Below are 451,558 nucleotides of genomic sequence, written 5' to 3' on the forward strand. Positions count from 1 at the left end.
ACCTTTTGGTTGCCCGCAAGGATCGTCGCGCCCTGATCGGCCGTTTCACGGTTGGCCACGGTCACGAATTGCTCGATCCGACCCGTCTTGGGATTGCGCACCGAAAAGAACTTCTGATGCTCCTTCATCGAGGATTGGAGCACCTCGGGCGGCAGGTCCAGAAACTCCGCCCCAATCTCGCCCATCAGTGGCACGGGCCATTCCACCAGCCCCGCGACCTCTTGCAACAACCCCTTGTCCGCGACCACGTCAAGGCCACGAGCAAAGGCCAGGTTCGTGGCCTCCTGCCAGATGTGGCCGGCGCGTTCCTCGGGATTTAGTACCACATGAGCACGCTTGAGCTTCGCCGCGTAATCCTCGAAAGACGTGACTGAAAAGCGCCCCTGCGCCATGAACCTGTGCCCCTCGGTGGTGTCACCCGTCTTGATGCCGTCAACGTCCAGCGGCACGACCTGCGCCTCGCCGGCGTCGTCGGTGAGGATGCACAGGATCGAATGCAAGGGCCGCACCCAGCGCAGGCTGCCCGCGCCCCAGCGCATCGACTTGGGCCAAGGGAAATTGCGGATCGTGTCGTCCAGCACTTCGGCCACGATCTCGGACGCCGGGCGGCCCGGCTTGGTGATGGTCGCGAAGTAGACCTGCCCCTTCTTCTCGTCGCGCACCTCAAGGTCCTCACGCGCCACGCCAGCACCGCGTAGGAAACCTTCAATGGCTTTCTCTGGCGCATCCACGCGCGGCCCCTTGCGCTCTTCGTGCAATGTCGGGCTCTCCGAGAGCAGTCCTTCCAGCGCCAATGTCAGCCGCCGCGGCGTGGCAAAGGCCGCGGCCCCTGCATAGGTCAGGCCCGCCTCGACCAGCCCGTCGGTCATCCGCTTTTTCAAGTCCTCGCAAGCCCGTGCCTGCATCCTGGCCGGGATTTCCTCGGAGAAAAGTTCGATCAGAAGGTCGGGCATGATGTCACCGGAACGTCTTGGGTCAACGTCCCGGTGCTTAACGGGCCTGCCGCGGCGCGGCAAGCCGATAGAGTGCGATTAGCTGGCGGTAACGCTGCGCGCCTCGGTCTTGGCTCTTGCCTTGGCGGCTTGCGCCATGCTCCGTATGTCGCTGCTGTGGCCGACACCCGGCACGATCCGGTACCGCGCCTCCACGAAATTCTCGATGCCGAAACCGATGATCCCCAGTGCGATCACACCCAGCAGAACCCGACCACCGGTCAACCCACGGATGTATTCGAGGGCACCGCCCACGCCCATCGCAGAGGACGGATCGGAATTCATCGCCGCAAAGCCGAGGAAAACGCCCACGATGGCCAGAACGATGCCGTAGCTGACGAAGCCCCAGCGCAACAGCGGTTCAAGCTTTTGCGTCTTCTCGTTGTTCTGAATGTACCGTTTGTACTTCTTTTTCCAGCCCTTGATCACGTAATGGACGCCCGCGCCCAGGATGCCCAGCGCGGCGACCCCTGCAATCCACTTGCCACCGGGCATCTGCAGGATCTTTGCGGTCCAGTCCGATGCGCCACCGCCGCCCGAGCTGCCGCCGACGCCCAGCGCCAGCGAGGCCATCGCCACACCGAGACCAACGTGGATCAACCCGGTCAAGACCAGCGCAAGCCGCTGGAACATGCCCTTTTCCTCGTCGCCACGATTTTCCAGATCGAAATAGGCCGCAATAAAGCGCCAGATGCCATAACAGACAAACCCGAAGGCTACGAGCCAAAGCAAGATCTGGCCGAACGGCGCATCGCGCAAGGTTTGTAGCGCACCCTTGGTGCCCTCGGTGTTGCCGCCCCAAAAGGCAGCCGACATCGTCAAGCCGCCAAGAATGAGATAGACCAGCCCGCGAGCGGAATAACCCGCCCGCATCATCGGAATGACCCAGTCGGGTGCTCTCTGATCGGCCATAACGCGTCCTCCGCTGCTGTTGGGCGTTGCTAGGACAGCGTGCGAGGCCGGTCTAAAGTTCCTTAATTATCTGGATTATCTTCACGCGGCGGGCATTCCTCGCCTACAACGGTGCCATCGTAAGCCTTGTCACCGCATTCGTTCAGCTCGTGCCAGACATAGCCGCGCCCGTCCTCGGTGACGACCACGATCCGGTCGATCCCGTAACCGATATTCTTCTCACCAAGAAAAGCCAGCGCGGTGCCCGTTTCAAGTTCATCGGCAATGACTTCCGCATTGAAACAGTCGAACCATCCCGGCGCGGTCAGCGGCTCGGCGCCCTCATACATCTCATAGGTCTCGGTCAGCATTGCCTGGCTCATCTCGGTGGTGAAACAGGCACGATAGCGGATCGGGCTGCTGCTGGCGTCGATCGCTTCGAAATTGTCATACAGAACCGGCTCGGGCTCCCCGGTGGCCAAGTTCACCATGCGCACGTCATCGGTGCCCGTCGCCTCGACCGGCTCGTAGAAGTGGTAGACCTGCAGGTAATACATGGCCGCCCCGGCCAAGAGTGCAATCATGACAATCCCGATCCCGATGACCTTACCCATCAGCCGCCCTCCGCGCCCGTACTCACGCGGCAAAGCCGCCATCGGCGGTCAGCACGTACGCATCGGCGCATTTCTTGGCCAACGCCCGGACACGCCCGATATAGGCCTGCCGCTCGGTCACGCTGATCGCGCCGCGCGCATCCAGCAGGTTGAAGATATGACTGGCCTTGATGCACTGATCATAGGCGGGCAGCGCCATGACGATCCGACGACCGGTCTTGGGGTCCAGCTCGGGCTCGTTCAGGATGCGGTCGCACTCGGCTTCTGCCTCGACGAAATGACGCAACAGCACGTCGGTGTCCGCCACGTCGAAGTTCCACCGCGCGAATTGCGCCTCGGCCTCCAAGAACACGTCACCATAGCTTAGCGCGATGGGCGCGTCGGGGTCGTTGAAGGGCATGTCCATCACATGGTCGACGCCCAGAACGTACATCGCCAGCCGCTCAAGCCCGTAGGTCAGCTCGCCCGAGACTGGGTGACAATCATGCCCGCCCACCTGCTGGAAATAGGTGAACTGGCTGACTTCCATCCCGTCGCACCAGACTTCCCAGCCAAGGCCCCACGCGCCCAGCGTCGGGCTTTCCCAGTCATCCTCGACAAAGCGGATATCGTGCATCTCCATGTCGATGCCGATGGCTTCAAGACTGCCGAGGTACAGCGCCTGCAGGTCCGGCGGGCTGGGTTTGATCAGCACCTGGTACTGGTAATAATGCTGCAACCTGTTGGGGCTTTCGCCGTAGCGCCCGTCGGTGGGCCGGCGTGACGGCTGAACATAGGCGGCGGCCCAGGCGCGCGATCCCAGCGAGCGCAGTGTCGTGGCCGGGTGGAAGGTCCCCGCCCCCACTTCCATGTCATAGGGCTGCATCACGGCACAGCCCTTCACGGCCCAATAGGCCTGCAAACGCAGGATGATTTCCTGGAATGACCGCGGTTTGCCAATGCTGTCGCTCATGGAATGTCCTCCGGGTCGCCCCTCGTGGTCTTCGGCTCTTCCCTACGGCGCTCTCACCCAAGGGTCAATTGCCCTGAAAAGCCATATTTTGGATGCATGCACCCAAAGATTTGCTTAAAAGCGGGGAAGAGCAGAAACAACACCGAATTCGGCAAGGGACGTACATGTCGCGCATCTTTCTTACCCTCGCATTTCTGGCCGTCACCCTTGTGGCGCCGATCGCCGCCAAGGCGCAGGTTTTCATCCAGATCGAGGCGCAACCCAGCCTCTCGCGCGCCGAGGACAGTGCGCGCCGGTACGCGGGTCAGATGCAGGATGTGAACGGCTTTGCCCTGGGCGGTGGATGGTACGGTATCGCGCTTGGGCCCTACTCCGAAGAAGATGCCAACACGATCCTGCGCAACCTTCGATCGTCCCGCCTGATCCCACGCGACAGCTACATTGCCGAAGCGGCCGAGTTCGGTCGCCAGTTCTGGCCAGTGGGGGCCAGCGTTCTGAACCGCCCGACACAGGATGTCACCGAAGGCACCGGCACAAACAGCGCGACAGAGGGGACCGAGCAGCAAACCACAATCGTCGAGCCCAAGCCAGAGCCGGAGCCGTCCGACGAAACGGTGCGCGAGGCCCGCGCCAGTGAGGCGCTTTTGACCCGCGAAGAACGCGCGGCCTTGCAGGAAGCCCTGAAATGGGCGGGCTTTTACGGCGGCGCGATCGACGCCGCGTTCGGTCGCGGCACGCGCGGCTCGATGGCCCGCTGGCAGGAGGCGAACAACTTTGAGGCCACCGGCGTTCTGACCACCCGCCAGCGCGCGGAACTCTTCCGGCAGTATAACGAAGTCCTCGAAGGCCTGGACCTGCGTGTCGTTCGCGACACCGGCGCAGGCATCTCGATGAAACTACCGACCGGGGTGGTGGAATTTTCGAGATACGAACCGCCCTTCGCCCATTATGACGCCACCGGCGACATCGACGCGAAAGTCCTGCTGATCAGTCAGGCCGGGGACCGCGCCACCCTCGCAGGGCTTTACGATATCATGCAGACGTTGGAAATCGTGCCGCAAGACGGGCCGCGCAATCTCGAAGGCGACTCCTTCACCCTGATCGGCGAGAGCGCCTATACCATTTCACACACTCAAGCCTGGCTGCGTGACGGGCATATCAAGGGCTTCACCGTAGTTTGGCCCGCGGGCGACGAAGAGCGCCGCACCCGGATGCTTGGCGAAATGCAGGAGAGCTTTTCGCGCCTCGATACCGTGCTCGATCCGACGGCCGGCAGCAACGACGTGCAAAGTATCGACCTTGTCGCGGGGCTGGAAATCCGCAAGCCCAAGATCTCGCGCTCGGGGTTTTACGTCGATCGTTCCGGAACGGTCGTCACCACGACCGAAGTGGTCGCATCCTGCGGGCGCATTACCCTTGACGAAACCATCGAAGCCGAAGTTCAGACAGCGAATGACGAAACCGGTATCGCGGTCCTGCGCCCAAGCACGCCATTGGCTCCATTGGGCGTCGCGGCCTTCCAGCAGAACGCTCCCCGCCTGCAATCGGACGTGGCCGTCGCTGGCTACTCCTACGGCGGCGTTCTCGGCGCGCCGTCTGTCACCTTCGGACAGCTGGCCGATGTGCGGGGCCTGAACGGCGAACAAGAAATGAAACGCCTTGCGCTGAACGCGCTGGATGGGGACGCCGGCGGGCCGGTCGTGGACGCGGGCGGCGCCGTTGTCGGGATGCTTCTGCCTGCCCGCGACAACAGCCGGCAATTGCCCGAGGGCGTCAGCTTTGCCGCCAATGCCGAGACGATCCGCCAAGTGCTGGAACAGGCCGGCATCACACCGTCCGCCACCAACGGTAACGGCCAGATGCCGCCCGAAAGCCTCACGGAGCGCGCGTCGGGCATGACCGTTCTCGTCAGCTGCTGGGAATAACCGAGCCAATACCGCTAAAATCGAACGGGAACTCCGCCGTCAGGCCACATTCCGGACAAAGCCATTCCATTTCATGCCTCGATACCGCCTCTCGGGTGTTGCGGGGCGCCGGCCTATTGGATCGGCCTTGTATCTGGAGTGGACCGACATGTTCAAATCAACCGTTCTCGGCGCAATCGCGCTCAGCTTTATTTCGGCGTCGACAGCGCAGGCCGATCTTTCGGCGGACGTGGCCGCATCATTGCACCTTGCAAGCGATGCAAGTGCTGCTCCTGCCCTGAACCACCAGGGCCAATGGTGGACACATCCCAAGGGCTGCGAATACTCCCGCGCGGGCCGTGGAGGAGAGACGGTCTGGTACCTCATCATCAATACCGCCCGGCCCGGCTGCCCCAAATACATCGTCAGCTACAGCCCCTACAATGACGTCTATTGAGTAACGCAGGCAGGGTGCGTCGAGCATTTGCAAATGATGCAAGTCAGCAGCGGCGCGTCGCTTTCATCGTTCCCGAAATACGCGTGCCCTGCCCTCAGCCACCAATACCGGCTTTGACGTGAATGAGCGTCGGTCGGTCCGCATCGAATGCCGCGCGCACCGCCGCGCCCATGTCGTCAAGGCTGCCGGGCTGAACAGCATGGGCGCCATAGGCTTTCGCCAGAGCACAGAAGTCCGGATTTCGCGCGACCACCGCATTGGGCGCGATCTGAGACCGGATCATCGCATCCTCGATCTCTTTGAGCTTGCCATTGTCCCACAGGATGATCGGCAACGGCAAGCCATGCTCGACGGCCGTTCCCAGCTCCTGCACGGTATACTGAAAGCCGCTGTCTCCGCAGATCGCGAGCGTCGGTTTTCCCTCCCGCGCGATGGCCCCGCCGATCGCGGCGGGCATCCCGTATCCCAGCGTGCCGTATCCGAACGGGTGATGCCAATGCCCGGGGCGATCCATCGGCCAGACTTCCTTGGCGGCATAGGCAAATTGCGTCATGTCCGAATAGATCATCGTCTCTGCCGGACAGGCAGCGCGCAGCGCGTCGACCACCGGCATGATGCCGGGGCGTTCGGCCTCCACCTCGACCCGCCAGCGCGACTTTGTGGCCGCAACGTCCGCCGCATCCCACTTCGGCTTGGCTTGGTCAGGCAAGCTCTCTGCCAGCGCCCTCAGGAACGCGTCCGCGTCGGACAGAATGCACAACTCGGCCTGTGGATGCTCCAGCTCCACCGGGTCGATGTCCACCCGGATCATCCGCCCTTCATGGCCCAACTCTTCGCGCCAAAGGTCGATCTCGGACAACTCGGACCCCACGACAAGCACCAGGTCGGCCCGTGCCAATATCTCTGCGCTGTCCGGCCGCGCCAGATACGCCCCGAAATCAAGCGGCAGGTCGGCCCCGACGACACCACGTCCGGCATAGGTCGTCATCGTGGCCGCGCCACTGCGCTCGACCACCGCCCGTGCTGCCGCGCCTGCCCCAACGCAGCCCCCACCGAACAGGATCATCGGGCTTTTCGCCATTTGCAGGGCCTCGGCCACCGCCGCTACATCGTCGGCTCGCGCCACGGGTCTCTTGGCGCGCGTCTGGGCAGAGGCCGGCGCCGGATCGGCCAGGCTGCCGCCAAGAGCGATCGGCACTTGCAGGTGCTTGGTGCGGGGCCGCGCAGTGGCGAACTCGTTGAACGCCCGCTCGACCAGGGCGTATGTGGCCTCGGCCGACTTCGTCTCATGGCTCCAGTCGCAGATGCAGCGCGCCGCGCCTTCCTGGTCGATCATCTGGTGCAACTGCCCGCGCCGCGCCGCCGTCTCGTCAAGGCAGCTTGAGATCACCAACAGCGGCACGCTGTCCGAATAGGCCTGTCCCATCGGCGTCATCACATTGGTTAGGCCCGGGCCGGTAATGACGTAGGCAACCCCCGGCTTGCCCGACGCGCGGGCGTAACCGTCGGCCATGAACCCTGCGCCCTGTTCATGCCGGGCCAGCACGTGGCGGATGCCTGCTTCCTCAATGCCGCGATACATCTCGACATTATGCACCCCCGGGATACCGAAGATCACGTCGACCCCGCGGGCCTTCAGCATGTGCGAGATTTGTGCGCCAAGTGGTCGCTGAGTCATCAGGCCCTCCAGAAAGAAAGTGTGAAAATTGCAAAGACGGCCAGAAGCTCCAGCCGTCCAACGAGCATCGCCGCGATTAGGATCCACTTCGCGGTGTCGTTGAGCGGCTGGTAATTGCCCGCCGGTCCGATGATTTCCCCCAGCCCCGGACCGATATTGGCCAGCGCCGAGGCTGCGCCGGACACCGACGTGGTGAAATCCAGACCGGTCATGCCAAGCGCCACGGACACTAGGCCCATCGTCACCACGAAGAAAACGAAGAACGACATGACCGAGCTCAGGACATCTTCCGAAATTGCGCGCCCGTCATAGCGGGGCGTGAACACGCCGTGCGGCGAATAGATCCGCTGAAGTTGCGAGCGCACCGATGCGAACAGCAGCTGATAGCGGAAGATTTTGATCGAGCAACTGGTCGACCCGGCGCAGCCACCAATGAGGCCAACGAAGAAGAAAACCGAAACAAGAAACGGACCCCAACCCATGTAATCCACACTGGAATACCCGGTGCCGCTTATGATCGAGGTGATGTTGAACGCCGCCTCCCGTAAAGCCTGCTCGGGATTGTGCGGGAAGATCGTCATCAAGACAGCTGCCGTGCCGAAAACAAGGATACCGATAGTCACCAGGAATGCCCGGATCTGACTGTCCTTCAAAAGAACGTTGCTGCCCGCCAAGAGCTGCACGTAGCGCACGAAGGGCAGCGCCGCGAGGATCATGAACACCGTCGCGACCCATTCCGCCGACCCTTGGAACGTGCCGAAAGACGCGTCATACGAGGAAAAGCCGCCCGTCGACACCGTGGTCAGCGCGTGCATGGTGGCATCGAACGTGTTCATGCCGGTCATCATGTAGCATGTGATGCACGCCAGCGTCAGACCGAGATAGATCACCGAGATACGAGAGGCGATCTCGGTGGCGCGCGGAAGGATCTTGCCCATGGTGTCGAACGCTTCGGATCGGAAGATCTGCATACCGCCCACGCGCAATTCGGGCAAAAAAACCATCGCCACAACAATGATACCGATACCGCCAAGCCATTGCAGGATACCTCTCCACAAATTCAGGCCCTTTGGCAAAGTATCCAGACCCGACAACACGGTAGAGCCGGTCGTGGTCAGGCCGGACATCGCTTCAAAGAAGGCGTCGACAAGGGTCGAATTGGTCGCCCCCAGAATGAACGGCATCGCGCCAAAGATAGGCAGGATGACCCAAACGCCGGTGGTCAGAAGGAAGGTCTGTTGAATTGTCAGCCCTTCGCGGACCCCGTTGCGGCAGGACAAGGCGACCAGACCGCCGAAGAGAACCGTGAGGATCGCGCTTTCCGCGAAGACCTGCCAATGCTCGCGGCCTTCAGCGATATCCACCATCATGGGCAGAACCATCGCCAGGCCCAGCGCCATGACCGTCAGGCCAATCACATATCCAACCGGGCGAAAATCCACCATGGATCGAAGCCTTGGCCTCGGTTTTGGCCTATGTCAAGCCGCTCCGCGAGGGCCCTGTAAGCAAGGGCGCTCGCGGGGCTGGAAAGGTCGTCAGGCGTAGAACAGGTCTTGGAAGACGTGGCGCACGATATCTTCGCGCTTGATGCCCATCTCGGCCAGTTCTTCGTCGCTTTTCGCAGTCAGTTCCTCGATCAGACCGCGGCGCGACATGATGCGCGCGTGCTGGTCAAAACGCTCCACAATACCGTGGAACACGCGAGTGAAAAAGCCGCCGTGATCAAGATTGGTTGTGCTAGTCGCCATTTGGAAACCTCAAGAATGTTGCTTCGGTTTCCTCCCTGATACCAAGGTAGGCCAGACTATCGGTCAGCACCACTGCCATACTCGAAACCCCGGCTTGCACGCACTGCAACCCGGGGTTTTCAAATGGTTACTTACCGCTTTCGCCGCCAGCGGTGCTACGGTCCGGCATGGCGGGCGGAGCCGAAGGCTGACGCGGACGCTTGGCGTTGCTGTCCTTTTCCGTGGTCGCCTCGGGCGTCGGAAAGGTCGTGACGTTGCTTGCCTCGGGTTGTGCCTTTGTTTGGCTTGGTGACTGCGAGGCCGGTGCCGCCGCGGGCTTGGAAGCTATGGGGTTCGCCTTCGCCGTGGCCGGTTCGCCCGCTGATTTCGCAGCCGGCTTCGACACAGACTTGGTGGCGGGTTTGGAAGCCGCCTTGGTCGCGGGTGCGGATGCCGTCTTGGTCGCCGATTTCGCCGCGGGCGTGGGTGCGGCTTTCGTCGCGGATTTTGCCGGTTTTTCTGCGGCAGGTTTGGCAGTCGATTTCGCTTCCGATTTCAAAGTCGGCTTGGCTTCAGGCTTCGGTGCGGGCTTTGCCACCGGTTTCGATGCAGTCGTCGCGGCCGGTTTGGCTTTTGTTTTTGGCGCGGGCCTAGCCGCCGGTTTCGATGCGGTTTTCCGGACCGCTGATTTTGCCTTGGTTTTCGCAGTCGGCTTCACCGTGGCGGCAGGCTTGGCGCCCGCCGATGTCAGACCTGGCAGACCAAAGGCCGCACCCATGAACTGAAGCTGTGACTCGTAGGCGGCGCGACCGACCACCTGCATCAGTCTCAATTGCTTTTCCACCATCATCCCGCTCAGTTGCAGGCCCGTCACAGACGCTCTCAGCGGCGCTGAATAAATATCCATTGCTCCATCCCGTGTTGACTCGCCCTTCCGGGCAGAATTGCATCGCTATTATATCATCTTTGCAGCCGCAGAAAAGGACATGCCGCGCCGCAGCTAGCTCTGCGACCGCTTCCGGCGGGCTTTTGCCAAAGGTTTCAGCACGAATCGCGCAGGATCGGCGCCGCGCGGGTCATCCGACGTGAAACAGCGTCGTGAACAGCTTTGGATCGAGGCTTTCGGACGCGAACGTCTCGCCTTGGGTCGTGATGCTAACCGCGTCGTGGCTGTGCAGGCTTTCTTGGTGGCTGGCAATCACGCGGAAATCGCCGATCCGTGCATCGTTCAGCAACTGTTCAGAGAAAAGCCGCGCCGCATCCTCCACGAAAATCGGGTTGGCCGCGTTCAGCTCGGCAAAGGCCTGCTCGTCCTCGCGCTTAACCATCACCTGCGTCTCGGTCGCCACAGCGGTGCGGGCCAGTTCGATCAGGTCCTCGAACCACAGGCACTCCTCGCCCACCACCTCGACGGAGATCCGCGCCACTGACCGCTGGGAATGCGGCGTGGCCAATTGGCCTCGCGCCTGCCGCGCGTGCTCGCTCAGCTCCAGAGAGCAGGGACAGGTGGATGAGTAGACATAATCCAGGTGCATAAACTTGCGACGCACACCGTCATGCTCCACCAACTCCATCGCGATGTCGTAATATTGGTAACCTTCCAGCCCCGATCGCAGCGACGTGATCTTCATTGGGAAGGAAAACCGCATCTGGATGCGCGCATCGATGCTGTCCAAGTCCGAAATGTAATCGTCGAGCGCCGTCTCGATCACCTCGAAACTGAAAGTCCGCTCGGCATGCTTGTAAAAGCTGCGCATGATGCGGGACATGTTGATGCCCTTCTTCTCGGCCTCCAAGCTGACCGAGCCGGTCACCGAGGTTTCAAGCGTCAGGTCGCCGTTGTCTCGGGTATGGAACCGAATCGGCAGCCGGAAGTTCGAAATTCCGACATGCTGCAACTGTTGGCGCGCACCCTTGATCAACGAGGACGGGCCGTTCTGCAAATCGGGCATGCTTGCCTTGTAGGCGGCGTCGGGCTTGAAATCTTCCGGGTAGTCACGGCGCAAGGTCGGATAGTTCGACACCTCGCCCTGCGGCAGAAGCCGGGCAATCGCCGGGTCGAGGTCGGCAACCTCCTCCGGCGTGGCCGTTCCCGCCCACGCGCGCAGTACGTCCAGCGCGGCCTTCGCCTCGGTGCGGTCCTTGACCTTCTTCATGTCAGAAGGGTGCACATTCATCGTCAGATCCTCGCTCGCTTCGCGCCGCATCAAACTTATGCTGAAACACGGTAAATTACCACTCGGACATAAGATACGTCAGAAGCGCTGCCTTGGATCACTGTTGCGTCACCGCCTCCAGCGCTTGCATCACGTCGGCAATCAGGTCCTCGGCATCCTCGATGCCGACGCTCAGCCGGATCAGGCCCGGCGTTATGCCCAGCGCGTCCTTCTGCGCATCTGACAGCCGCTGGTGCGTCGTCGTCGCCGGATGGGTGGCGATAGATTTCGCGTCCCCAAGGTTGTTCGAGATCACGACGATCTCGAGTGCGTTCAGAAAACGGAAGGCCGCCGCCTGTCCGCCCTTGATGTCCAGCGCAATGACCGTGCCGCCCTTGCCCATCTGGCGCTTGACCAGCTCATGCTGCGCGTGGCTGGCGTGCCCGGGATAGAGTACGCGCTCAAGCCCCGCATGCCCCTGCAGCGCCTCGGCGATGGCCAGTGCGTTGTCGGCCTGCGCTCGAACGCGCAGGTCGATCGTCTCCAACCCTTTCAGCATCACCCACGCAGTAAACGGCGACATCGACCCGCCGGTATGCTTCATGTAAGGCTCGATCGTCTTGCGGATATACTCCTGCGTCCCGAGGATCACACCGCCCAGCGCACGGCCCTGCCCATCGATATGCTTGGTCGCGGAGTACACCACCACGTCGGCACCCTGTTCCAGTGCTCTCGAAAAAACTGGCGTGGCAAAGACGTTGTCGGCCACCACCTTGGCTCCGACGGCGTGGGCGATCTCGGCCACCGCCGCCACGTCCACCACTTCCAGCGTCGGGTTGGCGATGGTCTCGAAGAACACCACCTTGGTGTCCTCACGCACGGCAGCCCGCCACGCGTCAAGATCCGGACCATCGACGAACGTCACTTCGACACCATAGCGCGTCAGGATCTCTTCCAGCACATAGAGGCACGAGCCAAAGAGCGCCCGCGCCGACACCACGTGATTGCCCGCCTTCAGCATCGAAATCAGCGCGCCGCTAACCGCGGCCATGCCGCTCGCAGTGGCGAAGGCGGCCTCCGCGCCTTCCAGCGCCGCGATACGGTCCTCGAACATCGCCACAGTCGGGTTGCCGTAGCGGGCATAGATGAACTCGTCATCACCGGCCTGCAAGAACCGCGCCTCGGCGGCCTCCGCACTGTCATAGACGAAGCCCTGCGTCAGAAATATCGCCTCGCTCACCTCGCCATACTGGCTGCGCCGCGTACCGCCATGCACCAGCTTGGTGCGTCTGTTCCACTCGTTTTTCATCATCGACCTCCGGGCGACCCGCCCAAAAATAAAGTCCCCAAGCCGGTCAAGCGAAAGGGGACTTTCATCCTGACCTCTTTAGCGGAGATGTTTAACGTGGCCCGCAATCCGGTAACAAATCGCCACATTTGATGATGTACGCCCACCGACGACGCGCGTCAACAGCTAGCTCTGACGCTACGGTGTGACCTATGGGCACCGTCACGGTGCTGTAACCCGAACTTCAAGCAAGCGTCATATGGCTGGAGTACTGCCTGCCTACAAGATGTAGTTTAAAGGGTCGAAGATGCCGCTCTTGCAGATCGACGCCACGCCACTTGGTCCTCGCCTTCACGATGCGGCGCAGCCGCTTCTGTCGACCCTGCGCCGCGCGCTTGTCCGCCCCGGTCCAGTCATCATCATGACCCACGGGTTCAAATTCGAACCAGGCCATCCCAATGCCTGTCCGCACACCCATATCCTGTCGCTCGCCCCCAAAAGCGGCACTTGGAAAGCCAAAAGCTGGCCACGCGGTCTGGGATTCGGCGCAGGCAACCGTGACGAAGGACTCGCAATCGGGTTCGGCTGGTCCGCCCGCGGCTCCATCTGGGACGCCTACAAGCAGGCCGAACAGGCTGGCTTTTGCCTTGCCGACCTTGTGTCGATGATACGCCGGGTGGCCCCGGACCGCCCCGTGCATTTGATGGCGCATTCGATGGGCGCACGCGTGGCACTTGGCGCGCTGCCGCGTCTTCGGGCCGGCGCGATTGGCCGTGTACTGCTGCTAAACGGTGCCGAATTCGGCACCGCCGCCCGCGCGGCTATCGAGAGCGATGCAGGCCGCGCCGCCGAAATCATCAGCGTCACCACGCGCGAGAACGACCTGTTCGATTTCCTTATGGAACGCCTGATCTCGGCCCCTGAACACGGCGACCGCAGCCTCGCGCAGGCGCTGCCGCAACGGCAGAACACCCTGACGGTGCAGCTTGATCACCCCGATACCCTGCCCTCGTTGGAACGCACCGGGTTCCGCGTGGCGCCGGGGCGAGCGCGATTCTACTGTCATTGGTCGACCTATCTGCGCGAGGGTCTGTTCGATTTCTACCGCGCCCTGCTACGCGAACCTCAGCACGTCACGTTGTCGCGGCTTCGTGCACAGCTGCCGGACATGCCAGATCCGCGCTGGTCGCGCGTCTTGCCTTGGCCCAAACCCGGGATGGCAACTCTCCCGTTTTTCTCCCGCCAGCCTCAGGCAAGGCTGTCTTCGGGCGGCATCACAAGCAGCACGATGAACCAATAAGCCGCGTGCACGAGAAACGCCGCGATCATCATCGCCGACATCCACACCACCAGTGACCCAGTCGCGATCAAGGCTTCGTTCACACAGAGGAAGACCAATGCGAACCAGGCATTGATCCGCAAGAGCGACACCGGTCGCCCCTCCGTCACGCTGTGCGTAATCCGCGCCATGACCTCCCGCTCGCGTCGGACGCCCATCAGCATCACCAGAAGCACGAAAACGCAAGCACCGGATAACAGTCGCTGGCTGAACAGCGGATCATTGATGCCCAGTTGCAGCGCCGACAAACCGGTGACAATCACCACAGGCCAGACCATCCTGGCGCGGTTCCCGTCATTCAGGTGAATGGCGGCATTTGGCAGGCTGCGCCAAACCGCATGAGCTTGCGCCAGCACCAGAACCAGAACGAAAACCCGGTCCTCCGGCATCCCCGTCGCGTTAAGCCCGATCCAGAGGATCAGCATGATCACGAGGGGAAGAAGCGTCTCTGCCCGCATCGGCGGAATTGAGGCGAACGCGTCACGGACGCGGGAAATCATGGCACATGTCATGTTCCTTGCGTGACGCATCATTGGGGCGAAAGTTTGACCCGCGAAGCGGATCTCCTGCAGCACGGGCTCAAAGGCAACAAAAACGGTCAGGGCTTTCCGCTGTCGTCCGTCCCATGCTCGGCGATCAGCTTGCCCTGCATCATGAAAAACACGAACATCGCCGCCATCAGCCCGAAGGTTTTGAAATAGACCCAGGTTTCCTCGCTTTGCGTACGCCAGACCAGTTCATTGAGCACGGCCATGGAGAAGAAGAAGATCGTGATTCGCTTGGTCAGGATCATCCAGCCCTCATCCGTCAGCGGCATCAGGCCGTCCATAACGTATTGCAAGTAGGACCGCCCGCGCAGAAGCCCGACGCCGAGAACCGTGCCGAAGAACAGGTAGATGATCGTCGGCTTCATCTGGAAAAATTTCGGATCGTTCAGCCACACGGTCAGCCCGCCGAACACGACCACCAGCACTGCCGTCAGGATCTGCATTTTCGACAGGTGTCCCGTCAGCTTCCACATTAGCGCGGTACAGATTAGCAGCACGGGGATGAAGACCGCCGTGATGATGATGAACCCTTCGTATTCCGTACCGCCGATGCTGAACGTGCGGTCCTTCAGCAGCAGGTAAGCCACGAAGAAGCCAAGCACCGGGCCGAATTCCAGCACCGCCTTCAGTTTGCCATTCGCGTTCTTGTCGTCCATCGTCTCGCCTCTTCGCTTCAGCCGCCACTCTCAACTATGACCGCGCCGGCTGCAATCAATGCCATCAGCGCGATCCGCCGCGGCCCCACCGTTTCTTTCAGGATCAGCCACCCGATCAGGGCGGCAAACACCGTCGATGTTTCGCGCAGCACCGCCGCCTCGCCCACCTTGTCCAGCCGTGTGGCCATCATGACCGACCCGAATGAAAAGAAGGCGATGAACCCGCCTGCAAAGCCGCGCACCAGCAGCGGACCGGGCTCCGGCGCATCCTTCATACCGCGCCATCGGCGGTAGGCGATCACCGGAAAGATCAGCCCGTCGATCATGAAGAACCACGCAAGAAATGTGAACGGATCCGCGGTGGCGCGGATACCGTAGGCGTCGTATGTCGTGTACAGCGCCACGAAGAGCCCGGTCAGCACCGCCAACGCCAGCGCGGCGGGCATGGTCTCTCGATCCAGCTTGATCGTGCGCAGGTTATAGATTGCAAGGCCATATATCCCGGCCAGCAAAACGGCGACCCCCGTCCACTGCACGAGGTTGAATGTCTCACCGAACAGCAGATAGGCCCCGATCACGGTGAAGAGCGGCCCCGTGCCGCGCACCACCGGATAGACCACCGTGTAGGCCCCGCGCATATAGGCCATCGCCTGCAATATCTTGTAAAGCGTGTGGATCAGCCACGCGGTGGCGAAGATCACCCACATATGCGGCTCGGGCCACGGCACCACGAACAGCGCAAAGGGCGCCGCCATCAGCGCATAGGCCCCGTCAATCGCGCCCCGCGTCAGCCACGGATCGTGCCGCCCTTTTTGCAACGCCCCGAACAGGGCGTGCAAAAGCGCGGCCAGCAAGGCCAGCCCCAAGGCAAGCTGGTGACCGGCCTCGGTCCCCTCCAAGGAAACGATCCATTCGCTCATGTGCCGGTGTCACACCCCCGGCACGATCCGGTCAGTATGTCAGCCCGCATGTGTGCCGCGTATAGGATAATCGTTCTCAAGAACGTACTTGATCCGCGACGGCAGCTTCTCCAACTCCGGGCGCAGAAACGGCGCGTTCGAGATATCCACCATGTGCAAGTTGCCCTCCGGGTTGACCAGGAACAGGCCGGGTTCCGCGAAGGGCCGGTCGGTTTCCTCGGGCGAGCGTGGGTCTGAAACGTACAGCCCCAGCGCCTGCATCTGCGCCACGTCCATCCCGTACCCCAGCGGCACTGAAAGGGAAAGGTCCGCCCGCAATTTCCGCGCCTTGGCTTCGGTATCGGCGGACACGGCCACCACTTCGATTCCCATATCCGCGAATTCTTCGAGCTTCGGCTCAAGATCCTGTAGATACTGGCGGCAGATCGGGCAGTGGATGCCGCGATAGACGAAGATCAACTGCCACGGGTTTTCCTCGGGCTTGCCAAGACGGATCGATCCGCCGTCGAGGCGGTCGATCTCGGTCACGGGAAACGCGGCAGCGGATTGCAGGGCGTTGGGCATGGGAAAGCTCCTTTCTCGGGGGTGGATGCCGCCGTCAGCGGTACAGGCATCCGGAATACCTAATGACGAAAACCGGAAACCCAACCCCAGGTTCTCGCGACAGACAGCCAAACTCGCCAAACAATCCGCAACGCGACGGAACCCATACAGCATGACGCCGTTGATCCCTCATGCAACCCATGCTCGCCGCCTTCATGGATCAGATCGTGAACGAGGTGCAGGGCACGTTTTCAGTAGTGCCTGCCTCGGTCGCCTTCGCGCGTCTTAGCGTTGCCGTGGTTCTGGGCGCGTTCATCGGCTTCGAACGTGAAATGCAGGACAAGCCCGCCGGACTGCGCACGCACATTCTCGTGGCCGTTGCCGCGTGCCTTTTCGTCATCATCGGCCGCGAACTGGCCGCGCTCGATTTCGGCGGCGGCAACAACGAGCAGCGCAACGATCCCATCCGCATGATCGAGGCAGTGACCGCCGGGGTCGCATTCCTCGCCGCCGGACTGATTTTTACCGCGGGCGACAAGGTGCGCAACGTCACCACAGGTGCTTCGCTCTGGCTGGCGGGCGCCGTGGGCCTCGGCTGCGGTGCCGGGCAGATCCCGCTCGCGGCAATGGCCGCCGCAATTGTCGTTATCGTGCTATTCGTACTGCGCCAGATCGAAAAACTGATTGGCACGCATTGAAGCCGCGCGGCATGGGGTTGCCTCAAACGGGATAGATGAAATTGTTCACGTGCCCGTCGACGGTCTTTTCTTTGTCCAGTCGATCCAGCAGGAAAAAGATGCGATGCCGCTGCGGGTCCTGCGGCGCCAGCTTGGGCCGCTCTTTCGATGTCACGCCGGTGATCGTCTCATGCCCGTTCAGATAGTCTATGACCGGCGCGGGGTCGCCGGTGACTTCGACAAACAGCTTGAACTGCGTTCCCAGCCGTTTGTGCAACCGCAGCTTTACGCTGATCGGTGCCGACTTTGACGGCAGCGCCTCGGCAAGTTGAATCACTGTGTTACGCAGACGTCCGTGATGCCGTTCCTGGTCGCTCGCAAGCGAACTCAGATAGGTGTCGTTCCCATAGCGGATCAGCAAAAGGTTCAGGCTGGTGATGTTCTGCGGCACACCGCTGTGCGGTTCCAGAATGAACTCGAATTCCCGCGTGCGAAGGGACAGCTGAAAATAGGCCGCCTGGACCAAGCGGTTGACCACGGTCCAGACCGCACTCGCCACCGCGATGAAAAGTGTCGTGTCGAAGGCCAGCTCCAGCGTGCTGAACCGCGCCAGGATCTCTTCGATCATGGCTGTGCGCCCTGCTCCAGCCCTGTCAGCGCCGCGGCGAAATCCTCGGGGTCGAACGGCGCAAGATCGTCGATCTGCTCGCCCACGCCGATGGCGTGAATGGGCAGCCCGAACATGTCCGCTAGCGCCACCAGCACGCCGCCCTTCGCGGTGCCGTCCAGCTTTGTCATCACAAGACCCGAGACATCGGCCAACTGCTGGAACGTCTTGACCTGGCTCAACGCGTTCTGCCCCGTCGTGGCGTCCAGCACCAGCAGCGTGTTGTGCGGCGCATCCGGATCCTTCTTTCGAATGACGCGCACGATCTTGGCCAGCTCCTCCATCAGGTCGGCGCGGTTCTGCAATCGCCCCGCCGTGTCGATCATCAACAGGTCCGCGCCGTCCTTTTCGGCGCGGTCCATGGCGTCGAAGGCAAGGCTCGCGGGGTCACTGCCCTCGGGCGCGGTCAGTACCGGCACGCCCGCACGGTCGCCCCAGACCTGCAACTGCTCCACCGCCGCGGCGCGAAACGTGTCGCCTGCTGCGATCACCACCGACTTGCCGCCTGCCTTGAACTGGCTCGCCAGCTTGCCGATGGTCGTGGTCTTGCCCGACCCGTTGACGCCAACCACCAGCACCACCTGCGGGCGTTTGGGGTAAAGCGGCATAGGCTTGGCCACAGCCTCCATGATCCGGGTGATCTCTCGCGCCAGTAGCTCCTTGATCTCCTGGCTCGACAATTTCCGACCCATGCGCCCCTCGGCCATGTTGGCCGTGACGCGCAGGGCGGTATCCACGCCCATGTCGGCGGTGATCAGCAGTTCCTCCAGCTGTTCCAACATGTCGTCATCGAGCACGCGGCGCACGATCGTTTTCGCCTCGCCACGCCCCAAAAGTCGGCCCAGAAGGCCCGACCGCGCTTGCGGGGCGGCCTCGCTCTTCGGTGTATCGCGCGGGATCTCGATCGGCGTCGGCATGGGTTGCGGATCAGGGGATCGCACCGGGTCTTCCAACGGCGGAGTCTGCGGCACTTCCTGCGGTGCAGCGGGCGGTTGCTCGGACGGAGGCGCCGGAATTTCCTGCGGCGACGGCTCCGGTCGCGGCTCCGGCGGCGGTGTCGGACGCGGCTGGGGCTCCGGCTCTGGTTCAGGTTCCGGCTCTGGTTCGGGTTCAGGTTCCGGTTCGGGCTCCGGTGTCGGCTCGGGCTGAGGCTCCGGCCTGGGGCTCGGCTCAGGCTCCTCTACGGGTTCCGGCTCGGGCTCTGGTTTCGGTTCTGGCCTTGGGTCGGGTGCCGGTGTGGGTTCAGGCTCTGCTGTCGACTCCGGAGACGCCTCTTGCGCCGGATCGGGCTCAGCCGCCTCGGTCACCTCCTCGGCTTCGCCCCCGTCCTCGACAATCGCGTCCAATCCCTCCTCCAGCTTCGAGGAAGACTTGAACAACCGATCTTTCAGCTTGCGGAAAAACGCCATGATCCACCCTTGCTTTCTGATCTCTCCAGTTAAACCCCCGCGTTCGGGATGAAAACCCACCATTGACAAGCGCGGACGACCGGCAACCATGCCCACATGCTTCTCCGCCTCGCCCTTCTCTTGGTGATGCTCATGCCCGGCCCTGCGCTGGCGACGCCACCCGATACGATCTGCTCCACCGACAAATGGGGGCCACAGGTCTGCATCCGCAAGGCCCATTTCGTCTACGACACCTGCACCGCACTTCAGACCTTCGCCAAGCGCCACGGGCTAGACCCGCATTTCTTCGCTCGTCTCATCTGGCAGGAAAGCCGCTTCGACCCCAATGCGCTCAGCCACGCCAATGCCCGCGGCATTGCCCAGTTCATACCCTCCACGGCCAAGTTGCGCGGCCTTTCCGACCCTTACAACCCGGCGGAGGCGCTCGATCATTCCGCACAGTACCTGGCTAAAATGGCCCGTCGTTACGGCAATCTCGGACTAGCCGCCATCGGCTATAACGGCGGCGAACGCCGCGCTGAAGGGCTGATCGCCGGAACTGGCGGGCTGGCACAGGAAACCATCGACTACGTCCGTATCATTACCGGCGTCCCCTACCCCAACTGGACCGAAAAGCCCGTCCCGGCACCAGACCTGCGCCTGTCAAAAGACCTCCCGTTCGACAAGGCTTGCTTCGATCTTGCCCGCAACCGCCGCATGACCGCGCTCAAATCCTATCTGCCCAAGGTCAAGCCATGGGGCATTCAGATGGCTTTTGGTGTCACCAAGAAAGCGTCACTTGCAAAATTCAAGGCGCAGACCCGCGCGTGCACCGGCCTAATCGGCAAAGAGGAACCCGACCTTCTGTTTCAAAAAAGCCGTGCCAGCCCCAAGGGCGGGTACTTCATGGCGCGGCTCGGGCGCGAAAGCCGCGACGCCGCCTGGCGCGACTGCGCGAAATTCAAGAAGGCCGGCTGCATCTGTGCGGTCTATCCAAATGACTGACTGCGCATGACAAGAACGCGGATCAAGTCCGGGACGGCCCGAAATAAACCAATGAAAGAACACGAGCCAACGCCCTCACCCTGATGCATGGCGCTCGCTCCCTCACCACGCTGGCGCGCGATTATCTCGCCCAAACCAAGTCGAAGATTGAGTGAATCGTAATCGTCCCCATGTTAAGAGTTCCCTTGAAGTTGCATCCGACAGGCCCATGAAAGATTTACGCCTTTTCACCATCGCGACATGCCTGTCTGTCCTGCTGATCGGGCTAAGTGCGGCGTGGGGCGGTGCCTGGGCGTGGATCGCCCTTGGCTATCTTACCGTGCTCACCTTCCTGCTGGACCGCCTTATCGCGGCAGAGGCGGCCAATACCGACCCCGACGCCGAGTTCCCCGCAGCAGACAACCTTCTGACGGTATTGGGCGTGTCGCATTTCGCGCTTTATGGCGCGGCGCTATGGGCCATCGCCGGTCCCTCCGGCCTTGGCGGCCTGGAGCGGTTTCTCACCGGCTTCGCGACCGGGCTTTTCTTCGGTCAGGTGTCGCATCCCGTCGCACATGAACTGATCCACCGCCCGAAACGCGCGAAACGCGTTCTGGGCCGCCTGATCTACACGTCCCTGCTGGTCGGCCATCACGCAAGCGCTCATCTACGCGTGCACCATGTCCACGTGGGCAGCGATGCGGACCCCAACAGTGCAAGACCCGGTGAAGGATTCTACCGCTACGCCCTGCGGGCCAGCGCCGGATCGTTTCGCGCCGGTCTCGCGGCCGAGAACCGCTTGCGCGCGGGCCGCAAACCGGTGTGGACCCACCCATACGCGCTCTATCTCGGCGGGGCGGCGGCGCTGAGCATCGCAGCGCTCGTTTTCGGCGGCCCCGATGCGCTTTTGGCGGTGCTGGCGCTGTCGCTCTACGCGCAGATGCAGATTCTGCTGTCGGACTATGTGCAGCATTACGGCCTGCGCCGCGCCGCCCTGCCCGACGGCCGATTGGAGCCGGTGGGACCGCAGCACTCCTGGAACGCGCCGCACTGGTTCTCTTCAGCGCTCATGCTCAATGCGCCGCGCCATTCCGACCATCATGTCACCCCGGCGCGCGGTTACCCGGCGCTGCAACTTGATCCCGAAACCATGCCGATGTTGCCGATGCCCTTGCCATTCATGGCTACGGTCGCGCTATTTCCAACGCTCTGGCGCCGGATGATGGACCGACGTTGTGCCATGTGGCGCGATCGTGCCGAGCGGCGCGCATCTGGGGCAATGGCCGGCGAATAACGCGGTGGCACCACCGGCACACATCTGTCAGGATCGAACCATGCGCCTGTTGCTTGTCCTTTCCTTGCTTTTCACCCCCTGCGCCGCCGCCGCGCAAGACCACATGACGGCGGCGGAGTTCGACGCTTACACGCGCGGGAAAACCTTCTATTACGGTGCACAAGGCGCCCCATACGGCGGCGAGGAATATCTCGAGAACCGTCGCGTGCGCTGGTCTTTCCTCGACGGCCGCTGTCAGGAAGGCGAGTGGTACGAGGACGATGGCCTGATCTGTTTCGTCTATGAAAACAACCCCGAGCCGCAATGCTGGAGTTTCCAGCGCTCGGGTGGCGGCCTTGTGGCGCAATTCCAGAACGACCCTGCCCAAACCCAGCTTTACGAGATGGAACAGACGGGCGAGCCACTGCATTGCCTCGGCCCCGAAGTCGGCGTCTGAGTCGGTGTCAAAACAGGCTGCCCTGTTCGGGCGGCGGTTTCTTAGGCTTCGGGTTCGGTCTCGCCTTCGATGTCTGCTCCACCGTTTGCGGTGCTTCGGCACTTGAACTTCCCCCGACGGCGAGCATGCCATCGCTGAACTCGATCTCCAGCGTTGCCGCTGCCTGTGCCGCGGCTTTCGTCGTCACCACCTCCGCATCGCCCCGAACCACGGCATAGCCGCGGCTCAGCGTCGCCTTGTAGCCCAGCGTCTCGCGCAGACGCTCCTGCGCGGCCAGCCGGTCGCGCCAATCCCGCACCTGCTGCCGGCTGACATCGGAGAGCCGCTTGGCGACGCGTTCGAAGTCCGCCCGTCTCTGGCTGATATCGCGCTGTAAGGTCCGCGTATTCATCCGCGCGGCAAGCGAAACGAACCCTTCACGGCGGTTTCGCACCCTTTCCCGCAGCATCCCGGGCCGCAACGCACCTGCCTTCTGCGACAGCGCGACCTGCCGCACCTGGATCGACGCCCGCAGAGCACCGGGCAGCTTGTCCCCCATCCCGTCCAGCCTCTGGCGCGGCCCGTCCAGCAAGGCCTCGCCCCGGGGCAAGGCCCGGCTCAGGTCGCGCAGTCTTTGCCGCCGCGCCGTCACTTGTCCCTGCAGGGCTTGCAACAACCTCCCTTCCTGACCATCAAGCCAGGCCAGCAGGTCCAGCCGCACCGGAACCGCCAGTTCCGCGGCCGCCGTGGGCGTCGGCGCCCGCTTGTCCGAGGCAAAGTCGATCAACGTGGTGTCCGTCTCATGCCCCACGGCCGAAATCAGAGGAATCTCCGATGCCGCGGCAGCCCGCACGACCGATTCCTCGTTGAACCCCCACAAATCCTCGATACTGCCGCCGCCACGCGCGACGATCAGAAGATCCGGACGCGGCAAGACCCCTCCGGGCGTCAGCGCGTTGAAACCCTGGATGGCATTCGTCACTTCCTGCGCACAATTTTCGCCCTGAACAGCCACGGGCCAGATCAGCACCTTGCGGGGGAATCTGTCGCGCAGACGATGCAGAATATCGCGGATAACGGCGCCGGAGGGTGAGGTCACAACCCCGATCACCTCCGGCAGGTAGGGCAATTGCTTCTTGCGCTCGGGCGCAAACAACCCCTCGCCCGCCAACGCCTTGCGCCGCGCCTCCAGCATCGCCATGAGCGCGCCAATGCCGGCGGGCTTGAGGTCCTCGATGACGATCTGGTACCGCGATTGCCCCGGGAACGTTGTCAGCCGACCGGTTGCGACAACCTCCATGCCCTCTTCGGGTTGCACAGCCAGACGTCCGGCCACGCCTTTCCAGATCACTCCGGCCAGAACCGAGCGATCGTCTTTCAGGTCCATGTAGACATGACCAGAGCGAGGCCGGCTCACGCGGCCAACCTCGCCCTTGACGCGCACGTGGGAGAACTCTCCCTCGATCATGCGCTTGATCACCCCCGACAGATCGGAGACCGAAAATTCGGGAGCATTTTCGCCCGGGGCGCGATAATCGATGAGGTCGGACATGACCCTATCTTTGACGCATCCCGCCCCGGTTGGAAAGGTCAGGCAGCACGGCTTTCGTGACGGCCTTCGCAAATTTCCTCGATTACCTTGCCGCAGAAATTCGGCAGATCATCCGGATTGCGGCTGGTGACCACGCCTTGGTCCACCACCACCGGGCTGTCTTCCCATCTTGCACCGGCATTTTCCATGTCAGTGCGAATCGAATGGTAAGACGTAAGGTGCAGCCCCTTGGCGATACCCGCCTCGGCCAGCAGCCACGGCGCGTGACAGATAGCGGCGATGGGTTTCTTGGCCTCGAAGATCGACTTGATGAATTTCACGGCTTTCTGGTCGGTGCGCAGGATGTCCGGGTTGATCTGGCCGCCGGGAAGAACCAACGCATCGTAATCGCCTGGGCTGACAACGTCGATGGTCTTGTCAACATCGACCGACCGGCCCCAGTCGTTCTCATCCCAGCCGCGGATCTGGCCAGCCTTCAGAGATACGATGTGGACCTCGGCACCTTCGCTCAGCAACGCATCGCGCGGCTTTTCAAGTTCCGATTGTTCGTAGCCGTCGGTGGCCAGTATCGCGACTTTTCGGTTCGACAGTTTGGTCATTTCATTACTCCTGCATTACTCGATTACGTTACATTTCTCCAACGCCACGCCCCCGGATCCGTTCCCGCGACAGGCGGTCACGCTTACCCGCTCAGGCCTCCGTCTCGTCGCTCTTGATAAAGCAATCGGGGCAGCACAATGCGCAGGCATTCAGCGGATCGTAGCTTTGTGCGGCCTTTTCCATCGCCTGTGCGCAGCCATCATACGTGCCCAGCGTCTCCATCTCTATGTCCGGCAGCACTTGGCACGTGTCCGCATGGACGAAATGCATCCCCTCGGACTCGGGCATCTTGGTCACCAGATACGTCTGATCAATCATGTTGGTTTCCCTTTCTGTCACCGTTTTCCGAATGCGGCGCGTATCCGTCGTGGTCCTTGCCACCCCGAAGCCGACCGATTAGAGAGCCGACAAAACCGGAGTTTTGTAACAAATGAATATCCTCATTCTCGGCGGCGGCGGGCGCGAACATGCTCTGGCCTGGGCGGTGATGCAGAACCCCAAATGCGACAAGCTGATCGTGGCGCCGGGCAATGCCGGGATTGCGCAGATCGCCGAATGCGCGTCGCTCGACATCGAGAACGGCGCCGCGGTGGTGAATTTCTGCGAGGCCAACGCCATTGACTTCATCATCATCGGCCCCGAAGCGCCGCTGGCCGCCGGCGTCGGCGACAGGCTGCGAGACGCGGGCTTTCTCGTCTTTGGCCCATCGAAAGCGGCGGCCCAGCTCGAGGCCTCCAAAAGCTTCACCAAGGACATCTGCGACGCCGCGAACGCACCCACCGCCGCCTACGGCCACTTCACCGATGCCGATGCTGCCAAGGATTACGTGACCCGCCAAGGCGCGCCCATCGTCGTCAAGGCCGATGGCCTGGCCGCCGGCAAGGGCGTGATCATCGCCCAGACCGTGGACGAGGCGCACGCCGCCATAGACGACATGTTCGGCGGCAGCTTCGGCAGCGCCGGCGCCGAGGTGGTGATCGAGGAGTTCATGGACGGCGAAGAGGCGTCGTTTTTCGTGCTCTGCGATGGCCAGACGGCCCTTCCCATGGGCACCGCCCAGGACCACAAGCGCGTGGGCGAAGGCGACACCGGCCCCAACACCGGCGGCATGGGCGCCTATTCCCCCGCCCCCGTCCTGACCGATGAGGTGGCGGAAAAGGCGCTGGACCAGATCATCCGCCCCACCCTACGCGTCATGGCCGAGCGCGAGATGCCCTACCAGGGCGTGCTCTATGCAGGGCTGATGATCAAGGATGGCCAGCCGCGACTGGTGGAATACAACGTGCGTTTCGGCGACCCCGAATGCCAGGTCCTGATGCTGCGCTTGGGCGCCCAGGCGCTGGACCTGATGCAGGCCGCCGCCGAGGAGCGACTGCACCAGATCGAGGCCAGTTGGGCCGACGATCATGCCCTGACGGTGGTGATGGCCGCAAAGGGCTACCCCGGCACCTACGAGAAAGGCAGCATTATTAACGGGTTGGACGACTGTCCTGAGGACAGCTTTCACATGGTGTTCCACGCGGGCACCGGCGAAAAGGACGGAAAGATCACCGCCACGGGCGGCCGGGTGCTGAACGTCACGGCTCGCGGCGATACTCTGCGCGAGGCGGCGGACCGCGCCTATGGCATGATTGATCGACTCGACTGGCCCGACGGGCTCTGTCGGCGCGATATCGGGTGGCGGGCGCTGGATTGAGTTTCGGACCGCGCTGCGCGCGATCCGACAGATGCGGGGGCCAGCCCCCGTACGCAGGTTCAAGCGGGGGCCAGCCCCCGCAGCCCCGGGATATTTATGGCCAGAGGAAAATGCGGGTCAGATCTGTTTCTCGGGCATTTGCACGACAAGGCCGTCCAGCGCATCGCTGACCTTCAACTGACATGTCAGGCGCGAGCGCTCGGGATCGGGCTCGAACGCGAAGTCCAGCATGTCCTCTTCCATGTCGTCTTTCGCCGGTAGCTTCTCGACCCAGGCCGGATCCACATAGACATGGCAGGTCGAACAGGCGCATGCGCCGCCGCAATCGGCCTCGATGCCGGGGATGTTGTTGTCGCGCGCGCCTTCCATCACGGTCAGGCCGTTGGCGACCTCAACCTCGTGCTTGGTGCCGTTATGTTCGATGTAGGTGATCTTCGCCATGTATTCGGGCTCCCGTCGCTTCGTCTTTCAAGGGTTCCTAGACGTGCCACGTAGCCGATGCCAGTCCCATTTGCGACATCACGCGGAAAAGAGTTGCGCAAAATTCGCGATGTTCTAGCTATGTTCTTATGAAGGTTTTCTCCGAGAGCACGGCCCATGACTGGCCACGCCCGCCTTCCGCGCTGGTGGCCGCGCGCATAGGCGACCCGCCGGACGGGGCGCGCGTCACCGTCGCGGGCCTCGTCATCCTGCGCCAGCGCCCCGGCACGGCCAAGGGCGTGATCTTCATCACGCTCGAGGACGAGACCGGCGTGGTCAACATCGTGGTCTGGCGCGCTCTTTACGAGAAATACCGCCGCGCTGTCATCGCCGGGCGGCTCCTGCGCGTCACCGGCCGTATCCAGCGGCAATCAGGCGTCGTGCACGTCATCGCCGAGGATGTCGAAGATATCTCGCACTTGCTGGATCGCCTGTTGGAGGACGCGGGCGACAGCACACTTCCCCAAGCGGATCAAACCGCGTAAGATGCTGCAAAACACGCCGAAAAAGGCACGAGCAGATGATCCGACCGACCGTGATAGCCCCCTGCGCCCTTCTGGCGCTAGCCGCCTGTGGAGACATGTCCGGCGCGGATACCAAGGCGGTGCAACGGCTGGACACCCCCCCACCCGGTGCGGCCCCCGGCACCTGCTGGGCACAAGATACCTCGCCCGCCGTGGTGGAAACCGTAACCGAGCAGATCCTCGTCAGCCCCGCCGAGGTGGCCGATGACGGCACCGTCACGCGTCCCGCCAGCTACCGGACCGAGACCGCGCAGAAGATCGTACAGGAACGGCGCGTCACACGATTCCAAGTCCCCTGCCGCGCTGAACTGACGCCGGAATTCAACACCTCGGTGCAGCGCGCGCTCAAGGCCCGCGGGCTCTATCGCGGGCCGATCAACGGTCAGCTGGATCGGGGCACCCGCGCCGCCATCCGTCGCTTTCAAAAGCCGCAGGGATTTGATTCCGATATCCTGTCCATTGCCGGGGCGCGTCAGCTTGGATTGATTGCGGTCGCCCGCGACACGCCGGACACCCCGGGATAATCGGCTTTCGTTAACCAACAGTTTACCAAATTTAACCAATCTGAACGCGTGAGGTGCAATGCGGCTCAAGCGCGTTATCATTCCCCTTTTTCTTATCGCCAGTGTCGCGCCGGCCCTGGCCGGTCCCTGGATGCGGGTCGAGGGGGAAACCTTCTTGAGCTATTCCATCGAGACCGACCTCGAGAACGGCATCTCAGATGGCAGCGGGTTCTACGGCTCGCTTTATGCCGAACACGGTCTGACGAAGCGCCTGACCGTCGGCCTGGATGCGGGCGGTCACGAAGACGACATATCCAAAGCCATTGCGTTCTTGCGCTGGCCCGTCGGTGCCGCGGACCGCAAACTGCGCGTCAGTGCCGAGTTCGGCCTCGGCATGACGCGCGAAGACTTCGCATTGCGCCCGGGCATCAGCGTCGGCCGCGGGCTGGAACTGGGGGATATACCCGGATGGGTCAGCGTCGACAGCCGGGCGGTAATCATTGGCAGTTTCGATGGCGTGCTGGAGACCGACATCACCTTCGGCCTAAGCCCCAGCCCCGAGGCCAAGATCATCCTGCAACTACAAACGGGCATCCCGACGCAAAGCGATCCCTACGCCAAGCTGGCGCCATCTTATGTGCGCCGCATTGCACCCGGCCGTCATATCGAGGTCGGCTTGGTTGCCGGCGTGGCAGAGGCAGATGATTTCAAACTGAAACTCGGCCTCTGGCACCAGTTCTAAGGCGTTGCGCGACACCTCCCGTGCATCAGATCAGATCGTCGATCCTGATGCGCATCGTGACCGTCCCGCGGACCGCCTTTTCCCAGCGCAAGTTGACCCTGTCCTTGTTCGGGCCTTCCTTTCCGTCATAGTAAGGCACCCCGAAATAGGCCGTCCCATCGGCTTCGCGGATCGCTCCCTCGGCCACGATCGACTCGACCGTCTGCGCCCAGGCCTCGAACGGCAGCTTGGGATGGGGCGACACGACCCAGGTCTTCTGAGCGCTGGCTTCGGTGTGTTGCACGACCAACGGATTTTCCACCTGGATATTGACGTTGAAATAGGCGTTGTCCTCGAAGCGGATGTTACGGAACCGCTCGAAGTTCATGGTCGCAAAGCTGGTGTCGATACCCTCGAAGCGGTCGATCGGCCCGTCGATCAGGCGCACCGTGTTGCCCGTCACCGTCAGCCCGGTGATGAAATGCCCCGGCCCATAGGGTTTTACGGACAGGAAGTTGAAAGAGGGCGCAGTGCTCTGGCTGAGGAAAACGTTGCTGGTTATGGACAAAGCGCTGAACGAAAATTCGCTCGAGAAATCAGGCGCCTCGTCGTACTCGTTCGTCCACTCGATCGACCCGTCACAGATGTAATTACCCGTGATAGAGCCGCGATTGTTGGTTCGCGTCAGCACGAAGATCGCGCTGCGCGGGCCCGGATCGGCGCTGTCGCCTTGGAAACAATGGTTGCCTATGATGATGCTGGACGACCCCGCCAAAATCGCGAAATGCTTGAAGAAATTGCACCGGCAATTGCGGATCTTGATGTCGTTGCCGTTGCAGTTGACCCCGATCGTCGTCCGGTTCGGCACCAGAAGCGGACTTTCCCGCGACAAGAACTGGCACCGATCGATCATCATGCCCTGGTCACCCTCGCCGTGGCTGGTGATGCCCCGGTCAAGCGGCTGAGTGAAGAAACAGTCGCGGAAATGAATGGCCGAGCCCGCGGGCGGCAGCAGCACGGCACTGCAATCGCCGCCGCACTGGAACTCGACATTCGACACCGCGAATTTCGAGATCTGCGAGAAGCCACTGAAATCCCACATGTACTTGAACCGTTTGAACGTGTAGTTCTGCGTGCCTTCCGCATCGTAGAGCGGCTGGCTCAAGGTCACGGTCTGGGCGCCGATGTTTTTGGAACGAACATAGACCTCCCGGCCCACCCCGTTGCCCGTGACCAGCGATCCGACCTGAATATTGGCCACGTTCGCCACGTTGGTCAGGCGTTTGTTGTCGTTGGCGTTGTAGGTTGCCTGAGAGGTGATGGTGTCGGTGTCCCAGTTCGGTCCCGGAAAGACCGAGAACTGCGCGTTCTTGATCACGTGCCGCGTCTTGTAGACCGTCCGGTTTGGCACCGCCGCCTGCATATCCACCGGCGCGCGCAGGGCCACCTTGCGGCCTTTTATGTCCAGCTCGACATGACCCGGGTTGTTCAGCAGCGCCTGGTAGGCCTTTTTGAACGCCATCTCTGTATCGCCACCGAAGGCGTCCACGTACTTGGAAAAGTCGAAATCGTTAACCAGCTCGAAAATCTTGTCGACGGGCATGGTGACCTCGCCCTCGAACTCGACCTTGCTTTGTACGGTCAGGCTGTCGCCGAGAAAATAGGTCCCGGCAGGCACCAGAACAGTCCGTCCGCTCGCCGCCGCATCAGCGGCCTCGAAGGCGGGCAGGTCATTGGTGCTGCCATCGCCTTTCGCGCCGTAATCCCGTACGTCCACCAGCCCGACCAAATCGCGCAGGAAGATACTGGTCACATCCTCGATCCGGATGTCGTCGATCCGCACCACGCCACCGTTGGGGCCCGTCAGGTCGATGCCGAAATGACCGTACAGGGGCTCTGTGCCCCAGACCATGTCAACTCCACCGCGGTCGCCGCTACCGACAATAGCCGTGACCTCGACCACCTCACCATAATTCGTCAGCGCCACGCTCGGGCCGGTCTCGACCAGACCGTTGACATGGGCGCCGCCCGCACCGCCGGCCCAGGCCGCAATGCGTACGTTGGGCAAGTTCCCGGCAATTGCCTTCACCCGCGCGGTGATCTGCAGGTAGCAGCCCGGCAGGATCGGCGTCTCGCCCATGTACCGCAGTTTCTGAACGCTTTGGGTTTTCTGTAACTCCAGCGCCCCGCCGAAATCCTGATCGGCGGGCACGAAGGCGGCGTTGGCCGCCCCATCATATGTGTCGGACCCGGGCGTGCCGTTCCCGCTCGACCAGACATCCAGCCCGTTCGCATAGGCCGGCGGCATAAAGGTGATGCCATCGGTAATTGCCTTGTTCATGAATTTCCCTTTCCGCGCCAGGGGCATCGGTCCCCTGCCGTCACGTGATTGCCAGCCATGGGCGCGAACCGGTGCGCACCCGGGATTCGGGAAATATCAACGGGGTGTTAAAGGTACCTCAGGACACCGTGACGGTGCCCGAGCTTTGCCGGCTATGCCAATAGCGATATGAACAGCGCGTAGGGTGGCTGAAAACCCACCGTCTTGGCTTCCTTTAGGGTCGAATAGCGCCTACGCCATCCCGCCCTGCACCAACCGGTCCGCCAACCGCGCATAGGCCTCCGACACCGCACCGTCCTCCAGCGCCACGGGCCGCCCGGCATCGCCGCCCAGCCGTGTGTCGAGGTCGATCGGCAACGCTCCCAACAGCGGCAGTTCCAACCTCTCGGCCTCCTGCGCCACGCCGCCATGGCCGAAAATCGCCGCCTCGTATCCGCATTGCGGGCAATGGAACATCGACATGTTCTCGATCAGCCCCAGCACCGGCGTCTTCAGCGTGTTGAACATGTCAATCGCCTTGCGCGCATCCAAAAGCGCCACATCCTGCGGCGTCGAGACAACCAGCGCGCCCGTGGGTGCCGCCCGCTGGCACAGGGTCAGTTGCACGTCCCCCGTCCCCGGCGGCAGGTCGACCAGCAGCACGTCCAACTCGCCCCAGTCCACCTGGCTTATCATCTGCTGCAAAGCCCCCATCAGCATCGGCCCCCGCCAGACAACGGCGCGGTCCTCTTCGATCATCAGGCCGATGGACATCATCTTGACGCCATGTGCCTCCAGCGGCGTCAGGATCTTGCCGTCCGGGCTGCTCGCCCGCCCGGTCACGCCCATCATCCGCGGCAGGCTCGGCCCGTGGATGTCACCGTCTAGCAAGCCCGCGCGCCGTCCCGCCTGGGCCAATGCCACCGCCAGGTTCGACGCCACGGTCGACTTGCCCACGCCGCCCTTCCCGGACGCCACCGCCAGGATCGACTTCACCCCGCCCGGCCGGATCGACGCGTTTCCGCCCTCCGGATGCCGCCCCACCTTCAACGACGGGGCCGGGGTCTCGGGTGCCTGCGCGGTCAGCGCCACCTGCGCCGAGGTCACTCCCTCGACCGACAGCGCCGCGCGCTCGGTGGCGGCTCTCAGGGGCTCCATGTGACGTGCCATCTCGGCACTGGGCGCCTCCAACACGAATCGCACTTCGCTGCCTTCGAGTCGCATCGCACGCACCATGTCGCGTGAAATCACGGTACCACCGTCCGGTAATTCCAGCCGTTCCAGTTCCTGGCGCACTTTGTCGAGTATTTCCGTCATGCCCTGTCTCCATGCATCTGTGGCGTCGAAAGTGGCATTTCTGAAAGCGGGTACAACCCCCGTTTCAACGCCGCACAAAAAACCGGCAAATCGATGATATCACACGCAAAATATAAACTATTCTTCTATGCGTTTCCTGCATAGCTGCGTTGCAGCAAAACCCATTGTGCACGCGCAGCATATCGCTATCTTTAACTCAACAGCGAACGAAACGGCCACCGCGCCAAACGCTCGCTAAAACAATCAGGTGCTTCTCCTCCCGTTTGGCACCTGTTCGGGATACCGCCTCTCCTCCCTTGTGCGGTCCCGGCAAGACCTGGGCTCAGAACGGGTCCAACTGTAACGAACGGTCCCTTCCTCCTCCCTGGGACCCGACGTAAAGAACGGCGGCGCCTCTCCTCCTCCCTGGCGTCGCCGTTTTTTCTTTTCCGTGACACCATTCATTCATCTTCCAGACACCCGAACCGGATGTGTCCCGCCGCATGTGACGAGGGGGCCAAGTTCCATGGGCTCAGTGCACAAGCCGGGACGCCCGCCCGCGCCGGCCGCGTGCCATCGGGACAGCGTACCGCGCCTCTTCCAGGAAATCGACGAAGGCACGCGCCGCTGCACTTCCCGGGTTCTGCATCACTGGCTCGGCCAGCGCCTCACGCACCGCGTGCGCGGTGACGGTCCCCGGATAGGCGAAGACCCATTCCAGAAACCCAAGCCGTGCCACGGCCTTAGCCTCTGCGCCGGTGGCGCCGCTGCGCTCCAGTCCATCCATGATCGGTGTCAGGTTCATATCTTCTGCTCTTCCTCTGGCCACACCCCGGGCCGGACTGGGGCGAAGGAAGGCCGCGCGAGAACCGCTTTTCGGTCCACCGCCCGCACCGCCCCCCGCGATTCGACGTTCACCCCAAGGGCTGGTTTCCGGGCTTGGCGGGGGTGCGGATACGCGCGCCTTCCCGGGGCATGACGCCCCAGTGGCCATCTGCGGTATCCCCCATCCTTACCGTTGCGGGGGCAGCGCCGGACTTGCACCGGCTTCCCAATTCTCCACGACTTTCGTGGCACCTTCGGGACCTTCATCTTGCCGCCAACCGGCCTCTGACGCAACCCGCGATTGCGACCATGAACCGCCTGCCGCCGACACCTGCATCCGGCCAGCACCTCGACCCGCTCGGGGTGCCTGTGAAACTGCGCCGCCGGTCTATGGGCGAGCTTTGACAAAAAAGTGAACCGATCCACGTCTGATGCGTAAAACAGAGTGTTTTCACGAGTTATTAGACACCCGGCCCTTGTACCAACTGCCCCGGGAATGAAACGACGGAGAATTTATAATGCAAAGACGCTTCCTTCTCACCGGCGCTCCGGCGCTGCTTCTGACCACCGGCCTGCTTGCAGGCTGTGCGCAGGACCAGGGCACGCCCGATATCGTCGACATCGCGTCGAACGATGGGCGCTTCACCACGCTGGTCGCCGCCCTGCAAGCCGCCGACCTCGTTGATACACTCAAGGGCCCCGGCCCCTTCACCGTTTTCGCGCCCTCCGACGCCGCCTTCGCGGCCCTGCCCGCCGGCACGGTCGACACGCTGCTCCTGCCCGAGAACAAGGACCAGCTGGCCTCGATCCTGACCTATCACGTCGTACCGGGGGCCATCACTTCGGATCAGGTGATCGGCGAGCGCCTCAGCGTCGGCACGGTGCAAGGCAGCAATGTGACCGTCGACGGCCGCACGCGCAAATACGGCGCCGCCGTGCGGGTCAACGATGCAAACGTGACGCAGGCCGATATCATTGCGTCCAACGGCGTGATCCACGTGATCGATAAGGTGCTGATGCCTTAAGGTACAGCGTTACCGCGGTATTAAGGTACAGCGTTACCGCGGTATCAAGGTAGAGTATGTCGCTAAATCGCGCATTGCTAAACCGCAGCAAAGCAAAAAACGGCGCCCCCTAGGGGACGCCGCATCAATCGGCCAAGCACGTGGCTTCACTCCGCCGCCAGCTGCTCCATCACTTCATCGCTGGCCTCGAAATTCGTCGTGACGTTCTGCACGTCATCGTCATCCTCCAGCGCGTCGATCAACCTCATCAGCTTCTGCATCGCTTCCAAATCCAACTCAGTCGTGGTCGTGGGTCGCCAGACCAGCTTGGTCTCGTCACTCTCGCCCAGCTCCGCCTCCAGCACGGTGCTGACGTCGTTCAGGTCGGTATCCGCACACCAGATCACGTGCCCGTCCTCGCCCGATTCCACATCCTCGGCGCCGGCCTCGATCGCGGCCATCATCACCGTGTCGGCGTCGCCCACATCCGCCGGGTAGGTGACCTGCCCCTTGCGTTCGAACATGAACCCGACAGACCCCGTCTCGCCCAGATTCCCGCCGTGCTTGGTAAAGGTCGAGCGGACCGTGCTGGCTGTACGGTTGCGGTTGTCGGTCATCGCCTCGACAATCACCGCCACGCCGTTGGGGCCATAGCCCTCATAGCGGATTTCCTCGTAATCCTCACCATCACCCGCGACCGATTTCTTGATCGCCCGATCGATATTGTCGTTCGGCATCGACTGCGACTTGGCCTGTTTGACGGCCAAACGCAGGCGCGGGTTCTTGTCTGGATCCGGGTCGCCCATCTTGGCGGCGATGGTGATCTCCTTGGACAGCTTCGAGAACAGCTTGGCCCGCTGGGCATCCTGACGGCCCTTGCGGTGCTGAATATTGGCCCATTTCGAGTGGCCGGCCATGACGTGCCTCCAATGACATGCGAGAAGTTCTCGCTTCTATAAATCACCCGTAGGCCCCTGTGCAATCCCGGCAATCGCATGTTGCGCGTGGGCACGTTGCGTTTACGCTGGCCCCAGCAAAAAGGAGAGGCCAATGCCCGGTATCGTCGACATCACGCCCTTCGTCTTCACGCGCGACCTCGCGGCCTCTTGCGAGTTCTTCGAAAGTCTCGGCTTTGCGCCCGGCCTCGTGCAGCCAGATCTGGGCTACGCCTACTGCACCGGGCACGGCCACGCTCTGCGCGTGCTGCAAGTAAGCCCCGAGGCCGAGATCGGCGAACAGATGATCTATCTGGACGTGGACGATATCGACGCATTCTACGACGAACTGCGGCCGGTCCTCGACGACATGCCCGAGGCCCGGGTCCGCCCGCCCTTCAATCAGGACTACGGCCAGCGCGAATTTCACGTCAAGGATCCCGACAATTGCCTGCTGCTCTTCGGCTCCCGCATCATGCGCGCGACGGACATTCCCGGGCAACGCCGAAACTGATGACCCAGGACCAGATCATCCTCTTCGCGCTCTTCGGGGGCGTTTTCGCCCTGCTGCTCTGGGGCCGCTACCGCTACGATATCGTCGCGTTCGGCGCGCTGATGCTGGGCGTGGTGCTGGGTGTCGTGCCCACCGATCAGGCCTTTGCCGGCTTCGGTCACCCGGCAACCATCATCGTGGCCCTCGTGCTCGTTGTCTCCGCCGGTCTGGTGCGCTCCGGTGCGGTTTTCCTCATCACCCGCACGCTGGTCGACAGCTCACGCAGCCTCGGGGCGCATATCACCATCATGGGCGGCATCGGCGGCGTTCTCTCGGCCTTCATGAACAACGTCGCGGCACTGGCCCTGCTTATGCCCGTCGATGTCCAAACCGCCCGCAAGGCCAAGCGCTCTCCGGGCCTCAGCCTCATGCCGCTTTCCTTCGCCACCATTCTCGGCGGCATGGTCACACTGATCGGAACGCCCCCCAACATCATCATCGCTGGCATCCGCGAGGACGCCTTGGGGCAACCTTACTCCATGTTCGACTTTGCCCCCGTCGGCGCCGTCACAGCGCTTGCCGGTCTTGTCTTCGTCGCCCTCATCGGCTGGCGCCTCATCCCGGCCCGCGAAGACAGCGGCCTTCACGCTGCCGAACTGGCCGATTACCTGGCCGAGCTGACCATCCCCGAGGACAGCGCCCATATCGGCAAGCGCCTCGCAGAGTTGCAGGAGGATGCCGACAGCAACGACGTCGCCCTTCTCGGCGTGATGCGCGACGGCAAGCGCCGCTATGGCCGAGCCCGCAACACCATCCTGCAAGCCGGCGACGCGCTGGTGATCGAGGCCACGCCCGACGCGCTGGATGAGTTTCGATCCGCGCTGTCTCTCGCCTTCTCTGACTCCAAGCGCGAGGACAAGGTCCGCGCCGCCGGCGACGGGCTCGACATGATCGAGGTCGTGGTCCCCCGCGACGCTCGCATCGCCGGCCGCACGGCCCAGTCCGTGGGTCTCAACTGGCGCCAGCGCTCCGTGCTGATGGGTATCTCCCGCCGTGGCCGCCAGATCCGCGAACAGGTTCGCAAGACCACGATCCAGCCGGGTGATATCCTGCTCCTGCTGGTCCCGCACGAAACCGGCTCGGACGTGACCGAGTGGCTGGGCTGCCTGCCGCTGGCCGAACGCGGGCTGAAAGTGACCCAGGACCGCAAGACATGGGCCGCCATCGGCATCTTTGGCGCCGCCGTCGCCGCGGCCAGTTTCGGCCTGCTCTATCTTCCTATCGCGCTCGGGCTGGTGGTCATGGCCTACGTGCTGACCCGCATCGTCCCGCCGTCGGAGCTCTACACCCATATCGAATGGCCCGTGGTGGTCCTGCTTGGCTCGATGATCCCCCTCGGCGCCGCGTTCGAAGAGGCCGGCGGCACCGCGCTGCTCGCGGGCGGCCTCGTCGACCTGACGGCAGGCTTTCCCGCCTGGGCGATCCTGACTGTGCTGATGGTCGTCACGATGACGCTCTCGGACGTGCTCAACAACACCGCCACCACCATCGTCGCGGCCCCCGTTGGCATTCAGATGGCAAACACGCTCGACGTCTCGCCCGACCCGTTCCTGATGGCCGTCGCGGTGGCCGCGTCCTCCGCCTATCTCACGCCCATCGGCCACAAGAACAACACGCTGATCCTCGGCCCCGGCGGCTATGCCTTCGGGGATTACTGGCGCATGGGCCTGCCCTTGGAGATCATCGTGGTCGCCGTTTCCGTGCCGGCCATCCTGGTTTTCTGGCCGCTTTAGACGCCCGGCTTCAGCGGCAATGCCGCGCGATCTCGCGCTCGCGCAGGCCGGTCTCGACCAGCAGGCACTTGTCCCGCGCCGCATAGTAATAGCCCCGCGCGTACCACATCACCGCGTCAGGCTCGCTACCTTCCGACACCAGCCACGCGCCGCGCAGGTATTTCACCGCGTATTTCAGGTTGGTCTCCGGGTTTAGCAGGTCACTCGCCTGCCCCTGAAATCCCATGCCGCGCGCCGTGGCGGGCAGGATCTGCATCATCCCCCAGTAGGGGCCATTGCGCGCCTTGGGGCGGTAATCACTCTCGCGCTGCACCACCCGGTGCACCAGCGACCGCGGCACTTCGTAAGTGTCGGCATACTGGTTGATCAGCGCCCGGATCTGCGGCGTCTCGTTGGGATAAAGCGGCGGGTTGTGCGCCGCCGGCGGCTCCGGCGCCTCTTTCGCGCTGCATCCCGCAATCGCGCACACCAACGTAAAGGTCATCAAACGCCGCATCAGAAAATCCCCCGGTTTTTCGGTCTTTTTTCCCAAGCCCCGGTCTCTGGCAAGCTTCCAGATATCTGACGCGCGAGAATCCGCCATTTATATTTGCGCCGCCCACTTGCAAACCACGCGGCCCATCCCATTTCACCGCCATCCGGGTGCGAGGCTCCGCCCGGCGGCTGCAAGGCGCGGGGTCGCGCCAAGAGTGCTTTCCTCCCCCTGGATCAACCCCATGCGCATCATCACCGCTGCAATCGCTGCCGCCATCGCGGCCCTTCCCGCCTTCGCCGACGACACCGAGGGCCACGTGCTCGCCTTCGACCGCATCGACGGCATCATCGTTCTCACCGACAAGACAGTCTGGGAAGTGCCCACCGAGATCAGCCTGCCCGAGGACTTAGGTCGCGGCGACCGCGTTCTTTTCGAATATGACACCGCAGGCGAAGACGGCATGACAAAGCTTAACGCCGTCACGCGCCTGGCCACCGCGCTGCCCGAAGGCACCGACGGCGGCAGCTAGGCCCGGCATTCCGGGGGCCAGACACAAGGCCTGCCCCCGGACCGTATCCTGCGGCGATTGACACCACCGTCCGGAATGATATCTGCCACGAGACTTTCCCGGACAAGAGCCCGATATAATGAATAAAATGCCAGCCTCGGTGTTCCCTGCACCAGCCAGCACCGCCGTCGCCCTCTGCCTTGCCGCGCTCGTCTCGGCGTGCGGCAGTTCCGGCAGCATCCCGTTGAAGAACCCCAACTACTTCTCGGGCCGCGTCGACAAGGACACGGGCGTCATGACTGGCCAATACAACCCCGCAGGCTATTCGACGTCGCAGGTGAAAACCGTCATTGCGCGCATCTGCGAGGGCAAGCGCCTTGCCACGTACAGCGAGGCCGCGCAGGACACGCTCCGAGCCTTCACGCTCACCTGCCGGGGCGGCTTTGATCGCAAATGGGGCTTCGTCAGTTTCGAGCGCACTGCACGCGGCACGGTGATGATCGAATCCACCGGCGGCGGTCGTAAAGGCGAGGTCGTCTTTACTCAAGCCGAAGTCCCGCTGTCCGGTCGCGGCGCAGCCCCTGCCCCGGTCCCGGCTGCCACGCCTACGGCAGAGGCGCCCGCCAAGGGCCAAACGTCTGCGGCACGACCCTCAGACACGTCACCGGCGCCGAAATGCCGCGACTCGATCACCGTCTACTGCAAAGACCCCTCGTCAGGCCGCATCATTCCCGGCGCAACTCCCGGACCGACCTGACCCAAGCGGTCACCGGCCACGGCCTCCTCACGCCCACCCCACGGCGGCCCGATAGAGATGCCAGGTCGCATGGCCCAGCACCGGCAGCACGACGATCAGCCCGAGGAATAGCGGCACCGTCCCGATCAGCATCAGGACAGCCACGATGCCCCCCCACCGGGCCACCGTAACGGGATTCTTCTGCATCACCCGCAAAGAGGTCGCCACCGCCACGGCCAGCCCGACCCGGCGGTCGATCAGCATCGGAAAGGTCGTCAGGCTGACCGCGAGAACCATCACCGCAAAGACCGCGCCAACCGTCATGCCTACAACGATCATCGTCCAGCCCGGCCCGGTCGTCAGAACATCCATCGCGAAACGCGACACGCTCTGCGGCGGCTCCGGCCCCAGCGTCCAGTCATAGATCTTCATGGCGGCCAGCATCCAGACGATAAACACCGCCAGCAGATACAGCGCCATCACCAGCACCGGCCCGATATTCTCGGCCCGGATCACCGACAGCGCGGCACTCCAGCCCACGTCATCGCGCTTTTCCGCCTGTCGGCTCATCTCGTAAAGGCCGATCGCCACGATCGGCCCCAACAGCAGGAAGCCCGCCGCCAGCGGGAACAGCATCGGCAGCATCGCTTGGTGAAAGGCGAAGAACGACAGGCACAGCCCGATCGCCGGATAGATCATCACCAGGAACATCACATCACTGCGAAAGCGCGAGAAATCGGCATAGCCCTTGCGCAAAGCGTCGCTCAGATCCCGGCTGGAAAGCGACCTCGCCTCGGGCGTGGCTTCCGTCCCACCGCTCAGCGCGACGGTGGCATCGCCCACCGACCGGCTCGCGCCGGACACGCCCTGAAAGAACCAAGACAGCGGGTTTCCGATTGTTTTGACCATGAGACACTCCCTCCCTCCGTTCGGCCGGGCATTCCCGGTCGGATTGGGTTTGGGCGGGTCTTCGTCATTTGGCGGAGCACCCGCCTATCTAGTCACCCTACCACAACCAAGGCGTGCAGGTGATCACGATTTGGAGACAGCGCCCGTCAGGCGCGGCGCCCCCGTTGTTTCACTGTTCCCAAAATACTCGATATCCGACGCCCGCCTTAAAGCGGCCAGATGAACGGGATCAGCGCACTAGCCAACAACCCCACGCTCAGGTTCAGCGGCACGCCCACCTTCAGGAAGTCGGTAAACTTGTAGCCTCCGGGCCCATAGACCAGCGTGTTGGTCTGATATCCGATGGGCGTGGCGAAACTGGCCGAGGCCGCGACCATTACCGCCACCACAAGCGCCCGCGCGTCGATTCCCATCGCATCCGCCAGCCCGATGGCAATGGGCGTCACCACCACCGCCACCGCGTTGTTGCTCACCAGTTCCGTCAAAACCGACGTCAGAAGGTAGATCGCCCAGACGATCAGGAACGGCGGCAGCCCGGACAGCCCTGGCGCCACCGCATTTACGATCAGCTGCACCGCCCCCGACGCATCCAGCGCCGCGCCGATGGCCAGCATCGAAAAGATCAGTGCCAACAGCCGCCCTTCCACAAAAGAAAACGCCTCCTCCGCGTCGATGCAGCGCGACAACAGCACCACCGCCAGCGCGATCACCGTCAGCGCCAGGATCGGGGCCACGCCCAATGCGGCCAGGATCACGATTCCCGCCAGCGCCGCCAGCGCCACCGGCGCGTGCCCGCGCCGGAACGCCTTGGCCGATGGATGGCTGACGTCGACCAGATCCATTTCGCCCGCCAGCCGCTTGATGTCCTCCGGCGCACCTTCCAGCAGCAGCGTGTCGCCCACCCGCACGATCAGGTCATCCAGCTGCCGCCCGATATTCTGGTTACGCCGGTGCACCGCCAGCGGATAGACCCCGAACCGACGCCTTAGCCGCAGCGATCCCAGGCTGCGCGCCACCATCTTGCACCCCGGCGTGATCAACACCTCCACCGTTGTCGTCTCCACCTGTGACACCTGGTCGACGCGCTTCAGCTCCTTGTTGCGCTGCAGGCTCAAGAGCTCGGTCATCTGCGTGCGCAGAACCACCCTGTCGCCCACCTGCAACTCCACCCCCTGCAGATTGCGCCGCAAAGAGATATCGCCCCGCACCACGTCCACCAGCCGCACGCCTTCGCGCTTGAACAGCTGCACGCCGGTCACTTCCCGACCTATAAGGTTGCTGTCCGGCGGGATTACCGCCTCGGTAAAGAACTTCATCTTCGAGCGGTCCGACAGCATGTCCGCCATGCTCTCGCGCTCCGGCAACAGGCGCGGCGCGATGAAATAAAGGTACACCGCTCCCCACGCCACAAGGCACAGCGCCAGCGGCGTCACCTCGAAAATTCCGAACGGCTCCATCCCCTGAGACCGCGCCACCCCGTCGACCAGCAGGTTCGTCGAAGTCCCGATCAGCGTCAGCGTCCCGCCCAGAATGGCGGCATAGCTCAGTGGGATCAGCATTTTCGAGGCTGTCACCCCCAGCGTCCGCGCCAGTTGCACAAAGATCGGGATCATCACCACAACCACGGGCGTGTTGTTCATGAAAGCCGAACCGAACACGACAAAGGCCATCAACATCCCGATCGCCAGCTTGGGGTTCACCTTGGCCTGCCGGTCCGCCACCGTCGTAAACGCATCCAGAGCGCCCGTGCGCACCAGCGCCCCCATCACCACGAACATCCCGGCGATGGTCCAGGGCGCGGGGTTCGACAGCACCTCGAGACCCGCGTCATAAGGCAGTACCCCCAGCGCCAGCAGCACCGCGGCCCCGCTCAGCGCCACCACCTCTGTGGGATAGGTCTCGCGAATAAACAGCACGAACATCACCGCGACCACGCCCAAGGCGACCAGCGGCTGGGCACCCTGCGAAAGCTCAATGAATTGCATCAGTTCTGCCCGTCCCGGTCCGATGTCATGCCAGTTTCGGCATTCTCATCTATCACGCGCCCCGGCACAAGAACCCGTGCGGCCCGGGGTTGCACCAGGAACATCCCCAGCATCATCACCCCCAGCGCCAGCCAGACCCAGATCGAATAGCTCTCCCCCAACAGCGTCATCGACCACAGCACACCCGCCGCCGTCACCATGTACGACGTCTGCGCCGAAAAGACCGACCCGGCATGGCCCACCATCCACACGTAGGAGGCATAGACCAACGCGTGCAGCGCCGCCGCCGCCACCAGCGCCAGCTCCGGCACGCCCACACCCTCCAGCGGGTTGATCCACTGCCCGGTGCCCACCGCGACGGGCAGCGCCACGACCGCCCCGATCATTGATGCGCCGATTATCACCTGCATCGGGTCCAGGCCCTGCGTGCCCCATTTCGCCACCAAGTTGCCTTCGGTCGCGTACAGCGCCGGCGCGCACAGCGCCACCAGAACGAACAGCGCCGAGGTTCCCGTGGGCAGGCTCGCCTCCGGCCCCACCAACAGGACGATACCCCCCAGCCCCAGGATCACGCCCCAAAGCCGCTGCCACTCGAAGCGCTCGTTGCCCATAACCACCGCGATCGGCAGCGAGAACATGGCGACCGAGGCAATCACGATCGACATCACCCCGCCCGAAAGCTGGGCCGCCGCGGTGTAAAAGAAGATATCCGGCAACACCGCCCCGCACAGCGCCACCATCAGGAACAATCGCAGGTAGGGTCGCGCGAAGACGACCTTACGCCCCCGCAACAGCGTGACCGCGCCCAGGCATAAAACCACGATGATCAACTGCCAGAAGATCAAGCCGAACGGCTGGTGCCCCGTACTCACCGCGATCTTGCTCAGCGGAATCGACAGGCCCCACCCCAGCCCCATGGCAACCAGAGCGGTATAAAGCCCAAGGATTCGCCTCATGGACCGCTGGCCGCCAGCCGCCCGCCGTCGCGGACCATCTCCACCTTCGTTGCCTTGCCCGTAGCGTCATCGGTCTCGACATACAGCCCGCACAGCGTCACCTCGCCCATGGCCGGCGTGAACCGCTCCTTGCCCATCCCGGTCACGAAGCGCCGCATCGGCTCGGTCTTGTCCATGCCGATCACGCTCAGGTAATCGCCGCACATGCCCGCATCCGACTGGAACGCCGTGCCGCCCGGCAGGATCTGCGCATCGGCGGTGGGCACATGGGTGTGGCTGCCCACGACGATGCTCGCACGCCCGTCGCAGTAATGTCCCATGCCCATCTTCTCGCTGGTCGCCTCGCAGTGGATGTCGATCAGGCTCGCCTGCACCGCGCCCCCCGGCACATGCGCCCGCATCACCGTGTCCACGGCGCTGAACGGGTCGTCGAAGGCCCTCTTCATGAAGACTTGCCCCAGCACCTGCGCCACCAGCACCTTGCGCCCCCGCGCATCGGAAAAAACAGCCGCACCACGCCCCGGCGCGCCCTTGGCGAAATTCAGGGGCCGGACGATCCGCGGCTCGCCCTCGATATATTGCAGCATGTCCTTCTGGTCGAACGCGTGATCGCCCAGTGTCAGGCAATCCGCCCCTGCCTCCAAGAGCGCCTTGGCATGTGCGCCGCTCAGCCCCATGCCGCCCGTAGCGTTCTCGCCGTTGACCACGACGAAATCCAGTCTCCACGCCTCGCGCAGGCCCGGCAAACGCTCCGCGACGGCCTGCCGCCCGGCCCGGCCCATCACGTCTCCAAGGTACAAAATCCTCATGGCGAAACTGGTAGAGACACCGCTTGCAAAGGGCAAGGGCCAGCGATGCCCACCCGCCGTCTCGGGCTTGACCCGGGACCTCTTACCTCCTCGCGCAGCCCTGCCTCAGTCAGCAACCTCGTAGCGCGCCTCAAAGACAATCGGAAACGCCACCGACCGCGCCACGAAACAGACGTCGTGAATGCGTCCATGGATCTTATCCGCCGCCTCCATGTCCGTCCCCTCAGGCACCGTGATCACCGGACGCAGCACGGCTCGCGTGAACCGTCCCTTGCCCGAGGGCTCCACTTCCGCCTCTCCCAGCGGATCGTCAACGTATCCCTGCACCGCGATCCCCGCGTCGCTGGCGAAATGCAGGTACCACAGCATGTGGCACGCACTCACCGTCGCCAGCAGCAGGTCCTCGGGATTGTGCCGGGCCGGGTCGCCGCCCAGCATTGGATCGTTCGAGCAGGACACCACCGACTTGCCCGGCGTCTCGATGTTCCAGGTCCGGTCATAGCCCTTGTAAGTCCGCGTGCCATCGCCCCGGTTGCCGGTCCAGACCACCTTGGCGGTGTAGTCGTGGGTGTCCATGTTACCTTCTCCAAAGTTCTGGTCGAATTGATTCAATACCAACTACGCAGCACGCGCGGAATCAAGGCCGCAGGCCGCCGCGCGATCGCCCGATGACCGAAAGGCGATTGCCTGCAATCGCCGAAAGGGGGGCCGCCCCCCGGACTGGCGATTGGCTGACGCAAGCACTCCGATCAGAAGTCATGCGGACACGGCAACCATAAAGTGCCCTGAACACCCCTCGGATCGCCACCCCGCGGTCTGGCAATCCCGCGGCTCAACACTGCAGGCCGGCGGCCCCCCTCAAAACCCGATCACTTCTTTCTCCGTCACCACCATGTCCAGCGGCTGGTCTGTGGGCTCCAGCGGCAGCCCCTCGGCCTCCTGCGCCGCGAACGCAAACCCGATGGCCAGCGTCGCGCGCTTGCCCCTCAACAGCTCCAGCGTCCGGTCGTAAAAGCCTCCTCCATAGCCCAGCCGGCCGCCATTCCGGTCGAACGCCACCAAAGGCACGATCAGGATCTCCGGCTCGAAGAAGTCATCCACCTCCGGCACCCGCGCCCCGAATGGCCCGTCGCGCATCGCCCCATTCGGCTCCCAGCGCGAGAACTTCAAAGGCAAGCCTTCACCTTCAATTACCGGCACGCCAACCGTCCCATGCGCAGCCGCCTCGGCCATGGCCGGCAGCGGGTCGATCTCGGTGCGGATGGGCATATACCCCGCCAGAGGCACGCCGCGATATCCGGCCAGCACGCCGGACAAAAGGCCCGCCCCCGCGCCCTCTGCCGCGTCAAACGCCGCCTTGCGCCGCGCGAACGCCGCCTTGCGCGCCGTCGCCTTCACCTCCGCCAGATCGCTCACAGCAGCACCACCGCGGCCAGGCCCAGAAAGGCGAAAAAGCCCACCACGTCCGTCACCGTGGTCACGAACGCCCCCGAGGCCAGCGCCGGGTCCACGCCAACGCGGTCAAGCACCACAGGAATGACCGTGCCCGCCAGCCCGGCCATCACCAGGTTGATAACCATCGCCGCACCGATGACGTAGCCAAGTTCTGGCCCGCCGAACCACAACACGCCCACGATCCCCATTACCACGGCAAAGATCAGGCCATTGACCAGCCCCACCAGCACCTCGCGCCGGATGAACCGCCACACGTTCGAGCCTGTAAGGTCCTTCGTCGCAATCGCCCGCACCGCAACGGTCAGGCTCTGCGTTCCGGCATTGCCACCCATCGACGCCACGATCGGCATCAAGACCGCCAGCGCCACGATCTGCGCAATCGCCGCCTCGAACTGCGCGATCACAAGGGACGCCATGATCGCCGTCACAAGGTTCACCGCCAGCCACGGAAACCGCCGCTTGGTGGTGCTGATCACCCGGTCGCTCAACGAACCTTCCTCGCTCACACCGGCAAGGCGCAGGATGTCCTCCTCGTGTTCCTCGTCCAGCACCGCCATGGCGTCGTCGATGGTGATCACCCCCACCAGCCGCTCGTCCTCGTCCACCACCGGGGCGGAAATCAGGTGATACTGGTTGAACGCATAGGCCACGTCGCCCTCGTACTGCTCGGCGGGAATGACATGAAACGTGTCCTCAACCAATGAGCTCAGCATCACCTCCCGGCGCGACGCCATCAGCTTGCCCAAGGTCACGTTGCCCACAGGCTTCAGCCGCGGGTCCACCAGCACGATATGATAGAACTGGTCCGGCAGATCATCCTGGTCGCGCAGGTAATCGATCGCCTCGCCCACATTCCAGTGCTCGGGCGCCATCACCACCTCGCGCTGCATCAGGCGCCCGGCGGAATATTCAGGGTAACTCAGCGACTGCTGCACCAGCGTCCGGTCGCTGTCCTCCAGAACCCCCAGGATCTCGGCGGCCCGGCTTTCTTCCATGTCCTCGACCAGGTCGACCACATCGTCCGACTCAAGGTCGCGCACCGCGTTGGTCAGAACCTCCGGCGACAGGATCGAGATCACCTCCTCGCGGATCGTCTCGTCCAGTTCCGTCAGAACGTCGCCGTCAAACTCGTGCCCGTAAAGCTCGATCAGCCGGCGGCGATCGAAGGAATTGATCTGCTCCAGAAGGTCGGCGATGTCGGCAGGGTGGAACGGTTCCAGCTCCTGCCACAGCATGGACTGGTCCCCGATATCCACGGCATACATGATCCGGCCCACGGATTTCTGATCCAGCACATAGGCGCTGTCCTCGCGCTCAGGCTCCCGCTCGGGTTCGGGCACCTGCGCGGGTTCGCGCTCTTCGGTCACGTTGTCCTGCTGGTTTTCGGTCATCGCGCGCTCCCCGGGTCTGCGGCACCATGTAGGACAAAGCCGCAGGAAATCACAACGCAATATGCGGGATTTACGCTTGTCTTCTGCGCACCTATCCTGCGCCCGACCGGCACCACGGAGCCTACCCCGCATGACCACCCAGCGCATCCTGACCGGACAAGTCCTGTGCTTCACCCGTTCACCGTTCGAGGGCGACCCCGCCGGCGCCGCCCGCCTCGACGAGGCCGTCCTGATCGAGAACCGCCACATCGTCCGCACCGGCCCGCTGGCTGACCTGCGCGCCGCCGCCCCGGACGCGGAAATCGAGCGCTACGACGATCACCTCATTTCACCCGGCTTCATCGACGCTCACGCGCATTTTCCTCAGACTGCCATCATAGCCAGCTGGGGCAAACGCCTGCGCGACTGGCTGGAAACCTACACCTTCCCCGAGGAAATGCGCCTTTCCGATCCCGCCTATGCACGCCAGATCGCAATCCGTTATCTCGATCTCACGCTCGCCAACGGCACGACCACCGTCGCCAGCTTCTGCACCTCCCACCCCCACAGTGTCGATGCATTTTTCGAAGCCGCCCGAACCCGCAGCCTTCGCGCTGTGGCGGGCAAGACCTGCATGGACCGCAACGCGCCCGCCGCCCTGCTGGACACCGCGAAATCGGCTTATGACGACAGCGCCGCGCTTATCGCCCGATGGCACGGCACCGACCGGCTGACCTACGCTATCACCCCGCGCTTTTCGCCCACCTCCTCGCCCGATCAACTCTCCGCCCTCGGGACACTCTGGGCCCAACACCCCACCTGCCTCATGCAAACGCATCTTTCCGAGCAGGTCGAGGAAATCGACTGGGTCAAATCCCTCTTCCCCTCCGCCCGCGATTATCTCGACACTTACGAGATACACGGCCTCCTAGGCCCCCGCGGCCTCTACGGCCACGCCATCCACCTCACGCCCCGCGAACGCGCCCGTCTGGCCGAGGTCGGCGCGGCGCTCATTCACTGCCCCACATCAAACACCTTTATCGGCTCCGGCCTTTTCGACATGGCCGCGCGCCTCGATGACGGCCACCGCATCGGCCTTGCCACCGACACCGGCGGCGGCTCGTCCTTCTCGATGCTGCGCACTATGGCGGCGGCCTATGAGATCGGCCAGCTTTCCGGCACCGCCCTGCACCCTGCCCAGCTCTGGTGGCTGGCGACAGCAGGCAGCGCCGACGCCCTGCACATGTCCGACCGCATCGGCACCATCGCCCCGGGGATGGAGGCTGACCTCATCGCCATCGACCTCGCCTCGACGCCGGCAATTGCCCAGCGCGCGAACACGGCGAACGACATCTGGCAAGCTCTCTTCCCCACGATCATGATGGGCGACGACCGCGCCATCGCACAGGTCTGGATCATAGGAGAGCCGCAATCCTAGGGTGGGGTTCAACCCCACCATTCTGACGCCGGCCCGTAAATGAAAGTGCCTGGCGCTGAACTACCCCGGATTCGGCGCTCCGCGCTGTCGCATAAAGGGAAATGGTGCGGGTGAAGGGACTTGAACCCCCACGCCTTGCGGCGCCAGAACCTAAATCTGGTGCGTCTACCAATTCCGCCACACCCGCATCGACGGGCGTCTTAGCAAAGCGCGTGTCGGGATGCGAGGGAAATTTCTGTTGCAACATTCAAACTAAATCTACTCCGGCATTCAACAAAAAGCGCGACATTCGCGGAGTGTTAACGTATGCTCATTAGAAATACGAGGCAGAAAACAGAGCGAGATAGCCCATGGAACCGAAAACGGTCGGGGGCACAGGCGGGACCAACCCGCCACGGGCCAGAGTGCAGGCCAGCGGCTTTGCCGCCGGCGCAGTTATCATGACATTGGATGGCGAGAAAGCGGTGGAAGATCTCCGCCCCGGTGACCGCGTGATCACGCGCGACACCGGCATGGCCGTCCTGAAGGACATCTCGGTTCAAACCCTGCGCACCCGGACGATCCGCGTTCAGGCCGGATCGCTCGGTCACACCCGCCCCGTGCGCGACGTACTGCTTCCCGAAGGCCAATCCCTGCTGATCCGCGATTGGCGGGCCGAGGCGATGTTCGGCACCAAGCGCGCCGTGGTACAGGTCTCGCAACTGGTCGACGGCGAATTCATCACCGACGAGGGCAAGACGGACCTGACGCTCCACACGCTCGATTTCGACACGCCCCACATCGTCTATGTCGACGGGCTCGAAGCGGCCAGCACCGCCGATATCGAAGCACTGTCAAAAGCTGCGTGACCCTGTCCCGGGCTTGACCCGGGACCTCACATGCCCAAAGCGCGCAACACCTTCGGCACCTCTTCCGGCAGATCCTCGGCGATCAGGCCGGGGCCAAAACTGCGCGCGCATTCGACATGCAGCCATGCCGCGACCTCTGCCGCCTGCATAGGCTCATGCCCCCGCGCCAGCAGCCCCGTAATGAACCCGGCCAGCACGTCCCCTGCCCCAGCCGTCGCCAGCCACGGGGTGGCGCGTTCATATTGTGCGGAGTTAATGCTGCACCGACCATCCGGCGCCGCAATCACCGTATCCGCCCCCTTGAACAGCACGATACAGCCCGCCCGCTGCGCCGCCTCGCGAGTCGCGTCAACCTTGGAAAAGGCTGGGCCTTCGGAGGCCGGCGCGTTCAGCTTCTCGGCGATATCCGGGAACAGCCGCGCGAACTCCCCGCCATGCGGGGTCAACACGCAGCTTTCATGCAACATCCCGAACAGCGCCCCCGGATCGCCCTCATACGCCGTCAGCGCATCCGCATCCAGCACCAATGACCGCATGGGGTGGGTTTGCACCCCACCTTCCCCAAGCGCCACCGGCACCAGTGCCCTCGCCCGCTCGACACCCAGCCCCGGACCCAGGCAAACCGCATTAATCCGCTGGTCCTCCAGAACGCCGGCCAGCCCGTCGCACCCTTCGACCCGGCGCAGCATGATCGACGTCACCTGACACGCCACCTCCTGCTGCGCTGAGGGCGGAACACCCAGCGTCACCAGCCCCGCCCCGATCCTCAGCGCCCCCCGCGCCGCCAATCGCGCCGCGCCTGTTCGCCCCGCACCACCAGACAAAACAAGGGCATGCCCATGGTCATATTTGTGGTCCGCCGTCCATTTCGTTTGAAAAAACGCCGGGCGTTCCAGCAACCGCACGATGCCTTGGCTATTCTGACAATCCAGCCCGATGCCTTTGACCACCACCTTGCCGCAGCCGGCAGGACCGTCGGCCAGCAAATGCCCCAGCTTCAGTGCATGAAAACTGATCGTCAGATGTGCACGGATATCCTCGTGATACGGCCCCTGCCCATCCACGCGCAGATAGCGCCCGCTATCGGCGCAGAGCCCGCTGGGAATATCCACTGCCACAACCCGGGCATCGGGATAGTTGCCGCCCCCGAGCGGTCGACCGTCCACGCGCCATCCCGACATCTGCGTGGCCCATCCGAAGGCGTTAAACGCGTCCACCGGGCGCGTTAACCCCGTCCCGAACAAAGCGTCCACAATCAGCGTTTCGGGTCCCCACGATACCGGATCGAGCCAGAACGCGCCGTCGCCCTCGTCGACATAAGGCCGCACTGTGCCCATCGTGGACCACCGCTCGTAATTCACCTTCGCATCCGGCGGCAGCTTAGTGAGGTCGCCGTAGAGGAACACCTCCACCTCCCAGCCCCACTCTTTCAGCAACCGCGCCACGACAAACCCGTCGCCGCCATTGTTCCCCGGCCCGCATAGCACGACCGCCCGGCTCGGCGCTTTCGCCAGCTCCGGCCATTCCTCGAATACCGCCTCGACGACGCCCCGCCCTGCGCGCTCCATCAGCTCCAAGCCGGTCACGTCGCCCGAGTTGATCGCGGCTTCTTCGATGGCCCGCATCTGGGCGGCGGTCAGCAGTTCAGTCATCATGGACCTCTCAACGATTCAATTTCGCACATTATCGCGCCAGGTTGCCTAAATTTTACGCACATCAAAGCATCAACCGGACGCGTAGCGCTTACAGAACCCTATCCGATTGTGCCGCCTCAACAGAAGTGATCTGCAAATTCCGCAAGTCAGTCGGAGGAGTCGACCCATGAAAAAAATCGAGGCGATCATCAAGCCCTTCAAGCTCGATGAAGTCAAGGAAGCGCTTCAGGAGGTGGGTGTTCAGGGCCTCTCGGTGATCGAAGTCAAAGGCTTCGGCCGCCAGAAAGGCCACACCGAACTCTACCGCGGTGCCGAGTATGTCGTCGATTTCCTGCCAAAGGTGAAAATCGACGTCGTGCTGGACGACGATCAGGTCGACGCCGCCATCGAGGCCATCGTCGATGCCGCCAAGACCGACAAGATCGGCGACGGCAAGATCTTCGTCAGCCCCGTCGAACAAGCCATCCGCATCCGCACCGGCGAATCCGGTCCGGACGCGCTTTGAACCAAACCTAAGAACCAACGAAGGGATCAATGGACATGAGCGCAAAAGATCTGCTCAAGACGATCAAGGACGAGGAAGTCGAGTATGTCGACATCCGTTTCACCGACCCGCGCGGCAAGCTGCAGCACGTCACGGTCATCGCCGACGAGGTTGACGAGGATTTCCTCGATGAAGGCTTCATGTTCGACGGCTCGTCGATCGCCGGCTGGAAATCGATCGAAGCCTCGGACATGAAACTGATGCCCGACACCGCCAGCGGTTACATCGACCCCTTCTATGCCGAGAAAACCATCTGCGTGCATTGCTCGATCGTCGAACCCGACACCGGCGAAGCCTACGAGCGTGACCCGCGCGGCACCGCCGAAAAGGCCGAGGCCTATCTGAAGTCCAGCGGCATCGGCGACAGCGCCTTCATGGGCCCCGAAGCGGAATTCTTCCTCTTCGACGACGTGCGCTTCTCCAACTCGATCAACAAGGTCTCCTACGAGGTCGACGCGATCGACGCCTCGTGGAACACCGACACCGAGTACGAGATGGGCAACATGGGCCACCGTCCGGGCGTGAAGGGCGGCTATTTTCCGGTCAACCCCACCGACGAGTCGCAGGACATCCGTTCGGAAATGCTCTCGACCATGAAACGTCTGGGCATGAAGGTCGACAAGCACCACCACGAGGTGGCGTCATGCCAGCACGAGCTGGGCCTGATCTTCGACAGCCTGACCAAGCAGGCCGATGAGCTTCAAAAGTACAAGTACGTCATCCACAACGTCGCCGCCGCCTACGGCAAGTCGGCCACGTTCATGCCCAAGCCCATCGCGGGCGACAACGGCACGGGCATGCACGTCAACATGTCGATCTGGAAAGACGGCAAGCCGCTTTTCGCCGGTGACAAGTATGCCGACCTTTCGGACGAGGCTCTGTGGTACATCGGCGGCATCCTGAAGCACGCAAAGTCGCTGAATGCCTTCACCAACCCGTCGACCAACAGCTACAAGCGTCTGATCCCTGGCTTCGAAGCTCCCGTTCTGCGCGCCTACTCGGCCCGCAACCGCTCGGGCTGCGTTCGTATTCCGTGGACCGAGTCGCCGAAAGCCAAGCGCGTCGAGGCCCGCTTCCCCGATCCGTCGGCAAACCCCTACCTGTGCTTTGCCGCGCTCCTGATGGCCGGCCTCGACGGCATCAAGAACAAGATCGACCCGGGCGAGGCGATGGACAAGAACCTCTACGACCTGCCCGCCGAAGAGCTGGAAGGCATCCCGACCGTCTGCGGCAGCCTGCGCGAAGCCATGCAGGAGCTTCAGGCCGATCACGAGTACCTTCTGGCCGGTGACGTGTTCACCAAGGACCAGATCGAGGGCTATATCGAGCTCAAGATGGAAGAGATCGAAACCTACGAACACACGCCGCACCCGGTGGAGTTCGGCCTGTACTACAGCTGCTGATCCAGTAGTAGATCTGCAATTACGCGGGCGCCTTTTCCGGAAGGCGCCCGTTTTTTATGTCCTGCCCGCCGAAAACTGCGCGTGACGGCTGCCAAAGATAGGCGGATCGCCGCTCAGGCGCGGAAACCGCCGCATTGCGTCCATATTTGAAACATACAGATTCCAATAATTCTTGGGATGTTCCAACCACGAGCGGAAACAATCAGGACCTGAAAAATGTCTCATAACGACAAACGCGTCATGGCGGGGCTTGTTTTCGTCGAAGAGCAACACATCGACCTTTTGGATGCTCTGAAGCTCAGCGTCGAGGCCCTGAAGGGGCTCTGCGAGAACGTTCGGTCGCTCGGCGTTCTGTCCGACAGCGACGCCGGGGTCGAGACCGAGCACTACCGGGTTTGCCTGACACTCAGCGACAACGTCGTGTTGCCGGATCTTGAGCTGTCGATGAACACCCTGCTGCGGATCGACATCTCTCGCCGCGACCAGGCGGCACCCGAAACCGGCCAGGCGATCGATGCCGTTTTGGCCCGTGTGGCGATCGACCTCAGCGATCACCTGCGTCCGACCCACCTGCAATGGATCGAGCAAAACGCGCTCCTTTCAGCCGAAGACGTTCGTGAGGCCTGCGAGCCTGCAGCCGATGGAGCAGCCGGGTCCGACAGGCTTGCGGACCAGACCCAACGCGCCCGCGCCGCGCTGACCGGGATAGATGACCTGCACACCAAGCTGGACGAGCGACTGAAATGCACGCCCCCGCCGGTGATGCCGATCCTGCCCTCGAAGGCTTTCATCGGCGAATCCGAAGGCATTATCGACGACACGCCCGATATGGTCGTGCCCGCCATCGAAAACATTGCCGAGGACTCCGATCGCCTGCGCCTGTCGGCCTGGCTTTTGTCCTTCGCGGTGGCCTGCATCGCACTGCCGGTCGGTATCGCGCTGGTAATCATCAATCTGGTCAAGGGCGAAAACCTCCGCCTCGCCGGGCAGGCCGCGGCGCTGTCGGGACTTTTCGTGTCGCTTCAGGCGAACGGAGCCACCGCCGCCGCGGCGCAGGTTTTCCAGAGCGTTCTGAACTGAACGGGCCGCTTTCGACTCCGAAAGAACGGGCAGCGGGTCACACGTCCAAGGAACACACGCGACCGATAGACCGTTGTTTGCCCGGACGGGTCATCTCTTGACGCCCGTCCCGATGCACCGAATGTCATGGAGAATTGACTTTGTTCCCTTGTCCGGCTCGGCTAACATCGTGATTGTCTGACCTGGAGCTGCCCAATGCCTTTGAAATTCAAATCTCGTTTTCTTGCGCTTGCCGTCGCTGGCGTCACCACTTTGACTGCCGGAACAGCGGCCATGGCCCAATGTGGCAATAACGCCAACGGATTCGAACAATGGAAGGCAGTCTTCGCCCAGCAGGCCCAGGCTGCCGGTGTCGGTCAGCGTGGCCTTCAGGCGCTGGCCCAGACCCGCTACGCCTCCAGCACCATCGCCGCCGACCGCAACCAGAAAAGTTTTCGCTACTCGCTCGACAAGTTCATGCAGGTGCGCGGCGCCAACACGATCATCGCGCAAGGCCGCAAGCGCAAGGCGCAGAACGCCCGGTTCTACAACTGGATCGAACAGAATTACGGCGTGCCCGCCGGGGTCATCATCGCCATCCACGGCATGGAAACCGGCTTTGGCGGCTTCATGGGCAACAGCTCGGTCGTCTCGGCCATCGTGACCCTGACCTATGACTGCCGCCGTTCGGATTTCTTCCGTCCGCACGCCATCGGCGCGCTGAAACTGGTGGATCGCGGCTCGATCACAATCAACACGCGTGGCGCCAAGCATGGCGAGCTGGGCCATACCCAGTTCCTGCCGGGCAACGCACTGAGCTACGGCGTCGACGGCAACGGCGACGGCCGCGTGGATTTCTATAACCAGGCCGATGCGCTTGTGTCGACGGCGAATTTCCTGCGTCGCAAGGGCTGGCAGCCGGGCGCCGGTTACCAGCAGGGCCAGCCCAACTTCCGCGTCATCAAGCAATGGAACGCAGCCACCGTTTATCAACAGGCCATTGCCATCATGGCCGCCAAGATCGACGGCTGACGGCGCGGGGCTTGACGCAGGGTGTCCGGCTGCCTATCTGCCGGGCCTACGGGGCGTCAGGCCCCCGCCGCCCGCAAGCCGTTTGGCCATGGTGAAGCCCTGACAGTGACATTGCATCGACCCGGGGCACAGGCCGGGCAGCAACGCGGGCCCTGCCGTTCTATCTGCCCCCTTATAGGATCACTGCAATGACACAGACCACACTTCCCTCGCGCGACGTGCTGAAAGGCCACGCGCGCAATCTTCGCCAGACCCTCAGCCACGCCGGAACGCCCATCAGCCACTCCACCGCGCTTGAACATGTGGCCCATCAATGGGGCTATCGTGACTGGAACACCCTGTCCGACGCCATCGCGGCGCCGACACCCCGCGTCTGGTCGCTGGGTCAGCGGGTGTCGGGGCACTACCTGGGCCATGCGTTCACCGGCACCATCCGCTCGGCCCGCCGTCACGGACCGAACCACGTGGAACTGGGCATTGACTTCGACACGCCCGTTGACGTCGTTGCCTCGACCCGCTTCAGCGCACTGCGCAAGCGGGTGTCCTGCACGGTCGGCGCCACCGGGCGCACCGTCGAGAAAACCTCCGACGGACAGCCGCACGTTGCCCTCGACCTGACCTGACAACCCTGGCGTGCCGCGCGTGCAAAAAACGCGGCACGCCCCTTTAATTCAAGGCGCATGGTCCGCTATCCGGGATCGCCTTCTTGAACTTGCCACAATCTTTTCCAACGCCTGTCTCAGTTGCAGCTTAGGTCCGGAATCTCCTCGACCCCTCGAAGGCAGACCATGTACGACGACCGGCAGACCTCCATCGCGACTTTCGGCTATCGCCGCGCGCCAATGGCGCAGGCTGGCGATATCGTGCACGCGATCGACGAGATGCTGCAAAACTCGGACGCCCAGCCGCGCCGAATTCACTGGGTCAGCGACTCCATCGCGATGATAGACCGGATCGGCGTGCGCATCGCTGTCGCTCTTTTGCCTCCCAGCCGCGAGGATCGCTACACGCATCTCGTGCTTGCCATCGGGCGCAGTCCCGAGGATCCGCCCGGCGACGACCTACTGGATGTCTCTTTCGCACATCTCGCCGACCGGCTGATCTATCGCATCAAGGACGACATGCCCTACGACACGATCATGCGTGGCGAAACGCCCGAAATGGTTGACCAAGACCTGATCCTGTCGCTCTACGATCTTTTGCGCCAATCGCCCCCCGCAACCGACCCTTCGGCCCCGGCCAATCTCGACGCACAGCCCGCCGCACGCCAGCGCCGCGCCGCCCCGGCCTTACCGGCCGAAGAGCAGTTCGACGTGATCCTCGCCGACGAGGTACCCGATACTGTCACAGCCGTGCCAAGTTGGCTCGAAAAACGCGCCGTGCCCACGAAACCGCTGCGCCTGACAGTGCACACGATGGCGCTGTCGATCATGTTGTACACGGCGCCGCTCGGTGCGTTTCTCTTCACGTATTCAATGCTGCGCGACATCACGGGCGAAAATTGATCGCCGGTAGCCGATCGTTGCAAAAGTGAAACGGGCGACACCCTTCGGTGCCGCCCTGCCTGTATGAAGCCCGTTTTTTGCCCGGCTTTTCTGTCTCTGCGCCTGGGTCAGGGATCGCACCCGCCCGGCTTTTTGTTTTTGCTATTGTCTCTTATGGCGAAACAATTTGACCGAATTAAGGCATGCTGTTCACTTCTCCCCCACCGCGGGGACATAACGACTGATCATTTGGTAAGCCTTCCGCGGCCCCGACACCGCCCAGGTCGCGCGCCACTCCGGCCAGCCGCCAAAATCGTACTGCACGTGGTACGTGTCCGGATCGCACCAGTGCCGCGCCTCGGCGCTGCCGGTGATGCTGTGAAAGAACCGTCCATCCTCGAACATCACATCGATCCCACCGCTGTTCCCGGCCCGCCAGAGATATCCCCGTTCGGCCCGCATCGGCGCCTCGCCGGCCATGGTCAGCACACCCGCCTCGCGATAGATCAGTCCGTCCTGCCCGGGCACAAACCGGGCCTCGCCCTCAAACCGCGCGGGCGCCGCGTTCGCGTGCACCACGTCGCGCTCCAGCCGCCACACCCCTTCGAAGTCTGCCAGTTCCGGTACCAATCGCCACGCCCGTCTTGCCGCCACCCGTTCCTCCGTCTAAACCGCGCCCGACAGCCATTCAATCCAAAGGTCCGTTCGCATGATCCCTCGCTATTCCCGCCCCGACATGGTCGCCATCTGGGAACCCGCCACCAAGTTCCGCATCTGGTACGAGATCGAGGCCCATGCCTGTGACGCGATGGCCGACCTTGGCGTGATCCCGCGCGAGAATGCCGAGGCCGTCTGGAAGGCCAAGGATGTCGAATTCGACGTCGCCCGCATCGATGAGATCGAGGCCGTGACCAAGCATGACGTCATCGCCTTCCTCACCCACCTCGCCGAGCATGTGGGCTCCGAGGAAGCGCGTTTCGTCCACCAGGGCATGACTTCTTCGGACGTCCTGGATACCTGCCTGAACGTCCAGCTCGTCCGCGCCGCCGATCTGTTGATCGCCGATATGGAAGACCTGCTCGCCGCCCTCAAACGCCGCGCCTTCGAACACAAGATGACCCTGCGCGTCGGCCGCTCCCACGGCATCCACGCCGAACCCACTACCATGGGCCTCACCTTCGCACGCTTTTTCGCCGAGATGGACCGCAACCTCACGCGCCTGCGCACCGCCCGCGCCGAGGTCGCCACCGGCGCCATCTCCGGCGCGGTCGGCACCTTCGCCAATATCGACCCGCGGGTCGAAGAACATGTTTGCAAGCAAATGGGCCTCGAACCCGAGCCCATCAGCACGCAAGTCATCCCCCGCGACCGCCACGCCGCCTTCTTCGCCGCGCTTGGCGTCATTGCGTCGTCCATCGAAAATATCGCGATCGAAATCCGCCACATGCAGCGCACCGAGGTGCTGGAAGGCGCCGAATTCTTCTCGATGGGTCAGAAAGGCTCCTCGGCCATGCCGCACAAGAAGAACCCGGTCCTGACCGAGAACCTCACCGGCCTTGCCCGCCTTGTCCGTATGGCCGTGATCCCGGCCATGGAAAACGTGGCCCTCTGGCACGAGCGCGACATCTCGCACAGTTCCGTGGAACGCATGATCGGCCCCGACTCCACCGTGACGCTCGATTTCGCCATCGCCCGTCTGACCGGCGTGGTCGACAAGATGATCATCTTCCCGGAAAACATGCTGGAAAACATGAACAAGTTCCCTGGGTTGGTCATGTCCCAACGCGTCCTCCTGGCCTTGACGCAAGCGGGCGTCAGCCGCGAGGATGCCTACGCCATGGTCCAGCGAAACGCGCTCAAGGTCTGGGAACAGCGTACTGATTTCAAAGAGGAATTGCTGGCCGACGCCGATGTGGTCGCTGCCCTGGGCACAGACCAGATCGAAGAGAAATTCGACATGGACTACCACACCAAGCATGTCGACACGATCTTCACCCGCGTCTTCGGCGAAAGCTGAATTTCCGGGCAGATCGGACGCTAGGCCGCGCAAGTTCTGGCCGAAACACTGGTCTGAGGCCGATTCCGTGTTACCATCGGGGTCTTAGTGCAAAGGAGTTCAATCCATGAAGTCCAGGACCAAGACCATTCTGACATCCCTCGCCCTCGTTCTGGGCACCACCGTTTCGGCCGCCGCGATGTGCCCCGGCAAATCGCATCAGGCCGCGTCCTGCGCCGAAGGCATGGTGTGGGACAAAAATACCGGCACCTGCGTCGAACAGACCATGAGCTGACCGGCGGGCCATATCCCAAGTCGAGACGGCGCACCCGGAACCGGGCGGCGCCGTTTTCAAAGCGTTTCACCTTTAACCTGAGCTATCAGCGAAAGGTGAAACGCGTGCAACGATTGGCTGTTGTGCTGACCTTCGCGGGTAAGCTGTGAGTCAGGTTCATCGCGAAACGCTTTAATTTTACCTTTAGCGGTTTCTTCACCACTCCCGCCCTAGTTTGCCGGAACGTCATCCGGGGACTGGAATGAGCAGCAGCAATTTTGGGCAACTGGCGCTTTCGGGGCCGTCCGCCAACGCGGCGGCCCAGCTGACTCGCCGGCAGAAGGCAGCAATTATCGTGCGTTTTCTCATCAACGAAGGCGCCGATGTGCCGTTGCAGGACCTGCCCGACGAATTGCAGCGCCGCCTGACCCAGCAAATGGGCACGATGCGCTATGTCGACCGCGCGACCTTGGCCGATGTCGTCGCCGAATTCGCCTCCGAGGTCGAGGCGATGGGCCTGACCTTCCCGCGCGGCGTGGCCGGCGCGCTCACGGCGCTCGACGGGCGCATCAGCCCGCAAACCGCCTCGCGCCTGCGCAAGGAGGCCGGCGTGCGCCAGTTCGGCGAGCCGTGGGAACAGGTGCGCACCGCCCAAACCGATGACTTGCTCGAAATCCTGCAATCCGAAGGTACCGAGGTTGCCGCGGTGCTACTGTCCAAGCTCGACGTGGCCCGCGCCGCCGAACTCTTGGGCAAGATGCCAGGCGACGCCGCGCGCCGCATCGCCATCGCCATGTCCCAGACCGGCGCTGTCACCCCCGATGCGGTCGACAGAATCGGCCTGTCGCTGGCCGCACAACTGCACAGCGTACCCGAAACCGCCTTTCCCGAAGGGCCCGTCGAACGGGTGGGCGCCATTCTCAACTTCTCCCCGGCCGCCACCCGCGACGACGTGCTCATGGGCCTCGACGAAAGCGACCAAAGCTTTGCCGCCAAGGTCCGCAAGGCGATCTTCACTTTCGTCAACATCTCCGAGCGTCTCAACCCCATCGACGTGCCCAAGATTACCCGCGACGTCGAACAGGCCGCGCTGGTGCAGGCGCTGGCCCACGCCCAGACCAGCGAAGACGCCAAGGCATCCGCCGAATTCATCCTGGAAAACATGTCGAAACGCATGTCCGACGCCCTGCGAGAAGAAATCGAGGCCTTGGGCAAGGTCAAGCCCAAGGATGGCGAGGCTGCCATGACCGACGTGGTCAATGTCATCCGCACGCTGGAGGCCAGCGGCGAATTGCAACTGATCGTGCCCGACGACGATGAAGAGGAAACCGCCTGAGCCTCAATCCACCGGGAAGATAAAGCACTTGTCGCGCCGGATGGTCAGCCACATCGGCGTGCCGTTCTTGGGCAGGAACACCGCCGGAACCGTCACCTTGAAGCGCGGCCCGCCGAATTCCATCTGAAACTCGACAAGGCTTTCGCCCCCCATGAACCGTGCCCGCCGCACTTCACCGCGCACAGCCGTGCCGTCGCTGATCGTCGGCGCCGGGCCCTTGCCCGCGCGGTCGAAATCCAGCTTCACGTGCTGCGGGCGCACCACGATCTCCACCGCCTGCCCGTCCGGCACGCCCGGCGCCAGGAACTGGCCGAAAGGCGTCTGCGCCAGCGCGCCATGCACCTCGCCCCGCACCACATTCACGTCGCTGAAGAACGACACCGCCGCGCGGTCGGCGGGCGCGTTGTAGATGTTATACGGCGCGCCCTGCTGCACGATCCGCCCGTCGCGCATCAGCGCGATCGTATCGGCCATGCGCATCGCTTCCTCGGGCTCGTGCGTCACCAGCAACACGGCGGTGTCCTGCTCGCGCAGGATCTCCAGCGTCTCGTCTCGGATACCGTCGCGCAGCCGGTTGTCGAGCCCCGAAAACGGCTCGTCCATCAGCATAATCGAGGGCCGGGGCGCCAAGGCGCGGGCCAGCGCCACCCGCTGCTGTTCGCCCCCCGAAAGCTCGTGCGGGAAATTCCGCGCATAGCCTTCCAGTCCCACGCGCTCCAGCAATTCGGCCACGCGCGCCGCCTTCTCATCGGCCGTTCCACCCAGCCCGAAGGCCACGTTCTCGCCAACGCGCAGATGCGGGAACAGAGCGAAATCCTGGAACATCAATCCGATATGCCGCCGCTCGGGCGGCACGCGAAACACCGTATCGCAGACCAGCTTGCCATCGACCCAGATTTCGCCCGAATCCTGCATCTCGACGCCCGCGATCATCCGCAGCGTCGTCGACTTGCCACAGCCCGACGGCCCCAGAAGACACGTCACCTGCCCGGGCAGCACCGACAGCGACACGTCATCCACTACCGTGCGCCCGTCGTAACGGCGCACGAGATTGCGTGTCTCAAGGCGCGGAATGGTGTCCTGCAAATCTGCCTCTTCGCTTTTCCGATCAAATATGTCGGGCTTGCCGTCGCAGATAGCAATCCCGCCCGCCCCGCGCAAGATGCCGCCGCTCGCGTGGCAAACACGCAAATGTGCGCCGAGGTCAGGATTTTCCGACTATCGCGATGCGACGGTTGTGCCTATCTGAAGCGTACAAACGAGCAGCAAGACCAAAAATACGACGGAACCTACCGATGCGAAAATTCCTGATCTCCCTACAGGTCGGCCTGATCGCCCTTCTGGCCATCACCGGCGCCATCGCCAGCCCCGACTCGCGCACCGCCTGTCCCCTGGGGGACACCGTGAAAATCGAGGACTGCGAGAAGTAAAAGGCCTCAGCCGCCCCGCGCTTTCTCGATCGCGGGGCGGATCTGCCCCTCCATCACGCGCTCGGTGATCGGCCCCGGAAAGCGCAGCACGACCCGTCCATCGCCGTCGATGACATAAGTCTCCGGCACGCCATACAGTCCCCAATCCAGCGCCATGCGCCCGTTCGGATCGGCCCCGATGGCCGTATAAGGATCGCCCAGTTCCTCCAGGAACCCCAGCGCATTGCCCGGCTGGTCCTTGTAATTCACGCCGTAGATGGTGACGCCCTCCTCGGCCAGCGCCTCCAGATGCGGATGCTCCACCCGGCACGGCGCGCACCAGCTGGCCCAGTAATTCACCAGTTTCACGCCGCCACTACGCAACTCCGCGTCGGTGAACGGCGTCTTGCCCTCCAGCTCGGTCAGCGCGACGGCGGGCGCCGGCTTGCCTTCGATGGCCGAGGGCAGCGCATCGGGGTCCTCGCGCTGCATCCCGATATAGAACACAGCGGCCAGCGCCGCGAATATCACCGGCGGCAACACCATCAGGAACGAGGATTTAGACATCCGATTTCCGCTTTCTTTCAACATCTTTCAGTGCGTTCTTCACGCGCACCGATCGCCGCCAGCTGAGCACGACCAGCGCGATCAGCAGCACCAGCGACACCGCGTAGGACGACAGTACCGCCTCGGCATATTTTCCAAGCTCCGGCATCACGCCTCCATCCGGTCACGGGCCAAGAGCGCCCGCATGCGCCGCGCCCGGATCTCGGTTTGCGTGCGTAAGAAGACCAGCGCGATGAACAAAAACACGAACCCCGCAATCGACACCAACAGCGGGAAATAGAACACGTCCGCCACGTTCTCTTCCTTGTCGAGGCTCAGCGACGCCCCCTGGTGCAGCCCCTGGTTCCAGAACAGCACCGCGTATCGGCTCAGCAGGGCAAAGACCGACCCAACGATACACAGGATCGCGGTCAGGTCCGCCGCCGTGTCGTCGTTCTCGATGGCTTCCCACAGCGCGATATAGCCGAGGTAGAACAGGAAAAGGATCAGGAACGACGTCAGCCGCGGGTCCCACGCCCACCACGTCCCCCACATCGGCTGACCCCAGATCGCCCCGGTCGCCAGTGCGATCACCGTCATCACCACGCCCACCGGTGCCGCCGCACGGGCCGCCAGCGCGCTCACATGGTGCCGCCGGACGACCCAGATCAGCGAGGCCACCAGCATCATGATCCATGCGTTGATCGCCATCAGCGCGCTCGGCACGTGCAGATAGATGATCTTGACGGTCGAGCCCTGACGGAAGTCGTCCGGCGTGAAGAAAAAGCCCCAGATCAACCCGGTCGCAAGGCACAGCACGGCCAGCACCGACACCCACGGCAAAACCTTGTCCGTCGTGTCGATGAACTTCTTCGGGTTGGCGTATTCCCAGAGTGATGCCACGCGCGCAAATCCTTTCGTTAACGCAGGTTGACCCTCAATACCGCAGCCGATGCGAAAGGCAAAAGCGCGATGGTGCCGCAGGTGATCCCCGCCAGCATCAGCATCGGCGTCGTGTAGTCCTGCCCATCCACGCCCCGGCGCGCCATCTCGGCGCCAAAGATCAATGTGGGCACGTATAGCGGCAGAACAAGCAGGCTCAACAAGAGCCCGCCTCGCCGCAACCCCACGGTCAGCGCCGCGCCGAACGCACCGATCATGCTCAACGCCGGCGTACCCAGAAGCAGGGACAGCACCAATGGCCCGTAGCCCTGCGCCGGCAGGTTCAACAGCACCCCCAGCACGGGGGCGGCCAGCACCAGCGGCAGTCCCGTCGTGATCCAGTGCGCCAGCCCCTTGATGGCCGCCACCGCCTCCATCGGCAGCGGGGCCGTGGCCAGCAGATCAAGGCTGCCGTCTTCCCAGTCCAGCGCAAAGATCCGGTCGAGCGAGACAAGACAGGCCAGCAGCGCCCCGATCCACAGGATCCCCGCCGCGATCCGCGACAAGAGTTCCGATTGCGGCCCCACGCCGAACGGCACCAGCACCACGACGATCAGGAAGAAGGCGAGGCCCAGCCCGAACCCGCCCCCGGCCCGCACGGCCAGCCGTATGTCTCTCAGCAGCAACGCGGTCACAGGAATGCCTCGTCGAAATCGTCCAGCTCCTGCCGCACCGCGCGAAAGGGCGCCACGTCCAGCACCGTCGCCTCGTCAAGGCCAAGGTCGATATGCGTGGCCAGCACAGCGATGCCACCTTCGGCCAGATGCGCCCGCACCACGGCGGCGAACATGCCCACCGCACGCGCATCCAGCGACACCGTGGGCTCGTCCAGAATCCAGATCGCGCGGCCCGTCACCAACAGTCGCGCTAGCCCCAGCCGTCGCTTCTGCCCGGCAGACAGAAACCCTGCGGGCCGATGCGCCAAACCCTCGAGTTCATAAGCTGCCAAGGCGTGAGAAATCTCTTTTCGGCCAAAGACCTGCGCCCAAAAGCTCAGGTTCTCGACCACGCTCAGCGCGGGCTTGATCCCGTCCGCATGCCCGGCATAAACCACGCTGTCGGCGGGATACTCGACCGCGCCGTCTACCGGAGGCTGCAACCCCGCCAGCGTGCGCAAGAGGGTCGTCTTGCCCGCCCCGTTCGGCCCGCGCAGCACCAGCGCCTCGCCCGCCGCCACGGCGAAACTCACAGCGTCCAGCACCCGCACGCCGCCGCGTGCCACGCAAAGGTCCCGGACCGTCAGGCGCATCGTCGGCCCACCGCTCTCAGACCGGCAACAGGGCCGCAGCCACGCGCCGCCCCTCCGAGATCAACACGTTGTAGGTCCGCGCCGCCGCGGGCGAATTCATCGCCTCCACTCCGATGCCCGCCTCCTCCAGCGCGGTGCGGAAATCGCCCGGCACATGCGCCGTCTCGGCGCCGGTGCCGATGAACAGCACGTCAACCTTGTCCACCAGCTCCATCAGAGACGCGCTGTCCTCGTACCCGCCCCAGGCTTTCACCCCATCCGGACCCACGCAGACCGCGCCCTCGATCGCCTCTCCGCCCACACGGAAAAAGCCGGGGCCGTAGCCGTCGATCGGCTTCACATCGGAAAATGTTACCTCGTTCAGGCGCATCGCCTCCTCCTCAGTCCCACAACGGCAAGCCCGAGATGACCGCCAGCGCGATCACCCCGTAGGCGGCCCAGCGATACAGCCGCTCGCGCGTGGGGTCAAACAGGGCCTGCCCGATCAAGGTGGTCATCAGGTAGGGCACCGACATCACCACGGCCAGCATGGCTAGCTCCGCCGTCACCGCCCCCTGCCACAGCAGGTTGGCGATCAGCACCACGTCTAGGGCGGCCAGAAACAGGATCGTGTTGCCCCGCACCGACTGCACCGCCGCCTGCCCCGACAGGTAGAACAGGATCACCACCGGGCCCGTCAGGCCGGTCAGCCCGCCAACGATCCCCGCCGCCGCCCCGATGGCCAAAAGCCCCGGCCGGGTGATGGCCCGCGTGTAACGCCACCCGGCGATCAGCGCCGCCAGCATCCCCGCTGCAACGCCGGTGATGATCCAGCGCACCGTGTCGTTGTTCAGAAGGTCCAGCAGCATCAGGCCCAGCGGCACGGTGACCAAAGCCGCCAGCACCAGGACACCGACCTCTTTCGGGTCCCCCTGCCGCCACGCCCCGCGCAAAATCGCCACGTTGCTGGCGATGCCGGTCAGCATGATCACAACGATCACTTCCTTGGGCGACAGAAAAATATTGGCGACCGGCACCACGATCAGCGCCGTGCCGAACCCGGTGAACCCACGCACCAGCCCCGCGACCCCGATCGCGAAGCACAGCCAGACCAGCCCCGGGGTGGCCAGCACCCCGCTCAGGATATCAGGCATCTACATTCGCGAACTGCGTTCCGGCATTCGCGTCCGGCTTCGACCAGTCGCGCTTGACCCCCAGCCACAGCAGCACCGTGCTGGCCACGAAGACCGAGCTGTAAGTGCCCACGATCACGCCCCAAATCATCGCGAAGACGAACCCGCGAATGACGTCGCCACCCAGAACGAACAGCGCCAGCAGCGCGAGCAGGGTGGTGACAGAGGTCATGACCGTCCGGCTCAGCGTCTCGTTGATCGAGATGTTCAGCACTTCCTTCAGCGGCTTCTTCTTGTACTTCCGCAGGTTCTCGCGCACCCGGTCAAAGACCACCACCGTGTCGTTCAGCGAATAGCCGACGATGGTCAGAAGCGCCGCGATGATCGCAAGGTCGAACTGGATCTGCACTTCCGAGAATATGCCGATGGTCAGCACCACGTCATGCACCAATGCTATGACCGCGCCCAGCGCGAACTGCCACTCGAACCTCAGCCAGATATAGACAAGCACCGCGCCGATGGCCAAGAGCACCGCGATCACGGCGGTCTGGATCAACTCGCCCGACACTTTCGGCCCCACGCTTTCCACCGAGGTAAAGGTCAGGTCCGGCACCACCTCCTGCAACGCGGCCTCCACCTGTGCGATGGTGTCCGCCGACACGCTTTCCTGCCCCTCCTGCGCCTGGATCCGGATCATGGTCACGTTCTGCTCGGGGCCGAATGTCGGGTCAAAGACCTCGGTGATACTGACGTCGCCCAGTTCCAGCGGCGTGATGGCGTCGCGGTACTGCCCCACGTCCACCGTCTGCGCACTTTCCGTCCGGATCGTCGTGCCACCCCGGAAATCGATGCCGTAATTCAGCCCCTGCAACAGGAACGAGCCCAGCGCGATCACGATCAGAAAGCCAGACAAGCCCAGCGACAGCTTCCACCGTTTGAAGAAATCCCAGCTGGTCTCCTTGGGCACAAGCCGCAGCGTCCGGCCCTCCAGCACCCGCTTGGGCCGTTTGCGCTCGAACCACATCACCGCGATCAGGCGGGTGACGAAAATCGCCGTGAAGACCGAGGTGATGATCCCCAGCCCCAGCGTGATAGCAAAGCCGCGCACCGGGCCGGACCCCATGGCGTAAAGGATCAGCGCCGTGATGAAGGTGGTGATGTTGGCGTCGGTAATCGCGCTCAGCGCCTTTTCATACCCCAGCTCAATCGCCCGCGCAGCACCCTTGGCCGTCTTCATTTCTTCGCGGATCCGCTCGAAGACCAGTACGTTGGCGTCCACAGCCATCCCGATGGTCAGCACGATCCCCGCGATCCCCGGCAATGTCAGCGTCGCCCCGATCATGCTTAGCAGGCCAAAGATCAGCCCCACGTTGATGATCAGCGCAATATTGGCGAAGAGGCCGAAAATGCCATAGCTCGCCCACATGAAGGCCAGCACCAGTACGAAGGCCACGATACAGGCGATTTGCCCCGCCGCGATGCTGTCCGCACCCAGTTCCGGCCCGATGGTGCGTTCTTCGAGGAATTCAAGCTCGGCAGGCAAGGCACCCGCCCGCAGCAAGACGGCAAGGTTCGTGCTGTCCTCGACGCTGAACTGCCCGGTGATGATGCCGGTGCCGCCGGGAATATGCGCCTGGATCACCGGCGCGCTGATCACCTCGTTGTCGAGCACGATGGCAAAGGGGTTGCCCACGTTCTCGGCCGTGTAATCCCCGAACTGCCGCGCCCCCGTCGGGTTGAACCGGAACGACACGGCAGGCTGCCCGTTCTGGTCGAAATCGGGCTGCGCATCGACCAGCTGTTCACCGGTCACCACCGGCGCGCGTTCCAGGATGTAGAACACACCCTGTTCGTCCACAGATGGCAGGATCTCGTTGCCGCCACCGGGGTTTTCATTCCCGTCCGCGGTGCGGCTTACCACGGGCTGAAAGGTCAGCTGCGCCGTGGTGCCGATGATGTCCTTCAGCTCCGCGGCACTGCCCACACCCGGCACCTGGATCAGAATGCGGTCGGCCCCCTGCCGCTGAATCGTGGGCTCTCGCGTGCCCATTTCGTTGATCCGGCGTTCGATGATCTCCCGCGCGGTGCGCACGGTCTGCTCGTCACTGGCTTGCCGTTCGGCCTCGCTCAGCGTGACCACGACAGCCTCGCCCTCGACACTCACCGCGATATCGTTCTGTCCTGCGCCCGCGACACTGGACACAGGCCGCGCCAACCCGCGCACGAGGCTCGCGGCGTATTCGGCCTCCGAAGGGTTTTCGACAAGCCGCACGCGCAGTTCCGGCGCGTCGGTATCCTGCAAACGGATCGGGCCGACCCGGTCGCGCTCTTCCCGAAGCAAGTCGCGAATCTCCGGCCACATCGCCTCGATCCGCGCATCATAGACGTCCTCGACCTGCACTTCGGCCAGCAGGTGCGCCCCGCCCCGCAGATCGAGCCCAAGGTTCACCAGGCCGGAGGGCAGCCAATCGGGCCACATCTCGGCCTGCTCCTGCAACCCCTCGGCCTCTCCGCCCATTTCCAGCGCCATGGTGGCGTCGTTATGGGTCTCGACACGGGTGTAGAACCCGTTGGGCATCGCCAACAGCAGGCCCAAGGCCACACAGCCCCAAATCACCACGCGTTTCCAAAGGTCGATCTGAAGCATTCGAAGTGCCTTTTATGTCTGTATTGTAACTATCGGCCGGGTAGAATGCCCCGGATCAGGAGGCCGGCTCGGTCTTCGACAGAACCTGCGCCACGGTGTTGCGCACGACGCGCACTTTCACACCCTCGGCGATCTCCACCTCGATCTCTTCGCCTTCCTTGACGCGGGTCACCTTGCCCACGATGCCGCCCTGCGTGACGATCTGGTCGCCCTTGCGCAGCGCCGCCACCATCGCCTGGTGCTCTTTTAGCTTCTTCTGCTGCGGGCGAATGAGCAGGAACCACATGATCGCGAAGATCAGGATGAGCGGGATGAACTGGCCAATGGCTTCCATGCGAATCTATTTCCTTTTCGGGCTTTGCAGGCCCCCCGGCCCGCGTTTGCGCGAACCTAAGTCCGGCTTTGGCGTTTTGCAAGGCGCGAACCGGCCCGCCTGCGGCAATGTCGCAGGGGCGCCGCAACGGCTTGTTTCAGGGGGAAATCAAACATGTCATGAAATACTTGGGCTAAAGCAATTTCCTCTTTAGGTTGCCAAAGCAGGGGTATTGAAGGCCGAGAGACATGAACCAAGAAACCGTTACGGTCACGCTGCCTATTTCGGCACATGGGCTGGGCGTTATGCTATCGGTAATCGGCATATTGGTTTTGTCCGTACTCATCTTTTTAGCGATCCGGCACGATAAACCCTCCGATTGGCTTCCCAAATTGCAGGAGCGAATGGGGTTGGGTGCGCTACCGGAAGTTCTGGTTTTGCTCCTCAGCATTGTCTGGACGGCTCTGTTTTTGTCGCTCGTCTTTGGCATTTTCTGGGTAGTCTACGGCATATTCGACCGCGCCAGCGCCGTGACGGCGGAAGAAGGCCGTGAACTTCGCTGGTACTTGCTAACACTGACTGCCATTACGGCATCGCTGGGTGCCGTTATTTCTCTCCCTTTCACGCTGATCCGTGTCGGCCTCAACCGGCGACAGACGGAGACAGCAGAACAGGGGTTAATCACCGACAGAATTAACACTGCGGTCGAAGGCTTAGGCGCGGAAAAGCAAACTAGTGTGCATAGAAAGGATAGCAGAGGAAACCTACTATTCCATGAGAAAGAGGGTAGCGAATCTAAAGCTGAAGATAAACTAGACTACAAAAGGCCAGTCATAGTTCAACTGACAGAACCAAATCTGGAGGTTCGTGTCGGCGCGATCTATGCTCTCGAACGCATTTCTCGTGACAGCGAACTAGACCACATCCAAATAATGGAGATCTTGTGCGCGTATATTAAGCAAAACGCGGGTCACGGAGAAAAGGCACTGCCCGAAGACTTTTCAAATCCAAGAATCTGGAGGGATTGGGCTGAAGAGGAGAGAGATTTTCCACGGCTCGATATAGACGCGGCGCTTAACACAATTGAACGACGCAGCGAAAAACATAAGATGATAGAACTAGAAAAAGGCTTTCGACTTAATCTTGAGCGCGTACCTATGCGCAAAATGATCCTTCCTCTTCGAAACTTCGCTAGAATGGGTTTCAGACGTGCCGAATTTCAAGGGGCAAACCTTTTCGAGGCAAATTTGAGTGGAACTGATCTACGGCTCGCTAAGTTGCAGGGTGCGTTATTGTCGGGAGCGAATTTAGAAAGCGCACACTTGTTAAGAGCTGAGATGCAAGGAGCCTCATTATTCAGAGCTAAGTTTGAAGGGGCTTTCCTAGAAGGCGCGAGTATGCAAGGCGCCGACCTTGGAAGTGCACAGATGAAGGGCTTACATCTGAAAGATGTTAACCTTCAAAGTGCTGATTTATACCTCACCAATTTGGAGCAGACAAAGATCGAGAAAGCGATCTTCGACGAGTTTACAGAGCTTTTAGGAGCAAAATTAGAGGGTGCCGCGCTTAAATCTACAGACTTGTCCAAACCGCAATATGTGTACGACCATTTAGAAATGGTATTCGGTGATGCCAGTGTGAAACTTCCAGGAGGCATCAATCCAGAACACGAGAAGTGGCCAAAGCATTGGTCACAGGAAAAACTTGACGACCGTGAATTCGATCAGGAATGGCAAAAATGGCGTCACAAACGAATGCAAGTAATGGGGACTCCACCCTAGGACACGCGATCTAAGATCAAACTGTCCTCAGGTATTGTTCTATTGCATAAGCCTTGCATCAAGCGACTCAAAACTCAACCTGACCCAAGGACCAAGACGATGCACGACATCCGCGCCATCCGCGAAAACCCCGCCCAGTTCGACGCCGCCATGGCCCGTCGCGGGGTGTCGAACGCGTCGTCCGAGATCCTCGCGCTGGACGAGGACCGCCGCGCCAAGATCCAGGCCGCCGAGACCGCGCAGGCCGACCAGAACAAGGCCTCCAAGGAGGTCGGCGCCGCCAAGGCCAAGGGCGACGAGGCCGAGTTCGAGCGCCTCCGCGCACTCGTGTCCGAGAAAAAGGCCGAGGTCGCCGCCATGCAATCCGAGGCCAAGGCGCTCGACCAGAAGCTGACCGACCTTCTGATGACCCTGCCCAACCTCGCGCTCGACGATGTGCCCGAGGGCGAGGACGAGGATGACAATGTCGAGCTGAAACGCTGGGGCACCCCCCGCGATTTCGATTTCACCGCGGTCGAGCATTACGATCTCGCAGGGGTCAAGCCCGGCATGGATTTCGAACTGGCCGCGAAACTCTCCGGCTCCCGCTTTGTCGTGCTGTCGGGTGGCGTCGCCCGCATCCACCGCGCGCTGGCGCAGTTCATGATCGACACCCATGTCGAGGAAAACGGCCTGTCCGAGACCTGGACCCCCGTTCTCGTCCGCCCCGAGATGATGTACGGGACCGGGCAACTGCCCAAGTTCGGCGAGGACAGCTACGAGACCACCAATGGCTGGTGGCTGGTGCCCACCGCCGAGGTGACGCTGACCAACATCGTCAACGGCCTCGTGGTGGACGAGGATTACCTGCCCCGACGCTACGTCGCGCACACCCAATGCTTCCGCTCCGAGGCGGGCAGCGCGGGCAAGGACACCGCCGGCATGCTCCGCCAGCACCAGTTCGAAAAGGTCGAGATGGTCTCTGTCACCCATCCCGACAAATCTCTCGAAGAGCACGACCGCATGACCGGCTGCGCCGAAGGCATCCTCGAACGCCTCGGCCTGCCCTACCGCACCATCGTCCTTTGCACCGGCGACATGGGCTTCGGCGCGCGCAAGACGCACGATATCGAGGTCTGGCTGCCCGGTCAGAACACCTATCGCGAGATCAGCTCAGTCTCCGTCTGCGGCGATTTCCAGGCCCGGCGCATGAATGGCCGGTTCAAGCCCGCCGATGGCGGCAAGCCGCAATTCGTCCATACGCTCAACGGCTCCGGCCTCGCCGTGGGCCGCTGCCTCATCGCGGTGCTGGAAAACGGCCAGCAGGCGGACGGCTCGGTCGATCTGCCCGAGGCGCTGCACCCCTACCTACGCGGCAAGACCCGGCTTCTGGCAGACGGTACGCTGGGATAAGAAGCTTTCCGCCCTGGCCGGTGCCCCATGCCGCGCGATTGCCAGACCGCGGGATGGCGAACCGACCACAATTGAGGGCACTTTATCTCCGAGTTCCCGCGTAACCTACGATCGACGCGCCAACGTTCCCAAATCGCCAGACCGCCCCCCGGGCTGGCGATTGCGCGGCGGCGCGGCAAGCCGCGCCTCGATTCCGCGCGATACGATACAATAACGCCGTCCCGGGCCTGACCCGGGACCTCTTCGGTTGCACCGCTCCCTGCATTGACCAATCCTTAATCACCGCGCGGCATCCTTACCGCCATGAAACAATTTTTGTATATACGCCGTATTGACGCAAAATATACACGCGTCATAAATTCGTTACATGATAAGTGAAAAGCACACCCTGGCGGCGGCGGCTTTTCTGATAACGAGCACGCTGGCCGCCCCTTTGAGCGCCCTAAGCCTCGCTGAGCAGGCACAGGCCTTCGCCACCTGCGCCGGGCGCTATTCCGCCGTGGCCACCCGCCAAAGCGCGACCCACAACCCCGACAGCGACGCCACCCGCGCGCTGCAGACCAGCTTCGAATCCCTGTTGGAAGCCACCCTGCCCCATGCCGCCGAGGCCGGCATCGACCCGCGCCGCGCCCGCAGTTGGCAGGCCTCGGGCTGGTCCGAAATGGCCCACCTGATGCGCCTGCAACAGCGCAGCACCGACACCACCCATGCCGACCGCGCCACCCGCGACATGCACCGCCGCCTCTCCACCTGCCGCCAACTGATCCTCTGACGCCACAAATTCCACGCCGCGCCCACTGGTCATTCCACGCCGGTCAGCCTAGGTTGCATCCCTGAAACCGCAGCGTGACAGGGCCCCGCAGCATGGCGCAATCCGACAACCCCGCCGATCCGTTCAAAAAGGCGCTGGCCGAAGCCACCAAGGTGCTGGCCGACGACCCGGAGCTGAACGTCTCCTACTCGGTCGATCCCGCCGGGGTGTCGGGCGATTCCATGCGCCTGCCCCAGATCAGCCGCCGCATGACCAAGGACGAGGTGCTGCAGGCCCGCGGCACCGCCGATGCGCTGGCCCTGCGCCACAAGTATCACGACGCGGGCACGCACAATCGCTACTGCCCGCCCGGCGACATGGCCCGCGACCTTTACGAGGCAATGGAAACCGCCCGGTGCGAGGCGATGGGCGCGCGCCACATGCCCGGCACCGCCGGCAATATCGACGCCAAGATCGGCGCCGAGGCCCGCCGCCGCGGCTATGACCAGATCACCGACCCCGCCGAGGCGCCGCTGGCCAATGCCGCGGGCTACCTCATCCGCCATCTCGCAACCGGGCGCGAGCTACCCGACGGCGCGCGCAATGTCATGGACCTCTGGAAAGGCTTCATCGAGGAACAGGCCGGCGGCACGCTCGAAGACCTTCAGGCCAAGCTCTCCGACCAGTCCGAATTCGCCCGCTTCGCCCGCCAGATCATCGACGACCTGGGCTATGGCGACCAGCTGGGCGACGACCCCGACGCCCTCGACGACGACGAGCAGGAGCAGGAGGCCGAACAGGATCAGGAGGAAGAGGAACAGCCCGACAGCACCGGCGAGGATGACAGCGACGAGGCCGAGGCCGACGCCGATCCCGAGCAAAGCCAGGATCAGCAGCAGGACGAAGCCCAGGCCCAGGTCAGCATGGACGACATGGCCGACCAGGAACAGGGCGACGAGACCGAGATGCCCGAGGGCGAGGCCCCGCTCGATCCCCCCGCGCCGCAACCCATCTCGGACGCCGACCCGAACTACGCGGTCTACAATTCAAGCTTCGACGAGGAAATCCACGCCGAAGATCTGGCGGAACCTATCGAGCTCGAACGCCTCCGCGCCTTCCTCGACCAGCAGCTCGAACCGCTCAAGGGCGCTGTCAGCCGCCTCGCCAACAAGCTGCAACGCCGCCTGCAGGCGCAGCAGAACCGAAGCTGGGAATTCGACCGCGAGGAAGGCATCCTCGACGCCGGCCGCCTCGCCCGCGTCGTGGCCAACCCCACCACGCCGCTCAGCTTCAAGGTCGAAAAGGACACTGAGTTCCGCGACACCGTCGTCACACTGCTGCTGGACAACTCAGGCTCCATGCGCGGTCGTCCCATCTCTATCGCCGCGATCTGCGCCGACGTCCTTGCCCGCACGCTGGAACGCTGCAACGTCAAGGTCGAGATCCTCGGCTTCACCACCCGCGCATGGAAAGGCGGCCAAAGCCGTGAGACCTGGCTCAACGAAGGCCGCCCGCAACTGCCCGGGCGCCTGAACGACCTGCGCCACATCGTCTACAAGTCCGCCGACGCGCCCATGCGCCGCACCCGCGCCAACCTGGGTCTGATGATGAAAGAGGGCCTCCTGAAGGAAAACATCGATGGCGAGGCGCTGGAATGGGCGCATCGCCGCCTTGCGGGCCGGCGCGAGGCCCGCAAGATCCTGATGGTCATCTCCGACGGCGCGCCTGTGGACGATTCCACCCTTTCGGTGAACCCGGCCAACTATCTCGAAAAGCACCTGCGCGACGTGATCGCCATGGTCGAGCGCCGCAAACAAGTGGAACTTCTGGCCATCGGCATCGGCCACGACGTGACACGCTATTACAACCGCGCCGTCACCATCACCGACGCCGACCAACTGGCCGGGGTCATGACCGAACAGCTGGCCGCGCTTTTCGACAGCGACCCGCGCGCCCGCGCCCGCGTGATGGGAATGAAGCGCGCCAGCTAAGCCCCGGAATTTGCGAAAATTCCGGGACAGAAAATGCGCATTTTCTATCCCATTTTCCGCGCGGAAAATGGTCCGCTCTCACTGCCGCACTTGCACTTCGCCCCGCGCGGCCCTAGCACTTTGCCCATGACAGATTTGCCCGACACCGTCTTCCAGTCCTTTTCCGAATCCTCCTCTCCCGAACAAGGCCCGCCACGCCTGAAACTCCTGCGCGCGGAACTGGAGCGTGACGGCCTCGACGGCTTCATGGTCCCCCGCGCCGACGCGCACCAGGGCGAGTACGTCGCCCCCGGCGACGAGCGTCTGGCGTGGCTCACCGGCTTCACCGGCTCGGCGGGCTTCTGCATCGTGCTTCAGGACATCGCAGGTGTGTTCGTCGATGGCCGCTACCGCGGCCAGGTCCGCGCCCAGGTCGATACCGAACATTTCACCCCCGTCGACTGGCCCGCTACGCGCCCCGCCGCGTGGCTCAAGACACACCTGCCTTCGGGCGGCACCGTGGCTTATGACCCGTGGCTCTACACACCCGAGCAGATCACGGCAATCGAGGATGGTCTCAAGGGCACACAGATCACGCTGAAACCAACCGACAACCTCGTCGACCGCACCTGGCCGGACCGGTCAGCGCCGCCCACGGGCGCGGTGCGCGTCTACCCCGACGAGCTTGCCGGCAAATCCCACGCCGACAAGCGCCAAGAGCTCGCCGCCACCCTGCGCGAGGAGGGCCACCGCGCCGCGATCCTCACCCTGCCTGATTCCATCGCATGGCTGCTGAACATCCGGGGGCATGACATCCCCCGCAACCCGATCCCGCACGCCTTCGCCATCCTGCACGACGATGCGACGCTCGACCTCTACATCGACCCCGCCAAGCTGGATGACGCCGTGCGCACCCATCTGGGCGAGGACGTCACTCTCTCCCTACCGCAGGAATTCAACCCGGCCATCAGCGCCCTCTCCGGCCCGGTCCGGCTCGACCGCGGCTCTGTGCCCCTCCGCATCGTGTCCCTGCTCGAAGACGCCGGCACCGACATCGCTTATGCCGGCGATCCCTGCATCCTGCCCAAGGCCTGCAAAACCGACGCCGAGATCGCCGCCACCACCGAGGCCCACCTGCGCGACGCGGCCGCCATGTGCGCCTTCCTTGCGTGGTTCGACGCCCAAGCCCCCGACACGATCACCGAGATCGACGTGGTCAAGAAACTAGAGGCGTGCCGCCGCGACACCGGCGCCCTGCTCGATATTTCCTTCGACACCATCGCCGGGTCCGGCCCGCATGGCGCGCTGCCGCATTACCGCGTCTCGGACGCGACCAACCGCACGCTTCAGGACGGCGAATTGCTCGTCCTCGACAGCGGCGGACAGTATCAGGACGGCACCACCGACATCACACGCACACTGCTCGTGGGCACGCCAGGCGACACCGAGCGCGCCGCCTTCACCCGCGTCCTGCAAGGCATGATCGCGATGAGCCGCGCCCGCTGGCCCAAGGGTCTTGCGGGGCGCGACCTCGACGCCATCGCGCGCATGCCCCTCTGGCGCGCCGGGCAGGATTACGACCATGGCACCGGCCACGGGGTCGGCGTGCATCTGTGCGTCCACGAAGGCCCTCAGCGTCTGTCGCGCGCCTCGACCGAGCCTTTGCAACCCGGCATGATCCTGTCGAACGAGCCGGGATACTACCGCGAGGGCGCCTTCGGTATCCGTATCGAGAACCTCGTCGTGGTCACACCCGCCCCGGCCCTGCCGGACGGTGACGACCGAAAGATGCTGCACTTCACCACGCTAAACTACGTGCCCATCGACCGCCGCCTGATCGACGCGACCGCGCTCACCGGCGACGAACGCGACTGGCTGAACGACTACCACGCCACCTGCCGCGACCGGATCGGCCCGCGGCTCGACGATGCCACACGTGACTGGCTGGACACGGCGACCGCGCCGCTTTGACACGATCCTGTCACACGGATGGCTCACAGAAGGGCGTGTCAACGGGTTGACACCGGGCAGCGTCCCGGTGCCTATGACATTGCACGAGGGAAGGACAAGAAAAATGGCAAAGATCACGATCCACAAGGCGGACGGCACATGGACGGTCCGCGCAGGCGGCGCGGTACTGGTCGAAAGCAGGAACGCGCTGGTTCTGGCCGAGGAAGGCCTGAACGACGTGATCTATTTCCCGCGCGAAGACATCGCCATGGCGTTCCTCGACGAAAGCGACCACCGCACAACCTGCCCGCACAAAGGCGAGGCCGGCTATTTCTCGATCGTCACCAAGAGCAAGACGCTGGAAAATGCCGCCTGGAGCTATGAAGACCCCAAGTCCGACGTGGCACGTATCAAGGACCACCTTGCCTTCTATTCCTCTGACGACGTCACCGTTGAAAAGGTCTGACGCGCCAGATTATTCGTATGGATAATCTTTCCTGAATTTCTTCGTACGAAGAAATTCAGGCCCGCGCCGCCGCACGACGCAGATTGCGCCGGCGCGGAAACGGCACCAGCTTGCCGCTCTCTTCATCCCACAGCTTCAGCCGGAAACTGGCCAGCGCCTCGGGCCAGCGGATCTCGTCATGCACCCGCAAGTCGTCGGGCAGATTCTTCTGCGCCCGGCGCAGGTTATAGGACGGGATCTGCGGGTTGTAGTGATGCAGATCGTGATAGGCGATGTTACCCGTCCCGATATCCCACCAATGTCCCAAATCCAGGCTCGACGAGCCTTCCAGCGTCGCCTTTCGGAAATCCAGATCTGGCTTGCGGTCCCAGTAGGTGTCCTCGAAATTGTGCTGCAAATAGACCAGGAACACGCCGATAACCCCCGCCAGCACCGCGCTTGCGCCCAGCACCACCAGCCCCGGAACGCCCAAGAGCGCCCAGACCGTGGCGACATAGGCCACGACGGCGATGTTATGCGCCACCACGCCCCATGGCCCGACCTTCATCGTGTTCGCCGGCCAGCGATAGGCAATGAAATAGGCATAGATCCCGCCCAGGCTCAGCATCACGACCGGGTTGCGATAGATCCGGTACCACGTCCGCGTCGCCCATCCTGCGGCGTTCCACTCCTGCAAGGTCATGGTATACACCTCGGTGGTCTCGCGATGCTCCAGGTTGCCCAGATAAGCATGGTGCTGGTTGTGATTGAACTGCATAACCCGGTAGGGCGTCAGCGAAAACACCGACAGGATATGCCCCGCCACGTGGTTCCACCGCCGCGTGGCAAACAGCGAATAATGCCCGCAATCATGCTGCAAGACGTAAAGCCGCACCGATGCGAAGGCGAGCACGACCACAGATGGCAGCACCGCCCACCACGCGGGCCAGGCCCAGGCCCCCAGCCCAAGTGCCGCGAAGTAAACCGCGAACGTGGCGCCAAGGCTCAGGGCGCCCATCGTGTCGGACTTGCCTGTATAATCTTTCAAATACTCGCGAATGGTCATGGTCCAGCGCCCCCACAGGCCGAAAATATCTTGAACGAACGCACGCAATACTACCATTGACGCCTCTAATTTGGAACTATTTCAGTCGTTTGCAAGAACAACATGACAGCCGCCGCGTCGTGTTCCCGAAACCGCCGAAAGGGTAACCCCCATGCACAAGGTCAAGGCCGTCTTCGCGCTCGTCGCCGCCATCCTCTTCGCGCTGTCCCCGATCTACAGCAGCGGCTTCAACGGGTTCAGCGCCGGGCAATTCCCGATCCCGCAGGACAATCCCCCGGTGCAGCCGGCGGGCTATGCCTTCTCGATCTGGGGGCTGATCTATATCTGGCTTCTGGCCGGGGCGCTGTTCGGATTGCTCAACCGCTACGACGATCCCGCTTGGGACGCGATGCGCTGGCCTTATATCACCAGCCTCGTCATCGGGGCCGCGTGGATACCGGTGGCCAATCTCAATCCCGCCTGGGCGACCGTCCTCATCTGGATCATGTGGGCCAGCGCCGCTCTGGCTTTCCTGCGCATGGGGCAACGCGACCGGATCTGGCTGCGCACGCCCATCGCGCTTTATACCGGATGGCTGACGGCAGCCTCCTGCGTGGCGCTCGGCCTGCTGCTGGCGGGCTACGGATATGTCTCGGAACAGATCGCGGCCATCGCCATGATCTTGCTGGCACTCATTTTGTCCGCGGCAGTGCTCACCTTGCGGCCCAACACACCGGAATACGCCGCCGCGGTCGTCTGGGCACTGGTGGGCATCGCCTTCGCCAATGCCGATCCCGTCAACTGGCCGGTGCTGGCCCTTTGCGGCGCGGGGGTCGTGGCCCTCGCGATCCTCGCCCTCCGCGACCGGCCCGACCGCCTCAGCTAGAGCCGCGCCCCTTGATGTGCTTGCGCAGCTTCGACGGCCCGGCCTTCTTCTTGGCCTTGTACGGGTTCTTGTCCGATTGCGATCGCAATGTCAGGCGGATGGGCGTGCCGGGCATGTCAAAACCGTCCCGCAACCCGTTGACAAGATAGCGTGAATAACTCGCCGGCATCTTGTCGGGATGGCTGCACATCACCACGAAACCCGGCGGCCGCGTCTTGGCCTGTGTCATGTAGCGCAGCTTGATCCGTCGCCCGCCCGGCGCGGGGGGCGGATGCGCCTCCAGCACCCCTGTCAGCCAGCGATTGAGCCGCGCCGTGCTGACCCGCCGGTTCCAGACGTCATAGGCCTTTTCGACCGCGGCGTGCAGCCGGTCCAGCCCCTTGCCAGTCTTGGCCGAAACCGTCACCAGAGGCGCGCCGCGCAACTGCGGCAACAGCCGCTCGAACGCCTCGCGCAGGTCGCGCAGCTTGCCCTGCTTGTCGTCCTCGATGTCCCACTTGTTCACCGCGACCACCACCGCACGCCCCTCGCGCTCGGCCAGGTCCGCGATGCGCAGGTCCTGCTGCTCGAACGGAATCGCCGCATCCAGCAGCACCACCACGACCTCGGCGAACTTCACCGCGCGCAGCCCGTCGCTCACCGACAGTTTTTCCAGTTTTTCCTGCACCTTGGCCTTCTTGCGCATTCCCGCCGTGTCGAAAATCCGCACGGGCAGCCCGTCCCAGTCCATCTTGACCGAAATGGCATCCCGCGTGATCCCCGCCTCGGGCCCGGTCAACAGCCGGTCCTCGCCCAGGATCTTGTTGATCAGCGTGGACTTGCCCGCGTTCGGGCGCCCCACCACCGCCACTTGCAAGGGTCGCGCCTTGGTGGGCTTGCGCACGCCCTCGGGGTCGGCCTCGCCATCCTCGTCCACGGCCACGTCCACCTCGGGCGCCTCCGCCTCGGCCCGCTCGGCATAGCCGTCGGCCAGCGGCAACAGCGCCGTGTAAAGGTCATGCATCCCCTCACCATGTTCGGCCGACAGCCGGATGGGCTCGCCGAGCCCCAGCGAATAGGCCTCCAACACCCCGGCATCGGCAGCACTGCCCTCGGACTTGTTGGCGGCGACAAAGACGTGATCCGCCCGCTTGCGCAGGATCTCGGCGAACATCTCGTCCAGCGCCGTCACCCCAGCCCGCGCGTCGATCAGAAAGAGGCACACATCGGCCATGTCCACCGCCCGCTCGGTCAGCTTGCGCATCCGACCTTCAAGGCTGTCGTCCGTGGCATCCTCCAGCCCGGCGGTGTCGATCACCGTGAACCGCAGGTCGGCCAGCCGCGCATCCCCTTCCCGCAGGTCGCGCGTCACACCGGGCTGGTCGTCGACCAGCGCCAGTCGCTTGCCCACAAGCCGGTTGAACAGCGTGGATTTGCCCACATTGGGGCGGCCGACGATGGCCAGTGTGAAACTCATCTTTTCAGGCTCCGGATCGGATGAACCGCGCGGACCCTGCGCATCAGGACCCCCGGGAAAGCGCCCTGTTACACCATGTCCGTCTTAACGGAAAGCCATCAACTGGCCCTTGGACGACACGACATAAAGCGTGCCACCGGCCACCACCGGGTTGGTCGTCGCCCCGCCCGGCATCTGCACCTGTCCCAGCGCCGCGCCATTCGTGGGGTCATAGAACCGCATCAACCCGTCGCTCGACGCTATGATCAGGCGGCCCCCGGCGATGATCGGTCCATGGTGGGCAAAGATCCGCGCCTGTTTCTTCGGCTTCGACTTGGTGAAGAACGGCAGCTTCACGTCCCACAGGCGGCGCCCGTCGGACTTGGCCAGCCGCAACAGCTCGTTGCGGTCCGACACCATGAAGATGGAATCACCCGCCGGCCACACGCGGGTCAGCGGCCCATCGGCGGCGGTCCACAGACGCTCGCCATTGCCAAGGTTCAGCGCCACGGTCCGCCCGGTATGGTTGCCGGCGAAAATCGTGTTGCCATCGATCACCGGCTCGCCGGTCGTGTCCGCGATCTGGCCGCTGGAATAGCCCTGCCGCTTGCCTGCGATCTGGGTGGTCCAGCGCCGCAAACCGCCTTTCAGGAACGCGCCCTGCACCTCGCCCGAGCCAAAGCCGAAGACCACGTACTTGTCCGAAATCCCGGGCGACGGCGCACCCAGCACGTTCTGGATGTCGGGCCGCGCCTCCAGTTGCCACGCGATGCGCCCGTCGCTGCGGTCCAGCGCCCAGGCCAACTCGTCGCCCGCCACCACATAGACCAGATCCCCTGCGACGGTGGGGCTGCCAGATCCGGTGGCGCGCAGGTTTTGCTGCCACTGCACCTGGCCCGTGGCCGCGTCCAGCGCTGTCAGCAGGCCGAAGCCTGACGACACGAACAGCTGTCCGTTGTCATAGGCCAGACCACCGCCACTGCCGTCGATCGCGCCGTCGTTCTCGGGCACCAGGTCGCGGGTCCAGATCACCTGTCCCGCCGTACTGACCGCCGTTACCTGGGCGCGGGAATCCAGCGTAAAGACACGGCCGCCCCCCACCACCGGGTCGGCGGTGATGCGCGACTTGCGCCCGTCGCCCTGCCCGATATTGGCGGTCCAGGCCAGTTGCGGCGTGCCGCGCAGCGCCGGATGCGCGACCCGCGTCCGCGCGTTGGCGATGCTTTGGGTCCAGCTGGCGTTGCTGCGCGCCGCCGGCAGAGCAAGCGGCGGCACACTGCCCGACACCGTCTGCGGTGCCAGATCCGGTGCGCCCGGCTCGGTCTGCAGGATCTCGCTGATCTCCTGCCGTTCGCCGGTCAGGATGTTTTCCTTCTTGGTACAGGCCGCAACAAGGCACAGCGCACTCAGGCCAATCACTCCCGCTAACGTCTTCACCGCTGTCGCCCCCGTACTGTCTTCAGGCGTCGCCCCTCAGGGCTGCCACAAAACTTAATTGCCGTCGGCCGCGCCGTCCGGCTCTTCTTCTTTGTCACCGTCAAGCGCAACAATCAACTGCTCGGCGCGCCGACGCAAGCCCGCTGTGGCTTCCGCGCTTTCGTAAATGCCGCGCAACCGCTCCAGCGCGGCATCCCGGTCGCCCGTTTCCAGATCGACCAGCGCCAGCTGCTCCTCGGCCAGCAGGCGCACGATTCCGCTGCTCGCGGCCATCCCCTCCAGCCGGCTGCGCTTGTCCTCGGCGCTCAGGCCGGACTCCGGTAGCGCCACCGCCTTTAGGGTCGCGATCTGGCGGTAAACCAGCGGGACCTCGGCAGAATCGGCCAGGCTCAACAGCTGTTCGGCCGTCTCGGGGGCCATTTCCGCACCGCCCTCACCGGCCGCCAACAGGCCGACAATCGCCCGCGCGCCGCCGGTCTCCGTCTGGATCGCGTCAAGCGCCGCAGTGCGGGCCGCACGCTCTTCTTCGCCCAGCGCGGCGATGATCGCATCGCCCAGCGCCTGCGCCTCGGCGCGCTCCTGCGCCTTGCGCCACTCGTTATAGGCCGCGCCCCCCACCAGCAGCAGCACCGCCAGGATGCCGATCCAGCCATAGCGCTTGAAATTGCGGTACAGACGGTCGCGGCGGACCTCCTCGGTCACCTCGTCGATGAAACTGTCAGACTGGCTCACTGCGCACTGCCCTTCCTTGAAAACGCGTCCCTCTTACCGCGTCGTCCCGGCCCTGCCAAGGGGCGCGCAGATACATCCCCGTCACATCCTTCGACCAAGTGGTACCCGACGCATCACGGCGGCTTGAACATTCCGAGCAGAAGAACTAATCTGAACTGGATAGTTCAGCGTATAACGCCACAAAGACGCATGGCCTCGCGGGTCACGTCCCTGTAAACTAAATTAGACGACTCCAGAAAGCTATTCCATGCGACTGTTCCCCATCCTTGCAGCCATCCTCGTCAGCGCGGCAATCTATGCGCTCGTGATGGAGCGTGACCGCATTTCTGCATTGCTCGCCCCGGTCGAGGACTCCGAGCTGGCTCCGGCGGTCGCGCAAGAGACCGAAGAGGCCGACCCACTGGCCGAAACCGAGGAAGAACGCGACGGCACCGTGGGCGTCGTCGCCCTGAAATCCACCGCCCGCACCATCGACAGCGCTGTTACTGTCAGGGGCCAGACCGAGGCCGACCGCCAGGTCGAGCTGCGCGCCGAAACCGCCGGCCAGATCGTCTCGGACCCCATTCGCAAGGGCGCCTTCGTCGAACAGGGCGAAACCCTCTGCCAGCTTGATCCCGGCACGCGCGAGGCCAACCTGGCCGAGGCGCTGGCCCGCCTGGCCGAGGCCAAGTCCCGCATCCCCGAGGCCGAGGCCGCCGTGCCAGAGGCCGAGGCCCGCATACAGGAAAGCCGCGCCCGCCTGGTCGAGGCCCGCGCCGTGCTGAACGAGGCCGAGATCAACGCCAACGCCGCCGACAAGCTTTCCACCGACGGCTTCGCCTCGCAAACCCGCGTCGCGCAAACCCGCGCCGCCGTCGAAGGCGCCAAGGCCCAGATCACCAGCGCCGAGGCCGCGCTCAAGGCCGCCCAATCGGGCGAGGAAACCGCCGCCGCGGGCATCGAGGCCGCGCGCTCCGGCGTGCAAAGCGCCGAAGCCGCCGTGGCGTCGGCCCGCAAGGAGATCGACCGGCTGACCATCAAGGCGCCCTTCTCGGGCCTCTTGGAGAGCGACACCGCCGAGCTTGGCAGCTTCCTTCAGGCCGGCTCGCTCTGCGCCACCGTGATCCAGCTCGATCCGATCATGCTGGTGGGCTACATCCCCGAAACCGAAATCGCCAAGGTCAGCCTCGGCGCGCCCGCCACCGCCCGGCTGGCCTCGGGCGGCACGGTCGAAGGCGAGGTCACTTTCATCTCCCGCGCCGCCGATCCCACCACCCGCACCTTCCGCGTCGACATCCGCGTCCCGAACGAGGATCTCTCCCTGCGCGACGGCCAGACCGCGGAGATCGAGATCGACTCCGAAGGGCTGCAGGCGCATCTGCTGCCACAATCCGCCCTCACGCTCGACGATGACGGCGCGCTCGGGGTCCGCATCGTGACCCCCGACAAGACGGCTCAATTCGTCCCCGTGACCCTGCTGCGCGACAGTCCCACCGGCGTCTTCGTCACCGGCCTCGACGACACCGCGAACGTCATCATCATCGGCCAGGAATTCGTGGCCGACGGCGTGCCTGTCAAACCCACCTACCGGGAGACGATCCAATGACGGGCATCGTCGACTGGGCCTCGCAACGCGCCCGGATGGTGATCGCCTTCATCATCCTGTCGATCGTCGCCGGCACCACCGCCTACATCTCCCTGCCCAAGGAAGGCGAGCCGGATATCGAGATCCCGGCGCTCTTCGTGTCGGTCAACTTCCCCGGCATCTCGGCCGAGGACTCCGAAAAACTGCTGGTCAAGGTCATGGAAACCGAGCTTTCGGACCTCGATGGCCTGAAGGAAATGACCGGCACTGCAGCGGAAAACTATGCCGGCGTGGCGCTGGAATTCGAATTCGGCTGGGACAAGACCCAGATCATGGCCGACGTCCGCGACGCCATGAACGCCGCCGAGGCCGACTTCCCCGAAGGCGCCGAGCAGTACACGATCAACGAGATCAACTTCTCCGAATTCCCCATCATCATCGTGTCGCTTTCCGGCCCCGTGCCCGAACGCACGCTGGCCCGCATCGCCAAGGACCTTCAGGACCGGCTCGAAGGGCTGGAACCGGTGCTCGAGGCCGGCATCGCCGGCAACCGCGACGAGATGGTCGAGGTCGTGATCGACCCGCTGCGGCTCGAGGCCTACAACGTCACCGCGAACGAGCTGCTGACCGTCGTCCAGAACAATAACCAATTGATCGCGGCGGGCGAGGTCGACAGCGCCCAGGGCGCCTTCTCGGTCAAGATCCCCTCCTCCTTCGACGATACCGGCGACATCTACGACCTGCCGGTCAAGACCAATGGCGACCGTGTCGTCACGCTGGGCGATCTGGCGCGCATCAACCTCACCTTCGAGGACCGCATCGGCACCGCCCGCTACAACGGCGAGACGGCGATCGCCCTGCAGGTGGTCAAGCGCAAGGGATTCAACATCATCGACACCACCGCGCTGGTCCGCGAGGTCGTGGCCGAAGCCGAGAACAACTGGCCGTCCGAACTTCAGGTCGCGGTGCAGGTCGACACCTCGAACGACCAGTCACGCATCATCGCCTCGATGGTCTCGCAACTCGAAGGCTCTGTGCTGACCGCCATCGCGCTGGTGATGATCGTCACGCTGGCCGCGCTTGGCATCCGCCCCGCCCTTCTGGTGGGCTTTGCCATCCCCACCTCGTTCCTGCTGTGCTTCGCCCTTCTGGCCGTGATGGGCGTGCCGGTCTCGAACATCGTCATGTTCGGCCTGATCCTCGCCGTGGGGATGCTGGTGGACGGCGCCATCGTGGTGGTCGAATACGCCGATAAGCAGATCGCCGAGGGCGAAGGCCCGATGCACGCCTACGTGGCTGCCGCCAAGCGCATGTTCTGGCCGGTGGTCAGCTCCACCGCCACCACGCTCTGCGCCTTCCTGCCGATGCTCTTCTGGCCCGGCGTGCCGGGGCAATTCATGATGATGCTGCCCGTCACACTCATCTTCGTGCTGTCGGCCTCGCTGCTGGTCGCGCTGGTCTACCTGCCCGTCATGGGAGGCGTCACGGGCCGCATCGAGCGCTGGTTCACCCAGCGAATCGAATCCATCGCCACCACCCGCTGGTACCTCCATATCGCGCTCGCCGTCCTCGCCGTTGGCGGGCTGATGCTGGCCGGTCAAGCCATCGGCCCGCTGGCCCAACAGGCCGGCGCGCAATTCGCCGGCATGGACGGCGGCGATATCCTCGGCTCGGTCATCCCGTCGCTGCTCACCGCCTTCGGGCTGGGTCTGGGCATGGTCATCGCGGGCGGCGTGGCGCTCGCCGGCGCGCTGACCGCGCTGCTCTGCGTGCTGGCGCTCTTCCGCCGCCTGTCGCTCCTGTGGGAAAGCCTCGACACCTGGCAGGCCCGCAAGCTGCCCTTCCCCGTCGCACGCGGCCTGATCTTCGCGGCTGCGGCCATCGGCGTCGCATGGGGCATGGGGCTGGACTGGGCCGCCGCCATCGTCCTCGCGCTCATCGTCTTCGCCGCCATCGCGATCCGGCAATACACCCGCCTCCACCGCGCCCAGCGGATCGACGCGGGCTACCGCCGCTCGCCCTTCGGCTGGATCATCAACTCCATCGCCGCCAACCCGATCATGCCGCTGGTGGCCTTCTGCGCCATCTTCGTCTTCGTCGGCTCGGTGCTGATGTATTACGTCAACAACAACAACGGCACCGAATTCTTCGTGGAATCCGAACCCGAGAATGCCGTTGTCTACGTCCGCGCCCGCGGCAACCTGTCGATTGACCAGAAGGACGCGCTGGTCCGCGAGGCCGAACAGGTCGTGCTGGAGCATCCCAACGTCCTGTCGGCCTTCTCCTTTGCCGGCGATGGCGGGCTCAACAACAATACCGGCGGTGCGCAGCCCCCGCTCGACACGATCGGGCAGGTCCAGTTCGAACTGGTCAAGTGGGAGGACCGCCCGACCACCTATGAGACGTGGTTCACCATCCCCTTCCTCGACTACGACGTGCAGCGCCGGGTGAACGACCCCACCGCCGATGGCGAACGCACCATCGACCAGCTGACCGCCGATCTGCAACAGATCCCCGGCATCAAGGTCGAGATCCTGTCGCTCGAACAGGGCCCCGCCTCGGCCAAGCCCGTGCACTTGCGCCTCAAGGGCGACAACTGGGAGGAACTTCAGGCCTTCACCGCCCGCGCCCGCGAAAAGTTCGAGGAAACCCGCGGCCTGGAACTCATCGAGGACACGCTCCCCCTGCCCGGCATCGACTGGCAGATCGACGTCGACGTGGAAAAGGCCGGCCGCTTCGGCGCGGACGTGGCCACCGTGGGCGCGATGGTCCAGCTGGTGACGCGCGGCATCCTGCTCGACACCATGCGCGTGCCCTCCTCGGACGAGGAAATCGACATCCGCGTCCGCCTGCCCGCCGAGGACCGCGTACTCTCCACCCTCGACACGCTCAAGGTCCGCACCAATGACGGCCTCGTGCCGCTGTCGAACTTCATCACCCGCCAGCCGGTGCCCAAGCTGGCCCAGATCGACCGCGTCGACCAGACCCGCTATTTCGACGTGAAAGCGGGCGTCGTGGACGGCCTGACCGTGACCAAGACCGGCGAAAACGGCGAGCAAACGCAAGTCCCCCTCACCGCCAACGAGCGCATCGAGACCCTCACCGAATGGCTCGAGTCGACCGAGGTGCCCCGCAGCATCTCCTACGAATGGACCGGCGACGCCGAGGACCAGGAGGAATCCGGCGCCTTCCTGCAACAGGCCTTCATGGGTGCTCTGGGGCTGATGTTCATCATCCTGCTGGCGCAATTCAACTCGGTCTACAACGCCGTTCTTGTGCTGCTGGCGGTGATCCTGTCCACCACCGGCGTCCTGATCGGCATGCTGGTGATGAACCAGCCGTTCTCCATCATCATGACCGGCACCGGCATCGTCGCGCTGGCCGGAATCGTCGTGAACAACAATATCGTGCTGATCGACACCTACCAGGAATATTCCCGCTACATGCCCCGGATCGAGGCGATCACCCGCACCGCCGAGGCGCGCATCCGCCCCGTCCTGCTGACTACGATTACCACCATGGCAGGCCTTGCGCCCATGATGTTCGGCCTCAGCCTCGATTTCTTCGGCGGCGGCTACACGTTCAACAGCCCCACCGCGCTGTGGTGGAAACAGCTGGCCACCGCGGTCGTCTTCGGTCTCGGCATCGCCACCGTGCTCACGCTCGTCTTCACGCCCTCCATGCTGGCGCTGCGCATCTGGGCCACGACCTATGTCCTCTGGGCGGCGCAGCTTCTGGCCAAGCTGTCCTTCGGCCGCACCAGCCGCGCTGCCCGCGACTGGGCCCTGTCGCGCCAGGCCGGCCGCGTCCGCGCGCCCGAGATCATCTGGACCGAAACCATCCCCGACGACGCCTACGAGGACGACACGGCCCAGCCCGAACTGGCCCTCGACGAGGTCAAAGGCGTGCTGGCCACCCGCAAGGCGTCGCAGGACGGCTCGGAAGACGACGACACCCCGCCCAAGAACAAATCCCTCCGCGCCGCCGAGTAAGCCCGCCTAGAGTGACCAAAAAAAAAACCACGCGGTTTGTGGCCTTGGTGCGTGGCGCTCACACCTCGCCGTCCGGTGCCAGGTTCAGCGACACGACCCATTGTCCGTTCCCGGTCTTGCCGTCAAAGACCACATTCGTTCCAACCAGCAAGGTCGGCCAAAGCTCGGGAAAATCGGCCTCCCGCGCCCGGAACAGGGGGTTTCCGGCCTTTGCGCACCAGATATGCGCAATACGTCCATCATCTGAAAAATACAGGATCGTCCCGCGGTACATGTCGCCTCTTGATTTGCGCGTCGTCAGCGTCGGCCGTTCGCACCAAAACCAGAAGAAACTTGTAAACGGGGCCAAGAAGCCTCGCCTTAACGCAGTCCCCCAACCGCTTGAAGAGCAAATTAGCCGCGTGCCGCAACGCATCAACAAGACAACGTGAAGACTTTGATAAAAATGGTAATTTTCTGCGGAAGCGCACGCACGTCCCAATGTTCTGCGACCACGGACCGGACATACCCTCTACGCGGGGTGCGTGAAGGGCATAGTTATGAAAAAGGCAGATCTTCGCCTTTAACCAGAAATCACCGGGAAAAAGCTGGGGACGAACGACGAGCTGCCGTCATTGCGGGCAAAGCGCCCCAAGAATACACCGCCCCGTCACCGCATCCCAAACCTCCGACTGTTGCGGGTTTCCCGCCGGCAACGGAACCCCCTCGCCCAACAGGAACGTTGTGCGAAACGAGCCGCTCATTCCGGCCGGGAACCGCGCGATGGGCTCGGCGATCAGAATGCGCCGATCCTTCGTGCCCCGCAACGCGCCTGCCTCGATCAGTTGCAGGATACCCGCGCCATGCGGCAGCACGTCATAGCTGCGCGCTTGCCCAAGCGTCACGACATCACCTTCCGCGAATGCCACGACACCGCCCGGATAAAGCCGGTTCAGCTCGCCACGCACCCTTGCCCGAAGCGCTGTCGTCGGATCATCCGGCCCGCCCCTGATCTCTTCCGGGCCCGTCTCGGTCATGCGGTAATAGATGCCGGACTGTGCATAGATCCCATCCTCGGGCGGGTCCGGGATCGGCGAAAGATGATGATCGCCCGACGGCACCGCCACCCGGCCCATGTCATAGAACGAAACGACCCTCTCCACGTCCCGGCCCAGCCGCCTTTCCAGCAGTTTCTGCGCCCCCAATTGCGCCGCGTTGTCCGCAGCCTTGAGGTAGTCCGGCAGGCACCCCTTCGTCGTCACCAGATGCACGCGCTGCTTGTTCAGGCCCACGACACCCGCACGGCTTTGATGGACATTGCCCACGAAGGCCTCCACCCGGTCCACAGCCCCCGTGACCTCCCAGATCACCGGGGTCCAGGCGGTGGCGACCACGTAGACCGGCCCCTCGCCTGCCTCGATCTCCAACTCCGCCGAGGTGGTGACACGGTCAAATCCCGAAAGCGCGATGTTCGAGACGGCGTCGCCCGCGTATCCAGAGACGAACACCACCTCCGCCGCCTCGGACGGCGTCGGCATGTTGCATGCCCCCATTGCTTTTCCGGCCCCGGCCTGCGGCAACCGCGCCGCCCGGGCCAGCGCCGGGCTCTGCGCCAACAGCCTTACCGCCACGCCGATCTCATCGGGGGTCACAGAGCCGTCACCATCCATGTCGAACAACAGGATGTCGCGCAGCGCCGTATCATGCGGGCGATAAGACTCCATCTTCTCGGACACCGCCGAGACGATCTCCGCGGTGCTCAACGTTCCATCCCCGTCGGCGTCCAGCGTGACGCGGGCGCTCACCACCGTCTGCCGTGCAGTCGCGTTGCCGTGCGCCTCGATCCGCGCGATCTCCGCCGCATCGATCTGCAGGTCGCCATCCAGGTCCAGCTCAAGAAAATCGCCCAGGATTCGCGCCCGCGCGCGGGCGCGGTTCAGCCCCTCGGTCGTGCCCAGCGCCGCCGCTGTCAACCGTCCATCGGCGGCAACCTGGAATACCTGTCGAATGGCGTGTTCGGCAAATTCCCTTGGGTCGTGCGCCAGCTGCCGCACCGTGCGACGCGACAGCTCGCCGATCACGTCGATCGGATCGACCCCATCCTGCGCAAGGACAGGCGTCGCGACCAGCGACGCGGCAAGGGTCAAAAAGACAGGAAAACGCATGAGGCACCCCACAGGTTTGGCATCCGCCAGATTCTCCGGCACAACTTTGGCATGAGTATGGCCACCGACCACCCTATGGCCACCGACCACCCTGTCCCGGGTTTGGCCAGCCCAGCGACGTGCCTCAGGCCGCCCGCTCCCGTTCGCTGGCCTGCCGCGCCCACAAGCCGGCATAGCGCCCTTCCCGCGCCAACAAATCGGCATGGGTGCCTTCCTCGACGATCCGGCCATCCTCCAGCACCACGATCCGGTCTGCATCGGCCACCGTCGACAAACGATGCGCGATGGTGATCACCGTGCGCCCCTCGCCCGCCCGGCGCAGCGCATCCTGGATCTCACGCTCGGTCTCGGTGTCCAGCGCGCTCGTCGCCTCGTCCAGCAGCAGGATCGGCGGGTCCTTCAACAGCGTACGCGCGATGCCCACTCGTTGCTTCTCGCCGCCCGACAGCTTCAGCCCGCGCTCGCCCACCTGCGTCTCGTAGCCCTTGGGCAAGCTCTCGATGAACTCGTGAATCTGCGCCGCCTTCGCCGCCGCCTCGATCTCGTCCTGCGTGGCCGCGTCACGCCCATAGCCGATGTTATAGCCAATCGTGTCGTTGAACAGCACCGTGTCCTGCGGCACCACGCCGATGGCCGCATGCAGGCTTTCCTGTGTCACGTCGCGCACGTCCTGCCCATCGATCTCCAGCGCCCCGCCACTGACGTCGTAGAACCGGAACAGCAGTCGCCCGATGGTGGACTTGCCCGACCCGGACGGACCGACCAGCGCCACGGTCTCACCGGCCGCCACCGTCAGCGAAATGCCGTGCAGGATCGGCCGCTCGGGGTCATAGCCGAAGGACACGTCCCGAAACCGCACCGAGCCACCTTCGACTTTCAGACTTTTCGCGCCCGGGTCGTCGGTCACATCCGGCGTTTGCTCCAACAAATCGAACATTTCTGCCATATCGACCAGGCTTTGCCGGATTTCGCGATACACCGTCCCCAGAAAGTTCAGCGGCATGGTGATCTGGATCATGTAGGCGTTGACCATCACGAAATCGCCCACCGTCAAGTCGCCGCTCTGAACGCCCAGCGCGGCCATCACCATCACCGCCACCAGCCCGCCCGTGATCAGGAAGCTTTGCCCGACATTCAGAAAGGCCAGTGAGTAGGACGTCTTCAACGCCGCGCTCTCGTAGCCTTCCATCGCCCGGTCATACCGTGCCGCCTCGCGCCCCTCGGCGCCGAAATACTTCACCGTCTCGAAATTCAGCAGGCTGTCGATCGCCTTCTGGTTGGCGTCGGTGTCCTGTTCGTTCATCCGCCGGCGCAGCTTCACCCGCCATTCCGTCACTTTGAACGTGAATACCGTGTAGGCCGCGATCACCCCCACCACCACGACGAGGTACGAAAAATCGAACAGTGTCCACAGCACTACGCCGATCATCAGAAGTTCCAGAATCAGCGGCCCGATCGAGAACAGCAGGAACCTCAGCAGGAATTCGACGCTTTTCACGCCCCGCTCGATGATCCGGCTCAGCCCCCCGGTTTTGCGCGTCATGTGAAAGCGCATGGACATCTGGTGGATATGCTGGAAGGTCTCAAGCGCCAGCCGCCGCAGACCCCGCTGCGCCACCGGCGCAAAGATCGCATCGCGCAGCTGTTGGAAGCCCACGTTCATCAGCCGCGCCATGCCATAAGCCACGGTCAGCCCGATTGCGCCTGCGCCCAGCATCCAGGCCGCCTCCTGGCCCTCTCCGGCCAGCGAATCCACAGCCGCCTTGTAGAAAAACGGCGTGCCCACCGCCACGACCTTGGCCAGCACCAGCGCAATCAGCGCCAGCACGACCTTGCGCTTGGCCCAGGTCTGCCCCGCCGGCCACAGGTACGGCACGACGCGCCGGATCACCTGCAGGCCGTTATCCGGCATTTCCGTCGCTGTCGTGGGTCTGCGCCGCATCCGGCCTCCTTCGCTTCTCCGCTCACATAGGCCAAGCCCGCCCCCAAGGCCAGACGCGCCACCGCACAGTTATGTCGCAGATGCTGCATTCGCGCCGGAACCAAACCCGCCCCGCGTGTGTTGACCTCACAAGAGCAGGCAACGCGCCTGAATAACAGGAGAAAGACCATGCGTTTCATCGCAGCACTCACCGCCCTATTCGCCCTCGCCGCATGCGAGACGACCGAAGGGTTCGGGCGCGACCTGTCCAACCTCGGAGATGATATCGAGGAAGAGGCCGAAGAAAACGATTGAGCCCTCTTTCAAGCGGCGTCGTGATCCCCCGATCCAACCTTGATCACGGCGGTTGCAAAGGAAAGCTACAAGGCCCCGGCGCATCCCGCGTCGGGGTTTTTCTTTGCCCGGGCTATTCCGCCGCCTCTTGGTCGGGAATGGAGAACACCTGGCCGGGGTAAATGAGGTCGGGGTCGCGGATCCGGTCGCGATTGGCCTCGAAGATCCGCACATACTCGATCCCCTCACCGTAATTGCGCCGCGAGATCCCCCATAACGTATAGCCCGGCTGCACCGTCACCGCCTGCACCAGCTTGCCCGCCTGCGTGGCGTCGGCAAGCAAAGCCTCGTCCTCGCGCTTGAAGGGCGTCTCGACCCGGCTGGTGACATTGCCCTCCGCATCCACCTCGTCGATCCGCAGGGTATAGACGCCGGTGTCCACCTCCGGCAGATCCGTGCCCCAGCTGCCATCCGCCGCGATCCGCGAGGTCGTGACCGGCGTGTTGTCCAGATAGACGCGCACGAACCCGTCGCTGGCGCCCCGGCCCGACAATTCCACCTTGCCGCTATCCGAATAGCTGATCGCGTCCAGCGCCACGATAGACATCACCTCTGGGCTGGCGTCTCCCGGCGCGGGCTGGATCACCCGCACGCCGTCCGCGTCGGACATCAGCACCGCCGCCCCCGGGGCGGGATCGCGACTGTCGGTGGCGTCGGTACCCGCGCCAACAGGGCTGTCGGCGGTCTGCACGCCGGCGGCGGTGTCGTCGCCCTGCCCGGTTTCGTCCCGCCCGGTCCCGGCCTCGCCCGCCGTCGCGGTGATTGCAGTGTCATCGCCTTCCGTCCCGGTGGCCTCCGCCAGCTCCGCTCCGGTCTGGCCCGTCGTTGCCTTTTCGTCGGCTTGGGTCCCGGTGGCGGACGCGTTCCCTGCCTCAGCCGCACTCTCCGCGGCCGTCTTGGACTTCACCTCATCGGTGCTATCCCCGCCCTCGCTCTGCGGCGCCGCCTGCGGCATCTCACCGTCACCCGCGGGTGCCGCCGGATCCGACAGCATCGCCGTCTCGAGTTCGGGCGCCGTCTCCTCCGCCACGGTTTCCGACACTGTCGCTGCCGGCTGCACGGTCTCATCCGGCTCCGTGACCTGCGTCGTCGCCGTATCGACCGGGTCGGTGGCCCGCACCTCTTCGTCAAGGCTCGCGTCTTCCGCACCATCCGGCTTCGGCGCTTCCAGCGCCGCGACCGCGTCGCCCGGCGTGGCCTCGGGCGTATCCGCGTCCGCCGCGTCCGGCTGCCTTGCCGCCCGCAGCGGCGCGATGATGATTTGCCCTTCGCTTTCAACGTCTTCGCCGGTCTCGGGCGACCGCATGCTCAGCGACAAAACGCGCGGCTCCTCACTCGGATCGACCGTCACGAATTCCACGAACTCGCCATTGCCCTCCGGCACGAAACTGCGCAGCACGTCGCGGTCCAGCCGGATCGCGGTCTCCCAGCCCGGCTCGGCCCGCCCGGCCACCAGCATCCGGCCATCCGGGTCCAGCCGGAAGGTGTTGACCGTCGGCGGCCCCGGCATGTCGGGCGTGGGCTGCGTCTCGGTCGTGTCGGCAGACCCTTCGCTTTGGGCCTCGTCAGACGTCTCGGCGTCCGCTGCCTCGATCTCGGCCTCGGTCACAGTGGTTTCGCCGCTCTGCGCGTCGGGCTGCGTCTCCGGTGCGCTCAGGCCCGCGGGCTGCGTCGCATCCTCCTCCGGGCCAAACACCCCGGCGGCGATAAGCCCCCCCACGACGACCGCCGCTCCGACCGCCCCGGCGATCCAGACCCCTTGCCCCCCTGCCATGCCAGACAGCTTGCTCATCTACATTTCCCCCAACCGCGCGACAGCTCTGCGGTTGCGAGAGTTTAGCAACACGGGCTAGAACGGTCAAAACAAGCCCCGTCAGCCTTTGGTGATTTCATGTCCAAGCGTTCCGTCTGTGTCTTTTGTGGCTCACGCAAGGGACGCAGCCCGGCCTACGAGGCCGCCGCCACGGACCTCGGCACCGCGCTTGCGGACCACGACATGCGGCTGGTCTACGGCGCGGGCGACGTGGGCCTGATGGGCGCCGTGGCGCGCGCGGCCCAGGCGGCGGGGGGCGAAACCTTCGGCGTCATCCCCGACCACCTGGTGAAATGGGAAGTCGGCAAGACCGACCTCACTCGCTACATCGTCACCGAGACCATGCACGAGCGCAAGAAAGTCATGTTCATGAACTGCGACGCGGTGGTGGTCCTGCCGGGCGGCGCAGGGTCATTGGACGAGTATTTCGAGGTGCTCACCTGGCGCCAGATCGGCCTGCATGAAAAGCATGTTTTCCTATTGAATACCGAAGGCTACTGGACAAAGCTCATCCAGCTGATCGACCATGTCATCACCGAGGGTTTCGCCAACGCCTCCCTGCGCGACTACACAACAGTCGTCGACACGGTTCAGGATCTGATGGAGGGCCTTGGTGCCACGGGCCGGTAACGCCAGCGCGCCACGCTGTAAAGCGCCAGCGCGGCCCAGATCATGGCAAAGGCGATCATGTGCCAGCCCGTGAAGGGCTCTGCGAAAATCACGACCGCCACGGCGAATTGCAGGCTGGGATTGAGGTAGGACAGCACGCCCACGCTCGCAAGGTCGATGCGCCGCGCGCCATAGCTGAACAGGATCAGAGGCGTCGCCGTCATCGGCCCCGCCAGCATCAGCGTCAAAGCCAGCTGCCAGGACCCGCCCATCACCGCGCCGCCCTGCGCCGCCGACCACGTCAGCCATGCCAGCGCAGGCACCACCAGCAACAGCGACTCTGCCGTGACCGACACGACCGGCCCCATGTCCAACCGCTTTTTCACCGCGCCATAGGCCCCGAAGCTCAGCGCGATGCCCAACGAGATCCACGGCGCCACGCCAAGGCCCACGGTCAGCACGATCACCGCCAGCGCCGCCAGCAGCACCGCCAGCGTCTCGCCCCGACCCAGCCGTTCGCCGAAGAACAAAAGCCCGAACAGCACCACGACCAGCGGGAAGATGTAATAGCCCAGTGACGCCTCCAGCGCCTGATCCGACTTGATGGCCCAGACGAACAGCATCCAGTTGAACCCGATCAAGAGCGACGCCGCCGCCAGAACCCGCAACGTGCGCCCCGCACCCAAGGCACGGAACGGCACCGCCACCCGGCCCTGCACTCCCAGGATCAGCAGGAAGAACACCGCGCCCCAGATCGTGCGATGCGCCAGTACGTCCAGCACCGGCAACCCGGCCAGCAGCTTGTAGAACAAGCCCGAAAGCCCCCAGATCATGCAGGCCAGGATGATGGCGGCGACGCCCTTGGCGGTTTCGGTCATGTAGGGTGGCTCCGACGAGAAAACCCCCGGCCAAACGGCCGGGGGCTGAAATCAGATTTCTTAATCCGTCGCCAGCAATCACATGCGGCTTGCGACGTTTTCCCAGTTCACCAGGTTGTCCAGGAAGTTCGCCAGGTAATCCGGACGCTTGTTGCGGAAGTCGATGTAATAGGAATGCTCCCACACGTCACAGCCCAGCAGCGCCGTCTGGTTGAAGCAGACCGGGTTCACGCCGTTCTCGGTCTTGGTGACCTTCAGGCTGCCATCGGTGTCCTTGACCAGCCATGCCCAGCCCGAGCCGAACTGCCCGCCACCGGCGGCCTTGAACTCGTCCTTGAACTTGTCGACCGAGCCGAAACTGTCGTTGATCGCCTTTTCCAGCTCACCCGGCATCTTGCTGTCATTCGGGGTCATCATTTCCCAGAACTGGTTGTGGTTCCACAGCTGGCTGATGTTGTTGAAGATGCCCGACTGTGCCACGGCGTTGGGATCATAGGTGCCCTTGATGATTTCTTCCATGGACTTGCCGTCCCACTCGGTCCCCTCGATCGCCTTGTTGCCGTTGTTGACATAGGCGTTGTGGTGGATGTCGTGGTGGTATTCCAGCGTCTCCTTCGACATGCCTTTGCTGGCCAGCGCGTCGTGTGCGTAGGGAAGATCGGGAAGTTCAAAAGCCATTTCGGGCCCCCTTTTCTTTGAGGTGATATTTCGCGACTACATGGTAGCGTTAAGGGATCAACGTCAAGGCTGTTGTTTTGTTCCTGCTACGCACGGTCCTGTGCGCCGGTGCAGAAGCAAGCCAAGGCGCGCGATCGCCAGACCGCGGGATGGCGACCCAACGGTGCTTGAGTGCACTTTATCCAACTAACTGCCGCAAAACATCAACTCGAGGTGCCAGCTTCGCCTGATCGCCAGCCCGTCCAGGCGGTCTGGCGATCGCGCGGCGGGCCTGAAGGCCCTTGATTCCGCGCGAACAAAGCATCGGTCCCGGGCCTGACCCGGGACCTTGTAGGGTGGATGACAACCCACCTTGGCTGGATGACAGCTACGCGAACCGTCGCCCGGTACGCGAACCCCTACGCGAAAAGCCCGGTCTCGCAGCCCGGTTCCGCCGCATCCTTCAACAGGTTGAACGCATATTCCGCCACCGAGCGGAAACAGACCACCCGGATCGTCTCGGCATCGACCATCCAGAATGCCGCCGCGATCTGCGCCATGCGCGTCCGCCGGATCATCTCCGGCTCGAACGAGCCGGGTGCCATGTCCACCGGGCACAGCTTGGCGATGATCTCGCGCGCCGCCGCGCCTTTCAGCTGGAACACCGCCCGCGCGTCCGACACGTTCACGGCAAGGAAGTGCTCACCTGACAACGCCTTTTCCACCGCCGCCAGCGCATCCCCGACGCCCTCATAGGGCACCATCAGCAGCAATTCGTCCGGCGACATCCACGCCGCGCCTTTGTCCCCGGCGACCGCGATCTCGCGCTGTCCGGGCAGGTCCACGCCGCAGGCGTCCTTCACGGCTTTCTTCATCTTGGCCGAGGACAGATCCCCGCGCAGCGTGATCATCCCCACCAGGCCCATCTCGCGAACCTCGACGTAGCCTTGATAAACTGCGCCTTGCAAAGCACTGACAGCATTAGACATTCTGCTTCTCCCCTTCAGGGTCGTAAAAGATCGCGCTGACGATCCGGGTGGGCACCGTGGTGCCGTCCACCTTGGCGAATTCGATCACCTCGTCCATCCGCTCGGTCCCGTGTTTCACCAGCCCCATGGCGATGCCGCGGTCCAGCGTCGGCGAATAATAGGTCGAGGTCACCCGCCCCTGCACGTTACGCTGCCCGTTGGCATTGTCGCCCTCGGCCACGCAATAGGCCCCATCGGGCAGGACCGATCCGTCCACCGTCTGCAAGCCCACCAGCTGCCACCGCTCGGGGTCGGCCATATGGCTGCGCTGTTGCGCGCGCTTGCCGATATAGTCGTCCTTCTTTTTCGAGATCGCCCACTGCATGCCAAGGTCCTGCGGAATGACCGTGCCATCCGTCTCGTCCCCGATCATGATGAACCCCTTCTCGGCCCGCATCACGTGCAGCGCCTCCGTGCCATATGGCATCACGCCGAACTCTTTCCCGGCCTCCAGCAACTGGTCCCAGAACGCCCGGCCCTGGCTGGCCGGCACGGCAATCTCGTAGCTGAGCTCGCCCGAGAACGAGATCCGGAAGACCCGTGCCTTCACATCGCCAAAGTCGATGTCCTGCCACGCCATGAACGGCAGCGCCTCGGCGCTCAGATCCGCGTCCGTCAGCTTTTCCAACGCCTTACGGGACTTGGGCCCGACCACACCGATCTGCGCATACTGCTCGGTCACGTTGGCGACATAGACTTTCCAGTCCCACCACTCGGTCTGCAACCACTCTTCCATATGTGCATGGATGCTGTCGGCACCGCCCGTGGTGGTGTGGCACAGGAACGTGTCCTCATCCAGCCGCGCCACCACGCCGTCATCCATCAAAAACCCGTTCTCGCTGCACATCAGTCCATAGCGGCAGCGCCCCGGCTTCAGCGTGCTCATCATGTTTGTATAGAGTATGTCGAGGAACTTCCCCGCATCCGGCCCCTTCACGATGAGCTTGCCCAGTGTCGATGCATCCAGCAGTCCAAGGCTCCCGCGCGTCTGGTTGATCTCCCGCTTCACCGCGGCACTGATTTCCTCACCCGGGTTCTGGCGGAAGGTATAGGGACGGCGCCAATGGCCCACCGGCTCCCAATAGGCGCCGTTCGCCTCGTGCCAGTCATGCATCGGCGTCTTGCGCAGCGGCTGGAAGATCTCGCCGCGCGCCTCGCCCGCGATCGACGCCATGGAAATCGGCGTGTAGGGCGGGCGGAACGTGGTCGTCCCGGTCTGCGGAATCGGCTGGTTCAGCGCGTCCGACAGGATAGCCAGACCGTTGATATTGCTCAGCTTACCTTGGTCCGTCGCCATGCCCAACGTGGTATAGCGCTTGGCGTGCTCGACGCTTTCATAGCCCTCGCGCGCCGCCAGCTGCACATCGCTCACCTTCACGTCGTTCTGGTAATCCAGCCACGACTTCATCCGCAGCTTGATGTTCGCACCCTGCGGCATCATCCAGATCGGCTGAATCAGGTTGGCCTTCAGCTCCGCCGCGGCGGGCTTCTCGGCTTTCTTCGGCGTCTTGCCCACGGCCTTGGCCGCCGCGCGACCGGCTTCCTCGGCATCTGCCAGAACCGCGCCCAACTCCAACTCACCATTGGCAGTGCCGGCGGTCGATACAAAGGCCTCGCCCGCCGCCCCCGTGGGGGCCTTCTCGGGGTCGGGCCGGAACATCGCCTGCTGTTCGTCCCAGATCAGCTTACCCCCGCAATGCGACCACAAATGCACCACCGGCGACCAGCCGCCGGACATGGCAACCGCGTCGCACGCGATCTCTTCCAAGACCGAGCCTTCGCCGGCTTGTGCACAGATACCCACACCGGTCACGCGCTTGCCGCCCTTGATCTTCGCGATGCCCTTGCCGGTCTCGACACGGATGCCAGCCGCCTTGGCTTTCTCGGCCAGCACACCCGCGCCCGCCGCCCGCGCGTCGATGATCGCGGGCACGTCAAGACCGGCGGCCTTCAGCGCTAGCGCGGTCAGGTAGGCGTCGTCGTTGTTGGTCACGACAACCGTACGGTCGCCGACGGAAACCCCATAATTCACGACGTAATCGCGCACGGCCGAGGCCAGCATCACGCCCGGAATATCGTTCCCGGCAAAGCTCAGCGGACGTTCGATCGCGCCTGTCGCGGTCACGATCTGGCCCGCGCGAATGCGCCACAACCGGTGCCGCGGCCCTTGCGCGCCGGGCTTGTGATCGTTCACCCGCTCGTATCCCAGCAGATAGCCGTGGTCGTAAACGCCCGCGCCCATCATGCGCAGCCGCATCTCGACATTGGGCATATCGCTCAGCTCGGCGACAAGTTCATCCACGAACTTATCCACAGGCCCGTCATTGACGGTCGCATCGTAAAGCGGACCATCCACAGGCGTCCGTCCGCCCCAGGCGGCGGTCTGCTCCATCAGCAACACCTTGGCACCCGCAGCCCCCGCCGCGCGTGCCGCCATCAGCCCCGCGACACCGCCGCCGATCACCACCACGTCATAGAACGCGTAAAGATGCTCGTACTTGTCGCCATCCTTGTCCTTGGGCGCCTTGCCCAGACCAGCCGACTGACGGATGAACGGCTCGTAGACGTGCTTCCACAGGGGGCGCGGATGGATGAACATCTTGTAGTAGAACCCTGCCGGCAGGAACCGCGAAAGCTTGGCGCTCACCGCGCCCACGTCGAATTCAAGGCTCGGCCAGTGGTTCTGGCTCGTCGCTTCCAGCCCGTCGAAAAGCTCGGTCGTCGTGACCCGTTGGTTCGGCTCGAACGTCTCGCCCCGGCCCATGTTGACCAGGCCGTTGGGCTCTTCGCCGCCCGACGCCACGATGCCGCGCGGACGGTGATACTTGAACGACCGGCCCACCAGCATCTGGTCATTGGCCAGCAGCGCCGACGCCAGCGTGTCGCCCTCAAAGCCCTTCAACCGCTTGCCGTTGAAGGTGAATTCCATCGCGTGCGCCTTGTTAACAAGACGCCCGCCGGTTGCCAGACGCGTGCTCATGAAAACTCTCTCCAGCTCCAGCCCGGCACCTTCGCCGAGATCTTGTCCTTGATGTCCTTCGGCGGCTCGGTGGTCTGCGCCGGGTAGGTCCCGTAAACCTCCAGCGTCACCGTGTTGCGTGCGGCGTGGAACCACTTGCCGCAGCCGTTGGTGTGGCGCCAGCGCTCAAGGTGCACGCCCTTGGGGTTCTCACGCTTGAAGAGGTAGGCGTGAAAATCGTCATCGCTCGAGTCCGGCCCGAACCGCTTCAGATGCGCTTCGCCGCCCCCCGCGAACTCGGTTTCCTCGCCCTTCACCCCGCAATAGGGACATTCCAGGATCAGCATGCCATCCACCTTTCCATGTTGCGTGCCTCACGCACGACTTTAACTGCGCGTGCCTTGCGCACGACAAAGGCGGGCGCCGATTGGCACCCGCCCATTGAATTGCGATCACCCCCGCCGAAGCGAAGCGTGTTATTCTGCGACAGCAGCCGTGCTTGCCACGCCGTCGGCCGGGTCATCCGGCACGACGAAACCTTGCGGCACGTCGGACAGGTCCGGCGCGGTGCCATTGCCGAGCGAGCCGGCAAAGACCAGGGCCCCCAGTGCAACGACGACGACGAGTACCCAGAAGAGACCCGCGCTGCCCGCGTCGTGAACGGGCATCCCGTAACCGCGCCGCTGCTGCCATCGTTCGTAATCAGACATCTCTCGAACTCCTCATGGTGGGAGTTCGACCTTGCGCCCGTCCGGCCCCGCGCGGAAGGACCGGCAAAACCCCGCGCAGGGTTTGGGCCGGTTCCCGCAACTTCTGCGCGAACGCGTGGGCCGGTTTCCGCTTGGCCTGACATATGTGCCGCACCGTTGCGCATCTTAGTGCGCCACACCCGCGGCAACGCTCTCGTCGATAAAGCGGCCTTCGTAGAATCGGTCCAGACCGAACTCGTCGGTCAGCGGCGAATACCCCTTCGCCATCAGCTCGGCAAAGCCCCAGCCCGAGCCGGGAATGGCCTTGAACCCGCCCGTGCCCCAGCCGCAGTTGATGAACACGTTATCCACCGGCGTCTTCGACAGGATGGGCGAGCGGTCCCCGGTCATGTCCACGATCCCGCCCCATTGCCGCAGCATCTTCAGCCGCGAAATCATCGGGAAGGTCTCGATCAGCGCCCGCACGGTTTCCTCGATATGATGGAAGCTGCCCCGCTGGGTATAGTTGTTGTACCCATCAGCGCCGCCGCCGATCACCATCTCGCCCTTGTCCGACTGGCTCATGTAGCCATGCACCGTGTTGGCCATCACCACCACGTCCATGCATGGCTTGATCGGCTCGCTCACCAGCGCCTGCAACGCCACGCTCTCGATCGGCAGGCGGAACCCGGCCATGTCGGCCAGATGCCCCGAATGCCCCGCCACCACGATGCCCAGCTTGTCACAGGCGATGTCACCCTTGTTGGTGCTCACCCCCGTGACCTTGCCGCCCTCGGTGCGGATGCCGGTCACTTCGCATTTCTGGATCACATCCATACCCATGGCCGAACACGCCCGCGCATAACCCCACGCCACCGCGTCGTGCCGCGCCGTGCCGCCGCGCGCCTGCCACAGCCCGCCCAGCACCGGGTAGCGCGGGCCCTCCAGGTTGATGATCGGGCACAGCTCTTTCACGCGGCTGGGGCTGATGAACTCGGTCTTCACGCCCTGCAGCGCGTTGGCATGCGCCGTCCGCTCATAGCCCCGCACCTCGTGCTGGGTCTGCGCCAGCATGATCACGCCGCGCGGACTGAACATGATGTTATAGTTCAGATCCTGGCTCAGCGTCTCATAGAGGCTGCGCGATTTCTCGTACATCGCGGCCGACGCATCCTGCAGATAGTTCGACCGGATGATCGTCGTGTTCCGCCCGGTGTTGCCGCCGCCCAGCCAGCCCTTTTCAAGGATCGCCACGTTCTTGATGCCGTGGTTCTTGCCCAGGTAATAGGCCGTCGCCAACCCATGCCCGCCCGCGCCGATGATGATCGCGTCGTATTTCTTCTTGGGTTCCGGCGAGGCCCAGGCCCGCTCCCATCCCATGTGATATTTCAGCGCTTCTTTCGCGACGGCAAAGGCGGAATAACGTTTCATCAGGCGGGTCTCGCTCATGGCATGGATAGGGTCCGGCCCAGGGGATTCGCCCCCGCGCCGTGTCATTGCCCCCCATATGTAACAATGTGGCGTTAACACCGACACCTCATGCGGCACGAATGGCCTGATTTGCGACATGCCGCCACCCATCCGCCCCTGCGACACCAAGGCCGACCACTTGCCTCTTTCGGTTTGCCCGCCCAATCGTTAAATCACCCCACGAAGACAGGGAGATCACATGACATTCTGGGTGCTCGCCATCGCCTTGGGCCTCGCCTGCGCCGCCATCCTCGGGCTGGTGCTGCTCCGTGGCCGCGTCGGCGACGCGCCGCCCGCCGCCTATGACCTGCAGGTCTATCGCGACCAGTTGAAAGAGGTCGACCGCGACCTCGCCCGCGGTGTCATCACCCCCGAGGATGCCGAGCGGACCCGCTCGGAAGTCTCCCGCCGCATCCTCGCCGCCGACGCCCAGCTTCAGGCCACCGGGCAGGCCGGCGCCCAGCCTGCACTTCCGGGCAAGGCCTTCGCCACCCTCGCCCTCGCCGCGCTCGTCGCCGGTGCCGTACTACTCTATGCGCAGATGGGCACACCCGGATACAACGACGTCCCCCGCACCGCGCGGCTGGCCGCCTCGGAAGAGGCCCGCGCCAACCGCCTCTCCCAGACCGAGGCCGAAGCACGCTTCAAAGCCTCCCAGCCCGTCACCCCCGACATGGGCGAGGTCGATCCGCAATATCTCGAACTGATGGACCGCCTGCGCGAGGCCGTCGAAAACCGGCCCGACGAAATCCAGGGCTACATCCTTCTGGCCCGGAACGAGGCGGCGCTCGGCAACCTCGCCGCCGCCGCCGAGGCCAAGGCGCGCGTGATCGAACTCAAAGGCGACGCCGCCACCGCCGCCGACTACGCGGAACTCTCGGACATGATGGTCTCCGCCGCCGGCGGCTACGTCTCGGCCGAGGCCGCCGAAGCCATCCGCGCCGCGCTCGCCCGCAACCCGAAAGAGCCGCGCGCGCGCTATTACATGGGCCTCTACATGATCCAGGTCGACCGCCCCGACATCGCCTTCCGCACCTGGGACGGCCTCCTGCGCGAAAGCACGCCGGATGCGCCCTGGACCGCCCTCATCCGCCCCCGGATCGAGGAACTGGCCTGGCGTGCCGGCATCAACCGCTACGAGCCGCCCGCCGAAGGCGCCGCCCCCGGCCCGTCGCAGGGCGACATCGACGCCGCCGGCGACATGAGCGCCGAGGACCGCGCCGCCATGATCCGCGGCATGGTCGACCGCCTCGCAACCCGCATCGACGAAACCGGCGGCACGCCGGACGAATGGGTGCGCCTCTCGAACGCCTACGCCGTGCTGGGCGACTTCGACGCGGTGCGCGACCTCATCGCCCGCGCGCAGGACCGGTTCGACGACCCCACGGTGATCGACACCATCACCAACGCCGCCAAGCAGGCCGGCTTCTCGGAATGATCGTCGAGGATTTCGCCGCCTTCGCTGCCGCCCTGCCCGGCTTTCGCGCGCTTTTGGGCCTCGATCTCGGCACCAAGACCATCGGCGTCGCCTCCTCCGACGCGCTTCTGTCGTCCGCCAACCCGGTCGAGACAATCAAGCGCACCAAGTTCACCGCCGATGCCGACCGCCTGCTGGCCATCGCCGCAGACCGCAATGCCGCCGGTCTGATCCTCGGCCTGCCCCGCAACATGGACGGCTCCGAGGGCCCGCGCTGCCAATCGACCCGCGCCTTCGCCCGCAACCTCGCCGCGCGCACCGATCTGCCCATCGGCTTCTGGGACGAGCGCCTCTCCACCGTTGCGGCAGAAAGAGCACTGATCGAGGCCGATTTGACCCGAAAGCGTCGCGCAGAGGTGATCGACGCCGTGGCCGCCGCGTATATCCTGCAAGGAGCGCTGGACCGAATCCGCCACCTGAAAGCCGAGACATGAACGACAACCCCGTCTGGACCCGCAACGAGATCGAAAGCCCCTGCGTGCGCATCTGCGTCGTCCACCCCGAGGCGCGGATCTGCACGGGCTGCTATCGCACCATCGACGAGATCGGCCGCTGGTCCAAGATGACGCCCGACGAACGCCGCGAGGTGATGTCCGACCTGCCCGACCGCGCCGCCACCCTGACCAAGCGCCGCGGGGGACGCGCGGCCCGGCTGAAGCGCGGCTGAAACCGCCCACACAGACGGTCTCCCTCAGCGCACCGAAGAATTGCAATTTTTCGGCCCGGAGTTTTGCAAAATTCCGCGCCGCGCTCCGGCGTCACACCCAAAGCAACCGGTAAGGATACCGCAGCAACGATTGCGCCCCGGCAAACGCACCGAACGCTCTGTTCATTTCACCCTTCGGCCCATGCCACCGCCGCGATACCACTGACATACCGACGCCATACCGACATGCTTTTCGCAGTTTTCCCTGTGTTAACCTTCGAGTCGCCCAGTTCTCAGGGCGCGGTCAGCCACTGATCCCCCAAGGTCGGCCACTCCGGCCGGAAATAGACGATCATCCGCCCCTCGTCCGGGGCCTCCGCGCCATCCTCCCACGGCGCCACGCCATGCACCGCCAGCCGGTGCACCGCATAGGCCTCTCCCGGTTTCGCCGGCAGCAGAACCCTCTCGCAGGTGTCGAAAACCTCGCGACGCGCCGCCTTGTAGATATCCGTCAGGTCGACCCTGTCCCACGCCTCCGGCGGGACGCCTTGCAATGCCTCGGCAAACGCCGTGCGCATAATTTTATGACTGCCTTCCCAGACACTTAGCGGACTGGCCCCGGGACCGCACTCCGTCAACGGAAGCCCCAGGATATAGGCGTGCCGCTCCTTCAGAAACCGCCGCCTGTCCGGCCCTTCCAACAGCAACCCATCCACATGCGCCGCATCCCGCCGCAGCCTGTAGCCAAAGGCCGCTTCCCCCTCGCCGTCCTTGGGTCTGGGGTATCCGGGATACATCACCGATACCTGTCCCCGGTGTAGCGGCAGGCGGCCATATAGCTCCGATACAGCCTCCCATGCTTGCCCTGTCAGCGGGCCGGCCTCGCCCACTGTCCCATCGGGCGCGTTCGGTAGCGTATCGACACCCACAAACCACGTCCCTTCACAGTACATCCAGCGCTGCTCTCCGGGTGCCTTAACCCTTTCTTTCGCAACGCAAAACGCCGCCTCAGCCCAGGCTGCCACGGACGGATCAAACGCGAACCGCGCCCATCCTTTCCCAAGGAAATCCTTCACGCCGCAATCCCCGTCACCTGCGACAGTGCCTCCTCCACCAACGCCGTTCCGGCCCCCGGTTTGGTGGCGTTTTCCGACAGCATCCGACGCCATGCCCGCGCCCCCGGCTGACCCGCGAAAAGCCCCAGCATATGCCGCGTCACCTGATGCAGCTTACCCCCTGAAATCAAATGGTTTTCGACGTAGGGAAGCATGGCCTTCACCGCGTCTTCTCCCGTCCGGTCTGGCCCGGGCTCGCCGAACACACGCCGGTCCGCCGCGCCCAGGATATCGACCGGCCGGTGATACGCCGCTCGTCCCAGCATCACGCCATCGAACCCGGCCTCCAAGTGGGCCACCGCCGCATCCAGCGTCTCGACCCCGCCGTTCAGCGAGATATGCAAGTCTGGAAATTGCTCTTTCATTCGCGCCACCAGCGCGTAGTCCAAGGGCGGAATATCCCTGTTTTCCTTAGGGCTAAGCCCTTGTAACCACGCCTTGCGCGCATGAATGGTGAACCGCCGCACACCCGCCGCTCTGACCCGTTCCAGAAAACCGGGAAGCACGGTTTCGCTCACCTGATCGTCCACGCCGATCCGGCATTTTACCGTGACCTCCGTGTCCACCGCGCCGATCATCGCGGCGCAGCACTCGGCCACCAGGTCAGGCTGCTTCATCAGCACCGCACCGAAAGTCCCCGACTGCACCCGGTCGCTGGGACAGCCCACGTTCAGATTAATCTCATCATATCCCGCCTCGGCCCCCAACCGCGCCGCCTCGGCCAATTCGCCAGGCGCCGATCCGCCCAATTGCAAAGCCACGGGATGTTCCTCGGGCGCATGGTCCAAAAGATGCAACGCCCCACCGCGCACCAATGCCGGCGCGGTCACCATCTCGGTATAGAGCAAGGCGTTCCGCGACAATTGCCGATGCAGGAACCGGCAATGACGGTCGGTCCAATCCATCATGGGTGCCACGCTTAGCCGCGAAGAGACGCAAGCATCTGATTTTGCTTCACTAATCATCTTTAACCCATCAGCCTCTCAGCTTCGAAATCACTCCATTCCGCCGGGTTATGCCCTATTCTGCCAGGTTTCGCGAGCCGTGTTGCTACGGCGTAGCAACTCACAATGCCATCCGTCCAAGCGGGCGAGAGGCCCTCCAGTGCCGTCAGGTGTCCCGATTTCCGAGGTTTTGACCTCGGATCAACCTTCTGTCTGCAATCGACCAAGGAAGTCCAACCATGACCGCAAACATCATCCAGTTTCCAGGCAAGCAAGTGGCCGCACCGCTCCCAGCTCCTCTTAATGAAAAAGTGCGTGATGACAGCGCACCGACAAAGGTCCCGGCGAGGAGAGGCTCGAAGGCGCGATCAGATGGTCGCCGCATCAACCACTCTAAATATCGCAGTGTCGAACCAAACATTCAAAAAATTCCTGGCGAGGATGGCGGATGCTCCTATCGCGTCCAGATTCGCAAGACCGTTCAGGGAGAAAGCGTCAGCTTCACCAAGACCTTCTCCAAGCTTGCCATGGCGAGGAAATGGAAGAAACGGAAGCTCGCCGAAATCGAGCTCAATGGCGTTCAAGCGGTTTCGAAAAAAGGCGATACGGTAGCCCACGCGATCACGGCTCGCCTCGCAAAGCACAAGCATTTGGGCTCTTCTGCGAGGCAGCAACTCAACTGGCTGAAGAAAAGCGACTTCGGAAAGAAGAAGTTGACCGAGCTGTCGTTGGAAAGCCTAACCGACCTCGCAGACGACATGCTGGCAGAAGATCGGCAACCTCAAACGGTAGCCGGGTACCTTTCAATTCTCGTGAACACGCTCTACTGGGCGTCCAGGCGCAATTTCATCGTTCCTGTTGCCGCCCTAAAAGAGGCGATGGAACATATGTGGGAAGACGAGATACTCGCTCGCTCAGAGGAGCGGAATCGTCGGCCCACCATGGACGAGTTAGATAAAATTCTTGGGGCTGCGTGCGGGAACAAGCGACAGAAAATCCCTCTCGCAAAAATTATCGTCTTCGCGATCTTCAGTTGCCGGCGTCTCGGAGAAATATGCCGCCTCCGGTGGGAAGACCTGCGTATCGAGCAGAAGAAAATCCTTGTCCGAGACATGAAGCATCCGAGGAAGAAGAAAGGCAATGATGTATGGTGCAATCTGACCGACGAAGCGCTTGCCGTCATCCTGTCGATGCCCCGCGAAGGAGACTTCATATTCCCGTTTAACGCGCGGTCCGTCGGAGCAGCATGGCGTCGTCATCGCGTCCGGCTCAATATCCGAGATCTCCGGTTCCACGACCTTCGGCATGAAGGCATCACCAGGCTCTTCGAAATGGGAATGCCCGCAGCCTTCGTCGCCAAGCATTCAGGACACAAGAACGGTGGATGCCTCTATCGCTACGAACATGTCGAAAAAGAAGGCGACAAATTCGCTGGATGGCAATGGAGCCATTGGGCAACCAGAGGGAGTGCAAACATAGTATTCCGATGATGCCGGAAACTTCTGCTTCCTCGGCTGGACAGAATGAACCCACTTCCTGAGCACCCTGAAAACGGAGGCTCAGATGGATACCTTGGAATTGCTCCTGAAACACTTCAATTTCCTGCCTTTCATTTCTCTTCAAGAGGCAGGAACCCTTTGGGGGCACACGGAGAAGACTATGAAGGAGAAAATCGACGCCGGAGATATACCCCTTCCCTACTTCACTCCCGACGGCAAACAAAAGTCGGTCAAACTTGTACGCTTAAAGACGGTTGCCAGAATACTGGACCAAAGAGCGACCGAAGCAGAGCGAGAGTTCGAGAAGCTTTGGACCTGAGTGTTGGAAGGGCGGACGGACGAAGCCGCTATCGCGGCAATGGCGCTTTTGGCTGGCGCTATGAGCCGCCCCTCACGGCGCGAATTTTGCGATCTCGCTGACCTGACTGACGATTGAGGTTTCTCAATCTGATGACAGGAGGATCTCATGAAGGAGGAGAAGACCACACCGCTGCGCGAGCGGATGATCGAGGACATGCGCATTCGTGGAATGTCACCGAAGACCCAGCAAGGCCATATCAGGGCGGTCCGGTACTTTGCAGAGTTCATCGGGCGCTCACCGGACACCGCGACGCCGGACGAGCTTCGCGCGTATCAGCTCCATATGACAGATACTGGCGTCTCGACTGGGGTGTTCAACGCGAGGATCGTATCGCTGCGGTTCTTCTTCGGCATGACCTGCGGGCGTGAAGAGATGAAGCGGTACATGCAGTTCCGGCGCAAGGCGAAGAAGCTGCCGGTTGTCTTGAGCGTCGAGGAGGTTGGCGACCTATTGGCGGCGGTTCCGGGGCCGGGGCTGAAGTATCGCGCGGCCTTGGGGATCAGCTATGGCGCTGGCTTGCGCGCATCCGAGGTCTGCAATCTCAAGGTCTCGGATATCGACAGCGACCGGATGCTGATCCATGTCGACGAGGGCAAGAATGACAAGGATCGCAAAGCGATGCTGTCTCCCGCCCTACTTGACTTGCTCCGCGATTACTGGCGGGAAGCTCGGCCAGAGGGATGGCTGTTTCCGGGCAAGCCAAAGATCATGGCTCTGTCGCCGCGCCAACTGAACCGTGCGTTCACGTCCGCCAAGCACATGGCTGGGATCAACAAGCCGGCGACGCTGCATACCTTACGGCATAGCTTTGCTACGCATCTGCTCGAGGCGGGAACGGATGTCCGGGTGATCCAGGTGCTTTTGGGACATTCCAAGCTCAGCACGACGGCGCGCTACACGCATGTCGCGACCAAGACCATTCGCGGCACGGTCAGCCCCTACGAGATGCTGGAAAAGCTCCAGGATCATACCGTCAGGCGGGGACTTGAGTAGCGGCCCCGGCGGTTGCCGCGCCCGCGGTTAGAGATCGCTGATATCTTCCGGAGCTATGGTCCCGCATATAGAAGGGCTAATGCAGGTCACATCAGTCTCGGCCAACTCAAGGTGATGTCGGCGATTGAAGCCTGCCGAACAGAAGCTCTCGGCGGGCATGTGGCAGGTTGCGCAAAATGCGGCCACCATCACATCGCGTATAACAGCTGCAAGAACCGGCATTGTCCCAAGTGCCAGGGCCCCGCCGCGCGGGACTGGATGGAAGCGCGCGCTGAAGATTTGCTGCCGGTCGAGTACTTCCACGTCGTCTTCACGTTGCCCGCAGAGATCGCCCGCATCGCGTACTGGAACCCAAAGGCGGTCTACAGCCTGTTGTTCCGCGCGTCGGCAGAAACGGTGATGACAATTGCCTCTGATCCCGAGCGCCTTGGGGCGAAGGTCGGCATGACCAGCGTTCTTCACACCTGGGGCTCTGCACTGACGCACCATCCGCACATCCACATGATTGTCCCAGGCGGTGGCTTGTCACCGGACGGTGCCAGATGGGTGGCCTGCACGCCAGGGTTCTTCCTGCATGTGCGCGTTTTGGCGCGCCTGTTCCTGGATGGCATTCTCGAGTTGCACCGCGCTGGCCAACTCACTTTCTTCTTTGGCGATCTCGCCTACCTGGCGCAAGCGGATGCCTTCGCGAAGTGGCTTGCCCCGCTCCGCAAAACCGACTGGGTGGTCTATGCCAAACCTCCGTTCGGCGGGCCTGAGGCTGTGCTGGCCTACCTGAGCCGTTACACCCACCGGGTCGCGATCTCGAACCATCGACTGGTCAGTGCGGATGCCGATACCGTCGCGTTCCGCTGGAAGGACTATCGTATCAAACGTGGTGACCGTCAAAAGGTCATGCGTTTGGCAACGCCCGAGTTCATCCGCCGCTTCCTGATGCATGTTCTCCCGGACGGGTTCCATCGCATCCGGCACTACGGCCTGTTGGCCAGTGCGGCGCGCAAAACAAACATCACCAAAATCCGAGCCATACTGGGCGTCCAACTCGCCGAACAAACCTCTGAACCTGAGCCAGATCCCGATATCATCCCTCTTACTTTGCGCGAGCCATGCCCCTGCTGCGGCGGCGACATGCGCATCATCGAGATCTTCCGGCACGGTCAGATACCACAGTCACGCGCGCCACCACGGGAGCAAGCCGCATGATCAACTGCGTTAACACTCACTTCGATACGCTCCGACCGTCTTCGGCTGATCGGTCCAAATCGCTTGCAGTCATCATCCAAATTGATGGTCTTAATTGCATCGTCAGCGCTCGATCTATGGAATGCTCACGATCCAGGTGCCGAAAAATGACTGCGGCAAGCGCTTCAAACACAGTCGACCGCCCACTCGTGGCTAAGTCAGCCTCATCCGCCAGCACTCTTTCCCCATAAACCACAACCAGCCCCCGCGGCTTCCTCCTTCCGAGGTTTGTCAACGCGGGCCGCACGCCTCGCGGAAAGGAAATGTTGCGCCCCGGCCCGCATCGAAAAACCTTCAGGGAATCGGAAGTTCGCTGTGGATACCAGATAGACAAGTTTAACCGCCGAAAGCTGACATTCACAAAGGAACTTCGCTCCAAATGATTTGTGAGCGTAAAACTTTGCGCCGTTTGTTGTCGCCCCAATAAGTTTGGGATGCGATTTTGACGTTTTTCGTTTCCTGTGGGCACACTTCACTGCACCGTCGTCGCGATAGCAATTGAAGGTGTCACGCTGTAAGCATGAACATATGCGCGATATCAACCTCAAAGCGACCGAATATTTCGAAGCTGTTGCCCGCCTTGGGACCGTCACCAAGGCGGCGCAGGAGCTCGGCGTGTCGCCCTCGGCTGTGAGCCAGCAGATCGGCGCGCTCGAAGCGCAGTTCGGCGTGAAGCTTTTCCGACGTGAGAAGCGGCGTCTGATCCTGACCCTTGATGGCGACCGTCTCTTCCAAACGACCACGCAGGCTTTCGGCGCGCTACGTAACGCACGCAGCGCCATCGGTCGGCAACGCGACATGCGCAGCCTCACGATCCGGGTCAGCCCCAGTTTCGGGGTGCGCTGGCTTGGGCCGCGCATCGCCGATTTCGCCAATCGAAACACGGATTGGAACATCCGGATCGACGCCACCCCCGATTTCACCGCCTTCGAGACCGAGGCGGTGGACCTTGACTTGCGCTATGGCATCGGAAGCTGGGCGGGATTGACCGTCGAGCCGGTGATGAACGATCTCGCGCTGCCGATGTGCAGCCCCGACTATCTCGATCGGCTGAGCGGGACCGGTCACGAATTGCCCACGCGCTTGCGCGAGGCGCGACTGATCGACAGCGTCAAAACGCTTTATCGCTGGGATTTCTGGCTGGCGGCTATGCGCACCGAAGTGCCGGACGTGGTCTATCCCTTCCGCTTCGATCGCTCGTCCATGTCGATCGAGATGGCCAAGCAGGGCGGCGGGGTGGCACTGGATAGCGCCGTCCTCTGCGCGGGCGAGCTGGAGCGTGGCGAGCTCGTGCCCTTCGCGGCGTCCTGCCCGGTGATCGACTTTCCGGCCTACTGGGTGGTCTGCCCGCCCCGACATCTCAATCGTCGGATCGTCAACCGCTTCGCCCATTGGCTGACCGACGAGGCCCGCGCCCATGAGGTGCGCACACGCCGGATCCTCGAAGGCCTCGGATGCACCTTCCAGGTGGCGGAGCTGTCGGAAATGGCCGAGGTTCACCCCACGGCGCTCTGAGTGCGCTTTAATATATGGTCAGTGCGGGAATAAAGGAGATCGCCATCAGCACCGCCAACGCCACGAGGTAGAAGGGCACCAGCGCCTTTACCACCTCGCCGATCCCGACCCGGGCAATGGCTGACGATATGAAAAGCGTCGTGCCCACGGGCGGCGTATAAAGCCCGATCGAGAGGTTGACGACCATCATCAGCCCCAGCTGCACTGGGTCGAGCCCGATTGCCTGCCCGATGGTGACAAAGAGTGGCCCGAGGAGCAGCACCGCCGCCGGAAGATCGAGAAAAGCTCCGACGACAAGCATCACGAGGTTGAGCGCCAGGATTACCATCCACGGCTCGCGGATTGTCTCTGCCACCCAAACAGCAAGGTCCTGCGGCACGCGCTCGGCGGTCAGCACCCACTGGATGGTTGACGAGGCCATGATTATGATCATCACAGCGCCGGTCATCATCGCTGTGTTGGTCAGCGCATCCCATATGCCCTTCCAGCTCAGGTCGCGATAGACCAGACCGCTGACGGCAAAGGCATAGCCCACAGCCATGACGCTCACCTCGGTCGGCGTGGCCACGCCGAAGCGCAGCGTGCCGATGACGAATACCGGCATTAAAAGCGCGGGTATCGCGGCGAAGATCTGGCTCTTGAACGCCTTGAACCCACCTTCGAGCGGCGAACGCGGCAGGTCCTTGCGTTTTGCCACCAGCCACACGGTCAGGAACATGCCGATGCCAAGCATAAGACCCGGCAGAATTCCCGCGATGAAGAGATCTACAATCGAGGTGTTCGAGACGAGCCCGTAAAGGATAAGCGGGATCGACGGCGGAATAAGGACCGAAACCGTCGAGGAAGCCGAGTTGACCGCCGCCGCGAAGCCGCCCGGAAAGCCCTGCTGCTTTTGCACCGGGATGAGCGCATTACCCAGCGCCGAGGCATCCGCCACGGCAGACCCCGACACGCCGCCGAACATGACAGAGCCGATGATCGAAACCTGGCCCAGTCCGCCTTTGAAATGCCCGACAAGAAGCCGCGCGATATTGACCAGGTAGACACCGAACCGGCCCGACATCATCAGGTTGCCCGCAAGGATGAAGAACGGAATCGCCAGCATCGGAAAGCTCTGCGTCGGCGTATAGAGCCGCTGTGCGATCACCGCCATCGGCTTGCCATCAAGCCAGAGAGCCGCGGCCACACCGCCCAGCATCGCATGCGCCACAGGCACCGAGATGGCGAGGCAGATCATGAAGACCCAGATCATCGTTGCGGACATGACATGCGCTCCTCAGCTCAGGCTCTTGTTGGCCGGGTCGTCCTGCCTTGGCGCGCCTTCGATCAACAGCTGAGCGGCGTGCAACACGCCGATTACGCTCATCGCGCCGAATGCATAGACCAGGCTGGAGTAGCCCCAGATCTGCTTGATGCCCAAGGTGGACAATCGCTGGAACTGCGAGGCTTTGAGAATGGGTTGGCTGGACCACAGGACACTGACCGAAATGACGACGACCAGCACGTTGACCAGCAAAAGCAGCGCCAGTCGACTCCGCTGGTTCAGCATGTTGGGCAGTAGCGCGATCGCGATATTGCGCCCTTGCGCGGCGGCGATCACGATGCCGCCCGCTACCAGCCACGGTAGCAGGACGGCGTGGATTTCATAGGCCCAGGGGATGCCCGATCCGAAAGCATAGCGCAGCACGACATTCGTGAAGAGCGCGAAGAACATCACGGCCAGCGTGGCAACCGCGATGATCTTGCCGCTCCATTCGAAGGCCGAGACCACACCCAGCACGGCGCGCGGGAAAGGGCGTGCACGCCCTTTCCCGACTTCGTGCGAAGGCTTCTTGGAGCCCCCCGTGCTCATTACTGACCCGCTGCTTCTTTCAGAGCCGCGACGAGTTCAGGGAAGTCGGCAGCGTACTTGTCGTAGACAGATGCCGTCGCTTCGATGTAGGCATCGCGGTTCGCGTCGGCGAATGTCGCGCCTTCCTCTTCCATTTTGGGCTTGAGGGTCTGGTCGCCCTCTTGCGACATTTCCCGCTGCAGTTCGCCCGCCTCGGCAGTGGCCTCGATCGCGCAGGTTTGGGTCTCTTCATCAAGGCCTGACCACCAGGCAAGGCCGGCGACGACCGGGGTCGACTCGTATTTGTGGCCGGTCATGGTCACGTAGGGGGTGATCTCGTGCAGCTTGGCCGAGTAGATGTTTGTCAGCGGGTTTTCCTGCCCGTCAAACACGCCCGACTGAAGTGCCGTCGGCAGTTCCGACCATGCCAGCGGCGCGGGTGCGGCGCCGAGCGCCTCGAAGATGTCGACGGTCATCTGGTCCGGAGGCGTGCGGATTTTCATGCCGGCAAGGTCCGAAGGCTCCGACACGTTCTTGGAAACATGGGTGATGTTGCGAATGCCATTGTCCCAGAAGCCAAGGATCTTGAGGCCCGAGTCCTGTGCGCGGGCGTCCAGCATTTCGCCCACTTCGCCATCAAGCACCTTCCAAGCTGCGGGCAGATCCTCGAAGAGGAACGGCAGGCCCAGAAGACCGATTTCCGGCACGATCTGGCTCATGGCACCTTGGCTGTTGGCCGAGATCTGTATGACGCCAGCCGTGGCCGAGGTCAGCATCTCAACGTCATTGCCCATCATCGCCGAGGGTGCCACGTTGACCGAATGGTTGCCGCCGGTGCATTCGGCGAACACTTCGGCCCATTTCTCGGCGGCGACGTAACGCGGATTACCCGGGTTCGCGCCGTGGGCGAAGATCACTTCTTCCGCCTGCGCGGTTGTGGCGATAGCTGTGGTTGCGGCCAGAATGGCCAGGAGCTTGGTCTTCATGGTGATTCCTCCCTTTTCGAAGACTGCAGAAAGTGCCCCCGCTCCTCAACGGGGAGTGGTGGATCAGTGAATGAGCGATCCCCCATTCACATCGACTTCGGTACCGGTGCAGTAGGCCGACAGCTCGGACGCCAGGAACAGCGCGCAGCCCGCCACGTCCGACGCCTCGCCGGCGCGGCCCATGGGGATGCCGTCGAGCACCATCTGGCGCATCTCGGGCGTCAGCTTGCCAGCGGTGATGTCGGTTGCGATGAAGCCCGGGCAGATCGCGTTCGCGCGCACGTTGTCGGGCGCCAGTTCGCGTGCCATCGCCTTGGTCAGACCCAGAACGCCCGCCTTGGCCGCCGAGTAGTGCGGGCCGCCAAAGATGCCGCCACCACGCTGAGCGGAGACGGAAGACATATTGACGATCGAGCCCGCTTTCTGTGCCCGCATGGTCGGGATGACGGCCTGGCTCATGTAGAGCGTGCCGCGCAGGTTCACGTCCGTCACGGCGTCGTAGTTGTCCGGGCCGATCTCCATCAGCTTGAGCGGCTGGGTGATCCCGGCGTTGTTCACAAGGATGTCGATCCGCCCGAAGGCTTCCAGCGTGGCCTGCGCCACGGCTTTGCAGGCCTCAGGATCGACCACGTTTCCGGCAACACCGATATGGCCCTTACCCGGCACGTCGCTCGCCGCGGCCTTGGCCTGCGCCTCGTCCAGGTCCATCACCACAACCGTTGCGCCATGCTCGGCAAAGAGCTGCGCCGTGGCCTTGCCCAGGCCGCGCGGGCTCGCCGCGCCGGTGATGATCGCAATTTTTCCGTCCAAAAGGCCCATAGCCCCTGTCTCCTCCGAAGTGTTGTCTTTTGCCCGCCGCGGCGGGGCGACCGGTTAAAGCCAGCCCTTGATCTGGTTGGCCACGGCCTCCACCGACAGCCCGTACATGTCGTGCAGCGTCGGCAGCGCACCGGCCTCCAGAAACTCATCCGGCAGGCCGATCATGCGGAAGCTCGGCGTCACGCCAGCGGTCAGCAGAGTGCGCGCCACGGCTTCGCCCAGACCGCCATTGACCGTGTGGTTCTCGGCACTGACCACCAGGCGCCCTCCACGCGCGGCCTCGGCCACGATGGTGTCGACATCGAGCGGCTTGATCGTCGGCACGTGCAGCACGCCCACATCGACATTGTCGGCGGCCAGCTTCTCGGCCGCATCCAGCGCGCGCATGGTCATGATGCCCGTGGATACAACCAGCACGTCGCGACCCTCGCGGATCATCTGCGCCTTTCCCAGTTCGAACTTGTAGTCCGGCTTGTGCCGGGTCAGCACCGACGGCACCTTGCCGCGCAAGAGGCGCGCATAGACCGGCCCGTCATGCGCTACCATCGCGGGCACCATCCCGGCCACGTCGTCGGCATCGCAGGGGTCGATCAGCACCATGTTGGGCAGGCCCCGGAAAATCGCCAGGTCCTCGGTCGCCTGATGGCTCGGGCCATAGCCCGTGGTCAGTCCCGGAAGCGCGCAGGCGATCTTGACCGGCAGGTTTTCCTCGGCAATCGCCATCGCGATAAAGTCATAGGCCCGGCGCGAGGCGAAGACGGCATAGGTGGTGGCGAAGGGAATGAACCCCTCGCGCGCCAGACCGGCAGCAGCGGAAAAGAGCACCTGCTCGGCCATGCCCATCTGGTAGAACCGCTCGGGCATCGCGTTGGCAAAGATGTGTAGGTCGGTGTATTTCGACAGATCCGCCGAAAGACCGACGATGCGCTCGTCGCGCTTGGCCAGATCGACCAGCGCATGACCGAAGGGCGCAGGCGTGGTGTCGTAGCCTTCGGCTGCCAACGACGCGATCATCGCGGTGGTCGCGACCTTTGTGTCCGGGACCTTGCGGGGCTCGTATTTGCGGGCCATGGAGGCGAGCGTCATTGCGGCTTTCCTTCTTCCAGAACGGTGAGCGCTTTGGACCATTCATCGGCCTCGACCCGAACGAAGTGGTTGCTTTCGCGGGCTTCCAGGAAATTGACGCCCTTGCACATGGTGGTGTTGCAGATGATGACGCGCGGCTTGGGCTGCTTGAGTTCGCGCGCGGTGTCGAACGCCGCGACCAGCGCATCGAGGTCGTTGCCGTCCACCTCCTGCGCGTGCCAGCCGAACGCCTCCCACTTGGGGGCCTCGTCGCCCACGGCCAGCGCGTCGCGGGTGTGCCCATCGGCCTGTTGGTTGTTGAAGTCGACGATGCAGATGAGGTTGTCGAGCCCCCATTGCGTAGCCGACATCACCGCTTCCCAGGTCGATCCCTCGCCCAGTTCGCCATCCGACATCAGGTTATAGACGAAGGCCGGGTTCTTCTTGCGCTTGAGACCCAGCGCCATGCCCACGGCGATGCCCAGCCCGTGGCCGAGCGAGCCGCCCGTAATCTCCATCCCCGGCGTGTAGGACGCCATGCCTGACATCGGCATGCGCGAATCGTCCATACCATAGGTCTCCAGCTCGTTCTCGGGCAGGACCCCGGCCTCCATCAACGCGGCATAGAGCGCAATGGCGTAGTGGCCAATCGACAGCAGGAAACGGTCGCGGCCTTCCCATTCGGGGTCTTCGGGACGGTATTCAAGCGCGTGAAAATACGAGGTCGCCAGCACGTCGGCGATGCCTAGAGCCTGGCCGATATAGCCCTGACCCTGCACTTCTCCCATCAGGAGCGACTTGCGGCGGATGTTCCAGGCCCGCAACTCCAACGACATGTTGGAAAGCGCAGTGGCGCGTGGTTGTGCAGTCATGATGTCCTCCCGGTCTGCTGACCCTCGGCAGGACCCTAACAGCGCGGAACCGCCATGGATTGTACGAAAATTGCAATACCTTGTTAGCAAAACTTAACAACATCCCGTCGCGACCTGCGTTAGGACAGCAAAGACTCCGCACGCGCGCCTTTTCGCGCCCTTGGCGGTATCGCAACGGGAGGACACCCAGTGTCGCAGATGATTTTCGCCGACCGCCAGTCGCGGCTGGGCACCGAATCGGCCTTTACCGTCTTGGCCCGCGCCGGAGCCTTGGCTGCCGAGGGCCGCGATATCATCAACCTCGGCATCGGCCAGCCGGATTTCCAGACGCCGCCCCACGTGGTCGAGGCCGGGATCAAGGCACTGCGCGACGGGCATCATGGCTACACCCCCGCCAACGGCATCCCGGTCCTGCGCGAGGCCGTCGCCGCCGACCTGCACCGCCGCCATGGGGTCGAGGTAAATCCGGACAACGTCGTCATCGTGCCCGGCGGCAAGCCCACCATGTTCTTCGCCGTGATGATGTTCGGGCAGCCGGGAACAGAGATTCTCTATCCCGATCCCGGCTTTCCGATCTACGAAAGCGTGATCCGCTACTCGGGTGCCACGGCGGTGCCGCTGCCCCTGTCCGAGGATACCGGCTTTGCCTTTTCCGCCGAGTCGTTGCTGGCCAAGATCACCCCGCGCACGCAGCTTATCATCATCAACAGCCCCGCGAATCCGACCGGCGGCGTGACGCCGCGCGCCGAGATCGACGCGCTGGTGGCCGGTCTCGCCGATCATCCACACGTTGCCGTTCTTTCGGACGAGATCTACAGCCAGATGCTCTATGAAGGGCGCGAGCATGTCTCGCTCCTTCAATATCCCGAAATCCGTGACCGCCTGATCGTGCTTGACGGCTGGTCCAAGACCTATGCGATGACTGGCTGGCGGCTGGGCTACGCGGTCTGGCCCGATAGGGCGGTCGAGGGCGCAACACGACTGGCGATCAACGATCATTCATGCGTCAACGCGTCGGCGCAATATGCCGGGCTCGCAGCGCTCACCGGCTCGCAGGACGCGGTGCAGGAGATGATGACGCGCTTCGACCAACGCCGCCGGGTGATCGTCAAGGCCTTGAATGACCTGCCGGGCGTGCGCTGCGCCGATCCCGCCGGGGCCTTTTATGCCTTTCCCAATATCACCGGCACCGGCCTTACATCCCGCGCCGCACAAGACCGTATCCTGACCGAGGCGGGCGTCGCCACAATCGCTGGCACCGCCTTCGGCCAGCATGGCGAGGGATTCCTGCGCCTCTCCTACGCCAATTCCACCGACAACATCCTCGACGCGATCCACCGGATCCGCGCGATCCTCTGACCGGGACCAGATCCATGACCGATATCCAATCCATGGCGAACGCCATACGTTTTCTCGCCCTCGACTCGATCCTGAACGCGGGCGAAGGCCATCAGGGCGTGCCCCTCGGCATGGCCGAAATCGCCGCCACGCTCTACGCTCGCCACCTAAAGGTCGACCCCGCCAACCCGCTCTGGCCAGACCGCGACCGCGTGGTGCTGTCGAACGGCCACGGATCAATGCTGCTCTATACGCTGCTGCACCTCGCGGGATACGCGCATGTCACCACTGACGCGCTCAAGACCTTCCGCCGCCTTGGCTCGGTCTGCGCCGGCCATCCCGAGATCGAGCAGGAGGCCGGGATCGAGATCACTACCGGTCTACTGGGCCAGGGCATCGCCAGCGCCGTGGGCATGGCCGTTGCTGAGGCACGGCTGGCCGCCCGCTTCGGGCCGGAGGTCGTGGATCACCGCACTTGGGCCTTTGTCGGCGATGGCTGCTTTCAGGAGGGCATGGGCCAGGAAGCGATCTCGCTCGCCGGGCATTTGCAACTGGGCAAGCTCACCTTCCTATGGGACGATAACCACATCACTGATGACGGCGACACCGAGCTGTCGATCAGCGAGGATGTTCCGGCTCGCTTCCGCGCCGCAAGCTGGCATGTCGAAGAGGTGAACGGGCATGATATCGAAGCGATCTCGAGCGCGATGGACGCGGCCAAGGCCGATCCGCGCCCGTCCATGATCGCTTGCCGCACGATCATCGCCCGGGGCATCCCGCGCCTTCAGGGTCAGCGCGGCGGGCATAGCGCGCCGCTTCTGCCGTCCGACGCCACCGAGGCTCGCGAAACGCTCGGCTGGGATCATCCGCCCTTCCACGTCCCCGAGACTGTCCGCGCGGATTGGGACGCCGCCATGGCGCGCGGCGCCGAGGCCCTCAGCGCGTGGCAGACCCGCCTGATGGCCCACCCAGAGCAGGCCGAGTTCGACCGCTGGATCACCGGGACGCTGCCCGCGGACTGGTCTGACGTGGTGCAAAAGATAACCTCGGCACAAGCGGCGGACAGCACCGCCCGCCCCACGATCACCTCCTCGGGCGACACCTGCGACGCGCTGGCCGCACCGGTGCCGGAAACCATGGTGCTTTGCGCCGACCTGGAGGCGCCGACCAACCATAAACGGCACCGCCACGCCTTCACCGCTCGAGACAGATCAGGCTCTTACGTCCATTGCGGCGTGCGCGAGCATCTGATGGGAGCGATGTGCAACGGGATCGCCGCACACGGCGGGTTGCGCGCCGTCAACGTCACCTACCTTGCCTTCGCCGATTACGAGCGTCCGGCGATGCGCATGGCCGCGGTCATGGGCTTGCCGGCGCTATTCGTTTTCAGCCACGACAGCATCGGCGTGGGCAGCAACGGGCCGACGCACCAGCCGGTGGAGATCCTCGCCAGCTTCCGCGCCATGCCCAACATGCGCGTCTTCCGCCCGGCCGATGCGGTGGAAACCGCCGAAGCGTGGGATATCGCCCTGCGCACGACCGATGGTCCCAGCCTCTTTGCACTCTCCAAGCAACCAGCCGAACAGGGCCACCGTATGCCCGGCGAAAACCTCAGCGCACGCGGCGCCTACGTGTTGCAGGAGGCTGACGGCCCTCGCGACGTCACGCTTCTGGCCACCGGCACCGAGGTGGGCCTCGCGCTGCAAGCCCGCGCCGCACTGGCCGAGCAGGGAGTCGCCGCCGCCGTGGTCTCCATGCCCTGCTGGGAACTCTTCGAGGCGCAGGCACGGGACTATCGCGATGCCGTACTGGGCGATGGGCCTCGGATTGGCGTCGAGGCCGCGATGCTCTTCGGCTGGCAACGATGGCTGCGGCCCACGGATTCCTTCGTCGGCATGACGGGGTTCGGTGCGTCTGATAAGGCCGACACGCTCTATGCGCATTTCGCCATCACGGCCGAGCGCATCTCTGCGGAGGCAATGTCCCTCGTTGGGAAATCATAATCTGGATCAAAAATGAAATGGCCGATCTGATCGATTCATACAAGTTCGGATCCGTAGTTGGCGGAGTCCGAGCCAATTTTGGCTACATAGACACACGTGTTCTCGGCGGGATATTGCGCTGTCGTGTCTGACGTCAGCATCGAGCCTAAAATGACCGCGGCGTGCTCAGCCGAGATCGCTCTTGCAGCGGGGCGCGCCTGGTCGGGGGCGCAATCGAAAATTCTGCTTCCATTGGCCATGTCACGGATTTGAGCCGCTCCCTTGACCATTTATCCCTCTGGCAAAGGAGAACGCAGACGCCTGCGGGCCGCCACGGTTCGAGCGCCGTTGATTGGCGACAGCGCAGCCGCATCATTTATGAAATCCGCTCATGTGTGACGTGCACCAGAAGCTTATTCCATTCCGCCCCGGGGAACACGATGTCCTGTCTCGTAACGGAGCGAATTTCCGTTCCCTTCTGTCGAGGAGATTCTGCATGAGACATGCACCGACCGCCGCGCCGCTTGACGGCCTCGCACTTCTTTCCGCAACCGCCACGACGCAGGGCGTTGCCGCCAACTCGACTGACTGAGAAACGGCGGCCCTTCCGTCCGACAACCTAACGGACGGTCCGGTCTGGATTGAGCGAGCGGGCCGACACTATGAAGAAAGGAAACCCAACATGATCCTACAAAGCACCTACACCCTGCCCAACGGCGTCGAGATCCCAAAGCTGGGCCTTGGCACCTGGTTCATCGACGACGACAAGGCTGCCGATGCGGTGAACGCCGCCGTCGAGATCGGCTACCGCCACATCGACACCGCCCAGGCCTATGGCAACGAACGCGGCGTGGGCGACGGCATCCGCAACGCCTCCGTGCCTCGCGAGGAACTCTTCGTGGTGACCAAGCTGGATGCCGGCATCAAGGACTTTGAGACTGCCAAGTCCTCGGTCGACAGCTCGCTGAAGACGATGGGGCTCGATTATATCGACATGATGATCATCCACAGCCCCCAGCCATGGGAAGATTTCGGCGGGTCCGACCGCTATTTCGAAGGCAACCTTGCGGCGTGGAAGGCGCTGGAAGAGGCGTATGAGGCGGGCAAGCTGTGCGCCATCGGCGTGTCGAACTTCCAGAAAGAGGACCTCGACAACCTGCTCGACAACGCCACGGTGAAACCGATGCTGAACCAGATCCTCGCGCATGTCAGCAACACGCCCTTCGACCTGATCGACCACACCCGTTCCAAAGGGCTCGTGGTAGAGGCCTACTCGCCTGTCGGCCACGGCCAGATTCTCGACAACGCCGAGATCGGCGAAATGGCCGGCAAGTACCGTGTCACCGTCCCGCAGCTCTGCATCCGTTACCTGCTGCAACTTGGCCTGCTGCCGCTGCCGAAAACGGCGAACCCCGATCACATGCGGAACAACGCCGATCTGGACTTCGCGATTTCGGACGCCGACATGGAAACCCTGAAGAACGCGAAGCCCATCGAGGATTACGGCGACGCGAGCATCTTCCCGGTCTACGGCCGCAAAATGTAAACGGAATACCCCCTGCTGCGACACGCGGCAGGGGGCGAGGATCAAGGCCGCAAGGGCCTGATGGATGCAAGGGGCGGACACCGGGTCCGCCCTTTGAATTTAGACCGTGGGCAACTGGTCGATGAACTTGTCCAGCGTGACCGGATAGTCGCGGACGCGGACGCCCGTGGCGTTGTAGACGGCATTGGCCACGGCGGCAGCGACGCCGCAGATACCAAGTTCGCCCACGCCCTTGGCCTTCAGCGGCGTCGAGATCGCGTCGAGCGTGTCGAGGAAGATGACCTCCTGATCGGGGATGTCCGCGTGGACCGCGACCTCGTACCCGGCGAGGTCGTGATTGGCGAAGAACCCGCGCCCGGTGTCCAGCGCCATCTCTTCGGACAGCGCCGCGCCGACACCCATGGTCATGCCGCCGATGACCTGGCTGCGGGCGGTGATGGGGTTCAGGATCCGCCCCGCATCCGCGACTGCCAGCATTCGGCGCATTCGGATCTCGCCGGTGCCGACATGCACGCCCACCTCGACGAAATGGGCACCGAACGTGGCAAGGACATAGTCCTGCTTGAACGCGCCCCATTCCATCGTGTCCGTCGCCTCAAGCTCGCCCTCGAGATCGGCCAGCGCCATGTCGGTGTCGCCGTCCGTCACGCGGCCCTCGCGGAACTCGGGGGTGTCCAGCCCCAGCCGCTCGGCGATCTGCTGGCGCAGCCCGATGCAAGCCGCATAGACACCGGCTGTCGAACTTGCCGCCCCGAACTGACCGCCGGAGCCGGAGGAAACCGGATAGGCGCTGTTGGCCAGCCGAACCTCGACCGCGTCGAGCGGCAGGCCAAGGCACTCTGCCGCGGTCTGCGCCAGGATGGTGTAGGAGCCGGTGCCGATGTCGGTCATGTCGGTCTCGATCACCAACTGTCCGCCGGACAACCGCACCGTCGCGCCCGAGGCCAGCGTGGGCGCGCCGCGATAAGCGCCGGCCATGCCGTACCCGATCAGCCACTGACCCTCGCGACGGCCGCCCGGCATCTCGTTGCGCTCCGACCAGCCAAAGGCCTCCGCCCCCCGCTCCAGGCACGCGACGAAATTACGATCCGAGAATGCCTGTTCCGACTTCGACGGGTTCACCTGCGTGTCGTTGACGATGCGCAGTTGCACCGGGTCCATGCCCAGCGACTCGGCCAGCTCGTCCATGGCGATTTCCAGCGCCATCAACCCCGAGGCTTCGCCGGGGGCCCGCATGTCCGAGGCTTCGGGCAGCGGCATCTCGACGATATGGTGCTGCACGCGCAGGGCCGGTGACGCATAGAAGAAAGGCGTCTGCGCCGTGGCATTCTCGCCCCGTCCCCCCGGCAGAGAATGCGAAGCCGCCTCGTGCCAGATCCCCTGAAGCCGCCCGTCGGCATTGGCGGCAAGCCGGATCCGCTGGACGGTCGCGGAGCGGTGCGTGGAATTGTTCATCATCATCGGTCGGGGCATCGCCAGCCGCACCGGCGCTCCTACCGCGCGCGACCCGAGGGCCGCGAGCACGGCGTCCGCCCGGAGCCAGAGTTTGCCGCCAAAGCCGCCGCCCACATAGGGGCTTTCCACCCGGATGCTGTCCGGCTCGATTCCGAAATTGGTCGCCAGCGCCTGCCGGTTCCACTCGATCATCTGGTTCGAGGTCCAGACGGTCATCTCCTCGCCATCCGACCAGTCGACGATGGAGGCGAAAGGCTCCATCATCTGGTGGCTCTCGGACGGGGTATGATACATCTGGTCGACAACTGCGGCAGCGTCGCGGAACGCGGCATCCACGTCGCCCACCATCGTGCCCGGCTCGCCCGTGCCTTCCAGCCGCTCGAAGGCCGCGTCCAGGTCGTAATCAGCCGGATCGCCCTCCTCGTAATCGACCTCGATCAGCGCGGCCGCGGCGCGCGCCTGCTCGAAACTCTCTGCCACGACCACGGCGATCGCCTGGTGGTAATGTTCGATGATATCGCCGCCGAAAAGACGCGCAACGTTGTAATTCCAGATACCCAGCGGCTCGATCTCGAGCGTCGTCACGACACCCCGGACACCGGGCGCGTTCCGCGCGGCTTCAGCGTCTATGGCGGTGATGCGCCCGTGCGAGATGCCGGCGACGACCGGATACCCATAGAGCTGGCCCGGCACCACGTCATGCCGTTCATGGGCGTAAGGGGCGGTGCCGGTCACCTTTAGCGGGCCGTCGATGCGGTGCGCGGGCCGGCCGACGATGCGGGCATTGTCGAACAGGTTCTGTCCTGCGGGTTCGGTGAACTGCATGGGGTTACTCCTCTGCCAGCATGGCGGCGAGCGTCCGCTCTGCCAGGGTGATCTTGAAGGCGTTCTCTTCGGTCGGGCGCGCACCTTCCAGCAGGCTGGCCATCACCGCGCGAGCACCGTTCGGCAGTTCAGCATCGGCCGCGTTTGACCGCCAGGGTTTCGGCGCGACCCCGCCCAGCGCGACGCGGCCCGTGCCGTCCGGCTGACGGATTAGCGCCACGGACACCAGCGCAAAGGCATAAGAGGCCCGGTCACGCGCCTTGTGATAGGCCTGCGTTCCGCCGATCGGCGCCGGAAGGGTGACATGGGTGATCAGCTCACCCGGCATAAGCGCCGTTTCGACCTCGGGCGTGTCGCCCGGCAGCAGGTGGAGATCCTCCAGCGCGATACGGCGCGTCATGCCCGTGGGGGTCACCGTTTCGACCGTGGCATCCAACACGCGCATCGCGACGGCCATGTCGGAAGGATGGGTTGCGATGCAAGCGTCCGATGTGCCGATGATTCCCAGCTGACGTGAAAACGCGCCCTCGGTCAGCGCACCGCACCCCGATCCGGGCGCGCGCTTGTTGCAGGGCGTCGCCGTGTCATAGAAATACGGGCAGCGCGTGCGTTGCAGCAGGTTCCCGCCGGTTGTCGCCTTGTTGCGCAACTGGCCCGACGCGCCAGCGGCCAGCGCCCGCGTCAGGACCGGATAGTCGCGCCGGATCCGCATGTCGGCCAGCAGATCGGTGTTCGACACCAGCGTGCCGATGCGCAACCCGCCGTCCTCGGTCTCCGTGATCTCGTCCAGTCCAAGACCGTTCACGTCGATCAGGTGGGCCGGCGTCTCGATCTCCAGCTTCATCAGGTCCAGCAGGTTCGTCCCGCCCGCGATGAACTTCGCGCCGTCTGCTTCGGCTGCGCGGGCGGCGGCTGCGACATCAGCCGGCTTTTCGTAGGAAAACGCTCTCATGTCTGCTCCTCCGCGGCTTGGGTGATGGCGGCGAGGATGTTGGCATAGGCCCCGCAGCGGCAGATATTGCCGGACATCCGCTCGCGGATCTCACTGTCGGTCATGGCGATCTCGGCCGTCAGGTCGGCGGTGACGTGGCTGGGAATGCCTGCGCGGATCTCCTCGATCACCTTGCGGGCGGACGAAATTTGGCCCGGTGTGCAATATCCACACTGAAAGCAGTCGTGTTCGACAAAGGCGGCTTGCATCGGCTCCATCTGATCGGGCGTGCCGAGCCCCTCGATCGTTTCCACCTCGTCACCGTCATGCATGACGGCAAGGCTCAGGCACGAATTTATCCGCGCGCCGTTGACGGTGCATGTGCACGCCCCGCACTGGCCGTGATCACACCCCTTCTTGGTGCCGGTCAGGTGCAGATGCTCACGCAGGGCATCAAGCAGCGTGACGCGGTTATCGACGGTCATCTCCTGCGGCGTGCCGTTGACCGTGACGGTGATGTCGGTCGTCTCGGGGCCTGCCGGCGCGGTTTCGTTGTCCGTCTGTGCGCCGACGCTCCCGCCGACACCGGCTCCAAGTGCGGCGGCAGCCGTGCCAACCAGCAGCGTTCTGCGCCGGAGTTCGAATTCGATGGGGGGCGGGCTCATATGAGTTTCCTTCCTGACCTGTCTTTCAATCGTATCGATGTTCACGTAGCACCACCGCCGAAGCTGCACAGGCTACGGCAGGCGATAGCACCGATGAACCGGGCTCATGAGTTGACCGACACGGAGCCGCGGGTTCGCCGCCCGGTTTCGTGGCAGGGCGGCGTCGGGCTTCATGCTCGGCGGAATATGACGCCGGATCAGCCGTTGTAATCGGCGTCCGCAACCTTCTCCAGCCACGTGACCGGCGTCCCGCCGATGCTTTCCTGGATGGCGATGTGGCTCATCGCCGTGTCTGCATCGGCTCCGTGCCAGTGCTTTTCGCCGGCGGGAAACCAGACCACGTCGCCCTGGCTGATTTCTTCGACCGGTCCGCCGTCGCGCTGAACGCGCCCGCGGCCGAACGTGACGATCAGCGTCTGGCCTGCGGGGTGTGTGTGCCAGGCGGTTCGGGCGCCGGGCTCGAAGGTGACATGCGCGCCGCTGGTGCGGCCGGGTTCCTCGGCCTGGAACAGCGGGTCGATGCGAACGGTGCCGGTGAAATAGTCTTCCGGTCCCGGATTGGACGGCGAGCTGCCGGAGCGGGTGATCTTCATGTCTTTTCCTTTCACTGCGCAGCGCGCAGTTTTTCGAAACGGTAGGTCAGGGCCGGACCGCCGGGCTGGCCATAGGCCAGTTCGGCGGTGACCATGGCAAAGGGCTCGACGAAGCGAGCGGTGCGCAAACCACCGGCCTCCAGCGGCTCGAAGCCCGCATCGCGGATCAGGCCGCGTGCGACCTCCTTTGCGCCCTCGTCGTCGCCATAGGTAAGAACCTGCGGCCGCAGCGGATTGTTCCTGCGGTCAAAGACCGGTCCGAAGGCCTCCGAGGGCACGGTGTTGAAGCACGACACCCACCGGGCGCGCGGCCGCAACGCCGCCAGTTCCTCGGCCCCCGAGGTGGTGGTTCCGACGACAAGGTCGGTATTGCTGTCATCGAGCGGCACGCAGCAATTCAGCACGACCGCGCCGTCCAGGTTTCCTGCCTTGTCCAGTGCATCACCGATGCGCGACCAGTGCACGGCAAGCAGAACCGCATCGGCCCCGGACACGGCCTCTGCCACGCTGCCATGCGCAGCGCCTGCGTCCCGCGCCAGCCGGTCAAGCTTTTGCGCGCTGCGCGAATACGAGAACGTGACCCCATGCCCGCTGGCGGCCCAGAGCCGCCCAAGCTGCGATCCCATCAGCCCGCTTCCGATGATGCCGATCTTCATTCCGTTCTCCTGTTGATGAACCGGCGGGGGCAGTCCCCGCCGGCAAAGGCTCAGTCAGAGCGGTTCGCGAACACGTCCTTGGCCACCGGCATCGCCGAGAAAACGCGCGGCCAGCCGGTGTAGAAAGCCAAATGCGACAGCATCGCGCCCGCTTCCTCCTGCGTCAGGCCGTTGTCCATGGCGCGGTTCAGGTGAAAGGTCATTTGCTCGGGCTGACCGGCGGCGATCAGCGCGGCAACTGTAACGAGGCTGCGGTCCCGCGGCTCCAGCGCCGGGCGCAGCCACAGGTCGAGGAAAAGCAGCTGCTCGGTGTTGTCCACGACGCCTTGGCTGACTTCGCCATACGTGCCCTGAACGTGCTCCTGACGGGACGCTTCGGCCTCTTCGTTCAGCGGCAGAAGCTCCGGATCGACGTCCGGCAGGTCCTCGGCGCTCACGCCGCGCTCCTCGTAGACCGGAGCGGCGGCCTCGGCGGCAGCGGTGGCGTTGCCCCAGCCGGAATAGAACGCAAGATGCGTGATCGTCTCGGAAATCTCGGCGGGCGTCACACCGGCATCAAGCGCGAGGGCGACGTAATCGCCCAGGTCTTCCGTTTCGTGCCGGGTCATCATGGCGGCGAGGGTGATCAGGGAACGGTCGCGCACGGACAGGTCTTCGGACTGCCACACGGAGCCGAAGAGGGAGTCCTGGGAATAGGCCTCCAGCGCGGGGGCCACGCTGCCGACCGCGTCTGGAAGTGTTTCAGCCGGTGTCTGCGCCGAGGCGGATGCGGCGAGAAGGGACATGGCGGAAGCGGCAAAATGCGTCTTCATGGGGAAAACCTTTCGGATCATGTTGTAACTGCCCCATGATCTGGTCGCTTCGGCACAAAGGTTAATGCCGCCCGTCCCCAAGCCACTCATGAGCTTGGCTCATGAGCTCTCACGCGCGCTCACGCAACGCGTCCAAAACGACCTGGAACGCCGAGGATGGGCGCTGTCGGCTGGGATAATACAGATGGAAACCAGGGAAATACGGCGAATACTCGCCTAGGCAGATGCGCAAATCGCCCGCATCGAGCTTCTTTTGCGCCAGGCGTTCCGGCACCAGCGCAAGACCATGACCGTCCGTGGCCGCACGCAGGACAGGGTTGATCATGTTGAAAACAGCCTGCCCCTGCACCTTCACCCGGATCTCGTTTCCGTCAGCATCCTCGAACTCCCACGCGTAGAGCGCGCCATGCGTCGACAGGCGCAGGTTGATGCAGCGGTGGCTTGTCAGGTCCTGCGGCGTCTCGGGCACACCCGCGGACTCGAAATAGTCAGGGGCGCCGACGCAGATCATCCGCTCGTCCGGCCCGATCCGCATCGCGATCATGCCTTCGCTCACCTGCTCGCCGTACCGCACACCGGCATCACATTGCGACTCCGCAAGATCCGAATAGCCGTAATCCACCACGAACTCGACCTTGACCGCCGGATGCGCCTTGAGCACCGGGGAAAGCTTCGGCCACAGTAGGGACTCGATCGCGTATTCCACCGCGACGATCCGCACCGTACCGGTCGGCTGGTCCTGCGCATCGTTCAGCGCCTGAAGCCGCGATTCGATCTTCTCGAAGCAGGGATTCAGCGTGGCCAGCAGATCCTCGCCCTCGATCGTCGGTGCAACCGAACGGGTCGTGCGCGTCAGCAGGCGCAGGCCAAGCCGCTTTTCCAGCCCCTTGATCGTGTGGCTGAGCGCGGATTGCGATACGTTCAGACGCGCCGCGGCCCTGGTAAAGCTGCGTTCCTCCGCAACGGCGGCCAGCGCGATGAGGTCGTTGATGTTTTCTCGTAGCATGGCGGAAGCGTTGATCTCTCTGTCGATGATCATGGCAGGTTCACCTCCGGATATATGTGCTTGGCTCATAAAGTCCATGCATTATGCGCTTGCGAGTTACGGAAGGAGCCGGATGAGCCGGTCGCGCGAGGCGCCGTCGCCGCGCGGGGAGCGGTTGGTGGTGATTGCAAGAATACCGTCTTGCGTTACAACGAGGTCGCGTATCCGTTCGCCGGTGTGGAAGGCTTCGCGCACCTCCCCGTCCTCGGTCACGGCAAGCACACCCTGCGCCCGAAGTCCTGCCAGCAACAGGTTCTCACCGTCCCAGGCCAGGCCCGACGGCGCCCAGGTTGTGCCCCCGGAATGCGCCAGCGGCGCATGCATCCCGTCGCGCGTCTCGTCGCCTTGGATCAGCGGCCAGCCATAGTTCCCGCCCGCCTCGACGCGGTTCACCTCGTCATGGCCGGACTGCCCGTGCTCGGCGACGAACAGCACGCCGTCGTCGTTCCAGGCAAGGCCCTGCGGATTGCGGTGCCCCAGCGAATAGACGGGCGAGCCCGGAAACGGGTTGTCGGCAGGCACGTCGCCTTCCGGCGTGACCCTCAGGACCTTGCCTGCCAAGCTCTGCATGTCCTGCGGCCGCTCCCGGTTCTCGGTCCATCCGGTGGTGACATAAAGCATGCCGTCCGGGCCAAAGGCCACGCGGCCGCCGTTGTACAGCGGGTGACCGGGGATGTCGTCGACAAGAACCCGCGTCTCGCGCCAAGCATTGCCGTCGCGAACGACCTCGATAACCCGGTTCCTGCGCTTCTCGGGCGTTCCATGGTGCTGGTACAGGATCACACGCCCGCTTTCAGTGAAATCCGGCCTCAGCGCGAGACCAAGCAGCCCACCGCCACGGTCGTCGAGGATCGGCACGCTGGTGATCACCGGCAGGCGCAGCAACTCGCCGTTTTCCAGCACCGACAGGGTGCCGGCCTTTTCCGTGATATAGAGACGCTCCTCACTGGCCTCGATGTCCCAGGGATAGTTCAGGTCGGGCAGAACCGTTTCGATCGTCTGGCCATGCGCGGGCAGCGCCAGAATCGCTGCGGTCAGAAGGTGCAGAACGCGTTTCATGTCGGCGAAAGCTCCATAGCGTCAGAAAAGGCGGCCCGCACAAGGCGGACCGCCGAAAGGTCACTGTGCATATTCCTCATCGGTGACATGCTCGCCCCAGGTCACGGCCGAGCCGTCCTCGTTTCCCTGGATGGCGTAGTGCGTCACCGAGGTGGTGTCGGTCGCACCGTGCCAGTGCTCGGTTTCCGGCGGACACCAGACGACATCACCGGCCTGGATGACCTCCTTGTCCTGCCCGCGTTCCTGCACCCAGCCGGTGCCGTGGGTGACCACCAGCATCTGCCCCACCGGATGCGTGTGCCAGGCCGAGCGGGCCCCGGGCAGGAACGTCACCTCGCCCGCGCTGACGCCGTTCATCTCGGGCGGAAAAACGGGCGCGACATAGGCGGTGCCGGTAAAGGTTTCTTCGCTCCCGATCTGCCCGCCGCGATCTTGCGTGTGGGTTATGGTCTGAGATTGCGCAAAAGCGGCCGGGGCGGCCAGCCCAAGCGCGAGGGTCGTTCCGATCAGGTGTTTCATGACGGGTTGTCTCCTTTCGTCGAATTGCGGCCTTGCGGCGGGGCTCGTCCCGCGCCGCTCACAATCAAGGTAGAGTGCATAGCAGGCGGGATAATGCGGCGCGGGCGGCATCCAACCATGAGGCGCATTCATGAACGGGGCCGTTTGTGTGGGGATCGTGGCCCGCCGGGCTCGCTACCGCACCCGTTTCGATGGGGCCGGTACCCGGGCCGTCGCGGACCTGAAGGGCCGAACGCCGTCATACTCATGGCCCTGGCTCATGAGTGTAAGCGACATCTTCCCCCTATTCTTTGCCACCGGAGCGGTTAGAGTGCTGGCAAGGCAAGGACGGAAACCCAGTATGGCCGGCAGACCCTATATCCAACTGGCACTGACCGCTGCGGCTCTTTTCTTTGCACCGGCCAAAGCTGGACATGCTGATGATTTCAATAGCAGGAATGCCATGACCCGGATAAACGTTATTGTCGGAGACGAGGTGATGCCCGCGACGCTGGACGACACCCCTGCCGCGCAGGACTTCGCATCGATGCTGCCGCTCGACCTGACGCTCAGAGATTACCACGGCATCGAAAAGGTCGCCGACCTCGACCGAAAGCTCGACGACACGGACGCGCCGCGCGCCTATGCACCTGAACCGGGTGACATCACGCAGTATCGGCCATGGGGCAACCTCGCGATCTTCTACAAGCCGTTCCAGTCTTCGGCCGGGCTGCTGCGGCTGGGTGAGTTTGACGGTTCGCTCGAGCCGTTGATGCGGGAGGGGAATTTTTCCGTACGCATCGAACTCGCCGACTGATACCTGTCCTCGCACTGATCCTGAGAGGGCTACCCATGTTCCGCGTGCGGAGCCGCTGGCTATCCGTTGTAAAAGAGAAAACCAGCACAATGGCCGATATGTAAGCTTTCCGGATGTCCCGCCGCGGGAACATGGACGTGAACAAGATCCTGTTCGCACCAAGGCGCAGCCGGGACCTGGCTTTTCGGAGTGATCTGGCACTACGCTCTGGGCGGTCACCGAACGGCGGTGGGTGGAGAACTGCTGATCGCACGCCGGCAGGCCGCGGTATGCGCCTCGGCCAGCCTACTCATACTGGCCGCAGGTTGCCTGTGGCACATCTCCTTCGTCTTCCGCATTACGGCGAGAGTATCCCTAAGATTTGTTGCCGGAATGGGCTTCGGCCTGATCTTCGTGGTCCTTGGATACTTGTTGTGCGCATGGCGCAGACCCGCACTGCCAACATTCGCCATTCGAAGATGCTGCAAGGTGGACGAATGGCCGGTCTGGTGAATCTGCGGCGCGGCGCTGACGACCACGGCTGATGGCAGCTCTGGGCCGTGAGTAAGGCTTGGAAAAACAGCGTACAGTGGCAGCTCCTATTGGTGCCTGTTGTCAGAAGAGAAAATCTGCCGCGCTTTCGCGCGGCAGGTCTTGCTCTCATATCCTTTTTCGGACTTCTCTCTCTGCGCATAACCGATCGAGTGCGGCGTATCGTGTCAGGCTGGGCCGTCATCAACTTCAACAAGAAGAAACGCAGCTGGTGCTGGAAGGCCCCGACGATTGCCGAGCTTCGAGAGACCGGCGTGGCCTATGGGCGGGAGCGGCTCCACAGGCCTATGCGCTGATGCGCGGTCAGCCAACTCTCGGTCTTCGATCGCACCCTTTTGTTTCGAAAAGGCCTCCACCAAGGCGGTCGACCCGCTGTGACTTGCGCCGACGCGAAGCAGCCCCCCGCCCCTCAGCGACCCATCGCCCGTCGCGCCTCGTCGGCCTTTTTGTCCAAAAAACCGGCGAGATCCGTAAGCATGATGATCCGCCGCGCCTTCTGAGAGGCGTCTTCAAGACGGATGACAGGCAGGTCAATCTCCTGGTTCTCCACCTTCTTGAGGAACTTGCCCTCAGTTAGGTTGAAGTGGTTGACGGCGACGGTTTTCACGTCAAGGTCTGGCTTACCGTTGTAGGCGACCATAAGCATCATGAAAGTGTTCATTTTGGACTTTTCCTCCATTAGCGGCGCTGATCGACCGCAAGAGGAAGAGGGGGTCGTTCTGATTTGCCCGGAAATTTCCGCTGAACAATCTCACGCAGTTGTGTGCCGGTTCAGCGTGAGATCCTCCGTTGAATGGCGCTGGCGCCTTGTGTCGGGGGTCGTAGCGCGCCCTATCGTTCTCGCGGCAAGGAGTGCCCGCAGGGGACCGAACTGCTGGACAGAGTTCACTTGCCTGCTACAATCTTCAGACTTGGATGATGAGGTCCGGCCGCAGTGCTACATTGGTGCTACAGAGCAAATACGCCGACAGAAATTCCTATATAAATAAGGGGCTTTTTTGAAATGGCGTCCAGTCCATCATGGGCGCACAAGATAAGCGCGCGGCCTGTGTGGCTGCGTTCAAGCGCATTTAAACATCTCCTCGGGGCCGCCGACATCTGGAACGTACCCGCAGCTTACACAATACGCATAAGAAGGATGATCTGCCACCCTGCCCCGCGCAAAGACAGGCGAACTGCGACGAATGAGCGGGGTCTGAAGGTAGCAACGGCAGGGGTTTAGGTGTTTGATGCCACGGTTTGATGGTGTGATACTTTCGTTGGCATGGACGGAAGCATTAATGGAATCCAGTTCGCAGAGCAGCCACGCAACCGTGGCAGCATTACGTTTCGCAAGATGCGGTTTGATCTGATCTGCGAAGCCACTGGCATCGAGCATCGCCTGACCAAACCCAACCATCCGTGGACAAACGGTCAAGTCGAACGGATGAACCGTACGATCAAGGACGCGACGGTCAAAAGGTATCACTACGATAGCCACAATCAGCTTCGCAGACACTTCGCCGACTTTCTCGATGCGTACAACTCTGCACGTCGCCTGAAGACCTTGAGCGGCCTCACACCCTATAGTTACATCTGCAAAATCTCGACATCAGAGCCAGAACGATTCATCCTAATTCCGATCCACCAGATGCCGGGACTGAACACCAAGGTGGCAGTTGAGTCCGATCCTTCACATGTCTGCTTTGCGGAACCCTCAATCTACACTGCACACTTTTGTACTCGGGTAGCGTCTCGGCATGGTGGCGTGCTCCCATCGGGTGGCCAATCTCGGCAATTACCGGATTGCCGCTCACCAGATCTTACTCGATGCATCGCGCCACCGTTGTCTCGAACAAGTGACGCAAAAGTTCACTCTCTGGGAAATGCCACCTGGCCTGCCGCCGCATGCAGCGCCTCGACATCCGGCGGCGGCGCGGGGTTCTTCCCGGTTAGAACGCCTGCGTCAAAGAAACCCTGAACGTTCTTCCTGGCGCCTTTCGCGTGGGCGAGGACAGATGCCCAACATAATTCTTGTCGAACGCGTTCTCGATCCCGAACCGCACCTCGGTGTCTTCCAGCCAGTTTGTCTCGGGTCTCCAGGTGGCGCGCAGATTATGCACCGTCGTGTCGCCCAGATCCGCGCCCAGCGCGTCGAACCGGTCGGCGGCATGCACTACCTCCCAGCTCAAGTCGAGGTCGTCACCCACCCGCTGGCCCACCGTCAGTTGCAGGCGATCCGCCGCACTGTTGCGCCAGGTATCCGAGGTGCCGTCGGGGTTGTATTCCCGCCCCTCGCCGACATGCCCTGCGAAATCGACATAGAAACCGCCCGCCGTGCCATAGGACGCCTCAAGCTCAAGCCCCTCGGTCGTCACGCCGTCAAGGTCGGTCCCCGTTGCCCCGGCCACGGTATAGGTGGTGATATCCCACAGTTTCGTCTGGTAAAGGTTGCCGCGCACGGTGAACGAATCGCCTTCCGCGAAGACATCGGTGCCGGTATAGTCGGCACCGATCTCTAACGTGTGCGACTTTTCCGTCATGGCCAGCCGGCGCTGCGACGTGCGCGTGGAATCAAGATCATCGATCAGCGGCAGGCTTTCGGTATAAGCCGCACTGCCGAACACCGAGACCCCGTTGCCGAAATCATAGGCCAGCGCCAGCCCCCCCATCAGCGCATCGTTGCTGTAGCTGTCGGGCACCCCGGCCAACGGCACCGAGCTTTCGATCCGCGAGCTTTCATAGCGCAGCGCCGGCGTTACCGTCACCTGGCCGATCGTCATCTCGTTCACCACGAAGGCGGCAAAGCGGTCATCCGTACCGCCCGGTGCCGCGGCCGCATCAAGGCGCTTCTTGTGAATGCCTTCGATCCCGGCCAGCATGTCATGCTCGACCTGTCCGGTCGTAAACAGCGCCCGGTTCGAAAGGGTCAGCTTCGTCGTCTCGTAACGGTTGTCGGCACAGATAACGCCGAAGAACGGATTGGCGCAGAAGACCGCTACCGGCTGTCCGCCCTGAAAGGGCGAGCTTCCGTCGATATAGGTCGTGTCGATCTTCTGGTCGGCATAGGACAGGTTCGCCCGCAGGTCGATCAGGTCGTTGACAGGGTTGAAGCGATATTCGACGGTCGTCTGTTTCGTGTCGGTGACGCGGTCAACCCGGCCAAAGCTGCCCGCCGTCGTCTGGAACTGGTCATAGGGCACGTCCTTGTCGTCGGCCTCGGTCCTTGAATGGCTGAACATCAGCGAATGCGCATCGTCGTCGCCAAAGGTGAATCGGGCCTTGGCCAGGAAGGACGGCGTCTCGAAAGAACTGTTGCCGATCTTCGTGCCGTCCCCGGCCTCCAGCGTGCCCTGGTCGCGCCAGGTATAGTTCAACAGGAACTCGGCCCCCTCGACCGGCATCCACGCAAGGTTCGTCGAACTGGTGAAGCCATGTCCATTCGAGCTGAACTCCAGCGTCTGCGACCCGCCAAAGCCGGGCACCCCGCCGGTAAAGTCCGACGCGTCCTTGGTCTCCAGCTTCACCACGCCCCCCACGATGCCCGAGCCATAGGCAAAACTGCCGATCGTTCCCCGGATCACCTCGACTTCCTTGTAAAGCAGCGGATCGGTGAAAAGCTGCGTGCCCAGCCGATAGATCTCTTCCGACCCGACCGAGGCGCCGTCGATCTGCACCGCGATCTTCTGGTCAGAGCCATAGGTGGTGTTGGCACCGAACCCGCGGATATTGATCCCCGACCCCTGCGGCGTAGTGCCGTTCACCAGCGTCACGCCGGGCACCGAATCGATCAGCTGCGCGACCGTGCTGGCCTGCCGATCCTTGATCTCCTCTTCGTCGACAACGGTCCGGGGCAGCGCCGTGCCGAATGTCAGGTCCCTTTTGCCGGGGGTCAGGACGAGGGTCCCCAGAAAGCCGGGCTCTTCCTGCGCTATGGCCGTTCCGGCCAGGGACAGGCAGACGAGCGCGGTCGTCCCACGCATGAATGTGGTAAGCATAAACGCCATCCTTGTTGCACGTTTGTCACCGATGCTTGCGAAGGGCTGGCGCGGTAGATTTGTTGATTTGCGATGCATTTCATCGCGATGGGTTGCACCGTTACTCGTAACCGACTAAAATAGTCAAGTAATTTATCGACAGCCACGCTCCAGAGCATCGCGAGCCAAGCCATCGGACCCAGCTTCAATCCGAGGATGCCCAATGAGCGAGCGATCTGCCCCCACCCCCGAATCCATACGTGCCTTCCAGGCCGATAACCCCAAAATGCGCACCCGCGATCAGGCCGACGCGCTCGGGATTCCAGAGGCGCAGCTTGTCGCCGCCCATGTCGGCCGCGGCACGGTGCGAATTGCCGCGCATCCCGACCGGGTGATCCCCGCCGCCGAGAAGCTGGGCGAGGTCATGGCCCTGACCCGGGTCGAGGCCTGCGTGCACGAGAAGGTGGGCGAATACGGCAACTACCATCCCGGCGACCATGCCGCGATGACCCTGACCGAGGATATCGACCTGCGGATTTTCCAGTCGCACTGGGTGCACGCCTACGCCGTGGAAAGCCTGACCGAGGATGGCCCGCGCCGGTCACTCCAGGTGTTCGACGCCGCCGGCGACGCCGTGCACAAGATCCACCTGCGCGAAGCCTCGTATCATGACGCTTGGGCGGGTGTCCTCAAAGACCTCGCGCACGAGAACCAGGCCGACGGTCAGACCGTCACCGCGCGCCAACCCGTCGAAGCGCCGAAATCACGGCCCGACAAGCTCGACATCCTGCGCGAGGAATGGGCGCGCCTGACCGACACGCACCAGTTCCTGCGCCTGTGCTCGAAGCTGAAGATGAATCGCTTGGGCGCCTACCGCATCGCGGGCGCGCCCTTCGTGCGCCAGCTTGACCCCACTGCGGTCGACGCCATGCTGCACGCCGTGCGCGGTGCCGGGATCGAGATCATGCTTTTCGTCGGCAACCGCGGTTGCATCCAGATCCATTCCGGCCCGATCCGCAACCTGCGCCCGATGGGGCCGTGGCAGAACGTGATGGACCCCGGCTTCAACCTGCACCTGCGGCGCGACAAGGTGGCCGAGGTCTGGGCCGTCGAGAAACCCACCCAACGCGGCCCCGCCATCTCGGTCGAGGCGTTCGATGCCGAGGGCGGCCTGATTTTCCAGACCTTCGGGCTGGGCAAGGAAGGACGCGATTCGCGGCTTGAATGGGGCCGGATCGTCGCGGATCTGCCTTCGCTTGAAGAGGTGCTGGCATGATGTGCAGCAAATCGACGGGCGCCGCGATTGCCGCGATCTGCACCTCGATGGTCGGGGCCTTCGTCGCCTTGGCCGTCAGCGCGCAGCAGGCCGAGACCCCTGCCAATCCACATGCCGAGATTCTGTCAATCGGCAGCGCGGTGACCGAGATCGTCGCTGCCTTGGGACAGGAGCACCGGCTGAAGGCGCGCGACACGACTTCAACTTATCCGCCTTCCGTCCAAGACCTGCCCGACGTGGGCTATATGCGCGCGCTCTCGCCCGAGGGCGTTCTGTCGGTTGGCCCATCCCTCATCATATCCGGCGAAGGCGCCGGCCCGCCCGAGGCGCTGGACGTGATCCGGGCCGCAGATGTCGAGTTCGTCGAGGTGCCCAACGCCCTGACCACCGACGGCATCCTGCGCAAGATCGACATCGTGGGCGACGCGCTTGACGTGCCCGAGCGGGCCGATGCCCTCGCCGCCGAGGTCGAGACCGAGATGCAGGCGGCCATCGAGGACGCCCGCCGACCCGAGGCCGATAAGAAGCGCGTGCTGTTCGTGCTCTCGACCCAAGGCGGCCGGATCAACGCTTCGGGCACCGGCACCGCCGCCGACGCGATCATGCGCATGGCCGGCGGCGTGAATGCGATCTCTGAATTCGAAGGCTACAAGCAGATCACCGACGAGGCGATAGGCACCGCCGCGCCCGACGTGATCCTGATGATGGACCGCACCGGCGATCATGCCGCCGACGATGACACGCTCTTTGCCATGCCCGCGATCCGCATGACCCCCGCGGCACAGGACCGTGCAGTGGTGCGCATGGACGGCCTTCTGCTGCTCGGCTTCGGCCCCCGCACCGCGACCGGTATCCGCCAGCTCAACGCTGCGCTTTACGGCACGGACAGCTAGACCATGGCCGCCGTCACCGATATCGACGCCGCCCCACGTGACCGCGCATCCCGCGCACGCGCCATGCATTGGGCGCTGGCGGCGGCGCTGGTCCTCGTGTCCCTCGCCAGCCTTCAGGTCGGCGCGACCGATGTGACTCTTTCGAACCTCGCGGCCAAGCTGGCCCGGGGCGAGGCGCTGACCCAGATGGACCGCGTCGTGCTGTGGGATATCCGCCTTCCGCGCCTCGCCATGGGCGGCCTTGTCGGCGCGGCCCTCGCGGTGTCGGGAGCCGCGATGCAGGGGCTGTTCCGCAACCCGTTGGCCGATCCCGGTATCGTCGGCGTGGGTGCCGGCGCCGGGCTGGGGGCCATCCTCGCTATCGTGCTGGGCGGTCTTCTTCCGCCGTGGGTCAGCACCGTCACCGGCAACCAGTTGACGCCCTTCGCCGCGTTTCTCGGGGGATGGGGTTCGACTCTCCTGCTCTACCGCGTCGCCACGCGCCAGGGGCACACGTCTGTGGCCACGATGCTGTTGGCGGGCATCGCGCTCGGGGCGCTGGCCGGGGCGGTGTCAGGCATCCTGGTCTATATCGCCAACGACACGCAATTACGCGACCTGACCTTCTGGGGCCTCGGCTCTCTGGCCGGGGCCAGCTGGGCAAAGGTGCTGACGGCGGGGCCGATGATCCTGCTGGCCATCGCCGCCGCGCTGACGCTGGGGCGCGGCCTGAACGGGCTGGCCCTCGGCGAGGCGACGGCGGCCCATATCGGCGTCAGCGTCCAGCGCCTGAAATCCATCGCGATCCTCGCCGTCGCGGCGGCCACCGGCGCCGCCGTCGCCGTCTCCGGCGGCATTGGCTTTGTCGGCATCGTGGTACCGCATCTCCTCCGGCTCGCCTCGGGCCCCGACCACCGCACGCTGCTTCTGAACTCCGCGCTGCTTGGCGCCATCCTGCTGATCCTCGCGGACGTCATAGCACGGGTCGTGATCGCCCCGGCCGAACTGCCCATCGGGATCGTCACGGCAGTGCTCGGGGCGCCGGTCTTTCTGTGGATCCTGCTGACACGCCGGGGGCTTGCCGACCTATGAGCTTCACCGCCGAGAACATCCGAGTCTCCTATGGCAGCCGCGAGGCCCTGCGCGGGGTTTCCCTCACTGCCGAAGCCGGCGCGGTCACGGCCATCGTCGGCCCAAACGGCTCGGGCAAGTCCACCCTGTTGGGGGCGATGACGGCCTCCCTGCCCCATACCGGCGCGGTCCGCCTGAACGGCCGCGACATAGCGGCAATGAAACCATGGGAACTGGCCGCCGAACGCGCAGTCCTGCCACAGGCGGCGCGCCTCGCCTTCCCCTTCACGGTGATCGAGGTGGTGCGCCTCGGCCTGCAATCGGGCTCCGCCGGCGACCGCCCCGAGGTTCCGATGCAGGCTTTGTCCCGCGTCGGCCTTGCCCACCATGCCAACCGCACCTTTCAGGAGCTGTCCGGCGGCGAGGCGCAGCGCGTCATGCTGGCCCGCGTGCTCGCCCAGGTCTGGAGCCCGGTCGAGCATGATCGCCCCCGCTGGCTGTTGCTGGACGAGCCTGTCAGCAGCCTCGATATCGCGCACCAATTGCAAGTGATGGAACTCGCTCGCAGCTTCGCCCGTGCAGGCGGCGGCGTGATCGCCGTCATGCACGACCTGAACCTGACAGCACTTTTCGCCGACCGCGTCGCTGTCCTGTCCGAAGGGCAGCGCCTGGCCTTCGGCACGCCCGCCGAGGTGCTGACCGATGACACACTCTCGCGGGCCTATGGCTGCGAACTGCGTGTTTCCTCTCCACCGCCCGCCGGTGTGCCCTATATACTGCCGCACGCGGCCTCTGCCTGAAAGGATACCCTGTGCGCCTTGCCATTGTCTTTCTCTGCCTCGCGGCGCCCGCGCTGGCGCAAGCCCCTGCGGATATCGTCATTCTGGGCGAGGTGCATGACAATCCCGACGCCCATCTGGGCCAGGCCGCTGCGATTTCCGAATTGCAACCCAGCGCGGTCGTCTTCGAGATGCTGACCGCCGAAGAGGCCGCCCGCGTCGATGCCGACCGCGCGCTGGCCGAAGAGGCATGGACGGCCAGCGGCTGGAGCGACTTCGACCTCTACGCACCCATCTTCGACGCCTTGGGCGACGCCCGGATCATCGGCGCCGCCGCTCCGCGCGACAGCGTGCGTACGGTCTATACCGAGGGTGCCGCCAAAATCTTCGGCCCCGACGCCGCGCGTTTTGGCCTGGACACGCCCCTGCCCGAAGATCAGCAGACCATTCGCGAAGACATGCAGTTCGCCGCCCATTGCGAGGCGATGCCGCGCGACATGATGGCCGGGATGGTCGCCGTGCAACGCTACCGTGACGCGGTGTTCGCGCGCGCAGCCCTCGACGCGCTCGAAACCCACGGCGCGCCCGTCGTCGTGATCGCCGGAAACGGCCACGCCCGCACCGACTGGGGCATTCCCGCGATGATCGCCCGGGCGGAGCCGGACGTCACCACGCACTCCATCGGTTTTGTCGAGGCCGGGACCGACACGCCGTTCGACGAGACCCGCACGGTGCCCCCGGCCGAGCGGGACGACCCCTGTGCTTCGCTCACCAACCAGTAAGGACCCACCACATGTATCTTGCCATGAACCGTTTCACCGTCCCCTTGGAAAACGCCGCTGAGTTCGAGGACCTGTGGCTGAGCCGCGAAAGCCGCCTCAAGGACATGGCGGGCTTCGTGTCGTTCCACATGCTGAAGGGCCCCGAGGAAGACGGTCGCGTGCTCTACGCTTCACATACCGTCTGGGAAAGCGAAGAGCATTTCCGCGCCTGGACGACCAGCGAGGAGTTCCGCGCCTCCCACGCCCGTGCCGGCCAAAGCCGCAAGCTGCACGAAGGCACGCCGCGTTTCGAAGGGTTTCGCGCGATCCAGAAAATCGACGCCAACGCCCCGGCATGACCCCGCAGATCACACGCACCGCGCCCGTGTTTCGCAGCTTCGACGAAGCCCGGGCGCGGGCGTTCTACGTCGACTGGCTGGGCTTCGACTGGACCGGCGAGGTCCGCGTGTTCCCCGGCGCCGCGGTCTACGCCTTCCTGCGGCTAGGGGATTTCCACCTGCACCTGACCGAGCACCACGGCGATGCCACGCCCGGGTCTACCGCCATGGTCCATGTCGACAACCTGCGCGACTGGCACGCCACCCTGCCGCACAATCCGAACATGCGCCCCGGCCTGGAGCCGTTACCTTGGGGCCTTCAGATGGAGGTAACCGACCCGTTCGGAAACCGCCTTCGTTTTCTCGATCAAGGCGACGATGCATGATGCCCTCGTGACTGTGCAGACCCGGCCGCGAACATTTCTTGACCAAAACAATCGGAATAAGGTATCAATATCCTTATCCCGACTCGAAAGGTCGGGTTTCTTCTGGCCCCGCTCCGCGCAGTCGCACACCGCCCGCGGTTCTGCCAAGGCCACCGGAAAGGTTGCTGAATGACGACATCTGAACCCGCCTCATCCCCCGCGCCTGACACGGACGGCATTGCCATTCACGATGCCCGCGATCTGGTTCCGAACGGTGTCACGGCCAACATCGCGCTCGATGGCCAGTTGTATACCCTGCGCATCACCCAAGCCGGCAACCTGATCCTGACCAAGTGACCCCCGATCCAATCCCAAGCCAGTCCCAGCCACACCGCCGCGAGGCCCCATGCCGAAAGTTCCAAGTCCCTGCATCGACGTCTGCAAGTTCAAGCGCGAGGGCCACTGCATCGGCTGCTCGATGACAAAGGCTCAGAAAAGCCTGTTCAAGCAGCTGAAAAAGGACAAGCAGCGCGAAGCCTTCGTCGAACTTCTGGTGGCGCAACAGGCCACGATGGGCCGCTACAAGCACTGGGAGGCGGCCTATGCCAAGAAATGCCGCAAGAAGAAAGTGACGCTCACCGCGATCGAGGGCGGCAAGGCCGCCTGAGGCGGAATCCCCCCCCCACGCCGTACACCGCGAAAGACACAGGACCAGACCTTAGGATAATCGACCCTTCATGACCTCAGCACTGCGCCTCCCACACTATGACGGTTTGCGTGACAACCGGATCGAGACAGGCCACACGCCTCTGCTCGACCACCTGCGCCAAGTCGCGCGGGACGCGCGATGCAAAAGCTATGTCGACCTTTTCGGCGCCTGCGCTTCGCTGTCGGTCAACCGAGATATCGCCACGCAAGCGGCGTCGGACGTGCTGATGCGCTGCCTGTCGCAGGCGCTCGGCCGCCGGCCGATCCTGTTCCGCGCCGGTGAAATCGAAACCTCGTTCGACGAGGACTGGCTGCTCGCTCTCGCCCGCAGCCTTCAGACGGGTGACACGGCCAGTTGCACCTTCCTGCTGCATTCCCGTGTTCCCAAACACGCACACCGCAATCTCGTCTTTCTTTTGGGTAACGTGGCTGACAATTTTCCTCAGTTTTAGAAAGATTCTAAATCAGCTTGCCGAGCGGCTGCACCGGCACTATCTTGGCGATTGCAAGCCAGCCAATAGCCAGCCAGCGAATTCCCCGAAACAACTCAGGAGGCGAGAATGACCGAAACGGCACAATCTCTTTCGACCGACGCCAACGCGCAGATTTCCGAGGCGCTCAACCAATGCGTCGCTGAAACCACCGTCACGACGATGCTGGCGCAAAACTTTCACTGGAACGTCACCGGCATGGCCTTCGGCCCGCTGCACGATCTGTTCCAGACGATCTACGAAGATCACTTCGTGGCCCAAGATGACCTGGCCGAGCGGATCAAGGCGCTCGACGGGCACGCCGAAGGTGTGCTTGCCGGCATGATCAAACGCTCCAAGGTCCCCGAGGCCGAAGGCACACCCGCCGCCGAAGAAATGATCCGCCTGCTGAAAGAGGCCCAGGAAACCCTCGCCGAAACCATCGCCGGCGCAGGCGAACTGGCCGCGAAGCATGGCGACACGCTGACCGAAGACTTGTGCATCGCCCGCGGTCAGACGCACGAGAAATTCGCCTGGATGCTGCGCGCCCACCTGCGCTGAGACCGGTCGCGCCGCGACGCTTCGGCGTCTCGGGCGGTCCTTCGTATCATTTCGTGACCTGCCTGGATCGTGGCGTTCCGCCATCCGGGCGGAATCCTACAAGCGGAATGATATATCTGACCATTTACATCGGGAATTGTTATTCCCGACAGTTTCAGTCAGACTACTGTCGAAAAGCCGATTCCCGGCGCCTGCCGCCGGGATCGCCTCAACGACAATCGAAGGACACGTCCCATGCCACGACTTCTGTCGACCACGACCACCCTTGCGCTCTGCCTTGGCGGCGGTGCCCACGCCCAAAGCGCCACAGAGGTTCTCGACACCTACGCCGATATTGCACAGGCCAACTACACCGACAGCCTCAACGCCGCCCAATCCCTGCAAGAGACCGTGATCGCCCTGATCGACAGCCCCTCTGCCGAAACCATGCAGGCGGCCCGTGACGCATGGCTGAAGGCCCGAGTGCCCTATCAGCAAAGCGAAGTCTTCCGTTTCGGCAATGCCATCGTCGACGACTGGGAAGGTAAGGTGAATGCCTGGCCGCTGGACGAAGGGCTGATCGACTATGTCGATGGCGCATATGGCGGGCCCACAGGTGCCAACCAGCTGGCCGCGCTCAACGTCATCGCCAACCCCACCTTCTCCCTGTCGGGCACTGAAATCGACGCCTCCGAGATCACGCCGGCGCTTCTTGAAAACAACCTGCACGAAGCGGACGGGATTGAGGCCAATGTCGCCACCGGTTACCACGCCATCGAATTCCTGCTCTGGGGCCAGGACCTCAACGGGCACGAGCCCGGCGCGGGCAACCGCCCCTGGACCGACTACGCGACAGGTGAGGACTGCACCCACGGCAATTGCGACCGCCGCGCCAAGTATCTATCGGCGGCCACCGATCTTCTGGTCTCTGACCTGGAATGGATGGCCGCGCAATGGGCCGACGGCGGCGCTGCCCGCTCCGCTCTGATGCAGGACGAAACCGCGGGGCTGTCCAGCACCCTCACCGGCATGGGCAGCCTCAGTTATGGCGAGACGGCGGGCGAACGGATGCGCCTGGGCCTGATGCTCAACGACCCGGAGGAAGAGCATTCCTGCTTTGCCGACAACACGCATAACGACCACTTCTATAACGGCGTCGGCATCCGCAACGTCTATCTGGGCGAATACGTGCGCACCGACGGCGCCACTGTCAGCGGTCCGTCGGTCTCCGATCTGGTGGCCGCCGAAAATCCCGAGCTTGACCAGGAAATGCGCACCCGTCTTTCGCATGCAGTGCTGGCGCTTGGTCGCATCAAGACGGCGGCAGAGGCAGGGTTTGCCTATGACCAGATGCTTGCTCGCGGCGATGAGGGCGGCGAGGCGCTTATCATGGGCGGCGTCGACGGCCTGATCGCGCAGACCCGGTCGATCGAACGCGTCGTCTCGGCGCTTGAACTTGGCGGTATCTCGATCGAAGGCTCCGACAGTCTCGACAATCCGTCCGCTGTCTTTCAGTAGCTTTCAACCAAATGCCGGGCGGCGCGCACGGCGCCGCCCGATTTGCACCAGCTGACCGCCATGCTCTTGAACCCCATCACCCGGCTGTCCCTCGCGGCAGCGTTTGTCCTGACCGCTTTGCACCTCGCACATGCCGGGGAGGTGGCGGCACCGCCCTGGGCAGGTTTGCGCGACGTGCATCTTGATATCGTGCCGCGCACCGATGCCGAACGCGCCCGTATCGCCGACGTCACCGCCCTGCCGCAGAATTTCTCTGCGCCCTGGGCCTTCGAGGAAAACGCCGCCGGGGCACAGACTGTCCGCGCCCGCACCACGCCCGACGCATTCTCACAACCGGCCGAAAACCTGACCTTTGCGCAGGAGCTGGACTTTCGCGTCGGCAACGGTCTCTTTCGCCGTTTCTGGGTGTCGCCGCCCGCCTCGACCATCGCGTCGGACGGCCTCGGGCCACTCTACAACGCACGCTCATGCCAGCGCTGCCACCTCAAGGACGGGCGCGGCCATCCTCCCGAAGGCCCGGACGACAGTGCGGTGTCGATGTTCCTGCGCATCTCCGTCTCTGCCGCCTCCCCGCAAGAGCTCGAGGCGTTCATCTCAGGCACGCATCCAACCGCGCCCGACCCCACCTACGGCACGCAGTTGCAGGATTTCAGCCTGCCGGGCCACGCCCCTGAATACCGCCTCGAGGTCACCTATGACAAGGTGACGGTTCCACTCTCCGGCGGCCAGACCGCATCGTTGCGCCAGCCGACCTACCGCGCCGCCGACCTGGGCTATGGCCCGTTGGCCGAGGACGCGATGCTCAGTCCCCGCGTAGCGCCGCAGATGATCGGCATGGGCCTGCTGGAGGCGATCCCGGCGCAGGATATCCTGCGCAGGGCCGATCCTGACGACACCAACCTGGACGGCATTTCCGGTCGCGCACAGGTCGTATGGTCCGACGTGCACGACCAGCCGATGCTGGGTCGGTTCGGACTGAAGGCGGGCAATCCCACTGTGATGGACCAGGTCGCCAGCGCCTTTGCCGGGGATATCGGTATTTCCAACCCCATCCACCGCGCCGGGTCCGGCGACTGCACCGACGCGCAGACGGACTGCACCGCCGCGCTGCATGGCGGCGACCCAGAACAGGGCGGGCTCGAGATCGATCAGACCGGCCTTGACCTCGTGGCGTTCTACAGCCGCACGCTTGGCGTGCCGGCACGGCGCAACGTGGACGACCCCCAGGTGCTGCACGGGCGTCGCGTGTTCTTCGACAGCGGCTGCGCTTCGTGTCACCGCCCCAACCACGTCACCCACCGCCTGAAAGGCGAAAACCCCGCCAGCTTTCAGCTAATCTGGCCCTATACCGACCTCTTGTTGCACGACATGGGCCCGGGCCTTGCCGACAATCGCCCCGAAGGCCGTGCAAACGGCACCGAATGGCGCACCGCGCCGCTCTGGGGCATAGGCCTGACCGAAACGGTTTCGGGCCAAAGCAACTTCCTGCATGATGGCCGCGCGCGCTCGCTGCTCGAAGCCGTCCTTTGGCATGGCGGCGAAGCCCGGCCTGCCCGCGACCGCGTCGTACAAATGCCGCCCGAAGACCGCGCGGCCCTGATCCGATTTCTGGAGAGCCTGTGAAACGCCTGTCCCTTCTTGTCCTCGGCTTGGGCCTGTTGGCCGCGCCCGCCCTCGCCGATATGGATGCGGCGCTCGATCACCACATCCTGCCGGCGCTGGGGCGCTTCGCCGCCGCTTCGGAAACACTCGCCGACGCAGCCAAAGACGATTGCCGCCCCGAGGCGCTACGGCCCACTTACCAACATGCGTTCGACACGTGGATGCCCGTGGCGGACCTGCGGATCGGCCCGTCCGAGACCGGCGCGCTCTCCATCGGCTTCTGGCCCGATCCGCGCGGCTTCACCCAGCGCACTCTCAGCCGGCTCATCGCCGAGGCCGATCCCGTCGCGGGCGATCCCGACGCCTATGCAGATGTCTCGATCGCCGCGCGTGGTCTCTTCACGCTCGACATGCTGCTCAACGATCCCGAATTCTCGGACTATGACGCCGACAGCTACACCTGCAGCCTTGTCGTCACCATCGCCGCCGATCTTTCAACGCAAGCCGACGCCCTGCACGCGTACTGGTCCGACGACTTCGCCGAGACGCTCCGCAGCGCGGGCGCGGAGGGTAACACTGCCTATCTGACCCCGGCCGAGGCGCAGCGAGTCATCTTCACCCAGATCTTGTCGTCGCTTGAATTTACCGCCGGCAAACGGCTGGGCCTTCCAATGGGAAGTTTCGACCGCCCCCGCCCCGCGCTGGCCGAAGCACGCCGATCGGGCCGTTCCCTGCGCAACGTACTTTTATCCGTCGAAGGCGTGCACGACCTCGCCCATGCGCTCGCCGATCACGGCCTGCCGAAGACCGACGCGGCCTATGCCCATGTTCAAGGCGTCGCCGAGGGTATCCAGGACCCGACCTTCAAGGACGTGGAAACACCGCAAGGCCGCCTACGGGTCGAAGTGCTGCAACAGGCCATCGACGATCTGCACCGAGCCATCGTCGCGGAAATAGGCGTGCCCTTGGGCATCGCGCCGGGCTTCAACGCGCAGGACGGAGACTGACCGATGACCACCCGCCGCGCCTTTATGGCCAGCCTGCTGGCCGCCGGAACCGCACCGCATATGGGCTGGGCCGCGGCGGGCAATTCCGCCTTCCTCGCGGCCGCGAAGGAACGCGATGACAGCTTTGCGCTTTATGGTCTCGACACCGAGGGCCGCGCCACCTTTCGCATCCCCCTGCCCGCTCGCGGACATGCTGGCGCGGGCCATCCCGACCGGGCCGAGGCAGTCGCATTTGCCCGCCGTCCCGGCACCTTTGCGCTGGTGATCGACTGCGCCCGAGGTGCGGTGATGCACCGTCTGACTCCGCCCGATGGGGCGCAGTTCAATGGTCACGGCGTTTTTGCTGATGGCGGCGCGACACTCTTCACCAGCGAGCAAACCGGCACGACCAGCGAAGGCAACGTCGGCGTCTGGGACGTGCATGCTGGCTACACGCGGATCGGCAGCTTTCCCACTGGCGGCATCGGCCCGCATGACCTGCGACTCATGCCCGACAGCGCCACGCTGGCGGTGGCCAATGGCGGCATTGCCACCGATCCCGCCGACCGCGCCAAGCTGAACCTCGACACTATGCAACCCAACCTGACCTATCTCAGCTTCGCAGGCGAGGTGCTCCAGCAGGTCACGCTGCCCTCCGACCTGCACCAGAACTCGATCCGGCACCTTGCCGTCCGTTCAGACGGTCTCGTGGGTTTCGCCATGCAATGGGAAGGCGCCCCGGGCAGCGCCACGCCCCTGCTCGGCCTGCACCGCATCGGGCAAAAGGCCACGCTAGCCACCGCCCCGCTGGCCGACGAAATGGCGATGCAGGGCTATGCCGGCAGCATCGCGTTCGGCGGCGATGGGCGCGAGCTTGCCATCACCTCGCCCCGCGGCGGCCGGCTGCACCGATTTTCCGATACGGGCGGCTTTCTCGGCGCCGTCTCGCGGGCCGATATCTGTGGGCTGGCGCCGCGCCGTTCGGGATACCTCGCCAGTGACGGGCTTGGCGGGCTGTTCGGCATCCACGCCGGTGAACGGCGCGCGCTCGACCGGCACACCTGCGCCTGGGACAATCACATCGTAGCCCTCTAGGGCGCGTCCGCCTCAGAACATCACGCGCGGCAGCCATGTCGCCAGCGACGGCCAGAACCATACCACGGCCACGCCGACGGCCTGCAATCCGATAAAAGGCAGGACACCGCGATAGATATGCCCGGTCGTGATCTCGGGCGGTGCAGCCCCCCGCAGGTAGAACAGCGAAAACCCGAAGGGCGGCGTCAGGAACGAGGTTTGCAGGTTGATCGCCAGGATGATTCCCAGCCAGATCGGATCATGCCCCAGCAGGATCAGCGAGGGTGTCACGAGCGGCAGCACGATCACCGAGATTTCCACGAAATCCAGGAAGAAGCCCATGAAGAAGACGATGATCATCGTCACGATCAGCGCCCCGGTCGCCCCGCCCGGCAGGTTCGCCAGCCAATAGGCCACACGCTCCTCCCCGCCCAATCCGATGAACACGAGCGAGAACATTCCGGCAGCCAGGATCGTGGCAAAGATCATCGCCGTCATGGTCATGGTGGACGTGAGCGCATCATGCGCCACGCGCTCGGCCAGCACATTACGCAGCGCGGCCAGAACGCCGATTAACCCGAGCACCGCCAGCGCGATGTAGACCCCGCCGGCAATGTAAGACACGACGCCAAGATCCCCCCGCTGAAGCCGCACCGGGAAAACCCCCGCCGCGATGGCCAGCACGATCAGCGCGGCGGCGGCGATCAGGATCAGGCCCCGGGCCCGGCCCAGCCGCGCCCCTGACATCAAAAGCGCGCCCACCGCCCCCACGGCGGCGGCTTCGGTCGGCGTCGCCAGCCCGCCCAGGATCGAGCCCAGCACCGCAAAGATCAAAAGCACGGGCGGCACGATGGCCCCGAGCACTTCGCGCCCGCTCGGTTTGGACATGGTCGCGTCCGCCGGCGGCATGTCTTGCGGGCGCAACGCGCCGCGCACCAGCACGTAGATCAGATAGAGCGACACCAGCACCAAACCGGGGATCAATGCGGCGGCAAAGAACTGGCCTACGGATAGCGCCTCGACCGAGAACTTGCCCTGCTCGTACTGCGCCTGCTGATAGGCGTTCGACATCACGTCGGCGAGGATGATCAGCAGGGTCGACGGCGGAATGATCTGCCCCAGCGTGCCCGCAGTACAGACGATCCCGGCCGACACGCTCGGATTGTACCCCGAGCGCAGCATCGTCGGCAGCGCAATCATCCCCATCGCCACCACCGTCGCGCCCACGATCCCGGTCGACGCCGCCAACAGCGCCCCCACCAGGATTACGGAAATGCCCAGCCCGCCGCGCAACGATCCGCAGGCGCGGCCCATCGTGTCCAGCAACTCCTCGGCGATGCGGCTTTTCTCCAGCAATGCGCCCATCAGCACGAACAGCGGTATCGCGATCAGCACCTGGTTCGAAATCAGCCCGAACACCCGTTGCCCGAACGCCCCCAAAAGAGAGATGTCCATCGCCCCCACGGCCCAGCCCAGATAGGCGAACAGCACCGCGATCCCGGCGATGCTGAACGCCACCGGAAAGCCCGACAGTATCGCCACCACGAGGGCCGCGAACATCAGAAGATCAAGATATTCCGTCACGCCGGCTCCTCACCGGCCAGAAGCCGCAGCAGGATCGCGATGGATTGCAACGCCACCAGAACGCAGAAGACCGGGATCAGCGATTTCAGCAGGAACACCGCCTCGATCCCTCCCACGGAAATGGGCCCTTCAAGAATTTTCCACGAATTGCGCACCGATGGCCAGGACCACCAGATCAGCGCCACCATGGCGGGCAACAGCAGGAACAGGTGCCCGGCCATGTCGATCCACCGCCGCGTGGCAGGGCCGGCCTTGGCATAAAAAATGTCGACCCGCACATGCTTGTCCACCAGCAGCGTATAGCCGGCGGCCAGCATGAACAAAGTGGCATGTAGGTACAGCACGCTTTCCTGCACCCAGATCGAATTGACGCCAAAGACATAGCGCCCGATCACGATGCCGAACTGCACCAGCACCATAATCAGCGCGAACCAGCGCACCACGTGCGCGACACCGCGATTGATCACGTCGATGATCCCTGCAAGTGCCAGCATGACGCGGCCTTCCCTGCCCCTGTTTTCATGGCGCGCGAGGCCGCCCCCGCGCGCCTGCTTTCTCAGTAGCCCATCACCTCGGCGCGGGCATTCATCTGGCCGTTGTCGGCATAGGTCATGTACGCGCCGATGCTGTCACGATAGGCGACAAAGCTTTCGGTGATCCGCTTGACCAACTCGTCGCTGTCCTGACGCAGTTCGTCGATCACTTCCTTGGCCGCCTCGCCCATGGCGTCGATCACCTCCTGCGGGAATTTCTTGACCTGCACGCCGTCTTCCTCGACCAGCTTTTTCAGCGAAGCCGCGTGCTTGGTGGTGTATTCCGTCCAGACCGGGTTGTAGAGGCTTTCGCACGCCACCGACACGACCTCTTTCAGGTCGTCGGGCAACGCACCGAAGACCTCGGCATTCACACCGCATTCCTCGGCCGAGGACGGCTCGCCCACGCCGGGCCAGTAATAGTTCTTGGCCACCTGCTGATAGCCCAGCGCGCTGTCGGTCCAGGGCCCGATGAACTCGCCCGCGTCCAATGCGCCGGTCTGCAACGCCTGGAACATGTCCGGCCCGCCCATGGCCTCGGCCGCCATGCCCAGCTTGGCGCACATCTCGGAGGCAAGGCCCGTGGTGCGGAACTTCAGCCCCTTCAGGTCCTCGACAGAGTTGATCTCGTTGCGGAACCAGCCACCCCATTGCGGGCCGGAGTTGCCGCACAGAAACGGCTTGATGCCGAACTGGCCGTACATCTCATCGTAAAGCTCTTGCCCGCCGCCGTGATAGAGCCAGCCCACCTGCTCATCCGCACGTAATCCGAAAGGCTGCGAGCCGAACAGAAGGATCCCCTTGGATTTCGAGCCCCAATAGGCCGGCACCGCGTGGTAAAGTTCAGCCGTGCCTTCGCTGACGGCATCGAACACGCCGCGCCCGGGCACCAGTTCACCCGCGGCGAACAGCTTCACCTCGATCCGCCCGCCCGACAGCGTGGTGATCCGGTCGGCCAGCATCTGCGCGGCCACACCGGGGCCAGGCAGGTTCTTGGGCCATGCCGTGACCATCTTCCATTGTTGGATATCCTGCGCGATTGCCGGGGTAGCCAGCGGCGCGGCGGCGGTGCCGATAGCGGCACTCGTCAGAAACTTACGTCTGTCCATGTCTCTCTCCTTGTTGGTTGGTGGTGTTTGATTTTGTGTCACCGCGGCGCCGCGCACGATGCCTTAGCAGTCGCGCCGCAGCTGCGGTTTTTCAAGGCTGCAAAGCGGTTTGCAGCAAGCGGCCTCGCTTCGCGGTCGGATCCAGGACGCATCTGATTAAATTCCGTGCCACGGCACGCTTGTCGCCACACTTGGCAAGCTGCCTTCCTGACGCTGTCGGCCCTTTCCATGGCTCAGTTCCCCAGGATACCGGGCAAGCGCAGACCGTGGTCCTTGGCGCAGTCGATCGCGGTCTCATACCCCGCATCCGCATGGCGCCACACACCCGAGGCCGGGTCGTTCCACAGCACCCGCTCCAGCCTTTGCGCGGCCTCATCAGTGCCATCAGCCACGATTACGACACCCGCATGCTGGCTGAACCCCATGCCAACGCCACCACCGTGATGCAGGCTGACCCAGGTCGCGCCGCTCGCGGTATTCACCAGCGCGTTCAGCAAGGGCCAGTCGCTCACCGCGTCGGATCCGTCTTTCATCGCTTCCGTCTCGCGGTTCGGGCTGGCAACCGAGCCACTATCGAGATGGTCGCGCCCGATCACCACGGGCGCCTTCAACTCGCCACTGGCCACCATCTCGTTGAACTTCAGACCCGCGCGGTGCCGATCCCCCAGCCCGATCCAGCAGATCCGCGCCGGCAACCCCTGAAACGAGATCCGCTCACGCGCCATGTCGAGCCACGTGTGCAGCTTCTCGTTCTCGGGGAACAATTCCTTCATCGCCTGATCGGTCTTGTAGATATCCTCGGGATCGCCCGACAGCGCGCACCAGCGGAACGGTCCGATGCCTTTGCAGAACAAGGGCCGGATATAGGCCGGCACGAAACCGGGAAAGGCAAAGGCATTCTCCAGCCCCTCTTCCTGCGCCACCTGCCGGATGTTGTTTCCGTAATCCAGCGTCGGAACACCATCATTCCAGAAATCGACCATCGCCTTCACATGCACCTTCATCGACGCTCGCGATGCCTTTTCGACGGCCTTTGGATCGCTCTCGCGCTTGTCACGCCACTCGGCCATGCTCCAGCCCTGCGGCAGGTAGCCGTTCACCGGGTCATGCGCGCTGGTCTGATCGGTCACGATATCAGGCCGCACGCCCCGCTTGTGGATCTCGGGGAAAATATCCGCCGCATTGCCCAAAAGCGCCACCGACTTGGCCTCGCCGGCCTTGGTCCAGCGCGCGATCATCTCCAGCGCCTCGTCCAAGCTGTCGGTCTTTTCATCGACGTAACGCGTGCGCAGGCGGAAATCTATGCTGTCCGGGTTGCACTCCACCGCCAGACAGCACGCGCCTGCCATCACCGCGGCCAGGGGCTGTGCCCCACCCATGCCGCCCAGCCCCCCGGTCAGGATCCACTTGCCGGTCAGGTCGCCGTCATAATGCTGACGCCCGGCCTCGGCAAAGGTCTCATAGGTGCCCTGCACGATCCCTTGCGACCCGATATAAATCCACGACCCGGCCGTCATCTGGCCGTACATCATCAGGCCCTTTTTATCGAGCGCGTTGAAATGGTCCCAGTTGGCCCAATGCGGCACGATGTTGGAATTGGCGATCAGAACGCGCGGCGCATCCGCGTGGGTCTTGACGATGGCGATGGGCTTGCCGGACTGCACCACCAAGGTCTCGTCAGCTTCCAGATCCTTCAGCCCGGCAACGATCCGGTCGAAATCATCCCATGTCCGCGCGGCACGTCCGATGCCCCCATAGACCACCAACTCATGCGGGTTCTCGGCCACGTCGGGGTGCAGGTTGTTCATCAGCATCCGCATCGCCGCCTCGGTCTGCCAGCTTTTCGCGCTGATCTTGGCGCCGGTCGGCGGATAAATGTCGCGCAGATTATGGCGGGGATTGGTCATTCGGACCTCCAACGGATCAAGTCGTCTAGAATGGTTTTCAGGTGCGGACGCAAGCGGTCCGCACGGTCAGGCGCATAGTCCCATGGCGGGCATTCGAGCATGTAGGTGGACTGCGCCAGCTCCATCTGGATCGCGTGCAGGCCGTCGCTGGGCCGCCCGTAATGCCGCGTTGTCCAGCCGCCTTTGAAACGGCCATTGAGGATGGCGCTGTACCCCTCGGCTGCCTCGCAGGTGCCGTAAACGCTGTCCTGGATCGACGCCGCACAGGTCCGGCCCTCATCCGTGCCCACGTTGAAGTCCGGCAAAACACCCTCGAACAGGAACGGAATTTCCGAGCGGATCGAGTGGCAGTCGTAAAGCACCGCAAACCCGTGAATCCCGCGCACCCGCTCCAGCTCCGCCGCCAGCGCGGCGTGATAGGGCGCGTGATACGCCTCCCGCCGCCGCGCGATCTCGGCCTCGTCGGGTTCCGCCCCCTCGCGCCAGATGGGCTGTCCATCAAAGTCGGTCACCGGACACAGCGACGTGGTGTTCTGCCCGGGATAGAGACTCGCGCCCTCCGGGTCGCGGTTCACGTCGATGACATAGCGGTGGATGGTCGTGCGCACCGTGGTCACGTCGCCCACCAGCCCAGCATAAAGCCGATGAATATGCCAGTCCGTATCGGCCAGCCCGCGCCCGGTTTCATTCAGCCCTTCGGCGATATCATCTGGAACATCCGTTCCCGTATGGGGCAAGCCCAGAACCAGCGGGCTCTGCCCGCGCGTCACCTCGGCAAAACTCACAGCCCGACCTCCACGCCCGTCTCGCGTGCCAGCGCGTCGTCGCGTACCAGCGCCGCCGACCGCTCCATGTCGGGCGCCATCATCCGGTCTTCTTCTAGCCGCGGCACCTCCGCCCGGACCGTCGCAATCGCGCGCCGCAAGGCGTGCGACGTCACCAACGGCGTCCGCGCCTCGATCCCCTGTGCCGCACAGAGCGCCTCGACCCCAAGGATCATCGACAGGTTCGCGTTCATCCGGCGCAGCCGCCGCGCGCCATGGGCGGCCATGCTCACATGGTCCTCCTGATTGGCAGAGGTCGGCGTGCTGTCGGTCGAACACGGGTTCGCCAAATGCTTGTTCTCGCTCATCAGCGCCGCCGTCGTCACCTCTGCGATCATGAAGCCCGAATTCAGACCCGGCGCCGGCGTAAGGAAGGGCGGCAGATCATGGCTCAAGGCCGGGTCCACCATCAGCGCCACGCGCCGCTGCGCGATGGCCCCGATCTCCGACAATGCCAACGCGATCTGGTCGGCGGCAAAGGCTACGGGCTCGGCATGGAAATTCCCGCCCGAGACAATCCCGGCCTCGATCACCAGCGGATTGTCCGTGACGGCGTTGGCCTCGATCTCCAGCGTCTGCGCGGCAAAGCGCAACAGGTCCAGCGCCGCCCCCGCCACCTGCGGCTGACAGCGGATGCAATACGGATCCTGCACGCGGCTGTCGCCTTCCCGGTGGCTTTCGCGAATCTCGCTCCCCGCCATCAGGGCCGACATCGCCGTCGCCACGTCGATCTGCCCGGCATGGCCGCGCAGGGTGTGGATCTCGGGCTGCAATGGCTGGGTCGAGCCCATGATGGCATCCGTCGACAGCCCCGATGTCACGATTGAAGCGCGAAGCGCGCGCACACCGTCGAACAACGCCGCCAATGCACAGGCGGTCGAAAACTGCGTGCCGTTGATCAACGCCAGCCCTTCCTTGGCCCCCAGCACGACGGGCGTCAGCCCGGCCGTCTTCAGCGCCTCCCCCGCGGGCATCCGCACACCGTCCAGTAGTGCCTCGCCTTCGCCGATCATTGCAGCTGCCATATGCGCCAGCGGCGCAAGGTCGCCCGACGCGCCCACCGACCCCTGCGACGGGATCACCGGCACCACGCCTTTCGCCAGCATCCCCTCGATCAGCGCACAGATCTCCCACCGCACGCCCGAGGCGCCCCGCCCCAGTGACAGCAGCTTCAGCGCCATCATCAGGCGCGTGGTCTCGGACTCCAAGAGTTCGCCTACGCCGCAGCAATGGCTGAGGATCAGGTTGCGCTGCAACGTTTCCACATCCTCGGGCGGGATGCGCACCGAAGCCAGCTTGCCGAAACCGGTGTTCACCCCGTAAACCGGCACGTCGCCCCGCGCCGCCTCGGCGACCTTTTCCGCTGCCGTCTCGATCGCATCCCGCGCATCCGGTGCCAGCGTCGCCGCCACACCCTCGCGCCACACCCGCTCCAGCGTGTCTAGCCGGGTCTCCCCCGGCACCAGCGTCAGGGTCATGCGCGACCTCCGAATATCCGCTTGTGCAGCGAGTTCACCCCGATGCGATAGCTCAGCTCCGCGGGTTCCTCGACATCCCAGATGGCCAGATCCGCCCGCATCCCCGGCGCGATCTCGCCCCGGTCGTACAGTCCCAGCGCCTGCGCGGCATGGTGCGTCGTGCCCGCCAGCGCCTCGGCCGGGGTCAGACCGAACAGCGTGCACGCCATGTTCATCGCCAGCAGGACCGAGCCCATCGGCGACGATCCGGGGTTCCAGTCCGTCGCCACCGCCATCGGCACGCCATGCGTCCGGAACGCCGCGACCGGCGGCTTCTGCGTCTCGTGCAGCGTGTAAAACGCGCCCGGCAGCAGCACCGCCACGCTGCCCGCTTCGGCCAGCGCCTTGGCGTCGGCCTCGCCTGCATATTCCACGTGATCCGCCGACAGCGCGCCGCGCTCCGCCGCCAGCTTCGTCCCGCCGATATTGCTCAGCTGCTCGGCATGCAGCTTGACCGGCAGGCCCAGCGCCGCGGCCTTGTCGAACACCCGCGCGATCTGCGCGGTGTCAAAGGCGATTCCCTCGCAAAACCCGTCCACGGCATCGACCAGACCCTCGGCATGGGCCGCCTCCAGCGCGGGCAGGCAGACCTCGTCGATATAGCGGTCTGCATCCGCGCCCTTGGGCACCGCGTGCGCACCCAGGAACGAGGTCACCACCCGCACCGGACGAGCCTCGCCCACCGCGCGCGCCACGCGCAGCATTTTCAGTTCCGTTTCGATATCAAGACCATAACCCGATTTGATCTCGATCGTCGTGACCCCTTCCGAAATCAGCGCATCCGCGCGGCGCAGGGCCTGCGCCAGCAGCAGGCTTTCGTCCGCCTCCCGCGTCGCCTTCACGGTTGAAACGATCCCGCCACCGGCGCGCGCCACTTCTTCATAGCTCGCCCCTTCAAGGCGCATCTCGAACTCCCGAGCGCGGTTGCCGCCATGAACGATATGCGTGTGACAGTCGATCAGACCGGGCGTCAAAAGCCGTCCTCCGGCGTCGATCACCTGCGCGTCTTGCGGCACCTCGCCAACCTCGGCCATCGGCCCGACCCAGTCGATCCGCTCGCCCTGCACCCGCAGCGCCGCTTCACGACGCAGGCCATATCCGTCCTCCAAGGCATCCATGCAGGCGATGGTCGCGTTGGTGATCGTCAGATGATCGGGCATTCGTACCTTCCTTGCAATATGGCCGACATAACGTTAATATGTAGCTACATATTTTGTCAATGGAGATCGCCCGTGCAGGAAATCCAGTCTCGCCAGACCCTTACTCCGGATGGCTGGGTCAGCGACCTTTGTCTTACCATTGACCAAGGGCGCATCACGCGAATCTCCCGCACCCCTTCGCCCGACGCACGGTCCGTCGATCTGCTGCTGCCTGCCCCGGTCAACCTGCACAGCCACGCCTTTCAACGCGCCATGGCCGGACTGACCGAATCCCGCGGCCCCGACCCGCGCGACAGTTTCTGGACGTGGCGCAAGCTGATGTACCGCTTCCTCGACCGCCTTACCCCGGACCACGTGCAGGCCATAGCAGAGCTTGTCTTCATGGAAATGCTCGAGGCCGGCTACGGCGCGGTGGCCGAATTCCACTACCTGCACCACGACATCGGCGGCAAACCCTATGCCGACCTGTCCGAAATGGCGGGGCGTATCACGCAGGCGGCGCAGTATACCGGCATCGGCCTCACGCTTCTGCCCGTGCACTACATGCAAGGCGGTTGCGACGGGCGCGCGCTGCAAGGCGGACAGCGCCGCTTCGGCAACGATCCCGACCTTTTTGCCCGTCTGCACGCTGACAGCGCCACGCTGGTGGCCAACGGACCGGACGATTTCGCCATCGGCGTCGCGCCCCATTCGATACGCGCCGTCCCGCCCGAGGCGTTGGCCCAGGCGCAGTCCATCTGCCCCGACGGACCGATCCACATGCACCTTGCCGAACAGGTCGCCGAGGTCGAGGAGGTCGAAGCCCATCACGGTGCGCGCCCGGTCGAGTGGCTGCTCGACACAGCCCCGGTCGACAACAAATGGTGCCTGATCCACTGCACCCAGATGACCGACGCCGAAACCCGCGCGCTTGCGCAAACCGGCGCGGTGGCCGGGCTCTGCCCCATCACCGAATCCAGCCTTGGCGACGGTATCTTCAACGGCACCGCATTTCGCGACGCTGGCGGCAGGTTCGGCGTGGGGTCGGATTCCAACATCCATATCGCCCTGTGGGAGGAACTGGCCACGCTCGACTATTCCCAACGCTTGCGCGACCGCAGCCGCGCGGCGATGGCCACGGCGGACCACTCCACCGGCCGCGTGCTTTTCGACGCAGCCACCCGCGCCGGGGCACAGGCAGCCGGTCGCGCGTCGGGCCAGGTCGCCGAGGGCCAGTTGGCCGATCTCATCGCAGTCTCCACCGACAACGAATTCCTCTGCAACCGCACCGGCGACGCGGTCCTCGACAGCCTGATCTTTTCCGGTCGCGGGCGCGCCTGCGTCACCGATGTCTGGAGCGCGGGGCGTCACATGGTCAAGGACGGCCGCCACGTCGACCGCGACCGCATCACGCGGGCCTTCATCGACGTCGTCACCACGCTGGGACAGGACATATGACCTCCGACTCGCGCCTGTCGTGGAGGGATGTCCGCGACCGGATCCACGAACAGATCCTCACCGGCCGCTACGGCCCCGGAGACCGCCTGCCCCGCGACGCCGACATCGCCGCAGACCTCAGTTGCGCCCGCTCCACGGTCCAGCGGGCCATGCAGGATCTTTCAGACAGCGGCCTCGTGGAGCGCCGCCGCAAGGGCGGTACGCGGGTCAGGGCCGAACCCGTCACCCGCGCCACGCTCGACATTCCCATCACACGGCGCGAGGTGGAACAAAGCGGCGCGCGCTACGGCTATCAACTGATCCGCCGCCGCACAGCGCCGGCCCCACGCGGCGTTCTCGCCGCCTTCGGGCTCAGCACGTCCCGCCCGATGCTCCGCGTCGAGGCGCTGCACCTTTCAGACGGACGCCCCTATATTTTCGAAGATCGCTGGATCTGCCCCGAAACCTCGCCCGAGGTGCGCGAGCTCGATTTCACCGGGCAAAGCGCCAATGAATGGCTGGTTCTGAACAAACCCTACACCCGGCTGGACCTGCGTTTCTACGCCATCTCGGCCAATCCCCGTTTGGCTGACCTGCTGGACACCGAGCCGGGTGCCGCCCTTCTGGTGATCGAACGCACCACCTGGATCGACGAGGCCCCGATCACCACGGTCAAGGCGATCACTACCCCCGGCTACCAGCTTCTGACAGGCACCTAACCCGGTCTACAGGCACTCCGCCAGGGCCGTCGCAAGGTTGCGCAAGAGTTTAGGATAAAGCCCGGCGCCGGTCTCCAGATCCGACCCCATCGGGTCCATCACGCCGGTATTGACTTCGGCCCCGTCCGTGACGGCGGCCACGATGCCCGGGTCGAACTGCGGCTCCGACATCACGCAAGTTACGCCGGCGTCGCTGACCCGCTCCTGGATTTCCGCAACCCGTGCCGGGCTGGGATCGGACGCGTCGGACACCGAGATTGCCCCCGACGCCGGAAAGTCGAACGCCGACTCGAAATACTGGTAGGCATCGTGGAAGACGATAAAGTTGCCGTCCCGCGCCGGCTCCAGAATACCGTCGATCTCGGTCCTGAGGCTGGCGATCTCCTCACGTCCCGCCGCAGCATTGGCAAAGTAGGCGCCGGCATTGTCCGGATCGGCCGCCGACAGCGCCGCAGCGATCGCGTTCAGCCACGTTGCCGCGTTGTCGGGCGACAGCCATGCGTGCGGATCGTGATGCCCATGATCGTGGCCGTGCCCGGCGTGATCCTCTTCGTGCGCGTCGTGATCTTCATGATCCTCATGGTCATGCTCATCGTGGTCGTGGTCCGCATGGTCCTCGTGATCATGATTGGCGTCGTCGTCATGTTTGTGTTCCGCGTGATCGTGGTCGTCATGGTCGTCATCATGAGCTTGATAATCATGACGGTCGCCCCCGTGCCCGCCGTGATCATGCGTCTCGAACAGCGCATTTTCCCGGATCGGCAATTCGATCGTGCCATCAACCTCCATCAGGCTCACAGTCTCTGCATCGCCCGCCAGCGTGTCCAAAGACTCCGCCAACCACGGCGTCAAGTCCGGACCGATCCAGAACACCACGTCCGCGTCCTGCATCGCCGCCGCTTCCGAGGGGCGCAGGCTGTACTCATGCGGGCTGGCGCCCGGCGCCATGATCAGCGCGGGCGCGCCCACCCCGTCCATCACCCGCGCCACCAGCGAATGCACCGGCGCGATGTCCACCGCCACCTGCGGCGTGTCGGCAAAGGCCGGTCCGGCCAGAATGGTTGACGCGAAAAAACACGAAAGAAGGTTTCTGGACATGGATGACCTCTTGTGATTATATAACATTCCACAGCGGATACACGAACTGTTATAATATGACAAGCACCTCCCGGCCAGAAGATGACCACCCGACCGATCCGGTCGGCTTCGAGTCGCATGACCACGCCAGCTGCATCGCCGCCGCCATTGCCGAGGCCGAGGCGCATTGCGCCCGCGAAGGCCTGCGTTTTACGCCCGTCCGGCGCAAGGCATTGGAAATCCTGCTGCGCGAGCATCGCGCCCTGGGCGCCTACGAGATGCTCGACGCCCTGCGCGAGGCCGGATTCGGCTCGCAGCCGCCCGTTGCCTACCGCGCGCTGGAGTTCCTCGTCGGCAACGGCTTTGCCCACAAGATCGAGCGTCTGAACGCCTTCATCGCCTGCGCCCATCCCGGCGCACACCACTCGCCGGCCTTCATGATCTGCCGCGCCTGCGACTCGGTCGCCGAGGCTCAGGCCACCCCCGCCCGCGGCGCCCTTGGCGCGGCCGCCCGTGCCGCCGGTTTCCGGATCGAACGTACCGTCGTCGAGGCCGAAGGCCTTTGCCCCACCTGCTCGGAGAAGGCCGAGACATGAGCCTCGTCTCGGTCCAGAATATCAGCGTCGGCTATGGCGCCACCCGGGTTTTGCGCGACGTGACCCTGGCGATCGAGCCGGGCGAGATCGTCACCATCGTCGGCCCCAACGGATCGGGCAAGACGACCCTGTTGCGCGCACTTATCGGCGCGGTCACGCCAAGCGTGGGCCGGATTGATCGTGACACCGAGCTGCGCATCGGCTACGTGCCGCAAAAGCTGCATATCGACCCGACCCTGCCGATGACCGTGTCGCGCTTTCTGCGCCTGCCGGGCGGCGCGACCCCGGCCCAGATCGCCGCCGCCCTCGACCGCGCCGGCGTACCCGACCTGTCGGACCGACAGATGTCGGGCCTCTCGGGCGGGCAGATGCAGCGCATCCTGCTGGCCCGTGCCCTGATCGGCCAACCCAACCTGCTCCTGCTCGATGAGGCGACGCAAGGCCTCGACCAGCCCGGCTCGGCCGCCTTCTACCGCCAGATCGAAGAGGTCCGCGCCGCGACCGGCTGCGCCGTCGTCATGATCAGTCACGAATTGCATGTGGTGATGAGCGCGTCCGACCGGGTGATCTGCCTCAACGGCCATGTCTGCTGCGAAGGCACGCCCGAGATCGTCTCGGCGGCCCCCGAATACCAGGCGCTGTTCGGCACCGGCACAGGCGGGGCGCTGGCGCTCTACCGGCACGACCACGACCACAGCCACGACGCGACCTGCGGGCACGACCATTCCCACGACGACACCACGACGAAGGCCGCCGAATGATGCTGGACGATTTCATGACCCGCGCCACGCTGGCTGGCATCGGCGTGGCCTGCGCCGCCGCCCCTTTGGGCAGCTACGTCGTCTGGCGGCGCATGGCCTATTTCGGTGACGCCACCGCCCATGCCGCGATCCTTGGCGTGGCGCTGTCGCTGGCCTTGCAGATCTCGATCTTCGCCGGCGCGGTGGCCGTGGCGCTGGCCATGGCCCTGACAGTGACCCTGCTGACCGGGCGCGGCTATGCGATGGACACGCTTCTGGGCGTGCTGGCACATTCCGCGCTGGCCTTCGGGTTGGTGGCGGTGTCGTTCCTCTCGGGCATCCGGATCGACCTGATGGCCTATCTCTTCGGGGATATCCTCGCGGTCTCACGCGGCGATCTGGCGGTGATCTGGGGCGGCGCGGCGCTGGTCATTGGCCTGATCTGCTGGCGCTGGTCCGCGCTCTTGACCTCGACCCTCAGCCAGGACCTGGCCCATGCCAGCGGCATCGACCCGCGCCGCGAACAGCTGATCCTCACGCTGGCCCTCGCCATCACAGTGGCGGTCGCCATCAAGGTGGTTGGCGTCCTGCTCATCGCGGCGATGCTGATCATTCCGGCCGCCGCCGCCCGCCCCTTGTCGCGCACGCCTGAGCAGATGGCCCTCTTCGCCGCGGCCCTCGGTGCGGTTTCGGCCGTGGCGGGGCTGCAATCGGCCTACGTGCTGGATACGCCCGCCGGCCCGTCCATCGTCTGCGTTGCGGCAATCCTTTTCGCGGTCACCAGCCCCTTTCGCGGCCTGCGCGCCTGATCCGCGCGTCTCACGCCCGCACCGGCCCGTACCGAACCCGGTGACACAGGGTCTCCGCATCCTCCAGGATCGCGCCATACTCCGCCGCAAGCCCTTCGAACGGTGTCTCGCCCGAAATCAGCACGTCCAGCGCGGGATCGGCCAGCAAATCCAGCGCCTTCTCCAGTCGCCGACGATAACTCCACCGCGCCCGCCGCGCGGGCGGCACCTGTCCCACCTGGCTGCCGACGATCCGCAGGCGGCGCTGGTGAAATGCCCCGCCCAACGGCACCTCCGGACGATGCGTCCCGAACCAGCTGGCCTCGACGATCGTCGCCTCCATCCCCGCCAGCCCGATCGCGGTCGCCAGACCGTCCGAACTGGCCGAGGCGTGGATCGCCACGTCACACTCGCCCGCCGCTTGCCCCGGCGCCGCAAACGCACAGCCTAGACCCTCGGCCAGCGCCGCCTTTTGCTCATCGACATCCACAAGGCACACCTCCGTGCCCGGCATCCGCGCGCACAGGTATCCGGCCAACGCCCCGACGACACCAGCGCCAACCACCGTTACCCTGTCCCCGGCGGAAACTTCGGCATCCCAGACGATATTCAGGGCGGTTTCCATGTTGGCGGCAAGGATCGCGCGCTCGGGCGGCACTGCCGTGGGCACTGGCACGGCGGCCTCTTCCCGCACGGCAAAACGGTCCTGGTGCGGATGCAAGGCAAAGACGACCTGCCCTTTGCCTGCACCTTCCGATACATGGCCAACAGCCGCGTATCCGTACTTCACCGGAAAGCTGAACTCCCCCTCCTGAAACGGCGCCTTCATCGTCTGGTGCTCGCTCTCCGGCACGCCGCCACTCCAGACCAGCCGTTCCGTACCCCGACTGATCCCCGAATAGAGCGTCTCGACCTCGACCATGCCCGGCCCGGCGTCAATCGCCGTCTCGCGCATCTCGACCGCACCCGGGCCGGTGATCCACAGGGCCTGTGCCACGTCTTCCTTCACAACGCGTGCCCGGATTTCAGCGCCTTCACCGCCAGGTAGCCGCTGTTGTGAATGTTCTTGCCCACCCGCAGAGGCAATTGCTCGACCACCTCGATGCCCTGCGCCCGGAACGTGTGCACCTTGGCGGGGTTGTTTGTCAGCAGCCGCACCGCCCCGAAGCCCAAACTGCGCAGCATCACCGCCGCCACGCGGAAGTCCCGCTCGTCATCCTCGAACCCCAGCGCATGGTTGGCATCCACCGTATCCAGCCCCCGCGCCTGCAGGTCATAGACCCGCATCTTGTTGGCCAGCCCGATCCCGCGCCCTTCCTGGTTGAGATACAGCAACAGGCCCGCGCCCTCCTCGCCCATACGCAGCATCGCCGCGCGAAGCTGCGGACCGCAATCGCATTTCAGACTGCCCAGCACGTCCCCGGTGAAGCACGCTGAATGCAGCCGCGCCAGCACCGGGCGCGCGGGATCCGGCGTGCCGATCTCGAAGGCATAATGCTCGGTCCGGCCATCCGGGTCGCGAAATACGTGCAGCTTTCCCGCATCATGCGCCTCCACCGGCAGGCCCGCCACCGCCACCGACGACAGCGCGGGCGTCTGCGCGAAGTGCTCCAGCGCGTCGGAGTGCTCCACCGCCGCCATGCTCAGCCCGTCGGGCAACGTCGCGTTCCCGGCCAGGCTGAAGATCAGCGCGGCAGGCAGCAATTCGGACGACTTCACCAGGCTCAGCGCCAGCCCGTGCAGCCGCACCTCCCGGTCCCGGATCCGGTGAAGCGGCGCCACCGGTCCCGGGGCGTCCTGCCCGGCATCGGCCAGCCGCAGGAACCAGTCCATGTCGGCATGTTTCGGCGGACAGATCCGCACCGGCAGATCAGAAATGTCCGCGCTTTGCACCGGCGCCATCGCGGCACGCGCCCGGTTGCTGGTCAGAACCAGCTCCGGCACGCCGAAAAGCTCCCGCAACCCGTCCAGCCGCGCCTGGCTCAACGTCTCGACCGCCACCACCACGGCGCGGTCCGGTCCATCCGTCAGAAGGCATGGCAGACCCAGCCGCAGGTCGGACTGCACCCGGCTAAGACGTTCGGCGGTGCTGGGAAGAAGGCTTTCGGCAACTCGGGACATTGGGGCTCTTTCGCATGAACGGACGGGATATCTGGCATTGGGTGGGCTTCTCTCAGTGCCGCAGTGCGGGGCGTTCCCGCACACGATGCGGCCACAGCATCTGCGCCGGCGGATCCGGCACCAGCGCACAATCGAACAGCACGTCCGACCCCAGGCCGTAGACCTCGGTCTTGGGGCGCAACGCTTCGGCCAGGCACGGCACGGGCGAAGTTTTCAGCCCCGTCGGCCCGGCGCCTATGAGCAGCGGCGCGACGGCCACATGCAATCGCGTCAGCAACCCCGCCTCCAGGAACTGCGCGATGGTGATCCCGCCGCCTTCGATCAGCACATGGTTCAGGCCCACCCCCCGCAGCGCGGCCAGTATCTGCGTCGGCGAAATCCATTCGCCGCGCGGCAGGCGGATAACCTCCACGTCGTCGGGCCGCACCTTGTCCACCGCCTGAATCACGATCCGCCGGGCGCTTGCGTCGCGAAGCAGGCCGGCGTCGTTGGGCAGGCGGCCATTGGGGTCGATCACCACCCGCGCCGGGTTGCGCCCCTTGGCCAGCCGCACCGTCAGACGCGGATTGTCATGCAGCGCCGTCTTCACGCCGATCACCACCGCGTCCGCCAGCGCCCGCAGCCGGTGCAGGTGCGCCAGCCCGTCCTTGCCAGAGATATCCTGCGCATCGCCCGACTCGGTGGCGACGCGCCCGTCGAGCGACTGCCCGATCTGGGCGATCACGCTTTGCCCCGACACCGTGCGCGTCATGCCGCCATAGAGCGTCAGCGCCGCGCGTTCGCCGGAACTCCAGTCGCCGCAGCACAGGCACGCCTCGTCGTTGCGCGCGGCCAGGATACGGGCCCAGACCCTGGGGGTGACATCAATCGCTTCCATGCTCATCTCCGATCATCCTGCTGTGGCCTCGTGTCCCGCGGGTACCGCCAGAAGGTCCGTGTGCCCGACCCGCAGCGCGGAATGCCCTGCTGCCTTGCGCCGGACGCCGGCCCAGCTTGCTGCCTGCACCTCTCCGGCCTCTTCGGCCGCCCGGGCGACGCCGGCCACGAATTCGTCCTGCAAGGCGGCATCGTCCGGCCCCAGCACCCAGTCGCTGCCGGCCAGTGTCACCGCGAACCCGTGCGCCTCGAACCCGTTCGCTGTCAGCTGCGCCGCATCCGGACCCATCGCGGCCTGACCGCCCTTGTCGCCCCGCTGGTGGCGGTTGAACGCATCCGACACATCCGCATCCGCCGCGACCGGCGGCTCCCACCGCATCCGTCCATCAAAGCTCAGCGCGGCGTAGAACGGGACACCCGCCTGCCCCAGCCGGGCCGCCAGCGCATCGACCCAGGCCGTACTCATCAGGTCCAGAAGGGCCGACGCCGTCACCAGCCCCACATGCTCCAGTGGCAAGGCCTCCACGTCGGTCACGCTGCCCATCACGCACTCGGCCATCGGATGGCGCGCCTTGGCCAGCTGCAAATGCGCCTCGTCCGTATCGAGGAAACACCATTGCACCCTGTCATGCCCTGCCCGGGCGAAGGCCCGCGCGGTCGATCCGGTGCCGCTGCCAAGGTCCAGAACCCGCATCCCCGGCGGCACGCATTGCGCCGCCCGCACCAATAGAGCGGCATCCCGCGCGGCGTGATCCGCCGCCTCGCGCAGGCTCAGCCAGTCGGCCTGGAACTGGGTGTCAGATATCTGATTCATACCACCCACGTGCCACATGGCTTTCATGAAGCTGGACGCGGATGCGCTTCACGCGCCCGCCATCACCCAGTCCTTCGGTTTTTGTCCGGTCCCGCAGCTGCGTCCAGATGTGGTGGCACAGGAACTCGGTCGTGGTGATCTTGCCCTTGAATTGGGGATTGTCATCCAGATTGCCGTATTTCAGCGGCTCCAAAGTGGCGCTCAAGGCCTCGGTCGCCAGCCCGATATCCACGACCAGACCGTTTTCGTCCAGATCGTCGGTGTAAAAGGCGGCATCGACGACAAAGGTCGCACCGTGCAGGCCCTGCGCCGGTCCGAAGATAGGCGATGGCAGGGAATGTGCGATCATGATGTGATCACGAACTTCAACAGCGAACATAACACTTCCATTTCTTGGGGTGATGCGGGGCAAACCCCGCGTTTATCCGATGGGTCAACCGGCTCATGAGGTGATCCGTTCCAGAACGTCGGCGAAAATGCGGGCGGTGTGATCCCAGCCGGTCAGCGACTGCACCCGCTCCCGAGCGGCGGCGGCATACCGCTCCGCCGTGCCCGGCTCCGTCAGCATGCTCTCGATTGCCCCGGCCAGCGCGTCGGGATCATCCGGCGCTACCAGCAGCGCGGCTTCTCCGACCGTCTCGGGCACCGCACCCACCCGGCACGACACCACGGGCAACCCGTTCAGCATCGCCTCGCTCAGGACCATGCCATAGCCTTCGTACCGCGTGGCCAGCGCAAACAGGCTGGCGCGGGCATAGGCGTCCTGCAAGGCCGCCGCGCCGATCTCTCCGGCAAAACGCACGCGGTCCTGCAACCCCAGCTTGGCGGCCTGCGCCTTCAGCGCCTGCGCGGTGGGCGCGTCATGCGCCTTGCCCACGATCTCGGCCTGCCAGTCCAGCGCGGTCAACCGTCCCAGCGCCTCCAGCAGCACGTCATGCCCCTTGCGCCGCGCTAACAGGCCCACCGAAAGGATCAACGGCGGCTGCGCCTTCTTTGTGGCGGGCCGCGTCACGCTCCCGGCCCGTTCGAAGCCCGGATGCGCGACCGTGACCTTGTCACGCGCAACGCCAAGATCCCGCACAACGGTCGACGCGATATGCTCACTCGGCACGATGACATGCGCCACCCGGCGCAAAACTTCGGCCTCGTTGCGCAAAAGCGTCCGCGCCTGCCCGGTCTCCAGCCCGCTTTCCAAACCCAGCGGATGGTGCACCATGCCCACCACGGGTGCTTCGATCCGGTCCATCCGTGCGGGGTCCATCGCCCCCAGCGCCAGCCCATCCACGATGATCGGCCGCCCGCGCGGCACATCCGCCAGCGCATCGAACGTGGCCTGCATGTCCGCGTCCGACGGCACGGGGAAACTGCCCGGCAGTTTCAAATGCGCCGTCTCGTGCCCCAGCGCATTCAGCCGCTCCAGCACCGTCGCGTCATAGACATACCCGCCTGTGCGCTGGTCCTTGTCTCCGGGAATGGCAAACACCGCGCGGCTCATGATGGGCCCGCTCCTTCCGGCGTCGCGCGCACGGCCCCCGGCACCCACAGGAACGCAAGGCCCGGCAATGCGGACACCAGCATTATCGCGCCATAGCAGATCCCCATCGCCACGCCCGCATTAGCGTCCAGCCCGATTACCGGAAACAGCGCCGCCGCGGCCCCCTCGCGCCAGCCCCAGCCCGCGACCGACAGCGGCACCAACATCGCGCAGAACACCAGCGGCAGCACCGTCAGCAGGCCTGCCGGCGGAATGACCGACCCGGTCGCCCGCGCCGCCGCATAAAGCCCGCCGATCAGCAACAACGCCCCCAAAAGCGCGTGAATCAAGATTGGCCCGTGCCCGATCAGCCGCCACACCAGCCCCGGAAAGGACCGCGTCGCCTCGAACCGGCGCGTCACCCACACGACCACCGCACCCAGAACCGGCAGGGCCGCCAGCAGCGCCCACACCCCGCCGGGCCAGGCGATCCCGCCGGGCACCAGCACCGCCCCGATCAACCCCAGCGCCAGCAGCGCGAACATCGCCACCTGCCCCATCAGCCGCTCTGCCGCCACCGATTGCCCGGCCCGTGCAAGATCGGCCTGCCGCCGCACGCGCACCGCGCGGCCCACATCGCCCAGAACGCCACCCGGCAGGACCGAATTGATCAGCTGCGCCAGGTAATATTCCCGCACCGCCACGCCGAACCCGATCCTTATGTCCAGCGCCTGCGCCGTCAATTGCCACCGCCGCGCCATCGACAGCGTGGCCACCGTCAGCGCCACAAGGCTCACCGCCAGCCACACCCAGTCGGCCCGCGCCAGCCGGGCGCCCACCTCCGCGGTGTCGGTCCACCACAGCATCGCCGCCAGCAGCGCCGCCGAGGCCAGAAGCTTGATCGCCCACACCTTCATGGCGCGACCTCCGCCACCTGCTCGACCGACGAAAACGCGCGGACGAAAGCGTTGCGGAACCCGTCCATGCGCTGCGGCTCCAAGTCGCCTGCAGGGATCATGCCCTCGCTCCAACCCCAGCCGTCGATCAACGACAGCACGCCGGGCGGCGCGATCATGTGCACCGGCACATCGCGATTGTCGCTGCCCGCTATGAGACCCGCCGCCTGGTGGTCTCCCGCCACGATTACCAGCGGCGCGTCCTCGCCCAACCGTGCCACGTGGGAAAACACCGCGTTCAGGGAATAGTCCACCGATCGGCGATAGGCGTCGCGCACCGCATCCCGGTCCTTCCACAGATCGCGCGGCGTCGGGCCACGTGCTGCCATTTCGTTGAATTCCGTCCCGTCCCCGATCTCATCCCAGGGCAGCATCTCCGGCACCGGCGTCCACGGCGCGTGCGACGAGATCAACGCGACCTGGATGAAATCCGGGCGTGGACCGTCGGGCAAAAGGGCAGCATAGGTGGCCAACGTGAACTGATCCGGCATCGTGACCCAGTTGAACGCCTCGCCCTCGTAGGGAATGTCCTTGGCCTCGAACACATGCTCGAACCCCATCGCCGCGCTTTCCGGCCAGGCCATCGTGATCGCCGGCATCACGGCCGCCGTGCGATAGCCCGCCTCGGCGGCCAGGTGAAACAGCCATTTCTGCCCGCTTGCGATCATCGCCCTGTAGCGCGCATTGTCCGCGGTCCAAAGCCCGCTGCCCAGCGCCCCATGCGCCAGCCAGCTTTGCCCGCCCGCCGTGGGCGATGTCAGCCAACCGCTTTTCATCTCAAGCCCCGCCCGGGCAATCTGCCGTTCGGCGCGGCGCAGAGTTTCCAGATGCGTTGGCGCATATTCCGGGTTGTCGATGCTGGCGCGGCCATAGCTTTCGATCCAGATGAGCAGGATGTCGCGCCCCTTCAGCCGGTCGAACGCGCCGGCGATATCGCGCATCGGATCGACCTGCGCCGCATGCCGGAACCTTTCTAGGTCCGCAACCGTCTCGCGGGCGTCGCTTATCCGGGCCACGGCCACGCGGGTGGTCCGGGCCGATCCCGGCGGGTTTTTCTCGAACGTCCAATAGCCCAGGTGGTGCCCGGTGTCCGCCACCGCCCAGCCGCCCGTGGCCAATGCCGCCACCAGCGCCACGACCCGCGCCGGTCCGGGCAGCGCCGCGCGCTCCCACGCCTTCAGCCCGCCGCGCAACAGCATGTAGAGCAACCCCGTCGCCACGATACAGCCCGCCACCACGAAGAACGCACTCGTCGCGCCCACACTGTCACTCAGCAACCCGATCCCGGCCTCAATCAAGAACAGGTCCGACACAGGGTTGAAAGCGCGATTGTAGGCCGCGAAACTCGCCAAATCCGCCAGCTTCAGCAGTGTGACCGCCACCAGAATCAACGCCAGAACCGACGCCACGCCGCGGGTCCGCCCCAGCGCCAGCATCGCGAACAGCAGCACCGACAGCTCGATCGGCCAATAGACCAACCCGTTGTAATTCATCTGCCCCGGATGGTTAGGTAGCGCCAGCACGACAAGCATCACGCCAGCTGAGGCGAACAGGATCACGGTACGGATCATCTGACGTGCCGCGCCAACCATGCCGTGTCGATGCCAAAAGACAGCACCAGCAGCGCCGACGCCAATCCCGCAACCCACGGCACAAGGACCGTCGGAAAGAGCGGGCAGGCCAGTGCGATCAGCGTGCCGATCTGCACGACGCAAATGGTCTTGCGGCGCATCGAGTCGGGCAGCTCCCGGCGCAGCGCGGGCCAGACCAACCCGGCAAGCACGAACGCATAGCGCATGAAGCCCAGCACAAGGATCTCTGCACCTGTCTTGCCCGACAGCAGCAGCCACATCGCCAGCACCGCGCCCAACGCGGCGTCCACTTCCATGTCGAACCGCGCCCCGAACTCGGATTTCAGCTGCGACCGCCGGGCCAGCCAGCCGTCGACCCCGTCCAGCGACAGGATCGTCAACCCGACCCAGAACACCAGCCACGGCGACACGGCGCCGGCATCGAACAACGCCCCGACCAGCAACGACAGCAGCGCGGCACGCCCCAGCGTGACAGTGTTGCACAGGCCGAATTCCGCGTGCGGATAGCTCCGCCAAACCCCCAGCGCCACCAGCGCCACGCACGGCCCAAAGACCACAACCGCCCAACCCGGCGACGGCAGCACCGCTGCGCCGAACCCAGCCAGCGCAAGCGCCAGCGCCGTCGCGATCACGGTGACCTCCACCATCGGCGGCCGCGCCGTCAGCGTCGCGTTTTGCTTGTATGGGGATATGTCGACCATGTATTTTCCTTGTACGTCTTAAGGCTAAATAGAACGCACGGAACCGGCGACCAGATCACAAATCGTTCAACCCCGCAGGCTTAGCCCTGCCGAAGCAGACGCACGTCGCCGCGCACCGGCAGGTGATCCGACGCCGCGCGTACCGGGCCCGTGCCAACCACCTCGACATTCGACAGCGCCCCCGCCCTGTCCGTCAGTATCCGGTCCAGCGGCAGCAACGGCCGGGTCGAGGGAAAGCTGCGCCGCGCCGGACCATGAAACCGACGCCCCAGCAGCCGCGCATTGAACATCAGCCCGCCCCAGGGCCGCCATTCGTTAAAATCCCCCAGCAAAATCGTCTGCATCTCGGGCCTGCGGCGCAGATATTGCCCGATGATGCGCATCTGCACCACCCGCAAAGGCTGCGACAGCGACAGGTGCATCGACATGATCCGCACCGGTACGCCGTCCACCCGCGCCTCCACCACCACCGCGCCGCGATGACAATGCCCCGGCAGGTCGATGACGTCGCGAAACCCCACCTCCATACAGGGATTCAGGAACAGGATCGTGCCCAGAAACCCGTCGCTCTGCGCGCCCCAGCGCAGTTCGGCCCGCTCATGCTGCCAGATCAGACCGGTATCGGCTGAAATCCCCGACACGTCCAGGATACGCCCGTGCGGGCGGCACTCCTCGTCCGCCTCCTGCAACGCAAGCACATCAAGCCCCCCGGGCGCCAGCGCCGACGCGATCGCCGCTCGCACCCGGCCCGGATCGACACGCCCATCGGTGCCCTTCGCGCGGTGCACATTCCAGCTGGCACACCGCAGGCGCGGGCCGGTCATCGGTATTTCCATCTTGCTGGGCTCACCTGTTGCGTTACCTTTTCCCGACAGCCTTTCATATTCTTTCAATGACAGGAGACCTCATGCGACTTCAATTCCCGACTTCCGCTTTGGCCGCGATGACGCTCGCCACCGTTCCGGTCACCGCCCATGCGGAAATGGCCCGGTACGAGCTTGATGCCAGCCATACCGCCATCTTTTTCACCGTCGAGCATATCGGTTACGCAAAGACGCTGGGCATCTTTCCCGGCGTCGAGGGCAGCTTCGACTACGATGCCGAAACCAACGAACTGGGCGAGGTCAGCGTCACCATCGCCGCCACCAGCGTGGACACCTTTCACGAAGGCCGCAACGAGCATGTCCGCGAGGCCGACTTCCTCGATGTGTCGAACCATCCCGAGATCACCTTCACCGCCAACGGCGGCAGCGCCAGCTCGGACACCGAAGGCACCGTCGAAGGCGAGTTGACGATACTTGGCGAAACCCGGCCCGTGACGCTGGACGTGACGCTGAACAAGGCCGCCGAATACCCCTTTGGCCACAAGCGGTTCACGCTCGGCCTGTCGATGCAAACCAGTATCCAGCGCAGCGAATTCGGCATGACCTACGGTGTCGAGAACGGGTTGGTGGGCGATACGGTCGACATCATGATCGAAACCGAAGCGATGCGGATGGACTGACGCTACCCGCTTGCCACGTCCGTCCGGTTTGGGGTAACGCGGTCCAGAGGGCCGCGGACCGGATCGGGTTTGCGGCCAATACCCTGACCCTGAACAGAAAGACCGCCGATGCCCGACGTCTCCGGCAAACCCTGCATCCTGTGTTGCGCTATCACCGGCTCGCTGCCGCGCACCTCCGACAACCCAGCGGTGCCGATCACCGTCAATCAGCAGATCGAAAGCAGCCACGCCGCGGTCGAGGCCGGGGCGAGCATCATCCACGCCCATGTCCGCAACGACGACGAATCGCCCTCCTCCGAGCCCGACAAGTTCGCGGCGCTCAAGGAAGGGCTGGAAAAGCATTGCCCGGGCGTGGTGATCCAGTTTTCCACCGGCGGACGCTCCGGTGCGGGCAAGGCGCGGGGCGGGATGCTGCCCCTGCGCCCCGACATGGCGTCGCTCTCGGTGGGCTCGAACAACTTTCCGAACCGCGTTTACGAGAATCCGCCCGACCTCGTCGACTGGCTCGCGTCTGAGATGGCGGTCCACGAGATCACCCCCGAAGTCGAGGCGTTCGATCTGTCGCACATTCTGCAAGCGATCGCCCGGCACGAGGCGGGCACCCTGCCGGGTAAACTCTATGTTCAGTTCGTCATGGGCGTGAAGAACGCCATGCCCGCCGACAAGGCAGTGTTCGATTTCTACGTCAAGACCATGCAGGACCGCGCGCCGCAGGCCAACTGGTGCGCGGCGGGGGTCGGTGCCAACCAGGTGGTGGTCAACGAATGGGCCATCGCCGCCGGCGGTCACACCCGCGCGGGGTTGGAAGACAACGTGCGGCTGGACCGCGACACGCTCGCGCCGTCAAACGCGGCGCTGATCGCACGCGCCGCCGACCTCTGTGCGAAATACGACCGCCCCGTGGCGAGCTTTGCCCAGACACGCGAAATCCTGGGCCTGCGCCCCGCATGAAATAAGTTTGAATTCAAATTGTTACGACGCCACGTTAATGCTCCGCGTTAGGCGGATTTGGCGAACTCGGCGGTCTCGTCCAGCATCTCGGGATACCACCGCTCCAACACCGGCGCGAATTCTTCGCGGATGCGCCCCACTTGCGCCGGCGTCAGGTCGTCCTTCCACCCGCCGGCCTTGCCCTTGGCGAAGAAACTTTTCATCCCTTCGGGCCGTTCGGTGAAACCGTGCTTTTCTTCCTGTTTCTTCATCGCTTCGAAACTGGTGGCTTTGATCGCCTTGGCCAGCTTTGGCCGGTCCGGCTTGACGCTCAGGAAGTCCAGCAACCGCTCCATGCTCTTGGCCGGTTTGTCCAGCAGGTCCTCGTAGCGCACCAAGTGCCGCGGCATCCCCGGCACAGTGGCCCAGCGGGTGACATGGTCATCCCACCGCCCCAGCGCATCCAGGATGCCCGACTCGGTTCCCATCACATTCTCGGGGTCGCACATCTTGGCAATCGCCTCATCCAGCGAAACGGATGTATGCCGGGCAAAGGACGGCGCCACGTCGAACGGATTGCGCATGATGTAAAGCGCCCCCGCCGTGACGCTCGGCGGAATAAGATCCACGTTGCCCAGACGAATCGGGGTGCAGTGCGTCTTGACGAAATGCTTGCCCGGCTTGGCCCCCGCGATCATGTGCAGCGCCTTGGTGCGCACGCGCAACCAGTCGTCCACGCTCATTCCTCGGAACGGCCCGCCATTGGCCGCATCAAAGAAATCCTGCCGGATGTCGGCGGTGGTGAACTGGCGCAAGTTATTGATATCAGGCGCCATTCCCGGCGGCATGAAGTAATGCGCCAAAAGACTGCGCAGCCATGTGTTGCCCGATTTCGGGAACGAAGCCAGCCAGATAATCCGCCGCAGATCAGACACTGTAATACCCGTATTTCTTCATCATACGTTTATGATCCCGCCGCACCTTCGTGACCAGCGCGGGGTCAAGGTCGTCCTTCCACTGGCCTGCCTTCCCTTTGCTGAAGAACCGATCGGCATTGGGAGACTTCTCGGTAAACCCACCTTCATCTTCCTGTTTCTTCAGTTCATCAAAACTGGCAAAGCGGATCGCCCGGTCCAGCCGCTCCGGCACCACCGGCACCCCCATGAACTCCAGCGTCTTGGCGAAATGCGTCTGCGGGTCTTCCAGCAGGTCCTCGTAGCGCAGCGCCAGCACCGGAAAGGCCCCGCCCTGGGTCCAGTCCTTCACATGATCGCTCCAGCTCCCCAGAAACTGCCAGGTCGTTGTCGCGTCCGGCGCGTTGGCATTGTCCGCCCGCCCGATCGCCTCGGCAGTCTCGGCATGGCTCATCCCGTAATGCCGCGCGTAGGACAACAGCATGTCCAGCGGATTGCGCAGGATATAGATCGCCTGCCGGGTGAACCGCGGCGGAATCAGCTCGGTGCCGAAGGCGACGTTCCGGCAGTTATGCGTCTTGACGAAGTTCACGTCCGCATTGTTGGCAACGATCCCCTGCAACACGCGGTCACGCAGCTGCAATGTCGCCTCCGGGCTACTGAAATCAACGGGACGACCCGCCGCCGCAGTATACCGGTCCGGCTTGGAATCCCCGAACCCGAACCGCTGGATCTGGTTGATGTGAAGCGGCTTTTGCGCGTCGGACAGATAGTTGGCAAGGAATATCCGCATCCATGTATTTCCGGATTTCGGATAGGAGGCCAGCCAGACGATGCTTCTTTTCATGTCCATCCTTCGGGGCGCATCAAAAAGGGAACGGTTTCCCGTTCCCTAGAGCATTTCGAGACAAAGCTGAACCTCGGCAGTCGCGTTTTTTCACACTGCGCGTCATCGGTGCCCTTACTTCAATAGAAAACGGCGGGGAAGCACGCTTCCCCGCCGTTCAAACTCGGTCAAGCTAAGCTTAGAAGCTCAGGTTGATCGCGGTGCCGATTGCGGTACCATCGACGTCGGTGCCAGCAGATGCGTCCGTGGTTTCGCCCACCAGAAGGTAGGAAGTCCAGCTGACGCCCGGTCCCAAGTCGCGGTTGGCCGCGAGCTTGTAGTACTCGTAATCGTCGGTCAGAGCAGGTGCGCCGGGAGTGTCAGCTTCGCCGAAGTAGGCTTCGAGGCCGAAGGTCCAGGGACCGGGCGCATCGTAAGCCACACCAACGCTGTAACCTTCTTCGTCACCGATGGTAACATCGTTGTTGTTTTCAGCGTAGGATGCGCCGAAGGTGAAGCCGCTGAAGCCGACTTGGAAGCCAACGCCCCAGGTTTCCGGATCGGAAACACCAACTGCCTGTGCATCACCGGTGCCCCAACGTGCGGCCAAGGTGATGTCAGTGGTGCCGAAGGACTGGCTGTAGTTCACACCGAGGTCGAAGATATCGGTCACGCCAATATTGCGATTCACCGGTGCGTTGTTGGCAGCGTTACCGAGCGGGCCGAAATTCGCTTGCGGCGCATACGAGATACCGGCGGTGAAGCCCGAAAAGCTCGGCGTGTAGTAGGTGATACGCGCGACGTCGTTGTTGCCCGCAACCTCGGTGTAGGAGGAAACGCCAGCCTGACGGAAACCTGCCGAGTGACCGGGGTCAAACGGGATGAAGGCCGAAGCGGAGGGCGAGTTGATCGCCATGGAGCCGACTTGCGGTGCGCCAACCATCATCTTGTAACCGGCCGAGTTTTCGAAACCGGCGTCGATGCGGCCGAACGTGTCGCTCGAGATCGACATGTAGGCTTCGTCGATACCGTCCGTACCACCACCGCTGTTCAGAGCTTCCATCTGAACGTTGATGCCGAATGTCATGCCGTTGTCCAGCGTGATGTTCGGGGTGAAGATGATTTCAGCGTTGGTGAACATCTGGATACCGTCGAAGTCCGTGCCGGCTGCGAATGCGGTGCCGGTGGACACGTCGGTGTATGCGATGTGCTGTTGGAAGAAACCACCCCAATCCAGGTTCCAGTCCTGGGCCGAGGCAGGGGCAGCAGCGACGCCGAGGGCGATTGCGCTGGTGCAGAGAAGTTGCTTTTTCAAGGTTATCCCTCCTTAAAGCAGGAAAGTTACAAGTTCCACCGCCCCCGATCCAGGACACGGCTTGGGAGGATGAATGCTGTAAATGCCCCCTCACTGTCAACGAACCGCCCCCATCGCATCGTGTTGTTAGACGCTCTGTGACGTATTTCACACACACATCCCCCACGGGCCGGGGCAATCGGTCTGAAAAACGCGAAATCCCCCGCTTTTTAAGGGGTTTCGGACACCTGCAGGCTGCGCTTTGCAGCGGGCGCGGCGGCCCTACCGGCATCTTTAAGCGACTCGCTTCGCGACGAGAGGTGCGACTCGGGGCGAGCGCGCGACATTTCCGTCACACTGTTTCCCGCCAACAGGCCATACCAACCCTTGGTTTGCCCTGAGGGCGCGCGCGACGAAGACCAACGCCGCGCAACGCCCCGGCTGCTGAGCAGACATGACGCACGTTTCCCCCGTTTGAACCCGCGGATGATTCTTCAGACACCGCGTTCCTCCAGCACCTTGCGCGCGTGCCGGAAGCATTCCAGCCCCTGCGGCACCCCGCAGTAAATCGCCACGACGTGCACGATGGCGCGGATCTCTTCCTTGGTAACCCCGTTGTTCAGCGCGCCGCGGCAATGGATCTCGAACTCGTTCATCTTGCCCAAGGCCCCGATCATGCTCAGGTTCATCATGCTGCGGGTCTTGGCGTCGATCACCTCGTCGCCCCAGCCGAATCCCCAGCACCAGGCCGTCATCGCCTCCTGGAAGGGCCGCGTGAACTCGTCCGCCGCAGCCAAGTTCTTTTCCACGTACTCGGCCCCCAGCGTGGCCTTGCGCTGCTCCAGCCCCTTCAGGAACAGGTCTTCGTCGAACAGGCTCATGAGTTTTCCTCTCTGCTATATGTCTATCGGACGCAGCGCATAGAGATCCTCCGCCGCGGTCCTTATCTTGTCATGGTCGTATAGCCGCGCGCGCCACTCTTCGGGAATACCGCCATATCCATAGATGCGCCCGGCCAGTTGCCCCACCACGGCGCCCACCGTGTCGGCATCCCCGCCCAGGTTCACGCCCGCCAGAATCACGTCGCGAAATGTGTCGCCCTGCGTCAACGCCCAGAAGGCCGCGTGCAGCGTGTGCACCACGTAACCGCTGGCCTCCTCGGGCGGCGCCTCGGGACGCGGCAAAAGCCCCATGTCGCCAGTCGCAAGGAACTCCGCCATATTCGCCGCCGCCCTCTGGCACAGCGGGCTGGCATGGGTCAGCCGGCTTTGCAGCTGCGCCACCGCCATGGCGCTTTCTTTCGAGGCGCCATAGGCGATCACCACCGGCGCCAGCCGCATGATCCCGCCGTTGCCGCTATAGTCATCCTCCACCGGCCCGGCATAGGGGTTGCCGGTCTGCTGAAACCGGGTCAGCGCGGCGTCGGTCTGGTTGCCAATGTCGAAACACACCCGCGTCGACGACAGGTACCCGTTGTCGCGCCAGTTCACGAATCGTCGCATCGCATCCTCGGCGTCCCAGCCATTGGCCGAACGCAGCATCTGCGCCAGGCACATCGCCATCGAGGTGTCGTCCGTCCACTTGCCGGGCGCCAGGTTGAACGGCCCCCCACCCACCATATCCGTGATCGGCTCGAAACTGCCGCGCGTGCGAAACTCCAGCGCGGTGCCCACCGCGTCGCCCACGGCCAGCCCCACGAGCATTCCGATGGCCTCATCTTCGCTAAAGGGTTTCTGCATCATATTTCGGGAGCCTCGTCATCGAAACGCACGTGACCTGCGCAATTAAAGGTCTCAAACACCCCGCGTGCGTTATCTGCCTGTGGAACCCCTTTCATGCCGCTTCCCTGTCACCACGGATCTACCGTATTGGTGAACGGCCCGGGCGCGACGCGCAAGTCTCTGATTTAACTATCGCGCGTATGGGGGCGCCTTCGTTGTCCCTGTCGCCCGTCCCCGCCGACCTTCCGCACGAACCTGCGCTGAGAACGGGCTCGATCAGCGGCCCCGATTCTCCGGACCGGGCGCGAGTGCACTGAGAATATCGTCGAATCTCGGAAAACGCGGCACGCGGCAGGGCACCGGATCGAACGGAACCAGAGGCTGCCAGCCAAGGATTAATAGTTAATTTTCTTTCTTCGTGGGAAATTTTTATTCATTTTGTGATTTTTTTTATAGCAAAGTGCTCAACTTTTGCGCATCCTGCCTTCATCCGGAGGGTTGCCAATTCAGGGCCCGCCAGACATCGGCCCCGTTCAAGAGCGGCCGACAAACGAAAATAGGTGCACCCGGTCGGCGCCATCCTCCTGTCGCCTTACGGGTCGCACTACATTGGGAGGACAGTAAATTGGATACCGATATCGGTGCACTGACGGTGATATTCACCGAGTTCTATTATTGGGTGACCGTACCACTCATGTTCCTGATTCACGTGGGCTTCTGCATGTACGAGGTCGGCGCCAGCCGCCACAAGAACCACATGCATACCGTGATGAAGAACACGATGCTCATGCCGCTGGTGACCATCACCTTCTTCTTCTTCGGATGGTGGATCTACTTCGCCTTCCCCAACGGCCCCGGCATCACCGGCGGCATCACGCAATCCGACAACGCCGTGCCGTGGTCCGAACTGATGGGCACCCACCTTGGCGGCCCCGGACCGGCGCTCGAAAGCGCGCAAGGCTACGGCGCCGAACTGGGCAACAGCTTCTGGAACCGCCTGAACGGAGTCTTCTGGGCGGCCTTTCTTTTGTTCAGCTGGACTGCAGCATCAATCGTGTCGGGCGCCACCATCGAACGCATCCGGCCCACCGCCTTCTGGATCCTGGCCGTGGTCATCGGCTCCGGCACCTGGATCATCGACGCGGCCTGGGGCTGGCACCCGGATGGCTGGATGGTGACGCAACTGGGCTATCACGATGCCTATGCCTCGGGCGTGATCCACGCCATCGCCGGAGGATTCGCCCTCGGCGTGATTGTCGTGCTGGGGCCGCGGATCGGCAAGTTCGCCCCCGACGGAACACCGCGCAACATCAACCCGCACAACAAGTGGCTTGTGACGATCGGGCTCTTCTTGATCTATTGCGGCTTCTGGGGATTCTACGTGGCCTGCAACGTGCCGATCATCGACCATGGTACGCTGGGTGGGGCCGAAGGCGTGGTGAACTTCACCGCCACGACGATCTACCTCACACCCACAACACTGTCGGCCATCGTCTTCAACTTCCTGATGTCGCTGTCGGGCGGCCTGCTGGCAGGCTACGTGGTGTCCAAGGGCGAGGCGTTCTGGACATATTCGGCAGGCCTTGCCGGCGTCATCACCGCCTCTGCGGGCAATGACCTCTACCATCCGATACAGGCGATGCTGATCGGCGCCGTGGGCGCGGCCTGCGCGTACAAGCTTCACTTCTGGGTCGAGCGCCGCTTCAAGATCGACGATCCGGTGGGCGCGGTGGCCGTGCACGGCTATGCGGGCTTCATCGGCCTGGTGATCTGCGGCTTCATGCTCTGGGGCCATCCGGCAACGGCGGCCTATCATGAAACCGTCGCTGTCATCACGCCCTGGGGCCAGTTCGCGGGTGCGGTCATCATGTTCGGCGTGCTGGGCTTCCTGCCCGCCTTCATCGTGTCCAAGATCCTGATGGGCATGGGCATGTTGCGCGTACCGCCCGCGGTCGAACTCGTCGGGCTCGACATGTCCGAGGAGATCGCCGAGGAAATGGACGCCATAGAGGTATCCGAAGCCGACATCGCCGAGGCCAAGCGCCTTGGCCTGCTGACTTGAGGAGGATCACAAAATGTCAACGACAGCTGTAGAAACCTGGGCAGGTGCGGACCTGTCCCAGATCGGGCCGATCTATCCGATGGTCGGCACTGAAATGATCCTCTTTATCGTCGGCGTGATATTCTGGCTGGCGTTCCACGTCCTGCAAGCCAGGATCGAACGCCGTGAACTTGACGCGGACGAGGCGGCGGCCCGCAGTCCCGAACGCATAAAGCGGGTCTTCGAAGAGGAGGCGCGGGAATAAGACCTCCCCCGCGCCGCCGGAACGCCGGCCTTCGGGCCGGCGTTCTTCGTTTCGGGACCAGGGCATACCGGCCTTGCGCCAGCCGCTATGGACACCCCTCCGGCCCTCTGCCACTGATCGCGCCATGACTGTCCAGACCCCCATGCCTGAGGATATCCAGAACCGCACGCTCGGTCTTGCGGCGGCATTGGGCGTGCTGGTGATCTGGTCGGGCTTCATCGTGTTTTCCCGCGCGGGCGTGCAGACGGCGCTGACCCCCGGCGACATCACCGCGTTGCGCTTCATGGTGACAGGTATCCTGCTGACGCCCTTCGCCTGGGCGTGGTGGCCCCGGCACCTTGGCCCGGTGCCGATCGTGCTGATCGTGCTTTGCGGGTCCGGGGCGCTTTATGCGATGCTGGTCTACATGGGTCTGCGCTACACCTCCGCGGCTTATGCGGGGGTCTTCACCAACGGGGCGCTGCCCTTCTTCACCGTGCTGCTGGTAACCGGCTTCACCGGCGCCCTGCCCAACCGCCTGCAACTGCTCAGCCTCGTCATTGTCACGGTCGGCGCGGTGCTCGTCGCCGTCACCGGTATCCGCAGCAGCGGCGAAGGCGCTGCTTTGGGCATCGTGTTCTTCCTGACCGCCGCGGCGATCCAGTCGATCTATATCTTCGGCGTGCGCCGCTGGCGGCTGACCCCGCGACAGGCACTGGTGACAATCAACATTCCGAACGCCCTGGTTTTCCTGCCGCTATGGTACTTCTTCCTGCCCTCAGGTCTGGCCCAGGCCGACACCGGCATGATCCTCTTTCAGGCCGCCTACCAGGGGCTTGGCCCCGGCATCCTGGCCATGGTCTGCTTTGCGCTGGCCGCCAATCACCTTGGCCCCACGCACACCGCCGGCTTTTCCGCCGCAGTCCCGGCCTCGGCGGCCCTGCTCGCCATTCCCGTCCTGTCGGAAATCCCCGGCCCGCTGGAATGGACCGGCATCGCGCTTGTGACCATCGGCCTCCTGATGCTGGTCCGCGCCCGCGACACCTGAGCGCGCAGCGCAGCCCCACCGTGTCAGGGACAGCCGAACGGCACGAAAGTGCTCGCCATCCCTTCGTTCATCGTCATCTTCAGCAGCGTCTCGGCCAACCGCCATTCCTCGTCGGTCATCGGACAGATTTCGGCCTTTGCGGCACAGCCTTCGTCGATGAACACCTGGTTCTCGGTCAGAAACTCCATCCGCAGCCCCTCGGCCCCCTGCAAGGTGATCGCATCGCGCACCGACGCTTCGTAAAGACTGCACTTTTGCGCCGTCCAGCCGCCGTCCAGCCTGTCCGTGGCCGCCGCGACATCCGCACCGGCCATCCCTATCGTGGCCGCCATCGCAAGGACCCGCGCCGCGTCTGCACGACCCAAGGGCATCTCGTTGCTTTTCATCGGAATTTTGCCTCGCCCGCTTTTTAAGGAAGGCTACGCCGCCGAATCGCATGTGGCTACTACCGCATAACGTGTGCGGCGGAAAACCGCCGACACCCGCGCGCCCTGCCACGACCCTACCCGCGCCGTGCCTGCCATGCCTCCGCCCGGTCGACCCAATGGCGATAAACGACATCCGCCGCCTTCAGGAAATGCGGCTTTTCGAACAGGTGCAGCACATGCCGCGGCAGGTGCGTTTTCGCATAAGCCGTCTCGGATCGCGCATCGCCCACGGCCAACCATCCCGCCTTGGCCCCAAGGTAGGGCGCCATCACCGTACCCGACCCGCTGAAGCCCATGGCGAAACTGATGCCGTCACGCTCTCCCACATGTGGCATCTGTGCGAAACTGAACCCGGTATAGCCGCTCCAGACATGGCTCAGCTTCGTCTCGGCCAGTTCCGGCCAGACCTCGGCCATCGTCTGCCTTTGCCGCTCCGCCGCAACCGCCAGCGGCACATCGCGCATCGCGGCTCGTCCGCCGAACAGAATACGCTTTCCGTCCGGCGAAACCCGGAAGTAACTGTGCCGCGCCCGCGTCTCGACCATCATCCGCCGCCCCGGCGCCAGATGCCCGATCAGGTTCTCCGGCAATTCCTCGGTGGCAATGATGAAACTTGGCAGCGGGAATACTCGCTTTACATGCCAGTCAAAGGGCCGCGTGGTATAGCCGTTGGTCGCCAGCACCACCTTGTCGGCCCGGATGCGCCCCTTCGGCGTGCGCGCCACGTGCCGGGAGCCGTCGCGCTCCATCGCCTCGACGCGGGCATGGCTGACCACCGGCACCCCGCGCCGCCGCACCGCCTCCAGCATCCCGCGATGATACTTCGCCGGATGCAGCGCGCCATGCTCGGGAAACAGGATGCCGCCGTGGTAAATCCCGGTGTCGATCTCGCGCCCCAGCGCCTCGCGGTCCAGCAACTCGACCTTCACCCGGCTTTTCCCACGCACCTTTTCCGCCAGCCGCTTCTGCCCCTCGAAATGCGATGCCGTATAGGCCAGCTGTACGCGCCCGGTCTGCTGAATGTCACAGTCGATCTTCTCGGTCTCGATGAACTCTCGCGCCCAGTCCAATGCCGGGGCCGCCTCGGCCAAGAGCGCGTCCGCCACCTCCGCGCCAAAGGCGGCGGCCATCTTGCCCCAGCTCAGCCGCGGATGCGCGCCCACCATCCCGCCATTGCGGCTCGATGCGCCGTCTCCCGGCACGCGCGCCTCGACCACGACCACCTTCGCGCCGCTGTCATGGGCGGCAATCGCCGCCGACAACCCGGTATAGCCCGCGCCGATCACCAGCACGTCGCATTGCTCCGGCAAACCGTCCTCGGTGACCTCGGGCGCCACCGCCTCCCACCACCACGGGCGGCCCGGTTCCGCCTCTCCTGTCCACTGGGTCATGATCACGCTCCTGTTGCCACGCCCAGATTGGCAGCACGCGGCCCGCGGTCAAGCCTCGTTGCCGACAGCACGCACCCCTGTGCCGAACGCGCCCGAAACCTCAGCGCACGACCTTCAGCAGCAACAGCGCCGCATCCGGCCCCTCGACCGGCACCAGACCCTCTGCCGCCTGCCCCGCAGCCAGCCGGGTGGCAAAGGACGTCCCGTCGCCATACCCGGCCTTGCGGCACAACAGCAGGTAATCCGCGCCCGTCCGGTCCAGCGCCGCCCGCATCGCGTCTTCGCCGCCGTCGAACGGCACCGCCCCGTCGGCAATTGCGTCCGCGCTTCGGTGATACGGCCCGGCCAGCGCATCGTGATGCGTCAGCAGCAAAAGCGGTGGGCCGTAACTGCTCGAACTCAGGATTACACCTTTCGGCACCGTGTTCAGGCTCCGCAAAAGATCGGGCTCACGGCAGGTATCCGCATCCACCATCCGCGCGTCCGACGTCGACATCGCGGCCCCCGCGCCACCGCCGCCCGTCAATAACCCGTGCACCGTCGGCAGCATCAGCGTCAGACACGCGGCCACCAGCGCCGGCACCGCGCCAAACTGGGCGAAGCGGCCTTGCCGTCCCGCCGCCAGCAGGCTGGCGACCACCACGCCCATCAACATCGGCACCGCCGCCGCCCCCATCAGGACCAGCCGGATCTGAAACAGCGCCCCGATCGCACCCAGCCAGCCGAACAGCAACAGCACGCCCAGCCTGTCTCGCGCCGCGCCCCCGTGACCGTCACCGTCGTCGCGCCACATCTGCCACGCCCAAAGCACGCTTCCCAAGATCACTGCCATCAGCGCCGGCACGACAAAGCGAAAGCCAAGCCCATTGGCCGCCCACAAGTAAGGCAAGGTCGGCCGCGCCTCGATGATCCGCCCGGTGATAAGCTCCTGCACGTCCCGTGGCAGGCTGTCATAAGGCCCGCTTGCGCACGGCCCGATCAGCGGGCCCAACGCCACGAGTCCCCCGACCGACAGCGCCGCCAGCACGCCAGCCCTCAGCGCCACACCGGGCAGCCTCGGCGACAGCACGACCATTGCCAGGCAGATCCCCGCCCCCACCCAGGCCAGTGCCAGGTACGGCAGCGACAGCTCGTCACAGCGCGCCAGCAGCCAGTCGGCAGGCGCCGTCTGGCCCATGAAAAGCAGCGTCGCCCCCCCAGCCAGCGCCAGGCTGAACCCCGCCAGCTGCCGCCCCACGCCCGGGCGCAACAGCACCACGCGCCCCGCCAGCACCAGCCCGGCCAGCGCGATCGTCACCATGGTCTCCAGCCCCACGGCCAGCGACAGCGCCGCCGCAGCCCCCCCGGCCACGCCCAGCCACGCGCGCGGCCCCGGCCACAGCACGGTGATCATCATCAGCGTGGTCAGCAGGATCTGCACATTGTGATGGTCGATACGTGCCGGCGCGAAATAGGTCAGGCCCGTCGGCGGCCACAGCAGCACCGCCATCACCGCGACCAGCCCCGCAATCCCGCCGAACAGCCGCCGCGCCGACAGCCCCGTCACCGCGATCAGCGCAACGAAAAGCAGGGTCGGCCACACCACCAGCGCCACCGCCGCGGCCTGCGCGTCCCCCATCACCAGCGACAGTGGCCAGATCACCGCCGCGATACCCAGATCCACATAACGCGACCAGTGCATCTCCAGCCCCTCGGGCGGCCGCATCCGGTACTGCACCGTGTCGTACCATTCTTGACCGGCCAGCCAGTCGCGCACCATCAGAAACCGCATGATGTCGTCATTGTCCGACACCGTTAGCGTGTCCACGGGCGCCATCCCCGTCACCACGGCGCGAAACACCACCATGCCGATCGCCAACAGCAGCACGATCGTGAACAGCCTGCTCTCTCTTGCCGCGTTCTGCATCGCCCGGCCCTCTTTTCTTGTTTGTTGCGGTCACTAATCCGACATTCCCGCGACCGCGCAAGCCTTAATGCCCCATGGGCCGCAACACCGCCCGCCGGTGTTTCCTCCGCGCCAGCCGATTGTTTCGAATAACCTCGTAAATCCGCAGATTTGCCGCATTTTGGCCAGCTTCCCCGGCTTTTCTGGCCCGAACCCAGACTGCAAGAGCGCCGCCCCATGTCCGTCCTGTTTCCCAGCGAATTCAATACGCCTCCCCAAGCCAGCGACGACGCGGCCCTGCGCGTGGCGGTGCTGATCCCCTGCTATAACGAGGCCGCGGCGATCGGCACCGTGGTGCGCGACTTCCGCGCGGCCCTGCCCCAGGCCCAGATCTACGTCTATGACAACAATTCCACCGACGGCACTGCCGAGGTTGCCGCCCGCGCAGGAGCCATCGTCCGGCGCGAGCCGCGCCAGGGCAAGGGGCACGTGGTGCGCCGCATGTTCGCCGATGTCGAGGCGGACGTCTTCGTCATGGTCGACGGCGACGACACCTACGACGCCGCCGCCGCTCCGGCCATGGTCGCACGGCTTGCCGACGAGGGTCTCGATCTGGTCAACGGCGTGCGCGTCGCCGGCACCGACACCGCCTATCGCCCCGGTCACAAGCTGGGCAACCATTTGCTGTCCGGCCTCGTGCGCACCATCTTCGGGCGCGGCAGCAGCGACATGCTCTCGGGCTTCCGCATCTTCTCGCGCCGCTTCGTGAAGACCTTCCCCATGATGTCTCGCGGCTTCGAGATCGAGACCGAGCTGACCGTACACGCCCTGGAACTCGACATGCCCACCGCCGAGGTGCCGGGCCGGTTCAAGGATCGCCCCGAAGGTTCGGAAAGCAAGCTCAACAGCATCCGCGACGGTATGCGCATCCTGCGCACCATCACGCGGCTTCTGAAACAGGAACGCCCCCTGCTGGTCTTCTCCGCGCTCGCCGCCGTCTTCGCCATCACCGCGCTGGCCCTTGCCGCGCCGGTCTTTGCCGAATACTTCGCCACCGGCCTCGTACCGCGCCTGCCCACCGCCGTTCTGTCGGCCAGCCTGATGATCCTCGCATTCCTTTCGGGGGCCGTGGGCCTGATCCTCGACACCGTCACGCGTGGCCGTCAGGAAGCCAAGCGCATGCAATACCTGTCGGTGCCCGGCGTCCTGGCCGCGCGCGGCGACGCTCCGGTGGTTGCCACGCCCCACCCCCGATGACCCGCACCCCATGACTTGTCTGGCCAACTCCTTCCCAAGGTTCCTCGCCGTTGGCAGCATTGGCTTTGTCGTCGACGCCGGCGTGCTCTGGGTGCTGGTGACCTTGGGCGGCGACGCCTACCTGTCCCGTGGCCTCAGCTTCGCGATGGCCATGTCCGTGACCTGGGCGCTCAACCGCCGCTGGACCTTTCGCGGCGCCCGCCGCACTGCGCTGCACCGCGAATACGCCGCATACGCCCTGGTCCAGGGGATCGGAACCGCCATCAATTTCGCCGTCTACGCCCTGATGCTCGCACTTCTCGGCACCGGCCCGACAGCCGCTGTCGTGGCGCTGGCCTGCGGCTCGAGCGTGGCGCTGGCCGTCAATTACATTGGCCTGAAACACGCCGTCTTCCGCCCCGCCGCGCCGCAGGACGCGTGATTCACCCCTCTGGCGACCTCGCGCCGTCGCAGACCTGACAACATGTCACAGGCCCCCTTTGCGCCCATCCTGGCCCCTTTCTGCACACACCGGCATACATTCGCCGAGAGTCGCGGAATACTAGAGTACGGAAATCACTGAAAAATTTTTGCATGTGTAAATAAATTTACTTTCTTCCGGAGGTCGCTGGGAAAGTCTTTACAATTAAAAGTCAATGATCCCAACGGCTAAGTGTAAATTTTTACTAAAAGCCTTATAACGCCGCCAATGCGCGAATTGATCTATACCTCGAAGTCGAGGAGCATCCCGTGCGGAGGAGGAGACACATGACAAATCAACCGGAAACAGGTGCGTCCACGTACCCCCCCAGTGCCGATTTCACGGCGAATGCCCATGTTGACGCGGCGAAGTATGACGAGATGTACGCGGCCTCGATCAAGGACCCCGAGGCGTTCTGGGGCGCGCATGGCAAGCGTGTCGACTGGATCAAGCCCTACTCCAAGGTGAAGGACGTCGATTACACCTACGGGAACGTCTCCATCAAGTGGTTCGAGGACGGCACGCTCAACGTCGCCGCCAACTGCATCGACCGCCACCTGGCCGAGCGCGCCGACCAGACCGCCATCATCTGGGAGCCCGACGACCCCAATGACGACGCCCAGCACATCACCTACCGGCAGCTGCATGCCGAGACCTGCAAGATGGCCAATGTGCTCAAGAACCTCGGCGTCGGCAAGGGCGACCGCGTCGTCCTTTACCTGCCGATGATCCCCGAGGCCGCCTATGCCATGCTCGCCTGTGCGCGCATCGGCGCCATCCATTCCATCGTCTTCGCCGGCTTCTCGCCCGACGCGCTCGGCGCCCGGGTCGACGGCTGCGACGCCAAGCTCGTCATCACCGCCGACACCGCCCCGCGCGGTGGCCGCGTGACCAAGCTCAAGGACAACGTCAACCAGGCGCTCCGCCGCGACTTCGACGAGGTCAAATGCCTTGTGGTCAAGCGCACCGGCGACCAGATCGCCTGGCGCGACGGGCTCGACTTCTGGCTGCATGAAGAGGCCGAAAAGGTCGACGACACCTGCGAGCCTGCCGAGATGAACGCCGAGGATCCGCTCTTCATCCTCTACACCTCGGGCTCCACCGGCCAGCCCAAGGGCGTCGTGCACACCACCGGCGGCTATCTGGTTTACGCCGCCATGACGCACGAGATCACCTTCGATTATCACGACGGCGACGTCTACTGGTGCACCGCCGATGTGGGCTGGGTCACCGGCCACAGCTACATCGTCTACGGGCCCCTGGCCAACGGCGCCACGACCCTGATGTTCGAGGGCGTGCCGACCTACCCCGACGCCTCCCGCTTCTGGCAGGTCTGCGAAAAGCACAAGGTCAACCAGTTCTACACCGCGCCCACCGCCATCCGCGCGCTCATGGGCCAGGGCGACGAGTACGTCACCAAGTGCGATCTGAGCGACCTCAAGGTGCTGGGCACCGTGGGCGAGCCGATCAACCCCGAGGCCTGGAACTGGTACCACAATGTGGTCGGCAAGGGCACCTGCCCCATCGTCGACACCTGGTGGCAGACCGAGACCGGCGGGCACCTGATGACCCCCCTGCCCGGCGCCCACGCCACCAAGCCGGGAGCCGCGATGAAGCCTTTCTTCGGGCTGAAGTTCGAGGTGCTGGACCCTGAGAGCGGCAAGACAATCGACACCAACCCCGCCGAGGGCGTCCTTTGCATCGCCGACAGCTGGCCGGGCCAGATGCGCACCGTCTGGGGCGATCACGAGCGCTTCATGAACACCTACTTCCAGCAGTACAAGGGCTATTACTTCACCGGCGACGGCTGCCGCCGGGACGCGGATGGCGACTACTGGATCACGGGCCGCGTCGACGACGTGATCAACGTCTCGGGCCACCGCATGGGCACCGCCGAGGTCGAGAGCGCCCTCGTCGCTCACTCCAAGGTCTCCGAGGCCGCCGTGGTGGGCTACCCCCACGACATCAAGGGGCAAGGCATCTACTGCTACGTCACGCTGATGTCCGGCGAGGAGCCCACCGACGAGTTGCGCAAGGAGCTGCAGGACTGGGTCCGCCAGGAAATCGGCCCCATCGCCAAGCCCGACCTCATCCAATGGGCCCCCGGCCTGCCCAAAACCCGCTCCGGCAAGATCATGCGCCGCATCCTGCGCAAGATCGCCGAAGACGACTACGGCTCATTGGGCGACACCTCAACCCTCGCAGACCCCTCCGTCGTCGACGACCTCATCGACAACAGAATGAACAAGGGGGAATGATCATGGACGGCGCAAAGACACCGCAAACCGCCCCGGTCCTGATCCTGCTCGGCCCCCCGGGCGCCGGCAAGGGCACGCAGGCCCGCCTGCTGGAAGAGAAGAACGGCTTCGTCCAACTCTCCACCGGCGACCTGCTCCGGGCCGCCGTCGCCGCGGGCACTCCGGCGGGACGCGAGGCCAAGGCCGTCATGGACGCGGGCAATCTGGTCAGCGACGATATCGTCATCGCTATCCTGCGAGACCGCCTGGCCGAGCCCGATTGCGCGCAGGGCGTGATCCTCGACGGCTTCCCGCGCACCACCGTACAGGCCGAGGCGCTCGACACCCTGCTTGCTGAACGTGGCCAAAAGATCGACGCCGCCATAAGCCTCGAAGTGGACGACGCCGCCATGGTCGAGCGCATCTCGGGCCGCTTTACCTGCGGCGGCTGCGGCGAGGGCTATCACGACAGTTTCAAGCCCACGGCCAAGCCCGGCATCTGCGACAATTGCGGCGGCACCGACATGAAACGCCGCGCCGACGACAACGCCGAAACGGTGGCGCAACGGCTGGAGGCGTATCACGCCCAGACCGCGCCGCTGATCGACTATTACCAATCCAAGGGCGCGCTTTCGCGCGTGCCCGCAATGGGCCCGATTGGCGAGATCGCCGCCCAGCTGGACACCGTCCTGTCGCAACGGGCGGCATGACAAAACGCCGGTCGGGCCGCATGACGCAGCCCGGCCATTTCACTAGGAGGAGGGACCCCTAAATGTCTCTGGACAAAACAAGCGCGCAATATTGGAAAGCCAATGTGCGTCTCATCCTGATCAGCCTCGTCATCTGGGCGCTGGTCTCTTTCGGGTTCGGGATCGTCCTGCGCCCGCTCATTTCGGGCATCGAGGTCGGCGGCACCGACCTTGGCTTCTGGTTCGCCCAGCAAGGCTCGATCCTCGTTTTCCTGGCGCTGATCTTTTTCTACGCCTGGCGGATGAACAAGCTCGACCGTGAATACGGCGTGGACGAGGTGTAAATCATGGATCAGTTTACTCTCAACCTGCTGTTCGTGGGCGCGTCCTTCGCGCTCTATATCGGCATCGCGATCTGGGCCCGCGCGGGCTCGACCAGCGAATTCTACGCCGCCGGACGCGGCGTGCACCCGGTCACCAACGGGATGGCCACCGCGGCTGACTGGATGTCGGCAGCGTCCTTCATCTCGATGGCGGGCCTCATCGCCTTTACCGGCTACGACAACTCGTCTTTCCTGATGGGCTGGACGGGCGGCTACGTGCTCCTGGCCCTGCTGCTTGCACCCTACCTGCGCAAGTTCGGCAAGTTCACCGTGTCCGAGTTCATCGGCGACCGGTTCTATTCGCCCACCGCGCGCCTCGTGGCCGTGATCTGCCTGCTGGTGGCCTCCATCACCTACGTGATCGGCCAGATGCAGGGCGTGGGCATCGCCTTTGGCCGCTTCCTCGAAATCGACGCCTTCTGGGGTCTGATGATCGGGGCCTGCGTGGTCTTCGCCTACGCCGTGTTCGGCGGCATGAAGGGCGTGACCTACACCCAGGTGGCGCAATACTGCGTGCTGATCCTGGCCTACACGATCCCGGCCGTGTTCATCTCGCTGCAACTGACGGGCAACCCGATCCCGGCGCTCGGCCTCTTTGGTGACACCGCCGAGGGCGAACCGCTGCTGGCCAAGCTGAACCAGATCGTCACCGACCTGGGCTTTGCCGAATACACGGCGGCGCACGGTTCGACCATCAACATGGTGCTCTTCACCCTGTCCCTGATGATCGGCACCGCCGGCCTGCCCCACGTCATCATGCGCTTCTTCACCGTACCGCGCGTGTCCGACGCCCGCTGGTCCGCCGGCTGGACGCTGGTCTTCATCGCGCTGCTTTACCTGACGGCCCCGGCCGTGGGCGCGATGGCGCGGCTGAACATCTCGGAACTGATGTGGCCCAACGGCACCGACGGCGCCGCCGTCAGCGTCGAAGCGATCGAGAATGACCCGGAATACGCCTGGATGGCGACCTGGGAACAGACCGGCCTTCTGGGTTGGGAAGACAAGAACGGCGACGGGCGCATCCAGTACTACAACGATGCCAATGCCGACCTTCAGGAAAAGGCCGAAGCGAACGGATGGGAAGGCAACGAGTTCACGAACTTCAACCGTGACATCCTCGTGCTGGCCAACCCGGAAATCGCCAACCTGCCCGGCTGGGTGATCGGCCTCGTGGCCGCCGGTGGTCTTGCCGCCGCGCTCTCCACGGCGGCGGGTCTTCTGCTGGCCATTTCCTCGGCCGTCTCGCACGACTTGCTGAAGGGTCAGCTGACCCCGAACATGTCCGAACGATCCGAGCTTCTGGCGGCACGTGTCTCCATGGCCGCGGCGATCGTGGTGGCGGTCCTTCTGGGGCTCAACCCGCCGGGCTTTGCCGCCCAGACGGTGGCGCTCGCCTTCGGGCTTGCGGCGGCCTCGATCTTCCCGGCGCTGATGATGGGGATTTTCTCGACCCGCATCAACAACACCGGCGCCGTCGCGGGCATGCTGGCAGGTCTCACGGTGACGCTGCTCTACATCTTCCTGCACAAGGGTTGGTTCTTCATTCCAGACACCAACATCTTCACCGATGCCGACCCGCTTCTGGGTCCGGTCAAATCGACCTCCTTCGGGGCGATCGGTGCTACGGTCAACTTCGCGGTGGCGTTCTTCGTCGCCAGCATCACGAAGGAGACCCCGCAGGAGATCAAGGACCTCGTCGAAAGCGTCCGAGTCCCCCGTGGCGCCGGTGCCGCGGTCGAAGGCCACTAAGATCAACGAGTGCCCCGCCGCAATACATGCGGCGGGGCTTTCGCTTCAAATCCGGTCCGGCCCGCGCCAAGGTGGGCCCGACCACCCCCTCAAGAGGCTCCGACCATGCCCCTTTCGAGCGACCTTGCACAGTTCCTGCGCTCCGTTCACCCTTATGACAGCCTGGATGACAGCGATCTCGAGGACCTGTCCACGCGCTGCGACGCCGCCGATTTTGCCGCCGGCGCCGACATCTTCAAACTGCGCGACACTGTCGACAGCCTCTACATCGTCGTCACCGGCGAGATCGAAATAAAGGACGAGGCCGACGTCCAGCTGTCCCTGCTCGGCCCCCGCAATTCCTTTGGCGAACGCGCGCTCCTGCGCGAGGGCGTCGCCAGCCGCACCGCCACCGCCCGCTCCGACGCCACCCTGATCGTGATGCCGGCGGACGCGCTTTTTGCCCTCATCAAGTCCTCCGCCAAGGTCGCGCGTTTCTTCGACCGTCGCCGCCCGGCGCGCAGCGACCGCAAGGACCTGACCACCCTGCGCGTAGCCGAATTGATGACCCGCGACCCGCTCACCTGCACGCCCGACACCCCGATCCGCGACGCGGCGGCGCGAATGAATGACAAGCATATCTCGTCGATCTGCATCACCGAGGACGGCGACCTGCGCGGCATCCTCACCGTGCGTGACATGAACGGCAAGGTCGTGGCCAAAGGCACCGATCCCGCCGCCCCCATCTCCGGCATCATGACCACAAGCCCCATGACGCTGGAACCCGACGCGCTCGGCACGGACGTGCTCCACCTGATGATGGAACGCGGCATCGGCCATGTGCCTATCACCGAGGGCACGCAGCTGGTGGGCATCGTCACGCAAACCGATCTCACCCGCGTGCAGGCGCTGTCCTCCGGCGCGCTGGTGGGCCGCATCGCCCGCGCAGACGACGCCGCCACCATGGCGCGCGTCACCGCCGAGATCCCGCAGCTGCTGGCCCAGCTTGTCGGCTCGGGCAACCGTCACGACGTGGTCACGCGGCTCATCACCGATATCGCAGACACCGTCACCCGCCGCCTGCTCACCCTGGCCGAGGCAAAGCTCGGCCACCCGCCCGTGCCCTATCTCTGGCTCGCCTGCGGCTCCCAAGGCCGGCAGGAACAGACCGGTGTCTCGGATCAGGACAACTGCCTGATCCTGTCCGATGATGTAACCGAAGCGCAGTTGCCTTACTTCGCCAGCCTCGCCAAATTCGTCAGCGACGGTCTGGATACCTGCGGCTACTTCCATTGTCCCGGCGACATGATGGCGACCAACCTGCGCTGGTGCCAACCCCTGCGCGTCTGGCGCGGCTATTTCGACGACTGGATCGCCCGCCCCAACCCCGAGGCGCAAATGCTGGCCTCTGTCATGTTCGACCTGCGCCCCATCGGCGGCGACACCACGCTTTTCGAATCGCTGCAAACCAACACGCTCGCGAAGGCCGCGAAGAACTCGATCTTCTCCGCGCACATGATCTCCAACTCGATCAAGCACCAGCCCCCGCTGGGCCTGCTGCGCGGGCTGGCCACCATCCGCTCGGGCGAGCATCGCCGCCGGCTCGACCTCAAGCATAACGGCGTTGTGCCCATCACGGATCTGGGACGCATTTACGCACTGCAAGGCCAGCTGCGACAGGTGAACACCCGCGCCCGGCTCGAGGCCGCGCAGGCTGCCGGTCACCTCTCCACCTCGGGCGGCGCCGACCTGCTGGATGCCTACGATCTCATCGCTACCATGCGGCTCGACCACCAGGCGGCACAGGTCAGGGCGGGCGACCTGCCCGACAACTTCCTCGACCCCTCCACCCTCTCGGATTTCGAGCGCAGCCACCTGCGCGACGCCTTTGTCGTGGTCAAGACGATGCAATCCTCGGTATCGTCGGGCAAAGGCATGTTAGGGTAGACGTATGTTCATAGAACTCATCGCCACCATCTTCGCGGGCGTCGCCGCCGCCGGCCTCATGTTGATCATCAACATCGCCACTGGCCGCCGCCTGCCCCGCTGGCTCACGCCCGTGGCGGCGGGTCTCGGCATGATCGCCGCGACCATTTCCAACGAATACACCTGGTACGACCGCACCGCCGAAGCGCTGCCCGACGGCATGCAGATCGCCGTCACGATCGACGAGCAAAGCTGGATTCGCCCCTGGACGCAGATCTGGCCCTATACAGAACGCTTCGCCGCCGTCGACACCGGCAACGCCCGGCGCAACGCAAACCAGCCCGGCCAGACCATCGCCGATATCTACTTCTTCGGGCGTTGGGCGCCGGTCAACAAGGCGCCTGTCCTCTTCGACTGCACCGCGAACCGCTCGGCCCTGCTGATCGACGGTGCGGACTTCGCCGAGGATGGCAGCGTCAGCGACGCCGACTGGCAAAACCTGCCCGAGGACGATCCGCTGCTCGGCATCGTGTGCGAGACCTGACATGTTCACCCGGCTCAGCCTCCGCCTGCGCATCTTCCTCTTCTTCTGCCTTCTGGCGGCGGGCGCGGTGGCACTGGCGGGCGCGGCGCTCTGGTTCGGCTGGTCGCGGGCCGAAGGCACATTGCCAACCGCACCATTCCTCACTGCCTTCATCGCCTTCGCGCTGCTGAACTCCGCACTTCTGGTGGGCGTCTGGCTGCTCTTCGACGAAAACCTCGCCAAGCCGATCGAGATGCTGTCCGCCAACCTCCGCCTGCGCGCCCATTCCGGCGTCGACACGGAACTCTGCCCCGAAAACACGAAATACCTTGGTGATCTCGCCCCCGCCGCCGATGCCGTCACCCGTACGCTCGGCGCGGGCGTCATGGACACCGCCGAGCAGGTCGCCCGCGAAACCGAACGTTTGCGGACCGAGGCCAAGCGTCTCACCTCTCTGCTGACCGAAATCCCCGTCGCCACCATCCTCGTGAACCCGGCGCAGGAAATCGTGCTTTATGACGGGCAGGCCGCCGACATCCTGTCCCAGATCGCCCCACCCCGCCTCAAAGCCCCGCTCGAGGACTATTTCGACCCGGCCAGCCTTGCCGCCGCGCAGGATCAACTGACCCGGACCGGGTCCGAAATCTCGGCCGATTTGCACGACCATTCCGGCGCCCGGCGCTACAAGGTCCGCCTGAAACCCCTTGGCGAAGGCGGCTACATGCTGCTGCTCGACACGCAGGAAACCGAGGTCGACCCCACCCGGGCCCGCCCGCTGGTCTATGATTTCAACCTGATGGAGACCGCCCAGGCCTGCGATATCGTGGACGCCCCGCTGGACACCCTGTGTTGCGTCGCGTTCGACACCGAAACCACCGGCCTGTCGCCCACCGAGGACCGCGTGATCCAGCTTGGCGCGGTGCGCATCCTCAACTGCCGCATCGTCGAGGGCGAGGTCATCGACACCTATGTCGACCCGAAACGCCCGATCCCGCCCGCCTCGACGAAAATACACCGCATCACCGACGACCACGTGCAGGGCGCGCCCGAGTTCGAGTCCGTGGGCCGCGATTTTCACCATTTCTCCCGCGACGCCGTGCTGGTGGCCCATAATGCGCCCTTCGACATCGCCTTCTTCCGCCGCTCCGCCGACCGCATGGGTGTCACGTGGGATCACCCCGTCCTCGACACCGTGCTGTTGTCGGCTGTGGTCTTCGGCACAACCGCCGAACATTCCCTCGACGCCCTCTGCGAGCGCCTCGGCGTAACCATCCCCCCCGAGCTGCGCCACACCGCCCTTGGCGACGCACAGGCCACGGCACAGGCGCTGGTGAAACTCATCCCCCTGCTTCAGGGCAAGGGCCTGACCACCTTTGGGCACGTCATCACCGAAACCCGCCGCCATGGTCGCCTGATCCAGGACCTCAACACCTCGCACGGGTGATCCGCGATCCGGATGGACACCCCGGCCATCTGTGATAGCACCGTGCCCGAACCCACCCGCGCGGATCACAGCCCATGAAGACCTTCCCTCCCGAACGCATCGTCTGCCTGACCGAGGAAACCGTCGAAACCCTTTACCTCCTGGGCGAACAGGACCGCATCGTCGGCGTTTCGGGCTATGCCGTGCGTCCCAAGGGCGTGCGGCAGGAAAAACCCCGTGTCTCGGCTTTCACCTCCGCCGACATCCCCAAGATCCTCGCACTCCAGCCCGATCTCGTCCTGACCTTCTCCGACCTTCAGGCCGACATCGCCGCAGCACTTCTGCGCGAAGGCATCGCCGTCATGGGCTACAACCAGCGTGACCTGCACGGCATCCTCGCCATGATCCGCCACTTGGGCGCCACTGTCGGGCAAGAGGCCAAGGCCGCCCAACTGGTCGATCACTACCGCGACCGGCTGGCACAGGTGGCCGCCAACGCCGCCGGCAAACCCCGCCCCCGCGTCTATTTCGAGGAATGGGACGACCCGATGATTTCCGGCATCGGCTGGGTCTCGGACCTGATCGAGATCGCCGGCGGGCAAGACGTCTTCCCCGAGCTGGCGACCAAGGACAAGGCCCGCGACCGTTTCGTCACCTCCGATCAGGTCATCGCCGCCGCGCCCGACATCATCATCGGCTCGTGGTGCGGCAAGAAGGTCCGGCCTGAGAAAATCGCCGCCCGCCCCGGTTGGGACGCCATTTCGGCCGTCCGCGACAACCGCATCTTCGAGATCAAGTCGCCCCTCATCCTGCAACCCGGCCCCGCGGCGCTGACCGACGGGCTCAACGCGATCGTGGCGGCGCTGGCCTGACCCGCAAAGGCGCGTGCGTCGCGCGGCACGTCACTTGGGGGGCGGCGGCGCGGCGCTTTGGATGATTTGCAGCTTGCCAAAGGCCAAGTTAAGCTAAGTACCGAAACGATGCGCGAAACTCAGCTCCCCCTGGACGACATGATCGTCTGCCCGCAATGCGATGCGGCCTACAGCCTGCGCCGGCCCGATGTCGGCGAGCGGGCCCGCTGCGCGCGCTGCGGCACGGCCCTGATCACGCCCCGGCGCAAGGCCGGGCTCCAGATCATCGCGCTGTCGCTAACCGTGGCGATCCTGATTGTCGCGGCCACCGTATTTCCCTTCCTGACGATCACGGCGGCGGGCACGTCGAACTCCGTCTCGATCCTCGACGCCGCACTGGCCTTCAGCGACGGCCCCCTCATCGCGCTGTCGCTGGCCACGGCGGCGCTGATCGTCTTCGTCCCGCTGGCACGCGTGCTTTTGTCGATGTACGTGCTTGTGCCCATCGTGCTGGACCGCCCCCCGGCGCGCGGCGCCACGCAGGCGTTCCGCCTGTCCGAGGCGATGCGGCCCTGGTCCATGGCCGAGATTTTCGCCATCGGATGCGCGGTGGCTCTGGTCAAGATCACGGACCTTGCCGATGTCGGCTTCGGGCCCGCCTTCTGGATGTTTTGCGCCTTGGTCTTTCTTGTTGTGGTTCAGGACAATTTCCTGTGCAGGTGGTCAGTATGGAACTCGCTGGAAAAACCGAAAACGTAAAAAGCGCCCGCGAGCTGGGCCTCGTCGCCTGCACCCGCTGCACCAAGGTCTGGCCCGCCGGAACCGAAACCTGCGGCCGCTGCGGCAAGCACCTGGAATCGCGGGACTCCACCAGCCTGCAACGAGTCTGGGCCTACTGGATCGTGGGTTTCCTCTGCTACATCCCCGCCAACATGTACCCGATGCTGCAAACCCGCACGCTTCTGACCGTGCAGGAAGACACCATCGTCGGCGGCGCGATCGAGCTTTTTCACTACGGCTCCCCCGGCGTGGCGCTCATCATCCTCATCGCCAGCGTCGCCATCCCGGTGGCAAAGTTCCTGGCCATCGCCTTTCTCGCCGTCTCGGTCGTGCGTGTCTCCAGCATTTCCATGCACCAACGCCAGCTTCTCTACGAAGTGGTTGAATACATTGGCCGCTGGTCCATGATCGATATTTTCGTGGTTGCCATAATGTCGTCGCTGGTGCAGTTGAATACATTGGCCGCGATCACACCCGGCCGCGCCAGCCTGTTCTTTGCCCTATCGGTTATCTTCACCATGCTTTCTGCCCAAGCCTTCGACAGCCGGATGATCTGGGACGTCCAATCCGGCAACCCCGACACGTCCGACAACAGCGCCACGTCGGACCGGACCGCCACATGAGCGACACACCTCCTCCCTTGCAGGTCGAACGCCAGCGCAAGTCGCGCCTCAGCCGTGTCTCAATCGTCTGGATCATCCCGGTACTCGCCATCGTGATTGCCCTTGCCGTTGCCTGGCAGACCTACAGCGAGCGGGGCCCCGTGATCGAAATCAGGTTCGAGAACGGTGCCGGTATCGCCGAACGCGAAACCGAGCTGCGCTATCGTGACGTGGCGGTCGGCATCGTCGAGGAAGTGCGCTTTTCCGAAGATCTCGAGGCCGTGGTCGCCGCCGTGCGCGTCGACAAGGACGTGGCCTCCTATATCGACGTCTCCGCCAGCTTCTGGATCGTCCGCCCCGAGGTCACGGCCCGCGGCATCACCGGCCTCGATACCGTCCTGTCGGGCGTCTATATCGAGGGCACCTGGGACAGCAAGCCGGGCACGCCGCAGACCAGCTTCGACGGGCTGCCCGATGCGCCGCTTTTTCGCCCCGGCGGCAACGGTCTGGAAATCGTCATGCGCACCACCCCCGACGGCACCATGACCGACGACAGCCCGATCACCTTTCGCGGCATCGAAGTGGGCCGCGTCGGCAAGGCCAGCATCTCGCCCGAGGGCAACTACGCCGTGGCCGAGGCGCTGATCTACGAGCAACACACCGGCCTCATCTCCTCCAGCACCCGGTTCTGGGAAACCTCCGGCTTCACCTTCTCCGTCGGACCGCAGGGCGCCGAAATCGACTTTTCCTCGGTCGCCACGCTGGTCAGCGGCGGGTTGACCTTCAACACCTTCGTCTCGGGCGGCGAGCCGGTGGACAACGGCACCGTGTTCGAGGTCTACGGCACCGAGGAAGCGGCCCGCAACAGCCTCTTCCAGGCTTCCGACGTCGAGGCGCTGGAAACCCGCGTCGTTTTCGACGAGAACGTCTCGGGCCTTGCCGTCGACGCTCCGGTGGAAATCAACGGCCTCAAGATCGGCGAGGTCCAAAGCGTCCGCGGCGTGATCGACGAGGAAGAGTTCGGCGATAGCCGCGTGCGCCTCAGCGTCGTGCTGGCGATCCAGCCGGCCCGCCTCGGCCTGCAGGATGAGGTCACGCCGCAGACCGCCCGCGAATTCCTCGCGGACCGTGTCGCAGGCGGGCTGCGCGCCCGGCTGACCAATGCCAGCATCCTGACCGGCGGGCTCAAAATCGACTTGGTGCAGGTCGACGACGCCGAACCACAGACGCTGGAAACCCCCGAGGATGCCCTGCCCATCATCCCCACCACCGAAAGCGATATCGTCGATGCCGCCGCCACGGTCGAGGGCGTGGTCACCCGCATCAACAACCTGCCGATCGAGGAATTGCTGGGCAGCGCCATCGACTTCCTCGACAGCGCCCAGGCGCTGGTAGCCAACGAAGATCTTCAGGAAACCCCCGGCGAGGTCCGCGCCATCCTGTCCGAGATCCGCACGATCGTCGCGTCGGAGGATGTCCAGAACATTCCGGTGGCGCTCAACGCGTCCGTCACCCGCCTCGAGTCCCTTCTCGCCGAGATCGAGGAAACCGAGCTCACCTCGCGCCTCGTGAGTGCCGTCGACGCCGCCGCCGACGCCGCGGCGGGCGTCAGCACCTCGGTCGAGGGCATCCCGGCCCTCGTCGAACAGATCGAGGCCGTCGCCGCCAAGGCCGAGGCCCTGCCGGTCGAGGAACTGGCCAACCAGCTGACCGAGCTGGCCGCCGCCGCCGAGGACATCCTCGACACCGAGGCCGCCCGCCAACTGCCCGCCGACCTGAGCGCGGCCCTCAACGAGATCAACGCCACCCTGACCGAGCTTCGCGAAGGCGGCGCGGTCACCAATCTCAACGCCACGCTCGGCTCCGCCCGCCGGGCCGCCGACGCCGTCGCCACCTCGACCGAGGACCTGCCGGCGCTGGTCGAACGGCTCGGCAACGTGCTCAACCAGGCCAGCACCACCATCGCCGGCTACAACAAGGGCGACACGCTCAGCCGCGAGGCGCAAAGCGCGCTGCGCGACATATCTCAGGCTGCGGACGCTCTGACGTCGCTGGCCCGCATGCTGGAACGCAATCCCAGCGCGCTAATCCGAGGAAGATGACAATGAAGCTCCGCACACCCGCCATCGTCGCCGCGACTCTGCTGACCGCCGCCTGTGGCGGCCCCTCGGCCGATCTCTACCCGGTCGCGCCGCCGCAGGTGTCGGACTCCATCCGCATCTCCTTCCGCACCGTCGAGGTGCGCGAGGTGTCGCTGCCCGCCTATGCCGCTGCCGACGAGATCGCGGTCGAGGACGAGGACGGCAAGCTTGTGACCGACGCCAATATCCGCTGGGCCGATTCGCCCGAGCGCTCCGTCGCGCTCGAAATCGCCCGCAACCTCGCCCGCCTCTCCGGCGCGCGCGTCGCGTCCGAGCCATGGCCGTTCGAGGAATTGCCCGACGCCCGCCTGGAAGTCCGCTTTGAAAGCCTCGTCGCCGGGGCCGACGGCAATTTCCGTGGTTCGGGACAATATTTCGTCGGCGTTCCGGACGGGCGCCGCGAACGCTCCGGCCTCTTCCAGCTTGCCGTGCCCTACGACCCCGAAGGCGGCATGCCCGCCCTCGCCCGCGCCCGCGGCCAGCTAGTGCTCGACCTGTCGCGCATCATTGCCCGCGAGGGGTTGCGCTGAGGCACGACCCGGTGAGCCCGTTGGACAATCTGAGTTTGTTCTGTAGGCACGCCCAAGCCCTACGCCGTGGGCAGGTCTATCGAACGTAATGCGGGGGAGTGCGGTGACCTCGCACAGATCCGGCCCCAAGTCGCCGACGGCGGTAGGCTAAATAAGAATGGTGCGGTCGGGGGGACTCGAACCCCCACGAGTGTTAGCTCACAGCGACCTCAACGCTGCGCGTCTACCAATTCCGCCACGACCGCCCGTGACCGAAAGGCGCCCCGTGGGACCGCCTTGGTGAGCCGCCGTATAGGCAATCGCGCCCGGCTTGTGAAGGCCAAAAACCACGGCTTTGACAAAATCCGCGCCACCTGCCAAAGCACGCCGATGGTAGACTGGATCACCTCCCCCGGCCTCGTCGACTACGAGACCGCCTGCACCGAGATGGAGGCGCGCGCCGAAGCCATCGCGCGCGGCGCGGCCGACGAGGCGATCTGGCTCTTGGAGCATCCGCCGATGTACACCGCCGGCACCTCCGCCAAGCCTGCCGACCTTACCGACCCCGACCGCTTTCCGGTCTACGCCACGAAACGGGGCGGGCAGTACACCTATCACGGTCCCGGCCAGCGCGTCGTCTACGTCATGCTGAATGTGGGCCAGCGCGGCCGCGACGTGCGCGCCTTCGTCCAGCAGCTGGAAACATGGGTCATCGCCACGCTCGACCAGTTTAACGTCACGGGCGAAATCCGCGAGGGCCGGGTCGGCGTCTGGGTGGCGCGCGACGACAAGCCCCTCACGCCGTCCGGGCAAAAGCCCGAAGACAAGATCGCCGCCATCGGCATCCGCCTGCGCAAATGGGTCAGCTTTCACGGCATCTCGATCAACGTCGAGCCCGACCTCAGCCATTTCACAGGCATCGTCCCCTGTGGCATCACGGACCACGGCGTCACCTCGCTCGTCGATCTCGGACTGCCCGTCACCATGGGCGACGTAGACGTGGCCCTGCAAAAGACGTTCCCACAAGTGTTCGTCTGATCCGCATACGAAAAGGCCCGGACAAAACGCGATTCACGGTCTTGCTTCGCCCGGGCCCTACGCGGACAGTATCGCCGGCCGTCAGGCCAGTTCGGTTTTCACCTCGATATTGCCCTGCGTCGCGTTGGAATACGGGCAAATGAAATGCCCGCGCTCCATGATCTTCTTGGCGGTGTCCTCATCGACACCCGGCATCTTTACCGTCAGTTCCACCTTCAGACCAAATCCGCCGTCATCACGCGGCCCGATCCCCACCTTGGCATCGACCGACGCGTCATGCGGCACCTCGCCCAGCTTTTCGCTCTGCGCGGCAAAGCGCATCGCGCCCAGGTAACAGGCGGCATAACCCGTCGCGAACAGCTCTTCGGGGTTGTGCCCCTTGCCGGCCCCGCCCAGCGCCTCGGGCGTGTCCATTGTGAAGGTCAGCATGCCGTCTTTCAGACGCGCCACCCCTTCGCGGCCACCGCCGGTGGCATGGGCTTCGGTCCAGTACTTGATATCGGTCGACATGAAGGCTCCTTTTCATCGCTCAAGATTAAATCGTACACGACACATATGCCTGCCAAATCGACTGTCAACGCTTGCGATCAAATCGCGCACGACATATCTTTGCTCAATGAGCACCCTTCCCCCACCCGACATGCTGTGCTTCGCGCTCTATTCCGCCGCGCACCGGATGCAACAGAGCTACAAGCCGCTCCTTGCTCCGCTCGGCCTGACCTACCCGCAATACCTTCTGCTCAGCGCGCTCTGGTCCGAGGATGCCCGCACCGTAGGCGCCCTGGGCCGCGAGTTGCAGCTTGAATCCAACACGCTCACCCCCCTGATCAAGCGCCTGGAAACCCGCGGCCTTCTGCGCCGCGAACGCGATACGGCCGACGAACGCCAGGTCCGCGTGCATCTCACCGAAGCAGGCCGCGCGCTTCAGGCCAACGCCACTCATATCCCCGAATGCATCGCCCGCGAAACCGGCATGGACATGGATGACCTCACCCGCCTGCGCAACGAGATCCTCACTCTGCGCGACCGGCTCGACCGCGTCTGACGCCCCGCACACATCCCGGCGCGCTCTGCTTCCTCTGGCCGCAAATATCCCCGCCGGAGGCCCCGGCCTGCCACGCAAGCCACGCCTAGCAAGAGGCGTCACATCCTCAACGGCCCCGAGACACCGCATTTGGCGGTGTCGAGACGTCCTGCGCGCGTGAAACGCGCTCCTTTAAGTCATCCGAACCCCTACAATCCGACCCCGTCAGAACGGAATATCATCCGTGCCGGTCACGAACCGCGCCACCACCTTCTTGACCCCGGCCTTCTCGAAATCGATCTCCAGCTTGTCGCCCTCGATCCCGATGATCGCGCCATAACCGAATTTCTGGTGAAACACCCGCTCGCCCATCTCGTGTGCGCTCACCGCCTGCGCATCGATCACCATGTCCCGCGCCTCCTGCGGCTGGCTCATGGGCCGCTGCTGGCTGCGCGCCTGCATTCGCTTCCAGCCGGGCGAGTTATAGACATTGGCCTCCGCGACACGGGCTTCGATCGACCCCAGTCCACCGCCCGCAGCCCCATAGCCCCCACCATACAACCCCGGCGGCGTCAGCACCTCGACATGGTCTTCCGGCAGCTCGTCGATGAACCGGCTGGGCATCTGGCTCTGCCATTGCCCGTAAACCCGCCGGTTCCCGGCAAAGGAAATCGTGCACACCTCCTCGGCCCGCGTGATCCCCACATAGGCCAGCCGCCGCTCCTCCTCCAGGCCCTTCAGCCCGCTTTCGTCCATGCTGCGCTGGCTGGGGAAGAGGCCATCCTCCCAGCCCGGCAAAAACACCGCCGGAAACTCCAGACCCTTGGCGGCGTGCAAGGTCATGATGCTGACCTTCTCACCCGCATCCTCGCTCTCGTTGTCCATGATCAGGCTGACATGCTCCAGGAACCCCTGCAGGTTTTCGAAGCCTTCCAGGGCTTTCACCAGTTCCTTGAGGTTCTCCAGCCGCCCCGGCGCCTCTGGCGTCTTGTCCATCTGCCACATCTCGGTGTAGCCGGACTCATCGAGCACCATCTCGGCCAGCTCGACATGTGACACGTCCTTGTCCCCCACCAGCCGCCCCCAGCGCCGCAGGCCATCCAGCAGCTTGCCCAGTTCCGAGGCTCCTTTCCCGGTCAGCCCCTTTTCTTCCAAGAGGATCGCCGCGCCTTCCACCAGCGACACGCCGTTCGCCCGCGCCGTCACCTGGATCTTCTGCTGCGCCTTGTCACCCAAGCCGCGCTTCGGCGTGTTCACCACCCGCTCGAAGGCCAGATCATCGGCGGGGCTGACCACCAGCCGGAAATAGGCCATCGCATCGCGGATCTCCATCCGCTCGTAGAAACGAGGCCCGCCAATGACCCGATACGGCATCCCGATCGTCAAAAACCGATCCTCGAAGGCCCGCATTTGATGCGACGCCCGCACGAGGATCGCCATGTGATCAAGGCTCATCGGTGCCATGCCCCGCGTGCCCCGCTGCATCGCCTCGATCTCTTCCCCGACCCAGCGTGCTTCCTCGTCGCCGTCCCAATGACCGATCAGGCGCACCTTCTCGCCCTCCTCGGCTTGCGTCCACAACTCCTTGCCCAGCCGGTCCTTGTTGCCGGAAATCACGCCGCCCGCAGCAGCCAGGATATGCGGCGTCGAGCGGTAATTCTGCTCCAGCCGGACAACAGTGGCCCCCGGAAAATCCGTCTCGAACCGCAGGATGTTGCCCACCTCGGCGCCCCGCCAGCCATAGATCGACTGGTCGTCATCGCCCACGCAACAAATGTTCTTGTGCCCGCCCGCCAACAGCCGCAGCCAAAGGTACTGCGCCACGTTGGTATCCTGGTACTCGTCCACCAGAATATAGCGAAACCAGCGCCGGTACTGCTCCAGCACGTCGTCATGGGTCTGGAAAATCGTGACCATGTGCAGCAGCAGGTCGCCAAAATCTACCGCGTTCAGCTCGCGCAGCCGGGTCTGGTACTGCTGATAGAGCGCCACGCCCTTACCGTCATAGGCGCTCGCCTCGGCAGCAGGCACCTGATCGGGCGTCCACGCGCGGTTCTTCCACTGGTCGATGATCCCCGCCAGCATCCGCGCAGGCCAACGCTTGTCGTCGATATTCGCCGCCGCGACCAACTGCTTCAACAGCCGCAACTGGTCATCGGTGTCCAGAATGGTGAAGTTCGACTTCAGCTCCACCAGCTCCGCGTGACGGCGCAGCAGCTTGGCTGACAGTGAGTGGAAAGTGCCCATCCACCTAACCGGCGCTTTAATCTCAAATGGAGTTCGAGCGAGGCGCTGGCTCATTTCACGAGCTGCTTTATTCGTGAAAGTCACAGCCAGAATCTGATGTGGCTCCGCTCTTCCGAGCGTTAACAGATGAGCTATTCGCGCCATGAGCGCCTTGGTCTTGCCTGTGCCCGCGCCCGCCAGCATCAGGACAGGCCCTTCCAGCGCCTCCACCGCTTGCAGCTGCGCGGGATTTAGATCGTCTAGATAGGCCGTTCTAGGCCGCGCCATCGCCCTTTGCGAGAGCGACAGGCTCTCGAAGGCATCGGATTCGTCAAAACTGCTCATGGCGAAACAATAGCGAAGCCGCTCCCCGAGGGAAAGCCAATGTTCACACTGTGTTCCAACCCGTTAACACTTATTTCCGCCGCGTAGGGTGGGTGAAAGCCCACCTTTGGTGGATCGAAAGCCAAACGATCCGCGTCTCACGACCCTGCGCCTCTCTCCCGCCGCAACGCCTGCAAATCGCACCTGCCCGCAACGGCCCCCGGCCCCGGCAGGTCATCCGCCCCCGCCACGCCCTGCCGCAGTCCCGCCGTCGCCGCCCAACGCTGGATCGCCCCTTCCGAACACCGCAGGTACAGCACGCCCGCCGCCTTGCTCACATGGCGCATCTCGTGCTCGAACCGGCCTTCATACCCGTCTCGGTCGATCAGAACCACCACCGGCTGCTTGCCCGTCAAATGCTGCGCGAACAGCGCTTGGTGCACGGAATCCCTCGCGCTGGGTTTGCCGTCGAGGCCCAGCTCGATCACATGATCCTCGGTCTCGCAATCGACGCGCACGTATCGCTTGATCCCCGCCACATCGAAATAATGCCGCTGCTCCTCGGCGCTTCCCGCCAGGAACGCGCACAGCAACGCTGCCAACTCGACCTCACCCATCTTGGAAACCTCACCACGCACAATCGTTAACAAAAGGTTAACACAAACAGCCGAGATAGCCACATGCGCGTAGGTTTTCCGTCACCCCTCGGCGTCCTGGCAACAGCATTTCTCAACAAAGGTTAATGCCCCAGTTTTCTTCGTACGAAGAAAATTCCAAACGAAAATTCGTACAAATTTTCGCACGGCTCCGTCCGCGCGGACCCGATACTTCCGTCGCAACCGTGGAACGATCACCGCACATTCGGGTTTCTCCGGCATCTTTGACTCGGAGAGGAGGACTCCCATGAAACGCAAATTGACAAGCGTCGTCGCACTCTGCGCCATCGCCGGCCTGTCCGGCCCCGCCTTCGCGGACTGCCAGGACGAACTGGCGAAACTGACCGGTGATGCCAATGCCGAAGGAAACGGCGGCATCATCCAAGACGGCAGCCTCGCCCCGCTCGAAGATCCGGATGAGGACGCGGGCGCCACCGACACGTCCGAGGCGTCGTCCAGCGATTCCGAGGACACCGAAGGCGACGGCGAGATCGTTCAGGACGGCGACACCGAACCGCTCGAAGCCGACACGTCGCAAGTCGCGACCTCCGGCCAGGATGCCGCAGCGCAGCAGAATGAGGGCAGCGCCGAGAGTTCGGCCGACGGATCCGAAGAGATGTCTCAAGAAGCCAAAGACGCTATTGAGACTGCGAAAGCCGCGCTCGAAGCCGGCGACGAAAAAGCCTGCATGGAAGCCGTCGAAGAAGCGCGCAACTCGTAACGCGACCTCGACACCGGAACAGCTTCAAAACGCCGTCGGCCCACCGTGGACCGGCGGCGTTGTTCGTGTTGGCACCGGGCCGACCACCGCCTGGTCCATACGCGGACCTCTCTTTCGGGGGATCGGCAACCTGGGGCAACGCACGGCCGTTAACGTCGGCAAAACATCCAAACGCCACCGTCGCCTTACCACCCAAATACCGACGCGATACCGACGTGGATTTTACGGGTCGAGCCGCACCGTTAACCAACCTGTGCGCGGATTTCCCTTCCCGGTCGCATCGCGGCTTGCTATCGCTTTGCCATGTCGCTCGATGCCCGCTTCCCAGCCATCTCCGACCTGCGTGCCCGCGCTCGGCGCCGACTGCCGCATTTTGTCTGGGAATATCTCGACAGCGGCACCGGCGCCGAGGCCACGACGCGACGCAACAAAACACAGTTGGACGCGGTCCGTCTGATGCCGTCCATACTGCACGGCGAGATTACGCCTGACCTCAAAACTTCCTTTCTGAGTCAAATGTTTAACCTGCCTTTCGGCATCGCGCCGGTCGGCATGTCCGGCATGATCTGGCCCGGCGCGGAACAGCTCCTTGCCCGTACCGCCGCCCGTGCGAACATCCCCTACACGCTTTCCACCGTGGCCAGTCAGAAGCCCGAGGATCTAAGCTCTTCGATCGGAGAAAACGCGTGGTTCCAGCTTTATCCTCCCCGCGATCCGGACATTCGCAGCGACATGCTGCAACGCATTAAAAAGGCTGGATTTTCCACTCTGGTCCTGACTGTCGACGTGCCCGTTGGCTCGCGCCGCGAGCGGCAGGTCCGCTCCGGTCTGACCCAGCCGCCCCGGATCACACCGCGCATCCTCGCACAGATCGCCACCTGCCCCGCCTGGGCCATGGCTATGGCCGGGCGCGGCATGCCGCGGATGCGCTTCATCGACGATTACGCGCCCAAAACCAAGGGCTTGCCGTCGAACAAGCACGCCGGCTACCTGCTGCGCACCTCGCCCGACTGGTCCTATCTGACATGGCTGCGTGAGCATTGGAACGGCTCCCTGATCGTCAAGGGGGTACAGGACCACCGCGATGTGCCACGCCTGCAATCCGAAGGCGTTGACGCCATCTGGATCTCCAACCACGCCGGCCGACAGTTCGACGCCGCTCCGGCCACGATCGAGGCCCTGCCCCGCATCCGCGCGGCCACCGACCTGCCGATCATCCTCGACGGCGGTGTCGAGGGCGGTCTGGATATCCTGCGCGCTCTGGCGCTGGGCGCGAACTTTGTGATGATGGGACGGGCCTGGCACTACGCCCTCGCGGCTCTAGGGTGCGACGGCCCGGACCATCTGGTGCACATCCTCAAGTCGGACCTGGAGGCCAACATGGGCCAACTGGGCCTTGTCAACCCTCAAGATGCCCCAACCCGCCTGTTGCCGGACATGGACTGAAGAGTTTCGTCCCCTGCGTTTACCGAACGTTAATCGATCTGAGGGAATGTCCCGTCAATAACGCCCCAAACAGCGTCCCGTCGCACAGTTTCCGAACGGGTAGCAATCCTACCCGCCTGGCCAAAAAAATCGCCCGCCGGTAGATGTACCCACTTTGGCGGATTGCGCTATCCTCTTGCAAAACCTAGAAACAGGCGCGACGCTGCACTGCGGCGCAAATAATGCTGAGCAACCGCAGCGAACGACATGACGGAGGGACAAGCCATGGCCGAGTTCAAGAAAATTCTGATCGCCAACCGGGGCGAGATCGCCATCCGCATCATGCGCGCCGCCAACGAGATGGGCAAACGCACCGTCGCTGTCTATGCCGAGGAAGACAAGCTGGGCCTGCACCGGTTCAAGGCCGACGAGGCATACCGTATCGGCGAGGGCTTGGGTCCCGTGCAAGCGTATCTCAGCATCGACGAGATCATCCGCGTTGCCAAGAAATCCGGCGCCGATGCGATCCATCCGGGCTATGGCCTGCTGTCCGAGAATCCCGCCCTCGTGGACGCCTGCGAGGCCAATGGCATCACCTTCATCGGCCCCAAGGCCGAAACCATGCGCGCCCTTGGCGACAAGGCCAGCGCGCGCCGCGTCGCCATTGAGGCTGGCGTGCCCGTCATCCCCGCCACCGAGGTGCTGGGCGAGGACATGGACAAGATCCGCAAGGAGGCGTCCGAGATTGGCTACCCGATGATGCTCAAGGCCTCCTGGGGCGGCGGCGGGCGCGGCATGCGCCCCATCGAGTCTGAGAAAGAGCTTGAGGAAAAGGTCCGTGAAGGCCGGCGCGAGGCCGAAGCCGCCTTCGGCAACGGCGAGGGCTACCTTGAGAAAATGATCATCCGCGCCCGGCACGTCGAGGTCCAGATCCTCGGCGACAAGCACGGCAACATGTACCACCTCTATGAGCGCGACTGCTCGGTCCAGCGCCGCAACCAGAAGGTCGTCGAACGGGCCCCTGCGCCGTACCTCACAGACGAACAGCGCGAAGAAATCTGCGAGCTCGGCTACAAGATCTGCAAGCACGTGAATTACGAGTGCGCCGGAACGGTCGAGTTCCTGATGGATATGGACACCGGCAATTTCTACTTCATCGAGGTGAACCCCCGCGTGCAGGTCGAACACACCGTGACCGAGGAAGTCACCGGCATCGACATCGTGCAGGCCCAGATCAAGATCGCCGAGGGCAAGACGCTCGAAGAAGCCACCCGCAAGAAATCGCAGGACCAGATCACCCTCAACGGTCACGCGATCCAGACGCGGATCACCACCGAGGATCCGCAGAACAACTTCATCCCCGACTATGGCCGGATCACCGCCTTCCGTGAAGCGACCGGCATGGGCATCCGTCTCGACGGCGGCACGGCCTATTCCGGCGGCGTCATCACGCGGTATTACGACTCGCTACTGGTCAAGATCACCGCCAACGCGCAAACGCCCGAAGGCGCCATCGCCCGGATGGACCGCGCCCTGCGCGAGTTCCGCATCCGGGGTGTCAGCACCAACATCGCCTTCGTCGAAAACCTGCTGAAACACCCCATTTTCCTCAGCAACGAATACACCACCAAGTTCATCGACACGACGCCGGAGCTGTTCGATTTCGCTGCCCGCCGCGACCGGGGCACCAAGGTGCTGACTTACATCGCCGACATCACCGTCAACGGCCATCCCGAGGTGCAGGGCCGCGTGAAACCGCGCAAGGATCTGGCCCTGCCCCGCGCGCCGCAGCCCAAGAACGATACGATCCAGGATGGCGCCAAGCAGATTCTTGACCGCGACGGGCCTCAGGCGGTGGCCGACTGGATGGCGGCACAGAAACAGGTGCTGATGACCGACACCACCATGCGCGACAGCCACCAGTCCCTGCTGGCGACGCGCATGCGGTCGATCGACATGATCCAGATCGCCGAGAACTATGCCCATGACCTGCCACAACTTTTCTCGGTCGAGTGCTGGGGCGGCGCGACTTTCGACGTGGCCTACCGCTTCCTCGACGAATGTCCGTGGCAGCGCCTGCGCGACCTACGCAAACGCATGCCCAACCTGCTGACGCAGATGCTGCTGCGCGGCTCCAACGGGGTCGGCTACACCAACTATCCCGACAACGTTGTGCAGGCTTTCGTGAAACAGGCCGCCGAAAGCGGCGTCGACATCTTCCGTGTCTTCGATCCGCTGAACTGGACCGAGAACATGCGCGTCTCGATGGACGCCGTGCGTGATGCCGACAAGGTACTGGAAGCCGCAATCTGTTACACCGGCGACATCCTCGACCCGAACCGCGCCAAGTACGACCTGAACTACTACCTCAAGATGGCCAAGGAACTGAAAGAGGCCGGCACCCACATCCTGTGCATCAAGGACATGGGCGGCCTTCTTAAACCGGCCTCCGCCACGGTGCTCTTCAAGGCCCTGAAGGAAGAAATCGGCCTGCCCATCCACTTCCACACCCACGACACCGCCGGCGTGGCCTCCGCCACGATCCTTGCCGCCGCAGATGCGGGCGTCGATGCCGTCGACTGCGCCATGGATGCGCTTTCGGGCAACACGTCACAGGCGACGATGGGCTCGGTCGTCGAGGCGCTGCGCCACACCGACCGCGACACCGGGCTCGATATCGACGCGATCCGAAAGATCTCGATCTACTGGGAAAACGTCCGCGAGCATTACGCCGCCTTCGAAAGCGCCATGCAGTCGCCCACCTCCGAGGTCTACCTGCACGAGATGCCCGGCGGCCAGTTCACCAACCTGCGCGCTCAGGCCCGCTCTCTGGGGCTCGAGGCCAAGTGGCCCGAGATTGCCCGCACCTATGCCGACGTGAATCAGATGTTCGGCGACGTGATCAAGGTAACCCCCATCGCCAAGACCGTCGGCGATCTGGCCCTGATGATGGTCAGCCAGGGTCTCACCTGCGAGGACGTGCTCGACCCCAAAACCGAAGTCAGCTTCCCCGAAAGCGTCGTCACCCTGATGAAAGGCTATGTGGGCCAGGCCCCCGGCGGCTTTCCCGACGACATCGTGCGCAAGGTGCTGAAAGACGAGAAGCCCATCACCGTCCGCCCCGGCACCTTGCTGGAGCCCGAGGACCTCGAGGCGCGGCACAAGGAAATGCAGGACAAGTTCGAGGACGAGGAGATCGACAACGAGGACCTGATGGGCGCGATGATGTATCCCAAGGTCTTTGATGCCTACATGGAGCGCCACCAAGTCTACGGCCCCGTGCGCACCCTGCCTACCAAGACCTTTTTCTACGGTATGGAACCGGCCGAGGAAATCTCGGCCGAGATCGACCCCGGCAAGACGCTTGAGATCCGCCTGGTGGCGGTCGGCGAAACCCATGAGGACGGCGAGGCGCGGGTGTTCTTCGAACTGAACGGCCAGCCCCGGACCATTCGTGTCCCCGACCGCCGCGTCAAGGAAACCGTGCAGGCCCGGCCCAAGGCCGAGGCCGGCAATGCCGACCATATCGGTGCGCCCATGCCCGGCGCCGTGGCCACCGTCGCGGTCAGCGCGGGCCAGCAGGTCAAGACGGGCGACCTGCTCTTGACCATCGAGGCGATGAAGATGGAAACCGGCCTGCACGCCGAGCGCGACGCGACCGTGAAGGCCGTCCACGTTCAGCCCGGCGCCCAGATCGACGCCAAGGACCTGCTGGTCGAACTGGAATAATAGATCCACAGCGGGGCGCGCATACCGACGCGCCCCGCCTATCATCCGCCTTTCCTAATTCCGCGAATCCGATAAAGCTGCGCCGATCCGAACCGGGGCCGTCATGCAGAAAATACTCGTCTTCACCGATATCCACTTTGTTCCCGAGGGCGAGACGATCATCGGCCTCGACCCCGCCGAGCGATTTGCTCAAGGGCTTGCCCACGCGCAGCAAAATCACCCCGACGCCGATTGCATTCTCATCACCGGCGACCTCACGCATCACGGCAGCGCGCCCGAATACGAACGTCTTCACGCCGAACTGTCCAAGGCCCGCATCCCCGTCTCGCTGATGCTGGGCAACCATGACCGACGCGGCCCCTTTCGTTCGGTCTTTCCCGACACGCCGCAAACGCCCGATGGCTTCGTGCAGGACGTGATCGACCTCCACGACGCCCGCCTCATCCTGCTGGACACCCTCAACGAAGACGCAGACGACACCCATAGCGGGCTACTGTGCGACGCGCGGCTCGACTGGATGGAGGCCGCCATCGCCGGGGCCGGACGCCGCCGGGTCATCCTCTTCATGCACCACCCGCCCATCCTGACCGGGTTCGGCGGGATGGACTGGATCGGGCTGAAATCACGCCGCCAATTGGCCGCGCGACTGGAAGGCCACGACAATGTCCATCAGATCGTCGCCGGTCATATCCACCGCACGATTCAAGGCGGTTTCGCCACCGGAGCGGGCAACCGCATCCCCACCGCGATCTTCAAAAGCCCCTGCCACCAGATGCCCATGGCGCTCGGCTTTCAGGATCCCAGCCTTTCGATTGACGAACCCGGCGCCTATGGCCTTCTGCTGCTTACACCGGAGGGAATCGTCGTTCACACCGAGGACTTCACCTTGCCGCCCGGCGCAGGTGTCCGCTACGATCACTAGCGCGCCGGTCATGCCATCCCAATGCGCCTGCTTTGCGTGCGGGACCAAAGTGCCCCTTCCCGTGACCAGAGTAATCGGCAATCATGGAATTCCTGAATTGGCATGATGACATAAGGGAGAACGTGACATGTGCCGCATGTTTGCCGGGCAGGACCCGGAACGATACGAACTCGAAACCCGTCGTATGCGCCTCAACGGGCAAAGCACCAGCATCCGGCTGGAAAAATCCTTTTGGCGCATTCTCGACGACATCGCCGCGAACGAGGACATTTCTACCCCGGCCTTCGTGTCGAAACTGCATGGCGAAGTGCTGGAACTGCATGGCGAGCCCAAGAATTTCACCTCGCTTTTGCGCTGCACCTGCCTTGTCTGGCAGGACAATCAGGCGACCCAGCCTGAAACCCGCATCGCCGCAGAGTAAGCTAAAACGCCTGTAGTAACGGTTTACTACCCCCATCCACCGGGCGCTTGGTACGCTTCTTCGACCATTCACAAAGTCGGAGAAGCCCATGGCAAAAGCCATTCACAGCATGATCCGCGTCCTCGACGAGGCGCGGTCGGTTGATTTCTACAAGACAGCCTTCGGGCTGGAGATCGCGGACCGCCTGGATTTCGAGAAATTCACGCTGGTCTATCTCAGCAATTCCGAGTCCGAATTCGAGCTTGAACTGACGGTCAACAAGGGGCGGGAGGAGCCCTACGACCTTGGCGATGGCTATGGCCATTTCGCCGTGTCCGTTGACGATCTGGAAGCCGAGCACGCCCGCTTTACCCAAGCCGGGCTGGAGCCGCGCAAGATCGTGGAATTCGCCCCCGACGGCGAACTTGTCGGCAAGTTCTTCTTCGTTGCAGACCCCGACGGCTACGAGATCGAGGTACTGCAACGCGCCGGGCGCTTCAAGTAACGCCCGCGACAACCGGCTTCGGGCATGGCGTGTCCCGGGGCCGGGTCAAACACCAATCACCAAAACTCACGCCGCATCTAGGGAGGACAAGATGTTGAGTACCCAGACAAGACAACTCCGCCGGCTGACCCGGCGCGACCTGCTGAAAGGCACGACCGCCTTCGGCGCGTTCGTGCTCGGGTCCGGCTACGTGGCGGGCGCGGGCGGCGCCTGGGCCACCGAAATGGACGCGCTGAAGCCCGATACGTTTGCGACGCTCGTGCAGATGGCGCGCGATATCTACCCACATGACCGCATCGCCGACGAATACTACGTGGCCGCCGTGAAAGGCTACGACAAGCCCGAGGAGGTCGACGCCGTCACCGCCGGAATCGACGCGGTGAATGACGCGGCCCGCAACATGCATGGTCTCGAATACGCCGATATCGGCTGGGAACGCGACCGCGTCGACGTGCTGCGTTCGATGGAGGACGACCCGTTCTTCCAACGCATCCGCGGCGGTCTGGTGACCGGGCTTTATAACCAGAAAGCGGTCTGGCCGGTCTTCGGCTACGAGGGCGAAAGCTTCTCCAAGGGCGGTTACATCAACCGCGGCTTCGATGACATCGTCTGGATCGGCTGAGGGAGGATTCAATCAATGACTGCACCATTTGAACTTACCGACGACAGCGTCGTCGTCGTCATCGGCACCGGCGCGGGCGGCGGGGTCCTGGCCAACGAACTCGCGCAGAAAGGCGTCAGTGTCGTCGCTCTCGAAGCAGGCGGCCGCTATCTGCCAGAGGACTACGTCAACGACGAGTGGGAAAGCTTCGGCCAACTGGCCTGGCTCGACCCGCGCACCACGTCGGGCGACTGGCGCGTGGCCAAGGATTTCTCGGGGCTGCCGGCGTGGATCGTCAAGGCCGTGGGCGGCACGACCACCCACTGGGCCGGCGCGTCCCTGCGCTTTCAAGATCACGAGTGGAAGGCGCTCACGAACTACGGCGAGGTCGAGGGCGCTTCGCTGCTCGACTGGCCCATCGATCCGCGCGAGATGGACGCCTATTACGACAAGGCCGAGAAGAAGCTGAACGTCACGCGCACCAACGGCAATCCCGGCTTGCCCGGCAACAACAACTACAAGGTGTTCGAGGCCGGCGCGAAAAAGCTGGGCTACAAGGAAGTCCACACCGGCCGCATGGCGATCAACAGCAGCGACGATCAGGATCGCCCGATGTGCCAGCAGACCGGCTTCTGCTTTCAAGGGTGCAAGTGGGGCGCCAAGTGGTCCTCGGCCTACACCGACATCCCCCAGGGCGAGGCCACCGGCAACCTCGAAGTGCGCGAAAAGGCCCACGTGGCCCGCATCCTGCACAACGAGGCGGGCAAGGTCACCGGCGTCGAGTATTTCGACGAGAACGGCGAACTGCAGATGCAGAAGGCGCGGGTTGTCTGCGTCGCGGGTAACTCGTTCGAATCGCCCCGGATGCTGCTCAATTCGGCCTCCAACATGTTCCCGAACGGTCTTGCCAACAGCTCCGATCAGGTGGGGCGAAACTACATGCGCCACATGACGGGTTCGGTTTACGCCGTATTCGACAAGCCGGTGAAGATGTGGCGCGGCACGACCATGGCGGGCATCATTCAGGACGAGTCGAAACACGACCCGAGCCGCGGCTTCGTTGGCGGCTACGAGCTGGAAACCTTGTCGCTCGGCCTGCCCTTCATCGCCGCTTTCCTCGACCCCGGCGCTTGGGGGCGTGAGTTCACCACGGCACTAGACGAGTATGAGAACATGGCCGGCATGTGGATCGTGGGCGAAGACATGCCCCAGTCGACCAACCGCGTCACGCTGAACGAAGACGTTAAGGACCAGTTCGGCCTGCCCGTGGCGAACGTGCATTTCGATGATCACCCGAACGACATCGCCATGCGCAACCACGCCTACGAGCGCGGGGCGGCGATCTATGACGCGGTAGGCGCCACGCGCACCTTTCCGACGCCGCCCTACCCCAGCACTCACAATCTTGGGACCAACCGGATGTCGGAAAATCCCGAGGACGGCGTCTGCAACAAGTGGGGCCAGACCCACGACATTGCGAACCTGTTCATCTCCGACGGCTCGCAATTCACCACCGGGGCGGCGGAAAACCCCACCCTGACCATCGTCGCCCTGGCCATCCGCCAGGCCGACCATATCGCCGGCGAGTTGTCCGCCGGCAATATCTGACCCGCATCTCCCCGGGTCGGGTTCCCGGGCGGGCCTTGCGCTCGTCCGGGGCGCGTGTTTCCGCCCAAAAGCGTGCCCGAGGCAGTTTTTCTTGCCGCAGTGTTTCAAACGCACTACTTTCGGTTGCACTTTGCTGCCTTTGGCGCCCTCTCTTGAAGGAGATGTGACGTGACCGGACTGCACGATCAGGACCACGATGTCCCCACGCCGCCCACCAAGCGGCGCCGCGCCCTGTTCCTTGCCTTTCTGCTGCTGGCCTCGACGCTGGTCTATGTCGAGTTGATCCTGCGCTACTCGACCTGACTCCGAGCATCGTGATCCCGCCGCAAAAGCTTTATCAAAGCCTTTGCCAAATCCTCTCACAAAGGATTTGGCTTGCGTCGGCCCCGATGGGAAAAAAATCTCCTTAGCTTGCGATTTTCCCTTGCAGGGCCGCGCCAGACTTTATATCTCCGCCTCACCCAAGGACGCGGGCGTAGCTCAGGGGTAGAGCATTACCTTGCCAAGGTAAGGGTCGTGAGTTCGAATCTCATCGCCCGCTCCAATTTCTCTCCAAGTTGATCGACTGGACCGGTAGAACACCGGTCCAAGTGCCGATTGGCACCACGTTTCCCCCGCCCTCTTTCGCCCCCTTGGCGCGCTGGCCAACCCCGCCTATAACGGCGCGGCAAACACTCAGGGACGCACCCATGCGCAGCGCCAGCATCACCCGCAAGACCGCGGAAACCGACATTTCCGTCAAGATTGACCTCGACGGCACCGGAACTTATGACAATCAGACCGGCGTGGGCTTCTTTGACCACATGCTGGACCAGTTGGCCCGCCACGCGCTGATCGACATGGAAATCCGCTGCATGGGCGACCTGCATATCGACGACCACCACACGGTCGAGGATGTGGGAATCGCGCTCGGCCAAGCCCTGACGCAAGCCGTGGGCGACAAGAAAGGCATCTGCCGCTACGGTGCCTGCCTGCTGCCGATGGATGACGCACTGGTGCGCGCCGCGCTGGACATTTCCGGCCGGCCCTACCTTGTGTGGAACGTCGACATGCCCACCGCCCAGATCAAGACATTCGACACCGAGTTGGTCCGCGAGTTCTTTCAGGCCTTCAGCACCCATGGCGGGTTGACGCTGCACGTGGACGCGCTGCACGGGATCAACAGCCACCACATTGCCGAAGCCGCGTTCAAGTCCGTCGCCCGCGCCCTGCGCGACGCGTTGGAAATCGACCCGCGCAAGGCCGATGCCATCCCCTCGACCAAGGGCACGCTCTGATCCCATGACAACTGTTATCGTCGACTACGAGTCCGGCAACCTGCACTCGGCCGAAAAGGCGTTTCAGCGCATGGCGGCCGAGGTGGGTGCGGACAAGGTCGTCGTGACCTCGGACCCGGAGGCCGTACGCACGGCCACCCGCATCGTGTTACCCGGCGACGGCGCCTTCCCGGCGTGCCGGAAAGAACTTTACGACCATCGCGGCCTGTTCGAGGCGATGCAGGAGGCCGTCGTAACCAAAGGCCGCCCCTTTATGGGCATATGTATCGGAATGCAGATGCTGGCCACGCGCGGGCTAGAATATACCGAGACAGACGGCTTTGACTGGATTGCCGGCACGGTCGGTCCGATCGCGCCCGCGGACCCGTTGATGAAAGTGCCGCATATGGGCTGGAACGACCTTGTGATCGACTTTCCCCATCCCGTGCTGGACGGCGTCAGCACCGGCGACCACGCCTATTTCGTGCATTCCTACCATTTCGAGGTTGTGGATCTCGGCCAGCGCATCGCCCATGTGGATTATGGCGGGCCGGTGACGGCTGTGGTAGGCCGCGACAATCTCGTCGGCACCCAGTTCCACCCGGAGAAAAGCCAGGCCACCGGCTTGCGCATCATCCGGAATTTCCTGACCTGGGCACCCTAACCCTTATTGAATCCGGGTCCAGTTCTGCGACATGCAGATCGGTCCCATGCAGCCCCGCACCGTCATACGGTCGCCCTGAAGGGTCATGCCGGCAGGGTATTCGCGCTTATGTGCCGGGATCCAGGCGCGGCCCTCATACTTGCCGTTGCCGGTGGGCGCGGCATTGCGGATCACCTTATGACCCAGACTCGCGGCCTTGATCTCTTGCCCTTGCGAATTGAAAGTGCGAGTGATCTCGCCACAAACGGCGTCGCCGCAGTCATAGACGTTCACATGGGCAATGATGCCCTTCTTGTCGGGCTCCGTCTGCCAGGTTCCCGTCACCGGATCGGCCATCGCCGCCCCGGTCAGTCCCAGAACTAGTGCACAGGATGTCGCCAAACGCATCGGCCGGGCCTCCCTCTTACCTGTTTTCAACATATTACAGGTAAGACGTAGGACCCGGCCAAATCGTTCAATCACGTTTCAGTATCAGCGGAAAAAGGCTTATTTTACCTTCGTCCACGTTCCGCCGTCGCGGCAAATGCCCAAGACACAGCCCGACACTTTCAAAGCGTTGCCGTTCATCTGAAGCCGGGAATTATAGGTCTTGCCACGGTCCGGGCTGTAGACCTTGCCGGTGTAGCTGCCATTGCCCTTGGGAACGGTCTGCGAAATGATGTTTCGACCCACGTTTTCGCTTTGGATTTCCTGGCCCTGGCCGTTGTACGCTTTCACCAGCGTGCCGCACAGTTGCGCGCCGCAGGGCTTGACGTGAATCAGCCCGGAATGGCCGTTGTCGTCCTTGGCCGTGCGCCAGTAACCTTCCAGCGGATCCGCGGCAAAGGCCGCGCCGGCACTCATCAGGGTGGCCACGACGGCCAGTGTCATCGTTCTCATGCGTTTCTCCTCCCGCAGTGATGGCGCGTACTCTGCGACCCCGACCCGACCGCGATCAAGCCTGACGCCACGTCGCGTTGCAAATGCCGTTCCGTCATGGCACATCGCGGCAAAGCCCTTTGCCCGGATGACCACCCATGATCCTCTACCCCGCCATCGACCTCAAGGACGGCCAGGCCGTACGACTCTTCAAGGGCGAAATGGAGAAGGCCACCGTGTTCAACGACGACCCCGCTGCACAGGCGATGGAGTTCGTCAATGCGGGCTGCGAATGGCTGCATCTCGTCGACCTCAACGGCGCCTTCGCAGGCGAGCCGGTGAACGCCGCCCCGGTCGAGGCGATACTGGAACGCACGCAGGTCCCCGCCCAGCTTGGCGGCGGTATCCGCGACATGGCGACGATAGAACGCTGGCTTAGCAAGGGGCTTGCCCGCGTCATCCTGGGCACCGTGGCGGTCGAAAACCCCACACTGGTACGCGAGGCGGCACAGGCGTTTCCCGGCCAGGTGGCCGTGGGCATCGACGCCCGCAACGGCCGCGTGGCGACCAAGGGCTGGGCCGAGGAAACCGATGTCATGGTCACCGACCTCGCCCGGTCCTTCGAGGACGCAGGCGTCGCTGCGATCATCTATACCGACATCAACCGCGACGGTGCCATGCAGGGCCCGAACATCGAGGCGACGGCGGCGCTTGCCAACGCCGTCTCGATTCCTGTCATCGCCTCGGGCGGCGTGTCCTCTCTCGACGACCTCGTCGCGCTAAGGGATTGCGGCGCCCCCCTCAATGGCGCAATCTCGGGCCGCGCGCTCTACGACGGGGCGCTAGACCTGAAAGAAGCCCTGCACATCCTCTCCGCCTGACACGAGGCGCGCGCGAGAGAGCGGGACGGCGGATCAGCCCCCGGCCGCCTTTTGGGTCAACTTGCCGAGCGCACCGGTCATCTTCTGGATATACTCCGCGTCGTCGTCGATCCCGTCGAGTTCATCGAACATCTCTTCGGGGTCCTCGTAGGCCAGCCAGACCTGCCCGTTCGCATCCTCGTAGACAAGAACCTTCATCGGCAGGTACAGCCCCGCCAGCGGATCGTCCTGCATCGCAGGCGTGCCCAGCTTCGGATTGCCGAAGATCAGAACCTGCGACGGGGCCAGCTCCATACCCGCATCTTGGGCGCCTTGGGCGTGATCCACTCGGGCAAAGACCGTGGCCCCCGCACCGTCCACCGCCGCTTCCAGCGCGTCCATCGTGCTGGCCACGTCATCGCTGGCCTGCACCTTCATCAGGTCGTCGTCGGCCAAGGCGGGGCTGGCCAGAAAGGTCAACGCGGCAAATGTTAGAAATCGTTTCATCTCGAATGTCTCCTGCAAGGGGTCCGTCACCCTATAAGCTAAGCCGACCGCGCCACGTGGAAATAGACATTCGCGTGATCGGCCCGATCTTGCCGTAAGCCCACGCTCACGCACGCAAACACCCGGCAAACCGCCGGGTGCAGGCTCTCTTTGAAAGACAGGCTTACTGCCAGGTCGTGTAGCCCAGCTTCAGCGTCTTGGGCGAACCGCCCGACACCGCGTTCACGCGAAACTGGCTGATCCGTCCCTCATTGGTTTTGGCGCAGATGTAGGACCCCACGGGGATATCCCGCAGCGACACCCGGTTCGCGCTGAACCGCGCGCCCCGGCAGCCGTCAAAGCCCCGGTTGCGCCGGTTGCCCACGCCAAGCTTCGCACCATTGCGCGGCGCCAGGTACAGCAGTTCCGCCGTCTCGGCCTGAAACCAGATGTCCACGCCACTGCCGCGCCCCACCGCCCCACGGTCAAGGTCCGCGGTCCAGGTTTGCGGGATATCCAGCGGCCCGGTCGAGAAGGTCCGCGCGCCGGAGCCCGAAGCCGAGCCGCTGTTGCACTCGAATTGCCGCCCGCTCACCCGGCAGGTCGCACCGTCCGGGGCATAGCGCTGGATCGATCCCGCCGGGCCATAGATGCACTGCAACGCGGCACGTCCGCCGATATTGGTGACCCGCGCCTCGGTCAGCGAGTTGACGATCGGCGTGTTCCACCAGCCTCCGGGAAGGGCGGTGGTCACCTCGCGCCGGATCTGGCTGTGCGGGCAGGTGATGGTCTCGGCCTGCGCCGGCGCGGCTGGAGCAGCGACGGCGGCTGTCATGGCCAGCGACAGCATGGCAAGGGTGGATTTGAAAGACATCATGGCTTGGTCCTTTCGGAAGGATTGGATTGAGGCGCAGAGCCGCGCCGACACCTATCCGTCGCCCATCTCCCCGGCGGGGTTCAAAAATGACAGCCCGACCGCGTAGGCGCCCAAAGCCCCATTGGCACCGCCCGCCGCCCGCGCTAGAAGGCAGGCGCGAAAGGACGGCCCATGCTCAAGATCCGCATCATTCCCTGCCTCGACGTGGCCGATGGCCGCGTGGTCAAGGGCGTGAACTTCGTCAACCTGCGTGACGCGGGCGACCCGGTGGATGCGGCCCGCGCCTATGACGCCGCAGGTGCCGACGAGCTGTGTTTTCTCGACATCCATGCCACCCACGAAAACCGCGGCGTTATGCTCGATGTGGTCACACGCACCGCCGAGCAGTGCTACATCCCGCTCACCGTGGGTGGTGGCGTCCGTACCGTGGCGGATGTGCGCGCGCTCTTGCTGGCTGGCGCCGACAAGGTCTCGTTCAACTCCGCCGCCGTGGCCGACCCCGACGTGGTGCGACTTGCCGCCGACCAGTTCGGCAGCCAGTGCATCGTCGTGGCCATCGACGCCAAGACGGTGAGCCCCGGCAAGTGGGAAATCTTCACCCATGGCGGGCGCAAACCCACCGGCATCGACGCGGTCGAGTTTGCCAAGCTGGTCGAGGACAAGGGCGCGGGGGAAATCCTGCTGACCTCGATGGACCGCGACGGCACCCGCTCGGGCTTCAACCTGCCCCTCACCCGCGCCATCGCGGATGCGGTGTCGATCCCCGTCATCGCCTCGGGCGGCGTCGGCACTCTCGATCACCTCGTCGACGGCGTGACCGAGGGCGGCGCCTCCGCCGTTCTGGCCGCCTCCATCTTCCATTTCGGCGATCACACCATCGCCGAGGCCAAGGCCCACATGGCCGCGGCCGGCATCCCGATGAGGATCGGCGCATGACCCTCGAAGAGCTGGAAAAAATCGTCGCCACCCGCGCCAGCGCCGCGCCCGAGGACAGCTGGACCGCCAAGCTGCTGGCCAAGGGCCCCGAAAAAGTGGCCGAGAAGTTCGGCGAAGAGGCCATCGAGGCGCTGATCGAAGCCGTCAAGGGCGATACACAAGGCCTCACCTCCGAGGCCGCCGATGTGCTCTTTCACCTGCTCGTCATGCTGCACAGCCGCGGCGTGTCAGTCGCCGATGTCATGGCCGAACTGTCCACGCGCCAGTCGCGCTCCGGTCTTGCAGAAAAGGCTTCCCGCTCCGAATGATCCGCCATATCGTCTTTTTCACCGCCCGCGATCCCAAGGACCTCGGCGAAATCCGCGCCGGTCTCGAAACGCTGGGCACCATCCCCTACTCGACCCATTTCGAGGTCGGCGAGAATCTCCATGCCGACACCCTGACCGGGGCCGAGGTCGATTTCGTCGTGTATGTCGAGTTCGAAAACGAAGCGGATCTAGCCGCCTACAAGGCGCATCCCGTCTACGAGGAAGCCATCCGCCGGGTCCGCCCTTTGCGCGAGATGCGCATCGCGGCAGACGTCATCGCGGGCTGACCGGCAGGCCCGACGCAGGTGCCTACAGCTTCGATGAAATCACGCCGGTATTGAAGCCGCCCATGCGCAACTCACCGAACAGGCGCTGATATTCGATCTTGGGACAACGGTTCATCACCACGTCCACGCCACGCGCCCGCGCCTTCTCGGCGGCTTCCTCGTGCCACACGCCGATCTGCATCCAGATCGTCTGAAGATCAGGAAACCGCTCCAGAGCCTCATCCACGATGGGCGGCACATGCTCGGACCGGCGAAAGATGTCCACCATGTCCACGCCGCCCTCGATCTCACCCAGCGACCCCAGAACGGTCGCCCCGAACGCCGTCTGGCCCGCGTGGCCGGGGTTGACCGGCACCACGTCGAACCCTTTCAACTTCAGGTAGCGCGCGACATAGAAACTCGGACGTACCTCTTTCATCGACACGCCCACCACCGCGATGCGCTTGGTCCGCTTCAAAATGTCCCGAAGGTCAGAATCTTTGTATGGCTCGTTCATGGTCCCACACTAGACCGTCGCTTCAAAAGAAAAAAGCGCCCGGGCAAACCCGGGCGCCAGTCGCGGAACGAGGGACAGTGAAAAGAAGCACCGGAGTTCCAGTTCGGCGCTTCGTAACTTCCAGATAGGTACTGAATTCCAGATATAAAGAGGTTGTAAATTAGGTGTGAACATTCGGTAAAAATTCGCCGTTCTCAGTCGATGATATCTTCCAGAACGTCCCAGACCTCATCCAGCACACGGCCGAAGATCGGCTTGCGCTTCCGCTTCCCGCGCCGTTTCGGGCGGTCCGGTCCCGCATCGCCCTTCCAGTCCGGTCGCAGCGCCACGGGACGGCCATCCCGACGCCTATCCACTTTCTTGCCGGGTTGCGCGCCGCGTGGCGCCCCCTTGCGCTCTTGGGCATTGTCGCGCGACACCGGCATCATCTTCATGTCGTGCAGCGGTGCACCGCAGGCGCCACAGGCCAACTCATGCCGCCCCTCGTCCAGCACCAGCACCGCCCGCGTTCCGCAGTAACAACATGTCGCGATCTTCCGGCCCATTCCGCCTCCGTCGGTTACCCCAGTCGGTTATCCTCTGGATGCATATAGGGCCACCGCCGCGGCATTTGAGACATTGAGCGATCCGAACGCCCCCGCATAGGCGATCCGCACCAATTTGTCGCAGGTCTCTCGCGTCTTCTGGCGCAGCCCCGGCCCCTCGGCCCCCAGCACCAGCGCCACGGGACGGTCCTGCATCCCGACCAGCGCCTCCTTGACGGTCTCACTGGCCTCGCCGTCAAGACCCAGCACCAGGTATCCCATGCCTTGCAACGCGCTCATCGCATCGGCGAGGTTGCGCACCCGCAAATAGGGCTGGCGCTCCAACGCGCCGCTCGCGGTCTTGGCCAGCGCCCCGGTCTCCGGCGCCGAATGGTGCCGCGGCGCGATCACCGCCGACGCGCCGAATACCTCGGCCGAGCGCAGGATCGCGCCGACGTTATGCGGGTCCGTCACCCGGTCCAGCAGCATCACCCGCGGCGGCCGAACCCCGTCGCCAAGACACACCTCTTCCAGCGCCCCCCAGTCCAGCGGCTTCACTTCCAGCGCCGCACCCTGGTGCACCGATTGCGGATCCAGCGGCGCGCTGAACTTGCGCGGGTCGGCCATCTCCGGCTGCATGCCCGAGGCCGCAATGGCATCGGCCAGCTTGTCGGCGGCGTTCTTCGTCAGCACCAGCCGCAGCTTCTCGCGGCGCGGGTTTTCCAGCGCATCGCGCACCGCGTGCAGCCCAAACAACCACACGGTTTCCGCCGCCGACGCCTTCTTGGCCTGTTCCTTTTCCACGACCCACTTGGGTTTCTTCGTTGCCATCCGGGGGCCTCCTTCACAGGCGGCGGACAATGGCCCCGCACAGTCACAATCGCAAGCGATTTTCCGGTTGACGGGGCACCGGCCCGCTTCTAAACACGCGCCTCAGTGGGCGACAGGCCGCAAGGTGTGGCAGGGGACTGTAACTCCCTCGCGGAGACGCACGCTAGGTTCGATTCCTAGGTCGCCCACCACTTCCCGATCCAAATCCCGCCGACAGAAACACAGCCGCGCAGCGGGGGCGCTACGGCTGTCCGACGCGCCAGATTATTCGCAGAATAATCTATGCCCTTGGCCCACGCTGCAGACCCGTCGATTATTCGCAGAATAATCGGCACTGGATTGCATCGGCGGAATATTGCGCGATTCCACCACATGCGCTACACTACGGGCATAAAAACACAAAACAGGCACCGGGCAGGTCCATGAAATACGTTATCCACTTGGGCGTCCACAGGACGGCGTCCATGCTGTTGCAGCAGAACCTTTCGGCCAATCTCGATCAATTGCGCGCCCAGGGCGTGTTCTACGTGAACGCCGAAACCCCCAACCTTCTGCGCCGCCAGGTGCGCATGATCCGCCGCCGGCACAGGCCCGGTTCGACCCCGAACGAGATCGGCCATTTCGAAGCCACAAACACCGCCATCACTCGGACCGCCAACGAGGCCGGCGCCGAAACGGTTCTCATTTCCGACGAGCACCGCCTTGGTCCCTCGATGACCCAAAGCCTGAAGTGGAACGAGGCGCACCCCGGCTTCTATCCGCAGGCCGCGACCAACCTGCAACACGCCCAGGCTGGCCTGCCGCTCGCGGACACGCGCCTGCTGCTCTACACCCGCAACGCCGAAAGCTACCTGCTCAGCCTCTATTCCGACGCGATCCGTCAGAACCAAGTCGCCATGACGCTGGAACAGTTCTGCCGCAGCGTGAACTTCAACTCGATCAACTTTTTTGCGCTGGAACAAGAGCTCGCGGGGCTGCACCCGAACCTTCAGGTGAAGTCGCGCCAGTTCGAGCGGATCAAGCTCGGGCCAGAGACCTACCTGCGCAGTTTCCTGCGCGATATCGGGCTCGATCCCGCGCCCTTCACCCTGCATCCCGCGCCACCGCAGCCACAGCTCGATGCGATGCAGGTCGAGGCGCTCTTGCACATCATGTCAGGCAGCCAGTCGAAACGCGCCGACATGGTCGCCCGGCTGCGCGAGAACGTGCTGCGCGGCGCGCCGAACCCGCTGGCGCCGCTGGTGCTGCCTCAATGGGTCACAGACTCGATGCGCGTCACCGACGAGGGCCGCGCCTCCGACGCGGGACGCACCCACGCCGCCTGAGGCCGCGAGCACCGGCTCTCAGCCCTTGCGCTTGTCCTTGGGCCGCCAGGTATCCAGCCAGCGCCGGACCCGTCCGCGCCGGTCCTCGATGGCATCGCCCGCCGCGTCGAACCGCGCCTCGACCCCGTCCCAGACCGGGTCGATCCGCCGCGCCCGGAACCGCCGCCACAGCCGCCAGACGCCGTAGGCGACCAGCCCGAAGACCGCGAGTATCAGGGTATTCAGCCACGGAAACGGCTTGCCCACCTCCGGACCGGCCACTGGCCATATGCTGACGCCGTTGGGAAAGATCGACAGGAACTCGTTGCGCCACCCGTAATGCTTCAGCGCGGCCCAGCGCGGCGCTTCAGAGGTCGATTTCAGGTCTGCCGCCTCGGCCTGCAGGTTCGACGTGTCGAACTTGAAATAGGGCGGCCAGCCCCAGCTTGTGTCCTCGTTGCGATAGACCATGGTGCTGCCATCCGCCCGCACCGTCTGGATGAAGAACACGTCGCGGTTGATTGCCGTGGCGTCATTGCCGGCATCGGGGCTGGCCCAGAACAGGCTGTTCTCGCCGAAATCGATCCGCTTTTCGTAGGTGTCGGTGACCCGCACGATATCGGTCTGCGGCAGGGTATAGTGAAAGAACGCCGCCACCAGCACCCAGAACGCCGCCCAGAAAAGCCATTTGAGATACACCATCGCCCGCCCCTTCAGTGAAAGTTCGTGAAATAGATGATCGCGGCCACGATGCTGAAGGGCACCACGTAGACACCAAGGATCAGCTTGCGCCGCAGCGAGCCGTCATACTCTTCCAGCCCCTTCTCGATATAGGCGTCACGGTCGCCGGGCCGGCCTTCCTCCTCCCACCATTCGCGCAGCTTGGCCTTCCGCACGCTGCGCGAATAAAGCGACAGAACCACGTAAAGGATCGTGCAGACGATGAACCCGATGATCAAAAGCCGTGCCAGTGCCGCCATGTGCTATCCCTTTCCCTTCGTGCCCGCCCGGCGAGTCACCGGCCCCCAAGGGCCGACCCGCGCCAAAACCGCCTCGAGATCCGCCGCCGGTTCCGGCGCTTTCGGCGGCGCGGGCTCTTCCATCGGCGCGTCGTGGCCAAAGAGTGCCGCGCGCGTGCCCAGCTTGTCCACCTGGTATTCGTTCAGCAGAAAATCGACGACATAGGCGCGCTTGGTGTCCGCCCACGACTCGTAGCGGCGGTAAAACAGGCTCTTGTGGCAGATGAAAAGCTGCCGCACATCCTTCGGCGCCAGTTCCGCCAGCAGCATGTTCACCAGTTCCGCGTCCTTGTGCGCCGCCGCCCGCAGCGTGTAGAAATACGCCGGGTTGTCCGAGGCGATCACCGGCCACGGCCCGCCATTCTCGGCCCAGTTCAGCAGCGCGTTCAGCGTGTGGAATTCCTCGGGCAGAAGGTCCGAATGCCGCCGCGCCAACCGGCGCATCTCGGCCCTCGTGCGGCCTGCAAGTTCGACGTCCTCACCGGCCAACGCATCGACCAGCATGAAATCCATCTTCTGCCGCAGGATCGCCGCCGCGTCGATGCCGCGTGCCTTGACGATCGGCTCCACCAGACCGTTGAGATCAAGAAAACTGGCCACCCGGTTGCGGTCAGTCAGGTCGAACACATAGTCGATCCGCCCGCCCTCGAACGGGGTCTTGTCCTGCGCACAGATTACGCCGGGCAGTTCAAGGTTTTGAAACAGGTACACCCCGCCAAAGTGACTGGTCCAGTAATTGCGCTGCTCGAAGCTCATTTCCTTCAGATCGATGGGGTTGCGCAGCACGTCGCCGGTCTGCCCCGCAAGCTCGATCATCTCCGCAATCAGCACGTCGTCGAACCACGCGTCCTCTTCCGACATGAACCGCTCGACCTTTTCATCCAGCTTTTCCGCCTGCCGCAACGCCCCGTTGGTGGTGTCCGCTTCGATGGTGATCCGTCGGATATCGAACAGTCGTTCCGGGCTGGACATGTCATAAACGCTGTTGACCAATTCACCCGCCACCGCATCCCGCGCCGTCAGCGCAAAAAGCGCCGGCTCGTTTTCCTCGATGAACTGCTTCAGGATACCGCGCGAGGTCGAAAACTGCGCATTCAGAAGCGGCGCGCGCTTCTGCTCCGTGGTCAGCAGGATGAACTGCCGGTTCACGCCTGCATGGTTGAGGTAAAGATCATCGCCCAGCTCATGCCCCACCTCCGGCGAATAGCCCGAGATATCGACATAGAAATCTGTCAGATTGGTGGTCTCGCCCGTAAGATGCTCCAGCGCGCGATTATACCGCTCCACCAGCGCCGGGCTCGTCACATGCACCAGGTTGCCGAACATCAGGCCGGATCTGATCAGACGTTCCATGCGCCACCTCCGTAGGGTGGGTTTCCATCCCACCATCCCCGGGCCGCCCCAAGCGCGCTCGCGCCCGGGACCCAATCAGAGGCCTCTTCACGGCTGCGAGTGTGAGGTCCCGGGTCAAGCCCGGGACAGGTGCGCCCCTTCACTGACCGCTTACCCATCAAGCCTCCCCTCGCACGATATCGCGGTTGCGCAATCGCTCCACACGCTGCGCCAAGCCCAGCCACATGAAGACAAGCACCGGACCCCACACCACCACCGCCGAAACCGAGGTTCGCATGTACATCCACGCCACCGCACCCTGTTCGGCAAGCCCGGGTCCGCCCATCAGGCTGCGCTTGTCGAACAGCGCGAACACACCTGCGCTCAGCCCCACCAGCAAACCGGCCGACACGATGACCGATACCAGAACCCGGCCGTGCGACCGGGTCTCCCGCGGCGCCAATAGCCACGGCAACAAGGCCGCAAACCCGCCGATGATCAGCAGCGGCAGGCCCGTGTTCAGCAATGTCACGCTCGTGTCGTTCATCGCCATTCAGCGCGCCTGATCTCACGCGCCATCCTCCTTCGCCGCCATGTACCGCCGCTTCGCCTCCTCCGTCCGGCCAAAGTCGCGCACCATGGTCTCGATTGCCACCTCGTCCGACTTGTCCGCATAGCGGAACTCGGAATCCGCGTAGCGGTTGATCTCTTGAACAACCATCTCGACCGTAATCGGCTGGCGCAGTTCCTCGATCATCCCCTTTTTCTCGTCATAGGACTTGAACAGGAACAGGTCCGGCTTCTCCATCCACTCGTCCGGCAATTCGAAATCCATCGCCCGCACCTTTACTGCGTCGGTGATGTTCTTGATCGCACGGCCCGTGAACCGCTCATCCGCCTCCTGAATGCCCTTCAGGTACGTCCCCAGCTTGGCAATCGTGTCCAGCTTACCGATATCCTTTTCCACACGCTCATAGACCCGGATCAGTCCTTCCTCATGTGGCCGCGCGTGGCTCTCGAACGATGCCGCAACGGCCTTCTTGATCTCCTGCGCGGCATAGACCTCGTGCTGGCCCAGCGGGATGTCGTGGTTCTTCCCCATCAGCAGGTAAAGGATATCAATGTAATCCTCCCGCGTCTGCGGCCCGTCCACCAGGAACCGCGCGCCCGCCCTCTGGCGCAGCGCGTCATCCACGTTCTCGGGGTAGTTCGAGAACATCCCGAAGGTGCAATTCCCCCGCACCACCGTATTGGCCCCGGCAAAGCTCTCCATCAGCACAGCGGTGATCTCCAGCTGCCCCGCGCTCGATTGCCGGTCGCCCCGCTTGCCTGCCAGTTGGTCGATATCGTCAATCGTCCCGAACCCGATCACGCCCGGATCGATCACGGTGTTGATGAACGCCTTGGCGTTCTGCGCCGACTTGCCCTGGTAGCTGTCGATGCTCTCGGTGCTCAGGTTCTGATACCGAAACGGATAGCCCACGTTGTCGCAATAGCCCTTGATCAGCCCCGCCATCATCTGGATCAGCGTCGTCTTGCCGGTCCCCGGCTTGCCATCCCCCATGAAGGTAAAGATGAACCCGCCCAGTTCGGCGAAGGGATTCAGCCGCCGGTCGAAATCATAGGCCATCAGCATTTTCGACAGCTTCAGCGCCTGGTACTTGGCGATATGGTTGCCCACCACCTCGTGCGGCTGCTTGAAGGTCATGGTCAGCGTGCTGGACTTGCCCTTTGATGCCGCGTCAAAGCCGCGAATGGTGAAATCATCCGCCTCCACACGCCAGCTTGCGCCGGTAAAGGCGGCCAGCCGCCCGGCATTCTGGGCGCGCAGCGCGATCTTCTCCATCAACTGCTCCGCAAAGGCGCTGACCGTCGCCACCAGCCGCGCATCGTCTCCGGCATGGGCCGCGATATCCTGATCCAGCTCCCACAACGCGCCGTGCAGGGCCAATTGCGAATTGTCGGTCAGAACCTCCTCTACCTCGCCCACCTCGACGCTTACCTCCGAGCCATGCGGTGCCAGCAGGAACGCCGTCGCGTTGGCAAAGACATGCCCCACCGCCAACGCCTCGGCAGCCAGAAGCTCGGTGAACTCGGTCTTGCGGTCCGCGCCCAGCGACCCGGCCAGGTTCGCCCGCCGCAAATCAGCCAGCCCGGTGACCTCGGAAAACTGCTCGCCCACGGCCAGCGCTATCGCAATCGCGCGGCGCAACCCGTGCAGCACCGTCGCCTGCATCGGGCTCACCAGCGGGTCGTCGCCATCTGCCGCCTCGATCCGCTCCACCAGGTGCACGCCCTCGGGTCGCGCGGTCGAGCGTGTCACCAGCCCCGGCGTCGTGGTACGAAACCGCCGCCGCGTGCCCAATCCGGCCGACTTTTCCTGCTGCGGCGCCTCCCCCGGCTTGGCAATGCGCGGCGTGTGGTCGAACCCCGCCAGCATCGCCGCTGCCGCCTCGTAGTGCTTGGCGATATCCTCTTCGCGCAATTCCATCGTATCGGCCGTCAGGCTCATTTCAATATTCCCAATTTTTCATTGTTCCATAAATACTCCCGCCGGAGGCGTGGCCCGGAACGGGCCAATCAATATCTTAAAACCCGCCCCCCGGCGCTGACCACGTACTTGGTGACGGACGAAAAACCCGGCGGGTTCCTTTCAGCCAGCACCTGGTAGGGCCGCTCGGGCAGGATGATGCTGCGCTCCATCCGCGTCGCCCCGGTCTCGGCCCCCTGCCCTGAAAACGGATCCAGCGCAAAGACCTGCCGCTCCACCGTTCCAAACCAGCCCGCGCGTTCCTCGATCACGCGCTCGCTTTCCAGCACCTCGTCGGTCCAGGCCAGCGCCCAGTCCTGCCCGACCGGCGCATCCGCCTGCGCCAACACCTCACGCAGCGGCCCGCTCTGGCGGGTGAAGGCGTGGCTGTACATCGGGCCCACGTGAAACCGCCGCATCCGCTTGGGGTGTAAATCGTCGAAACTCTCGTCGAACCCCTTGGCGATGGTCAGCAGCTTCAGACCGCCCAAGCTCTGCGCCATCAGATGTGCCTGCACTTCGGGCCAGCGCCGCTCGTCCTTGCCCAGGGGCGCGCGCCCCGTATCCTCGACCTCCATCAGGTAGATCGTCGGCAGGTTCACCTGGCTGTCATAGACCGCCCAGTGCAACAGGTAGCGCCGCCGCTCGTCCAGCCCGCTCACCCACTGGATCTGCGGATCGTTCTGCGCCCAGAAAAGATGCCCGCGCAGCATTTCCTCGTAATACAGCCGCTGTGACAACGCGAATTGCAGGCGCGTCGGAATCGTTCGCTCGGAAATGATCTGCTCGACCATCTCGCGCTTCAGCGTTTCGGTATCCGGCATTCCGTCCAGGTGCCGCCGCGCCTGCGCGGCATCATTGGCCATCACCATCAGTTCCGAGAACATCGGAAAGCCACTTTCCCGCACATCCATCGCCAAAGAGCCGAAAAACTGCCCGGTGTCGCGCCCGACCAGCAGGTACTTCATGCTCAGCGCCTTGAACGTATAGGCGATGCCCTGAACATAGGTCGTCAGAATTTCGACCTCCTGCTTGCTCAGGCTGCCTTCGGCCTGCATCACGGCGGCAACCCGGTTCAGATGCGCCGTAATCCGTTCGAACTTGGCGAAATAACGGCGCGACGCGAAAAGATCCGTCAGCGCCACGCGGTCCGATTTTTGGGCGCCGGTATCACTCATGTTTTCGCGTTCTGTTGTTGGCAAAGAACTTTGCAAACCATGGAAAAACAACCCAAATCAAAGCTGCCAATGTGGCTGCGTACACCATGAAATCCCTCCAGTCCGAATAGGACTGCCCACCTCCAATCGACTGATAGAAGAATTTGGTCCCGCAAAGGACCACCAGAACCAAGAACAGAACGAAGCGATAGCGCAAATCGGAAATGCCCTTGCTGGTCTTGTAAGGCATCAAGAGCGGCCACCACCGCCGCCCTTGCGGCCCCTGCTGATCAGGATCAGCCCCGCAACTCCGAAACCCACACCGACAAGGTTCACCCAGGCCGGCACCGTGAAGACAAAAGACACCACGAGGCAGACGACCGACAGAGCAATGGCAAGCGTTCCCAGCCCCATGCCCTAGCCGCCATACGCGTTGGCGTCGTGCTTCTCGATGATCTTCGAGAACCGACGCGCGAACCGCTCGTCGGCCTTGGCCTTGGCCTCCAGCACCTCGCGCGCAAAGACCATGTGATCCTCGTGCGCCTCCAGCATGTCGGCCATCTTCTGGTTGGTGGCAGCACCAATCCCCGCCATGGCGCTCTGCGCCTCCTGGTCGGTCTTCACCCCGATCTCGTTGATCCGGTGCGCCACATCCTGCTGCTGCGCGGTCTTCAGCGACTTGGTCAGCGCATCATACAGCACAACCCGCTGCTTCGTGTCGGTCTGCAACTTGTTGATCAGCACCATCTGCGTCGCCGCCTGGTTCTGAAGGCTGTCGACCCAGGTCTTGCCCTTCTCGATATACCGCTCCAGCGTCTGGCTTTTCGCCAGCTTGACCTGCTCCTGCTGCACCATCTCGTTATACTTGGCGTTCATCTCCGCCAATTCGCTTTCCAGCTTGGTGCGGGCGGCCGCGTCGGTTTCGTTGGCGATCTTGTTCTCCAACTCGATGATCTTGGGATCCATCCCCTGGATATCCGCGCGCAGCGTCTCCAGTTCGCCCACCGTCGCCTCGCGCTCGTCCAGCGTCTCGGTCAGGTTCGTCTCGACCTTCACCTTGTGCTCCTCCAGCGTGCGCAGCTGGCCTTCCAGCAATTGCACGATGATATCGGATTTCGAGATAAGGTCCTGCAACTTGTCGTCGATGCTGGCAGTGCGGATGCGCTCCTGCCGCATGCTGTCGGCCTTATGACGATTGAAGATACCCACGAAGCTTTCCCAGCCCGTCTTGTTGCGCATCTCGTCGAAGTCGCGCGAAAAGCCCGCGGTTACGTCGTCCAGCCCCATGATCAGCTCGGCAATGTTGGCGTTCATCGTCTCGGTATGCGCGTGCACCTCGTCCAGCGTGGCGTTCTCGATATCTAGGCTGGCATCCTCGCCGCCCTTGATCTTGGACCGCGCGGTTTCGATCTTGCTGGTCAGTTCGGCGATCTTCGCCTGCGCCGATGCGACCTGTTCCTGACTTTCGCGCACCTGCGCATCCAAATTCGCCATCCCTGTTCCCTTTCGAGCAAGTTAATGCCTTTAACATCAATATGGGGTCTGCGTCCCGGATTTGAAGATGCCCCCGTCGAATATCGTTTTCGCAAAAGCCGCGCCGCGGGGCAAGAAAGACATGCACGCATCAAGGAATCAGCACCTGTTTGCGTTCGAACGTCCCCGCCGCTGTGTCCAGATCATCGTAAAGGATTTCGATCTCGACGCTTTCGACAGACCCGGGCGGAAACGTCCGGTAGATGACCGTATCGCTGGTGATGGCGTTGGGTGTCGCGGTTTCCAACTGGCAGGGCGGCATCTCCCAGACCTCCATCGCGCCGCCGTTCACGCCGACGCGAAACTCGTGCATCCCACAACGCCAGCTCAGCAAATGCGTCAGGTAAAGCCAGTCCTGCCCCTCGTATTCACGCACCGCGACCCAATTGCCGCGCGTCGCCTCGACGATGGGCTTGATCTCGGCGGCGGTGGTGAATTTGCCTGTGGGTGTCTGATCCTCGGCTTCGAAAGCGCTCGAAGCCTGTGCCTCCGCCGATCCCGTCGGAGCCACCTCTTGCCCGCCGGGCTGCCCTCCCAGCGCCACGGCAAGCCCAATGAAAACCCAGTCAATCATCCGAAAATACCTTTCCTTTCAAAAATCTGCGCAACTGCCTCTCGCGCAATCGCACCGCACCGCCTATACTGCGCCGAAAGGGCAGTTCAGGCAGGCGTGACCGGAGTATGGCCGCGAAAAAGGCGAAAAACCAAGCGTTCAATATCGCGGTGGTCGGCCACGCCGGGCGGCTTCAGTTCGAGGCCGTGCTTTTCGCCGCCTCCCTGCGCGCCCGCAGTCCCAGGTTTTCCGGCCGCCTTTTCGTGGCCGAACCCCGGCCCGGCCCGCTGTGGAAGAACGACCCGACCATGCGCGGCGACATCCGTGCCCTGCTGGAAAGCTACGGCGCCGAGATTGTTCCCTTCGAGACGAAGCATTTCGGCCATGCCTATCCCTACGGCAACAAGATCGAATGCCTGACCGCCCTGCCCAAGGGCGAGCCGTTCGTGTTCTTCGACACCGACACGCTGATCACCGGCGATCTCACCCGCGTGCCATTCGATTTCGATCGCCCCACCGCCTCGCTGAAACGCGAAGGCACCTGGCCCGAGATCCAGCTCTACGGCCCCGGCTACACCCAAACTTGGAAATCGCTCTATGACAAGTTCGGCCTCGACTTCGAGTCCTCGCTCGACACGTCCCTGCCCGACGAGTATTGGCGCCGCTACCTTTATTTCAACGCCGGCTTCTTCTTCTACAAATGTCCGCATGTCTTTGGACAGCGTTTCCTCGACTACGCGCTGGCGATCCGCGACGACCCGCCCCCCGAACTGGTCTGCCAGTCGCTCGATCCCTGGCTCGACCAGGTGGCGCTGCCGCTCGTCATTCATTCCCTCGGCGGCGGTCGCGACACGCTGCCAGACGGCTTGCTCGACGGCGCGGTATCGTGCCATTACCGCCTGCTGCCGCTGCTCTACGCCCGTGAAAACGATGATGTCGTCGCCCTTTTGGAAGAGATCAGCGCCCCCAACCCGGTCAAGAAACTGCTCAAGAACTACGACGCCATTAAGTTCATGATCTACCACGGCCGCGGCCGCAAGGTGCGCGACCTCTTCGATCGCGAGAACCTGCCACGCAAGGAACAGGCAATCCGAAACACCATTCGCCGCAACGGCTTCTGGATGCGCTGATGCCACTCGGCCACGCCCCCGGTCTTACCCGCATCGCACAAGTCTTCGGCCCGTCCGATGCGATGCTGGTGGTCGCCGCACTCGAGGGCGCAGGCTTCCGCGTCTTCGTCCCGGGCTTCCACACGCTGTCGAACGCGCAATATCTGTCGGTGGCCCTCGGCGGCGTGCCGGTCATGGTCGAGGCTTCGTGCGCCATCGAGGCCGCGGCCTTTCTCGATGCGCTCGAGACCGAGCAGGTCGAACTGCTCGACCCCGACACGTTCGACCTCACCCCCGAGGACGACCTGCCGCCCCCCCGCCCGCGCGGCCTCCTGCGGCGCATCGTCGAAAGCGCTTTCTACCTGCTCACCGGCACCGCGCCCGCGCTCCGGGGGCGTTACGGGCGCAAACCACGGGGCTAGCCGCGCCCCGGCTTTTTCTTGCCGTAAATACTCAATCCGTCATAGGCCCCGATGTGCGACACCGGCCTGTTTCGCCCCGTCAGCGGCTGTGCCCGCATGGGGAGGCCACCCTAGGCCCCGACGCAATACGCTTGTCCTGCGTCCCGCCATCGCTTACCCAAATGACAAACGCCATAAGGGAGGCTTTCCATGTCCGACGACGACCGCATCCACCAGTTCGGTTTCGACACGCTGCAAATCCACGCCGGCGCCCGGCCCGACCCCGCCACCGGCGCGCGCCAGACGCCGATCTACCAGTCCACGGCCTATGTGTTCCGCGACGCCGAACATGCCGCTGCCCTCTTCAACCTTCAGGAAGTGGGCTTCATCTATTCCCGACTGACGAACCCCACCGTGGCGGTACTTCAGGAACGCGTCGCCACGCTCGAAGGCGGCGCCGGCGCCGTCTGCTGCTCCTCGGGCCACGCCGCCCAGATCATGGCGCTTTTCCCGCTGATGGGTCCGGGCAAGAACGTGGTTGTCTCCACCCGCCTCTACGGCGGTTCGGTCACGCAATTCAGCCAGACCATCAAGCGCTTCGGCTGGTCGGCCAAGTTCGTCGACATCGACGACATGGACGCCATCAAGGCCGCCATCGACGATGACACGCGCGCCGTCTTCTGCGAATCGATCGCCAACCCGGGCGGCCACATCGCCGACCTGCGCGCGGTGGCAGACGTCGCCGATGCCGCCGGCCTGCCGCTCATCGTCGACAACACGTCCGCCACGCCCTATCTCTGCCGCCCGATCGAACATGGCGCAACGCTGGTCGTGCATTCCATGACCAAGTTCCTCACCGGCAATGGCACCGTCACCGGCGGCGTCGTGGTGGATTCCGGCACCTTCGACTGGTCCGCCTCGGACAAGTTCCCGTCGCTCAGCGAACCCGAACCCGCCTATCACGGGCTGAAATTCCACGAGACCTTCGGCCCGCTCGCCTTTACCTTCCACGGCATCGCCATCGGCCTGCGCGACCTTGGCATGACGCTGAACCCGCAAGCTGCGCATTATACCCTGATGGGGATCGAGACGCTGTCTCTGCGGATGCAGAAACATGTCGAGAACGCCGAGACCGTCGCCGCCTGGCTGGAAAAGCACGACGCGGTCGAGGCCGTCACCTATGCCGGGCTCAAATCCTCCCCTTACCACAAGCGCGTCAAGACCGTCTGTCCCAAGGGCGCCGGCGGGCTTTTCACCGTTGCGTTGAAATCGGGCTACGAGGGCTGCGTCAAATTGGTGGATAATCTGGAGCTCTTCAGCCACGTCGCCAACCTCGGTGACACCCGCTCGCTGATAATCCACTCGGCCTCCACCACCCACCGCCAGCTGACCCCGGAACAGCAGACGGCGGCCGGCGCGGCGCCCAACGTGGTGCGTATCTCCATCGGCTGCGAGGATGCCGACGACATCATTGCCGATCTGGAACAGGCTCTGGCCAAGGCCAGCGCCTGACCGCCGGGGGTCTCCGCCGATCGCGGCATTCGTGATCGGTGTTTGCCTTTCCCTCGGCGGGAAGCTGCTGTAGAATTCATCTAAGGCAGGGGGCCTTTCCTGCCGGGTCCGTGGTGCCAGAGCGTTGTGAATGAAACCGAATTTTGCCCTGACCCTGTCCTTTGAAGGCATCAGCCTTCTGCATCGTGCCTTCCCCGGCTGGCACATGGTGGGTGAGGTCAGCCTCGACAACGCGGACCTGACCGGCGCGCTCTCGGACCTCCGCCAGAGGGCGGAAAACCTCGACAGCAATCCGATCCGCTCCAAGCTGGTCATTCCCAATAACCAGATTCGCTTTCTTCAATTCGACTCGGAAGGGCTGGAAGCAGACGAGATCGCCTCTGCCGTGCACCGCGCGCTCAACGGGGCCACGCCCTATGCCGTCGACGATCTGGCCTATGACTGGTCGATCTCCGCCGGGCAGGTGCATGTCGCCGCCGTCGCCCGCGAAACCCTCGCCGAGGCCGAGGCCTTCGCCACCGAACATGGGTTCAACCCGCTCTGTTTCGTCGCCGTCCCCGAGGGCCGCGATTTTGTCGGCGAGCCGTGGTTCGGCGAGACAAAAGCCGCGCCCTCACTCCTGCCCGAAGGCGGGCGCATCGACCGCGACACCGCCGCGATCCGCGTCATCGGCACCGCCCCCATGCCCGCCGCAGCGGCGGACGCAGCCCCCGAGGCTGACCTCGAAGGCGCGCCCGAAGCCGGCGCATCGCCCGACCCGGAGGTGCCGCCAACGCCGGAACCCGACCTTCCGCCCCCGCCACGGCCCGAGGTGCCGCCCGCACCACAGCCCGACCTTCCGCCGCAGCCCGAACCCGAGGTTCCGCCCGTCCCCGGCACGCCCCCCGCGCCGGACCCCGAGATCGAGCCCGACACCGATCCGGTGCCTGACATCCCGCCCGAACCGACACCGACCCCTGACCCGGACATTCCCCCAAGCCCCACACCCGGGCTTGGCGCCGAGGATTCTGTCACCCAGGACACCCCCAAGGACACCGACACTGGAACGCAGAGCGAAGATGTCGAGGCTGTCGCGGAAAAGCCCGCGGACCCGCCCGCGCCCGATGCCGCGCCTGCCGTCGCCTTCAGCTCGATCCGTGCCAGGCGCGACGAGCTGCCCACGGTACCGCGCCGCCTGACGGGTGCGACGCGCGATGCCGCGACCCCGTCCGCCGAAACACCGCCCCGCGAAGCGCCCCGCGCCGAACCCACGCTTTCGGCAGCACCGCCCCCGAGCGCTGACTCCGCCGCCAAGGTAACCGGCACGCCTCAGGACGCGCTGCCGGCGGACGCCGCCGCGCGAATCGGCGCAACGCTGCGTCCCTCCGACGAAAACCGCCTCGCCCCGCTGGATGACGACCTGCCGCAGGACGATGGAGTGGCGGTCGCGCCTGTCCCCGATGACCCTGATGATGGCGCCGACATTCCCTCGCCGCCGGCCTTCATGGCCGACCGCGACGATCCGGCACCTCTCGATCTTCCCGATGACACGCCCAATGCGCCGCTCGCGGCACCCGCAGCCGCGAGGTCGAGCCCCTCCGCCGCGCCCTCCGGCCCGCTCTCCTTCTTCTCCCGTAGAAAGCCCGCCAAGACCGAAAAACGTCAAGCCGCACGCACCGCCCCGCGGCCTACCCCCGAGGCCCAGCGCGAGCATGAACGCCAGCGCATGACCATTTTCGGCGCGCGCAAATCCGCCTCCGTCGGGGGTAAGCCGCGCTTTCTGGGCCTGATCCTGACGGCGGTACTGCTGATCTTCCTCGTGGGCGTGGCTGCTTGGGCCTCGATCTTCCTTGATGACGGCATTTCACGCGTGCTGCGCGGCACCCCCGACGCCGATGAACAGATAGCCGCAACACCCGACGCCGACGTGCCGCCCGGCGACACCGCCAGCGCGCCCGAGACCGAGGCCGACGAGGACGGTGAAAGCGTTCTCGCCGCCTTGCCCGGCGTCACCTCCGACGGCGCCGAGCCGCCCAGCGCCGACCAGCAGCCAGAGCCGAACCCGGCCGAACTGAGCGATCAACAGGCCCGCACCCGCTACGCGGTCACCGGCATCTGGCAACGCGCCCCGGACGCGCCCTCCGATCCCGGCGCTCAAACACTTGACGATTTCTACCTCACCTCGATCGACCCCAAGGTCGTCGAACAGGACGCCGTCGCACTACTCGCCCCCGAAAGCCTGCGCGGCGACACACGCCCCGACACACCCGCCGATCCGGCCGCCGCCGACACCATGTTCACCATGGACACACGCGGCCTCGTTCAGCCGACACCCGAAGGCGCGATGAGCCCCGACGGCGTTCTGGTCTATGCCGGTCAGCCCGCGCTCGTCCCGCCCGACCGCCCCGCAGAAACCCTGGCCCAGCCAGGCGAGGACCCGGCCGAGGCCGCCGCGCGCATCGAAGCGCTTGAACGCATTGCCGCGCTGCGCCCCCGTGTCCGCCCCGGCGACCTTGCCGAAACCAATCAGCGCGAAACCCTGGGTGGCCGCACCCGGGACGAGCTTGCCTCGCTCCGCCCCCGCCTGCGCCCGCAAAGCGCCCAGGAACTGGCCGAACAGGCCGCGGCAGCCTCCACTGCCGCCGAAGCAGCTGCGGCGGCCACCTCGGAAGCCGTCTCGCCCGACCCCGATGCGGTAAACGCCGCGGTTCAGGCCGCAGCCGCGGTTCCGGCCCCCGATCCTTTCGCCGGCGCGACCGCTCAGGCCGTCAAGGTTTCGGTCAAACCCAACGCGCGACCCAGAAACTTCAACCGCATCGTCCAGCGCAGCCAGCGCCTCACCAAACAGCAAGAAGCCCGAACCGCCTCCGTTGCCGTGCCCCGCAACCAGCGCATTGCTCCCAGCGGTCCGACTCCCACGACCGTCGCCCGCGCAGCGACCGAAAAGAACGCGCTGCGCATGCGCCAGGTCAATCTCATCGGCGTCTACGGCAGCAATTCGAACCGCCGCGCACTGGTGCGCTTGGCCAATGGCAGCTACAAGAAGGTCAAGGTCGGCGATCGGCTGAATGGCGGGCGCGTCGCGGCCATCGGCACCAGCGAGCTGCGCTATGTGAAATCCGGGCGCTCGGTGACACTTACCATGCCACGCGGCTGATCCGACCCCGGCACTGGAAACATCTCTCTCCTGCCAAAAGACGTCGATCGAATGCCTGACGGGCTAACTCGCTGGGAAAAAGTTGTGCCTCTAAACGAGGTTGATCCGCCAAGCCGTTTGCACAAGCGTTACCCGCACCGCATACTCTGATCGTGGCGGCACGTCGCCCCACTTCCGAAAACGTCGCAGGAGTCCCATGGAAGGTTTTTTCTTTCAGGCCACGGTTTTCCTCGCCGCCGCCGTGATCGCGGTGCCGCTCGCTGCCCGGCTGGGGCTCGGCTCCGTGCTGGGCTATCTTGCCGCCGGTATCGCCATCGGTCATATCCCCGGTCTTCTGGGGGGCCACGACACAGAGGAGTTGCAGCATTTCGCCGAGTTCGGCGTGGTCATGATGCTCTTCATCATCGGGCTGGAGCTTGAGCCGAAGGCGCTTTGGGACATGCGGCACAAGCTGATCGGGCTGGGTGGGTTGCAGATCACCCTGACCACGGCGGCGGTGATGCTTGGCTGCATGGCGCTCGGCGTGGTGTGGTCCGTAGCGCTGGCGATCGGCATGGTCTTCGCACTGTCCTCCACCGCCATCGTCCTGCAAACCCTGTCGGAAAAGGGTCTTATGCAAACAGGCGGCGGGCGATCGACCTTCTCTGTTCTGCTGACACAGGACATCGCCGTCATCCCGATGCTGGCCTTTCTACCGCTTCTGGCCCTGCCCAAGACCCCGGACATGATCTTGGGCGAAACCCTGCAACGGCTGGCTGACGAAGGTCACGCCGCCGAAGGCGATCATGGCGGTGCGCCGGTTCAGGTTGCGCAGTCCATGATTGACAGCCTGCCTGCCTGGGGCGTGACCCTTCTGACACTGGGCGCGGTTGCAGGCATCATCATCTTCGGCGTCTACGCCACCCGCCCGGTGTTCCGCTTCATTCACCACGCCCGCCTGCGCGAAATGTATACCGCGCTTGCGCTGTTGATCGTTGTTGGCATCGCTTTCGTGATGAACCTCGTAGGCCTCTCGCCCGCCCTCGGCGCTTTCCTCGCGGGCGTCGTCCTTGCCTCGTCCGAGTTCCGGCACGAGTTGGAGAGCGATATCGAACCCTTCAAGGGCCTGCTCCTGGGACTATTCTTCATCACGGTCGGCGCGGGCATCAACTTCTCGCTTCTCTTCGCCTCGTTCTTCACGATCATGGGGTTGGCCGTCGCCATCATCCTGATCAAGGGCAGCATACTCTATGGTTTGGGCCGCATCTTCGGCCTTACCGGGCGCAACCTCTGGCTCTTCACGCTGGGCCTCGCCCAAGCGGGCGAATTCGGCTTCGTGCTGATCAGTTTCTCGGGTCAGAACAACGTGATCCCGCCCGAGCTGCGCGAGACGCTGCTACTGGTCATCGCCATTTCCATGCTGATCACGCCGCTGCTCTTCATTCTCTACGACTACCTGTCGCCCCGCATGATCGACCCGGCCGAGTCCCAGGAACCCGACGAGATCGACGCAAAGGGCCCGGTGATCATCGCCGGCATCGGCCGCTTCGGGCAGGTGGTCAACCGCATGATCCGCTCCTCGGGGTTCGACACGGTGGTGCTCGACCACGACCTTGCCGCGATCCAGCGGATGCGCCGCTTCGGCATCAAGGGCTTTCTTGGCGATCCCGGCCGGCCTGACCTGCTGCACGCGGCTGGCCTGGCCGACGCCAAGGTGCTTGTGGCTGCGCTCGACGACGCGGACGCCACCACGCGCCTCGTGGCCTTTGCGCGACGCGAACGGCCCGACCTGCACATCGTGGCCCGCGCCCGCGACCGCACCCACGTTTTCCGCCTTTACAAGGCCGGCGCAGACGACATCGTGCGGGAACTCTTCGACAGCTCCCTGCGGGCCGGGCGATATGTGCTGGAAAACATGGGGCTCACGGAGTTCGAGGCGGCAGAGCTGCAAAAGACCTTCTACCACCACGACCGCGACTCTGTCCGTGACCTCGCCGCCTTGTGGGACCCCAACATTCCCACCATCCAGAACGGCGCCTATATCAAGCGCGCCAAGGAGTTGGAGGCGGAATTGCAGACAATGTTGCTGTCGCAGCTCGAGGAGAAGGCCGCAGACGACATCTCCGACGACCGCAAGGAAGCGTAGGCTCTAGTTTCAACTGCGCGTCTCGGGTAATCAAGTACGATCCCGGGCTTGATCCGGGATCTCTTCGAACAACGCAAAAAAGAAAAGGCCGCGCACGTTGGCACGGCCTTTCTAATCAATTTCCGGTCCGTATCAGGCGGCGCGCGAGATCAAGACCTCGTCGACTTCCTTGGCCGCCTGCACTTCGTCACCACCGCTGACAGCAGCCACTTCGCGGGTCAGACGCTCCAGCGCCGCCTCGTACAGCTGGCGCTCGGAATAGCTCTGCTCGCGCTGGTCGTCCGTGCGATGCAGGTCGCGCACCACCTCTGCGATCGCGATCAGGTCGCCCGAGTTGATCTTCTGTTCGTATTCCTGCGCCCGGCGCGACCACATCGCCTTCTTCACCTTAGCTTTGCCTTTCAGCGTGGTCATCGCCTTCGACACCACATCGGGGCTCGACAGGCTGCGCATGCCGATCTCGGTCGCCTTGTGGGTCGGAACCCGCAGCGTCATCTTGTCCTTCTCGAACGATATCACGAACAGTTCCAGTTCGATCCCTGCGATGTCCTGCTTCTCGATCGACATGATCTGACCAACGCCGTGCGCAGGGTACACAACGTAATCGTCAGGACGAAACTCGGACTTCTTCGATTTGCTCATTCAGGTCTTCCTCACAAGCTTCCCAGTTCAAACTTGGCGGAACATCTCCCGGGGCGGCGGGCCATCAGGGTCTGGCGTCAAGCACAAAGAAATCCACCTCCCATGCGTCAGCGCGGGCAGATGGATAATATATGGGCGGTGTCTACATTTGTAACAACAGTGTATCACAAAAAACGGGCCACAGAAAGCGCGCTCGACGCACCAACCTTATTATACCTGAAACGTCAGGGCGTTACAGCAATCTCTTCAGGCAAAACATAAAGCCCTGATCGTTTGATCAAACGAATCGGTCCACACGTAACCGGAGGACTTCAGCCGCCTTCGCCCGGCGCTTCCGAGAAGTACTTCTCCAGCTTGCCCTCTTCCCCGTCACGCTCGTCCGCCTCCGGCAGCGGATCCTTCTTCGTCACGATCACGGGCCACATTTCAGAGTATTTGCGGTTGAACTCAACCCACTTCTCCATGTCCGGCTCGGTGTCGGGACGGATCGCGTCGGCCGGGCATTCAGGCTCGCACACGCCACAATCGATGCATTCGTCGGGGTGAATCACCAACATGTTCTCACCCTCGTAGAAACAATCCACAGGGCACACCTCAACGCAGTCGGTGTACTTGCACGCGATGCAACTGTCATTGACGATATAGGTCATCTTTCGCCCCGGTCCTGATCTGTTCAGCGTGACGTAATCCAGTCCGGCGGATCATTCAAGCGCCAGACGTGCAATCGCGGCTTACGAACGCGTTTCACGATCCATCTTGCGTCGGTCCTTCTTCGTCGGACGCCCCTTGCCCTCGTATCGCGGGGTATACGGCTCGTCCAGCCTGTCCCGCGGCTTCGGCGGGTCAAGGTCGTCATAGAGCGCCTGCGCCTCGGGCGCAGGGCCTCTGCGTTCGCCCACTGCAAGGATGCGGATCACGCGGATGTCGCGCTCTTTCGGAAAGGTCAGAACATCCCCGGGCCGCACCGACGCAGACGCCTTGGACACCCTTTGCGCGTTTACCCGCATATGACCGCCCGTCACCAATTTCGTGGCCAGGCTGCGGGTCTTGAAAAACCGCGCATGCCAAAGCCACTTGTCCAGCCGGATCTTTGGCTGACCCGGATCGCTCATGCGCCACTCACGTCAGGATTTGTCCTTCAGCCCCATCAGGGCCGCTGCGAACGGGTTGTCGGGGTCGATCTTGTCCTTCTTCGCAGGCTTGGAAGAAAAGCTCTTGGCCCCCTCCTCGCGGCGCGGCTTACCCTTGGGTTTGCCGCCTTTGGGACGGGGCTTGCCGCCCTGTGGCTTGCCGCGGACCGCGCCTCGGGGTTTCGCCGCGCGCCCGGCCCAGGTGAAGGTGTAGAAGACCTCCATCTCGGTCTCGTCCTTGGCGGCGTCAGGCACCTCGCCCAACGGAACTTCGGTTTCGGACATCTCGGGGATATCCGCCTCGACCTCCGGGTCTTCGGGCGGCACTTCCGTCACCGGCGCCAGCCCGTCCTCGGGAATCTGCTCGACCGCGTCCTCCGCGGTGCCCGCCTCCGCCGCGGTACCGGCCTCAGACGGCTCCGGCGCGTCCTCTAGCGCCGCATCCACCGGCTTGACCTTCTCGCGCTCGCCCTGCTCCGCCTTGTAACCAAGGCCTTGCATCAGGTCGGCGAATTGCTCCAGCGTCATGCCGGTGATCGACAGCATATCTGCGTTGGCTTCAAAGCCACCCCGACTGTCCTCGGACCTCAGCATGTCCGCCAACCGTTCCAGCATGTCGATCCGGATCGCCCGTTCACCGGCAGCGCGGTATCCCGACATCGAATGGTATCCGCCCGGCGCGCTGGTGCCCGCGGGAACCGTCACCAACCCCGGCGGCGGCGCCTCGGGGAATTCCTCCAGACCCATCTTAAGCGACCACAGCACCAGCCGCAAACGCGTCGGCGCCGGTTTCAGCAGAAGCGGCATGAAAATCGTGAATTGGCCAAAGCGCACACCGTGCTTGCGCAGTTGTCCGCGCGCCTCCTGATCCAGCGCCTTGACCTCGTCGGCCACCTCGCCGCGCGGGATGATCCCGAAATTCTCGACCAACTGAAAGCCAAAGCCCCTCGCCAGCCCGGTCAATTCCTCGTCCCGCTGGATATTCATCAAGGGCTCGAACAATGTCGCCACTTTGCGATCGATGAAATGCTGCAACCGGCGCTGTATCTTTTGCATCACCTCGGGCCCCGCCGTGTCGTCCACGAACGCCTCGACCTGAGGCTTGAGCGGGTCAGCGCCCGCCACAAGCTTGCCCACGGCGCTTTCGCCCCACATCAGGCCGCCTTGTTCGGTAAAGTCGATCTCGGTGTCGGGGGCGTTGTAAAACTTGTCCGCCCGCAGGTGGAAATGCGGCGCCAGCGCCTGCAGGCTCGCCTGCGCAACCGCCTTGGCCTCCTGTCCGCCCGCCGTCTTGTCCTGGCGGAACCGGAAACCTTCCAACCGACCGACGAATTCGCCCTCGACGGTCACTTCACCCTTGTCATTCACTTCGGCCACGATGGCGTCCTTCTGCTTGAGCCGGCGCATCAGCACGCTGGTGCGCCGGTCCACAAATCTTTGCGTCAGCGCGTCATGCAACGCATCCGACAGGCGGTCTTCTACAGCGCGGGTCGTTCCGCGCCAATGGTTTTCGTCCCCGACCCAGCCCTTTCGCTGGGCAACATAGGTCCATGTGCGGATATATGCCAAACGCTTGGAGAGCGTGTCGATATCCCCGTCCGTCCGGTCGATCCGCGCCACGTGCCCGGCCAGCCACTCCTCGCTGACGCGGCCATGTTCGTGCAGGTCACTGAATATACGCTCAAGCAGCCCCGCATGTTCCGCGTGGCTAATCCCGCGAAAGTCCGGCACGCGGCATACATCCCACAACAGGCGCACCGATGCGCCATCACTGGCCCTCGCGGCAATCTCGGCATCTTCGGCCAGCGTGCGCAGCACGACAAGGTCATCCGCCTCACGGGCACGAGCCAGCCAGTCATCTTCGGGCTTTTGCTCCAGCGACGCGATCAGCGCGTCGACCGAGCCGAATTGCAGCGCCGCGTTGCGCCATTCCAGCTTGCGGATAGGGGTAAAGCGATGATCCATGATCGCCTGCGCCATGTCGTCCGGCAGCTCTGGCGCCTCGCCCGTCACCCCGAACGTGCCGCTGCTCATGCCCCTCCCCGCGCGCCCGGCGATCTGGCCCAGTTCATTGGGGGCAAGGTTGCGCATCCGCCGCCCGTCGAACTTCGTCAGGGACGAGAACGCGACGTGGTTGATGTCCAGATTCAGACCCATGCCGATGGCGTCGGTGGCCACGAGGTAATCCACGTCGCCATTCTGATAAAGATCCACCTGCGCGTTGCGTGTCCGGGGGCTCAGCGCGCCCATCACGACCGCCGCACCGCCCTTTTGACGGCGCAGCAGCTCGGCAAAGGCATATACATTTTCAACCGAAAACCCCACGATAGCCGAGCGCGCGGGCATCTTGCTTATCTTTTTCGAACCTGTGTAGGTCAGTTGGGACATCCGCTCGCGGCCGACGAATTCCGCCCCTGACACCAGCGCCGCAATCGCCCCGCGCATCGTATGCGCGCCCAGAAACTGCGTCTCTTTCTGCCCCCGCATCCGCAAAAGACGGTCGGTGAACACATGCCCCCGCTCAGGATCGGCGCACAGCTGAATCTCGTCCACCGCGACGAAATCCGCGCCCATCCCCTCGGGCATCGCCTCGACCGTGCAGACCCAGTACTGCGTCCGCGGCGGCACGATCCGTTCCTCGCCGGTGATCAGCGCCACCACTGACGGGCCGCGCACGGCAACGATCTTGTCATAGACCTCCCGCGCCAACAGGCGCAGCGGCAACCCGATCACGCCGGTGCGATAGCCCAGCATCCGTTCGATCGCGAAATGGGTTTTCCCGGTATTCGTCGGGCCCAGGACCGCCAGGATCCTCGACTGCTCGCCCATGGGCTTTGCCCCTTGTCGTCTCGTGCTTACAGGTCCCGGCCGCCGATTTCACGTTCCACCATCGGCAAGACCTGTTCCACGTCTTGATGATGCGGATGCAGCGCCAGCACAAGGTCGAATGCCTGCTTGGCCTTCTCGTAATTCTCAACGTGGTAAAGGATACCGCCAAGGCTCGCGATGGCATTGTAATGTCGCGGGTTCAGCGTCAGCGCACGTTCGATATCGGCCAGCGCGGGCCCGAACTTCTCGGCGTCGGCATAGGCCATCGCCCGCATGTGGAACCCTTCGGCAAAATCCGGCGCATGATCGGTCAGCGCCGTGAAATGCTCGATTGCCGCCTTGGTGTCACCCGCCTCCAACGCATCGCGCCCGCGCTTCAACAGCAGGTCCGCCGTGGCAGAGCCCGACCGCGTCCAGGCCAGTTCGATTTCCTTGGCCAAGCGGTTCGCCTCGCGTGGCTCGGCCTCTTTCAACTGCTCGAAAAGCGGGTCGAGCGCCGAATCCTGCGCCAAGCTGGGTAAGGAAAACATGACTAACGGCAAAATTGCCGCGACGATATATTTGGAAAGTCGGTTCATAACGCCCATAACAGACCCAGTTTAGCGCGCATGGCCGGGAATCAAAGCCCCCGGTCTATCAAATCTGGAGGAACTGACATGAGCGACGTAACGAAATCCGCGGTCGAGGCCCTGTCCGCCAAGATGAACGGCAGCTTCGACGGCAGCGCAAAGTTCGTGATCGAGAACGAGGGCTCCATCGTGATCGACGAATCGGGCGTGCGCGAAGGCAACGACGAAACCGACGTCACCATGACCGCCGACGCCGACACGTTCCAATCCATCCTCGAAGGCGATCTCGACCCGACCGCCGCTTTCATGTCCGGCAAGCTGGCAGTCGATGGCGACATGGGCACCGCGATGAAACTCGGCTCGGTCCTGTCGTAACCCATGCTGACGGACGCGCCCTTCTTCGACGATATTGCCGACGGCCCCGACGGTGGCCGCGCCTTTTGGTGCGACACTGCCGACGGGGTGCGCATCCGGCTCGGGCTTTGGCGTCCACAGGACGATACGTGCGAAAGCGCAGGCACGCTCCTGCTCTTTCCCGGTCGCACCGAGTATATCGAGAAATACGGCCGCACCGTCCGGCAGTTCGCCGCCGCGGGCCTGACCACGCTGGTCGTCGACTGGCGCGGCCAGGGCCTTGCCGACCGTCTGATCGAAGACAAGATGTCGGGCCATGTCCTGCATTTTGACGACTACCAGCACGACGTCGCCGCCATGGTCGACGCCGCGCGGGAACTCGATCTGCCCAAACCGTGGTTCGTTCTGGGTCATTCCATGGGCGGCGGCATCGCGCTCAAGTCGGTGATGGACGGTTTGCCCGTGGCGGGCGCGTCCTTTTCCGCGCCGATGTGGGGCATCCGAATCTCCGCCGCCCTGCGCCCTATTGCCTGGTCGCTGGGATGGAGCAGCCGCAGCGCGGGGTTCGATCACGTCTACGCCCCCGGAACCTCGCCCCAAAGCTACGTGCTGGTCGAACCGTTCGAAAAGAACCGCCTGACCACCGACGTCGAGAGCTACCAGCACATGATCGCCCAGGTCACCGCGCACCCGGAGCTGACGATCGGTGGCCCGTCCCTGCGCTGGCTCTACGAATCGCTTCTGGGCACGCGCCAGATGTGGCGCCGCCCGTCGCCCGACCTGCCCTGCCTGTGCCTGCTGGGCTCGGACGAGGATATCGTCGACGTCTCCCGCGTCCATGACCGCATGTCACGCTGGCCTGGCGGCGGACTGGAAATCGCCGAAGGTGCCCGTCACGAGGTGCTTCAGGAAGCGCCGCAGATCCGCGACGCGCTGATCGGCAAACTGATCGACTTTTACGCCCGCGTCAGGGCTCGGCACGCACCGTCTGGCGCTGACGCCCAAGCCCCCGGATCTCCAACTCCATCACGTCGCCAGGCTTGAGATAACGCTTGGGGTTGCGCCCCATTCCCACACCCGGCGGCGTGCCGGTGGCAATGACATCTCCGGGCTCCAGCCGCATCACCTCGCTCAGATGCGCGATGATCTGCGCGACGGTAAAGATCATGGTCGAGGTATTCCCGGTCTGCATCCGCTCACCGCTCACATCCGCCGACATATCAAGGCTCTGCACGTCGCCCACCGCGTCCGGAGTCACCAGCCACGGCCCGATCGGCCCGAACGTGTCGCAACTCTTGCCCTTGGTCCATTGCCCGCTGCGCTCGGTCTGAAAATGCCGCTCGGACACATCGTTCACGATCGTATAGCCCGCGACGTAATCCAGCGCCTCGGCCTCGCTTACGTATTTCGCCTCGCGCCCGATCACCACACCAAGTTCCACTTCCCAATCCGCATGGGTCGATTCGCGCGGCAGCACCACATCGTCATCCGGCCCCACGATGCTGGAGGTGGCTTTCATGAACACAACCGGCTCGGCGGGCGGCTCGATCCCGATCTCGGCGGCATGGTCACTGTAATTCAATCCGATCCCGATCAGCTTGCCAATCCCCGCAACCGGCGGCCCCAGCCGGGGCGTCCCCTCCACCAGCGGCAGCTTTTCCGGGTCCAGCTTGGGCAACGTCGCCAGTGCAGTACCGGAAATCTCGGCCATCACGCCGCTCAGGTCCCGCACCCGCCCTTCGGCGTCCAGCATACCGGGCTGTTCCCGTCCCGGTGCCCCGTATCTCACGAACCGCATCTTTGTGCCCCCTGTCTCGTTTCACCCGACGATAGCGAGCCTGTCTGTCACGGCAAGCATTCATCCACTGGCCTGCGCGCGCCGGCACGCTAAATCCCCCGCATGGTTCTGGAATTCAAACCTCAGGGCATCTACTGCCCCGCCGGCGATTTCTTCATCGACCCGTGGCGTCCGGTCGACCGGGCGCTCATCACCCATGGCCACGCCGACCACGCCCGGCCCGGCCACGCCCGCTATCTGTCGACCGCCGCCGCCGCGCCCGTGATGCGCCACCGTTTGGGCGAGATCACCCTCGACACGGTCGACTACGGCGAAACGCGCCAAATCGGCGGCGCGCAGGTGTCCTTTCATCCCGCCGGCCACGTCCCCGGTTCGGCCCAGATCCGGGTCGAGGTGGATGGCGAGGTCTGGGTCGTCTCCGGCGACTACAAGACCGAGGCCGACCGCCTGTCCGAGCCGTTCGAGCCGGTGCCATGTCACAGCTTCATCACCGAATGCACCTTCGGCCTGCCGGTCTTCACCTGGACGCCGGAAGAGGACGCCGCGCGCGAGATCAACGACTGGTGGACCGCCAATGCCGCCGCCGGCACGTTTTCCCTGCTCGGCGCCTATTCGCTCGGCAAAGCGCAACGCGTCCTGTCGCTGCTCGATCCTTCCATCGGCCCTATCCTGACCCATGGTGCAGTGGAAAACACCAACGCCGTCCTGCGCGATCAGGGTCTCGCTCTGCCGGACACCCTGCACGTCACGCCCGACCTCAAGGCCAAGGATCACCCCGCAGCCCTCGTGCTCGCGCCGCCCTCGGCCTTGGGCAGCACATGGGCCCGCCGCTTTCGCCCGGCCTCCACCGGCTTCGCGTCTGGATGGATGCGCCTGCGCGGGGTGCGCCGCCGCCGTGCCGTGGATCGAGGCTTCGTCATGTCCGATCATGCCGACTGGCCCGGCCTACTCGATGCAATCAAGTCAACAGGCGCGGAAAATATATATGCGACACATGGTTACACCGATATCTTCGCGCGATACCTGAACGAGGAAGGCTGGAACGCTCAAGTTGTCCCCACAGAATTTACCGGCGAGTCCCTGGACGACGCCGATGACGCCCAGGCCGGAGACTCCGCCGCATGATCCGACTTGCGACACTGCTCATTCTGCTATCCGTCCCCGCCGCGGCCCAGCCCGTCTGCGTCTGCCTGAAATGCCTCACAGGCGCCTATGACAGCTACTGGGCGCCCGCCGGTTCCATGAAGCCTGCGATTCTGCCTGGCCAGTGCTTCATCACCCGGACCAATTTCACACCCGCGAACCTGCCTACCAGTGTCATTATCACGTTCAGTCACCCGATCACCGGCACGCCTTTTTTCAAGCGCATCGCCGCCACCGGCGGCCAGACCGTTCAGATGCGCTCGGGCCATCTCTTCATCGATGACATACCCGTCCCCACCGAGGAGTCCGGCCACTTTACCGAACCGAATACGCCACAAGGCTCGGGCGGCGCGGGTCCCCGCTGTTCCAACGCCCCGGTGTCGGACGGCGCGGAGTGTCTCAAGGACATGCGCACCGAGACGCTGGGCGGTGTGACATACCACATCCTCGACATCGGCCCGGGCCGCCTTGACGACACCCGGATCTTCACGGTGCCCGCCGGTCACCTCTTCGTGCTCGGTGACAATCGCGACAATTCCATCGACACCCGCGTATCGCAAGCCACAGGCGGCCTCGGCTTCATTCCTATCGAAAACGTCACTGGCATTCTCGACGAGGTGCGCCCGTGAAACACTTCACAGCCCTTTTCACCACCCTCGACCAGACCACCAAGACCAACACCAAGGTCGCCGCGCTGGCCGACTATTTCCGCACCGCACCCGACGACGACAAGCTCTGGACCGTCGCGCTCTTCTCCGGTCGCCGCCCCCGCCGCGCGATCACCACCACAAAACTGCGCGAGTGGGCCGCCGAACGCGCCGGCATCCCGCTCTGGCTCTTCGAGGAAAGCTATCCCATCGTCGGCGACCTGTCCGAAACCATCGCCCTCGTCCTGCCGCCCCCGGCGGGCGAGCACGACGACGGCCTTTCCACGTGGATCGGCCGCCTCCGCGCCCTCGACCATGAAACCGAGGACGCCCGCAAAGCCGCCATCCTGGCTGCGTGGGACCAGATGCAGCCCCATGAACGTCTCGTATTCAACAAGCTTCTGACCGGCGGCTTCCGCATCGGCATCTCGCGCAAGCTGATGACCCGTGCCCTGGCCCAGGCCACCGACCGGGACGAGGCCGAGCTTGCCCACCGCCTGATGGGCGACTGGACCCCCGACAGCACGTCCTGGAACGCGCTGATCGAAGCGCATGACGTCAGCGCCGACCTCTCGCGCCCTTATCCGTTCTGTCTTGCCTATGGTCTCGACGACGAAGAACCCGAGACGCTGGGCGATCCCGCCGACTGGCTGGCCGAATGGAAATGGGACGGCATCCGCGGCCAGCTGATCCTGCGCGGTGGCGAGCACTTCACATGGTCCCGCGGCGAGGAACTGATGACCGACCGCTTCCCCGAACTCGCCCGCGCGCGCGACTACCTGCCGCCCGGCACCGTGCTCGACGGCGAAATCCTGGCCTGGCAGGACGATGGCCCGATGTCCTTCAATGCCCTGCAAAAACGCATCGGCCGCAAGACCGTGCCGAAAAAACTGCTGAAGGACGCCCCCGTCATCCTCTACGCCTACGACCTGCTGGAGGAAAACGGAACCGACCTGCGCGACATAACCTTCGCCAAGCGTCGCGCCCGGCTTGAGGCCATGTTGCACGACCTTGCACCCGACGCGCCCATTCGCCAGTCGCCGCTTATCTCCTTCCAATCGTGGGACGATCTGCGCGAGATCCGCGCGAAAGCCCGGGACGCGCGCGCCGAGGGCCTGATGCTCAAGCGCAAGGACTCCCCCTACCATTCCGGCCGCAAGAAAGGCGACTGGTGGAAATGGAAACTCGATCCCCTGACCATCGACGCCGTGATGATCTATGCCCAACAGGGCCACGGTAGGCGCGCCAACCTTTTTACCGATTTTACCTTCGCCGTGCGCGACGGCAACGACCTCGTGCCGTTCACCAAGGCCTATTCCGGCCTCACCGACACCGAGTTCCGCAAGATCACCGCCTGGGTCCGCAAGAACACCCTGCAACGCTTCGGGCCGGTGCGGCAGGTGAAGGCCGAGCATGTCTTCGAAATCGCCTTCGAGGGGATCATGGAATCGACCCGCCACAAATCCGGGGTGTCGCTTCGTTTCCCCCGCATGAAACGCTGGCGCCACGACAAGCCGGTGCAGGAGGCCAACTCTCTCGAAGACCTTCACGACGTGCTGGCCCAATACGGATAAAGAAAATTCGCACGAATTTTCTCCGCCAAGATTCTTCGTACGAAGAACCTTGGCGGCTTACCGCAACAGATCGCCCTCGAATGGAAACCGCGACAGAAGCTCCACGCCAGTTTCAGTGATCAGCACCTGCTGCTCCAGCTTCACGCCCTCCGTGCCGCCTTCCGCGCCGATATAGCTTTCGACACACAGCGTCATGCCGGGTTCGATCACCCCGTCATATCCCGCATTCGGAAAATCCCCGTGGTGATACAGGTACGGATACTCCCCCGTCATCCCACAGCCATGCGCCGACAGGTAGTACCGGTTCGCATAATACTGCTCCGGAATGTCCCAGGCCGCATCGGCATAGTCGCGGAACGTCATGCCCGGTCGCAAGATGCCCATGTTGTGATGCACCTGCTCATGGGCCACCTTGTAAAGCTTCCGCTGGGTGGCGCTCGGCTTACCCGGCCCGGAATGGAAGGTGCGCGAGAAATCCGAGTAATACCCGTGGCACCCCACCACGTCCGTATCGAGCGCGATCAACTCATTCGGACCGATCACATTGTCGGTCGTCTCCTGAAACCACGGATTTGTCCGCTCCCCGGCATTCAACAGACGGGTCTCCACGTAGTCCCCGTTCTGCGCGATGACCGACTGGTGCAGCACAGACCACAGCTCCGCCTCGGTCATCCCCGGCCGGATCGCCTCGCGCAGCTTGCCGACACCGATCTCGGTCGCCCGCAGCGAGGCATTGACGCATTTCATCTCTTCCGCCGACTTGATCGCCCGCGCCATCTCCACCGGTTCCTGCGCATCCACGATCCGCAGCCCCGCATCGCGCAACGCAATGGCACTCCCGGCGTTCAATCGCTCGATCCCCAGCGTCGCCCCCTTGCCCACCAGCGCCGTCACCAAGTCCACCATTTCGGCGGCCCAGGCTGTCTCCCGCTTGGCGATATCCGGCCCCGCCGCCACGAAACTCGCCGTGCGCGCCGCACGCACTTCGTCAATCGTTTCCAGCCCATCGGCCAGATGGGCACAGCCCGTAAACTCGAACAGGATCGAGCGGTTTTCGGTCAACAGCAAGTACCGCGACGGCGCGTTCCGCTGGCTGAACACCTGCATGTTCCGCGCGCCGCTGGCGTAGCGGATATTCACCGGATCGGACAAAAGAACCGCCGCGATATCCCGCTTGCGCATCTCGGCCCGCACCCGGCCCAGCCGGTAGCCCCGCACCGCCACACGGTCGATCCCCTCATCCTCCGGCGCTCGGTCCAGCAGAGCCAGCTCCGCAAGGTCCGCGCGTTCCGCGTGCCAGTCCAGTTCCGCCATGTCATCCTCCTCGGGGTCACGTTTTGTCATTCCATATCCGACCCAGCGCACCTCGAAAACGCTGGAAATTCTCACGCTCTTGGATAACCTAAAGGAATGAATCAGGACCGCCGAGATCTCCCGCCTCTGGAATCCCTCGTCTTCTTCAACACGGTGATGAAACGCGGCGGCTTTTCCGCCGCCGCCCCTGAACTCATGGTATCCCAGGCCGCCGTCAGCAAACGCATCCGACAGCTCGAGGACTGGCTCGGCACGCCGCTTTTTGACCGCGGCGCGCGCCACGCGGTGCCCACCGACACCGCCCGCCGGCTGGAAGAACCCGTGCGCCTCGCGCTCGACTACCTGACATCCTCGCTCGACACCGCGCGCGTCACCGACACCGGCACACTCCGGATCGCGGCCAATGGCGCGGTCTCGATGTTCTGGCTCTATCCGCGCCTCCAAGCCTTCGCTACCAGCTCCGATGCCTGCAATGTCAGCGTGCTGACCGCCGACGATCCCTCGACCCTTACCGCAGACACGCTCGATCTCGCCATCCACTACGGCGAGGCCCCGCCACCCGGCTGGACCGGCACGCCGCTATTTGACGAGACGATCATTCCAGCCGCCGCACCCGCCATCGCCGCCACCGTCTCCGACCTGCCCGACCTGCCCCTGCTGGACTATCCCCGCCTCGCGCCTGACTGGATCAACTGGCGCATCTGGCACGACCGCAAGCCCGGCTCTCCCCTCTCCGCGCGCCCGGTCGAGACCTGCCGCAGCTACGGCCACAGCATCGGCCGCGCCCTGGCCGGCGATGGCATCGCCCTGGCCAGCCTGCCGATGCTCGACACCCTCGTAAGCAGCGGCCAGTTGGTCCCGGTTGGCGACGACACCCTGACCACCACCCGCCGCTACTGGCTGAACCGCCGCGTGACCGCGCCGCTCTCGCCCAATGCCCTTCTGCTGCACCGTGCCCTTGCGGGTCCCGACACCGTCTGAGGCGCGCCGTGATCCTCGCCAATCGGCCCCGCGTCCAATCCATCGCTTGAGCCTGCCCGCCCGGCCCCCTATGTCTTGCCCAACGCGACAACAGGAGACCCGCATGTTCCAGCTTCCCAAACCCGCCTTCGACGTAAACGCCGGCTCCGGCTCCGACAATCTGGGCGACCTGCCGGAGTGGAACCTCGACGACCTCTACACCGGACAGGACGCTCCCGAACTCAAGCGCGATCTCGACTGGCTGGAACAGGCCTGCGCCGACTTCGCCGCCGACTACGAAGGCAAGCTGGCCGATCTCCACGCCGCGGGCCTCCTCGAATGCATCCAGCGGAACGAAAAGATCTCGTCCATTGCGGGCCGCATCATGTCCTTCGCCGGCCTGCGCTATTACCAACTGACCACCGATGGCGAGCGGGCCAAGTTCCTGTCCGACTGCCAGGAGAAGATCACCAACTACACCACCCCGCTGGTCTTCTTCACCCTCGAACTCAATCGGCTCGACGCGGACACGCTCAAAGCGATGTATGCGGAAAACGCCGATCTCGCCCGCTACGCCCCCGTCATCCGCCGCATCCAGGCGATGAAGCCCTACCAGCTTTCCGACGAGCTGGAAAAATTCCTGCACGACCTCGGTGTCGTGGGCGACGCGTGGGAACGCCTTTTTGATGAGACCATCGCGGGCCTCACCTTCGACGTGGATGGCGAGGAGCTCGGGATCGAGAGCACCCTCAACCTGCTCACCGAACAGGACCGCGACAAACGCGAATCCGCCGCCCGCGAACTTGCCCGCACCTTCCAGGCCAACATCCGCACCTTCGCCCGCGTCCACAACACGACGGCCAAGGAGAAAGAAGTCATCGACCGCTGGCGCGGCATGCCCACCGCCCAGACCTCGCGTCACCTCAGTAACGATGTCGAGCCCGAGGTGGTCGAGGCCCTGCGCGACGCCGTAGTCGACGCCTACCCCAAGCTCAGCCACCGCTACTACGAATTGAAACGCAAATGGCTCGGCCTCGACCGGATGCAGGTCTGGGACCGCAACGCCCCCCTGCCGATGGAGGCGCCGCGCAAGATCGACTGGCCGACCGCCCGCGGCATGGTGATGGACGCCTATTCCGATTTCGACCCGCGCATGGGCGACTTGGCGGAACCCTTCTTCGACAAGGGCTGGATCGACGCCGCCGTCAAACCCGGCAAGGCCCCCGGCGCCTTCGCCCACCCTACCGTCACAGACGTGCACCCCTACGTCATGCTGAACTACCTCGGCAAACCGCGCGACGTGATGACCCTCGCGCACGAGCTGGGCCACGGCGTGCACCAGGTCCTGGCCGCCGAACAGGGCGAGCTTCTGTCATCCACCCCTCTCACGCTTGCAGAAACGGCCTCGGTCTTCGGCGAGATGCTGACCTTCCGCAAACTGCTGGATGCCGCCAAGGACAACGCCGAACGCAAAGTCCTGCTCGCCGGCAAGGTCGAGGACATGATCAACACCGTAGTCCGCCAGATCGCCTTCTACGATTTCGAGTGCAAGCTGCACGACGCCCGCCGCGGCGGCGAGCTGACCTCGGAAGACATCGGCGCCCTCTGGATGTCCGTGCAGGGCGAAAGCCTTGGCCCCGCCTTCGATTTCATGGAGGGCTACGAGACCTTCTGGGCCTATATCCCCCACTTCGTCCACTCGCCGTTCTACGTCTACGCCTACGCGTTCGGTGACGGGCTGGTGAACGCGCTCTATGCCGTCTACGAGGAAAACCCCGACGGCTTCCAGGACAAGTATTTCGACATGCTCAAGGCGGGCGGCTCGATGCACCACAAGGAACTTCTGGCGCCCTTCGGCCTCGACGCTTCGGACCCGGCCTTCTGGGACAAGGGCCTGTCGATGATCTCCGGCTTCATCGACCAGCTGGAGGCGATGGAGGACTAGACCCTGCCCCGCACACGCGGCCCCCACAGCCTGCGCAACCGGCTCAGACGCGCCCTCGTGCGCATCCGGTCGCGCGTGCCCCCGGGGCTGCGGCTGGTACTGGGCATCCTGCTCATCATCGGCGGGATCTTCGGCTTCCTCCCGGTGCTGGGCTTCTGGATGATCCCCCTCGGCGTCGCCGTGGCCGCGCTTGACGTCACCCCCCTCTGGCGCCGCCTCACCGGCCGCCCGCCAAGGCGCTGAGACCGCCACTTCTTCTGGCCAAAAATATCCCGGGGGGAGCGGCGAAACCATGTTTCGCCGTGGGGGGCAGAGCCCCCCGCAAAACCCGCCTACTTGAGCTGACTGTCTTTCGAGCCGCGACGGTTGATCCCGCCCCGCGCCTGCTGCGCACCGTCGCGTTCCTGCTGGCAATCAATGCACAGTTTCACGCCCGGCAACGCCTCGCGCCGCGCCTGCGGAATCTCCTCCTCGCATTCGGCACAATGCGTCAGGCTCTCGCCCACGGGGCGTTTCGCGGCCTTCATCCGCGCCAACTCGTCCTCGATCGAGGCTTCGATCTGTTCACTCACCGCGCCGTCGCGCGCCCATCCGCCGGCCATGGCAGTCATCCTCCTGAATGGCAAATATAGGATGCCGCAGGCTCCGTGTCACGGCTGTGCCTCCAGCACCATGTAATCTTCGAACGCATCCCTCCCCAGCGAGGCCTGCTCCAGCATCCCGTTCAGCACCGAAATCGCCGAAGGCGAGGTGATCGCCACCGCGTGGTCCAGGCCCTCGCCATCCGCCAGCGCGGTAAAGTCGATCACCTTCACCGGCAGGCCCGCCACCGCCTCCGGCCCGTCGATCACGCCCAGCCGCTTCTTGCGCCCTGTGATCAGGCTGGCAAGGCTCAGCGCCCGGTCCTGCTGCGTCACAAAAATCAGGAACGGCTGAGGCAACTCCCCGATCGCCTCGGCCTGCCTGCGAAAGATATCCGGGTCGATATCCGGCGACATCAGCACCACGCCGCTGATCCGGTCCAGCAGACGCCGATCCCCCTTCAGCGCCGCCTGCCGCATCACCTCCATCACAAGATGCGCGCCCATGGAATGCGCCAGCAATGTCACCCGGTCCCCCGGCCGGCCGGTCAGCCGGGCCAGCAGGTCTTCCAAATCGTCCCGGGCGTAAAGCACGCTGTCGCGGTCATAGACATACCCCCGCGGGTCCCCCGCCGAGGCCCAGGCGAACAGAACCGACGGCTCGGCCACCTCGAAATCCTCGCGCATCTGCGCCAGCCGGTACAAACCATCGGAAAGCGTCACGTTGTAGCCATGCACGAAAACCTGGGTTTCCCGCCCCGGGCGCGCTGCCTTCACATCCCCGATAAAGGCCGCGCCGGACGGGTAGACATCCGTCGCCGCCACCACGAAATCCTTCGCCGCATCCGGCGGGCCCTCGGGCCATTCCACGTGACCCGGCCGGTGCGTCGGCGGGATCGAGATATCGGCCCGGAAATAGCGCATCTGGCCCGTGCGTTTCGCGCCAAAGGTCCAACCGGTATGGTCCAGCGCCTTCTGCGTCGCCACATAAAGCGTCTGCAGATGCGCCTCGGGCACCGTCGGTGCGTATTCCGCGGCAGGGCGCGGCGCACAGGCGGCCAGCACGGTCACACAAAGTATCGACAGGCTGCGCAACGGACGTCCCTTTCCGATTCCGACTCACCGGAAACAATAAGGCCCCCTCCGCCATGCGGAAGGGGCCAATTTTCGTGACCGCACCGATGTGTCGCGATATCAGGCCGTCGCCATCATCCCCTTCTCGGCGGCCAGGCTGCGCATGCGCTTCTGCAGCTTCTCGAACGCCCGCACCTCGATCTGCCGGATCCGTTCGCGGCTGACATCGTACTGCCCGCTCAGATCCTCCAGCGTCACGGCCTTTTCGTTCAGCCGCCGTTGCGTCAGGATATCCTTCTCGCGATCGTTCAGCACGTCCATCGCCTCGGCCAGCAGTTCGCGCCGCGCTTCCAGCTCGTCGCGCTTCTCATAGTCACCGGCCTGGTCGGCATCCTCGTCCTCCAGCCAGTCCTGCCACTGCATCGTGCCTTCGCCCTCGGTGCCGACCGTGGCGTTCAGCGACGCGTCGCCCCCGGACATCCGGCGGTTCATGCTGATCACCTCGTCCTCGGTCACGCCCAGGTCGGTCGCGATCTGCTTCACCTTGTCGGGATGCAGGTCTCCGTCCTCCAGCGCCCCGATGCGAGCCTTGGCCTTGCGCAGATTGAAGAACAACTTCTTCTGCCCGCTGGTCGTACCCAGCTTGACCATCGACCAGCTGCGCAGGATGTACTCCTGAATACTGGCCCGGATCCACCACATCGCATAGGTGGCCAGGCGAAAACCCTTCTCGGGATCAAAACGTTTGACCGCCTGCATCAGGCCCACGTTGGCTTCCGAGATGACCTCGGCCTGCGGCAACCCATAGCCGCGATAGCCCATGGCGATCTTCGCCGCCAGACGCAGGTGGCTGGTGACCATCTGGTGCGCGGCGTCGGTGTCCTGTTCCTCGACCCAGCGCTTGGCCAGCATGTATTCCTGTTCCGGCTCCAACAGCGGAAATTTCCGGATTTCCTGCAAATACCGGTTCAGCCCGGCTTCGGGCGATGGCGCAGGAAGATTTGCGTAATTGCTCAACCCTGTGACCCTCCAATGTTTATTGTCTTAACATCCATATGGGCAGCCATCAGCCTGGATTCAAGACAGGTGAACCGAATGGTTTAATTATTTATGAATCAAACCGGGCCGGTTTTCCAGTGATGTGACGTTTGCTCACGCACACGTGCTGTGCTGTCATATTAACGTTAAGCCGGCGCGCCCAGTTCCTGCAGCAGGTTGGCCATGTCCTCCGGCAGCGCCGCCTCGAAGCGCAGCATCTCCCCCGTACCCGGATGCTCGAACCCCAGCAGCGCCGCATGCAACGCCTGCCGTGGGAAATGTTGCGCGGCGTCCAGCGCGCCCGGCGACAGCGCCCGCGCGTTCAACTTGCGCCGCCCGCCATAAACCGGATCACCGATCAGGCCATGCCCCGCATGGGCCATGTGCACCCGGATCTGGTGCGTCCGCCCCGTCTCCAGCCAGCATTCGATCAGCGCCACCTGCGGCGGAGCACCGAACGGTGTCACAACGCGCGCCCGCGTCACCGCGTGCCGCCCGCCCTCGAACAACACCGCCTGCCGCTGCCGGTCCGTCTTGTGCCGCGCCAACTGCGTCGTCAGTTTCAGGATGTTTCCCGCCTCGAAACTGGCGCCACGTATGCCCCGCAACCGCGGATCGGCGGCATCCGGCATCCCGTTCACCACCGCCAGATACTTGCGCTCGACGCTATGCGCCTCGAACTGCGCGGCCAGACCGTGATGCGCACTGTCCGACTTCGCGACCACCAGCAGGCCGCTCGTCTCCTTGTCGATCCGGTGCACGATGCCGGGCCGTTTCTCGCCACCCACCCCCGACAACGTACCGCCGAAATGGTGCAACAGCGCGTTCACCAGCGTTCCGTCCGGGCTGCCCGGCGCGGGATGCACCACCATCCCAGCAGGCTTGTTGATCACGATCAGGTCGTCATCCTCGAACACCACGTCCAGCGCGATCTCCTGCGCCACCACATCCACCTCAACCGCCGTAGGCACGCTGATCTCGACGATGTCACCTTCGACCACCTTCGCCTTGGGGTCGTTGACCACCGCGCCGCCCAAGCACACCGCGCCCTCGGCGATCAGCCTTGCCAGCCGCGTACGCGACAGCGACGCGGCCTCTGGCACATCGCGCGCCAACGCCTTATCAAGGCGCGGCGGCGGATCGGCCCCGATCCGCACGGTGACACTGGTTCGCAAGGGGGCTGCGCCCATGAACGACACTCCTCAGCCGCCGTCGCTGGACCCCGGGATGGTGCGCTACCTGCGCACCCTCGTGACCGTCCTGACGGGCGTAATGATTCTCGGGTTTCTAGTGATCGTCGCGCTCTTTGTCACCAAGTTCTCCGGCGCGACTCAGGTGGCCCTGCCAGAAGTGATCACCCTGCCCGACGGCACGACACCCACTGCCTTCACACGCGCCAATGGCTGGTACGCCGTTGTGACCGAAGCCGACACGATCCTGATCTTCGACGAAGCGACCGGCGAGTTGCGCCAGACCATCGAGGTCAAGACAGACGAACCGTCCGAATAAGACATCTGAATAAAATGGAGAATGGTACCACCTCCCCGGCTCGAACGGGGGACCTCCTGATCCACAATCAGGCGCTCTAACCAACTGAGCTAAGGCGGCACGCGGCATGGATTTAACTTTCCCGGTCCGCGATTGCAAGCCTCTTCGACACGATCTCGCCCATTCCAACCGGCTTGCCTTCGCGCGGCCAAGGCGCTAGGCCATTCCAATTATCCAGGAGGCGGCCGTGGGCATCAACGACGAACGCGACATCGAGGCGAATCTGCAAATCGGTCCCACCGACCAGGGTATGGTCCGCCTGTTCATCATGGCAGGCCCCACGGAAATCCCTATGGATTTCGACCCCGATGAGGCCCGCGAAATCGCCGAGGAAATCCTCGCCGCTGCCAAGGCCGCCGAAGCGAAACGCTAGCCCCGCGCACCCAAAATTTACGCAAATTTTGGAATAGAAAATACACATTTTCTATTCCGTTTTCTTTGCAAGAAAACGGCCCCCTCAAAGCCCCGGATCGCGCGCGCCCTGCAAACGCAACGCCGCCTGCCGCGCAAAGCGTCGCGTCAGCGCCGTGCGCCGCGCGCCGGGCAGCTTGTGCTCCGGCGCCATCCGAATGATCTGCGCGTCATACGCATCCGCGATGATCAGTCCCGTGCCCTCGGGCAACAGGTCGGTCGGAAACGCCTCGTCGACGGCCCAGAAATACCGGTCGCACCATTCAAGATAGCCATCCCACTTGAGATCCGAAGTGAAATCCGCCCGGCTCGACTTGCACTCCACCACCCAGATCTCGCCCTTGGGTCCCAGCGCCATGACGTCCACGCGCTTGCCCTTCTCCGGCGAGAATTCCTCGACCGTTGCGAAATCATAGCCCAGCAAATGCCGGCACACGCCCCGCGCCAAAAGCTGGCCGGGCTGCATCGCAATTATGTCGCTGAAATGGTCCTGCATGACGCCAATTTATGAACAATACGTGAACATTGGCAAGCCCCTGCATGGGAATTGCTGATCACACAGCCTTGTCTTGCGTGATTAATTAACCATTTCATAGTGATGTTCCCGGGGTCTGGCACGGTCGCGCCCCTCTTTCGCTGTAAAAAGGTCCGCCATGCCCGATCCGAAAACAGACTCCTCCCGCACACGCGGCGCCCGCTATGCCCGCGATCTCGAAGGCCATATCGACTGGCTGGAAACCTTCTCGGGCACGGCCTTGGGCGTTCTGGCCGTGGCTTCGGGCATCTACACCTATCTCGGCGTCTCGTCCCTGCTGGACGACACCGGCGCCATGTCCACCTTCGCGGCGCTGGCCTATTCCGTCGCCGTCTCGGTCGGCATCTTCGTCTTCTGGTCCTACCTCCTGCGGCTCTTTCCCGCCGTCACCTCCGCCCGCGCCCGCGTCGGCCTCTTGGGCGCGATGGGCCTCGGCTCGGTCGCTATCATCGCCATGTCCAGCTGGCTCAACGCCGCCGCCCTGGCCGGCTCGGCGGCGGTCGAACAACATCTGGCCGAGACCGTGCAGGACTATCAGCAAAGCCTGGAGCGTGCCCATGAAATCGCCCTCACCGGCCAGGCCCTGGGCCGCGACGTCGCCCGCGTGCGCCAATCCTTCGAGGATCTCAGCGAACAGGAAGCCACCGGCAATCTCTCGGGCCTTGCGGGCCGCGGCGCCGTCTTCCGCGTGCTGCGCCAGAAATCCGCCGAACTCGCCGCGCTCGAACAACAGATCGCCGACCAGACACCACTCGTCGACACCGCCTTCGCCGAGGGCAACACCATCCTCAGCCGGATGCGCTCCCTTACCGTCGAACCGGGGCCGGTCGAGGCCCGCTCTGTCGAATTCTCCGAATCCGCCGTGCGCCTCCAAGGTCTTATCACCCAGATGCGCCAGCTGACCGTCGCGCCCCTTGTGGAACGTGCCGCACAGGATCTCTCGGCCTCCGTCGTCCTGCCCGAGCTCGACAGCCGCACCGAGGCCGGGCGCGGCGACCAGGCCGCCACCATCACCTCCGTTCTCGAAGTCCTCGGCCAGCGCGCCGCCACGCTGGAAAACGCCGCACAGGAGGTGGCCGCGCTCGAGCCCGCGGCAGAAGTCACCTACACGCCCATATCGTCGGCTGACGCGGTCATCCTCTATGCCCGCAACTTCGTGCCCTCCTGGGCCGGGGCCATCGCCATCGACCTGCTTCCCGCCGTGCTGGTCCTGATCCTGTCGATCACCCACGGCATGATCCGTTCGATGCGCGACGGCACCGATATCGAGGACTCCATGACCGTGGCCGAACTGCGCGCCGCCATCGCCGTGGCGCACGAGATCGAGGATACCCCCGCCCCGCGCAAACCCTCCGCGGACGACACGCCCGAGGACCGCAACAAGGTCAAGCGCATCACCGGAACCACGCCATGAGCGACGACGACACCGGGAAAGGCGCGACCGAAAAGCCGAAATCCAAACACGGCCCCCCCGTGGCCCGCATCCTCACCGGCGCGCTGATCTTCCAGATTGGCATCGGCGCCATGCTGGTGCTGGGCGATGTAAGCGCCTCTGGGTTCCGCCTGCCGGGCATGGCCCCCGACGCCCCCCGGCTGACCGAACCCGTGCGCCCCGGCGACCAGCGCCGCCTCTTCCGCCCCGACCGTGACCGCCCCGCCACGCGGCCCGCCCGCGACCCGGGCGAGCTGCCCGAACGGCTGGTGCTCACACAGGAAGACGGCACCACCTACCGCCTCGAGGGCGGCATCGCCGAGGGCGACGCCGATCGCATCATCAAGCGGCTCGAAGAAAGCACGCCCCCCCCCGAGACGCTCATTCTGCAATCTCCCGGCGGCACCGTGACCGAGGCGCTGGCCCTGGGCCGCCACTTCCGCGACACCGGCTTGACGACACGGATGCTTGCGGGCGAATACTGCTTCTCCGCCTGCCCCTACATGCTGGCCGGCGGGGCCGCCCGCGACATAGACGACGCGGCGCAAGTCGGCGTCCACCAGCACTATTTCGGCGAAAGCACGATCCTGCCCGCCTCCTTCGCGGTCGAGGATATCCAGGCCGGCCAGGGCGAGGTCATGCTCTACCTCGACCAGATGGGCATCGACCCGATGGTCATGACCCATGCGCTCGCCACCCCGCCCGACGAAATCTACGTCCTGCTGCCCGAGCAGCTGCGCGCGTACGGATTTATTTCGGATGCTTCGGAATAGCCCCTTGCCGCACCGCCCCCGACGTCTTACCTCAGAAGAGTGACGGGTGCTGCCCTTCTCGTGAACGGTTGCATTCCGGTGGCCTTAAGCAATTCCGAGGGAGCTGGCTCTGTCCGGGCCCTGGTCCGGTTAACCGGCGCCCACCTGTATATACAGGTCCTCGGGAATGAGAGAACCAAACGGTTGCGTGCGGGCCCGTCACACCTTTCGCCGCTACATCATGACGCGATTGCGTAGGGTGGGTGACAACCCACGCACCGCACCGTCTGCGCGGCTCCCGACGCAAACCGCCACGCATATCTCACCGTTCCAAAGCGGAAACTCTTTTCAGCGCTTGCTCCAGAACGGACGCGCGCCCTGATCCGCGCGCACCGGGATCGTCGCGTGATCCTGCCGCATCACGTGCTGGCGCAGCCCGCCCCCGGGGCCGTCATCGTCATCATCGTCCTTCATCCGCATCACCGCGATGCCGAACTGGACGCCCGCAAAGACGATCCCGTTGGACACCCACAGCAGCAGAACCGCCAACCAGCCCTTGTCCGAATGGCTGACCAGATGCCACAGGTTCGCGATATCGAACCACAGCAACATCCCCACGAACACCGCCGCAAGGCCAAAGCCGATGGCGACGTTCACGATATACATGCGGATGAGCTTGGGCATTGGAAGACTCCTTTGCGCTTCACGCTTAATACTAGCACATTGGCCCCCATCCTCAAGGAAAAGCCCCGGCATTACCGGCTGATCGTTGCCATTCCGCCGCGACATCTCGTCCGTCACATTCGCCCGAACGCGTCAGCGGCGCACCTTAACCCGACATCCCCTCTGGCCTTCCGCACACCCCTGCGCTATCTGGCGGGCCTGTAAACCCAGAGGCGCCAGATGTCCGAAACCCAAGCCTTCGAAAAACCCGGCCCCGTCGAGGCCGAGCTGCGCTCCGCGATCTCGTCCACTGAGGAAATCATCGCCGAGGCGCGTGCCGGCCGCATGTTCATCCTTGTCGACCACGAGGACCGCGAGAACGAGGGCGACCTGGTGATACCCGCCGAATTCGCCACGGCCGAAGTCATCAACTTCATGGCCACCCACGGCAAGGGCCTCATCTGCCTGCCCATGACGGCCCAAAGGATTGACCGCCTTGGCCTGCCCATGATGGCCGTGAACAACTCGTCGCGGCACGAAACCGCCTTCACCGTCAGCATCGAGGCCCGCGAGGGCGTCAGCACCGGCATCTCGGCGGCCGACCGCGCGCTGACCATATCGACCGCGATCAACGAACAGAACACCCAGGCCCATATCGCCACGCCGGGCCATGTCTTTCCGCTGCGCGCCCGCAACGGTGGCGTCCTCGTACGCGCCGGCCATACCGAGGCCGCCGTGGACATCTCTCGCCTCGCCGGCCTCAACCCCTCCGGCGTGATCTGCGAGATCATGAAGGACGACGGCACCATGGCCCGCCTGCCCGACCTTGTGGAGTTCGCCAAGACCCACGGCATGAAGATCGGCACCATCTCCGACCTCATCGCCTATCGCCACAAGCACGACAACCTCGTGCGCGAGGTCCGGCGCGAAACCATCACGTCCTCGCACGGCGGAGAATGGGACATGCGCATCTTCGCCGACCAGATCACCGATACCGAGCATGTCGTACTGTCCAAGGGCGACATCACCGATGGCAAACCGGTGCTTGCCCGCACCCACGCGCTCAACGCGCTCGAGGACGTGCTGGGCATCGGGCTCGAGGCCAGCCCCGCCGGCCCGACCGGCAAGCTGCCCCGTGCCATGAACATCATCGCCCGCGAAGGCCGCGGCGCCGTCTTCCTCTTCCGCCAGCCCCGGCCCAGCCTCGCCTCGGAAATGGAAGAGGACGACACGCCGCGCACCATCAAACAGACGGGCCTTGGCGCTCAGATCATGTCCACGATGGGCCTGCACGAACTGATCCTCGTCACCGACAGCCCGAATACCCGTTACCTCGGGCTCGACGCCTACGGCATCAGCATCGTCGGCACGCACCGCCTCAGCGAAGGATAACGCCATGGCCGGAACCGAATACACCCTGCCCCGCGCCACGTTCGACAAGCCCGTGAAACTGCTGATCGTCGTGGCCCCCTTCTACCGCGACATCGCCGACATGATGATCGACGGGGCAAAGGCCGAGATCGAAGCCTCCGGCGCTACTTACGACCTCATCGAAGTGCCCGGCGCGCTTGAAATCCCCACCTCCATCGGCATCGCCGAGCGCCTGTCGAACTTCGACGGCTACGTGGCGCTAGGCTGCGTCATCCGCGGCGCCACCACCCATTACGAGACTGTGTGCAACGATTCCAGCCGCGGCATCACCCTGCTGGGCCTTCAGGGCCTGTGCATCGGCAATGGCATCCTCACGGTCGAAAACCGCGATCAGGCCGTGGAACGCGCCGACCCCGACCAGATGAACAAGGGCGCAGGCGCCGCCGCCGCCGCCCTGCACCTCATTGCGCTCACCCGCAAATGGGGCACCCGCAAGGGCGTCGGCTTCATGCCCGACGCCGAGGAATACAAGCTCGCAGGCGAGCTCAAGGACAACCCCACCGCATGACCGAACTATCCGGCAACCAGAAACGCAAGATGCGCTCCGCCGCGCGGCTCTACGCAGTGCAGGCGCTCTTTCAGATGGAACATTCCAGCCAGTCCTATGAGACGATCATCCGCGAATTCCTCGATTTCCGCTTTGGACAGGAATACGAGGAAGGCATCGAGATGGCCGACGGCGATATCGACCTCTTTCGCCAACTGGTCGAGCAGGCCGTGAACTGGCAATCCAAGATCGACCAGATGACCGACCGCGCACTGGTGGCGAAATGGCCCATCGCGCGCATCGACCCCACCCTGCGCGCGGTGTTCCGCGCCGCCGGGGCGGAGTTCCTCGAAGGTGAGGCACCGGTCAAGGTCGTCATCAACGAATTCGTCGACGTCGCCCGCAGCTTCTATCCCGAGGGCAAGGAAGGCAGCTTCGTCAACGCCGTGCTCGATCACATGGCCCGCGAGGCCAAACCCGAAGCGTTCTGACCGGGCCCACGCCAATCCACCCGCCGTCCCGGACTTGATCCGGGACCTCGAACGCCGACGTAGGGTGGGGTTTCACCCCACCTCGGCGCGCACCTCAATTGTCCTTGTCGTCGTCCTCACCCTGCTCGGCCGACCACGCGCCCGCCGCTTCGACCACGAAGGCCGTTGAGGCCGGCAGCACGCCAAGGTAACTCTCGGTCTCCTCCACCGGCGTCGCCGCCCGTTTCGTCATTCGGTAAGCGGCATAGACCGCAATCGCCGCAAACGACGACGCCAGCACCAGCCAGAAAGCCGAGGGTCCCATAAGGCCCATCACCCAACCCGCTGCCAGCGGGCCCACGATCGCCCCGATCCCGAAGGTCAGCACCAGCCCGCCTGACGCCGAGGCCATGTCCTCCACCGGCAAATGGTCGTTGGTATAGGCCAGCAGCAATGCGTAAAGCGGCGTCGTCACCCCCCCGGTCAGGAACGCCGCCGCCATCAACGGCCAGTACGTGCCCCCCATGACCCAGCCCAGCAAGCAGAACCCAGCCCCCAGCGCCGCGGCGCCGAAGATCACCTTGCGCCGGTCGATCCTGTCCGACAGCCAGCCAATGGGATATTGCAGCACCAGCGCGCCGCCGAACAGCATCGCGATGAACAGCGCGATCTCGCCCTTGCCCATCCCGATTTGCGCGCCATAGACCGCACCCATCCCCGACTGCGTGGCGTAGAGGCTCCCCAGCAGGAAAATCCCCACCGTGCCCAGTGGCGAGCCCGTGAACAACTCACGCAACGGCATCGCGCGGGTGACTTCCGCCGCCGGCACCGGCGTGACGGACAAGAGGATCGGCGCAAAGGACACCGACACCAGGATCGACGCCCCGATGAACAGCGACGCACCCGCCGTCTCGCCCAGGTTCAGCAGGCCCTGCGCCCCGATGATACCCAACGTCTGCGCAATCATGTAGGCCGACAGGATCTTGCCGCGCGTTTCGTTCGTGGCCGCGTTGTTCAGCCAGCTTTCCGCGGTGACATAAATCCCCGACATGGCAAACCCGATCAGGATGCGCAGCAGCGTCCACGCCCACGGCTCCGCTAGCAGCGGAAAGGCGATCAGCCCCGCCGACATGAAGCTGCCCAGTGCCGCGAACACCCGCACATGCCCGACCCGGCGGATCAGGCGCGGCGCATACCGCGCGCCCAGCAGGTACCCCACGAAATAGCCCGAGGTCACAACCGCCAACTCGGCCGAGGAAAACCCCTCGATATCGCCGCGCAAGCCGATCAGCGTGAAATGCATGCCGTTGCCCAGCATGATCAGCACGATACCGATCAGCAGCGCCCAGATCCCCGCAAAAGCCTGAAACATCGCGTATCCTTTCGATACGGCAGCCCCTGTGCCCTGCCGCCACTCCTGTCAGCTTCACCGATCGCCGTCGTCCCACCGACGCAGCGTTGGCTTCGGCCCGCGACACCGCGTAGGGTGAGTGAAAACCCACGCGGCTCCTAATCCAACTTCTCGCGCACCCGCTTGATCATCCACCACACCGCCGCCACCACCGGCAGCGCCACGATCGCCGTCAGCATTTCCTTAGACAGCTCCGTCGGCTCGGTCAGCGGGTACAGCAGATACCCCGCCAGCGACACCGCGTAGTAACTGATCGCCACCACCGACAGCCCCTCGACCGTGCGCTGCAGGCGCAACTGCAAGTCCGCCCGCCTGTTCATGCTCTCCAGCAAATCCTGGTTCTGCGCGCTGCGCTCCACGTCCACCCGCGTCCGCAAGAGCTCGCCCGCGCGCATCGCCCGATCCGACATCGCGTCCAGCCTGTCCTTGGTGGACCGGACCGTGCGCATCGCCGGATCATAGCGCCGCATCATGAACTCGCCAAAGGTCTGCCGCCCGTTGAACCGCTCCTCGCGCAGCACGGTGATGCGCTGCTTCACGATCTGCTCATAGGCCGACGTCGCGCCAAAGCGATAGGACGACCGCGCCACCATCCCCTCCAGCTTGGCCGAGATCTCCAGCAGATCGTCCAGCGTGTCCTCCGCGGCCACCGACCCGCCCGGCATGTTGCTGATCAGATGGGTCAGCCGCTCTTCCAGCGCGCCCATGTCGGGCCGCATCTCGCCCACCCGGGCAAAGCCCAGCATCGACATGGTCTTGTAGGTCTCGATCTCGAACAGGCGCTGCACCACGCGCCCCATGCGCCGCGTGCCAATATCCGCCGACGCATTGACCATGAACCGCAGATGCCCCGCCGGATCGATCCGGAAATCCCCCGCGATGATCGCACTGTCATCCAGCACCCGCGCCACGGCCACACTATCGGCCACGAACCAGTCGTGGATGTTCTGGCGCACCGTATCGTCATCCTTCTGCGTTTCGATCCGTACCATGGCCGAGGTCATCCGGTGCCCCGGGGCCTCGCTCAGCCAATCCGACGGTAAGACCTCGAAATCCGCCGGATCGAAGGGGCGGTCGCTGACCCCGTCACGGAACGCGGTATATGTGACGAACTCGGTATGCCGCTCCCATTTCAAATGGTGCTTGCCGATATCACCCGAATAATGCGAGGCACCCGGCTTGGGATGCGCCGCGCCATAGCGGTCCAGCAGCGCCGTCAGATGCGCCAGGTCATCACCCCTGTCCCGCGCGGCCGCCCCCTCGACCCGCTTGATCGCCAGAAACACGCCGGTCGCCGGCGCGCTCAGATTGGGAAAGGGCCGCGCGTGCAGCTCGTTGGACAGCTCGAATCGCAGCGGATGATCTTCAATGGGCGGCATGGCTCTCGCGTCCTGAGGTTTCCCGGCACCCTAGCGATACGATCCAGGGATGAAAATAGATTGAAACGCACTTTCAATGACTTACTGGAATGCAACCGTATACTGGCGCAAATTTAGCCGGTTTCGGTCCTGAACGCACGATCCTGCATCCAAGCGCATTGTAGGGTGGGTGAAAACCCACGCGCCTCAAACCCACCGCGACAATACTACCATTCGTTCCGGACCTCTGCCTCAGCTCCAACGAAAAAGGCCCACCAACCGGCGGGCCCTCTCCAATTGCGTCCGAGCAAAAACTACCCAATCTTCGACAACAACGCGCTCACGCTGTCCTTGGCGTCGCCATAGAACATCCGCGTGTTGTCCTTGAAGAACAGCGGGTTCTCAATGCCGGAATACCCCGTGCCCTGCCCGCGCTTGGACACGAAGACGTTCTTGGCCTTCCAGACCTCCAGCACCGGCATGCCCGCAATGGGGCTGTTGGGATCGTCCTGCGCGGCGGGGTTCACGATGTCGTTCGAGCCGATCACGATCACCACGTCGGTATCGGGGAAATCGTCGTTGATCTCCTCCATCTCCAGCACGATGTCATACGGCACCTTGGCCTCGGCCAGCAGCACGTTCATGTGCCCCGGCAGACGCCCCGCCACGGGGTGAATGGCGAACCGCACTTCCTTGCCTTGCGCCCGCAGCTTGTTGGTCAGCTCGCTGACCGCCTGCTGCGCCTGCGCCACTGCCATGCCATAGCCCGGCACGATGATCACGCTGTCGGCTTCGTTCAGGGCATTGGCCACGCCGTCGGCGTCGATCGGCACCTGTTCGCCCTCGACTTCCGCCGCCGGACCACCCGCGCCGCCAAAGCCGCCCAGGATCACGCTGACAAAGGACCGGTTCATGGCTTTGCACATGATGTAGCTCAGGATCGCACCCGAGGACCCAACAAGCGCACCCACAACGATCAAGAGGTCATTGCCCAGGCTGAAGCCGATGGCCGCCGCCGCCCAGCCGGAATAGCTGTTCAGCATCGAGACCACCACGGGCATGTCAGCGCCGCCGATCCCCATGATCAGGTGATAGCCGATGAAGAGCGCGAGCAGCGTCAGAACGACCAGCGTCCAGCTGCCCGACCCGCTCAGGTACATGATCGCCAGCACCAGCGACAAGGCTGCCGCCGCCGCGTTCAGGATATGCCCGCCCGGCAGCTTGGTGGCGGCCGAGTCGACCTTGCCCGCCAGCTTGCCATAGGCAATCACCGACCCGGTGAAGGTCACCGCCCCGATCCAGATGCCCAGCACCAGCTCGACCTTCAGGATCGACACTTCCACTGCCGTCTTCTTGGCGACGATCGCGGCGAACCCGGTGAACTGCTTGGCGAAGGCCACGCCTTCCGCCGTCACTTCCTCGGGCCGCGGGAAGGGCAGGCCCGCATCGGCGAACTGCGCCGCGACACGGCCCAGCTCGATATCCGCGTTGAAGCCCACGAAGACTGCGGCCAGACCGACGAGCGAGTGCATGATCGCCACCAGCTCGGGCATCTGCGTCATCTGCACCTTGGTGGCCAGCTGATAGCCCACCACGGCGCCGCCCGCGATCATGATCAGCGACACCAGCCACAAGCCCGCACCCGGACCGATCAGCGTCGCCAGAACGGCAATCGCCATACCGGCGATGCCGTACCAAACCGCACGTTTCGCACTTTCCTGCCCCGACAGACCGCCCAGGCTGAGGATGAAGAGAACTGCCGCGACCGCATAGGCCGCAATGGTAAATCCGAAATCCATCGTCTCTTACCCCCTTACGATTTCTGGAACATGGCGAGCATGCGCCGTGTCACCAGGAAGCCGCCGAAAATGTTGATCGCCGCCATGAAAATGCCAAGACCTGCCAGCAGCGTGATGAGGTAGGAGGTCGAGCCGATCTGCATCAGCGCGCCCAGGATGATGATCGACGAAATCGCGTTCGTCACGGCCATAAGCGGCGTGTGCAGGCTGTGCGCCACGCCCCAGATCACCTGGAACCCGATAAAGACCGACAGCACGAAGACGATGAAGTGCTGCATGAAGCTCGCCGGCGCCACGGTGCCGACCAGCAGCACCAGGAACGCCCCGACACCCAGCAAGCCCACCTGGTTCATCGTCTGCTTCTTGAAGGCCGCCACTTCCTGCGCCTTCTTCTCTTCGGGCGTCAGTTCCTTGGGCTTTTCCTTTTTCGGGGCCGCCGCAATGGCTGAAACCTTGGGCGGTGGCGGCGGATAGGTGATCTCGCCACCGTGGGTGACCGTCGCGCCCCGGATCACGTCGTCTTCCATGTTGTGATCGACCTTGCCGTCCTTCTCGGGCGTCAGGTCGGTCATCATGTGACGGATGTTGGTGGCGTAAAGCGTCGAGGACTGCGTCGCCATCCGGCTGGGGAAGTCCGTGTAACCGACGATGGTCACGCCGTTGTCGGTAACGATCTTCTCGTCCTTCTGGGTCAGTTCGCAGTTGCCACCGCGCTCGGCGGCCAGGTCCACGATGACCGAGCCGTTCTTCATCATCTCGACCATGTCCTTGGTCCACAGAACCGGCGCGGGCCGGTTCGGGATCAGGGCCGTGGTGATGACGATGTCGATATCCGGCGCCATCTCGCGGAACTTTTCCAGCTGCTTTTCCTGGAACTCGGGGCTGGACGGCGCGGCATACCCGCCGGTCGACGAGCCATCCTGCTGTTCTTCCTCGAAATCGAGGAACACGAACTCGGCACCCATCGATTCGATCTGCTCGGCCACTTCGGGCCGAACGTCGAACGCATAGGTGATCGCGCCCAGGCTGGTCGAAGTGCCGATCGCGGCAAGCCCCGCCACACCGGCGCCGACCACCAGCACCTTGGCCGGGTTCACCTTGCCCGCCGCGGTCACCTGGCCGGTGAAGAAGCGGCCAAAGTTGTTGCCCGCCTCGATCACCGCGCGATAGCCGGCGATATTGGCCATGGACGACAGCGCATCCATCTTCTGCGCCCGGGAAATCCGCGGCACCGATTCCATCGCGATGACGGTCGCGCCCTTCTCGGCGGCGATCTTCATCTGCTCTTCGTTCCCGCCGGGATTGAAGAAGGAAATAAGGGTCTGGCCCTTGGTCAGGCGCTTGACCTCGGTATCCGTTGGGACGCGCACCTTGGCGATGATGTCACAGGCTTTCCACAAGGCTGCGGGCGACTTGATGATCTCGACACCGGCCTCCTTGTAATCCGCATCCGTGAACCCCGCGCGCTCTCCCGCGCCGGTCTCGATGGCGCATTCATGGCCCAGTTTCTGAAGTTGCAGGGCCGAGTCGGGCGTCATCGCGACGCGCGCCTCACCCTCCATCACCTCTTTTGGTGTTCCGATCTTCAACTTTCACTCCCCCCGTTTTCTGACGGTCACATGTGGCGGCCCATCGGCCCTGTCGCTTTTCGCACCCTAAAGGTCGGGCACGCCTTATCACACAAAATTTATCACCTTGGAATGTAGCGATTGTCGCAGGGTGTCAAACCCAACGTCGGGTCTTATGACAGTATTGCGCGAAATTCATTCGAAACTTTCGTCGCAACCGGTCCTCCTCGGGCAGGATGAAGCGCCGCTCAATCACCCAGACGAAAATCGGCACCAGCGGCAGGCTCAGCACCGCGTCCCAGCGTAGGATCAGCCCGGCCAGGATCAGCGCGTCGCCCAGGTAAATCGGGTTGCGGCTGCGCTTGTAGATGCCCGACGTGACCAACCGCTCCGCCTCAAGATGCGGGATCGGCGTGGTCCTGTGGCGCCTGAGCTCCATCAGCGCCAGCGCCATCAGCACCAGCCCCGCGCCCACCAGCAACCCGCCCGCGAAATCCGCCCAGACCCCGCCAAAGTTCAGCCCCGCCGGGTAGTGCGCCGCCTGCCCCCAGGCCAGCGCCGCCGCCCCGGCCAGCCACATTGGCGGTATGTCGATCCACTTCAGCACACCGGTCTCCTTCGGGGCGGGCCCAAAATTTGCGCAAATTTTGGTATGGAAAATGCGCATTTTCCATTCCGTTTTCTGCGCAGAAAACGCCCCCTTGGCAAGCCTTGTGCCCTGCGGCACTGTGGATCGCATGACACTGACAGGAAAACACGCCCTAGTCACCGGCGGCGGCACCGGTATCGGTCTCGCCATCGCCCGCGCCCTGCAAGACAATGGCGCAGAGGTCACCATCACCGGCCGCCGCGCCGATGTTCTGGACGAGGCCGCCGGCGCCCACGGCCTTCACGCCCAGGTCATGGACGTGCGCGACGAGGCCAGCGTCGTCGAAGGCATCGCCGCCTCAGTCACCGCACGCGGGCCGATCCAGATCTGCGTGCCCAATGCCGGCATCGCCGAGGGCCGCAACCTGTCCAAGACCGACACCGATTTCTGGCACCGCACCATGGCCACCAACCTCGATGGCGCGTTCTGGACCATCCGCAGCGCGCTGGCGTCGATGAAGACCACCGATTGGGGCCGCGTGGTGGCGATCTCTTCCATCGCGGGTATCAGGGGCCTCAAGGGCGCCGCCGCCTACTCCGCCTCCAAGCACGGGCTCATTGGCCTCATTCGCGCGCTCAGCGAGGATTACATGGGCAGCGCCTTCACCTTCAACGCGGTCTGCCCCGGCTATGTCGATACCGATATCGTCACCCGCAACGTCGACGCCATCAGCGCCCGCGCCGGGGTGGATGCGGACACCGCCCGGTCCATGATGGTCGACGCCAACCGCCACAAGCGCCTGATTGATCCCTTCGAGGTCGCCGCCGCCGTCACCTGGCTCTGCGACCCGGGATCACAAAGCGTCAACGGCCAGACCATCGAGATCGCCGGCGGCCAGGTCTGATGCTGTCCCGCGACGCGTTCATGGAATTTTGCGCGTCGCTCCCCGCCACCACCCATGTTGTTCAATGGGGCAACGCCGATGTCTGGAAAGTCGGCGGCAAGGTCTTCGCCATCGCCGGATGGAACGACGGGCGCGACGCCTACACGTTCAAGGCCTCGGACATCGCCTATGAGGTCCTTCAGGATCAGCCCGGCATCCGCCCTGCCCCCTACTTGGCCTCGCGCGGGATGAAGTGGTTGCAAGTCCACGATGATCCGGGCCTCTCCGACGACAGCCTGAGGGATCATTTCAAAGCGTCTTACGACATGGTTGTGGCAGGCCTCACCAAGAAGAAACGCACCGAACTCGGCCTCTGAGGCCCTCGGCACACGCCCGCAAATCGCCTCAATTTACCTCGAATTCGCCTAAAACCCCCCGCTTTCCAGCCACGGGCGCAATGTATCCGATTTGGAAACAACCGGGGCGATCCAGCAGTCATCGCTTCGTTCGGCCAGCCGGCAAAGACCGGCGGTCCCTGAGGAAGGAGCAGAGCGATGCCGACTTACACGGTGCGCGTATACGATACGGATCCACTCGGCATTCTGTCGGGCACGATCGGCGGTTTCGGAACCTGGTCGGGTGAAGAACCCCCGACCGGCACGGCCACGATCACCGACAACGAGGCAGGGATCGAAGGCCAGACGCTCGACAGCGACGCCGCGGGTGGCGAATCCGCGACCGCGAACATCACGGTCGGCGGCAACACCTCCGCCGGCGCCCCGGTCTACGCCGAGGAAAGCTGGACCGTCCGCGACACCGTCACGGGCGAGGTCTTCAACGTCATCACACTGCGCGTCGATGCCGGAGGGGCGACAGGCTACTACACAGTCTCCGAAGTCCCTCTTGTCGCCGGTCGCAGTTACGAAACGCTGGACTACAGCACTGATCCGGACGTAAACGCCGGTGATCCCGCCTTCAATATCGACGACTACCAGGAACCCGGCCTCGAGGTCGACGGCACCGCCGGAAACGACACGATCGACGCGGGCTACACCGACGCCGATGGCGACAGCGTCGGTGACGGCGCCGACACGGTTCAGGCCGGTTCAGGCAATGACAGCATCGAAAGCGGGGCGGGCGACGACGTCGTCTTTGGCGATGTGGGCTCCGACACGATCATCGGCGGCGACGGCAACGACTATCTCAAGGGCAGCGAGCAGGATACTGGCGGCACCGGGATCGGCGGTACCAACACCGCCGGAAACACCTTTACCGTCATCAATCTCGGCACCTTCGCCGACGTGGACCCGACCGAAACCAACGGCGTCTCGGAAAACGGGGCCGACCTCGAAGGCACCTATGGCGGCCTCGGCTCGGAGCTCTACAACAACTTCCAGACGGCGGTGACATCCGACACCAACGGCGACAACACGCTGGCCGACAATGACAACGGCGCCACGCCGGAAAACATCACCATCGACGGCGTCACCTACCAGCTCGACAGCACGCATGTCTTCGACGCGACCGTGACCTTCGCCGATGGCTCCTCCGGCACCTTCACCGCCGTGGTCTCGCAGACCACGACGGGCGAAACCTTCCTGATGCCGGAATTCACCAACAACGCCGACAACGCGTTGCTGACTTCCCAACCCATCGTTTCGATCTCTCTGGACCTTCTGACCAACGACGATACCGGGCTGGTCGCCAACCGGATCGACGCCGACTACCAGGTTCCCGCAGCCAGTTCCGACACCTCCGCCGACAGCATCGAGGGCGGCGCGGGCGACGACACGCTGGTGGGCGATCTGGGCAACGACACGCTGATCGGCGGCACCGGCGCGGATGTCTTCTATGGCGGTCTCGGCGATGACGAGATGTATCTGGCCGAGGGCGACAGCGCCTTTGGCGGCGACGGCGACGACCTCTTCGTGCTGGGCGACCTGGGCGAGGCCGGCTCCAGCACCATCACCATCACCGGCGGCGAAGGCAACGAGACGAACGGCGACACGCTGCAACTGACGCCCGATGTCACCTTCGACGACATCACCTTCACCAACACCGATGACGGCGCGGGCGGGCTTTCGGGCAATTTCACGCTGGCCGACGGCACCTCGGTCAGCTTCTCGGAAATCGAGAACATCATCTGTTTCACCCCCGGCACCCGCATTTTGACGCCCCAAGGCGAACGCGCCATCGAGACACTGCGCCCCGGCGACCTCGTCATCACCCGCGACAACGGCCCCCAGCCCATTCGCTGGCTGGGCCACCGCACGGTCGAAGGGCGCGGCAAGTTCGCCCCCATCGCCGTCAACTCCACCGTGATGGAGGGCGCGCGCCGCCCTCTGCTGGTCTCGCCGCAGCACCGGCTGCTCTTCAGCGGCTACCGCACCCAGCTTCTTTTTGGTGAAAGCGAAGTCCTGGTAGCGGCCAAGCACCTTGTCGACGGTCATGATGTGCGCATCACCGAACGGCATCTCGTCACCTACTTCCACATGATGCTCGACCAGCACGAAATCGTCTATGCCGAGGGCGCCGCCACCGAAAGCTTCCTTGCCGCAGATGTGGGCGTCGGTGCGCTCTCGGATGCCTCGCGCGAGGACATGTTCCGCGCCTTCCCGCACCTGCGCGGCGATCTCTCGGCCTATGGCGACACCGCCCGGCTTTGCCTGCGCGCACACGAGGCGCGCCTTGTGGTTGAGCCACGTGCCGCACTTGCAATGGTCGCGTGATAACACATTAAATTTTAGGGAAAATTCTTAGTCTCGCCACATTCCCCCCGAATTCCGACCAAGCCCGATTCCTAATGTCGATCCCAACGTCGGCCAACAAACGAACCGACATAGACAAAACGGATCGAGCAGTATTCATGGTGACCAGGGTCAATAAGTGCCCCGGCCTGGGGCCATCGCGCGACACATTGCGTGCGCGGCCGTGGTGCGCGCCATGAGCACCTACACCGTCACCATCGCCAACTGGAACGACGCGGCCTTCTGGGCTGCGATCTCTGAAACCGCGGGCGGCCACACGCTCGATTTCTCCGCCCTGCCCGCAAACTACGCCGTCGACATCGACAAGGCGACAGGCCGGATCATCCTCACCGACGGCACTACGACCTTCACCGTGGGCGAGGCGGGCTTTGGCGGAGTCTCCGACGCCAGCCTGGGCGGCACCACGCTGCTGGACTATTTCGAAACGCTGACCTTCGGCGACGGCGACCATACCGTCACCGGCGACGCCAGTTTCGAGACCATCACCTCGGGCAGCGGCACGGACAGCATCGACGGCGGCGGCGGGGACGACAGCATCGACGCAGGCGGCGGCGACGATACCGTCGATGGCGGACAGGGCAATGATCTGATCCAGGGTGGTGACGGCAACGATCTCCTGTTCGACAGCGGCACCGGCGGCGCGAATACCGAGACCATCCATGGCGGAAGCGGCAACGACACCATCGACGGCGGAGAGCGCAGCGACACCGTCTATGGCGGCGACGGCGACGACCTGATCCTCGATTCTGGCGGCGCCGCCTCGGACGACACGCTCTATGGCGAGGCCGGTAACGACACGATCTACGGCGGCACCCGCGAGGACCTGATCGACGGTGGCGCGGACGACGACCACATCTTCGGCGGCGACGGCAGCGACACCATCCTGGGCGGCACGGGCAATGACCGCATTTCGGCCGATGACTTCACGCCCACCGGCCCCAACCTGATCGTCAACGGCTCGTTCGAAGACACCACCGGCATGACCCCCGTGAGCTACGGCTTTCGGGGGCCCGGCGGCACCGTCCCCGGCTGGACCGACGCCAATGGCAGTTCCGTCGATTATCACAATGACGGGCGCGGCGGTCTCACCGCCACCGACGGCGCCAACTGGCTCGACATGGAAGGGGGCGCGGGCGAGCAACTCGTGATCTCGCAGACCGTCGCGGGCCTTCAGCCGGACGGGATCTACCAGCTCAGCTTTGACGCGGGCGATCTGTCCAACGCCGATGACGGGACCGCGCAGGACAACACGATCGACGTCTACTGGAACGGCCAGCTGATCGACAGCATCGATCCCCCCGATGGCGGATGGCAGACTTACACCTACAACCTCGTCGGCGGCGCAGGCGACGGCACCGGCACGCTGGAATTCCGCGGCGCCGGGGCCAGCGATTCCGAAGGCGCGTCACTCGACTCGGTCGAACTTTACGCCACGACCGAAACCACCGGCGGGAACGATTCCGTGACCGCCGGGGACGGCAACGACACGATTTTGGCGGGGGCGGGCGACGATACCGTCTTTGGCGGCACCGGTGCCGACCTCCTTACCGGCGGCTCGGGGGCCGACACGATCGAAGGCGGCGCGGATGCCGATACCTTCGTGCTCGAGGACGGCTTCGGCAGCGATGTGATCACCGGCGGCGAGGGCGTGACCACGGGCGCCGACAGCGACACGATCGACGGCGGCGCGCTGACAGGCGATGCAACCGTGACCTTTGACGGCGACGAACAGGGCAGCCTGACCGATGGCACCGACACGCTCGACTTTTCCCAAGTCGAGAACGTCTTCACCGGCACGGGCGACGACAGCATCGACGCCACTTCGGACAGCGCTGGCGTCGGCCTCTTCGGCGGGGCCGGCACCGACACCATCACCGGCGGCTCCGGCGCGGACTATATCGAAGGGGGTGACGACGCCGACCTCTTCCTCGTGGAAGAGGATTTCACCACCACTTTCGGCGACGACACCATCATCGGCGGCGAAGGCACGACCACCGGGGCGGACGAGGACACGGTCGACTTCTCCGCCAAGACCTCCGGTATCGACGTCACCTATACCGGCAACGAGGCCGGTACCGCAGACGAGGGCGCGATCATCGCGCAGTTCTCGGAAATCGAGAACCTGACCCTGACCAATCAGGACGACACGGTCGATGCGGGCGCCGACAGCGTTGGTGTGGATATCGACGCGCTGGACGGCGACGATTCCTTGATCGGCGGCCAGGGCGACGACGTGCTGAACGCGGGTACTGGCGCCGACACTGTTGCGGGCGGCGCGGGCAACGATCAGATCGACCTTGGCGCGGGCGACGGCGCCCCCGACACGGTCGTGGTCTCGGATGGCGACGGCGCCGACACCGTGACCGGCTTCGAAGGTCCCATCGACAACGGCGACGGGACTTTCACGGGACAGGACCAACTGGATTTCTCCGGCGCGACCGATGCCGATGGCAACCCGCTCAATACCCGCGACGTCACCGTGGGCGACGACGGCTTCGGCAACGCGCTGCTCAGCCTGCCCAACGGCGACAGCATTACCCTTGTCGGGATCGCTCCTGCCGATGTCACCGACGAAGACGCGCTCGCCGCGATGGGCGTGCCCGCCCCCGACGACATCGTCGAAGGCACTGCAGGCGCAGACAATATCGACGCCAGCTATACCGGCGACCCCGAAGGCGACGCCGTCGACGGCGCAGACAACGCCACCGGCACCGATGCCGACTCCATCGTGGCGGGCGCGGGCAATGACACCGTCCATGCGGGTGCCGATAACGACACCGTGCAGGGCGAGGCGGGCAACGACAGCCTCTTCGGCAGCACCGGCAATGACAGCCTCGATGGCGGCCTCGACAACGACACCCTCTTCGGCCAGGACGGCGACGACACACTGGTCGGCGGCACGGGCAATGACAGTCTTGACGGCGACGACGCCATCGGCGGCGATGACAGCATCGATGGCGGGTCAGGCGACGATACCCTGATCGGCGATGACGGCAACGACACGCTTCTGGGCGGCGACGGTGCCGATGACATCTACGCCTCGGGCGGCGACAACCTGATTGACGGCGGCGACGGCGCCGACGAGGTCTTCGCCGGCTCCGGCAACGACACCATCACCGTCGATCAGGGCGACACGGTCCTGGGCGCGGGCGGCGACGATACCTTCACGCTTCGGGATCTCGACACCACCGGCACCGGCAACGCCGCCATTTCCATCACGGGTGGCGAAAGCGGCGAGACCAATGGCGACACGCTGATTTTGACATCGGATGTCAGCCAAAACGACATCACCTTCTCCGACAGCGATCCCGGCACCGGCATGTCGGGCAGCTTCACCATGGCCGACGGCACGCCCGTCACCTTCTCCGAGATCGAGAACATCATCTGCTTCACCCCGGGCACGATGATCCTCACCAGCCACGGCGACCGCGCGATCGAAACCCTGCAACCCGGCGACATGGTCGTGACCCGCGACCAGGGCCTTCGCCCGATCCGCTGGATCGGCAAGCGCACGGTTCAGGGCCACGGCCGCTTCGCCCCCATCCGCGTCGGCGCCAACGCGCTCGACCCAACGCGCAAGGGCCTTTTGGTCTCGCCGCAGCACCGCATCCTCTACACCGGTTACCGCGCCGAGCTTCTCTTTGGCGAATCCGAGGTGCTGGTGCCCGCCCAGCACCTCGTCGACGGGCGCGACGTGCTGCGCCAACCCCGCGACGAGGTCACGTATATCCACCTGATGTTCGACCACCACGAGGTCATCTACGCCGAGGGCTTCGCCACGGAAAGCTTCCACGCCGGCGACGTTGGCTTGGGCGCCATCGAAGAGGCCGCCCGCGAAGAACTCTTCGCCCTCTTCCCAGAACTGCGCACGACCCCCGGCCACCATCTGGAAACCGCCCGCACCTGCCTGAAGAAACACGAGGCCGCGCTGCTGATCGAAGACACCGACGGTCCGCATTACTGAGACGTTTCGCAGTATTCTTCAGGGCGTCGCAGCCCCGGCCCATGCCGTCACGACCCGGCGCAAGCCATCCCAATCGGTGTATTCCTTGTCGCCATGCGGATCGACCGTTTCGCCTTTTACAGCCGCGATGTAACGCATCGCCCAGGCGCGGAAAAAATCATACTCCGTGAATCGAAACGCCCCGGCCACCTGTTCCACCTGCCCGGGCCGATATCCCGTATCGTCGCAAAACGTCGCCACGATCCTTTCCAGATCGGCCCAATCCTGCGCGTCGTCCCCTGCGGCGGCCAACGACACCGACAAGAACAGCGACGGATGCGCGCTCAACGCCGCGCCGTGCTGCGTCGCGAATTTCATCATGTCCTTCTGAAACCGTCCCAGGTGAACCGACGCCGCCAAAAGGCTCGCGTCATAGCGCGCCGGGTCAAGGTCACGGGCCCGCCCGCTGACCTGCAACAGCTCCACGCTGTGTCCCGCCTCGATCAGCAGGTCGGCGCAAAAGCGGCATATCTTCCGGGTCTGCCCCTCGGTCGTGGCATAGGCAATCAGGATATTCATCGCACGATCCTCCCATTTGGAACGGAAAGGATCGTCTCACGGCATGACAGCGCGCGCCTTGTCCTGCATCAATCTACCGGACCTGATGCAACGGGCCTCAGGCCGAGCGCAGCGCCAGCCCCCGCTCACCTGCCTGCCACGCACGCGCCGCATCGCCCAGCGCCTCGAACAGGCATCGGCTGACCGGGTCGTTCGCGGCGTTCCACTCCGGGTGCCACTGCACCGCCAGCGCAAAGCCCGGCGCGCCTTCGATGTAGACGGCCTCGGGCGTCCCATCCGGGGCATAACCGTCAATCACGACGCCCTTGCCTTCCCGGATAACCCCCTGACCATGCAGCGTGTTGGTCATCACCTTCTCTGACCCCATCAGCCGATGGAAAACGCCACCCTCCGCAAAGCGCACCTCGTGACGCAGCGCGAATTTTTCCTCCAGCGTGCCATCGGGTGGCATCCGGTGGTTGTCCCGCCCCGGCAATTCGCGGATCTCGGGATGCAGCGTACCGCCCATCGCCACGTTGACCTCCTGGAATCCCCGGCAGATGCCCAGAATTGGCTGCCCCCGCGCGACGCAGGCCCGCACCAGCGGCAGGGTCAGCGCATCGCGCTCGCGGTCGAAAGCGCCATGCGCCTCCGTCGGCTCTTCACCATATTCTTCGGGATGAATATTGGGCCGCCCGCCAGTCAGAACGAACCCGTCGCAAATTTCCATCAACTCCTCGACGCTCACCAGCGCGGGGTCGCTTGCCACCAGCATCGGGATGCAATCCGACACCTCTGACACCGCCTCGGAATTCATGCGCCCGACCGCGTGCACGGGATAGCGGTCGTCAATCGCGTGGCTGTTGCCGATAATGCCGATCACGGGGCGCGTCATGTGTGTCCTTCGTCTGCTGCGGTTACGACCTAAGGATAATATCCCGCACAGATAAGAAAACCTCAACATGCGCACAAGCGGGACTGCAAATTTGCCGTCCCGTTAACCATTTCCAAAGCCCGGCCGCCTAGTTTCAAGGCGCAGGCGAAGGCCGGCAAGCCCCTGAAGCGCCAAATTGCATCCCGGCGCCAAGGGGCCCGTGCCTTCGCCTGTACACGCAATTCCCTTTCCGCGTTGCCTCCCCTGCCGCATCGCCCTACCCTCCGCGCAAACGCTGCACAGCCGGAGAGACACGCGATGAAAGACGCCGCCCCGCAAGCCATCTACCTTGCCGATTACACGCCCCCCGCGCATCTGGTGGATCACGTCTCGATCACCTTCCGGCTCGACCCGGAAAAAACCCGCGTTCTCAGCAAGATCGCCTTCCGTCCCAACCCCGACGGCCCGGGCGGCCCCCTGCGCCTCGACGGCGAGGACCTGACGCTCATTTCCGCCCGCATAGACGGGGCCGAGGTCACGCCCGACATCACGCCTCGCGGCCTGACGATGCAGGCCCCCGACGCCCCCTTCACGTGGGAGGCCGAGGTCGAAATCGCCCCCATCAACAACACCGCCCTCGAAGGTCTCTACATGTCGAACGGCATGTACTGCACCCAGTGCGAGGCCGAAGGGTTCCGCAAGATCACCTATTACCCCGACCGCCCCGACGTGATGGCCACCTTTGACGTCCGCATCGAGGGCGACGCGCCCATCAAGCTTTCCAACGGCAACCCCGGCGCATCCGGCGACGGCTTTGCCGAATGGCACGACCCGTGGCCCAAACCCGCCTATCTCTTCGCGTTGGTGGCCGGTGACCTCATAAACCACCCCGACACCTTCACCACTAAATCCGGCAAGCACGTGGAGCTCAACATCTGGGTCCGCCCCGGCGATGAACACAAATGCGCCTTCGGCATGGAGGCGCTCAAGAAGTCCATGAAATGGGACGAAGACGTCTATGGCCGCGAATACGACCTCGACATCTTCAACATCGTCGCGGTCGACGATTTCAACATGGGCGCGATGGAAAACAAGGGGCTGAACATCTTCAACTCCTCCGCCGTTCTGGCCAGCCCGGAAACCTCGACCGACATGAATTTCCAGCGGATTGAGGCGATCATCGCGCATGAGTATTTCCACAACTGGACCGGCAACCGCATCACCTGCCGCGACTGGTTCCAGCTTTGCCTCAAGGAAGGTCTCACCGTCTTCCGCGACGCCCAGTTCACCGCCGACATGCGCTCGGAACCCGTCAAGCGCATCGACGACGTCATCACCCTGCGCGCGCGGCAATTCCGCGAGGATAACGGCCCGCTCGCGCACCCTGTCCGCCCCGCCAGCTTTGTCGAGATCAACAATTTCTACACCGCCACCGTATACGAAAAAGGCGCCGAACTCATCGGGATGCTGAAAACCCTCGTGGGGGATGACGCCTACTACAAGGCCCTCGACCTCTACTTCACCCGTCACGACGGCGACGCCGCCACGATCGAGGATTGGCTCAAGGTGTTCGAGGACACCACCGGCCGCGACCTTACCCAGTTCAAACGCTGGTACGAAGACGCCGGCACCCCGCGCGTCGCCGTGTCCGAAGACTACGCAGACGGCACCTATACCCTGACGTTCGAGCAGCACACGCCGCCCACCCCCGGACAGGACGACAAGCCGCCCCGCGTCATCCCCATCGCGGTCGGCCTTTTGTCGCCCAACGGCGACGAGGTGCAGCCCACCAAGGTGCTCGAAATGACGCAAGCCAAGCAAAGCTTCACCTTCGACGGCCTGTCGTCGAAACCCATCCCCTCCATACTCCGCGGCTTCTCCGCGCCCGTCATCATCGACCGCGAGACCACCAAAGACGAACGCGCCTTCCTGCTCGCCCACGACACCGACCCGTTCAACAAGTGGGAAGCGGGCCGCGACCTTGCCCGCGACGCCCTTGTGGCGATGATCCGCGACGGCGCCGCGCCCGACGAGGCCTATATCGACGCCGTACACACCGTTGCCCGCGACGACACCCTCGACCCGGCCTTCCGCGCCCTCGCTCTCGGCCTGCCCAGCCAGGACGACCTTGCCCAGACGCTCCATGACACCGGCACCACGCCCGACCCGCAGGCCATCTGGGACGCCATCGAGACCCTGCGCCACGCCCGCGCCGAGCGGATGCAGGACACCGCCACGCGCCTATATGCCCAATTCCAGGTGTCCGAACCCTACCGGCCCAACGCCGAGCAATCCGGCGCGCGATCGCTCGCCAACGCGGCCCTCAGCCTCATCAACCGGCTCGACGGTGGCGCTCAGGCGCAAAAGCAATTCGATGCCGCCGACAACATGACGCAACAGCTTGCCGCCTTCTCCTGCCTGCTTCAGGCCGGCAAGGGCGACGCGGCCACCCGCGCCTTCTACGACCAGTGGCAGCAGGACCGCCTCGTGATCGACAAGTGGTTCATGATGCAGGTCGTCCACGCCGCCCCCGAAGACGCCGCCGCCACGGCGACCCGCCTCACCGAACACCCCGATTTCACGATGAAAAACCCCAACCGCTTCCGCGCCACCTTGGGCGCACTCACGATGAACGCGGCGGGATTTCACCACGTGTCGGGCGCCGGCTACGAACTACTGGCCAACTGGCTGATCCGGCTCGACCCCCTCAACCCTCAAACCACCGCGCGGATGTGCTCGGCCTTCGAGACATGGCGGCGCTACGACGCCACGCGGCAGGATCTCATAAAGTCCCAGCTCGACCGTATCCTCGCGACGCCCGACCTCAGCCCCGACACGACCGAAATGGTGACCCGCATCCGCGGCAGCTGAAAGGGCATTGAAACCTTTTCGGCCACACTGCGACTGACAGATCAAACGCCTCCGCAAAACGCCGTTGCGCCGCCGTTCGGGGGCGGCTTATCTGACTGCAGTTCGTCGCAAGGAATTTCAGCTATGCACATCATTCTCGGCCTCATCGGCATCGCTACGGCGGCCTATTTCCTCGTCATCCGCGCCCGCAACGCCGCCCATGTCGCCAGTGACGTGACCGACATGGCCCGCGACGTGCGCGCGGCGGCCCGGCGCTTCGGCTTCCGGCAGAAAACCAACATTCATCCGGTCGAGACGATCGAGGAGCCGAACCTCGCCATCGCCGCCCTCGGCACCGCCTTTCTGGAAATGGACGACCTGCCCACACGCGAACAGCGCGACGCGCTCAATGCCGCCCTGCGCGACCAGCTGCGCATGTCCGTCACCGACGCCGACGAGGCGCTGATCCTCGGCCACTGGTTCGTGTCCGAATGTCACGGCCCGGAAACCGCCGTGCCGCGCCTGTCGCGCAAGCTCTACAAGCTCGACGGTCAGGCCGGCTTCGAGCCGCTCCTGTCGGTCGTCACCGCCACGGCGCAAGCGGGCAACGGCGACATCAACCAGAAACAACGCGAGGCGCTCGACGAGATCCGCCGCGCCTTTCGCATCAAATGATCCGCCTTACTCGCTGACCGGAATCGGCTGCGGCTCGGGCGCCGCATCGGCGGCTGCCGGCACTTCCCTCACGGCGGCGTCGCCCTCGGCCACCTCCGGCAGGTCCTGCACCACGGGCTCGGTCCCGATCGCCTCCGGTTCGGGCGCGGGCAAGGTGCGCACCACCACAAGGTCATCGGGCCGCGCCTGCGGGCGCACGCTGCTCATCGGCTTGCAATAGGTCTGGCGCCGCGTCCACGCCATCATGTCGGTCCGTTTGCTGCGGCTGTGCAACGGCCCCCAATCGGCGGCCACGCCGCGCATGCCCCGCGACACCACGCCATCGCGCGTCACCGTTTTGGCCATGATCCGGATCGCGCAGCTCAGGTTCGTCGGCCCGTGCTTCAAAGCGCCTCCGCTCCGCCCGCGACACCCGTAAAGCCTTGCGGTCGAAGGCAGAATCTGCGTCAACCCGTACCACCGGCCACCGCCGCCCACGGCATACGAGCGATAGGTGCTCTCATGCTTCACCAGCGCCGACAGAAAGCCGACCCAAAAGGCCCGCCGCTGGGCCGGACTGGCATTGGGAAAGGCCGGGCACCAGTCGGCGATGTCGCGCGGCACGATGTCGGTCAGGGGCTTGCCGTGATCCTTCAGCGCGGCCAGCGCGGCGCGCGTCCACAACTTGGACCCACCCACATGCTCCCATCGCGTGCGCGGCAGATTGCCATCGCGCGCAGGGGGTGAAACCCGCGTCACAACGCCGTCCTTCAGAAACACCGCGTCCTCCCCGGCCGCGGCAAGTGACTGAAAGCACAGGCATAAAAAGAAGGCAGCAATCCTGAGCATCGGCGCAGTCTGCCCCGAACCCCCCTGCGAATCAAGAACATAAGGGGGATTGGCAAATTCCCACTTGTCTCCGCAGCAGTGCCGCTTTTTGGCCGGATTGGCCGGTCAGAAAGACCCCGAGATAACGAGCAGGCCGCAGTATGGCACGACAGCCCCGAGATGACAGCGCGCAAAACGGCGCGCCCCGCCCCCATTCCACCAAAGCGCCGCGCGGCCTGCGCAAGTGGTTTGGCCCGCGCAACACACCCGCCCGCGCCGAGACGGCGCCGCGTCGCGCGGTCGAGGATATCGATTCCCTGGCGAAGCGCATCATCGTGCCGTCCCTGCCCGTCTCGGACGAGGAAATGGCCCGCGCCACCCACCAGGACCGCGGTCTGCAACTGGCCCGGCAAGAGTCCTGGGATACCCTGTCGGACAAGATTCAGTATGCCGATCACACGCGGCTTGCCACACCGGGGGGCGAAACCGCCTCACTCCTGCTGGCCGCCGGCGCGCGCAGCGATATCGTCGCCGCCGCCGAAGACGCCCTGCATGACGGCCAGCACCCGCCCGACGACGCCATCGAGGCGCTCGAAGAAGTGCTGGACGAGATGCCGGGCGACTACCCTGCGGCCCTCGTCGTCGCGCTCGCGCATATCGACATCGCCTGGGCCTGGCGCAACATCGCCGCGCGCGACGATCCTGCCGCCGCCGCCCGCGCCATCGCCCGGCATATCGCCAGCGCCGACGCCATCCTGGAGCCCTATGACGGCCCGGCCATCGACGCGCCCTCGATCGCCGCGGCCCGTTGCGCCCTGATCGCGGCGTGTGACAAACGCGGCCACCGCGTAGCCGAAGAATATGAGGCCCTGATCGCGCTCGACCCCGACGGTCACCGCCATATCCGCGCCATGGGGCGTCACATCTTGCCGCCCCATGCCGGTGGGGTGCAGGCGCTCGAGGTCGCCGCCCGCCGCGTCGCCGCCCAAACCGAAGACACCTGGGGCGCCGGCGCCTATGCCTGGGCTTATCTCGATGCCCTTGCGCTCGAGCCACGCGCGCTCGACCTGCTGGAACCCGGTTTCTTCATCGAAGGGCTGCGCGACATTCTCGCCCGCAAGGACGACCAGCACATCATCAATCTCCTCGCCGCCTTCTGCGCCATCGCAATGGCGCCCGGCGCGGGCGACCGGGTGCTCGCGCCCCATGCCGACCGCACAAGGGCCGAGATCCACGCTTGCGTCGACTGGATCCTCGAACACCACCTTCAGGAACTGCATCCGCTGATCTGGTCCCAGACCCTGCTTATGCCGGGCCACGCGCCGCTTCTGCCGTCGCGCCGCGCGCTCATCGCCAAGGGCCGCCAGACCGCCCTGCGCATCATCGCCGCCCGCTTCGCAGGGCATATCGCCGACGGCTCCTCGCTCGCCTTCTCGCGCCAGGGCATGTACCGCCTGCCCGCACTCTGAAAGCGTATGGGCGGGATCGCCGCTGCATCTCCGACATGTCGGCAATGAGCCCTTGTGGGACAAGTGTGCTCTTTAGCCTCGAGCGCCATTGACGGGCCGCGGCGCGGCGATCCGACGGTCGTTTGGCAGCATTTTATCCAAGCCAAATCCGAAACAGAATTGAGCGATGCACTGAACGTCACCCAATCGCCGGGCCGTGGGGGCGGCCCGGCGATGGCGCGGGACCTGCGGCCTGATTCCGCGCTGGGACCGCAGATCAAACGTCTTTTATGCCCGCACACCCGGCACTCGTGAGCACAACGCCTTTGTGGCGAAGCTGCAGCATTTTTAGACAACCAAGGACCCGGACCATTATTCCATGCCGTCAGGCGTCCCCCTCCGCCTCTCCCACCACCACATGATCCTCGGGGATATTCGGCTGCGGGTAGTCCGCCTTCGTCCCACGCCGGACAAAGACCGAGGCATGCACCCGCGCTCCGTCCGGTATTGTCCGCCGCTCGCACAGCGGCAGGTAAAATCCAAAGAAGGTCGACCGCCGGCTCAGGCTGTAATTCGTGCGATAGAACGGCAGGAATTCCAGTAACTTCCAACCCAGGCTCATCGAGCTGTGTTTCGCGGCTAGCGGATACGGCCCGACATAGCGCCCCTCCTCGCCTTTCCCCAGAACCAAGCGCTCAACCGTTTCGTGCCGGAAGCGCACGCCTAGTGGGCGCAATTCCTCAATCATCCAGAACAGCGGGTATTTCGCCAATTGACTGTTCTTTTCCGGATACCCGCCACCCACGTCGCCATGCACGCCCGAAAACCAGACTTCCTCCACATCCTGCGCCTCGATCTCTGCGGGATCCTCCGGCTCCTCGGGCCCGCCCCAATACGCGCCGTCCGCGGGCCAGAGCGTCGGCAGATACATCGTCCGCCGCTCGTCGATCGCCACCGCGTGACGCACCGACCGGACCGAGGGATTCTTTGATGTATGCGCGTGGTTGCGCACCCGTGGCAGGTGGTCGGTCCACTCGATCACCGACCCCACCGTGTCGAACAGGCCCAGCGCCTGGATGGCGGGGCGCCGGGGCTGCAACATCCGCTCGAACAGGCGTATCTCGGCAAAGGGGTTGCGCTCGGGCTCGCGCGCATCGGTCACGTCCCGCCCGGTCACCTTGCCGATCCGCTTATAGGCCCGGTAGGCATAGCTCAGCAGGTTCAGGTTACGCACCTCTATCAATCCCAGTGCATGAATGAAGCCCGCCAGCACCCGCGCGGTATAGGCGCCGCGGCTGAACCCGATGATATAGATCCGATCCGGTGTCTCATCGGTGACATTCTCGCGCACGCCGTCGTCGTAGTTCTCTACCAAAAAGCGATAGGCCTCCTTCACATTCGCGTCGATACCCCAGCCGGTGATCAGCCCCAGAACCTCCACCAACCTGCGGTACGGCACCAGCCAGGAATTCTCGGCCCCGAACGTGCCCACCCCCGGGTCGTAGTAAACAAGCTGGTCCACATCCTTTTCCAAACAGCCGTAAAGCCGCAGGATATTGGTACGGTTTCGGGCAATCTCGTTCGACGTCCCGTCGCAGAGCAGGATGATGTTCTTGGGCATGGGCGGGCCTCTTTGAAATGGAGTCTCGGAAAAACGGATACGGACAAAGCTATTCGCCCAGCTTAACCGCAACCCGTTCCCGCGCCAAGATCGCCCTAGGGTTGCGGTCCGTGCGCCGTGCCCCACGCGTGCAACGCCCCCATCACCGGGCCCAGCGCTTGCCCCGCCTCGGTCAGGTGATATTCCGAGCGCGGCGGATTGCTGGAATAGGCACGCCGCGCCACGATCCCCGCCGCCTCCAACTTTTTCAGCCGCGCCGACAACGTGTTGGGCGACACCTCCAGCACGTCCTGCAAGTCCTGGAACCGCCGCGGCCCTTCCAGAAAGAACTCCCGCAGGATCAGGATCGACCACACATCGCCGATGGCCTGCGCGGTGAAGGCCACAGGACAGTTCGGACGGCCTGATTTCGGTGTGCGCTCGGTCACAGTCATGTGTGCAGCATACGAAACCCGGTTCTAAACTTGAAGTAACTACTATTTATATAGTCACTACTGATTCTATACCGAAAGGGATTCCCATGCTCGACCTGGTCTTTCACATATATGTCTCCGCGTTTCTCGTCATCCTGCCGGTCTTCGCTCTGCTCATTCTGTCCAGCGGCGCCGCGCGCACCGGTCTGCCCTTCGCGCAGAAGGCCACGTTCCTCGGCGGCCTCACCGTCCTTTTGGGCGTTTGCGCCGGCATTGCTCTGCACCTGTCACAGCGCGACGTCTACAACGTGCCGGCGACGCTCACCGATCCGCCCTTCGTGCTGATGGCGCTCTTCGGCGGCGCGGCGTCGCTCTGGGCGCTGACACGCCACACCCGGACGGGCCGCGCCATCACCGACGCAACGACAGACGCAGAGGTCATCGCCTTCCAGATCCCCCGCATCATGGGTGCCGTCTTTCTTTTGGGTTGGGCGCTCGGCACGATCCCGTGGCAATTCGCCCTGCCCGCAGGACTTGGCGATATCTGGGCCGGTATCGCCGGCTGGCAGGCGTGGAAAGCGGCCCGCGCGGGCGCGCCCGACGCGCGCCGCCTGATCGTGCGCGCCAACGTGATCGGCATGCTCGATTTTGTCGTCGCGGTCCTGACCGGCATCCTCACCTCGCCCGGCTTTGCGCACCTGATGGCCTTTGACACGCCCAACATCATCAACAAGCACCCGCTGGCCATGTTCCCGGGCTACTTCGTGCCGCTCTTCCTCGGGTTCCACCTGATCTCGCTGGCCAAGTTGCGGCAGTCCTCCAGACCCCGTACTGCCGCCGCCTGACACCCGGCGAGAGCCGGGCAAGGGCGCAGACGCCCTTGCCCGCGCCTCCGCTCTGGCCTAGAACCGCGCTGATACCTGAACGGAGCGCGCAGACATGCTAGACCTGACCTATGAGACCCCGAAACCCAAGGTGATCGCCGGGGCGAAACAGGACTGGGAACTTGTCATCGGGATGGAGGTCCACGCGCAGGTGGCCTCGAACGCCAAGCTCTTCTCGGGCGCCTCGACGCAATTCGGCGCCGAGCCCAATTCCAACGTCGCCTTCGTCGACGCCGCCATGCCCGGCATGCTGCCCGTCATCAACGAATTCTGCGTCGAACAGGCCGTGCGCACCGGCCTTGGCCTCAAAGCGCAGATCAACCTGAAATCCGCCTTCGACCGCAAGAACTACTTCTACCCCGACCTGCCGCAGGGCTACCAGATCTCCCAGCTTTACGAGCCGCTGGTGGGCGAAGGCGAAATCCTCGTGGACATGGAGCCCGGCATCGCCCGCCTGGTGCGGATCGAACGTATCCACATGGAACAGGACGCGGGCAAGTCGATCCACGACATGGACCCCGCCATGTCCTTCGTCGATCTCAACCGCACCGGCGTCTGCCTGATGGAAATCGTCAGCCGTCCGGATATCCGCGGCCCCGAAGAGGCCGCCGCATACGTGGGCAAGCTGCGCCAGATCCTGCGCTATCTCGGCACCTGTGACGGCAACATGCAAAACGGCAACCTGCGCGCGGACGTTAACGTCTCCATCTGCCAGCCCGGTGCGTATGAGAAATACCGCGAGACCGGCGACTTCTCGCACTTGGGTACTCGCTGCGAAATCAAGAACATGAACTCCATGCGTTTCATCCAGATGGCCATCGACGTCGAGGCCCGCCGCCAGATCGCCATCGTCGAGGGGGGCGGCAGCGTCGATCAGGAAACCCGGCTTTACGACCCGGACAAGAACGAAACCCGCTCGATGCGCTCCAAGGAAGAGGCGCATGACTACCGCTACTTCCCCGACCCCGACCTCCTGCCGCTGGAAATCGAACAGGGCTGGATCGACGATATCGCCGCGTCCCTGCCCGAACTGCCGGACGAGAAAAAGGCCCGCTTCGTCAAGGATTTCGGCCTGTCGGAATATGACGCCAACGTCCTGACCGCCGAGCACGAGAATGCCGCCTTCTTCGAGGAAGCCGCCGCGGGCCGCGACGGCAAGCTGACCGCGAACTGGGTCATCAACGAGCTTTTCGGCCGCCTCAAGAAGGACGATCACGCCATCACCGAAAGCCCGGTCTCTCCCGCGCAACTGGGCGGCATCGTAGATCTCATCGCGTCCGATGCCATCTCTGGCAAGATCGCCAAGGACCTCTTCGAGATCGTCTATACCGAGGGCGGCGACCCCGAGAAAATCGTCGAAGAGCGCGGCATGAAACAGGTCACCGACACCGGCGCCATCGAGGCGGCGGTCGACCAGATCATCGCCGACAACCCCGCGCAGGTCGAAAAGGCCAAGCAAAACCCCAAGCTCGCCGGCTGGTTCGTGGGTCAGGTGATGAAGGCCACGGGCGGCAAGGCCAACCCCAAGGCCGTCAACCAGATCGTCGCGCAAAAACTCGGTCTCTGACGCCCAAGAATTTTCGTACGAAAATTCCAAAGCCCAGAAAATTCGTACGAATTTTCTGGGCCCGCCACCACATACCGCAAGCTCGCGCCCGCGGCATTCCGATACAGCCGTCGGTCACCATGTCCAATTCTGCGACTGAATTCGACGAAGCTTTTCTGACACAGGTCCTCGGCGCCGGGAGCCGACGCTAGCCGCGACGCCGCAACCCGATGCCACGTCCCGCCGCCTCGGGGCGCGGCAATGCCGCATGCGCCTTTGCCACCTCGCGCAACCGCGCCAGGATCGTCTCCGGCATCGGCGCCACCTTCGGCCCCGACTGATCGACGTGCAGGGCGATCCCCTCGCCTGTGGCCACCACGGTGCCATCTTCGCGGATCAGTTCCTGGAAGCTGTGAAAGCGTTTTTCGTCATGGTCGAGAATGCGAAACGCGCCCTGCACCCGGTCGCCCAGCTTCAGCTCGCGCAGATAGCGCACATGGAACTCCGCCGTGTATGTGGTGCACCCGCTGGCGGCACGATACTCCGGCCCGAACCCGATCTCGGCATAGGCCTCGTCGGCCGCGCGGTCGAACAGGACGGTGTAATAGCCCATGTTCATGTGCTCGTTATAGTCGATCCAATCCGCCTCGACGGTCTGGAAGCTGGACAGGAAAGGTGCAGGCTCGGTCATGCGCCCCACATATCACGCGGGCGGCGGGCATGACCACGCTTTACGCGCCAACCAGACCAATTTATACCAGTCATACCGAAATTGGTCTGGTCCGATGAGCACACACGCCGAAGACACCGCCCCAGAATTGCGCCTCGCCCACCCGGTCGGCGCCACCGTGCAGATCGTCGTCGACACGCTTTTCGCGCGCATCAAGTCCGAGGAATACCCCCGCGACACCCGCCTGCCCTCGGAACGCACGCTGGCCGCCGAACTGGGCGTCGCCCGCAACACCGTGCGCGAGGCGCTCGACGTGCTCGAAAGCCAGGACGTGATCCGCCGCCGCCCCGGTGCCGGCAGTTTCGTCACCTACCGCTCCACGCCCCAGACCGCCCCCTCGCCCGATTCCGTCGCAGGCGAGACCAGCCCCCTCGACCACCTCGTCGTGCGCGGCATCCTGGAGCCGGAAATTGTCCGTCTGGCGGTGGTGAACATGACCCCGCGTATGCTCACCGCGCTGTCCGAAACCCTGTCGCGGATCGAAACCGTGACCACCGATATCGACGCCTTCATCGCGCTCGAGGAACAGCTTTACATCCAGATCGCCGAAGGCACCGGCAACGCGCTTCTGGCCTCGTGCTACCGTTTGGCCATCGACACCTACCACGAAAGCTATCGCACCCGCCTGCGTCGCCGCGCGCTCACGCCGCGCCGGATGCAGGAGTATCAGAAACGCTACAACACGCTCTACAATGCCATTGCCTCGCGCGATGTCGGTCAGGCGGTGGAGTTCATCAAGCTGCACCTCGTCGAGGAACAGAAACTGCTTCTGCAAGACGATTGATGCGTCTTAACCTCGGTTAACGCAGGGCCAAGACTTTTCAAAAAGTCTTGGCAAAAGTTTTCAAAAAACTTTTGCGCCGCGCGCCCTGTTCACCCCCGGCAGACGCAATAACGCACCGACGCAATACAGTCGGACATACCGACGCGATACCGACGCAGGTTTCAGGGCTTGGATCGCGTTTACCTTTGAGTCGCCTCTTCGTCCTGCACCACCCGCGCCCCCAGCGCCAGCACCCGCTCATAAGACAACCGCTGCTGCCACATCTGACCCAGGTCCCGCATCTCGGCACGCAGCAGATCCTCGTTGCGCCGCAGCCATCCCGGCACCGATCCAAACCCCACGACCCGGGCCCGCCCTTCCTCGATCCGCACCACCGGCCAGTCGCCCACCAGTGCGTTGTCGATCCCGAACACCTCCGCGCCCCACCACTCGGCAGGGCCAAAAGCGTGGGTCACCTCGCCCAGCTGTTTCATCGCCGCCAGCACACTTGCCGGCGCGACGCTGTCGGCCTTTTCCACGGCAGCGTGCCAGATATCCAGGATCGCCGCATACTCCCAGCTGACCGCCGTCCAGCTGTCGGGGTAAAGCGCGTTGTATTCCTCGTAAAACGCATTCGGCTGGTTGAAGAAGAACGCCTTTTCGCTCAACGCCGGATCGTCGAAGTCGGGAAACTGGAACACCAGCCCCTCCATGAATTCCGCCCCCAGCCGATCGACCAGCCGGTCGTAGTGATCGCAGGTGCAGGACAGGATTTGCCCTTTGAAACCATGGGCATGGGCGTATTCCGTCATCGCGTGCACCATCGGCGTATAGCTCGTGCACCAGCATAGGATGTCCGGGTTCGCGGCCAGCATCGGCCCCACGACGTTCTCCGCCGGCGCGCCCTCTGCGGGGTATTGCACCTCGTGCACGATCTCGATCCCCGCCGCCTTGAACGCCGCGCGATATGTGGCCAGCGACGGCAGGCCCATCCCGTCCTGCTGGGCGCACAGCGCCACGGTCTTCAACTCCGGGCGTTGCTTGGTCAGCCACTCCACCCCGGTCACCACGTAGACCGGGTGCACCTCCGACGGCGCAATCAGGTAGGGCGCGTCCGGCGAGAGGTCCGACGGCAACAGGGTCGAGGTCAGGATGCGCTTGTCCATCAGGCTCTGGCCCACCGCGCGATAGGCGTCACCGCCCAGCATCATCATCAGCTTGATGTCATGCTCGCGCAGCAGCGCCTGCGCCCCCTCGCGCGCCGCGTCAACGCTTTCTCCACAATCGTAAGCGTGAATGCGGATCGGGTAGCGCCGCCCCCCGATCAGCACACCGCCCGCGTTGTTCAACCATCGCTCCCAGATGCGGCAGCCCTGCAATCCGGGCAGGCCCCAGCTTTCGGCCTGACCCGACAGTGGCGCCAGAAAACCAATATCCACCGTCCGCGCCATACCCACCGACAGGCGTGGCATCACCCCCGAAAGGGCCAATCTCTGAGCAAAACTGGATGTTTCCGACGCCACCGCACGCTCCATTAAGGAATCCTTGACAGACTGGTCCAGTCTTTGGCTTAGTAAAAGGAACCAAAAGAACCAAAGTCAATAATTGGTCTACACCAATCTAGGGAGATAAAATAGAATGGCCAAGAAAAGAGTTGCCGTCATCGGCGCAGGACCCTCCGGACTGGCGCAATTGCGCGCGTTCCAATCCGCCGCAGACAAGGGCGCCGAGATCCCCGATATCGTCTGCTACGAGAAACAAAGCGACTGGGGGGGTCTGTGGAACTACACCTGGCGCACCGGCGTCGCCGAGGATGGCGAACCCTGCCACGGCTCGATGTACCGCTACCTGTGGTCCAACGGCCCCAAGGAAGGTCTGGAATTCGCGGACTACACGTTCGACGAACATTTCGGCAAGGAGATCGCCAGCTACCCGCCCCGCGCCGTACTCTTCGACTATATCGAGGGACGCGTGAAAAAGGCTGGCGTGCGAGACTGGATCCGCTTCAACCACGTGGTCCGCGACGTGCGCTACGACGACAAGACCGAAAAGTTCACCATCACGGCCCGCGATTCCAAGGCCGACACCGAATCCGAGGAAGAGTTCGACAATGTCATTGTCGCCACCGGCCACTTCTCCACGCCCAACGTGCCCCACTACCCGGGCTTCGACACGTTCAACGGCCGCATCCTGCACGCCCACGACTTCCGCGATGCTCGCGAATTCGAAGGCAAGGACATTCTGCTGATGGGCTCGTCCTACTCGGCCGAGGATATCGGCTCGCAATGCTGGAAATACGGCGCCAATTCGATCACCACCTGCTATCGGTCCGGCCCCATGGGCTATGACTGGCCCGACAACTGGGACGAGGTTCCGGCGTTGGAAAAGGTCGATGGCAAGACCGCCTATTTCTCCGACGGTCACACGCGTGAGGTGGACGCGATCATCCTGTGCACTGGCTACAAGCACCACTTCCCGTTCCTGCCCGACGACCTGCGCCTGAAGACCGCCAATCGGCTGGCGTCCGACGATCTCTACAAGGGCGTCGTCTGGATCGAGAATCCCAAGATGTTCTACCTCGGCATGCAGGACCAGTGGTTCACCTTCAACATGTTCGACGCCCAGGCCTGGTGGGTGCGCGACTGCATCATGGGCAAGATCGCCCTGCCCGACAAAGCCACGATGGAGGCCGACTGGAAAAAGCGCCAGGCCGACGAGGATGCGCTCGAGGACGATTACGCCTGCATCCGCTACCAGGGCGACTATATCGAGGAGCTGATCGCCGAAACCGACTATCCCAGCTTTGACCTCGAGATGGCCTGCCAGCAGTTCTATGCGTGGAAAAAGCACAAGAAGAAGGACATCATGGCCTTCCGCGACCACGGCTATGTCTCGCCCATGACCAACAAGCAGGCGCCCGCGCACCACACCCCGTGGAAGGATGCGCTCGACGACAGCCTTGAAAGCTACCTGCAAACCAGCTGAACCGATTATGCCCCGGCCCGCCACACCGCGGGCCGGCGCAATCGCTGCCACAGCTTTTCCTCTGGCCAGAAATATCCCGGAGAGCGCGAGAGGCAGCGCCTCTCGCTCCGGTCGTCGCGGGCGCAGCCCGCGGCGAAACCGCTTTACCCCGCTTTGACTGCGGCCCCCAGCCGCGCGGCCCGGCGCCCGGGCTCCTCGCGTCCGATCGACCGGCACAGCACGATCACCGGCAACAGCCCGAACGCCACCAGTACCAGCGACGGCACCGCCGCCTCGTGCAGCCGCTCATCCGCCGCCAACCGGTGCGCCTGCACCGCCAGCGTCTGAAAGTTGAACGGATGCAGGATCAGCGTCGCGGGCAATTCCTTCATCACGTCCACGAACACGATCAAGAGCGCCGTCAGCACAGACGACCGCGCCACCGGCAGATGCACCCGCATCAACAGCTTTGGCCCCGACTGCCCCAGAGACCGGCCAATGGCATCGAAATGCCCCGGCACCGTCGCCATGCCGCTGTCATAGGCATTCAGGGCCGCAGCCATGAACCGTGTCATGTAGGCCAGCACCATCAACCAGATCGACCCGGTGATCAGCAGCCCCGTGTCGATCCCGAAGTTGCTTTCCATGAACCTGTCGATCAGGTTGTCGAGCGCGGCCATCGGCACCATCAGCCCCACCGCGATAACCCCGCCCGGCACCGCGTATCCCAGCCCGGCGCCAACCACCAGCGCCTTGCTGCCCTTTGTGGGGCGGGTCCGGGCGCGAAAACCGATCAGGATCGCGCCCAGCACCGTCAACACCGACGCCACCGTGGCCAGCACCACGGAATTCTGCATGAACCCGATATAGCGCGCCGCGAACAGGTTCTGGCCCGAGCCCACGGCCATCGTCCCCAGCATGATCACCGGCACGATAAAGCCCAAGAGAACCGGAACGACACAGACCAGCGTCGCGATCCACCCCGCGCCACCGGTCAGGCGCGGCTTCTCCAGCGCCTCGAACCTTGCGCCCCGGCCTGCCGTCTGCGCGCGGCCCCGTTGCGCCCGCTCCAACCCCGCCACCAGCAAGGCGAACATCAGCAGGCACAACGACAGTTGCGCCGCCGCGGGCCGATCCCCCAGCGAAAACCACGCCTGGTAAATGCCGGTCGCAAAGGTCTGCACGTTGAAAAAGGCCACGGTGCCGTAATCCGCGATGGTCTCCATCACCGCCAAAAGCGCGCCCCCCGCGATGGCGGGCCGCGCCATGGGCAGCGCCACGCGCCAGAACGCCTTCATCGGCGATTGCCCCAGCGTCCGCGCCACAAGAAAGGCGTTCGACGATTGCTGCCGGAACGACGCCCGCGCCAGCAAGTAGACATACGGATATAGCACGATGATCAGCATCAGCGCCGCACCGCCCAGGCTGCGGATCTCGGGAAACCAATAGTCGCGCGGCCCCCATCCCGTCACATCCCGCAAAAGGGTCTGCACCGGGCCGGGATGATCCAGCAGATAGGTATAGGCATAGGCCAGCACATAGGCCGGAAAGGCCAGCGGCAACGCCAGCGCGATTTCCAGCCATCGATGCCCGGGAAAACGATAGACCGTCACCAACCACGCGGTGACCGACCCGATCACGGCCGTGGACACGCCCACCACCACCACCAGAATCAGGGTCGTCGCGGTGTAGCGCGGCAGGACGCTGGACAGCACATTGCGCCATGTATCCAGGTCACCGGTGAACGCCGCCAGCGCCGACGCAAGGATCGGCGCCACGCAGAGCGCGACGATGATCCAGGCTAGGCGATGCAGCAGGCTTTCCGACATCCGGCGGGTCCCTCGTGGAAATAACCGCCTTTCGCTGCCACATCCGGGCCGAACTTGCCAGCAGAAACCTGACAAAAATAGTTTACCCGGCCCGACGCCAGAGCGTCACTTCGTCAGGATCAACTTGCCCGCGCGCGTGATCCGCAAAGTATAAACCTTGCCATCCAGCGTGATCTGCGCGGTCGTTTGCCCGCGCGTCAGCTCGCGCGCATCATGCGCGGTGTCATGCGCCTCGCCCGCCTCGCTGGCCGCCACAAGTTGCGGCATCTCCTTTGTCTGCGCGCGGATCATGCCCCCGGCTCCCCGGCGGTCTGCAACAGCCGCTCCAACATCAGGTCAAGACACAGCCCACTTGTCATCGCGGCATCGAGAAGGGTGAAGGATCGGGGTTCCGGAATCAGTTTTTGCCGCGGCTCTTGGCCAGCACTTTCGGGGTGAGGCATCACACGCATGATCGCGCTCCATTGCTTGCGATTTCGGGGGATGGCTGACCTTGAAGGCTGGCTTCAAATATTTCTGATCGATTTAGTCAGAAATGTCAACGGTCGGATTTCACCCCGGCGATACACCCGCCGCGCCGCCGATGCTGCCACGCGGAATCGCGGTTGCGTTCAGGATCGCAAAGCAGGTCATGCCGGGCTCAAGCCCCATCTCGGTCGCCGCCATTTGCGTGATCCGCGCCAGAAGCACATCTTCGCCCGCGCGGAGCTGTACCGCAACGCCCGGCCCCACCCCGCGATGCAACGCCATAACAGCGACAGGCAGCACATTATGCGACGACAGACCCTCGGGCGCCGCCTTCGACAGCAGAACATCCTGCGCCAGCACCCTCAGCCGGATCGTGCTGCCCTCCGGCGCTACCACACCGGGCAACAACAACTCGCCCCCCGACAAAGTCAAACGGCTCAACCCGTCGGCCCCGTGCTCGGCCACACGCGCAGGCAAGATCGCGCCCGCCTCCCTGATTCCCACCAGCGGCAGCGCCTTGGGGTCGCTCAGCACGGCCTCGGCCCTGCCCGACAGAACCACCTGCCCGCGCTGCATCACCACCAGTTCATCAGCCAACCGCGCTACCTCGGCAAGATTGTGCGACACGTAGACGATCGGCACCTGCGCCACGTCGCGCAGCCGTTCGAGGTAAGGAAAGATCTCATCCTTGCGCGGCTCGTCCAACGCCGCCAAAGGCTCGTCCATCAACAGCAAGCGTGGCCGCGACAACCACGCCCGCGCCAGCGCGACCCGCTGTTTTTCGCCCCCCGACAGCGTCCCGGGCCGGCGCTCCAGAAGCGCCTCCAGCCCCAACAGCGCCACGACCCGTTCCATCTCTGCCCGGTCCAGCCCCCCCGGCGCGAAGCGGGCCCCGTATTCGATATTGGCCCCGACGCTCATATGCGGAAACAGCCGCCCATCCTGAAAGACATAGCCAATGCGCCGTCGCGCCGCCGGCAGATGCACGCCTTGCGCGCCATCGAACAGCACCGTATCGGCCAGCGCGATCCGCCCGGCATCGGGCCGCAACAGCCCCGCGATGGCATTGACGACGCTGGATTTTCCGACGCCCGACGGACCGAAAAGCGCGGTCACCCCCGCGCCGGCCTCGAACGCCACATCCAGGTCCAGCCCCGGAAACCGATGCCCGATCTCGACGCTCAGGCTCATCGCGGTGTCTCCTGCCCGATGCGCCGCGCCACGCGCCGGGCCAGCCATTCCGACACCAGGACCGCGCCAAGCGCCACGATGATCGCCAGCACGACAAGACGGATCGCCGACGCCTCGCCGCCCGGCACCTGCAGGAAGGCGTAAACCGCCGAGGGCAGCGTCTGGGTCTCACCGGGGATGTTGGCGACAAATGTTATGGTCGCACCGAACTCTCCCATCGCCTTGGCAAAACCCAGCACGACCCCCGCCAGGATGCCCGGCGCGATCAGCGGCAGCGTCACTGTGCGAAACCGTGCCGCCCGCCCCGCGCCCAGCGTCTCGGCCGCCGCTTCCAACTTGGGATCTACCGCCTCGATCGCCAGCCGGATCGCCCGCACCATCAGCGGAAATCCCATGATCCCCGCCGCCAATGCCGCCCCGGTCCAGCGAAAGGCCAGCACGATGCCCCAGTCCGCCAGGATCCGGCCAACGGCGCCGTTCATTCCAAATGTCAGCAACAGCAAGTACCCGGTCACCACCGGCGGCAGAACCAGCGGCAGATGCACCAGCGCACTCAGCAAAGCCTTGCCCGGAAACCGCTTGCGGGCCAGCACCCAGGCCACCGCGATGGCCGGCGGCAGGCTGATCGCCACGGCCCACGCCGACACTTTCAGAGACAGCGTCAGCGCGGCCCATTCAGCCTCGCCAAGGCCGAGGGTCATGGCAAATCCCCGACACGCGTAAAGCCATGCGCGACAAAGGCGTCTTCGGCTCTTTCGGAAACCAGATGTTCAAGCACGGCTCGCGCGCCATCGCTGTCCCGCCCCGTGACCAATGCCATGGGATAGACAATCGGCGCGTGCGTGTCCGGGTCGATCCGCGCCAGGATCCGCACCCCCGGATCGGCCTGCGCATCGCTGGCATAAACCACGCCCAACGGCACCTCGCCGCGCGACACGAGGGCAAGCGCGGCGCGGACATTTTCCGTCTCGGCCAGCTGGGGGCGCAGTGCTTCCCAAAAGCCAGCCGCCTGCATCCATTCCTGCGCGTAGATGCCAGCCGGCACCGCCTCCGTATGACCCACGGCCAGCCGCCCCGCATCCAGCCGCTCCAGCAGGGTGTCGGCGTTCAGCTCACCCAGATCCGCCGCCCCGCGCGGCCCAACCAGAACCAGCCGGTTGCCCAACAGGTCCGTGCGCGTCGAAACCGCAATATGCCCGTTCTCTTCCAGCCAATCGACCCAAGCCACATTGGCCAGAATCACCACGTCCGCCGGGGCGCCCTGCGCCACCTGCCGCGCCATGGTCCCCGACCCGCCATAGGATACGCGAGCGTCGATCCCGGACCCGTCCAGCGCCGCCTCCAGCGCACCGCGCAACGACGCCGCCGCAAAGATCGTCACCGGCGCGTCGGACCGTGCCGCCCCGGCGCTGGCAAGAGTCGCGCAAATGATTGTGAAAACGCCGAAAATCCGTATCATGTCCGAAGTATCCTGCACTTGCGGATGCGACACAAGACCCGCCCGATGCCCCGTCTACTGTACGGGACATGCCCCCGCCGCCACGATCCGGAGTGTTTTTTTCGGACCATCATCGAAATTTCATGTGAATCGACGATAATCATGTTTATACTACGTATATACACTCCGGTCTGAGCAAGTGGGCACCAGAGAAACCCCAATGACCTTACAGGGCAAAGATCAGCTTCCACTCTCGCTGCGCATCGCGGACAAGCGCGATGTGCGCAGCCAGTTCGGCGCGCTGTGCTACCGCATGAAGGGGGGCAAGCCGCAGGTGCTGCTGATCACGTCGCGTCGCACGGGCCGCTGGATCATCCCCAAGGGCTGGCCGATGGAAGGCAAAACCCCGGGGGAAAGCGCCCTGTGCGAAGCCTGGGAAGAGGCCGGTGTGCGCGGCAAAGTCACCGGCACCTGTCTTGCGCTGTTTTCCTATACCAAGGGCGTCGGCGCGGCTGACAAGCTGCCGTGCGTCGTGCTAGTCTATCCCGTCAAAGTCCATGCACTGGTCAACGACTTTCCCGAAGCCGGTCAGCGCAAGCGGCGTTGGATGAGCCTGAAGAAAGCCGCCAAGCGCGTCGGCGAGCCGGAATTGGCGCATCTCCTGAAGTCATTCGACCCCCATCGCCTCTGACGGGCAAACCGCTCGCTCGGCTTGATTTTTACGGCATTCCACCTATTGTCACGGGGGGTTTCGCAGCGGAGCAACCAGGTGATCAAGTTCACCCTCAAATGCAATCAGGACCACCAGTTCGAAAGCTGGTTTCAGTCTGCCGAAGCGTTCGACAAACTCGACGCCGCCGGCATGGTTTCCTGCGCCGTTTGTGGCTCGGACTCGGTGACCAAGGCGCTGATGGCCCCCAGGGTCCGCGCCAGCCGCGACGCCGCCCCGGTGCCAGCCCCGACATCGGCTCCGGCACCGGGCGCCCCCGACACTGGACCATCGCGCCTTTCGGCGCCGACCGATCCCCGTGGCAAAGCCATTGCGGACCTCAGAACCCAGATCGAGAAAAACTCGGAATATGTCGGCCTCGAATTCGCGGCGCAGGCCCGCGACATGCATGATGGCCTGACCCCCAACCGCGCCATCCACGGCGAGGCGAAGCCCGAGGAGGCCCGCAAGCTGATTGACGATGGCGTACCCGTTTTGCCCTTGCCTTTCGTGCCGCGCCGCAAAGCGAATTGATCTTTTGCCTTGTCTCGCTCTCCCGCGAGGCAAGCGTTTTCACCGTCACTACAAGAGGACGTCCCATGCATGTCGTGATCACAGGCGCCAACCGCGGGATCGGCGCCGCCCTCGCGGAGCGGTTCAGTCAGCGTGGCGAAAACGTCACCGGCACCTCGCGCGACCCCAGGTCCGACCACACGCTCGACGTGACCGACCCCGCCAGCCATCGCGCTTTCGCCGCACGGCTCGACGGAACGCCGGTTGACCTGCTGGTGTGCAATGCCGGCGTTTACCTCGACAAGGGCGAGACCCTGCCCGACGGGTATCCGGCCAAAATGTGGGCTGACAGCTTCGCCGCGAACGTCACCGGCGTGTTCCTGACGGTGCAGACCCTTCTGCCCTGTCTTCAGGCCGCCCAAGCAGGCAAGATCGCGATTATCTCCAGCCAGATGGCCAGTCACGAACGCGCCCCCGGCGGCAGTTACATCTATCGCGCCTCCAAGGCCGCGGCACTGAACCTCGGGCGCAACCTCGCCACGGACCTCGCCCCGCTGGGGCTGGCCGTGGGCATCTATCATCCCGGCTGGGTGCGTACGGATATGGGCGGCAACAGCGCCGACATTTCCGTGGACGAGGCCGCATCCGGGCTGATTCAGCGGTTCGACGCGCTGGATATCGACACCACCGGATGTTTCCAGACCCGGGATGGTAAAGATCACCCGTACTGACCTATGCCCCATTTTCTTTCACAAAGAAAATGCCCAAGAAAATTCGTACGAATTTTCTTGGGCGCGCGGCGCGCACGCTCGGCTCTTGCCCTTCGCCGCGCACGCGCGTAAAGCACCTGCGATCTGATCCAAGGACGCAGCCATGCCCCTGCTCGTGATGAAATTCGGCGGCACCTCGGTGGCCAATATCGACCGCATCCGCCGCGCCGCGAAACGCGTCGGCGTCGAGGTGGCCAAGGGCTATGACGTGATCGTCATCGTCTCGGCCATGGCGGGGCGCACCAACGAACTGGTGGGCTGGGTCGACGAGATCTCGCCGCTCTACGACGCCCGCGAATACGACGCCGTGGTCAGCTCGGGCGAGGTGGTCACCGCCGGCCTTATGGCGCTCACCTTGCAGGAAATGGATATCCCCGCGCGCAGCTGGCAGGGCTGGCAGGTGCCGCTCAAGACAAACTCGTCCCACTCCGCCGCCCGGATCGAGGAAATTCCAACCGACAACATCAACGCCAAGTTCGGCGAAGGCATGCAGGTGGCCGTGGTCGCAGGCTTTCAGGGGATCAGCCCCGAAGGCCGCATCACCACGCTGGGCCGCGGCGGCTCGGACACCACCGCGGTGGCCTTCGCCGCCGCCTTCGGGGCAGAGCGCTGCGACATCTACACGGACGTCGACGGCGTCTACACCACCGACCCGCGCATTACCGACAAGGCGCGCAAGCTCGACCGCATCGCCTTCGAGGAGATGCTGGAACTGGCCAGCCTGGGGGCCAAGGTCCTTCAGACCCGCTCGGTCGAGCTAGCGATGCGCTACAACGTGCGCCTGCGCGTGCTATCAAGTTTCGAGGAACAATCGGACGACGCAGGAACGCTGGTCTGCGCCGAGGAGGAAATCATGGAATCAAACGTGGTCAACGGCATTGCCTATTCCCGCGACGAGGCGAAAATGACGCTTATCTCGGTCGCCGACCGCCCCGGCATCGCCGCCGCAATCTTCGGCCCCCTGTCGGATGCCGGCGTCAACGTCGACATGATCATCCAGAACATTTCCGAGGAAGGCCGCACCGACATGACCTTCTCCTGCCCCACCAACCAGGTGGCGCGCGCCGAGAAGGCCCTGCAGGGCGCCAAGGATCGGGGCGAGATCAACTTTCACGACCTCGTGGCAGACACCAACGTGGCCAAGATCTCGGCAGTGGGCATCGGCATGCGCAGCCAATCGGGCGTCGCCGCCAAGATGTTCCAGACGCTGCGGGACGAAGGGATCAACATCAAGGTCATCTCGACCTCCGAGATCAAGATCTCGGTACTGATCGACCGCAAGTACATGGAGTTGGCCGTGCAATCGCTGCACGACGCGTTCGAGCTGGACAAGACCGCCTGAGCCCGCGCGCGGCCTCAGGGCCGCCGCGCCAGTGCCAGGTGAAACAGGACACCCACCGACGCCACCCCGGCGAACACCAGCACGGTCGTCGCCGCGCCCAGCCGGTCCAGCATCACGCCGATCAACCGCTCAAGCTCGGCGCCACGTCCCGTCGGGCTCACCGACTGGTCATGCGACAGGGCCGCGCCTGCTACCAGAACGAACAGGACGACATAAACGACCGCTAAACGATAGTGCTGCGGCGATCCGCGGCGCGGCAATGGTATCGGCATAGTGACCTTTCCTGTCTGGCGAACGCAGGCTCACTTAATGCGCTTTACCAAGACGCGCTGGCGAAATAATGACGATATCCGGGCATTTGCCCGCGCTTTGCCGCATCGCGCGCCGCCGGGTGACATTGCCATTTCACAATGCCCGCAACCTGTGATTTAACCGTTCCGGCTCCCGGCCAGAACGGCCCCATGGAAAGGCTTCCGAACGCCATGACACCTTCCGGCGATCAGATCGAGACTGACAGCCGCCAGATGCTCTCGCGCCTGCGTGCGCTCATGGCCGAAGACGCCGCCGGACAGGCGCGCCTGGACGCGATCACCACGCTTATCGCCGAGGAAATGCGCACAGAGGTGTGCTCGATTTACCTCTTCCGAGACGAGCAGACGCTCGAGCTGTGCGCCACCGAGGGTCTCAACCGCGATGCCGTGCACCAGACCCGGATGAAGCTTGGCGAAGGCCTCGTGGGCCGCGTCGCCCGCACCGGCAAGGTGATCAACACCGATGACGCCCCCGCCGCACCCGGCTTTCGCTACATGCCGGAAACCGGCGAAGAGGCCTATTGCTCTTTCATGGGCGTGCCGGTTCAACGGCTGGGCGAAACCTTGGGCGTGCTGGTCGTTCAATCGAAACAGTCCCGCGAATATTCCGACGAAGAGCTGTACGCGGTCGAGGTCGTCGCCATGGTCATCGCCGAGATGGCCGAACTGGGCGCCTTCGTCGGCGAGGGCGCGGCCATGTCAGCCCGCCATCAACAGCCGGTGCTGTTCCGCGGCGGTATCGCCCAGGAAGGGGCGGCACAGGGCCATGTCTGGCTGCACGAACCCCGCGTCGTCGTGACCAACCCGATCGCCGAGGACCCCACCCGCGAGTTGGAGCGCCTCGCAGAAGCCGTGGACGCCCTGCGCGTCGGTGTCGACCGCATGCTCAGCACAGCGGCCACCGGCGACAAGGAACAGCTTCAGGTGCTCGAAGCCTACCGCATGTTCGCCAACTCCAAGGGCTGGATGAAGCGGATGGAAGAGGACATCGCACGTGGCCTGTCGGCCGAGGCGGCGGTTGAAAAGGAACAATCCACCACCCGCGCCCGCATGACCCAGGTCACCGATCCCTACCTGCGCGACCGGCTGCATGACCTCGATGACCTCAGCAACCGCCTCCTGCGGATCCTCACCGGACAGGGCTCGGAAACCGGCGCGGAAATGCCCGACGACCCTATCCTTATTGCGCGCAACATCGGGCCCGGCGAGTTGCTGGATTACGGGCGCCGCCTGCGCGGAATCGTCCTCGAAGAAGGTTCCGTCGGCTCCCACGCCGCCATCGTGGCCCGCGCGCTTGCCATCCCGCTTGTGATCCACGCCAGCCGCATCACCAACGAGGCGCTGAACGGTGACTTCGTGATGGTCGACGGCGACCAGGGCATCGTCCACCTGCGCCCCGACGAAAACGTGGTCACAGCCTTCCGCGACAAGATGGCGATGCAGGCGCAGGCCCAGGAACGCTACGCCTCGATCCGAGACAAGCCAGCGGAAACACTCTGCGGCACCCGGCTTGCCCTGCACATGAACGCCGGCCTCATGGCCGACCTGCCCAGCCTCGAAGGCTCCGGTGCCGAGGGGGTCGGCCTTTTCCGGACCGAGCTTCAGTTCCTCGTGCGCGCCCACATGCCGCGCCGGTCGGAACTGAGCGAGCTTTATGCCCACGTCATGGACGCCGCCAAGGGCAAGCGCGTCTGCTTCCGCACGCTCGACATCGGCTCGGACAAGGTGCTGCCCTACATGAAGGTGGTGGACGAACCCAACCCCGCACTTGGCTGGCGCGCGGTACGCGTCGCGCTCGACAAGCCCGGCGTGATGCGCATGCAGCTTCAGGCGCTCGTGCGCGCCGCCAAGGGGCGCCCGCTGTCGGTCATGTTCCCCTTCGTCGCCCAGCGGGAGGAGTTTTCCGCCGCGAACGCCGAGATGAACAAGGCTCTGGAACGCGAGCGCATTCTGGGCCACCCCCTGCCCTCCGAGATCGAGGTCGGCGCGATGCTGGAAACGCCGTCACTGGCCTTCGCGCCGGACTCTTTCTACAAGGAAGTCGATTTCCTCTCGATCGGCGGCAACGATCTCAAGCAGTTCTTCTTCGCCGCCGACCGCGAGAACGAGCTTGTCCGGCGACGCTACGACACGCTGAATGTCAGCTTCCTCAGCTTCATCGAATCCATCGTGAAGCGCTGCGAGGCGCATGACACGCCACTCAGCTTCTGCGGCGAGGATGCCGGCCGCCCGGTCGAGGCCGCCTGCCTGGCGGCCATCGGCCTGCGCAGCCTGTCGATGCGCCCCGCCTCTATCGGGCCGGTGAAATCCATCCTGCGCCGCATCGACCTGGGCGAGCTTTTCGCGGTGATCGACGGCGTGCGCAACGCGGGCGACCAATCCGTGCGCCCGGCGGTGATGGATTATCTCAAGGGCAAGCTCTGAGCCCCAGAAAATTCGTACGAATTTTCTCGGGCCCGGCCCCGCCCCTCAGGCGCGCTTGACGCTCGGAAGCTCCACCAGATCGCGAAAGTCTTCCAGCAGCTCGGCATGATCGCGGTCGGCCTCTATCGCCAGACGGCGCAGCCCGAAATGCACATGGGCCATCTGCTGGTAATAGCTGGTGAAGGCATAATTCGTCGCCGCCCCCGCCGCCGCGCCCAGCACGGGTACCGTTTGTGCAGCCAGCTTCTGGCCCAGAACCGTGGCCAGCCTTGGCGCGACCTTCGCCACCAGCGCCTGTACCGCCTTGCCCGTCACCGCAACCCGCGTGCTGAGAAACGCAAGATCGCTGCCATCGTCATGGTCCAGCGGCCCCGCCGCGGCAAAGACCTTGATACAGTCATATTGCACGCCCGGCTCGTCCGGATCGAAGCCGTATTCCGCAGCCACATCCTGGATTGCGCGCAAAAGCACCGTGGTCGTGACGGGCAGTTCCGCCAGCGCCGTGGGCAGCCCGCCCGCGCCGCCCGCCGCGCCCATCGCCGTCGTCATCGCACGGCTCATCCAGCCGGGACTGTCCGGAAAGTAACCACGCGAGCGATGCGCGGTCTCCATCGCCATCCGCAGCGCCCGCTCGGTGCTGTCGTCCAGCCGCGACCGTACCGGCACCGGCAGCCGCGACAACAGCCCCTCGGCCTGTCCGCCGACCATGTTCAGCACCTGGATGCCGACGTTTCCGGCCCGCCGATGCCGCTCGGCCAATGCCTTCAGGCGCGCCTCCACCGCGGTCGCATCTATCGCCGCCGGCAGGATCTCGGAATAGGTTTTCTTTCCCATGGTCAAAAGATCGGGCACCCCGCCCGCTTTTTCAAGCCGCACGCGTGACTTTGCCGGCAATCCCCTGCCATGCACCGGGGATCAATTCCATGCCAAGCACCCGCTCGGGGTTGGTTGGCGGCGGCATCTTCACCTTGTGCAGCCGACTGAAACCGAACCGCTCGTAATAGGGCGCGTCGCCCACCAGCATCGCCCGGTCCCACCCGGCCTCCTGCCCGATCTTCAGCGTCTCGCGGATCAAGTATCCGCCCAGCCCCTCGCCCTGCCGTGTCGGGTGCACGGCGATGGGCCCGACCAGCAACGCGCGGGCCGCGCCGATCCGCACCGGCCAGACCCGGATCGCCCCGGCCAGGATGTCCTCCGCGTCCCGCGCCACCAAACACAGCGCCGCCACCGGCGCCACGCCCTCGCGCAACCGGTAGGACGACAGCGCCTCGCGCCCGGGCGCAAAGCACAGGTCATAAAGCGCCTCGACCTCCCACCAATCCTCGCGTGTCTCTCGGCGCAGGTTGTACACAGGCGCTTTATCCTTCGAAAAACAGGTGGATCGTCGCCTAGCACGCGGGTAGGCCTATGTCCAAACGCAATCGCAAACAGCCCCGAAGGACGCTCATGTTCTACCGCCCCGAAGACGGCCACGGCCTGCCGCACAACCCGTTCAACGCCATCGTCGCGCCCCGCCCCATCGGCTGGATCTCGACCCGTGGCAGCGACGGCGCGGAAAACCTCGCCCCCTATTCCTTCTTCAACGCCGTGGCCTACGTGCCGCCGCAGGTGATGTTTTCCTCAACCTCGACCAAACCCGACCGGGGCGACACAAAGGACAGCGTCGCCAATATCCGCGACACCGGCGTGTTTTGCGTCAACATCGTGGAATACGCCCTGCGCGACGCGATGAACCAGACCTCGGGCCCTTGGCCGATGGAGACCGACGAGTTCACCGATGCCGCGATCGAGCGTGCGGCCTGCGAGACCATTGCCTGCTCGCGGGTGGCCGCCGCGCCAGCAGCACTGGAATGCAAGCTGACGCGGATCGTCGATCTGCCGGGCGAGGCCAACAAGGTGGTGTTCGGTGAGGTCACCGGCGTCTATATGCGCGACGATTGCCTGAAGGACGGCATCTTCGACGTGCTCAGCTTCAACCCGCTCGCGCGGATGGGCTACAAGGATTACACGGTGGTGCGCGAGAAATTCGCCATCGCGCGTCCGGGAGAAAGCTGAGCCGCGCCATCGCTGCCCCCCGGGGTGGCGATACTACAGCCGTTCAGCAGCACTTTATATTTGCCAAGTCCTTATGAGCCTAGATCGGCGAAATCCGGGCAAACCAATCGCCACCCCAAGGGAGGGGGCCGGCGATGGCGCGGCGGCCTTCGGCCTTGATTCCGCGCTCAGGCTACAGGCTCTACAGCGTTCCGGGACTTCGATAACAGAGATCCCGGATCAAGTCCGGGACTCAACATCGCTTAGGGTGGGTGAAAACCCAAGCACCCCGCCCCGGCAGACCCTCAATGCCCCCCGCCAAGAACCCCGGTCTTCACGTCGTAATCCACGGCCAGCCCGTAATCGGGGTCATCGTCGCTGTCGACCATCAGGTGCCCGGCCTTGTTCAGCATGCGGTGGCAATCCCGTGTCAGATGGCGTAGCTGCACCCGCTTGCCCGCGGCCAGGTATTTGCCCGCCACGGCCTCGATGGCCTGCAACGCCGACTGGTCCACGACCCGGCTCTCGGCAAAGTCCACGATCACCTTGTCGGGGTCGTTCTCAAGGTCGAACAATTCCACGAAACCGCTGGCCGAGCCGAAAAACAGCGGCCCCTGCACGCGATACACCTTGGTGCCGTCCATTTCCTTGCCGGTGATGGCGTGAATGCGCTTGGCGTTGTTCCACGCGTAAGTCAGCGCCGAGACGATCACCCCTACGACCACGGCGATGGCCAGGTCGTATTGCACCGTCACCACCGTCACCAGCACGATCACCAACGCGTCCGACAGGGGCACCTTGCGCAAGATCCGCAGCGAATTCCAGGCAAACGTCCCGATCACCACCATGAACATCACGCCCACCAGCGCGGCCAGCGGAATCTGCTCGATCAGCGGAGCGGCGAACAGGATGAAGATCAGCAGGAACACCGCCGCGCAGATCCCGGCGATGCGCGTCCGCCCGCCCGATTTCACGTTGATGATCGACTGCCCGATCATGGCACAGCCGCCCATGCCGCCGAAAAAGCCGGTCACGGTGTTGGCCACGCCCTGCGCGATGCATTCCTGGCTGGCGCCACCGCGCCGGTTGGTCATCTCGCCCACCAGGTTCAGCGTCAGCAGGCTTTCGATCAGGCCGATCGCGGCCAGGATCACCGCGTAGGGCAGGATGATCTCGAACGTCTCCAGCGTCAGCGGAACGGTCGGGATATGAAAGGCCGGCAACCCGCCCTCGATCGAGGCAAGGTCCCCCACCCGCGGCACGTCCAGCCCGAAGATCAGCACGATCGCAGCCACCAGCCCGATCCCGGCCAGCGGCGCCGGGATCGCCTTGGTCACCCGCGGCATCAACCAGACCACCGCCATGGTCAGCGCAACCAACGCGAGCATGGTGTAAAGCGGCGCACCCGATAGCCATTCGCCGCCACTCATCCCGTGGCCGGTATTCTCCATCGTACCGGGCACCTTGAACTGGCCCAGCTGTGCGAGGAAAATCACGATGGCCAGCCCGTTGACAAAGCCCAGCATCACCGGGTGCGGTACAAGGCGGATGAACTTGCCCCAACGCAGCACCCCCGCCGTGATCTGCAAGATCCCCATCAGGACCACCGTGGCAAACAGGTACTCGACCCCATGCTGCGCCACCAAAGACACCATTACCACGGCCAGCGCGCCGGTGGCCCCGCTGATCATACCGGGCCGTCCACCGATCAAGGCCGTGATCAGGCCGACGATGAAGGCCGCGTAAAGCCCCACCAGCGGATGCACCCCGGCGACGAAGGCAAAGGCCACTGCCTCGGGCACCAGCGCCAGCGCCACGGTCAACCCGGCCAGCAGCTCGATCCGCAACCGTGACACGCTCAGCTTTTCCTCCGGCAGAAGGCTGAGATCGGACAAATCGAAGCGTTTGGCCCAGTCGGCCAGCAAGGTGCGTTTCACGGGGGGCTATCCTGATTGGTATTTTTCGCGCGAGCGTCCCCCTAACGCGAACAGGCCCGATTGACCATTGCCAATTTCAGGACCCGGCCATGAACGTGACGGGATTATTTTCCGTAATAGTCCCGAAACCACGCCACGAACTGGCGGACACCGTCGCGCACGTCGGTATCCGGGCTGTACCCCGTCAGGCTTTGCAACAGGCTGGCATCGGCCCAGGTGGCCGGCACGTCGCCCTTTTGGATCTCCATCAGGTTGCGCTCGGCGGTCATGCCCAGCGCCGCCTCGATGGCATCGACGAAATCCGTCAGGCGCACCGTTTTGGAATTTCCGATATTGACCACGCGATAGGGTGCCACAGGCGACAGGCTGTCGCCCTCCGCAATTGCCTCGGGGTCGTCGGGCCGTACCGGGGCCGCGTCCATCAACAGGCGAATTCCGCGCACAAGGTCAGTGACATAGGTAAAGTCACGGTACATCTCTCCGTGGTTATAGACATCGATCGGCCGCCCCTCCAGAATCGCATCCACGAACTTGTAAAGCGCCATGTCCGGGCGCCCCCAAGGCCCGTAGACCGTGAAAAACCGGAACATCGTTGTCGGCAAGTTCCACAGATGGGCATAGGAATGCCCCATCGCCTCGGTCGCCTTCTTGGTGGCGGCGTAGATCGTCATCGGCGTGTCGGCCTTCTGCGTCTCGGCATAGGGCATGTCGGTCTCTGCCCCGTAGACCGAACTGGTCGAGGCCATCAGCAGATGCCGGACCGCGTGACGTTTTGCCGCCTCCATCACATTGAAGGTGCCGACCACGTTCGCCTCGATATAGGCGCGCGGGTTTTCCAGGCTGTAGCGCACGCCCGCCTGCGCCGCCAGGTGCACGATGATATCCGGCGCGCAGGCGTCCACGGCCCTGTCCAGCGCTGCGACATCTTCCAGCATCGCCTCGGTCGCCGTGAAATTGGGGGACTGCAACAGCATCTGGTGCCGCCGCGCCTTCAGCGACACGTCGTAGTAATCGGTCATGCCGTCAAAGCCATGCACGACGACCCCCTCGTCCAGCAGCAGCTGCGCCAGGTGGTATCCGATAAAACCGGCTGTCCCGGTGATGAAAACCCGTGCCATGCGTGTGTCGTCCCCGCTGCCCCGTTCCGCCGGTCATTCGTTAGCGGGCGCGGCCATGCCGCGCAAGGCCCCGGGGCGGTTCAGACTGGGGGCACCGCGCCGACAGAGCGCATCTCGACCGCGTCGCGCAGGGCGGACGTAAAGGCCACGTGGCGCCCACGTCCGGCCTGCTTGGCGGCGTAAAGCGCAAGGTCGGCATCATCCATCATCACCGCCAGCCGCGGCGTGGCATAGGAGCTGCTGCGCGTCGTGCCGATGCTGCCCGATATCCGCGCGACCTCGCCGTTGAAGGCAATCGGTGCCTCCAGCCGCCGGATCAGCCGCCCGGTCAGGCGCGACAGCTCCGCCTCCGAAGTGCGCTCGGCGAAAATCAGCACGAACTCGTCGCCGCCCGTGCGGATCACCGTATCCCCGTCTCGGGTTTCCTCGAGCAGGATCTGCGCCACGCGCCGCAGCACGTGGTCACCCGCCGCGTGGCCCAGCGTGTCGTTCACCGACTTGAAGTAATCGAGGTCCAGATGCATCAGGGCAAACTCTTGCCCGCCAGCGATCAGCCGCCGCATCACGGGGTCCAGCGCGCGGCGATTTAGCAGGCCGGTCAGAGTATCGGTATAGGCTTCCTGTTCCGCCACGGCCTTGGCGCCCTGCAATCGCTGGTTCAGTGTCTGCCAGGCGTCGGTCACCACCGCCTTGGCCTCGGCCAGGTACAGCATTTCCACCGCCAGGTCCGTCACCGCGAAATCCGCACTGCGCAGGTCGTGCCGGCCCACCGCGTCGATGACACCGATGCCGAAGCTCAGGTCGACAATCACACCGCCCGGCGGGCCCAGCGCCCGGTCCTCGGGCAACGGCACCGCAACGCCCTTCAGCTCGGTCTCGGCGGGACCGCGCAATACGAAATGCAGCCGCCGCCCCGCCACTGCACACAGCCCCGGCACACCGGGATCAAGCCGCGGACGCCTGACCTCGAAAAGATCGAAGAAATCGCGCCCGGTCAACGCCTTGCTGTCCAGCACCTTCGCAGCCGTCGGACCTGCGTGCGTGATGCGCCCCATGGCATCCAGGATCAGATGCATCGGGCACAGCACGTCCAGCAGCGCCACCAGGGTGTCGATCGCACCGGTCCTCATCCGGCGGCGCCCAAAATGAAACTGCGGCCGGTTGCAAACGCCGTTTCCAACAGTTGAACATCGATGGTTTCGACACCATCGCGGCACCCCTTGTGCTCCAGCAGAACCAGCGCGCCGTAATCATCTGCCATGGCCCGCAACAGCCCCAGCAAAAAGTGACCGAAGGCAAAGTCCGCCGTCCCCAGTTTTCCGACCGTGACCGAGAACATCTGTTGCCCATGATCCATCAGCGCGACGGGCGGCAATTCCAGCTGCGGCACTGCCAGCCGCGCCCGCGCCGGCAAGTCGTCCAGAGAATGCAGGAAATCGGTAAAATCCGCGCCGGAAAACCGCAACAGCCGCCGCAGCGCCTCGGCGGTGGGGTGCGAGACCAGGTAGGTTCCGATATCCTCCAGGATCTCGGCCTCGGCCTTGTCCAGAAGCTGCGCGGCCTGCGCAAGCACATCGGCAGTCACCGCGTCCGGGTAATCCAGCATCGCCTCGAATTCCGGCGGCGCGAGGTCCGCCCGGCGCGCGATCTCTTCCCACGCCTCCTGCCCGTAGGTATCCCGCAGAAACAATTCTATGGCCCGGTTGATCAGCCCATGCATCCTGTGCTCCCGAATTCAGTCAAGCATTTGCACAACCGAATTAAGAAGCCTTGAACGTTTCAATTTGTCTTTAATAAAATACTCATCCGGATCTGCACGGCGCTCAGAAATCAGTCGGCGCGCCGCCTTCTTCCTTGCGCTTGGCCACGAAGGCTGACAGCTCTTCGCGCACCGCCTCGTCCATGGGCGGCGCCTCGAACCCCGCGACGATGTCCCGGAACACCTGGTGCGCGCGCTGTGGCGTCCAAACGCCGCCCGCCGCCTCCCACGCCTCGAAATTCCGCCAATCGCTCAGGAAAGGCTGGTAGAACGCAGTCGTGTAACGGTCCTGCGTGTGCTGAATACCGAAGAAATGGCCCTGGTTGCCCACCTCGCGCACCGCGTCGACGGCAATCTCGTCCGGCCCTGTCGCCGTCAGCTGCGGGTCCATGTAGCGCTGGATATGCTGCAGGATCTCGCAGTCCATCACGAATTTCTCCGGGCTGGCGATCAGCCCGCCTTCCAGCCAGCCGGCGGCGTGGTAGACCATGTTCGCCCCCGACTGCACCGCCGACCACAGGCTGTTCGAGGTCTCCCATACCGCCTGTCCGTCCGGCACGTTCGCCGCACACACGCCCGATGCCCGCATCGGCAGGCCATAGAACCGCGCCAATTGCCCGGTCATCTGCGTCGCGCGCATGTATTCCGGCGTCCCGAACGCAGGCGCGCCCGATTTCATGTCGACATTGCTGGTGAACGTGCCGATGGCGCAGCCTACGCCGGGCCGGATCGCCTGCGCCAGCACGATCGCGCACAGCCCCTCGGCCAGTGATTGCGCCACGGCGCCCGCCATCGTCACCGGCGCCATCGCCCCGGCCAGCGTGAAGGGCGTCACCACCAGCCCCTGGTTCCGCTTCGCCAGCCGGATCCAGCCGTCCAGCATCGGGAAGTCATGCTTCAACGGCGAGGTGGAGTTGATGTTGGAATACATGTGCGGGCTGGCTTCGAATTCCGCGTCTGTCAGCCCGCCCGCGATACGCACCATCTCCATCACGTCCTCGACCCGCTCCTTGCCCAGGCAATAGGCGTGCGCGACCTTGTCCGTCAGCGTCAGCTTGTCATAGAGCACATCCAGATGCCGTACGCTGGCATGCACGTCCTGCGGCTCCACCGGATAGCCACCGACAAAGTGGATACAGTTGAAGTACTGGCTGAGTTTCAGCAGGTTGGCGCACATCTCCCGCGTGCCTGTCACCTTGCGGCCTATGCCCATATCCCAATAGCTGGGCGGTGACGAGACATTGCCGAAATTGAGATGCCGCCCCCCAATGGTGATCGCATGATCCGGGTTGCGCGGGGTGATGGTGAACTCGCTCGGCGCCTTGGCGATCATCTCCATCACGAAATCGCGGCCCATCCGCACGTTCTCGCCGTTGATGTCGCAACCGCCCGTGCCGCGCAGGATCTCGACCGCCTCCGCGTTCAGAAACTCGATCCCGATCTCTTCCAGAATGCGCATCGCACCATCGTGGATTGCCTGGATGCCCTCGTCCGTCAGCGGTTCGACCGGTCGGTCAATGTTGATCGGCGGGTTCCAGGGCATCTGGTCGATGACGGCCGTACCTCGGCGTGTCGCGTTTCCGGCCCGTCCGCCGCTGCGTTTCCTGCGTGTGGCTGTCTCTGGCATGATGAGTCTCCTCGAAGGGCTCTTTCATGCAATCACCGCGCGCGTCGGCTGGTTTGCCGCTTTGCGACAGAACCTGTCGCTGGTGAACTACCGTGGAACGATTAGCGCCGCCCGCCGCCGCAGGATCGACAGGTAGATGGCAAGGCTGCCCACAACGATGGCACCACCGACCAGCATCGCCACGGTCGGCCGCTCGCCCACGCCGATCCAAACCCACAGCGGCCCCAGCACCGTTTCCAGCAGCATCAGCAGACTGACGTTGGCCGCCAGCGTGTGCCGTGCCGCCAGCGACAGCATGAAAAACGACACGGGCAGCACCACGCCCCCGGTGATCGCCATGGCCCAGACCCGGCCCTGAAACATCGCCTCGACGCCGGTCAGCGACCAGCCGAGCACACCCGCGATCCACGCACCGACCCCGATGGCCAGCAGGATCGGCAACTCGGGGCTGGCGCGCACCGTCACGAAGTTCAGCGCCAGCACAAACGCCACACCAAGACCAAAGACCGCCCCCGTCGCAGCCGCCCAGTTCAGCGCCACGTCGCCATGCCCGCCGCCCAGAACCGCAATGCCGATCCCCGTCATCACCGTCGCGATGGCCGCCCAGGTCAGCGCCGATGTCGCCTCGCCGGTCACCACCCGGCTCAGTAGGGCGGAAAAGACCGGCACCGCGGCCACACCCATCAGCACCATCGCCGCCGGGGCCGAAGCAATGCCAAGGCAGAACAGCATCGAGTTCAGAACCTGCGCCGCCACGATCAACATTCCCGGCCCGCTCATCAGCCGGGCGATGTCGCCGGCCCTGTCCCGGCTGAGTCCGGCCCAGGCCAGCACCATCATCGTGCCCATGAAAAGCCCGCGCCATCCGGTCATCTGGAAACCTTCCATGCCCGACAGCCGCATCAGCATCGCATCGGGCGTCAGCACCAGCGTGCCGAAAAGCGCCAGAAGAATGCCCCGGGACAAACCTGCGCTCACGCTGTCATCCAGGCCGGGATCTGCCCGATATCAGTGAGGACAACATCGGCATGGGGGCGCAATTCGTCCGAGCCTGCCGGGCCGGTCAGAACCGCGATCGTCTGCATCCCCGCCGCACGCCCCGCGATCAGGTCATGGGTGCTGTCACCCACCATCGCGACCCGCGCCGGGGACAGTCCGGTGGCCCGGGCGAACGCCAGGCACGGCCCCGGATCCGGCTTGGCCCCGTGGCCGGAATCGAACCCGGCGATGAAATCGAAGAACCCGGTGACATCGGCTTCGCCCAGATGGGCGCGGGCGCCATACTCGGTGTCGTTGGTGGCGACGCCAAGCGCGATGCCCTCTGCCTTCAGCGAAGACAGGAATGGCGCCAGCGGCACCGCTTCGGCCTGCGGCGCCGTGGCCGAGGTCTGCATCAGGTAAAGTTCCAGGTCGGCCACCTCGCGGTCTGGCAAGGCGCGCGCCACGCATTCCGCTGCCTCGCGGTTGGTGCCCGCGATGATCGGGCTCGTCTGCGCGAAACGCATGGCACCAAGATCGTAGTGCATTTCCGACGCCAGCCTGGCCCTGACAGCAACATCGCCGTCGGCCAGATCCTCGATCAGCCCTCCGGCCCATGTGCTCCAGGTGGTATGAAAATCAAACAGCGTGCCATCCTTGTCAAACAGCAGCCCATCAATCTTTCTTGCGGGTTTGTTCACCTTATGGTCCTCAAAATTAATTTATGTCCAATGGGTCTGAACTCCGCCAGGAAGCGCCGCGCGGGCCTCGACAACCGCCTCGGGCGGCACGTTCGCGGCCTCGCTGAACTCCATGATCCAAGCGTCGTCCATCAGGATAAAATCCAGCAAAGACGCAAGAAAGTCAGGGTCTTGCGCACCAGATCGCAGATCATCCTGCCCTGCCCCCGTGGCCCCCATGAACACGTCCAGCAGGTTCTCATGACCTGCGATCCAGCCTAGCGCCTTGAGCGCGACAGTCTCGGCGACTTCTCGCTGATCGGCCATTTTGATTAACTCCCGGCAAGGTTTTCTTAACCAATCACAGGGATAGTCTAGCCATCGGAAAGGACAAGTCGGAAAGGCCTCGGCACATGTCAGGCACCATTCTCATCGTCGATGGTCTTGCGACCAATCGCATCGTGTTGAAGGTCAAGCTGTCGGCGGCCTATTTCAGCGTTGCGCAGGTCGGGACCGCGAAAGAGGCGGTCGCGTCGATCCTTCGCGACAAGCCGCAGGCGGTCCTGATGTCCGACGATCTGCCCGACCGTAACGCGTGCGACCTGATCCGCGACATTCATGCCCTGACCGGCTGTGACCGGCTGCCGGTGCTGGTCCTGACCGCCGCCGGCACGCCGCAGCTTCGGATCGACTTGCTGCAGGCCGGCGCGGCTGACGTGATGCCCAAACCTTTCTGCGAAAAGACGCTGCTGGCGCGACTGCGCTCCATGTCGCGCCATGCCCCGGTCGAGGCTGATCTTGATCTGACCAACGACACCGCCGAGGCACTCGGTTTCGCCGAGGCGCAGGCGGGCTTCGCCGCGCGGGGCCTGATCGCGGCGCTGCATACCGGCGCCGCGCGGGACCAGACCCTGTGCCGCCGCCTCGCCCAAGCCACCCCGCACCGGTTCGAAATGCTCCGCACGGGCCCGTCCGGTCCGCTTACCAGAATGCATGCATCGCCCGACGTTCTGCTGGTCTTTCTGCCTGCGAGCGCGGGCGAGCCCGCCCTGGTCCACCTGGCCGAGCTTTGCAGCGCACCGCAGACCCGCCAATCAAGGGTGCTTGCCCTGATCGACCCCGCCGATGACACGCTGGCCGCAAAGGTGCTGGACCTCGGGGTGCACGACATCGCCACTCACGACGCCGACCCGCGCGAAATCACCCTGCGCCTGGACAAGCTGCTAAAGTCGAAACAGGCCGACGACATGCAGAAGGCCCGGCTGCGCACGGGCCTGCACGCGGCGGTCACCGACCCGCTGACCGGGCTTTACAACCGCCGCTACGCACTGTCGCAGATGACCCGGATGATCGACACGGCCCGCAGCAGCGGGCAGACCTTCGCGGTGATGGTCGCGGACCTCGATCACTTCAAGGCGGTCAACGACACCTACGGTCACGCCGCGGGCGACCGGGCCCTGACCCGCATCGCCCACGCTCTGCGCGACGCGTTGCGCCCCGGCGACAGCCTGTCGCGCATCGGCGGCGAGGAGTTCCTGGTGCTGATGCCCCAGTCGGGGATCGCGGCCGCCCGCGCGATGGCCATGCACCTGTGCCAGACCGTGCGCCAGACCGCTATTGCCCTGCCCGGGGTCGAGACGCCCGTCTCGCTGACCGTCAGCATCGGCGCCACGGTGGCCAATCCCGCCCGCCTCGCGGACCGGTTCGACCCCGAGGCGATGGTGGCCGAGGCCGACCACGCGCTGTACGCGGCAAAGTCCGGCGGGCGCGATACCGTCACGTTTTCCCAGTTATCTGCCGCCTGACGGAAGACGCCGCGGCACCGGCCTCAGCGACGCCGCCGCTGCAATTCCTGCTCCAGCCGATCGGCATAGGCGACACGGTCCGCCGGGCTCATCTCGCCCCAATAGGCGATCAGCAGCGTCTGCGCCGCGGCGACCCGGTCATCAAAAAGCGCCCGCACCCGTGCCATCCCGTCAGCCGCGGCGCCGGCATCGAACTCTTCGGCACGCAGCAACGTGACCAGTCCGGTCATTTCCTGCCGGAACGCCTCGCGCTCGTCCTTCCTGCCGCGAAAGTTCCGGATCATCTGCTTTTTGAGGTCACTGCGCTCCTCTTCGCTCAGCGCCCGGTGCATCGCGCCCATGCCCCCCGGGGGACCGCCGCGCATCTTCGGTCCGCCTTTGATCGCAAACCCGGCCGCGGCCCCCACGACAAGCAAATTGAGCGCGAGCGACACCACCAGCAGCACGCGCATCCAGCGCGGCGCCCCCGTGCGCGGCCCGGTTTCAGTCTCGTCGCTCATACTCATCCCTCCTCGTCCGGGAAAAGTTCTGTTCCGATGTCGGGCTGAAGGGCCAGGGTGATATCCTCGCCCCAGACCAGCTGCGCCGTGGCGCTTACCCCGTCCGGCGGCGCCACGCCCAACCACAGCCCGGTGATGGCGGCGGCGCTCAACCCGGTGACCGCGGGCCAGCCGCCCAATGCCCGGAACACACCGCGCCAACCGACAGAGGCGCGCGCCCCGCGTCGCCGTGTCGCCTCGCGTTCTGCCACCTCCGCCTCGTTCAACCTGTCCTGCACCGCCTCCGCATCGCCCAGCACCCGCGCCAGGAAATCGGCATCCGGTTCGGGCGCGGTGCGGCGCGCGGCGGCAAAGGCCGCGCTCAGCTCGTCGTCAGGTTTGCCCGTCGTGCTCATTCCGAATACCCCAGTTCATCCTTCCGACCCCGCAGCATGTCGCCAAGGGCCCGCTTTCCCCGCGCCGTCAGGCTTTCCACCGCCTCGACGCTGATCCCCATGATCTCGGCAATCTCCGGATTGCCAAGCTCGTCGATATGGCGCAGCACCACCGCCTGTCTCTGCCGCTCCGGCAGGTCGTTCAGCGCGACCTGCAGCGCATCGGCCCGCGCCCGCTCCTGCATGTCCTCGGCCGCGCTCGACCTGCTGTCCTGCGGATCGCCCGCCGCCTCCAAGGGTCGCGTGCGCCAGCCCTGGCGCAGACGATCGGTGCACAGGTTCGCCACGACCCGGTAAAGCCAAGTCGTCACCTTCGCTTCCCCCTGCCGCCAGTCCGGCGCCACCCGCCACAGCCTCAGCAGCGCCTCCTGCGCGACATCCTCGGCCTCGGTCCGGTTGCCCAGCAGGCGGTAGGCATGGGCCAGAACCCGCGGGCTCAACCGCAAGGTCAACGTCCGCGCCGCCGCCCGATCGCCATTGGCGAACAGCACCAGCAGAGCCTCGTCAGCCACCTCGTTCGGGTCGTCCAGCGGCATCGCCATGTCCCTGTCGTACATCCTGCCCCGTTACGCGCGTCCGGTTCTAGGCCGAAACACCCCGCCCCGGCCAGTCTTGCGAACGTGACCGGGGCGGGATCGCGCGGATCACTCCGCGTTCTGCTCTTTCTTCTTGCCATGATGCTTGGCGCGCATCTCGCGCATCTTCTCGCGTGCGGTGTCGAACTCGGCCTTGCTGATCGCGCCATCGCCATCCGCATCCGCCCGGTCGAACATCTTGCCGCCCCGCCGCGCCTGCGCTTCCTCGAAGCTCACGCCGCCGTCGCCGTCAGTGTCCAGCCGTTCGATCATCTTGCCGGCCCGCTTGGCCGCCCGTTCCTGCCCGCGGGCCTGCATTTCCTCAAGGCTCATCACACCGTCGCCATCGGTGTCGGCGGCATCGAACCGCGCTTTCATATGCGCCTGCATCTCTTCGCGCGTCAGCTGACCGTCGCCATTGGCATCCAGGTCCTCGAACGAATGCCGCGGGCCCTTGCCCTCGTCCGACGCGGCTTGGCCCTGCACGGCCCCGCCCAGTGCGATCGACATGCCAAGGGCGCTCATGATCATCAGGTTCTTCATCTTCATGCTCCATCTCGGACAGGTTCGTTGCGGCGCGATCGTCCGCCGCGCCTTTCTGTTGCGACCGCGCCTGCCATCGCGATCATACCCTCTAAACGCGCCCCCCCGCGCCTTCCGTCGCACGGCTTCGACATTTTTCCGGGCAGACCGACACCATCCTTTGCGACATCCCGACGCACGGACAGCCTGTCACCTTCCAATTTCGCCCCCGACAGCGCACCTCTATCGCCATTGACGCGCGAGGGCACATGACCAGCACCGATCACGAAACGCACACGTCCGCTTCCGTGGCGCACACCACGCCCGCAGACAAAGACACCAATGAACGCGACCTGTGGCCCGCAGTCTTTCGCGGGTTTCGGCGCACCTGCCCCAATTGCGGCTCAGGCCCGATCCTGAAAAGCTATCTCAAGCTGCGCAAAAGCTGCCCGGTCTGCCGCGAGGATCTCAGCCACGCCCGCGCCGATGACGGCCCGGCTTACCTCACGATCCTGCTTGTGGGGCACCTCATGGCGCCGCTGCTGCACATCACCTTCACGACGTGGCGGCCCGAACCGCTGGTGCTCTTCACCATTTTCGCTATTGGCTGCGTGACGCTCTCGCTTTACCTTCTGCCCCGACTGAAAGGGGCCATCGTCGGCTTCCAGTGGGCACGCCAGATGCACGGCTTCGGGGACGACACCTGATCCCTTCGGCCCCGTAAGACAGGACCGAAGATGACCGCAAGCCACCCGAAACATTCCGACAAATCGGGCATCCGCGACGCAGCCACCGTTATCGTGCTGCGCGACCGCATGACCGAGCCCAAGGTGCTGATGGGCCAGCGCGGCGCCAAGGCCGCCTTCATGCCGAACAAGTTCGTCTTTCCCGGCGGCGCTTTGGATTCGGGCGATGCCACGATCCCGCTGGCCCGCACCATGCCCGACGGCTGCGCCTCCCGCCTGCGTGACGACAGCGAAACCGACCTTGCGCACGCGCTCTCCGCCGCCGCGATCCGCGAGCTCTGGGAAGAAACCGGGCAGGTCTTGGGCCAGCCCGGCGACTGGTCCGGCCCGCCGCCCGCCGACTGGGAAACTTTCGCCGCAACCGGCCACGTTCCCGACGCCTCCGCTTTGCAGTTCGTCTTCCGCGCCATCACGCCCCCGGGCCGCCCCCGGCGCTTCGACGCTCGCTTTTTCTTGGTCGACGCCACGGCGCTCGCCTCGGACCCGGACGACTTCTCGCCCGCCTGCGACGAACTAAGCCATCTTCAATGGGTGCCTCTCGCCACTGCCCGGCACGACTATGACCTGCCCTTCATCACCGAGGTCGTCCTGGCCGAAATCGAGGCCCGCGCCCACGATCCCGCGCCCCCCGCCTCGGTACCGTTCTTCCGCAATGATGACGAAAACAACCTCTTCAAGCGGCTCTACGGTGCGCCGCTGCCTGATTGAACAGCCAGACTGACGCGCTTGCCTACCCCAGCAGCACCAGCAACAGGATGCTGGCGCTCACCAAAACGATCCCGATCAACTCCCGCCGCGTTACCGTCTCGCGAAAGAACAGGACAGAGGCCGCTAGCGAAAAGATCACCTCCACCTGCCCCACCGCGAAAACGTAGGCCGCGTTCTGCAAGGTGAAGGCCGTGAACCAGCCCACGCTGCCCAGAAGGCTCGTCGCCCCCATCCACACCGCGCGGCCCCGCGCCGCCCAGACACGGGCCAGTTGCCCCGGCTCGCCCCAGCTCAGATAGACCGCCATGCCAAGGCTCTGCGCCGCCGTGACCGCCGCCACCGCGATCATCGCCCGCAGAAACGCGTCGTCATTCGCGACCTCCAGCGTCGCGCCCCGGTACGTGACCGCCGACACGGCGAAAAACGCCCCCGAGGCCAGCCCCAGAAGCGGCGCCTTGCTGGTCACCCGACGCCACCAGCCGCCCGCGCCCCCCGGCATGTCCGACAACACCAGCACGCCGATCAGCCCAAGGAAAATAGCGACCAGCCCCGGCAAGCTGATGCGGTCGCCCAGCACGACCAGCCCCACCAGGGCGGTCTGCACCACCTCGGTCTTCTTGAACGTGATCCCGACCGCAAAGTTCCGCTCGGCAAATAGCAGCACGACGCACCACGTCGCCAGGATCTGCGCCAGCCCGCCGCTCAAAACGTAGATCCAGAACGGCCCGCCAACCTTCGGCAACCCAATCCCGGACCACACCGCATAGCCCCCCGCCAGCACCGCCGCCATCGGCGCGGCATAGGCGAACCGCGCGAAGGTCGCGCCCAAGGCGCTCAACGTCCCCATGCTCAGCGATTTCTGCAACATGAAGCGCAGCGTCTGGAAAAACGCCGCCATGATGGAAAGAAGGATCCACGGCTCGACCATGAACCCCTCTTGCCCGCGTTTTACTTCCTCCGCCAGAGCGGATGCGCCACCGGGTCCTTCGCCCGCAACAGGTGCCGCGCGAAAATATCGGCGTAAGAGCGGTAATAATACCCCCCATTGCGCCGCAGATACGTCTCCCGGTTCTGCCGCCACATCGCCGGCAGCCGGTACCACGCCACCTTCGGATGCATGTGATGCACCACGTGCAGGTTGTTGTTCAGAAAGAGAAACGCCAGCGGCCCGCCATCCTCGACCACCACGGTCCGCCCGCTGGCGCGCTCATGCGCCCGGTGTTCCAGAAAGGTGCGGATCTTCAAAATCGCATAAGCCACGTAGGCGCTGACCAGGTAGGCCCAGACCGGCATGGGCGAGACCGCGACAACCGCCAACACCCCGGCCACGCCCAGCCCGTGCAACACCCACGCCCGCGCGATGCCCAGGTCCCCGGCCCGGATCGCGGCCCAGTCTGCACGCATGAACACAACCTGTCCCAGCACCGGCCCCACGATCATCCGCCCCAGCAGTGTATTGTTGAACCGCAGCACCGCCCGGACCCAGCGCGGCAGCCGCGCCCAGACCTCCGGATCAAGATAGTTCGACTCCGGGTCGTCATAGGGATCTGTCAGCAGGTTGTCGCGGTGATGCGCAAGGTGCAGGTCCATGAACCGCCGGTACGGCACGCACAGCCCGAGGCTGAAAAACCCCAGCGCCTCGTTGAGCCTGTTGTTTCGGGTCGGGTGCCCGTGGATCATCTCGTGCACCAGCGACGAATGCAGCGTGATCCCGATCGCCGCCACCGCCACGCCTGCCGGCAACCACAGCCCCGCCAGCCAGAACAGCGCCACGCCCCAGGCCGCGTAACAGACCGCCAACAGTCCCAGTGTCGGCCATTCCACGTCCGCGAGCGCCCGCGCGCCTGGCCCCGGCACCGGTCCGGCGCCGCCTTCGAACTCCACTTTCATATTGTCCCCAATATTCGTCCTTCACAAATCTGTTACGACAGATCCTGTCAGGGGGGCAGTCAGAGAATGATTAACAAACCTCTCGTTTGTTGATAAAATCCAACACATGATCCAGAAATCCGACAAACGCGACCGCGCCACGCTCTTCCGGGCCCGCCTCAACGAGGCGCTGCGCCTGCGCGGCACCTCGCAAAGCGCCCTCGCCCGCAGCGTCGGCGTCGACCGGTCGACCATATCGCAACTGCTCAAGGGCACCGGCGCCCGCCTGCCCAACGCGCAGGTGGTGGGCGAATGCGCCCGCACCCTCGGTGTCTCCGCCGACTGGCTCCTGGGCCTCACCGACCGGCCCGAGACCGCCGCCGACATCCTCGCCAACACGCTCTCGCTGACCGAAGCACCCCGCGCGCTCGTCGACGAACAGATCTTCGCCTGGCACCGCGAGGCGGCAGGCTACAAGATCCGCCACGTCCCCGCCGGCCTGCCCGACATGCTGAAAACCCGCGATCTGCTGGAATGGGAATACGCTCCCCACCTCGGCCGCTCCACCGAACAGGCCATCGGCGCCTCCGAGGACCGCCTCGCTTGGATGCGCGGCACCCAGTCGGACTATGAAATCGCCCTGCCCCTCTTCGAGATGCACAGTTTCATCGCCGGAGAAGGCTATTACGCGGGCCTGCCCCGCGATATCCGCGAGGGCCAGGTCGACTACCTGGTCGAGATCACCGAACAGCTCTACCCCCGCCTGCGCCTCTACCTGTTCGATGCCCGCCGGCTCTACTCGGCGCCGATCACCGTCTTCGGTCCCTTGCTCGCCGTGCTCTATATCGGCCGCAACTACCTCGCCTTCCGCGACACCGAACGGGTCGAGGCGCTGACCCTGCATTTCGACGCCCTCATCCGCGAAGCCTCCGTCGGCGCCCGCGATCTGCCGGATCATATACGCCAATGCTGGGCACAGACATCGGACTAGCACCACCCCGCCCCTTCTTCTGGCCAGAAATATCCTGGGGGAGCGGCGAAACACCGTTTCGCCGTGGGGGCAAAGCCCCCCAACAACGCCCACCACAAATGCGACTTCGATGGAATGTCGCGTAGGGTGGGCGCAAACCCACCCACCGCCACCCCTCAATAGGGCATCGGATGCGCCTTGTGCGTGTCGTCCAATGCCTCCAACACCTCGTCCTGCAGCGTCACCTCCGCCGCTCCCAGCGCCACGTCCAATTGCTCCAGCGAGGTCGCCCCGAAAATGGCCGAGGTCATGAAGGGCCGCGTCAGGCACCACGCCAGCGCCATCTGCACCGGATCGAGGCCAAACTGCCGCGCCACCTCCAGATAGGCGTCCACGGCGGCAAAGGCTCTCTTCCCTTTGCGCCCGCCCAACGTCTCGTTCAACGTCAGCCGCGAGCCCTCGGGCACCGCTCCGCCCTGGTACTTGCCGGTCAACAGCCCCGCCGCCAGCGGCGAGAACGCCAGCAATCCGACATCCTCGTTCACGCTCAGCTCTGCTAGATCGGTGTCAAAGAGACGGCACATCAGCGAATACTCGTTCTGGATCGTCGCCACCCGAGGCCCGCCCAGCTCGTCGGCCACCCGCAGCCATTGACCCGTGCCCCAAGCACTTTCGTTGGACAGACCAAAGGCCCGGATCGTGCCCCGCTCGACCTCGCGTTCCAGCGCGCCCAGCGCATCCTCCATATGCGCCCGCGTCGCGGCAGGGTCCTGCCCCGAGGGGTCAAACCGCCAGTTCTGGCGGAACATGTAACTGCCCCGGTTGGGCCAGTGAAACTGGTACAGGTCGATCACGTCCGTCTGCAGCCTATTCAGCGAGCCTTCGATCGCCCCGGGAATGGTCTCAGACGAGATCGGCGCGCCCTCCCTCGCGTGCCGCATCCCTTCGCCCGAATGCTTGGTGGCCAGCACCACCTCTCCGCGCCGCCCCGTCCGGGCAAGCCAGGTTCCGATGATCTCCTCGGTGCGTCCGATGGTTTCTTTCGCGATCGGGTTCACCGGGTACATCTCGGCGGTGTCGATGAAATCCACACCCCGGTCCAGCGCCCGGTCGATTTGGGCATGCCCCTCTTCCTCGGTATTCTGACTGCCCCATGTCATCGACCCGAGGCAAAGCGCGCTCGCCTCTATGCCCGTCCGTCCCAATTGCCTGCGCTGCATGTCCCGCTCCGTCTTGCCTGTCGTCAAAGCCCCATATGTAGCGGCTCTGGCGCGGGCGTCACCCCGTATTTCGCGATTGAGAACAAAGGAAGAACAAACTACACTGAACGCCATGGACACCACCCTGCTCACCCGCCGCAGCAGCCACCGCACCCGGCCCTCGCTCACCGTGCTGGGCGAGATGGCCCTGACGCCTGCTCGCCTGCACGAGTTTTGCGGGCCGGCGCGGCACATGGCGGCGATGCTGGTGACCGCAGCCACCCAAGGGCCGGTGTTCTGGATCGCCCCCGACTGGGCCGCGGACCGGCTTAACCCCGACGGCATGGTGGCGCTGGTGGGTCCCGAACGCTTCACCTTCCTGTCGCCGCGACAACCCATCGATCTGCTGTGGTGCCTCGAAGAAGTGCTGCGCTCCGGCGCGGTGCCCCTCGCGGTGGCCGAACTCCCGGACCTGCCCAATCTCACCCAGGTCCGCCGCCTGCACTTGGCGGCGGAAACCGGCGCGGCCGAAGGCTCCGGCGCGCCCCTCGGCCTGATCCTCACCCCCGGCGAGGGCGGCGCCCCCGGCGTCGAAAGCCGCTGGCACATGGCCCCCGCCCATACGCCCGGGCGGCTGGGCTGGACCCTTTCGCGCCGTCGCGCCCGCACCCTGCCCCCGGCGACATGGGCCGTGACCCGCGCCAAGGGCGGCTTTGCGCTTGATCCCTGCAAGGAAACTGGCAATCCTGCCTAAAGCGCTTCGCAAAAAACCTGACTCACAGCTTTTGGCGAAGCGCAGTGAAAGGCTTGATTGATGCGCGCGCCCCGCCGTTATCTGATGTGTCAGGCCAAAGGCGGGACGCTTTAAGTGACAGACGAGAAACGCAAAACGCCCGGCCTCACCGCTGCGCTCTGGCGTGACATGCTGGGCCGCCGGGCCTGGTGGGGCGCGGTTATGCTCTTTCTAAGCGTCCTCGCCCTACTGGTCGTCTTCTTCGTCCGTATCCCGGCCAGCGTCGATTTCATGACCGGCCGCATCGACAGCATCACCCAGATCGAGACTGATTTCGGCACCCGCCCTGCCTATACCGCCACCACCGACGCGGGACGGCATTTCCCGCTGGTTATCCCGAACCGCCTGACCCCGCTGCTTGCCCCCGGCGACCGGATCTGCCTGCGGGTGCAGACCGACCGCTTCACCGGGCGCGTCACCGCACGCCACGCGGTCGAAGCGCCCGATTGCCGCGCGGGCCCATAACGCCGCCGCACCGGATTATTGCTCGCGGAACGCCCGCGACATGGAATCCGTGATCGGCTTGCTGAGATATTCAAAGAACGTCCGCTCCGCGGTCTGGATCATCACCTCCGCCGGCATCCCCGGCGTGGGGGCAAAGTTGCGCACCCGCGCCATCTCCTCTGGCGGGATCCGCACTCGCGCCAGGTACACTTCCTGCGGCATCAGCTCGGACTCGTCGGGCAGCGCATCGGCCGATACGTAATAGACCGTCCCGTTCAGCACCGGCGTCGTGCGCTGGTTCAGCGCCACCAGCCGCACGGTCGCATGCTGGCCTATCTTGACGCTGTCGATATCGGTGCGCGGCAGCTTGGTCTCGATGATCAGCGGCGCATCGGCAGGCAGGATCTCGGCAATGGTCTTGCCGCTCTCGATCACCCCGCCCGGCGTGTTGTAGGTCATCCGCACGACCGTCCCCGCCACCGGCGACACGATCGAGGACCGCGCATGCACTTCCAGCGCGCGATTGTAGTTCTCGCGCACCGTGTCCAACTCGTTTTCCGCCGATTGCAGCTCGTCCAGCGCGGCCTTGCGGTGCTCGACCACGACCTGCTCGATCTGCTGCTCATGCTTGGTCAGCAGGGCATCGACCTCGTGCAATTCCGCCTGTAACTGCCCGATCTGGCCCAGCCCGTCGGCCTGCGCCCGGTAAAGCGAGTTCAATTGCGATTTCTGCGTCAGCCCCTTTTCCAACAGGGCGGATTGCGCGGCGATATCTTCCTTCAGGAAAGCGATCTGCTGCTCCAGCGCGTCCTGCTGCGCAAGGAACCCCTCCTTGCGGCTGTTCAGCGCAAGCATGTTGCTTTCCAATAGGCCGATATCCTTGGCGATCTTGGCCTTGGAGGAGTCGAAGTTCAGACGCTGGTTGCTCAGGATCTGCTGCACCGCCGGGTCGTCTGCGCCCCCCATCAGGAAGGGTGGAACCTCGAAACTGTCGGCGCCGCTGTATTCCGCCAAGAGCCGCGCGGCCACCGTTTCCAGCCGCGCCCGCCGCAGGTACAGCTCGCGCAGCTTGGCCTGCGCCGCGGTCTTGTCCAGCTGGATGATCGCCTGACCCTGCGCGACACGTTCGCCCTCGGACACCAGGATATCCTGAATGATCCCGCCTTCCAGGTGTTGCACGAACTGATTGTTACCTACCGCCACGAACGATCCTTGGGTGATCACCGCCGCCGCCAGTGGCGCCATGAAGGCCCACGCCCCGAACCCGCCGAAAGATGTCAGCATTACGGTCAGGCCGACAAAAGTGAAACGCCGGATCGAGCGCGGCACCTCCGCGAACCAGCGTGTCTCGACGGGTAAGGTCTGCATTTTTATGCGGCTCACAGTGAAATCCTCCGTTCAAACTAGGGTCAGGCCGGTGCAGCCGCGGCTGGCGGCGCCGCCGGGCCGGTCCCGGGGTTCGGCGCGGGTTGCGGGTTGCCCGACAGCGCCTGCATCACGTGTTCGCGCGGGCCGATCATCGAAACCGCGCCACCCGCCAGCACCATGATCTTGTCCACATGCGCCAGCAGCGACGGTTTCTGCGTGACCACGACCACGGTGATCCCCTGCGCCTTGGCATGCTGCAGCGCCCGTGCCAGCGCCTGGTCGCCCGCCACGTCCAGGTTCGAGTTCGGCTCGTCCAGCACCAGCAGCCGCGGATTGCCGAAGAACGCCCGCGCCAGCGCGATCCGCTGTTTCTGCCCACCCGACAACGGCGCGCCATCGGCGGCCACCACCGTCTCGTACCCATGCGGCAGGTTGGCGATCATCTGGTGCACGTCCGCCAGTTGTGCCGCGTGATAGATCTGGTCGTCAGTGGCATCGTCCCGCATCCGCGCGATATTGTCCTTGATGGTGCCCGGAAACAGCTGCACGTCCTGCGGCAGATAGCCGATGCTCTCGCCGAATTGCCGCTGGTCCCAGTTGCGCAGGTCCATCAGGTCCAGCCGAACACAGCCCGAGGTCGGCAGCAGCGCCCCCACCAGCATCTTGCCCAGCGTGGTCTTGCCCGCGCCCGAATTGCCGATCACAGCCAGCGAAGATCCCGGCGCCAGGCTGAAGCTGATACCGTTCAACACCACGTTCTTGGTGCCTTGGGGCACGTAAAGCAGGCGCTCCACGTCCAACCGCCCTTCGGGCCGCGGCAGCACCAGCCGGTCATGGTTCAGCGGCGACGCTTTCAGCAGGTCCGAAATCCGGCCAAACGCCGCGCGCGACAGGATGAATTGGTTCCACCCCTCGATCGCGCCTTCGATCGGGGCCAGCGCCCGGCCCGCGATGATCGATGCGGCGATCACCATGCCGCCGGTCAGCTGCCCGTCGATGGCCAGATACGCGCCCCAGCCCAGCATCGCCACCTGCGTCAACAGCCGCACCCCGCGCGAGAACGCGGCCGAGGTGATGTTGCGGTCCTGCGCCCGCACCTGCGCGGTCAGTGATGCCGCCGTGTCGCGCCCCCAGATCGACACCGCCTCGGGGATCATCGCCAATGCGTTGATGATCTGGCTGTTCCGCGACATGGAGTCGAGATGCATGTTGGCCGCGCTCTGGTGCCGGTTGGCCACCGTGAACGGCCCCGACGTGGCCCGCTGATTGATCATCGCGATGACCAGCAACAGCAGCGCCGTGCCCACCACGATCAGCCCGAGGTGAAAATGTATGAGAAAGATCGCCAGCACGAAGAGCGGTGCGAACGGTGCATCGAGAAACGCCATCAGCGTGCCCGACACCAGAAAGCCGCGCAGTTGCTGCAGGTCGCCCAGCGTCTGGTACTCGCGCCCGTTGCTGGCCAGCGCCGCCCGGGCCGCCGCACTCAGGATCGAAGAGCCCAGCCGCGCGGCCAGTTCGACCGCCGTGCGCATCAGCACGAAGCGCCGCATCGCGTCGAAGAAAGCTTGCAGAACGACCGCGCCGATAATGACGCCGGTCAGCATGATCAGCGTGTCCACCGACCGGCTGGTCAGGACGCGGTCCGAAATCTGGAAGAGGTAGACCGGGATCGCCAGGATCAGAATGTTCGTGGCGAAGCTGAACACCAATACAACCGAGAGGTTCCGGCGCACGGCCGCAAGCCCCTGTTTCAGGTCGCGGCCGAAATCGACCGGACCGGACCGCTTGTGAAAGCCTTCCCCGCCCCCGCCGCCGTTGGCGCCGCCGCCCGCACCGCCACTGGGGAGAGGCGTTTTGGGGACGTTGCGCACGGACGAAACGTCGTTCGCCCTTTCGGCATCGATCACGGGTGCGGGCGATGCGTCAACGGTTTCGGGGGCGGGATCGGGCCCGCCGGTGGCGGGCGTCCCCTCATCGGGCACGCGCAGGTCGGGCGACAAGTTCAGAGCTTTTGTCTCCTCGGTGCGATCTTCTTCGTGAGTGGTGGCAGGATCGCCCTGCGCGGCCCGTGAATTATGACTGTCCATGTTTCAATATCTCGTTTGTAAAATGTTCCCGCTCATGCCAGCAGACCTCCCATCGGATCTCCGCCCATATCGTCTCCGCTGACATAGCCGCTGTATCCCGTGTCTCCGTCCTTGGGCTGCTGCTCCACGTCATCCATCAAAAAGGCGACCGCCTCGGTCACCAGCCCGCCCTCTTGCGTCAGCAGCGGGTTGTCCTCCTGCACGATCAGCCCGGCCTGGTGCATCAGCGCGTCGGAATAGACCTCGCCGCCGACCTGGATCTCCGAGTCGATGCCGAATTCCGAGATCGCCGCGATGTTGATCAGCGCGTTCGCCCCGGTGATCGCCGCAGCCGCGTCGCCCTGCGCATCCACGTCCAGCTGGTCGACATCCGACAGGATGTTGAACTGATCCACGACCTGAAGGCTGATCAAGTCGCCTGAGACGTAAAGCACGCTCAACACGTCGTCCTGCCCCTCGAATGCCTCGTGGGTCAGAAGGCTGCCCGGCACCGCGTCCGATCCCGCCTCGAGGCTGTCGCCCAGCGCAGCGAACCCGTCCGACATCTCGTGATAGCTGTCGGCACCGACCGAATTGATGCTGGCCTCGTTCCACAGCACGTTGCCGCTGCTGGTCACGTCCCAGGCATCGTCTTCGGGATAGGTGATGAAATCGTCGTCCAGCAGCACGTTCATCTGGTTGATGATGCTGACATTGATGATGTCGCCGCCCACCACGATCAGGTCATAGATATAGCTCAGTTCCAGCAGGCTGGTGGCATTCACCGCCAGGTTCCCGCCGCTTTGGATAAAGGTCTCCGAGGCGGTCAGCTCGGTGCTCACCACGTCATCATCTTGCATGACGTTCTGCTGGTGCAGGTAGTTGAAATTGACCACGTCGCCGTCAATCCGCACCACTGAAGCAATGGACGGAAAGGACGGCGCTTCATCCTCCTGCGCATCGTCCTCTTCGCCGCCGTCGTCCCCCGAATCCTCATCGCTCTCCGGTTCCGAGCTGATCGTCAGGAGTGACGCGACATTGTCGACGATGTTGTCCGCACCGCCTGCGCCCCACAGCATTCCGTTCACGGTATCGAGGTCGCTGATCACGCTGACCTGGCTGATACTGGCCAGTGACAGGCTGTCGCCCATCACGGCGATGAGCGGCGCCTCGGCCAGCGAGAAGGACACATATGCCTCGTTGACCAACGTATTGCCGCCCGCGATCACGTCATGAGCCGGCCCTTCGTCGTCATCCTCCTCGGGCAGAACCGGCAATACCTCGGTCAGATCCGGCGCCGCGTCGCTCTTTTCGCCGTTCACATGAATACCCGCAGCATCCGCGCCGGCATGCACCACCACCTGCGCCTCTTCGGGGGCTTCGGGGGCAAAGCCGGTGACAGCTGCGTGAACCTCATATGCCGTCACCGCGATATCCGCCCCGGTATCCGGAACCTCGGGAATGTCGGGCCCGCCGAGCACCGCGCCCTCTGCCGCAAGCCAGTTGAGCGCCTCCAGAGCCGCCTCCTGCGGCAGCACCTCCCCGGCATCCGGGCTCGTGATCCTGTCACTATCCATCAGCAAGTTGTGCTGATAGACCACCGTCGCATAAGAGGGCGGCGGCGGGGGCGGCGCCACTTGAAGCTGCGCCGAAAATCCGAAAGGCGCCACCCCCGGCACCGACTGCTGTCCGACCGGGTCACCGCCTATCGGGAACGGCATGCCGGTGCCGACGCCGGTCTGAATGAAAACCGAAACCGGTGTGAAGGCTTCTGGCAGCGGCAGCAACTGAATGCGATACGAAATGCCGGTATCGACTGCTTCGGGCTGCATCGGCGCCGACAGGTTGATCGTGATCGTGTTAAGGCCGTTTCCAGGACCATAGTCCGGTCCGACGTTGTCGAACGGATCGTGATCCGTGCGCAGCCGGGCCTCTTCGATAATCTGGTTGAACGCCCCTATGAAATGGGCAATTGCTTCGGTTGTAAAATCAAAGGCCATTTGTTCTTCCTACTCGTCAGAGATCGAAGACCAGACCTACTTTTCTGGTTTTAAATGTAACCTGCGCGATGCGCACCGCGCAGGTCGTTTTCAATGTTCGGCCGGGGCCTTAGACGGTGTCGTCTTCGCCCACCAGCGTCGAGGTCAGCGAACCGCCGACCACGGTCATGTCGACCGTGTTGCCCAGGATGTTTGCACCCTGAACGATGCTCTGGTTGAACGCCGAGGTATCGACAACCGCCGACGCCTGCGCCTCGCTCATGCCGGTGACGAAGCCATCATCGCCGTTGTTCGAGCCCCAGTGGCCGCCGTGGCCGGCCATGCCGCCATCGCCGTTCATGGCTCGGCCTGCCGCCGCTCCGGCGCCGCCAGTCGACTCGGCATATCCGCCCATGGCCTGTCCGCCATAGCCGTCACCGCCGCCACCTGCGCGCGCCGCAGCCATGCCGCCGTCTCCGCCAGCAGCCAGGCCAAGGCCGATGCCCTGACCCATGCCAGCACCAAGACCCAGGCCAGCACCGCCGATGGCATCTCCGGTGTCGCCGCTGTCTCCGCCGTCACCGCCGTCACCGGCACCGCCTTGGGCGCCATTGCCACCGATGCCACCGTCACCCGCTTCCGCGGCCGCGGCTGCTGCGGCTGCGTCGGCTGCGGCAGCAGCGTCGGCTGCGAAGCCACCAAGACCGCCGCCGCCAGCTGCGGCCGCATCTGCGGCTGCAGCACCTGCGGCCGCAGCGGCACCGTCGCCGCCATCGCCGCCTTCGGCACCATCACCGCCTTCGGCACCATCACCACCGTCACCGGCACCACCGGCCCCGGTCGTACTGGAATTCTCGCCTTCGCTACCGACACCCAGACCAACGCCCAGGCCGCCAAGGCCGGTGCCAGAGCCGCTGCCGTCACCGCCGTCACCGCCAAGGCTCGCGGAAAGCCCGCCATGGCCACCATGACCGCCGCCAGCGACCGCAAGGCCGCCAAGCGAAGCGGAATCACCGCCCCATCCGCCGGCCGAAAGCGCACCAGAACCGCCACTGCCACCGGTCGGCTGGGTTTCTATGCCTTCATCGGACGTGGCCGTCCCGCCGGTTGCGCTGCCATTCTGCTGCCAGTTGGCGTTGTTCTGGACCTGCGCGTTGTCGACCCTGTCATTGTCCGTCAGCGTCGCGGACTGAGCAATGATGGTTCCGGCGTCGTTGCCCTCACCGTTCAGCGCATCTTCCAGCACATCTTTCAGGCTGATGTCGTTGCCCTGGCCAGGGCTGTTGGTCAGCGTCCCACCATGCGCGGCCATCATGATGTCGCCGGTCGAGCTGCCACCTGCCAGGTCGAAATCGGCGAAATCATCGTCTGACGGCAGGCCGTCCAGCCCGACATCAACCGTGACGTCAACATCTGTCCGGCTGGTATTGGTCGCCGTATTCGTCGCCGTGTTGGTGGCGCTGTTGGTCGCGTCGTTATGGTTGTAATTGCCGTTGGCGTTCAAATTGCCGTTGGCGTTGCCGTTCGCGTTGCCATTGGCGTTGCCATTGCCATTGTGATTCCCGTTGGCATTGCCGTTGCCGTTCAGGTTGCCATTGCCATTGGCATTGCCGTTGCCATTGCCGTTCAGGTTGCCATTGCCATTACCACTGAGGTTCACATTCTCATTGTGGCTTGACTGGTGCTGATCCTGGCCCTGGCCTTGGCCTTGGGCTTGACCCTGCAGTTGGCCTTGACCTTGGCCCTGAAGCTGACCCTGGCCCTGAAGACCGAAAAGATATTGGTTTTTCTTACTCATTGGATTTTCTCCGAGTGGAGCATCCGATGGTCACCGCTCTCTAACAAGTGACATGCAGCCGGATGCGATTGATCTGTTCTGAATGTGAAATTTTGGGCTTCCGCGACGAAATCTCGATCTTGGACGTCCCGCTTGATGCAAAATGAAATGTCCTGGTTCTCACCCTGTCCTTTCTTCAGGGGGCAGTCTCCAGTCGCGAACAATGGCGCTCGGTGCAGATGCGGTGCCACACTTGCGGGCATCCCGTCCGGCCCTGTCCGTCAGCTTTAAATGAGCCCCCCGATCCTGACTGCACGGTGTCGTGCCAAGTGAAGATGAGGGGGAATCGGACGTCAAAAATACCCGTTAATCTTGATTAACCCAGATAGACGCACGACAATATTTATTTTTTTCAGATACTTAAGGTGAAGCCGATTCGTCCAATCCGGCTATTTCGACGACATCCCGCTCGCCATTCAGATTAGTCCTTCACCCTCCGGAGCTAGCCGAACGGTCTATACCTTCAGCCAAAAATAAACCGAATGATCTATACCAGAGCGCACTTTTGCATAAAAATTTGTCCCTTCAGGGTAATGGTGGTATCCTCACCCTCGTTTCTAAATTGTATTACTTTCAAGTTTTATAAGAAGTCGAAAATAGCATTACGCAAGCTGACAACGCTGGGGAGCACTGTCATGCAGCATTTTTCTGAGCCACGCGATGTGCGTGCGAAAGAGTTATTGAACTTGGAACGCAAGACACATTCGGTCATAGCCCTGGTTTCAACGAACCAGAGTTTCTCTGATCGGCTATGCCGGGTTACCGAGGCCGAGATAGACAGAACGGCCATCAAGCGTTTTGATTCCGTCGATCAACTGGTCGATACCTTGCCTTCGTGGCGCGAGCGTCTCCGTCTTGTCGTGCTCGATCAATGCGCGGTCAGGAAACTGGATACCAACCTCGCGGCCTGGGTCTGCAGCCAAGCCAGCTTGAAAATGGCCTGTGCCTACAACGACCCGGACATAAGCCGGCCGCTGGTCACCAGTTCGCTCTACCCGAGCATCGTTTCAAGCTTCTTTCCCATGCACATCAGCTTCGATTCCTGGATTTCGATGCTCAAGCTGTGCGTGTCGGGCCATTCCTACGTTACGCCGGAACTGCTGACCACGGCGACAATGTCGGTGACCGAAACGGCGCCCCAGGCCGGCGAGGCGAAAACGCCTGAACCGGCACCGCGCCAGCCCACGCACACCTCGGCCCTGGACCGCCTGACCGTCCGCGAGATCGAGGTGCTTGAACACGTCGCCCGTGGCCGTCAGAACAAGGTGATAGCAGCGCAATTGGGACTGTCGGAAAACACCGTCAAGCTGCATATCCACCACATCATTTCCAAACTGGGCGTTCACAACCGCACCGAAGCGGCGATCCTTTATGCAACCTCGAAGCTCTGATGCCGGATGCCCGCCGCGCGAAGAGGCGCTGCGCGACATGTTCCTGCGCGTCGGGCAACTCAACTTCAACTGGACCAACACCGAAAGCCTGCTGATCCACCTGATCGCCGGGCTGGCCGACACAGACAAAGACGTGGCGATGGTCATCTTCCTGACCCTCAACACCACCAGCGCCCGGCTTGACCTTGTCGACAGGCTGGCCAAGCTGGCCCATACCCCGGCCGAGCAGCGCGACGCGGTGCTGTCGCTGACCGCGCGGTTCCGCAAGGAGGCCACCCTGCGTAACAAGTACAACCACTGCATCTATTCCTTCGGCCCCGATGGCGGGCCGCTCAACACGATCATGATGCGCATCGCCGACCGAAAGGACCGCATCCTTGTCGGCAAGCAGGAGGTCGCGGACACGCAGGAGGTCGCGCGGATCGACGCCTCGATCGACCGCCTGCGGCAGCTCAATCTCGATATCTGGCAGACCGTCGCAACCTTCGGCTATCCGCTCTGACTACCATCCATCTCGTGCAGCGCCGTCAGCAACCGCGCCACCTCGGCTTCGGTGTTGTAATGGCACATCGAAATCCGGATGCAGTCGGGCAGCCCCAGCGGTTTCAGAACATTGCCACTGTAATGATCGTCCTTGCGGATGTGCGTGCGGATGCCCTGCGCGTTCAGCCGCTCGACCACCTCCGCCGACGGCACACCCGCGACCACCACCGAAACCAGCCCCTCGCGCGCCGGGTTGTCCGCGCCGCCCAAAATGCTGATGTGATCCATGTCGCGCAGCCCGGGCAGGTTGCCCGTGCCGTTGATCATCGCATCCGTCAGATGCGTCTCATAGGCGCGAATGGCCTGCCCCGCCGCCTCGATCCTGCGACGCCGGTCGGTCTCGTCCGACACCTCGCCGCCCAGCCAGTCGAAATAGTCCACTACGTCCGACACCGTGGCATAGGACCCCGCGTCGCGCGTGCCCATCTCCCACGCGTCCTCTGGCGCCCCGATCAGCCGGTCATGCGGCATCCGGCTCAGCCGGTCAGAAATCCACCCAATGCCGTAGCCGTGGCGCGAAAACACCTTGTAGGGCGAAATCGCATAGCCATCGGCGTGATAGCTGTCGATATCCATCTGCCCATGCGCCGCATGCTGGATACCGTCGACGATGATCACCGCCTCCGGCGCCACGTCCCGGATCGCGGATGAAATCGCCGCCACGTCCATGCCCATCCCCGTCACCGGCGAGGCATGCACGATGGTCGCCACCGCCACATCGGGCGTCGTCCGTTCGGCATAGGCCTCCGCCGTAACCAAGCCCAACGCGTCGTCATGCGGCACCTCGACATAATCGAGCCCCGCCACCTCGGCCCAGCGCCGCGCCGCGCTGCGCGACGCAGGATGTTCGATCGACGACCCGATCACCTTCGCGCCCTTGGGCGCGTTGACACAGGCCGTCCGGATCATCCGAAACAGCAGCTCGGTCCCGCTTTCGCCGGCAAAGAACTGCCCCGAAGAGGCGTTCATGAGCACCCCAAGATCCGCCTTCGCCTTGTCGATGACAGCCTGCGTTCCCTGCCCTGCCGGGTTCGCCCGGCCCGGGTTGTCCGGGATCGCGGCATAAAACCCGGATGTCTCCACCACTTTTTTCAGCGTAAGCGCCCCGCCCGCATTCTCAAAGAAAATCCGCTCGCCCTGAAACGGGCAGCGGTCCACATGGGCGAACCGGTCGCGAACGGCCTCGATCAGACCCGGCGTATCGTGGATCATCATGTCTCCATCGGTTGGCGCCGCGCGCGCGGCGCGTCTCGCATTGCTTAAGTGGGTTTCGCCCCAAGACGCAATAGCCTCGGCACGCCACCCGCCAGACCCTCTGCACGCGGCCGCGTCATGCCCACCGGCAGAATGGCTTTTTCGTCTCATTAAGGTTGCAATTCACGGGCACACCCCGTACGGCACTCGAAGTCTCGGTTACACGGTGCTTGCAATGGTCGACGTCACAGGTTTTCTGCGCCCCGGCTCCTCTCTCGGGGTCGATCTTCTCAGTCTCAGCGACGATAATTTCTGGTACATGGGTATCCTCGCACGCAACGCGTCGGGGCCGACCTACGTGACCGGCGACACCAGCTTCAACCAAAGCCGCGATGGCGTGATCCTGCTTTTCGATGGGGCGTTCACGGCCTCCAGTTCGTACTCTGGCGATCCGGTCTATTCGGTGTCGATCGTCGACGGGGCGAACACGCGACTTGTGCAACTGGATTTCGCTCCCGGGTTCACCGAAGACGACCTGCGGATCCTCGAAGGCCGGAGCGACCTGGAGGCCTTCACCCTCTTGCTGTCGGGCAACGACACCCTCACCCTGACCGACGGCCGTGATGCCGTGTCCGGCCATAGCGGCAACGACCTGATCCAAGGTTTCGACGGCGACGATACCCTTCACGGCGGCTACGACAACGACACGCTGCGCGGCGGCGCCGGGAACGACGACCTCGACGGCGAATACGGCAATGACAGCCTCGAAGGCGGCGCGGGCTTCGATATTCTGAGCGGCGGCTACGGCGCCGATACGCTGATCGGCGGTGCCAACGCCGACCAACTTTCGGGCGGCTTCGGCGACGACCACCTCGAGGGTGGCGACGGCTTCGACTTCCTCGACGGCGGGCTGAATGATGACACCCTGCTTGGCGGCGACGGCCCCGACCGGTTGTTCGGCGGCGACGGCAACGACCTTATCCGCGCGGGCAGCAACTATGGGGCCACCGTCGACGGAGTCGAGGGCGGCGATGGAGACGACGAAATCCATGGCGAGCTTGGCTTTGACAATTTGCTGGGCAATGCCGGCAACGACCTGATCTACGGCGGGGCCCAGGCCGATAACGTCTTCGGCGGCGATGGCGCCGACACGCTGATCGGCGGCGCGGGGTTCGACCGGCTCTTCGGCGGCGACGGCGACGACCTGCTTCAGGATTTCGACGGTTTTGGCGGCCAGTTCGGTGGCACCGGCGACGACACGCTTCAGGGCGGCGCCGACGCAACGACCTTCTATGGCCAGATCGGCAACGATGTGATCGAGGCCGGTGGCGGCGATGACCGGATCGGCGCAGGCGCCGGCTTCGATCGCGTCGATGGCGGGGCCGGCAACGACCTGATGTTCGGCGATTTCAACGCCGACACGTTCGTTTTCGCTGACGGCCACGGCACCGACACGATTGCGGATTTCGACGCGTTGAACGATTTCGAAAAGATCGACCTCGCTGGCGTCACCGGCCTGACGGGCCTGGCCGATCTCGATCTCGCCTCCGCCAGCGCAGGCGCCGCGACCCAGGCGGGCGGCGACGTCGTGATCGACACCGGCGACGGCACATCCATCCTGCTGCGCAATGTCAGCCTCGCCGATCTGGACGCGAACGACTTTCTGTTCTGACCGGCGGCGACACGGGACGGTTTAGGGGCTGGGTTCGGGTACCCTCGCATTCATGCGTTTGGCGCGTGCCCGGGCAAACCGCCCTTCCAGCAGGCAGCCGCGCCGAAAACGACGCCGTTCTGTCGAAAACGCGGCAGGACATCCGCGCCGCGCCATGCCAATCTGCACCCATGCGCATGATCATCTCCTTCGCGGCCCTTTTTCTGTCGGTCATCCTGTTGCAGCTGTCCACCGGCGGCGTGGCCCCGCTCGATGCGCTGTCGGGCATCACGCTCGACTTCTCCACGCAGGAAATCGGCTTTCTCGGCTCGGCGCATTTCTTTGGCTTTTTCATCGGCTGCTGGGTCGCACCCCGCCTGATGGGGTCTGTCGGCCATTCCCGCGCCTTCGCCGCCTTCACCGCCGCCGGGGCCATCGGCCTTTTGATGCACATGATCATCATCGACCCCATCGCCTGGGCTCTGATGCGCGTGGCCTCGGGCCTGTGCATCGCCGGGTGCTACACGGTGGTCGAGGCATGGCTGCAAGCCAAGGTCACCAATGAGACCCGCGGGCGCACCATGGGCGTCTACCGGGTGGCCGACATGGGCGCCTCTCTCGTCGCGCAAATGCTGATCTCGGTGCTGGAACCTGCGTCCTACGTCTCCTACAACCTTCTGGCCATCATCTGCTGCGCCTCGCTGCTGCCGCTGACGCTCACCACCGTGCGCCAGCCCGAAACGCCCAAGGCGCCCCGCCTGCGCCCCATGCTCGCGGTCGAATGCTCGCCCCTCGCCGCCGCCGCCGTCATCGTCGCGGCCCTCTCCAGCGCCACCTTCCGCATGGTCGGGCCGCTTTACGGCCAGCAGGTCGGCCTCGCGCTCGACCAGATCGCGTGGTTCCTTGCCGCCTTCGTGCTCGGCGGCGCACTGGCCCAGTATCCAGCAGGCTGGCTCGCCGACAAATTCGACCGCCGCCACGTCATGATCGGCCTCTCGGTCGCCGCCATCCTCTGCTGCATCGTCACCGCCATGGCCGGGACCGTCTCGCCCAACGGCGCGATGATCGCCGCGTTCTTCTTCGGCTTCACCGCCTTCCCGATCTATTCCGTCGCCGCCGCCCACGCCAACGACTTCGCCACCTCCGAGCAGAGGGTCGAACTGTCAGCGGCGCTGATGTTCTTCTTCGCCCTCGGCGCCATCGCCGCGCCCTTCGTGGCCTCCGCGCTGATCGAGCGTTTCGGCCCGCAGGCGATGTTTGTCATGATCGCCGTCGCCCACACCGTGCTTATCGTCTTCAGCCTCGTGCGGATGCTGGCCCGGCCCAGCGCGGGCACCCGCACCCGCTATGTCTGGTCGCCCCGCACGTCCTTCCTGATCGGGCGGCTCACCCGCACCGCCCGCGAGGACGACACGCGCACCGATCCCTGACGCCAACCGCCTCTGGCACAGTCCGCGCCATTGCGTTACACGAACGCCCAAACCTCCAAGGACGTCTCGCAATGGCCCGCCACCTGATCACCTCCGCCATTCCCTACATCAACGGGATCAAGCACCTCGGCAATCTCGTGGGCTCCCAGCTGCCCGCCGACCTCTACGCCCGCTACCTGCGCGGCCGGGGCCACGAGGTGCTGTTTCTCTGCGCTACCGACGAGCACGGCACACCCGCCGAGTTGGCCGCCGCCAAGGCCGGCAAGCCCGTCGCCGAGTATTGCGCCGAGATGTGGCAGGTGCAGGACAAGCTTAGCCAGGGCTTCCGCCTCAGCTTCGACCATTTCGGCCGTTCCTCGTCCGAGCAGAACCGCAAGCTCACCCAGCATTTCGCCGGCAAGCTGTATGACGCCGGCCTGATCGAGGAAGTGACCGAGAAACAGGTCTATTCCAACGCCGACGGCCGCTTCCTGCCCGACCGCTATATCGAGGGCACCTGCCCCAATTGTGGCTTTGAGAGCGCCCGCGGCGACCAGTGCGACAACTGCACCAAGCAACTCGACCCGGTCGACCTTATCGATCCGCGCTCCACCATTTCCGGCTCGACCGACCTCGAGATGCGCGAAACCAAGCACCTCTACCTGCGCCAAAGCCAGATGAAGGACCGGCTGGAAGAGTGGATAGACACGCGGCAGGGCTGGCCGGTGCTGACCACGTCCATCGCCAAGAAATGGCTCAATGACGGCGACGGCCTGCAGGACCGTGGCATCACCCGCGATCTCGACTGGGGCGTACCGGTTCAGCGCGGTGACGAACCCTGGCCGGGCATGGAAGGCAAGGTTTTCTACGTCTGGTTCGACGCCCCCATCGAATACATCGCCTGTGGCGCCGAATGGGTCGAGGCCGAAAAGGGCGAAGATTGGGAACGCTGGTGGCGCACCGACAAGGGCGCCGACGATGTCCGCTACACCCAGTTCATGGGCAAGGACAACGTGCCCTTCCACACGCTCAGCTTCCCGGTCACGATCCTCGGGTCGGGCGAGCCGTGGAAGCTGGTCGACTACATCAAGTCGTTCAACTACCTCAACTATGACGGTGGCCAGTTCAGCACGTCGCGCGGGCGCGGCGTCTTCATGGACCAGGCGCTGGACATCCTGCCGGCGGATTACTGGCGCTGGTGGCTGCTCTCTCACGCGCCCGAAAGCTCGGACGCCGAATTCACCTGGGAGAACTTCCAGGCGAGCGTCAACAAGGACCTCGCCGACGTGCTGGGCAACTTTGTCTCTCGCGTGACCAAGTTCTGCCGCTCCAAGTTCGGCGAAGAGGTCCCCGAGGCGGGCAGCTACGGCCCCGACGAGACCGCGCTGATCGACACGCTCACCACCCGCATCCGCGCCTACGAGGCGCACATGGAAGCCATCGAGGTGCGCAAATCCGCCACCGAATTGCGCGCCATCTGGGTCGCGGGCAACGAGTACCTGCAAACCGCGGCACCTTGGGCGACCTTCAAGGAGGACCCCGAAAAAGCCGCGATGCAGATCCGCCTCGCGCTCAACCTCATCCGGCTCTACGCGGTGATCTCCGCGCCCTTCATCCCCGACGCCTCCGCCGCGATGCTGCAGGCCATGCAAACCGACGATTGCCATTGGCCCGACGACGTGGATCAGGCGCTGCAAAGCCTGAAACCCGGCCACGCCTTCACCGTGCCGGACGTGCTCTTCGCCAAGATCACCGATGACCAGCGTGAGGAGTGGGCGGAGCGCTTCGCCGGTCGCAGAGACTAACGGACCGCACCACCGATCCTGTCACTGCGATCGCAGAAATACAGTATCCGTGCGAAAGACCCCTTGCTTGGTGGTCGTTCGCACGGTCGAACACCCTTCCCGGCCATCGCGGATAATCTGCCAGGTCGAGCACAACTGGTTTCCTTCCAACCGCCATGTACCGCTGTCCTTGAACGCATTCGGCGCAGTGACGGTCGTCGTGGCCGTGCCGTTCGCCTTGTAACGTGTGTATCCTTTGGTCTGCCCGTCGGGCGTGACCCAGGAAACGGTTTTTCCGACAGTCAGCGCCTTGACCTGTTGCGCGTTCAGTGTTTCCGCCTGAGCTATTGATGGAACCGTAAACGCCAAAAGCGCGGCAAGCGTCGGCTTTGTATAAAAATGCATGAAATCACCTTGGAGATTGCTTGGGTCCTAGTATCGACAACTGGTCCTCCTACCCGCCTTGCCTTGGGCTGCACGCTCCGGCAGGCGGCACTCGCAAGCATTCAGCACCCTAGCACAAATGGCAGTTTTCAGGAAGAAACGCGTGATCGGGAGGGCGACCGCGTCGCATCTACACATCCAAATCTTTTGAAAAAAGATTTGCCAAAAGCTTTCTCAAAGCTTTTGGCCAGTCCCCTTGGTACCCGCGGCCGGACTCGAACCGGCACGGCCTTTCGGCCTGGAGATTTTAAGTCTCCTGTGTCTACCATTCCACCACGCGGGCACGGTTCCCGTCGTAGCGCGCAGGCGTCGCGATCACAACTCTTCTTCGCCCTGTTCCAGCACCGGCAGCAAATGCCGCTCGCCCAGCCACGGGTTCATATCAAGCGCCGCCCGCAGCGCCAGCGCCGCCTCACCCGGCCGGCCCAGCGCGTGCAGAGTCAGCGCCTGCCCGGTCCGCGCCGCCACGTGGCGCGGCTGCAACTCCAGCGTCCGCGCCAGGTCGGGCAGCGCCGACTCAAAATCCTGCCGTAGGAAATGGATAAAGGCCCGCTGGTTGTACCCTTCCGCATAGCCGGGGCAATACTCCACCAGCGCCTCCGCCGCCGCCATTGCCGCGTCATAGTCATAGACCTCGCGCCGCGCCATCGCCTCGTCCAACAGGGCTTGCGCCTTGTCGTCCGGCGCTTCTGCCCACAGCGCCCACATCTCGTCCGACAGCGCCCGCCCGGCCGCCTCGTCGGGGGCCGCCTGCGCCGCCTCGATCAGCCGCGACAGCTCCGCCGAATGGTCAGGCGCGTCCGGACAGGTCCCGGCCCAGGCCGGTCCGGACAGCATGCAGGCAATCAGCAAATGTCTCATGGAGTTGATGATGCGCCCCGCGCCCGCAAAATCAACGCGCAAATCCGCCCGCCTCAGAACACCTCGGACAGCGCGTTCTCCTTCACCGCCTCCATCGCCACATAGGTCGAGGTTTTCGACACATGCGGCAAGGTGCTGATCTGTTCGGCCAGCACCCGGCGATAATCCTGCATGTCCTGCGTCCGGATCTTCATCAGATAGTCAAAATTCCCTGCGATCAGATGCACCTGTTCGATCTCGGGGATAAGCTTCACGGCCGCGTTGAACTCCGCCAGCGCGCTTTCCCGCGTGTCGGTCAGGCTGACCTCGACGAAGCTCACGTGGTCCAGCCCCAGCCGGATCGGATCCACCAGTGCCCTGTAGCCCGAGATCACGCCCTCCCGCTCCAGCTTACGCAGCCGCGCCTGCGTGGGTGATTTCGACAGGCCGATCCGCCCGGCCAGTTCGGTGATGCTGATCCGCCCTTCCGCAACCAGCACGCGAAGAATCGCCTTGTCGAACTGATCCAGCTCGCTTGCATCCATTTGACTTGTCTCCCCGGCGAATTACCGTCCCATTATCCCGCGAAATGACACCAATCAGGAAATCAGATCAGATATACAGTGGTACACTAGTCCAAACCGCCATCCCCCAGCAAGAGGACCGCAATGCCCTACGATTCCGACCTGCGCCGTGTGATCGACCAGACCACCTATGCCGAAGAGGCCGAAACCGTCGCCCGCCTGACCGAGGTGGCGGGGCTGTCGGAAGAGGACCGCGTGCGCATCTCGAAATCCGGTGCCGACCTCGTGCGCCGCATCCGCAACCAGTCCGACCCGGGGCTGATGGAGGTGTTCCTGGCCGAATACGGCCTCTCCACCGACGAGGGCATCGCGCTCATGTGCCTGGCCGAAGCGCTCCTGCGCGTGCCCGACGCCGACACGATCGACGCCCTGATCGAGGACAAGATCGCGCCCTCGGACTGGGGCAAGCACATGGGCCACTCTACTTCCCCGCTGGTCAACGCCTCGACCTGGGCGCTGATGCTGACCGGCAAGGTTCTCAAGGATGAAAATCCCGGCCCCGTCGGCCACCTGCGCGGCGCCATCCGCCGCCTGGGCGAGCCCGTGATCCGCACTGCGGTGGGGCGCGCCATGCGCGAAATGGGCCGCCAGTTCGTGCTGGGCGAAACCATCGAGTCCGCCATGGACCGCGCCGCGAAGATGGAAAAGAAAGGCTACACCTACTCCTACGACATGCTGGGCGAGGCCGCGCGCACCGACGCCGACGCCATCCGCTATCACCTGGCCTATTCCCGCGCGATCAGCGCCATTTCCAACGCCTGCACGCACAAGGACATCCGCAAGAACCCCGGCATCTCGGTCAAGCTCTCGGCCCTTCACCCCCGCTACGAAGTCGCGCAACAGCATCAGGTCATGGACGTTCTGATGCCCCGCCTGCGCTCACTCGCCATCCTCGCGAAATCCGCCCGCATGGGCCTCAATATCGACGCCGAAGAGGCCGACCGCCTGTCGCTCTCGCTCGAGGTGATCGAGGCCACGCTCTCCGAGCCATCGCTGGCCGGATGGGACGGCTTCGGCGTCGTGGTTCAGTCCTACGGGCAGCGCGCGAGCCATGTGCTCGACTACCTGCATGATCTCGCGCAAAAGCTGAACCGCCGCATCATGGTCCGCCTCGTCAAGGGCGCCTACTGGGACACCGAGATCAAGCAGGCCCAGGTCGAAGGCATCGACGGCTTCCCGGTCTTCACCTCGAAACCGGCCACCGACATTTCCTACATCGCCAACGCGCGCAAGCTCTTGTCGATGACCGATCACATCTACCCACAATTCGCCACGCACAACGCGCACACCGTGGCCGCCATTCTCGATATGGCCAAGGAAATGGACAAAGGCCCAGAAACCTTCGAGTTCCAGCGCCTGCACGGCATGGGCGAGGCGCTGCACAACATCGTCATGAAGGACCACGACACCAACTGCCGCATCTACGCGCCCGTCGGCGCCCACCGCGACCTGCTCGCCTATCTCGTGCGCCGCCTTCTGGAAAACGGCGCCAACTCCAGCTTCGTCAACCAGATCGTGGACGAGGATGTGGCCCCCGAAACCGTCGCCCGCGACCCGTTCGAGGCGTATCGCGACGACCGCCCGGAACTGCCCACCGGGCCGGAGTTGTTCCTGCCCGAACGCCCCAATTCCAAGGGCTTCGACCTCAAACACCAGCCGACGCTCGACGTGATCGAAGCCGCCCGCGGCCCCTTCGCCAACACCACGTGGGACGCAGCCCCCCTGATCGCGGGCAAAGCGGCCCCGGAAAAGGCCGAAGCGGTCTCCAACCCCGCCGACCCGTCCGACAGCCCCGGCACCGTCGCCACGGCCAGCAAGGCCGACATCGAGGCCGCGCTTTCCGATGCCACGCCGTGGGACGCCTCGATCGAGGAACGTGCCAAGATCCTCAACGCCGCCGCCGACCTCTACGAGGAAAACTTCGGCGAGATATTCGCCATTCTCGCCCGCGAGGCCGGCAAGACGCCGACGGATGCCGTGGCCGAACTGCGCGAGGCCGTGGATTTCCTGCGCTACTACGCCGCCAACGCGCCGCAGGACCCGCCCGTGGGCACCTTCACCTGCATCAGCCCGTGGAACTTCCCGCTGGCTATCTTCACCGGCCAGATCAGCGCCGCTTTGGCCGCCGGCAACGCCGTGCTCGCCAAGCCGGCCGAGCAGACCCCGTTGATCGCCCATTACGGCATCTCGCTGATGCTGAAGGCCGGCGTGCCGAAAACCGCCCTGCAACTCCTGCCCGGCGCGGGCGACGTGGGCGCAGCACTCACCTCCGACCCGCGCATCGGCGGCGTCGCCTTCACCGGCTCTACCGAAACCGCGCTGAAAATCCGCGCCACCATGGCCGAAAACTTGGCCCCCGGCGCGCCGCTCATCGCCGAAACCGGCGGGCTCAACGCCATGATCGTCGATTCCACCGCCCTGCCCGAACAGGCCGTGCAGGCCATCGTCGAATCCGCCTTCCAGTCGGCCGGCCAACGCTGCTCCGCCCTGCGCTGCCTCTACGTGCAGGAAGACGTGGCCGCGGGCTTCACCGAAATGCTCACCGGCGCTATGGACGCGCTCTCGATGGGCAAACCGTGGTCGCTGTCCACGGATGTTGGCCCGGTCATCGACACCGAGGCCCGCGACGGCATCGCCGCCCATATCGAACAGGCCCGCGCCGACGGTCGCCTCATCCACGAGATCCCCTCGCCCAACTCCGGCTGCTTCATCGCGCCCACGCTGATCAAGGTGAACGGGATCGAGGACATGCAGCGCGAAATCTTCGGCCCCGTCCTGCACATGGCCACCTTCAAGTCGCGCAACCTCGACCGCGTCATCGATGCCATCAACGGCACCGGCTATGGTCTGACCTTCGGCCTGATGACCCGCATCGATGACCGCGTCCAGCACGTGACCGAGGCAGTCCATGCCGGCAACATCTACGTCAACCGCAACCAGATCGGCGCCATCGTCGGCAGCCAACCCTTTGGCGGCGAAGGTCTTTCCGGCACCGGCCCCAAGGCGGGCGGCCCCAACTACCTCGCCCGCTACACATCCCGCCCGGTGGACACGACCGACGCCACCTGGGACGGCGCGATGGATGCAAAGGCGGTCCAATCCGCGCTCGACAAGGCCGCCAAGAGCCACACGCCCACACCTGTCGAGGCCATCGTCCTGCCCGGTCCCACCGGCGAGTCGAACCGCCTGACCGCCCACGCCCGCCCGCCGCTCCTCTGCCTTGGCCCGACCAAGGACATGGCTGAGGCGCAGGCCAAGGCGGTCGAGGCCCTGGGTGGCCGCGCCCTGCGGAGCACCGGCAAGGTCGAGCCGGACGCCCTGACCACGCTCTCGGGCTTCTCCGGCGCGCTGTGGTGGGGGGATACTGATGTGGCCCGCGCCTATGCATCGGCGCTCAGCCAGCGCAATGGCCCGATCCTGCCGCTGATCACCGGTCTGCCCGACACAGGCCACGTCATGGGCGAACGCCATGTCTGCGTCGACACCACGGCGGCCGGCGGAAACGCCGCCCTTCTGGGCGGCGTCGCCTGAGTAAAGGCCGGCACCCCGGCTTTTTCTTGCTGAAAATACTCACATCCCGCCACCCGCCACGGGCGCGGGATGTGACATCAAGTACCACGCCAAGAGAACCGCACCCATTTTCTGCGCAGAAAATGGCTTGGAAAATACGAATTTTCCAAAGCAGAATTTGCGCAAATTTTGCCCGCCCCGCCGCACGCGCGCGCTTGACCTTCCCGCGGCGCGCGGCCACCTTGCGACAATGATCCCCATACGCGACCATAACCCTTCGGGGCGCATCCCCTTCGTCACCTACGGGCTGATGATCCTCAATATCGGGATCTTTCTCAGTTACTTCCCCGCACTTTCGGGCGATCCGCGTGCGTTGATGGTGTTCTATTACGACTGGGCGATGGTCCCGGCGCTGGTCACCAGCGAAGGCACGTATACAACGCTCATCACCTCGACCTTCCTGCATGGCGGCTGGATGCACCTTGCAGGCAACATGCTGTTCTTGTGGATCTTCGGCGACAACATGGAAGAGGAGTTCGGCCATATCGGCTACCTCCTCTTCTACTTGGCCTGCGGTCTTGCCGCCAGCGGCGCACAACTCGTCTCGGCCCCGCTCAGCCAGGTGCCCACGGTGGGCGCCTCGGGCGCCATCGCCGGCGTGATGGGCGGCTACCTGCTCCTGTTCCCCAAGGCCAAGATCGACATCTTTATCTTCCTGGTGTTCATCATCCGCATCATCTCGGTCCCGGCCTGGATCATGCTGGGCCTGTGGTTCATCTTCCAACTCTTTGGCGGCGCGGGCAGCAGCGCGGACGATGGTGGTGTGGCCTACTGGGCCCATGCGGGTGGCTTCGTCGCGGGTCTCATCCTGACGCTGCCGCTTTTCCTGCGCCGGGGCGGCCCGGCCTATTGGGACCGCACCGAGGGCCATCCGCCCCACCCGGAAGCGAAATACAAGCTCAGCCGCACCAACATCCCCAAGGTCACGCGCAAATGACCCTGCACACCGCCAGCTGCCACTGCGGCGCCGTGCGCTTCACCGTCGATATTGACGGCCCCATCAAAGGCGCGATGCGCTGCACCTGCTCCTTCTGCCGCCGCCGGGCCGCGCCCAATATCAGCGTGCCCCTGTCCCGGCTCACCATCACCCAAGGCGCGGACAATCTCACACTCTACACCTGGGGCACCGGCACGGCGCAGCACTATTTCTGCAAGACCTGCGGGATCTACACCCACCATCAGCGCCGCTCGGACCCAACCGAATACGGCGTCAATCTCGGCTGCATCGACGGCCAGAACCCCGCCGAGCACGAGCCGATCCCGTGGAACGACGGCGTCAACCACCCCTCCGACGCGAAACCGGGCTGAGCCGCCTCAATCGTTGCGGATGATCCCGGCGAACTTGTCGAAAATCGTCTCGTTGGCGCAGACCACGTCACCGTCTTCCAACAGGTCGCCCCCGGGCGTCAGAGGTTCGACGAAGCCGCCAGCCTCTTTCACGATGATCACGCCCGCGGCGATGTCCCAAGCGTTCAGCTTACGCTCCCAGAACCCCTCGTAGCGGCCCGCCGCGACATAGGCCATGTCCAGCGCGGCCGACCCCCAGCGCCGCACACCGGCACAGGTCGGCATCAGCCGCGCCAAATCCTGCAACGTCGCCGGCAGGTCGCCGCGCCCACCGAACGGCACGCCGGTGGCAAAGATCGACTCGATCAGCTTGGACCGCCCCGACACCCGCAGGCGCTTTTCATTGATGAACGCGCCCTCGCCCTTCTCGGCCAGGAACATCTCGTCCTTGGCGGCGTCGAAAATGACACCCGCCACGACCTGGCCCTTATGCTCCAGCGCGATCGAAACACACCAATGCGGCAGCCCGTGCAGAAAGTTCGTCGTCCCGTCCAGCGGGTCCACGATCCAGCGCCGCGTCGGGTCCTTGCCTTCTTCGCCGCCGCCCTCCTCGGCCAGCCAGCCATAGGTGGGCCGCGCGCCCATCAGCTCTTCCTTCAGGATCGCCTCGGCCGCGATGTCGGCCCGGCTGACGAAATCGCCTGCGCCCTTCATGCTGACCTGCAGGTTCTCGACTTCACGAAAATCCTTGACCAGCGACCGCCCCGCCTTGCGCGCGGCTTTCAGCATGATGTTGAGATTGGCACTGCCGGGCATGTCTCGGGCTCCTTTGGGGTCAGGCCGCGCGTATACGCGCGCCGGTCGCGCACCGCAAGAGGCCGCAAGCGTCAGCGCGACGACACCCCCTTTTTACTTGATCGCCTCAGCCCTAGCATGGCGGCAAACGCAAAAGGACCCCGCGCCATGGACAAGGTCAGCTTCACCCAGATGAAGGACGGCACCAAGGAAGATTACGAATTCCTGACCGCCCACGAGGTAGACCACACCAAGCATACCGCGCGGCGCCTGCTCAAGGCGCTGGTCGAGCTGGACGAAAGCCTGTCGGGCTACCAGATCACCCGGCTGGGCCATTCGGTGCAATCGGCCACCCGCGCCTGGCGCGACGGCGCGGATACCGACTGGGTCGTGGGCGCGCTCCTGCACGACATCGGTGACATCTACGCGCCTTACAATCACGACGAATACGCCGCCACGATCCTGAAACCCTTCGTGCGCGAACAGGTGACATGGTGTGTCGCCACCCATGGCGATTTCCAGATGCTCTATTACGGCCACCACCTCGACGGGGCCGATCCCAACAAGCGGGACCGCCACGCCGGCCACGCCTATTTCGACGACTGCGCCGAGTTCTGTGAACGCTGGGACCAGGCTTCGTTCGACCCGAACTACGACACCCTGCCGCTCGAGTTTTTCGCGCCCATGGTCGAAGAGGTCTTCGCCCGCACGCCCTACGACCCGGACGTGATCCGCCCCGGCGTGCGCGAACCGCTGGTCAACGCCGACGTCGCCGCGATGCGCTAGGACTGCTCCGCGGACCGGACGCCGACATCGCCAATCCACCAGGACCGTTTCGGGCCGTGGTACACGCTCAAGGTCGAGCCTGGCTCGAACCTCTCCAGCCGACCCGCGCGGTATTTCAGGCTCTTGCCTTCGCGCCCCGCGTCGTCGCGCCAGACCAGCCGGTACCAGGTGCCTTCCCTCCGTGTCTGAATCGTGTCCACGCGCAGAACCGTGCCCTTGCCTTTGCGCCCATGCTGACGCGCAAGGTACCCCGCGACGGCCTTCCGCCCGGAAAACCAGAGAATCCCCAGCCAGATCACGCCCATAAACAGCGCAAACCATTGCGCCATCCGCCCCTTGTTGCGAAAGCTGTCGGGAATTAGTTCGACCGTGTCCGGCTCCGACGGCAGGTACCACAGATCGAGGCTTTCGCCTGGCCCGGTCCGACCGTAAAAGTCGCGGTCCACCTTCTCGGACACGGCCACGCGCCGCCTGCTTTCGGTCGCAAAGCTCAGGTCGAGGTGATAGCCGGTCACCGTCCGGCCATCCCGACGCCGCTCGGACGTATAGGCCCGTTCCACCTGCGCCACGGTCTTAACGCCTTCCGTCGCGAAGCGGTGCGCGGTGACAAGCTGGCTGTAGGACACGGCCGTCATCACTATCAGGATCACCATGCCAAGAAGAAAATCCTTGCCACCGATCCGCAAAAACAGGCTCAGAACGCCCGGAGTCTGGTTGACGAGCGGATGGATCACGGCGTCCAACGGTGCCTGCCGCTGAATGACCCGTACCGGAACATCTCGGCGCAGGCTTTCAGGGCGAAACGCAGTCGTAACACTGTCGTCGATGGGTCGGCATCGGGCTCTTTCATGCGGTCCTTATCGCTGACCGAAGCGACGCGGAAAAGGGAAATACCCCGCGTCCTTTCCCCACCGCACCGAAACCGCCGCGCCCCGTCACCCGGGGCGCGACCTTGGTTTGCTAGTCCGCCGATACGATCGTCGGCGCGTCGGGATAGCTGGTGCAGGTCCCGTGGCTGCCCGCCGGATCCTGGCAGGCGGCGTTCAGGATGCCCCAGATGAAATCCACCTGTGTCGCCGTCACGGTGGGGCCGCCCACGCCATAGAACCAGCTGGGATTGGGCGTGCCCATCTCGACCTGCTGATACCCCAGCAGGTTGGGCCGCCAGCCCGCGCCCACCCCGGCCAAGGTCGAGGTGCCGTCTTCGTCGGCCGCCGCCTGCGAATGGCAGGTCGTACAACTGGCCGAATTGACAAACCCGCCCTCGGTGATCGTGGCGCCGGTACCCGTGGGGATGCCGGTCGCCGTGGTGAACGAGGTCTGCGTGCCCTTCAGGCGATAGTTCTTCCACGCCGGATCCTCGGCGCTGATCACCCTCGGGTCCGGATCGCTCGCTGCCGTGGCGATGCTCATCTCCTGGAACAGCGCCTGCAACTCCGCCGTGATCTCTTCACCTGTCTCGGACGGATCGTAGACCTCGCCGCTGACGAACAGAGGGTCATTCCCCGTTACCTTGTCGTCGTTCAGCTCGATCTTCGGCGGGATGAACCCAGGTCCGAAATTTGCGCCCGCCTGAGCCGTGGGGTTCGCATCATACCCAAAACTGTCATTGCACCCGATGTAGTCGCAGCGCCCCTGGTTGGCGACATGCTCCATCGCGTACCAGTGCCACGTCGGTAGGTCCTTGGAGGCGTTCGTCATCGCCAGCATGTAGTAATAGCCAGGCACCTGCTCTTCCCCGCCATCGCCATCCAGATAGACGGTCAGGTAGGGATAATCAGGGTTGTTCGGCACGTCGCTTCCGTCAATCTCCTGGATAAGCCCCTGATCCATCAAAATATCCTGATGCAGGAAATCGGCCTTCACCATCACCGCGTCGATCGGAAACCGCACCTCCAGCGCATGTGCGCCCGCGATGTCGCCCGCCTTGATCGCCGCGTTCTGGGCCCGGTTCCGCGCCCCCAGCCCCTCGCGCGAGTAAAGATCGTTGCGATAGATGTAGTCCGTCATCGCTCTGTTGCGAAATACCAGCTCCAGTTCCAGGTCCCGTAACAGCCGCCCGGGGTCGATCTCGTCGGCGGGCACAAGGCCGCGGTGGTTGATCACCCCCTGCGCGGGCTTGCCGTTAGGCTTTGCGGGCAGCGGGCTGATGGGATCATAATCCGCCCTGAAAACCGGACATTGTGTCGGCTGGTCCCCCTGCACCGGCGCCGCGTCGGGATCGCAGCAGTTGCTGGACACCTCCGCGCTGCACAGCGGCAGCGGGCTCTCGGGCCAGATCGTCTGATCGATGCCCCAGGTCCAGAACTCGGCGGCCACCGCGTTCGCCAGCTGCGCCCAGGCAAAGGCATCCGGACAGGTCGCCGCCCCCGACACCGCGTTGATCCCGGCGATTGCGGCCGTGCCATCCGTCACCTCCACCGCGCAGGTGTCGGCATCCTGCACAAAACTGCGGTACAACATGAATTTCTGCAGCCCATTCGGCCCGTCCTGCGCCTGAACCGGCAGCGCTGCCAGTCCCGCAACTCCGGCCAGAATGGCCGCCGGACCTGTGAATCTCGGTATCGTCATCTGAAAAACCCTTCGTTTGCTTGAAATGAACTTATCCGTCACTCGCACCAATGGGCTTACCTTACGTAAGTCAGCGATTCCCGCTAAGGTATATTTTCATTTTTTTGTTTACCTTTAAATTGTTCGGCCCAAATCCACCGCGCCGCACCCCAAGAAAATGCCGCCCGCGTCTTTCCCTCGCCCTGCCATTTGGGTATTCCGGCCAAGACCTAATTTCCGATCACGGGACCCGCATCATGGCGATGGAAAAGACCTTCAACGCAGCCGAGGCCGAACCGCGCCTCTCCGAAGCCTGGGAAACCTCAGGGGCCTTCAAGGCCGGCGCCAACGCCAAGCCGGGGGCCGAGACCTATTCCATCATGATCCCGCCCCCGAACGTGACGGGCAGCCTGCACATGGGCCATGCCTTCAACAACACGTTGCAGGATATCCTGATCCGCTGGCACCGGATGCGCGGCTTCGACACGCTCTGGCAGCCCGGCACCGACCACGCCGGCATCGCCACGCAGATGGTGACCGAGCGCGACATGGCCACGAATGGCGAGCCCACGCGCGTTGAAATGGGCCGCGAGGAGTTTGAAAAGCGCGTCTGGCAGCAAAAGATCAAGTCGCGCGGCACCATCATCGGCCAGCTGAAGCGCCTCGGCGCCTCCTGCGACTGGTCGCGAGAGGCGTTCACCATGTCCGGCGCGCCCTCGGCCCCCGAGGGCGAGGAGGGCAACTTCCACGACGCCGTCATCAAGGTCTTCGTCGACCTGTACCAGAAAGGCCTGATCTATCGCGGCAAGCGGCTGGTCAACTGGGACCCGCATTTCGAAACTGCGATCTCGGACCTCGAGGTCGAGAATACCGAGGTCGCAGGCCACATGTGGCACTTCAAGTACCCGCTGGCGGGCGGCGCGACCTACACCTATGTCGAGCGCGACGAGGATGGAAATGTCACGCTGGAAGAAGAGCGCGACTATATCTCCATCGCCACCACGCGCCCTGAAACAATGCTGGGCGACGGCGCGGTCGCGGTTCATCCGTCGGATGAACGGTATGCGCCAATCCTTGGAAAACTTTGCGAAATTCCCGTTGGGCCCAAGGAACACCGCCGCCTGATCCCGATCATTACCGATGACTACCCTGACCCCGACTTCGGCTCGGGCGCGGTCAAGATCACCGGCGCGCACGACTTCAACGACTATGCCGTGGCGCAGCGTGGTGGCATCCCAATGTACCGCCTGATGGACACCAAGGGCGCGATGCGCGACGACGGCGCCGCTTATGCCAAGATGGCCGAGATCGCCATGGCCGTCGCCAAGGGCGAACGCACCCTGACCGAGGCCGAGGCCGACACGATCAACCTCGTCCCCGACGATCTGCGCGGCCTCGACCGCTTCGAGGCGCGTGAAAAGGTCGTCCAGCAGATCACCGACGAGGGTCTCGCGGTCAATGTTGAAAATGATCAAGGCGAGGTGGTCCCGTTTGTGGAAAACAAGCCGATCATGCAGCCTTTTGGCGACCGCTCGAAGGTCGTGATCGAGCCGATGCTGACCGATCAATGGTTCGTGGCCACAGACAAGATCGTCGGCCCCGCCATCGAGGCGGTCAAATCCGGCGAGGTCACCATCCTGCCCGAACAGGACCGCAAGGTCTATTTCAACTGGCTGGAAAACATCGAGCCGTGGTGCATCTCGCGCCAGCTCTGGTGGGGGCACCAGATTCCGGTCTGGTACGGCTTCGACCTTGCCGCACCGGACTTCCGCGATGACGAAGGCGATGGCGCGCTCGATCTCGTTGAAATGCTTGACGTTCTCAACGAAAGCCACTTCGCGCCGCTGATGGAATGCGGCCACGATTTCGAGGCCACCGCGCAAGCCTTCGCGGCTCAGCTCACCGACCTGCCCACGCCGCTGGCCTCCATGACCGTGGTCGAGGCCAAGGACCGCGAGGATGCCCTGCATCACCTCGCCTCCAGCCTTGCCGACTACACCGCCAGCCAGGATCCGACGCATCTTGTCTACCCGGTCTGGCGCGACCCGGACGTGCTCGACACGTGGTTCTCGTCTGGCCTCTGGCCGATCGGCACGCTGGGCTGGCCCGAAAAGACGCCCGAGCTGGAAAAATACTTTCCCACCAGCGTTTTGGTCACCGGCTTTGACATCATCTTCTTCTGGGTCGCCCGGATGATGATGATGCAATACGCCGTCGTGGGCGAAAAGCCGTTCTCGGACGTCTATGTCCACGCACTTGTCCGCGACGAGAAGGGCAAGAAGATGTCCAAGTCGCTTGGCAACGTGCTCGACCCGCTGGAGCTGATCGACGAATACGGTGCCGACGCCGTCCGCTTCACCCTGACGGCCATGGCCGCCATGGGACGCGACCTGAAGTTGTCGCCGCAACGTATCGCAGGATATAGGAATTTCGGAACCAAGCTTTGGAACGCCGCCCGTTTCGCCGAAATGAACGAGGCGGTCGGCAGCACCGGTGCGATCTCGCAACCAAAGCAGACCGTAAACCGTTGGATTCTCGGCGAAACCGCGAAAACCAAGGCGCTCGTCGATACGGCCCTGTCGCAATACCGCTTCAACGATGCCGCCAACACGCTTTATGCCTTCGTCTGGGGCACCGTGTGCGACTGGTATGTCGAGTTCTCCAAGCCGCTCCTGCTGGATGGCGCCGAAGACGTGAAAAAGGAAACGCAGGACACCATGGCCTGGGTCATAGACCAGTGCCTGATCCTGCTGCACCCGATCATGCCCTTCATCACCGAAGAGCTTTGGGGCACGCTGGCCAAGCGCGACGGGATGCTGATCCACGCCGACTGGCCCACCTATGGCGACGAGTTGATCAATGCCGAGGCCGACGCCGAGATGAACTGGGTCATCGCTCTGATCGACAGCGTCCGCTCCGCGCGCGCACAGGTGCACGTGCCCGTTGGGCTCTACACACCACTCCTCGTCACCGAGTTCTCGAAATCCGCGCGCCTTGCGTGGGACAACAACGCCACGATGATCAAGCGCCTCGCCCGGGTCGAGGCGCTGGAAGTCGTCGAGAGCTTCCCCAAGGGCTGCATCACCATCCCAGCCGAGGGCGCCAGCTTCGGCCTGCCCCTGGCCGATGTCATCGACGTGGCCGAGGAAAAGGCGCGACTGGAAAAGACCCTCGGCAAGCTTGAAAAGGAACTGGGCGGCCTGCGCGGCCGGCTGAACAACCCCAAATTCGTCGAAAGCGCGCCTGAAGAGGTGGTCGAGGAAGCCCGCGAGAACCTCGCCGCCCGCGAAGAGGAAGAGGCCAAGCTGCGCGCCGCCCTCGACCGGCTGGCCGAATTGGGCTGACAAATCCCGGCTTTTTCTTGCTTAAAATACTCATAACGCCACGTCCGCCCCGGGCGTGGCGTTAACATTTCTAGGCGCTTGAACCTGACACCGACGCCCTGCCACCGAAATACCGACGCAATACTGACGCGGGTTTCGGCCGTTAACCTCTCGACCCTTCGCCTTGCACCCGGCTCAGGTTTGACGTTACCTCTCCGCATGACCGGCCCACGCTATACCGATATCGTCCGCGCCCTGCCCGCCTCGGTCCCCTTTGTCGGCCCCGAGGTCCGCGAGCGCGAAACTGGCACGCTCTTCGCCGCCCGTCTTGGCGCCAACGAGAACGTCTTCGGCCCCTCGCCCAAGGCCATCGCGGCCATGCAGGAGGCGGTCCAGGACATCTGGAAATACAGCGACGCCACCAGCCACGACCTGCGCCACACGCTGGCCGCCCATTTCGACGTGGCGCCGGAAAATATCGTTGTAGGCGAAGGGATTGACGGTCTTCTGGGCTATCTCGTCCGACTGTTGGTCGAACCCGGCGATGCCGTCGTCACCTCCGACGGGGCCTATCCCACCTTCAACTACCACGTGGCGGGGTTCGGCGGGGACCTGCACAAGGTGCCCTACAAGGACGACCACGAAGACCCGACCGCGCTCTTTACCAAGGCGAAAGAGGTGGATGCGAAACTCGTCTACTTCGCCAATCCCGACAACCCGATGGGCACATGGCACGATGGCGCGCTGATCCGCGCCGCCCTCGAAGAACTGCCCGATGGCTGCCTTCTGATGCTCGACGAGGCCTACATAGAATTCGCTCCCGACGGCACAGCGCCGGAGCTGGACATAGACGACCCACGCGTCATCCGAATGCGCACCTTTTCAAAGGCTTACGGCATCGCCGGGGCCCGCATCGCCTATGCCATGGGCGCGCCCGAGCTGATCCAGAGCTTCGACAAGATCCGCAATCATTTCGGCGTCAATCGCGTGGCCCAGGCCGGCGCCCTGGCCGCACTGCAGGACGAGGCGTGGCTAACCAAAACGATCACCTGGATGGCCGAAGCCCGCGACCGTATCGCCGAGATCGCCGCCGCCAACGGCCTGCACAGCCTGCCTTCCGCGGCCAATTTCGTCGCCATCGATTGCGGCCGAGATGGCGATTTCGCCCGCACCGTCCTGAATGAACTGATCGAACGCGACCTCTTCGTGCGCATGCCGGGCGTGGCACCGCTCAACCGCTGCATCCGCATCAGTTGCGGGCGCCCGCAGGACCTCGACCTGCTGGCAAAGGCCCTGCCCGAAGCGCTTGCAGCGGCCCGGTTGTAAAATTTAACTGACAGCAACAATTCCCGCACTAAGATCATACATATGAGACGTGGTCAGATGCAGGAAGCACCGAACTATACCAATGCCGCATTGGTCATGGGGCTGATCAATTTGCTTTGGATTTTCATGGCCTTGTGGATCATGTTCGGCCTGCCCGTGGTCATGGCCGTGGGCTACGGACTGAACCTTCTGATCACGCGATTCAGTCGCTCGAACGCTTAAGGCGCGGCCAGAACCTGCGCCGCTTTCTGTACCGCGCCATCGCCATGCGCGATATTCAGCGCAGTCAGCCCCGCCTCGACAGCCCCCAGCACACCCAGCAGCGCGTGACCGTTCAGGTGGCCCATATGCCCGATCCGGAAATAGCCGGTGCTGCGCGGATCATCCTCGGTCTGCATGCCCAGCCCGATGCCCAGCGTGACGCCCATATGAGCCTCAACCCAGTGGCGCAGGTCTTCGCCCAACGGCTTGCCGATCGCCAGTGACGTTACCGCCCGGCTACGATGCGCGGCATCCGGAATGTTCAGCCTCAGCGGCCCCTCCGCGCCCCACGCGTCGCACGCAGCCCAGACCGCATGTGCCAGCCGGTCATGCCGCGCCCAGACGGCCTCGACCCCTTCTTCACCAAGCATATCAAGGGCTTCGCGCAGGCCATACAGGTGATGCGTCGGCGCAGTGCCGCCGAAGTACTGGTAGAAGAGTTCCGGCTCGGTGCGTGGCACCCAATCCCAATAGCGGCTGACGCGCGGAACCGTCTGGCGCACATCCGATGCCTTATCGTTGAAAAAGACGAATCCCAACCCCGGCGGCGTCATCAGCCCCTTCTGGCTGCCCGCGACCATCACGTCGACGCCCCAAGCGTCCATCTCGAATCTGTCACAAGCCAGCGAAGCGATGCAATCGGCGGCCAAAAGCGCGGGATGCCCCGCCGCATCCATCGCCGCGCGCACCCCGGCCACATCGTTCAGAACCGACGAGGACGTGTCCACATGGGTGACCAGCACCGCCTTGATATCATGAGACTCATCAGCACGCAGCGCGTCCTCGACCGCTTGGCAGTCAACCGGCGCCTGCCGTCCGAAATCCAGCAACTGCACCTCGATCCCACGCGCCTCGGAGACCTCGGCCCAGCCGTGCCCGAACCGTCCCGTCGCCAGTACCAGCACCTTTTCCCCGGGCTGCACGGTATTGGCCAGGCTCGCCTCCCACGCGGCGTGTCCGTTGCCGATATAGATCGCCGCATGGCCCTTGGTGCGCGCCACGACACACAGGTCCGCCACCAGCTTCGGCATCATGTCCACCAACTCGCCGGCATAGATATTGGGCGAGGCGCGGTTCATCGCCCGCAGCACCCGATCGGGCATCACCGAAGGGCCCGGAATGGCCAGGTAAGGGCGTCCGCCGGCACCACTCATCACACGTCTCCATCTCTAGAATTGCGTGCAACTTAGCCGCATCACCAGCGCCGTCAATCGCCCTTGCTTGCCATGGGCGCGGCCTGCCCCTACATGGGGGCGTCACGGCAGACGGCGAAGGGCCTTCATGAAGTTCATCAAGCGGATCACCGACTGGGAGCGCAACCTGCGCGCCTCCTACAACACCGACCTGTCGACGCCGGAAAACCGCCGCCGGGCGCGGATCTACAATCTGTGGTTCGACCACGAGATCCTGCGCGGCGTCTGGACCAACTTCTTTCAGGTCGCGCCGGGCGTGTTTCGCTCCAACCACCCCACGCTCAAACGCTTCGCGAAGATGAAGGAAAACGGGATCAACACCGTTCTGAACCTGCGCGGCGACTACCCCTCGGCCCATTACTTCGCCGAGGTCGAGACCTGCCGCGAACTTGGCCTGAACCTCGTCAGCATCAGCCTCCAGGCCCGCCACGCGCCCCCCGCCGAGGACCTCCTGGCGCTGATCGACACGTTCCGCACGCTGGAAAAGCCGTTCGTCATGCATTGCAAGTCCGGTGCCGATCGTGCCGGTCTCGCTTCGGCCATCTACCTGCTGGTGATCGAAGGCGCGCCGCTGGAGGTCGCCCGCCGCCAGCTTGGCCTGCGCTACCTGCACGTGCGGCGCTCCAAGACAGGCACGCTCGACCATATCCTCGACGTCTATGAGGCCCGCAATGCCAAGGCGCCCATCTCGTTCGAGGATTGGCTGAAGACTGAATACGACCACCTCGCCCTGCAAGCCGATTACCAGGCGAACAACAAACCCTGGTTCTGAGCGTGTTCAGTACCGCCGCAATAGGTCCTCGGGCCGGGTGCCGCAGAGGTAGCGCAGCAACAGCAACAGGTTCCGCCCGCCCCGGCGCAGCCACCCGTCGCGCCTGTAGCGTTCCGCGCTCGTCGTCACCGTCGCGGGCAAAAGCGTGATCCGCCGCCCCAGCGCCTGTGCAATGGCCACATCCTCCATCAGCGGAATGTCCGAATAGCCCCCGGCGTCATCGTATTCGAACCGCGACAGCAACAGCCCCTGGTCCCCATAGGGCAGCCCGAACACCTTGCTACGCAGGTTGGCCCAGCCCGCCACGACCCGCGCCGCCAGACCCCGCGAATCGAACGCCAGCCGGAACGCCGCCGCGCCCTGCCCGTTTGCGATATGCGCCTTCACCACCTCGGGCCAGCCCGGCGGCAAAACGCTATCGGCGTGAAGCACCAACAGCCACTCGCCCCGCGCCACGCGCACGCCCCGCCGCAATTGCCCGCCGCGCGACGCCGCACCGACAACAAACACCGCGCCCGCAGCCTCGGCGATCTGCCCCGTCGCATCCTGCGATCCACCGTCAGAGATCACCAGTTCGCGGATCAGCCCCGCCTCCAGCCCTTCGGCCAGTGCGGGCAGCGACCGCGCCAGCCCGGCCTCGGCGTTCAGTGTCGGCATCACCACGGAAAGTTTCGCCCGCATCGTTGCAAACCCTGTCATTTCATCGCCGGTTTCTTATATGACGCCCATGACAAAGACGAGGCCGCAGATGACCCGCAAGATCTTTCAGATCACCGGCGCCGAGGCCAGTTCCTTTCTCCAGGGGCTGGTCACCAACGACATCGCGAAACTGGACCACGGCTTGGTCTATGCCGCCATGCTGACGCCGCAGGGCAAGTACCTCGCCGATTTCCTGCTGGTCCCGTGGGACGGCGCGATCCTGCTCGACGTCGACGAAAGCCTGGCCGACGGGCTGCTGCAACGGCTCAACATGTACAAGCTGCGCGCCGATGTGCAGATCACGCAGACCGACCTTGCCGTCTGGCGCGGGACCGGCGAGCGTCCCGAGGGGGCCTTTGCCGATCCGCGCCACCCCGCCCTGGGCTGGCGTCTATACGGCGCCGAGTCAGGAGATGACGGCAGCAATTTCGAAGCCATCCGCGTGGCGCATTGCATTCCGCTCACGAATGTAGAGTTGACGCCCGATACCTTCATTCTCGAGGCCGGGTTCGAGCGACTGAACGGCGTCGATTTCCGCAAGGGATGTTATGTCGGGCAGGAAGTGACCGCGCGAATGAAGCACAAGACCGAACTGCGCAAGGGGCTGGCGTCCGTCTCGCTCGATGGCAGCGCCCCGGTCGGCACGCCGATCACCGCGGACGGCAAGGCCGTGGGCACTCTGTTCACCCAATCGGGCGACCGCGCCATCGCCTATCTGCGCTTTAATCGTGCAAAGGGCGCGATGCAGGCCGCATCTGCGACCGTCACCCTGCCAGAGTGACGCGACGTCTCGACGCAGCCAGCCCTGCGAAAGCTTTGCGCGCGAAGGTCAGGCGCGTTCGGCGTAATCCATCGTGTCGGTGTTGACGATGATCTCTTCGTCGGGGCCGACGAACGGTGGCACCATCACCTTCACGCCGTTGTCGAGAATCGCCGGCTTGAAGCTGTTGGCGGCCGTCTGACCTTTGACCACAGGCTCGGTTTCCGCGACGCGGCAATTCACTTTCTGCGGCAGGGTCGCGTTCAACGCCTCGTTTTCGTAAAATTCGACAGTGATCGTCATGCCGTCCTGAAGAAAGGGACGGCGTTCACCCAGAAGCTCGGCTGGCAGTTCGATCTGCTCGTAAGTCTCTGAATCCATGAAGACAAGCATCCCGTCCGTCTCATAGAGGAACTGCTGATCCTTCTGCTCCAGCCGGACGCGCTCGACTTTGTCCGCACTTCTAAACCGTTCGTTAAGCTTTGATCCGTTACGAAGGTTACGCAACTCCACCTGGGCGAATGCGCCGCCTTTGCCCGGCTTCACATGATCCACTTTGACGGCGCTCCAAAGGCCATCATTGTGTTCTAGGACGTTACCGGGACGAATCTCGTTTCCATTGATTTTGGGCATTGTGGCGTAACCATGACAAAAGGTTGATCGATCTTTGTCCAACCCTATATCTAGCGAAGCGATGACGTGCAAGACGACGACATATCGTGCTGCAAACGCAGCGAGCCATGCGGTAAATGCAAGGGTGGTATGTGATTGGGGGCTATCCGAATCGCATAAAACCCGCCATAACCGGCGTCACGCCTGAAGCACAAGAGCAATAAAAACAAGGACGAAACATGAAAGATTTCGTTGACGGTACGGCTTTCAACGCTGAACAAGGCAACCGTGCCCGCAAACTCTTCGCAGCCGTCGTACTGGCTGCTCTGGACGACGCCATTGCCGACGACAAGAAGTATGGCAATGGGCCGGAACAGATCGCCCGCTGGGCCCGTTCCCGCGATGGACGCGAGGTGTTGTCCTGCGCCGGAATCGATCCGAACGAACGTGTCGTGACCGGTCTGATGGATTTCGTGGGCAAAGGTGTGCGCACCTCGGTTGCCCTGTCGCGTGAAGAAAGCGAGCGCCGCAATGCCGCCGCGCAGGCCGAAGCCGCCTGACACGCGACAAACCCCAAAGTGAAAGAGCCCTGCCGCTGCGGCAGGGCTCTTTCGTTTCCAAGGGTCACGTGGCGAACACGACGGCCCAGATGAACAGCAGAAAAGCTCCAGCCCCGCCAGCACCGCGATCAACAGCCGCGACCGCAAACTGGGAAACCGCCATATCAGAACGCCGCACAGCACCGCCGACAGGCCCATCTCGACTGGCCCGACCACCCCGGCATGGTGCGCCCTGTCCCAGTAACTGACCGGACTTTGAAACACCCAGCCGGTCAGCGGCCAGAAATGCTACCGTCCGTCATCATGGTGCAAGGGCAAATCCAGCGCCAGATGCATCAACCCTGATACGGTAAACACCATGCCGTTCCGCGCGCGCCACCACCACGCCAATCCCAACCCCGCGCCTCAGACAAGAAACGAATTGTCGATCCGGAACACCCGCTGCCACGCGTCGGAAAAGCAAAGCGTGCCAAAGACATACCCCGGATCAAGCCCCAGCAGGTAAAGCGAGACCCCGACCATCACGTAAAGCGACAGATCCGGTGCCAGCCCGCCTGCCACAGCGGCAACCGTGCGCCGCCGATCAAACGGTCGGGCAAAGGCCGCAGCGGCGAATATCACATGGGCCGGCGTGTTCATCTCTTCCCCCCCCCCCCCGCTGGGGCGACGTTTTGCGGCCTTCGGCGCACGGAAGATGACCGTTGCAAGATCCCCCTGATCCGCAGCCTGTCGGGCGCTTTGAGCGCGCCACGCACTGTGCTCTATAATACCGTCGCCAAAGACCGGGGGCACGATCATCACCGCAGGCATAGGCGCGGACATTTCGCGGCGGGCAGCTTGCGCGCGGCCTGTGTCTCTGATGTCAGGCAGCTTTGGACATCGCGTTCGACGCATTTGCGCACGCTGCCCGCACAGCGTCGGCCGATCGATAAGACACCGCTCTGACCCCGTACAATCGTCCTGCCCTGGCAGAGCCGTGCACCCGTTATTCCAGGTCCTGCCCCATCATCGCGCGATGAATTTCGCGGCGCACCAGTTTTCGGACGTTGCGCGTGATCCGTTCGCCCAAAGTGCCTTGCAATTCCTGCCGCACGATCTCGCTCACAAGGTCGCGCAACGCGTCCTCGTCCAAGATCGCGTCAGCATCCTCGCGGTACCAAGACGTGTCCTCGGTTTCGGCGTCCGTCCCAGCCGCAAAGGGCCCATTCGTCTGTGCGTGGGTTGCAGGTTCCTCACGCTCCACGCTCTGCCGGATCGCTTCGGCCTGCTGTGATGCCTGATCCGGGTCCAAAGCGTCCGCGTCGCCACTGTCTTGCCGGGCGTCCTGTTCCGCGTCGCGCGATACATTGTCTCTGGCCGTGCGCGACGCAAAGACCGGTTCCGCCAGTTCAAGGTGGTCTTCCCACGGTAGCGGTTCGGTCTGTCCGCCCGCATAGGCGTCTTCCGACGCGCCGTCAGGCTCCCACTGGTCGTCGCGCGCGGCGACGACGGCCTCAACCTCCGCGATCCGCGCCTCCAGCTCCGACGTCACGACCTCACGCTCCGGCGTGTCGTCCGCGGCGCCCTCGCCATCCTCGGCGGATGTAGCCGAGGCGAACACAAAATCCTCGTCTCCGGCAAAGCTCGCCGCCTCGAAATCGTCGTCCCCTTCGTCCGCCGCATCGGACAGGCCGTGATGCGCCGGGTCCGAACCCTCGTCGGGATCGGTCTCCGCGCCAAGACCGCCTTCCGCCGTCAACCATTCCTTGAGATGCGCGTCGTCATTCTGCTCGTCCGCTTCAGATGCCTCGCCCGACATTTCGAATGATCCCGCATCATCGCCATTGTCCTCGTGCAGCGCGGCGCTGTCTTCCGTCTGCCCGGTCTCGACCTCTTCGGCTGGCGCGTCGGACGGGATCTGCCATTGTTCAAGCGTCAGGTGTTCGGTTTCTTCCTCGGGCAGCGGCTCGGGGTCACGATCAGCATTGTGCTCGACCTTGGCCGCATCGCCGTCCGGCGCGTCCGGCTCGACCCGGAACGACGGCGTCAGAACCAGCCGTGCATCGCGCGCAGGCGTCGCAGCCTCCGGTGTGACGTCATTGTTGGGGGCAGGATCAGCCTTCGGCGCGTCCGCGCCTGCGTGGCTTGATCCCGTGTCCCCGGACGCGGCAGGTTTTTCAACCGACACAAGCCGGCGAATAGACGACAGAACGTCCTCTATTTCCGCATTCGAAACGGGATCAGACATGCTCAACTACCATTCTTGCCTGCGTTCCAGTGTAGCGGCTGCCGCAAATTCGCACAACATTTTAGAACGCCGCCTTTTAGGCGCTTTTGTCATTCTCGCCACGGCTTGCTCGTCTCGTCACTGACGCCCGAGCGATTTCAGAACCCGGTCCAGTTGCTGACCCTGCCGGCTCAACGGCACCGGCGCATCCTTGACCAGGTTGTAATAGGCCGCCGGGTCGTAGGTCTGGACATTCAGGTTCAAATCCTTCGCCGTCAGCTGACCTATGGCGGACAGCACTTGGTAGGCGGCGATGGCCACGTCGACATCCGCCGAAATGAGAGTGCTGCGCGCGTCCAGCAGTTCCTGCTCGGCGTTCAGCACATCCAGCGTTGTCCGCGCGCCCAGCGTCGCCTCTTCGCGCACCCCGCGAAACGCCACTTGCGCCGCGCGCACCTGCTCGCGGCTGGCTTCGCGCACCACCCGTGCCGATTGCAGAATGGCAAACGCGTTGCCGACATCCTGCACGACCGCGCGACGCACCACGTGAAGGTTGCCGCGGGCCGCGTCGCGTTGCGCCTGTGCCTGTCGCTTGGCCGAGCTCAGCAGCCCGCCCTGATAGATCGGCGCGCGCATGTTCAACCCGAAACTGCCCGACCGGCCATAATCGCTGCTGTCCAGTTCTTCGCTGATACCAAGCGAGCCCTGGGCGGTGAATCTCGGCTTCATCGCGGCATCCGCAGCAAGGATCGTCAGGTCGGCCGCGGCCACCCTGCGCTGTGCCTCCAGGATGTCGGGATGGTTGCGCACCGCGATGTTCTTCGAGGTCTCGGCCCCGCCGGACAGGTTCGGCAACTGCCGCGGAGATTGCAGGGTCCCGGGCTCGCGGCCCACCACGGCGATGTATTCCTCGATCGCCTGCGCCAAGTTGCCCTGTGCCTGCGCCAGTTCCCCTTGGGTGCTGGCGACACGCGCCTCGGCTTGGGCCACGTCTGTCCGGGTGACCTCGCCCACTTCGAAACGGTCGCGGGCGGCACGTAATTCCTGCCGCAGCAGGCGCAGGTTGTTCTGGCGCAGCGCCACGAATTGCCGGTTGCGCTGCACATCGTAAAACGCGGCCACGGCCCGCAGCAGCACCTGCTGCTCGATGCTGCGCAGCGATTCCCGCGTGGCCAGCACCGTTTCCTTGGCGGCGTCGATCTGGAACCGCGTCTGGCCGAAATCGAACAGCAAAAGCTCCAGAGTGACGCCGGTGCTGAACGTGACATCGCGGTTGGTGTTGATCAGGTTGTTGCTACGCGCCTTGCCGAAATCCCGCGTGATATCCGCCGTCCAGTTGATGATCGGCCGCAGACCGGCCACCGCCTGCGCCACATCCTCGTCCGCGGCCCGCAACAGGGCGCGGTTCTGCTCCAGAAGGCCGCTGTATTCGTAAGCCCATGCCAGCGCCTCGCCCAACGTCTCGGATTTCGCGCCCCCCGGCAAAGCGGCCGTACTCGCCAGTGCCACAAGGCCCGCGGCCATCCAATGCTTCAGCCTCGGAAAACGCGCTTTGCCTGCGGCGCGTGCCGATTTACGTACGGCTTGCTCCTGCACCATCATAGGGTGAACGCCGCGTGCCGCTCGAAGCCGGACAGAACCGGCGCACCCGCGTTGAACGCGAACCTCCAGCTCATCTCGCCATCGATCTTGTAGCCCACGCGCATCGCGCCCAGTCCCCCCTCGGCGAACAGGCAGGCCATGCGTCCGCCTTCCTTTATCTGGTCGGTGATCGCCTCGGGCAGGTGCTCGACCGCGCCCTGAAGCATGACCACATCATAGGGCCCGTGTTCCGCCGCGCCTTCGGCCAGTGCACCTTCGTGAACGATGACATTGTCCGCACCTTGCTCGGACAGGATGCTGCGGGCCTCATCCGCCATGTCCGCGTTCTCTTCGACGGCGACCACGGCCTCGGCCATCCGGGCGGCGACCGCGGACGAGTATCCCAGCCCGCAACCCAGGTCGAGCACCAGCTCGTCGGCCCGAATATCCAGCGCGTCCAGCATTTTGGCCAGAGTCCGCGGCTCCAGCACGACACGCCCGCCGCCAAGGTCGACATTCTCGCCGACATAGGCCGCCTCTCGCAGGTGGCGCGGCACGAAAGCCTCGCGCGCGACCGACAGCATGGCGTCGATAATCGGAAACTTGGTGACGTCGGAGGGGCGCACTTGGGTGTCGACCATCACGGTCCGGCGCGCGGCGAAGTCGGTCATTCGGTCATCCCTCTAGCTGCAGAATCCTGCCTTGAGTTTTGCCACAAACCCCAGCCCCTCACAATGGTCATAAACCGAGCGGTACAGATTGGGTCGCCGGGACTGGCGGCGACAGCCCTTTCAGCACCGCCCTTGTTGCCGTCATGGGCGGCGCGTGTACGGGCCAAACCTCTGGAAAGCCCGGCCTGGTCCGATCCCGGCACACGAGGTCTGGACATCGTCGCGGCGAAACTTTAAGCAACCATCTCAGGCCGAACGGCCCACCACGGATGGCGAGTTGGCGGAGTGGTGACGCAGCGGATTGCAAATCCGTGTACACCGGTTCGATTCCGGTACTCGCCTCCAAAATAAACATGTATCACATTGATTTTTATGAATAATATTCAATACTATCGGAGCCCCTTCCACACTTACCCGCCCAAATTTCATTGATTACATTTCAACGCCGCTTGTTACGAATTGACCCGCATCAACTCGCGAGCACTACACCAAAGCCATTTCCTGTTTTTGTAGGTAGATTGCACGGAACGTTCGCCTCGTTTCGTGCTGCCAGCGAGGACACGATTCTAGCTCAGATATACAAGGATCATGTCAGCAGTTTGGAAGGCAAGGGTCTTACCATTACACAACGCCCGCTCGGCTAGACACCAACTATGATACGTTGGTTCCGAGGTCAAGAAGCGACAGCCACTAAAGGGATTGGACTATGACAAAACAGCATGCCGTGCTCATTGGCGTCGGTGACGGGCTTTCCGCCGCGCTTGCGCGAGAACTGGCGAAGGATCACGCGCTGACTTTGGCCGCACGAAACGGCGACAGGATGCGGGAAGTGGCAGAGGATACCAAGGCTGAAACTGTGCTCCTCGATGCTACCGACGAGCCGGCCGTCGCTGCACTTTTTGACGATCTACCAACCGCACCGCGCGTGGTCATTTACAACCCTTCAGCACGCGTTCGCGGCCCTGTGGCAGACCTGGATGCCAACGAGGTTAGAAATGCACTCGACGTGACAGCGATCGGTGCCTTCCTGACCGGCAAACATGCTGCGCGGCGGATGCTTGCGGCGGAGACGGTTGACGGCGTGCGCGGCACAATCCTGTTCACCGGCGCCTCCGCTGGCGTGAAAGGCTTTCCGCAATCGGCGCCCTTCGCCATGGGCAAGTTTGCACAGCGGGGACTTGCGGAAAGCATGGCGCGGGAACTGCACCCTCAGGGCATCCATGTGGCTTGGATCAACATAGACGGCGCAATACTTAACCCGGGCCGGACCGAGCCCGCGGACAAACCGGGATCGATGCTGCGTCCAGAGGCGATCGCAGTGACCTATCGCCATCTTATCGAGCAGGACCCCACGGCATGGTCAAACGAAATCGCGGTGCGCCCCTGGGTCGAAAAGTTCTGACTGAAGGCGTAATTATCCAGAAGCTTGAAAGGGACTTTCGGCCCTCAGCGGACATTCAGAGCTGATTGATGTGCTGCAATGCTGCTTCCCCAAAGCGGACTTCGACCATGAACTTGGGATTGTTGGTGTTTAACGAGCGTTAAATTCAATTACCTCGCAATTCTGAGGTTGAATTCCCGTCATCGCTCGAATGAAGTTTCCATGTGTGACAATCGCGGTGGAATGCACGCGTTCACGCGTGAGAAAGTCCACAAATTCATTCACTCTTTCCTGCAATATCTCATCAGGTTCGACGGAAAGCCCCCTGTGATCTTTTTCCCCGTCATGCCACCAGAAATCTTCTAGGTGATCAAAATCAAGATGCGGGTATCTTTTTGAAAGTACGCTGGGTGGACTTCCGACATCGCAGCTGTTGCATAGTTGCTCCCTCACTGCCGGGTTGATCTGAAACGGTATCTCATCTCCAAATATCAAATTTGCCGTTTGAAGGGTTCTGGTGAAAGGTGAAACGATAACGTTTGAAAGATTAAGGTGATTTACCAAAGCCTTGACCTTCAGAGCCTGAACTTCTCCGAGCTCTGTGATGGGCGCGTCAAAAATCATGGGATCTGGCAATTTAGGATCGTACACCGCGTTGAAGGCCGATTGGGCATGTCGGATGAGGTAAATTGTCACTTTGCAAACTTCCTAACGTAGGGATCACGAAAACGTAGGGATCACTAAGTTGCTTTCGCAACCACTTGGTCAAACTATTCCAGGCTCAACCCAAACTCCAGATAAGGAGACGAGCCACCGTGCTGGCAAACCGGCGAGCTCTGAGTTGTCATACAACCGTAGTTCCAGAATCCAGTTCAACGTCGAGCTGCAACAAGAATATGGGTGTTTCCAACCGGTTTGAAGGAATCTAAATGAAAGCCGGCCTGGCTCAGCAGGCGAGAGTATTCTGCCACATCACGAAGCCGCCCCCGCCCCATCTTTAATGAAAGAAACAAGTTGAGCGCCGCCAGTTCTACCGACGGCGAAGTGCGCTCAATCATCATCTCTTCAAAGATCAGGACCTGCGTAACACGTTCTTGTAACGCTTGTAATAGCTTGACGACCTCACCATCGCTCCAGTCATGCAGCACCTTCGAGAGGATGCAAAGATCAGCTGAGACGTCTTGTGATTCAAAGAAGTCGCCTGAATATATCGACACGTTTTCTGCAAGTCCCGAGATCAGCCCGGCCTTCCGCGCCGTCGCAACCATATCGGGTGTTTCTAGAATCTGGAACTTTTTCTCAGGGTGTTTTGCGGCTAAGGCAGCGATCAATGCCCCTGACCCGGCGCCGGCGTCCACAATAGTCTCGGATGTACTTAGGTCAATATGCGGCAGAAGATCAGGAAGAAGCCTAACCATCTGCGCATGCATGGTCTTCAGAAAACCCATACGTTGGCCTTCATTCAGCGCATCGAAATAGTCGCTCTTATTATCCCGCTCGTCGGTAGTGACATGCTCTTTCAGATTAGAGAAGAAGTCCCAAACATCAGAAGAGTGTTCGAGCTCGAAGCCCATGTATTCTCCTGAGTCCGGAAGCAGGTGACGACGGCCAAAGTTCGTGAGCTCGATGCCATTTTTTGTCTCGCGGCATATACCAAGTGCAATCAATAGTAGTAGCAACGGCTCTAGTTTGCGGTCTGAGATACCGGTAGTTTGCGCGATCCTTTCCGAACTCACTGGCCGTTGTTTGAGATCCGGGAGAAAATTGAGCTCAACGATTGTCGAGAGCGCTCGAGATACCCAAAAGCCAGATCCTAGCACCCATAGAAGGTCACGCTGTTTGAAGGAGTATTCAGATTCTTCACCGGACACGAGCATAAGCGGCTAACGCGTCTCGGGTGCGGCATTATTTGGCACTGGTACCGTAATAGCCGCGTATAATCGCACGACGCGAAATAGCGAGAAGCTCATGACAACCGTCATGAATATACCTACAAGAATGAGGCATTTATCAAGAACACCACTGCTGTAACTATATGGGTCAAGTTCAACCCGTTGACTTATAAGCCATATCAAGACGAAATAGCTTGGTCCCAGGCACGCGATTGCTCGGAAGAACACCATCAGCCATATCCAAGCACGTGAGATCTGATCCCCGAAAAGGAAGTCTCCACGGATTTGCTCCCAGTTAAAGATCGCAGGTTCCCCGTCAGCATCATCCTGCCCCACTATTCTCATTGCCGTTGGCTTTAGATACTGGTCAATATATCGCGCAGCTTGAGTAATAAACTCATCCTGCTCTAGGTAAAGCCAAGTGAGAACGCAAAACACTACTGGTGACACTAAGTACACCATACTGTGATCCACGCGCTCGAGCTTAAGGGACGATGCAGTTGCTTGGACAGCCCCTTCAAGCTCTGAAGACTGCGCACTTGATGCGTCAAGGCCAAGAAGTATTGAGGCGAAGACCCCAATCCCGGCCAAGATGATGTATTGAACTTTAACCCGCTCTAGGATCTCAGTTCTCAGAGCGTTGTACTCTGCTAGCAAAGCGTTCTCGATGAGGTTAGACATAAGGCACAGGAACCTTGATTGGGTCGTTTCCATGATGCTAGTACTTCAGTGGCTGTCAAGCTGCGGAAATTGGAGCTGACCCATCTAACTATGTCCGAGTTCCTGCTTCTCAGCTTCGGAGTCCTAACCCTTTCCAATGCTTTCGCACTCCTTGAAGTCTTGGGCGCGCGACTAGCATATCTGGAGGGCTATACAGGTAAGAATGGGACAACATCAGAAGACCTTCATGAGAGCACATCAATTGTCGTTTGCGCACTTTTTCCAAATGAAGAGAGTAGCTTAGCCGTCACTGTGCCGCACAACATGAAGCTCTCCACAGAGTTTGGTATGAATTACTACCTCTCTGTGAACGCCAACAAAGAATTCGACCTCTCGACAGCCAGAGATCACCTTCAGTTCGAGTATAAAGAAGACAGTCTCATTCTTAATTTGGATAGCGACAGCAAGGCCGAGAACCTCAACAACGCGGCTGAATCCATAGACACGAAAAATTTCCTAATTCTGGATGCTGATGCGCGCATTGAGTACTTTCATTCTAGAGTAAAGGAAAGGATTTCTGACGATATTGCATGCATTCAGTTTACGAACAGAGTTCTCGAATACCCGTCTTTCTTAAATTGGCTCGTCCGGCACGAGACGGATCTCAAGTACTTTGTCTCCTATCCAGGGCGGTATCGAATTCTTGAGACTGCGTACTGCAGTGGGAGCAACGCCCTGTGGCGAACTGAGAAGGCAAAACAGATTGGATTCAGCAAATCGGCGGCGACGGAAGATATTGAAGCATCAATTAGGAGTCTCTTAGCAGGGCATCGCATTGTGTTCTCGCTCGATGCGCTGGCGTATGACGAGGCCCCCCCGACTTGGCGCGATTGGTGGAGACAGCGTCGTCGCTGGGCAATTGGTTGGGCGCAGCTCTTTGTGCGTTTTCAGTTCTCGGTGCTGACATCGAGCCAGCTCACTCTGATCCAGAAGGCAAGCTGGTCTGTGCTTCTAACAGTCCGCAGGTTACTCTATCCAATGGCTTTCGCGGTGCTGTTCTTGGCGGGTATTTTGGATCCTTTAGTTGACGGGACAGCTTTGGTGCTTTTGATCATCCACGCAGTGGGCCAGTCGGCAATTTGCCTCGTTTCCTGTGGACTAGCATGGAAGATTCTGGACTCTCGAGGTATCGACCACAATAAGCTTTCTATGCTCGGATACGTCATTCTCTTTCCTCTATATGATGTCGTGCGCACACTGAGCATTCTTGCGAGTTTCGATGGGTTCTTTCGTTCTAAAGTTCCTTGGCATGTCACGAGACGAAGGCTCGATATACAGTAAGAGAATTTTTTTGTTTTGGCGCTCGACATGAGTTTGGTGATGGAAAGGAATTCCGTAGAGCACTGGGAAAACACAAGTGAATATCCGACCTTCCGGAAGCAAGCGAGGTGCCATCTTGGAAATTGTCCGACAAGCTATGCTGGACTCTGCAACTCGAACACATCGCGAATTGAAGGAAACAGCCGTTGTCTGTTGCGGTCCAGAGGCCGATCTTGCCCACAAAATCAAAGAACAAATGGACAAAGATGTGACATGTTGATCGCCAACTTGACGGCTAAGCGGTGAGGGCTGTCCGCCTTGGACTCTGGGATGTCGCGCTGGGGTGAGACGGCGCCGAGGTCGACCCAAACTGGACCTTCATCTTTTTGTCAAGTGCTGCATCGCGGCTTCACCAGACCGGACCTTCGCTGCGCCTGCAAGATCAAGGTGCCGCAAAACTCACAGTCTGCGAAGGAAACCGCCGTTCGCTACGACTGCGCAAAATTCTGCAATGACTGCAACCGCATCTAATCAATACCGTAAATCATTGCCGCATACTCGCGAACCTGATCCGGTGTTTGGCCTTCTATTTCCCGCAAGTATCCCAAGAATTCGTCTGGATCGCTCAGAGAGAATATGCGGGCCTTGTACTCCAACTCGGTCCCAAGTGGTTCTTCCTTCAATAGTGCAGCGCAACGCTTGTCGATGAAGAGCGCATCCACGTACGGCGCATATGTCGAAATTGTCCTCACATCATTCACGAGTCCACGATCAACTATTTTCTTCTCGCCCATTACGACCCGCCTAGCCACAGCGGCAAATAAGTATGATGAAATCCTTTGATGTGGTATTTCCCGTTGCCGTTCCCAATGCCAAAACTTCATGATTTCAATCGGCTGCTGATTTTCATCAACTCCACGATCTTCAAGTAGGCGGCAAAGCTCTCTGTACTCGCGATAAATCGGCCTACCTGAACTCTCAAGAAGCGCCAGCGAGTCGCTTGGATTGTCCGTCTTCAGAGTTTTTCGGACAAGTCGTTTGTTTTGGTAACGGAGGCTCTGGTTCGGTTTCTGTTTGAGTTTAGGCGACCGCGGCTTTGTGCTGCAACCGGCGCTTTCGGATTGTCTGTTTCTTGATCTCCTCTCTCATTTTCAGGATCGTCCGACCCCGACCGTGGTAGACGTCAGCCGGCGTCAGGTTATCCAGGCTCTCGTGGTATCGCCGAGTGTTGTAGTATCCGACGAAGTCGCCGATCTGGCGTTCAAGATCCCCCGGCAGATAGTAGTTCTCCAGCAGAACCCGGTTCTTCATGGTCTGGTGCCAGCGTTCGATCTTGCCCTGGGTCTGTGGGTGGTGCGGCGCTCCGCGGACGTGATCCATACCTTTGGTATCGAGGTAGTCGGCCAGGTCGGCCGCAACGTAGGACGAGCCGTTGTCGCTGAGCAGCCGGGGCTTGTGAACGACTGTCGCATGAGCACAGCCCGAGGCCTCCAGCGCCAGATCCAGCGTGTCCGTCACATCCACGGCCTTCATTGTCGTGCAGAGCTTCCACGCGATGATGTAGCGGCTGTAATCGTCGAGGATCGTGCTGAGATAGAACCAGCCCCAACCGATGACCTTGAGATAGGTGAAGTCGGTTTGCCAGAGTTCGTTGGGCCGAGTTGTCTTGTCCCGGAACTCATCGGCGGCACGGATCACCACATGGGCCGGAGCCGTGATCAGGTCCTGGGCCTTGAGAATGCGGTATGCCGAGGACTCAGATACAAAATACCGTTTCTCATCGGTGTATTTGACCGCCAATTCCCGTGGCGTCAGATCCTCATGATCCAGCGCGAACTCAACGAAGGCGTCGCGGATCTCGTCCGGGATGCGGTTCCACACCGCCCGAGGCCGCGGGGACGTGTCACGCAAAGCGTCAACGCCGCCATCGGCCCACCGCGCATACCACTGGTAATAGGTGCTGCTGGGAATGCCGAGCATGGTCAGGGTCCGCCTGACCGGCAAATGCGAGGCTTCGACTGTCCGAATGATCTCGAGCTTCTCCGAGGCTGGGTATCTCATGCGTCGTCCTCCCCATCCCCGAACGTGCTTTTTTTGAGCAGCCTGTTCTCCAGTGTCAGCTCCGCGACCACTTCTTTCAGCGCGGCTGCCTCAGAGCGCAGTTCCTTGACCTCGGGAGCTGTCGCCTGACGGGCTGTGTCACCCGCCAGCCGGTTCTTCCCAGCCTCAAGAAACTCCTTCGACCAGCTGTAATAAAGGCTCTCAGCGATCCCTTCACGACGGCACAGGGCCGCTATGCTTTCTTCGCCCCGCATCCCGGCAAGCACGATGCGGATCTTCTCCTCCGCCGAGTAGTGCTTGCGGGTCTTACGCTTGATACCCCTAACAAGCTTGTCAGCAGCATCCTTGGATGTTCCGGATCTCTTGTTCATCTTCGCTCCATTATGGCTTCGATGAACCAGAAATCCTCCGTTCCTCAAACACCTAAATCTGTCCGGTAGGTGCTGACGTTAGACAATAAAGGCTCTCAGCGATCCCTTCACGACGGCACAGGGCCGCTATGCTTTCTTCGCCCCGCATCCCGGCAAGCACGATGCGGATCTTCTCCTCCGCCGAGTAGTGCTTGCGGGTCTTACGCTTGATACCCCTAACAAGCTTGTCAGCAGCATCCTTGGATGTTCCGGATCTCTTGTTCATCTTCGCTCCATTATGGCTTCGATGAACCAGAAATCCTCCGTTCCTCAAACACCTAAATCTGTCCGGTAGGTGCTGACGTTAGACAGGATGATCCCTGAAGAAACGCAACTTATGGTAGAATTTCGTGATAGAGGACAATGCCTATTGCGGCGCGGGGGCTTTGTGCCGCTTCGCCGAATTCCTGATAGGTGGAAATTTTAGCTTTTGCAGCCATCCTTTCGAACTGCAAAAACCGGGTGTATCTGGCCCTGTATGCAGCCTTTCCCACGTTTGAAGACGATATGTGCGCTGCCTATTCTAGCGCGGAACGAACCCCACACCCCGGCGCTAAAGACGCCAGTTTTCAGCAAAGCAAAATGTCCGATTGCCCAAACTTTGTGCTACGCTGTCTTATATAAGCTCCATTGAACGGTTTTGACACATGCCTGACAATACTTCCAAATCATTTTCATTGAGACCATTGGAAAAGCCCGACCTGTCGTCCATCACACGATGGTTCCAGGAAGTGGGAGATCTCGCGCTCTTTGATCGACATTCGCGCGTGCCTTACGATCTGGCGACGAGTGAGAGGCTGTGGAACATGTCTGACACCCCGCAAAACGCGGACGACAAATGCTGGTTCGCAATCACGTCCCAACCCACCGGAGTTGTCGGCATCATAGGCCTTGAGCGCATTTCGCCCATCAACCGCGATGCGGTCATAGCGCTCTATGTCGACCACGCGATCCGGCGGCAGGGAATCGGGATCCGGGCCTCTGCGCTGATACTGGATTTCGCATTTCGGCAACTGGGGTTGAACCGGGTGACGTCCTACTATCGCAAGGACAACGCCAGCAGCCGCGATCTCACCAGTCAGGCCGGCTTCGAAGTGGAGGGCACGATGCGGCAAGCGTGGTTTTCCGACGGGAAGTTCCATGACATGATCGTCGTCGGTCTCCTGGCGGAGCACTGGAACACTCGGCGGGACGCGCTGGCAGAAGAACTTGGAGAAGCAACGATGATCGCGTTTGGCGATGGGAAGAGTTCGGGTTCGAAATGGCCACCGCACAGGTCGGTGACGCACTGAATGAAAGCCGGATAGTTGAACGCACGCGAACCAACTTTCAGACAGCGGCTCGGGGCTGTCCTGTTCGCCGATGTCGTCGGGTATTCCCGGCTCATGGGGCGGAACGAGATTGACACCTACAAGGCCTTGCGCGCCCTTCTGGAACGGCTTGAGGCGGCGTGTGTCGAAAACGGCGGCCAATTCGTCGACGTCAAGGGCGACGGCATCCTCGCCCGGTTCGACACGGCGACCGATGCCGTGCTTTTCGGCGTGGAACTGCAACGTATCACCGAGAGCAGCAATGCCGACTTGCCCTTGGCCCAAAGGATCAGCTTTCGCGTCGGAATCCACCTTGGAGAATTCCTGCTCGACGACCGCGGCATTCATGGCGACATCGTCAACATCGCCGCCCGACTGCAGGAGCTCGCCGAACCCGGGCGTGTCTTCGTCAGTTCAAGCGTGTATGAGCAGGTGCGCAACAAGCTGCGCCTGGGATACGAGTTTCTCGGCCCGCAAATGCTCAAGAACATAGAACAGCCGGTCCCAATCTTCTGCATCCGCACCGAAGTCGAGGGCGCGACCATGGCGGCCACTGTTCGGCCGTCTGCACCCTCGATGGAGTACAGCCGGCCCGACACGCCTTCGATCGCTGTTCTTCCCTTTGATATCCGCGGCGGCGACGATTCCGAGAGCTGGTTGGCGGAGGGACTGACCGAGGACATCATTCTCGCGCTTTCCAAGTTCAAGAACCTGTTCGTCATCAATCGGAACACGAGTTTCGCGTTCAGGGCGCAGGACCTGCCCCCAAGCAAAGCAGCCACGAAGCTGGGGGTGCGCTACGTCGTGCGCGGCAGCGTTCAGCGCGCCAAGACGAAGCTGCGGATCAAGGTCGAACTGATCGATACCGACTCATCTCGGACGATCTGGGGCGAAACCTATGACCGGGATCAGGAGGACATCTTCGAGATCCAGGATGAAATGACGTCGTCGATCGTTGGGGCGGCGGCAGTTCTGGTCGAGGCCGAGGAACGCCGGCGCTTCAGTACGTCGATCCCGTCCGACCTTGCGGCCTATGGCTTCGTGCTACGGGCACAGCAGCTGATTTTCAAGTACACGCGGCGTGACAACGAGCATGCGCGGATGCTTTACGAACAGGCGTTGTCACTGGACGGGAAATATGCCCGCGCCTCTGCGGCCCTGTCGCGGACCCTGAACATCGACTGGCGCTATTCCTGGAACGCGGATGGCGACCAGGCGCTCGACACCGCTCTTTCCTATGCCCGTCGGGCCGCCGACATTGATCCCACGGATGCACGCGCATTCGGAGAACTCGGATTCGTGCACCTGTACCGGAAAGAGCATGATGCGGCGCTCGGGGCGTATGATCGCGCGCTCAAGCTCAATCCGAACGATGCCGATCTGTTGTCGGACTATGCCGATGCCCTGGCGCATTCCGGCCAGAACGAAGCGGCGATCCAGCACCTGCAACGGGCCATGCGATTGAACCCGTTCTTTCCGGACCAGTACCTTTGGCATCTCGGCGGGGCTTACTACAATCTCAAGCAATACGACGCGGTGATCGAAACCGTTAACAAGATGAACAACCCGACAGAGGGTCAACGGATGCTGGCGGCAAGCTACGCGCAGCTGGGCCAAATCGAGTTGGCACGCAAGATTGCCGAGAAACACCGTACTGTGCATCCGAACTTCTCGATCAAACGGTGGGAGCAGATCATTCCCGATCGCCTGCCAGAAGACACGCAGCATTTCCTCGAAGGATTGAAAAAGGCCGGTTTCTGAAAACCAGACCCTGCCCCGCGCCGAGTGTCCGTGCGTGGCAGGACCATACTTCGCTCTGGTTCAAGCCCGGGATCAGTCGCCGGAGCCGCGCGCCTTTGCTCCGCTGACCTTGGCACCGCTCACTTTCGCTCCGCTGACCTTGGCGCCACTGACTTTTGCACCGCTGACTTTGGCCCCGCTGACCTTCGCGCCGCTGACGCCCGCTCCATCACCGGCAAAGTAGGCTTCCAACAGGATCTGTTCGAACATGCCGGTCGACACATCCATGCGCATGGTCTGATCGGCCTTGTCATAGCTCCAGACCCGGATGTCGTTCGCAATCTGGAAATCGGCTGCAGCGACCCCGCTTTTCGAGGGGTCGTTGGGTGCGCGCGACGCAAGGTCTCCGGGAAGGTTGTCGTCGGTGGCGCTTCGGCCTTTTCCGTGAACGAGAAAGATCACGGGTTCCGGCAGGTCGAAATACGTGCCTTCGTGGGCGAATCCGTAGATCTTGGCGAACCCGGGCGCCTGATCGCTTTCCTTGTCTCCAGTGAACGCGAACTGGTCATCCAGATGCTTGTTGTCCCCAAGCGTTCTGGACGGTCTGCGATCATACACCAGATCATCAAGAATTCTGCCGAACAACAGCACTTCTGAAAAGCTCAATAATGACTCCGACATGATACCCTCTTTTTAAAATTGGTTAACGACAAGATGCCACAAACAGCGAAGTTCGCAAAACGTAATTAATCGGCTACAGGTCCGGCACCCGTGTTCGCACGGAAACCGCATGGCTTTCGCCATCGGGATCGGCGAGTCTCGGCCCCACCCGCGTGAGGCCAATGTCGCGCATGCGGAAATTACCTTCGATGATCCGTTGGTACGCCCCGCCGGATATGTCGCGATCGACAGCCAGCAGCGCCTCTTCGACATGCGAATAGCTCAGCCCGTCCGCTTCCAGCATATCCCACGCGTCCGCCAGATAAGAGCCCATCAGGTCCCGCGCTTCCAAGAGCGCAATCCGAAATCCTTCAGGGTTTTGCGCGTAGCGATCATCGAACATGGCCTGCATGACGTCGCTGTACTCGGGCGAACCTTCAAGCCGATCCGAAAGGTCTTCGATCTCCGGCGTGATCAGCCCGGTTTCCAGAAGCCGTTCGTGAAACACGTCGATCAGGATGTCGAACAGCGCCCCGGTCAGTGGTTCTGACAAAGCGTGCTCGCTCGTCCAGCCAGCCGCGAACTCCGACAACAGTTTGTCATTGGCCGCCATGCGGATCTGGGCTGTCTGCGCCGTTTCGGCAAACCGGTTGAGCCGATTGTAAGTGTAAAGGTTTCCCCGGGTTTCCTCCAGCAGCGCCTCGACGACCGATCCGAAATGCAACGAGGCCAGAAGCGCGACCATGTCCGCAGCGGATTCGTGAAAACCGTAATATTCGCCCGACGCGTCTCCGTCACTGGGCAGGCCGATCACGCTGTAGATCAGTGCGTGCCCGATTTCATGGGCCACGACATCGAAGTTCAGGCTGTAGGGCCTGTATTCGCCCTCGTGCTCAGTGGTCCCGCCGGTCTCCAGAAAGCCCCATCCGATATGCGCATTGTCGAGGCCGGGCAGCAGAGACAGTTCCAGCTTGTCGTAGTCGGACTCGAAATGCCACGGGATCCGGCGCCCGAAATACCCTTCCCAGACGTCCATCGTGAAATGCGCCGAGCCGAATAGATGCGCCGCCTCGAATTCCGGATCGTTGGGCGCGATATGAATGAAGTTGCCGTATTCATCCGGAATGGCCGGCGCGTTGCGCTGCCCGTGCCAGGGCGGCAGGTACATACCCGGCCCGATGGGCCCGGGAACGATGGCGCCATAAGGTATGGTTTTGCCGACTGGGTCGACCACGTACATGCGCGGCCCCGACGGGCCGGGACCGATCGTGCCCGGCGGCGCCGAGATCTCGACCAGCTCCAGGTCCGCCGCGTCGTCCCCGAACGGGGATTGCGGAAACAGAAGAAAGCGCGTGCCTGGCGCTTCTTCCTCTGCCGCGTAGTCTGGAAACTGCATCAGATCCTCCGTTGCGTTTCGGCCTGCATGCCACGGTCCCGGGTCACCCACCGGCTCCCATCTTCTGCGGGTCGTCTTCAGTCAGGTTATACACGAACTCCCTCGCGATCAGCGCGATAAGTTCATCGCGCCCCTCCAGCCCCAGCGACCGGGCGAATGCGTCCGGGTCGTCGGGTACGGGGCGGCCCAGGCGGGTCTCGAAAAACCAGACCAGCAGGCGCAGCCTGTCCGGCGATGCCTGCACGCCATCTTCGGCAATGGTTTGGGCCTTGGCTTCTGCCCGCGCCTTCAACGCGGAATAGTCCCCGGACCAGCGCAACTCGGAAAGGATATGCGCGTCCAACCCCGGTGACCACGCGGCACGTGTGTCTTCAATCAGCGCAGCCTCCGCCAGCAGCGCCTCATAGGCGGTCTCGTCCAGGTCGTTCGCCCCTAGCCAGTCCAGAACGGCGTCACGACGCGACAGGTTGTTCAGGCGGCGATGCCGGTCCATCACGGCGCGCAGCGTTTCGCGGTCGGCCCGGGCACCGCGGCGCTCTGCGTCCTCTATGGCAAGGCCGCGCAACATCGCCTTGTCGCGCGTGGTCTCATACCTCTCCGGGTACAGCCGCAACTCGTCCAGCACGGCCTTCGACGCGGCGGCCCCGGCATCGGTTTCGCCCTCGATGCGCCGGACCAGGCCTTGCCAGGCCAACGTGCGCTCAACCCTTTGGGCCCGGCCGGTTTGGATGTCTTCCTTGAGGAACGCAGCCATGCGGAGCAGCATGGCCTGGGCGTCTTCACCTTTGGCATCGACCTTGCCAGACGGCAGCCAAGCGAAGAACGCGGCAAGGCTCGGCTCATGCAGAAGACGGGTCGAGATCTCATCCCACGTGCGGTTCTTGTAGTGCAGCGCTTTCGCCGTCGCGATCAAAAGCTCGGCCGCCTCGGACGTCACGACCTTGTCGGCGATGGCGCGTTCCGCCGTGGCGCGCACGGAAACCATCGGCTCGCTCAGGGCCATAAATCCAAGCTCGGCCGGTCCGTGCAGGACCGCCACTTCGTCATCATCGGCAATCTCTCCTTGCAGGTAGGCGTCGAATATCGCACCGACGCCGATCATGCCGAAATCGTGCAGTTCGGCGGCCCGCAAGGCCCCCATGCTGGCGCATCCGAAAACCGGAACGCCCTGCTCCATCGCCCAAAGTATTTCCTTGTGCCAGACCGATGGCACCCCTTCGAAATAACCGTCGATGATGCCTATGGCCGGTGGGCGCTGACGCGCCACGCGGTAAACGTCACCCTGTGCCACGGGCGGCAAAACCTCGGCGTCCAATGCCGCGCGAATGGCGTCGGCGTTTATCGTCGGGCCTGCAAAAATCACGGGTTTCATGCGGCACCTGCCTGCATGGCGCGCGCCCGCGGGCCCGGGATGAAATCCGGGTCGTCATGCGGCGCCTCAAGCCCCGGAATGACCGCGCGGATCACCGAAATGCCAAACTCCGGGCGCGACAGGTCGACCGTCACGACCTCGTCCATCCCTGCGCTAGACAGGCGTTCCAGCACCCATGCCAGGTCGTCCTCAAAGGCTTCTGTGGTAGTGTTCGGGGCGTCCGAGAAACTGCGCGCCGGTTTAGCACCGACAATCAGGTGACGCACGTAGCGCCCTCTGGCCGCCACGGCCTCGGTCGTGAATTCCGATGGATCAAGGTCGTCTCGTGCGCCTGAAATATAGGTCAGCCGGGTCTGCGCTGCCTCCGTTACCGCGCGCAACAGGGCGATGGCCCGGTCCGGGTGGCAGCCGTCCCCGATCCCGATGTGGCCCTGGGCGTCGCCTGCCTCGCAAATCATGCAGCGAAAGCTGGGCACACCTACATCCGACGTCGTGTCCCACAGCCCGACATCCAAGCCAGCACCGACCAATCGGTTGAGCGCGTCCCGGCACCTTGGGTCGTCAACCGATGCGGGGTCGATCCGCGTGTCGCCGGACCCGTGATGCCACAAGGTGGTCGCGTCCCGCTCGATCAGTTCACAGATCGCATGACAGGTCGCCTCCACGGTGTCATTGCCGGACGCAAGCCCGTTCGTCGTGCGCGGAAAAGCCCCGTGCCCGCCGTTGGGCGGCTCGGTATAGTCGGCATCGACCATCTCCAGCGGCACCCAACAGTCGGCATCCCGACCAAGGTCCCGCCCTTCGACCCACAGGATCCGGCGGTGCGGATCGAACCGTGCACCGGTCACATCCGGCAGGCGTGCGACATCCGCGACGGCCACCTCGGCCTGCAACTCGGCGAAAGAGTCACGCCGGACCGGCAGCGCGATCCGTTCCGCATGCCACGTTTCTATGGCTTCCATGACACCCGAAACTTGCGCCGCCTCCAGCGACAGCCCCTTTCCCATTGACACGGCGACCGAGCGGGAGTTCGGCCGCGTCACCATGACCGTCGGCAAACCGATACGATCCAGCCCCGTCAGGTTGGCGATGCGTGTGATCCCCATGCGGGATAGATACGGCCTGACACGCTCCATCGTTTGGGCTGGGTCGCACAGGCGATGCGTATCAAGCAGGTATTCTTTTCTCGACGACATGCGAATGACAGTGCTTTCAGCAGTTTGAACAAATTTAAGCAATCAATTGCATCAACAATCCAGTTCTCGCTTCAAGAGTGCTTCATCGTCCCTCGCCGGTCAATGTAGCTGATGATAAACGCCCAAAGGCACCCGTACTTCGCCAGGATTGGAAAAAGTGGTATACCGGATACAAGCCAAAGCCACCTGACGGAGCCAGCGGATGCTGTACGGTATCCCCGAAGACGTATATCACTGGATCGGATATTGCGGTGTCGCGCTCTATCTGGGTGCATATGCCTTGTTGCAGACAGGGGTGATCCGCGGACACGGCTATCCTTATGTGATCCTTAATTTCCTCGCGGCGTCGTTTGTTCTCGTCGGATTGACAGTCGCCTTCAACCTGTCTTCCGCGATCATTCAGATTTTCTGGATCATCATCAGCATCGTCGGCCTGACGCGCATGTTGCTGCTGGATCGGATGGCCCGATTGAACGAGGAGGAAAGCGCCTTGGTCGCCAGGATCTTTCCGGACTTTTCCAGGACAACCGCGCGCAAGTTCTTTGACCACGGCATCTGGCTCGACGCCGAACCGGGCATCAGGATCACGCAGGAAAACGAACCCGTCACGCACCTGACCTACCTCGCCCAAGGCTCGGCTGACGTGTTTTCTTCGTCTGAAAAGATCGGCACTGTCGTCGGCGGGCTCGTCGGTGAAATGAACGTCATGCAAAAGGGGCCCGCTTCCGCGACCGTGCGCACGGCAGAGCCAAGCCGGCTTTTCATGATATCGTCCGAGGCCCTGTCGGACCTGGCAAAGTCCGACATCGAATTCCGGCGCGCGCTGGAAAGCGGCATGCACCTAGATACCCGCAGCAAGCTGGTCGCGGCCAACAAGGCCCTGACTCAACAGAAGGCAGCGGCAGAGTGACCGAGAGCGGGATCCTGATCTTTCTCGTCCTGGTACAGGTCAAACACTATTTTGCGGATTTTCGATGGCAGACGGGTGAAATGCTCTCAAACAAGGAGCGGTTTCTGCACCCCGCCGGGTTGGCGCATGCGGGTCTGCACGGTTTGCTCAGCTTACCTGTCATGGCGCTTGCGGGTCTCGGCGGGCCGGTGCTGATCGTCGTGCTGGCATTGGCCGAGGTTTTCGTGCATCACGTCATCGACTGGCAGAAGGCCAACCTTCAGAAAGAAAACGCCGATCTTGACGAGGCCGGGTTCTGGAGGCTGGTCGGCCTGGATCAGGCGGCGCATCAGCTTACCTATGTGGCGATTCTTGCAATCGGTCTGCTGTAATTGGTTTCACTGGGTCGAACACGCGCACGTTAACGGAGCATTGGATGAACATCGCGGACAAGCAGAAGCGGAAATATCTCAGCTCCTGCCCGCTGTTCTCGGACCTGAAGAAAGACGTGGTCAAACGCATCGCGGCGCGGGCCCACGGCGTGTTTCTTCTGCGCGGGAAGGTCCTGTTTCACCAGGGCGATCCGTCTGACGGTCTCTATGTCCTGTGCAGCGGTCTGGTTCGGGTGAGCATCGTCAATTCGGACGGTGACGTTCTGACCCTCGCCGTACCGGAACATGGCACGCCCTTGGGCGAGATGACCCTGGTCAGCCCCGATCCCAGGTCGGCCACGGTGACCGCGCTGGAGGACTCCAGCCTGCTTCACCTTGATACGGCAACCATGGTCGCGCTCCTGTCCGACGAACCGGCGCTTGCGGCGCACGTGATCCGTTACCTGTCCCAGCGGCTGCGCGAGTCGAATGCAACCCTTCAGAATTTCGCGTTCGAGAACCTGTCGCAACGGCTGCTGCAGATGCTTGCGGAACTCGGATTGAAACACGGCTCGCTCAACGATGAGGTGCTGGACCTCGGCCGGAAGTATTCTCAAAGCGCGTTGGCCGAGATGCTGGGCGTCACGCGCGAGGCGATCAACAAACAACTGAAGCTTTTGCAGGACGAGGGCAAGATCTCCATGCGCCAAGGCATCATCCAGATCGTCTCCCCAGCGGATATCATCAAGAATACGCACGGTCGCTGAAACCTCGCGGCCTATGTGAAACTTTCACGGAAAGGGAACGCTTCGGAGCGTTCCCTGTCGATTTGCGCAATAAAATTGTTTCAGATCCGGCCAGTGAATACAAAATCGAAAACATGTGATCCCGTTCACAGTCCGAAACACGCGTTTGGTTAATACTGATTAACAGGAGGACAGAACTTACCTCTGGGAATTCTGGTAGCAGCCTTGGGTATAAGCCAACTGCGCACCAGGCTAGGGCGGTCAAGGCCGTCTGGGCAAACCAGGGGAAGGCAGTGAGTGGTCTGTAAGATCTGTTCTCTCGGGTTGGCAAGATACTAGCCGGCCGAGTTCTAGATAGGAAACATCTATTTCAATGACCAAATCTCCCGGGACGGGCTGGCAGCTGTGTCAAAGCAGTATGCGGCTCGGACCCGGGTTTTTACTTTCAATCTTCGAAACTGATCTGAGATGCAGGCCTACCTCCAGAACGGCCATATCCTCCGCGTCATCGCGCCTAAGGACAGCCGTGATAGGCATAAAAACCGCTGCGGGACCCCCCAGCCTGCGCGACATCAACTGGATCGAATACGCGGCTTGGGTCGCGGTCAAGAACTTGAAGACCTCCGCGATGTCACATCGTTTTGTGCAAACCAAGCCGCTGCCTTTGACAAGATATCTCGTTCTTGGCGCAGCTGCTTCACCTCGCGCCGCAACTGACGCGACCCTTCCAGCTCAGCGCCTGTCAGGCGGTCATCACGTTCACCATCCTCAGCTTCCGCCTGCTTGGCCCAGTCATGAATCGTGCCAGCGCAGGGTTCGTACTCCGCGCCAGGCATTCAACACTGCGCTCAGCTCGCGCTAGTGCAACCAATTGCTCCCTAAATCCCGTCGGGTGCGGATTCCTCGTTCTCTGTATAAAAAAACGCTCCCTTCTCAGTGAAACGTGTCCACGAAACCGGGGCAACTCCATCTCCAACGCTTTCATTTACTATCAATGACTTAGCCGGTTCTTGATGAGCGCGGCAATGCGAGTCGAGACATCGGCCTTTACCGACACTGGGCCGTCGAGCAAAACGCGCCCTGCGTCTTCTTCGACACGTGACGACTCTTGAATGCTGGGGGGTGCCTTTGTCCCACCAGGATAGGTCAGCTGGTGCTTGATGATGCCAAGCCTCGTTTTCGCTATCAGGTGACGCACATCGTCAAGCAGTATTGCCCGGACGGCTAATGCCTTGACCTGCCACGTCACCCTTCGCCATAGGTTCGCTCCTCCAAACCGACGCTCGACAAATTGCTTTCGACCACCTCAAGGAATTTCGCCTCGGCCTCGGATTGGCGGCGTGACGGGTTGCTCAGCAGGTAGATATTGACCATCGGCAGGTTGTCATAGGGCGGCAGCTGCCGGATATGCCCCGCCGCCACGTCCTGTGCCGCCACGTGCAGCGGCAGCGCCCCGATCCCTACATTCGCCATGATCATGCGCCGGATCTCATTCAGACTGGACGACACGCCGCGCCAGTCGCGCGACAGGTTCAGCCGCGCCCGCAGATTCGAGATCGCCTCCAAGGGGCCACCTTCGGCTTCGGTCTGGAACGCGACGAAAGGCTCGCCCTCCAGGTCCTCGGGCCGGATCTCCTCGGCCCCGAACAGCGGATGCCGCGCCCCGCAATACAGCCCGAAATACTCGCGGTAGAGCACCCGCGTCGTCAGGCTCTTGGGCACGCTCGACAACAGGCATATCCCGAAACTGGCCCGGTTCAGCTTGATCATCGTCTCCACTTCATCGCTCTCGTAGACGGTGAAGGAATAGGTCACGCTGGGATGCGCCTGGGCGAACCGGTTCAGGATGCTGTCGAAATGCTCCGAGATGACCGAACTGGTGATCGCGATGGAAAGATGCCCGCGCAACTCGGCATTGTCCTCGTCCAGGATCGCCGGTATCTGCGACACCGTGCCAAAGATCGTCGCGCATTCGGTATAAAGCACCTGCCCCGCCCGCGTGATGGTGAACTCGTTGGGCTTGCGGATCACCAGCGTCTTTCCGATCGTCTGCTCCAGCCGTTTCAGCGCCGCCGACACCGTGGGCTGTTTCAGGCCCAGATGGGTCGCGGCCTTCGAAATGCCGCGCTGCTCGACCACCACCATGAAGGTGCGCAACAGGTTCCAGTCCAGGTTCCAGGGAAAACGCGGGCGCTGGGGAAGGCTCATAGATTTTACCTATAATAAGGATGCTTATTATTTATTTGCGCGATAATCCTGCCCATGCAAGGCTTTTGTAGGTGCGGCGCACGCCGCCTATGATGTGTGGGCGCAAGACCCGCCATAAAAACCAACATGGAGAGACATATGACATTCCGCAGAACCGTTCTGAAATCCGTTGTCGTGGCCATGGGACTTGCCGTGACCGGCCTCGCGCCCGCTGCCGCGGAAGAACTTGAAACCCTTAAGGAAAAGGGTGTCATCCGCATCGCGATGTCCGGCGCCTACCCGCCGTTCAACTTCGTCAACGACCAGAACGAGGTCGTGGGTTTCGACCCCGCCGTCGGCAAGGAAATCGCCAAGCGCATGGGGCTCGAGGCGGAGATCGTCACCACCGCCTGGGACGGAATCATCGGCGGGCTCTTGTCCAACAAGTACGATGCCATCGTCGGCTCCATGACCATCACCGAGGAACGGGACGAGGTCGTGGATTTCGTCGGCCCCTACTATTCCGACAAGCGCGCCATCTTCACCCAGCCCGGCTCGGGCATCTCCAGCCTTGAGGATCTCGAAGGCAAGAAGGTCGGCCTGACCCTGGGCGAGACGCACGAGGACTGGGCGCGCGAGCGCGGCTACAACGTCAGCACCTACAAGGGCCTGCCCGAACTGCTGCTGGAGCTTGAGAATGGCCGCGTCGACGCCATCGTGAACGATTCCATCGCCGCCATCCTCGCCATGGGCGAGAAAGGCCAAGAATACGAGATGTTCGCCGATCCCACGACCGAGCCCTTCGGCGCGGGCATCGCCATCCGCGAAGGCAGCCCGGAACTCGCCGCCGCCATGCAGGAGGCGCTCGATTCCATGATGGAAGACGGCACCTATCTCGAACTCGCCGAAAAGTGGGTCGGCGCGGATATCCGCTAAACCCTCTCGCCCCGCCGCCATCGCAGGTGGGCGGGGCCTTCCGGGATCCTGAACCCGATCGGACCGACAGGCGGCCCGGGCGCACTGCACCGTGCCCCGGCCCCGTGCAAATACGTACCCGATCTTGCCGGACAAAGCCTCGCGCCCGCCCCGGCCCCGCGACCTGCCAGAAGGACACGCCATGGACATAGAGTTGATGCAAAGGGTCTATCCCTTCTTCCTGCAAGCCGCGTGGGTGACGATCCAGCTATCGGTCCTGACGGCCCTGCTCGGCCTGACCTGCGGTGCGCTCGGTGCGGCGATGCGGCTGTCGCGCCTCGCGGTCTTCCGCTTCCTCGGCGCCGCCTATGTCAGCGTCTTTCGCGGCACGCCCGCCCTCATCCAGCTTTTCATCCTCTACTTCGGCGGACCCCAGATCGGCATCCAGCTCGACGCGTTCGAAGCCGGCGTGATCGGCCTCGGCGTCAATGTCGGCGCCTACATGACCGAAACCATCCGCGGCGCGATCATTTCGATCCCCAAGGGCCAGCGCGAGGCCGCCCGCACCCTGGGCCTCAGCCGCTGGCAGGCGTTCTACAACGCCATCCTGCCCCAGGCCGCCCGCCTTATGGTCCGCCCGCTTGGCGTCAATCTCAACATGCTGATCAAGTCCACGGCGCTGGTCGCCGCCATCTCGGTGGTCGAACTCACCTACACCGCGCAGCGCTACATCGGCTCCACCTACAAACCGTTCGAGATGTTCCTGCTCGCGGGCATTCTCTACATGATCATCATCTACGCCACCGGCCGGGCCGTCGCCTGGCTGGACCGCCGCGTCCAGATCAACTGATCGGAAAGGAAAACCACAATGGGCCTCGACTTTACGGTTGTTCCGGAACATCTTGACGTGATCCTGCTGGGCTGTTTGTGGACGATCTTCATCGCCGTCGCCGCCGCCCTCGTCAGCTTCTTCGGCGGGATCATTTTCGCGGTCATCGCGCTTTACGCGCCGTGGATCATCCGCCAGCCCTTCCGCCTGCTTGAATGGGTCTTCATGGGCACGCCGCTTCTGTTGCAGTTGTTCCTGATCTATTTCGGCCTCGTGCAGATCGGCATCGACCTGCCCGCCTTTGTCGCCGGCATCATCGGGCTGGGCCTTCACTTTGCCGTCTACAATTCTGAACTGATCCAGACCGCCATCCTGTCCGTCGACAAGGGCCAGATGGAGGCCGCCCGCACCGTGGGCCTCAGCCGCGGCCAGGCGTTGCGCAAGGTCGTCATCCCGCAGGCCGTGCGCGACGTGATCCCCCCCATTGGCAACAACATGATCGCGCTTCTCAAGGACAGCGCGCTGGTGTCGGTGATCGGCGTCAGCGAACTGACCCTCTCGGCGCAACGCGTGATCGGTGCCACTTACAGACCGTTCGAGTTCTACCTCGTCGCCGCCGCCTTCTACTACGTCATCAACCTCTGCATGGAATGGGTGCAGCGCCGCATCGAACGCCGCATCGCAATCTCGCGCTGATCGTCAGGAGACAGACCATGACCGACACCGAACATTTCGTCGAAATCAAGCACGCCCAGAAATCCTTCGGCAAGCTGGAGGTTCTGAAGGATATCAGCCTCAACGTCGCCCGCGGCCAGATCGTGGCGATCATCGGCCCGTCGGGCTCGGGCAAGTCCACGCTCCTGCGCGCCATCAACGACCTCGACGCGCTGACGGGCGGCGAAATCTGGCTCGACGGTGTGCAGGTGAACAAGGACCTGCCCTATCGCCAGTACGAAAAGCACATCAACCAGATGCGCCAGGACATCGGCATGGTGTTCCAGCACTTCAACCTGTTTCCCCACATGACCGCGCGCGACAACGTCACCATGGCGCCCAAGCTGCTCAAGGGCCTGTCCAAGGCCGACGCCGACGCGCTGGCCGAGGAACAGCTCGACAAGGTCGGGATGCTGGAACGGATCGATTATTACCCTTCGCAACTGTCCGGTGGCCAGAAACAGCGTGTCGCCATCGCCCGCGCGCTCGCCATGAAACCCAAGCTCATGCTCTTCGACGAGGCCACGTCCGCCCTCGACCCCGAACTGGTGGACGAGGTGAACCAGGTTATGAAGAAGCTGGCCGAGGAACACATGACCATGATCATCGTCACCCACGAGATGGATTTCGCAGCCTCGGTCTGTGACCGCGTGCTTTTCATGGACAAGGGCGTGGTGGTCGAGGAAGGCCCGCCCAGCGTCGTCTTCAAGAACCCCACCAAGGAACGCACCCGCGAATTCCTCCGCAAGCACCTCGCAGGCGCCAAGTGACCGACAATACGTCCTACCTCTTCTACCAGTCGCGCAACCCGCGACCGTTCCTTGACCACGGCGAGGGGATCTACCTGATCGACGAGTCCGGCAAGCGCTACATCGACGGATCAAGCGGCGCGATGGTCTCCAACATCGGCCACTCCAACCCGCGCGTTCTTGCCAGGATGAAGGCGCAGATGGACAAGGCCACCTTCGGCTATCGCCTGCATTTCCGCACCCACCCGTCCGAGGATCTGGCGGCAAAAACCGTCGCCATGACGCCCGACGGCCTCGACCGCGTGTTCTTCGTCTCCGGCGGGTCCGAGGCGGTGGAAAGCGCCGTGAAACTCGCCCGCCAATACGCCCTGACCCAAGGCCATAACGGCCGCTACAAGGTCATCTCGCGCTTTCCGTCCTACCACGGCTGCACCTTCGGCGCGCTCGACCTCACCGGCTACGCCCCCCTGCGCGACCCTTTCGCGCCCATGATGAGCGAGATGCCCAAGGTCGCCGCCCCCACCACCTATCTCGACCGCGACAACCTCACCGAAGAGGCGCGCGGCCTCAAATACGCCGACCTTCTGCGTGACAAGATCCTCGCAGAGGGCCCCGACACCGTGCTGGCCTTCATCATGGAACCCGTCGGCGGCGCCTCCACCGGCGCGCTCGTCGCGCCGGACAGCTATTATGGCCGCATCCGCGAGATTTGCGACGAGTTCGGCGTGCTGCTGATCTACGACGAGGTCATGACCGGCGCGGGCCGCACCGGAAGGTTTCTCGCCGCCGAACACTGGGGCATCACCCCCGATATCGTTGCCATGTCCAAGGGCTTCGGCGCGGGCTACGCGCCCCTCGGCGCGATGGTCGCGGGCCGCCGCCTCGTCGATCCGGTGCTCGACGCGGGCGGCTTCGCCCACGGCTTCACCTATGCCGGCAACCCTCTGGCCTGCGCCGCCGGTCTCGCAGTGCTGGAAGAGATGGAAGCGCACGACCTCATCGGCAACGCCGCCCGCATGGGCGATGTCCTGATGACCGAACTGCGCGCCCTGATGGACCGCTACCCGTTCATTGGCGACGTGCGCGGCAAGGGGCTGCTGACCGCGTTCGAGTTCGTCTCCGACCGCGCCACGATGGAACCGCTGGACCCTACACTCAACGCACACGACCGCCTCGTCGAACTGGCCTACGAACGCGGCCTCATCATCTATTCGCGCCGCACGCGTGGCGGCACCAAGGGCGATCATTTCCTCGTCGCCCCGCCCCTTATCATCACCGAGGACCAAATCAGCGAAATGATGACGATCCTGCGCGATGCCCTCGACGCCTTCGCGCTTCAGATCGGCCTGCCGGTGGAGCCTGCGGCATGAGGCTCCCCGACAAGCGTTGCTCCATCGAGGCCGCTATAACCCACATCAACGATGGATCCACCGTCATGGTCGGCGGCTTCGGCGTCCCCGGCACGCCCATGACCCTGATCCGCGCCCTCGTGGCCCACGGCGCCCGCGACCTAACCCTCATCAAGAACGACGCCAACGAACCCGGCATGGGCATCGACCACCTGCTGCAAAGCGGACAGGTCAAGCGCCTCATCACAACCCATCTCGGCCTCAACAGCCACGCCATCGGCCTGATGAATTCCGGCGCGATCGAGGTCGAATTCAACGCGCAAGGAATCCTCGCCGAACGTATCCGCGCCGGCGGCGCCGGCATCGGCGCAATCCTCACCGATATCGGTATCGACACCGAACTGGCCCGCGGCAAGCAGGTGGTCGAGATGGACGGCAAATCCTACCTAGTCGAGCCTGCCCTGCGCGCCGACGTCGCCCTGATACACGCCGACACCGCCGACCCCTTCGGCAACCTCGCCTACGTCGCCACGGCCCAGAACTTCAACCCGCTCATGGCCATGGCCGCGCCCTTGGTGATCGCCGAGGCCGAGCGCGTCGTGCCCTTGGGAAAGCTTGATCCCAACGCCGTCCACACCCCCGGCGTCTTCGTGGATCACGTCACCGAATTGCCCGAGATTACAGAGGATTACGCCGTTGTCCGACGCTAGGGATCGCATGGTGGCCCGCGCCGCGCGCGAGATTGCACCGGGCATGGTCGTCAACCTCGGGATCGGCCTGCCGACCAAGGTGGTGAACCACCTGCCCGCCGATTTTCCCGTCTGCCTTCACACCGAAAACGGCATGACCGGTATCGGCCCCGCCCTCTCGCCCGAGCGCGCCGACCGCAACCTGATCGATGCAGGCGGCGCCTATGTCACGCCCATCCCCGGCTCGGCCTTCTTCGACAGCGCCACCAGCTTTGCCGTGGTCCGCTCGGGCCGGCTGGACCTCACCATGCTCGGCGCCTTCGAGGTCAGCCAGACAGGCGACCTCGCCAACTGGAAGATCCCCGGCAAGTTCAGCCCCGGCGCGGGCGGCGGCATCGAACTGGCACAAAAGGCCCGCCGCGTCGCCGTGCTCACCACCCATACCGACCGCGCCGGAAACCCCAAGCTGAAGCAAACCTGCGCCCTGCCGCTTTCAGCCAGCGCCTGCGTTGCCCGCATCTTCACCGACCTCGCCGTGATCGACGTCACGCCAACAGGGTTCGCCCTGACCGAACTTGCCGAAGGCACCAGCGTCGAGGACGTGACCCGCGCCACCGACGCCGCCATAGCGATCCCAGACGCCCCTATTCCGACCTTCTGAGAGACCATGACCGACGACCTCAAAACCCGCCTCTGCGCCGCCGTCGACGCCGCCTTCGACCGACAAGTCGCGTTTCTGACCGAGCTCACGTCCCACCCGTCGACCCGCGGCAATGAACAGTCCGCGCAGGACTTCATGGCCTCCGAACTCACGACCCGTGGTTACGACATCGACCGTTGGCAGATCGACCTTGCCGACATCCAACACCTCCCCGGCTTCTCCCCTGTCCTCGGCCCCTACGAGGACGCCGTGAACGTCGTCGCCACCCACCGCTCCAAAACCTCCAAGGGCCGCTCGCTCATCCTCAATGGCCATATCGACGTGGTCCCCGCCGGCCCGCTCGACATGTGGGACAGCCCGCCATTCGAGCCGCATGTCAAAGACGGCTGGCTCTACGGCCGCGGCGGCGGCGACATGAAAGCGGGCCTCGCCTCTAACCTCTTCGCCCTCGACGCGCTCCGCGCCTGCGGCCTCGCCCCTGCCGCGGACGTCCACTTTCAATCCGTCGTCGAGGAAGAATGCACCGGCAACGGCGCGCTCGCCTGTCTCGCGCGCGGCTACAAAGCCGACGCCGCGCTCATCCCCGAACCTTTCGCCGAACAACTGGTCAGCGCCCAGCTTGGCGTCCTGTGGTTCCAGGTCCACCTCAAGGGCCTTCCCACCCATGTGGCCTATGCCGGCACCGGCGCCAACGCCATCGAGGCGGCCTTTCCACTGATCCAGGCCCTGCACGACATGGAACACCGCTGGAACGACGCCGCCAACCGCCCGCCCGAATACGCCCACATGGATCACGCGCTGAACCTTAACATCGGCAAGTTCGAGGGCGGCGACTGGACCAGCTCCGTCCCCGCCTGGGCCGTCTTCGACGTCCGCATGGGGCTTTTCCCGGGTCAATCGCTCGACGCCGCAAAACAGGAAATCAGCCGGGTCATCCGCGACGCCGCACTCCAAAACTCCTTCCTGCGCAACTCCCTGCCCGAGATCGTCTACCACGGCTTTCACGCCGAAGGCTACGCGCTCTCGCGCGACAGCTCGCAGACCGCCACCAATGCCGTCGCATCACTCGAAACCGCCCACCGAACCGTCACGGGCGAGGCGCTCACCCGAGAGCCGATCACCGCCACCACCGACGCGCGCTTCTTCGGCCTTTATGCCGACACGCCCGCGCTGGTCTACGGCCCCCGCGCCGAGGCGATCCACGGCTTCAACGAACGGGTCGACCTGGAAAGCCTCCGCCGCGTGACTAAAGCCACCGCGCTTTTCATCGCCGACTGGTGCGGCATCGAGGAGGCCTGAGCCATGCGCAACGCCGTCATCGTCTCCACCGCCCGCACCCCCATCGGCAAGGCCTATCGCGGCGCCTTCAACAATCTGACAGCCCCCAGCCTCGCCGCGCCCGCCGTCCGCGCCGCGCTCACCCGCGCCGGGCTTGAAGGGGCCGAGGTCGAGGACGCCATCTTCGGCTCCGCCCTCACCCAAGGCACCTCCGGCGTCAACGTCGCGCGCCACATCGCGCAGGCGGCATACTTGCTCGACAGCGTTGCGGGCGCCACCATCGATCGCCAATGCGCCTCGGGCCTCAACGCGCTCGCCATCGCCACCAACATGGTCCGGGCCGAGGGTGTGGACGTCGCCCTCGCCGGTGGCCTCGACAGCATATCCCTTGTCCAGAACGACCACTGGAACGCCCACCGCTACCGCGATCCTGGCGTTCCCGACAGCTATTACATGGCCATGCTCGATACGGCAGAGGTCGTCGCCGCCGGCTACGGCGTCAGCCGCGACGCACAGGACGCCTACGCCCTGCAAAGCCAGCAGCGCACCGCGCGGGCGCAAGACGCCAGCCTTTTCGCCGACGAGATCATCCCCGTCGATGCAACCAAGCTGGTCACCGACAAGGCCACGAAAGAAACGCACGAAGAACCCGTCTGCCTTGAAAAGGACGAATGCAACCGCCCCGGCACCACTGCCGAGGGGCTCGCCAACCTCCAGCCCGTGCGCGGCGAGGGCAAAACCGTCACCGCCGGCAACGCCAGCCAGCTCTCCGACGGCGCCGCCGCCCTCGTCGTCATGTCCGAAGCCCAGGCCGCCCGCCGCAACCTCACCCCCCTCGGCGCGCTGCGCGGCTTCGCCGTCGCCGGCGTCGCGCCGCAGGAAATGGGCATCGGTCCGGTCCACGCCATCCCCCGCCTGCTGGACCGCGCGGGTCTCTCCCAAGACGACATCGACCTCTGGGAAATCAACGAGGCCTTCGCCGCGCAGCTTCTCCATTGCCGCGACACGCTGGGCATCCCCGACGACAAGCTCAACGTCAACGGCGGTGCCATCTCCATCGGCCACCCCTACGGCATGTCCGGCGCCCGCATGGCCGGGCATATCCTGCTCGAAGGCCGCCGTCGGGGCGCGAAATGGGGCGTCGTCTCCATGTGTGTCGGCGGCGGCCAGGGCGCCGCCGGCCTTATGGAAATCTTCTGAGGCGCCCATGACCACGCTCCCCTCCAACCAGATCGCCTACCTCACGGCCCTGCGCCACGACCTGCACCGCCAGCCTGAAGTGTCCGGCGAAGAGGTCGAGACCGCAAAGCGCATCACGCGCGAACTCACCGCCCTCGGCGCCGACCGCATCTGGCAAGGTCTCGGCGGCCATGGCGTCGCCGCCGAATTCACCGGCCACGCTCCCGGCCCCACGGTCCTTTTGCGCTGCGAACTCGACGGCCTGCCCATTCGCGAGATCAACGACATCCCCCATGTCTCGCAGATCGACGGCAAGGGCCACCTCTGCGGCCATGACGGCCACATGGCTACCCTGCTGGGCGTCGCCATGCGCCTCGCCACCCGGCCCGCAAAGGGCCGCGTCATCCTGCTCTTTCAACCGGCAGAGGAAACCGGCGCGGGCGCGCAGGCCGTGATCGAAGACCCGCAATGGGCCGAGATCCGCCCGGATTTTGCCTTCGCCTACCACAACGTCCCCGGCCGCCCGCTGGGCGAGATCGGCCTGCGCTCCGGTCCCGCCAACTGCGCCTCGCGCGGGATGCAGATTCTGCTGACCGGCAAAAGCTCTCACGCCGCCGCGCCCGAGGACGGCCTGTCGCCCGGCCCCGCCATGGCGACGCTAATAATGGCCCTTCCCGCACTCAGCCAAGGCACCATTGCCGACACAGATTTCACCCTCGCCACCCTCACCCATGCCAACCTTGGCGAGCCCGCCTTCGGCATCGCCCCCGCCGATGGCGAACTGCGCGTCACCCTGCGCACCATGACCAATGAGGGCATGGACCGGCTGATCGAGGCTGCGACGGCGCAAGTAACAGCCGCCCGAGGCGATCTGACGCTCGATATCCATTGGCACGATGTCTTTCGCGGCGTGGTCAACGACACCGACGCCACCGACATCGCCCGCCATGTGGCCCATGATCTGGGGCACGAGGTCAACGAGATGCCCACCCCCATGCGCTGGTCCGAGGATTTCGGGCGCATCGGCGATGATGGCGCCATGGCCACGATGCTCTATGTCGGCGCGGGCACCGACATGCCCCAGCTGCACAACCCTGATTACGATTTCCCCGACGCGCTCCTGCCCGTCGTCATCGACCAGTTCACCGGCATCGTCGACCGTCTCCTGGGCCTGCCCGACACATGACCGACCCCGCGATCCCCGACGCCTGGTGCGAGGTGCATCGCGACCGGATCGACGCCAACATCCGCATCGCTCTGTCCCGTGTCCCCAAGGGCCGCCGCTTCTGTGCCGTGCTGAAGTCCGACGCCTATGGCCACGGCATCGCCACCGTTGTTCCCTTGGTCCGCGCCCACGGAATCGACTGCATCGCCATCACCTCGAATGCCGAGGCCCGCGCGGTGCGCGACGCCGGCTATGACGGCCAACTCATCCGTCTTCGCGCCGCCACGCCGGTTGAGGCCCGCGCCGCCCTGCCCGACCGGGTGGAGGAACAGGTCGGCACGGTCGAGGCCGCCGAAAACCTGTCTGCACTCAGGGCCACAGGCGCCCCAGTCCGCGCCCACCTGTCGCTCAACGCCATGGGCATGTCCCGCGACGGGCTGGAGATTGAAACCGAGCAGGGCCGTGCCGCCTGCCGCGCCATCCTCGACCGCCTCGGCGACAGCATCACCGCCATCTGCACCCACTTTCCAAGCAATACCCCCGACGACCTGCGCGCCAGCGCCGCGCTCTTTCAACAGCACGCCGACTGGGTCCTGGACCAAGGCCCCCTGACCCGCGAAAATATACTGATCCATTCGGGCAGTTCCCTGACCCTCGTCTCCGACGAGCCTGTCGAGACCCAGATGTACCGCTGCGGCGCCGTTCTCTATGGCATCCTCAAGCCCGAATGGGGCTTTCAAATCACGATGGACCTCATGACCCGCGTCGTCAGCGTGGGCGATTATCCGGCGGGTGCCACCGTGGGCTACGACCGCACCTTCGTTCTGGACACCCCCCGCCGCCTGGCTTGCCTCTCCATCGGCTATGCGAACGGCATCCGCCGTGCTGGACAGAACAGCGGCACGGTCCTGATCGGCGGGCACGAGGCGCCGATCCTGGGCCGCATTTCCATGAACACCACGGTGGCCGACGTCACCGGCCTCGACGACATATCCATCGGCGACCCGGCGGTGATCTTCGGCGGCCCGCGCGATACGCGCAGCTCGCTGGAAAACGCCGAAGCGCAGTTCGGCACCATCATCGCCGATCTCTACACCGACTGGGGCCTGAGCAATCACCGGATCGTCCGGTAAGCGCCGTCAACTGCCCTTGATGTTGATCGAGAAACTGGTCCGCGCCCCTGCAGGCGGCGGCGGGAACGGGGCAGCCCGTTGGATCATCCGCACCGCCGCCTGGTCCAGCTTGGGCGAGCCCGAACTGCGCGCAATCGAAACGCCGGCCAGCCGGCCATTCCCGCCAATGCGAAACGCCACCACCGCCGTGCCCCGGCTGCCCACGCGCGGCCGCGGCACGCGAGAGATCTTTCGCATGACCTTTCCGGGATAGTTGCTGGCCGCGGCATTGCCGGCGGCCTGCGATTTGCCCGCGCCCTGCGCCGCCGATCTGGTCTGGGTCTGGGACCCCGTGGCACTGCCCGCTCGCGCGTTCTGCTGCGCGTTGCCCTTGGGCTGCGGCTTGGGCTTCGACTGCGTCGTACGCTTGGGCTTGGGCTGTCTCTTCTTCGGCTGCGCCGTGGGCGGTTCGGGTTTGTGCGCCTTCTCGAACTCCGCGCTGCGCGGCTTGGGCCGCAACGAGCGTGTCACCGCCGTCGGCGCCTCGTCCACCGGCTCCAGCATCTCCGCCTGCTGCGGCTCTGTCGGCTGCACGCTTTCCTCCGGCACGGTCTCGGACGGGGTCACCGGGACCAGTGGCACGTTCGGCGTGATCTCCGCCTGATCGACCGGGTCAGGCACAGTTTCGGCGGGCGTTTCGGTGGGCACGACAGTCTCGGCCTGGTCCACCGGCTCGGCGGTCTCCCGCGGCTCGACTTCGGGCAACCTGTCCTCGGGCCGGTCCTGCGCGGTCTCTTCGGGCATGTCCGGCGCGGTTTGTTCCGGCATGTCCTCCGTTGTAACCTCTTCGGGCGTTTCCTGCGATGTCACCTCCTCCGGTGGCGTCTCCTCGACAGCTTCCTCGGTGGCATCCGGCGTCATCACCCCCGCCGCCATGTCGGCAAAGCTGTTGCCGATGCTGGCCTCCACGCCGCCCGCATCGCCCTCGATCTCGATCACCTCGGCCTCGAAAATTGCGGCCACGACGGTACCATGCATCACAAGTGCGGCCGTGGCGGCAAAGATTTTCACAAGCCGGGATGACGCGATCATTCCAGCCCTCTCTGGGTGACGATCACCACGCGTTCCGCCCCCGCACCGCGCAGATCCCGAGCCAGATTCACAAGAGTCTGCGCCGACAGCTCCTGGTCGGGGACCACGCGCACCACCTCGCGCTCCTCCTCGCTGCGCCGTTCCAGGAAATCCTCGGCCGACGCGATATCCTCGCCGCGAAAACTCATCCGCCCGTCAGGATGCACGATCAGCGTGTCGGGCGGCGACCGCCCTTCCAGGTCCGCCGTCCGCACAAGGCTCAGGTCCTTGTCCAACGGCTGCGACAGGGTGCCCGCCACCATGAAGAACACCAACATCAGGAACACGATGTTGATCAGCGCAATGGTCGGCTCCCGGCGCGAGGATGTCTTGGCCTTGCGCATCTCAGGACCCCAGCACGCTGATGCTGACCCGGTCGATGCTCCGCAGCACCACCAGCAGATCGGTCAAGCGCTGTGCCGTCACACCGTCGCGCAGGCTGACGACCACGCGCCGCGCCTCGTCGCTCGGCGGCATCTCGGCAAAGGCGGCACTCAGCCCTTCGATCTCCATTTCCTGTCCGTTCAGGCTCAACCCCTCGTCGCTCAGGCGCAGAAAGCTGATCTTGGTCTCGCTGCTGCCACTGCCGCCCGCCCCGGCGGCTGCCAGTTCGACGTCCGCAAAGCGCGAAAAGGTCGATGACAGCATGAAGAACAAAAGTAGCAGAAAGATCACGTCGATCAGCGACGTCATCGACAAGCGCCTGCGCCGCGAGGTCTTACGCACGGCTCGGCTCCGCCTCGAACTCGGTGGCATGCCCGGCCCGCCCCTGCGGATAGAGAACCGTCGAAATCGCCCGCTCCGCCGTGACCCGTTCGCCGTCCATACGGCCCTCGAACCAGCTCAGCACCATCGAGGTCGGCATGGCAACGGCCAGCCCCACGGCGGTGGTCAGCAGCGCCACCCAGATGCCACCCGCCAGAAGCGACGGATCGACCTGCGACCCGGCCTCCTGCAAGGACTGGAACGCCTCGATCATGCCCAGCACCGTGCCGAACAGACCCAAGAGCGGCGCCAGCTGCGCCACGCTGTCAAGCAGGCGAAACCCGCCTTCCAACCGGGCAAAGCGCGATTCCGCCTCGGCTTCCAGCCTCTTGGCATCCTCGGGCCGGGCCGAGAACGCCATTTCGATCACCGGCGCAAGGTAGCTTTTCGATTGCTTCAGTGCTGCCAGCGCCGCCGCAAGGTCGCCCGCGTCCCAGGCCGCGACCGCATCCTTCAGCGCCTTGTGCCGTCCGACACCCGCCGCCGAGAACTGCCACAGCTTGTAAAGGATCGTCGCCAGCGTGATTACCGACACCGCCAGCAGGATCAGAACGACCGGACCGCCAAGATCGACGATCTGGCCCAGGCTTTGAAGTATCCCGTTCATCCCGTCACCTCGATATCCGTGCGCGTGTCCAGTTTCAGATCGGTCTCGCAGGCGCTTTCCGGCAACTCCGCCGCCTCGCAGGTATGCGCCCCGTTGATCAGCACCTGCCCCAACCCGTCACAGGCCATGCCCGGCACGGTGAACTGGCGCACCCGCGGGCGCCCCGGCGGCAGGGTTCCGAAATCGAACAGCGTCAGGCGGTCCACCTGCCCCTGGCTGTCGAACAGCACGGTTTCATACACCGCCTTGTCGATCTGGCTCTGATGTCCGTTGATCACCAGGAAGGTCAGCGTGCAGCTGCCCTCGTTCGCCTTGGTCGCGTTCAGCTCGATCAGCACGGCCTCGCCCAGCTCTTCTTCCTGCGCCAAAACGCCTTGTGCCGCCCACAAGCCCGTCACCATCGCAACGACGCCGGTCATGATCCTCTTCATCTCGCGTCTCCCTTTCACGTGATCCACGCCGCGCCCCGCAGGATGCAGGCCGGGCCACGTTTCAAACCAATTCTTGGCGCGATCAAGCGCCCTGCGACCGTGACTATTGCGGAAAATGAGGGGATTCGGAACGCGGCTTGCCCGCAGATCGCGATTTCGTGCGCATCCCCCGATCTTCTGCCACCGGTGCGTATGTCGTGCGTCGGCCTGGCAGAAGATGAGACTCGGCTTGGAGACGCGTTGGCGCATATGTCTCACATCCAAATGGGACACTCAATACCTAAACAAATTTATCAGGTATACCCGCTGCACTCGTCTCGTCATGCAGACCAAACGAAAACGGGGCGCGCCCATCGGACACGCCCCGTTAAGATCAACTTGTAAGTGCCGTTATACCTTCGAGGTCGACGCGCTGCGCGGACCTGCGATCAGCCAGATGATGAAGCCGATAATCGGCAGGACGATCACGAGCAAACTCCACAGCACCTTCTTACCGGTCGAGGCGCTCGAGCCGATGATATTCACCAGCGCCCAGATATCCAGCACCAGCACGATAAGGCCACCAAGGCCACCAATCTCCAACATTTTCGTCTCCTTTTCTAAGTGTCTAACGCTTAAGTCTCACGTTTGTTTCAGGCCTTGCGCACTTCGCTGGCGCTTTTCAGCACCTCGTCGCCATCTTCCTGTTCGATCAGGTACGCAGGGCAATCGTCATCCGCGTCCCGCGTAATTTCCGATTCCTTGATCTTGACGGTCGTCTTTTGGGTGTAGACCTTCTTGACCTCACCTTGACCGGTGCCGTTGCCCCAGCCCCATTCGACCTTGTCACCCTGAGAGATTGCCATCTCAGTCGCGCCTCAGCGCGTCGATCAGTTCTTCCTTGGTCATATCCGACCGACCTTCGATCCCGACATTCTGCGCCTGGTCGTAAAGATCGGCTTTTGACCATTCTTCATAGGGCGGCGCCTTGCCGCCTTTCTTTGACGGGGCCATGTCATCATTGGCTTGCGCATTGGCGATCCGCGCGGCCTTGGACTTGCTGTAGCCCTTGTCGCGCAGGGCTTCGTATGTGTCTTCGTCCTTGATGGACGATCCGTTCGACTGTGCCATGACGGTCTCTCCGAATTATGCTGGGGATAAAACGTCGCGCCGCCCTATTTGTTCCCGCAAACGTGGTGTAACCGCGATATGTGCAGGCAAAGTGCCGATGACCGGAGTGGGTAATGTCGAAGACCGATAATAATTTGATCAAGCAGGAAAAAGAAAAGGAAGCGATCGAGGAAGCCGCGGCGCTGTCGCCGCGCCTGATCTTCGAGTCGATCCGTCGCAACGGCGAGGAAGAGCTGGAACGCCCTATGACCGCGCTATGGTTCTCGGGCATCGCCGCCGGCCTGCTGATCTCCTTCTCGGTCCTGACCGAGGCGATCCTGCGGTCTCACCTGCCTGATGCGGAATGGGCCTATATCATTGAGAATTTCGGCTATTCGCTGGGCTTCGTGCTGGTCATCATGGCCCGGCTGCAGCTGTTTACCGAAAACACCATCACCACGGTCGTGCCCGTGATGATCGACCCGTGCGCCCACACCATCGGTCGCACCGCCAGATTATGGAGCGCGGTCCTGGTGGCCAATATCATCGGCGCGTTCATCGTCGCGGCATTCTTTGCCTATGGCGGCGTTTTGACAGAAGACGTCTCTGCCGCTTTCACCGATCTCAGCCGCCACGCCACAAGCTTTCCACCGTTCGAGGGTTTCATGCGCGGCATCCCCGCCGGTGTCCTGATCGCCGCGATCGTCTGGATGCTGCCGTCCTCCAAGCGCAACGAGATCGGCTTGATCGTGCTTTTCACATGGCTGATTGCCCTCGGCGACTTCACCCACGTGATCGCTGGCTCGGTCGAGATGGCCTACCTGATGGTGCAGGGACAACTCGATGCCACCCCCGCCTTCGTCGAATTCTTTCTTCCCGTGCTACTCGGCAACGTGGTGGGCGGCACAATGATCTTTACCGTCCTGACCTATGCTCAGGTCATGCCCGAGGTCGACGAGCCCCGCTGACTCGATCCCAAACGAAAATGCGCGTGACCCTGACAGGGCACGCGCATCCGTACTGGTTCAAATCTGTGAACGAAGGTTAATTGTAAGACGCGAGACCGATTTGAGCCTCGCCTTTGTTCAGCCCGCCGCCGTGAATGTCCACGTCGCGCAACGCGTTGTTGCGGTCAAGCACCGTATGCACGCTCAGCACCTTGTTCCCGTGGCTCTTGCCCGGGTCTTCGATGATCGTCTGAAGCTCGGCGCGGGCGTCCTCATCCAGCGCGCTCATGTCTACCGCGACGACGTAGTCTTTCAACGCGTCAGCCAGCGGCGCGGCTGTCGCGGCCAGAGGCATCGTTCCGATCAGAATGGCAAGTGCAAAGCGTTTCATCGTTACTCCCCTTTCAAAAGGTTCACTCAATAAACGCTTGGAATCTAAGTGGGTTCCCAAAAAGTTAAGCACCGCAGCCTGGGACGGGCTGCGGTGCTGGGCGCGTTATACGCGCCGCGCTGACAGGGGACGGGGGGATGCTGTCAGCGCGTCTCAACGGCGTCCTGCCCGGGCTTCGAGCGTTCACGCCTATGTTCTTGCCGCTTCACAAAAATCGCAAAGCCAAGGATCACCACGTTCGCGATGATGAACAGCCCGGGGACAAAAAAGTCTGCCACGGTACCTGTCTGCATCGCCTAGTTGGCGGTGTCGGAACCGGCAGAGGTCTCCGTGCTTGTTGCCGGTGCTTGCACACCATTGCCGGCTTCTTCGCCATCGGTGGCCAGAATGTAGAACACACCGAACAGGATCGCCGCGAAAGCTACAGCCAAGAGCATCCCGCCGAGGGGACCGATATGGCGTTTCTTTTGACGTTCCAGATTTGTTTCGGGTGCAGACATGCCGCCTCCTTATCACTTGTTTCAGCGCCTCAACGCCCCGCCTCCGTGCTGGTTCCAAAAAATATCCCCGCTCACGAAATAAATTTTATCAGCGCCTCTTCACCTCGCCGGAACCCGTCCGCAGGTGTGTCAATTTTCGGAATGCGCGCGCTGTGCGTGCCCGTCTTCAGCCGCGCAAGCTCCATAACATCCGGGTGTACATAGCTTTTCTGCGCAATGGCTGGCGTATTGTGCAGACGCTCCGCCGCGGCCTCGGCCAGCGACTTGATGCTGATCTCGTTCGTGCCGGCTGCCACGGCGAAAGCGGCCAGCGTTCCGTGCCAGGTGCGCAACGTCTTGGCCGTGGCGTCGGTCTGGCACAGCTCATTCAGCTTTGCGTTCAACTGATCCGAAGACACGCTGCGCGCATTCCCGTCTTCGTCCAGCCAAGACACCAGCGACGGGCCCGGCAAATCTTGGCAAGCCTCCATCACCTTGGCCAGCTTCCTGCCGCGCAAAGTCTTTTCCACCGGCTTGCCGCCCTTGCCCTTGAACGCCAGCGCAATCGCGTCGCCTTCAATACGCAGGTGCCGCCGCTTCAGCGTGGTCGCGCCATAGGTCCGGTTTTCCGTGACATAAGCACGTGACCCTGGCCGCAGCGCCGCGCGGTCGACCAGCGCCAGAACCGCTGCCACCGCGGTGTCCTCGCTGCCCACCTCACCCGAAAGATGTTGATCGATCCAGCGGCGCAGCGTCGGAAGGCTCTGGCCGAACGCGCCAAGCCCCTCGAACTTGGTCTGCGCGCGTTGCGCGGCCCAGTCGGGGTGGTACCTGTATTGCTTGCGCGTCCGCGCGTCGCGCCCGGTGGCCAGCAGATGCGCATTGCCCATCGGCGCCATCCACACGTCGGTATAGGCCGGAGGCACCGCCAGCGCCTGCAATGCGCGCCGCTTTTTCGGACAGTCGATCCGCGTCCCGTCGACATTGATGTACGAAAATCCCCGGCCGCGCTTCTCGCGCCGAATGCCGGGGTTGCTGTCAGGGTAATAGACCAGCCGCTCTGCCACGGGCGATATCCTCCATCGTTCAGATAAGAGGACGCGTCGATATCGCTCCCGGTTCCACGTTGCCCAACCGGGCAAGCTCAACTTCTTTGTGAACGACCAGCGCATCGTCCTGCCAAGTGGCCACCCCGGCTTCGCGCAGGCGCGTCAGCGTCTTGTTGGTATGTACCAGCGACAGGCCGACCGCATCTGCCAGGTCCTGCTGGCGATACGGCAGCGGCACACGGCCATTCTCGATCAGATCCAATGCCCGCAGGCGCTGATAAAAACGGTAAAGCGCCCATGACACGCGCGCGATGCCGTTCATCTGCCCGACCGTGACCAGCGCTTCGCCCAGCAACTGCTCTTCTCGCGCGGCCAGGTGTGTCAGGTCAAACGCCCGCTTGGGCTGCGACTGGAACAGCCGCCAGAAATCCGAGCGGTTGAAGACGCACAGCTTCATCGTCGTCGTCGCTTCGACCGAATGATCCATCTCGCCCATCACGCCGCTTTGCAATCCGACGAAATCGCCCGGCAACACGAACCCGACCACCTGCCGCCGCCCGTCTTCCATCGTCTTGTACCGAATGCCCATACCGCTCAGCGCGGTGTAAAGCTGGGTCGAGGACGCGCCTTCTGCGAGGATCTCGGTCCCCTGTTCGGCCCGCAACTCCCCGGTCTTGAAGCTCGCCATGAACTCAAGTTCGTCGGCCGTCATCGGGCCGAACAGGTCCAGTTCCCTCAGCGGGCAGGTCCCGCAATCGATCGCCATTTTACGGTGTATGTCCCAGTTTAATTACGGCGTCATGATTCTCTGCCATGATCACCCAATACCGAGGGGGTAGTAAATGCAAAAGATTGCGCCACGCGAAGACCTTGTTCTGGTTTCTTCGCGCAAATTTCTCGAAGCCGCAGACCTTGCGGATTTCGCCAAATCGCGTTCGCTCGGAGAGGTGATCGTCGAAAGCGATACCGAGCGCGCGCATGGTCTTCTGTCGGAAAATCACTTTTCCTTCGCGTTCATCGGCCTGCCCGAGACCGAGCGGCGTGACAGGCTACTGTCCAAGCTTGCTGCGGACCACACCCATATCGTGCTGCTCGATGACGACGGTTCGGCGCCGGGATCGGTCGGCATGCGCGTGCTGTCCCGCCCCTTCACTGACGCCGATCTCGAAGGTGCGATCCGGCATGACGTGGCGCCCGTGGCACATATTTGCACCACGAACCAAACGCCGCCTGCCGCCTGAAGAATTCCGGGAACCAGCCCGCCGCCTGATCGTTTGTATCCCGTAACGATACGAACGAAGGACCGGGCACATGCTTCATTGGGCTCTTACTTTTTTGGGTATTGCCTTGATCGCGGGCATTTTCGGCTTTGGCGGCATTGCGGCGGCGTCCGCCGGCATTGCACAGATTCTGTTCGTCATCTTTTTGGTGCTCTTCGGCGTGGTGCTGGTGGTCAGTGCCATCAGCGACCGCTCGTCCTGATCCTCATTTGACACCGACAACCGCCAAAGGGGCTGGCCCGCAACACCAGCCCCTTTTGTTTTGCGCCCCACGCAAATGCAGAAACGCCCCCGCGCAGATAGCACGGAGGCGTCAAAATAATTTCAAATCCGATGGGCAGCTCAGGCCTTCAGAGTCTCCGTCGACGAAAAGAACATCGCTTGGCTCACTGCCGAACGAACCTGGTCGGATTGGTACGGCTTCGGGATCAGGAACGCAGGCTCCGGTCCCTCGCCCGTCAGCAGGCGCTCGGGGAACGCGGTGATGAAAATCACCGGAATGTCCGGAGCATTCTCCATGATGCGGTTCACGGCGTCGATCCCGCTCGATCCGTCGGCCAACTGGATATCCGACAGAATCAGGCTCGGGGTCTCTTCCTTGAAAAGCTTCAGCGCATCGGTTTCCGTCCGCGCGATCCCGGTGATACGGTGGCCCATGTCGCCCACGATGCCTTCCAAGTCCATCGCGATGATCGCTTCGTCCTCGATGATCATCACCCGGCCCGACAGCACGCTCGACATTTCCTCATAGGCGATTTCGACCAGCGACCGCGCTTCCTCCTCGGACATGTCCATGATGACGCCAACCTCGGAAAACGAGAATTCCTCTATCGTGTGCAGCAATAGCGCCTCGCGCGTGTTTGTGGTCAACTTCGACAGATGCGCCTGCGCCTTGGCCTGTAATCCTGTGTCGTCGTCCGAAAACACGGCGCCCGATGTTGCCCAGATCGGCTGAAACACCTTGAACAGCGCCAGCTTCGGGGAAATAGACTCGTCGAAGACACCGCGGTCGCTCAGCACCGCTTCAAGTGTCGCCATGGCATATTGATCGCCCCGCTCCTGCGACCCGGTCAGCGCGCGCGCATACCGGCGAAGGTAAGGCAAATTTGCACCGATCTTCTCGCTAAGATCCTCGGCAGTCTTTTCGGTCATTTGATTGCTTCCAGTTTTTTTCTACTATCTTGGAACCTAACGTGTCGGATCGCGTTAAGTTCCAGACACAGTGCACAGATGTCAAACCTAGAGACAATAATGACCCGAGCAAAACGGACTTCAAGTGTGGATACGACCATTGACGAGAATCTGAAACGTGCGTTTGACGATGTGGCAAGTGAGCCTCTGCCGTCGCGTTTTACCGATCTGTTGGAGCAACTCAAGGCCGAGGGTGCGCCCAAGGACTCTGATCCGGAATCGGATAGCAATTCATGAGCGATCCCCGTGACGAACTGGTGGAACATCTTGGCCCGATGCGCGCTTTTGCCATGAGTCTTACGCGCAATTCCGCGCTTGCCGACGACATGGTGCAGGACGCGCTGGTCAAGGCGTGGACCAACATCGAAAAGTTTCAGCCGGGCACCAACATGCGCGCTTGGCTGTTCACCATCCTGCGCAACACCTATTACTCGCATCACCGAAAGGCGCGGCGTGAGGTCTCGGACACCGACGGCGAACTTGCCGCGTCCCTGGCCAAAAAGCCCGATCATGACGGTCGCCTGCAGATGCGCGACTTTCACACGGCCTTTGAAAAACTGCCCGACGAACAGCGCGAGGCACTTGTATTGGTGGGGGCCGGCGGCTTTTCCTACGAAGAAGCAGCCGAAACCTGCGGCGTCGCTGTCGGTACGATCAAAAGCCGGGTCAACCGTGCCCGGGCGCGGCTGGTGGAGTTGATGCAGCTGGACGAGGATCAGGTACTCGAAACGACGGACGCGGTCACCGCGGGTATCGTATCGGCGAACAAAAGCGTTGCCTAAGAAGTCGAAAGCCCTGCTCGACGCATACGGAACGATGGTCAACAGACTGTCGTTCCGTCTTTTTGCGTTGTTGGCGCTTGCGCTTTTCCCCTTGGGAATCATCGCGGTCTACCAGACCGACCAGGTGCTGGACGAGACCGAAAACCTGCGCCGCAACGCACTCTTCTTTGAAACCACCTCCGCCGCACGGGACGAACGCGAGCTGATCCAGCAGACGCTCGGCTCGGCCGAAGGGCTTGCGGCCCTCTCCATTCTAGACGACGCCCCCGCCTGCCGCGAGGTCATGCGCGAGTTCGCGGAAAGCAACGCCCACATCGCCTTTGCCGGCTACACCAAGATGTCGGGCTTCATGGAATGCAGTTCCGATGGCGACGAGGTACGAGATTTCCGCGATCTCGAACGTCTTCAGCGTGCGCTCAATGCGGACGGTCCCAGCGTTTATGTCGCGCCTCTCGGCTCGATCACGAAACAACCCGTGCTGGTCGTCAACCATCCGGTCTACATCGACCGCAGCCTTGCCGGCATCGTCTCGCTCTCGGTGCCGCTGCGCATGACCTATCAACCGCTCACCTCCCGCCGCTTCGATCACGAATTGCGCTTCGTCACCTTCACCCGCGACGGCCAGGTGGTATCGGCCAGCGGTGGCCGCGAAAACGCCGAAGAAATCCTGCCAAGGCTGATCGACCCCGAAGATCTCAACCGCCAGGTCGGCACCACGTTCAATGGCGTCAACGGGCGGGGCGAGGAACGCATCTATGCCGTTGCCAGCATTTTCCAGGACCAGGTCAGCGTCATCGCAAGCTGGCCCGCCCGCGCTTCGGTCTGGGGCGGCGGGGCCTTGTCCTACTACGTGCTCAACCTGCTCTTTCCCTTCGCGATTTGGGTCGCCGGCCTCGCCTTTGCTTGGTACGAACTGCGCCGCGTCGTCATCCGCCACGTCCGCGACCTGCGCTCGGCCATGCGCCGCTTCGCCCTCGGCCAGCGCGATGGCTTCCCCCTGCGCCTGAAAAACCCGCCCGAGGAATTTGCCGAGGCCGAGCGCGCCTTCAACCGCATGGCAATCATCATCGCCGAATCCGAGGCGCGTCAGGACAAGGATCTGAAGGACAAGGAGGTGCTGCTGAAAGAAGTGCACCACAGGGTCAAGAACAACCTGCAAATGATCGCCTCGATCATGAACATGCAGTTGCGCAGCGCCAAGACGCCCGAAGCCAAGTTCATGCTGGCCAGCCTGCAACGGCGGGTCAACGGCCTCGCCATGCTGCACCGTACGCTCTATACCACCCCCGACCTTTTGACGATCGAGGCCAACGAGCTGCTCGAGGCAGTGGTCACCGACATCTCCACCATGATGACCGTCCCCGGCGTCGTGATCGAGCGCGATCTCGATGCCCTGCCGCTTTATCCCGATCAGGCTGTACCGCTGTCGATGCTGCTGGCAGAGGCGCTCACGAACGCACTGAAATACGTCGGCGCAAAAGAAGATGAAACCCCGTCCGTTCGCGTTACGTTGAAGGAGCAGTCAGGCGGGCAGTACCAGCTCAGCGTCACCAATTCGAAAGGCCCGGTCATGCTTCGGCCCCTCCCCGAGGTCGAAACCATCAGTGGCCTCGGAACAAAGCTCATGCAGGCCTTCGTCAGCCAACTCGAAGGCGAACAGAAAGTAACCGAAGACGAATACCACTACGGTCTGCACGTCGTCTTCGAACGAAAGGATTTCGAGGCCCCCTCGTGACACATGCTCAGGACGATCCAGACTTCCAGGTGATGATAACCGCGCAGGAAGCGTGGCCGGTCTTCGAACGGGCCGTGCTTGCCGCCAAGTCCCACGTCGTGGCCTCGTTCCGCATATTCGACCTCACGACCCAGCTTCGCAGCCCGGAAGCCCAGGAGATCGGCGAGACCTGGTTTGACCTCTTCGAGCATCTGCTGTGTCGCGGCATCACGATCGACCTCACCGTCAGTGATTTCGACCCGGTTTTCGCCACCGAATTGCATCGCCTGACATGGCGCACCGTGCGGCAGGCGGCGGCGCTGGCGGAAGTCTCAGACTGCCCCATTCACAACCTGCGCATACGCGCCGACCTGCATCCCGCGAAGGCCGGCCGCCTGCCTTGGTTGGCCTTCCTGCCCGCTGTGCTTCAACGCCGGTCCAAACGGCTGATGGCGCTCAACGACGACCAGAAACTGCGCGAGGCCGTGCGCCTCGACGACGGCTCCCTGCCCGAGCTGCACACCACCTCGCACCACCAGAAAATCGCGGTGATCGACGACGAGGTGCTTTACGTGGGCGGGCTTGACCTGAACGAACGGCGCTACGACACGCCCCAGCATGACCGCATCGCCGCGCATACCTGGTCGGACGTACAGCTTCTCATTCGCGGCGGCCCCGAGGCGAGGGAGGCGGCGCATCACATCAAGACCTTCCTCCCCAGCATCGAGGCCTGCCGCAAGCCCGCGCCGATGAAGTACATCCGCCGCACGCTTTCCGCGCCGCGGCCCACACAGTTGCCCTACGTCTCGCCCAAGACGCTCCTGCACGAGATCGAGGAGGATCACATTCGCGCCTTCAAGCGGGCCAAGGACATGATCTATATCGAATCTCAGTATTTCCGCGCTCGCGGTCTCGCCAAGCGTCTGGCCAAGGAAGGCCGCCGCCGGCCCGACCTGCACGCCATACTCATCCTGCCCGGCCTGCCTGACGAGGTCGCCTATTCCAGCGAGATCGGCATCGACGCCCGTTACGGCATGTCGCTCCAGCACGACGCGATCGAGATGGTGCGCGACAGCTTCGGCGACCGCATCGTTGTCGCCACGCCGGTCCAACCCCGCTTTGCCGCCCGCGACACGATCCAGACCCTTTCTGGCTCGCCACTGATCCACGTCCACAACAAGATTCTCGTGCAGGACGACACATTCGCCATGGTCGGATCCGCCAATCTCAACGGCCGCTCGCTCTACTGGGACACCGAGGCCGCCGTGCGCATCACCGATCCGGGCCGCATCCAGACCCTGCGCGAGCGGCTGATGTCGCACTGGTGGTTCGAGGACTTGCCCGCAGAGGCGCGCGCGCATGACACCATGTTCCCCTGGTGGTCCAGGAAGATCGCCGAAAACAGCGTCATGAACCCCGAGAACCGCCACGGCTTTCTCGTCGAACATGACAGCGCGCAACTGCGCGATACTTGGCTCAACCTGCCCGGCGTGACGGAAAACATCGTCTGATCCGCGTGTCTCGCTGGAACCCGCGCCCGACAGCCCGCGTTGACCCAATACGAATAAACGGACGGACCGCCCTACCGGCGGAACGGATCAAGTTACTGATATGATTGGAGAATACACGATGGACCGCGAACGCATCGAAGGCAACTGGAACCAGATCAAGGGCCAACTGCGCGAAACCTATGGCGACCTGACCGATGACGACATCGAGGAAGCCAAGGGCGAGCGCGAACAGATGATCGGCGCCCTGCAAGCCAAGGTCGGCAAGGACAAGGACGAGGTCCGCCGCGACGTTGACCGCATCCTCGGCAACATCTGAAGCCTACGTCGATAACACTGAAAACGGGCGCCTTCGAGGCGCCCTTTTTCATCGCTGTTTCAGCACTGCATCGACCTGCCCGCGGGACGCGCCATAGGCCCGCGCCGCCGCCACCAGCGCCTTGAACAGCAATCGCTGCCGCCGGGCATAAAACAAATGCTCGGGATGCCACTGCACCCCCAGCGCAAACGGGTCCTCCACACGTTCCACCGCCTGGATCATCCCCCAACTGTCCCGCGCCGCCACCCGCAAGCCGCGCCCCAGCGCCTCCACCGCCTGCGTATGCAGCGCGTTGACCCGCATCCGCTCGGGCCCGCAGATCCGCGCCAGGTGGGTGTCATACATCACGTCCACGTCGCGCTTGGGCAGGATCGTCTTGATCTTCTCGGCCTCGCCAAAGGTTTCCCACGCGTCCTGGTCCAGCGTGCCGCCAAGCGCCACGTTCATCATCTGCGCGCCTCGGCAGATCCCCAGAACCGGCAGGCCAATCTCCAGCGCCTCCGTGGCCAGTCCCCGCTCCAGATCATCCCGGGCGCGGTCCAGCGTGGCCGACACGCCCAGCACGCCTCCGTACAGCTCCGGCCCCACGTCATCGCCGCCACCGATAATAAGCCCGTCCACCGCGCCAAGGTCAGCGGGCCGTCCCACGCCCCAGCGCACGGCCCGCGCGCCGGCCAGCCACAGGTTGAACCACACCAGCGGAAAAATCCGCCACCCCGACCGCTGCGAGGTGGTCACGGCGATCAGCGGCCGGCTCATTGCGTGTCACGGCCCAGGATATCGCTTGCGATCCGCACCCACGCGCTTTCCCGGCGCAACACACCGCCCGAGTGCGCATGGTCCTGCCACGCCTCCTCCAGCGTCTCCAACTGTTCCGTCGCGGCCACTTTCTCGACCAGCCGCCACATCTCCCACGGCTCCTGCAACGACCAGCCCTCCTCGTTGATCCGGCTGTCGGGCAGGCGAAAATGAAACGCGGGCCGCGCCTTGGTGGAGTGTTCGTCGGGATAGCTGGCCTCGAACAGCCGTGGCAGCGCGTGCTTCATCAGCGGCAACAGGTCCAGCGCATGATTGCGCGTGCGCACATGCGGGTCCATCAGGTCAAGCAACAGTTCCAGACTGTCCGGCTTTTCCTCGACCAGTTCATCGACCAGCGCCCGCGGCCAGGCATTGACGAAAGGCAGCACGCGGCGCGTCACGTCGATACCGTTATCGGCGCGCAGGACTGGGTCCAGCAACCCAAAGGCCCGCACCGTGCGCAGCGTATGCGGATCGGCGGGCGCGACCACCTCGACATTCAGATGCACGCCGAACCCCAGGAATACCCCGTTGCGCGACCCGCTCGCCCCGGCCTCGCGCAGGACAGGGATCATCGCGTCGAACCGCGCCATCTCGTCGGGCGTCAGCGGGTCCGTCACGATCTCGACCGGCACCAGCCCGCGGAGCAGGTCCTTGACTTGCGACCCGGCCAACCCGCCGCTCTTTTTCTTGCCAAGGGCCGTGTCCAGCTCGATCTCCAGATCGCCCAGCGCACTGCCCCGCACGAACAACAAATGAGGATCGGCGTCGTCCAGATCCCCGCCAAGGTTCTCCTGCAAGATCGACGCCACGCGGCGCTCGCACAGGCCCGAGAATTCCACCTCGATTCCAATGCGGCGCATGTCGCCCTTCGCATTGGTCTCCATCGGTAAAGGCGCGAAATGATCTGCGTCAGCACCCTGCCCTGTCATGTAACCTGATCCATCTAGTGTTCGGACGCTGTCCCGCGTTTGGATTGAGCCGAGACGAGGGCATAGACCCAGACGACCACCGGCAGGGCGACGATACCCCCAAGCGGTCCCCAAAGCCACAGTCCGAATACGATGGAGAGAAAGACGACCAGCGGATTGACCTTCAGCTGCTTGCCGACCAGCGCCGGTGTCACGAATTGCGCCTCGATCGCGTTCAGCATCAGGAACGAGGCCGGCGCGACCAGTGCATAGGCAGAGTTGAACGTCAGAAGCCCGGCCAGCAACAACGAGAACATGATCGCCAGCGGGCCGAGATAGAGAACGAAATTCGCCAGAAACGCCGCCGCGCCCCACAGCATCGGGTTTGGCAGGCCGATGAGGATCAGCACACCGCACAGCGACACGCCAAGACCGAGGTTGATCAGCGCGATGGTCACGAAATAATGCGACACCGCCCGATCCGCCTGCTTCAGCGCCACGCGGTACTGTGGGATTGCGCTGTAGATGTCATCACGGGTCATCAGGAAAAAGAACAACGTTCCCGCGAAGATCAGCATTTGCCCAAACAGGTTCGGCGCAAGCCAAAGCGCTTCCGCGACGGATGGAATCGCTTCTTCCACAGCGTCTTCACCGCTTTGCGAAATGGTTCGCTCGACGTCAAATGTTACACCGCCCAGACTGCGCAACATGAAGGTTAATTCGTTCATCCAGCCGCGAAACTGCTGCTGGATGCGCGGCACCTGGTCGATCAGCGCCGACAGCAACGGTCCAAGCGCCACGATCAGCAGAAAGATGACGGCCGCACCGACGATCAGCGCGGAGGCCGCGCTGACGGTTCGCGGCACACCAAGGTTTTCCAACCGGCCTGCGACGGGCGACATCACCACGCCCAGAACCAACGCGAACGTCGCCGGGGCAAAGAGGTTTTGCGCCTCTTTTGCCGCGGCGACGACTGCAATGAATGTCAGGGTGATAAGGCAGGCCCTTACCAGCTTCGACGGGGCTTGATCTACCACCTTGAGTCTTTAACCTTCAGCCAGCCTTGGAATTGAACTGTTCGGTGCCGGCGCGGACGGCTTCGTTGACCGCGGACTTGCCCTTGGTCTCCAATTCCGAGATCTCCGCTTTAAGGCGCTCTTCTGCGGCTCGCAGAAAGGCATCGCGGCGCGCGCCCAACATCTCGGCTTCGCGGCGCGTGCTGGGCAGCAATGCCCCCACCAATCCGCCGATTCCGGCAGCGACCAGCCCAGTCACCAGAGGTTGCGAATTATGCGTATCGACGGCTGACTTCGCCGCACCGCGCGCATACCGCTCCGCGGCTTCCTGCGCATCCACGGCCTTCAGCCGCAGCGAAATCACGCGATCCCGCGCTTCCGGCCCAAGCCGTTCCAGCCCGCTATGCAGCTTTCTACGCATGCGCGACGCCGATGCCGACACGCGGCCAGCGGCGATTTGCGTGCGCTTGGCGTTGCGTTCGGCCGCACGGGCGATCCGCTCATCTTGGCTCAACCCGTTCGAGCTGCGCCCCATGTTAGAAAACGCGCCCTTCTGATGCGCCGTACCGCCGGCCACCAGCATTGCCACACCGATCCCCACAAGCGCCAGGCCAACCGGATGGTCCTTGGCCGATTGCGTGATGCTGTTGGTGGCAGTCCGGCCGAATTCGGCGGCATCGTCGATGGCTTGGCGTCCAAGGCGTCCGGGGTTCACGCTCTCGGCGAAATCCCCGATCGCATCGGCCAGTCCGGCGCGATGTTCTTCTGCGTCTTTCTCAAGCTTTTCCATAGACTTCGCGGTCATCATGACTCTCCTCGAATAGTGCAATATCTGATTTCAGGCTTTCGATCGTGCGCTTGGGCATCATCGCCCGCGCCGAGAGGCACCGCATCCCGATCACGCCAAGGATGATCGTCAGCGTGACGAACACCCCAAACACGATGGCCGCAGCCGTGCCAAATCCAAGCCCCATATCCGCCAGTGCCAGCACGGCCACCACCGCAAGGGCGTGGATGCTGACCAGCGCAAAAAGCAAAGCGGCGGCGATCAGGATCAACCCGGCCTTGGCCGAACGAAGGTTCTGGCTCAGCTCCCGCCGCGCCAGGTCGGCATGGGCGGCCAGCAGGCCCCGCGCTTCGCGCAGGATGCGGGCCACGACCACGCCGAATGGTGGTTTGGGCGAGTCCTTCATCAGTCGTGTGTCCCCGTGTGCGGGTTTTCGGGCAGGTAGCCCGCCCAGACATCTTCATCGTCCGATGCAATCAGTTCCGGGCCATCATCCGACGGCGCACTGGCGCTCAGGAAGCGTGCCGCAGCAAACCCGGCCAGCGCCGCACCGCCTAGAAACAGCAGAGGGTTGCGCCGAGCAAACGCCGACACATCCTCGACCATGTCCGGCAGCGACCGTTCGCGCAGGCGGTTGGTCGCGTCCTCGACGGCTTCACCCGCCTGGGTCAGGAAAGAGTTCACGGCATCATAGTCCTCGAACTCACCAGCGGCCTTCTTGGTCGCGCTTGAAATCGTGTCGCCATGCTCGGCCACGTCGTCGCGCATCTCTGCCGCGCGGGCCTCGGCCTCTTTCGTGACGGCTTCCTTACCGTCTTCGACCATTTCCTTGGCTTTCGTCTTAGCGTTCATTGTCGGTCTCCTCACGCATTTGTGACGTGTTGCGATCTGTATTGCCTGAATAACGTCTGCGGGCTTCGGAGGTTCCGCTGGCCCTGCAATATCTTTGCCGTCGCGGTGCCCGCGCACAGGCAGCAGCCAAACAACTTTGCGGACACGAAAAAACCGGGGCGCCGAAGCGCCCCGGTCCATACTCGTCACGTCACAACACTATTTGCGTTAGCCGCGGCTGATCGCATCGGCGATGCGGTCACGCAGGTAGTCTACAGAAAACGCATATTCGAGCGCTTCACCTTGGTTGGTCGTCTGCAGCGATTTCACCTGAATGCCGACAGTCGGCACCTGATAACCGGCTGCGGGGTCAAGGTCGACAAAGACCAGACCACCCATTTCGCCGTTGTTCTCGGTGTAGGACACGGTGCCAACCGGCTCGCCCGTCACGGTATAGATCATCGTACCGGGTTCGGCGATCAGCAGGATGTTCTCGCTCTCGGTATTCTCCGAACCGGTTTCGTCCTGAGCAACTTCGTCGTCCACGCCTTCATCGGCAGAACCCGAGGTTTGCGTGCCGATCACGACGATGTCGTCGCCATCTTCGGAATAGGTCGTGGCTTCGACCTCAGTGTTGCCGTCTTCGACTTCAGCGGCGTTTTCCAGAACCTGACCTTTGTTCGTCACGTCGGCTCCAACGGTCGATTCCGCATAGGCGGCAAGTGCGCCTGCGGTCGAGAATGTGGCTGCGAGTGCAATCGTACGGTTAAACATAGTAATCTCCTTCGCTTGTGCAGCACCGTGCTGCGATCTGGGGAAAGAACTGCTTGCCCCGGCCCGGGTTCCGAAAAAATTCTTGCATCGGTTTTTTTCATTGCGCGACTTATGGCGGAAAGGGCGCGGGGGCTTGACAGAAATTCACTATAAAAACCTGATATAAAACATGATTTCATGCTCCGAGATCCAGAAACCCAAGCGCAGTTCACACAGTCAAAAACAATATCGTGAACCTCTCCGCTATTTGCGCAGACACCGGCAATACGCGAAACTGTGCATTTTTTTGCCCAGCCTTCCGGTGTCATTCCCCGCCGCTCCGCGCTAACGTACATCACGCATCACACCTAAAGCGGCCCCGATCATGCAAGCCTTTCTCGCCCCGGCCCAGTCCGGCCACGCCCCCCAGACCTTCCTGCATCAGGGCGTTCTGAAACCTTCCCCCGAGGCACCGGAACGCATCGCCATCCTCAAGGACGCCGCGCAGGCCACGGGCTGCACCTTCGCCGCCCCACCCGATGCGGGGCTCGCCCCCATCGCTGCGGTGCACAGTTCCGAATACATCACCTTTCTCCGCACGATCCACGCCCGCTGGTCCGCCATGGACGGCGCCGCGCCCGAGGTCATTCCGAATATTCACCCCCGCTCGCGCGCGGACAGCTACCCCACCTCGCCCGTGGGCCAGGCCGGCTACCACCAGGCCGACACCGCCTGCCCCATCGGCCCGCACACCTGGGACGCCGCCTATGCCTCGGCCCAATGCGCCATCGCCGCCGCCGATACGGTGGCCTCCGGCGCGCCTCACGCCTACGCGCTCTGCCGCCCGCCCGGGCACCACGCCTATGCCGACCAGGCCGGCGGCTTCTGCTTTCTCAACAACTCCGCCATCGCGGCCCAGCGCCTGCTGGCTGCGGGCCACCGCCCCGCCATCCTAGATATCGACGTGCATCACGGCAACGGCACCCAGGGCATCTTCTACGACCGCGCCGACATACTCACCGTGTCGATCCATAAAGACCCGAGTGACTTCTACCCGTTCTTCTGGGGTCACGCGCACGAACGCGGGCACGGCTCCGGCCTCGGCGCCAACCTCAACCTGCCCCTGCCCCGCCTAACCGATGACGGCGGCTATGCCCCCGCGCTCGACACCGCCCTCGCGCGCATCACGGATTTCGGCACCACCGCGCTGGTCGTGGCGCTCGGGCTCGACGCGCACGAAGCCGATCCCTTCAAAGGCCTCGCCCTCACCACCCCCGGCTTCACCCGCATCGCTCGCACCTTGGCCGCCACCGGCCTGCCGCTCGTGCTGGTGCAGGAGGGCGGCTATGTCTCCGACCATCTGGGCACGGCCCTCTCGGCCTTTCTCTCGGGACTCTGAGGCCTGTCACGAAACCATCAAGCTCTACCGCTAGACACGGCTGAACAGCACGCAGGAAAGACCCGCATGACCCGCTTCACCGCCGCCGTATTCGACTGGGCCGGCACCACCGTCGATTTCGGCTCCTTCGCCCCGATGGGCGTGTTCGTCGACGTCTTCGCCAGCTTCGGCATCAACGCCACCATCGAACAGGCACGCCAACCTATGGGCGCGCCCAAGTGGGACCACATCCGCACCATGCTCGACATGCCCGACCTCGCCCGCCAATGGCAGGACAAGTATGGCCGCGCCCCGACCGACGCCGATGTCGATGACCTCTACAAGGTCTTCGTACCGATGAATGAAAAGGTTGCGGCGGAGTACGCCACGCTGGTGCCGGGCTGCGCCGAAGCCATCGCCGAACTGCGCCGAATGGGCCTCAAGATCGGCTCCACCACCGGCTACACCCGCTCGATCATGACCCACGTCCTGCCCGTCGCGGCCGCACAGGGCTACTCCCCCGACAACCTGGTATGCTCGGACGATCTGCCCGAGGGCCGCCCCGGCCCGCTTGGCATGTATCAATGCATGATCGACCTTGCCGCCTACCCGCCCGAAACGATCCTCAAGGTCGACGACACCGCCCCCGGCATCATGGAGGGCGTCGCCGCAGGCTGCGTGACCGTGGGCGTCGCCCTCTCCGGCAACGCCGTCGGCAAGACGCCAGAGGAACTGGCCGCCCTCACCGAGGCCGAGATCGACCCGCTCCGCGCCCACGCCACCGCGATCCTGAAAGACGCGGGCGCCGATCACGTCATCGACACTGTGGCCGACCTACCCGCTCTCGTCCGCCGTCTGGGTCACGTCTAGCCACCCGTGATAGCGTAGCACCGGCGCGCGTTCCCAGGGCAGCCCGATCGAGATATCGAACCGGTAACGCCCCGCCTCGGGCCGTTCCGAGGCGCTGACCCTCGGCGCCGCCCATTTCGGCAGCGGGAGGCCCAGAAATCGGAACCGCCAGTCCGCCAGATCCAGCCCGCCCTCCGCCGGCACCAGCCGGCTCATCGCCACCATCGCGCCCATACGCTCGGCCAGCCCTCCGCCGGGCGTGACCCATTGCACGGTCTCCATCACCTGCCCGGCCATGCTGCGCGTCCAGACGTCCCGATCATCGCGCCCGCGCTTTTCGAACCTCAACTCGGCATCCTTCACCGCCAGCGGAAACCCCGCCAGCCGCAGGCCTGCGCGCAGCACCGGATTGCGCGTCACCTCCACCGTGATCCGCCCGTGAAACACCCCGTCACCTGCATGCAGCGCCCGGCACTCTGGCGCCAGCGCCGCCATCGCGTCTTCGCCCAGAAGCCGCGCATAGACCGTCACCGCAAAAGCCGCCTTTGCACCTGCGGGTCCGGCAGGGCACACAAGTCCCCCCGCCCGGACACCGCATATCTGTTCCGCGCGATCCGCGCATAGATCCAGTCGCGCAGCCACACCGGCAAGAGCCAGACCAGTCGCGCCGGCGCGTAAGCCCAATGCAGCCGCGGAAACAGCATCGCCATCCCCTCCAATGACCCCCACGCCCGACCGTCCTCGATCATCAGCCAAGACGCCGGGTCGTCTGCATCCAGCCCGTAATGCTCGAGCAACGCCCGCCCCAATGCCCCCTGCATCGGCGCGATCCGCACCCGATCCTCCCTGTCCAGCCGCGCAATCCGCCGCGCCGCGCGCGAACACAGCGCACATTCGGCGTCCATCACCACCACGATCCGGCTGTCATCGAACCCCGGCACCGCCCGATCTTCCCGAAACGAATACGGCTCCCGCGCGTCTGGCTGCATCACCGTGCTCCCGGCTTTTTCTTGCCAGAAATACTCAAATCCACACCGCCCTCATCCCGCATCGCCGCCGGAGCATGGCGCCGAAAGGGTTTCACTGTTCTCGAAATACTCAAGAACAGCCCTCACCCCACACCCAGCCGATCCAGCAGCGCCTTCAGCGCCGCGTGATCGTCCGGGTCATGCGCCACCCGGCGCGAGCGAAAGAGCGTCGCCTGGCTGCGCAGGATCATCCCGTCCTCCAGCGTCTTCAGGTGATTGGCCCGCAAAGTGTCCCCGGACGAGGTGATATCGGCAATCGCCTCCGCCGTCTCGTTCTTGACCGTGCCTTCCGTCGCGCCCTGGCTGTCGACCAGCTGGTAATCCGCCACGCCGTTGTCGCGCAGGAACTCCCGCACCAGCCGGTGATACTTGGTGGCGATCCGCATCCGAAACCCGTGCCGCTCCCGAAACGCCGCCGCTGCCGCATCCAGATCATCCAGCGTGCCAACATCCACCCAGACCTGCGGCACCGCCAGCACAAGGTCCGCCGCGCCAAAGCCCAGCACTTCGACCTCCTCGACCACCTGCTCCCAGCCGCCCAGCCTCTCGCGCACAAGGTCCTGTCCGGTCACACCCAGATGGATCCGCCCGGCGGCCAGCTCGCGCGGGATCTCGCCCGCCGAAAGCAGCACCAGCTCGACATTCTCGACACCCCGGACGAAGCCCGCATATTCGCGTTCCGCGCCGCTCCGGCCCAGCTCCACGCCGCGGTCCGCAAACCAGCCAAAGGTCTTGTCCATCAACCGGCCCTTCGAGGGCACACCGATCTTCACGCTCATGTCCCGCCCTCCAGCGCCAGCACCTGGTCGGGCCGGATCACGCCGCCCACCGCCGGGATCTCGTGCCCCCCGCCCAGCCGCCGGGTCAGCGCGTCATAGCGCCCGCCCGTGGCAACAGGGGGCAGGTCCGGGCGCTTGGGCACGGAAAAGCCAAAGACGAAGCCATCGTAATATTCCATCTGCGTCCGGCCATAGCTGGCCTCGAACTCAAGCCTTCCGGGCGCCACGCCCGCGCGCTCCAGCGCCTCCAGCCGGCGGGCCAGCAACTCCACCGCGCCCGAAATCGCCGGCATGTCCACCGCGATGTCGCGCAGATGCTCCAGCGCGTTGTCGGCGGTCTCGCGCACCGCCAGAATCGCGTCCAGCAATTCCACCTCACGCGCCGCCAGCGGCGGCGTCTCGGCATCCTCGCGCAGCGCCGCGATCCGCGCCGCAATCTCCTCCGTCCCGCGCAGCCCGATCATCGGCGCGTCACAGGCCATAGGGTCTTTTGCCGCCAACAGCGCCGCCCGGCTCTCCGGCACCGGCGCCCGGCCCGAGAACCGCTCGATCAAAGCGCGAAACCGCCGGGGGCGCCAGATATGCCGGCGCAGCGCCACCTTGCGCCGTTCCGTCGTGTCCAGCCCTTCGACGGCGGCCATCAGGATGCCGATATCGCCGATGACCGCCTGCAACGGCAGGTGCTTCACCGCCTCGTGGATCACCGCGAAAACCCGCGCATCGGCTTCGGCGGGCGCGCGCCGGTCGAACATCTCGAACCCGACCTGCAGGTATTCATTGGCCCGGTCGCTGTCGTCTTCCTGCCGCCGAAACACCTCGCCCGCATAGGTGTAACACGCCGGCTCCGCCCCATGCGCCATGTGCATCTGCACCACCGGCACGGTAAAGTCGGGCCGCAGCATCTGCTCGCCCCGCAGCGCGTCCGAGGTCACGTAGGCCCGCGCCCGGATATCCTCGCCATACAAATCCAGAAGCGTGCCCGCCGGTTGCAGCACCGAGGTTTCCACCGGCACCGCGCCCGCCGCCTCGAACATGTCGCGCAGCCGCGCAGCCTCGGCCTTGACCGCCGCGCGGTTGTCCGGGGTCGGTCCCATCAGTCCTGTCCGCTCTTCTGGCCGTCCAGCATCTCGCGCACCTTCGCCACCAACTGGTCGCGCGTCACCTCGAACTGGCTCGGGCGTTCCTTCCATTCCTCCAGCGTGGCGTTCTCGGCAATCTGCGCGCCCAGGACCAGGTCCTTGATCTGCACCTTGTCCGCGTCGAACTCGTCGCTGCCCGCAATGACCGCGACGGGACTGCCGCGCCGGTCCGCGTATTTCATCTGGTTGCCAAAGTTTTTGGGGTTGCCCAGATACACCTCGGCGCGGATGCCCGCGCTCCGCAGCTCCGACACCATCGCCTGGTACGCCGCCATCCGGTCCCGGTCCATCACGGTCACGACCACAGGCCCCTCGACAGAGCCGCCAATCCGCCCTTTCTCACGCAGCGCGGCCAGCAGACGATCAACACCGATAGACACGCCCGTCGCCGGCACCGCCTGCCCGGTGAACCGCTTCACGAGGTCGTCATACCGCCCCCCGCCGGCAACGCTACCGAACTGTCGCTTGCGACCCTTGTCGTCGTGGATTTCAAAGGTCAGCTCCGCCTCGTAAACGGGGCCAGTGTAATACCCCAGCCCCCGCACCACGCTCGGGTCGATCACGATCCGGTCCGGGCCATAGCCCTGCGCCGCCAGCAGATCGGCAATAGCTTCCAACTCCTGAACCCCGTCCGCGCCCATCGCGCTTTCGCCGACCGCGTCGCGCAGGTTGGCCAGCGTCTGCGCGACATCGTCGGATTTCGAAGTCAGAAAGGCCAGCACCGGCTTGGCCTGCGCATGGGTCAGCCCGACGCCATCGATATAAGCCCCCGACGCGTCCAGCCGCCCTTCGGTCAGCAGAGCGCGCACGCCTTCCTCGCCCACCTTGTCGAACTTGTCGATGGTGCGCAGAACCGCGTCACGCTGCGCGCCTTCGTCAAGGCCCATGACCTCCAGCACCCCGTTCAGAACCTTCCGGTTGTTCACCCGAATGAGGTAATCCCCGCGCGGAATGCCCACTTCTTCCAGCGTATCCGCCAGCATCGCGCAGATCTCGGCATCGGCGGCCATGCTGGCCGTGCCCACCGTATCCGCGTCGCACTGATAGAACTGCCGGTACCGCCCCGGCCCCGGCTTCTCATTCCGCCACACCGGCCCCATCGCATAACGCCGATAAGGCGTCGGCAGGTCGTTGCGATACTGCGCATAGACCCGCGCCAGCGGCGCCGTGAGGTCATAGCGCAGCGCCATCCAGTCGCCCTTGTCGTCCTCGTCGAACTCCTGCCAGGCGAAAACCCCCTCGTTGGGCCGGTCCACGTCGGGCAGAAACTTGCCCAGCGCCTCGACCGTCTCCACCGCGCTCGTCTCCAGCGCATCGAACCCATAGCGATGATAGACCCCGGCGATCTTGCGCAGCATATCGGCGCGCTCGGTGACTTCGACACCGAAATAATCGCGGAACCCCTTGGGCGTTTCCGCCTTGGGGCGCGGGGCCTTCTTGGTCTTCGCCATGTCCCTAATTCCTTGGCTGGGGGCTTTGCGGCGCGGTCTAGCCCAAGGCGGGGTGCGGGGCAAGCACGGCAAGGCGCGGCGGCGCGACAAGGTCAGGTTTCCCGGTAATTGACGGCGCGCAGGATTTGATCATACGTTTGGTGGTCGCGAACGAATTGAGAGCCAATGCAAGAGCTTGAAGAAAAAATCGCCCACCTGACCCGGGCCGTGGACGACCTGTCCGACACCGTCGCCCGGCAGGAGACGGTAATCGCCCTGCTCAATCGCCGCGTTCAACTGCTCATGGAGCGCGAGGCGGAACGGGAGTCGGCGCTGGACGGCCAGCAGGTCATCGGCAACAGCCGCCCGCCGCACTGGTAGAAACTGCGGAAACTCAGCCGCCCTTGCGGTCCTGCGCCAGCACGTCGCCCCCATGCACCAACAGCGTGTGCCATTGGGCATTGCTGCCGAACCGCTCGTAGATGCTGACGAACACCGTATCGCGCTCCAGCCGATTGATCCGGTTGCCGCAGGGCTTGCCGCGACCGACTTTGCAGACCCGCGATTTTAGCTTTTCATAGGCCTTGTCGGTCGTGCTGTAAGGGTGCACTTCGGCGGGCAAACCGTACCGCAATTGCTCGTGCGACTCCGCCCCCGCCAGCACGGCCACCGCCGCCGAGAACTGCCGCGCGCAGCCGTCGTCGAATCCGGTAAGGTAGAATGTCCGCAGGCCCGTGCTTTGCGGGGCACTGTCATAAAGCGCGTAGGTGCCGCGCCGCTCTGGGTACGTCTCAACACGTTTGCCCATCTGCCGGTCGCTCAGCCCGCAGATCCGGGCGACCTTGCCATAAGGCAGCACCGTACCCGGCGCGACTTCACTCGTGGCGCCATCGGAGGGCGTGTTGCCGCCGCCACCGAACAGGCCGAACAGACCCCGCTTTTGCGGCTTCGGCTCAACCTCGCGCGACGCTCCATAGGTTTCGGGCGGCGTCAGGCGTGCGGTCTCCTCGGCGGCACCCGGCTCCGCGCTTTGGTCTGGCTCGGACGTGCCGCCCTTCGACGTGCCCCCGCCCAAAAGCCGCGCCAGGAATCCGCCGCTCTCGGCTTCTTCCCTTGCCTCTGGCCCGGGCATCGCGCCCATGGTCTCGGCATCTTCCGGCAGATCCTGCTCGGACAGCCGGCCGATCTCGGCCTCCGGCGCGCCACAGCCCGCCAGGGCCAGCGCGCAAATCAATGCAATTTTCCGCATGGTCCTCCCAAGGTCCCATCGCATCCCGCTTCCGGCTTAGCCCAGAACCGGAGTTCGGTCCACCGGCCAGCCGCCGGACCGGTGAACTGTTGCCGATGTGAATCAGTCGGCGGTCAAAGGTCCTCGACCATGACCACGCCTTCCAAGCTCTTGATCGCGCCCTTAATCTGCGGCGTCACCGGAAATTCCCGACCCGCGTCGATCTCCACTTCGCCGGGCAGCGCCTCGTTCATCAGGCAGAACCGGATCGGCCCTCGCCCGCCCCGCGCCGCGGTCGTTGGCGCATTGCTCAGCACCTGCGCAACCGACCCGATCGCAGTCTCGCTGTCGACAAAGATCTTCAGCCCGCTGGCGCCCGCATCCGCGACCACCGCATCGGCGGGCTGCACCGACCGCGCCAGCAGCTTCAGCTGGTCGCTTTCCATCGTCGCCTCGACCACGATCACCACCTGGTTGCCGGTTTCCAGATGTTCGCGCGCCACCTCCAGCGTGTCCGAGAACATCGTCACCTCGTAGCCGCCCGTGACATCGCTCAACTGGACGAAGGCAAACCGGTTGCCCCGCGCCGATTTCCGCTCCTGCCGCCCGGCGACGACGCCCGCCATCTTGGCCACGACGGCCCCCGACCGCGCCGCCAGTTCATTCACCTCATCGAGCGTCTTGACGTCCTTGCGCTTAAGCGCGGCCATGTAATCGTCCAGCGGATGCCCCGACAGGTAGAATCCCACGGCGGCATATTCCTCGGTCAGCCGTTCGGCGGGCAGCCAATCCTCGACCGGGCTCAAACGCGGCTCCGGCAGGTCCTCGCCCGCCTCCCCGAACAGCGACACCTGCGCCGATCCCTTCTGTTCATGGATCGCCGCCGAATAGCGCATCAGCGCCTCCAGGCTGTCGAACACCCGCCGCCGGTTGCGGTCCAGCTCGTCGAACGCCCCCGACCGCGCCAGCATCTCCAGCGGCCGCTTGCCCACCGCCTTCAGGTCCACCCGCCGCGCGAAATCATAAAGCGTCACAAAGGACTTTTCCTGCCCTCCGTCACCCCCCTCGCGCCGCGCCGCCACGATCAGCCGCATCGCCTCGACGCCCACGTTTTTCAGCGCGCCCAAGCCATAATGCAGCACGCCGTCCTTCACCTGGAACGTCGCGTCCGACCGGTTCACGCAGGGCGGTGCCCAGGGCAATTCCAGCCCCTTCTTCACTTCCTCGAAATACACGGCCAGCTTGTCCGTCAGGTGGATATCGCAGTTCATCACACCGGCCATGAACTCCACCGGGTGATTGGTCTTCAGCCACGCCGTCTGATAGCTAACCACCGCATAGGCGGCCGCGTGCGATTTGTTGAAGCCGTAGTTGGCGAACTTGTCCAGAAGGTTCCAGACCTCCAGCGCCTTGGCGTCATCGACGCCGTTATCCTTTGCGCCCGCGATGAACTTGGGCCGCTCGGCATCCATCGCTTCCTGGATCTTCTTGCCCATAGCCCGGCGCAACAGGTCCGCGCCGCCAAGCGAATACCCGGCCATCTCCTGCGCGATTTGCATCACCTGTTCCTGGTAGACGATGATGCCCTGCGTCTCGTCCAGGATGTGATCCACCGACTTGTGCAGGTAATCGCGCTCGCTCAGCCCGTTCTTCACCTCGCAGTATTTCGGGATATTCTCCATCGGCCCGGGGCGGTAGAGCGCGACCAGCGCCACGATATCCTCGATGCAGGTGGGCTTCATCCGCTTCAGGGCATCCATCATGCCCGAGCTTTCCACCTGGAACACCGCCACGGTCTTGGCCTTGGCATAAAGCGCATAGGTCTTCTCGTCATCGAGCGGGATCTGCCCGATATCGTTCTCCGCGCCCTCGTTCGGCTCGTAGATCCGGCTCCCATCGGCGGCGGTATGCAAATCCCGCCCGCCCGCATGGATTTGCTCGATGGCGTTCTGAATGACCGTCAGCGTCTTCAGGCCCAGAAAGTCGAACTTCACCAGCCCGGCCTGTTCGACCCACTTCATGTTGAACTGCGTCGCCGGCATGTCCGAGCGCGGGTCCTGATACAAAGGCACCAGTTCATCCAGCGACCGGTCCCCGATCACAACCCCGGCGGCGTGGGTCGAGGCGTTGCGCAAGAGCCCCTCCACCTGCATCCCGTATTTCAGCAGGCGGTCCACGACCTCCTCGTTGCGGGCCTCCTCGCGCAGACGATCCTCCTGCGCCAGCGCCTTCTCGATGGAAACGGGCTTCACGCCCTCCACCGGAATCATCTTCGACAGGCGGTCCACCTGCCCATAGGGCATCTGCAAAACCCGCCCGATATCGCGCACCGCGGCCTTGGACAAAAGCGCACCGAAGGTGATGATCTGCCCCACCTTGTCGCGCCCGTACTTCTGCTGCACGTACTGGATCACCTCTTCCCGACGATCCATGCAAAAGTCGATGTCGAAGTCGGGCATCGAAACACGTTCCGGGTTCAAAAACCGCTCGAACAGCAGGGAATACCGCAGCGGATCGAGGTCGGTAATCGTCAGCGCATAAGCCACCAGACTGCCGGCACCCGAGCCGCGGCCCGGCCCCACCGGGATGTCATGGTCCTTCGCCCACTTGATGAAATCGGCCACGATCAGGAAGTAGCCGGGAAAGCCCATCCCCTCGATGATCCCCAGCTCGAACTCCAGCCGCTTCTCGTACTCTTCTACCGACGCCGCATGGGGAATGACAGCCAGACGCTCTTTCAAGCCCTCCTGCGCCTGCCGCCGCAGCTCGTCCACCTCGTCATCGGCAAAGCGCGGCAGGATCGGATCGCGCCGATACGCGCCAAAGGCACAGCGTTGCGCGATCTCCACCGTGTTCTCCAGCGCCTCGGGCAGGTCGGCAAACAGCGTCGCCATCTCGGCCGGCGACTTGAAATAATGCTCCGCCGTCAGCCGCCGCCGCGGCTCGGACTGGTCCACATAAGCGCCTTCCGCGACGCAGATCATCGCGTCATGCGCCTCGTACATCCTGGCTTCGGGAAAATAGACATCATTCGTCGCCACCAGCGGCAGGTCCATGGCATAGGCCATCTCGACAAAACCGCGCTCGGTCTTGGCCTCCGCCTCCGGCACACCCGCCTCGCCGCGATGCCGCTGCAATTCGACATACAGCCGGTCGCCGAAAATACCGGCCAGTCGGCTCATCAGCGCCTCCGCCGCCGGGCGCTGGCCCAGCTGCAAGAGCTTGCCCACGGCGCCCTCCGGCCCGCCACTCAGGCAGATCACCGACGCGCCATGCGCCTCCAGATCCTCGACCGTCAGATGCGCCAGCTGCCCGTCCCCGCGCAGGTAGAGCGCGGAATTGAGCTTCATCAGGTTCTCGTAGCCTTCCTCGTTCTGCGCCAGCAGAAGCATCGGCGCGGGCGGCACGGGGCGTTTGCCCGGCTCGGGCGTCATGTATTGCAGGTCCATCTGGCAGCCCATGATCGGCTGCACCCCCGCCCCCTGCGCCGTGACGGAAAATTCCAGCGCGGCGAACATGTTGTTGGTATCCGTCACCGCCACCGCCGGCATCTGGTGCTTGGTGCAAAGATCGGCCAGCTTTTTCAGCCGCACCGCCCCTTCCAGCAGGGAATACTCGGTATGGACGCGAAGGTGGATGAATCGGGGGGAACTGCTCATGCCACCACACTATCCAGCGCCGCGCCCGCCGCCAAGCCCGACATCTGCCCAAATCCGCATCACCCGGACTCTCCCGACGCCGCGTACCCCACACCCCCCATTGCCGTTCCCACCCGCCTTGCGCTAACAGGGGTGAACTGCGGCGAAACCGGGGGAAAACGGCGCGTGACGGAACCGCTGCTCAGCATCGAAGGGCTGACCAAGGCCTATCCCGGCGTGGTCGCCAACGAGGACGTCAGCTTCGACATCCACCCCGGCGAGGTGCACGCCCTCCTGGGTGAAAACGGCGCGGGCAAGTCCACGCTGGTCAAGATGATCTACGGGTTGGTCAAGCCGGACAGCGGCACCATGCGCTTGCATGGATCGCCCTTCGCGCCTTCCGAGCCCAGCGACGCGCGCCGTCAGGGCGTGGCGATGGTGTTCCAGCATTTTTCGCTTTTCGACGCGCTCACCGTGGCCGAAAACGTGGCGCTCGGCATGGAAACCCCGCCCCCCATGCGCACCCTCGCCGCCCGTATCCGCGAGGTCTCGGAAACCTACGGCCTGCCGCTCGACCCCGGCCGTACCGTGGGGGACCTCTCGGCGGGCGAACGTCAGCGGGTCGAGATCATCCGCTGCCTGCTACAGGAACCGCGCCTTCTGATCATGGACGAACCCACCTCGGTTCTGACCCCGCAAGAGGTCGCGATCCTGTTCAAGACCTTGCAGAAACTCACCTCCGAGGGCGTCGCGATCCTCTACATCTCCCACAAGCTCGAAGAGATCCGCACGCTCTGCGACCGCGCCACCGTCCTGCGCCGGGGTCGCAACGTCGGCACCTGCGATCCGTCGCAGACCACCGCGCAGGCCATGGCCGAGATGATGGTCGGCAGCGCCTTCGCCACGCCAGCCCGGCGCGATACCAAAACCGGCGCCCCGCGCCTCACCCTCGACGCGCTGTCGGTCCGCGCGCCGTCAGCCTTCGGCACCGCGCTTACGCACGTGTCGCTCACCCTGCACGCGGGTGAAATCCTCGGCATCGGCGGCGTCGCGGGCAACGGCCAGGATGAACTCCTCGCCGCGCTCTCGGGCGAGTTGCCGGTGACGCCCAGCGCCCTGCGCCTCGACGACACACCCATCGGCCGCCTGCCCCCGCAGGCCCGCCGCGACCTTGGCCTGTTCGCGGCCCCCGAGGAACGACTGGGCCACGCCGCCGCGCCCGAGATGAGCCTGACGGAAAACACCCTGCTCACCGGCGCCACCAAGCAAAACCTCTCCAACCGCGGCTTCCTCCACTGGCCCCGCGCACAAAGCTTTGCCGCGAAGGTCATCGCCACCTTCGACGTTCGCACCCCCGGGGCCAACACTGCTGCCCGCGCCCTTTCTGGCGGCAACCTACAGAAATTCGTCATCGGTCGCGAGATGGCGCATGACCCCGAGGTTCTGATCGTCAACCAGCCCACTTGGGGCGTCGACGCCGCCGCCGCCGCCTTCATCCGGCAGGCGCTGATGGACCTCGCCGCCCAGGGGGCCGCCATCCTGGTCATCAGCCAGGACCTCGACGAACTGATGCAGATCTCCGACCGCTTCGCCGCGCTCAACGCGGGCCGGCTTTCGGACATCCAACCCACCGCCGACCTCACGACCGAACAGGTCGGCCTGATGATGGGCGGAGCGCATGACATGGAGGTGGCGCATGTCTGAACCCGCGCACGAAGAGTATCTTGCCTCCGGCGGGAGTATTTCCCGCAAGAAAAAGCCTGTGCGCACCATCCCGGCTTTTTCTTGCCAAAAATACTCATGTCACGACGATCGGGACTGCACCCCGTGCTGAAACTCGAACGCCGCCCTCAGCCGTCCCGAAGCTGGTTGGCGCTGGCCCCCGTGCTGGCGGTGCTGATCACCATGATTGCCGGCGGCGCGATGTTCGCCGCGCTCGGGCAAGACCCAGTCGAGGCCATCCGCACGATCTTCTGGGAGCCGCTTTTCGGCGAATTCGCCTTCTACTACCGCCCGCAACTACTGGTAAAGGCCGCGCCCCTGATCCTCATCGCCATCGGCCTCGCGCTCGGATTTCGGGCGAACATCTGGAACATTGGCGCCGAGGGGCAGTATATCATCGGCGCGCTCACCGGCGCGGGCGTGGGGCTGGCCTTTTACCCCACCGAATCCGCTCTCATCTTCCCGTTGATGGTTCTCGCAGGCGCCCTTGGCGGCTGGGCCTGGGCGATGATCCCGGGCTTTCTGAAGGTCCGCTTTGGCACCAACGAGATCCTCGTCTCGCTCATGCTGGTCTACGTGGCCGAGCAACTGCTGGCCAAGATGGCGCTCGGCCTTCTGCGCAACCCTGAGGGGCGCGGTTTTCCCGGTTCGCGAAACCTGCGCGACTATCCGTCGGCCCATAACGCCGAGATCTTCGCCGATACCGGCATCCACTGGGGCGTCGTCGCGGCCCTTATCGCCGTGATCTTCGCCTATATCCTGCTCACGCGGCATCTCCTGGGCTTTCACATCAAGCTGGCGGGGCAGGCCCCCCGCGCCGCGCGGTTCGCGGGCGTGAACCCGGCGCGCCTGACCCTCATTTGCCTCGGGATTTCCGGCGCGCTGGCGGGCCTTGCGGGCATGTTCGAGGTCGCGGGCCCCGCCGGCCAGATCAATATCGACTTCAACGTGGGCTACGGTTTCACCGCCATCATCGTGGCCTTCTTGGGCCGCCTGCACCCCATCGGCATCCTGCTCGCCGGGCTTCTCATGGCACTCACCTATATCGGCGGCGAGATCGCGGAGTCCAATCTCGGCCTGCCCGCCGCCGCGATCCAGATGTTCCAAGGGATGCTGCTCTCCTTTCTGCTGGCCGTGGACGTGCTGACCCATTTCCGCCCGCGCTGGCGCAGGACAGAGGTGGCATGATGGACCTCTCCGCGATCAACCCCACGCTGCTTCTGGCCTCGCTCATCGTGGCCTCCACACCCATCCTGCTGGCCGCACTGGGCGAGCTGGTCGTGGAACGCGCCGGTGTTCTCAACCTCGGGGTCGAGGGGATGATGATCACCGGCGCGATCTGCGGTTTCGCCATCGCGGTCAATACCGGCTCGCCGTTCATCGGCTTCGTGGCCGCGGCCCTCGGCGGCGCCGTCCTGTCGCTGCTCTTCGGCCTGCTGACACAACTCGCCCTGGCCAACCAGGTCGCCTCGGGTCTCGCACTCACCTTGTTCGGGCTCGGCCTCAGCGCTCTTCTGGGCCAGGGCTATCAGGGGATCAAGCCGCCGCCCACGCGCGGCATCGACATTCCCGTCCTGTCGGACCTGCCATTCGTGGGCCGCGTGCTCTTTTCCCACGACCTCATGGTCTATCTCGCCCTCGCGCTCGTCGCCGCCGTCTGGGCCATGCTGCGCTACACCCGCGCGGGTCTCATCCTGCGCGCGGTGGGCGAGAACCACGACGCCGCTCACGCGCTCGGCTACAAGGTCGTGCGCGTGCGTCTGCTGGCCATCCTCTTCGGCGGCGCCTGTGCGGGGTTGGGCGGCGCATACCTTTCCCTCGTGCGCGTCCCGCAATGGACCGAAGGCATGACCGCCGGCTCCGGCTGGATCGCGCTGGCCCTGGTGGTCTTCGCCAGCTGGAAGGCCGGCCGGGTCCTCTTGGGCGCGTGGCTTTTCGGCGGCATCTCGGTGCTGCAACTGAACCTGCAAGCGGCAGGCGTCGCCATTCCCGTCGAATACCTCTCCATGTCGCCCTACTTGATCACCATCCTCGTGCTGGTCATCATGTCGGCCGACAAATCCCGCGCGCCCGGATCCTTGGGCCGCACGTTCCATGCCTCGCAATGAGGCCAACCAATCCAACAGGGAGACCTCAATGACCCTCACCCGAATTCTGGCCACGGCGGCGCTGTCGCTCAGCCTCGCGCTGCCCGCGCTGGCGCAGGACAAGACCAAGGTCGGCTTCATCTATGTCGGCCCCGTCGGCGACGGCGGCTGGACCTATGAACACGACCAAGGCCGCCTCGCCGTCGAGGAACATTTCGGCGACCAGGTCGAAACCGTATTCCAGGAAAGCGTGCCCGAAGGCGCCGATGCCGAGCGCGCCATCACCCAGATGGCCCTGCAAGGCGCAGACCTCATATTCACCACCTCGTTCGGCTTCATGGACGCCACCATGGCCGTCGCGCAGAAATTTCCGGACGTGAAGTTCGAGCATGCCACCGGCTTCAAGACGGCCGACAACGTCTCGGTCTATTCCGCCCGCTTCTACGAAGGGCGTGCGATCCAGGGTCACATCGCCGGCAAGATGACCGAATCCAACATCATCGGCTACATCGCCTCCTTCCCCATTCCCGAGGTCATCCGCGGCATCAACGCCGCCTATATCCACGCCAAAAAGGTAAACCCGGAGGTCGAGTTCAAAGTGATCTGGGCCTACACCTGGTTCGATCCCCCGAAAGAGGCCGACGCCGCCACCGCCCTCATCGACCAGGGCGCCGACGTGATCCTGCAACATACCGACTCGACAGCACCCCAGGCCGCGGCGGAAAAGGCCGACGGGGTTATCACCTTCGGCCAGGCTTCGGATATGGCCGAATACAAGCCCACCCCGCGCGTGAGCTCCATCATCGACAACTGGGCGCCCTATTATATCGCCCGCACCCAAGCGGTGATCGACGGCACGTGGGAAAGCACCGAGACATGGGACGGCATCGCCCCCGGCATGGTCGAGATCGGCGAGATCACCGACGCCGTGCCCGCGGAGGTGAAGCAAGAGGCGCTGGCGATGAAAGAGGCCATTGCCGCAGGCGATTATCACCCCTTCACCGGCCCGCTGAACCGTCAGGACGGATCGTCCTGGCTGGCCGAGGGCGAGGTCGCCGATGACGGCACGCTCCTTGGAATGGATTTCTTCGTCGAAGGCCTCACCACCGAGATCCCGCAATAAACCTGCAAGCCCCGCCCACCCGGCGGGGCTTTTTTCTATGGGTCATCAAGGTGAGGCCGCCTTGTTTCGGTCTTCGGATCAGGCGACCTGAGACATATAAGCGCTGGCCTTCGCCACCGGATGCGGCAGGCCGGGATAAGCACAGCGCCGGCGGTTCAACTCCGGAAACAAGTCCTTCAGACGCTGTTGCGCGCCGATATCCAGAAGGTTCAGCGCCTTGGGCGATGGACGGAATGTCTCGATCGGCAGGCCTTCGGCGGTGATCACCTCGTGGCGGTCGAAGACCAGGTTGTAATAGGTCACTTCCTCGGAAGACCAGTCGGAATAGGCCGCGTCGCTGGCGGATGCCACGCCGTCGACCCGCATCAGGCAGCCGGGCTGGTCCTCCGCGCCCGCAATTCGGTAGCCGGGGATCAGAACGCGGTGACCGCTCGCGATCCGCAAATCCCGGTTCGGCATCATCGGCCCAACCGCCCGCGGCTTCAACCGGATGGGCGCCAGTTCGGGATGCTTGCGCATCTCCGCCGCCGTCACCGTCCAGGTCCAAATCATCCGAACCGGCTGCATGCCGTTATGCCGCACCAGCACCATGTCCCCGGGGTTCAGCATCTCCACACGCCGCCCGCCCAGTGGCGTGCGCACGTTCGCCTCACCGCAAATACCGGTCAGGTAGCGGCGGTCGGTTCTGTCATTCACCGTGATCGAATCCACGTAACCCATTTTGCACTCCAGTGAGTTTCCCACACGGAAACAAAGTCCGAGCGTAATGCGCCGCATTTGAGATCGAATTGAGGTAATATCGTGCCGGATACTTATTTTACTTGGTGTCGCCCGGTTCCGGCGGCGCCACGACCCAGAGGTCACGCCAACACCGCCCCTTGATTCCAACACCGATCCCGTCCCAACTGTCCCCATGACAGACACGCCCCCCCGCATCTCCGTCGCCCATAAGGGGACAGGCGCCCGCCTTCACGCCCCGGCCGCCGAGCGCAACGCGGATGCCATCCTCGACCTGCTCAAGACCCACGCGCCAACCTCCGGCACCGCGCTCGAAATCGCAAGCGGCACGGGCCAGCACGTCACCCATTTCGCGACCCACCTGCCCGGCCTCACCTGGCAGCCCACCGAGATCAGTGACGAACGCCGTGCCTCCATCACCGCGTGGTCCACTGATGCGCCCGAGGAGGCCATTCTGCCTCCCCTTCACCTCGACGCCACGACGCCGGGCTGGTCCGCCATTCACAACGGATTCGCCCTCGTCCTGCTGGTCAATTTGCTCCACCTGATCTCGACCGAGGCCGCCCGCACCCTCATCGCCGAGGCTGCCCGCGCCCTTGCCCCGGATGGCCGCTTCATCGTCTACGGCCCCTTCCTGCGCGACGGCCACGCCACCTCGGACGGCGATGCGCGCTTCGACGCCGCAATCCGCGCCGACCACCCCGAAGCGGGCTACAAGAACGACGCCGACATGCTAGGCTGGGCGCGCGATTCAGGTCTGGACCTCATCGCCCGCACTGAGATGCCTGCCAACAACCTCGCCCTTGTTATGGTACGATCAAAGGACGCTTCATGATCCGGTTTCTCGTCGCCACGCTGGCCCTCGTCACCCTCACCCTGACCGCTGCCTGCGCCGGCCCACGCTTCGGCGACAACGACCCTGTCGACTGGGACGGCCCGCCGCCCTGGAATTACGACATCCACGGCATCGACGTCGCCCGCTTTCAGGATGATATCGACTGGGGCCGCGTCGCGCAGTCCGGCATCGAATTCGCCTTTATCAAAGCGACCGAGGGCGGCGACCGCCTCGACCCCAAATTCGCCCGCAACTGGGCGGGTGCGGGCCGGGCCGGCATCCCGCGCGGCGCCTATCATTTCTACTATTTCTGCACCCCGCCCGAGGTGCAGGCCCGCTGGTTCATCCGCAACGTACCCCGCGAAGGCGGCGCGCTGCCGCCAGTGATCGACCTGGAATGGAACCCCTATTCGCCGACCTGCACCACCCGCCCGCCGGGGGCCGAGGTGCGCCGCCAGGCCCGCGTCTTCATGGACATCCTCGAGCGCCACTACGGCCAGCGCCCGATCATCTACACCACGCTGGAATTCTACCGCCAGACCGGCATCGGCCTGCTGAACGAGGAGTTCTGGCTGCGCTCCACCGCCAAGACCCTGCGCACCACCTATCCCGGCCAAAGCTGGAGCTTCTGGCAATATACCGGCACCGGCGTCGTGCCGGGTGTCGCGGGCGGCGTCGACATTAACGTCTTTGCGGGAAACAGCAGCACCTGGCGCCGCTGGCTTCGGGCGCGCACCCGCTGATGCGGCGCGCACCGGATAATTCCCCTTACATCAAACGCCCTTTTCTCTGACCCTGCTGACAGGACAAGGATCACGTCAAAGGGGGGTACGACCATGTCGATCATGAAATTGCTGCAACAGGCCCAGGGCGGCCAGGGCATCTCGCAACTGGCACAACAGTTCGGGCTGGACCCGTCCACGGCGGAGAAACTCACCCAAATGCTGGCCCCGGCCATCGGCTCGGCCGCCAAGCAGCGCGCCCAGGAGGGCGAGGCCACAAAAGTGCTCGAATCCTTCCGCGGCGAAAGTCAGGCCAATCTTTTCGACAACCCCGCCGAGGCCGCTTCGGCCGGCGGACAGGCGCAAGGCATGGACTTTTTGCAAAAGATCCTCGGCGGCCAGGAAGAGGCGCAGGGCCTCGCGCAAGAGGCCGCTGGCCGCGCCGGTGTCGACAGTTCGACCGTATCGCAGTTCCTGCCCGCCCTCGCGGCGATGGTGCAGGGCGGAATGCAGAAGAACATGCCGGACACGGCCATCGACGGCATGGAATCCAGCCTTTCAGGCGGATCCGAAAGCGGCGGCGGCCTGATGGGTATGGTCGGCGGGCTTCTGGGCGGCAACAAGGGCGGCGACAGCGGCGGCGGCCTCGGGCCGCTGATGCAAATGCTCGATGCTGACGGCGACGGCTCTCCACTCGACGACATTCTCGGACGGTTCATGAAGCGCTGAAGCATCGAGGCCCCCTGACAGGGGTCTTCCCCCGATCCGACCGGTGCTTCATACCGACCCCCGCGTACGCCTCCTGTGCGCGGGGGTCATTTCACGTCAGCTTTCCATCTGCGCCGACGGCGTCGAGCGTGAAATCTCCGCCTCTTCCTCGGTCATCTCCTCCGGCATGCCTTCGAACAGCGGCGTCGACAGGTAACGCTCGCCGGTATCGGGCAGCATTACCAGGATCACCGACCCCTCTGGCGCGGTCTCGGCCACCTGCATCCCCACGGCGAAACTCGCCCCGCCGGAAATGCCGGTAAATATCCCCTCTTCCGCCGCCAGCCGCTTGGCCCATGTCACACCATCGGCCCCGGCAACCGGGATCAATTCGTCATAGTAATTGTTGTCGATCGCCTCCTGGATCACGTAGGGAATGAAATCCGGCGTCCAGCCCTGGATCGGATGCGGCTCGAAATTCGGGTGACTTTCCGTCGGCTGGTGCTGGTCGTTGCGGGTGTTCACGTAACCCGAAGAGATGATCGCCGCATTGGCCGGCTCGCTGAGGATGATCTTCGTATCGGGCCGCTCTTTGCGCAGCACACGCGCCACCCCCGTCACCGTGCCGCCCGTGCCATAGCCCGTCACCCAGTAATCCAGCCGTTCCCCCTCGAAATCCCCAAGGATCTCGCGTGCCGTGGTGGCCTCGTGGATATCGGCATTGGCCGCCGTCTCGAACTGGCTCGCCAGGAACCAGCCGTTTTCCTCGGCCAGTTCCTTGGCCTTGGTGTACATCCCGAACCCTTTCAGCGCCTTCGGGGTCAGCACCACCTTCGCCCCCAGCATCCGCATCAGCTTGCGCCGCTCGACCGAGAAACTCTCGGCCATCGTCACCACCAGTGGATAGCCCTTGGCCGCGCAAACCATCGCCAGCCCGATGCCGGTATTGCCCGACGTGGCCTCGACCACCGTCTGCCCCGGTGTCAGGCTGCCATCGGCTTCGGCGGCCTCGATTATGTTCAGCGCCAGCCGGTCCTTGACCGACGCCGCCGGGTTGAACGCCTCGGCCTTGACGTAGACGGTCACGCCCTTGGGCGCGATGCGGTTCACGCGGATGACGGGCGTGTCGCCCACCGTGTCCAGAACGCTGTCATAGCGGCGCCCGCGCCCGCTGGTTGTTCGGCTTGTCATGGTATCCTCCCGAAGCCTGGTTTTCCCCAGAGTCGTAACACATTTTTAACCGCGTTTGGGACGCTCCATTAAGAAACGCGCCGGTGCGCAAGGCACCGACGCGTTACCACTGAAATACCGACGTGATACCGACCCGGGTTTCAGGCGTTAACACCTCGAGTCGCGCACCCCTCACCCATCCTTGCGGATGGTCTCGTTTTTCGGGTCATAGGGGCTGTCGCAGGTCACGGTTGCGTCCCACAGCTTGTCGAACATCTTGACCTTCAGCTTGGTGCCTTCCACCGCCAGATCGGGCGTGACATAGCCCATCCCGATCGACTGTCCGAAATGCACCGAATACCCACCCGAGGTCAGTCGCCCGACCCGGGTGCCATCCTCGGTGTAAAGCACCTCGCGGCCCCACGGATCGGCATCCTCCGGCCCGTCGATCAGCAGCGTGCAGCATTTCGACCGGACACCCGTTTCCTGCAATTTATCCTTGCCGTGGAAGTCTTTATCCAGATCGACAAAGCGCGGCAGATCGGCCTCCAGCGGGGTCGCGTCGCGGCCCAGCTCGTTGCCGAAGGCACGATAGGATTTCTCCTGCCGCAGCCAGTTCTGCGCCCGGGCGCCGACCAGTTTCATCCCGTGCTTTTCGCCTGCTTTCTCCAGCAGATCGAACAGGTAGTTCTGCATCTCCATCGGGTGATGCAACTCCCAGCCCAACTCACCGGTATAGGCCACGCGGATCGCCTTGACCGGGCACATGCCCAGCTCGATCTCGCGGCACGACAGCCACGGAAAACGCTTATTGCTCAATGCCGTAGCCGGATCGGCGTCCTTGATGACCTCGTTCAGCACATCCCGCGACTTCGGCCCCGCGATGGCGAAGACACCCCACTGGCTGGTCACGTCCTGGATCTCGATATATCCGAACTCCTCGGCCTTCTCCTCGGCGGCCTTGCGCAGGTAATCGGCGTCGTATTCCGTCCAAGCCCCTGCGGAGACACAATAATATGCGTTCTCACCGGTCCGGACGATGGTGTATTCCGTGCGCGTCGTGCCATGGTCGGTCAGCGCATAGGTCAGGTTGATGCGGCCCACCTTGGGCAGCTTGTTGCAGGTGAACCAGTCCAGGAAAGCCGTCGCCCCGGGTCCCTTCACCACGTGCTTGGTGAACGCCGTCGCATCGATCAGACCCACGCCATTGCGAACGGCTTCTGCTTCGGCCTTGGTATGCTCCCACCAACCGCCGCGGCGGAACGACCGCGCGTCGTGATCGAAATTGTCATCGGCATCCAAGGGCCCGAAATAGTTGGGTCTTTCCCAGCCGTTGACGAAGCCGAACTGCGCGCCACGCGCCTTCTGCCGGTCATAGGCCGGGGCCGTGCGCAGCGGGCGGCAGGCGGGCCGCTCCTCGTCGGGGTGGTGCAGGATATAGACGTGCTCGTAGGCTTCCTCGTTCTTGCGCGCGGCGAACTCGGTCGTCATCCAATTGCTGGAATACCGCTTGGGATCGAGGCTCGCCATGTCGATCTCGGCCTCGCCCTCGACCATCAGCTGCGCCAGGTAATAGCCCGTGCCACCAGCTGCCGTGATGCCAAAGCTGAAGCCCTCGGCCAGCCACATGTTGCGCAATCCCGGTGCCGGCCCGACCAGCGGGTTGCCATCGGGCGTATAGCAGATCGGACCGTTGTAATCGTCTTTCAAACCAACGGTTTCCGTCGAAGGGATCCGGTGGATCATCGACATGTATTCTTCCTCGATCCGCTCCAGATCCAGCGGGAAGAGGTCGGCGCGGAACGTGTCCGGCACCGAGTATTCAAAACGCGCCGGCGCGTTCAGCTCGTAGGGGCCAAGGATCCAGCCGCCACGCTCTTCGCGGACGTACCACTTGGCGTCGGCGTCGCGCAGAACCGGGTGCTCCTCGCCGCCGTCCTGGCGGTACTTGACCAGCTCGGCATCCGGCTCGGTGACGATGAACTGGTGCTCCACCGGGATCGCCGGCATCTTGATGCCCAGCATCCGCGCGGTGCGTTGCGCGTGGTTGCCGCTGGCGGTCACAACGTGTTCAGCCGACACGACAATCTGCTCTTCGGAGGGTACAAGGTTGCCACCCTTCTCGACCATCTTGGTCAGCGTCACGTCCCAGTGATCGCCCTTCCATTCAAAGCCGTCGGCCTGCCACTTGCGCTCGATGATCACGCCGCGCTGACGGGCGCCCTTGGCCATCGCCATGGTCACGTCGGCGGGATTGATGTAGCCGTCCGTCGGGTGATAGATCGCGCCTTCCAGATCGTCGGTGTTGACCAGCGGCCAGCGATCCTTGATCTGCGCGGGCGTCATCCACTCATACGGCACGCCACAAGTCTCGGCGGTCGAGGCGTAAAGCATATATTCATCCATACGCTCTTTGCTCTGGGCCATGCGCAGGTTGCCCACCACCGAAAAACCGGCGTTCAGCCCGGTCTCTTCTTCCAGCGTCTTGTAGAACTTGATCGAGTAGTCATGAATATGCGTTGTCGCATAGGACATGTTGAAATAGGGCAAGAGGCCCGCGGCGTGCCAGGTCGAGCCGGAGGTCAGCTCGTCACGCTCGATCAGCATCACGTCTTCCCAGCCTGCGCGGGCCAGATGATAGGCGATCGAGGTCCCGACGGCACCGCCGCCAACGATCAAGGCTTTGACTTGTGTTTTCATGACATCCGACTCCCTTGGCAGGCATGCTGGCGTGCGTTGTATCACGCCTGTAAACATGCGGCGGGTCCATCCGACATGTCACCGAACAAAAACGACGCACCGCACCCATACTGGGGCACGCTGCGTTCAGGTTTCGTTAAAACAGGGCTGGTCTAGTCGCAGAAGCTGCCGACGCAGCGTTGACCCGAACGGGAGCCGCCGTTGGAAAGTTCAAGCCGCTTGGGCTTGGCCGCCGGTTCCGTTGGTTGAGGTGTCAGCGTTGTCACCTCTTCGCCGCCGGTGACCTGGTTGATCAGCTTGGACAGCAGACCGTTGGGTTGCACACCCTTGGACGTGTCGCATTCCAGCCGCAGCGCACCCATGTCGAAGCTGCAACTGCCCTGCGGCAGGTCATGCTTGCGCTCGAAGCCCACGGCGGCGATGGCCATGCCCATCTCCATTTCCGCGTCCGTGGCATTGCGGGCCGCGCGGAAGGACTCGAACTCGACAAGGTCGATGGCCTTGGAAAAGATCATGCCGGCATCGCGGTCGCTTTGCTCCTCGTCGACCTGCATCAGAATTTGGCCACTGGCCGACGCATCCATGTCTCGGGCGCGATTCTCGGCACCTATCTGAGCCATGCCCTTCTCGGACAATTTCTCGCTACACTCGATTCTTGCAGTCGATACTTTGAACTCGCAACTGGACGTTGGCACGTCGTACCTTTCGGCAAATTGAATGACCTGTTCCTCGAAGCTCTGCGCAACCTGATCGTCGGACATTTCAAGCGAGCCGGACACGATTTTGGCACGCATCACATTTGCTTTCTGCGAGATCGGCTTGTACCCGGCGGCCTTGGTCGCCTTTATATCCAGAGACAGAGCCGACCCGACGCCGCCGGTTGGAGCTCGAAGCCCGCTTTGCGTGGCGCTCGCACCGCTCAGAGCGGCAAGTTCTGCCTGCAACTCGGGCGACATTTCAGGCTCGGGCGCGTTGGCGGCACGGGCGGCGGCGGCGGCGGTCTCGGCATCGGCCACCATCATCACGGTGTCGACCATCTGCTTGACTTCGGCCTGCACTTCCTCGGCTGACTTGCCCGCCATCACGGCCTCACGTCCCCTGTAATAGCCAAGGTCGATAAGCCCGCTCAGGTCGGTGACCTTGCCGCCGGTGATGTCCACGTCACCCCCCAACCCGCCAAGGCGCATCGAATAAGCACTCAGAACCATGGCGCCGGTATCGATATTCTCGATTTTGTACTGTGCCTCCAAGGCCCGCAGGCTCAGGAACTCAGATTTCAGACGGCGCAATTCCATGCTCAGCGCCACTGGATCGATGCCGTCGGGCAAGCTGACATCATTACCGACACTGGGCACCGGACGCGGCAGCAGGTCGTTCAGACCGTCATAGTCGATCCGGCTCAGGATTTCTTGCGTCGCTTCGCGAGATGCGTTGGCGTGGACACGCAGGTGCACCTCGTGGCCGAACCCGATCGACCCTTCCAGATAGCGGAAATGATAGGGACGATTGCCATCATGCCCCAGCTTCTCGGTCAGGCCGAAACCGCCGGTCACGCCGTATCCCACGTTGCGGTCGAAGGCATTCATCATGGTGCCATCCATCGCACTGGCCACAATTCCGAACAGCGAATTCGAGCTGGGCCGTTCGACCAGCCGGACTTCGACGAACACGGTTTCCGTGCCACGCTGATAGACCCACGACCGCGTCGCCCGTTCCTTCAGCTGCTTGACGTGGTCACGGGCTTCCATCTGCTGAAGAAACCCCTTGCCGGCGGACGTGCTCATCGACCCTTCAAGCATGGCCTCGGCCGGCAGGATTGCGCTGTCATCCCCTTCCAGCAAGGCACGCCGTTCCCATCCTTCGGGGGCCTCGGGCAAATAGACCAAACCGCCTTGACGCCAGCGGCTCTTGCGCTCGCGCTCCGCCTGCTCGGCAAGTTTCTCTTCCTTGGCGGAGTTGAACCTGTTCGGAATGGTCTCGATATAGGCGCCCGGGCTCATCTGCCCCAGCGACAGGCCCGCCTTGTTTGATTGGTCGTAATAATCGACGCCAGCAAGGATCGTTCCGGCCGTCAGGGCGAAACCTATGGAATAAACGTTGAACATGACCTGCTCCGCAAAAACTTTCGCAGTGGCAATGCCATCAAATTCGGGCAGGATTTGGATGGCTGCGGGGCGATTTCCCGGCGCAGACGCTACTCGCCCAAGGCGATCCCCTCGCGTCGAGGGTCGGCGCCACCCTGCAACGTCTCACCGATGGAGATTGCGTGCAGGCCCGACACAAGCGCCTGCGGCGCCACATCGAACCCCAGTGCCTCAAGGCCCGGCAACAGGTCCAACGCCGCGGTCCCGACCTCTACATCGTATGTGCCGAACCTGTTGACCAAGTGCGGCAGGGCAACCGCCGTCTGCACATCCATGCCCCAGTCCAGGTAGGCGACGATGGTCTTGGCGACATACCCAATGATACGACTGCCCCCGGGGCTTCCGACGGCCAGCACCGGCACGCCATCCTGCATCACGATGGTTGGCGCCATCGACGACCGGGGCCGCTTGCCCGGCGCCACGACATTTGCCACGGGCCGCCCGTTCTCGTGGCTGACGAACGAGAAATCGGTCAATTCGTTGTTCAGCAAGAACCCCCGCACCATCAGCCGTGACCCGAATGCGTTCTCGATCGTCGTGGTCATCGAGGCGACATTCCCGAAGCGGTCCACAATCGAGATATGCGACGTCGAGGGAAGCTCGATTGACGAATCGTCCGCAAGGTCGAGCGCATGGTCGAACTCGGGCATGCCGGGTGCGACCTCCTGCAGGGCCGCGTCCCCGTCCAGAAGCCGGCCACGTTTCTTCAGATAGCCCTGATCCAGCAGGCCCTTGACCGGCACCGGTACATAATCGCTGTCCGCCATGTATCGGCCCCGGTCCGCAAAGGCCAACCGGCTTGCATCTCCGATCAACCGCCACGCCTCTATGCTATCGGGTCGCATTGCGCCCATGTCGAACGGCGCGAGCAGCCCAAGGATCTGTCCCACGGTCAATCCGCCAGAAGAAGGCGGGCCCATCCCGCAGACATCAAACCCCCTGTAAGGCGCGCAGACCGCCTCGCGCTGCTGCACGCTGTAGATCGCAAGGTCGACTTCTTCCATCACCCCCGGATTGCCATCAGCTCCCTTGACCGCCGCGACGATGTCGGCCGCGATGTCGCCCGTATAAAAGGGCGCGGAACCTTCTGCGGAAAAAAGGCGCAGCGTCTCGGCATAGTCCGGGTTCCTCAGGATCGCACCGGCCAGCAAACGCGCGCCGCCAGGGAAAAAGTAGTCTCTCGTGGCCTCGGTACCGAAAAGCCGGATCGCGTCCTGTGCCACCATCGCGGCCAGGCGCGGCGACACTTCGAACCCGTCCTCCGCCAGCGCAATCGCCTCCGTAAACAGGCTGTCCCACGCGTTGCGTCCCCACTTGGCATGCGCCTCCGCCAACAGAGCGGGCGTGCCGGGCACACCCACCGACCGGCCGCCCACGACCGCGTCGTAAAACGACAACGGCTGGCCTGCCGCGTCCTGGAACAGCGTGGGTGTGGCGGCCATAGGCGCGGTCTCTCGCCCATCCAAGGTGGTCAATTCCCCGCTTTGCGCATCATACCATACGAGGAACGCCCCGCCGCCCAGGCCCGAGCTTTGCGGCTCCACCAGCCCAAGTACCAGTTGCACCGCCACCAGCGCATCAGCCGCCGTGCCGCCCTCGCGCAGAACCCGCGCGCCGGCTTCGACCGCCAGGGGATTGGCCGCCGCCACCATCCAGTCTTGTGCCTCGACCGGACGCCCCGCAGCTTTCGCCTCCAGCGCCGCAGCCACCGCCTCTGATGTGATGACCGTGCCCGCGCCTGCGCCTTCGGGCTGCACCGCATCGGCGGCCTGCTGGGCCGCAGCCATCCCGGCCGTGAACGGGACAAAACACAAAGTCAGGCTGGCAAGTAAGAGACGCATTGCAAAAATCCGGCGTTTTCCGCCCAAGCCGGCGGTTACAGCATCGAGGGCACAACCTGGTCCGGCGGACGGTGTCCGTCATCGAAGGTCTTGATGTTCAAGAGAACCTTCTCGCCCATCTCCAACCGCCCTTCGACGGTCGCGGATCCCATATGAGGCAGCAGGACGACATTCTTTAGATCGCGAAGACGCGGATTTATGGCGCCCGCATTCTCATACACGTCCAGCCCAGCACCCGCGATCTCTCCCGCGCGCAGCATCCGCGTCAGGGCGTTCTCATCCACCACTTCGCCCCGGCTGGTGTTCACCAGCACCGCGTCGGACTTCATCAATTTCAACCGCCGCGCATTCATCAGGTGAAAGGTCGACGGCGTGTGCGGGCAGTTGACGCTCAGCACGTCCATCCGCGCCACCATCTGGTCAAGGCTTTCCCAGTAAGTCGCGCCAAGCTCATGCTCGATCTCTTCCCGCAACCTGTGCCGGTTGTGGTAATGCACCTGCATGCCAAACGCTGCGGCCCTTCGCGCCACCGCTTGCCCGATCCGCCCCATACCCAGAATGCCCAGGCGCCGCCCGGCAATTCGCCCGCCCAGCATCGCCGTGGGCGACCAGCCGGGCCAATCCTCGTTTTGCATCAAGGACAGACCTTCGGGGATTCGCCGGGTCACGCTCAGGATCAGCGCCATCGTCATATCGGCGGTGTCGTCGGTCAGCACACCGGGCGTGTTCGACACCAGAATCCCGCGCTGCCGGGCGGTGTGCACGTCGATGTGATCCACCCCCGCGCCGTAATTCGCAATCAGCTTCAGGTTTGCACCCGCCTGCCCGATCAAACCGCCGTCAATATGGTCGCTCAGCGTCGGCACTAGGACATCGGCTGTCTTGAGCGCTTCGGCCAAGGCCTCACGGCTCATCGGCGTGTCGTCCTCGCGCAACGTGACGTCGAACAATTCCTGCATGCGTCGTTCGACGATCTCCGGCAGGCGTCGCGTTACGACAACACTCAGTCGACCAGATGCCATGAAGCGTCTCCCCCGTCTTCCATACTGCGCTTTCTTCTGTACAGTGACGCAGGACGCCTCGGGGCACAAGAACCCCGGGTCAGATGAGTGAGCAGTAAGTATAATGAAACGGATTTCCGCCTGTATAGGTGCCGCCTTGATCGCGGCGCTGGGCCTGCCCGCCCTTGCTCAGGAAGAGGAACGCGGGCCTGTCACCAACCTGCCCCTTCCGCGCTTTGTCTCAATGAAAGCCGCCGAAGGCAACGTGCGCCGGGGTCCCAGCCTGACGCATCGTATCGACTGGGTTTTCAAGCGCCGCGACCTGCCGCTGGAAATCACCGCAGAGCATGGCCATTGGCGCCGGGTGCGCGACCGCGACGGCCAGGGCGGCTGGGTGCACTACTCGCTTCTATCGGGGACCCGAACCGTGATCGTCGAAGACGATATGGTGAACCTCTTTTCCAAGCCCTATCCGAACGCCATGGTGGTAGCGCAACTTGAGATGGGCGTCGTCGCACGGATCGACGAATGCGCGGTCGATTGGTGCCGCCTGATGGCAGGAGGCTATCGCGGCTGGGCAGAGAAGTCGGCATTGTGGGGTGTGGGACCTGGTGAAATTCTCGAGTGATTCCGCGCGGTCGCGCGTTCACGGCCGATCGGTCAAATATTTTCATCTCGGGCCTTGAACCGCGCCAAAGAGCAGAGTAATTAGCGCGGCACTGTTGGGGTGTAGCCAAGCGGTAAGGCATCGGTTTTTGGTACCGTGTATCGTAGGTTCGAATCCTACCACCCCAGCCACGCACTTCCCGCAATCCAGACCATGCAAGGCAGGCTCTGCATTCTGCCGTGGTTTCAAAGGCTTGCGAGACAAGGGCGTTCCCGGAGACCGGAATGTACCGCTCAAATGGCCGGCAAATACGGCAAAGTCTCAGGTCGCCGTTTTCGCCATACGAGGTTGAGAAGAGAGCGATCAGAGAGTCGCCAGAAGCTGGCGCTGCTCGGTCCAGTCCGAGGGCAGGTCATGCCGCAGGCACCACTCGGATGTGAAGCCGATGGGTTGCCGGCCTTCGAGGACATCGCGAACGATGTCGGGCGCGAGGAACGCAAGGCCGACCAGTTGCTGGATGCGGCGTTTAGAAGTGCCTTCGCTGGCGGCGATCTCGGAGACCGTCTCGCCCGCCTTGATCCGCTCGAACCAAGCATGCGCCTTGGCAATATTGCGGATCAGAGTGTCATCAGTCCCTGACGGGACATCGTTGAGGATGATCTTTGTTTCCACACCGCGCTTGCGAAGCTGGAAAGGAAAGCTTGTACTGAGGTAGGTTTGATCGAGATCGTCCGGTGCAATGTCGATCAAATTTGACAGCGCCGCCGGCTCAAGCCGCAGGCCAAGCCGCCCGGGCATGATGTCGATCCGGCCCACCAGGCCGAGAAGCTTCGCGGGATCTGCATCGACAGCATGAGCGGCCAGCTTTGCGGCATGCCGACCGATGGCATCGGCGGAGGCGCCCTGAACAAGCTTCGCCGCGAAACCATGTTCGACCAGCATCATCTGGATGAGTTTGGCGACCTTCCTTTCCAGGTCTTCCGCGGCGAGACGCCAGGCACCGCTGTGAGCCTGTCCTGCCTGCGCGACCAGCCGATGCGAGATGTAGTACCGCAGACGCACGCCTCGCTTTGTCTTCGAATGCGAGGGTGTGAGCCTGTCCCCGGTCTCGTCGAAGAGCTTGCCACAAAGCAGGCTCTTGCGCCTGGCCGTTGAAGATCCACGACTGCGGGCGGCTCCTGCCTGAAGCTGATCCTGCACCTTGTCCCAGCGGTCCGGTTCGATGATGGCAGGATGAGCGCCTTCAAAGACCTTGTCGCGGTGCCGGATCCGTCCGGCATAGATCGGGTTGGTCAATATGTGATGGATGTGCCCCCGGTCGAAGGGATTGCCCCCGGTCACCTGGCCGGAGGTCGTCGTCCGTCGTCGGCTCGTGAGACCCAGCCGGTCCGCCTCAGCCTTGACGGCACGGACGGTGCCAAGCCGCTCGTAAAGGTCGTAGAGCGTTCTGATCGTAGCGGCTTCGGCCTCGTTGATCTTCAGCGTCCGGCCATCGGGGTCGTACCCCATGGGAACCTGCCCGCCCATCCAGAGCCCCTTGCGTTTTGATGCCGCGATCTTGTCCCGGATCCGCTCCGCCGTCACCTCGCGTTCGAACTGGGCGAAGGACAGGAGCATGTTCAGCGTCAGCCGCCCCATGCTGGTGGCAGTGTTAAACGACTGGGTGACCGAGACGAAAGAAGCACCGGCGTCATCCAGCACATCGACGATCTTCGCGAAGTCCGCCAACGACCGGGTGAGCCGATCGATCTTGTAGACGACCTGATCCACCCTCCCCTCCTGCACATGCTCCATCAGGCGCTGCAGCGCCGGACGCTCGAGCGAGCCACCTGAGAGGCCGCCATCATCGTAGGCGTCGGTTAACATCACCCAGCCCTCGTGCTTCTGGCTTGTGATGTAGGCGCTGCAGGCATCCCTCTGGGCATGAAGGGAGTTGAACTCCTGCTCCAGTCCGTCCTCGGAACTCTTGCGGGTGTAGACGGCGCAGCGGATCTTCTTCACGCCCCACCCCCTTCCCGGCGATTGAGACCGAAGAAGCGCGGTCCGGACCAGTTCGTTCCGGTGATGTGTTTCGCGATCGCTGTAAGCGATGACCACCTGCGTCTGTCGAGGCGATAGCCGGTGTCGGTCACCTCGACCTGGTAGCTCCGGCCGTTCCATTCCCGGACAAGATGAGCCCCGGGCTTGAGATTGCGCCGCGAGGCCTCTGCTACCGGTTGACCGCAAGCAATACGTGCCAGAGTCTTGCGCGTCGCCGCGGACAACCCGCCGTGGCGACGGCACTGCGCCTCATACGCCACCGCCTTCTCCATGAAGGACACCGAGAGATACAGCGGAGGAGGAGAACCGAAGATCTCCTCCCAACGTGCTTTGGCGCCGTCTCGCTCCGGGTGTGGCTTACCCGGCATATGCGGCCTCTGCGGAACCGGAGTTATGTAGTCTGGCTTCAGGCTCCGCGGCGATGCGATAGCGCGTCGGCTTGCCGTCGTCCGACTTCGTTGCCGCGATCTGGTAGCCCGCCTTGCGCAGGCCAGTGAGCGCGGCGCGCGTTGTATGGGTCTGCCAGCCCATCTTCTTGCTGATCGCCGCAATGTCGGACCCAGTCTTGGTTTGCAGCATCACGATCAGCTGCGCCTTTTTCGTCGTTCGGAATTTGCCTGTGGTTGTCTTCTTCGGCTTTTGGGATTGCGGTGCGGTCATCATTGTCTCCTTTCGCTTAGCTACAGGAGCGTGTTGCTCCTGCTACCGGGCAGAGCCCGGAGGTCCGGGCGGAGATCATGACGCGGGCGACTTGAGCGCGTCGGTGAAGGCAGTACCGCTCTGTTGCCAGGGGAAGTCCAGTCGGAAATGCAGGGATCTTGCCGTCAAAAATGGTAGGTTGGGCGGGAAGCGGAAGTTCGCTGCGTTCTGCCTGAAGGTCTGAGCTGCGGTTTTCCAGACCTTCGTCAAGGTTTGGTAACCGTGTCTGAGACGCCGACAGCGGTCTTTAGAAAACGCTTCAACTGATCTCTGACCCTGAGCCTTTGTCAGACTTCTAGGCGATCTTCGACGTGTTCACCATGAAATCAGCGGATCAAAACGCCAGATGCCATAAAGCCCCCGTCTACATTCAGGATGTGACCATTGATATAGCCCGCATCATCTGACGCCAGAAACTTGATCGCAGATGCGACTTCCTCGGGCTTCGCGTAGCGCTTCGCTGGAATCTGCGCTTCCCAAGCCGCGCGGTCCTTCGGACCATGAACTTGTAAAACCATGGGGGTATCCACCGGCACTGGAGCAACTGCGTTTGCAGTAATGCCCTTGTCGCCCAACTCCGTAGCCAACAAGCGTGTCAACATGCCGACTCCGCCCTTGGTGCAGGAATAGGCTCCTCGTCCTGTGTTCGCGATTTGGCCATTGACCGAACTCACCGTGATGATGCGACCCCAGCCTTTTTCCAGCATCTGGCGGCCGGCGAGCTGACAGCAGTGGAACGCACCTGTCAGGTTCACATCAATAATACGACGCCAGTCTTCCGGATCGAAATCGAGAATGGCGTTGGTCTTTACGATAGCGGCGCTTGCGACAAGGATGTCCTTCCCTCCCGCTTCTTTGATCTCGGCGAAGACCTCTTCGAGGGCGGCTCAGTCGGTCACATCTACCTGCAAAGCGTCTACGTCAGCAAGCGGCGGATATTGTGGAAAAATAAAGGGTGAGGCGCCGCTTACTGCAGACAGTCGAACTGGGCGCAACGAGCACGCTGTTTAAGCACCGCGCACCCGCTCTAAGCGAAAACTTGTGGAGCCTGCACGGGGTGCAGGAGTGTCCGTACGGCGCGGCGAAGCGGTTGAGGTAGCACGGTCGAAGGTGCCAGTACGGGCGAGTTGTTTCTGTCGGGGCAAGACGGCGGCCTGGCCCGCCGACGAGCCGCCGTGGCCTAGCAGTTGCCCATCTGTCTGTTGCACCCGAGGTTGACCAGATCCACGAATTCTTGCCCTAGCCGAGAGCTGCCCTGGACCTTTGGGTCTTCGTCGGTGAAGCCGTAAGAGGTAACACCAACAAGCCGGTTGGGACTGTCGAATTCCGCGCCGGTCTGGCCCTCAGCTTTCACGCCGAAATTCTCAAACCAGCCGCCGCCGGACGAGCCGCCTCGCATGTCGGAGCCATAGAGGACGGTGTTCTGCGAGGCATCTTCGTGCCAGGCGCTGTCGACCTGGTGCATGACTTCGCCGCGGTCGTGGTTGCCTGGATAGCCGATTTTCTTAGTATGGTTCGGGCTGAGGGCTCCGGTGCGGTAGCCCGCCCAGCCGACGACATCGCCGATCCGCTTCATCTCGCCATCGAACTCGCGGTCTGCGACCTCGATAATCGCCAAATCGCCCGAGTTTGGAACGCTGCCGTTGGAGGTTGACCATGCGGCGGTGGTGGCGACCCAAGTGTAGGTCCATTGCTGATAGGGCGCGTTGCCGCGATGGTAGGCGGGCACGAAGATGATATTGGTGTAGAACCCGTCGCCTCCGTCAGATCCCTTGTGGACGCAGTGTCCGGCGGTCAGCACAAGCCGCGGCTTGATGACTGTGCCGGAGCAGATGAAATTGCCGATGCCCGGTTTCGTGAAGAAGATCTTGCCATTCACACGATATGGGTAGTGCAGGCGGGCGTCTTCGGGCACAAGGCGCGAACTGGAGAAGTACGCGCCCAACGAGCCGACCGCCTCTTGCACAAAGGGTTCGGTTTCGTCAAAGCCGCGCGGCCGGACGATCTCGTTGCCGAGATCGGCCTCGATTTGGGCGTCTTCTGTGGCGTAGCGACCGTTGTCAGTGTCCTGGTCTATATCGTCATGCACGTCGCCAAGTGCGACGCTCTCAAAGCCCTCTTCGGGGATCGGGAGCTCCTGATCCTCGGCGTCTCCCAGCGTTTCGCGGTTCCAAAAGCCATCATCGCCACCGAGGTCCACGCCCGCGTCGGGGTTCGTGGCGGAGATTGGCCCATCCTGCGCGTGAACGGCGGCA

The 451,558-nt window shown here is 63.8% G+C and carries 441 protein-coding genes, 8 tRNA genes, 2 pseudogenes and 2 riboswitches (2 of these 453 only partly in view); of the genes and pseudogenes, 209 read left to right on the forward strand and 242 right to left on the reverse strand.

Going from position 1 to position 451,558, the window contains the following annotated elements:
- The 4 genes from glyS to FIU86_RS11440 all read right to left on the reverse strand — a co-directional run.
- Window positions 1-953 carry the 5' end (the start) of a glycine--tRNA ligase subunit beta gene (glyS, locus tag FIU86_RS11425; protein ID WP_152475200.1) on the reverse strand. It extends 1,300 nt beyond the left edge of the window, so only the first 953 of its 2,253 coding nucleotides appear in the window; it begins with the start codon at window positions 951-953; the stop codon falls past the left edge of the window.
- A gap of 78 nt (window positions 954-1,031) precedes the next feature.
- Window positions 1,032-1,904, reverse strand: a complete 873-nt coding sequence (locus FIU86_RS11430; RefSeq protein WP_152475201.1) for a DUF1206 domain-containing protein — start codon at window positions 1,902-1,904, stop codon at window positions 1,032-1,034.
- Between the two features lie 62 nt (window positions 1,905-1,966).
- Window positions 1,967-2,497 (reverse strand): DUF6446 family protein, encoded by a 531-nt coding sequence (locus tag FIU86_RS11435; RefSeq protein WP_152475202.1) that lies wholly within the window; start codon window positions 2,495-2,497, stop codon window positions 1,967-1,969.
- A gap of 22 nt (window positions 2,498-2,519) precedes the next feature.
- Window positions 2,520-3,449, reverse strand: coding sequence for a glycine--tRNA ligase subunit alpha (locus FIU86_RS11440; RefSeq protein ID WP_152475203.1), 930 nt, complete (start codon window positions 3,447-3,449; stop codon window positions 2,520-2,522).
- Between the two features lie 164 nt (window positions 3,450-3,613).
- Between FIU86_RS11440 and FIU86_RS11445 the strand changes: the two genes are divergently transcribed.
- Window positions 3,614-5,374 carry a serine protease gene (locus tag FIU86_RS11445; RefSeq protein ID WP_152475204.1) on the forward strand — a complete coding sequence of 587 codons (1,761 nt, stop codon included), beginning with the start codon at window positions 3,614-3,616 and terminating at the stop codon, window positions 5,372-5,374.
- Window positions 5,375-5,522: 148 nt separating this feature from the next.
- On the forward strand, window positions 5,523-5,810 hold the full coding sequence (locus FIU86_RS22805; protein WP_254703811.1) for a hypothetical protein: 288 nt from the start codon (window positions 5,523-5,525) through the stop codon (window positions 5,808-5,810).
- 94 nt (window positions 5,811-5,904) lie between these two features.
- Here FIU86_RS22805 and FIU86_RS11455 read toward each other — a convergent pair whose 3' ends face one another.
- From FIU86_RS11455 to FIU86_RS11465, 3 genes are all read right to left on the reverse strand, one after another.
- Entirely contained in the window at window positions 5,905-7,488 is a 1,584-nt protein-coding gene (locus tag FIU86_RS11455) for a 5-guanidino-2-oxopentanoate decarboxylase (protein ID WP_152475205.1), read from the reverse strand.
- Window positions 7,488-8,933: a TrkH family potassium uptake protein gene (locus FIU86_RS11460; RefSeq protein WP_152475206.1), complete on the reverse strand. Its 1,446-nt coding sequence runs from the start codon at window positions 8,931-8,933 to the stop codon at window positions 7,488-7,490. The genes FIU86_RS11455 and FIU86_RS11460 overlap by 1 nt, the downstream gene beginning before the upstream one ends.
- A 90-nt stretch (window positions 8,934-9,023) precedes the next feature.
- Complete coding sequence (locus tag FIU86_RS11465) at window positions 9,024-9,236, reverse strand: hypothetical protein (protein ID WP_152475207.1); 213 nt, start codon at window positions 9,234-9,236, stop codon at window positions 9,024-9,026.
- A 200-nt stretch (window positions 9,237-9,436) separates the two neighbouring features.
- Between FIU86_RS11465 and FIU86_RS22710 the strand changes: the two genes are divergently transcribed.
- The gene (locus FIU86_RS22710; protein WP_216647176.1) at window positions 9,437-10,000 is read left to right on the forward strand and encodes a hypothetical protein; all 564 of its coding nucleotides are present in this window, start codon (window positions 9,437-9,439) and stop codon (window positions 9,998-10,000) included.
- 291 nt (window positions 10,001-10,291) lie between these two features.
- Here FIU86_RS22710 and folE2 read toward each other — a convergent pair whose 3' ends face one another.
- Together folE2 and metZ are read right to left on the reverse strand one after the other, a co-directional pair.
- Window positions 10,292-11,392, reverse strand: a complete 1,101-nt coding sequence (gene folE2, locus FIU86_RS11475) for a GTP cyclohydrolase FolE2 (RefSeq protein ID WP_152475208.1) — start codon at window positions 11,390-11,392, stop codon at window positions 10,292-10,294.
- Between the two features lie 97 nt (window positions 11,393-11,489).
- Complete coding sequence (gene metZ / locus FIU86_RS11480; RefSeq protein ID WP_152475209.1) at window positions 11,490-12,680, reverse strand: O-succinylhomoserine sulfhydrylase; 1,191 nt, start codon at window positions 12,678-12,680, stop codon at window positions 11,490-11,492.
- Between the two features lie 57 nt (window positions 12,681-12,737).
- Window positions 12,738-12,816, reverse strand: a riboswitch (SAM riboswitch).
- 150 nt (window positions 12,817-12,966) lie between these two features.
- Here metZ and FIU86_RS11485 point away from each other — a divergent pair.
- Window positions 12,967-13,959 (forward strand): alpha/beta hydrolase, encoded by a 993-nt coding sequence (locus FIU86_RS11485; protein WP_152475210.1) that lies wholly within the window; start codon window positions 12,967-12,969, stop codon window positions 13,957-13,959.
- Here FIU86_RS11485 and FIU86_RS11490 read toward each other — a convergent pair.
- The 4 genes from FIU86_RS11490 to FIU86_RS11505 form a co-directional block, all read right to left on the reverse strand.
- Window positions 13,908-14,498 (reverse strand): hypothetical protein, encoded by a 591-nt coding sequence (locus FIU86_RS11490; RefSeq protein ID WP_152475211.1) that lies wholly within the window; start codon window positions 14,496-14,498, stop codon window positions 13,908-13,910. The two genes, FIU86_RS11485 and FIU86_RS11490, sit on opposite strands and share 52 nt — an antisense overlap.
- Before the next feature lie 98 nt (window positions 14,499-14,596).
- On the reverse strand, window positions 14,597-15,202 hold the full coding sequence (locus FIU86_RS11495) for an inner membrane-spanning protein YciB (RefSeq protein ID WP_152475212.1): 606 nt from the start codon (window positions 15,200-15,202) through the stop codon (window positions 14,597-14,599).
- 17 nt (window positions 15,203-15,219) lie between these two features.
- Window positions 15,220-16,122 carry a DMT family transporter gene (locus FIU86_RS11500; RefSeq protein ID WP_152475213.1) on the reverse strand — a complete coding sequence of 301 codons (903 nt, stop codon included), beginning with the start codon at window positions 16,120-16,122 and terminating at the stop codon, window positions 15,220-15,222.
- A 39-nt stretch (window positions 16,123-16,161) separates the two neighbouring features.
- Window positions 16,162-16,686, reverse strand: coding sequence for a peroxiredoxin-like family protein (locus FIU86_RS11505; protein ID WP_152475214.1), 525 nt, complete (start codon window positions 16,684-16,686; stop codon window positions 16,162-16,164).
- 170 nt (window positions 16,687-16,856) lie between these two features.
- Between FIU86_RS11505 and FIU86_RS11510 the strand changes: the two genes are divergently transcribed.
- A complete protein-coding gene (locus FIU86_RS11510) occupies window positions 16,857-17,363 on the forward strand; it encodes an MgtC/SapB family protein (RefSeq protein ID WP_254703812.1) in 507 nt (168 codons plus the stop codon).
- 22 nt (window positions 17,364-17,385) lie between these two features.
- Here FIU86_RS11510 and FIU86_RS11515 read toward each other — a convergent pair whose 3' ends face one another.
- The gene (locus FIU86_RS11515; protein WP_152475215.1) at window positions 17,386-17,970 is read right to left on the reverse strand and encodes a hypothetical protein; all 585 of its coding nucleotides are present in this window, start codon (window positions 17,968-17,970) and stop codon (window positions 17,386-17,388) included.
- A complete protein-coding gene (ftsY, locus tag FIU86_RS11520) occupies window positions 17,967-19,418 on the reverse strand; it encodes a signal recognition particle-docking protein FtsY (protein WP_152475216.1) in 1,452 nt (483 codons plus the stop codon). The genes FIU86_RS11515 and ftsY overlap by 4 nt, the downstream gene beginning before the upstream one ends.
- A gap of 96 nt (window positions 19,419-19,514) precedes the next feature.
- Between ftsY and FIU86_RS11525 the strand changes: the two genes are divergently transcribed.
- The 3 genes from FIU86_RS11525 (at window position 19,515) to FIU86_RS11535 (ending at window position 22,111) form a co-directional block, all read left to right on the forward strand.
- Window positions 19,515-20,402: a lytic transglycosylase domain-containing protein gene (locus FIU86_RS11525; protein WP_152475217.1), complete on the forward strand. Its 888-nt coding sequence runs from the start codon at window positions 19,515-19,517 to the stop codon at window positions 20,400-20,402.
- Window positions 20,403-20,610: 208 nt separating this feature from the next.
- On the forward strand, window positions 20,611-21,675 hold the full coding sequence (locus FIU86_RS11530) for an alkane 1-monooxygenase (RefSeq protein ID WP_152475218.1): 1,065 nt from the start codon (window positions 20,611-20,613) through the stop codon (window positions 21,673-21,675).
- 40 nt (window positions 21,676-21,715) lie between these two features.
- Window positions 21,716-22,111 carry a hypothetical protein gene (locus tag FIU86_RS11535; protein ID WP_152475219.1) on the forward strand — a complete coding sequence of 132 codons (396 nt, stop codon included), beginning with the start codon at window positions 21,716-21,718 and terminating at the stop codon, window positions 22,109-22,111.
- 7 nt (window positions 22,112-22,118) lie between these two features.
- On the opposite strand, the gene xseA is transcribed toward FIU86_RS11535, so the two are convergent.
- The 3 genes from xseA to FIU86_RS11550 all read right to left on the reverse strand — a co-directional run bounded on the left by xseA (window position 22,119) and on the right by FIU86_RS11550 (window position 24,560).
- Window positions 22,119-23,642: an exodeoxyribonuclease VII large subunit gene (xseA, locus tag FIU86_RS11540; RefSeq protein ID WP_152475220.1), complete on the reverse strand. Its 1,524-nt coding sequence runs from the start codon at window positions 23,640-23,642 to the stop codon at window positions 22,119-22,121.
- A 38-nt stretch (window positions 23,643-23,680) separates the two neighbouring features.
- A complete protein-coding gene (locus FIU86_RS11545; protein WP_152475221.1) occupies window positions 23,681-24,241 on the reverse strand; it encodes a type 1 glutamine amidotransferase domain-containing protein in 561 nt (186 codons plus the stop codon).
- A gap of 91 nt (window positions 24,242-24,332) precedes the next feature.
- Window positions 24,333-24,560: a hypothetical protein gene (locus tag FIU86_RS11550; protein WP_152475222.1), complete on the reverse strand. Its 228-nt coding sequence runs from the start codon at window positions 24,558-24,560 to the stop codon at window positions 24,333-24,335.
- A 112-nt stretch (window positions 24,561-24,672) separates the two neighbouring features.
- Here FIU86_RS11550 and purD point away from each other — a divergent pair, with 112 nt between their 5' ends.
- Window positions 24,673-25,938: a phosphoribosylamine--glycine ligase gene (gene purD / locus FIU86_RS11555; RefSeq protein ID WP_152475223.1), complete on the forward strand. Its 1,266-nt coding sequence runs from the start codon at window positions 24,673-24,675 to the stop codon at window positions 25,936-25,938.
- A 117-nt stretch (window positions 25,939-26,055) separates the two neighbouring features.
- On the opposite strand, the gene FIU86_RS11560 is transcribed toward purD, so the two are convergent.
- Window positions 26,056-26,379 (reverse strand): 2Fe-2S iron-sulfur cluster-binding protein, encoded by a 324-nt coding sequence (locus tag FIU86_RS11560; protein WP_057793755.1) that lies wholly within the window; start codon window positions 26,377-26,379, stop codon window positions 26,056-26,058.
- Window positions 26,380-26,507: 128 nt separating this feature from the next.
- Between FIU86_RS11560 and FIU86_RS11565 the strand changes: the two genes are divergently transcribed.
- Genes FIU86_RS11565 through FIU86_RS11575 form a run of 3 tightly spaced genes read left to right on the forward strand, consistent with a single transcriptional unit; the run spans window position 26,508 to window position 28,187 of the window.
- Window positions 26,508-26,903 (forward strand): OB-fold nucleic acid binding domain-containing protein, encoded by a 396-nt coding sequence (locus FIU86_RS11565; RefSeq protein ID WP_152475224.1) that lies wholly within the window; start codon window positions 26,508-26,510, stop codon window positions 26,901-26,903.
- 35 nt (window positions 26,904-26,938) lie between these two features.
- The gene (locus FIU86_RS11570; protein WP_152475225.1) at window positions 26,939-27,466 is read left to right on the forward strand and encodes a peptidoglycan-binding protein; all 528 of its coding nucleotides are present in this window, start codon (window positions 26,939-26,941) and stop codon (window positions 27,464-27,466) included.
- 58 nt (window positions 27,467-27,524) lie between these two features.
- Window positions 27,525-28,187 carry a hypothetical protein gene (locus tag FIU86_RS11575; protein ID WP_152475226.1) on the forward strand — a complete coding sequence of 221 codons (663 nt, stop codon included), beginning with the start codon at window positions 27,525-27,527 and terminating at the stop codon, window positions 28,185-28,187.
- Window positions 28,188-28,212: 25 nt separating this feature from the next.
- Here FIU86_RS11575 and FIU86_RS11580 read toward each other — a convergent pair whose 3' ends face one another.
- The 3 genes from FIU86_RS11580 to FIU86_RS11590 form a co-directional block, all read right to left on the reverse strand.
- Window positions 28,213-30,507 (reverse strand): glycosyl hydrolase family 28-related protein, encoded by a 2,295-nt coding sequence (locus tag FIU86_RS11580; RefSeq protein WP_152475227.1) that lies wholly within the window; start codon window positions 30,505-30,507, stop codon window positions 28,213-28,215.
- Between the two features lie 231 nt (window positions 30,508-30,738).
- A complete protein-coding gene (locus FIU86_RS11585; protein ID WP_152475228.1) occupies window positions 30,739-31,803 on the reverse strand; it encodes an Mrp/NBP35 family ATP-binding protein in 1,065 nt (354 codons plus the stop codon).
- Between the two features lie 511 nt (window positions 31,804-32,314).
- Window positions 32,315-32,587: a hypothetical protein gene (locus tag FIU86_RS11590; RefSeq protein ID WP_254703813.1), complete on the reverse strand. Its 273-nt coding sequence runs from the start codon at window positions 32,585-32,587 to the stop codon at window positions 32,315-32,317.
- 101 nt (window positions 32,588-32,688) lie between these two features.
- Window positions 32,689-32,878: riboswitch (cobalamin riboswitch) on the reverse strand.
- Window positions 32,879-33,125: 247 nt separating this feature from the next.
- Between FIU86_RS11590 and FIU86_RS11595 the strand changes: the two genes are divergently transcribed.
- Complete coding sequence (locus FIU86_RS11595) at window positions 33,126-33,632, forward strand: fasciclin domain-containing protein (RefSeq protein ID WP_152475229.1); 507 nt, start codon at window positions 33,126-33,128, stop codon at window positions 33,630-33,632.
- A gap of 146 nt (window positions 33,633-33,778) precedes the next feature.
- Here FIU86_RS11595 and FIU86_RS11600 read toward each other — a convergent pair whose 3' ends face one another.
- Entirely contained in the window at window positions 33,779-34,528 is a 750-nt protein-coding gene (locus FIU86_RS11600; RefSeq protein WP_152475230.1) for a YebC/PmpR family DNA-binding transcriptional regulator, read from the reverse strand.
- 133 nt (window positions 34,529-34,661) lie between these two features.
- Between FIU86_RS11600 and FIU86_RS11605 the strand changes: the two genes are divergently transcribed.
- A complete protein-coding gene (locus FIU86_RS11605) occupies window positions 34,662-35,060 on the forward strand; it encodes a VOC family protein (RefSeq protein ID WP_152475231.1) in 399 nt (132 codons plus the stop codon).
- Window positions 35,060-36,832 (forward strand): SLC13 family permease, encoded by a 1,773-nt coding sequence (locus FIU86_RS11610; protein WP_152475232.1) that lies wholly within the window; start codon window positions 35,060-35,062, stop codon window positions 36,830-36,832. Before FIU86_RS11605 ends, FIU86_RS11610 begins: the two co-directional genes overlap by 1 nt.
- Before the next feature lie 10 nt (window positions 36,833-36,842).
- On the opposite strand, the gene FIU86_RS11615 is transcribed toward FIU86_RS11610, so the two are convergent.
- Window positions 36,843-37,328: a lytic transglycosylase domain-containing protein gene (locus FIU86_RS11615; protein ID WP_254703814.1), complete on the reverse strand. Its 486-nt coding sequence runs from the start codon at window positions 37,326-37,328 to the stop codon at window positions 36,843-36,845.
- 220 nt (window positions 37,329-37,548) lie between these two features.
- Here FIU86_RS11615 and FIU86_RS11620 point away from each other — a divergent pair, with 220 nt between their 5' ends.
- Together FIU86_RS11620 and FIU86_RS11625 are read left to right on the forward strand one after the other, a co-directional pair.
- Window positions 37,549-37,836, forward strand: coding sequence for a hypothetical protein (locus tag FIU86_RS11620; RefSeq protein WP_152475233.1), 288 nt, complete (start codon window positions 37,549-37,551; stop codon window positions 37,834-37,836).
- Window positions 37,837-37,954: 118 nt separating this feature from the next.
- Window positions 37,955-38,572, forward strand: a complete 618-nt coding sequence (locus FIU86_RS11625; protein ID WP_152475234.1) for a hypothetical protein — start codon at window positions 37,955-37,957, stop codon at window positions 38,570-38,572.
- A gap of 27 nt (window positions 38,573-38,599) precedes the next feature.
- Here the strand turns inward: FIU86_RS11625 and FIU86_RS11630 are convergent, their stop codons facing one another.
- From FIU86_RS11630 to mgtE, 7 genes are all read right to left on the reverse strand, one after another.
- On the reverse strand, window positions 38,600-39,460 hold the full coding sequence (locus FIU86_RS11630; protein ID WP_152475235.1) for a DUF2189 domain-containing protein: 861 nt from the start codon (window positions 39,458-39,460) through the stop codon (window positions 38,600-38,602).
- 206 nt (window positions 39,461-39,666) lie between these two features.
- A complete protein-coding gene (locus FIU86_RS11635) occupies window positions 39,667-41,445 on the reverse strand; it encodes an SLC13 family permease (RefSeq protein WP_152475236.1) in 1,779 nt (592 codons plus the stop codon).
- Complete coding sequence (locus tag FIU86_RS11640) at window positions 41,445-42,401, reverse strand: DMT family transporter (RefSeq protein WP_152475237.1); 957 nt, start codon at window positions 42,399-42,401, stop codon at window positions 41,445-41,447. Before FIU86_RS11640 ends, FIU86_RS11635 begins: the two co-directional genes overlap by 1 nt.
- Window positions 42,398-43,210 carry a TIGR00282 family metallophosphoesterase gene (locus FIU86_RS11645; protein ID WP_152475238.1) on the reverse strand — a complete coding sequence of 271 codons (813 nt, stop codon included), beginning with the start codon at window positions 43,208-43,210 and terminating at the stop codon, window positions 42,398-42,400. The genes FIU86_RS11640 and FIU86_RS11645 overlap by 4 nt, the downstream gene beginning before the upstream one ends.
- Window positions 43,211-43,315: 105 nt before the next feature.
- Entirely contained in the window at window positions 43,316-43,786 is a 471-nt protein-coding gene (locus tag FIU86_RS11650) for an OsmC family protein (protein WP_152475239.1), read from the reverse strand.
- 282 nt (window positions 43,787-44,068) lie between these two features.
- Window positions 44,069-44,626, reverse strand: coding sequence for a 5-formyltetrahydrofolate cyclo-ligase (locus FIU86_RS11655; protein ID WP_152475240.1), 558 nt, complete (start codon window positions 44,624-44,626; stop codon window positions 44,069-44,071).
- Complete coding sequence (mgtE, locus tag FIU86_RS11660; protein WP_152475241.1) at window positions 44,623-46,056, reverse strand: magnesium transporter; 1,434 nt, start codon at window positions 46,054-46,056, stop codon at window positions 44,623-44,625. Before mgtE ends, FIU86_RS11655 begins: the two co-directional genes overlap by 4 nt.
- A gap of 130 nt (window positions 46,057-46,186) precedes the next feature.
- Between mgtE and guaD the strand changes: the two genes are divergently transcribed.
- Entirely contained in the window at window positions 46,187-47,473 is a 1,287-nt protein-coding gene (gene guaD, locus FIU86_RS11665; RefSeq protein WP_152475242.1) for a guanine deaminase, read from the forward strand.
- Between the two features lie 102 nt (window positions 47,474-47,575).
- Here the strand turns inward: guaD and FIU86_RS11670 are convergent.
- Window positions 47,576-47,660 (reverse strand) — tRNA-Leu (locus FIU86_RS11670).
- Window positions 47,661-47,823: 163 nt separating this feature from the next.
- Here FIU86_RS11670 and FIU86_RS11675 point away from each other — a divergent pair.
- Complete coding sequence (locus FIU86_RS11675) at window positions 47,824-48,321, forward strand: Hint domain-containing protein (protein WP_152475243.1); 498 nt, start codon at window positions 47,824-47,826, stop codon at window positions 48,319-48,321.
- A 26-nt stretch (window positions 48,322-48,347) separates the two neighbouring features.
- On the opposite strand, the gene FIU86_RS11680 is transcribed toward FIU86_RS11675, so the two are convergent.
- Window positions 48,348-49,976, reverse strand: a complete 1,629-nt coding sequence (locus tag FIU86_RS11680) for an NAD(P)H-hydrate dehydratase (protein WP_368373126.1) — start codon at window positions 49,974-49,976, stop codon at window positions 48,348-48,350.
- Window positions 49,977-50,142: 166 nt separating this feature from the next.
- Here FIU86_RS11680 and FIU86_RS11685 point away from each other — a divergent pair, with 166 nt between their 5' ends.
- From FIU86_RS11685 to FIU86_RS11710, 6 genes are all read left to right on the forward strand, one after another.
- Complete coding sequence (locus FIU86_RS11685) at window positions 50,143-50,481, forward strand: P-II family nitrogen regulator (protein WP_152475244.1); 339 nt, start codon at window positions 50,143-50,145, stop codon at window positions 50,479-50,481.
- 35 nt (window positions 50,482-50,516) lie between these two features.
- Complete coding sequence (gene glnA, locus FIU86_RS11690) at window positions 50,517-51,923, forward strand: type I glutamate--ammonia ligase (RefSeq protein WP_152475245.1); 1,407 nt, start codon at window positions 50,517-50,519, stop codon at window positions 51,921-51,923.
- Between the two features lie 216 nt (window positions 51,924-52,139).
- Window positions 52,140-53,003 (forward strand): hypothetical protein, encoded by an 864-nt coding sequence (locus FIU86_RS11695; protein WP_152475246.1) that lies wholly within the window; start codon window positions 52,140-52,142, stop codon window positions 53,001-53,003.
- 273 nt (window positions 53,004-53,276) lie between these two features.
- A complete protein-coding gene (locus tag FIU86_RS11700) occupies window positions 53,277-54,014 on the forward strand; it encodes a lytic transglycosylase domain-containing protein (protein WP_254704014.1) in 738 nt (245 codons plus the stop codon).
- 188 nt (window positions 54,015-54,202) lie between these two features.
- Window positions 54,203-54,637, forward strand: a complete 435-nt coding sequence (locus FIU86_RS11705; RefSeq protein ID WP_152475248.1) for a glyoxalase superfamily protein — start codon at window positions 54,203-54,205, stop codon at window positions 54,635-54,637.
- 165 nt (window positions 54,638-54,802) lie between these two features.
- Window positions 54,803-55,519 carry a hypothetical protein gene (locus tag FIU86_RS11710; protein ID WP_152475249.1) on the forward strand — a complete coding sequence of 239 codons (717 nt, stop codon included), beginning with the start codon at window positions 54,803-54,805 and terminating at the stop codon, window positions 55,517-55,519.
- Window positions 55,520-55,708: 189 nt separating this feature from the next.
- Here the strand turns inward: FIU86_RS11710 and FIU86_RS11715 are convergent, their stop codons facing one another.
- Window positions 55,709-56,152 carry a DUF6314 family protein gene (locus FIU86_RS11715; protein WP_254703815.1) on the reverse strand — a complete coding sequence of 148 codons (444 nt, stop codon included), beginning with the start codon at window positions 56,150-56,152 and terminating at the stop codon, window positions 55,709-55,711.
- Window positions 56,153-56,207: 55 nt separating this feature from the next.
- On the opposite strand from FIU86_RS11715, the gene purB reads away from it, so the two are divergent.
- The 3 genes from purB (at window position 56,208) to FIU86_RS11725 (ending at window position 59,104) form a co-directional block, all read left to right on the forward strand.
- Window positions 56,208-57,515: an adenylosuccinate lyase gene (gene purB / locus FIU86_RS11720; RefSeq protein WP_152475250.1), complete on the forward strand. Its 1,308-nt coding sequence runs from the start codon at window positions 56,208-56,210 to the stop codon at window positions 57,513-57,515.
- Window positions 57,516-57,621: 106 nt separating this feature from the next.
- Entirely contained in the window at window positions 57,622-57,789 is a 168-nt protein-coding gene (locus FIU86_RS22570) for a hypothetical protein (protein ID WP_172977491.1), read from the forward strand.
- Between the two features lie 241 nt (window positions 57,790-58,030).
- Window positions 58,031-59,104: a flagellar motor switch protein FliG gene (locus FIU86_RS11725; RefSeq protein WP_152475251.1), complete on the forward strand. Its 1,074-nt coding sequence runs from the start codon at window positions 58,031-58,033 to the stop codon at window positions 59,102-59,104.
- Between the two features lie 3 nt (window positions 59,105-59,107).
- Here FIU86_RS11725 and FIU86_RS11730 read toward each other — a convergent pair whose 3' ends face one another.
- Complete coding sequence (locus FIU86_RS11730) at window positions 59,108-60,190, reverse strand: ABC transporter ATP-binding protein (RefSeq protein ID WP_152475252.1); 1,083 nt, start codon at window positions 60,188-60,190, stop codon at window positions 59,108-59,110.
- A gap of 209 nt (window positions 60,191-60,399) precedes the next feature.
- On the opposite strand from FIU86_RS11730, the gene FIU86_RS23025 reads away from it, so the two are divergent.
- A complete protein-coding gene (locus tag FIU86_RS23025) occupies window positions 60,400-60,534 on the forward strand; it encodes a hypothetical protein (RefSeq protein ID WP_302848742.1) in 135 nt (44 codons plus the stop codon).
- Between the two features lie 6 nt (window positions 60,535-60,540).
- Here FIU86_RS23025 and FIU86_RS11735 read toward each other — a convergent pair whose 3' ends face one another.
- Genes FIU86_RS11735 through yajC form a run of 9 tightly spaced genes read right to left on the reverse strand, consistent with a single transcriptional unit; the run spans window position 60,541 to window position 67,343 of the window.
- A complete protein-coding gene (locus FIU86_RS11735; RefSeq protein WP_254703816.1) occupies window positions 60,541-61,080 on the reverse strand; it encodes a DsbE family thiol:disulfide interchange protein in 540 nt (179 codons plus the stop codon).
- The gene (gene ccmD, locus FIU86_RS11740; RefSeq protein ID WP_152475253.1) at window positions 61,073-61,231 is read right to left on the reverse strand and encodes a heme exporter protein CcmD; all 159 of its coding nucleotides are present in this window, start codon (window positions 61,229-61,231) and stop codon (window positions 61,073-61,075) included. Before ccmD ends, FIU86_RS11735 begins: the two co-directional genes overlap by 8 nt.
- On the reverse strand, window positions 61,228-61,962 hold the full coding sequence (locus tag FIU86_RS11745) for a heme ABC transporter permease (protein ID WP_057793604.1): 735 nt from the start codon (window positions 61,960-61,962) through the stop codon (window positions 61,228-61,230). The genes ccmD and FIU86_RS11745 overlap by 4 nt, the downstream gene beginning before the upstream one ends.
- A gap of 17 nt (window positions 61,963-61,979) precedes the next feature.
- Entirely contained in the window at window positions 61,980-62,636 is a 657-nt protein-coding gene (gene ccmB / locus FIU86_RS11750) for a heme exporter protein CcmB (RefSeq protein WP_152475254.1), read from the reverse strand.
- A complete protein-coding gene (ccmA, locus tag FIU86_RS11755; protein WP_152475255.1) occupies window positions 62,633-63,250 on the reverse strand; it encodes a heme ABC exporter ATP-binding protein CcmA in 618 nt (205 codons plus the stop codon). The genes ccmB and ccmA overlap by 4 nt, the downstream gene beginning before the upstream one ends.
- 16 nt (window positions 63,251-63,266) lie before the next feature.
- The gene (locus FIU86_RS11760) at window positions 63,267-63,620 is read right to left on the reverse strand and encodes an Mth938-like domain-containing protein (protein WP_152475256.1); all 354 of its coding nucleotides are present in this window, start codon (window positions 63,618-63,620) and stop codon (window positions 63,267-63,269) included.
- A gap of 10 nt (window positions 63,621-63,630) precedes the next feature.
- The gene (locus FIU86_RS11765) at window positions 63,631-64,383 is read right to left on the reverse strand and encodes a sulfite exporter TauE/SafE family protein (protein ID WP_152475257.1); all 753 of its coding nucleotides are present in this window, start codon (window positions 64,381-64,383) and stop codon (window positions 63,631-63,633) included.
- Window positions 64,376-67,009: a protein translocase subunit SecD gene (gene secD, locus FIU86_RS11770; protein ID WP_152475258.1), complete on the reverse strand. Its 2,634-nt coding sequence runs from the start codon at window positions 67,007-67,009 to the stop codon at window positions 64,376-64,378. The genes FIU86_RS11765 and secD overlap by 8 nt, the downstream gene beginning before the upstream one ends.
- A gap of 55 nt (window positions 67,010-67,064) precedes the next feature.
- A complete protein-coding gene (gene yajC / locus FIU86_RS11775; RefSeq protein ID WP_152475259.1) occupies window positions 67,065-67,343 on the reverse strand; it encodes a preprotein translocase subunit YajC in 279 nt (92 codons plus the stop codon).
- A gap of 227 nt (window positions 67,344-67,570) precedes the next feature.
- On the opposite strand from yajC, the gene FIU86_RS11780 reads away from it, so the two are divergent.
- From FIU86_RS11780 to FIU86_RS11805, 6 genes are all read left to right on the forward strand, one after another.
- Entirely contained in the window at window positions 67,571-69,103 is a 1,533-nt protein-coding gene (locus FIU86_RS11780; protein WP_152475260.1) for a pentapeptide repeat-containing protein, read from the forward strand.
- A 99-nt stretch (window positions 69,104-69,202) separates the two neighbouring features.
- Window positions 69,203-70,495 carry a serine--tRNA ligase gene (gene serS, locus FIU86_RS11785; protein ID WP_152475261.1) on the forward strand — a complete coding sequence of 431 codons (1,293 nt, stop codon included), beginning with the start codon at window positions 69,203-69,205 and terminating at the stop codon, window positions 70,493-70,495.
- A 367-nt stretch (window positions 70,496-70,862) separates the two neighbouring features.
- Window positions 70,863-71,267: a hypothetical protein gene (locus FIU86_RS11790; protein WP_152475262.1), complete on the forward strand. Its 405-nt coding sequence runs from the start codon at window positions 70,863-70,865 to the stop codon at window positions 71,265-71,267.
- A gap of 92 nt (window positions 71,268-71,359) precedes the next feature.
- Complete coding sequence (gene cobT, locus FIU86_RS11795) at window positions 71,360-73,237, forward strand: cobaltochelatase subunit CobT (RefSeq protein ID WP_152477110.1); 1,878 nt, start codon at window positions 71,360-71,362, stop codon at window positions 73,235-73,237.
- 126 nt (window positions 73,238-73,363) lie between these two features.
- Complete coding sequence (locus FIU86_RS11800) at window positions 73,364-75,187, forward strand: aminopeptidase P family protein (RefSeq protein ID WP_152475263.1); 1,824 nt, start codon at window positions 73,364-73,366, stop codon at window positions 75,185-75,187.
- Between the two features lie 103 nt (window positions 75,188-75,290).
- Entirely contained in the window at window positions 75,291-75,632 is a 342-nt protein-coding gene (locus tag FIU86_RS11805) for a DUF427 domain-containing protein (protein ID WP_152475264.1), read from the forward strand.
- Window positions 75,633-75,687: 55 nt separating this feature from the next.
- Here FIU86_RS11805 and FIU86_RS11810 read toward each other — a convergent pair whose 3' ends face one another.
- A complete protein-coding gene (locus tag FIU86_RS11810) occupies window positions 75,688-76,734 on the reverse strand; it encodes a fatty acid desaturase (RefSeq protein WP_368373127.1) in 1,047 nt (348 codons plus the stop codon).
- 94 nt (window positions 76,735-76,828) lie between these two features.
- Here FIU86_RS11810 and FIU86_RS11815 point away from each other — a divergent pair, with 94 nt between their 5' ends.
- A complete protein-coding gene (locus FIU86_RS11815) occupies window positions 76,829-77,542 on the forward strand; it encodes a hypothetical protein (protein ID WP_152475265.1) in 714 nt (237 codons plus the stop codon).
- On the opposite strand, the gene der is transcribed toward FIU86_RS11815, so the two are convergent.
- From der to FIU86_RS11830, 3 genes are all read right to left on the reverse strand, one after another.
- On the reverse strand, window positions 77,535-78,998 hold the full coding sequence (der, locus tag FIU86_RS11820) for a ribosome biogenesis GTPase Der (RefSeq protein ID WP_152475266.1): 1,464 nt from the start codon (window positions 78,996-78,998) through the stop codon (window positions 77,535-77,537). The two genes, FIU86_RS11815 and der, sit on opposite strands and share 8 nt — an antisense overlap.
- Window positions 78,999-79,082: 84 nt before the next feature.
- Entirely contained in the window at window positions 79,083-80,414 is a 1,332-nt protein-coding gene (locus tag FIU86_RS11825) for a PQQ-binding-like beta-propeller repeat protein (RefSeq protein WP_152475267.1), read from the reverse strand.
- A gap of 54 nt (window positions 80,415-80,468) precedes the next feature.
- On the reverse strand, window positions 80,469-81,146 hold the full coding sequence (locus FIU86_RS11830; RefSeq protein WP_152475268.1) for a hypothetical protein: 678 nt from the start codon (window positions 81,144-81,146) through the stop codon (window positions 80,469-80,471).
- A 247-nt stretch (window positions 81,147-81,393) separates the two neighbouring features.
- Between FIU86_RS11830 and FIU86_RS11835 the strand changes: the two genes are divergently transcribed.
- Both FIU86_RS11835 and FIU86_RS11840 read left to right on the forward strand, forming a co-directional pair.
- Window positions 81,394-82,731, forward strand: coding sequence for an efflux RND transporter periplasmic adaptor subunit (locus FIU86_RS11835; protein ID WP_152475269.1), 1,338 nt, complete (start codon window positions 81,394-81,396; stop codon window positions 82,729-82,731).
- The gene (locus FIU86_RS11840; protein ID WP_152475270.1) at window positions 82,728-86,702 is read left to right on the forward strand and encodes an efflux RND transporter permease subunit; all 3,975 of its coding nucleotides are present in this window, start codon (window positions 82,728-82,730) and stop codon (window positions 86,700-86,702) included. Before FIU86_RS11835 ends, FIU86_RS11840 begins: the two co-directional genes overlap by 4 nt.
- Before the next feature lie 58 nt (window positions 86,703-86,760).
- Here FIU86_RS11840 and FIU86_RS11845 read toward each other — a convergent pair whose 3' ends face one another.
- The 3 genes from FIU86_RS11845 to FIU86_RS11855 all read right to left on the reverse strand — a co-directional run bounded on the left by FIU86_RS11845 (window position 86,761) and on the right by FIU86_RS11855 (window position 90,788).
- On the reverse strand, window positions 86,761-86,976 hold the full coding sequence (locus FIU86_RS11845; protein WP_152475271.1) for a hypothetical protein: 216 nt from the start codon (window positions 86,974-86,976) through the stop codon (window positions 86,761-86,763).
- A gap of 337 nt (window positions 86,977-87,313) precedes the next feature.
- A complete protein-coding gene (locus tag FIU86_RS11850; protein ID WP_172977492.1) occupies window positions 87,314-88,846 on the reverse strand; it encodes an EF-hand domain-containing protein in 1,533 nt (510 codons plus the stop codon).
- Between the two features lie 124 nt (window positions 88,847-88,970).
- Complete coding sequence (locus tag FIU86_RS11855) at window positions 88,971-90,788, reverse strand: ABC transporter ATP-binding protein/permease (protein ID WP_152475273.1); 1,818 nt, start codon at window positions 90,786-90,788, stop codon at window positions 88,971-88,973.
- 168 nt (window positions 90,789-90,956) lie between these two features.
- Between FIU86_RS11855 and FIU86_RS11860 the strand changes: the two genes are divergently transcribed.
- Window positions 90,957-91,082, forward strand: a complete 126-nt coding sequence (locus FIU86_RS11860) for an entericidin A/B family lipoprotein (protein ID WP_152475274.1) — start codon at window positions 90,957-90,959, stop codon at window positions 91,080-91,082.
- Window positions 91,083-91,194: 112 nt separating this feature from the next.
- Here the strand turns inward: FIU86_RS11860 and FIU86_RS22810 are convergent, their stop codons facing one another.
- Complete coding sequence (locus tag FIU86_RS22810) at window positions 91,195-92,913, reverse strand: LysM peptidoglycan-binding domain-containing protein (protein WP_254703817.1); 1,719 nt, start codon at window positions 92,911-92,913, stop codon at window positions 91,195-91,197.
- Between the two features lie 99 nt (window positions 92,914-93,012).
- Between FIU86_RS22810 and FIU86_RS11870 the strand changes: the two genes are divergently transcribed.
- On the forward strand, window positions 93,013-93,564 hold the full coding sequence (locus FIU86_RS11870; protein WP_152475275.1) for a TIGR00730 family Rossman fold protein: 552 nt from the start codon (window positions 93,013-93,015) through the stop codon (window positions 93,562-93,564).
- On the opposite strand, the gene rarD is transcribed toward FIU86_RS11870, so the two are convergent.
- The 7 genes from rarD to FIU86_RS11905 all read right to left on the reverse strand — a co-directional run bounded on the left by rarD (window position 93,525) and on the right by FIU86_RS11905 (window position 101,185).
- Window positions 93,525-94,421, reverse strand: a complete 897-nt coding sequence (gene rarD / locus FIU86_RS11875; RefSeq protein WP_152475276.1) for an EamA family transporter RarD — start codon at window positions 94,419-94,421, stop codon at window positions 93,525-93,527. The genes FIU86_RS11870 and rarD overlap by 40 nt on opposite strands.
- Window positions 94,422-94,499: 78 nt before the next feature.
- A complete protein-coding gene (locus FIU86_RS11880; protein WP_152475277.1) occupies window positions 94,500-95,099 on the reverse strand; it encodes a superoxide dismutase in 600 nt (199 codons plus the stop codon).
- A 398-nt stretch (window positions 95,100-95,497) separates the two neighbouring features.
- The gene (locus tag FIU86_RS11885; protein WP_152475278.1) at window positions 95,498-96,067 is read right to left on the reverse strand and encodes a sarcosine oxidase subunit gamma; all 570 of its coding nucleotides are present in this window, start codon (window positions 96,065-96,067) and stop codon (window positions 95,498-95,500) included.
- Window positions 96,060-99,086, reverse strand: a complete 3,027-nt coding sequence (locus tag FIU86_RS11890; protein ID WP_152475279.1) for a sarcosine oxidase subunit alpha family protein — start codon at window positions 99,084-99,086, stop codon at window positions 96,060-96,062. Before FIU86_RS11890 ends, FIU86_RS11885 begins: the two co-directional genes overlap by 8 nt.
- Window positions 99,083-99,412 (reverse strand): sarcosine oxidase subunit delta, encoded by a 330-nt coding sequence (locus FIU86_RS11895; protein ID WP_152475280.1) that lies wholly within the window; start codon window positions 99,410-99,412, stop codon window positions 99,083-99,085. The genes FIU86_RS11890 and FIU86_RS11895 overlap by 4 nt, the downstream gene beginning before the upstream one ends.
- 129 nt (window positions 99,413-99,541) lie before the next feature.
- Window positions 99,542-99,775 carry a hypothetical protein gene (locus FIU86_RS11900; RefSeq protein WP_152475281.1) on the reverse strand — a complete coding sequence of 78 codons (234 nt, stop codon included), beginning with the start codon at window positions 99,773-99,775 and terminating at the stop codon, window positions 99,542-99,544.
- Window positions 99,776-99,940: 165 nt separating this feature from the next.
- Window positions 99,941-101,185: a sarcosine oxidase subunit beta family protein gene (locus tag FIU86_RS11905; protein ID WP_152477116.1), complete on the reverse strand. Its 1,245-nt coding sequence runs from the start codon at window positions 101,183-101,185 to the stop codon at window positions 99,941-99,943.
- Between the two features lie 238 nt (window positions 101,186-101,423).
- Between FIU86_RS11905 and ccmI the strand changes: the two genes are divergently transcribed.
- From ccmI to FIU86_RS11920, 3 genes are read left to right on the forward strand one after another with little or no spacing between them, the layout of a single operon-like run.
- Entirely contained in the window at window positions 101,424-102,662 is a 1,239-nt protein-coding gene (gene ccmI, locus FIU86_RS11910) for a c-type cytochrome biogenesis protein CcmI (protein ID WP_152475282.1), read from the forward strand.
- Window positions 102,659-103,135 (forward strand): Holliday junction resolvase RuvX, encoded by a 477-nt coding sequence (ruvX, locus tag FIU86_RS11915; RefSeq protein ID WP_152475283.1) that lies wholly within the window; start codon window positions 102,659-102,661, stop codon window positions 103,133-103,135. The genes ccmI and ruvX overlap by 4 nt, the downstream gene beginning before the upstream one ends.
- Window positions 103,132-103,368 (forward strand): DUF1289 domain-containing protein, encoded by a 237-nt coding sequence (locus FIU86_RS11920; RefSeq protein ID WP_152475284.1) that lies wholly within the window; start codon window positions 103,132-103,134, stop codon window positions 103,366-103,368. Before ruvX ends, FIU86_RS11920 begins: the two co-directional genes overlap by 4 nt.
- A 272-nt stretch (window positions 103,369-103,640) precedes the next feature.
- Here FIU86_RS11920 and FIU86_RS11925 read toward each other — a convergent pair whose 3' ends face one another.
- A complete protein-coding gene (locus tag FIU86_RS11925; protein ID WP_368373128.1) occupies window positions 103,641-104,276 on the reverse strand; it encodes a hypothetical protein in 636 nt (211 codons plus the stop codon).
- A 143-nt stretch (window positions 104,277-104,419) separates the two neighbouring features.
- On the reverse strand, window positions 104,420-105,427 hold the full coding sequence (gene dusA / locus FIU86_RS11930; protein WP_152475286.1) for a tRNA dihydrouridine(20/20a) synthase DusA: 1,008 nt from the start codon (window positions 105,425-105,427) through the stop codon (window positions 104,420-104,422).
- A gap of 218 nt (window positions 105,428-105,645) precedes the next feature.
- Between dusA and FIU86_RS11935 the strand changes: the two genes are divergently transcribed.
- The 5 genes from FIU86_RS11935 to FIU86_RS11955 all read left to right on the forward strand — a co-directional run bounded on the left by FIU86_RS11935 (window position 105,646) and on the right by FIU86_RS11955 (window position 111,016).
- The gene (locus FIU86_RS11935) at window positions 105,646-106,896 is read left to right on the forward strand and encodes a site-specific integrase (protein WP_254703819.1); all 1,251 of its coding nucleotides are present in this window, start codon (window positions 105,646-105,648) and stop codon (window positions 106,894-106,896) included.
- 73 nt (window positions 106,897-106,969) lie between these two features.
- Window positions 106,970-107,224, forward strand: coding sequence for a pyocin activator PrtN family protein (locus FIU86_RS11940; RefSeq protein ID WP_152475287.1), 255 nt, complete (start codon window positions 106,970-106,972; stop codon window positions 107,222-107,224).
- A gap of 147 nt (window positions 107,225-107,371) precedes the next feature.
- The gene (locus FIU86_RS11945) at window positions 107,372-108,259 is read left to right on the forward strand and encodes a site-specific integrase (RefSeq protein WP_152475288.1); all 888 of its coding nucleotides are present in this window, start codon (window positions 107,372-107,374) and stop codon (window positions 108,257-108,259) included.
- Window positions 108,260-108,271: 12 nt separating this feature from the next.
- Entirely contained in the window at window positions 108,272-109,462 is a 1,191-nt protein-coding gene (locus FIU86_RS11950) for an IS91 family transposase (RefSeq protein ID WP_152475289.1), read from the forward strand.
- Window positions 109,463-110,029: 567 nt separating this feature from the next.
- Window positions 110,030-111,016, forward strand: a complete 987-nt coding sequence (locus tag FIU86_RS11955; protein ID WP_152475290.1) for a LysR substrate-binding domain-containing protein — start codon at window positions 110,030-110,032, stop codon at window positions 111,014-111,016.
- 7 nt (window positions 111,017-111,023) lie between these two features.
- Here FIU86_RS11955 and FIU86_RS11960 read toward each other — a convergent pair whose 3' ends face one another.
- The 6 genes from FIU86_RS11960 to FIU86_RS11985 form a co-directional block, all read right to left on the reverse strand.
- Complete coding sequence (locus FIU86_RS11960; RefSeq protein WP_152475291.1) at window positions 111,024-112,280, reverse strand: TRAP transporter large permease; 1,257 nt, start codon at window positions 112,278-112,280, stop codon at window positions 111,024-111,026.
- 12 nt (window positions 112,281-112,292) lie between these two features.
- Window positions 112,293-112,868 carry a TRAP transporter small permease gene (locus FIU86_RS11965; RefSeq protein ID WP_152475292.1) on the reverse strand — a complete coding sequence of 192 codons (576 nt, stop codon included), beginning with the start codon at window positions 112,866-112,868 and terminating at the stop codon, window positions 112,293-112,295.
- Window positions 112,868-113,833 carry a TRAP transporter substrate-binding protein gene (locus tag FIU86_RS11970; protein WP_152475293.1) on the reverse strand — a complete coding sequence of 322 codons (966 nt, stop codon included), beginning with the start codon at window positions 113,831-113,833 and terminating at the stop codon, window positions 112,868-112,870. Before FIU86_RS11970 ends, FIU86_RS11965 begins: the two co-directional genes overlap by 1 nt.
- Window positions 113,834-113,896: 63 nt before the next feature.
- Window positions 113,897-114,652: an SDR family NAD(P)-dependent oxidoreductase gene (locus FIU86_RS11975; protein WP_152475294.1), complete on the reverse strand. Its 756-nt coding sequence runs from the start codon at window positions 114,650-114,652 to the stop codon at window positions 113,897-113,899.
- Between the two features lie 54 nt (window positions 114,653-114,706).
- A complete protein-coding gene (locus FIU86_RS11980; RefSeq protein WP_152475295.1) occupies window positions 114,707-115,738 on the reverse strand; it encodes a transketolase family protein in 1,032 nt (343 codons plus the stop codon).
- Window positions 115,735-116,589 (reverse strand): transketolase, encoded by an 855-nt coding sequence (locus FIU86_RS11985; protein WP_152475296.1) that lies wholly within the window; start codon window positions 116,587-116,589, stop codon window positions 115,735-115,737. Before FIU86_RS11985 ends, FIU86_RS11980 begins: the two co-directional genes overlap by 4 nt.
- 198 nt (window positions 116,590-116,787) lie before the next feature.
- On the opposite strand from FIU86_RS11985, the gene FIU86_RS11990 reads away from it, so the two are divergent.
- The 3 genes from FIU86_RS11990 (at window position 116,788) to FIU86_RS12005 (ending at window position 121,455) form a co-directional block, all read left to right on the forward strand.
- The gene (locus tag FIU86_RS11990; protein ID WP_152477120.1) at window positions 116,788-117,948 is read left to right on the forward strand and encodes a pyridoxal phosphate-dependent aminotransferase; all 1,161 of its coding nucleotides are present in this window, start codon (window positions 116,788-116,790) and stop codon (window positions 117,946-117,948) included.
- A gap of 14 nt (window positions 117,949-117,962) precedes the next feature.
- Window positions 117,963-119,930 (forward strand): transketolase, encoded by a 1,968-nt coding sequence (gene tkt / locus FIU86_RS11995; protein ID WP_152475297.1) that lies wholly within the window; start codon window positions 117,963-117,965, stop codon window positions 119,928-119,930.
- A 661-nt stretch (window positions 119,931-120,591) separates the two neighbouring features.
- The gene (locus FIU86_RS12005) at window positions 120,592-121,455 is read left to right on the forward strand and encodes an aldo/keto reductase (RefSeq protein WP_152475299.1); all 864 of its coding nucleotides are present in this window, start codon (window positions 120,592-120,594) and stop codon (window positions 121,453-121,455) included.
- A gap of 99 nt (window positions 121,456-121,554) precedes the next feature.
- Here FIU86_RS12005 and FIU86_RS12010 read toward each other — a convergent pair whose 3' ends face one another.
- The 9 genes from FIU86_RS12010 to FIU86_RS12050 form a co-directional block, all read right to left on the reverse strand.
- Window positions 121,555-123,735 (reverse strand): xanthine dehydrogenase family protein molybdopterin-binding subunit, encoded by a 2,181-nt coding sequence (locus FIU86_RS12010; protein WP_152475300.1) that lies wholly within the window; start codon window positions 123,733-123,735, stop codon window positions 121,555-121,557.
- A gap of 4 nt (window positions 123,736-123,739) precedes the next feature.
- Window positions 123,740-124,687, reverse strand: coding sequence for a xanthine dehydrogenase family protein subunit M (locus tag FIU86_RS12015; protein ID WP_152475301.1), 948 nt, complete (start codon window positions 124,685-124,687; stop codon window positions 123,740-123,742).
- Complete coding sequence (gene paoA / locus FIU86_RS12020) at window positions 124,684-125,331, reverse strand: aldehyde dehydrogenase iron-sulfur subunit PaoA (RefSeq protein ID WP_152475302.1); 648 nt, start codon at window positions 125,329-125,331, stop codon at window positions 124,684-124,686. The genes FIU86_RS12015 and paoA overlap by 4 nt, the downstream gene beginning before the upstream one ends.
- A gap of 197 nt (window positions 125,332-125,528) precedes the next feature.
- Window positions 125,529-125,924, reverse strand: coding sequence for a cupin domain-containing protein (locus FIU86_RS12025; protein WP_152475303.1), 396 nt, complete (start codon window positions 125,922-125,924; stop codon window positions 125,529-125,531).
- Between the two features lie 11 nt (window positions 125,925-125,935).
- Window positions 125,936-126,580 carry an NADPH-dependent F420 reductase gene (locus FIU86_RS12030; protein WP_152475304.1) on the reverse strand — a complete coding sequence of 215 codons (645 nt, stop codon included), beginning with the start codon at window positions 126,578-126,580 and terminating at the stop codon, window positions 125,936-125,938.
- Between the two features lie 50 nt (window positions 126,581-126,630).
- Window positions 126,631-127,392 (reverse strand): carboxymuconolactone decarboxylase family protein, encoded by a 762-nt coding sequence (locus FIU86_RS12035; protein WP_152475305.1) that lies wholly within the window; start codon window positions 127,390-127,392, stop codon window positions 126,631-126,633.
- Window positions 127,393-127,501: 109 nt separating this feature from the next.
- Window positions 127,502-128,431, reverse strand: a complete 930-nt coding sequence (locus tag FIU86_RS12040) for a LysR family transcriptional regulator (protein WP_254703820.1) — start codon at window positions 128,429-128,431, stop codon at window positions 127,502-127,504.
- Between the two features lie 63 nt (window positions 128,432-128,494).
- Entirely contained in the window at window positions 128,495-129,496 is a 1,002-nt protein-coding gene (locus FIU86_RS12045) for a sorbosone dehydrogenase family protein (RefSeq protein WP_152475306.1), read from the reverse strand.
- A gap of 60 nt (window positions 129,497-129,556) precedes the next feature.
- Window positions 129,557-130,015: a cupin domain-containing protein gene (locus FIU86_RS12050; protein ID WP_152475307.1), complete on the reverse strand. Its 459-nt coding sequence runs from the start codon at window positions 130,013-130,015 to the stop codon at window positions 129,557-129,559.
- A gap of 340 nt (window positions 130,016-130,355) precedes the next feature.
- Between FIU86_RS12050 and FIU86_RS12055 the strand changes: the two genes are divergently transcribed.
- Entirely contained in the window at window positions 130,356-130,811 is a 456-nt protein-coding gene (locus tag FIU86_RS12055) for a cyclophilin-like fold protein (protein ID WP_254703821.1), read from the forward strand.
- Between the two features lie 940 nt (window positions 130,812-131,751).
- On the opposite strand, the gene FIU86_RS12060 is transcribed toward FIU86_RS12055, so the two are convergent.
- The gene (locus tag FIU86_RS12060; protein ID WP_152475308.1) at window positions 131,752-132,003 is read right to left on the reverse strand and encodes a pyocin activator PrtN family protein; all 252 of its coding nucleotides are present in this window, start codon (window positions 132,001-132,003) and stop codon (window positions 131,752-131,754) included.
- A gap of 708 nt (window positions 132,004-132,711) precedes the next feature.
- Here FIU86_RS12060 and FIU86_RS22575 point away from each other — a divergent pair.
- Window positions 132,712-132,987, forward strand: a pseudogene (locus tag FIU86_RS22575) (integrase core domain-containing protein); the annotation flags it as partial.
- 286 nt (window positions 132,988-133,273) lie between these two features.
- On the opposite strand, the gene FIU86_RS12070 reads toward FIU86_RS22575, so the two are convergent.
- Window positions 133,274-135,319: a TonB-dependent receptor gene (locus FIU86_RS12070; protein ID WP_152475310.1), complete on the reverse strand. Its 2,046-nt coding sequence runs from the start codon at window positions 135,317-135,319 to the stop codon at window positions 133,274-133,276.
- A gap of 202 nt (window positions 135,320-135,521) precedes the next feature.
- Here FIU86_RS12070 and FIU86_RS12075 point away from each other — a divergent pair, with 202 nt between their 5' ends.
- From FIU86_RS12075 to FIU86_RS12145, 15 genes are all read left to right on the forward strand, one after another.
- Complete coding sequence (locus FIU86_RS12075) at window positions 135,522-136,574, forward strand: hemin-degrading factor (RefSeq protein ID WP_152475311.1); 1,053 nt, start codon at window positions 135,522-135,524, stop codon at window positions 136,572-136,574.
- The gene (locus FIU86_RS12080; protein WP_254704015.1) at window positions 136,574-137,467 is read left to right on the forward strand and encodes a hemin ABC transporter substrate-binding protein; all 894 of its coding nucleotides are present in this window, start codon (window positions 136,574-136,576) and stop codon (window positions 137,465-137,467) included. Before FIU86_RS12075 ends, FIU86_RS12080 begins: the two co-directional genes overlap by 1 nt.
- A gap of 3 nt (window positions 137,468-137,470) precedes the next feature.
- A complete protein-coding gene (locus tag FIU86_RS12085; RefSeq protein WP_152475312.1) occupies window positions 137,471-138,538 on the forward strand; it encodes an iron ABC transporter permease in 1,068 nt (355 codons plus the stop codon).
- Window positions 138,535-139,317, forward strand: coding sequence for a heme ABC transporter ATP-binding protein (locus FIU86_RS12090; protein WP_152475313.1), 783 nt, complete (start codon window positions 138,535-138,537; stop codon window positions 139,315-139,317). Before FIU86_RS12085 ends, FIU86_RS12090 begins: the two co-directional genes overlap by 4 nt.
- An 11-nt stretch (window positions 139,318-139,328) precedes the next feature.
- On the forward strand, window positions 139,329-140,078 hold the full coding sequence (locus FIU86_RS12095) for a ChaN family lipoprotein (protein WP_254703822.1): 750 nt from the start codon (window positions 139,329-139,331) through the stop codon (window positions 140,076-140,078).
- A gap of 11 nt (window positions 140,079-140,089) precedes the next feature.
- Complete coding sequence (locus FIU86_RS12100; protein ID WP_152475315.1) at window positions 140,090-140,416, forward strand: antibiotic biosynthesis monooxygenase; 327 nt, start codon at window positions 140,090-140,092, stop codon at window positions 140,414-140,416.
- Complete coding sequence (locus FIU86_RS12105; RefSeq protein WP_152475316.1) at window positions 140,413-140,781, forward strand: glyoxalase superfamily protein; 369 nt, start codon at window positions 140,413-140,415, stop codon at window positions 140,779-140,781. Before FIU86_RS12100 ends, FIU86_RS12105 begins: the two co-directional genes overlap by 4 nt.
- 168 nt (window positions 140,782-140,949) lie before the next feature.
- Window positions 140,950-141,117 carry a hemin uptake protein HemP gene (hemP, locus tag FIU86_RS12110; protein ID WP_152475317.1) on the forward strand — a complete coding sequence of 56 codons (168 nt, stop codon included), beginning with the start codon at window positions 140,950-140,952 and terminating at the stop codon, window positions 141,115-141,117.
- 49 nt (window positions 141,118-141,166) lie between these two features.
- Entirely contained in the window at window positions 141,167-141,427 is a 261-nt protein-coding gene (locus FIU86_RS12115; RefSeq protein WP_152475318.1) for a DUF1289 domain-containing protein, read from the forward strand.
- 70 nt (window positions 141,428-141,497) lie between these two features.
- Entirely contained in the window at window positions 141,498-141,920 is a 423-nt protein-coding gene (locus FIU86_RS12120) for a hypothetical protein (RefSeq protein WP_152475319.1), read from the forward strand.
- 108 nt (window positions 141,921-142,028) lie between these two features.
- Window positions 142,029-142,499 (forward strand): Dps family protein, encoded by a 471-nt coding sequence (locus FIU86_RS12125; protein WP_152475320.1) that lies wholly within the window; start codon window positions 142,029-142,031, stop codon window positions 142,497-142,499.
- A 234-nt stretch (window positions 142,500-142,733) separates the two neighbouring features.
- Window positions 142,734-143,996: an imelysin family protein gene (locus FIU86_RS12130; protein WP_152475321.1), complete on the forward strand. Its 1,263-nt coding sequence runs from the start codon at window positions 142,734-142,736 to the stop codon at window positions 143,994-143,996.
- A 60-nt stretch (window positions 143,997-144,056) separates the two neighbouring features.
- Window positions 144,057-145,619 (forward strand): di-heme oxidoredictase family protein, encoded by a 1,563-nt coding sequence (locus FIU86_RS12135; RefSeq protein ID WP_152477129.1) that lies wholly within the window; start codon window positions 144,057-144,059, stop codon window positions 145,617-145,619.
- On the forward strand, window positions 145,616-146,605 hold the full coding sequence (locus tag FIU86_RS12140) for an imelysin family protein (protein WP_152475322.1): 990 nt from the start codon (window positions 145,616-145,618) through the stop codon (window positions 146,603-146,605). Before FIU86_RS12135 ends, FIU86_RS12140 begins: the two co-directional genes overlap by 4 nt.
- Before the next feature lie 3 nt (window positions 146,606-146,608).
- Window positions 146,609-147,679 (forward strand): DUF1513 domain-containing protein, encoded by a 1,071-nt coding sequence (locus tag FIU86_RS12145; RefSeq protein WP_152475323.1) that lies wholly within the window; start codon window positions 146,609-146,611, stop codon window positions 147,677-147,679.
- A 12-nt stretch (window positions 147,680-147,691) separates the two neighbouring features.
- Here the strand turns inward: FIU86_RS12145 and FIU86_RS12150 are convergent, their stop codons facing one another.
- From FIU86_RS12150 to hutI, 7 genes are all read right to left on the reverse strand, one after another.
- The gene (locus FIU86_RS12150; RefSeq protein ID WP_172977493.1) at window positions 147,692-149,242 is read right to left on the reverse strand and encodes a TRAP transporter large permease subunit; all 1,551 of its coding nucleotides are present in this window, start codon (window positions 149,240-149,242) and stop codon (window positions 147,692-147,694) included.
- Window positions 149,239-149,736, reverse strand: coding sequence for a TRAP transporter small permease subunit (locus FIU86_RS12155; RefSeq protein ID WP_152475324.1), 498 nt, complete (start codon window positions 149,734-149,736; stop codon window positions 149,239-149,241). The genes FIU86_RS12150 and FIU86_RS12155 overlap by 4 nt, the downstream gene beginning before the upstream one ends.
- 62 nt (window positions 149,737-149,798) lie before the next feature.
- Window positions 149,799-150,884 (reverse strand): TRAP transporter substrate-binding protein, encoded by a 1,086-nt coding sequence (locus FIU86_RS12160; RefSeq protein ID WP_152475325.1) that lies wholly within the window; start codon window positions 150,882-150,884, stop codon window positions 149,799-149,801.
- A gap of 233 nt (window positions 150,885-151,117) precedes the next feature.
- The gene (hutU, locus tag FIU86_RS12165) at window positions 151,118-152,791 is read right to left on the reverse strand and encodes a urocanate hydratase (protein ID WP_152475326.1); all 1,674 of its coding nucleotides are present in this window, start codon (window positions 152,789-152,791) and stop codon (window positions 151,118-151,120) included.
- Window positions 152,788-153,576 (reverse strand): N-formylglutamate deformylase, encoded by a 789-nt coding sequence (gene hutG, locus FIU86_RS12170; RefSeq protein WP_152475327.1) that lies wholly within the window; start codon window positions 153,574-153,576, stop codon window positions 152,788-152,790. Before hutG ends, hutU begins: the two co-directional genes overlap by 4 nt.
- The gene (hutH, locus tag FIU86_RS12175) at window positions 153,573-155,093 is read right to left on the reverse strand and encodes a histidine ammonia-lyase (RefSeq protein WP_152475328.1); all 1,521 of its coding nucleotides are present in this window, start codon (window positions 155,091-155,093) and stop codon (window positions 153,573-153,575) included. Before hutH ends, hutG begins: the two co-directional genes overlap by 4 nt.
- Window positions 155,090-156,250 carry an imidazolonepropionase gene (hutI, locus tag FIU86_RS12180; protein ID WP_254704016.1) on the reverse strand — a complete coding sequence of 387 codons (1,161 nt, stop codon included), beginning with the start codon at window positions 156,248-156,250 and terminating at the stop codon, window positions 155,090-155,092. The genes hutH and hutI overlap by 4 nt, the downstream gene beginning before the upstream one ends.
- Before the next feature lie 114 nt (window positions 156,251-156,364).
- Between hutI and FIU86_RS12185 the strand changes: the two genes are divergently transcribed.
- Together FIU86_RS12185 and FIU86_RS12190 are read left to right on the forward strand one after the other, a co-directional pair.
- Entirely contained in the window at window positions 156,365-157,729 is a 1,365-nt protein-coding gene (locus tag FIU86_RS12185) for a formimidoylglutamate deiminase (RefSeq protein ID WP_152475330.1), read from the forward strand.
- A complete protein-coding gene (locus tag FIU86_RS12190) occupies window positions 157,726-158,427 on the forward strand; it encodes a GntR family transcriptional regulator (protein ID WP_152475331.1) in 702 nt (233 codons plus the stop codon). Before FIU86_RS12185 ends, FIU86_RS12190 begins: the two co-directional genes overlap by 4 nt.
- 6 nt (window positions 158,428-158,433) lie before the next feature.
- Here FIU86_RS12190 and FIU86_RS12195 read toward each other — a convergent pair whose 3' ends face one another.
- Window positions 158,434-159,525: a zinc ABC transporter substrate-binding protein gene (locus FIU86_RS12195; RefSeq protein WP_152475332.1), complete on the reverse strand. Its 1,092-nt coding sequence runs from the start codon at window positions 159,523-159,525 to the stop codon at window positions 158,434-158,436.
- 56 nt (window positions 159,526-159,581) lie between these two features.
- Between FIU86_RS12195 and FIU86_RS12200 the strand changes: the two genes are divergently transcribed.
- The 3 genes from FIU86_RS12200 to FIU86_RS12210 are packed head-to-tail and all read left to right on the forward strand — an operon-like array spanning window position 159,582 to window position 161,649.
- Window positions 159,582-160,100 (forward strand): transcriptional repressor, encoded by a 519-nt coding sequence (locus FIU86_RS12200; RefSeq protein ID WP_152475333.1) that lies wholly within the window; start codon window positions 159,582-159,584, stop codon window positions 160,098-160,100.
- Window positions 160,097-160,861, forward strand: coding sequence for an ATP-binding cassette domain-containing protein (locus tag FIU86_RS12205; protein ID WP_152475334.1), 765 nt, complete (start codon window positions 160,097-160,099; stop codon window positions 160,859-160,861). The genes FIU86_RS12200 and FIU86_RS12205 overlap by 4 nt, the downstream gene beginning before the upstream one ends.
- Entirely contained in the window at window positions 160,861-161,649 is a 789-nt protein-coding gene (locus tag FIU86_RS12210) for a metal ABC transporter permease (protein WP_152477133.1), read from the forward strand. The genes FIU86_RS12205 and FIU86_RS12210 overlap by 1 nt, the downstream gene beginning before the upstream one ends.
- 10 nt (window positions 161,650-161,659) lie before the next feature.
- Here the strand turns inward: FIU86_RS12210 and FIU86_RS12215 are convergent, their stop codons facing one another.
- The 10 genes from FIU86_RS12215 to FIU86_RS12260 form a co-directional block, all read right to left on the reverse strand.
- Complete coding sequence (locus FIU86_RS12215; RefSeq protein ID WP_254703823.1) at window positions 161,660-162,625, reverse strand: zinc-binding alcohol dehydrogenase; 966 nt, start codon at window positions 162,623-162,625, stop codon at window positions 161,660-161,662.
- 8 nt (window positions 162,626-162,633) lie between these two features.
- On the reverse strand, window positions 162,634-163,749 hold the full coding sequence (gene ribA, locus FIU86_RS12220; RefSeq protein WP_152475335.1) for a GTP cyclohydrolase II: 1,116 nt from the start codon (window positions 163,747-163,749) through the stop codon (window positions 162,634-162,636).
- 52 nt (window positions 163,750-163,801) lie between these two features.
- Window positions 163,802-164,626, reverse strand: a complete 825-nt coding sequence (locus FIU86_RS12225; protein WP_152475336.1) for a RibD family protein — start codon at window positions 164,624-164,626, stop codon at window positions 163,802-163,804.
- A gap of 12 nt (window positions 164,627-164,638) precedes the next feature.
- Complete coding sequence (locus tag FIU86_RS12230) at window positions 164,639-165,439, reverse strand: class I SAM-dependent methyltransferase (RefSeq protein ID WP_152475337.1); 801 nt, start codon at window positions 165,437-165,439, stop codon at window positions 164,639-164,641.
- Window positions 165,423-165,788, reverse strand: coding sequence for a 6-pyruvoyl tetrahydropterin synthase family protein (locus FIU86_RS12235; protein ID WP_368373129.1), 366 nt, complete (start codon window positions 165,786-165,788; stop codon window positions 165,423-165,425). Before FIU86_RS12235 ends, FIU86_RS12230 begins: the two co-directional genes overlap by 17 nt.
- A 93-nt stretch (window positions 165,789-165,881) precedes the next feature.
- On the reverse strand, window positions 165,882-166,934 hold the full coding sequence (locus FIU86_RS12240; RefSeq protein ID WP_152475339.1) for a glycosyltransferase family 4 protein: 1,053 nt from the start codon (window positions 166,932-166,934) through the stop codon (window positions 165,882-165,884).
- A complete protein-coding gene (locus FIU86_RS12245; protein WP_152475340.1) occupies window positions 166,931-167,830 on the reverse strand; it encodes a lysylphosphatidylglycerol synthase transmembrane domain-containing protein in 900 nt (299 codons plus the stop codon). The genes FIU86_RS12240 and FIU86_RS12245 overlap by 4 nt, the downstream gene beginning before the upstream one ends.
- The gene (locus FIU86_RS12250) at window positions 167,827-169,440 is read right to left on the reverse strand and encodes a sulfatase-like hydrolase/transferase (protein ID WP_152475341.1); all 1,614 of its coding nucleotides are present in this window, start codon (window positions 169,438-169,440) and stop codon (window positions 167,827-167,829) included. Before FIU86_RS12250 ends, FIU86_RS12245 begins: the two co-directional genes overlap by 4 nt.
- Window positions 169,437-170,162, reverse strand: coding sequence for a CDP-alcohol phosphatidyltransferase family protein (locus tag FIU86_RS12255; RefSeq protein ID WP_254703824.1), 726 nt, complete (start codon window positions 170,160-170,162; stop codon window positions 169,437-169,439). Before FIU86_RS12255 ends, FIU86_RS12250 begins: the two co-directional genes overlap by 4 nt.
- 80 nt (window positions 170,163-170,242) lie before the next feature.
- The gene (locus tag FIU86_RS12260; RefSeq protein ID WP_152475342.1) at window positions 170,243-170,986 is read right to left on the reverse strand and encodes an endonuclease/exonuclease/phosphatase family protein; all 744 of its coding nucleotides are present in this window, start codon (window positions 170,984-170,986) and stop codon (window positions 170,243-170,245) included.
- Between the two features lie 83 nt (window positions 170,987-171,069).
- On the opposite strand from FIU86_RS12260, the gene FIU86_RS12265 reads away from it, so the two are divergent.
- Window positions 171,070-171,666 (forward strand): YceI family protein, encoded by a 597-nt coding sequence (locus FIU86_RS12265; protein ID WP_152475343.1) that lies wholly within the window; start codon window positions 171,070-171,072, stop codon window positions 171,664-171,666.
- A gap of 108 nt (window positions 171,667-171,774) precedes the next feature.
- Window positions 171,775-172,617 (forward strand): 3-keto-5-aminohexanoate cleavage protein, encoded by an 843-nt coding sequence (locus FIU86_RS12270; RefSeq protein WP_152475344.1) that lies wholly within the window; start codon window positions 171,775-171,777, stop codon window positions 172,615-172,617.
- Window positions 172,618-172,664: 47 nt separating this feature from the next.
- On the opposite strand, the gene FIU86_RS12275 is transcribed toward FIU86_RS12270, so the two are convergent.
- From FIU86_RS12275 to FIU86_RS12295, 5 genes are all read right to left on the reverse strand, one after another.
- Window positions 172,665-173,531 (reverse strand): sulfotransferase domain-containing protein, encoded by an 867-nt coding sequence (locus FIU86_RS12275; protein WP_152475345.1) that lies wholly within the window; start codon window positions 173,529-173,531, stop codon window positions 172,665-172,667.
- Window positions 173,524-174,357: a sulfotransferase domain-containing protein gene (locus FIU86_RS12280; RefSeq protein ID WP_152475346.1), complete on the reverse strand. Its 834-nt coding sequence runs from the start codon at window positions 174,355-174,357 to the stop codon at window positions 173,524-173,526. The genes FIU86_RS12275 and FIU86_RS12280 overlap by 8 nt, the downstream gene beginning before the upstream one ends.
- 178 nt (window positions 174,358-174,535) lie before the next feature.
- Window positions 174,536-175,651 (reverse strand): porin, encoded by a 1,116-nt coding sequence (locus tag FIU86_RS12285; RefSeq protein ID WP_152475347.1) that lies wholly within the window; start codon window positions 175,649-175,651, stop codon window positions 174,536-174,538.
- A 473-nt stretch (window positions 175,652-176,124) separates the two neighbouring features.
- Entirely contained in the window at window positions 176,125-176,511 is a 387-nt protein-coding gene (locus FIU86_RS12290; protein ID WP_152475348.1) for a carboxymuconolactone decarboxylase family protein, read from the reverse strand.
- 15 nt (window positions 176,512-176,526) lie between these two features.
- Window positions 176,527-177,372: an ADP-ribosylglycohydrolase family protein gene (locus FIU86_RS12295; protein ID WP_216647177.1), complete on the reverse strand. Its 846-nt coding sequence runs from the start codon at window positions 177,370-177,372 to the stop codon at window positions 176,527-176,529.
- Between the two features lie 604 nt (window positions 177,373-177,976).
- Here FIU86_RS12295 and FIU86_RS12300 point away from each other — a divergent pair.
- The 3 genes from FIU86_RS12300 (at window position 177,977) to FIU86_RS12310 (ending at window position 180,684) form a co-directional block, all read left to right on the forward strand.
- The gene (locus tag FIU86_RS12300) at window positions 177,977-179,413 is read left to right on the forward strand and encodes an ammonium transporter (RefSeq protein ID WP_152475349.1); all 1,437 of its coding nucleotides are present in this window, start codon (window positions 177,977-177,979) and stop codon (window positions 179,411-179,413) included.
- Between the two features lie 13 nt (window positions 179,414-179,426).
- Window positions 179,427-179,657, forward strand: coding sequence for a hypothetical protein (locus FIU86_RS12305; RefSeq protein WP_152475350.1), 231 nt, complete (start codon window positions 179,427-179,429; stop codon window positions 179,655-179,657).
- A 124-nt stretch (window positions 179,658-179,781) separates the two neighbouring features.
- Complete coding sequence (locus FIU86_RS12310; RefSeq protein ID WP_152475351.1) at window positions 179,782-180,684, forward strand: DMT family transporter; 903 nt, start codon at window positions 179,782-179,784, stop codon at window positions 180,682-180,684.
- Between the two features lie 23 nt (window positions 180,685-180,707).
- Here the strand turns inward: FIU86_RS12310 and FIU86_RS12315 are convergent, their stop codons facing one another.
- The 3 genes from FIU86_RS12315 to FIU86_RS12325 form a co-directional block, all read right to left on the reverse strand.
- Window positions 180,708-181,070: a hypothetical protein gene (locus tag FIU86_RS12315; protein WP_152475352.1), complete on the reverse strand. Its 363-nt coding sequence runs from the start codon at window positions 181,068-181,070 to the stop codon at window positions 180,708-180,710.
- Between the two features lie 116 nt (window positions 181,071-181,186).
- On the reverse strand, window positions 181,187-182,503 hold the full coding sequence (locus tag FIU86_RS12320) for an FAD-binding oxidoreductase (protein ID WP_152475353.1): 1,317 nt from the start codon (window positions 182,501-182,503) through the stop codon (window positions 181,187-181,189).
- 100 nt (window positions 182,504-182,603) lie between these two features.
- Window positions 182,604-184,409 (reverse strand): hypothetical protein, encoded by a 1,806-nt coding sequence (locus tag FIU86_RS12325; protein ID WP_152475354.1) that lies wholly within the window; start codon window positions 184,407-184,409, stop codon window positions 182,604-182,606.
- 216 nt (window positions 184,410-184,625) lie between these two features.
- On the opposite strand from FIU86_RS12325, the gene FIU86_RS12330 reads away from it, so the two are divergent.
- The 14 genes from FIU86_RS12330 (at window position 184,626) to FIU86_RS12395 (ending at window position 199,918) form a co-directional block, all read left to right on the forward strand.
- Window positions 184,626-185,645 (forward strand): glycosyltransferase family 2 protein, encoded by a 1,020-nt coding sequence (locus FIU86_RS12330; RefSeq protein ID WP_152475355.1) that lies wholly within the window; start codon window positions 184,626-184,628, stop codon window positions 185,643-185,645.
- Window positions 185,646-185,655: 10 nt separating this feature from the next.
- Window positions 185,656-186,066, forward strand: a complete 411-nt coding sequence (locus FIU86_RS12335) for a GtrA family protein (RefSeq protein WP_152475356.1) — start codon at window positions 185,656-185,658, stop codon at window positions 186,064-186,066.
- 326 nt (window positions 186,067-186,392) lie between these two features.
- Entirely contained in the window at window positions 186,393-188,363 is a 1,971-nt protein-coding gene (gene acs / locus FIU86_RS12340; RefSeq protein ID WP_152475357.1) for an acetate--CoA ligase, read from the forward strand.
- Between the two features lie 2 nt (window positions 188,364-188,365).
- Complete coding sequence (locus FIU86_RS12345; RefSeq protein WP_152475358.1) at window positions 188,366-189,052, forward strand: adenylate kinase; 687 nt, start codon at window positions 188,366-188,368, stop codon at window positions 189,050-189,052.
- A 62-nt stretch (window positions 189,053-189,114) separates the two neighbouring features.
- Window positions 189,115-189,375, forward strand: coding sequence for a DUF4212 domain-containing protein (locus FIU86_RS12350; protein ID WP_152475359.1), 261 nt, complete (start codon window positions 189,115-189,117; stop codon window positions 189,373-189,375).
- Between the two features lie 3 nt (window positions 189,376-189,378).
- A complete protein-coding gene (locus FIU86_RS12355) occupies window positions 189,379-191,163 on the forward strand; it encodes a sodium:solute symporter family protein (RefSeq protein WP_152475360.1) in 1,785 nt (594 codons plus the stop codon).
- A 105-nt stretch (window positions 191,164-191,268) separates the two neighbouring features.
- Complete coding sequence (locus tag FIU86_RS12360) at window positions 191,269-193,089, forward strand: DUF294 nucleotidyltransferase-like domain-containing protein (RefSeq protein WP_152475361.1); 1,821 nt, start codon at window positions 191,269-191,271, stop codon at window positions 193,087-193,089.
- Window positions 193,090-193,093: 4 nt separating this feature from the next.
- Entirely contained in the window at window positions 193,094-193,612 is a 519-nt protein-coding gene (locus FIU86_RS12365) for a hypothetical protein (protein WP_152475362.1), read from the forward strand.
- Window position 193,613: 1 nt separating this feature from the next.
- Entirely contained in the window at window positions 193,614-195,035 is a 1,422-nt protein-coding gene (locus FIU86_RS12370) for a 3'-5' exonuclease (protein ID WP_152475363.1), read from the forward strand.
- Window positions 195,036-195,109: 74 nt separating this feature from the next.
- Complete coding sequence (locus FIU86_RS12375; protein ID WP_152475364.1) at window positions 195,110-195,886, forward strand: cobalamin-binding protein; 777 nt, start codon at window positions 195,110-195,112, stop codon at window positions 195,884-195,886.
- A 108-nt stretch (window positions 195,887-195,994) separates the two neighbouring features.
- Window positions 195,995-196,624, forward strand: coding sequence for a paraquat-inducible protein A (locus FIU86_RS12380; RefSeq protein WP_152475365.1), 630 nt, complete (start codon window positions 195,995-195,997; stop codon window positions 196,622-196,624).
- The gene (locus tag FIU86_RS12385; protein ID WP_172977494.1) at window positions 196,594-197,268 is read left to right on the forward strand and encodes a paraquat-inducible protein A; all 675 of its coding nucleotides are present in this window, start codon (window positions 196,594-196,596) and stop codon (window positions 197,266-197,268) included. The genes FIU86_RS12380 and FIU86_RS12385 overlap by 31 nt, the downstream gene beginning before the upstream one ends.
- Window positions 197,265-199,349 (forward strand): intermembrane transport protein PqiB, encoded by a 2,085-nt coding sequence (locus tag FIU86_RS12390; protein WP_152475366.1) that lies wholly within the window; start codon window positions 197,265-197,267, stop codon window positions 199,347-199,349. Before FIU86_RS12385 ends, FIU86_RS12390 begins: the two co-directional genes overlap by 4 nt.
- 2 nt (window positions 199,350-199,351) lie before the next feature.
- The gene (locus tag FIU86_RS12395; RefSeq protein ID WP_254703825.1) at window positions 199,352-199,918 is read left to right on the forward strand and encodes a membrane integrity-associated transporter subunit PqiC; all 567 of its coding nucleotides are present in this window, start codon (window positions 199,352-199,354) and stop codon (window positions 199,916-199,918) included.
- 158 nt (window positions 199,919-200,076) lie between these two features.
- Here FIU86_RS12395 and FIU86_RS12400 read toward each other — a convergent pair.
- Window positions 200,077-200,163, reverse strand: a tRNA-Leu gene (locus FIU86_RS12400).
- 67 nt (window positions 200,164-200,230) lie between these two features.
- On the opposite strand from FIU86_RS12400, the gene lipB reads away from it, so the two are divergent.
- Window positions 200,231-200,935, forward strand: a complete 705-nt coding sequence (lipB, locus tag FIU86_RS12405) for a lipoyl(octanoyl) transferase LipB (protein ID WP_302848770.1) — start codon at window positions 200,231-200,233, stop codon at window positions 200,933-200,935.
- Window positions 200,936-201,016: 81 nt separating this feature from the next.
- Here the strand turns inward: lipB and FIU86_RS12410 are convergent, their stop codons facing one another.
- Window positions 201,017-201,445, reverse strand: a complete 429-nt coding sequence (locus FIU86_RS12410) for an organic hydroperoxide resistance protein (protein WP_152475368.1) — start codon at window positions 201,443-201,445, stop codon at window positions 201,017-201,019.
- Window positions 201,446-201,551: 106 nt separating this feature from the next.
- Between FIU86_RS12410 and FIU86_RS12415 the strand changes: the two genes are divergently transcribed.
- Window positions 201,552-201,980: a MarR family winged helix-turn-helix transcriptional regulator gene (locus tag FIU86_RS12415; protein WP_254703826.1), complete on the forward strand. Its 429-nt coding sequence runs from the start codon at window positions 201,552-201,554 to the stop codon at window positions 201,978-201,980.
- Window positions 201,981-202,184: 204 nt separating this feature from the next.
- On the opposite strand, the gene FIU86_RS12420 is transcribed toward FIU86_RS12415, so the two are convergent.
- Together FIU86_RS12420 and FIU86_RS12425 are read right to left on the reverse strand one after the other, a co-directional pair.
- Complete coding sequence (locus FIU86_RS12420) at window positions 202,185-204,530, reverse strand: ATP-dependent helicase (RefSeq protein WP_152475369.1); 2,346 nt, start codon at window positions 204,528-204,530, stop codon at window positions 202,185-202,187.
- A 137-nt stretch (window positions 204,531-204,667) separates the two neighbouring features.
- Entirely contained in the window at window positions 204,668-205,126 is a 459-nt protein-coding gene (locus FIU86_RS12425) for a hypothetical protein (RefSeq protein WP_152475370.1), read from the reverse strand.
- A 286-nt stretch (window positions 205,127-205,412) separates the two neighbouring features.
- On the opposite strand from FIU86_RS12425, the gene FIU86_RS12430 reads away from it, so the two are divergent.
- The 12 genes from FIU86_RS12430 (at window position 205,413) to hisH (ending at window position 216,996) form a co-directional block, all read left to right on the forward strand.
- Window positions 205,413-205,886 carry a hypothetical protein gene (locus tag FIU86_RS12430; protein ID WP_152475371.1) on the forward strand — a complete coding sequence of 158 codons (474 nt, stop codon included), beginning with the start codon at window positions 205,413-205,415 and terminating at the stop codon, window positions 205,884-205,886.
- Window positions 205,887-206,189: 303 nt separating this feature from the next.
- Window positions 206,190-207,332, forward strand: a complete 1,143-nt coding sequence (locus FIU86_RS12435; RefSeq protein WP_152475372.1) for an alpha-hydroxy acid oxidase — start codon at window positions 206,190-206,192, stop codon at window positions 207,330-207,332.
- Between the two features lie 264 nt (window positions 207,333-207,596).
- Window positions 207,597-211,040: a pyruvate carboxylase gene (gene pyc, locus FIU86_RS12440; protein ID WP_152477142.1), complete on the forward strand. Its 3,444-nt coding sequence runs from the start codon at window positions 207,597-207,599 to the stop codon at window positions 211,038-211,040.
- 103 nt (window positions 211,041-211,143) lie between these two features.
- Window positions 211,144-211,962 (forward strand): phosphodiesterase, encoded by an 819-nt coding sequence (locus FIU86_RS12445; RefSeq protein WP_152475373.1) that lies wholly within the window; start codon window positions 211,144-211,146, stop codon window positions 211,960-211,962.
- A 127-nt stretch (window positions 211,963-212,089) separates the two neighbouring features.
- Window positions 212,090-212,383, forward strand: a complete 294-nt coding sequence (locus tag FIU86_RS12450; RefSeq protein WP_103762446.1) for a ribbon-helix-helix domain-containing protein — start codon at window positions 212,090-212,092, stop codon at window positions 212,381-212,383.
- A gap of 88 nt (window positions 212,384-212,471) precedes the next feature.
- The gene (locus FIU86_RS12455; protein ID WP_152475374.1) at window positions 212,472-212,867 is read left to right on the forward strand and encodes a VOC family protein; all 396 of its coding nucleotides are present in this window, start codon (window positions 212,472-212,474) and stop codon (window positions 212,865-212,867) included.
- 91 nt (window positions 212,868-212,958) lie between these two features.
- Window positions 212,959-213,489 carry a Twin-arginine translocation pathway signal gene (locus FIU86_RS12460; protein ID WP_152475375.1) on the forward strand — a complete coding sequence of 177 codons (531 nt, stop codon included), beginning with the start codon at window positions 212,959-212,961 and terminating at the stop codon, window positions 213,487-213,489.
- Window positions 213,490-213,504: 15 nt separating this feature from the next.
- Window positions 213,505-215,076, forward strand: a complete 1,572-nt coding sequence (locus FIU86_RS12465) for a GMC family oxidoreductase (protein ID WP_152475376.1) — start codon at window positions 213,505-213,507, stop codon at window positions 215,074-215,076.
- A 168-nt stretch (window positions 215,077-215,244) separates the two neighbouring features.
- Window positions 215,245-215,379: a hypothetical protein gene (locus FIU86_RS23030; protein ID WP_302848743.1), complete on the forward strand. Its 135-nt coding sequence runs from the start codon at window positions 215,245-215,247 to the stop codon at window positions 215,377-215,379.
- Between the two features lie 166 nt (window positions 215,380-215,545).
- Window positions 215,546-215,620: transfer RNA gene (locus FIU86_RS12470), tRNA-Gly, on the forward strand.
- 145 nt (window positions 215,621-215,765) lie between these two features.
- Window positions 215,766-216,353: an imidazoleglycerol-phosphate dehydratase HisB gene (hisB, locus tag FIU86_RS12475; protein ID WP_152475377.1), complete on the forward strand. Its 588-nt coding sequence runs from the start codon at window positions 215,766-215,768 to the stop codon at window positions 216,351-216,353.
- Window positions 216,354-216,357: 4 nt separating this feature from the next.
- Window positions 216,358-216,996 (forward strand): imidazole glycerol phosphate synthase subunit HisH, encoded by a 639-nt coding sequence (gene hisH, locus FIU86_RS12480; RefSeq protein ID WP_152475378.1) that lies wholly within the window; start codon window positions 216,358-216,360, stop codon window positions 216,994-216,996.
- Between the two features lie 3 nt (window positions 216,997-216,999).
- On the opposite strand, the gene FIU86_RS12485 is transcribed toward hisH, so the two are convergent.
- Both FIU86_RS12485 and FIU86_RS12490 read right to left on the reverse strand, forming a co-directional pair.
- Complete coding sequence (locus FIU86_RS12485) at window positions 217,000-217,383, reverse strand: DUF2147 domain-containing protein (RefSeq protein ID WP_152475379.1); 384 nt, start codon at window positions 217,381-217,383, stop codon at window positions 217,000-217,002.
- A gap of 99 nt (window positions 217,384-217,482) precedes the next feature.
- Complete coding sequence (locus FIU86_RS12490) at window positions 217,483-217,875, reverse strand: DUF2147 domain-containing protein (protein ID WP_152475380.1); 393 nt, start codon at window positions 217,873-217,875, stop codon at window positions 217,483-217,485.
- Between the two features lie 137 nt (window positions 217,876-218,012).
- Here FIU86_RS12490 and hisA point away from each other — a divergent pair, with 137 nt between their 5' ends.
- Complete coding sequence (hisA, locus tag FIU86_RS12495) at window positions 218,013-218,735, forward strand: 1-(5-phosphoribosyl)-5-[(5-phosphoribosylamino)methylideneamino]imidazole-4-carboxamide isomerase (protein WP_152475381.1); 723 nt, start codon at window positions 218,013-218,015, stop codon at window positions 218,733-218,735.
- Between the two features lie 33 nt (window positions 218,736-218,768).
- Here the strand turns inward: hisA and FIU86_RS12500 are convergent, their stop codons facing one another.
- Together FIU86_RS12500 and FIU86_RS12505 are read right to left on the reverse strand one after the other, a co-directional pair.
- A complete protein-coding gene (locus tag FIU86_RS12500) occupies window positions 218,769-219,221 on the reverse strand; it encodes a DUF302 domain-containing protein (RefSeq protein WP_152475382.1) in 453 nt (150 codons plus the stop codon).
- 163 nt (window positions 219,222-219,384) lie between these two features.
- Window positions 219,385-220,077: a hypothetical protein gene (locus tag FIU86_RS12505; RefSeq protein WP_152475383.1), complete on the reverse strand. Its 693-nt coding sequence runs from the start codon at window positions 220,075-220,077 to the stop codon at window positions 219,385-219,387.
- Between the two features lie 171 nt (window positions 220,078-220,248).
- On the opposite strand from FIU86_RS12505, the gene hisF reads away from it, so the two are divergent.
- Genes hisF through FIU86_RS12520 form a run of 3 tightly spaced genes read left to right on the forward strand, consistent with a single transcriptional unit; the run spans window position 220,249 to window position 221,608 of the window.
- The gene (hisF, locus tag FIU86_RS12510; RefSeq protein ID WP_152475384.1) at window positions 220,249-221,013 is read left to right on the forward strand and encodes an imidazole glycerol phosphate synthase subunit HisF; all 765 of its coding nucleotides are present in this window, start codon (window positions 220,249-220,251) and stop codon (window positions 221,011-221,013) included.
- Window positions 221,010-221,321, forward strand: coding sequence for a phosphoribosyl-ATP diphosphatase (locus tag FIU86_RS12515; RefSeq protein WP_152475385.1), 312 nt, complete (start codon window positions 221,010-221,012; stop codon window positions 221,319-221,321). Before hisF ends, FIU86_RS12515 begins: the two co-directional genes overlap by 4 nt.
- Window positions 221,318-221,608 carry a Dabb family protein gene (locus tag FIU86_RS12520; protein WP_152475386.1) on the forward strand — a complete coding sequence of 97 codons (291 nt, stop codon included), beginning with the start codon at window positions 221,318-221,320 and terminating at the stop codon, window positions 221,606-221,608. Before FIU86_RS12515 ends, FIU86_RS12520 begins: the two co-directional genes overlap by 4 nt.
- A gap of 22 nt (window positions 221,609-221,630) precedes the next feature.
- On the opposite strand, the gene FIU86_RS12525 is transcribed toward FIU86_RS12520, so the two are convergent.
- The 3 genes from FIU86_RS12525 to rlmB all read right to left on the reverse strand — a co-directional run bounded on the left by FIU86_RS12525 (window position 221,631) and on the right by rlmB (window position 223,459).
- Entirely contained in the window at window positions 221,631-222,104 is a 474-nt protein-coding gene (locus tag FIU86_RS12525) for a CoA-binding protein (protein WP_152475387.1), read from the reverse strand.
- A gap of 194 nt (window positions 222,105-222,298) precedes the next feature.
- Complete coding sequence (locus FIU86_RS12530; protein ID WP_152475388.1) at window positions 222,299-222,649, reverse strand: hypothetical protein; 351 nt, start codon at window positions 222,647-222,649, stop codon at window positions 222,299-222,301.
- A gap of 27 nt (window positions 222,650-222,676) precedes the next feature.
- Window positions 222,677-223,459 (reverse strand): 23S rRNA (guanosine(2251)-2'-O)-methyltransferase RlmB, encoded by a 783-nt coding sequence (gene rlmB / locus FIU86_RS12535; protein WP_152475389.1) that lies wholly within the window; start codon window positions 223,457-223,459, stop codon window positions 222,677-222,679.
- Window positions 223,460-223,566: 107 nt separating this feature from the next.
- On the opposite strand from rlmB, the gene FIU86_RS12540 reads away from it, so the two are divergent.
- Window positions 223,567-223,650, forward strand: a tRNA-Tyr gene (locus FIU86_RS12540).
- A 231-nt stretch (window positions 223,651-223,881) separates the two neighbouring features.
- Window positions 223,882-224,784, forward strand: coding sequence for a hypothetical protein (locus FIU86_RS12545; protein ID WP_152475390.1), 903 nt, complete (start codon window positions 223,882-223,884; stop codon window positions 224,782-224,784).
- An 18-nt stretch (window positions 224,785-224,802) separates the two neighbouring features.
- On the opposite strand, the gene FIU86_RS12550 is transcribed toward FIU86_RS12545, so the two are convergent.
- From FIU86_RS12550 to FIU86_RS12585, 9 genes are all read right to left on the reverse strand, one after another.
- Complete coding sequence (locus FIU86_RS12550) at window positions 224,803-225,465, reverse strand: DUF1523 family protein (protein ID WP_152475391.1); 663 nt, start codon at window positions 225,463-225,465, stop codon at window positions 224,803-224,805.
- A gap of 11 nt (window positions 225,466-225,476) precedes the next feature.
- Window positions 225,477-225,743 (reverse strand): hypothetical protein, encoded by a 267-nt coding sequence (locus FIU86_RS12555; protein ID WP_152475392.1) that lies wholly within the window; start codon window positions 225,741-225,743, stop codon window positions 225,477-225,479.
- Between the two features lie 3 nt (window positions 225,744-225,746).
- Window positions 225,747-227,135, reverse strand: coding sequence for a DUF6638 family protein (locus FIU86_RS12560; RefSeq protein ID WP_152475393.1), 1,389 nt, complete (start codon window positions 227,133-227,135; stop codon window positions 225,747-225,749).
- Between the two features lie 157 nt (window positions 227,136-227,292).
- The gene (locus FIU86_RS12565) at window positions 227,293-227,667 is read right to left on the reverse strand and encodes a hypothetical protein (protein WP_152475394.1); all 375 of its coding nucleotides are present in this window, start codon (window positions 227,665-227,667) and stop codon (window positions 227,293-227,295) included.
- 15 nt (window positions 227,668-227,682) lie between these two features.
- Window positions 227,683-229,626 (reverse strand): ATP-binding protein, encoded by a 1,944-nt coding sequence (locus FIU86_RS12570; RefSeq protein WP_152475395.1) that lies wholly within the window; start codon window positions 229,624-229,626, stop codon window positions 227,683-227,685.
- A gap of 68 nt (window positions 229,627-229,694) precedes the next feature.
- Window positions 229,695-230,822 (reverse strand): hypothetical protein, encoded by a 1,128-nt coding sequence (locus FIU86_RS12575; protein WP_152475396.1) that lies wholly within the window; start codon window positions 230,820-230,822, stop codon window positions 229,695-229,697.
- A 228-nt stretch (window positions 230,823-231,050) separates the two neighbouring features.
- A complete protein-coding gene (locus FIU86_RS22580) occupies window positions 231,051-231,215 on the reverse strand; it encodes a hypothetical protein (protein ID WP_172977495.1) in 165 nt (54 codons plus the stop codon).
- A gap of 3 nt (window positions 231,216-231,218) precedes the next feature.
- Window positions 231,219-232,295, reverse strand: coding sequence for a hypothetical protein (locus FIU86_RS12580; protein ID WP_152475397.1), 1,077 nt, complete (start codon window positions 232,293-232,295; stop codon window positions 231,219-231,221).
- Between the two features lie 130 nt (window positions 232,296-232,425).
- Window positions 232,426-232,908, reverse strand: a complete 483-nt coding sequence (locus FIU86_RS12585; RefSeq protein WP_152475398.1) for a hypothetical protein — start codon at window positions 232,906-232,908, stop codon at window positions 232,426-232,428.
- A gap of 107 nt (window positions 232,909-233,015) precedes the next feature.
- Here FIU86_RS12585 and FIU86_RS12590 point away from each other — a divergent pair, with 107 nt between their 5' ends.
- From FIU86_RS12590 to FIU86_RS12610, 5 genes are all read left to right on the forward strand, one after another.
- On the forward strand, window positions 233,016-234,017 hold the full coding sequence (locus tag FIU86_RS12590; RefSeq protein WP_152475399.1) for a hypothetical protein: 1,002 nt from the start codon (window positions 233,016-233,018) through the stop codon (window positions 234,015-234,017).
- Entirely contained in the window at window positions 234,017-234,418 is a 402-nt protein-coding gene (locus FIU86_RS12595; protein ID WP_152475400.1) for a hypothetical protein, read from the forward strand. Before FIU86_RS12590 ends, FIU86_RS12595 begins: the two co-directional genes overlap by 1 nt.
- 189 nt (window positions 234,419-234,607) lie before the next feature.
- Window positions 234,608-235,909: an O-acetylhomoserine aminocarboxypropyltransferase/cysteine synthase family protein gene (locus tag FIU86_RS12600; protein WP_103762419.1), complete on the forward strand. Its 1,302-nt coding sequence runs from the start codon at window positions 234,608-234,610 to the stop codon at window positions 235,907-235,909.
- A gap of 130 nt (window positions 235,910-236,039) precedes the next feature.
- The gene (locus FIU86_RS12605) at window positions 236,040-239,045 is read left to right on the forward strand and encodes a hypothetical protein (RefSeq protein WP_152475401.1); all 3,006 of its coding nucleotides are present in this window, start codon (window positions 236,040-236,042) and stop codon (window positions 239,043-239,045) included.
- Between the two features lie 196 nt (window positions 239,046-239,241).
- On the forward strand, window positions 239,242-241,170 hold the full coding sequence (locus FIU86_RS12610; RefSeq protein WP_152475402.1) for a cation:proton antiporter: 1,929 nt from the start codon (window positions 239,242-239,244) through the stop codon (window positions 241,168-241,170).
- Between the two features lie 132 nt (window positions 241,171-241,302).
- Here FIU86_RS12610 and FIU86_RS12615 read toward each other — a convergent pair whose 3' ends face one another.
- The 5 genes from FIU86_RS12615 to FIU86_RS12635 form a co-directional block, all read right to left on the reverse strand.
- Window positions 241,303-241,812: a CarD family transcriptional regulator gene (locus FIU86_RS12615; RefSeq protein ID WP_103762416.1), complete on the reverse strand. Its 510-nt coding sequence runs from the start codon at window positions 241,810-241,812 to the stop codon at window positions 241,303-241,305.
- Window positions 241,813-242,123: 311 nt separating this feature from the next.
- Complete coding sequence (fdxA, locus tag FIU86_RS12620; RefSeq protein ID WP_103762415.1) at window positions 242,124-242,462, reverse strand: ferredoxin FdxA; 339 nt, start codon at window positions 242,460-242,462, stop codon at window positions 242,124-242,126.
- An 81-nt stretch (window positions 242,463-242,543) separates the two neighbouring features.
- Entirely contained in the window at window positions 242,544-242,924 is a 381-nt protein-coding gene (locus FIU86_RS12625) for an RNA-binding S4 domain-containing protein (protein ID WP_152475403.1), read from the reverse strand.
- A 12-nt stretch (window positions 242,925-242,936) separates the two neighbouring features.
- On the reverse strand, window positions 242,937-245,771 hold the full coding sequence (locus tag FIU86_RS12630) for a DEAD/DEAH box helicase (RefSeq protein WP_152475404.1): 2,835 nt from the start codon (window positions 245,769-245,771) through the stop codon (window positions 242,937-242,939).
- A 26-nt stretch (window positions 245,772-245,797) separates the two neighbouring features.
- On the reverse strand, window positions 245,798-246,301 hold the full coding sequence (locus FIU86_RS12635; protein WP_254703827.1) for a tetratricopeptide repeat protein: 504 nt from the start codon (window positions 246,299-246,301) through the stop codon (window positions 245,798-245,800).
- A gap of 126 nt (window positions 246,302-246,427) precedes the next feature.
- Here FIU86_RS12635 and FIU86_RS12640 point away from each other — a divergent pair, with 126 nt between their 5' ends.
- Complete coding sequence (locus FIU86_RS12640) at window positions 246,428-246,715, forward strand: SCP2 sterol-binding domain-containing protein (RefSeq protein WP_152475406.1); 288 nt, start codon at window positions 246,428-246,430, stop codon at window positions 246,713-246,715.
- 3 nt (window positions 246,716-246,718) lie between these two features.
- Complete coding sequence (locus FIU86_RS12645; RefSeq protein WP_368373130.1) at window positions 246,719-247,738, forward strand: alpha/beta fold hydrolase; 1,020 nt, start codon at window positions 246,719-246,721, stop codon at window positions 247,736-247,738.
- Here FIU86_RS12645 and FIU86_RS12650 read toward each other — a convergent pair.
- Complete coding sequence (locus FIU86_RS12650; protein ID WP_152475407.1) at window positions 247,662-248,492, reverse strand: fumarylacetoacetate hydrolase family protein; 831 nt, start codon at window positions 248,490-248,492, stop codon at window positions 247,662-247,664. The genes FIU86_RS12645 and FIU86_RS12650 overlap by 77 nt on opposite strands.
- Window positions 248,493-248,594: 102 nt before the next feature.
- Here FIU86_RS12650 and FIU86_RS12655 point away from each other — a divergent pair, with 102 nt between their 5' ends.
- From FIU86_RS12655 to FIU86_RS12665, 3 genes are read left to right on the forward strand one after another with little or no spacing between them, the layout of a single operon-like run.
- Complete coding sequence (locus FIU86_RS12655) at window positions 248,595-249,617, forward strand: ligase-associated DNA damage response exonuclease (RefSeq protein WP_152475408.1); 1,023 nt, start codon at window positions 248,595-248,597, stop codon at window positions 249,615-249,617.
- Window positions 249,614-250,264, forward strand: coding sequence for a signal peptidase I (lepB, locus tag FIU86_RS12660; RefSeq protein ID WP_152475409.1), 651 nt, complete (start codon window positions 249,614-249,616; stop codon window positions 250,262-250,264). The genes FIU86_RS12655 and lepB overlap by 4 nt, the downstream gene beginning before the upstream one ends.
- On the forward strand, window positions 250,261-251,856 hold the full coding sequence (locus FIU86_RS12665; protein ID WP_152475410.1) for an ATP-dependent DNA ligase: 1,596 nt from the start codon (window positions 250,261-250,263) through the stop codon (window positions 251,854-251,856). The genes lepB and FIU86_RS12665 overlap by 4 nt, the downstream gene beginning before the upstream one ends.
- 57 nt (window positions 251,857-251,913) lie before the next feature.
- On the opposite strand, the gene FIU86_RS12670 is transcribed toward FIU86_RS12665, so the two are convergent.
- Window positions 251,914-253,200, reverse strand: a complete 1,287-nt coding sequence (locus FIU86_RS12670) for a Xaa-Pro peptidase family protein (RefSeq protein WP_216647178.1) — start codon at window positions 253,198-253,200, stop codon at window positions 251,914-251,916.
- Between the two features lie 66 nt (window positions 253,201-253,266).
- On the opposite strand from FIU86_RS12670, the gene FIU86_RS12675 reads away from it, so the two are divergent.
- From FIU86_RS12675 to FIU86_RS12685, 3 genes are all read left to right on the forward strand, one after another.
- On the forward strand, window positions 253,267-254,151 hold the full coding sequence (locus FIU86_RS12675; protein ID WP_152475411.1) for a LysR substrate-binding domain-containing protein: 885 nt from the start codon (window positions 253,267-253,269) through the stop codon (window positions 254,149-254,151).
- 103 nt (window positions 254,152-254,254) lie between these two features.
- Window positions 254,255-256,075, forward strand: a complete 1,821-nt coding sequence (locus tag FIU86_RS12680) for a M3 family oligoendopeptidase (protein ID WP_152475412.1) — start codon at window positions 254,255-254,257, stop codon at window positions 256,073-256,075.
- Between the two features lie 57 nt (window positions 256,076-256,132).
- Window positions 256,133-256,318 carry a hypothetical protein gene (locus FIU86_RS12685; RefSeq protein WP_254703828.1) on the forward strand — a complete coding sequence of 62 codons (186 nt, stop codon included), beginning with the start codon at window positions 256,133-256,135 and terminating at the stop codon, window positions 256,316-256,318.
- Between the two features lie 89 nt (window positions 256,319-256,407).
- Here the strand turns inward: FIU86_RS12685 and FIU86_RS12690 are convergent, their stop codons facing one another.
- The 4 genes from FIU86_RS12690 to FIU86_RS12705 all read right to left on the reverse strand — a co-directional run bounded on the left by FIU86_RS12690 (window position 256,408) and on the right by FIU86_RS12705 (window position 259,958).
- Window positions 256,408-256,677, reverse strand: a complete 270-nt coding sequence (locus FIU86_RS12690; protein ID WP_152475414.1) for a DksA/TraR family C4-type zinc finger protein — start codon at window positions 256,675-256,677, stop codon at window positions 256,408-256,410.
- Between the two features lie 48 nt (window positions 256,678-256,725).
- Window positions 256,726-257,751 (reverse strand): alpha/beta hydrolase, encoded by a 1,026-nt coding sequence (locus FIU86_RS12695; RefSeq protein WP_254703829.1) that lies wholly within the window; start codon window positions 257,749-257,751, stop codon window positions 256,726-256,728.
- 99 nt (window positions 257,752-257,850) lie between these two features.
- Window positions 257,851-258,747, reverse strand: coding sequence for an RNA polymerase sigma factor RpoH (gene rpoH, locus FIU86_RS12700; protein ID WP_152475415.1), 897 nt, complete (start codon window positions 258,745-258,747; stop codon window positions 257,851-257,853).
- Window positions 258,748-258,914: 167 nt separating this feature from the next.
- Entirely contained in the window at window positions 258,915-259,958 is a 1,044-nt protein-coding gene (locus FIU86_RS12705; RefSeq protein ID WP_152475416.1) for an RluA family pseudouridine synthase, read from the reverse strand.
- On the opposite strand from FIU86_RS12705, the gene FIU86_RS12710 reads away from it, so the two are divergent.
- Window positions 259,957-260,277, forward strand: a complete 321-nt coding sequence (locus FIU86_RS12710) for a DUF6476 family protein (RefSeq protein ID WP_152475417.1) — start codon at window positions 259,957-259,959, stop codon at window positions 260,275-260,277. The genes FIU86_RS12705 and FIU86_RS12710 overlap by 2 nt on opposite strands.
- Before the next feature lie 22 nt (window positions 260,278-260,299).
- Here FIU86_RS12710 and FIU86_RS12715 read toward each other — a convergent pair.
- Window positions 260,300-260,376, reverse strand: a tRNA-His gene (locus FIU86_RS12715).
- A 127-nt stretch (window positions 260,377-260,503) separates the two neighbouring features.
- Between FIU86_RS12715 and FIU86_RS12720 the strand changes: the two genes are divergently transcribed.
- Complete coding sequence (locus tag FIU86_RS12720; protein WP_172977498.1) at window positions 260,504-260,689, forward strand: DUF6324 family protein; 186 nt, start codon at window positions 260,504-260,506, stop codon at window positions 260,687-260,689.
- 84 nt (window positions 260,690-260,773) lie between these two features.
- On the opposite strand, the gene FIU86_RS12725 is transcribed toward FIU86_RS12720, so the two are convergent.
- Complete coding sequence (locus FIU86_RS12725; protein WP_254703830.1) at window positions 260,774-261,223, reverse strand: MmcB family DNA repair protein; 450 nt, start codon at window positions 261,221-261,223, stop codon at window positions 260,774-260,776.
- A gap of 157 nt (window positions 261,224-261,380) precedes the next feature.
- On the opposite strand from FIU86_RS12725, the gene FIU86_RS12730 reads away from it, so the two are divergent.
- Window positions 261,381-262,676: a hypothetical protein gene (locus tag FIU86_RS12730; protein WP_152475419.1), complete on the forward strand. Its 1,296-nt coding sequence runs from the start codon at window positions 261,381-261,383 to the stop codon at window positions 262,674-262,676.
- Window positions 262,673-263,467 carry a hypothetical protein gene (locus FIU86_RS12735; protein WP_152475420.1) on the forward strand — a complete coding sequence of 265 codons (795 nt, stop codon included), beginning with the start codon at window positions 262,673-262,675 and terminating at the stop codon, window positions 263,465-263,467. Before FIU86_RS12730 ends, FIU86_RS12735 begins: the two co-directional genes overlap by 4 nt.
- Before the next feature lie 327 nt (window positions 263,468-263,794).
- On the opposite strand, the gene FIU86_RS12740 is transcribed toward FIU86_RS12735, so the two are convergent.
- Entirely contained in the window at window positions 263,795-264,130 is a 336-nt protein-coding gene (locus FIU86_RS12740; protein WP_152475421.1) for a hypothetical protein, read from the reverse strand.
- Between the two features lie 219 nt (window positions 264,131-264,349).
- Between FIU86_RS12740 and ribB the strand changes: the two genes are divergently transcribed.
- The 3 genes from ribB to nusB are packed head-to-tail and all read left to right on the forward strand — an operon-like array spanning window position 264,350 to window position 266,518.
- Window positions 264,350-265,501 carry a 3,4-dihydroxy-2-butanone-4-phosphate synthase gene (ribB, locus tag FIU86_RS12745; RefSeq protein WP_152475422.1) on the forward strand — a complete coding sequence of 384 codons (1,152 nt, stop codon included), beginning with the start codon at window positions 264,350-264,352 and terminating at the stop codon, window positions 265,499-265,501.
- 4 nt (window positions 265,502-265,505) lie between these two features.
- Window positions 265,506-266,048 carry a 6,7-dimethyl-8-ribityllumazine synthase gene (locus FIU86_RS12750; protein WP_152475423.1) on the forward strand — a complete coding sequence of 181 codons (543 nt, stop codon included), beginning with the start codon at window positions 265,506-265,508 and terminating at the stop codon, window positions 266,046-266,048.
- Complete coding sequence (gene nusB, locus FIU86_RS12755; RefSeq protein ID WP_152475424.1) at window positions 266,045-266,518, forward strand: transcription antitermination factor NusB; 474 nt, start codon at window positions 266,045-266,047, stop codon at window positions 266,516-266,518. The genes FIU86_RS12750 and nusB overlap by 4 nt, the downstream gene beginning before the upstream one ends.
- A gap of 94 nt (window positions 266,519-266,612) precedes the next feature.
- Here the strand turns inward: nusB and FIU86_RS12760 are convergent, their stop codons facing one another.
- From FIU86_RS12760 to FIU86_RS12780, 5 genes are all read right to left on the reverse strand, one after another.
- A complete protein-coding gene (locus FIU86_RS12760; protein ID WP_152475425.1) occupies window positions 266,613-267,869 on the reverse strand; it encodes an MFS transporter in 1,257 nt (418 codons plus the stop codon).
- Between the two features lie 137 nt (window positions 267,870-268,006).
- The gene (locus FIU86_RS12765) at window positions 268,007-269,287 is read right to left on the reverse strand and encodes a DUF3422 family protein (RefSeq protein WP_152475426.1); all 1,281 of its coding nucleotides are present in this window, start codon (window positions 269,285-269,287) and stop codon (window positions 268,007-268,009) included.
- Window positions 269,288-269,580: 293 nt separating this feature from the next.
- Window positions 269,581-271,065, reverse strand: a complete 1,485-nt coding sequence (locus FIU86_RS12770) for an NAD(P)(+) transhydrogenase (Re/Si-specific) subunit beta (protein ID WP_152475427.1) — start codon at window positions 271,063-271,065, stop codon at window positions 269,581-269,583.
- A 14-nt stretch (window positions 271,066-271,079) separates the two neighbouring features.
- Window positions 271,080-272,654: a Re/Si-specific NAD(P)(+) transhydrogenase subunit alpha gene (locus FIU86_RS12775; protein WP_152475428.1), complete on the reverse strand. Its 1,575-nt coding sequence runs from the start codon at window positions 272,652-272,654 to the stop codon at window positions 271,080-271,082.
- Between the two features lie 133 nt (window positions 272,655-272,787).
- Window positions 272,788-273,237, reverse strand: coding sequence for an isoprenylcysteine carboxylmethyltransferase family protein (locus FIU86_RS12780; protein ID WP_254704018.1), 450 nt, complete (start codon window positions 273,235-273,237; stop codon window positions 272,788-272,790).
- A gap of 133 nt (window positions 273,238-273,370) precedes the next feature.
- Between FIU86_RS12780 and FIU86_RS12785 the strand changes: the two genes are divergently transcribed.
- The 4 genes from FIU86_RS12785 (at window position 273,371) to FIU86_RS12800 (ending at window position 280,837) form a co-directional block, all read left to right on the forward strand.
- Entirely contained in the window at window positions 273,371-274,126 is a 756-nt protein-coding gene (locus FIU86_RS12785) for an SDR family NAD(P)-dependent oxidoreductase (RefSeq protein ID WP_152475430.1), read from the forward strand.
- A 2-nt stretch (window positions 274,127-274,128) separates the two neighbouring features.
- Entirely contained in the window at window positions 274,129-274,482 is a 354-nt protein-coding gene (locus tag FIU86_RS12790) for an MmcQ/YjbR family DNA-binding protein (protein WP_152477147.1), read from the forward strand.
- A 177-nt stretch (window positions 274,483-274,659) separates the two neighbouring features.
- Window positions 274,660-276,834 carry a Hint domain-containing protein gene (locus FIU86_RS12795; RefSeq protein WP_152475431.1) on the forward strand — a complete coding sequence of 725 codons (2,175 nt, stop codon included), beginning with the start codon at window positions 274,660-274,662 and terminating at the stop codon, window positions 276,832-276,834.
- Between the two features lie 214 nt (window positions 276,835-277,048).
- Window positions 277,049-280,837: a Hint domain-containing protein gene (locus FIU86_RS12800; protein WP_152475432.1), complete on the forward strand. Its 3,789-nt coding sequence runs from the start codon at window positions 277,049-277,051 to the stop codon at window positions 280,835-280,837.
- 18 nt (window positions 280,838-280,855) lie between these two features.
- Here the strand turns inward: FIU86_RS12800 and FIU86_RS12805 are convergent, their stop codons facing one another.
- Window positions 280,856-281,395, reverse strand: coding sequence for a flavodoxin domain-containing protein (locus FIU86_RS12805; protein WP_152475433.1), 540 nt, complete (start codon window positions 281,393-281,395; stop codon window positions 280,856-280,858).
- A 97-nt stretch (window positions 281,396-281,492) separates the two neighbouring features.
- Window positions 281,493-282,269 (reverse strand): gamma-glutamyl-gamma-aminobutyrate hydrolase family protein, encoded by a 777-nt coding sequence (locus FIU86_RS12810; protein ID WP_152475434.1) that lies wholly within the window; start codon window positions 282,267-282,269, stop codon window positions 281,493-281,495.
- Between the two features lie 297 nt (window positions 282,270-282,566).
- On the opposite strand from FIU86_RS12810, the gene pepN reads away from it, so the two are divergent.
- Entirely contained in the window at window positions 282,567-285,119 is a 2,553-nt protein-coding gene (gene pepN / locus FIU86_RS12815) for an aminopeptidase N (RefSeq protein WP_152475435.1), read from the forward strand.
- Window positions 285,120-285,242: 123 nt separating this feature from the next.
- Window positions 285,243-285,773 carry a hypothetical protein gene (locus tag FIU86_RS12820; RefSeq protein WP_152475436.1) on the forward strand — a complete coding sequence of 177 codons (531 nt, stop codon included), beginning with the start codon at window positions 285,243-285,245 and terminating at the stop codon, window positions 285,771-285,773.
- Window positions 285,774-285,779: 6 nt separating this feature from the next.
- On the opposite strand, the gene FIU86_RS12825 is transcribed toward FIU86_RS12820, so the two are convergent.
- On the reverse strand, window positions 285,780-286,532 hold the full coding sequence (locus tag FIU86_RS12825) for a transglycosylase SLT domain-containing protein (RefSeq protein WP_254703831.1): 753 nt from the start codon (window positions 286,530-286,532) through the stop codon (window positions 285,780-285,782).
- Window positions 286,533-286,741: 209 nt separating this feature from the next.
- Here FIU86_RS12825 and FIU86_RS12830 point away from each other — a divergent pair, with 209 nt between their 5' ends.
- Complete coding sequence (locus FIU86_RS12830; protein WP_152475438.1) at window positions 286,742-288,049, forward strand: hypothetical protein; 1,308 nt, start codon at window positions 286,742-286,744, stop codon at window positions 288,047-288,049.
- A 364-nt stretch (window positions 288,050-288,413) separates the two neighbouring features.
- Here the strand turns inward: FIU86_RS12830 and FIU86_RS12835 are convergent, their stop codons facing one another.
- A complete protein-coding gene (locus FIU86_RS12835) occupies window positions 288,414-289,649 on the reverse strand; it encodes a DUF2235 domain-containing protein (protein WP_152475439.1) in 1,236 nt (411 codons plus the stop codon).
- A gap of 95 nt (window positions 289,650-289,744) precedes the next feature.
- A complete protein-coding gene (locus FIU86_RS12840; RefSeq protein ID WP_152475440.1) occupies window positions 289,745-290,083 on the reverse strand; it encodes a helix-turn-helix domain-containing protein in 339 nt (112 codons plus the stop codon).
- Between the two features lie 86 nt (window positions 290,084-290,169).
- Here FIU86_RS12840 and FIU86_RS12845 point away from each other — a divergent pair, with 86 nt between their 5' ends.
- Both FIU86_RS12845 and gatB read left to right on the forward strand, forming a co-directional pair.
- Window positions 290,170-290,907 carry a hypothetical protein gene (locus tag FIU86_RS12845; RefSeq protein ID WP_152475441.1) on the forward strand — a complete coding sequence of 246 codons (738 nt, stop codon included), beginning with the start codon at window positions 290,170-290,172 and terminating at the stop codon, window positions 290,905-290,907.
- Window positions 290,908-291,001: 94 nt separating this feature from the next.
- Complete coding sequence (gatB, locus tag FIU86_RS12850; RefSeq protein ID WP_152475442.1) at window positions 291,002-292,513, forward strand: Asp-tRNA(Asn)/Glu-tRNA(Gln) amidotransferase subunit GatB; 1,512 nt, start codon at window positions 291,002-291,004, stop codon at window positions 292,511-292,513.
- A 187-nt stretch (window positions 292,514-292,700) separates the two neighbouring features.
- Here the strand turns inward: gatB and FIU86_RS12855 are convergent, their stop codons facing one another.
- Window positions 292,701-293,183, reverse strand: coding sequence for a thioesterase family protein (locus FIU86_RS12855; protein ID WP_152475443.1), 483 nt, complete (start codon window positions 293,181-293,183; stop codon window positions 292,701-292,703).
- A gap of 94 nt (window positions 293,184-293,277) precedes the next feature.
- On the opposite strand from FIU86_RS12855, the gene FIU86_RS12860 reads away from it, so the two are divergent.
- Entirely contained in the window at window positions 293,278-294,006 is a 729-nt protein-coding gene (locus tag FIU86_RS12860) for a FadR/GntR family transcriptional regulator (RefSeq protein WP_152475444.1), read from the forward strand.
- Window positions 294,007-294,185: 179 nt separating this feature from the next.
- Here FIU86_RS12860 and FIU86_RS12865 read toward each other — a convergent pair whose 3' ends face one another.
- Window positions 294,186-295,520, reverse strand: a complete 1,335-nt coding sequence (locus tag FIU86_RS12865) for an ABC transporter substrate-binding protein (RefSeq protein WP_152475445.1) — start codon at window positions 295,518-295,520, stop codon at window positions 294,186-294,188.
- A gap of 103 nt (window positions 295,521-295,623) precedes the next feature.
- Here FIU86_RS12865 and FIU86_RS12870 point away from each other — a divergent pair, with 103 nt between their 5' ends.
- On the forward strand, window positions 295,624-296,970 hold the full coding sequence (locus FIU86_RS12870) for an NAD(P)-binding domain-containing protein (RefSeq protein WP_152475446.1): 1,347 nt from the start codon (window positions 295,624-295,626) through the stop codon (window positions 296,968-296,970).
- Between the two features lie 143 nt (window positions 296,971-297,113).
- Here the strand turns inward: FIU86_RS12870 and FIU86_RS12875 are convergent, their stop codons facing one another.
- The 6 genes from FIU86_RS12875 to modA all read right to left on the reverse strand — a co-directional run bounded on the left by FIU86_RS12875 (window position 297,114) and on the right by modA (window position 301,896).
- A complete protein-coding gene (locus FIU86_RS12875; protein ID WP_152475447.1) occupies window positions 297,114-298,778 on the reverse strand; it encodes an iron ABC transporter permease in 1,665 nt (554 codons plus the stop codon).
- Between the two features lie 105 nt (window positions 298,779-298,883).
- Window positions 298,884-299,045, reverse strand: coding sequence for a hemin uptake protein HemP (locus FIU86_RS12880; protein ID WP_254704019.1), 162 nt, complete (start codon window positions 299,043-299,045; stop codon window positions 298,884-298,886).
- A 20-nt stretch (window positions 299,046-299,065) separates the two neighbouring features.
- Complete coding sequence (locus tag FIU86_RS22585; RefSeq protein ID WP_172977499.1) at window positions 299,066-299,230, reverse strand: hypothetical protein; 165 nt, start codon at window positions 299,228-299,230, stop codon at window positions 299,066-299,068.
- A 100-nt stretch (window positions 299,231-299,330) separates the two neighbouring features.
- Window positions 299,331-300,437, reverse strand: a complete 1,107-nt coding sequence (gene modC, locus FIU86_RS12885) for a molybdenum ABC transporter ATP-binding protein (protein ID WP_152475449.1) — start codon at window positions 300,435-300,437, stop codon at window positions 299,331-299,333.
- A complete protein-coding gene (modB, locus tag FIU86_RS12890) occupies window positions 300,434-301,138 on the reverse strand; it encodes a molybdate ABC transporter permease subunit (RefSeq protein ID WP_152475450.1) in 705 nt (234 codons plus the stop codon). The genes modC and modB overlap by 4 nt, the downstream gene beginning before the upstream one ends.
- On the reverse strand, window positions 301,135-301,896 hold the full coding sequence (modA, locus tag FIU86_RS12895) for a molybdate ABC transporter substrate-binding protein (protein WP_152475451.1): 762 nt from the start codon (window positions 301,894-301,896) through the stop codon (window positions 301,135-301,137). The genes modB and modA overlap by 4 nt, the downstream gene beginning before the upstream one ends.
- A 199-nt stretch (window positions 301,897-302,095) precedes the next feature.
- On the opposite strand from modA, the gene FIU86_RS12900 reads away from it, so the two are divergent.
- From FIU86_RS12900 to FIU86_RS12915, 4 genes are all read left to right on the forward strand, one after another.
- Complete coding sequence (locus FIU86_RS12900; RefSeq protein WP_152475452.1) at window positions 302,096-302,566, forward strand: NUDIX hydrolase; 471 nt, start codon at window positions 302,096-302,098, stop codon at window positions 302,564-302,566.
- Window positions 302,567-302,644: 78 nt separating this feature from the next.
- Entirely contained in the window at window positions 302,645-303,118 is a 474-nt protein-coding gene (locus tag FIU86_RS12905) for a DUF1178 family protein (protein ID WP_152475453.1), read from the forward strand.
- A 65-nt stretch (window positions 303,119-303,183) separates the two neighbouring features.
- Window positions 303,184-303,828, forward strand: coding sequence for an SDR family NAD(P)-dependent oxidoreductase (locus tag FIU86_RS12910; protein WP_152475454.1), 645 nt, complete (start codon window positions 303,184-303,186; stop codon window positions 303,826-303,828).
- 142 nt (window positions 303,829-303,970) lie between these two features.
- Entirely contained in the window at window positions 303,971-305,209 is a 1,239-nt protein-coding gene (locus FIU86_RS12915; RefSeq protein WP_152475455.1) for an aspartate kinase, read from the forward strand.
- Between the two features lie 14 nt (window positions 305,210-305,223).
- Here FIU86_RS12915 and FIU86_RS12920 read toward each other — a convergent pair whose 3' ends face one another.
- Window positions 305,224-305,481 carry a hypothetical protein gene (locus FIU86_RS12920; RefSeq protein WP_152475456.1) on the reverse strand — a complete coding sequence of 86 codons (258 nt, stop codon included), beginning with the start codon at window positions 305,479-305,481 and terminating at the stop codon, window positions 305,224-305,226.
- A 189-nt stretch (window positions 305,482-305,670) separates the two neighbouring features.
- On the opposite strand from FIU86_RS12920, the gene ptsP reads away from it, so the two are divergent.
- Window positions 305,671-307,944 carry a phosphoenolpyruvate--protein phosphotransferase gene (gene ptsP, locus FIU86_RS12925; protein WP_254703832.1) on the forward strand — a complete coding sequence of 758 codons (2,274 nt, stop codon included), beginning with the start codon at window positions 305,671-305,673 and terminating at the stop codon, window positions 307,942-307,944.
- 45 nt (window positions 307,945-307,989) lie between these two features.
- Here ptsP and FIU86_RS12930 read toward each other — a convergent pair whose 3' ends face one another.
- Together FIU86_RS12930 and FIU86_RS12935 are read right to left on the reverse strand one after the other, a co-directional pair.
- Window positions 307,990-308,778 (reverse strand): EcsC family protein, encoded by a 789-nt coding sequence (locus tag FIU86_RS12930; RefSeq protein WP_152475457.1) that lies wholly within the window; start codon window positions 308,776-308,778, stop codon window positions 307,990-307,992.
- A 31-nt stretch (window positions 308,779-308,809) separates the two neighbouring features.
- Window positions 308,810-309,295 carry a GNAT family N-acetyltransferase gene (locus FIU86_RS12935; protein WP_152475458.1) on the reverse strand — a complete coding sequence of 162 codons (486 nt, stop codon included), beginning with the start codon at window positions 309,293-309,295 and terminating at the stop codon, window positions 308,810-308,812.
- Between the two features lie 95 nt (window positions 309,296-309,390).
- Here FIU86_RS12935 and FIU86_RS12940 point away from each other — a divergent pair, with 95 nt between their 5' ends.
- Window positions 309,391-309,999: a flavin reductase family protein gene (locus tag FIU86_RS12940; RefSeq protein ID WP_152475459.1), complete on the forward strand. Its 609-nt coding sequence runs from the start codon at window positions 309,391-309,393 to the stop codon at window positions 309,997-309,999.
- Window positions 310,000-310,283: 284 nt separating this feature from the next.
- Here FIU86_RS12940 and FIU86_RS12945 read toward each other — a convergent pair whose 3' ends face one another.
- The 8 genes from FIU86_RS12945 to FIU86_RS12980 form a co-directional block, all read right to left on the reverse strand.
- Complete coding sequence (locus FIU86_RS12945) at window positions 310,284-311,915, reverse strand: SulP family inorganic anion transporter (RefSeq protein WP_152475460.1); 1,632 nt, start codon at window positions 311,913-311,915, stop codon at window positions 310,284-310,286.
- A gap of 104 nt (window positions 311,916-312,019) precedes the next feature.
- Window positions 312,020-313,033 (reverse strand): NAD-dependent epimerase/dehydratase family protein, encoded by a 1,014-nt coding sequence (locus tag FIU86_RS12950; protein WP_152475461.1) that lies wholly within the window; start codon window positions 313,031-313,033, stop codon window positions 312,020-312,022.
- A gap of 80 nt (window positions 313,034-313,113) precedes the next feature.
- Window positions 313,114-314,163 carry a GGDEF domain-containing protein gene (locus FIU86_RS12955; protein ID WP_152475462.1) on the reverse strand — a complete coding sequence of 350 codons (1,050 nt, stop codon included), beginning with the start codon at window positions 314,161-314,163 and terminating at the stop codon, window positions 313,114-313,116.
- Window positions 314,160-314,753 (reverse strand): heme NO-binding domain-containing protein, encoded by a 594-nt coding sequence (locus tag FIU86_RS12960; protein ID WP_152475463.1) that lies wholly within the window; start codon window positions 314,751-314,753, stop codon window positions 314,160-314,162. The genes FIU86_RS12955 and FIU86_RS12960 overlap by 4 nt, the downstream gene beginning before the upstream one ends.
- Window positions 314,754-314,856: 103 nt before the next feature.
- Window positions 314,857-316,419: a trimethylamine methyltransferase family protein gene (locus FIU86_RS12965; protein WP_152475464.1), complete on the reverse strand. Its 1,563-nt coding sequence runs from the start codon at window positions 316,417-316,419 to the stop codon at window positions 314,857-314,859.
- A gap of 87 nt (window positions 316,420-316,506) precedes the next feature.
- Window positions 316,507-317,397, reverse strand: coding sequence for a DMT family transporter (locus FIU86_RS12970; RefSeq protein WP_152475465.1), 891 nt, complete (start codon window positions 317,395-317,397; stop codon window positions 316,507-316,509).
- The gene (locus FIU86_RS12975; protein ID WP_152475466.1) at window positions 317,394-318,098 is read right to left on the reverse strand and encodes an HAD family hydrolase; all 705 of its coding nucleotides are present in this window, start codon (window positions 318,096-318,098) and stop codon (window positions 317,394-317,396) included. The genes FIU86_RS12970 and FIU86_RS12975 overlap by 4 nt, the downstream gene beginning before the upstream one ends.
- 21 nt (window positions 318,099-318,119) lie before the next feature.
- Window positions 318,120-318,404, reverse strand: a complete 285-nt coding sequence (locus FIU86_RS12980) for a DUF3572 domain-containing protein (RefSeq protein ID WP_152475467.1) — start codon at window positions 318,402-318,404, stop codon at window positions 318,120-318,122.
- Between the two features lie 86 nt (window positions 318,405-318,490).
- On the opposite strand from FIU86_RS12980, the gene FIU86_RS12985 reads away from it, so the two are divergent.
- Entirely contained in the window at window positions 318,491-319,882 is a 1,392-nt protein-coding gene (locus tag FIU86_RS12985; RefSeq protein ID WP_152475468.1) for a diguanylate cyclase, read from the forward strand.
- A 23-nt stretch (window positions 319,883-319,905) separates the two neighbouring features.
- On the opposite strand, the gene FIU86_RS12990 is transcribed toward FIU86_RS12985, so the two are convergent.
- The 4 genes from FIU86_RS12990 to FIU86_RS13005 all read right to left on the reverse strand — a co-directional run bounded on the left by FIU86_RS12990 (window position 319,906) and on the right by FIU86_RS13005 (window position 321,934).
- A complete protein-coding gene (locus FIU86_RS12990; protein WP_172977500.1) occupies window positions 319,906-320,382 on the reverse strand; it encodes a periplasmic heavy metal sensor in 477 nt (158 codons plus the stop codon).
- 2 nt (window positions 320,383-320,384) lie between these two features.
- On the reverse strand, window positions 320,385-320,777 hold the full coding sequence (locus tag FIU86_RS12995; RefSeq protein WP_152475470.1) for a hypothetical protein: 393 nt from the start codon (window positions 320,775-320,777) through the stop codon (window positions 320,385-320,387).
- Window positions 320,774-321,358, reverse strand: a complete 585-nt coding sequence (locus FIU86_RS13000; protein WP_152477149.1) for an RNA polymerase sigma factor — start codon at window positions 321,356-321,358, stop codon at window positions 320,774-320,776. The genes FIU86_RS12995 and FIU86_RS13000 overlap by 4 nt, the downstream gene beginning before the upstream one ends.
- Before the next feature lie 102 nt (window positions 321,359-321,460).
- Window positions 321,461-321,934, reverse strand: coding sequence for an EF-hand domain-containing protein (locus FIU86_RS13005; RefSeq protein ID WP_254703833.1), 474 nt, complete (start codon window positions 321,932-321,934; stop codon window positions 321,461-321,463).
- Between the two features lie 248 nt (window positions 321,935-322,182).
- Here FIU86_RS13005 and FIU86_RS13010 point away from each other — a divergent pair, with 248 nt between their 5' ends.
- The gene (locus FIU86_RS13010; RefSeq protein ID WP_152475472.1) at window positions 322,183-322,620 is read left to right on the forward strand and encodes a DUF983 domain-containing protein; all 438 of its coding nucleotides are present in this window, start codon (window positions 322,183-322,185) and stop codon (window positions 322,618-322,620) included.
- A 30-nt stretch (window positions 322,621-322,650) separates the two neighbouring features.
- Window positions 322,651-323,367, forward strand: a complete 717-nt coding sequence (locus FIU86_RS13015; protein ID WP_152475473.1) for an NUDIX hydrolase — start codon at window positions 322,651-322,653, stop codon at window positions 323,365-323,367.
- A 22-nt stretch (window positions 323,368-323,389) separates the two neighbouring features.
- Here the strand turns inward: FIU86_RS13015 and FIU86_RS13020 are convergent, their stop codons facing one another.
- Both FIU86_RS13020 and FIU86_RS13025 read right to left on the reverse strand, forming a co-directional pair.
- Window positions 323,390-324,295 (reverse strand): DMT family transporter, encoded by a 906-nt coding sequence (locus FIU86_RS13020; RefSeq protein WP_152475474.1) that lies wholly within the window; start codon window positions 324,293-324,295, stop codon window positions 323,390-323,392.
- Window positions 324,296-324,315: 20 nt separating this feature from the next.
- Entirely contained in the window at window positions 324,316-325,257 is a 942-nt protein-coding gene (locus FIU86_RS13025; RefSeq protein ID WP_152475475.1) for a fatty acid desaturase, read from the reverse strand.
- A gap of 106 nt (window positions 325,258-325,363) precedes the next feature.
- On the opposite strand from FIU86_RS13025, the gene FIU86_RS13030 reads away from it, so the two are divergent.
- Complete coding sequence (locus tag FIU86_RS13030) at window positions 325,364-326,227, forward strand: helix-turn-helix domain-containing protein (RefSeq protein ID WP_152475476.1); 864 nt, start codon at window positions 325,364-325,366, stop codon at window positions 326,225-326,227.
- A 155-nt stretch (window positions 326,228-326,382) separates the two neighbouring features.
- Here FIU86_RS13030 and FIU86_RS13035 read toward each other — a convergent pair whose 3' ends face one another.
- Window positions 326,383-327,426: an aldo/keto reductase gene (locus tag FIU86_RS13035; protein ID WP_152475477.1), complete on the reverse strand. Its 1,044-nt coding sequence runs from the start codon at window positions 327,424-327,426 to the stop codon at window positions 326,383-326,385.
- Between the two features lie 112 nt (window positions 327,427-327,538).
- Here FIU86_RS13035 and FIU86_RS13040 point away from each other — a divergent pair, with 112 nt between their 5' ends.
- Together FIU86_RS13040 and FIU86_RS13045 are read left to right on the forward strand one after the other, a co-directional pair.
- A complete protein-coding gene (locus tag FIU86_RS13040) occupies window positions 327,539-328,159 on the forward strand; it encodes an ImuA family protein (protein WP_152475478.1) in 621 nt (206 codons plus the stop codon).
- A 114-nt stretch (window positions 328,160-328,273) separates the two neighbouring features.
- The gene (locus FIU86_RS13045) at window positions 328,274-328,663 is read left to right on the forward strand and encodes a hypothetical protein (protein WP_152475479.1); all 390 of its coding nucleotides are present in this window, start codon (window positions 328,274-328,276) and stop codon (window positions 328,661-328,663) included.
- A gap of 15 nt (window positions 328,664-328,678) precedes the next feature.
- On the opposite strand, the gene FIU86_RS13050 is transcribed toward FIU86_RS13045, so the two are convergent.
- From FIU86_RS13050 to FIU86_RS13065, 4 genes are all read right to left on the reverse strand, one after another.
- Entirely contained in the window at window positions 328,679-330,025 is a 1,347-nt protein-coding gene (locus FIU86_RS13050; protein ID WP_254703834.1) for an HlyD family type I secretion periplasmic adaptor subunit, read from the reverse strand.
- 26 nt (window positions 330,026-330,051) lie between these two features.
- The gene (locus tag FIU86_RS13055; protein ID WP_152475480.1) at window positions 330,052-332,100 is read right to left on the reverse strand and encodes a type I secretion system permease/ATPase; all 2,049 of its coding nucleotides are present in this window, start codon (window positions 332,098-332,100) and stop codon (window positions 330,052-330,054) included.
- A 32-nt stretch (window positions 332,101-332,132) separates the two neighbouring features.
- Window positions 332,133-334,079 (reverse strand): hypothetical protein, encoded by a 1,947-nt coding sequence (locus tag FIU86_RS13060; RefSeq protein WP_152475481.1) that lies wholly within the window; start codon window positions 334,077-334,079, stop codon window positions 332,133-332,135.
- A gap of 109 nt (window positions 334,080-334,188) precedes the next feature.
- On the reverse strand, window positions 334,189-335,856 hold the full coding sequence (locus FIU86_RS13065) for a hypothetical protein (RefSeq protein ID WP_152475482.1): 1,668 nt from the start codon (window positions 335,854-335,856) through the stop codon (window positions 334,189-334,191).
- 674 nt (window positions 335,857-336,530) lie between these two features.
- Here FIU86_RS13065 and FIU86_RS22815 point away from each other — a divergent pair.
- Together FIU86_RS22815 and FIU86_RS13075 are read left to right on the forward strand one after the other, a co-directional pair.
- Complete coding sequence (locus FIU86_RS22815) at window positions 336,531-337,286, forward strand: response regulator transcription factor (RefSeq protein ID WP_254703835.1); 756 nt, start codon at window positions 336,531-336,533, stop codon at window positions 337,284-337,286.
- The gene (locus FIU86_RS13075; protein ID WP_172977501.1) at window positions 337,267-337,788 is read left to right on the forward strand and encodes a hypothetical protein; all 522 of its coding nucleotides are present in this window, start codon (window positions 337,267-337,269) and stop codon (window positions 337,786-337,788) included. The genes FIU86_RS22815 and FIU86_RS13075 overlap by 20 nt, the downstream gene beginning before the upstream one ends.
- Here the strand turns inward: FIU86_RS13075 and FIU86_RS13080 are convergent.
- Window positions 337,776-339,041: an aminotransferase class V-fold PLP-dependent enzyme gene (locus FIU86_RS13080; RefSeq protein WP_152475483.1), complete on the reverse strand. Its 1,266-nt coding sequence runs from the start codon at window positions 339,039-339,041 to the stop codon at window positions 337,776-337,778. The two genes, FIU86_RS13075 and FIU86_RS13080, sit on opposite strands and share 13 nt — an antisense overlap.
- 217 nt (window positions 339,042-339,258) lie before the next feature.
- Here FIU86_RS13080 and FIU86_RS23035 point away from each other — a divergent pair, with 217 nt between their 5' ends.
- The 3 genes from FIU86_RS23035 to metG all read left to right on the forward strand — a co-directional run bounded on the left by FIU86_RS23035 (window position 339,259) and on the right by metG (window position 343,888).
- Entirely contained in the window at window positions 339,259-340,695 is a 1,437-nt protein-coding gene (locus tag FIU86_RS23035) for a calcium-binding protein (RefSeq protein ID WP_302848748.1), read from the forward strand.
- A 170-nt stretch (window positions 340,696-340,865) separates the two neighbouring features.
- Window positions 340,866-342,104 carry an MFS transporter gene (locus tag FIU86_RS13090; protein WP_152475485.1) on the forward strand — a complete coding sequence of 413 codons (1,239 nt, stop codon included), beginning with the start codon at window positions 340,866-340,868 and terminating at the stop codon, window positions 342,102-342,104.
- 71 nt (window positions 342,105-342,175) lie between these two features.
- On the forward strand, window positions 342,176-343,888 hold the full coding sequence (gene metG, locus FIU86_RS13095; RefSeq protein WP_152475486.1) for a methionine--tRNA ligase: 1,713 nt from the start codon (window positions 342,176-342,178) through the stop codon (window positions 343,886-343,888).
- A gap of 21 nt (window positions 343,889-343,909) precedes the next feature.
- Here the strand turns inward: metG and FIU86_RS13100 are convergent, their stop codons facing one another.
- The 4 genes from FIU86_RS13100 to FIU86_RS13115 all read right to left on the reverse strand — a co-directional run bounded on the left by FIU86_RS13100 (window position 343,910) and on the right by FIU86_RS13115 (window position 345,696).
- Window positions 343,910-344,272: a hypothetical protein gene (locus FIU86_RS13100; RefSeq protein WP_152475487.1), complete on the reverse strand. Its 363-nt coding sequence runs from the start codon at window positions 344,270-344,272 to the stop codon at window positions 343,910-343,912.
- 236 nt (window positions 344,273-344,508) lie between these two features.
- Window positions 344,509-344,594, reverse strand: a tRNA-Leu gene (locus FIU86_RS13105).
- Window positions 344,595-344,626: 32 nt separating this feature from the next.
- A complete protein-coding gene (locus FIU86_RS13110) occupies window positions 344,627-345,172 on the reverse strand; it encodes a hypothetical protein (RefSeq protein ID WP_152475488.1) in 546 nt (181 codons plus the stop codon).
- A gap of 53 nt (window positions 345,173-345,225) precedes the next feature.
- A complete protein-coding gene (locus FIU86_RS13115; protein ID WP_152475489.1) occupies window positions 345,226-345,696 on the reverse strand; it encodes an Lrp/AsnC family transcriptional regulator in 471 nt (156 codons plus the stop codon).
- A 123-nt stretch (window positions 345,697-345,819) separates the two neighbouring features.
- Between FIU86_RS13115 and putA the strand changes: the two genes are divergently transcribed.
- The 3 genes from putA to FIU86_RS13130 all read left to right on the forward strand — a co-directional run bounded on the left by putA (window position 345,820) and on the right by FIU86_RS13130 (window position 350,613).
- On the forward strand, window positions 345,820-349,266 hold the full coding sequence (gene putA, locus FIU86_RS13120; protein ID WP_152475490.1) for a bifunctional proline dehydrogenase/L-glutamate gamma-semialdehyde dehydrogenase PutA: 3,447 nt from the start codon (window positions 345,820-345,822) through the stop codon (window positions 349,264-349,266).
- A gap of 229 nt (window positions 349,267-349,495) precedes the next feature.
- Window positions 349,496-350,242, forward strand: coding sequence for a rhomboid family intramembrane serine protease (locus FIU86_RS13125; protein ID WP_152475491.1), 747 nt, complete (start codon window positions 349,496-349,498; stop codon window positions 350,240-350,242).
- Complete coding sequence (locus FIU86_RS13130) at window positions 350,239-350,613, forward strand: GFA family protein (protein WP_152475492.1); 375 nt, start codon at window positions 350,239-350,241, stop codon at window positions 350,611-350,613. The genes FIU86_RS13125 and FIU86_RS13130 overlap by 4 nt, the downstream gene beginning before the upstream one ends.
- 6 nt (window positions 350,614-350,619) lie before the next feature.
- Here FIU86_RS13130 and FIU86_RS13135 read toward each other — a convergent pair whose 3' ends face one another.
- Window positions 350,620-351,408, reverse strand: a complete 789-nt coding sequence (locus tag FIU86_RS13135; RefSeq protein WP_152475493.1) for an inositol monophosphatase family protein — start codon at window positions 351,406-351,408, stop codon at window positions 350,620-350,622.
- Between the two features lie 147 nt (window positions 351,409-351,555).
- Here FIU86_RS13135 and FIU86_RS13140 point away from each other — a divergent pair, with 147 nt between their 5' ends.
- On the forward strand, window positions 351,556-352,173 hold the full coding sequence (locus FIU86_RS13140) for an HD domain-containing protein (RefSeq protein WP_152475494.1): 618 nt from the start codon (window positions 351,556-351,558) through the stop codon (window positions 352,171-352,173).
- On the opposite strand, the gene FIU86_RS13145 is transcribed toward FIU86_RS13140, so the two are convergent.
- Together FIU86_RS13145 and FIU86_RS13150 are read right to left on the reverse strand one after the other, a co-directional pair.
- Window positions 352,170-352,907: a DUF3592 domain-containing protein gene (locus FIU86_RS13145; protein WP_152475495.1), complete on the reverse strand. Its 738-nt coding sequence runs from the start codon at window positions 352,905-352,907 to the stop codon at window positions 352,170-352,172. The two genes, FIU86_RS13140 and FIU86_RS13145, sit on opposite strands and share 4 nt — an antisense overlap.
- A 226-nt stretch (window positions 352,908-353,133) precedes the next feature.
- On the reverse strand, window positions 353,134-354,744 hold the full coding sequence (locus tag FIU86_RS13150; protein ID WP_152475496.1) for a hypothetical protein: 1,611 nt from the start codon (window positions 354,742-354,744) through the stop codon (window positions 353,134-353,136).
- 236 nt (window positions 354,745-354,980) lie between these two features.
- Between FIU86_RS13150 and FIU86_RS13155 the strand changes: the two genes are divergently transcribed.
- The 3 genes from FIU86_RS13155 (at window position 354,981) to FIU86_RS13165 (ending at window position 359,594) form a co-directional block, all read left to right on the forward strand.
- The gene (locus FIU86_RS13155) at window positions 354,981-358,067 is read left to right on the forward strand and encodes a valine--tRNA ligase (protein WP_152475497.1); all 3,087 of its coding nucleotides are present in this window, start codon (window positions 354,981-354,983) and stop codon (window positions 358,065-358,067) included.
- Window positions 358,068-358,265: 198 nt separating this feature from the next.
- The gene (locus FIU86_RS13160; RefSeq protein WP_152475498.1) at window positions 358,266-359,372 is read left to right on the forward strand and encodes a pyridoxal phosphate-dependent aminotransferase; all 1,107 of its coding nucleotides are present in this window, start codon (window positions 358,266-358,268) and stop codon (window positions 359,370-359,372) included.
- A gap of 42 nt (window positions 359,373-359,414) precedes the next feature.
- Window positions 359,415-359,594: a hypothetical protein gene (locus FIU86_RS13165; RefSeq protein ID WP_152475499.1), complete on the forward strand. Its 180-nt coding sequence runs from the start codon at window positions 359,415-359,417 to the stop codon at window positions 359,592-359,594.
- On the opposite strand, the gene FIU86_RS13170 is transcribed toward FIU86_RS13165, so the two are convergent.
- A complete protein-coding gene (locus tag FIU86_RS13170) occupies window positions 359,591-360,787 on the reverse strand; it encodes an alanine--glyoxylate aminotransferase family protein (protein ID WP_152475500.1) in 1,197 nt (398 codons plus the stop codon). The genes FIU86_RS13165 and FIU86_RS13170 overlap by 4 nt on opposite strands.
- 127 nt (window positions 360,788-360,914) lie before the next feature.
- Between FIU86_RS13170 and FIU86_RS13175 the strand changes: the two genes are divergently transcribed.
- Entirely contained in the window at window positions 360,915-361,598 is a 684-nt protein-coding gene (locus tag FIU86_RS13175; RefSeq protein ID WP_152475501.1) for a tyrosine-protein phosphatase, read from the forward strand.
- A 6-nt stretch (window positions 361,599-361,604) separates the two neighbouring features.
- Here the strand turns inward: FIU86_RS13175 and FIU86_RS13180 are convergent, their stop codons facing one another.
- Entirely contained in the window at window positions 361,605-362,279 is a 675-nt protein-coding gene (locus FIU86_RS13180; protein ID WP_152477153.1) for a TIGR04283 family arsenosugar biosynthesis glycosyltransferase, read from the reverse strand.
- Between the two features lie 67 nt (window positions 362,280-362,346).
- Here FIU86_RS13180 and FIU86_RS13185 point away from each other — a divergent pair, with 67 nt between their 5' ends.
- A complete protein-coding gene (locus tag FIU86_RS13185; RefSeq protein ID WP_152475502.1) occupies window positions 362,347-363,078 on the forward strand; it encodes a folate-binding protein YgfZ in 732 nt (243 codons plus the stop codon).
- Between the two features lie 48 nt (window positions 363,079-363,126).
- Here the strand turns inward: FIU86_RS13185 and efp are convergent, their stop codons facing one another.
- Window positions 363,127-363,690 (reverse strand): elongation factor P, encoded by a 564-nt coding sequence (efp, locus tag FIU86_RS13190; RefSeq protein WP_152477154.1) that lies wholly within the window; start codon window positions 363,688-363,690, stop codon window positions 363,127-363,129.
- Window positions 363,691-363,908: 218 nt separating this feature from the next.
- Here efp and FIU86_RS13195 point away from each other — a divergent pair, with 218 nt between their 5' ends.
- Window positions 363,909-364,229 (forward strand): DUF6280 family protein, encoded by a 321-nt coding sequence (locus tag FIU86_RS13195; protein WP_103762308.1) that lies wholly within the window; start codon window positions 363,909-363,911, stop codon window positions 364,227-364,229.
- 405 nt (window positions 364,230-364,634) lie between these two features.
- Here FIU86_RS13195 and FIU86_RS22715 read toward each other — a convergent pair whose 3' ends face one another.
- From FIU86_RS22715 to FIU86_RS13215, 4 genes are all read right to left on the reverse strand, one after another.
- Window positions 364,635-364,868, reverse strand: coding sequence for a hypothetical protein (locus tag FIU86_RS22715; RefSeq protein WP_216647179.1), 234 nt, complete (start codon window positions 364,866-364,868; stop codon window positions 364,635-364,637).
- Between the two features lie 346 nt (window positions 364,869-365,214).
- Complete coding sequence (locus FIU86_RS13205) at window positions 365,215-366,456, reverse strand: hypothetical protein (protein ID WP_152475503.1); 1,242 nt, start codon at window positions 366,454-366,456, stop codon at window positions 365,215-365,217.
- A gap of 117 nt (window positions 366,457-366,573) precedes the next feature.
- On the reverse strand, window positions 366,574-367,959 hold the full coding sequence (locus tag FIU86_RS13210) for a TolC family outer membrane protein (RefSeq protein ID WP_152475504.1): 1,386 nt from the start codon (window positions 367,957-367,959) through the stop codon (window positions 366,574-366,576).
- Between the two features lie 74 nt (window positions 367,960-368,033).
- Window positions 368,034-368,687 carry a protein-L-isoaspartate O-methyltransferase gene (locus tag FIU86_RS13215; protein WP_152475505.1) on the reverse strand — a complete coding sequence of 218 codons (654 nt, stop codon included), beginning with the start codon at window positions 368,685-368,687 and terminating at the stop codon, window positions 368,034-368,036.
- A 271-nt stretch (window positions 368,688-368,958) separates the two neighbouring features.
- On the opposite strand from FIU86_RS13215, the gene FIU86_RS13220 reads away from it, so the two are divergent.
- Window positions 368,959-369,032: transfer RNA gene (locus tag FIU86_RS13220), tRNA-Cys, on the forward strand.
- 361 nt (window positions 369,033-369,393) lie between these two features.
- A complete protein-coding gene (locus FIU86_RS13225; RefSeq protein ID WP_152475506.1) occupies window positions 369,394-370,089 on the forward strand; it encodes an SDR family NAD(P)-dependent oxidoreductase in 696 nt (231 codons plus the stop codon).
- Between the two features lie 129 nt (window positions 370,090-370,218).
- Here the strand turns inward: FIU86_RS13225 and FIU86_RS13230 are convergent, their stop codons facing one another.
- From FIU86_RS13230 to FIU86_RS13240, 3 genes are all read right to left on the reverse strand, one after another.
- On the reverse strand, window positions 370,219-370,764 hold the full coding sequence (locus tag FIU86_RS13230; RefSeq protein ID WP_152475507.1) for a histidine phosphatase family protein: 546 nt from the start codon (window positions 370,762-370,764) through the stop codon (window positions 370,219-370,221).
- 176 nt (window positions 370,765-370,940) lie between these two features.
- Complete coding sequence (locus FIU86_RS13235; RefSeq protein WP_172977503.1) at window positions 370,941-371,642, reverse strand: methyltransferase; 702 nt, start codon at window positions 371,640-371,642, stop codon at window positions 370,941-370,943.
- 309 nt (window positions 371,643-371,951) lie between these two features.
- Window positions 371,952-372,641 carry a hypothetical protein gene (locus FIU86_RS13240; protein WP_152475509.1) on the reverse strand — a complete coding sequence of 230 codons (690 nt, stop codon included), beginning with the start codon at window positions 372,639-372,641 and terminating at the stop codon, window positions 371,952-371,954.
- Between the two features lie 18 nt (window positions 372,642-372,659).
- Here FIU86_RS13240 and FIU86_RS13245 point away from each other — a divergent pair, with 18 nt between their 5' ends.
- The gene (locus FIU86_RS13245) at window positions 372,660-373,961 is read left to right on the forward strand and encodes a glycosyltransferase family 2 protein (RefSeq protein WP_172977505.1); all 1,302 of its coding nucleotides are present in this window, start codon (window positions 372,660-372,662) and stop codon (window positions 373,959-373,961) included.
- 506 nt (window positions 373,962-374,467) lie between these two features.
- Here the strand turns inward: FIU86_RS13245 and FIU86_RS13250 are convergent.
- From FIU86_RS13250 to FIU86_RS13260, 3 genes and pseudogenes are all read right to left on the reverse strand, one after another.
- Window positions 374,468-374,734: a hypothetical protein gene (locus FIU86_RS13250; RefSeq protein ID WP_152475511.1), complete on the reverse strand. Its 267-nt coding sequence runs from the start codon at window positions 374,732-374,734 to the stop codon at window positions 374,468-374,470.
- A 286-nt stretch (window positions 374,735-375,020) separates the two neighbouring features.
- Window positions 375,021-376,372, reverse strand: a protein-coding gene (locus tag FIU86_RS13255; protein ID WP_152473331.1) for an IS3 family transposase whose coding sequence is annotated in 2 segments (ribosomal slippage) — window positions 375,021-376,036 and window positions 376,036-376,372 — 1,353 coding nt in all. Because the reading frame shifts where the segments join, the coding sequence is not laid out codon by codon here.
- 85 nt (window positions 376,373-376,457) lie between these two features.
- Window positions 376,458-376,637: pseudogene (locus tag FIU86_RS13260) on the reverse strand (IS3 family transposase); the annotation flags it as partial.
- Between the two features lie 421 nt (window positions 376,638-377,058).
- Here FIU86_RS13260 and FIU86_RS13265 point away from each other — a divergent pair.
- Window positions 377,059-377,703, forward strand: coding sequence for a GNAT family N-acetyltransferase (locus tag FIU86_RS13265; RefSeq protein WP_152475512.1), 645 nt, complete (start codon window positions 377,059-377,061; stop codon window positions 377,701-377,703).
- 15 nt (window positions 377,704-377,718) lie between these two features.
- On the forward strand, window positions 377,719-379,482 hold the full coding sequence (locus FIU86_RS13270) for a tetratricopeptide repeat protein (protein ID WP_254703836.1): 1,764 nt from the start codon (window positions 377,719-377,721) through the stop codon (window positions 379,480-379,482).
- Window positions 379,483-379,554: 72 nt separating this feature from the next.
- Here FIU86_RS13270 and FIU86_RS13275 read toward each other — a convergent pair whose 3' ends face one another.
- The 4 genes from FIU86_RS13275 to FIU86_RS13290 form a co-directional block, all read right to left on the reverse strand.
- Entirely contained in the window at window positions 379,555-380,112 is a 558-nt protein-coding gene (locus tag FIU86_RS13275; RefSeq protein ID WP_254703837.1) for a hypothetical protein, read from the reverse strand.
- Window positions 380,113-380,215: 103 nt separating this feature from the next.
- Entirely contained in the window at window positions 380,216-381,517 is a 1,302-nt protein-coding gene (locus FIU86_RS13280) for a hypothetical protein (protein ID WP_152475514.1), read from the reverse strand.
- Window positions 381,518-381,560: 43 nt separating this feature from the next.
- Window positions 381,561-382,889 carry a TfuA-like protein gene (locus FIU86_RS13285; protein WP_152475515.1) on the reverse strand — a complete coding sequence of 443 codons (1,329 nt, stop codon included), beginning with the start codon at window positions 382,887-382,889 and terminating at the stop codon, window positions 381,561-381,563.
- Entirely contained in the window at window positions 382,886-384,085 is a 1,200-nt protein-coding gene (locus tag FIU86_RS13290; protein WP_152475516.1) for a YcaO-like family protein, read from the reverse strand. Before FIU86_RS13290 ends, FIU86_RS13285 begins: the two co-directional genes overlap by 4 nt.
- Window positions 384,086-384,287: 202 nt before the next feature.
- On the opposite strand from FIU86_RS13290, the gene FIU86_RS13295 reads away from it, so the two are divergent.
- The 3 genes from FIU86_RS13295 to FIU86_RS13305 are packed head-to-tail and all read left to right on the forward strand — an operon-like array spanning window position 384,288 to window position 386,112.
- Entirely contained in the window at window positions 384,288-384,995 is a 708-nt protein-coding gene (locus FIU86_RS13295) for a cyclic nucleotide-binding domain-containing protein (RefSeq protein WP_152475517.1), read from the forward strand.
- Window positions 384,992-385,366 (forward strand): DUF3307 domain-containing protein, encoded by a 375-nt coding sequence (locus tag FIU86_RS13300; RefSeq protein ID WP_152475518.1) that lies wholly within the window; start codon window positions 384,992-384,994, stop codon window positions 385,364-385,366. Before FIU86_RS13295 ends, FIU86_RS13300 begins: the two co-directional genes overlap by 4 nt.
- Window positions 385,367-385,410: 44 nt before the next feature.
- Window positions 385,411-386,112 (forward strand): Crp/Fnr family transcriptional regulator, encoded by a 702-nt coding sequence (locus FIU86_RS13305; RefSeq protein ID WP_152475519.1) that lies wholly within the window; start codon window positions 385,411-385,413, stop codon window positions 386,110-386,112.
- Window positions 386,113-387,336: 1,224 nt separating this feature from the next.
- On the opposite strand, the gene FIU86_RS13310 is transcribed toward FIU86_RS13305, so the two are convergent.
- Window positions 387,337-388,299, reverse strand: coding sequence for a LysR family transcriptional regulator (locus tag FIU86_RS13310; RefSeq protein ID WP_152475520.1), 963 nt, complete (start codon window positions 388,297-388,299; stop codon window positions 387,337-387,339).
- Between the two features lie 138 nt (window positions 388,300-388,437).
- Here FIU86_RS13310 and FIU86_RS13315 point away from each other — a divergent pair, with 138 nt between their 5' ends.
- The 11 genes from FIU86_RS13315 to FIU86_RS13365 all read left to right on the forward strand — a co-directional run bounded on the left by FIU86_RS13315 (window position 388,438) and on the right by FIU86_RS13365 (window position 398,939).
- Window positions 388,438-389,214, forward strand: coding sequence for a transporter substrate-binding domain-containing protein (locus FIU86_RS13315; protein WP_152475521.1), 777 nt, complete (start codon window positions 388,438-388,440; stop codon window positions 389,212-389,214).
- A 181-nt stretch (window positions 389,215-389,395) separates the two neighbouring features.
- Window positions 389,396-390,043 (forward strand): amino acid ABC transporter permease, encoded by a 648-nt coding sequence (locus tag FIU86_RS13320; protein WP_152475522.1) that lies wholly within the window; start codon window positions 389,396-389,398, stop codon window positions 390,041-390,043.
- Between the two features lie 18 nt (window positions 390,044-390,061).
- Window positions 390,062-390,718, forward strand: a complete 657-nt coding sequence (locus tag FIU86_RS13325) for an amino acid ABC transporter permease (RefSeq protein ID WP_152475523.1) — start codon at window positions 390,062-390,064, stop codon at window positions 390,716-390,718.
- Between the two features lie 17 nt (window positions 390,719-390,735).
- Window positions 390,736-391,506: an amino acid ABC transporter ATP-binding protein gene (locus FIU86_RS13330; RefSeq protein ID WP_152475524.1), complete on the forward strand. Its 771-nt coding sequence runs from the start codon at window positions 390,736-390,738 to the stop codon at window positions 391,504-391,506.
- Complete coding sequence (locus tag FIU86_RS13335; RefSeq protein ID WP_152475525.1) at window positions 391,503-392,855, forward strand: aspartate aminotransferase family protein; 1,353 nt, start codon at window positions 391,503-391,505, stop codon at window positions 392,853-392,855. The genes FIU86_RS13330 and FIU86_RS13335 overlap by 4 nt, the downstream gene beginning before the upstream one ends.
- The gene (locus FIU86_RS13340; RefSeq protein WP_152475526.1) at window positions 392,852-393,544 is read left to right on the forward strand and encodes a CoA transferase subunit A; all 693 of its coding nucleotides are present in this window, start codon (window positions 392,852-392,854) and stop codon (window positions 393,542-393,544) included. The genes FIU86_RS13335 and FIU86_RS13340 overlap by 4 nt, the downstream gene beginning before the upstream one ends.
- Complete coding sequence (locus tag FIU86_RS13345; protein WP_254703838.1) at window positions 393,531-394,184, forward strand: 3-oxoacid CoA-transferase subunit B; 654 nt, start codon at window positions 393,531-393,533, stop codon at window positions 394,182-394,184. Before FIU86_RS13340 ends, FIU86_RS13345 begins: the two co-directional genes overlap by 14 nt.
- 6 nt (window positions 394,185-394,190) lie before the next feature.
- The gene (locus FIU86_RS13350) at window positions 394,191-395,483 is read left to right on the forward strand and encodes an ArgE/DapE family deacylase (protein ID WP_152475527.1); all 1,293 of its coding nucleotides are present in this window, start codon (window positions 394,191-394,193) and stop codon (window positions 395,481-395,483) included.
- Between the two features lie 3 nt (window positions 395,484-395,486).
- Window positions 395,487-396,662, forward strand: a complete 1,176-nt coding sequence (locus FIU86_RS13355; protein ID WP_152475528.1) for an acetyl-CoA C-acyltransferase — start codon at window positions 395,487-395,489, stop codon at window positions 396,660-396,662.
- A gap of 7 nt (window positions 396,663-396,669) precedes the next feature.
- The gene (locus FIU86_RS13360) at window positions 396,670-397,827 is read left to right on the forward strand and encodes an amidohydrolase (RefSeq protein WP_152475529.1); all 1,158 of its coding nucleotides are present in this window, start codon (window positions 396,670-396,672) and stop codon (window positions 397,825-397,827) included.
- Entirely contained in the window at window positions 397,824-398,939 is a 1,116-nt protein-coding gene (locus tag FIU86_RS13365; protein ID WP_152475530.1) for an alanine racemase, read from the forward strand. The genes FIU86_RS13360 and FIU86_RS13365 overlap by 4 nt, the downstream gene beginning before the upstream one ends.
- A 6-nt stretch (window positions 398,940-398,945) precedes the next feature.
- Here FIU86_RS13365 and FIU86_RS13370 read toward each other — a convergent pair whose 3' ends face one another.
- The 8 genes from FIU86_RS13370 to FIU86_RS13405 all read right to left on the reverse strand — a co-directional run bounded on the left by FIU86_RS13370 (window position 398,946) and on the right by FIU86_RS13405 (window position 402,962).
- A complete protein-coding gene (locus tag FIU86_RS13370; RefSeq protein ID WP_152475531.1) occupies window positions 398,946-400,010 on the reverse strand; it encodes an energy transducer TonB in 1,065 nt (354 codons plus the stop codon).
- On the reverse strand, window positions 400,007-400,393 hold the full coding sequence (locus FIU86_RS13375; RefSeq protein WP_152475532.1) for a biopolymer transporter ExbD: 387 nt from the start codon (window positions 400,391-400,393) through the stop codon (window positions 400,007-400,009). The genes FIU86_RS13370 and FIU86_RS13375 overlap by 4 nt, the downstream gene beginning before the upstream one ends.
- Window position 400,394: 1 nt before the next feature.
- Window positions 400,395-400,805, reverse strand: a complete 411-nt coding sequence (locus FIU86_RS13380) for a biopolymer transporter ExbD (protein WP_302848749.1) — start codon at window positions 400,803-400,805, stop codon at window positions 400,395-400,397.
- Window positions 400,768-401,421 carry a MotA/TolQ/ExbB proton channel family protein gene (locus FIU86_RS13385; protein WP_152475534.1) on the reverse strand — a complete coding sequence of 218 codons (654 nt, stop codon included), beginning with the start codon at window positions 401,419-401,421 and terminating at the stop codon, window positions 400,768-400,770. The genes FIU86_RS13380 and FIU86_RS13385 overlap by 38 nt, the downstream gene beginning before the upstream one ends.
- Window positions 401,418-401,852, reverse strand: coding sequence for a hypothetical protein (locus tag FIU86_RS13390; RefSeq protein ID WP_152475535.1), 435 nt, complete (start codon window positions 401,850-401,852; stop codon window positions 401,418-401,420). Before FIU86_RS13390 ends, FIU86_RS13385 begins: the two co-directional genes overlap by 4 nt.
- A gap of 390 nt (window positions 401,853-402,242) precedes the next feature.
- Window positions 402,243-402,437, reverse strand: a complete 195-nt coding sequence (locus FIU86_RS13395) for a PLD nuclease N-terminal domain-containing protein (protein WP_152475536.1) — start codon at window positions 402,435-402,437, stop codon at window positions 402,243-402,245.
- A 47-nt stretch (window positions 402,438-402,484) separates the two neighbouring features.
- Window positions 402,485-402,697, reverse strand: a complete 213-nt coding sequence (locus tag FIU86_RS13400) for a DUF2945 domain-containing protein (protein ID WP_152475537.1) — start codon at window positions 402,695-402,697, stop codon at window positions 402,485-402,487.
- Window position 402,698: 1 nt separating this feature from the next.
- A complete protein-coding gene (locus tag FIU86_RS13405; RefSeq protein WP_152475538.1) occupies window positions 402,699-402,962 on the reverse strand; it encodes a Rho termination factor N-terminal domain-containing protein in 264 nt (87 codons plus the stop codon).
- A 113-nt stretch (window positions 402,963-403,075) separates the two neighbouring features.
- Here FIU86_RS13405 and FIU86_RS13410 point away from each other — a divergent pair, with 113 nt between their 5' ends.
- Window positions 403,076-403,909 (forward strand): formate/nitrite transporter family protein, encoded by an 834-nt coding sequence (locus FIU86_RS13410; RefSeq protein ID WP_152475539.1) that lies wholly within the window; start codon window positions 403,076-403,078, stop codon window positions 403,907-403,909.
- A gap of 76 nt (window positions 403,910-403,985) precedes the next feature.
- Here FIU86_RS13410 and FIU86_RS13415 read toward each other — a convergent pair whose 3' ends face one another.
- The 4 genes from FIU86_RS13415 to FIU86_RS13430 form a co-directional block, all read right to left on the reverse strand.
- A complete protein-coding gene (locus FIU86_RS13415) occupies window positions 403,986-404,279 on the reverse strand; it encodes a hypothetical protein (RefSeq protein WP_152475540.1) in 294 nt (97 codons plus the stop codon).
- A gap of 296 nt (window positions 404,280-404,575) precedes the next feature.
- Complete coding sequence (locus tag FIU86_RS13420) at window positions 404,576-404,779, reverse strand: hypothetical protein (RefSeq protein WP_152475541.1); 204 nt, start codon at window positions 404,777-404,779, stop codon at window positions 404,576-404,578.
- 71 nt (window positions 404,780-404,850) lie between these two features.
- Window positions 404,851-405,825: a DNA topoisomerase IB gene (locus tag FIU86_RS13425; RefSeq protein WP_254703839.1), complete on the reverse strand. Its 975-nt coding sequence runs from the start codon at window positions 405,823-405,825 to the stop codon at window positions 404,851-404,853.
- A gap of 19 nt (window positions 405,826-405,844) precedes the next feature.
- Window positions 405,845-406,573 carry a Crp/Fnr family transcriptional regulator gene (locus FIU86_RS13430; protein WP_152475543.1) on the reverse strand — a complete coding sequence of 243 codons (729 nt, stop codon included), beginning with the start codon at window positions 406,571-406,573 and terminating at the stop codon, window positions 405,845-405,847.
- Window positions 406,574-406,649: 76 nt separating this feature from the next.
- On the opposite strand from FIU86_RS13430, the gene FIU86_RS13435 reads away from it, so the two are divergent.
- Both FIU86_RS13435 and FIU86_RS13440 read left to right on the forward strand, forming a co-directional pair.
- Window positions 406,650-407,048, forward strand: coding sequence for a hypothetical protein (locus tag FIU86_RS13435; RefSeq protein WP_152475544.1), 399 nt, complete (start codon window positions 406,650-406,652; stop codon window positions 407,046-407,048).
- 70 nt (window positions 407,049-407,118) lie between these two features.
- Window positions 407,119-407,289, forward strand: a complete 171-nt coding sequence (locus tag FIU86_RS13440) for a DUF1328 family protein (protein WP_152475545.1) — start codon at window positions 407,119-407,121, stop codon at window positions 407,287-407,289.
- Window positions 407,290-407,429: 140 nt separating this feature from the next.
- On the opposite strand, the gene FIU86_RS13445 is transcribed toward FIU86_RS13440, so the two are convergent.
- Complete coding sequence (locus FIU86_RS13445) at window positions 407,430-408,239, reverse strand: response regulator (protein ID WP_152475546.1); 810 nt, start codon at window positions 408,237-408,239, stop codon at window positions 407,430-407,432.
- A gap of 126 nt (window positions 408,240-408,365) precedes the next feature.
- Here FIU86_RS13445 and FIU86_RS13450 point away from each other — a divergent pair, with 126 nt between their 5' ends.
- From FIU86_RS13450 to FIU86_RS13470, 5 genes are all read left to right on the forward strand, one after another.
- Window positions 408,366-408,515: a NepR family anti-sigma factor gene (locus FIU86_RS13450; RefSeq protein ID WP_254703840.1), complete on the forward strand. Its 150-nt coding sequence runs from the start codon at window positions 408,366-408,368 to the stop codon at window positions 408,513-408,515.
- Window positions 408,512-409,060 (forward strand): RNA polymerase sigma factor, encoded by a 549-nt coding sequence (locus FIU86_RS13455; protein ID WP_152475548.1) that lies wholly within the window; start codon window positions 408,512-408,514, stop codon window positions 409,058-409,060. The genes FIU86_RS13450 and FIU86_RS13455 overlap by 4 nt, the downstream gene beginning before the upstream one ends.
- 34 nt (window positions 409,061-409,094) lie before the next feature.
- The gene (locus tag FIU86_RS13460) at window positions 409,095-410,795 is read left to right on the forward strand and encodes a sensor histidine kinase (protein WP_152475549.1); all 1,701 of its coding nucleotides are present in this window, start codon (window positions 409,095-409,097) and stop codon (window positions 410,793-410,795) included.
- Window positions 410,792-412,285 carry a phospholipase D family protein gene (locus FIU86_RS13465; RefSeq protein ID WP_368373131.1) on the forward strand — a complete coding sequence of 498 codons (1,494 nt, stop codon included), beginning with the start codon at window positions 410,792-410,794 and terminating at the stop codon, window positions 412,283-412,285. The genes FIU86_RS13460 and FIU86_RS13465 overlap by 4 nt, the downstream gene beginning before the upstream one ends.
- Window positions 412,286-412,403: 118 nt before the next feature.
- Window positions 412,404-412,601, forward strand: coding sequence for a CsbD family protein (locus FIU86_RS13470; RefSeq protein WP_152477158.1), 198 nt, complete (start codon window positions 412,404-412,406; stop codon window positions 412,599-412,601).
- A 48-nt stretch (window positions 412,602-412,649) separates the two neighbouring features.
- On the opposite strand, the gene FIU86_RS13475 is transcribed toward FIU86_RS13470, so the two are convergent.
- The 7 genes from FIU86_RS13475 to FIU86_RS13505 form a co-directional block, all read right to left on the reverse strand.
- Entirely contained in the window at window positions 412,650-413,360 is a 711-nt protein-coding gene (locus FIU86_RS13475) for a gamma-glutamyl-gamma-aminobutyrate hydrolase family protein (protein WP_152475550.1), read from the reverse strand.
- Entirely contained in the window at window positions 413,357-414,331 is a 975-nt protein-coding gene (locus tag FIU86_RS13480; protein ID WP_152475551.1) for an amidoligase family protein, read from the reverse strand. The genes FIU86_RS13475 and FIU86_RS13480 overlap by 4 nt, the downstream gene beginning before the upstream one ends.
- Window positions 414,332-414,345: 14 nt before the next feature.
- Complete coding sequence (locus tag FIU86_RS13485; protein ID WP_152475552.1) at window positions 414,346-415,347, reverse strand: AI-2E family transporter; 1,002 nt, start codon at window positions 415,345-415,347, stop codon at window positions 414,346-414,348.
- A gap of 16 nt (window positions 415,348-415,363) precedes the next feature.
- Window positions 415,364-416,131, reverse strand: coding sequence for a hypothetical protein (locus FIU86_RS13490; protein WP_152475553.1), 768 nt, complete (start codon window positions 416,129-416,131; stop codon window positions 415,364-415,366).
- On the reverse strand, window positions 416,103-416,519 hold the full coding sequence (locus FIU86_RS13495; RefSeq protein ID WP_152475554.1) for a phage holin family protein: 417 nt from the start codon (window positions 416,517-416,519) through the stop codon (window positions 416,103-416,105). The genes FIU86_RS13490 and FIU86_RS13495 overlap by 29 nt, the downstream gene beginning before the upstream one ends.
- On the reverse strand, window positions 416,519-416,965 hold the full coding sequence (locus FIU86_RS13500; RefSeq protein ID WP_152475555.1) for a hypothetical protein: 447 nt from the start codon (window positions 416,963-416,965) through the stop codon (window positions 416,519-416,521). The genes FIU86_RS13495 and FIU86_RS13500 overlap by 1 nt, the downstream gene beginning before the upstream one ends.
- Before the next feature lie 207 nt (window positions 416,966-417,172).
- Window positions 417,173-417,718, reverse strand: a complete 546-nt coding sequence (locus FIU86_RS13505) for a hypothetical protein (protein WP_152475556.1) — start codon at window positions 417,716-417,718, stop codon at window positions 417,173-417,175.
- Between the two features lie 364 nt (window positions 417,719-418,082).
- Between FIU86_RS13505 and FIU86_RS13510 the strand changes: the two genes are divergently transcribed.
- Together FIU86_RS13510 and phnX are read left to right on the forward strand one after the other, a co-directional pair.
- Window positions 418,083-419,096, forward strand: coding sequence for a histone deacetylase family protein (locus FIU86_RS13510; RefSeq protein WP_152475557.1), 1,014 nt, complete (start codon window positions 418,083-418,085; stop codon window positions 419,094-419,096).
- Between the two features lie 66 nt (window positions 419,097-419,162).
- On the forward strand, window positions 419,163-419,945 hold the full coding sequence (gene phnX, locus FIU86_RS13515) for a phosphonoacetaldehyde hydrolase (RefSeq protein ID WP_152475558.1): 783 nt from the start codon (window positions 419,163-419,165) through the stop codon (window positions 419,943-419,945).
- On the opposite strand, the gene FIU86_RS13520 is transcribed toward phnX, so the two are convergent.
- From FIU86_RS13520 to hisS, 5 genes are all read right to left on the reverse strand, one after another.
- Window positions 419,910-420,455, reverse strand: a complete 546-nt coding sequence (locus FIU86_RS13520; RefSeq protein ID WP_152475559.1) for a DUF4166 domain-containing protein — start codon at window positions 420,453-420,455, stop codon at window positions 419,910-419,912. The genes phnX and FIU86_RS13520 overlap by 36 nt on opposite strands.
- Window positions 420,452-420,913, reverse strand: a complete 462-nt coding sequence (locus tag FIU86_RS13525; protein WP_152475560.1) for a thiol-disulfide oxidoreductase DCC family protein — start codon at window positions 420,911-420,913, stop codon at window positions 420,452-420,454. Before FIU86_RS13525 ends, FIU86_RS13520 begins: the two co-directional genes overlap by 4 nt.
- Window positions 420,914-421,035: 122 nt before the next feature.
- Complete coding sequence (gene hisG / locus FIU86_RS13530) at window positions 421,036-421,731, reverse strand: ATP phosphoribosyltransferase (protein ID WP_152475561.1); 696 nt, start codon at window positions 421,729-421,731, stop codon at window positions 421,036-421,038.
- Window positions 421,728-422,825, reverse strand: a complete 1,098-nt coding sequence (locus FIU86_RS13535) for an ATP phosphoribosyltransferase regulatory subunit (protein WP_152475562.1) — start codon at window positions 422,823-422,825, stop codon at window positions 421,728-421,730. Before FIU86_RS13535 ends, hisG begins: the two co-directional genes overlap by 4 nt.
- Entirely contained in the window at window positions 422,825-424,321 is a 1,497-nt protein-coding gene (hisS, locus tag FIU86_RS13540; RefSeq protein WP_152475563.1) for a histidine--tRNA ligase, read from the reverse strand. Before hisS ends, FIU86_RS13535 begins: the two co-directional genes overlap by 1 nt.
- Window positions 424,322-424,486: 165 nt before the next feature.
- Between hisS and FIU86_RS13545 the strand changes: the two genes are divergently transcribed.
- A complete protein-coding gene (locus FIU86_RS13545) occupies window positions 424,487-424,681 on the forward strand; it encodes a SlyX family protein (protein WP_152475564.1) in 195 nt (64 codons plus the stop codon).
- Window positions 424,682-424,694: 13 nt separating this feature from the next.
- On the opposite strand, the gene FIU86_RS13550 is transcribed toward FIU86_RS13545, so the two are convergent.
- A complete protein-coding gene (locus FIU86_RS13550) occupies window positions 424,695-425,549 on the reverse strand; it encodes a hypothetical protein (RefSeq protein ID WP_152475565.1) in 855 nt (284 codons plus the stop codon).
- Between the two features lie 113 nt (window positions 425,550-425,662).
- Entirely contained in the window at window positions 425,663-429,187 is a 3,525-nt protein-coding gene (dnaE, locus tag FIU86_RS13555) for a DNA polymerase III subunit alpha (RefSeq protein WP_152475566.1), read from the reverse strand.
- A 165-nt stretch (window positions 429,188-429,352) separates the two neighbouring features.
- Between dnaE and FIU86_RS13560 the strand changes: the two genes are divergently transcribed.
- The 4 genes from FIU86_RS13560 to FIU86_RS13575 all read left to right on the forward strand — a co-directional run bounded on the left by FIU86_RS13560 (window position 429,353) and on the right by FIU86_RS13575 (window position 434,098).
- On the forward strand, window positions 429,353-430,870 hold the full coding sequence (locus FIU86_RS13560; protein ID WP_152475567.1) for an ABC transporter ATP-binding protein: 1,518 nt from the start codon (window positions 429,353-429,355) through the stop codon (window positions 430,868-430,870).
- Window positions 430,871-430,993: 123 nt separating this feature from the next.
- Window positions 430,994-432,076: an ABC transporter permease gene (locus FIU86_RS13565; RefSeq protein ID WP_152477159.1), complete on the forward strand. Its 1,083-nt coding sequence runs from the start codon at window positions 430,994-430,996 to the stop codon at window positions 432,074-432,076.
- A complete protein-coding gene (locus tag FIU86_RS13570) occupies window positions 432,076-432,996 on the forward strand; it encodes an ABC transporter permease (RefSeq protein ID WP_152477160.1) in 921 nt (306 codons plus the stop codon). Before FIU86_RS13565 ends, FIU86_RS13570 begins: the two co-directional genes overlap by 1 nt.
- A 28-nt stretch (window positions 432,997-433,024) precedes the next feature.
- Window positions 433,025-434,098: a BMP family ABC transporter substrate-binding protein gene (locus tag FIU86_RS13575; protein ID WP_152475568.1), complete on the forward strand. Its 1,074-nt coding sequence runs from the start codon at window positions 433,025-433,027 to the stop codon at window positions 434,096-434,098.
- Between the two features lie 78 nt (window positions 434,099-434,176).
- On the opposite strand, the gene FIU86_RS13580 is transcribed toward FIU86_RS13575, so the two are convergent.
- Complete coding sequence (locus FIU86_RS13580; protein ID WP_172977506.1) at window positions 434,177-434,818, reverse strand: Hint domain-containing protein; 642 nt, start codon at window positions 434,816-434,818, stop codon at window positions 434,177-434,179.
- Window positions 434,819-435,011: 193 nt separating this feature from the next.
- Between FIU86_RS13580 and FIU86_RS13585 the strand changes: the two genes are divergently transcribed.
- From FIU86_RS13585 to FIU86_RS13595, 3 genes are all read left to right on the forward strand, one after another.
- The gene (locus FIU86_RS13585) at window positions 435,012-435,671 is read left to right on the forward strand and encodes a DUF938 domain-containing protein (protein WP_152475570.1); all 660 of its coding nucleotides are present in this window, start codon (window positions 435,012-435,014) and stop codon (window positions 435,669-435,671) included.
- Window positions 435,668-436,414 (forward strand): GH25 family lysozyme, encoded by a 747-nt coding sequence (locus tag FIU86_RS13590; RefSeq protein WP_152475571.1) that lies wholly within the window; start codon window positions 435,668-435,670, stop codon window positions 436,412-436,414. Before FIU86_RS13585 ends, FIU86_RS13590 begins: the two co-directional genes overlap by 4 nt.
- A 93-nt stretch (window positions 436,415-436,507) precedes the next feature.
- Window positions 436,508-437,122, forward strand: coding sequence for a DUF937 domain-containing protein (locus tag FIU86_RS13595; protein WP_254703841.1), 615 nt, complete (start codon window positions 436,508-436,510; stop codon window positions 437,120-437,122).
- Window positions 437,123-437,218: 96 nt separating this feature from the next.
- On the opposite strand, the gene cysK is transcribed toward FIU86_RS13595, so the two are convergent.
- The 5 genes from cysK to FIU86_RS13620 form a co-directional block, all read right to left on the reverse strand.
- Window positions 437,219-438,292, reverse strand: a complete 1,074-nt coding sequence (gene cysK / locus FIU86_RS13600) for a cysteine synthase A (RefSeq protein WP_152475572.1) — start codon at window positions 438,290-438,292, stop codon at window positions 437,219-437,221.
- Between the two features lie 171 nt (window positions 438,293-438,463).
- Window positions 438,464-440,971, reverse strand: a complete 2,508-nt coding sequence (locus FIU86_RS13605; protein WP_152475573.1) for an FAD-dependent oxidoreductase — start codon at window positions 440,969-440,971, stop codon at window positions 438,464-438,466.
- 152 nt (window positions 440,972-441,123) lie between these two features.
- On the reverse strand, window positions 441,124-443,076 hold the full coding sequence (locus FIU86_RS13610) for a hypothetical protein (protein WP_152475574.1): 1,953 nt from the start codon (window positions 443,074-443,076) through the stop codon (window positions 441,124-441,126).
- An 89-nt stretch (window positions 443,077-443,165) separates the two neighbouring features.
- Window positions 443,166-444,956 carry a gamma-glutamyltransferase gene (gene ggt, locus FIU86_RS13615; protein WP_152475575.1) on the reverse strand — a complete coding sequence of 597 codons (1,791 nt, stop codon included), beginning with the start codon at window positions 444,954-444,956 and terminating at the stop codon, window positions 443,166-443,168.
- Window positions 444,957-444,991: 35 nt separating this feature from the next.
- Window positions 444,992-445,978: a D-glycerate dehydrogenase gene (locus tag FIU86_RS13620; protein WP_152475576.1), complete on the reverse strand. Its 987-nt coding sequence runs from the start codon at window positions 445,976-445,978 to the stop codon at window positions 444,992-444,994.
- A 103-nt stretch (window positions 445,979-446,081) separates the two neighbouring features.
- Between FIU86_RS13620 and FIU86_RS13625 the strand changes: the two genes are divergently transcribed.
- A complete protein-coding gene (locus FIU86_RS13625) occupies window positions 446,082-446,585 on the forward strand; it encodes an SH3 domain-containing protein (RefSeq protein ID WP_152475577.1) in 504 nt (167 codons plus the stop codon).
- A gap of 95 nt (window positions 446,586-446,680) precedes the next feature.
- Window positions 446,681-446,755: transfer RNA gene (locus FIU86_RS13630), tRNA-Gln, on the forward strand.
- A 172-nt stretch (window positions 446,756-446,927) separates the two neighbouring features.
- Here FIU86_RS13630 and FIU86_RS13635 read toward each other — a convergent pair.
- From FIU86_RS13635 to FIU86_RS13655, 5 genes are all read right to left on the reverse strand, one after another.
- Window positions 446,928-448,565, reverse strand: coding sequence for a recombinase family protein (locus FIU86_RS13635; protein ID WP_152475578.1), 1,638 nt, complete (start codon window positions 448,563-448,565; stop codon window positions 446,928-446,930).
- Window positions 448,562-448,972, reverse strand: a complete 411-nt coding sequence (locus tag FIU86_RS13640; RefSeq protein ID WP_152475579.1) for a DUF2924 domain-containing protein — start codon at window positions 448,970-448,972, stop codon at window positions 448,562-448,564. Before FIU86_RS13640 ends, FIU86_RS13635 begins: the two co-directional genes overlap by 4 nt.
- The gene (locus tag FIU86_RS13645) at window positions 448,962-449,264 is read right to left on the reverse strand and encodes a DUF3489 domain-containing protein (RefSeq protein WP_254703842.1); all 303 of its coding nucleotides are present in this window, start codon (window positions 449,262-449,264) and stop codon (window positions 448,962-448,964) included. The genes FIU86_RS13640 and FIU86_RS13645 overlap by 11 nt, the downstream gene beginning before the upstream one ends.
- 365 nt (window positions 449,265-449,629) lie before the next feature.
- The gene (locus FIU86_RS13650) at window positions 449,630-450,163 is read right to left on the reverse strand and encodes an SDR family NAD(P)-dependent oxidoreductase (protein ID WP_152475581.1); all 534 of its coding nucleotides are present in this window, start codon (window positions 450,161-450,163) and stop codon (window positions 449,630-449,632) included.
- 320 nt (window positions 450,164-450,483) lie between these two features.
- Window positions 450,484-451,558 carry the 3' portion of a serine protease gene (locus tag FIU86_RS13655; RefSeq protein WP_152475582.1) on the reverse strand. It continues 47 nt past the right edge of the window, so the window shows 1,075 of its 1,122 coding nt (coding positions 48-1,122); its start codon lies beyond the right edge, outside the window — the gene reads right to left on this strand; its stop codon occupies window positions 450,484-450,486.

It is taken from the genome of Roseovarius sp. THAF9 (assembly GCF_009363715.1).
Classification (GTDB): Bacteria; Pseudomonadota; Alphaproteobacteria; order Rhodobacterales; family Rhodobacteraceae; genus Roseovarius.

What these genes read in the sequence shown, in the direction of transcription:
- FIU86_RS11430 (WP_152475201.1), bottom strand. Translation starts at nt 1,904, where the DNA reads ATGGCCGATCAGAGAGCACCCGACTGGGTCATTCCGATGATGCGGGCG.
- FIU86_RS11435 (WP_152475202.1), bottom strand. Translation starts at nt 2,497, where the DNA reads ATGGGTAAGGTCATCGGGATCGGGATTGTCATGATTGCACTCTTGGCC.
- FIU86_RS11440 (WP_152475203.1), bottom strand. Translation starts at nt 3,449, where the DNA reads ATGAGCGACAGCATTGGCAAACCGCGGTCATTCCAGGAAATCATCCTG.
- FIU86_RS11445 (WP_152475204.1), top strand. Translation starts at nt 3,614, where the DNA reads ATGTCGCGCATCTTTCTTACCCTCGCATTTCTGGCCGTCACCCTTGTG.
- FIU86_RS22805 (WP_254703811.1), top strand. Translation starts at nt 5,523, where the DNA reads ATGTTCAAATCAACCGTTCTCGGCGCAATCGCGCTCAGCTTTATTTCG.
- FIU86_RS11455 (WP_152475205.1), bottom strand. Translation starts at nt 7,488, where the DNA reads ATGACTCAGCGACCACTTGGCGCACAAATCTCGCACATGCTGAAGGCC.
- FIU86_RS11460 (WP_152475206.1), bottom strand. Translation starts at nt 8,933, where the DNA reads ATGGTGGATTTTCGCCCGGTTGGATATGTGATTGGCCTGACGGTCATG.
- FIU86_RS11465 (WP_152475207.1), bottom strand. Translation starts at nt 9,236, where the DNA reads ATGGCGACTAGCACAACCAATCTTGATCACGGCGGCTTTTTCACTCGC.
- folE2 (WP_152475208.1), bottom strand. Translation starts at nt 11,392, where the DNA reads ATGAATGTGCACCCTTCTGACATGAAGAAGGTCAAGGACCGCACCGAG.
- metZ (WP_152475209.1), bottom strand. Translation starts at nt 12,680, where the DNA reads ATGAAAAACGAGTGGAACAGACGCACCAAGCTGGTGCATGGCGGTACG.
- FIU86_RS11485 (WP_152475210.1), top strand. Translation starts at nt 12,967, where the DNA reads ATGCCGCTCTTGCAGATCGACGCCACGCCACTTGGTCCTCGCCTTCAC.
- FIU86_RS11490 (WP_152475211.1), bottom strand. Translation starts at nt 14,498, where the DNA reads ATGATTTCCCGCGTCCGTGACGCGTTCGCCTCAATTCCGCCGATGCGG.
- FIU86_RS11495 (WP_152475212.1), bottom strand. Translation starts at nt 15,202, where the DNA reads ATGGACGACAAGAACGCGAATGGCAAACTGAAGGCGGTGCTGGAATTC.
- FIU86_RS11500 (WP_152475213.1), bottom strand. Translation starts at nt 16,122, where the DNA reads ATGAGCGAATGGATCGTTTCCTTGGAGGGGACCGAGGCCGGTCACCAG.
- FIU86_RS11505 (WP_152475214.1), bottom strand. Translation starts at nt 16,686, where the DNA reads ATGCCCAACGCCCTGCAATCCGCTGCCGCGTTTCCCGTGACCGAGATC.
- FIU86_RS11510 (WP_254703812.1), top strand. Translation starts at nt 16,857, where the DNA reads ATGCAACCCATGCTCGCCGCCTTCATGGATCAGATCGTGAACGAGGTG.
- FIU86_RS11515 (WP_152475215.1), bottom strand. Translation starts at nt 17,970, where the DNA reads ATGATCGAAGAGATCCTGGCGCGGTTCAGCACGCTGGAGCTGGCCTTC.
- ftsY (WP_152475216.1), bottom strand. Translation starts at nt 19,418, where the DNA reads ATGGCGTTTTTCCGCAAGCTGAAAGATCGGTTGTTCAAGTCTTCCTCG.
- FIU86_RS11525 (WP_152475217.1), top strand. Translation starts at nt 19,515, where the DNA reads ATGCTTCTCCGCCTCGCCCTTCTCTTGGTGATGCTCATGCCCGGCCCT.
- FIU86_RS11530 (WP_152475218.1), top strand. Translation starts at nt 20,611, where the DNA reads ATGAAAGATTTACGCCTTTTCACCATCGCGACATGCCTGTCTGTCCTG.
- FIU86_RS11535 (WP_152475219.1), top strand. Translation starts at nt 21,716, where the DNA reads ATGCGCCTGTTGCTTGTCCTTTCCTTGCTTTTCACCCCCTGCGCCGCC.
- xseA (WP_152475220.1), bottom strand. Translation starts at nt 23,642, where the DNA reads ATGTCCGACCTCATCGATTATCGCGCCCCGGGCGAAAATGCTCCCGAA.
- FIU86_RS11545 (WP_152475221.1), bottom strand. Translation starts at nt 24,241, where the DNA reads ATGACCAAACTGTCGAACCGAAAAGTCGCGATACTGGCCACCGACGGC.
- FIU86_RS11550 (WP_152475222.1), bottom strand. Translation starts at nt 24,560, where the DNA reads ATGATTGATCAGACGTATCTGGTGACCAAGATGCCCGAGTCCGAGGGG.
- purD (WP_152475223.1), top strand. Translation starts at nt 24,673, where the DNA reads ATGAATATCCTCATTCTCGGCGGCGGCGGGCGCGAACATGCTCTGGCC.
- FIU86_RS11560 (WP_057793755.1), bottom strand. Translation starts at nt 26,379, where the DNA reads ATGGCGAAGATCACCTACATCGAACATAACGGCACCAAGCACGAGGTT.
- FIU86_RS11565 (WP_152475224.1), top strand. Translation starts at nt 26,508, where the DNA reads ATGAAGGTTTTCTCCGAGAGCACGGCCCATGACTGGCCACGCCCGCCT.
- FIU86_RS11570 (WP_152475225.1), top strand. Translation starts at nt 26,939, where the DNA reads ATGATCCGACCGACCGTGATAGCCCCCTGCGCCCTTCTGGCGCTAGCC.
- FIU86_RS11575 (WP_152475226.1), top strand. Translation starts at nt 27,525, where the DNA reads ATGCGGCTCAAGCGCGTTATCATTCCCCTTTTTCTTATCGCCAGTGTC.
- FIU86_RS11580 (WP_152475227.1), bottom strand. Translation starts at nt 30,507, where the DNA reads ATGAACAAGGCAATTACCGATGGCATCACCTTTATGCCGCCGGCCTAT.
- FIU86_RS11585 (WP_152475228.1), bottom strand. Translation starts at nt 31,803, where the DNA reads ATGACGGAAATACTCGACAAAGTGCGCCAGGAACTGGAACGGCTGGAA.
- FIU86_RS11590 (WP_254703813.1), bottom strand. Translation starts at nt 32,587, where the DNA reads ATGAACCTGACACCGATCATGGATGGACTGGAGCGCAGCGGCGCCACC.
- FIU86_RS11595 (WP_152475229.1), top strand. Translation starts at nt 33,126, where the DNA reads ATGCAAAGACGCTTCCTTCTCACCGGCGCTCCGGCGCTGCTTCTGACC.
- FIU86_RS11600 (WP_152475230.1), bottom strand. Translation starts at nt 34,528, where the DNA reads ATGGCCGGCCACTCGAAATGGGCCAATATTCAGCACCGCAAGGGCCGT.
- FIU86_RS11605 (WP_152475231.1), top strand. Translation starts at nt 34,662, where the DNA reads ATGCCCGGTATCGTCGACATCACGCCCTTCGTCTTCACGCGCGACCTC.
- FIU86_RS11610 (WP_152475232.1), top strand. Translation starts at nt 35,060, where the DNA reads ATGACCCAGGACCAGATCATCCTCTTCGCGCTCTTCGGGGGCGTTTTC.
- FIU86_RS11615 (WP_254703814.1), bottom strand. Translation starts at nt 37,328, where the DNA reads ATGCGGCGTTTGATGACCTTTACGTTGGTGTGCGCGATTGCGGGATGC.
- FIU86_RS11620 (WP_152475233.1), top strand. Translation starts at nt 37,549, where the DNA reads ATGCGCATCATCACCGCTGCAATCGCTGCCGCCATCGCGGCCCTTCCC.
- FIU86_RS11625 (WP_152475234.1), top strand. Translation starts at nt 37,955, where the DNA reads ATGAATAAAATGCCAGCCTCGGTGTTCCCTGCACCAGCCAGCACCGCC.
- FIU86_RS11630 (WP_152475235.1), bottom strand. Translation starts at nt 39,460, where the DNA reads ATGGTCAAAACAATCGGAAACCCGCTGTCTTGGTTCTTTCAGGGCGTG.
- FIU86_RS11635 (WP_152475236.1), bottom strand. Translation starts at nt 41,445, where the DNA reads ATGCAATTCATTGAGCTTTCGCAGGGTGCCCAGCCGCTGGTCGCCTTG.
- FIU86_RS11640 (WP_152475237.1), bottom strand. Translation starts at nt 42,401, where the DNA reads ATGAGGCGAATCCTTGGGCTTTATACCGCTCTGGTTGCCATGGGGCTG.
- FIU86_RS11645 (WP_152475238.1), bottom strand. Translation starts at nt 43,210, where the DNA reads ATGAGGATTTTGTACCTTGGAGACGTGATGGGCCGGGCCGGGCGGCAG.
- FIU86_RS11650 (WP_152475239.1), bottom strand. Translation starts at nt 43,786, where the DNA reads ATGGACACCCACGACTACACCGCCAAGGTGGTCTGGACCGGCAACCGG.
- mgtE (WP_152475241.1), bottom strand. Translation starts at nt 46,056, where the DNA reads ATGACCGAAAACCAGCAGGACAACGTGACCGAAGAGCGCGAACCCGCG.
- guaD (WP_152475242.1), top strand. Translation starts at nt 46,187, where the DNA reads ATGACCACCCAGCGCATCCTGACCGGACAAGTCCTGTGCTTCACCCGT.
- FIU86_RS11675 (WP_152475243.1), top strand. Translation starts at nt 47,824, where the DNA reads ATGGAACCGAAAACGGTCGGGGGCACAGGCGGGACCAACCCGCCACGG.
- FIU86_RS11680 (WP_368373126.1), bottom strand. Translation starts at nt 49,976, where the DNA reads ATGATGACTGAACTGCTGACCGCCGCCCAGATGCGGGCCATCGAAGAA.
- FIU86_RS11685 (WP_152475244.1), top strand. Translation starts at nt 50,143, where the DNA reads ATGAAAAAAATCGAGGCGATCATCAAGCCCTTCAAGCTCGATGAAGTC.
- glnA (WP_152475245.1), top strand. Translation starts at nt 50,517, where the DNA reads ATGAGCGCAAAAGATCTGCTCAAGACGATCAAGGACGAGGAAGTCGAG.
- FIU86_RS11695 (WP_152475246.1), top strand. Translation starts at nt 52,140, where the DNA reads ATGTCTCATAACGACAAACGCGTCATGGCGGGGCTTGTTTTCGTCGAA.
- FIU86_RS11700 (WP_254704014.1), top strand. Translation starts at nt 53,277, where the DNA reads ATGGCCCAATGTGGCAATAACGCCAACGGATTCGAACAATGGAAGGCA.
- FIU86_RS11705 (WP_152475248.1), top strand. Translation starts at nt 54,203, where the DNA reads ATGACACAGACCACACTTCCCTCGCGCGACGTGCTGAAAGGCCACGCG.
- FIU86_RS11710 (WP_152475249.1), top strand. Translation starts at nt 54,803, where the DNA reads ATGTACGACGACCGGCAGACCTCCATCGCGACTTTCGGCTATCGCCGC.
- purB (WP_152475250.1), top strand. Translation starts at nt 56,208, where the DNA reads ATGATCCCTCGCTATTCCCGCCCCGACATGGTCGCCATCTGGGAACCC.
- FIU86_RS22570 (WP_172977491.1), top strand. Translation starts at nt 57,622, where the DNA reads ATGAAGTCCAGGACCAAGACCATTCTGACATCCCTCGCCCTCGTTCTG.
- FIU86_RS11725 (WP_152475251.1), top strand. Translation starts at nt 58,031, where the DNA reads ATGAGCAGCAGCAATTTTGGGCAACTGGCGCTTTCGGGGCCGTCCGCC.
- FIU86_RS23025 (WP_302848742.1), top strand. Translation starts at nt 60,400, where the DNA reads ATGCGAAAATTCCTGATCTCCCTACAGGTCGGCCTGATCGCCCTTCTG.
- FIU86_RS11735 (WP_254703816.1), bottom strand. Translation starts at nt 61,080, where the DNA reads ATGTCTAAATCCTCGTTCCTGATGGTGTTGCCGCCGGTGATATTCGCG.
- ccmA (WP_152475255.1), bottom strand. Translation starts at nt 63,250, where the DNA reads ATGCGCCTGACGGTCCGGGACCTTTGCGTGGCACGCGGCGGCGTGCGG.
- FIU86_RS11760 (WP_152475256.1), bottom strand. Translation starts at nt 63,620, where the DNA reads ATGCGCCTGAACGAGGTAACATTTTCCGATGTGAAGCCGATCGACGGC.
- FIU86_RS11765 (WP_152475257.1), bottom strand. Translation starts at nt 64,383, where the DNA reads ATGCCTGATATCCTGAGCGGGGTGCTGGCCACCCCGGGGCTGGTCTGG.
- secD (WP_152475258.1), bottom strand. Translation starts at nt 67,009, where the DNA reads ATGCTTCAGATCGACCTTTGGAAACGCGTGGTGATTTGGGGCTGTGTG.
- yajC (WP_152475259.1), bottom strand. Translation starts at nt 67,343, where the DNA reads ATGGAAGCCATTGGCCAGTTCATCCCGCTCATCCTGATCTTCGCGATC.
- FIU86_RS11780 (WP_152475260.1), top strand. Translation starts at nt 67,571, where the DNA reads ATGAACCAAGAAACCGTTACGGTCACGCTGCCTATTTCGGCACATGGG.
- serS (WP_152475261.1), top strand. Translation starts at nt 69,203, where the DNA reads ATGCACGACATCCGCGCCATCCGCGAAAACCCCGCCCAGTTCGACGCC.
- FIU86_RS11790 (WP_152475262.1), top strand. Translation starts at nt 70,863, where the DNA reads ATGATAAGTGAAAAGCACACCCTGGCGGCGGCGGCTTTTCTGATAACG.
- cobT (WP_152477110.1), top strand. Translation starts at nt 71,360, where the DNA reads ATGGCGCAATCCGACAACCCCGCCGATCCGTTCAAAAAGGCGCTGGCC.
- FIU86_RS11800 (WP_152475263.1), top strand. Translation starts at nt 73,364, where the DNA reads ATGACAGATTTGCCCGACACCGTCTTCCAGTCCTTTTCCGAATCCTCC.
- FIU86_RS11805 (WP_152475264.1), top strand. Translation starts at nt 75,291, where the DNA reads ATGGCAAAGATCACGATCCACAAGGCGGACGGCACATGGACGGTCCGC.
- FIU86_RS11810 (WP_368373127.1), bottom strand. Translation starts at nt 76,734, where the DNA reads ATGGTAGTATTGCGTGCGTTCGTTCAAGATATTTTCGGCCTGTGGGGG.
- FIU86_RS11815 (WP_152475265.1), top strand. Translation starts at nt 76,829, where the DNA reads ATGCACAAGGTCAAGGCCGTCTTCGCGCTCGTCGCCGCCATCCTCTTC.
- der (WP_152475266.1), bottom strand. Translation starts at nt 78,998, where the DNA reads ATGAGTTTCACACTGGCCATCGTCGGCCGCCCCAATGTGGGCAAATCC.
- FIU86_RS11835 (WP_152475269.1), top strand. Translation starts at nt 81,394, where the DNA reads ATGCGACTGTTCCCCATCCTTGCAGCCATCCTCGTCAGCGCGGCAATC.
- FIU86_RS11840 (WP_152475270.1), top strand. Translation starts at nt 82,728, where the DNA reads ATGACGGGCATCGTCGACTGGGCCTCGCAACGCGCCCGGATGGTGATC.
- FIU86_RS11845 (WP_152475271.1), bottom strand. Translation starts at nt 86,976, where the DNA reads ATGTACCGCGGGACGATCCTGTATTTTTCAGATGATGGACGTATTGCG.
- FIU86_RS11850 (WP_172977492.1), bottom strand. Translation starts at nt 88,846, where the DNA reads ATGCGTTTTCCTGTCTTTTTGACCCTTGCCGCGTCGCTGGTCGCGACG.
- FIU86_RS11855 (WP_152475273.1), bottom strand. Translation starts at nt 90,788, where the DNA reads ATGCGGCGCAGACCCACGACAGCGACGGAAATGCCGGATAACGGCCTG.
- FIU86_RS11860 (WP_152475274.1), top strand. Translation starts at nt 90,957, where the DNA reads ATGCGTTTCATCGCAGCACTCACCGCCCTATTCGCCCTCGCCGCATGC.
- FIU86_RS22810 (WP_254703817.1), bottom strand. Translation starts at nt 92,913, where the DNA reads ATGAGCAAGCTGTCTGGCATGGCAGGGGGGCAAGGGGTCTGGATCGCC.
- FIU86_RS11870 (WP_152475275.1), top strand. Translation starts at nt 93,013, where the DNA reads ATGTCCAAGCGTTCCGTCTGTGTCTTTTGTGGCTCACGCAAGGGACGC.
- rarD (WP_152475276.1), bottom strand. Translation starts at nt 94,421, where the DNA reads ATGACCGAAACCGCCAAGGGCGTCGCCGCCATCATCCTGGCCTGCATG.
- FIU86_RS11880 (WP_152475277.1), bottom strand. Translation starts at nt 95,099, where the DNA reads ATGGCTTTTGAACTTCCCGATCTTCCCTACGCACACGACGCGCTGGCC.
- FIU86_RS11885 (WP_152475278.1), bottom strand. Translation starts at nt 96,067, where the DNA reads ATGTCTAATGCTGTCAGTGCTTTGCAAGGCGCAGTTTATCAAGGCTAC.
- FIU86_RS11890 (WP_152475279.1), bottom strand. Translation starts at nt 99,086, where the DNA reads ATGAGCACGCGTCTGGCAACCGGCGGGCGTCTTGTTAACAAGGCGCAC.
- FIU86_RS11895 (WP_152475280.1), bottom strand. Translation starts at nt 99,412, where the DNA reads ATGCTGATCCTGGAATGTCCCTATTGCGGGGTGAAGGGCGAGGAAACC.
- FIU86_RS11900 (WP_152475281.1), bottom strand. Translation starts at nt 99,775, where the DNA reads ATGTCTGATTACGAACGATGGCAGCAGCGGCGCGGTTACGGGATGCCC.
- FIU86_RS11905 (WP_152477116.1), bottom strand. Translation starts at nt 101,185, where the DNA reads ATGAAACGTTATTCCGCCTTTGCCGTCGCGAAAGAAGCGCTGAAATAT.
- ccmI (WP_152475282.1), top strand. Translation starts at nt 101,424, where the DNA reads ATGACATTCTGGGTGCTCGCCATCGCCTTGGGCCTCGCCTGCGCCGCC.
- ruvX (WP_152475283.1), top strand. Translation starts at nt 102,659, where the DNA reads ATGATCGTCGAGGATTTCGCCGCCTTCGCTGCCGCCCTGCCCGGCTTT.
- FIU86_RS11920 (WP_152475284.1), top strand. Translation starts at nt 103,132, where the DNA reads ATGAACGACAACCCCGTCTGGACCCGCAACGAGATCGAAAGCCCCTGC.
- dusA (WP_152475286.1), bottom strand. Translation starts at nt 105,427, where the DNA reads ATGATTAGTGAAGCAAAATCAGATGCTTGCGTCTCTTCGCGGCTAAGC.
- FIU86_RS11935 (WP_254703819.1), top strand. Translation starts at nt 105,646, where the DNA reads ATGACCGCAAACATCATCCAGTTTCCAGGCAAGCAAGTGGCCGCACCG.
- FIU86_RS11940 (WP_152475287.1), top strand. Translation starts at nt 106,970, where the DNA reads ATGGATACCTTGGAATTGCTCCTGAAACACTTCAATTTCCTGCCTTTC.
- FIU86_RS11945 (WP_152475288.1), top strand. Translation starts at nt 107,372, where the DNA reads ATGAAGGAGGAGAAGACCACACCGCTGCGCGAGCGGATGATCGAGGAC.
- FIU86_RS11955 (WP_152475290.1), top strand. Translation starts at nt 110,030, where the DNA reads ATGCGCGATATCAACCTCAAAGCGACCGAATATTTCGAAGCTGTTGCC.
- FIU86_RS11960 (WP_152475291.1), bottom strand. Translation starts at nt 112,280, where the DNA reads ATGTCCGCAACGATGATCTGGGTCTTCATGATCTGCCTCGCCATCTCG.
- FIU86_RS11965 (WP_152475292.1), bottom strand. Translation starts at nt 112,868, where the DNA reads ATGAGCACGGGGGGCTCCAAGAAGCCTTCGCACGAAGTCGGGAAAGGG.
- FIU86_RS11970 (WP_152475293.1), bottom strand. Translation starts at nt 113,833, where the DNA reads ATGAAGACCAAGCTCCTGGCCATTCTGGCCGCAACCACAGCTATCGCC.
- FIU86_RS11975 (WP_152475294.1), bottom strand. Translation starts at nt 114,652, where the DNA reads ATGGGCCTTTTGGACGGAAAAATTGCGATCATCACCGGCGCGGCGAGC.
- FIU86_RS11980 (WP_152475295.1), bottom strand. Translation starts at nt 115,738, where the DNA reads ATGACGCTCGCCTCCATGGCCCGCAAATACGAGCCCCGCAAGGTCCCG.
- FIU86_RS11985 (WP_152475296.1), bottom strand. Translation starts at nt 116,589, where the DNA reads ATGACTGCACAACCACGCGCCACTGCGCTTTCCAACATGTCGTTGGAG.
- FIU86_RS11990 (WP_152477120.1), top strand. Translation starts at nt 116,788, where the DNA reads ATGATTTTCGCCGACCGCCAGTCGCGGCTGGGCACCGAATCGGCCTTT.
- tkt (WP_152475297.1), top strand. Translation starts at nt 117,963, where the DNA reads ATGACCGATATCCAATCCATGGCGAACGCCATACGTTTTCTCGCCCTC.
- FIU86_RS12005 (WP_152475299.1), top strand. Translation starts at nt 120,592, where the DNA reads ATGATCCTACAAAGCACCTACACCCTGCCCAACGGCGTCGAGATCCCA.
- FIU86_RS12010 (WP_152475300.1), bottom strand. Translation starts at nt 123,735, where the DNA reads ATGCAGTTCACCGAACCCGCAGGACAGAACCTGTTCGACAATGCCCGC.
- FIU86_RS12015 (WP_152475301.1), bottom strand. Translation starts at nt 124,687, where the DNA reads ATGAGAGCGTTTTCCTACGAAAAGCCGGCTGATGTCGCAGCCGCCGCC.
- paoA (WP_152475302.1), bottom strand. Translation starts at nt 125,331, where the DNA reads ATGAGCCCGCCCCCCATCGAATTCGAACTCCGGCGCAGAACGCTGCTG.
- FIU86_RS12025 (WP_152475303.1), bottom strand. Translation starts at nt 125,924, where the DNA reads ATGAAGATCACCCGCTCCGGCAGCTCGCCGTCCAATCCGGGACCGGAA.
- FIU86_RS12030 (WP_152475304.1), bottom strand. Translation starts at nt 126,580, where the DNA reads ATGAAGATCGGCATCATCGGAAGCGGGCTGATGGGATCGCAGCTTGGG.
- FIU86_RS12035 (WP_152475305.1), bottom strand. Translation starts at nt 127,392, where the DNA reads ATGAAGACGCATTTTGCCGCTTCCGCCATGTCCCTTCTCGCCGCATCC.
- FIU86_RS12040 (WP_254703820.1), bottom strand. Translation starts at nt 128,431, where the DNA reads ATGATCATCGACAGAGAGATCAACGCTTCCGCCATGCTACGAGAAAAC.
- FIU86_RS12045 (WP_152475306.1), bottom strand. Translation starts at nt 129,496, where the DNA reads ATGAAACGCGTTCTGCACCTTCTGACCGCAGCGATTCTGGCGCTGCCC.
- FIU86_RS12050 (WP_152475307.1), bottom strand. Translation starts at nt 130,015, where the DNA reads ATGAAACACCTGATCGGAACGACCCTCGCGCTTGGGCTGGCCGCCCCG.
- FIU86_RS12055 (WP_254703821.1), top strand. Translation starts at nt 130,356, where the DNA reads ATGGCCGGCAGACCCTATATCCAACTGGCACTGACCGCTGCGGCTCTT.
- FIU86_RS12060 (WP_152475308.1), bottom strand. Translation starts at nt 132,003, where the DNA reads ATGAACACTTTCATGATGCTTATGGTCGCCTACAACGGTAAGCCAGAC.
- FIU86_RS12070 (WP_152475310.1), bottom strand. Translation starts at nt 135,319, where the DNA reads ATGCTTACCACATTCATGCGTGGGACGACCGCGCTCGTCTGCCTGTCC.
- FIU86_RS12075 (WP_152475311.1), top strand. Translation starts at nt 135,522, where the DNA reads ATGAGCGAGCGATCTGCCCCCACCCCCGAATCCATACGTGCCTTCCAG.
- FIU86_RS12080 (WP_254704015.1), top strand. Translation starts at nt 136,574, where the DNA reads ATGTGCAGCAAATCGACGGGCGCCGCGATTGCCGCGATCTGCACCTCG.
- FIU86_RS12085 (WP_152475312.1), top strand. Translation starts at nt 137,471, where the DNA reads ATGGCCGCCGTCACCGATATCGACGCCGCCCCACGTGACCGCGCATCC.
- FIU86_RS12090 (WP_152475313.1), top strand. Translation starts at nt 138,535, where the DNA reads ATGAGCTTCACCGCCGAGAACATCCGAGTCTCCTATGGCAGCCGCGAG.
- FIU86_RS12100 (WP_152475315.1), top strand. Translation starts at nt 140,090, where the DNA reads ATGTATCTTGCCATGAACCGTTTCACCGTCCCCTTGGAAAACGCCGCT.
- FIU86_RS12105 (WP_152475316.1), top strand. Translation starts at nt 140,413, where the DNA reads ATGACCCCGCAGATCACACGCACCGCGCCCGTGTTTCGCAGCTTCGAC.
- hemP (WP_152475317.1), top strand. Translation starts at nt 140,950, where the DNA reads ATGACGACATCTGAACCCGCCTCATCCCCCGCGCCTGACACGGACGGC.
- FIU86_RS12115 (WP_152475318.1), top strand. Translation starts at nt 141,167, where the DNA reads ATGCCGAAAGTTCCAAGTCCCTGCATCGACGTCTGCAAGTTCAAGCGC.
- FIU86_RS12120 (WP_152475319.1), top strand. Translation starts at nt 141,498, where the DNA reads ATGACCTCAGCACTGCGCCTCCCACACTATGACGGTTTGCGTGACAAC.
- FIU86_RS12125 (WP_152475320.1), top strand. Translation starts at nt 142,029, where the DNA reads ATGACCGAAACGGCACAATCTCTTTCGACCGACGCCAACGCGCAGATT.
- FIU86_RS12130 (WP_152475321.1), top strand. Translation starts at nt 142,734, where the DNA reads ATGCCACGACTTCTGTCGACCACGACCACCCTTGCGCTCTGCCTTGGC.
- FIU86_RS12135 (WP_152477129.1), top strand. Translation starts at nt 144,057, where the DNA reads ATGCTCTTGAACCCCATCACCCGGCTGTCCCTCGCGGCAGCGTTTGTC.
- FIU86_RS12145 (WP_152475323.1), top strand. Translation starts at nt 146,609, where the DNA reads ATGACCACCCGCCGCGCCTTTATGGCCAGCCTGCTGGCCGCCGGAACC.
- FIU86_RS12155 (WP_152475324.1), bottom strand. Translation starts at nt 149,736, where the DNA reads ATGCTGGCACTTGCAGGGATCATCGACGTGATCAATCGCGGTGTCGCG.
- FIU86_RS12160 (WP_152475325.1), bottom strand. Translation starts at nt 150,884, where the DNA reads ATGGACAGACGTAAGTTTCTGACGAGTGCCGCTATCGGCACCGCCGCC.
- hutU (WP_152475326.1), bottom strand. Translation starts at nt 152,791, where the DNA reads ATGACCAATCCCCGCCATAATCTGCGCGACATTTATCCGCCGACCGGC.
- hutH (WP_152475328.1), bottom strand. Translation starts at nt 155,093, where the DNA reads ATGACCCTGACGCTGGTGCCGGGGGAGACCCGGCTAGACACGCTGGAG.
- hutI (WP_254704016.1), bottom strand. Translation starts at nt 156,250, where the DNA reads ATGGATGCCTTGGAGGACGGATATGGCCTGCGTCGTGAAGCGGCGCTG.
- FIU86_RS12190 (WP_152475331.1), top strand. Translation starts at nt 157,726, where the DNA reads ATGACCTCCGACTCGCGCCTGTCGTGGAGGGATGTCCGCGACCGGATC.
- FIU86_RS12195 (WP_152475332.1), bottom strand. Translation starts at nt 159,525, where the DNA reads ATGTCCAGAAACCTTCTTTCGTGTTTTTTCGCGTCAACCATTCTGGCC.
- FIU86_RS12200 (WP_152475333.1), top strand. Translation starts at nt 159,582, where the DNA reads ATGACAAGCACCTCCCGGCCAGAAGATGACCACCCGACCGATCCGGTC.
- FIU86_RS12205 (WP_152475334.1), top strand. Translation starts at nt 160,097, where the DNA reads ATGAGCCTCGTCTCGGTCCAGAATATCAGCGTCGGCTATGGCGCCACC.
- FIU86_RS12210 (WP_152477133.1), top strand. Translation starts at nt 160,861, where the DNA reads ATGCTGGACGATTTCATGACCCGCGCCACGCTGGCTGGCATCGGCGTG.
- ribA (WP_152475335.1), bottom strand. Translation starts at nt 163,749, where the DNA reads ATGTCCCGAGTTGCCGAAAGCCTTCTTCCCAGCACCGCCGAACGTCTT.
- FIU86_RS12225 (WP_152475336.1), bottom strand. Translation starts at nt 164,626, where the DNA reads ATGGAAGCGATTGATGTCACCCCCAGGGTCTGGGCCCGTATCCTGGCC.
- FIU86_RS12230 (WP_152475337.1), bottom strand. Translation starts at nt 165,439, where the DNA reads ATGAATCAGATATCTGACACCCAGTTCCAGGCCGACTGGCTGAGCCTG.
- FIU86_RS12235 (WP_368373129.1), bottom strand. Translation starts at nt 165,788, where the DNA reads ATGATCGCACATTCCCTGCCATCGCCTATCTTCGGACCGGCGCAGGGC.
- FIU86_RS12240 (WP_152475339.1), bottom strand. Translation starts at nt 166,934, where the DNA reads ATGAGCCGCGCGGTGTTTGCCATTCCCGGAGACAAGGACCAGCGCACA.
- FIU86_RS12245 (WP_152475340.1), bottom strand. Translation starts at nt 167,830, where the DNA reads ATGAAGGTGTGGGCGATCAAGCTTCTGGCCTCGGCGGCGCTGCTGGCG.
- FIU86_RS12250 (WP_152475341.1), bottom strand. Translation starts at nt 169,440, where the DNA reads ATGATCCGTACCGTGATCCTGTTCGCCTCAGCTGGCGTGATGCTTGTC.
- FIU86_RS12255 (WP_254703824.1), bottom strand. Translation starts at nt 170,162, where the DNA reads ATGGTCGACATATCCCCATACAAGCAAAACGCGACGCTGACGGCGCGG.
- FIU86_RS12260 (WP_152475342.1), bottom strand. Translation starts at nt 170,986, where the DNA reads ATGACCGGCCCGCGCCTGCGGTGTGCCAGCTGGAATGTGCACCGCGCG.
- FIU86_RS12265 (WP_152475343.1), top strand. Translation starts at nt 171,070, where the DNA reads ATGCGACTTCAATTCCCGACTTCCGCTTTGGCCGCGATGACGCTCGCC.
- FIU86_RS12270 (WP_152475344.1), top strand. Translation starts at nt 171,775, where the DNA reads ATGCCCGACGTCTCCGGCAAACCCTGCATCCTGTGTTGCGCTATCACC.
- FIU86_RS12280 (WP_152475346.1), bottom strand. Translation starts at nt 174,357, where the DNA reads ATGAAAAGAAGCATCGTCTGGCTGGCCTCCTATCCGAAATCCGGAAAT.
- FIU86_RS12290 (WP_152475348.1), bottom strand. Translation starts at nt 176,511, where the DNA reads ATGAGCCTGTTCGACGAAGACCTGTTCCTGAAGGGGCTGGAGCAGCGC.
- FIU86_RS12295 (WP_216647177.1), bottom strand. Translation starts at nt 177,372, where the DNA reads ATGATGCAGAAACCCTTTAGCGAAGATGAGGCCATCGGAATGCTCGTG.
- FIU86_RS12305 (WP_152475350.1), top strand. Translation starts at nt 179,427, where the DNA reads ATGTCAACGACAGCTGTAGAAACCTGGGCAGGTGCGGACCTGTCCCAG.
- FIU86_RS12310 (WP_152475351.1), top strand. Translation starts at nt 179,782, where the DNA reads ATGACTGTCCAGACCCCCATGCCTGAGGATATCCAGAACCGCACGCTC.
- FIU86_RS12315 (WP_152475352.1), bottom strand. Translation starts at nt 181,070, where the DNA reads ATGAAAAGCAACGAGATGCCCTTGGGTCGTGCAGACGCGGCGCGGGTC.
- FIU86_RS12320 (WP_152475353.1), bottom strand. Translation starts at nt 182,503, where the DNA reads ATGACCCAGTGGACAGGAGAGGCGGAACCGGGCCGCCCGTGGTGGTGG.
- FIU86_RS12325 (WP_152475354.1), bottom strand. Translation starts at nt 184,409, where the DNA reads ATGCAGAACGCGGCAAGAGAGAGCAGGCTGTTCACGATCGTGCTGCTG.
- FIU86_RS12330 (WP_152475355.1), top strand. Translation starts at nt 184,626, where the DNA reads ATGTCCGTCCTGTTTCCCAGCGAATTCAATACGCCTCCCCAAGCCAGC.
- FIU86_RS12335 (WP_152475356.1), top strand. Translation starts at nt 185,656, where the DNA reads ATGACTTGTCTGGCCAACTCCTTCCCAAGGTTCCTCGCCGTTGGCAGC.
- acs (WP_152475357.1), top strand. Translation starts at nt 186,393, where the DNA reads ATGACAAATCAACCGGAAACAGGTGCGTCCACGTACCCCCCCAGTGCC.
- FIU86_RS12345 (WP_152475358.1), top strand. Translation starts at nt 188,366, where the DNA reads ATGGACGGCGCAAAGACACCGCAAACCGCCCCGGTCCTGATCCTGCTC.
- FIU86_RS12350 (WP_152475359.1), top strand. Translation starts at nt 189,115, where the DNA reads ATGTCTCTGGACAAAACAAGCGCGCAATATTGGAAAGCCAATGTGCGT.
- FIU86_RS12355 (WP_152475360.1), top strand. Translation starts at nt 189,379, where the DNA reads ATGGATCAGTTTACTCTCAACCTGCTGTTCGTGGGCGCGTCCTTCGCG.
- FIU86_RS12360 (WP_152475361.1), top strand. Translation starts at nt 191,269, where the DNA reads ATGCCCCTTTCGAGCGACCTTGCACAGTTCCTGCGCTCCGTTCACCCT.
- FIU86_RS12365 (WP_152475362.1), top strand. Translation starts at nt 193,094, where the DNA reads ATGTTCATAGAACTCATCGCCACCATCTTCGCGGGCGTCGCCGCCGCC.
- FIU86_RS12370 (WP_152475363.1), top strand. Translation starts at nt 193,614, where the DNA reads ATGTTCACCCGGCTCAGCCTCCGCCTGCGCATCTTCCTCTTCTTCTGC.
- FIU86_RS12375 (WP_152475364.1), top strand. Translation starts at nt 195,110, where the DNA reads ATGAAGACCTTCCCTCCCGAACGCATCGTCTGCCTGACCGAGGAAACC.
- FIU86_RS12380 (WP_152475365.1), top strand. Translation starts at nt 195,995, where the DNA reads ATGCGCGAAACTCAGCTCCCCCTGGACGACATGATCGTCTGCCCGCAA.
- FIU86_RS12385 (WP_172977494.1), top strand. Translation starts at nt 196,594, where the DNA reads ATGGAACTCGCTGGAAAAACCGAAAACGTAAAAAGCGCCCGCGAGCTG.
- FIU86_RS12390 (WP_152475366.1), top strand. Translation starts at nt 197,265, where the DNA reads ATGAGCGACACACCTCCTCCCTTGCAGGTCGAACGCCAGCGCAAGTCG.
- FIU86_RS12395 (WP_254703825.1), top strand. Translation starts at nt 199,352, where the DNA reads ATGAAGCTCCGCACACCCGCCATCGTCGCCGCGACTCTGCTGACCGCC.
- FIU86_RS12410 (WP_152475368.1), bottom strand. Translation starts at nt 201,445, where the DNA reads ATGTCGACCGATATCAAGTACTGGACCGAAGCCCATGCCACCGGCGGT.
- FIU86_RS12415 (WP_254703826.1), top strand. Translation starts at nt 201,552, where the DNA reads ATGAGCACCCTTCCCCCACCCGACATGCTGTGCTTCGCGCTCTATTCC.
- FIU86_RS12420 (WP_152475369.1), bottom strand. Translation starts at nt 204,530, where the DNA reads ATGAGCAGTTTTGACGAATCCGATGCCTTCGAGAGCCTGTCGCTCTCG.
- FIU86_RS12425 (WP_152475370.1), bottom strand. Translation starts at nt 205,126, where the DNA reads ATGGGTGAGGTCGAGTTGGCAGCGTTGCTGTGCGCGTTCCTGGCGGGA.
- FIU86_RS12430 (WP_152475371.1), top strand. Translation starts at nt 205,413, where the DNA reads ATGAAACGCAAATTGACAAGCGTCGTCGCACTCTGCGCCATCGCCGGC.
- FIU86_RS12435 (WP_152475372.1), top strand. Translation starts at nt 206,190, where the DNA reads ATGTCGCTCGATGCCCGCTTCCCAGCCATCTCCGACCTGCGTGCCCGC.
- pyc (WP_152477142.1), top strand. Translation starts at nt 207,597, where the DNA reads ATGGCCGAGTTCAAGAAAATTCTGATCGCCAACCGGGGCGAGATCGCC.
- FIU86_RS12445 (WP_152475373.1), top strand. Translation starts at nt 211,144, where the DNA reads ATGCAGAAAATACTCGTCTTCACCGATATCCACTTTGTTCCCGAGGGC.
- FIU86_RS12450 (WP_103762446.1), top strand. Translation starts at nt 212,090, where the DNA reads ATGTGCCGCATGTTTGCCGGGCAGGACCCGGAACGATACGAACTCGAA.
- FIU86_RS12455 (WP_152475374.1), top strand. Translation starts at nt 212,472, where the DNA reads ATGGCAAAAGCCATTCACAGCATGATCCGCGTCCTCGACGAGGCGCGG.
- FIU86_RS12460 (WP_152475375.1), top strand. Translation starts at nt 212,959, where the DNA reads ATGTTGAGTACCCAGACAAGACAACTCCGCCGGCTGACCCGGCGCGAC.
- FIU86_RS12465 (WP_152475376.1), top strand. Translation starts at nt 213,505, where the DNA reads ATGACTGCACCATTTGAACTTACCGACGACAGCGTCGTCGTCGTCATC.
- hisB (WP_152475377.1), top strand. Translation starts at nt 215,766, where the DNA reads ATGCGCAGCGCCAGCATCACCCGCAAGACCGCGGAAACCGACATTTCC.
- hisH (WP_152475378.1), top strand. Translation starts at nt 216,358, where the DNA reads ATGACAACTGTTATCGTCGACTACGAGTCCGGCAACCTGCACTCGGCC.
- FIU86_RS12485 (WP_152475379.1), bottom strand. Translation starts at nt 217,383, where the DNA reads ATGCGTTTGGCGACATCCTGTGCACTAGTTCTGGGACTGACCGGGGCG.
- FIU86_RS12490 (WP_152475380.1), bottom strand. Translation starts at nt 217,875, where the DNA reads ATGAGAACGATGACACTGGCCGTCGTGGCCACCCTGATGAGTGCCGGC.
- hisA (WP_152475381.1), top strand. Translation starts at nt 218,013, where the DNA reads ATGATCCTCTACCCCGCCATCGACCTCAAGGACGGCCAGGCCGTACGA.
- FIU86_RS12500 (WP_152475382.1), bottom strand. Translation starts at nt 219,221, where the DNA reads ATGAAACGATTTCTAACATTTGCCGCGTTGACCTTTCTGGCCAGCCCC.
- FIU86_RS12505 (WP_152475383.1), bottom strand. Translation starts at nt 220,077, where the DNA reads ATGATGTCTTTCAAATCCACCCTTGCCATGCTGTCGCTGGCCATGACA.
- hisF (WP_152475384.1), top strand. Translation starts at nt 220,249, where the DNA reads ATGCTCAAGATCCGCATCATTCCCTGCCTCGACGTGGCCGATGGCCGC.
- FIU86_RS12515 (WP_152475385.1), top strand. Translation starts at nt 221,010, where the DNA reads ATGACCCTCGAAGAGCTGGAAAAAATCGTCGCCACCCGCGCCAGCGCC.
- FIU86_RS12520 (WP_152475386.1), top strand. Translation starts at nt 221,318, where the DNA reads ATGATCCGCCATATCGTCTTTTTCACCGCCCGCGATCCCAAGGACCTC.
- FIU86_RS12525 (WP_152475387.1), bottom strand. Translation starts at nt 222,104, where the DNA reads ATGAACGAGCCATACAAAGATTCTGACCTTCGGGACATTTTGAAGCGG.
- FIU86_RS12530 (WP_152475388.1), bottom strand. Translation starts at nt 222,649, where the DNA reads ATGGGCCGGAAGATCGCGACATGTTGTTACTGCGGAACGCGGGCGGTG.
- rlmB (WP_152475389.1), bottom strand. Translation starts at nt 223,459, where the DNA reads ATGGCAACGAAGAAACCCAAGTGGGTCGTGGAAAAGGAACAGGCCAAG.
- FIU86_RS12545 (WP_152475390.1), top strand. Translation starts at nt 223,882, where the DNA reads ATGAAATACGTTATCCACTTGGGCGTCCACAGGACGGCGTCCATGCTG.
- FIU86_RS12550 (WP_152475391.1), bottom strand. Translation starts at nt 225,465, where the DNA reads ATGGTGTATCTCAAATGGCTTTTCTGGGCGGCGTTCTGGGTGCTGGTG.
- FIU86_RS12555 (WP_152475392.1), bottom strand. Translation starts at nt 225,743, where the DNA reads ATGGCGGCACTGGCACGGCTTTTGATCATCGGGTTCATCGTCTGCACG.
- FIU86_RS12560 (WP_152475393.1), bottom strand. Translation starts at nt 227,135, where the DNA reads ATGGAACGTCTGATCAGATCCGGCCTGATGTTCGGCAACCTGGTGCAT.
- FIU86_RS12565 (WP_152475394.1), bottom strand. Translation starts at nt 227,667, where the DNA reads ATGGCGATGAACGACACGAGCGTGACATTGCTGAACACGGGCCTGCCG.
- FIU86_RS12570 (WP_152475395.1), bottom strand. Translation starts at nt 229,626, where the DNA reads ATGAGCCTGACGGCCGATACGATGGAATTGCGCGAAGAGGATATCGCC.
- FIU86_RS12575 (WP_152475396.1), bottom strand. Translation starts at nt 230,822, where the DNA reads ATGAGTGATACCGGCGCCCAAAAATCGGACCGCGTGGCGCTGACGGAT.
- FIU86_RS22580 (WP_172977495.1), bottom strand. Translation starts at nt 231,215, where the DNA reads ATGGGGCTGGGAACGCTTGCCATTGCTCTGTCGGTCGTCTGCCTCGTG.
- FIU86_RS12580 (WP_152475397.1), bottom strand. Translation starts at nt 232,295, where the DNA reads ATGGCGAATTTGGATGCGCAGGTGCGCGAAAGTCAGGAACAGGTCGCA.
- FIU86_RS12585 (WP_152475398.1), bottom strand. Translation starts at nt 232,908, where the DNA reads ATGATTGACTGGGTTTTCATTGGGCTTGCCGTGGCGCTGGGAGGGCAG.
- FIU86_RS12590 (WP_152475399.1), top strand. Translation starts at nt 233,016, where the DNA reads ATGGCCGCGAAAAAGGCGAAAAACCAAGCGTTCAATATCGCGGTGGTC.
- FIU86_RS12595 (WP_152475400.1), top strand. Translation starts at nt 234,017, where the DNA reads ATGCCACTCGGCCACGCCCCCGGTCTTACCCGCATCGCACAAGTCTTC.
- FIU86_RS12600 (WP_103762419.1), top strand. Translation starts at nt 234,608, where the DNA reads ATGTCCGACGACGACCGCATCCACCAGTTCGGTTTCGACACGCTGCAA.
- FIU86_RS12605 (WP_152475401.1), top strand. Translation starts at nt 236,040, where the DNA reads ATGAAACCGAATTTTGCCCTGACCCTGTCCTTTGAAGGCATCAGCCTT.
- FIU86_RS12610 (WP_152475402.1), top strand. Translation starts at nt 239,242, where the DNA reads ATGGAAGGTTTTTTCTTTCAGGCCACGGTTTTCCTCGCCGCCGCCGTG.
- FIU86_RS12615 (WP_103762416.1), bottom strand. Translation starts at nt 241,812, where the DNA reads ATGAGCAAATCGAAGAAGTCCGAGTTTCGTCCTGACGATTACGTTGTG.
- fdxA (WP_103762415.1), bottom strand. Translation starts at nt 242,462, where the DNA reads ATGACCTATATCGTCAATGACAGTTGCATCGCGTGCAAGTACACCGAC.
- FIU86_RS12625 (WP_152475403.1), bottom strand. Translation starts at nt 242,924, where the DNA reads ATGAGCGATCCGGGTCAGCCAAAGATCCGGCTGGACAAGTGGCTTTGG.
- FIU86_RS12630 (WP_152475404.1), bottom strand. Translation starts at nt 245,771, where the DNA reads ATGGGCGAGCAGTCGAGGATCCTGGCGGTCCTGGGCCCGACGAATACC.
- FIU86_RS12635 (WP_254703827.1), bottom strand. Translation starts at nt 246,301, where the DNA reads ATGTTTTCCTTACCCAGCTTGGCGCAGGATTCGGCGCTCGACCCGCTT.
- FIU86_RS12640 (WP_152475406.1), top strand. Translation starts at nt 246,428, where the DNA reads ATGAGCGACGTAACGAAATCCGCGGTCGAGGCCCTGTCCGCCAAGATG.
- FIU86_RS12645 (WP_368373130.1), top strand. Translation starts at nt 246,719, where the DNA reads ATGCTGACGGACGCGCCCTTCTTCGACGATATTGCCGACGGCCCCGAC.
- FIU86_RS12650 (WP_152475407.1), bottom strand. Translation starts at nt 248,492, where the DNA reads ATGCGGTTCGTGAGATACGGGGCACCGGGACGGGAACAGCCCGGTATG.
- FIU86_RS12655 (WP_152475408.1), top strand. Translation starts at nt 248,595, where the DNA reads ATGGTTCTGGAATTCAAACCTCAGGGCATCTACTGCCCCGCCGGCGAT.
- lepB (WP_152475409.1), top strand. Translation starts at nt 249,614, where the DNA reads ATGATCCGACTTGCGACACTGCTCATTCTGCTATCCGTCCCCGCCGCG.
- FIU86_RS12670 (WP_216647178.1), bottom strand. Translation starts at nt 253,200, where the DNA reads ATGACAAAACGTGACCCCGAGGAGGATGACATGGCGGAACTGGACTGG.
- FIU86_RS12675 (WP_152475411.1), top strand. Translation starts at nt 253,267, where the DNA reads ATGAATCAGGACCGCCGAGATCTCCCGCCTCTGGAATCCCTCGTCTTC.
- FIU86_RS12680 (WP_152475412.1), top strand. Translation starts at nt 254,255, where the DNA reads ATGTTCCAGCTTCCCAAACCCGCCTTCGACGTAAACGCCGGCTCCGGC.
- FIU86_RS12690 (WP_152475414.1), bottom strand. Translation starts at nt 256,677, where the DNA reads ATGGCCGGCGGATGGGCGCGCGACGGCGCGGTGAGTGAACAGATCGAA.
- FIU86_RS12710 (WP_152475417.1), top strand. Translation starts at nt 259,957, where the DNA reads ATGAACGACACTCCTCAGCCGCCGTCGCTGGACCCCGGGATGGTGCGC.
- FIU86_RS12705 (WP_152475416.1), bottom strand. Translation starts at nt 259,958, where the DNA reads ATGGGCGCAGCCCCCTTGCGAACCAGTGTCACCGTGCGGATCGGGGCC.
- FIU86_RS12725 (WP_254703830.1), bottom strand. Translation starts at nt 261,223, where the DNA reads ATGCAGGACCATTTCAGCGACATAATTGCGATGCAGCCCGGCCAGCTT.
- FIU86_RS12730 (WP_152475419.1), top strand. Translation starts at nt 261,381, where the DNA reads ATGCCCGATCCGAAAACAGACTCCTCCCGCACACGCGGCGCCCGCTAT.
- FIU86_RS12735 (WP_152475420.1), top strand. Translation starts at nt 262,673, where the DNA reads ATGAGCGACGACGACACCGGGAAAGGCGCGACCGAAAAGCCGAAATCC.
- FIU86_RS12740 (WP_152475421.1), bottom strand. Translation starts at nt 264,130, where the DNA reads ATGCCCAAGCTCATCCGCATGTATATCGTGAACGTCGCCATCGGCTTT.
- ribB (WP_152475422.1), top strand. Translation starts at nt 264,350, where the DNA reads ATGTCCGAAACCCAAGCCTTCGAAAAACCCGGCCCCGTCGAGGCCGAG.
- FIU86_RS12750 (WP_152475423.1), top strand. Translation starts at nt 265,506, where the DNA reads ATGGCCGGAACCGAATACACCCTGCCCCGCGCCACGTTCGACAAGCCC.
- nusB (WP_152475424.1), top strand. Translation starts at nt 266,045, where the DNA reads ATGACCGAACTATCCGGCAACCAGAAACGCAAGATGCGCTCCGCCGCG.
- FIU86_RS12760 (WP_152475425.1), bottom strand. Translation starts at nt 267,869, where the DNA reads ATGTTTCAGGCTTTTGCGGGGATCTGGGCGCTGCTGATCGGTATCGTG.
- FIU86_RS12765 (WP_152475426.1), bottom strand. Translation starts at nt 269,287, where the DNA reads ATGCCGCCCATTGAAGATCATCCGCTGCGATTCGAGCTGTCCAACGAG.
- FIU86_RS12770 (WP_152475427.1), bottom strand. Translation starts at nt 271,065, where the DNA reads ATGGATTTCGGATTTACCATTGCGGCCTATGCGGTCGCGGCAGTTCTC.
- FIU86_RS12785 (WP_152475430.1), top strand. Translation starts at nt 273,371, where the DNA reads ATGACACTGACAGGAAAACACGCCCTAGTCACCGGCGGCGGCACCGGT.
- FIU86_RS12795 (WP_152475431.1), top strand. Translation starts at nt 274,660, where the DNA reads ATGCCGACTTACACGGTGCGCGTATACGATACGGATCCACTCGGCATT.
- FIU86_RS12800 (WP_152475432.1), top strand. Translation starts at nt 277,049, where the DNA reads ATGAGCACCTACACCGTCACCATCGCCAACTGGAACGACGCGGCCTTC.
- FIU86_RS12805 (WP_152475433.1), bottom strand. Translation starts at nt 281,395, where the DNA reads ATGAATATCCTGATTGCCTATGCCACGACCGAGGGGCAGACCCGGAAG.
- FIU86_RS12810 (WP_152475434.1), bottom strand. Translation starts at nt 282,269, where the DNA reads ATGACGCGCCCCGTGATCGGCATTATCGGCAACAGCCACGCGATTGAC.
- pepN (WP_152475435.1), top strand. Translation starts at nt 282,567, where the DNA reads ATGAAAGACGCCGCCCCGCAAGCCATCTACCTTGCCGATTACACGCCC.
- FIU86_RS12820 (WP_152475436.1), top strand. Translation starts at nt 285,243, where the DNA reads ATGCACATCATTCTCGGCCTCATCGGCATCGCTACGGCGGCCTATTTC.
- FIU86_RS12830 (WP_152475438.1), top strand. Translation starts at nt 286,742, where the DNA reads ATGGCACGACAGCCCCGAGATGACAGCGCGCAAAACGGCGCGCCCCGC.
- FIU86_RS12835 (WP_152475439.1), bottom strand. Translation starts at nt 289,649, where the DNA reads ATGCCCAAGAACATCATCCTGCTCTGCGACGGGACGTCGAACGAGATT.
- FIU86_RS12840 (WP_152475440.1), bottom strand. Translation starts at nt 290,083, where the DNA reads ATGACTGTGACCGAGCGCACACCGAAATCAGGCCGTCCGAACTGTCCT.
- FIU86_RS12845 (WP_152475441.1), top strand. Translation starts at nt 290,170, where the DNA reads ATGCTCGACCTGGTCTTTCACATATATGTCTCCGCGTTTCTCGTCATC.
- gatB (WP_152475442.1), top strand. Translation starts at nt 291,002, where the DNA reads ATGCTAGACCTGACCTATGAGACCCCGAAACCCAAGGTGATCGCCGGG.
- FIU86_RS12855 (WP_152475443.1), bottom strand. Translation starts at nt 293,183, where the DNA reads ATGACCGAGCCTGCACCTTTCCTGTCCAGCTTCCAGACCGTCGAGGCG.
- FIU86_RS12860 (WP_152475444.1), top strand. Translation starts at nt 293,278, where the DNA reads ATGAGCACACACGCCGAAGACACCGCCCCAGAATTGCGCCTCGCCCAC.
- FIU86_RS12865 (WP_152475445.1), bottom strand. Translation starts at nt 295,520, where the DNA reads ATGGAGCGTGCGGTGGCGTCGGAAACATCCAGTTTTGCTCAGAGATTG.
- FIU86_RS12870 (WP_152475446.1), top strand. Translation starts at nt 295,624, where the DNA reads ATGGCCAAGAAAAGAGTTGCCGTCATCGGCGCAGGACCCTCCGGACTG.
- FIU86_RS12875 (WP_152475447.1), bottom strand. Translation starts at nt 298,778, where the DNA reads ATGTCGGAAAGCCTGCTGCATCGCCTAGCCTGGATCATCGTCGCGCTC.
- FIU86_RS12880 (WP_254704019.1), bottom strand. Translation starts at nt 299,045, where the DNA reads ATGCCGCAACTTGTGGCGGCCAGCGAGGCGGGCGAGGCGCATGACACC.
- FIU86_RS22585 (WP_172977499.1), bottom strand. Translation starts at nt 299,230, where the DNA reads ATGCGTGTGATGCCTCACCCCGAAAGTGCTGGCCAAGAGCCGCGGCAA.
- modC (WP_152475449.1), bottom strand. Translation starts at nt 300,437, where the DNA reads ATGAGCCTGAGCGTCGAGATCGGGCATCGGTTTCCGGGGCTGGACCTG.
- modB (WP_152475450.1), bottom strand. Translation starts at nt 301,138, where the DNA reads ATGACCCTCGGCCTTGGCGAGGCTGAATGGGCCGCGCTGACGCTGTCT.
- modA (WP_152475451.1), bottom strand. Translation starts at nt 301,896, where the DNA reads ATGATACGGATTTTCGGCGTTTTCACAATCATTTGCGCGACTCTTGCC.
- FIU86_RS12900 (WP_152475452.1), top strand. Translation starts at nt 302,096, where the DNA reads ATGACCTTACAGGGCAAAGATCAGCTTCCACTCTCGCTGCGCATCGCG.
- FIU86_RS12910 (WP_152475454.1), top strand. Translation starts at nt 303,184, where the DNA reads ATGCATGTCGTGATCACAGGCGCCAACCGCGGGATCGGCGCCGCCCTC.
- FIU86_RS12915 (WP_152475455.1), top strand. Translation starts at nt 303,971, where the DNA reads ATGCCCCTGCTCGTGATGAAATTCGGCGGCACCTCGGTGGCCAATATC.
- FIU86_RS12920 (WP_152475456.1), bottom strand. Translation starts at nt 305,481, where the DNA reads ATGCCGATACCATTGCCGCGCCGCGGATCGCCGCAGCACTATCGTTTA.
- ptsP (WP_254703832.1), top strand. Translation starts at nt 305,671, where the DNA reads ATGGAAAGGCTTCCGAACGCCATGACACCTTCCGGCGATCAGATCGAG.
- FIU86_RS12930 (WP_152475457.1), bottom strand. Translation starts at nt 308,778, where the DNA reads ATGGGAAAGAAAACCTATTCCGAGATCCTGCCGGCGGCGATAGATGCG.
- FIU86_RS12940 (WP_152475459.1), top strand. Translation starts at nt 309,391, where the DNA reads ATGTTCTACCGCCCCGAAGACGGCCACGGCCTGCCGCACAACCCGTTC.
- FIU86_RS12950 (WP_152475461.1), bottom strand. Translation starts at nt 313,033, where the DNA reads ATGGCACGGGTTTTCATCACCGGGACAGCCGGTTTTATCGGATACCAC.
- FIU86_RS12955 (WP_152475462.1), bottom strand. Translation starts at nt 314,163, where the DNA reads ATGAGGACCGGTGCGATCGACACCCTGGTGGCGCTGCTGGACGTGCTG.
- FIU86_RS12960 (WP_152475463.1), bottom strand. Translation starts at nt 314,753, where the DNA reads ATGCATGGGCTGATCAACCGGGCCATAGAATTGTTTCTGCGGGATACC.
- FIU86_RS12965 (WP_152475464.1), bottom strand. Translation starts at nt 316,419, where the DNA reads ATGCCAGAGACAGCCACACGCAGGAAACGCAGCGGCGGACGGGCCGGA.
- FIU86_RS12980 (WP_152475467.1), bottom strand. Translation starts at nt 318,404, where the DNA reads ATGGCCGATCAGCGAGAAGTCGCCGAGACTGTCGCGCTCAAGGCGCTA.
- FIU86_RS12985 (WP_152475468.1), top strand. Translation starts at nt 318,491, where the DNA reads ATGTCAGGCACCATTCTCATCGTCGATGGTCTTGCGACCAATCGCATC.
- FIU86_RS12990 (WP_172977500.1), bottom strand. Translation starts at nt 320,382, where the DNA reads ATGAGCGACGAGACTGAAACCGGGCCGCGCACGGGGGCGCCGCGCTGG.
- FIU86_RS12995 (WP_152475470.1), bottom strand. Translation starts at nt 320,777, where the DNA reads ATGAGCACGACGGGCAAACCTGACGACGAGCTGAGCGCGGCCTTTGCC.
- FIU86_RS13000 (WP_152477149.1), bottom strand. Translation starts at nt 321,358, where the DNA reads ATGGCGATGCCGCTGGACGACCCGAACGAGGTGGCTGACGAGGCTCTG.
- FIU86_RS13005 (WP_254703833.1), bottom strand. Translation starts at nt 321,934, where the DNA reads ATGAAGAACCTGATGATCATGAGCGCCCTTGGCATGTCGATCGCACTG.
- FIU86_RS13010 (WP_152475472.1), top strand. Translation starts at nt 322,183, where the DNA reads ATGACCAGCACCGATCACGAAACGCACACGTCCGCTTCCGTGGCGCAC.
- FIU86_RS13015 (WP_152475473.1), top strand. Translation starts at nt 322,651, where the DNA reads ATGACCGCAAGCCACCCGAAACATTCCGACAAATCGGGCATCCGCGAC.
- FIU86_RS13020 (WP_152475474.1), bottom strand. Translation starts at nt 324,295, where the DNA reads ATGGTCGAGCCGTGGATCCTTCTTTCCATCATGGCGGCGTTTTTCCAG.
- FIU86_RS13025 (WP_152475475.1), bottom strand. Translation starts at nt 325,257, where the DNA reads ATGAAAGTGGAGTTCGAAGGCGGCGCCGGACCGGTGCCGGGGCCAGGC.
- FIU86_RS13030 (WP_152475476.1), top strand. Translation starts at nt 325,364, where the DNA reads ATGATCCAGAAATCCGACAAACGCGACCGCGCCACGCTCTTCCGGGCC.
- FIU86_RS13035 (WP_152475477.1), bottom strand. Translation starts at nt 327,426, where the DNA reads ATGCAGCGCAGGCAATTGGGACGGACGGGCATAGAGGCGAGCGCGCTT.
- FIU86_RS13040 (WP_152475478.1), top strand. Translation starts at nt 327,539, where the DNA reads ATGGACACCACCCTGCTCACCCGCCGCAGCAGCCACCGCACCCGGCCC.
- FIU86_RS13055 (WP_152475480.1), bottom strand. Translation starts at nt 332,100, where the DNA reads ATGGACAGTCATAATTCACGGGCCGCGCAGGGCGATCCTGCCACCACT.
- FIU86_RS13060 (WP_152475481.1), bottom strand. Translation starts at nt 334,079, where the DNA reads ATGGCCTTTGATTTTACAACCGAAGCAATTGCCCATTTCATAGGGGCG.
- FIU86_RS13065 (WP_152475482.1), bottom strand. Translation starts at nt 335,856, where the DNA reads ATGAGTAAGAAAAACCAATATCTTTTCGGTCTTCAGGGCCAGGGTCAG.
- FIU86_RS22815 (WP_254703835.1), top strand. Translation starts at nt 336,531, where the DNA reads ATGCAGCATTTTTCTGAGCCACGCGATGTGCGTGCGAAAGAGTTATTG.
- FIU86_RS13075 (WP_172977501.1), top strand. Translation starts at nt 337,267, where the DNA reads ATGCAACCTCGAAGCTCTGATGCCGGATGCCCGCCGCGCGAAGAGGCG.
- FIU86_RS13080 (WP_152475483.1), bottom strand. Translation starts at nt 339,041, where the DNA reads ATGATCCACGATACGCCGGGTCTGATCGAGGCCGTTCGCGACCGGTTC.
- FIU86_RS23035 (WP_302848748.1), top strand. Translation starts at nt 339,259, where the DNA reads ATGGTCGACGTCACAGGTTTTCTGCGCCCCGGCTCCTCTCTCGGGGTC.
- FIU86_RS13090 (WP_152475485.1), top strand. Translation starts at nt 340,866, where the DNA reads ATGCGCATGATCATCTCCTTCGCGGCCCTTTTTCTGTCGGTCATCCTG.
- metG (WP_152475486.1), top strand. Translation starts at nt 342,176, where the DNA reads ATGGCCCGCCACCTGATCACCTCCGCCATTCCCTACATCAACGGGATC.
- FIU86_RS13100 (WP_152475487.1), bottom strand. Translation starts at nt 344,272, where the DNA reads ATGCATTTTTATACAAAGCCGACGCTTGCCGCGCTTTTGGCGTTTACG.
- FIU86_RS13110 (WP_152475488.1), bottom strand. Translation starts at nt 345,172, where the DNA reads ATGAGACATTTGCTGATTGCCTGCATGCTGTCCGGACCGGCCTGGGCC.
- FIU86_RS13115 (WP_152475489.1), bottom strand. Translation starts at nt 345,696, where the DNA reads ATGGATGCAAGCGAGCTGGATCAGTTCGACAAGGCGATTCTTCGCGTG.
- putA (WP_152475490.1), top strand. Translation starts at nt 345,820, where the DNA reads ATGCCCTACGATTCCGACCTGCGCCGTGTGATCGACCAGACCACCTAT.
- FIU86_RS13125 (WP_152475491.1), top strand. Translation starts at nt 349,496, where the DNA reads ATGATCCCCATACGCGACCATAACCCTTCGGGGCGCATCCCCTTCGTC.
- FIU86_RS13130 (WP_152475492.1), top strand. Translation starts at nt 350,239, where the DNA reads ATGACCCTGCACACCGCCAGCTGCCACTGCGGCGCCGTGCGCTTCACC.
- FIU86_RS13135 (WP_152475493.1), bottom strand. Translation starts at nt 351,408, where the DNA reads ATGCCCGGCAGTGCCAATCTCAACATCATGCTGAAAGCCGCGCGCAAG.
- FIU86_RS13140 (WP_152475494.1), top strand. Translation starts at nt 351,556, where the DNA reads ATGGACAAGGTCAGCTTCACCCAGATGAAGGACGGCACCAAGGAAGAT.
- FIU86_RS13150 (WP_152475496.1), bottom strand. Translation starts at nt 354,744, where the DNA reads ATGACGATACCGAGATTCACAGGTCCGGCGGCCATTCTGGCCGGAGTT.
- FIU86_RS13155 (WP_152475497.1), top strand. Translation starts at nt 354,981, where the DNA reads ATGGCGATGGAAAAGACCTTCAACGCAGCCGAGGCCGAACCGCGCCTC.
- FIU86_RS13160 (WP_152475498.1), top strand. Translation starts at nt 358,266, where the DNA reads ATGACCGGCCCACGCTATACCGATATCGTCCGCGCCCTGCCCGCCTCG.
- FIU86_RS13165 (WP_152475499.1), top strand. Translation starts at nt 359,415, where the DNA reads ATGAGACGTGGTCAGATGCAGGAAGCACCGAACTATACCAATGCCGCA.
- FIU86_RS13170 (WP_152475500.1), bottom strand. Translation starts at nt 360,787, where the DNA reads ATGAGTGGTGCCGGCGGACGCCCTTACCTGGCCATTCCGGGCCCTTCG.
- FIU86_RS13175 (WP_152475501.1), top strand. Translation starts at nt 360,915, where the DNA reads ATGAAGTTCATCAAGCGGATCACCGACTGGGAGCGCAACCTGCGCGCC.
- FIU86_RS13180 (WP_152477153.1), bottom strand. Translation starts at nt 362,279, where the DNA reads ATGCGGGCGAAACTTTCCGTGGTGATGCCGACACTGAACGCCGAGGCC.
- FIU86_RS13185 (WP_152475502.1), top strand. Translation starts at nt 362,347, where the DNA reads ATGACCCGCAAGATCTTTCAGATCACCGGCGCCGAGGCCAGTTCCTTT.
- efp (WP_152477154.1), bottom strand. Translation starts at nt 363,690, where the DNA reads ATGCCCAAAATCAATGGAAACGAGATTCGTCCCGGTAACGTCCTAGAA.
- FIU86_RS13195 (WP_103762308.1), top strand. Translation starts at nt 363,909, where the DNA reads ATGAAAGATTTCGTTGACGGTACGGCTTTCAACGCTGAACAAGGCAAC.
- FIU86_RS22715 (WP_216647179.1), bottom strand. Translation starts at nt 364,868, where the DNA reads ATGAACACGCCGGCCCATGTGATATTCGCCGCTGCGGCCTTTGCCCGA.
- FIU86_RS13205 (WP_152475503.1), bottom strand. Translation starts at nt 366,456, where the DNA reads ATGTCTGATCCCGTTTCGAATGCGGAAATAGAGGACGTTCTGTCGTCT.
- FIU86_RS13210 (WP_152475504.1), bottom strand. Translation starts at nt 367,959, where the DNA reads ATGGCCGCGGGCCTTGTGGCACTGGCGAGTACGGCCGCTTTGCCGGGG.
- FIU86_RS13215 (WP_152475505.1), bottom strand. Translation starts at nt 368,687, where the DNA reads ATGACCGACTTCGCCGCGCGCCGGACCGTGATGGTCGACACCCAAGTG.
- FIU86_RS13225 (WP_152475506.1), top strand. Translation starts at nt 369,394, where the DNA reads ATGACAAAACAGCATGCCGTGCTCATTGGCGTCGGTGACGGGCTTTCC.
- FIU86_RS13235 (WP_172977503.1), bottom strand. Translation starts at nt 371,642, where the DNA reads ATGGGCTTCGAGCTCGAACACTCTTCTGATGTTTGGGACTTCTTCTCT.
- FIU86_RS13240 (WP_152475509.1), bottom strand. Translation starts at nt 372,641, where the DNA reads ATGTCTAACCTCATCGAGAACGCTTTGCTAGCAGAGTACAACGCTCTG.
- FIU86_RS13250 (WP_152475511.1), bottom strand. Translation starts at nt 374,734, where the DNA reads ATGGGCGAGAAGAAAATAGTTGATCGTGGACTCGTGAATGATGTGAGG.
- FIU86_RS13265 (WP_152475512.1), top strand. Translation starts at nt 377,059, where the DNA reads ATGCCTGACAATACTTCCAAATCATTTTCATTGAGACCATTGGAAAAG.
- FIU86_RS13280 (WP_152475514.1), bottom strand. Translation starts at nt 381,517, where the DNA reads ATGCAGTTTCCAGACTACGCGGCAGAGGAAGAAGCGCCAGGCACGCGC.
- FIU86_RS13285 (WP_152475515.1), bottom strand. Translation starts at nt 382,889, where the DNA reads ATGAAACCCGTGATTTTTGCAGGCCCGACGATAAACGCCGACGCCATT.
- FIU86_RS13290 (WP_152475516.1), bottom strand. Translation starts at nt 384,085, where the DNA reads ATGTCGTCGAGAAAAGAATACCTGCTTGATACGCATCGCCTGTGCGAC.
- FIU86_RS13295 (WP_152475517.1), top strand. Translation starts at nt 384,288, where the DNA reads ATGCTGTACGGTATCCCCGAAGACGTATATCACTGGATCGGATATTGC.
- FIU86_RS13305 (WP_152475519.1), top strand. Translation starts at nt 385,411, where the DNA reads ATGAACATCGCGGACAAGCAGAAGCGGAAATATCTCAGCTCCTGCCCG.
- FIU86_RS13310 (WP_152475520.1), bottom strand. Translation starts at nt 388,299, where the DNA reads ATGAGCCTTCCCCAGCGCCCGCGTTTTCCCTGGAACCTGGACTGGAAC.
- FIU86_RS13315 (WP_152475521.1), top strand. Translation starts at nt 388,438, where the DNA reads ATGACATTCCGCAGAACCGTTCTGAAATCCGTTGTCGTGGCCATGGGA.
- FIU86_RS13320 (WP_152475522.1), top strand. Translation starts at nt 389,396, where the DNA reads ATGGACATAGAGTTGATGCAAAGGGTCTATCCCTTCTTCCTGCAAGCC.
- FIU86_RS13325 (WP_152475523.1), top strand. Translation starts at nt 390,062, where the DNA reads ATGGGCCTCGACTTTACGGTTGTTCCGGAACATCTTGACGTGATCCTG.
- FIU86_RS13330 (WP_152475524.1), top strand. Translation starts at nt 390,736, where the DNA reads ATGACCGACACCGAACATTTCGTCGAAATCAAGCACGCCCAGAAATCC.
- FIU86_RS13340 (WP_152475526.1), top strand. Translation starts at nt 392,852, where the DNA reads ATGAGGCTCCCCGACAAGCGTTGCTCCATCGAGGCCGCTATAACCCAC.
- FIU86_RS13350 (WP_152475527.1), top strand. Translation starts at nt 394,191, where the DNA reads ATGACCGACGACCTCAAAACCCGCCTCTGCGCCGCCGTCGACGCCGCC.
- FIU86_RS13355 (WP_152475528.1), top strand. Translation starts at nt 395,487, where the DNA reads ATGCGCAACGCCGTCATCGTCTCCACCGCCCGCACCCCCATCGGCAAG.
- FIU86_RS13360 (WP_152475529.1), top strand. Translation starts at nt 396,670, where the DNA reads ATGACCACGCTCCCCTCCAACCAGATCGCCTACCTCACGGCCCTGCGC.
- FIU86_RS13365 (WP_152475530.1), top strand. Translation starts at nt 397,824, where the DNA reads ATGACCGACCCCGCGATCCCCGACGCCTGGTGCGAGGTGCATCGCGAC.
- FIU86_RS13370 (WP_152475531.1), bottom strand. Translation starts at nt 400,010, where the DNA reads ATGATCGCGTCATCCCGGCTTGTGAAAATCTTTGCCGCCACGGCCGCA.
- FIU86_RS13375 (WP_152475532.1), bottom strand. Translation starts at nt 400,393, where the DNA reads ATGCGCAAGGCCAAGACATCCTCGCGCCGGGAGCCGACCATTGCGCTG.
- FIU86_RS13380 (WP_302848749.1), bottom strand. Translation starts at nt 400,805, where the DNA reads ATGCCACCGAGTTCGAGGCGGAGCCGAGCCGTGCGTAAGACCTCGCGG.
- FIU86_RS13385 (WP_152475534.1), bottom strand. Translation starts at nt 401,421, where the DNA reads ATGAACGGGATACTTCAAAGCCTGGGCCAGATCGTCGATCTTGGCGGT.
- FIU86_RS13390 (WP_152475535.1), bottom strand. Translation starts at nt 401,852, where the DNA reads ATGAAGAGGATCATGACCGGCGTCGTTGCGATGGTGACGGGCTTGTGG.
- FIU86_RS13395 (WP_152475536.1), bottom strand. Translation starts at nt 402,437, where the DNA reads ATGTTGGAGATTGGTGGCCTTGGTGGCCTTATCGTGCTGGTGCTGGAT.
- FIU86_RS13400 (WP_152475537.1), bottom strand. Translation starts at nt 402,697, where the DNA reads ATGGCAATCTCTCAGGGTGACAAGGTCGAATGGGGCTGGGGCAACGGC.
- FIU86_RS13405 (WP_152475538.1), bottom strand. Translation starts at nt 402,962, where the DNA reads ATGGCACAGTCGAACGGATCGTCCATCAAGGACGAAGACACATACGAA.
- FIU86_RS13410 (WP_152475539.1), top strand. Translation starts at nt 403,076, where the DNA reads ATGTCGAAGACCGATAATAATTTGATCAAGCAGGAAAAAGAAAAGGAA.
- FIU86_RS13415 (WP_152475540.1), bottom strand. Translation starts at nt 404,279, where the DNA reads ATGAAACGCTTTGCACTTGCCATTCTGATCGGAACGATGCCTCTGGCC.
- FIU86_RS13420 (WP_152475541.1), bottom strand. Translation starts at nt 404,779, where the DNA reads ATGTCTGCACCCGAAACAAATCTGGAACGTCAAAAGAAACGCCATATC.
- FIU86_RS13430 (WP_152475543.1), bottom strand. Translation starts at nt 406,573, where the DNA reads ATGGCGATCGATTGCGGGACCTGCCCGCTGAGGGAACTGGACCTGTTC.
- FIU86_RS13435 (WP_152475544.1), top strand. Translation starts at nt 406,650, where the DNA reads ATGCAAAAGATTGCGCCACGCGAAGACCTTGTTCTGGTTTCTTCGCGC.
- FIU86_RS13440 (WP_152475545.1), top strand. Translation starts at nt 407,119, where the DNA reads ATGCTTCATTGGGCTCTTACTTTTTTGGGTATTGCCTTGATCGCGGGC.
- FIU86_RS13445 (WP_152475546.1), bottom strand. Translation starts at nt 408,239, where the DNA reads ATGACCGAAAAGACTGCCGAGGATCTTAGCGAGAAGATCGGTGCAAAT.
- FIU86_RS13455 (WP_152475548.1), top strand. Translation starts at nt 408,512, where the DNA reads ATGAGCGATCCCCGTGACGAACTGGTGGAACATCTTGGCCCGATGCGC.
- FIU86_RS13460 (WP_152475549.1), top strand. Translation starts at nt 409,095, where the DNA reads ATGGTCAACAGACTGTCGTTCCGTCTTTTTGCGTTGTTGGCGCTTGCG.
- FIU86_RS13470 (WP_152477158.1), top strand. Translation starts at nt 412,404, where the DNA reads ATGGACCGCGAACGCATCGAAGGCAACTGGAACCAGATCAAGGGCCAA.
- FIU86_RS13475 (WP_152475550.1), bottom strand. Translation starts at nt 413,360, where the DNA reads ATGAGCCGGCCGCTGATCGCCGTGACCACCTCGCAGCGGTCGGGGTGG.
- FIU86_RS13480 (WP_152475551.1), bottom strand. Translation starts at nt 414,331, where the DNA reads ATGACAGGGCAGGGTGCTGACGCAGATCATTTCGCGCCTTTACCGATG.
- FIU86_RS13490 (WP_152475553.1), bottom strand. Translation starts at nt 416,131, where the DNA reads ATGACCGCGAAGTCTATGGAAAAGCTTGAGAAAGACGCAGAAGAACAT.
- FIU86_RS13495 (WP_152475554.1), bottom strand. Translation starts at nt 416,519, where the DNA reads ATGAAGGACTCGCCCAAACCACCATTCGGCGTGGTCGTGGCCCGCATC.
- FIU86_RS13500 (WP_152475555.1), bottom strand. Translation starts at nt 416,965, where the DNA reads ATGAACGCTAAGACGAAAGCCAAGGAAATGGTCGAAGACGGTAAGGAA.
- FIU86_RS13505 (WP_152475556.1), bottom strand. Translation starts at nt 417,718, where the DNA reads ATGTTTAACCGTACGATTGCACTCGCAGCCACATTCTCGACCGCAGGC.
- FIU86_RS13510 (WP_152475557.1), top strand. Translation starts at nt 418,083, where the DNA reads ATGCAAGCCTTTCTCGCCCCGGCCCAGTCCGGCCACGCCCCCCAGACC.
- phnX (WP_152475558.1), top strand. Translation starts at nt 419,163, where the DNA reads ATGACCCGCTTCACCGCCGCCGTATTCGACTGGGCCGGCACCACCGTC.
- FIU86_RS13525 (WP_152475560.1), bottom strand. Translation starts at nt 420,913, where the DNA reads ATGCAGCCAGACGCGCGGGAGCCGTATTCGTTTCGGGAAGATCGGGCG.
- hisG (WP_152475561.1), bottom strand. Translation starts at nt 421,731, where the DNA reads ATGAGCGTGAAGATCGGTGTGCCCTCGAAGGGCCGGTTGATGGACAAG.
- FIU86_RS13535 (WP_152475562.1), bottom strand. Translation starts at nt 422,825, where the DNA reads ATGGGACCGACCCCGGACAACCGCGCGGCGGTCAAGGCCGAGGCTGCG.
- hisS (WP_152475563.1), bottom strand. Translation starts at nt 424,321, where the DNA reads ATGGCGAAGACCAAGAAGGCCCCGCGCCCCAAGGCGGAAACGCCCAAG.
- FIU86_RS13545 (WP_152475564.1), top strand. Translation starts at nt 424,487, where the DNA reads ATGCAAGAGCTTGAAGAAAAAATCGCCCACCTGACCCGGGCCGTGGAC.
- FIU86_RS13550 (WP_152475565.1), bottom strand. Translation starts at nt 425,549, where the DNA reads ATGCGGAAAATTGCATTGATTTGCGCGCTGGCCCTGGCGGGCTGTGGC.
- dnaE (WP_152475566.1), bottom strand. Translation starts at nt 429,187, where the DNA reads ATGAGCAGTTCCCCCCGATTCATCCACCTTCGCGTCCATACCGAGTAT.
- FIU86_RS13570 (WP_152477160.1), top strand. Translation starts at nt 432,076, where the DNA reads ATGGACCTCTCCGCGATCAACCCCACGCTGCTTCTGGCCTCGCTCATC.
- FIU86_RS13575 (WP_152475568.1), top strand. Translation starts at nt 433,025, where the DNA reads ATGACCCTCACCCGAATTCTGGCCACGGCGGCGCTGTCGCTCAGCCTC.
- FIU86_RS13580 (WP_172977506.1), bottom strand. Translation starts at nt 434,818, where the DNA reads ATGGGTTACGTGGATTCGATCACGGTGAATGACAGAACCGACCGCCGC.
- FIU86_RS13585 (WP_152475570.1), top strand. Translation starts at nt 435,012, where the DNA reads ATGACAGACACGCCCCCCCGCATCTCCGTCGCCCATAAGGGGACAGGC.
- FIU86_RS13590 (WP_152475571.1), top strand. Translation starts at nt 435,668, where the DNA reads ATGATCCGGTTTCTCGTCGCCACGCTGGCCCTCGTCACCCTCACCCTG.
- FIU86_RS13595 (WP_254703841.1), top strand. Translation starts at nt 436,508, where the DNA reads ATGTCGATCATGAAATTGCTGCAACAGGCCCAGGGCGGCCAGGGCATC.
- cysK (WP_152475572.1), bottom strand. Translation starts at nt 438,292, where the DNA reads ATGACAAGCCGAACAACCAGCGGGCGCGGGCGCCGCTATGACAGCGTT.
- FIU86_RS13605 (WP_152475573.1), bottom strand. Translation starts at nt 440,971, where the DNA reads ATGAAAACACAAGTCAAAGCCTTGATCGTTGGCGGCGGTGCCGTCGGG.
- FIU86_RS13610 (WP_152475574.1), bottom strand. Translation starts at nt 443,076, where the DNA reads ATGTTCAACGTTTATTCCATAGGTTTCGCCCTGACGGCCGGAACGATC.
- ggt (WP_152475575.1), bottom strand. Translation starts at nt 444,956, where the DNA reads ATGCGTCTCTTACTTGCCAGCCTGACTTTGTGTTTTGTCCCGTTCACG.
- FIU86_RS13620 (WP_152475576.1), bottom strand. Translation starts at nt 445,978, where the DNA reads ATGGCATCTGGTCGACTGAGTGTTGTCGTAACGCGACGCCTGCCGGAG.
- FIU86_RS13625 (WP_152475577.1), top strand. Translation starts at nt 446,082, where the DNA reads ATGAAACGGATTTCCGCCTGTATAGGTGCCGCCTTGATCGCGGCGCTG.
- FIU86_RS13640 (WP_152475579.1), bottom strand. Translation starts at nt 448,972, where the DNA reads ATGCCGGGTAAGCCACACCCGGAGCGAGACGGCGCCAAAGCACGTTGG.
- FIU86_RS13645 (WP_254703842.1), bottom strand. Translation starts at nt 449,264, where the DNA reads ATGACCGCACCGCAATCCCAAAAGCCGAAGAAGACAACCACAGGCAAA.